We start from the raw sequence: 455,980 nt of genomic DNA on the forward strand, positions 1-455,980 counted from the left end.
GGTGTGTTGCAAGGTTTGCTGAGTGGTGGAGTGGATTCACCCGATGCGAAATTTGGTTTGGTGTTCGAGGCGGCGGATGGTCAGCCGTCTCAATTGGAGTTTTCTTTAGCCGAGGTCGATAAGACTCGGTTGGTCCCTGTTATTGATTTCAAAGGAAGAAAGTCATGAGCCGAGAAGTTCTCATGTTGGCAGACGCGTTAGCGCGTGAAAAGAACGTTGATCGTGAAATTGTGTTCGAGGCGCTTGAAATGGCGCTGGCATCGGCCACGAAGAAGCGTTATGCAACCGAAGACGTGGATATTCGGGTATCGATCGATCGTGATTCGGGTGAATACGAAACCTTCCGCCGTTGGTTGGTGGTGCCGGATGAAGCGGGCCTCCAAGAGCCGGATAAAGAGATTTTGCAATTTGAGGCAAAAGAGCAACTGTCGGACATCGAAGTCGGGGATTACATCGAAGAACAAATCGAATCATTGGCATTTGGACGTATTGGCGCACAAGCAGCGAAGCAAGTGATCTTGCAACGTATTCGCGATGCTGAGCGTGAGCAAATCTTGAACGATTATCTTGAGCGTGGCGAAAAAGTTATGACTGGTACAGTCAAACGCGCCGATAAGAATAGTTTGATTATTGAATCTGGACGCGTGGAAGCATTATTGCGTCGCGATCAAATGATTCCAAAAGAGAACTTGCGTTCAGGCGATCGTGTACGTGCCTATATTTTGAAAGTAGATCGTGAAGCTCGCGGCCCACAAATCGAACTGTCCCGCACTTGCCCAGAATTTTTAATCAAGTTGTTTGAGAATGAAGTTCCAGAGATGGAGCAGGGTTTGCTGGAGATCAAGGGTGCTGCTCGTGATCCTGGTATTCGCGCAAAAATTGCCGTGATTACTTACGACAAGCGTATTGACCCAATTGGTACTTGTGTTGGCGTTCGCGGTACACGCGTTACAGCAGTGCGTAACGAAGTAGCTGGCGAGGCAGTCGACATCGTATTGTGGTCTGAAGATCCAGCGCAATTTGTAATTGGTGCATTAGCTCCTGCACAGGTTTCCTCTATCATCATTGATGAGGAGCGCCATGCTATGGATGTGGTGGTTGATGAAGAAAGCTTGGCGATTGCCATTGGCCGCAGTGGACAAAACGTCCGTTTGGCAAGTGATTTGACCGGCTGGCAAATTAACATCATGACTCCAGAAGAGTCTGCTGAGAAAACCGAAAAAGAGGCTTCCTCCGTGCGTCAATTGTTCATGGATAAATTGGACGTTGACCAAGAAGTTGCCGATATCTTGATTGAAGAAGGCTTCAATACATTGGAAGAAGTGGCCTATGTGCCTTTGTCTGAAATGTTGGGGATTGATTCATTTGATGAAGACATCGTTAACGAATTACGCACTCGTGCTCGTGATTCCTTGTTGACGATGGAATTGGCAAAAGAAGAGCGCATTGGTGAAGTATCACAAGATTTGCGTTCACTCGAGGGCATGACTACCGAGTTAATTGCGAAGCTTGCTGAAAATCAAGTGCATACCCGTGACGACCTTGCTGAACTGGCTGTTGATGAGCTGGTTGAGGCGACACAAATTGACGAAGAAACTGCGAAAACGCTCATCATGAAAGCGCGCAAACATTGGTTTACTTCATGAGAGGAAGTAGTACATGGTAACAACAACTGTAAAAGTACTCGCTAAGGAACTAAAAAGAACCGCAGCTGACCTCTTGGAGCAATTAAATGCAGCAGGGATCGAAAAAGGTTCTGAGGATGAGAGCATTACTGATAAGGACAAAACAGTCCTGCTTGAGTATTTACAAAAAGCACGTGGCAACGCTGAGGCTGGCGCTCGCAAAAAGATTACTTTAATCAAGCGTGAGAGCTCGGAGATTCGCCAAGCGGACTCTACTGGACGTACGCGCACTGTTCAAGTGGAAGTGCGTAAAAAGCGCGTGCTGGTAAAAGCGGGAGATAAGTCACCTGAGGCTGCTGTCAATACTCCTGCTGCAACCATGCCTGCTGCACCTGCTAAACCCATTCTGTCTGAAGAAGAGTTAGAAAAACGCACTGCTGAAGCAACACGTCAGGCTGAACTCTTGGCGCGCCAAGAAGCGGAAATGAAAGTCGCTGAAGACGCACGTCAGAAGGAAGTAGTTGCGCCAGCAGAGAATGAAGCGAAGCAGGCTGATGAGGCCCCTGATGCGGTTGCAGCTGCAGCTGAGAAAAAAGCCAAAGCGGATAAAGCGGCAAAAGAGCTCGTTGCTGCCAAAGAGAAAGAATTAGCCGATTTGCGTGCGCGTCGCGCTGCTGCTGAAGCAGAGGCATTAGCGATTCGCGACATGATGAGTGCTCCAGCGCGAGTACTTAAGGCGCCAAGCGGAGTGGCTGCAGAAGAGGCGAAAAAGGGAACCTTGCATAAGCCAACCAAGGCGGAGGGTTCGGAAGATAAGAAGAGGCCAGCAAAAGTTGGCGGTAAGACAATTAAATCTTCCGAAACATCGTCTACATGGCAAAAAGATGGCATTAAGAAGTCTGGCGGCCTGAAGACCCGTGGCGATACCTCTGGTGGTGTTGGCGGTTGGCGAACAGGTGGTGGACGTAAAAAACAACGTCAAGTTGCTGAAGCGAATATTGATACAAACTTCCAAGTGCCGACGGAGCCAATTGTTCGCGATGTGCATGTACCGGAGACGATTACTGTTGCTGAGCTTGCACACTCTATGGCGGTGAAAAGCGCTGAAGTCATTAAGTTGTTGATGGGCATGGGCCAAATGGTTACCATCAACCAAGTGCTTGATCAAGATACTGCGATGATCATCGTTGAAGAGATGGGCCATCGTGCCCATGCTGCCAAACTGGATGATCCTGATTTAGATTTAGCAGCCGATGGTCATGATGCAGAGTTATTGCCTCGTCCACCCGTCGTCACCGTGATGGGCCACGTCGACCATGGTAAGACTTCGTTGCTCGATAAGATTCGTGTCGCTAAAGTGGCATCTGGTGAGGCTGGTGGCATTACTCAGCATATCGGCGCATATCACGTAGAAACACCGCGTGGCATGATTACATTCTTAGATACCCCTGGTCACGAGGCCTTTACGGCAATGCGTGCGCGTGGTGCTAAGGCAACTGATATTGTGATCTTGGTTGTTGCAGCAGATGACGGCGTGATGCCGCAAACCAAAGAAGCGATTCACCATGCGATTGCGGGTGGCGTACCTTTGGTTGTGGCAATCAACAAAATCGATAAGCCTGAAGCAAACTCAGAGCTGGTCAAGACCGAATTGGTTGCTGAGCAAGTGGTGCCAGAAGAATACGGTGGCGATGTGCCTTTTATTCCGGTCTCCGCAAAGACTGGCGAAGGCATTGATGCGTTACTCGAGAACGTACTCTTGCAAGCGGAAATCTTAGAGCTCAAAGCTCCGCAAGAGGCGCCTGCTCAAGGATTGGTAATCGAAGCCCGTTTGGATAAAGGTAAGGGTGCGGTTGCTACCGTTCTCGTCCAATCGGGAACTCTGAAACGTGGCGACATGCTCTTGGCTGGCTCAACCTTTGGCCGTGTTCGTGCGATGTTGGACGAAAACGGTAAGCCATGTAATGAAGCTGGACCATCAATTCCGGTTGAGATTCAAGGTTTGGCAGGGGTGCCCGCTGCTGGCGAGTCTGTGCAAGTAGTAGCCGACGAGCGTAAAGCGCGCGAGATTGCACTATTCCGTCAAGGCAAGTTCCACGACGTGAAGTTGGCTAAGCAACAGGCTGTCAAACTGGAAACCATGATGGAAAACATGGGTGAGGGTGCGATTGAAGCCAAGTTATTGCCATTGATCATTAAGGCGGACGTACAAGGCTCTCAGGAAGCATTGTCACAATCGCTGTTGAAGCTTTCGACACCCGAGGTGAAGGTGCAAATCGTTCATGCTGCTGTTGGCGGTATTACCGAAACTGATGTCAATTTAGCAGTCGCTTCGAAAGCCGTCATTATTGGCTTTAACTCCCATGCGGATGCTGCAGCACGCAAGCTAGCAGAGAACAATGGAGTGGATATTCGTTATCACAACATTATTTATGATGCTGTTGATGAAGTGAAGCTTGCATTAAGTGGCATGTTGACTCCAGATAAGAAAGAAGAGATCACTGGCTTGGTGGAAATTCGTCAAGTCTTCTTGGTTTCTAAGGTTGGTGCAATTGCGGGTTGCTTGGTCGTTGACGGTATCGTGAAACGCACCTCAAGCGTTCGCCTCTTGCGTGACAACGTGGTGATCTGGTCCGGTGAGCTCGATTCGCTTAAACGCTTTAAAGACGACGCAAAAGAAGTTCGTGCCGGCGTTGAATGTGGCTTGTCATTAAAAGGCTACAACGACATTAAAGAAGGTGATCAACTCGAAGTGTTCGAAGTAACGGAAGTTGCTCGTTCTCTTTAATAGACTAACCATGCATAAATCCAGTCCGCATCGTAACCAGCGTCTTGCTGATCAAATTCAGCGAGACCTGGCCGAGCTCATTCCGCGTGAGTTACGTAGCCCGAGTTTGGGCTTGATTACGTTGCAAAGTATTGAGCTCTCTCCAGACTTAGCTCATGCAAAAGTATTTTTTACGGTATTGGGCGCAGAGCCTGAGCAAGCACAAAAAGCGCTGCAAGAAAAAGCAGGCTACCTACATTCCTTGTTGTTTAAGCGTTTGCATATTCATGCTGTACCAACCCTACATTTTCACTATGACAACTCGGTAGAGCATGGCATAGAGATGTCTCGATTGATTGATCAAGCGCTGGAGAGCGATCAATCAGAGAAAAAATAATTCATGTCCACACGTATCGACGGAGTAGTGTTGCTGGATAAGCCTGCCGGGATGAGTTCTCAAGGTGCGGTAACGGCGGTTAAGCGCGCATTTAACGCAGAGAAGGCCGGGGTAGCGCAAGTTAAGTTTGGTTCTCGTACCGATACTGGCGATGCTGAAGGCAACGTCATTGAAGAGTTACCGTTGCCATTTTTTGAAAATGAATCAGCACTGCAAACTGCACTAGATGCAGTACTTTCCAAATTTTCAGGTGCCATTACACAAGTGCCGCCAATGTATTCGGCGTTAGAGCGCGATGGTAAGCCTCTGTATGAATACGCTAGAGCGGGTGTGGAATTAGAGCGCACCCCTCGTGAGATCACTTTTCATAAAATTCGTTGGACTAATGTCCGGTGTCCGCAAGCTACCCTAGAGGTAAGCTGCAGTAAAAGTACGTATATTCGGGTTTTGGCTGAGGATATTGGCAATACTGGGGTATTGCACCCAAAGAGACTAATCTCGCAGCCTCATTAGGCACTCATGAATTCATCTTTTTATTTATCTTTAACTGTAGAAGCTTCAAATGACTAAATGCGCACTTCGTAATATCGCCATCATCGCTCACGTTGACCATGGCAAAACTACTCTCGTTGACCAACTTTTGCGTCAATCCGGTACCTTCCGCTCCAATGAGAAAGTAGCTGAACGTGTGATGGATTCAAGCGATCTTGAAAAAGAGCGTGGTATCACCATTTTGTCTAAAAACTGCTCGGTGGAATATGACGGTACTCATATCAATATCATTGATACGCCAGGACACGCGGACTTCGGCGGCGAAGTAGAGCGTGTTCTATCGATGGTCGATGGTGTTTTACTGCTTGTGGATGCGGTTGAAGGCCCTATGCCACAAACCCGATTTGTAACTAAGAAAGCCTTGGCCTTAGGGCTAAAGCCAATCGTGGTGATCAATAAGGTAGACCGTTCTGGTGCACGTACAGATTACGTTATCAATGCGACATTTGAGTTATTTGATAAGTTAGGCGCTACGGAAGAGCAGTTAGATTTCCCGGTTGTGTATGCATCGGGTTTGAACGGTTATGCGGGCTTAACAGATGATGTGCGTGAAGGCGATATGCGTCCATTATTTGATGCAGTGCTGAAGCATGTTCCAGTGCGCGACGACAATCCAGATGGTCCATTGCAGTTGCAAATTACCTCGATTGAATACAGCACCTATGTTGGCAAGATCGGTGTAGGCCGCGTCAATCGCGGTACGGTCAAGCCTGGCATGGATGTGGTCTTTATGGATGGCCCCGAAGATCAGCAGCGCAAAGGACGCATTAACCAAGTATTAAAGTTCCGCGGCTTAGAGCGTGAGTTGGTTGATGAAGCGCAAGCGGGCGACATCGTGTTGGTCAACGGTATTGAGGATTTGGCGATTGGTACCACCATCTGCGCCCCTGATGTTCCAGAGGCGTTGCCAATGCTCAAAATTGATGAGCCAACCCTCACCATGAACTTTATGGTTAATACCAGCCCCTTGGCTGGTCGTGAAGGTAAGTTTGTGACGAGCCGTCAGATTCGTGAGCGCTTAGACCGCGAACTCAAATCCAATATGGCCTTGCGTGTGAAGGATACAGACGATGACACTGTATTTGAAGTATCTGGTCGCGGTGAATTGCACCTCACCATCCTGGTAGAAACCATGCGTCGCGAGGGTTACGAGCTCGCGGTTTCGCGTCCACGCGTAGTGTTCCATGAAGAGAATGGCGTGAAGATGGAGCCATACGAGAACTTAACAGTTGACGTCGAAGATACTACCCAAGGTGCAGTGATGGAAGACTTGGGTAAGCGCAAAGGCGAGTTGCTCGATATGGTCAGTGACGGTAAGGGCCGTACCCGTCTCGAATATCGCATACCAGCGCGTGGTTTGATCGGTTTCCAAGGCGATTTCATGACCATGACACGTGGCAACGGTTTGGTGAGTCACACGTTTGATTCCTATGCGCCAGCAAAAGAAGGTATTTTGGGCGAGCGTCACAATGGTGTATTGATCAGTCAGGATGATGGTGATGCGGTTGCATATGCATTATGGAAGTTGCAAGATCGTGGTCGTATGTTTGTGAGTCCTGGAGATCCCTTATATGAGGGCATGGTGATCGGTATTCATAGTCGTGACAACGATTTGGTGGTAAATCCTATTAAAGGTAAACAGCTTACTAACGTGCGCGCATCGGGTACCGATGAAGCTGTGCGCCTAGTGCCGCCTATCGCTCTCAATCTTGAATACGCTGTAGAGTTCATTGACGATGATGAGTTAGTTGAAGTAACGCCGAAGAGCATTCGTATTCGCAAGCGTTACCTTAAGGAGCATGAGCGTAAAAAAGCCTCGCGCGAATAAGCAATCTCAGTATCACTACAAAAGTCACCTGCGGGTGGCTTTTGTTCTTCATTGTTTTCAAGATTCTAAAAATTCTAAATACGCAACAGTCCCTTTTATTGCTCGCTATCGTAAAGAGGCAACTGGAGGGTTGGACGATGCTCAATTGCGTTTATTAGAAGAGCGTTTGGGATATCTGCGAGAGCTAGAAGAGTGACGCAAAACCATCGTGGCCTCGATTGAAGAGCAGGGCAAGATGACGCCTGAGTTGCTCAAAGCCATCATGATGGCGAAAGATAAAATGCGTTTAGAAGATCTCTACTTATCTTATAAACTAAGCGGAGAACCAAAGCGCAGATCGCCTTAGGGGCGGGTCTAGAGCCTCTGGCAAATGATTTATTGGCCAACCCAAATCTAGATCCCGAAATAGAAGCAGCGAAATATACTAAAGAGGCTTTTAAAACCGAGCAGGGCGATAATCCCGGAGTGCTAGATACTAAGGCCGCACTAAAGGGTGCTCGCCAAATATTGATGGGGCGATTTGCAGAGGATGCGGGTTTAGTTCAATCCTTGCGAAGCTATTTACAAGATCATGGTGTAGTTGAATCTAAAGTGATCGCAGGCAAAGAGCACGAGGGCGAGAAGTTTGCCGATTATTTTGACTACTCTGAGCCTATCAAAGCCGTTCCATCTCATCGTGCGTTAGCATTGTTTCGGGGTCGGCGTGAGCAGATATTAATGGTGAGTCTGCGCCTCGATAGCGAGGAAGAAAAGCCAAAATGGGATTCGCCACACAATCCATGTGAGCAGCGGATAGCCAATCATTTCAAAATTAAAAATGAGGGTCGAGCGGATCCATGGTTAGCCGATACGGTTCGTTGGACGTGGCGTATTACAGCGCTGCGTGAACGGGCGGAGACTGAGGCGATTAACGTCTTTGCTCGTAACTTGAAGGACTTGTTATTGGCTGCTCCTGCCGGGCCTCGGGTTACTATTGGCTTAGATACCGGGATGCGAACTGGCGTGAAGGTTGCGGTTGTGGACGAGACTGGTAAGGTCGTTGATACCGATGTGATATACCCACATCAACCTAAAAATGACTGGACTGGCTCACTAATGACCCTGGCTAAGTTAGCCGAGAAGCATAAAGCAACGTTAATTTCGATTGGAAATCGTATGGCCTCAAGAGAAACGGATAAGTTGGCGCAAGATTTAATCAAGGCCAAACCTGAGCTTGGTCTTACCAAGATTGTGGTTTCGGAAGCGGGGGCTTCGGTATATTCTGCCTCTGAGTACGCATCAAAAGAATTGCCTGGAATGGATGTGTCGTTGCGTGGTGCGGTCTCTATTGCTCGCAGACTGCAAGATCCACTTGCCGAGCTTGTCAAAATTGATCCAAAGTCGATTGGTGTTGGCCAATACCGGCGCGATGTTATGCAAACCCAGCTCGCAAGAGCATTGGTAGCGGTAGTTGAGGATTGCGTAAATGCGGTTGGCGTTGATGTGAATACTGCCTCAGCCCCGTTATTGGCGAGAGTCTCAGGTTTGAGTTCAACGGTAGCCGAGGGAATCGTTGCCTATCGGGATAGTAAGGGCGCCTTTAAATCTAGATTGGACTTAATGAGCGTGCCGCGTCTTGGAGAGAAGACTTTTGAGCAGGCAGCGGGTTTCTTGCGAATTATGAATGGGCAAGATCCTTTGGATGCATCCGCGGTTCACCCTGAATCCTATCCATTGGCTGAGAAAATCCTGAAAGATATCCAGAAGAATGTCAAAGAAGTCATCGGTGACGCCAATTTACTGCAGTCTTTATCCCCTGAGAAATACGCTAATGGGCAGTTTGGTATCCCAACGGTCACCGATATTTTGAAAGAACTAGAAAAGCCGGGAAGGGATCCACGCCCGGAATTTACAACGGCTACTTTTAAAGAGGGCGTCGAAACGATCGGGGATCTGAAGACCGATATGATTTTGGAAGGTGTCGTGACCAACGTTGCCACATTTGGTGCATTCGTGGACATTGAAGTGCATCAAGATGGCCTCGTGCACATCTCGGCCCTATCTAATACCTTTGTTAAAGATCCCCATGCAGTAGTTAAAGCGGGTCAAAAGGTAAGGGTTCTGGAGGTTGATGAGAAGCGCAAACGTATTGCCTTAACCATGCGCTTATCGGATGAGGCTCCTAAGGCGGGAACAAAGCCAGAGCAAAAAATCCAGAACAGACCAAAGCAAAGTGAAATTAAGCGACCTCAAGAAGATCGTAGACAAGCGGCCCCCATGAATAATGCAATGGCGATGGCTTTGGCCAAGCTCAAGAAGTAGTATTTACAGTATGAGTAAGGTCAATTCAGAAGGGGTTTCAGCATCGCGGGTGTATCTACCACCCGATCAATCCCATCTGAACTTATTGCAATTCTTTATTGCTCAATTTCCACACATTGACGCAGTTGAGTGGAAGAGTCGTTTCGCTGAAGGATTGATACTAGATGCTGATGGCCAAGTGTTAGCAGCGAATGATCCATAACGTCCCAATACTCATCTACATTACTTCAGAAGATTGGCTCGTGAGCCTGAGATACCATTCGAGGAGCTCATACTCTTTCAGGATGAGCATTTGCTGGTTGCAGATAAACCCCATTTCTTGCCAGTAACACCTAGTGGCTTGTATTTACATCAAACCTTGCTCGATCGATTGAAGAGGAAAACCCACATTCAAACCTTAAGCCCTATAACCGCATTGATCGGGATGCTGCCGGGTTAGTGATCTTCTCTGTAAACCCTAGCGAAAGGGCGCAATACCAAAATCTCTTTCGTGATCGAATTGTAAATAAGGTGTATGAGGCAATCGCACCATACTCCGAGGCCCTAGAAAAAAGATTGTCACTGATGTATCAAAGTTGTCTTGAGGAATCCGAACATTTCTTGCAAATGCAAGAGGTGGAGGGTGAGTCCAATTCCGATACACGAATCGAATTACTTGAAATAAACAAGCCATGGGCAAGATATCGTTTGATGCCAGTGAGCGGCAAGATGCGGTAAATCACATTGATGAGGCCGTCAAAAGTAACACGATTGCGATCGGAGCTGCCAAAGGAGTGTATTTAGCCTTGTAGAGACTTTAGGCGCAATGGTTGGAGATCCGGATCTTCCGAATCACCTCAAGTCTGGATGCATGGGCGCTTTGGACTTGGCAGCAGAGCTTGAGGCGAAGCTCGATAAGATGAAATAAAGCGTGATGCAATAAATAGTGCACAAGGATTATGCTAGATCAGGGCGACTTCGGTTGCCCTGTTGCCTTTAAAATAGGACGTTAATTAAAACAATGGATGTTTATGAATAGCGTCCCCCAAAAGCGCATTGCAGTTGCTCCGATGATGGAGTGGACAGACCGCCATTGCCGCTCTTTTCACCGCTCTCTGAGTAAAGAAGCTGTCTTGTATACGGAGATGGTGACTACTGGCGCGCTGTTGCATGGCGATGTACCTCGTCACTTGGATTATTCGCAAGACCAGCATCCCGTCGTATTGCAGTTGGGCGGATCGGAACCAAATGATTTAGCAAGATCTGTAGAACTGGCCCAGCAATGGGGCTACAATGAAATTGATCTGAACTGTGGATGCCCATCCGAGCGCGTGCAGCGTGGCGCATTTGGCGCATGCTTGATGGCAGAGCCTAAGCTGGTTGCCGAATGCGTTAAGGCAATGAAAGATGCGGTAGATGTTCCCATTTCGGTAAAGCATCGATTGGGGCTTGATTCCATGGATGCATCTAGCTCAAATGAGGATTATCAATTTGCATTAAATTTCATTTTGTCTGTTGCAGATGCTGGTGCTAGTCAGGTCACTATTCATGCGCGTAACGCAGTTCTCAAGGGCCTATCTCCCAAGGAGAACCGCAGTAAGCCGCCATTGCGATATGAAGTCGCAGCGCAATTACGCTTAGATGCCCAAAAACATTTTCCTAAATTAAAAGTGTTGCTCAATGGTGGCTTGGAATCTAATGAGCAAATTGCTGGTCATTGGAATGATTTTGATGGCTTTATGGTTGGCAGAGCGGCATATCATTTTCCTGCGATGTTGTTGGGTTGGGATGATTTGATTAATAGTGATGGTGATGCAGCGGGTTACCTCTTTAGCGAGACGGAATGGCATCGCATTCAGATTGCGCTAGTGAAACAAGTGCAAGCCTGGTTTGATGAGTGCCAAGTCAAGCAAAAACCGTTTTATATTGGCGCATTCACAAGGCATATCTTGGGCTTGGCGCATGGTAGAGCGGGTTCGCGCTATTCGCGCTATTGGCGTCAAAAACTATCCGATCATTATGCTCTGGCAAAAGTGCAGTCCAAGGATGCGATTGCAGACTTCTTTCTAGATGCCAGCTTATGTCTTGGAGACTGGGCTGCTTTTGAGCTCGAAACCGCAGAATAAGGCTGTTTTGCGGGGTTTTTACCCAAAAAGGCTATAATTTCACTTCTTCTGCGGCGGACGTAGCTCAGTTGGTAGAGTCCCAGATTGTGATTCTGGTTGTCGCGGGTTCGAGTCCCGTCGTTCGCCCCAAATACCCCTAAAGCTCCCCAAAGATATCTTGCGGAGCTTTTTCTATTACAGTCATCAAAATGAAAAAGTTTGATATTTACCAAATCCTATTTGGCATTTTGTTATCTGCCATCTCCTTGTATTTGCTGTTGAGACCAAGCACTAGCCAAAGTGCGCCACCATCATCAATCCCGACAACACCAATTGGTAATCTAGTATGGGATCAAACGGAGATGACCATTGGTGATGTTAAGGCGTTTGCTGCTGCAACGGGATTTGTTAGTGCTGCCGAGAAAAAGGGTGGGGGGTTGTCGTATGAGGCAGGCTTTGTTCAAAAGCCAGGCTGACCTGGAAAATGCCTTATGGGGTTCCTGCAGGTGACTTAGAGCCTGCAGTGCATCTTAATCAAAAGGAAGCGGAATCGATTTGTCGGTATTACGGAAAACGTTTACCAACGGACGCGAAATGGGCCTCTACTGCGTTTTTAGAGCAACGGTCTAATCCGCCGACGGGATTCATCAAAGGACAACGATATCCGTTTCCCGGCGGTAGTACGTCATCCGTCTCGCATTGCCTTAGTGGTTGCGGTAACTATAAAGGCTTAGCACCAGCGGGAGCTCTCAATCGCGGGACAGGACATGTCACCACCAAAACGACTAAACCCGGAGTCAATGGGATGTATCACATGGGTGGTAATGTATGGGAATGGACGTCGACTGAACGCAATGGGGGTTACATTACCCGAGGAGATTCCTGGTGATATGGTCCTGAGCGTCAGCAAGAGTCTGATGTGGAGTCTAAGTCGGGCGATATCGCTGTCGTGTACATTGGGTTTCGGTGTGTAGCTGACGCCGTGAAACAATGAGGGATGTCTTCCTCCATTACCCATTCTCCTGAAATTGAAATTACGCCAGACTATGAAGCGGTGATTGAGGCAATAGATCGTGGCGATCCTTATATCTTTGTTAGCGGTAAAGCAGGCACTGGTAAAACCACGCTGATTGGCTATCTTCGAGAAACCGTTTCTGGCAATGTGGTTGTTGTGGCGCCAACGGGAGTAGCCGCTCTGCAAGTAAGGGGAGTGACAATTCATTCCTTCTTTAGATTGCCTCCGCGTTTAATCTTTCCTGAGGAAGATATCAAGCCTCTGCGTGATAAGCGGTTATACAAAGATATTCGTTTACTCATCATTGATGAGATCTCCATGGTTCGCGCAGATGTAGTGGATGCTATGGATTTATTCCTACGCGAGAATGGCCCCCAAAAAGGTAAACCCTTTGGTGGCATTCAGGTGATGTTTGTGGGGGATTTATTTCAGTTGCCGCCCGTGGTATCGGCTGCGGACAAGCAGGTGCTAGCAGATAGGGGATATGAAGGCCCTTACTTCTTTTGCGCGATGGCTCTGCATCGCAAAGATGTCACGATGGTGGAGTTAAGTAAGATCTTTCGTCAAAAAGATGCCAGTTTTGCTAGCCTATTAAATCAAATCCGCATTAATCAAGACGCTGATGAGGTGATCGATACACTCAATGCCCAGTGCTATCGCAAAGATCAAGCGGTTGATGACCAAACAATTGCGCTCACCACCACCAACGCCAGAGCAGATCAGATTAATGGTGCCTGGCTACGTTCCCTGACTACCGATGCGAAGACCTATGTGGGTAAAACCACTGGTAAGTTCAATGTAGATGATCGCAATTTGCCGTCGCCTAATCAGCTCATCTTAAAAGTGGGCGCTAAGGTGATGTTTACCGCGACCGACCCTGGATTTCCGAAGCGATGGGTAAATGGAACCATTGGGGTAGTGCGTGAGCTTCTGTCCGATAAGGTGAAAGTAATGGTTCAGAACGGACCGTATTCAAATACCGCAGAGGTAAGCGGGCATCAGTGGGAGTCATATCGGTACGATCACGACATGATGTCAGGAAAAATCTCTCCCAGCATTATTGGCACTTACGTACAGATTCCGCTGATGTTAGCTTGGGCAGTGACGATTCACAAGAGCCAAGGTAAAACCTTGGATAAAGTCAAAGTCGACCTCTCCTCAGGTGCATTTGCATCAGGGCAGGTTTATGTCGCGTTAAGTCGCTGTAAAACCATCGAGGGCATCACCTTACAGAGGCCGATTGAGCCCAGAGACGTGAGTTGCGATCAAGAAATTAAGCGCTTCTATCTAGCGTGTTTGCCAAGACCTCTGTAATTAAAATCCAGCCGCCAAACCATCGCGTCGATGGTCGCTACCGGCGATGTAGGCAGAAACAGTATCATCACTGAGTTTGGCAATCGCTTGGGCGCTTCCAAAATCTAGGCTATTTGCAGGCTGAACGGCAACTTCGTGTCCCATGGCCCTAAGTCCATCAACGTTTACCTGGGTTAACTTGATTCGGGTGACCATCTTGTAGGCTAAAACTCATGCCACGATTATGAAAAGCGATTCCTCCAGGAGAAACTACGCCAGAGCCAAAGCCTTTGAAGTTCGATTGAATGTACGAGATCATCATACCTGATTCATCTGCGGCGCATAAGTAAACCGTGCCACCAGAATGAGGGTCGCCCGCACCATAGCTGCCTGCCTGATGATGATCAATCAATGCAGCACGACTTACTAGGTAATCACGATTTAATAGACTCGATACTGGAACGGCCATTGAACGAGCATCGGATACATAAGCATATGCATCGGCAAACGCGATTCGCATGGCTTCAATCTGTAAGTGAATACGCTGCGCTGAATTTGCGGGATATTGCTTCACATTGGCCGCTTGCAAAATGCCGAGAGCCATTTGAGCGGCAATGCCAGAGCCATTGGGCGGGATTTCATGGAGGGTAAGTTATTTGATGGTCTTTCGGGGCTGTGGTGCTCTGCTGATAATCAATCTGACTGGATTGAACCTCTTGCCTTTGATTATGGCGAATATACCTCCATGATCATCAAAGTAGTAAGCTCCCTTAGCATAGCGCATGATTTTGGGATGCCGGTGGAAATAGCGATTTAGCGTAAAAGGCAGCCAGTACGCTGACATATCGATTCCTCTAGGAGGCTGATGAGCTTCGGTCATGAGTGTCTCTTTTTATGGATGTGCTTTTTGCATATCTAATACTATATTACCTACCCACTCTTTAATCCCAAACGGAAAATTGGATACCTTATGACCCGCTTGAAATCGATTCTATTTAGTGTCTGCGCCCTCATAGTCAGTATGAACTCAGTTTGGGCAGCGCCAAAGTTGGATTGGCCCAAAAAACCCATACTAGCGATTGTTTCTTTTCCTGCTGGCGGGTCCACTGATATCTTTGCCCGCAGCGTGACTACTCCACTTGCTGAGGCGCTTGGCCAATCATTGGTTTGCAAGCAGCAGCCAAGGCAGCGCCTGATGGATACACGATTCACGTGAGTGCGTTGACGAATCAATCCATTTCATCTGCGCTATTTAAAAATCCACCCACTGACTTACAAAAAGATTTTGTACCCGTTGCGCTCATAGGCACGATTCCCAATTTAATTGGGATGAATCCCAGCGTTCCCGCCAAAAACCTCCAAGAGTTAATTACGTTTATCAAATCCAAAAATGGAAATTTCAATTACGCCTCGCAGGGCAATGGCAGCTTGTCGCATCTTGAATCTACTTTATTCATGCAGCGTATTGATGCTGCTGGCACTCATATTCCCTATAAAGGCAGCAAGCTTTGCTTTGCCCGACTTAATCGCAGGCAATACCTTAATGATGTTTGATAGCGTGACCGTATCACTGCCGCACACCCAAATCGGAAAGTTGCGGCCAATTGCCATTGCAGCAGCAGAACGCTCCCCTCTCATGCCTAATGTACCAACATTAGGCCAAGATGGCATGAGGCAATTTGATATTGAAAATTTTTATGCGATTTACGTTCCCAAAGGCACATCACCCGCCATTGTTGCCAAGCTTGAACGCGAGATTCGGAAAATTTTGACGAACCCTGACTTTAAAGCGCGCATGGCCACGCAAGGTATCCACCCTCAATTTGCTAACTCTGAAAAGTTAGCAGAAATTACTGCTGAAGAAGCAAGCAAGCGGGAGAAAGTAGTCAAGTCCGCCAATATTAAAGTCGATTAAATTTCACCAACACTAGATAAGCTTCCATGATTATTTCTCCTCCTTTTGGTGGCGGTTGCGCCCCAGTTTTAGCCAAGAGCACCGTTGCTAGCTCGCAGCCATTGGCAACACAGGCCGACATCGAAGCACTTCAACAGGGTGGAAATGCCGTGGATGCTGCGTTAGCTACTGCAATCACACTAACCGTTGTTGAGCCCACCATGAATGGTTTGGGTGGCGATGGATTTGCAATCTTATGGGATGGCAAAAAACTTCACGGACTCAATGCTTCTGGTCGCGCTCCCAGCGCTTGGACTCCTGAGTATTTTGCAGGGAAATCCGCGATGGATTTGATTGGTTGGGGCACAGTAACAGTGCCTGGCATGGTGGCCGGTTAAGCGTAGCCCTAGCATGCCAGACGTACCCACATTTATCGAAAGTGGGATTAAAGACTTTGTGATTGATGACTGGGTGGGCTTGTTGGCGCCTGCAAAAACGCCTAAGCCAATCATCAATAAACTCAATCAAGCATTAAATGAGATTCTGAATTCACCTGAGGGTAAAGCAAAGCTCCTATCAATGGGTATCTTTGCCTCCCCAGGGACTACAGATTTATTTATTGAACAAATGGTAAATGATGGGAATGGCAACAGCGCTAATAACGCCGTTCATTCCCATGGCTAGACTTGCATAGGTTTCCGGCTTCGGGATGAATGCTAAATGCTCTCGAAGTGCCAATGCCGATTGCAAAACCGCGTTGCCACCACGCTTCATACCTAAGGCATTAAGAACAAATGGTGCCAAGATAGCTCCCAGTATCCCGGTGCTAACCGCAAATATAGTTGTTAACGTGGGAGATACGCCAATGCGCTCAGCAATGAGTCTGAGATGACTGGGCCATGACGCGTTTCTTTGACGATAAAGTGAATCGACGGCGCACCTTTCACATCAATGATTTCTTGGCGGACTTTAAAGGGAAGTAAGCCATCAGGTCCTCGATACATTCCGGGATTCTTGGTATCGATTTGCTCAATGTGTAAATCTTGTACATCGGGATTGGTATTAGTAAAGCTCCAAGCAAAAGTTTCGGATCTACCCAAAATAACTGCTGGTATTCCGGGTAGCGTTCCTCCTAATACATTTAAGCCGGGAGCATCTAAATGCGCAAAATACCAAATCGCTGGCGTAGATAATCCCAAGTGTGGATCATTGGCGAGAAATGGTTTTTCGCTCACTGTCAGCTTTCCGCTTAAGGCCCAGTTATTAGAGCCAATACCATCTTTTCCGCCAGGAACATCGATTGCGGACAACTCTGTCGCGGGGGGTTGGGCGGAAATCGATGGGCCCCGCTTTAGGATTAAAGACATTGAGTTCTTTGTAAAGCTTGACAAAATCCATACTTGTTATTGGCTCAGATTCATATGGGGGGAGTACTTCCCAGATTTGCTTGATAGTCAGAAATTGCGAGAGCTCAAGTCGTTGCAATTCCTTATGCCAGTTCCCGCCCAAATCTAAGGCCATCATGAGCATCCAAGCGACACTGTCTGTTGGTGACCAATGACCAGTTTAGATCCTGTTAAAAAATATTCCACTGGCAGAGCCCAACCTAAATGCGCGTTGCTTGCATTGATGCCATCTGCATACGACTGTAACAACCGTTTTGCTACGACAGGATATTTATCAAATTGCTGCTCAGCCGCACACTTTATTCCTAAAGTGCGAATGAATCGATCAATATTAACCGTCTCACTATTAACCGTCTCACTACCAAGGATTTCGGAGAGTCTGCCACTGGCAATGCGACGATCCATTTCCAGTTGCCAGGAACGTTCAGTAGCGTGTAAATACCCTAAGGCAAATAAAGCATCAGCTTGGTTGTTGGCTTTGATGTGTGGAATATCGGATTCATCAAAGTTGATGACAACGCTATTCCCAAGATTTTTAATGCTGCGTTTTCCTGAAGGGCTGGACTGCGCTGAATATAAATAAACCAAACCGACTGTAAATATCAGCAAAATGAATGCACCAAGTACCCCCATGGTTATATGACGTAGATAAACCCGCTACCCTTAAAATACGCTGATGAAATCCATAACCAATCAAACTGGAATGCGCAAACTCTTGCGCCCCCTACTTGGGATAGGTCCGCGCGGGCAATTTGAGCTTACATGCTAAAATAGACATCGTCTTAATTTACTTAGCGCAGCAGTTTCTGCTTGTGCGAGCCCGAGTGGTGAAATCGGTAGACACAGCAGATTTAAAATCTGCCGACTCAAAAAAGTCGTGCCGGTTCGATTCCGGCCTCGGGCACCACCACTACCAAGACATATACCTCATTCAGAGTCTATGCGCCTATCCCATATCTTTTTTTTGCCTCAATCTCATTCTAGTAAGTACAAGTTCCTGGACTATAGATGTACTGGAGTTTTATTGCAAGCGTTCTGAAAAAGGCTATACCGAAGAATATGACATGAAAATTACCCTAGCTTCGGGCAGCCAGAAAGCCAAAATTTATTTAGATGGCCGGGATTTGGATCAATCCGATGCTTACGGCAAGCAGGTGGTTAAAAGCGTAACCTTGGCGCGACCAAATATTCTGATGATGATTGAAGCCAGCTTTGAGCCTGAAAATGTGATGGGCGTTTCGTATTCAGCGGGAACTGTGCTGACACAGATTGCACTTGATCCTGTGACCGGTAAATTAAAAAGACTGAAAAGATTCAGGGCGGCATATTGGGTGAGACGATGGGTTTATGCACCTACGTCAGCGAAGAACTCTGCTTGCCATCCAAAATGCCCTATAAGGCCAAGCAATAACATCCCAAATATTAGTTAGGTCAGTTACAAACCCTAACTTGGTTAAGCCTGCGCGACGAAATGCTGCCAAGACTTGCGCAACGTATTCATATTTAACCGACTTATCGGCGCGCAGATTGATCTCCGGCTGCGGATCTTTTTGAGCCGCTTTTTCTGCATAGCCATCAAAGGTTTTGATATCAATCGGAGTGCTATTCCAGAAGATTTGACCCTTACCATCAATCGATAGCTGAATCGATTCGGGCTTGATTTCATTTCGGACGCTATTGGCTTTGGGTAATTCGACCTTTACTGCCTGCTGAATCACTGGCAAGGTAATGATGAAGATAATTAATAGCACCAACATCACGTCGACCATCGGCGTCATGTTGATTTCCGCCATGATGGCGTCGTCGTTTTGATCATCTTGCAGATGAAAAGACATGCTTAGTCTCCAGATTGAACGCGAGCGCCAGTAACAAAATAGGCCAGTAAATCATTACCAAAGCGATTGAGATCCGCAACCAGCAATTTATTGGCGCGATTGATCGCGTTAAATCCAAGAACGGCTGGAATCGCTACCGCAAGACCCAAAGCAGTCATGATCAATGCCTCGCCAATCTGCAACCTGATCAATTTGTGCGCTACCGGAGCTACTGATAGAGATCAGCGCATGGTAAATGCCCCACACGGTGCCGAACAATCCAATAAAGGGGGCGGTAGCACCAGTTGAGCCTAAAAAGGTTAGCCCCATTTGAAGGCTGGCTGCGATGCTATCGATGCTGTTTTTAATGCTGCGGGACATCCATTCGGAGTAATTGAGTGTTTGCAGCAATTCGCGGTGATTGGTTGCTTGACTCTGATGGTGAATCGATGCGTCGCTTGCAGACTTTGCAATCTGATAGTAGGGATTCATTGAGGGATTGCTGAAAGACTGCAGTCCTTGATCAAAGGAGGTGGCATGCCAAAACTGATCCAATTCAGGTTTGAGCTTGCGCAAATTACGCAATTCCCAATAGCGAGAGAGCAAAATAACCCAGGTCACAATTGAGCACAACAATAAGGCAATCGCTACAAAGCGAGTGATGGCGTCTCCCTCAAGCCATAGATTGGCAATTCCAAAAGGTGTATTCATAGTGATTAATTCTTCAGATTAAATTTGATTAAAAGATTGGTTGAGATTCGTTGGGGCGAGCCATTAACTAAAAAAGGTTTAAACCGATAGCGACGACCAATATCCGTAGCGGCGCGATCCAATCTGGGGAAGGAGCTCGATTGCGGTATCGCAACGTCTTCAACGTCGCCGTTTTCGGCAATAATCAAGCGCACCACTATGGTGCCTTGTTCACCTGAGCGTTTGGAGAACGATGGGTAATAGGCATCCGCATCCGGCTGACACACCACGATGAGTTTACCAATGTCTGTCTGAATTGGTGTGCCACTGGCGCCGCCAGTCGTTGTGGGTGCAACTGCCGCATTTGGCATTTGGCTTGACGATTGCGGCTCACTTTTCTGCTGCTGGCTAGTGTTTTGGGTTTGCTGAGGGGTTGGCTTTTGCGATAACTTTTCTTCAACCTTCTTTTTCTTCGGCTCTTCTTGAGGTTTGGTGGTGGAGCAGTTGGCTGTGACTTGCTATCTGCTGTATCGGGGCTAACGAGATTGGCCATGACACGCGCGTCATCGAGCTTGGGTGGTCGCGACGTAAAATGCAAAAACTCTAACGCTGGCAAAGCATGCAACAGCAGCACGATGCCAATGATGATGCGTTCGGTCTTGGTGAATGGGAGACGCATATCGAGTTTTTGTAAAGAGGTACTCATCACTGAGAATCCAACATGCTCGAATTCAACGCATGATTATTTAGATCACTGCGCATTAAATCTCGCGCCATCTTTAGCAAGGGTGCATCATCTTTACTGCTGACAAAAGAAACTGAGCCATGGCGCTCCTCATTCAAGCCTTCATCGGATTTGAATTGCTCTAACTGGCGCCTTAACTGTCTTACGACGGCATCGCTCGTATCAATCAATGTGATCGAGTTGCCTAATAGTTTACGAATAGCCTTGCGTAGAAAAGGGTAGTGTGTGCATCCTAAAACAATGGTATCGGCGCCTGCGTCTTGAATGGGTTCTAGATGTTTTGCCAGCAACTCCAAGGTTTCTTCGCCATCTGCCTCGCCCATCTCAATCAGAGGAACCAATCCAGCCCCAGCTTGTTTAATAAAGCGACAATCATTTGGTAGGGTTGCTAAAAGTGCATTGAACTTATCGCTCTTCAGCGTGGCTTCGGTTGCTAATACTCCAACAACACCATTTTGGGTTTGCATGGATGCTGGCTTAATGCCTGGCTCTACTCCAATGACCGGGATAGGTACTTGATCGCGAATTTGCTTGATTGCTTCAGCGGTCGCAGTATTGCAGGCGACCACAATGGCATCGCACCCAGATCTGGCTAAGTGCCGACATAACTCGAGACTGCGTTCCGCAATCCACTCGCTCGATTTTTCACCGTAGGGCGCGTTTGCAGAATCGGCTAGATAAATATAGTCGTGCTGCGGAAGTTGGCGTAGGGCTTCATCCAAAATGGATAAGCCACCAACGCCAGAATCAAAAACGCCTACCAGTGACAAGTGGGTGCCAATGCCTAACTAAATGACGGATAAATTCATTAGCAATTAAGCAATGGTTACCGGAATGTTGCCAATCTTGGCTTGCCATTCTTTTGGACCAGTCTCATGCATGGAGATGCCTTCGGAGTTCACGGCTACCGTCACCGGCATATCTTTGACATCAAATTCATAAATAGCTTCCATGCCTAGGTCAGCAAAGCCAACCACTTTAGAGTGTTGGATTGCTTTGGATACTAGGTAAGCGGCACCACCCACCGCTATGAGGTAGGCGGATTTATGTTTTTTAATTGCCTCAATCGCAACTGGTCCGCGCTCAGCTTTACCAATCATGGAAATTAAGCCAATTTTGGCGAGCATCATTTCGGTGAACTTATCCATACGGGTTGAAGTTGTAGGACCTACTGGGCCAACCACTTCATCGCGCACTGGATCGACTGGACCAACGTAATAAATCACGCGATTCTTAAAGCTAACAGGCAATTCTTCGCCCTTGGCCAGCATATCCTGAATGCGTTTGTGAGCGGCATCGCGACCGGTCAAAATTTTGCCATTCAGAAGTAGGGTCTCGCCGGGTTTCCAGCTCGCTACTTCCTCTGCAGTGAGGGTATCCAAATTGACGCGCTTGGATTTTTGAACATCTGGTGTCCAAGTTACATCTGGCCAATCGGAGAGAGAAGGGGCCTCGAGTTTTGCAGGGCCATCACCATGTAAATGGAAATGGACGTGACGGGTTGCAGCACAGTTCGGAATCATCGCCACAGGTAATGAAGCAGCATGCGTTGGGTAATCCAAAATCTTAATATCCAAGACGGTAGCCAATCCACCCAAACCTTGCGCGCCGATACCCAGTTTGTTTACTTTTTCGTAGATCTCTAAGCGCAATTCTTCAACGCGATTCTTTGAACCGCGTGCGATGAGTTCCTGAATGTCGACTGGGCCCATCAATGCTTCTTTAGCCATCAACATCGCTTTTTCTGGGGTGCCGCCAATGCCGATACCGAGAATTCCAGGAGGGCACCAGCCCGCACCCATGGTGGGAACGGTTTTTAAAACCCAGTCGACGATGGAGTCAGAAGGGTTAAGCATGACCATCTTTGCTTTGTTTTCAGAGCCACCACCTTTTGCAGCGCAGATGACTTCAACGTCATCGCCAGGAACGATTTCGTAATGCACTACTGCGGGGGTATTGTCACCACTGTTTTTGCGTTTACCCGCTGGATCGGTCAATACAGAAACTCGCAAGGTATTGTCGGGATTAAGGTAAGCGCGACGCACGCCTTCATTCACCATCTCGGTCACGCTCATCGTGGCATCCGGCCACTGTACATTCATACCAATTTTTAAAAAGACCACGGCAATGCCCGTATCTTGGCAAAGAGGGCGGTGACCTTCTGCACACATACGGCTATTGGTCAAAATTTGAGCGATCGCATCCTTGGCTGTTTCACCCTTTTCTAGGGAGTACGCCTTGCCCATGGCTTCAATGAAATCCTTTGGATGGTAGTAAGAAATGAACTGGAAGGCATCAGCAACGCTTTGGATCAGGTCGTTTTGTTTGATATTGGTCATGATTTTAGGCTTATTTCCACATTATTAGTAAGGTTTTCCCCATTTTAAGGGTTTGCCATAGAGCAAACCCCAAGTGTTTTCACTTATCTTCAGTAGTCTTGAGGGCTAGAAACCCTCATTTTGCGACATTTTGCGTCCTTTTTAACGCAAAAAATATTGATTATTTATTAGAGGGCTGTGAAGCATGGAACCATTAAAGCAAGAAAACCGCGTTTTTAGCCCACCTGCTGACTTTGTAAAGGGTGCGGCCATTTAGGCATAGAGGCCTACAAAAAGCTGTGCGCTGAGGCTGAAAAAGATTACGACGGTTTCTGGGGTCGACTTGTAAAAGAGAACATCTATTGGAAGAAGCCTTTTACGAAGGTTTTGGATGAATCGAAAGCGCCTTTCAGACGGCACAACCAATGCTTCTTATAACTGTTTAGATCGTCAGATCGAAGCTGGTCTGGGCGATAAGACCGCCATCATTTTTGAAGCAGACGATGGCACAGTTACTAAGGTTACCTATAAAGAAATGCTTGAGCGTGTTTGCAAAATGGCAAATGCACTTCGAAAACTCGGTATCAAATCTGGTGACAGCGTCATCATTTATATGGCGATGACGATCGAAGGCATCGTAGCGATGCAAGCGTGTGCTCGTATCGGCGCGATTCACTCAGTCGTGTTCGGTGGTTTCTCTGCCCAAGCGTTGCGTGATCGCATTATGGACGTTGGCGCTGTTGCCGTGATTACTGCTGATGGTCAATACCGTGGCGGTAAGGTATTGCCACTCAAAGCAATTTGCGACGAAGCACTCTCCACTGGCGAGTGCCCTAAGGTAAAACACGTGATCGTCAGCAAGCCCACCGGAACCGATGTTGCTATGACAGCAGGTCGGGATGTGTGGATGCAAGAAATCGTTGCTAATGAAGCAACTACTTGTGGCCAGAGTGGGTAAGGCTGAGCACCCATTGTTCATTCTCTATGCCTCTGGATCTACTGGTAAGCCAAAGGGTGTGCAGCACTCTACTGGCGGCTATCTCTTGTGGGCGATTCTGACCATGAAGTAGACCTTTGACATTAAGCCGAACGATGTGTTCTGGTGTACTGCCCACATTGGATGGGTAACTAGCCACTCGTATATTACGTATGGTCCTCTCGCAGTAGGCGCAACTGAGATTGTGTTTGAAGGTGTACCAACTTATCCGAACGCTGGTCGTTTCTGGGAAATGATTCAAAAGCACAAAGCTACAATTTTCTACACAGCACCAACAGCGATTCGTTCATTGATCAAAGCATCGAGCAGCGATCAAGCAGTGCATCCAAAGAGCTTTGATTTATCGTCATTACGTCTCTTGGGTTCAGTGGGTGAGCCAATTAATCCAGAAGCTTGGATGTGGTACTACGAGAATGTGGGCGGCTCCCGTTGCCCAATCGCAGATACTTTCTGGCAAACCGAAACCGGTGGTCATATGATTTCTCCATTGCCAGGCGCAACCCCAATGATTCCAGGTTCATGCACATTGCCATTGCCAGGTATTCAGGCGGCGATTGTGGATGAAGCTGGCCATGATGTGCAAATGGAAACGGTGGAATTCTTGTGGTTAAATGTCCATGGCCATCTATGATTTGTACGATTTTGGGCGATCCAGATCGCTTCGTGAAGTCGTACTCCCCAGAAGAGTTGGGTGGCAAGCTCTATCTCGCTGGTGACGGCGCAATTCGTAATAAAGACACTGGCCACTTCACCATCACTGGCCGTATCGATGACGTGTTGAACGTTTCTGGTCACCGTATGGGAACCATGGAAATCGAATCTTGCTTAGTTGCGAATCCATTGGTTGCTGAAGCCGCGGTAGTCGGCCGTCCTGACGAACTGACTGAGGCTATCTGCGTATTTGTAGTGCTTAAAGGCGGTCGTCCAACAGGCGAAGAGGCTAAGAAGATTGCTACTGAGTTGCGTAACTGGGTTGGTAAGGAAATTGGCCCGATTGCCAAGCCAAAAGATGTTCGCTTTGGTGATAACTTGCCAAAAACCCGTTCTGGCAAGATCATGCGTCGCTTATTGCGTGTGATTGCGAAGGAGTAATGCAAGATACTTCTACCTTGGAAAACCCAGCGATTTTGGAGCAACTCAAAGAGTCACTCTAAGTCAGCTAGAAGGTGTGTGCGGTATCCCCATTGCGGCAATCGTATAATCAACGGTTCCGGAAGGGTGGATGAGTGGTTTAAGTCACACGCCTGGAAAGCGTGCGTAGGTTAATAGCCTACCGCGGGTTCGAATCCCGCCCCTTCCGCCAAACAGTAGATAAAAGAAAAGCCACCCTCGGGCGGCTTTTTGTTTCAGGCTAAGAGCTTATAGACTAGTCACCGCTAGAGTTGCTATTCGAACTCTTTCCGGCCTTATAACCCGCATTGTATTCAGAAGCCTGATTTTTCTTGTAGGCGTCATAAGCATAGCCTGAAGCTGCACCAACTGCAGCACCACCGACTGCGCCGCGGACTGGATTGCCGTGGAAGATAGCAGTCCAACACCACCAGCAACTGCGCCAATAGAAGCACCGGAGAGAGTACGTTGCTCGGTATTGCTCATGTTAGGGCAGCCTGCAATAGCAATTGTCGCTGCGGTAATAACGAGTATTTTTTTCATTTGTAGATCCTGTAATTAAATCAATTTGATGGAAACGTCGTGATTATTTCTTGGCGCACGCAAATTTCATGGCTAAAAAGTTGAGTACGGTTCCAGATGCAGGGTCATGAGCCAGCATCGGTGCGGTTTGAGAAATAAATTGAACGTATTCAGCAATCACTTCATCGCGTTTTGGAGCAGGTTGCTTGACGCAGATGAAAGGCTTAGCACGCTGTTGGTGACGCGTTGCCAGATAGGTATCGTAGATAGCAGTGGTGTAGCCAATACAGTAGCTACGGGATTCAGAACTGGCTGGTAGCTTGCAGTAATTCACGAGCTCTTGCGCGCTCAGTACGGGGATTTTTTCATCGGCCTGAGCGGATTGCATGGAAAGCAGCGCAGCAAAAGTGGCTAGTGCAAGAGAGAGTTTTTTTCATGGGTTTTCCTTGGTTGTCTATGGTTACAATGATTGCACCAGTTGCCAAAACGTATGTATTTGCGCAATCTACTAGCCAAAGTCAGGCGCCCCTGTCAGATCAACAACTGAATTCTTTGGTATCGCCGATTGCGCTTTATCCTCATTCATTGATTTCGCAAATTCTGATGGCTTCCACCTATCCATTGGAAGTGGCTGAAGCAGCCGGTTGGCAAAAGCAAAATTCCCGCTTGACTGGACCTGCATTAGATGGCGCCTTGCAATCCCAAAATTGGGATCCGAGCGTCAAGTCCTTAGTGAGTTTTCCACAAGCCTTGCAAATGATGGGCTCGGATTTGAACTGGACACAAAAGTTAGGTGATGCTGTATTGGCTCAGCAATCCGATGTGATGAAGGCAATTCAGACTATGCGCGCGAAAGCAAAGCAGGCTGGCAACTTAACTTCTACTCCGCAGCAAACTGTTAGCACCTCTGGTCAAAACATCATTATTCAGCCAGCCAGTCCACAGGTGATTTATGTACCAACGCATAATCCTACGGTGGTGTATGGTCCATGGCCTTATCCAGCCTATCCACCGCCTCCACCATACTACCCACCAGGGTATGTGGCCGGCGCGGAACTATTGTCTTTCGGTATTGGCATGGCTGTCGGTGCCGCACTCTTTGGTGGCATGCACTGGGGTGGCGGTTGGGATGGTGGCTCGATCACTGTGAACAACAATACGTTCAATAGTTTCAATCGCAATACGGCGAATGGAAACTTTAAATCGGGTTCATTTAGCTCTGGTGATAAGTGGCAATTTAATCCACAGCATCGTGGCAATATGCCATATCCAAATTCCAATTTGCAAAGTAAATACGGTAAGTTGAGTAATCAAGGTTCATCTGCAATACGCGATCAAGAGCGTGACCACTTGCGTCAGAATTTAGAAAAGAATGGCCTCAACGGAACCGATGCTGGTCGTAGTGAAGGATCGCGCGATCCTGGTCGAGACTCTTCTCATGAACAAGCTGCGCGCAATGATGCAGAGCGTGCGCGTGACAACTACCGTGCTCCTGAGCGAGATCCTCGAGAGGGTGGTTTTGGTGGTGGTGAGCGTGCGGGCGGCCGTGGTGGTTTCGGTGGCGGACGTATGGGTGGCTTTAGACGCTAAGCGCTGTGTCATCAAAAATTGTGAAAGATAACTATGTCTATTAAAAATGTACTTTATGGATTTGGCGTTTTGGTGTTTTTAGGATGCCAACCAAGCTATGCTCAATCAGTGGTTCCGGAGAATGACAACTCTACCGCAGAGTTTGTAGAGCTCTGTCGTAATCTAAATGATGTGGATGCCCAGAATTTTTGTTTTGGTTTTGGAGAAGGCGTATTTCAAACCTACATGGCAGATCGCCCAAAGCAGGCTCAGCCTGAGTTCTGCTTGCCAAAGGCGGCGATACACGCAAGGGCATTTTGAAGGCCTTTTTAGCCTGGAATCAAAAGACACCACAGTTCAACAAAGATCCTGCTTTAGCAATCCAGGGCGGCAAAATTGTCGCTGTTGGTAATAAAGATGTTGTTGTGAAAGATTGGAAGGCGGATTCTACTAAGGTGATTGATCTGAAGGGTCAGGCCGTCATGCCAGGATTTGTGGAGCCACACGTGCACATCATGGCGACCTCCGTATTTGAAAATCTCGGTTTAAACCTCAGTAACTTTACCTTGCCATATGACACTAAAGATACATTGATTCAAAAGGTTAAAGCAGCCGTCAAAAGTGTTCCGCAGGGCGGTTGGTTAATTGGGTTTGGTGTCGATCCCTCTCGTATAAGCCCGTTTATGGCTGAGCTTAATGCGGATGATTTGGACAAGGCGTCAAAAGACGTTTCGATCTTTATCGTGAACCAATCCGGTCATATTGCTTACGTCAATCACAAGGCTATCGAGTTGGCAGGCATTACTGAAAGTACCCCAAATCCTTCAGGTGGTGGCATCTACGTCAAGGATGCCAAAGGTAAGCTAACCGGTAAGTTGGTTGAGCCACTTACTTCCTTATGAATCGTATATGCCCAGTGAGATCTCCGGTGGTATGCAGAAGCGCGCTGCACACCCTCTACCAATACTTTAACGGTGCCATCAGCAACATCCATGCGTGCTGCCCACGAACTCAGCTCACTGTGCTGATTTTGCTGTTCAGCTTCTTTGCTATCACCCACCCACTTGAAGCCTTCATCCGGCATATCGAAGAGCAACATCTCCAACACCAACTTTTGACTCTTTAAAGCACGTTCACTATTGGCCTTGACTTCCATGCCAGGCGTAGCACTTCTGCAGCAACTAGGCGCCAGCGTTCTCTCTCCATTGATTTCCACAACGCAGGCACGGCAGTTACCGTCTGGACGATACCCATCCTTGAAACACAAGTGGGGAATATCAACCCCATGACGTTTAGCGGCCTTGAGAATCGTTTCGCCTTCATAAGAAACAATGGTCGCAAGGGCTTGCGCAGTTACAGCGTGAGCGGGCGTGTTAAACAACCTGGAGTGAAGTTACCAACAAGGCTGCCAAGCTGATGCAAGCACCAGCTTGGGATCAACAAACCTTAGACGATTTGGCTACGGTGATGGTTGATGCCTCCATCTGTGGTTTAGGTCAAGCAGCACCCAATCCTATTCGTTGTATTCAGAAATATTTCCCGCAGGAAGTGAAATAACAATCGCTAAAAACAATATCGGGAAAACGAGACAAACATGAACGCACCAACCAATCCAAAGAACTCGAGTTACAAACCGTAGAGTTCAAACTCGACGGCAAGACCATGTAGTCCGTATGAACTAAACCACTCAGGCCCACGCGCAACAATGTCGCGCACCCAGTAGAGTGTTTCAAAATTGTGCTCCAGGGTTCATTACTTAACCATTCTTCTACTGCTGCCCTGCTGGGGAAATCCATGACTAATAGACTTCCTAACACGGTATTGCCATCGTCGGATGTTAGTGGGCCAGCAAATGCAATACGCTCCGCTTGTTGACCCAAATATGCACGATTCTCTGGACGAACCTGCACTCGCAATTCTGCAGTACCGGGTCGATCCATTAAGGTTGCGTCACTGCAGCAGTGAGACCTTGCGTAGAACCATCGGTAATATATTTAATACCAATAAATCGCAGCTGATCATCACCATCATTCGGCTTAACGCCTTTGTATCCAGGAGGAATGGCCTGACTGTACAAATAACCCCGCACCCGAATCGGTGATGCGTTTTTAGCAAAGATCTCTTTGTAGATGGCAATTTCTTTATCAACACCAAAGTTTCCACCAACGCTCATGTCCGATGCCGTGGTGACTCCAGTGGATGCCATTTTTTTCGGGGTAGTTTGGATTGCTCCAAATAATTGCGCTTCTGTAGGATTAGGCATCTTGGCCATAAATGGCAGATAGGTAAGCCCACGAGGTCTAACTTGCAACGTACCAGCAAATTCATTTGGTCCTGCGTCAGCTGGGTATATTCCTGCATGAATAATGTAACGCTATCCAAAAGATTCATGGAACCAAATAAGACTTCCTGTTGATACATGACGCCAAAGCTCGTCATGAGATTCTAACGCTCTGCTCCTTGGGCCTTGGTGATGTTTTTCCTTCGATGAGCACATCGCCGGATAACGGCTGATATAAGCCAAAAAGATTCTTGAGGAGGCTCGATTTACCGCACCCCGAGCCGCCGAGGATGACGAAGATTTCACCATTGTTTATTGTGAAATTGAGGTCTTTCATCAGAACATTTGAACCATAACCCACTGTGAGATTGTGCACATCAATGGCGCATGGAGTCGAAAATGGGATCGGATTGGTTGCTGGTGTATTCACCAGAAACCCGTTTATAAGAGATAACAGCGAAGATGCCGTCCACCACCACAATCATCACAATACTGCTTACCACGGCACACGAGTAGCTGAGATGCCCACTGCGGCAGCACCAGTACCAGTTTGCATACCACGTAAGCATCCCATTGCAGAGACAACGACACCAAACATCGTCGCTTTAACCAATCCAGAAAAAATATCTTCCACATCAACCGCGCTAATCATGCCGTTGTAAAAATTCACAAAAGGAATGCCATAAATTTGCATCGTGCACATCGACGCAATGATGCTCACGATGTCTGCGTATAAAGTCAGGATGGGTGCCACCAAAATTCCGGCAAGCACTCTAGGCACAACCAAAAAACGCATTGGACTCAAACCGCCTGAAACTAGCGCATCCACTCCGCTATTCACGGTCGTAGTGCCAATCTCGGCAGCAAATGCCGCTGAAGAACGGCCGGCCAACAAAATGGCGGTAATCAATGGGCCCTCTCACGAACAATGCCGAGAGCCGCCAAAGGCCCCACAAAGGACACTGCGCCAAACTGTTTCATACCAATAGCAGCTTGGAACGATAGAATTACACCAATTAAAAAGGCCACTAAACCCACAATTGGTAGCGCTGCAATACCCGCCTCTACGGCAGCATTCACAAAATCGCCCCCACGTACTTTTGTGATGTTTCGCAAAGACCAAAGTAAATCCGAACTCAGATGTCCCGCAAAGGTAATCACCCCCCAATCATTTATGAGATTTTGTGCAGCCATCCCCGTACTAACGAAGAAACTACGCTTCGGTTTCTCAGCAGGGACTGGGAATAAATTACTGATGGGATCAAACTCATGCAACAAGGGTTGATAGCGACTATTTAAACCTTGCAATTCAGACTTGGCACCTACTTTTATTTGCGCCTCTTCCACGCCAATTAAAAAAGCGATGCCTGCACCATCTAAAGAAGTTACTGCAGTCGCATCAAACGTCAGAGTGGCCTGTGCAACATTCGCTTTGGGGATGCTCGCAAGCCATGCGCTTTGGGAGTCTCGGATCTGGGTCCAAACTACACCTAGGGTGTAGACATTAATCACCCCACTAAGCACTACTTTAGCGTGATTGGCGTCGAGCTGAGACCAAACCGCTCTCGGACTTTGGGAAGACGGAGAAACCGTGGAAATGGGTCAGAAACCCTCATATTATCGCGAGAGAGATGGTTTTGCAAGGTCGTGAAACGATCTTGCTCGAACGCGAGAGTGCATTTGGAACGGTCAGCAGCGCACGCAACAGCGAGGTGATTCACGCAGGTATTTACTACCCGAAAGATTCGCTGAAAGCCAAGCTGTGTGTTGAGGGAAATCGATTGCTCTATGAATACTGTCGCAATCATCACGTTGCTACGCAATCGTATGGCAAGCTGATTGTTGCTACAGACGATACACAGATTGATGATCTGCAAGCGCTTTATTACAAAGCCCAAAATAATCATGTACCTGCAATCAAATTAATTTCAGGAGATGAGGCAAAAGTACTAGAGCCAAACCTTAATTGTGTTGCTGCAATCTTGTCAGCTAGCACTGGAATCCTCGATAGTCATGGCTATATGCTCTCACTGCTGGGAGGCTTTGAAGATGCGGGTGGCATGGTTGCCTATCAGTCACCACTAATGCGAACAAAACCGCTTGGCAGCCACGCCGAGAATGGATATGCGTTGCACGTTGGTGTCGCAGACAGTAGTGAGTCAATGACCATTCAAACTAAGCTGCTAATTAATTGCGCGGGAATGAGTGCTCCAGCGGTAGCAAACAAAATTGAAGGCCTTCTACCTGAGCAGATTCCGAAGGCATACTTTGCAAAAGGCAATTATTTTTCTCTTTCTGGAAAGTCACCATTTCACCATTTGATTTATCCGGTACCAGAGCCGGGCGGCCTCGGCGTGCACCTTACCTTGGATATGGGGAGTCAAGCCAAGTTTGGCCCTGATGTAGAGTGGCTCGATATTGCATCCGAAGAGCAAATTGATTACACCGTGAATCCAAAACGCAGTGAGGGCTTTTATGCTGCGGTAAGGCGCTATTGGCCAAATCTCAAAGACGGGGCGCTACAGCCTGATTACTCAGGGGTTAGAGCAAAAATTGTTCCGCCAAACGCCCCTGCGGGAGACTTTTGCTTTAATGGGCCAGGGGATCATGGTTTGCGGGGACTCTATAACTTATATGGCTTTGAATCCCCGGGATTGACCGCTAGCCTAGCGATTGCCAACTATTTAGAGGGACAGGTCAAAAATTCCTTACAATTTAGGGCTGTAATCAAACCGACTACACAGTAAGTTCAATTTAAGGAAGAGTGGCAGAGCGGTTGAATGCACCAGTCTTGAAAACTGGCGAGGATGAAAGTCCTTCGTGAGTTCGAATCTCACCTCTTCCGCCAATCTCCTAAACAAGTATTTGCAGTCTGAGTTAATTCAGATCAATTTGCGGCTTCGCATCTTTCACCAGCTTTGCCCAGCGATTACGATCTTTGGCAATAAACTGACTAAAAGCTGCCGGCGTACCACCACCATCTTCTGCGCCTACTTCTGCCAACTTGGCTTGGATCTCAGGCTTCTTCAATATGGTATTCACATCGGTATTAATCTTGGCGACGATCTTGGGATCAAGATTGGCGGGCCCCATCAAACCATACCAAACTGTTGCCTCAAAACCAACATAACCCAATTGCTCCATGGTTGGGACATTGGGGTAGGCGGGCGAGCGCTTGGTTCTGGTTTGTGCCATTGGAATGACTTTGCCACTTTGAATATGGGGCGTAGCAGCGCCCATCGTTTCAAAAGCGTAGGTGATGTGACCAGCAATAAGGTCAACTAAAACCGGGCCACTTCCTTTATAGGGGATGTGCATGCCTTGTGTATCCGCCATGTGCATAAAGAGTTCATAGGCGAGGTGTTGGGTGCTGCCATTACCTGCAGATCCAAAGCTGACTTTGCCTGGATTCTGTTTCATATAGGCAACGAGATCCTTAGCATTCTTAGCATGGGCATCGACATTGGCAATCAAAATGTTTGGTGTAATGCCTAACAAAATAATGGGCGTAAAGTCTGTTGATGCGTTGTAAGGCATCTTTTGTCCCAAGGCTGGAATGATGGACATTGCATTGACGTGAGCAAGGCCTAGGGTATATCCGTCTGCAGGTGCTTTGGCTAGGAGATCGTCCGCAATGGTGCCTGCAGCTCCGCCGCGGTTATCAATCACCACTTGTTGCCCCCACATTTGCGAGAGGTTTATCGCAATCACGCGAGCAATCGCATCGGAGCCGCCCCCAGGAGGAAAGCCCACAATTAATTTGATTGGTTTATCTGGCCAGCCTTTTGCTTGAGCAAAGGCGCCTTGAGAAAACATTAGTGAACTGGCAGCTAACACCAACATATTGACAACAGTGTTTAAGAATCGACCAGATTTTTGGCCGAGCAAAGTGCGATACATCATTTGGTTAGTCTCCAATACGGTTTGCAATGGGTTGCAATATTTTTATATTGAGTATTCTTACTGCTGATTACTTTAACCGACTTTCGCTAGGCAAGAAAGATCTCTTGCAGGTTATTGAGATAGCGTAAACCCTGATCGGTTGCCCGCAATTTGCTGGGATTTTCATCAAGCAAACACTTTTTGCTGGCTTTGTCCAGAGGCTTGCTGATCACGCTGAGTGGCAGGCCGGTGCGCTCGCTAAAGGTTTGGGTATCAACCCCATCGGTTAGTCGCAATGCGTTGAGCATGAATTCAAAGGGGAGGTCATTGGCATCAACTTCCTTGGATTCCATGACGGCATGGCCCTTGGTTTCCATTGTGGTCATATACGCTTCGGGGTGTCGTTCTCGCACCTGACGGGTAATTCGGTTTGGGTAAGATATTTTGCTGTGCGCCCCAGCACCAATGCCAATGTAATCACCAAAGCGCCAGTAATTCAGATTGTGTTTGCACCCTTGATCTTTTCTTGCATACGCAGACACTTCATAACGCTTATACCCAGCTGCAGTTAAAAGCTTTAGGTTTTGCTCAGACATTGCATCTACCTCATCATCAGTTGGTAATGTTGGTGGAAAGTTCACAAAATACGTATTAGGTTCTAAGGTCAGGTTGTAGAGGGATAAGTGTGGCGTCTGAAATGACAGAGCGGTTTCAATATCGGCCTTTGCTGCCTCCAGTGTTTGATTCGGTAGGCCATACATCAAATCGAGATTGACTGATTGAAAGTGATCTAGCGCAATCTGAATTGCCCGTTTCGCCTCTTCGCCATTGTGGATTCGCCCCAAAGCTTTTAACTGCGCATCCTGAAAGCTTTGTACACCAATGGATACACGATTAATCCCGCAATTGGCGAACGCTGCAAATTTTTCTGCCTCAATGGATCCTGGATTTGCTTCCATCGTGATTTCTGCATTGGGCTCGAGATTGACGCGCGCACGAGTCGCTGAGAGAAGTTGATCCATACCCTCCGGCGAGAATAGGCTGGGGGTACCACCGCCAATAAAAATGCTGTGCACCTGACGTCCCCAAATATTGGGAAGCTCAGTTTCTAAATCGGCAATGAGTGCGTTGATGTAGCGCTTTTCATCAAAACCGGATTGGTTAGAGCCTCCAGTTCTATCCTTTATTTGATGGGAGTTGAAATCACAGTACGGACACTTCTTTTCACACCACGGAAAGTGGATATAGAGCGCGAGGGGTGGGGGCGCTGTGAGTGTTACTGAATGGTGCTGCAGATTAGACACGAGACTGTAGTTGGGTAATGAATTCTCGTAGGGCTTGCCCGCGATGGCTAATGGAATTCTTCTTTTCGGGAGCAAGCTCAGCCGCCGTGAGACCAAGTTCTGGCAAATAAAAATGCGGATCGTATCCAAACCCGTTAGTCCCTTTCGGGGTATCAATGAACGTGCCATACCAGCGTGTTTGCACAATCAGGGGCTCGGGATCGTTGGCGCTATTTACGAAGACGAGTGCGCACACATAGTGCGCCCCGCGGTTTTGTTCATCCCGTAGATTTTGAATGAGTAATTGATTGTTGGCAGCGTCATTTGCAGGTTCACCAGCGTAACGGGCAGATAACTCCCCGGGAGCACCGCCCAAAGCATGTGCACAAATTCCAGAATCATCGGCTAGCGCAGGAAGGCCGCTTAATCCGCTGGCATGACGTGCTTTCGCAAGCGCATTTTCTACAAACGTGTGATGCGGTTCTTCAGCTGAAGGAATGCCCAATTCACCCTGAGGAATCACTTGAAACTTGAGGGGCGCGAGCAGTGCGGCAAACTCGCGAACTTTGCCTGCGTTATTAGAGGCGAGAACCAGCTTTCGCATGGACTACTTTCTGGATCAATCTAATTACGTCAATGCATGAATTTGCAATTGCGTGAGCTCTTGAATGCCTTGCTCCGCTAAATCTAGCAGGGCAGTTAACTCGCCCCTAGAGAATGCTGCCCCTTCAGCAGTGCCTTGCACTTCAATCATGCCACCTTTGCCCGTCATCACGACATTCATATCGGTGTCGCATGATGAGTCTTCAGGGTAATCCAAATCCAATACTGGGACGCCCTCATAAATGCCCACTGAAATCGCAGCTACGCTATCGATAATTGGGTCTTGAGTTAGTGCGCCACTCTTAAGGAGTTGATTAACAGCATCGCGCGCCGCAACATATGCACCAGTAATGGAGGCGGTACGTGTGCCACCATCGGCTTGCAAGACATCGCAATCCAAATGAATCGTGCGTTCACCCAAAATTTTCAGATCGAAAACACTGCGCATTGCTCGACCGATGAGGCGCTGGATTTCTTGAGTGCGACCCGATTGTTTGCCACGGGCTGCTTCACGATCGCTGCGCGTATGGGTAGAGCGGGGCAGCATGCCGTATTCCGCAGTAACCCACCCTTCGCCAGATCCACGTTTGTGGGGCGGAACTTTATCTAAGATGCTGGCAGTACATAAGACCTTGGTGTCGCCAAAAGCAATTAAGACCGAACCTTCAGCATGCTTGGTAAAGCTTCGAGTGATCGTCACGGGACGCAAGTCGGTGGGTTGGCGACTGCTTGGGCGGGAGATTTTGGCTGAATTTTGGCTGCTCATGGTCTACAATGTTCATATGATATCGAGCATGACTGGTTACGGCAGCGCTTCACGCCAAGTCTCCTTAGGGGGTGGTGTGGTGGCAGATCTGCAGGTGGAATGTTGGGCGGTCAATAGCCGCTTTTTGGACTTGGGTTTTCGCTTGCCCGATGAGTGCCGGGGGGCTGAGCCCGCCTTACGCGAAATGGCTACCCAGAACCTCTCTCGGGGGAAAGTCGGGTTTCGGGCTGCGTGGCGCATTAACAATGCCTCAGCCGGGTCAGCTAAAAGCAATCCGCATGCATTGGGGGCTATTAATACTGACCGCCTAGATGCGCTCTATACCCTTCAAGGACAAGCTCAACGCACGTTTTCAAAAGCGCAAGAATTAACCATCTCTGAAGTGCTTCGTTGGCCTGGTGTCGTGTCTGAACCCAGAGGGGAAGAAGAGAGTTGGATTACAGCAACGGTGGAGGCAGGGCGCGCTGCTTTAGATGCATTATTGGAGAGTCGTCTTGCTGAAGGTAAGGCTTTAGTAACTGTGTTGACCAATATCACCGGCAAGATGCGCGACATCGTGGGTGTGATTGAGCCCAAGGTGCCGCAGTATGTTGCGCAATATCAGAAAAAACTGACTGAGCGTTTGGCCGAAGCCTTGGCTTCACAAGAGCAAGCAAAAAATGCGGGCGCAACAGCGGCCGAATTGATGGAGCGTATTCGTCAGGAAGTGGTGCTTTACGCGGTACGCATCGATATTGCTGAAGAATTTGCAAGGCTCAAAACGCATCTACAAGCTGTCAATACTGTCCTAGCGGGTAAGGGGCCAGTAGGTAAGCGATTGGATTTTCTGATGCAAGAGCTCAATCGTGAAGCCAATACTCTCAGTTCCAAATCAGTTTCTGAGGAGTGCACGCAAGCAGCTTTGGAGCTCAAGCTCTTTATTGAGCAAATGCGTGAGCAAGTTCAAAATCTTGAGTAATTTATTTCATACTATCGATCTATGACGAACGCAAATACCTCCTATCAAGGCAGCGTGCTTATGATTGTGGCGCCTTCCGGTGCAGGTAAATCCTCCTTGGTAAATGCGCTATTAAAAGAAGATGCGGGATTAAAACTATCTTTATCTACGACAACGCGCGCACCGAGACCGGGTGAAGTGGATGGCAAGGATTACCGTTTTGTTTCTCAGGAAGCATTTATTGCGGAACGTGATCAAGGCCACTTTTTAGAGTGGGCAGAAGTTCATGGTCATTTCTATGGCACATCCAAGCCTTGGATTGAATCGCAAATGCAAACAGGCAATGATGTCGTGCTTGAAATCGATTGGCAGGGTGCTCAGCAAATCCGCAGGCTCATCCTGTCAGTGCAATGGATCTTTATTTTTCCACCCTCCATTGAGGCTTTGGAAGAGCGTTTGCGCAAACGCGGTCAGGATGATGAGGCAACCATTCAAAAACGCCTCGCCGCAGCCCATATTGAGCTAATCCATGCTCCCGAGGCGGATTACATCGTGGTTAATAATTCCTTTGACCAGGCCTTGACAGATTTGCAGGATATTTTGGCTGCCAGCCGCCTGCGTTCTGGCCCTGCTATGGCCAGAAATCCAGCCCTTTTACGGCGCCTTGGGGTCTAATCAGTTATCCTATCGGTATTGAGGCTAATTTAAGTGAGTTCAGCATGGCCCGTATTACTGTAGAAGATTGCCTTAAAACCATCCCAAATCGTTTTGAACTCGTGTTGGCGGCGACGTATCGCGCACGTCAATTGGTTCAAGGTCACTCTCCACGTGTTGAGTCCAGAGACAAAGCAACGGTTGTGGCGTTGCGTGAAGTCGCAGCTGGTGTAACTGACCGTGACATGCTGACCAAAGTACCTTTGTAATTTAGGAGTTCCGGTGTGGAGCTTCCCTTAGGACCTTTGGGATCAACCAAGACATCGGAATTAACCGGAGTGGCCTCGCCTAATGAGGGCGCCTTCAGTGCAGCACAACATCCTCAAGCAGACCTGCTGAGTATCTCTTCCGATACGCCAACTCAGAAAGACAGTAAGAAGTCCGTTATTGCTTCTATCTTGGCGCAATCGAGTCGCCATCTTTTTGGTCCGACCTCGGCACCTACTACCAGCCCACTAAAACATCAGGTCGTCTCGATTGAAGGCTTGATTTCAAAGTTGGGCTACCTCAAGCCCGAAGAAATTGCCCAAGTTAAAAAAGCATTTCAGTTTGCAGATGCTGCTCACCTAGGACAATATCGCCATAGTGGTGAACCTTACATTACCCATCCAGTTTCCGTAGCGGAGTTGTGCGCCACCTGGCGTTTGGATGCTCCTTCCATTATGGTAGCGCTGCTGCATGATGTGATTGAAGATACAGGCTGTACAAAAGCCGATTTAGTTGAGAAGTTCGGTGCTAAAGTTGCTGAGCTCGTAGAGGGCCTAATAAAGTTGGACAAACTGGAGTTTCAGAGTCATGCAGAAGCGCAAGCAGAAAGCTTTCGCAAAATGTTTATGGCGATGGCGCGGGATGTCCGAGTGATTCTGGTGAAGTTGGCGGATCGTACGCACAATATGCGTACCCTAGATGCGGTGCCGATGGCAAAGCGTCGTAGGGTCGCCGCTGAAACCATTGAGATCTATGCGCCAATTGCCCGTCGTTTGGGGCTGAATGTGATCTATCGTGACCTTCAGGACCTTAGCTTCCGTTACTCCATGCCCATGCGTTTCCGAGTCATTGAGGGGGCTGTTAGACGGGCGCGAGGCAATCGCAAAGAAATGGTAGAGAAGATTTTGCAAGCCTCCCGCATGGCGTTTGCAAAAGCCAATCTGAATGTTGATCTGCGTGGCCGTGAAAAAACTCTGTATAGCATCTATAACAAGATGCGCACCAAGCATGTGAGCTTTTCTCAGGTATTGGATGTGTATGCGTTCCGCGTGACTGTGAGTAGCATTGATGAGTGTTACCGTGCGCTCGGTATTTTGCATTCCTTGTATAAACCGATGCCCGGTAAGTTTAAGGATTACATTGCAATTCCCAAGCTCAATGGTTACCGGTCTCTCCACACCACCTTATTAGGTCCATCCGGAGTGCCAGTCGAGTTTCAAATTCGGACAACGGACATGCATGCGGTGGCAGAAGCCGGAGTTGCCGCACACTGGGCGTATAAGGATGGCTCACCTGATATGAGCGAAGTCCAAAACCGTGCTCACCAATGGCTTCAGTCCTTGATTGATATTCAAGACAGTAGTGGCGACTCGCAGGAATTCTTGGAGCACGTCAAGATTGATTTGTTCCCCGATGCGGTTTATGTGTTTACACCGAAAGGGCAAATACGCGCATTGCCCCGCGGTGCAACGGCTTTGGACTTTGCCTATTCCATTCACAGTGATTTAGGAAATACCTGCGTTGCTGTCAAGATCAATGGCTTGCAATTGCCGCTTCGCAGCGAGCTGAAAAACAGCGACATCATTGAAGTGATTACTTCAGCGAACTCGCAGCCTAATCCGGGTTGGTTAGCTTTTGTACGCACTGGTAAAGCACGCGCTGCGATTCGACACGCTTTAAAAACCAAACATTACTCCGAATTGTTGCAATTGGGCGAGCGTTTGTTGGTAAACAGCTTATGTCAACAAGGAGTTGATGCATCTTTATTGACCCCGGAGATTTGGGAGAAGCTGATGCATTGGACGGGGGATAAAAATCGCGAGGAGGCCTGCGTCAACATTGCGCTTGGTCGCCGCTCACCCCAGGAACTCGCCATTCGTCTCAAAATCCTCGTTGATGAAGAGGGTGGAACTGAACAAATGCGTTTTGGCGCAGCGGATTGGGTCACACCCAATCAAGAATTGCATCCTCACCAGCATCAACGTCAAGCGATTTTGGTCGATGGGCGCGAGGGCAATTCCATTAGCTTTCAATCCTGTTGCCATCCCATTCCTGGCGACAACATCATCGGCTATCTTGGCAAAGGTGATGGCTTGCAAGTCCATACGAATGACTGCCCAGTAGCCTTGCGTATGCTTTCTAAAGACAGTGATAAATGGGTAGAAGTAGAGTGGAGCAAAGAGCTTAATCGAGAATTTGAAGTCGATTTAGCGATTGATACGCGTCAGGGTAAAGGTGTTTTAGCCCGCGTGGCGAGCAGTGTGACTTCTGCGGATTCGAACATCATGAATGTTTCGATGGAAGACCGCTTTAAAGAAGATTCCGTCACTATTTGTTTTACGATTCAGGTGTATGACCGTCTGCATTTATCAAAAGTGATGCGTAGCTTGCGCACCAATCCCGACGTGATGCGCGTAACGCGTACCCGCGCTTTATAAACTCAGTTACTTCATCCTTACGGGATCTACTAGGGATACTGAACAACTAGGGATACTGAACATCTAGTATTTCAATTTCGGTGGGTCCAGTAGGTGTTTGGATCACTACACAATCGCCAAGTCTGGCTTTAATGAGAGCTCGCGCGATGGGAGATACCCAGCTCACATGGCCTTTTTCAAGATCGACTTCATCCACACCCACGATAGTGATCGTAGTCTCTTGACCCGCCTGTTTTCCCTCTAATGGGGAGTAGGTAACGGTTGCCCCAAAGAAGATTTGCTCGGCATCCGCTTCGCCTGACTTGCGGGCGGAATTATCGACCACCACAGCAAATTCCAGGCGTTTATTCAGGAAACGAATACGTCGATCGATCTCCCGCAACCGCTTTTTGCCATAAATATAGTCCCCATTTTCGGAGCGGTCGCCGTTGCTTGCTGCCCAGTGAACCACCTTGACAACCTCTGGCCTATCAAGGTTTAGAAGCTGTAGGAGCTCGGCTTTGATCCGCTCGTGGCCAGCCGGGGTGATGTAGTTCTTCTCTTCCATGGCATAATTATGGCTGTTGCGGCTGTAGCTCAGCTGGATAGAGTACTTGGCTACGAACCAAGGGGTCGTGGGTTCAATTCCTGCCAGCCGCACCATCTCATTAGGGGTCTAGTTTGAAAACTGGGCCCTTTTCATTTTGGAGTATTTCACGAAGGTTTCTTGTGGATACCTTCTTGATAAAATCTCAAAATGTCTTCAAAGCCCATATCTGATACCACTCTACCCAATAGCACCCACGGCGCGGTAGATGTCATTTTGGATACCGCATATCAAGGAATCAGCCCAAAAAACTGGGCTAGCCTGTTTGACTTGGCTCGTAAATCCCAGTTACCAGAATTTATTGCTAATCTGTTCGCTGGCGAACATGTCAACCAAAGCGAAGATCGTCCGGCCTTGCATTCAGCCTTGCGCAATCTCTCCAAAACACCAGTGATTCTGGATGGTAAAGATGTCATGCCAGCGGTGACTGATGTTTGGAAACGAATGGAGGCGCTTTGCAATAAATGGGTTGGCGTAACGGATGTCATTCATATTGGTATTGGTGGTTCTGACTTTGGCCCCCGCCTTGCGATTGAAGCACTGGCTCACGTCCCCAAACTTGAAAGCCGCGGTATGCGCATGCATTTCTTGGCCAACATTGATACGGCAGAATTAGCTCGCATTTTGGACAAAGCGCAACCCAATAGCACGCGTGTGGTGATTGTGTCGAAGTCATTCACCACCTTAGAAACCACCATGAACGCTAAGGCTGTTGTGGCTTGGCTAAAGGCCCATGGGTGTACCAAGGGTCAAATTAGCAAAGCCTTATTTGCGGTAACGGTCAACATCCCTGCTACCAAAGAGTTTGGCGTCGAAGAAGACCATATTTTCCCTTTCTGGGATTGGGTAGGCGGTCGATATTCCGTCTGGTCTGCCGTTGGATTGCCGATAGCACTGCAATATGGCTTTAAGACCTTTGAAGAGTTTCTAGCAGGCGCACATGCCATGGATTTGCATTTTAAGAGTGCGCCACTTGAAGAGAATCTCTCTGTCATTATGGCACTCGCCCTGCTCTATCAACAACAAAAACGCGATGTCAAAGCCTACGCTGCCATTCCGTATGCTGATGCTCTGGATTGGTTTCCGAGATGGTTGCAACAACTGGATATGGAAAGCAATGGCAAGAGTATTGGCATGGACGGCAACCCAGTTAAATACTCTTCCCCAGTTGTTTTTGGTAGTGCCGGAAGTAATGCACAGCACTCCTACTTCCAACTGTTTCATCAAGGCCCAGAGGTCATTCCAATTGACTTTATTGCCGTGCGCAAACCCATGAGCGATCGACCCGAGGCCATTGCCCATCACCGCATCCTGCTCTCGAATTGCTTGGCGCAAGCCCAAGCCTTAGCGCATGGTAAATCGGACAGCAACCCTAATAATGTTTACCCTGGCAAGCGCCCGAGCAATTTACTGCTCCTACCAGAACTCAATGCGTTTTATTTAGGCGCTCTACTCGTCCTTTACGAAAACCGTGCTGCCACTTTAGGCGCTCTCTGGAATATCAATAGCTTTGATCAACCTGGCGTAGAATACGGCAAGGTCTTGGCCAAGCCTATTGAGGCTGCGTTAAGTAGTGGCTCTAGCGATATTGTTGCCAATGAAAATATTGATGCGGTAACCGCCACTCGTATCAATCTTTTAAATAGTTAACGCAATCAACTTAAGAACAGAATTTCCATGAAACTCTCTCCATCGATTTTTAAAGCTTATGACATTCGCGGCATTATCGATGAGACTCTCGATCCCTCGATTGCAAAATTAATCGGTCAGGCCTTTGGCACCGAAATGCGCAATCTCGGTGAAACAGAGATTGTGATCGGCAGAGATGGTCGCTTATCGAGCCCAAGCCTCATTGAAGCATTAACTGAGGGTCTTTTATCCACAGGCATCAATGTGATCGATTTGGGTATGGTGGCTACGCCAATGGTGTACTTTGGTGCGAATCAAGTGCTCGATGGTAAAAAGCCAAAATCCGGCATCATGATTACAGGCAGCCATAACCCGCCAAATTACAACGGCTTCAAAATGGTTCTGGGTGGCTCAGCCATATACGGCGAGCAAATTCAGGCATTGCGCAAACGCATTGAAGCAACAGATTTTGTTTCGGGGCATGGAAACCGCTCTACCTTTGATATCTTCCCGATGTACCTGAAACATATTGTTGGCGATGTGAAATTAGCCCGCCCTCTCAAGATTGCCGTGGATTGTGGCAATGGTGTTGGCGGCGCATTTGCTGGTCAATTGTTTAGAGCCATGGGTTGCGAAGTGCAAGAACTCTTTTGCGAGGTGGATGGTCATTTTCCGAATCACCATCCCGATCCAGCACATCTTGAGAATCTGCAAGACCTAATTAAAAACTTACAAACCACGGATAATGAGCTCGGTCTTGCCTTTGATGGCGACGCCGATCGCTTGGGTGTAGTGACCAAAGACGGTCAAGTGATCTTCCCCGATCGCCAGATGATGCTTTTTGCAAAGGACGTACTCTCCAGAAATCCGGGTGGCCAGATTATTTACGACGTGAAGTGCACTCGTAATCTTGCCAGCTGGGTAAAGCAACATGGTGGTGAGCCGCTGATGTGGAAAACTGGCCATTCGTTAGTGAAAGCCAAGCTCAAAGAAACTGGCGCCCCTCTTGCTGGTGAAATGTCAGGACATATTTTCTTTAAGGATCGTTGGTTTGGTTTTGATGATGGTCTATACACCGGTGCACGTTTACTAGAGATTCTGTCCAAAAAAAAAGATCCTAATAAAGCACTTAATGACTTACCAAATGCTATCTGCACCCCAGAATTACAACTGGTTTGCGCCGAAGGCGAGCCTTTTGTTTTACTAGAAACGATTAAAGCCAATGCGAAGTTCCCCACATCTGAGTCCATTAATACTATTGATGGCGTGCGCGTGGAATACAAAGATGGTTTTGGTCTCGCAAGGCCATCCAATACCACTCCGGTGGTAGTGATGCGCTTTGAAGCAGATAGTGAAGCAGCCATTGCGCGCATTCAGGCGGAGTTTAAAGCGGTGTTGTTGGCTGCTAAGCCAGATGCAACGTTGCCGTTCTAGGCAAGCACAAATCAGGGGCTCGGTTTAAGAGCTCGTATGACCTCAACCGCTAGTGCTCCAATCGCCTTTGATTATCCCCAACAAGACTCAGCGGGGGTTACTTGCACTGCCCAAGCTTGGGCCAAGGTTCCCCCTCATTTGGCTGGACCAGAGAAGGCAGCAGTCGTTGCTCGCATTAAACAGTTGCTTGTGGAAAAAGATGCTGCGTTAGTCGCTCACTACTATGTGGATGGAGATATTCAAGATTTAGCACTGGAGACCGGCGGCTTTGTGGCGGATTCCTTAGAGATGGCACGTTTTGGCAAAAATCATTCCGCCAAGAATTTAATTGTTGCTGGTGTGCGCTTTATGGGTGAGACTGCCAAGATTCTGAGCCCTGAAAAACGCATCTTTATGCCCGACTTGGATGCAACGTGCTCTCTTGACTTAGGCCGTGATGCATCCGACTTTGTAAGGTTTCGTGCTTTGCATCCCGATCGCGTGGTGGTTTACGCCAATACCTCAGCCGCTGTTAAAGCTCAGGCCGACTGGATGGTGACCAGCTCTTGCGCCCTAGCAATTGTTCATCAATTGAAAGTAGAAGGCAAAAAAAATCCTCTGGGCACCCGATCGTCACTTAGGTAGATATATTCAGGAACAAACTGGCGCTGATATGTTGCTCTGGAATGGTGCCTGTATCATCCATGATGAATTCAAGGCGGCTGAGTTAGAGATTCTGAAAGCTGCGCACCCTAATGCCAAAATCTTGGTTCACCCTGAATCACCACAAGCCGTAGTTGATTTAGCGGATGTGGTGGGATCTACTTCAGCCATGATTAAAGCCGTCGTCGACGGCACCGCAACTGAATATATTGTGGCAACCGATAAGGGCATCTTGCACCGCATGCGTCAGTTAGCTCCGAATAAAAAACTCATTGAAGCACCTACAGCGGGTAATGGTGCAACCTGCAAGAGCTGCGCCCACTGCCCCTGGATGGCCATGAATGGCTTGCAAGGCATTTTAGATTGCCTAGAAAATGCTTCCGGCGAAATCTTTATCAATGAGCCAATTCGAGTAGAGGCGCTCGGTTGCATTGAACGTATGCTCGATTTCACTAAAAATCACCCCGATCTTCTTGCCAAAGCACAGCATGGCTTTGTTAAGAATATTGGCGCCGCTTAGAATTCATTTCATTTAGCGTTTGTTCATTACTCATCATTGTTCATTTGGTCACTCTTCTTCAATTTATTCATGTTTGATTTCAACGAAACCTTAGAGCAAGCTCGTCAACGCAATATTCACGATGCCTTGATGGAGGATATGGGCATCTGCGATTGGACCGCGAAATTAGTTCCCAGTAAAGTTGTTCAGGCGCAATTGATTGTGCGCCAAGATGCGGTGCTCTGTGGTGTGGATTGGTTTGAGGGCACGCTGAAGAAATTAGACCCCAACGCCAAAATCACCTGGCATTACATCGAGGGCGATATGATGGAAACAGACACCAAGGTCTGCGATATCTCTGCGGATGCTCAAGCTCTGCTCTCCGCTGAGCGCACTTGTATCAATTTTTACAAACTCTGTCTTGGACTGCCAGCATCACCCGCCAACACGTTGATGCCATTGCTGGGGCCAGCCCGAATCCAAAAGGTTGCGCCGTTCTCGATACGCGCAAGACCATTCCTGGACTACGGCAAGCGCAAAAGTATGCCGTACGAATTGGCGGTGGCCAAAACCAGCGGCTTGCCCTCTGGCATGGCATTTTGATTAAAGAAAATCATATCGCCGCCGCTGGAAGCGTCACTGCTGCACTTAAGAATGCGCAAGCTCTCAATTCTGGGGTGGATATTCAGATTGAGGTTGAGAATTTTGACGAACTTGAAGAAGCTTTGGCTGCAGGTGCTAAAAGTATTTTGATTGACAACTTTGATACCGAGCAAATGAAACAAGCGGTAGCCATCACGGCTGGACGTGCGCTCTTAGAAGCCTCTGGCGGTATTAATCTGGATCAAATGCGTGCGATTGCCGCTGCTGGAGCGAATCGCATTTCTCTTGGCAAACTCACCAAGGATGTAATTGCTGTCGACTTCTCAATGCGTATTTTGGGATAACTTATTTACGCTTCCTGCGAAGTGTCGCTAGTTTCAACTTGTGGCGTCAAAATCGGTGGGTATGATACAGCCCAAGTTCCTGGGTAATCGCGACTGTAATGCAATCCCTGCTCTCACGACGCATCAAGGCTGAACGCACGATAAGCTCTGCACATTCAAGCAAATTTCGCAATTCAATCAAGTCGCGAGTCACTTTAAAATTAGCGTAATACCCCTGCACCTCATAACGAAGTAACTTAATACGGTGCAGCGCGCGATCTAGTCGACGATTCGTTCGCACAATACCAACGTAGTTCCACATGAGAGAACGTAATTCATCCTAGTTATGGGCAATCACCACCTGCTCGTCCGCATCCTCGACTTGACTCTCGTCCCATAGGGGTAGGCTTGGCATTGCTGGCGTCTTCAATCCGGAGATATCTTCAGCGGCAGCTTTGCCAATCACGACGCATTCCAATAAAGAGTTGCTTGCAAGGCGATTCGCGCCATGCAATCCAGTGTAAGTGGCCTCACCAACAGCATACAAACCTGGTAAGTCAGTGCGCCCCTTCAGGTCAGTGACGACACCGCCACAGGTGTAATGCGCTGCTGGAACGACAGGTATCGGCTCTTTAGGATATCTAATCCCAGACTTAAACAACGCGCATAGATCATCGGGAAATGTTCTTTGATAAATGCTTCACCTAAATGAGTGGTGTCTAGGCAAACATAATCTAAGCCGTGCTTTTTCATTTCGAAGTCAATGGCACGGGCCACAATATCGCGAGGAGCGAGCTCATTACGCTCATCATGCTCGGGCATAAAACGTGTGCCATCTGGTAATTTAAGCAAGCCACCCTCGCCGCGCATGGCTTCGGTAATCAAAAATGTGCGATCACTTGGGTGGTAAAGGCATGTAGGATGAAATTGGATAAATTCCATATTGCCCACGCGACAACCAGCACGCCAGGCCATTGCAATTCCATCGCCCGTGGCTGTATCGGGGTTGCTGGTGTAGCGATAGACCTTACCGACACCACCAGTCGCAAGCACTACCGACTTAGCAGAAATGGTTTCCACGCGATTGTTTTTTATGTCGAGCGCATAGACTCCATAACAACGATTAGGTTTTGTGCGCTGTGTTTTTGCATCCAAATGACGATTAGTAATGAGGTCCAAAGCAATCCAATTATGAGACTTTGCCTTATCAAGTAACACCTCATGAATCGCTTTACCAGTTGCATCCGCAGCATGAGCAATTCGGCGATGGCTATGCCCACCCTCACGTGTGAGATGCAAGCCCATCGGTCCTGACTTATCTTCTGTAAATGGAACGCCCTGCTCCACCAACCATTTAATCGCCTGAGCACTTTCTTCGGCGATATAACGTGCGGTTGACTCCACCACTAAACCCGCGCCCGCATTTAAGGTGTCTGCCACATGAGCATCAATACTGTCATGCTCTTGGTCGACAACACCTACGATGCCACCCTGAGCCCAAGCAGTTGCCAACTTCATTTAAGCCTCGTTTAGCCATCAAAATGACGGGTTGCGTCTCTGCCATATGCAAAGCAACCGTCAAGCCTGCTAAACCGGCTCCGATAATCAGAACCGGTAAATCTGCCTGAGACTGGGAAGAAGTTGGTGTGGGAATGCCCACTTCACCCCGACGAGATTGAATAGTAATTGCATCCCCAGCGGAGACACCCAATTGCGCCATATCTTCACCATTCATAGATACCGTTGCCATTGGCTCAATTGCATCGAGCACGATTGCACGGCGCGTCATACTGCCAGTGTGCCAATGCTCTAACTGGCGTCCAGTGATCAAGACAAATTGGTATTCAGAATCTGGTCGCTCGTTCGCAGGAATAATGTCTGCTGGCACCAGTTTGGCTTTGCCATCGGGTGTGGCAAAGATGTCATCAAATACGATAGGACGACCTGGGTCATCAAGTGACAAACAAGAATAGGTCACATAGATTCTTTTTCTAGATGCCCCCAGGAAATCCCTTTAATGGCACCCATGCATCGCTTGGCGCATTTCTTCATACACTTCAGCTACACCAGCATCAGGACCTTGGCAATTCCAATTGAGGCCCATGCGTTTCGCAATCTCTTGAATAATCCACAAATCAGGCTTTGCTTCACCCGGAGGCTCAACGGCTTTCTTGCCTAACTGCACCATACGGTCCGTGTTGCTGGCGGTACCGACTTTTTCAGGCCAAGCGCTCGCAGGCAAAACGACATCAGCCAATAGCGCAGTTTCCGTCATGAAAATATCTTGCACCACTAAATGCTCAAGCGAAGCTAAGGCATGACGCGCATGATTTAAATCGGGGTCGCTCATCGCAGGATTCTCACCCTCTACATACATGCCACGAATCTTGTCGGGGTCGCTGTCGGGTGCAGTAATCTTGTGCATGATTTCAACAACGGTGTAACCCGGCCTCTTATCAAGCGGCGTGTTCCAAAACTTCTCAAACCAAGCATGCGCCTCTGGGTTATCAACCCGTTGGTAATTGGGGAACATCATCGGAATCAAACCGGCATCACTAGCGCCCTGCACGTTATTTTGCCCGCGCAATGGTTGAAAACCGGATCCAGGCTTACCAATTTGGCCAGTAATGCTGACCAAGGCAATGAGGCAACGTGCATTGTCGGTGCCGTGTACGTGCTGACTAACACCCATGTCCCACAAACTCATGGCAGACTTGGTTGTCGCAAACTCTCGGGCTACTTCACGCAAGGTTTCCGCCGGAATGCCCCAAATTGGGGCCATCGCTTCAGGGCTATAGCCTTTGATGTTTTCTTTTAAGGCTTCATAGTTATTCGCGCGATTAGCGATGAAATCTTTATCCGCCAAGCCCTCTTCAATGATCGTGTAGATCATGGCATTGAGCATCGCCACATCCGTATCCGGCTTGAACTGCATGGTACGCCATGCATGTTTACTAATCTCCGTTTTGCGTGAATCGCATAATACGAGCTTTGCACCTCGTTTAGCAGCGTTCTTAAACCAGGTGGCAGCAACTAGATGGTTTGCCGTTGGGTTGGAACCAATCAACATAATTAAGCTGGAATGCTCAACATCATTAACCTGGTTACTCACCGCACCAGAACCTACACCCTCAAGCGGTGCCGCCACTGATGACGCGTGGCATAGACGAGTACAGCGGTCGACGTTATTACTTCCAAAACCAGTGCGTACCAATTTTTGAAATAGATACGCTTCTTCGTTGCTTCCTTTTGCAGAACCAAAGCCAGCTAAGACTTTGAGACCATGTTTGTCTTTGAGCTCTTTGAGTTTGCCGCCTGCAAAATCGAGCGCTTCCTCCCAAGTGGCCTCACGGAAGATATCGGACCAATCTTGTTTACCTTCCAAAATCGATTCATCTTTGGGTACGCCAGGTTTACGAATGAGTGGCTTAGTTAAACGTTTTGGGTTATGGATGTAATCCATACCAAAACGACCTTTTACACAAAGACGATTGTGATTAGCTGGACCATCACGACCCTCAATACTGACAATCTTGTCATTTTTAATGTTATAGGTGATCTGGCAACCAACACCACAGAGTGGACAAACTGAATCTACCTTGCGGTCAACCGTTTGCGATCTAATTAAACCTTTTGGCATCAACGCGCCTGTTGGGCAAGTTTGTACGCACTCACCGCAGGCAACTCAGGTACTTTCACCCATCGAATCATTGAGATCAAACACAATCTCACTGTGTGCACCGCGCATTGCGTAGCCGATCACATCGTTGACTTGTTCTTCGCGGCAAGCACGCACACAACGATTGCATTGGATACACGCATCTAAGTTCACCGCCATCGCAGGATGCGAGACATCGCTCGCCACCTTCTCACAACGCAGCGCCTTGAGCTCTGGGCGAACAGCAGGCCTTGATCCCATTACATCTGCTGATTTGGATCAGACCATTATGGACTTGTCTAAAAATTTAGGCATTACCTTTGTGATTGTGTCGCACGAGTTAGCGAGTATCTATGCGATCGCTGATAAGGTCATTATGTTGGACAAGTGCGCTAAGGGCATTATTGCCGAAGGTGATTCCAAGGTATTGCGCGATATCAGCACAGATCCCCGCGTACATCAATTCTTTAATCGCATTACGACTAAGGACGCAGCATGAGTAATAACTCAAACCCTAACTATTTCCGACTTGGCGTATTTGTCATTGCCGCGATCGCCGTCCTAATTTCGGTGATCTTGATCTTTGGCTCAGGACAATTGTTTAAGAAATCGTTTTATATCGAAACCTACATCAAGCAATCGGTCACCGGTTTAGATGTTGGAGCGGCAGTACGATTTCGGGGTATCAAGATTGGCCAAGTGAGCATGATAGGGCTTACAGGCGATATTTACGAGGAAGAGATTCCCTTTAACAAATGGTCTACGCTCACGAGTCAAGTCTATGGGTATCACGGGTGTGAATTACATCGAATTCGATTTTTTGCCAAAAAGCGCCAGTCAATATACTGAATTACCATACAGCTGGAAGCCAAAGTATCCCGTCATCCCATCGTTTCCTAACCAAGCTGATGAGATTATTTTTGGCATTCAAAAGCTGATTGATGGCATGAATCAAATCAATATCGATGGCACTCAACAAAAGTTTGATCAGCTATTGGGTAATCTCAATAGCTTGATGGCAGGTGATGGCAAAAATAATCAAGGCTTAATTAACTCCGTAAAAGACTTGAATGTCATTTTGGAGCGCATTGCCAAGGTAACCGATAAAGACGAACTAAATGTTTTGATGCGCGAACTCGTAGGCGCTATGGTTTCCTTGCGTCAAACTATCACGACGATGCAGGGTGACACACAATTGACTATTGAAAACCTGAAGTAAACCAGCGAGCCACTCAACGAGTTTTCCCGAATTGCGAGCCAGTCGCCAGCCAGTTTGATTTGAGGTGAGCCGCCTCCGCGGATTACGCCACCCATGAATGGCACTCAGACTCAACTAGGAGCAGCAAAATGATTAAATACCTCTTTGCTGGCATTACCACTGTCGTTCTGACTGCATGCTCTTTGCCCACGCGTGCGCCTGTGACACCAACCAGTTGGTTGGTGGCTCCACAACGTGCGGGCGCTCCATTGAAACAACACAGCGACTACTGGCTGAAGATTGGTTCCGTTAGTGTTGCTCCACCGTTTGATGGCAAGTCCCTGGTGTATCGCATCAGCGATCAGCGTTACGAAAAAGATTTTTATAACGTGTATTCGACTATTCCATCGGAGATGATTGGTAATGCGGAGCGAGAGTGGATCAATAAATCGAACATCTTTGCCGTGGCTGTTGGTCAAAACAACAGCTTCTTTCCGTACTACAGTGAATGAGTTTTATGGAGACTATCGTGTTCGTCCCGAGGCTGTTGTCAGTGTGGAGTTTTTTCTCTCGGTAACTAATGCCGGAAAAACGAACCCATTGATTGGCTCAAACCGTTACACCAGGCGGATTGCTCTAAAGGACAATACCCCCGAAGCATTGGTATTAGGACAGCAACAAGCGCTGGCTGAAATCTTCAAACAATATGAAGAGCAGCTCTATAAGTACGCTGGTAATCTGCCAAAACCTTTGGGGCAATAAGGGACATCTTCGATGAAGATCATTGCAATCCCATGGAAGTATCTGGCTATAAGTGCCTTAGCAATCATCGGCTTTGGTGCAACACCGCAGGTCCGGGCTCAATCACAGGCACAACCTTTTCCTGTTAAACCGATTCGTTTCATCGTCCCGTTTGCCCCTGGGGGGGAGCACAGATATTATCGCGCGCGCTGTTGGTGATGCCCTAGGTCGTCAGCTGGGTCAGCCGGTCATTGTTGAAAACAAGGCGGGTGGAGGCGGTTCCGTAGGGGCATTAGAGGTCATGCGTGCGCCAAAGGACGGTTACACGATTGGTATGGCAACCGTATCGACTACGGCAGCCAATCCGGCGATTAATCCGAAGATTGGTTATGACCCCATTACGGATTTCACAGCCATTAGCAATATTGCTACAACTCCCAACATCATTGCTGTCAATCCATCCTTTCCGGCAAAAGACTTCAAAACGTTTATGGAGGTCCTCAAAACCAATCCTGGAAAGTATTCCTACTCCAGTTCAGGAACGGGTGGTATTGGCCATTTGCAAACCGAGCTTTTTAAAAGCTTAACGGGAGTATTTATCGTACATATCCCGTATCGTTGTGCCGGCCCCGCATTGGCCGATACGGTTGGTGGTCAGGTCTCCATGATTTTTGATAACTTGCCATCGTCCTTGTCATTTATTAAAGATGGCAAGCTGGTGCCGATTGTTGTGGCTGCTCCAAAACGATTGGCACAATTGCCCAATGTGCCAACGTTTTCAGAAGTCGGCCTTGCTCCCGTAAATCGGATGGCTTATTACGGCTTGCTAGGTCCTGCAGGTATGCCCAAGGACGTGGTGGATAAATATTACTCAGCCTTGAAAGTGGTTGTGAATGATCCCGCTGTGAAAAAACGCATCGAAGATACGGGTTCCATCATTAATGCAAGTGGGCCAGAAGCGTTTTCAAAAGAAATCAAGGCAGAATTTGCTGTTTACAAAGAGGTCGTAGCAAAGCAAAAGCTCGCTTTAGACTAGAGTAATCGCATTTAAATGCCCAATTAAAAATAAAAATATTTTGTGGAGGCAGTATGGATTTAGGGATTCATGGGAAGGTGGCTCTGGTTATGGCGTCGAGCCGCGGCTTAGGGCAGGCTATGGCCGTGGCTCTCGCGCGTGAGGGCGTGAAGGTGGCGGTAACCGGTCGGAGTGCCGAAGGCTTGCAAAAATCGGTTGAGCTCATCGAGGCTGCCGGTGGAACAGCATTAGCGCTGAATTGGGATTTATCCAATCCATCGATTATTGATGGACTCGTTTCACAAGTTGAGAGCACGCTTAGTCCAATTGATATTCTGATTAACAACACGGGTGGGCCACCACTAACGCCTGCTGCAGGACAGGATCCTGCACTCTGGCAAAAAAGTTTTAATGACATGGTGTTGTCCTTGATTGCCATTACCGATCGGGCTTTGCCTGGAATGCGTCAGCGAAAGTGGGGTCGCATTATCACCAGCATGACATCGGGAGCAATTGCGCCGATTAAAAATCTGGCAATCTCCAATACCTTGCGCGCTGCTTTGCTGGCGTGGTCTAAGACTCTAGCGACTGAGGTGGCAAGCGAGGGTATTACCGTCAATGTCATCATGCCAGGTAGAGTGGCAACCGATCGCCTGAGGCAGTTGGATGAAGCCAGTGCGAAACGTGAAGGTACGACCTACGAAGAGGTGGTCAAGGCGAGTTTGCGTCAAATTCCAATGGGTCGTTATGGTGATCCGAAAGAGTATGGCGACGCCGCAGCATTTTTAGCCAGTCAAAACGCTTCCTTCATAACGGGTACTGTTATGCGGATTGATGGCGGCCAAATTCAAGCGATTTGATTTAATCATCAGTCTTATGCAGGGCTTCATACAACGATTTAGGCAGGATCTGCGCTCTAAAGAGCTCAAGTGGTTATTGCTGGCGCTCATTATCTCGGTCTGCGCGATGACCAGTGTCAGCTTTTTGGCGGATCGTATGCATCGCGCCTTTGAATTTGATGTGCGCCAGTTACTTGCCGCAGACCTTCTCATTGCTGCCGATCAGCCGTTGCCTGAGCGGTTTATTGATGAAGCAAAAATTCGTCAACTGCACATTGCACAGACTATTGTGTTCCCGAGCATGGCAACCGTGGGAACGCAAAGTAAGCTCGCTTCGATAAAGGCGGTCAGCCCAGAGTATCCCTTGCGCGGTGCATTGGAAGTTGAGAGATCAGCGACTTCAGCAGTCGGACTAGTCAGCGGATCGGTATATGTGGATCCTGCTTTGCTCAATAATTTACGTGCCAAGTTAGGGGACTCCATTCGTCTTGGCGATCGACAGTTTGTTATCTAAGGGGTGTTAGTTAAGGAGCTTGACCGTGGCGCTGGCTTTATGAATTTTGCCTCACGCATCATGATTTCCCTATCGGATCTTCAATCGACTGGGCTGATTGGGTTGGGTAGTCGAGTGACTTATCATTTACTTCTTGCGGGATCCGATAAATCAATCGCAGATTATCAACAGTGGGCAAATCAATATATTGAGACGAAAAAAATTCGTGGCCTGCGCATCGAGACACTGGAGAACGCGCAACCCATGATGCGCAAGACATTAGAGCGGGCAGAGCAGTTTCTATCCTTGGTAGCGTTGTTGACGGCCATGATTGCTGCGGTGGCGATCGGATTATCCGCAAGGCGCTACATGATAGGCCAGGCTGATGCCTGCGCTGCGCTTAAATGCTTTGGTGCTACCAGGTGGGCAATTATTCAAAAAGAATTCACTACGCTATTGCTGCTGGGGATGTTGTCGGCTGTAATTGGCTCGGCTTTTGGCTACCTTGTTCAACATGTATTGACGGGATTACTGGGTAATCTTGTAGTAGGCAATCTGCCATCTGTTTCCATCGTGCCAGTACTGTGGAGTACGGTTTTTGCGTGGGTCTTATTGTTTGCATTTGCTGGGCCGCCGCTTCTCAATTTGGCAAATGTGTCGCCTATGCGATTAATACGCAAAGGGATTGGTATTGCAACTCAGGCTACTGTGTGGATCACGTTATTTACCGCAGTAGTTTGTGTAGGACTCATTTGGGTAGTTGCAAAGGATGCGAAGTTGGCACTATGGGTTGGCATGATCTTTGCAGGAGCGCTAATGCTTTTCGCGATCTTGGCGCGCTTCATATTATGGCTACTATCCAAAATACAAACATCATACTTCCCGATACGCTTCGCGATTACAGCGATGAATCGACGCGCTGGATTTGCAGTAATGCAAATGAGTGCATTAGCGATTTCCATCATGGCAATTTTACTGATTCTATTGCTGCGACAAGATCTTTTGAGCACGTGGCAAGGCAATATTCCGGCCGATGCGCCGAATCGCTTCATGATTAATATTCAAGGGGATCAAAGAGAGGGTATTGCACTTGCTTTACAACAAGGCGGCTTATCTAAGCCTGATTTTTATCCGATGATTCGAGGAAGGCTGATTGCGGTAAATGGTCGAGATATTGCTCCATCCGATTACTCAGAGGAGAACGCGCGTCGCTTGGTTGATCGAGAATTTAATCTGTCCTATACCGAGCAATTGCCGATTGCTAATCGAATCGTTGCTGGGGGGGTGGATCAACGGAGCAAAACCACAAATTTCTATGGAGACGGGAATTGCAAAGACTCTCAAGCATCAGTTGGGCGATCAGCTGACCTTTGAGGTTGCTGACGAGCGTGTCGTGGCGCCCATTACCTCGTTGCGCAAATTGGACTGGGGTTCTATGCGAGTGAACTTCTTTGTCATCATGCCGCCAGCGCTATTAAACAATATGCCGCAGTCTTGGATTACATCCTATTACCAAAGTCCAAACAAAGATGTTCTGGATTACTCCTTAAGCCAAGCTTATCCCAACATCACTCTGGTCGATGTTTCGGCATCGCTACAGCAAATTCAGGAGGTAATGGATAAGTTATCCGCCGCACTGGGTTTGTTGTTTGCATTCACCATTATTGCTGCTACTCAAGATGAGCGTTTTCGAAACGCTGCCTTGTTAAAAGTATTAGGCGGATCTCGCAGTGTATTGAGTCAAATCGTCAGAATCGAATTGCTCTGTATTGGTTTTGTTGCTGGATTGCTGGGTGGTCTGGCTGCGGCAGTAGCTCGCTTGGGCGCTAGGTCGTTATGTCATGGAAATTGACTTTAATGCCTTTGCGCAATCCATTTTGCTGGGTATCGCATTTGGTGTGATTGCTTCGTTAACTGCGGGCTATCGCTTTCAGAATCGCATACAAGCCACTACGGCAGTGGAGTGTTTACGCGAGGCTTAAGACAGGGTAACGACGCTCTTAGGAAGCTCCACCAACCTAGAGCCCGCTAAGCGATCCGGCAAGTTCTGGCGCAAAGTGGATACGTTGCGATCGAAATAAATGCTGATCGGCCAAAGAAATAATGCCACCGTAAAGAGCATCTCAATAATCTGCCATTTTTCTAAATGGAAGAGCGATTGCAAGATCGCGCACGGAACAACCCAAAGAGATCCATAGATATAGCGCCAGATCGCTTGACGGCGTGAAAGGTTAAACCCATCCCGACCAATCATGCGCACTCGCCAAGTTTGCATCGCCAACGTTTGGCCGGATTTTGTCCAATACCAAACGAAGTAAATACCAAGCACTGCATATAGATATAAAAACGTTAACCAGTTTGGCAAGGAAACGCCAAATAATATTCCGAGTCCCAGGTTGGTCAGCAGAAATGTAAAGGCAACCACGCCAAGTAATACGAGTTGCTCATAGAGGGAGCAAGATACGCGTCGCCAAAATCCCGGCGCAGGTAACGCATTAAGTTCTGCAGGGGTCATTTGCTAGAAGCTTCTGAGGCCTCAGTATTCGCGGGAGCAGTCGAATCTGTGGACTCCGAGGCAGCGGGGGCGACAGCTCTGGGTTTTGGTGCTGGCGGTTGTGGAGACGTCACATCTTGCTTGATGGCATGTTGCTGCAGGGTGGGGGCAGTAGTAGCACTTGGCTTTTTCCTAGCCTCCATATCGGCTAATTTCTTCTTCTGCTCATCACTTAGCTTTTGATACGCGCTCCAAGCCTCAACTTTTTTCTCAGGTGGAAATTTCAGGCTAGTGAAATAATTTTCACGAGCAATGCGCCGATCTTTTTGCGATAGATTTGACCAGCTCGCCATGCGTGATTGCAGGCGCTCTTGATCTTGTGAGCTCATCTTGGGATAAATGTTGGCAACGTAAATCCATTTCTTGCGACTATCAGGAGACATGTAGTCCCAATCACTCTCAAGTGGCGCCAGAATTTTTTGTTGGTTGACATTAAGCCCTTCCCAGGTGCCATCGGGCACTTTGGTAGGGACTGCGGTAGTTTTGCCGTGGCCACCACCACTGACGGTTTGTGCATGACTCGTGCTGATGGCAAGTGAGCTCAAGCCGAGGGTGATCGCAACAGCAGTTACGATAGAACGAGCGAGTGACTTCAATGATGAAGACATGGAGCTCAACTTACTTGCTTGGAGACAGTTCAGTAGCGCTATCTTCCGAATCTGAGAGTGGGCCATTTTTAAGGAAAGCCAAAAAGCCACTATCTGCATATGCATCGGGTGGAACGTCATCTGTCAGAAGAGCAACGTCCACTTCAGCAGTATCCGTTAGACGAGAATCGTTTTGCCAATGAGCAATGCCGATGAGTCCAAAAACGAGCACCATTAATGGCGCCACCCAACTGGCGGTATCCCAAATGCCATTTGAGGAAGAGGTGTAATTGCCAATAGATCCTGCAAAGACAGCCTTTTGCGCACGCACCTTCTCAGCCTTACGGACTGAGAGCGCTTTCATGCGAGCAGCATGAAGACGATCTTTAATGCCAATAGGCAGGGCTTGTGCGCCTTGGTTTAACAGGGCGGCACTGGCTCGACCGAATTGGTCGGCTTGGGTCTGGCTTAGGGCTTCGTTAAGGTGTTTCACAGGGTAATTCCTTTTAATTTCAATGCTTTATCTAAGGATTGGGTTGCTCTCGAACAATGCGTTTTGACACTACCTTCGCTGCAATTCATGGCTTTGGCAGTCTCCGTAATACTTAGCTCATCCTAATAACGCATCAGGAAGGCTTCTCGTTGACGTACAGGTAATTTAGCGATTTCTGACTCCAAAGCCTGTAAAAGCTGACTTTGCTCCAGTTTTTGGGCCCCATCTTGGTGAATTTCACTATCGTCTGCAGCAGAAAGCGACTCTAGAGGGTCAAAATCCTCGTTTTCATCGGATTTCTTGCCCATGCTGGAAAAGAGGGTGACCCATGCATTGCGAACCTTTTGGCGTCGAAACCAGTCATGAATTCGGTTTTGCAGGATTCTGGTGAAAAGCAAGTGGTAGTTCTGCAACAGGTTTATCACCGTATTTTTCAGCCAACTTAATCATGGCATCTTGAACAATATCGAGCGCAGCATCGTCGTCACGCACGGCATAGACTGCCTGTTTGAAGGCGCGCTGCTCGACGCTACTCAAAAAGTCAGATAGTTCTTGGGCTGATGCCATGCAATCGATTACACCTGAATCGGTAAGAATTGGGTCATTTTAGGGGGTTGCTATAAAATATAAAGTTTACTACCTAGATTCTCATTTACGAAGTGGTTTTTCCGGTAGCAGCGCCGTTCGAACTCAGGCCATAAGCGGGGATAGAACAGACCAAACAATTTTTTGCCGAAAATTGCAAAGGACGAAAGAAAATGAATACAAGCAGCGCTGAATTTTTAGCGACTAAAGCTAATAAAGATTCCAATACAACTCCCGTAGCAACGCCTCCAGAAATGATTGGTGCTGAAATGCTCGTGCATGCATTGCACAAAGAGGGCGTGGAATACGTTTGGGGATACCCAGGCGGTTCTGTGCTTTTTATCTACGACGAGATTTTTAAACAAAATAAATTCGAACACATCTTGGTTCGCCATGAGCAGGCTGCTGTACATGCTGCTGATGGCTACGCCAGAGCAACCGGTAAAGTTGGTGTGGCACTCGTGACCTCGGGTCCCGGTGTGACCAATGCAGTCACGGGTATTGCTACTGCATACACTGATTCGATCCCCATGGTGATCATTAGCGGTAACGTACCGACTTATGCGATTGGTGAAGATGCGTTCCAAGAAGCCGATACTGTTGGTATTACTCGCCCAGTGGTGAAACACAACTTCCTAGTGAGGGATGTGAAAGATTTGCCATTGGTGATAAAAAAAGCATTCTACATTGCGCAGACAGGTCGTCCAGGTCCAGTCTTGATTGATATTCCGAAGGATGTCTCCGCTGCGAAGGGGCCTTTTGTCTATCCCGAGACGCTGGAGATGCGTTCCTACAACCCAGTTATTAAGGGCCATAGCGGTCAGATACGCAAGGCGATTGCGTTATTGCAAGAAGCCGAACGTCCTTATATCTATACCGGTGGTGGCATTATTTTGGCTGACGCGGCACCAGAGCTGAAGGAGTTTGCCGATCTCTTGGGTTACCCAGTGGCCAATACCTTGATGGGTCTTGGAGGTTTCCCTGGAACTAGCCCACAGTTTCTGGGTATGTTGGGTATGCATGGAACCTATGAAACGAATATGGCGATGCAACACAGCGATGTGTTGATTGCAATCGGTGCTCGTTTTGAGGATCGTGTGATTGGTAACACTGCGCATTTTGCAAGTCATCCACGTAAGATCATTCATATTGATATTGATCCATCCGTGATTTCCAAGCGGGTGAAAGTAGATGTTCCAATTGTTGGCAATCTCAAAGAAGTATTGATTGAAATGACGGCTCAGCTCAAGGTAGCTGGTCCACGTAAAAATGGCGACAAGGTTGCTGCTTGGTGGGATCAGATTAATGAATGGCGCAAAAAAGATTGCCTGAAGTATGACGAGGCATCGCAAATAGTGAAGCCGCAATATGTAGTCCAAAAGTTATGGGAACTTACTGGCGGTGACGCATTTGTTTGCTCCGACGTTGGTCAGCATCAAATGTGGGCTGCGCAGTTCTATAAGTTTGATAAGCCACGTCGTTGGATTAACTCGGGCGGTCTAGGTACCATGGGCGTGGGTCTGCCGTACGCTATGGGAATCAAGAAAGCATTTCCGGAGAAGGATGTATTCACCATTACCGGTGAGGGCTCTATTCAGATGTGCATTCAGGAGTTGTCCACCTGCAAACAGTACGACACTCCGGTGAAGATCTTGTCATTGAATAACCGCTACCTCGGTATGGTTCGTCAGTGGCAAGAGCTTACCTATAACAAACGGTATTCCAGCTCCTATATGGATTCATTGCCAGACTTTGTAAAGTTGGCCGAAGCCTATGGACACGTTGGTATGCGCATCGAGAAAAAATCGGATGTTGAAGGCGCACTCAAAGAAGCAATTCGTTTAAAAGATCGTACGGTGTTCATGGATTTCCAAATTGACCCAGAAGAGAATGTCTGGCCAATGGTTCATGATGGCAAGGGTATTACTGAAATGCTGTTGGGTAGTGAGGATCTGTAATGCGACACATTATTTCTGTATTGATTGAGAACGAGCCGGGGGCTTTGTCACGCGTTGTAGGATTGTTTTCTGCCCGCGGTTACAACATTGATACGCTCAGCGTTGCGCCAACCGAAGATCCATCGCTTTCCCGCATGACCATCGTCACTTTTGGTTCGGATAATGTCATCGAACAAATCACCAAACACTTAAACCGTTTGGTTGAAGTCGTAAAAGTATTTGATTTGAGCGAAGGTCCTCATATCGAGCGCGAGTTGATGATGATTAAGGTTCGTGCGGTGGGTAAGCAGCGCGAAGAACTGAAGCGCACAACGGATATCTTCCGTGGTCGCATCATTGATGTCACTGATAAGAGCTACACCATTGAATTGACTGGCGATGGCGCCAAGTTAGACGCTTTTATTGATTCAATTGATCGTGCCTCCATTTTGGAAACCGTTCGTTCGGGCGGTTCTGGTATTGGGCGCGGCGAGCGCATCTTGAGGGTGTAATTTTTTACTGATTTATTACTCGAATAACAATATTTTCAACACAAGGAAAGAGCATGAAAGTTTTTTACGATAAAGACGCAGATTTGTCCCTCATTAGGGGCAAGAAAGTCACCATCATTGGTTACGGTTCACAGGGTCATGCACACGCGTTGAACCTAAAAGACTCCGGTGTGAACGTAACGGTGGGTTTGCGTAAAAACGGTGCCTCTTGGAATAAAGCGGCTAACGCTGGTTTAGCGGTAAAAGAAGTTGCGGAAGCTGTTAAGGATGCTGATGTCGTGATGATGATGTTGCCAGACGAGCAAATTGCAGACGTTTACAACAAAGAAGTACACGCAAACATTAAACAAGGCGCCGCTCTTGCATTTGCACACGGCTTTAACGTGCATTACGGTCAAGTTCAACCTCGCGCCGACTTGGATGTCATCATGATTGCTCCAAAAGCGCCTGGTCATACTGTGCGTGGCACCTATACACAGGGTGGTGGCGTTCCGCATTTGATCGCTGTTTACCAAGATAAGTCCGGTTCTGCCCGTGATGTTGCGTTGTCCTATGCAACTGCCAACGGTGGCGGTCGCGCTGGCATCATCGAAACCAATTTCCGCGAAGAAGCCGAAACCGATTTGTTCGGTGAGCAAGCTGTTCTGTGTGGTGGTGCCGTAGAGTTGATCAAGGCTGGCTTTGAGACCTTGGTAGAAGCTGGCTACGCCCCTGAAATGGCGTACTTTGAGTGCTTGCATGAGCTCAAGTTGATCGTGGACTTGATCTATGAAGGCGGAATTGCCAACATGAACTACTCCATCTCAAATAACGCTGAGTACGGTGAATACGTTACTGGCCCACGTGTTGTTACAGAAGATACTAAGAACGCAATGCGTCAGTGCTTGAAAGACATTCAGACTGGTGAATATGCGAAGAGCTTTATCCTTGAAAATAAGGCTGGTGCTCCAACACTGATCTCACGTCGTCGCTTAAATGCAGAGCATGACATTGAAGTCGTTGGCGCTAAGTTGCGCGCCATGATGCCTTGGATTGCAAAAAACAAATTGGTTGATCAAACTAAAAACTAATTAATCCATTGCTGGATGTTTAAAAAGGACTCAGAATAACGATGATGTATCCACACCCCATTATTGCGAAAGAAGGTTGGCCCTATTTGGCGCTAGTGGGGGTAGTGGCCTTGCTAGTTCACCACTTTGGTGGAATAGCATGGTCTTGGCCAGTGTGGATTATTTTTGTCTTTGTTCTGCAGTTCTTTCGCGATCCCCAGCGCATTCCTGCATTAGGTCGCGATCTGGTTTTATCCCCTGCGGATGGCCGTATTGTGGTGGTTGAAACTGCCAATGATCCATACGCTGGGCGTGAAACGCTTAAAATTAGCGTGTTCATGAACGTTTTTAACGTTCACTCCAATCGCAGTTCAGTTAATGGCCTAGTGAAAGAGATTCAATATTTTCCGGGCAAGTTTGTGAATGCCGACTTGGACAAAGCCTCTACTGAAAATGAGCGTAATGCGGTGGTGATTGATGCGAACGGTCAAACCATTACCTTGGTGCAAGTGGCAGGTTTGATAGCGCGCCGTATTCTTTGCTACATCCATGTGGGCGATCGCTTGAAAGCGGGCGAGCGCTATGGCTTTATTCGCTTTGGTTCTCGCGTCGATGTGTATTTGCCTTTGACCGCCGAACCTTTGGTTTCGGTAGGTGATAAAGTATTTGCAACCAATACTGCCTTGGCCCGTGTGCCGGGTTTGGATTAAGTTACTCCGTATAACCTTTACCATTTATTTGGAAAACCTTGACTACCTTTCGCCGTCGTGGACGCATTGACCGCAGTCGCCTGAGCCATCGTAAGACTGAGCCCTCTCAAGCAGAGTGGGTGGATGCATTGGGTGATGGGGTTGACTACGAAGTTGAGGAGCTCGAGCCTCCCAAGCCACGATTGCGCAGTAAAGGCATTTATCTTTTGCCAAACGCATTTACTACGGCTGCATTGTTCAGCGGCTTTTTTGCCATTGTCAATGCGATGAACGGTCAATTTCAGGTAGCCGCAATTGCTATATTTGCCTCATTGGTATTGGATGGCATGGATGGTCGCGTTGCTCGAATGACCAATACGCAAAGTGCATTTGGTGAGCAATACGATTCATTGGCTGACATGGTCTCATTTGGTGTCGCTCCCGCATTGGTTGCATATGAGTGGGCCCTAAAAGATTTAGGGAAGTGGGGCTGGTTGGCTGCCTTTACGTATTGCGCTGGAGCAGCTTTGCGTTTGGCTCGTTTCAATGTCAACATTGGCATAGTGGACAAGAAATTTTTCCAGGGCTTGCCCAGTCCAGCGGCTGGATCACTCGTTGCTGGCTTCATATGGTTGGCTGACGATAACCAGATTCCGGTCCGAGATACGGCTATTCCGTGGGTGATGTTCTTGATTGCCGTCTATGCCGGCTTGACGATGGTTTCGAATGCCCGTTTCTACAGCGGTAAAGCCTTAGATGTGCGCTATCGGGTGCCTTTTGGCGTGATGGTTTTATTGATTCTGACTTTTGTATTGATTTCATCAAACCCGCCATTAACCTTATTTGGCTTGTTTGTGGTGTATTCGATCTCCGGATATGTGATTTGGGTATGGGAGCGCCTCAATCGAAAGCGTTTTAGCTAAATCCCCATTTTTTGGGTTATATTATTTCCATGTTGATGAATTTCTCACTTTTAACCGGTCTTCTTCTGCTAGCACTAAGCCTTAAGCTTGGGGCGGGTAAGGTCTGAGTTGATGAGATTGATTTAATTCATTAACCACCAATACCAGCCCCAGCAAATTGCTGGGGTTTTTGTTTTTTAGTACAGCGTTTCAGAATTTCATTAAATCCGTAATCCAAACTGGAGAGTAGTAATGAGCGACAAAGTAATCATTTTTGATACCACCTTGCGTGATGGCGAGCAGTCCCCTGGTGCATCGATGACTAAGGACGAGAAGGTTCGTATTGCCCGTCAGCTCGAGCGTCTCAAAGTGGATGTGATTGAAGCGGGTTTTGCTGCCAGCTCTGAAGGAGATTTTCAGGCAATTTCTGCGGTGGCTGCGGCCATCAAAGACTCCACGGTTTGTTCTTTGGTGCGTGCAAACGACAAAGATATTACCCGAGCTGCTGATGCCTTAAAAGCAGCTAATGCAAAACGCATTCATGCCTTCTTAGCAACCAGTCCGTTGCACATGGCCGTGAAATTACGCATGTCACCTGAGGAAGTATTGGAGCAAGCTAAGCGATCGATTCGTTTTGCCCGAAATTTGGCTTCGGATATTGAGTTCTCGGCAGAGGATGGCTACCGCTCTGAGATGGATTTCTTGTGTAGGGTGGTAGAGGCGGTGATTAATGAAGGCGCTTCAACCATCAATATTCCCGATACGGTTGGTTATGCCACTCCAGAGTTGTATGGCGAGTTTATCAAGACCTTGCGGACGCGTGTGCCCAATTCCGATAAGGCCATTTGGTCCGTGCATTGCCATAACGATTTAGGAATGGCGGTGGCCAACTCTTTGGCTGGGGTGAAGATTGGCGGGGCCCGTCAAATTGAGTGCACCATTAATGGCTTGGGTGAGCGCGCTGGCAATACCGCGTTAGAAGAAATTGTTATGTCCTTGCGTACTCGCAAAGATTACTTTGATATGGTTTGCGGCATTGATGCGAGCCAAATTGTTCCTGCATCAAAATTGGTTTCGCAAATTACCGGCTTTGTGGTGCAGCCTAATAAGGCGGTTGTCGGTGCAAATGCATTTGCACATGCTTCCGGCATTCATCAAGACGGTATTTTGAAAAATCGTGAAACCTATGAAATCATGCGCGCAGAAGATGTGGGTTGGACTACCAACAAAATTGTGTTGGGCAAACTTTCTGGACACAATGCCTTCAAACAGCGCTTACAAGAGTTGGGTATCACTGTTGAAGCGGAAGCAGATTTGAACGAGGCCTTTACTCGGTTTAAGGCTCTGGCGGATCAAAAAGCGGAGATTTTTGACGAGGACATCATTGCCATCATGTCTGATTCTGCGGCTGCAGAGGAGGGCGAACATTACCATTTCATATCGTTGAGCCAGCATTCGGAGACCGGTGAGCGCCCAAAATCTCGGGTGACCTTTCGCATGGGTAGCCAAGAGGTGAGCTCAGAGGCTGAGGGTAATGGCCCAGTAGATGCAAGCTTAAATGCCGTCGAAGAGATTGCGAAGAGTGGTGCCGAGCAATTACTGTATTCGGTAAATGCAATAACCTCCGGTACGCAATCTCAGGGTGAAGTGACAGTGCGCTTATCTAAGGGTGGTCGCATTGTGAATGGGGTAGGCACGGATCCGGACATCATTGCCGCATCAGCAAAAGCTTACTTGTCTGCTTTGAATAAATTGCATGACCCAAGCCAGGCAAAACTGAATGCCCAAATGACGCCTTAAGGATGTGTTAATGACTCTCGATGCCACAAACAGCCAGGTCCAAGACCACAATAGAACCATTTACTTTGGTCTTGATATTCCGTTTTTGCACCACTTAGGTGTTGTTCCTGAATTTGCTGAAAGCGGTAAGGTTAGGATCGGCTACACCGTAAAGCCAGAGCACACCAATAGCTTTCATGTGGCTCAAGGGGGCGTCATTATGACCTTGCTTGATTTTGCGATGGGTGCAGCCGCTCGTACAGCTTCAAACCATCAACTCGGAGCCATTACGATTGATATGAGCACGAGCTTCCTGCGCCCGAGTGAAGGAAAAATTGTGGTGGAAGGCACTTTGCTAAAAGCTGGTAAATCCATTCATTATTGCGAGGCTGTGGCATTGAATGGGGCGGGAGAAATTACTGCTAAAGCCAGCGGAACCTTTGTATTAAGAAAATAGCGTTTTCTTATTAAATCATCATATTTAATAATGATATTTATAATGAATATGTATATTTAATAACTATTAATGCCATAAACCGTAGATAAATAAAGGTTAATAACATTATTTAATGCTATTTCCGATAACTTAATATATAGAGAAATCAATAGATGTCTTCTTATAAAGAGCTCTTGGCTCAGCGCGAGCAATTAGATAAGCAAATCAAAGAAGCAATTGCCCGTGAAAAGGCTGATGGTATTGCAAAAGCAAAAGCCATTATTGAGTAGTACGGTCTAGTAGCATCCGATTTATTTAGTCGTAAGGCTGGTGCGAATAGTGTAAGTGGCAAGGTAGCCCCCGAATACCGTAATCCATACACTGCGAGACTTGGACTGGTCGCGGTAAAGCGCCAAAATGGATCGAAGGAAGAGATCGCAGTAATTTCCCGATCTAATTTGACATTAAGTGGGTAATTAACAAAATAGGCCGCTATGCGGCCTATTTTTTTTCTTCGAATACCTGGTTTTACAACCCATTAAGTCATATAGATGCTTCTAGGGGCACTTTCGGGAAAGTGCCCCTAAAAATAGTGGCTCCAAGAGGTCATGACGGCTGGAATGGGGTGATGATGTGGTCCTGATCTGGACTAGTTGCGGGATAGCCAATAGTCAGCGGATTGAGATCAATTAAGCCATTTTCTAGCTCTTCCTTAATGCTATCGGTGAGATGGGGTCGGCTGCTGTGGTTCTCGTCTGCTAGGGCAACAACGCCAGGGTGAAGCTTGATAAAACCTTCATCCACCAGAATAGGTATACGCTGTGTGTCCTTGTTTTTACTCAGATAATGGATTAGATGTACTTGCTCTACCGGGGGAATGAGTGCGTCCAAAAAGATGACGTCTGGCGTAATCGAGACCGCCTTCATCAGCCCCTCTAGGCTATCTACAGCCACTTCCATTTCTACCTCCAAATGCCAGTCAACAATCGATTTTAGGGGTTCTTCGCTATTTTCGGATCTTCGAAAGATGCCGATCGCAACGCAGTTTTGGGTGGTTTTCTGGCGCATCGCCCGTTTTCGTTTTTGTAGCTGTTGTTCAAGCGAGCTGGCCAATATTCGTCGATGACCCCCACGGGTTTTCCAGGCGATTAATTTACCTAATTCAACCATTTTCTGAACGGCTCCCAGAGAAACCTGCAAAACTTTGGCGCTTTGTCTGGTGCTGAGATATTCCATTTCTGGCGTAATTGCTTTCATATTCCCCTTAATTTCATTAATTCACTTGAAGATTTAGAGAATAAAAACCAAATGGCATTCAATCTGTCCGCCAATATTGAAAGCGCGGTAGGAAAGTTCTTATTCATATTGTTGGGCTAGGGAAATACCCCGAAAACCCCATAAATCAGGGAAAGCCCTTTATGTGACCGTGGTCACTCATGTTAAATTACTGCAGTAGTACCAGTATTTGCACAGATCAATTCGTGAAACGGTACAGCCGTGTAACGGATGGTTATAACCACAGTTTTTATTCGGGAAACCCGATGAAAGGTGAGCATCATGATGCAGGATCAAAGAGGTAAATCCTATCTCTTCGGCGGAAATGCCCCCTATGTAGAGGAACTCTACGAGTCTTATTTGCACGATCCAAGTTCTGTAGAGGACCACTGGCGTGATTATTTCGATAACGTGAAACAAATCCCAGCGGTGGATGGTTCAAATCGAACCGACATTGCGCACGGACCAATTGTGGCGTCTTTTGCTGAGCGCGCCAAACAAGGTCCGATCCGAACGATTTCGGATTCTGCTGATTCAGAAAAAATGGGGCGTAAGCGCGTTGCTGTTCAGCAATTGATTGCAGCGTACCGTAACGTTGGCAATCGCTGGGCAAACTTAGATCCTTTGAAGCGCACGGAGCGCCAGGATATTCCTGAGCTTGATCCTGCTTTCTACGGATTTACGGATGGCGATATGGATATCGTCTTCAATACCAGCAATACATTCTTCGGCAAAAATGAAATGACCCTGCGCGATTTGCTGCAGGCATTACGCGAAACCTACTGTGGCACGATTGGTGCCGAGTTCATGTTTATCGCTGATCAAAAGATCAAAAAATGGTGGCAAGAGAAGTTGGAGTCTATTCGCTCGACACCCCAATTTAATGTAGAAGAAAAGCGCCAGATTTTGGATCGCTTGACCGCTGCAGAGGGTCTGGAGCGCTATCTCCAAGCCAAATACGTTGGTCAAAAGCGTTTCTCCCTTGAGGGCGGTGAAAGCTTTATTGCCTGTATGGATGAGTTGATCCGTGATGCAGGTAGCCGCGGCGTACAGGAGATTGTGATTGGTATGGCCCACCGTGGTCGTCTGAATGTTCTTGTAAACACCTTGGGCAAAATGCCCAAAGATTTATTTGCTGAATTTGAACACAAAGGTCCCGAGACATTGCCTGCTGGTGACGTCAAATATCACCAAGGTTTCTCGAGTGACATTTCGACTCCAGGCGGTCCCGTTCACTTATCGTTGGCATTTAATCCATCCCACTTAGAAATCGTTAACCCAGTGGTTGAGGGCTCTGCGCGTGCGCGTATGGAGCGTCGTGGCGATATGTTGGGTGAACAAGTGATGCCAGTATTGGTGCACGGTGACACTGCGATCGCTGGTCAAGGTGTGATGCAAGAGACTCTGGCAATGTCTGAGGTTCGCGGTTACTCAACCGGCGGTACAGTTCACATTGTGATCAACAACCAGATTGGTTTCACCACATCTGATCCCCGTGACTTGCGTTCGAGCTTGTACTGTACGGATATCATGAAGGTGGTCGATGCCCCAGTATTGCACGTCAATGGGGATGATCCTGAGGCAGTAGTTCTGGCGACGAAATTGGCAGTTGAGTTCCGCACGAAGTTCCATAAAGATGTTGCCATCGACATTATCTGTTTCCGCAAACTGGGTCACAACGAACAAGATACGCCAGCCATGACTCAGCCGTTGATGTACAAGGTCATTGGCGCACACCCAGGTACCCGCAAACTGTATGCCGACCGCTTAGAAACTCAGGGCGTCTTGCCTGCAGGTACTGGCGATTTAATGGTGAAAGAGTACCGCGCTGCAATGGATGCCGGTAAACAAACCTCTGATCCAGTGCTCAGTAATTTCAAGGGCAAGTTTGCGGTGGATTGGTCCCCATTCCTAAATAAGAAGTGGACTGATGAAGCGGATACCTCCATTCCATTAACCGAGTGGAGGCGCTTGGCAGAAAAGATTTCTACCATCCCAGGGGGCTTTAAAGCGCACCCACTGGTAGCGAAGGTCTACAACGACCGCGCTGCGATGGGTCGCGGTGAAGCGAATATCGACTGGGGTATGGGCGAGCATATAGCTTTTGCTTCTCTGGTTGCAAGCGGCTATCCAATTCGTCTATCGGGCGAGGATAGTGGTCGCGGTACCTTTACTCACCGTCATGCGGTATTGCATGAGCAAAACCGCGAGAAGTGGGATACCGGTACCTACATTGCGCTTCAGCATGTAACCAAAGATCAAGCCCCATTTACAGTGATTGACTCGATTCTGTCTGAAGAAGCAGTTCTTGGTTTTGAATATGGTTACGCGGCTGCAGAGCCAAATACGTTGACCATTTGGGAAGCCCAGTTTGGTGACTTTGCCAATGGCGCACAGGTAGTGATTGACCAGTTCATCGCCTCGGGTGAGGTGAAGTGGGGTCGCGCAAACGGTTTGGTCATGATGTTGCCGCACGGCTATGAAGGTCAGGGTCCTGAGCACTCTTCAGCACGTCTTGAGCGCTTCATGCAGTTGTGTGCTGATACCAATATGCAGGTGATTCAGCCAACTACGGCGTCTCAAATCTTCCACGTATTGCGTCGTCAAATGATTCGCCAGTTCCGTAAGCCGTTGGTATTGTTTACGCCAAAATCGTTGTTGCGTAATAAGGATGCTGCATCACCACTTTCAGAGTTTACGAAGGGCGGCTTCCAAACCGTCATCGGCGAACGCGACGACACCATAGATGCGAAGAAAGTGACTCGCATGATTATGTGTTCAGGCAGGGTCTACTATGACTTAGTCAAGCAGCGCACAGAGAAGAAGTCAGGGGATGTGGCGATTATTCGTTTGGAGCAGTTGTATCCTTTCCCACATAAAGCGCTCACTGCTGAACTGAAGAAATATCCAAAGCTGGAAGAGATTGTTTGGTGTCAGGATGAGCCACAAAATCAGGGTGCATGGTTCTTTGTCCAGCACAATATCTTGGAGAACATGTCTGATGGTATGAAGTTAGGTTATGCAGGGCGTCCTGCATCAGCTTCACCTGCTTGCGGATATGCTCATTTGCACCAAGAGCAGCAGAAGTCTCTTCTCAATGCGGCATTTGCCAAATTAAAAGGTTACGTGATCACGAAATAATCGTCTTCATTACTCAACATACATATCAATAAGCAAGATTAATCATGGCTATTTTTGAAGTTAAAGTTCCACAACTCTCCGAATCTGTTGCTGAAGCAACATTGTTGCAATGGAAAAAGAAAGTCGGCGATGCTGTCGGTCAAGATGAAATTTTGATCGAAATCGAGACCGATAAGGTGGTACTCGAGGTGCCGGCGCCCTCAGCAGGTGTTTTGACAGAAATCGTTGTTGCCGATGGCGGTACTGTCGTTGCTGAGCAGTTGATTGCAAAAATTGATAGCACAGCGGTTGCCGCTGCAGCACCGGCCGCAGCTCCTGCGAAAGCTGCCGCGCCTGCCAAAGCTGCTGGCGCAGCCGCATCACCATCAGCAAGCAAGATTCTGGCTGAGAAGGGTGTTGATGCAGGTCAGGTAGCAGGTTCCGGTCGTGATGGCCGTATTACTAAGGGTGATGCACTAAATGCATCTGCTGGCGGTAAAGCTGCTGCATTGCCAAGTGCTCCAATTCCGATTGGTGATCGCCCAGAAGAGCGCGTGCCAATGAGTCGCTTGCGTGCTCGTATCGCTGAGCGTTTGCTGGAGTCCCAAGCAAACAATGCCATCTTGACCACATTCAATGAAGTCAATATGGGTCCAGTGATTGCATTGCGTAACAAATACAAAGATCAGTTTGAAAAAACTCATGGTGTGAAGTTGGGCTTCATGTCATTCTTCGTTAAAGCGGCTACTCATGCTTTGAAAAAGTTCCCACTCCTCAATGCATCTGTGGATGGAAACGACATCGTTTATCACGGTTACTTTGATATTGGTATTGCTGTGAGCTCACCACGTGGCTTGGTAGTGCCGATTCTGCGCGATGTAGACCAAATGAACTTGGCTGATATTGAGAAGAAGATTGCTGAATTCGGTGTTAAAGCTCGCGAAGGTAAGCTATCGATTGAAGAGCTAACTGGCGGTACTTTCTCCATCTCAAACGGTGGCGTGTTTGGTTCGATGCTATCTACACCGATTATCAATCCTCCGCAGTCTGCTATTTTGGGTATTCACGCAACGAAAGATCGCGCTGTTGTGGAGAACGGTCAAGTTGTCGTACGCCCAATTAACTACTTAGCCTTGTCTTATGACCACCGTATCATCGATGGCCGTGAGGCTGTGCTTGGTCTGGTTGCCATAAAGGATGCCTTAGAAGATCCTTCACGCCTTCTCCTTGATTTGTAAGAAGGGAAGATCATGAGCCAAGCTTTTGATGTGCTCGTAATTGGCGGTGGCCCTGGTGGCTACATCGCTGCTATCCGTGCGGCGCAATTGGGTTTCAAGGTTGCCTGTGCTGAATCGAATGCCTATGATGATCCAAACGGTGAGCCACGCTTAGGTGGAACCTGCTTGAACGTTGGCTGTATTCCTTCGAAAGCCTTATTAGCCTCATCCGAAGAGTTCGAGAGGATTGGTCACCATGCAGCAGACCATGGAATCGAAGTTGGCTCAGTCAGCATTGATTCCAAAAAAATGGTGCAACGTAAAGATGACATCGTTACAAAGATGACGGGTGGTATTCAGTACCTATTCCGTAAAAACAAAATTACCTTGCTCAAAGGCCATGCGTCTTTTGAAGGTAAAGGTGCTGATGGCTATCAAGTCAAAATTGATGGCAAGGATAAGGATACTGTTACCGCTAAAAATGTGATCATCGCAACTGGATCGAAGGCGCGTCACTTGCCTGGTATTCCAGTGGATAACATGTTGATTTGCGATAACGAAGGCGCCCTGAAGTTCGACTCAGTTCCCAAGAAGTTAGGCGTGATTGGCGCTGGTGTTATTGGTCTGGAACTTGGTTCTGTTTGGCGCCGCTTGGGCTCCGAAGTGACTGTGCTCGAAGCATTGCCATCCTTCTTGGCTGCTTGCGATGTCAGTATTGCCAAAGAAGCGCAAAAGCTATTTACCAAACAGGGTTTGAACATCAACATGGGTGTGAATATCGGTGAAGTGAAGGCTGACAAGAAAGGTGTAGTCGTCAATTACACCGATAGCGCTGGTAAAGCTGCAAAACTCGAGTGTGATCGTTTAATTGTTTCTGTTGGGCGTGTGCCGAATACCGATAAATTGGGCCTGGATAAGATCGGACTCAAAGTTGATGAGCGTGGCTTTATTCCGATTGACGACCATGCTTGTGCAATTTCTGCGCCTGGTGTTTATGCGGTTGGTGACGTTGTTCGTGGGCCGATGTTGGCGCACAAAGCAGAGGATGAGGGTGTTCTCGCCGCTGAAGTAATCGCTGGTCAAAAGCCCCACATTGATTACAACTGTATTCCATGGGTCATTTATACCGATCCCGAGATTGCTTGGGTTGGCAAAACCGAACAGGCCCTCAAAGAGGCTGGTGTTGCTTATAAATCCGGTCAGTTCCCATTTGCTGCGAATGGTCGTGCATTGGGCATGGGTCGTGCTGATGGTTTTATCAAGGTATTGTCTGACGCAAAGACCGATGAAATTCTCGGTGTTCATATCATTGGTGCAAATGCATCGGATTTAATTGCTGAAGCTGCTGTAGCAATGGAATTCAAAGCAGCTGCTGAGGATATTGCACGTATCTGTCATCCGCATCCAAGCTTGTCAGAAGTGATGCGCGAAGCGGCATTAGCGACAGATCAACGCGCACTCAATATGTAATTGAAAACCATTGAGTATTACCATCAAGAGTTAAAAGCGCGCGGGTATCAAAGTGATCCCGCGCAGCTTCGTGCTGTAGAGCGTCTGCAAAAATGCGAAGATGAATGGATAGCCTACAAAGGTATCCGTAGCAACAATCTCAAAAAGAAAATCTTCAAACCTACTCTGCCCAGAGGTCTTTATCTATGGGGCGGTGTAGGGCGTGGCAAGTCCTTCCTCATGGATTGTTTTTACGCAGCCTCTCCTTTAGAGAAGAAGATTCGCATTCATTTCCATGAATTTATGCGGGAGGTCCATCGTGAACTCCGTGAACTCTCTGGCCTTGCGGATCCACTTGATGAGCTCTCTAAGCGGATAGCGAATCGCTATCGCTTGATCTGTTTTGATGAGTTCCACATCAATGACATTGCTGATGCAATGATTCTGTATCGCTTGCTCAGCGCGCTTTTTGCGGATCGCGTGCAGTTTGTAATGACTTCCAACTATCGTCCGGATCAACTGTATCCCAATGGTTTGCATCATGATCGTCTATTGCCCGCCATCAAATTGCTAGAAGAAAAACTCGATGTCTTAAATGTGGATGCGGGAAATGATTATCGTCGGGTACAGATGGCGCAAGTAGAGGCATATCTCACGCCGATTAACGCAGAGACACAGGCAACGCTTGGTCAAATGTTTCAGACATTAATTGGCAATCAACCAGAAATGCGTAATCCAGACTTGCATATTGAGTCACGAGAGCTAAGACCGTTGCATATGGCCGATGGTGTGGTTTGGTTTGATTTTCAGACGCTGTGTTGTGGACCCCGTTCCCAGAATGACTATCTTGAGATTGCGAATCAGTTTCACACGGTGATCTTGTCTGGGGTGCCTTATATGCCCCCCAAAATGACGAATGAGGCCCGCCGTTTTATTTGGTTGATTGATGTTTTATATGACCACAAAATCAAGCTAATTATGTCGGCCCAAGTGCCAGCCCCTGACTTGTATACCGAGGGGCAAATTACCGCTGAATTCTCCAGAACAGTATCTCGTTTAATCGAAATGCAGTCTCGCGACTACCTAGATGCTCCGCGCCGGGTAATAGATACCAGCTTGACCTAAAATAGGGTCATGAGTAGTTTATCCACCATTAACGCTGATTTACATTGCCATTCCGTTATTTCGGATGGCACCTTAACGCCTGAAGTTCTTGCAGAGCGCGCCAAGGCAAATGGTGTGAGCTTGTGGGCTTTGACAGATCACGATGAGCTTGGCGGTCAACAGCGTGCTAAGAGTGCTGCACAGGCTTTAAGTATTGATTATGTTGCCGGTGTTGAAATTTCAGTGACTTGGATGGGTCAAACGATTCATATTGTTGGTCTTGGTATTGACTCAGAGCACCTCGGGATTATTGAGGGCTTGCGTCGTACACGAGAGGGTCGTGGCAATCGAGCCAAACAAATGTCTGACCAATTATTGAAGGTTGGCATTCCTGGTGCATATGAAGGTGCCTTGCACTATGCCGGCAATCATCAACTGATTTCGAGAACACATTTCGCTCGGTTTTTAGTAGAGCAGGGCGTATGCAAAGATACCGAACATGTATTCAAAAACTATTTGGTAGAAGGCAAGCCGGGCTTTGTAACGCATCAGTGGGCCCCCTTGGATGACGCGGTTGCCTGGATTAAGGGGGCTGGTGGGGTGGCGGTCATTGCGCACCCAGGACGCTATAACTTCAATGCTTTGCAAATGGAAGAGCTATATAAGCATTTCAAGAATATCGGTGGCCTGGGTATTGAAGTGATTACTGGAAGTCATAGCCCAGATCAATATCAAACTTATGGAGAAATTGCCCAGCACTATGGTTTTTTAGCGTCTCGTGGCTCCGATTTTCATGATCCTAGTGAGAGTCATGTCGATTTAGGATCGCTACCGCCTTTACCAGACTCTCTCACGCCAGTGTGGTCTGTGTTTCATTAACTGATTTCATTATTCACAAAGAAAAACTAAACGATGTTTGCTGAACGTGTTCTCTCTGGTATGCGGCCTACGGGCAATTTGCATCTTGGTCATTACCAAGGAGTATTAAAAAACTGGGTACGCTTGCAATCTGAATATCCCTGCTTTTTCTTTGTTGCGGATTGGCATGCGCTAACCACCCACTATGAAACCCCTGATGTGATCGAGCAATCGGTTTGGGATATGGTGATCGATTGGTTGGCTGCTGGCGTGGACCCAAATCAGGCAGCCTTGTTCATTCAGAGCAAAGTGCCTGAGCATGCGGAACTCTTTTTATTGTTATCGATGGGAACCCCGTTGGGCTGGCTTGAGCGTGTTCCAACCTATAAGGATCAGCTTGAGAAGCTCAAAGAGAAAGACCTGCAAACCTATGGTTTCTTGGGCTATCCACTTCTACAGTCTGCCGATATTTTGATTTACCGTGCGCAGTTTGTCCCGGTTGGTGAAGATCAGGTTCCGCACGTTGAGATGACGCGCGAAGTCGCACGTCGTTTTAATTACCTTTATGGTCGCGAGCCAGGTTTTGAAGAGAAGGCACTCGAAGCAGTCAAAAAACTCGGTAGTAAACGTGCCAAGATGTATTCCGAATTGCGAGTAGCGTTTCAGGAGCGCGGAGATGATGAAGCGCTAGAACAAGCCAAGGCGCTGTTGCAAGAAGCGCAAAGCCTATCGATGGCCGATCGCGAAAGGCTATTTGGATTTTTGGAAGGTGCTCGCAAAATTATCCTTCCCGAGCCACAAGCATTGCTGACGGCCGCTTCACGTATGCCAGGAATTGACGGGCAAAAGATGTCTAAGTCCTATGGCAACACGATCAGCGTTCGTGAACAGCCTGAGGAAGTCATTAAGAAAATACGGACCATGCCTACCGATCCAGCCCGAGTACGCAGAACGGATGCGGGCGATCCAGCGCGTTGCCCCGTATGGCAACTTCACACCGTCTATTCGAATGAAGAAACCAAGCGGTGGGTCGGGAAGGGGTGTAAGTCAGCAGGAATCGGCTGCTTGGAGTGCAAGCAACCCGTGATTGATGCGATATTGGCTGAGCAGCAACCGATGTTTGAGCGAGCTCAAAAATATTTAGACGACCCCAGCTTGTTGCGTTCCATCATTGCCGATGGTTGCGATAAGGCCCGTAAGGTTGCCCAAGAAACCATGCGCGAGGTTCGTGAGGCCATGGGTCTAGCGTACGACTAGGGGCTTTCTTGGTAGTTTGCATGACACCGTATTAAATCCTTTGCCTTGGGTGAAGCGTTTTGCGCCCATGATTCCGAAACCAGGTTTGGTCTTGGGTCTTGCTTATGGTGCTGGCGACATGCAATTTATCTCGCGGACCAAGGCTTTTCAGTGATGGCGGTTGATCAAGATGTCTCTCTGCTTGAGCGCAACCAAAACCCCCTCATCGAAACCACAGCCCTCAATCTGGAATTGAATGATTGGCCACTACAAGGTCACCAATTTAACGGGATTGTCGTGACCAATTACCTGTTTAGACCCCATTTAGATCAGTTGCCAGCAATGCTGGTTTCAGGCGGGGCGCTGATCTATGAAACCAATGCCCAGTTTGGTAAGCCCTCAAACCCCAATTTCCTCTTAAATTCAGGGGAATTGCTGGCTTTAGCGACCCGTCATGGCCTGAAAGTCGTGGCCCACGAGGGATCTGTATATCAATGAACCCAAACCACAGCCGTGGTTCAGCGCCTTTGTGCCCTAAAAGAGGGTTAAAAAGGGCGCCTTCCGTTACAATTTCAAGGTTAAGACAGCTAAAATCGGTATACATTCGGTGACATATACAGCTCAATCCAAAGGTAGTAAAAAAACCATCTCTGGCAGCATGTCAGCAATTGTGACCCCCATGTTTGAAGATGGCAGCTTGGATTTTTCTAGCCTGAAGTCTTTGCTAGATTGGCATGTTGCTGAAGGTACAGATGGCATTGTGATTGTAGGCACTAGTGGAGAATCTCCTACGGTGTCCGTAGAAGAGCACTGTGAACTGATTTGTGTCACGGTTGAGCACATTGCTGGACGTATTCCAGTGATTGCGGGTACGGGTGGTAATTCCACAGCGGAGGCGATCGAGCTTACTGAGTTCGCTAAAAAAGTGGGTGCGGATGCAAGTCTTCAAGTGGTTCCGTACTACAACAAGCCTACTCAAGAGGGTATGTATGCTCATCTCAAAAAGATTGCTGAGTCAGTAGATTTGCCGGTAATTCTTTATAACGTGCCAGGTCGTACTGTGGCCGATTTAGCGGGCGATACCGTCGTACGATTGGCTTCTGTGCCAGGTGTAATCGGCATCAAGGACGCTACAAGCAGTCTCGAGCGAGGCACTCTACTAATCAATGATTTAAAACGTGCAGGTCATAGCGATTTTGCCGTGTTTTCGGGTGATGATTTAACGGCAGCCATGCTGATGTTGATGGGTGGCAAAGGCAATATCTCAGTGACGGCAAACGTAGCGCCAAGACTCATGCACGAATTATGTGTTGCAGCGATGTCCGATGACGTGAAGCGTACCCGTGAAATTCAGTATCAATTGATTGCGGTCCACAAAGCGATGTTTACTGAGGCTAACCCAATTCCAGTGAAGTGGGCTTTACATGAAATGGGCAAAATTACCGCTGGTATTCGGTTGCCGCTCACTCCACTGAGCGACCCACTCCGAGAGCCATTGAAGGCAGCATTAAAACAGGCCAATTTATTATGAAGAATGTGTTTTTCCTACCTGGTCGTATCCTTACTTGTGCTGTAGCCTTGACGGCGGTTCTCGGATTGGTCTCCTGTAAGTCTGTGACAACTAATGACACGGTAGATTACAAACAATCGGGTGCGGTGCGTGGTCCGAATTTATCCTACCCCCCTGATTTAATAACATCCCAAGCAGATCGTCGTTATATCGTGCAAGACGGCACCGCAACCATGTCTGAGTACAATGCAGCGGTTAAAAAATCTGTACAAATGCGAAGCAATGTGATGACGGGTATTCCGGGTATGCGCATTGCTAAAGATGGGGAGCGCAGATGGTTGGTAGTTGAAAAACCCGCACCAGAGCTTTACCCCAAAATTAAGGATTTTTGGCAGGAAAACGGTTTCTTATTGGTGGTTGATTCGCCATCCACTGGAATTATGGAGACTGATTGGGCAGAAAATCGCGCCAAAATCTCACAAGACTTTATTCGTAAGGCATTGAGTAGCGTTTTAGATTCCGCTTATGACACTGGTGAGCGAGATAAATATAAAACTCGCTTAGAGGTTACGAAGCCGGGTGTAACGGAGATTTACATCACTCAACGTGGCGCGCTTGAAAAATGTGTGACCGATACGACTGGCGCATGTCTATACACCATTTGGACTCCTCGTCCTAACGATCCGGAACTTGAGGCAGCATTCTTGGTGCGCTTAATGGAGCGTCTTGGAATGACGCAAGAGCAAGCTAAGGCAATGGTTGTAACCCCGCTAGGACCAAAAACCCCTAAAGCCAAGTTTGTTCAAGAGGCGAATAACAAGGGTTATATCGAGTTAAGCGCTGGCTTTGATCGCTCATGGCGTGATGTGGGTTTGGCGCTGGACCGATCGAATTTTACCGTTGAGGATCGTAATCGTTCTGAAGGCGTCTATTTTGTTCGTTACATCAATGCGAAAGACGTTGGTGATTCAAAAGGCTTTTTCAGTAATCTTCTTAGTAGCAAAGATGATGCAAAACTGCAGGCAAAGAAATATCGTGTTGTTGTGAAGAGCGCCGGTGATAATTCTGCGAATGTCTATGTGCAGGACGCAGATGGTAAGCCTGAAAATACGCCCGCCGGTATTCAGTTGCTCACGATCCTTACCGATCAGTTGACGAAGTAGGTCGTATACTAAATGCCGCATTAGGCAATAAAAAAGCCGCTCGAAAGCGGCTTTTTTATTTGATGAAGAAGATTACTTCTTAGCGTCAGCAGCAGGAGCAGCTGGTGCAGCAGGAGCAGCATCTTTAGCAGCGTCAGCAGCAGGAGCAGCTGGTGCAGCAGCAGGAGCAGGAGCTTCAGCAGGTTTTGCTTCTTCTTTTTTACCGCAAGCGGCCAAAGCGATAGCTAACATTGCAGCGAATACGAGTGACTTCTTCATTTGTAATTTCCTCTAAAAAATAAAACAGCAATTATCAATAATTGTTGCGGGAACTACCAAGGGCTAATACCTAAGTAATTACCTGTATTCATTATAGTCATACCGTTACCGCTTCTCGAAAATTAGCCAACCAGCAAGATAGGCTTCATAGAGGCTTGATTTGTCGACGTTTTTTAGGGTCTTAGCGGTTAAGCTCCTATTGGCTGAGAGGGTCTCCCATGCCGCAACCACATTGTTTGGCTGATCTTTTGTGACTTCTTCTCCGTTGCAAAAAACTTGTTTTCTGAAGCTCAAAATTCGGGTCTGCGGGCTTGGTATCAGTGCCTGCTTAGCCAATTTATTTAGAAAGGATTTCGGAGAAAGGGATGGGACCGGCCCAGTGAAAAAGGCATTCGGTTTTGGTTCTGAGAGGTAGGCTGTAATACCGGGTAAAAAACGGTTTACTTGATTGAGCTGTAGTTTGCTAACTTCCTCGTGTAATCGCTTTATCAACTCCTCTGGCAGTTGATCTGGATTGGCGGTGGCATTCTGCTTCGGATCAGCAAATCTTTGATCTAAATTTGGAATATCTTCTAGCGATTCAGCAAGTCGCCATAAACCCTCTTGCAATAACTCTTTGAAGCTTGGCGAACGAAATCCCACGGACCACGTTTGGCAGCCTGAATCCAATGCTATGCCATCGTGCGCAATATGTGGTGGAAGGTAGAGCATGTCACCAGGCTCTAAGACCCATTCCTGCTCGCTCTGAAACGATTGCAAAATCTTCAAGGGAAGTTTGGGGTTAAGGCTTAAGTCCTTTTGTTCCGAGATGCGCCATTGTCTTCTACCCGACATCTGAATCAAGAACACGTCATAGGAGTCAAAGTGTGGCCCTGCGCCGCCGCCGATGCCAGCAATGCTAATCATCAAATCATCAAGGCGAGCATCTGGTATGAACCGAAACCACGATAGTATGGTTGCTGCGGCCGGGTGATGCGCTTCCATGCCCTGAAACAACAGCGTCCAATTTGAATCCCCCAACTTCGGGATCCGTTTTTTAGTAAACGGCCCGTGTGAAAAACGCCAAGGCTTGGACTGAATCAAGCGTGATTCCAGTTCCTCTTTTTCGGACAATTGAATCAGCTCAGAGTAAGAGATGGGGCTTTCTAAGTACTCATCATTTTGTTTGGCTAGGGCAAAGGCAGGAATGGCCCCTCGAACTAATAATGGCTTTTTGTGCCAATATTGCTTCATGAACTGCTGTGGACTGATTCCGCCAAAAAGTGCCCATGGCAACTCCAATGGCAGCTTTTTAGGTGGCTTGGGTGGTTGATGGGGTGTGCTCAAGTAAAATGAGGTCATAGAGTGATTAGAAACGAATGTACGGTAAATTGCGCATGAAGATTGAAAAAAATACTATCGTATCCCTTCGATATAAATTAACAGACGCACACAATAATGTCATCGAAGAGCCAGATGCTCCGATGGTATACCTGCACGGTGGTTATGAGGGTACTTTCCCAAAAATCGAATCGCTGCTTGACGGTCAGGATATCGGCTATGAAGCCACTATTCAGCTCGAACCCAATGAAGCATTTGGTGAGTACGATCCGGAATTACTCAAGATTGAGTCGCGTGCTCGCTTCCCAGAGCCGTTGGAGGTTGGTATGCAGTTTGAAGGCGTTCCCGACTCTGAGGAGTCTGAAGACATTTCTGTCGCTGATGTCGAGGAAGATAGTGACGATGAGCCGCTGATTTATACCGTTACCGATGTCGAAGACAATCAAGTGGTTCTCGATGGCAATCATCCACTGGCTGGAATGGCGCTGCGCTTTTGGGTGCAAGTTGAGGATGTGCGTGCTGCAACCGAGGATGAAATTGAAAACCGTCACCCAGATGGTGCCGAGAATTTTACCTTCGGCATGCCAAGCGAAGACGCTGATGAAGAGGATTTCTTAGAAAAAGCGCTTGGCACCCAAGGGCAGGTATCGCGCACCCTGCATTGATTTAGATTACTAGGGCTACTCTTTCAGCCATTCTTTAATGGCATCTAAATCGCGCTTGGTATCACTGCTGCCCGCAGAATCTGTTGGCGTATTGCTAAGTTTTGCCAGAGCCTTTTCAAGCTGGGCAATTTTTGCTTCTTGCTCAATCGTGGCATCGATCAGACCCCTAAGTGCCATTGACACGGGATCATCAACATTGGGTGTCACGCCATAGGCAGAGAAGTATTCCTTTGTTTTGCTATCCGCGCTTTGCGGTAAATCGGGATGCAGAATGCGAGCTGGAATTCCAACAGCAGTTGCTCCGGGCGGAATTTCTTTTAAGACCACTGCATTTGATCCAACGCGCGCACTATCGCCAACGGTAAATCCGCCCAATACTTTCGCACCTGCGCTGACGACGACGCCATTGCCAAGGGTAGGGTGACGCTTAACACCTTTGTAGAGCGAAGTGCCACCTAATGTGACGCCTTGATAGATGGTGCAGTCATCACCGATCTCGGTAGTTTCGCCAATCACAATTCCTAGGCCATGATCTAAAAATACGCGACGACCAATCTTTGCACCAGGATGAATTTCAATACCAGTAATAAAGCGCGACACCATCGATAGCAAACGCGCAATCCACTTTAAGCCTAAATTCCATAAAAAATGGGAGATGCGGTGGAGCCAAACTGCATGTAAACCTTGGTAGCAGGTAATGACCTCGAGACGGTTTCTTGCCGCTGGATCACGAACGATGATGGAGTCGACTTGCTCAAAGAGTGAATTAAACATAGCTAGATTCTAATGGGGCTATCTATTTTTTGTGGAGCATCTCTTTTGCCATGCCTCGCAGTAAATCAATCTCCTCTTTTTGAAGGCGAGCGCGGGCAAATAATGCCTCTAATCGAGGCATTAGTTTTTTGGGTTGGTGGGGTCTAAATAGCCAATAACGCCAGTGCTCCAGCATGGCTGAAACAGCAACAGGATCAGCTAGGTCCTGAGCATCACGGTTTTTACGGATTCATCAGCAGCGCCAGCCTTTAAAGCCTGTCGGAGGATATAGGCACAGACCATAAGTGCTTGAGCTAAATTGAGCGAGGGGTAATTGGGGTTAGCGTCCAGCCAGACACGATGAGTGCAGAGCGATAGGTGGTGGTTTTCAAGACCGGTTCGCTCTGGACCAAATACCATGGGCGACGTACCCTTGATTTTGGACCGTTTGCGCGATCAGCTGGCAGGCACTCTCCCAGTCGATAGCAGGAGGACCAAATTCCCGTTCGCGACTGGTTAATCCAACTACCATTGAGCACCCTTGGACCGTGGTGTCGAGAGAGTCGGATACAGAGCAAGATTCCAAAATATCCACTGCGCCACTCGCCATTGCTATGGCATCAGCTTGCTTTGCGATATCAGGAGTATTGGGGTTCACAAGCCGTAATTGCTCGAAGCCCATGGTCTTGAGGGCTCTCGCGGCAGAGCCGACATTGCCTGGATGGCTAGTCTCTACCAGAACCCAACGCAGAAAACGGGCTTGATTAATGTTCATTAGGTGGTGGCTTCTCAAGGGATTTGGGGTAAATAAGGCAATTCTTTTAGAATCATAGGATTAGCTTGGTATTGTCATGCAGAAAATCACATTTTCACAGTACTTCTGGCCCGTTCTTATTTAATTTGTCCACCCATACTATGCATCCCATGTTAAATGTGGCCGTAAAGGCCGCCCGTCGTGCTGGAACCATTATAAATCGTGCTTCATTGAATTTGGAGCGCCTCCAGATTGATCGCAAACAGCACAATGATTTTGTGACTGAGGTGGACAAAGCCGCAGAAGCGGCCATCATTGAAACCCTGAGCGAAGCCTATCCAACGCATGGATTCATGGCTGAAGAAACGGGTGAGCATAACTCTGATGCTGAAAATGTCTGGATCATTGATCCATTGGATGGCACAACCAATTTCATTCATGGCTTTCCGCAATATGCAGTCTCAATCGCCCTAGCAGTCAATGGCGTGACACAACAAGCGGTTGTGTACGACCCTACGCGGGATGAGCTCTTCGCTGCTACACGTGGTGCGGGCGCATACCTCGATCGCCGTCGTTTACGAGTGGGTACGCAAGATCGCTTAGCGAATGCATTGATCGGCACAGGCTTTCCATATCGTGAAGATCAAGACCTCGAAAAGTACCTCAAGATATTTGCAAAGATGTCTCGCCAATGCGCAGGGTTGCGCCGTCCAGGTGCAGCCTCTTTGGATTTGGCATATGTAGCCGCAGGTCGTTACGATGGATTTTTTGAGAGTGATCTCAAGCCATGGGATATGGCCGCTGGTGCTTTGTTGATTGCCGAAGCAGGGGGCCTTGTCGGCAATTATCGAGGTGAGGAAGGGTTCTTAAAGAGCGGTGAGGTGATGGCTGCTAACCCACGCATCTATGCGCAGATGGTGCAATGTTTATCAAAATATTCCGTCAGCTAATTTAAGATTTAACTAAATCGACTGACCGAACTCCTTCCGCATTCACCAACAGCGCATTGGCTCTAGGACGTGCACTTTCATGGCGGTCTAAATCCCAATCCGATAACACCCAGCGTTGCCATTTTTGCGCACCAAAGGATTCTTGATGGTGTGCAGGCAGATGAGTGTGTCCGTGAATGAGTTGATCGCAGTCAAACGTTTTTAGAGCTGCAGCACAGGCATCCTGAGTAACATTCGTTTTGATGACGTTTCGATGGTGGGACGTGCTAGCGCGGTGCTGGTATTGAGCCTGACTATTGCTGCGCAGGTGATTAGCGATACCACGACGCCATGACAGTGGTAATCGTAAAAACGATTTTTGTATCCAACGCTTTCTGGTCCATCTACGAAATACTTGATAGCCCGCGTCTGCCGTACAGAGCGCGTCACCATGTGAGAGTAAGTATTGCTGACCACCTAGGTTTACCAATGATGGATCGGCTAATGGCATTATTCCGGTTTTTTTTAGAAATGCTGGGCCAATCAAAAAATCGCGATTGCCATGCATGTAGTACGTTTTGGTTTTGCTGGAGAGACTAGCAAGGGCGCGCCTTACTTCCCGAGTAAATGGGGAATGAGCGGCGGCGGCATCTCCAATCCAATACTCAAATAAATCACCCAAAATAAATACAGCTTCAACCTGGGAAACATCTTTTTCGCAGAAGTCAAAAAAGCGTTGCGCCGTCAATGGCATTGACGGCGTCAGGTGTATGTCTGAGATGAGCAGGGCGCTCGTGTGATGCGGAATCATTCCTCGAGGACAGAGGCTTTCTCAATCACAACGTCTTCCGTTGGAACGTCTTGATGAAAGCCGGAGTTACCGGTTTTCACCTTACGAATGGCATCCACGACATCCATGCCATGCCATGTACCTTACCAAAAACCGCGTAGCCCCATCCTTGGGCATTTGGAGCGGTGTGGTTTAAGAAATCATTGTTATTCACATTAATAAAAACTGTGCGGTAGCGGAGTGCGGGTCGCTCGTACGCGCCATAGCAATCGTGCCACACTCATTTTTGAGACCATTTTCTCAATTTGATCACCGGTTGGCTTTTGTTTCATGCCGGCAGTCATTCCGCCACCTTGAATCATGAAGTTGTCGATCACGCGATGAAAAATCGCGCCATCGTAATGCCCGTTTTTAACGTATTGCAAAAAGTTGGCTACGCTCTTTGGCGCTTTTGCTGCATCAAGACTAAGGGTGATATCGCCCTTATTCGTTTTTAATAGTACTTTTGCCATGGTTTGATTTACCTATCTGATGATTTAGTGGATGAATTGCTCTAAGGATTGCTAGTACTCGAGCCTTTTGCTTGTGGCTTGAGTAGGTTTAAAAGATATTTGGCGCGATTTGCATAAAGACGTTGATTTAACTGCGTATTGGTAGCGGCATCCTCATAGGCCTTGGCGCCCAGCCTGACATAGACATCGCCCAAGTTGGCCGATGCAATGCTATAGCTGGGGCGTAGCTTGTGAGCAAGCTCTAAGTAATCGCGTGCTTCAAGCCACTTGTTTTGATTGGCGGCAATGGCTGCCAGATTGTTATAGGGTTCTGGCAACTCAGGAAATTGCTGTGTAATTTCAACCAGTGTTTTCTTGGCGGCATCAAAATCGCGCAGCTCAATTTGTACGCGAGCTTTCACATAGCGTAGTTGAACATTTTTTGGCGTCTTTTTGAGTTTTGCATTAATTAAATCGATGGCATCTTGATATTGGCGTGCTTTGATTAGTTTCTCAACATCGGATGGCACTGCATTTTTAGTAAAAGGATCAGGCTCAATAATTAAAAACGATAAGAACGGAACGCCAACCGTTTCGGATAGCTCTGGATTGGGAGGGTCGTATGGTGAGTCTGTGGTAAGACGTGGAGGGTCAATCGGGCCGTATCCACCAAGATAAGCCTGTGTTTTTGCTTGCGGGGAAGTCGTTTCTTGCTTGTTAACTGCCGCAATTTCGGCGTTTGCAAGTTGTTGGGCTGGTGTGCTGCACCCGCTGATGAGCAAAAGGCTGGACGTAGCTACCAAAACCATCAAAAGGGTGGTAAGCAGGGCTTTAGGGGTCACAAACATAGGGGAGGGGGTGAAAAACGGTCTCATTCGATATACTCAGCGCTCAGTCTAACAAATTGGCGCTACTTGCCGCACCTTTATAGCTCTATGCTGCAAATCTATAACACCCTCAGCCGTTCCAAACAGGTCTTTAAGCCCATCCTACCGGGTAAGGTGAAGATGTATGTCTGCGGCATGACGGTCTATGATTTTTGCCATATTGGGCACGCTCGCGTCATGATTGTTTTTGACATGGTGGTTCGTTGGCTCCGAGCAAGCGGCTATGAAGTTCTTTACGTTCGCAATATCACCGATATTGATGACAAGATTATCAATCGCGCCCTAGAAAACGGCGAACCCATTTCTGCGTTAACGAATCGCTTCATCGATGCCATGCACGCCGATTCGGATGAGTTAGGTCTCGTGCATCCTGATAAAGAGCCTCGTGCTACAGATTACATTCAACAAATGCAAGGAATGATTGGCCGACTTATTGACAATGAACTTGCCTATCAAGCGGCAGATGGCGACGTCAATTTTGCAGTGCGCCTACTGCCGCGTTATGGCCAGCTTTCTGGAAAGTCATTGGATGAACTCAATGCGGGTGAGCGTATTGCTGTCAGTGGTGGCAAGCGTGACCCATTGGACTTTGTTTTGTGGAAGAGCGCTAAGCCTGAGGAGCCTGCTGATACGCGCTGGAGTTCGCCATGGGGTGAGGGTCGCCCAGGCTGGCATATCGAATGCTCGGCAATGTCTTGCGACTTGCTTGGAGAGCATTTTGATATTCATGGTGGTGGCGCTGATCTTCAGCTTCCCCATCACGAAAATGAAATTGCTCAAAGCGAAGGTGTCTTGTACGGACAGAATCGTAGCGAAGAAGATGCTCCATTTGTGAACTACTGGATGCACAATGGCCACATTCGTGTCAACGAAAAAAAAATGTCCAAGTCTCTTGGTAATTTCTTTCTGATTCGGGATGTTCTCAAGCGGTTTGATCCTGAAGTGCTACGTTTCTTTATGTTGAAAGCACACTATCGTAGCCCGATCAATTACAGTGACACTCAGCTCGAAGAGGCTCGCGCAGGTCTAGTAAGGTTATACACTGCTCTATCGCAAACTCATTCAACCGATAGTAGTGTCTTAGACGGCAACAATCCATGGGTCAAGCGCTTTACAGGGGCGATGAATGATGATCTCAATACCCCTGAGGCTATTGCAGTCATGTTTGATTTAGCGACCGAGGTAAATCGCTCCCAGGGCTCAGAAAAGCAAGCACTAGCAGGCCTTTTGAAGGGCTTGGCTGGAACTATGAACTTCTTGCAACGGGATCCTATCGAGTTTTTGCAGTCAGGATCTAAAAAACAGGGTGATTTAAGTCCGGAGCAAATCGAAGAACAAATTTCTGCGCGGATAGCTGCTAAACAGGCAAAAGATTTTGCCAAAGCTGATCACATTCGCACAACACTGCTCGAACAAGGGGTTTCCTTGGAAGATAAACCTGGTGGCATTACCGAATGGCGTAGAGCGTAGTGTTGGCTGCAAAAGAAAAAACGATTCTGACGGAATCTGCCCCGGAGTATTGGGAGCAGGCTTGTCGCGAGCTCATGAAGCAAGATCGCATTTTAAAAAAACTGATTCCGAAGTATGGTTCAGGATTTTTAGTGACGCGAGGTGATGCATTTACTACTCTAGCCCGAGCAATTGTCGGCCAACAAATATCCGTTGCAGCAGCGCAAGCGGTGTGGGATAGAGTGATGATTGCTTGCAAGAAAAAAATGCACCCTAAAAATGTCTTATCACTTTCGACCGAGGAATTACGAGCCGCTAGACTATCTGGACGTAAAGTCGAGTACATTCGCGATTTGGCCGATCACTTTGACTCTGGGCGCTTGCATGCTAACCAGTGGAAAGACATGGACGACGAGAGCGTGATTAAAGAATTAAGTGCTATTCGCGGAATTGGTCGCTGGACCGCCGAAATGTTCCTGATTTTTAATATGGTTCGCCCTAATATCCTGCCCTTGGACGATGTTGGTCTAATTAAGGCAATTTCCCTCAATTATTTCAGTGGAGAGCCGGTAAGTCGGCATGAGGCTAGGGAGGTAGCAGCGAATTGGGCCCCATGGCGTACCGTTGCTACTTGGTATATGTGGAGAAGTATCGACCCCATCCCGGTTGAATATTAAAATCTGACTATGAAAACGACTTTCCTGGATTTTGAGCAGCAAATCGCTGAACTTGAGTCAAAAATTGAAGAGCTGCGTTTTGTGCAGGACGAATCATCGGTAGATATCTCCGATGAGATTAAAACGCTTTCCGAAAAGAGTCTGCAGCTTACCAAAGATGTTTATGCCAACTTAACACCATGGCAAGTTTCACAAGTAGCCCGTCATCCACAGCGTCCTTACACCTTGGATTATGTCAATGCTTTGTTTACAGACTTTCATGAGTTGCATGGTGATCGCACATTTGCAGATGATCAATCGATTATTGGCGGATTAGCACGTTTTGATGACCAGCCTTGTATGGTGATTGGTCATCAAAAAGGCCGCGACACTAAAGAGCGTGCCATGCGCAACTTTGGCATGAGTCGCCCAGAGGGCTATCGCAAAGCAATGCGCTTGATGCGCCTGGCAGAAAAATTTGGTATTCTCGTATTTACCTTTGTAGACACACCAGGCGCATTTCCAGGGATTGATGCGGAAGAGCGCAATCAATCAGAGGCGATCGGTCGTAATTTATATGTCCAAGCAGAATTAGAGGTGCCTATTATTGCCACCATCATCGGCGAGGGCGGGTCTGGTGGTGCGCTAGCGATTGCAATGGGGGATGTGGTACTGATGTTGCAGAACTCAACCTACTCTGTAATCTCCCCTGAGGGATGTGCCTCCATCCTCTGGAAGACCGCAGACAAAGCCTCTGAGGCTGCTGAGCAATTGGGCCTAACTGCCCAGCGTTTAAAGGCGTTGGGGTTAATCGATAAGATTGTGACCGAACCTATTGGTGGTGCTCATCGTGATTACGATGCCATGATGAGCAATATGCGCAAGGCACTCTCAGAGTCACTGAAAACCTTTGATGGCATGAAGATTGATGCATTGCTTGAGCGTCGCCATGAGCGTCTCATGAGTTATGGCAAGTTCAAGGAAATCGCCGCCAAATCCTAAGCCTACAAAACGAATTGCGGTTGCCCTGAGTGGTGGCCTCGATTCGGTTGTATTGTTAGATTCTGTTTGCAAGTCGCAAGCTCAAAAACATTCTGTTGAAATTATTGTTTTTCATATTCATCATGGTTTGCAAAAGCCCGTTGATGAATGGCTACTCTTTTGCGAACAGCTTGCCAAAAAATATCGAGTGCCATTTGATTTTCGATTACTGCATTTGGATCATGAGCTGGGTAATGTTGAAGCTAGAGCGAGAGCGGGACGCTATGAGGCCCTGGCAAGTCTTTGTGAAGATCATGGCGTAGACGATTTACTGTTGGCACATCACCAAAACGACCAAGCCGAGACGGTTCTTTTGCAACTCTTACGTGGAGCGGGTGTAGCAGGCTTATCCGGCATGCCGGAGGTAAGAAGAATAGGGGGCTCCATAAAGCCAATTACCCTCTGGCGCCCGTTAATCAATCTCAGTAGAGCTAATCTTGAGGTTTACGCAAAAGAGCATCGTCTGAAGTGGATTGAGGATCCTAGTAACCAGGATAAAAAGTATCGACGCAATGCCATTCGCAAAGACATTCTTCCAAAGTTAGAAAAAATTCAGCCTCAAGCAATTGCTAATATGGCTCGTAGCGCTTCCTTACTCAGTGATGCGCAGAGTTTGTTGGATCGTTTGGCGATTCACGATGGGGTGGGCATTTTTTCTGAGGGATTACTCAATGTAAAGCCCTGGCTAGCCCTGGCGAAGTCAGATTTTCTTGCCGCAAACAACGTGCTGCGGTATTGGCTTAAGCAAAAACAATTGGCGATGCCATCGCAAGAGCGGTTGGATGCTTGGTATCGTGATTTGCAATCTGCGAAAGCGGATACTCAGCTGGAATGGGTCCACGATGAAAAGGCAATTCGTTTATGGCGGGGTCAATTGCAACTCGTGCCTCAAATAAACGGCCAGTGGGTACTTCAATCGGTGGCGAGCAACAGTAAGGGGCCTGGCTTGCCAGCAGACTGGGTCAAAAACGCGCAGAAGAGCGGGGCGGTCAGCCAAAAGGCCCGTTCAGGTGCAGAGAAATTGCAGATTAAATCGAAGGGACCCCGTAAAACCCTCAAGAATCTTTTTCAGGAGGCCGATATTCCTCCTTGGCAACGTCAGGCCCCGCTGCTTTACATTGAGGGCGAGTTGATCGCTGTTGCTGGCATTGGCGTCAGCTATCCGCATCTCGTTCATCAAGGGCCACGGGTTATGCCCGAATGGCAAGAGGGCTCTTAGCGGGTTCAAACCCTGTAAAATAAACCATTTTTAGGCCTGTGGCTGAGTGGTAAGGCTTAAATCAACAAACCAATAGATTACAGACAGTTTTATGGCCCTTATTGTTCATAAATATGGTGGCACCTCAATGGGCTCAGTTGAGCGTATTGCGAATGTCGCTAAACGCGTTGCTAAGTGGATGCGTGCCGGTCACCAAGTGGTGGTGGTGCCATCGGCAATGTCAGGCGAAACTAACCGCTTATTGGGTTTGGCCAAGGAGATTAATCCCGATGCCAATCCTCGCGAGTTAGATCAAATTGCATCGACTGGTGAGCAGGTTAGCTCCGGTTTGCTTGCGTTGGCATTGATGCGTAAAGGTATTGATGCAGCGAGCTATGCTGGTTGGCAAGTAACTGTTCATACCGATTCATCATTTACAAAAGCGCGCATTAAGAGCATTGATGATCAAAAGATTTTGAAAGATTTGAACGCCGGACGTGCGGTAGTGGTGACAGGCTTTCAGGGAGTGGATCCGGAAGGAAACATCACTACCTTGGGTCGCGGTGGCTCCGATACCTCCGCTGTTGCGATGGCCGCAGCGCTGAAAGCGGATGAGTGCTTGATCTACACCGATGTCGATGGTGTGTACACCACTGACCCACGCGTTTGCGAAGATGCGCGTCGTTTGGACAAAATTACCTTTGAAGAAATGTTGGAGATGGCCAGCCTCGGTTCGAGGGTGTTGCAAATTCGTTCCGTTGAATTTGCGGGTAAATACAAAGTTAAAACCCGTGTTCTGTCATCCTTGACAGATCCGTTGATGCCTTTAGACCAAGAGATGAAGTCGGGCACCTTAATAACATTTGAAGAGGACAGCACTATGGAAGCCGCAGTTATTTCCGGCATCGCCTTTGCGCGCGATGAAGCGAAAATTACCGTACTCGGAGTGCCTGATCGCCCAGGCATTGCTTATCAAATTTTGGGCCCGATTGCCGATGCCAATATTGATGTGGACATCATCATTCAAAACCAATCGGTTGATGGTAAGACTGACTTTACATTCACAGTGCCACGCGCTGACTATCAAAAGGCCTTGGATATTTTGAAAGGAACCGTACAAGCGCACATCGAAGCAAAAGAGATTTCGGGTGATCCTAAAGTTTCTAAAGTTTCAGTGGTTGGTGTCGGCATGCGCTCACACGTTGGTATTGCCAGCAAAATGTTCCGCACCTTATCGGAAGAGGGTATCAATATTTTGATGATCTCCACGAGCGAAATCAAAATATCTGTCGTGATTGATGAGAAGTACATGGAATTGGCGGTACGAGCTTTGCACAAGGCATTTGAGTTAGACCAAAAATAGTTCAATTGCCCAGTCAAAAACCCTGCAGAGGCGGTTATCCGTTAAACTGTGGGGCGCAGTTAGGTAGCAAAAGTACGGAGACGTGGCCGAGCTGGTCGAAGGCACTCCCCTGCTAAGGGAGCATCGGGGCTAAAACTCTGATCGGAGGTTCGAATCCTCTCGTCTCCGCCAGTACTTTTTGACAAAAACTCAGCTTTTTTCATGAAAAGTTGGGTTTTTTGTTGCCCGTATAAATCTATAAGCTATTGAATTTAAACAGAAAAATTTTCTATTGAAATTTATTTGTTGCTTAGCAATAAATAATTGTTGCAATACAGCATAAACTTTGAAACAATGGTGCATCGCAACAAAAAATGTAACCCAATTTCATAAAGGATTAATCATATTTCAAGCTCAATTAAACGATCAAATCGCTCAAGCTAAAGCTAAAGCTGTTGAGAACGCTAAACATTTGGCGCAAGTAGCTGTTGAAAGTGCTCAAGAATTAGCAGAACTCAACCAAGCTGCTGCTAAAGATGCATTGGCTGCTGCACAAGATGCAAGCTCACAATTGTTGGCAATCAAGGATCCACAACAATTGGCTAAATTGGCTCAGCCAGAAGCTGCTCAAGAAGCTGCTAAGTATGCTGCTGCTACCAAGCTAAAGTAAACAAAGTTGTTCGTAACGGTAACAAAGAAGTTACTCAAGTTGTAGACGCTTCTATTGATGACGCTCGTGATGACTTAGTTAAGTTTGTTAAGGAAGCTACTAAGTCTGCTCCTGCTGGTTCTGAGGCATTTGTACCTGCATTCAAAACTGCATTCGAAGCTTCTCTCCAACAGTTTGACCAAGTTCGTGCAACTGCAACTGATGCATTTGCAACTTTTGAAAAGAATGTTGATTCTGCTTTGGCAAACCTTCAAGGTCAATACGCTGTTGCTAGGCCAGCTGCTAAGAGCCGTAAAGCTGCCGATTAATACACAGTAATTGCTTCAAAAAAAACCGCCTTCGGGCGGTTTTTTATTTCACTCTCGTAAAGAGCTCCCCCAATCCAGGGGGACTAGGCGTGGATTAATAGTTCTTGCCATCCACTGCTTTGAGATAGCCCTTAATGTACTGGGGCGGCACATAAACTACAGTGCTAATTCCAGCTTTTGATGAGATTTTTAACTGAAATCCATCATTCAAATTCTGTTTCAAAAACGCATCCGTTAAATTCACTGATACCAATTCCTTAAACATACAGCCTTTGGCTTCGCATAGGCCGGCTTCTTTGGGGATGACTTTTAATGTAGTTGCGGGGCCATTGAGAAGAGAGGCCGAATCGTAGTTGCGCATTTGATTGAAATAGGTCAAATGAATCTGCAATTCGTTAGTGCCTTGGGCAGATAGATCGCTTCGTAGATTAAACATCTCATAGGTATTGGCTTCACCATCGTGTTGATCGAAGGCCCGACATAGGTCTTTCCGCCAGCGCTATTCGGGGTCGCGGTAGTGGATTGATAGACGTCGTTTACTTCCCATGAACTAATTTTCTATCGTTATTAGCACAGCCGGTGATGACTATGGCAAAAGCGGCGGCAAGTAATAGTGCAATACGGAGCATAGTTGGCTCCTTAGTTAGCAAAATAATACTATCGTCCCGAATCCAGACCGTTTTTTTCTCAATCCCAGGCCGTTTTTCATCTACCTGTTTCCCCCAAGCATTTTCTGAGTCGAGGCTTGGGGTTTGTCATAATGTAATTTATGAAGTACTGAACCGGGAGATGAAATGAAGCGACAAATACCGAAAACACATCAGGCCTTGGAGTGGATAGGGAAGGGCCTGAGCGCAGCTCAAGCCGCTAGAAAGATGCAAATTTCAGAATCCAGCGTATACGCCGCTCTCCGCAAAACGAGAGCAAAGGATTTGGAGTGTTGTCCAACTTGTGGTTACAAAATAAGGAACTAAAAATGAAAAAGACTCTATTAGCAACCGTCACAATTTCTGTAGCCGCATTCGCTTATGCAAGCACATCCTCTGATTCATCTGCACTTGTTAGCCAGCAATGTAAACTTTCCGCTGAAGCAGCATCTACCTTAAAGAGTTTGCAGTATGGCAATACGTCGATACGCAAGGACGTCTCCAGTTTGATTGATCGCCACTTAAAAACTCAAGAAAATCGAGATATTGCGCATAAGAAGCTGAATCTGATGGTTGATGACAAATCTTCTGATGCTCGCACCCTAGAGATGAAGTACTGCTCCTAATTGAGCAGCATTCTGCATAGTCAGCTCTTTGATTCAAATAGCAGAATGTCCAGAATGCGGTAATCCACGTGGATTATTTGACGATTGTCCGCACTGTGGATCATTATCCCTCCGCATGTGATATCGGATACTGTTGAGCTCAATATCAAGCGCGGTAATCTTTCAGTCGAGGAGGCTCTTGACAACCTGGCGGCCAAGATTCGTGAGCTGCAAGAGTTGGGTATCAAGACTATCGTGTTGATTCATGGGTATGGGTCATCCGGAAAGGGTGGTCATATTAAGAGGGCGGTCCATGATGCACTGGAAAATAATTGCTATGCAGATCGCGTTGAAGAGTATTGCTTCGGAGAGATGGTTCCCTATGCTAGCCCCGTATACCAATCGCTTATTAAGCAACGCCCGGGCTTGAAACAGTTTTTAAGGCACTTTAAGGCTGCTAATGCAGGAATGACGGTTCTACTCCTTGGTTCGGCACCTAGGAGTGCTTAGAATAGAGTGAATAAAGGATTCGTGGAGCATTTATGAGTGCAAAAAAATCAGATCACCAAGTCGACCGGGAAGCGGTATCCGCTAGCGCCGATCAACTCATTGGTGAATTCAAAAACCTGATGGTGGATGCTGAGGCTTTAATTAAAGTCACCGAGGATCATCCGAGTGAAACAATTAGCTCCATTCGCAATAAGGCACTTGACACTATTGCTGGTGCAAAAGCCAGTCTCTCAAGATTAGAAGGATCGCTGACAGATAAGGCGAAGGCAGTAGCTTTGGGGGCAGATGATTTTGTTCACCGAAATCCCTGGGAGGCTGTCGGAGTGGCTGCTGGATTGGGCTTGCTGATTGGCTTATTTATACGTCGTCGCTAGGCCCATATGTCTCAAGAAAACTTCCTTGCTTCCATTAAAAGCCTGGCCTCTACTGGAGCATCTATAGCGCAGACGCGGTTAGAGCTTTTATCGGTAGATGTTCAGATTGCCAGAAATAAATTCATTAGCCTGTTGGTCTTAATTGTTTGCGCCTTGTTCTTTTTATTCTTTGGCTTAGTGATGCTGGCCTTGCTGATTGTGATCTATAGCTGGGAATCCGACAAAATGTTGGCATTAAGCTTGCTGACAGGGGCTTTCATTGGGGTTGGGCTCATCCTTGCGCTCCTGATTAGACAATCTCTCAACAATATGCCGAAGTTATTTGAAGCATCGATTGCTGAATTAGCCAAGGACCAACAAGATATCACTTAATGGGTAGCACTTTAAATACTCTAGAGACGCGTCGGCAAGCGTTGCAAGAGCGTTCTGTTTTGGAGCGACGTGAGTTTGCTAAACACTTTAAGCCCTGGGAAAAGCGGCTCTCATGGGCGGCCAAGGGCGTTGATGCCTTCCCCTTTCTAAAAAATAATCCATTGCTCTGGACTAGTGCGTTTGCCACCTTGGCGCACTATAAGCCAAAGCTAGCTAGAAAGTTGTTGGCAGTAGGTTGGGGTGGATTGAAGATCTTTAGAAGTATTAAAAAGATCGTTTAGATTTCCTTACTGCTCAGCCTCGTACCAAACTTGGGTTCTACCAAGAAAGTGGTACGCCGATATACCCACGAACATCCATCTTCTTGTCATCTTCGGTACTGATTTTGACTTTGTAGTATTCACCCTCTTTGGGATCTAGAATTTTTCCGCCTGACCATCCCCCAGGTTTATCTTGTTTTAAGCCACTCATGATTTTTAGGCCAATAATCGGCTTATCTTTGAGCTCGTCTTTGCAGAGATTGCAATTGACTAAAAGCGTTTCATTGGGACGCGGGAATGTCTTAATGATGGTACCTTCTAGGCTACCATTAACCTCATCAATCTTGATGAGTGATGCTGGTTGATTGGTTTTGTCATCAATCGTTTTCCATACGCCAATTGCGGGGTCAGTGGTCTGCGCTAATGCTATTTAGCAGACAGGATGGCGATAACTTTAGAACGATTAAAAACCATTTATTTGACATCTCAGCTCCTTATTAATAAAGATGGATTTCCTTAACAGGCAGCAAAAATACCGGTAGCACCCATTCCCGTACCAACGCACATCGTCACCATGGCATGCTTTAAATTTTTCCGCTTCATCGCATGAATCGCGGTTGCTGCACGAATGGCCGCTTCTTTCAGACCACCACCCGCTGGCAGAAGGCCGACACCCACCTCGACTAAGCCGATGTAACTTTCGATTGCCGCGACGCGCCGAGCCGACTGCATGACCAACTCACAACCACCACCAAGAGCGATGCCGGATACCGCGCACACCACCGGGGACTTTGGAGTATTTCACACGCATCATGGTGTCTTGAAACAACTTTACAAATGGTTCGACACCAGCAGGTCCGCCTTTCATCACCATGGGCAGGCCAGTTTCGAGATTTGCTCCGAAGAGAAGGGGCCGCCGGGAGTGCCAAGTTTTAGGGAGGTAGGTTGCCAAATGACTAAGCCAGAATAGTCTGCTTCAGCCAATTCAATCGCTTTTTGAATACCGTTAAAACGTCTGGGCTGATCGTATTCATTTTGGATTTAAACGAAGCGATTAATACCCCTGGCTCATTGGGGTCAACCCATGCGCGTAGATCAGCATTTTCGTAAATCGTTGTGCCAGCCGTTCTTGGGTCTGGTGAGCCATCTCCAAGAAGAGGGGCTCGAAAAACCTGTTTTTGGTAGACGGGAAGGGTGGATCGCTGGATGAATCGATTTTGTGCAGCTGACCAAGAACCTTCTGGTGTGTGGAAGGCTTGCTTCTCCGCCACAGGCCCATTAAAGATCCAATGCGGTAGCGGTTCTTTGCTGAGGGTTTTGCCGGAATCAATGTCCTCTTTAATCCAATTGGCTACTTGAGTAACGCCAGCTGCTTGCCAATCTTCGAACGGACCCTTATCCCAGCCGTATCCCCAGCGCATAGCAAAGTCGATTTCGCGTGCGGAGTCAGCGATGCTTGCTAAATGAATGGCGCAGTAGTGGAAGATGTCGCGGTAGATAGACCACAAAAATTGCGCTTGAGGATGATCAGTTTCTCTGAGTAATCCCAATCTCTCTGCTACCGGCTTTTTTAAGATTCATTCTACAATCGGATCAACTGTGGCGGTGGAGGGCTTATATTCACCGTTCGCAGGATCAAGAACCATGACCGCTTTGCCGTCTTTACGATAAAAACCGGCTTTTGTCTTTTGACCTAACGCACCTTTTTCAATCAGCTTTGCAACGACATCAGGAACCTTAAATAGACTCGAAAATGAATCGCTCTGTAGGGAGTTCTCCATGGTTTTAATGACGTGCGCCATGGTGTCTAGTCCAACGACATCGCTGGTTCGAAACGTTGCCGATTTAGGGCGACCCAGTTTGCTACCGGTAATAGCATCTGCCCAAACCAAATTTTTGCGCTTGCGCAAATACTGCCAAGATAGAGAAAACGCCAACACGGTTGCTGACAAAGTTGGGCGTATCTTCTGCGCGAACAACACCCTTATAAAGGTTTCGAGTGCATCCAGCACCTCTGGATCAGAGTCTGCGTGATGCGGGCATCCCGAACATACTGCTCCATTCCCAATTCCGCAATGTAACCGTGACCACCAAACACTTGCAGGCCTTCATTAGTTGCAATAAACGCGTTATCCGTGAGGAACGCTTTGACGATGGGGGTTAAGTTAATAAGGACACCATTTCATTGGTCTCTTTGCGTACAGATTCATCTGGATGTGATAGTTCTGTGTCAATCATCAAGGCCACCCAATATGCAAATGCTCTAGCACCCTCTGCATAGGCGCGTTGGGTTAACAACATGCGTCGTACATCTGGGTGAAAAATTCAGGTTCTGTGGCACCTTTAAGGCTGCGCATTTGTAGTCGTTCCTTGGCGTAAGCCGCAGAGTTTTGATATGCCACTTCAGTCAAACCAAGGCTCTGCATACCAACTCCAAGGCGTGCGGCGTTCATCATCACGAACATGGTATTCAAGCCTTTATTCGGTTCGCCGACAAGCGTGCCAATCGCACCATCTATGAGCAATTCTCATCTTCCAAAGGCATTGCGAGGACTCCGACTGCCAGTCATTGCAGCGCCGATGTTTACCGTGAGTTATCCAGAATTGGTGAAAGCCCAATGTCTAGCTGGTATTGTGGGGTCCTTTCCGGCGCTCAATGCTCGTCCCCCTGAACTCTTGGATGAATGGGCTCACGCAAATTCAGGAGGAGGTGAATTCGCATCAGCAGCGAAATCCACAATCGAAGGTTGGTCCGCTCGCAGTAAATCAAATTGTGCATGTCTCCAATGTACGCCTTGAGCAAGACATGCGGGTTTGTGTAAAGCACCGCATTCCGTTTACATCACTAGCTTACGTGCCCCCATTAAAGACATGATCGATGCTGTTCATAGTTACGGAGGGATTGTTCTGCATGACGTCATTAGTTTGCGTCACGCTGAAAAAGCACTTGAGGCAGGTGTAGATGGTTTGATTCTCATTGCTGCTGGGGCATGCGGGTGGGTTGTCGCCGTTTGCCTTAGTCGGTGAAGTGCGAAAATATTTCAGGGGCCAATCGTACTCTCTGGCGCCATTAGCACTGGATTGGCAGTTTTGGCAGCTCAGGCCATGGGTGCGGATTTTGCCTATATATGGGTACCCGGTTTATCGCTAGCCAAGAGGCACATGCGAGCGACGCCTACAAAGAGGCGATTGTGAATGCGAGCGCTTCCGATGTTGTTTACACGGACTACTTCACGGGAATATCCGGTAATTACATCAAGAAAAGTATTGAAAACGCAGGGCTTGATCCCAATCATTTGCCAGCCGGTGATCCTGGCGCCTTTGCCAAGCTCTCGCAGGAAAATAAAGAGGCTGGTAGTAGCAAAGCGTGGAAGGATATATGGGGTGCCGGTCAAGGAGTTGGCCTTGTTGATGATGTTCCCTCTGTAGCACAGATTATCGACACCTTAGAAACGGAGTATGTCGCAGCTAAGAAAGCGCTTATCAATTAATCCATTGTAGATTCATTCTTTTTACCAATCGATTTTTGGAACTTATTAACATGTTGTGGCTCGGAGCAGTTTTATTTTATTTGTACGGAATTTTTACGGTGGTTATTTTTGCCTCCGTGATTTTGTTGTTGATACCGTTTTCGAAGTCTTCCACGCGTTATCAAGTCGGCGTGGTGTGGTGCAAATTAGCCCTCTGGGTGCTTTCAAAATTATGCGGAGTGCGATACAAAGTTGAAGGCTTACACAATATCCCTTCAGATCATCAAACGCCATTGATTGTTTTGGGAAAACACCAGTCTGCTTGGGAGGCGATTGCTTACCCAGCACTTTTTCCTAATGAACTCTGTTTTGTATTCAAGCGCGAATTACTGCTTTTGCCTTTCTTTGGTTGGGCTTTAGGGTCTTTGGGAATGATTCACATCAACCGAGGTGATCGTGAAAAAGCCCGCGAGGCAGTGGCCAAGTTAGGCAAGCAGTGTTTGCGGGAAGGAAAATGGATATCGATATTTCCGGAGGGTACCCGCACGCCCAGAGGCTCTTTAAAGCCTTGCCGGCGTGGCGGTGTGCGCTTGGCTATCAGTACCGATACCAATATCCTGCCAATCGCTCAGAACTCAGGTCTCTTATGGCCACGAAATACATTCGTTAAGAAGCCTGGCTTAATCACCGTATCGATCGGCCCCGTTATTACAGTGGCAGGCAAAACCGAGGATCAACTTCAAGAGGAAGTGGAAAACTGGATTGAGGGTGAAATGCGTCGCTTAGACCCCAGAGCGTATTAATGAACAATTCTTAATAAAGTCATGTATCCAATCACCGAATTTGATTACTTTTTCATTGGCGGTGGATCGGCTGGTTCAGTTGTTGCGTCTCGACTTAATGAATCAGGCGCTAATACGGTGGCACTTTTTGAAGCTGGCGGTAGGGGCCGACTGTTTTGTTGTCAATACTCCCTTGGCTGCAGCGGCCATGTTGCTCACCTATACCCGTGGGCATCCGTTCCCGTGGGCATCCGTTAGACTATGATCACTGGGCATCTTTGGGAAATTCAGGCTGGTCATACCAAGATTTACTGCCGTACTTCATTAAAAGTGAATGTAATGCCAATTTAACTGGGTCATTTCATGACAATAACGGCCCTCTACACGTTTCCCACCTTCAATCTGACAACCCCTATCAAGAGATTTTTATAGCTGCAGCAAAGCAAGCGGGGTTTCCGATTAGTGAAGATTTCAATGGCGAGACGCAAGAAGGTCTAGGGATCTATCAAGTTACTCACCAAAATGGTGAGCGTTGCAGTGCTGCTAGGGCTTACTTGTTTCCGCATTTGGAAAATCGTCAAAACTTGGTAGTGCAAACCTTGAGCGTATCGTGATTCAAGAAGGACGCGCGATGGGGATTTTGTACCGCCAAAATGGCGTACAAAAAGAAGCGCGCGCACGAAAAGAAGTAATTCTGTGCGCTAGAGCAATTGTTTCTCCTCAATTGCTGATGCTATCTGGCATTGGCCCTGCCGAGCATCTTCAGCAACTTCATATTCCAGTGGTTCATAACCTTCCGAGAGTCGGTCAAAATCTACAAGATCATCCAGATTTTATATTTGGCTATGAGGCAGATGATACGAATTTAATTGGCATCTCGGTTGCTGGCACCCTAAAACTCCTTAGAGAATATCAACGCTACTCAAAATCCCGCAGAGGCATGTTTGCGAGCAATTTTGCAGAGGCGGGCGGGTTTCTTAAACGGATCCCACTGTATCGGCGCCAGATATTCAATTGCACTTCGTGGTTGCATTGGTAGATGATCACGCACGTAAATTGCACATGAGTCATGGCTACTCTTGTCATGTTTGTTTATTAAGACCCCATAGTCGAGGCCAAATTACTCTTGCCAATACTGACCCGCAAGCACCGCCCCAAGGAATAGTGGCCGCTACATTCCTTGATGCTCGGTTTTTCAGGGACTGCTGGGGAGACTATATTAGTCATTACAAAATTATTGGGTTAAGCGTTGCAACAGGATTCGCCACTAGCGCAACTTGTCGCCACCTCGGGTGGAGCGGGTTCATTGGTGTAGCGCGCGATATAAGCTTTTTTGCCTTGAAGGGCGGGTTTGATCCAAACAAAGTGGCCTGAGCCAGGAGCAACCGTAATCGGTTCATCATTGAGATTCCACATGGCATCCAAAACAAGGTCTTGATTTCCCTGGGGTTCAATCACTTCAATTTTGTCACCAACAGCAAAGCGATTTTTCACATTCACTTTGACTCGCCCTGTGACTTGATCTACTTCCAGTGTTTCGCCAACATAGAGGCTTCTACCCGAGAGAGAATGACCGCGCATATAGAGCTGGTATTCCTTATCGTGATGACGCTCATAAAAACCGTCGGTATACCCACGATTGGCAAGTCCCTCTAGGTTGCCTAATAACGTGGTATTGAATGGCTTGCCTCCAACCGCATCATCAATTGCACTGCGATATGCTTGGCAAGTGCGTGCAACATAGTAGGGAGATTTAGTCCGTCCCTCAATCTTGAATGAATCCACTCCCATATTGGTGAGGTGTTCAATGTGTTCAATGGCGCGTAGGTCCTTCGAATTCATGATGTATGTGCCATGTTCATCTTCTTCCATTGGCATTGAATCATCAGGCCTTCTGGCCTCTTGAAGTAAAATTACATCACCACTTTGTGTTTGTTGGCCAGGTTTGACCTTGTAATCCCAGCGGCAGGCATTAGTGCAAGCACCCTGGTTCGAGTCGCGATGCGACATGTAGCCAGAGAGTAAACAACGACCCGAATAGGCGATGCAGAGTGCGCCATGTACAAAAACTTCCAGCTCCATTTCGGGGCAGTCCTGACGGACTTCCTTGATTTCATCAAAGGAGAGTTCGCGAGAAAGAATGACGCGGCTTATTCCAACAGAACGCCAAAATTTTGCGGAAGCACCATTTACAGTATTGGCCTGCACTGATAGGTGAATCGGCATATCGGGCCATGCTTCACGTGCCATCATGATGAGGCCAGGGTCGGACATGATCAATGCATCCGGCTTTAAGGCAACCACTGGCGACATGTCCCGAATGTAAGTGCGTGTCTTGGCACCGTGAGGCAGGAGGTTGGAAACTAAATAAAACTTTTTACCCAGATCATGTGTGGTATCGATACCTTGCTTGAGAACCTCAATCTTGCCAAAGTCATTGTTACGAACGCGTAATGAATAGCGTGGCTGACCCGCATAAATCGCATCCGCCCCAAAATCAAAGGCAGTTTCGAGCATCTGCAGGCTACCTGCGGGGGCTAATAGTTCTGGTGTTTTCATGATGTTGGTATTTTAATGCCATTAGCTTAAATATTGCCCTTGGGGTCGCGCAAGGCGATAAAACAGAGAATTATTGGGTTTTAGTCACTTTATGCCGATAGGTGACAACGGTAGGCATGGCTCGACTAAGACAGTTTTGGTGCTCTTAAGCCATTCAAGATTTAAGCCATTCAAGATTCGAGACAATAGCTATACACTGAGCTTCAGGACTGTAGTTTTTGTCAATCCATGATGCTATATGAGTGATTTAATTCGCATTTGATTCTGATGCCAACATAATGCAGTTAGCGAACCAAACATTTTATTTTGCATTATTCTTCAGCACTTTTATTGGCTTGCTGACACCCCTATATTGGGGTCGGCAGAAGCTAAACGATCAATTTAGTATTAACTACTAGCCACTTAGGCTTGTGGCTTATGCAACCTCATCTCTGAGCCTTTTTTGACTTCCTTGCTTGGCAAGTTGAATTTATTTATTGCCAATCTCATGCTGCTCGTAGGCGCCTTGTGCATCTGCTTGTTATTTAGCGCATGGAGCGGCACTATAACGAGATCAAAGCAAGCCTTTGCAGCGCTTTGGTTTACTTTTATTGCATCGGTTTACTTGTATCTTCTCAATTATGGAAGTACCAATGATCGGATTCATTTGATGAATCTGGCAATATCGGTCGCGTCTATTTGGCAGATCAGCGTTCTCTATGGGTTGAGTAAATCCGATGCTTCCCATCAGCTTAAGCTAATCATGCTTGCTGATACAGTGCAGTTGCTTGCTAGAGGAAGTCGTTCAGTAATTATGTACTTCCAAGAAATCGCAACCCTTCCATCCCTATTTCAGGAAGAAATTTTGGGGTTTGGTCTAAGGGTAATTGCCGGCCCCTCAACTATGATGGTGTGCATATTAATTGCCAATTACTATCTTGAAAAATTAATGCAAGAGCACAAAAAAGTGCCTACGCCATTGAGGACGGCTTGTTAAATAGCCTCAATTCCCTCTCAATGGTTCGCGATAACGAGACTGGCAATCACATTGTGCGAACCAAGAAGTATGTTGAAACCATTGCAAAGCGGCTACGCTCTATGAATCAATACAGCGACGAGCTCTCTGATGATTTAATTGAGGACATTACTTGAGCGGTGCCATTACACGATATTGGCAAGGTTGGCATTCCCGATTCAATTCTCAAACAGCAGGGATCTCTGACTGAGGATGAGTGGCATGTAATGAAGACTCATGCTGTTTTGGGTGAACAGGTATTAAAGGCAACCCTAATTGGGGATATTAAGCACACCTCTGTTCTGGAGGATGCGATCGGTATAGCGGGCTGCCATCATGAAAACTGGGATGGCAGTGCTTATCCTCGAGGCTTGCGGGGGCTTGATATTCCTTTGCCAGCGAGAATTATGTCTCTGGCGGATACCTATGACACCTTAATTAGTGAGCGTGTTTACAAAGATGCATGGACACACCAAATGGCCTGCGAAGAAATTCAACGTCTTAAGGGCATTCGTTTTGATCCTGCGGTGGTAGAGGCCTTTCTAATGGATCAAGACAAATTTATTGAGATTTCCCAAGCTTATAGAGATGCCGCATGACCATTAGTTATGAATTGAGCTCCAATATTCGTCGTAACTCCAGAATTATTCTGGTCACCGCTTTTATATTGGCAATCATTTTCTGTGTTAATGCCTCGTTATCTGCATACTTATTGCGTCAAAACAGTATCGACAATCATTCTGAGGAGTTGTCCAATTTAACGGTTATTTTGGCAGAGCATACCGCGCAAACGATCTTTTTAGCAAATACCGCCTTAAATAGCATCATGGATACGATTCAGCTTGAGCGAATATCAACTGAAAAAGCGTTTCGAGAATTTGCAACCAGCAAGAAGCGGTTTGAATTACTCAAGGATCGCACTCAATCCAACTCCGTTTTAGATGTTTCAACCTTTGTTGCAGACGATGGCAAAGTTTTAAACTTTTCACGCTCATTTCCTGCTCCAGATATCAACCTCGCAGATCGTGATTATTTCAAGTACCTCAGTGCCAATAATGATCAGTTTACCTATTGCAGTTTGCCCGTCCGTAACAAGGGCAATGGTAAATGGGTCTTCTACTTGGCGAAACGCGTTAATGGCCTCAACAATCAATTTTTAGGACTTGTATTGGTGGGGTTTCAGCAGAGGTCTTTTCCACTTTATATGAGCGTATTGGTAAAAATTTAGGTGATGGTGTGGCAATTTCCCTCCATCGAAATGACAAGACGCTGTTAACCCGCTGGCCTCTGGTTGTTGATGCTTTGGGCAAGGTAAACACCAATACATTTATAAATCAGTCTTTGGCAAATAAGGACATTAACGATGGCACCATTTTTACGAGTGGTGCCGGGTTTTCAAGGGGAAATGAAACCCCTGTACCGCGTATGATTTCTTGTCGAGCAGTGGAAGGTTACCCGTTTATCGTTGGCGCAGTAGAGCCTGAAGCCATTTATTTAGCTGGCTGGGATCGAAATGCCATTGGCGTATTTATTGCCACGGCATTAAGTCCCATTGCTTTATTTTCCGGCACATATTTTTTCCTGACTACCTACCGAAGTAATACCGAGAACCAATATTGTGCTCACCATGATCCTTTGACAAAACTTCCCAATAGAAAGATGAGTTTGTGATTATCTTGCCTGAGCTCAGCGCGGATGGACATGCTTTGAATGTGGCTCAAAAGATACTGAAATCTTTGCAAACTCCATTTCATATTGACGGTATATTGATTCATACCAGCGGCAGTATTGGTATAGCAATTTATCCTGATCATGGAGTTAACGAGACGGAATTGACGAATAATGCCGATATGGCAATGTATGGCGCGAAATCTTCTGGAAAGAATGCAGTGCGCGTCTACAGTCATCAAACTACGGAATCTATTACGAGAGACCTAATCTAATCCTTATTTATATGTTGGCAAGGGGTATTTTTGCTCGTCTAATTAAGGGGGGCAAAAAAGAAAAAGCCCCTAAATTGCTTTAGGAACTCTACTTATTTGGCTCCTCGACCTGGGCTCGAACCAGGGACCTACGGATTAACAGACACCATCTAGACTCTATTAAAATCGAATCTACACTATTTATTAATTAAATGACACTTATTTGGTGGATTTTTGAATATAGTTTGAACTTATAAATCAACAAGGGATTGAGGATGAAGATTGCCATTATTGGTTTGGGGAAAATGGGGCTTAATATGGCTACTAGACTATCCCTTTCCGGAATTTCAGTAGCTGGTTTCGATATAGCTTCACCATCCCCTGAGAATTTGCCACATAAAAACTTCGAAATTGCTAATTCGCTTACAGAGGCAGTTGAGTCGCTACCATCGCCTAGGATTGTTTGGCTAATGCTTCCAAGTGGTTTTCAGACTGAGGATGTAATTCTTGAATTGTCATCAATCTTATCTGCCGGTGACATTATTTTGGATGGCGCAAATTCATATTACAAGGATACCCAAAGAAGAGGTCTGGAATTAATTAATAAGGGTTTTAACTTCATTGATGTCGGTGTATCAGGGGGTATTTGGGGTTTGAATGATGGCTATTGCCTTATGGTTGGTGGTGAATCCGAAATAGCCCTAAAGCTCAGTCCGATATTCAATGCCCTTTCAACAAATGGCTCGGATGGTTGGAGTCATTTGGGGCCATTGGGGGCTGGTCATTTTGCAAAAATGATTCATAACGGTATTGAATATGGAATGATGCAGGCTTTTGCTGAGGGCCTGGAATTGACTCAATCAAAGAGACAATTTGCAATAGATACAGGAAAGTTGGTTGAGTTATGGCGCCATGGTTCTGTGGTGCGCTCATGGTTGCTAGACATGCTCTCTAAAGGAATTCACTCAAATCTTAACTTAGATGAGGTTTTGCCATATGTGCCTGACTCTGGTGAGGGCAGGTGGTTTGCAATTGAAGCAATAGAGCAAGGCATACCAACACCCGTGATTTCGCAGGCCCTTAATGCACGTTTCCAGAGTCAAAATAACTTTAATTTTGGATTCAGGATCTTATCCATTATGAGAAATGCATTTGGTGGGCATAAAATTCATAAAAAATGAAGCTCTGTATTATTAAATGTCCTTAAATTTAGCCCTCAATTCAAATTGTCTGCTTGGTGAGTCTCCCGTTTGGAGTCCGGTTGATCAATCTATTTATTTTATTGACACTAAAAAAATGTCCATTAATAGGTTTTGTATTTCGAATAGTCTTTTTGAGACTATTCCCACCCCATCAGAGATTGGATGCATTGTTTTAAAGCGGGGTGGAGGTATCGTTGCGGCTATGCAAAGTGGACTTGCATTTGTAGATTTCACCGTTAAAGAATATGCATTCTTTTGCACTATCGATAGCGATATTCTCACAAACAGGCCAAATGATGGTAAATGTGATGGCGCTGGTAGACTTTGGGTTGCCTCCATGGACAATAAAGAAGTCAGCTCATCAGGGCGGCTTTGGAAGGTATCCCCAACTACTGCACCAGAAATAGTGGATTCAAATTTTGTAATTGGAAATGGAATTGATTGGAGTCCTGATTCCAAAAAAATGTATTTTACTGATAGTGTCAATAGAGCTATTTATATCTATGATTTTGATTTGGGAAGTGGAACTATCGGCAACAAAGAAATGTTTGTAAAAATTCCTGAGGATGATGGATTTCCAGACGGTTTAGTTGTAGACGGCCAGGGATTTGTCTGGAGCGCACATTGGGATGGATGGCGAGTAACTAGATATGCGCTAGATGGGTCTATCGATAAGGTGGTTAATTTACCTGTACCAAGGCCAACTTCTTTGGCTTTTGGAGGGGCAAATCTTTCAAGTCTCTTTATCACCTCTGCTAGCTACGGTTTATCTTCTGCCGAGCTAATGAATGCACCATTGTCCGGGGGGTTATTTGTCTATGATTCAACTGTCTCTGGCCGTCTCAGCAATCAATATATAGCTGAAATTTCATGATTTATTTAGTGATGGGTGTGAGTGGCTGTGGAAAAACAACTACTGGGCTAAATTTGGCTTCTCGACTTGATGCCATTTTTTTAGATGCCGATAGCTTTCACTCTGAATCTAATCTTTCCAAGATGGCGAAAGGAATTCCCTTAACAGATGAGGATAGAGAGCCATGGTTAGCGAAATTAAATTCTAAATTAATTAAAGCCACCATGAACAGCAAAAATATTGTTTTAGCATGTTCAGCTTTAAAAGATTCTTATAGAAAATCGTTGCTCAGCAATATTGAGAGTTACCTAATAATCTATCTCAAGGCTGATATTTCCTTACTTGAGCGAAGACAGTCCGAGAGGAAAAATCATTTTTTTAATCCAAAACTATTATTCTCCCAAATAGCAATATTGGAGGAGCCAAAAGAAAATTTTATTGAATTGGATGCCAGCAAATCCACCCAAGATATTGTTGAGGAAATTTTTTGCAAGCTAGTATAAGAATAATATATTTAAGTTGATTTAGACTTGGATGAATACTCCGATGATGAACATGACTTTTTAGCTGCTTATTTAACTTAATTGATACTAGGTTGATTTAATTAGGCATTTCCAATGCACCTATCTTCTCCGATTCCCTTCCATCAGGCGATACAAATATTATTTTGATGTCTGTTATAGGCTCATCAGTAGTCTCTAAGATATTGGTTTGTTTGGGTCGGCCATCTAATCTGTCTGCAAGCTCTTTAATTGCCCAAGGCTCACCACGAGAAGCCAAGTCAAGCAGTTTCTCTATAGAGGCTCTTAATCGTTTTCCGTCATCTTGGGCTATTGCTTTCCTTAAGGCATCATTCCACATTCTTCCTTTTTGAGCATTATGGTTTCCTATAGGTGCGCCAGCCATGTCTTACCTTATTTGGGGTGTAGTAGGGGAATAAAGATTTGGGTCTTTATGATTAAAAAATGGTACGGCAACCTGCCAATACCAACAAAGCATCATGGGCCCTACAGTAGAACCGAATCAAAACCTTCTTTGCTAATGTATTCAATCCATCCATTAGTTAGATACGGTGATAGATGAACCTCCCCATAAGCCCAATCCATCTTTTTGTGAATTTTCATTAGATTGCCGATAAATTCAGATCGCTCAATATGAGTCGGTATTCCTAGTGCTAAGTGAAGGTGAAGCCTTTTTTCAATGTCACCTTTTTCGACACAGCAGATTGAATTTAATCGCTCATATCCAACTCGATATTTTCGTTTGAGTATTCTTTCATTTAGCCGCTTTCTAAGCCAATGTCCTGATTTCTCCGCTTGCTCTATAGAGTTATTTATTTGATGAATGGAGTGCCTCTTCTTTAGGTTTACTGTCACTGCAAGGTCAAATGGGCCTTGTTTAGCTAGAAATTCAGTAACTTTTTGTGAGGATGGTTTGCGGAAATTGTTGTGCATTCAAAACCTTTTTGAATTCTGAATATGAATTTTTCCAATCTCTATGACTGCATAGTCAAAACACTCCTAGTTAATCAAAACTCGTCAAGCAGGCATTAATAAGGCTGAATTTTTTATGAGGAATGGTTTGTTTTTTTGAATAAACCATTGTGCAGCCTGGAAAGGCTGGGGAAGATGTGGCTTCGCCCATAAGCATGCTCGTTACTATGCCGGTAAGGATGCTGATGGCAAATCGATCTTTAAATCCAAAAATAAACCGTATGCTCCAGCAACAATTAATCGCTACGCAGCAGCTATTAGTGCATTGTTTACATGGTGCATTAAAAGACGAATCGCACCTAAACGCTGGGAGCACCCTCGCAAAGCAATTGAGCGTAGACCTGAAAACAATGAAATTGTTCGCTTCTTAAGCGATAGTGAACGACATGCTCTTTTGCAAGCTTGCAGGGAGTCAAAACTATATCTGTTAACGTTCTGGGCATTACAACCGGAGCTCGCAAGGGTGAGCTCAAAGGATTGCGATGGTCAGATATCAATCTTGAGAGAGGGGAAGCGTATTTAGCCATTACAAAAAACGGAAACCGTAAGACCTTACCTTTACTGCCAACAATCATTGAAGAAATGATGAAATTTGAACAGCCCCTGAATCAACACATTTTTGCCTCAAAGAGAATGCCTGATAGGCCTTATAACCATGAGGATAGATGGAAGCAGGCCCTTAAGAAAGCCAAAGTGTCCGTTACTACAACATTTGGTGCAATAAATGAGTCAAACACAAAAAAGCTTAGATTCATTAATAAGTCTTGAGGCTTATAGGAGTTATTAGAAAGCTCTTCAATCGCAAAGAAGATGTGATCCTCATCAACCTCATTTAAGGGGAGGGTCCCAAGTTTCACTTGCCAACAAGCAATACGCTGAGCAAGCGACTTATCATTGCCTTGATAGCAGGCCATGTAGGCATTAATTGCTTGGGAGATGGTGATATTGCCGTTACCCTCAGAAAGGGCGGTAAGGCTTGTTTTAGGACTTGTGGTGCCGGAAATCACCGACAAGCTCGCAAACGGAACATCTAAAGACTCGTAACGATTCATTTTTAACTCCAATTTAGGTGACCGCTTTTTCACCAGCGGACTAAAGTGGGAGTCTTAAAAGCCCCGTTACTATAAGGTATTTGGCTCCTCGACCTGGGCTCGAACCAGGGACCTACGGATTAACAGTCCGGCGCTCTACCGACTGAGCTATCGAGGAATAAGCCGACATTGTAGCAAGATGCAATCACTACTTCCCACTTCCATAGAGATCCCTAAAGTACTGACCATTGCTGGCTCTGACAGTGGTGGAGCGGCAGGGGTTCAGGCCGATCTCGAGGTGATCACCGCACTGGGCGGCTATGGCATGTCTGTCATCACGGCGATTACTGCTCAAAATACCCTCGGGGTGTCGCGTATTCAGGATGTTGCTGTAGAGGTGGTTGAGGCACAAATCGATGCCGTATTGACAGACATTGGCGCAGATATTGTCAAGATTGGCATGTTGGCGAGCCCAGAAATTGTGAAAACGGTCGCACACAGCCTGCGTAAGCATGGCATCAAACGGATTGTTCTGGATCCTGTGCTATCTATGTGCAACTTCTGGCGCAAGTTTTGGTGGTGACGATACTGCTCAAGCGATGATCGCGCATTTGTTTCCCATAGCAACGTTGATCACACCAAATTTAGATGAAGCTTCTTTATTGTTAGGCTGTGACATTCTGGGTCCGGAGGATTTCCAATCAGCCGCACACGAATTGTTGGACATGGGTCCACAAGAAGTCCTGATCAAAGGCGGCCATCTAGATGCTACGCATACCCAAATTACCGATTACTTGATGTGGCGTTCTGTTGAAGATAATCTGGAAGTTATTCAAACGAAAGAATTTAAACACTATCGCGTTAATACTCCGAACACACACGGTACGGGTTGTTCGCTTGCATCGGCGATCGCTACATATCTAGCCGATGATCACGATCTGACCCACGCTGTTGCTAAAGCCATTGCCTATGTGGAGGCGGGTTTAGAAGCAGGGCGTTTCTTGAGCATTGGCGATGGTCCTGGGCCCTTATGGCATATGCATGATTTCTATCCAACAGCCTTGTTGGATGAAAAAGATCGGTAATAACAACCCTGATTTAGAGCTTATGCCTGCATCAGTGCTTGAAGGTGTTGCACAGCAGCTTTAGGGTCTTTGGCCTGTGTAATTGCTCGAACAACAGCAACTGACCCAGCGCCACTTTTAGCTACCGCATGAATACTCTCTTGATCAATACCGCCAATTGCGACTAATGGGTAGTGACTCATGAGTTTGGCATATTGGTAAAGTCTTCCTAGTCCCTGAGGTGCTGTTGGCATCTTTTTGAGGGTGGTAGCAAAGATAGCACCCATTGCACTATAACTGGGACAAAAGCGATCGGCATAAGCCATCTCGGCATAGCCATGCGTGCTAATGCCTAATCACAAGCCAGCATCCCGAATCTTTTCAAGGTCGGCGGTTTCAAGATCCTGTTGATCTAGGTGAACACCGTAAGCTTCCGCGTTAATCGCTTCTTGCCAATAATCATTAATGAAGAGCAAGGTTTTGCTACCTTGTGTCGCATTCACCGCTTCTTTAATCTGGCGACGAATTTTGAAACGATCTTCTGCTTTGAAACGTAATTGCACAGTAGGAAGTTCCGCATCAACCATCCGTTTTACCCAATCCACATCGGGCATTACGCCATTTAGCCCAAGGCGCTTCGGACATTCTTTAAACGCATTGGGATTCATATTGCGAGTCCATGGCAACAAATCAAAGTGCTCAAGCCTGCTAGGCCATTTAAAGGGGTTAAAGCCGCCATCCTGTGTGGTCATGCGAGACCATGCCTTACCAAGCACCTTGGCATCTGCTTCGATAAAACCCATTTCCACTGCTGCAAGGCCGCCCGCCATTTCATAGTGATCGGCCGCGGCTTCATTGTCAATCTGCGGCGAAGGAGAGCTCATCGAAAATGGCGGAATTGGAATACATAAATCATCATTTTGATGAGCTTGGATGATTTGATCGGCAAGGTCGCGTATGAGGCTCATGTCCTAGTCCTTAGGCTTGATGCCAAAATGGTTTGCCCACTAAGGGGGTGATGGCTTGCGCAGATTCTTGAGGCTTCATTGCGCCAGAGAGATAGGCGGTACGGCCTGCTTCGACAGAGGTAGCAAATGCTTTTGCCATAGCAACGGGATCATTTGATAGTGCCACTGCAGTATTGAGTAACACCCCATCAAAACCCAATTCCATAACGGCGCATGCGTGGGAAGGTAAGCCCAGACCAGCATCCACAATGAGTGGTACGTTCAAACGATCGCGCAGTAACTTCATGGCGTATGGGTTAAGTAGGACCCTGTTCAGTGCCTATTGGCGCAGCCCATGGCATTACCGCTTGGCAACCAACATCCACTAAACGTTGGCACAAAATTAAATCTTCAGTGCAATACGGCAATACCTTAAAACCCTCTTTAATCAGTATCTCAGCAGTTTGTACGAGACGTAGGGTATCGGGTTGCAGGGTGTAATCATCACCAATGAGTTCCAATTTAATCCAATCGGTCTCAAAGACTTCGCGTGCCATATGCGCAGTGGTGATGACTTCTTGTGGACTATGACAGCAGCAGTATTTGGTAAAACGGGCACTGCCATTTTTTTGAGTAAATCCCAAAATCCGTTGTGTGCTTCGGTAGTGCTAGTGCCATGACGGCGCAGACTGACCGTAATCATGGCTGGACGAGAGGTCTCTACCGCATCTTCTAGTACTTGTGGTGAAGGATAGCGCGAGGCTCCCAATAGCACTTCACCTTCAAAATTTGCAGCTCACTTAGTAGTGCATCTAGCAACTGACGATTATCGAGTTGACCCTCGTTCTGCAACAACAATCCCTGGGTAAAGCGATCTGCTACACCAGGCTCTATAGTTCGCAATTGAGCGCTATCGAGTTTTTGAGGGAGGCTTAATAGTGGATTGTGGCGACAGTTCGTCTCTAAGTGACTGGTAAAGCGCGCTGCCTCATGGGCATCTTGCCGATGCCACAAAATTAAGGTGCCATCTTGTTGAAAAAATATAGGCTTTAACAATGTATCAATCAGCTCTTTCCATCGAGGTAGGCTGTAGGTGCCCATGCGCACCACAGAATCTTCGGTAATGGCAGATCCTGCGAGTGGCGCCAGTATTGCAGCAGCAATGCGCGCTGCAGCACCATCAGCATTTGAATCTCCCTGATCATAAAGATCAATCTTAGCCCCACAACGAGCTTAGCCCCACAACGAGCAAGGGCAACCGCCAACAACCGACCCATGAGGCCGGCGCCAACAATTGCATATCTGCTATTCATGGGGCTGCCTGAACTCATGATGCTACTGGTAAATCTCACTTCCGCGTTTGCGGAACTCTGCAGACATTTCTTCCACGCCCTTAGCTGCGCTGGCAGCATCTGTCGCTTGTGCGATCAGGATCACTTTGCCTCCTTGGGTAGGATTGCCATCTGTATCTAAGCTAGCCGCATAGTCACGCATTTCTTGGGTGATTTTCATCGAACAGAACTTCGGTCCGCACATTGAGCAGAGGTGCGCAATCTTCGCACCTTCAGCGGGTAGGGTCGCGTCGTGATACTCGCGGGCATGCTCTGGGTCTAAGCCAAGATTAAATTGATTTTCCCAGCGGAACTCGAAGCGTGCTTTGGAGAGGGCGTTATCGCGCACCTGCGCACCAGGCAAACCCTTGGCTAAGTCAGCGCCGTGAGCCGCGATCTTGTAGGGATGATGCCTTCACGCACATCTTCCTTATCGGGCAAGCCTAAATGCTCTTTAGGGGTGACATAGCACAACATTGCGGTGCCATACCAACCAATTTGCGCTGCACCATTACCACTAGTAATGTGGTCATAACCTGGTGCGATATCCGTAATCAGTGGTCCTAGCGTATAAAACGGTGCTTCCAAGAATGCTTCAGTTCTTCCGTCATGTTTTCTTCAATACGTTGCATTGGACGTGACCAGGGCCTTCAATCATGACTTGGACGTCGTGTTTCCAGGCCTTGGCAGTTAATTCACCCAAGGTATGCAGTTCGCCAAACTGAGCGGCATCATTGGAGTCGGCAATACAGCCAGGACGCAAGTCGTCACCTAAACTGAAGGAGACGTCGTAGGTTTTCATGATCTCGCAAATTTCATCAAACTTCGTATAGAGAAAGTTTTCTTTGTGATGCGCCAGACACCACTTGGCCATGATGGAGCCGCCACGCGAGACAATACCCGTGATGCGATCTGCCGTCGGTGGTACATATCGCAACAAAACGCCAGCATGAATGGTGAAGTAATCCACACCTTGTTCGGCTTGTTCAATCAACGTATCGCGGAACGTTTCCCAGGCGAGATCTTCGGCGATACCACCAGTTTTATCCAACGCTTGATAAATTGGAACGGTACCAATTGGTACGGGGGAGTTTCGAATAATCCACTCACGCGCCTCATGAATATGTTTACCCGTAGAAAGATCCATGCTGGTGTCTGCACTCCAGCGGATGGACCATACCATCTTTTCAACCTCCTCATTAATGGAAGAGGTCACGGCGGAGTTACCCAGGTTGCCGTTGATCTTGACGCGGAAGTTGCGACCAATAATCATTGGCTCGAGTTCGGAGTGATTAATGTTGGCAGGAATAATGGCCCGTCCTGCAGCAATTTCCGAGCGTACAAACTCGCCCGTAATAACCTCTGGCAAGTTTGCGCCATAGCCCTTACCGGGGTGCTGTTTCAGTAATTGCTTGTACGCAGGGTCTTTGCGCGGTTGCTCTAAGCCCATGGACTCACGCAAGGCAACATATTCCATTTCTGGCGTAATGATGCCTTTGCGGGCGTAATGCATTTGGCTGACGTTATGTCCTGCCTTTGCCACCCGCGATGCGCTGATGTGCGCAAAGCGTAAGTTTTTGGTTGCTTCATCTTTTGATCATGCTACACCGTATTCAGATCTAGGACCAGCGAGTTGTTCAGTGTCATTGCGTTCCTGAATCCACGCAATCTCGTAAACGTGGCAACCCTTTTTCGAGATTAATCACAATTTCAGGATCGCTATAAGGACCGGATGTGTCGTATACTGGAACCGGAGGATTGGGAACCAATTCTTCGCCAACACGAGTGGGAAGTTGTTCAATCATGCGAACCGGCGCTTTGATATCAGCACGCGATCCTTGAAGATACGTTTTAGTAGAAGCAGGGTATGCAAATTTTTGACCGAAGTCACGCTCTAAGCTTTTTAAGCTTGGAATTCCATGTTTGGTTTTTGAATGACCTGTGCTCATGTCCATCTCCGAATAATGTTCGATGGACGAAACCGGGTGTTGGTCTGATGTAACTCCCCACGCCAGCATTACCTGGATCGGGTTCGAGGGTCTTTCTCAACGCCTTTTATCAAAACTGCAAAAGGGCACCCCTGTTTCATCCTTAAGGGGGATTTAACCACGCTAGGCATGACCCCAATCAAGATCTGCTATCCAGTCATTTGACGGGCAATAAGGACTACTTATTGTGACGCAAAATGAAGTCTGCTGTCACAAACGCGGCATCACTCGTAAATTCATCGGCAAGAATGCGGGCCGCAGCTTCTGCATAGGAAACCTCGATAAATCCGCTGACTTCGCCATCATGGTTGGTGGGGATAAAGTTATCCGTTAGCTCCAAGTCATAAATAAAGAGCCGTTCGTCATGAAAACCCCTTCCTGGAAGGGGACGACGCATGTGTATCCGTCCTACCGGTTCGATTTCATCCGAAATCTGCGCGGGGACACCAGCTTCCTCCCAGAGCTCACGACGAGCGCTAATCCATGGTGTTTCATCGGCACTAATACCGCCAGCGGCAAGATTATCTAACTGGCCTGGATCGGTTGGTTTATTTTCACTGCGTCTACCTAACCAAATCGTATTACTTTTCGTGTAACCGTTAATGTGCGTTGCCATGCTGCGAAAGCCAAAGGTGCGAAATGCAGCACGCTCTAAGCGAAAATATTTGTGTCCATTTTGATCGACCCAGGCAAACTCCTCGTTTCGCCAACCCGGAATATATCCACCAAGACGCAATATATTTGCCAATTGATTCAAGCTTGCTGAAAGTTCCCTAGGTTTGCCTAGATGAATGGAGAGACGATCACTTCCGATGGAGATGAGCGGAATGGAATGCTTTTTAAGCGCATCCTGTAAGTAGGAAATGAATTCTGGGTTGAAGTGACCAATGATTTGCTGTTCCGTTGCACCACGCACAAAAAAAATGGGCATGAAATCGGCAGGAGCTGGGCGCGCTGTATTTTGGAGCATCTCCTCTAGGGCAGCCATGGTGCTGGTGGATAAGGTCGGCATATTTGGGAGTGTAAGGGAACTTGCGTCAATTAGCAGTGATATATCAATCTGCCTACCATAAAACTGAAAAGTTTTTATTTGCAAATGCACAACTGGATGGTGGACTTGCTGCTGATTATTTGGGCAAGCCAGGTCGCTCTATACAAATCTGCGACTTACGAAAACTTTTGCCGATTTATCCACAATGGCTGTGGATAACTCTGAAAGAGTTGTTGGTCCCGCCGACAGGAATCGAACCTGTATCCCACGCTTAGGAGGCATGTGCACTATCCATTGTGCTACGGCGAGATGAGCTATTTACTACCAACCACAAAGCGCCCATACTTGATTGGTCAGTGCAACCACCGTATCGGGAGCATAGTACGCTGAAAAAATCAGAATGAGTGCGAAGCACGCAAATCCATACCCGATAATTTTCCAGAGAGTGGAAGATCTTGTTCTAAGCATTAGCTACTCGAGTAATCGCAGGCTCCTTTACAGGCAGGTTTACTAAGAATGCAAATATACCTAGAGCGATAGCAATTTGCCAAACGACCAGATAAGAGCCCTGTACGGTCGAATAAATAGCCACCTAGAAATGGTCCACAAAAACTTCCTAATTGATGGGAGAAAAAGACAAGACCTGAGAGCATGGTTAGATATTTCACACCAAAAATTTGTGCAACGAGCCATTGGTTAGTGGAATAGTAGAAAGCCAGAGAAAGCCCATGATGGCCGCAAAAACGTATGTGCTTAGTGGGCTAGGGGGGATCCATAAGAATTCGGTAATGGCAAATGCTCGGCTCAAATAAATTCCAGAGAGTAAATACCGCCTCGGAAAACGTTGACCGAGATATCCAGAACTGTAGGTGCCAAAGATATTAAATAATCCAATCAGGGCTAACGCAGTCGTCGCAACCGCAGGTGAGCCCGCGGATGGATAACTCGCCGAGAGATCCTTAAGGTAGGGTGCCAAATGTACGGCAATAAACACCACCTGAAAACCACAGACGAAATAACCCAGTGTTAACAGCCGAAAGCTTGGGTTACCGATTGCCTCTTTTAGAGCCTCTTTAATCGTTTGATCGCCTAAGGAATGGTGATATGCAAAATTTTTCTCGCGCAACATGAATGCCGTGGGAATCATCAGGCTTGCCATCAACGCTAACAGGAGTAAGGCATCTTGTGCCCCAAATGCACTCAATAGCCCTTGTTCTGCTGGAATCATCAGAAATTGGCCAAACGATCCTGCAGCAGCCGCAATTCCCATGGCCCAGACACGCTTGTTCGCAGGAACGTTGCGCCCCAGAATTCCGTACACCACGCTATAGGTCGTTGCGGTTTGCGCTAATCCAATAAGTAATCCGCCGGCGATCGTGAAATTGAGTGCATCACTGGATATGCCCATGCCTGCTAAGCCAAGCGCATACAGTGCGCCACCCACAATCATGATCTTGAAAGCACCATAGCGATCCGCCAGAGCCCCAGTAATTGGGTTGCACCGCACCAAATCAAGTTTTGCAAGGCAATTGTGAGGGCAAGGGTCTCTCGACCCCAACCGTTAGCCATGGTGATGGGGAGATTAAATAAGCCAAAGCCATGCCGAATCCCCATGGACATGGTCACGATCAGCCCGCCAAAAATGAGAACCTGTTTTATCGACAAAGAAGCATTCGTTGAAGTTACTAGATCACTCCTTTGTGCCGAAGTTTGGCGATGGCAGATGCATCGAGATGAAGATCGTCTTGCAAGACTTCATCAGTATGTTGGCCTAGAGTGGGGGTGCCATCCGAACTTCTGTTGGTGTTTTGGAGAGTCGCATGGGACTGGCAACCAACTTCATGGTGCCGACTGTTGGGTGGGCACATCAATTTGCACATTTCTGGCAATCACCTGCTCATTCTTCTTGCGCGTCATTACTTCAAGCAAGGGAATGAGTTGTTTACGGTGCATGACGCGATCAGGATTAGTCAAGAAGCGCGCATCATCCGCGAGTTGAGGTTCTCCGCCTGCAGTAACAAAGTGGCGAAACTGGCTATCGTTGCCTGAGGCTACGATCATCCAACCATCCGATGTGGGAAATGTTTGGTAAGGAACAATAATGGGCGAAGCATTGCCCCAGCGACGAGGCACCTCTCCTGAGCATAAATACGCGCTGGAGACGTTGGCCATCACGGCGATTTGAGTGTCTAGCAAAGACATGTCAATGTATTGACCCTCACCTGTCTGATCACGATGAATCACCGCAGCGAAAATGGCAGTCGAGGCCTACATTCCCGTGAAGATATCGGCAATCGCAACCCCAGATTTTTGTGGGCTGGCACCTTCGAAGTCATCTGCTTCTCCGGTCACACTCATGAAGCCGCCTATGCCTTGAATAATGAAATCGTAACCAGGGCGATGTGCGTAGGGGCCCGTTTGCCCAAATCCCGTGATTGAGCAGTAAATTAAATCGGGCTTAACCTTTTTCAGGTTTTCATAGTCAAGTCCATACTTGGCCAGATCACCGACTTTGTAATTTTCAATCATCACATCCGATTCGGCGGCCAATTGCCGAATAATGTCTTGATCCTCAGGTTTGCTGATGTCGACGGTAATCGAGCGTTTATTACGGTTAATGCAAATAAAGTAGGCGGATTCTTCAGTTTCCACGCCATCCCCATTCTTTGCAAACGGCGGACCCCAGTGGCGGGTATCGTCACCCGCACCGGGTCTTTCGACTTTAATCACATCTGCACCCAAATCGGCTAGGTTCTGGGCGCACCAGGGGCCAGCAAGTACTCGGCTAAGGTCTAAACACGAATATGACTTAAGGCTCCCATGCCCCAATTTTGGCATGGATGGCAGGGGATTACAGGAAAATCCTTGGCACACCTCAGACATGACTACAATTTCCGCGCATGGCTACCCGTAAAACTTCTGAATACAGCGAATCGTCGATTCAGGTCCTCAAAGGACTGGAGCCAGTCCGCCAGCGGCCTGGTATGTACACCCGAACCGATAACCCATTGCACATCATCCAAGAAGTCTTGGATAACGCCTCCGATGAAGCCTTAGGTGGTTACGGCAAGCAAATTATTGTCACCTTGCATACCGATGGTAGTGTTAGCATCGAAGATGATGGTCGTGGCATTCCAGTGGGAATGCATCCCACCGAAAAATTACCCGCAGTTGAAATCGTATTCACACAATTGCATGCTGGTGGCAAATTTGAGAAGGGCACCGGCGGTGCTTATGCATTCTCAGGCGGTTTGCATGGCGTTGGTGTATCTGTTACGAATGCGCTATCGAAACGCTTAGAAGTGACGGTTTGGAGAGATAGCCAAGTGTCAACCTTGACATTTGCCGATGGCAAGGTCATTGAAAAACTGAAGTCGAAACCTTCTTCCAAAGAAGATAAATCGCATGGTACGCGAGTGCGTGCATGGCCCGATGGCAAATACTTTGATAGTTCGGCCATTCCTATGGCCGATCTCATTCGCCTATTACGTTCTAAGGCAGTGCTGTTGCCTGGCGTCAAAGTCACTCTGATTCAAGAAAAGAGTGGAGATACCCAGACATGGCAATACGCCCAGGGCCTACGTGGCTACCTCAATGAAGCCATCGCTCAGGCGGGTCATGGCGCAGAGGTGATTCCGCCATTTGAAGGGGAACAACATGCTACTGGCGCAGGCGAAGATGATGCGTTTGCTGAAGGCGAAGGCGCGGCTTGGGTGGTAAGCTGGACAGAAGATGGTGTTCCTGTGCGTGAGAGTTATGTGAACCTCATCCCGACGCCCGCTGGTGGAACGCATGAGAGTGGTTTGCGTGAAGGCCTCTTTAATGCAGTTAAAGGCTTTATCGAAATGCATGCATTACAACCTAAGGGTGTGAAACTCATGCCTGAAGACGTCTTTGCTCGTGCTTCATTTATTTTGTCCGCTAAGGTATTGGATCCCCAATTTCAAGGACAGATTAAAGAACGTCTTAATTCACGTGATGCAGTTCGTTTAGTTTCCGGCTATGCAAAATCGGCCCTAGAGCTTTGGCTCAATCAGCACGTTGACTATGGTCGTAAGCTTGCTGATCTCGTCATTAAACAGGCACAAGCTAGAACACGTGCAGGACAAAAAGTTGAAAAGAAAAAATCCTCCGGCGTGGCGGTTTTGCCCGGAAAACTCACTGATTGCGAAAGCGAAGATATTGCGCAGAATGAAATTTTCTTGGTTGAGGGCGATTCTGCCGGTGGCTCAGCCAAAATGGGACGCAACAAAGAATATCAGGCAATCCTGCCTTTGCGCGGCAAGGTCCTGAATACTTGGGAAACAGAACGCGATCGCTTGTTTGCGAACAATGAAGTGCATGACATTGCTGTCGCCATTGGCGTGGATCCGCATGGACCGAATGATGATCCTGATTTATCCAATCTTCGATACGGTAAGGTTTGCATTCTTTCGGATGCGGACGTTGATGGTGCCCACATACAGGTGCTGTTGCTAACGTTGTTCTATAAGCATTTCCCGAAATTAATCGAGTTAGGCCATGTGCACATCTCTAGGCCGCCTTTGTTTAGGGTTGACGCACCTGCGCGAGGTAAAAAGCCCGCCCAAAAAATTTACGCCTTGAATGCGAGTGAGTTGCAAGCGATTGAAGATAAATTGCGTAAAGACGGTTTAAAAGAATCCGCCTGGCAAATCTCCCGCTTTAAGGGGTTGGGTGAGATGAGTGCAGAGCAGTTGTGGGATACAACATTAAATCCCGATACTCGTCGCTTACTACCGGTTACTTTGGGCTCCTGGACCGAAGATGAAACCTTTAAAACGATGGATATGCTGATGGGTAAATCGGAGTCCGGTGCTCGTCGTGACTGGCTAGAAGAGCGCGGCAATGAAGTTGAGGCAGATATTTAATGGCAACGAGAAAAACACCAACCAAAAAACCTATTGCTGAGCAAACAGACTTGTTTGCGTCGACCGTCGACGAAATCGAGATCACTGAGGTTTCGGAGACGCCGGAATTAAAGGCTGGTAATGCATCGAACGGGGCAAACGGTCCTCGCGATCCACATGATCCAAAAACGCTGGATCTGAACGAAGATAACAAAGACAGTTTGACCTTGGCGATATATGCTGAGCGCGCCTATTTGGACTATGCGATCAGCGTCGTCAAAGGTAGAGCACTACCTGAAGTGGCGGATGACCAAAAACCAGTGCAACGTCGCATTCTGTTCTCGATGAATGAAATGGGTCTACGAGCTGATGCCAAACCGGTAAAGAGTGCTCGAGTAGTCGGCGATGTATTGGGAAAATTTCATCCCCATGGCGATCAATCGGCTTACGATGCTTTAGTGCGTTTGGCGCAGGGATTTTCGCTGCGCTATCCATTAATTGACGGGCAGGGAAACTTTGGCTCGCGAGATGGCGATGGCGCAGCGGCCATGCGCTATACCGAAGCGCGCCTAACCAAAATTGCAGGTTTGTTACTAAGCGAAATTGATGAGGGTACCGTCGATTTTGCTCCGAACTACGACGGCTCCTTCCAGGAACCTAAATTATTGCCTGCGCGCTTACCCTTTGTGTTGCTCAATGGCGCATCTGGAATCGCAGTGGGTATGGCCACTGAGATACCTTCGCATAACCTTCGTGAAGTAGGTAATGCGGCGATTGCTTTAATGAAGTCTCCAAAACTAACGACGGCTGAGTTACTGGAGATCATGCCTGGCCCAGATTACCCAGGTGGCGGACAGATTATTTCTTCAGCACCAGAAATTGCCCAAATCTATGAAACCGGTCGTGGAAGTGTAAAGGTGCGTGCCCGTTGGTCTATCGAGGAATTGGCTCGCGGCCAGTGGCAAGTCGTCGTCAATGAATTACCTCCATCGGCATCCTCTCAGCGAGTCTTGCAAGAGATTGAGGAGTTAACGAATCCAAAGGTGAAGGTCGGCAAGAAAACCCTAACACCTGAGCAAAATAATCTCAAATCCACCATCCTGAATGTGCTTGATGGAGTGCGAGATGAGTCTAGTAAGGATGCGCCAGTACGTTTGGTGTTTGAGCCCAAGAGTAAAAATATCGATGTCAATGAGTTCATCAATTTATTGTTGGCGCATACCTCACTTGAATCCAATGCGCCGATGAACTTGGTGATGATTGGTAATGATGGGCGCCCACGTCAAAAAGGTCTCAAAGACATTATTGCTGAGTGGATTGCGTTCCGCGTCACCACAGTGACTCGTCGCACACAGTTCCGTTTAGGAAAAGTGAAAGATCGGATGCATATCTTGGAAGGGCGCTTAACCGTTCTTCTCAATATCGATAATGTGATAAAGATCATCCGTAACAGTGATGAACCTACGGCGGATTTAATTAAAGAGTTCAAGTTGACCGACCGCCAAGCCGAAGACATCTTGGATATTCGTTTACGTCAGTTGGCCCGTCTAGAAGGTATCAAGATTGAGCAAGAGCTTAAAGAGTTGAAATCTGAACGGGATGACCTTGAGGGCTTACTCCAAAGTGATACTGTCTTACGTAAGCGCATCATCAAAGAAATCGAAGCGGATGTGAAAGATTTTGGTGATGATCGTCGCACCTTAATACAAGAAGACAAGCGCGCAGTTGCCGAGACCAAAGTCATTGATGAGCCAGTCACGGTGATCGTTTCTCAAAAGGGTTGGGTGCGTGTAAGGCAAGGTCATGAGCATGATCCAACGCAATTTAGCTTCAAGGCGGGCGACTCGTTATATGCAACGTTTGAAGTTCGCACTGTAGACGTGATGCAGGGCTTTGGTAGTGATGGTCGCGTATATACGGTACCCGTGAGTGAATTGCCTGGGGCACGTGGCGATGGATCGCCATTGACGAGTTTTGTGAACTTGGCGGCTGGATCGCAAATGGTTGCCTACTACGCCGGTCAGCCAGATGATTTGGTGTTGCTATCGACTAGAGCGGGTTATGGCTTCTTGGCGAATGTTGCGGATATGAGTACCCGCAATAAGGCTGGAAAGTCTTTTATTACGATTGACGCCAAGGTTCCAGGTGACGCACCACTTGATGCCACCAAGGTTGAAGTCGGTATGAAGCAGGTTGCGTGTTTATCGCAAGCATCAAAGTTATTAGTATTCCCATTAGACGAGCTAAAACGTTTGCCGACTGGCGGTAAGGGCGTGATATTAATGGGATTGGATGACAAAGAATTTATGGCATCCGCGATTGCAGTGGGTCCCAATGGGGCAATCTATTCAGGCGCTGGTAGAGCGGGCAAACCGACAGAACTAAGTTTTGATGCCAAAACCTTAAAGTCGTTTGCTGGAAATCGTGCTCGTAAAGGCCACTTCGTCGAGCCACGTCTTAAAGACGGCAAGCTCAAGGCAAATTGATTAATTAGGTTTTCTGAGGTACGGGAATGCCGTACTTCACAGCAATCACTTCCGCCAGGATCGATACCGCAATTTCGGGTGGGGTGAGAGCGCCGAGTACAGACCTACGGGCCCATGCAGGCGTTCCACTTGCTCTTGGTTGAGATCAAACTCCAGTAATCGCTCTTTACGTTTTTGCGTATTTTTACGACTGCCGAGTGCACCGACATAAAAAGCAGGGGACTTTAATGCTTCCATCAACGCCATATCGTCTAACTTGGGGTCATGAGTCAGCGCTACGACTGCGGTATGAGATCGACCCCGATTTCGAGCAAGACATCATCAGGCATGCCTTTGATAAAAGTGACGTCCTGTCGATCTAATCCTTCAGCATATTCATCGCGAGGATCAATGACGATGACTTCAAAATCCGAAGCTAGCGCAAAATCAGCGGTGTACAGCGAAAGTTGACCGGCGCCAATAATAACCATACGCCAACGAGGACCATACGTTGTTCGCATTTCGGTATCGGTGCAGAGAAATTCATCCAGCCGTGTACCGGAATCTAAAGTGGATCTACCGGAAGTCAGGCCAAACCGGGCTGCTTCTTCCTGACTCACTCCATACACCACCATTTCAGGGGTAGAGCGCGTTAAGATCTCCGTTTGAACGCGACTAATGAGATCGTCTTCAACGCAGCCGCCAGATACCGAGCCGGCTACTTGCCCATCCTGACGAATAGCAAGCCAGGAACCAACTGGTCTGGGAGCGGAGCCCCAGGTCTGAACGATCGTAGCGATTGCTACAGGGTGTCCAGCCTGTAGCCAACTCACTGCGGATTTAAGAACGCTTAAGTCAGTACTATTCATTGAAGTCGTAATTCATCTATTTTTAAGATTCTTATTTATTATCACCCTAATGAGTGCATCGCGTACTTCTACTATGTCTGACTTGCTAAATCCAAAGTCTAAGATCGCCGTGGTTCTATTGGCTGCTGGTGAGGGTATCCGTATGGGGTCAATTCCAAAAGCGTTACTGCGCAGAGGAGAGAGAACGCTCCTGGAATCCTTCTGCATCGAACTAAGCTCGCTCGAGCCCAAAGAAATATTGGTACCTGTCGAGCTTATCTGGATCTTCATCCAGAGCTTGTGAAAACCTATGTTTCTAATCACAGACCATTTGTCGAAGGCGTTGATGCCCTAGAAGATATTGCGAAATGGAATGCTCGGCAGTACTTAGATCTCTGCAATTAATTCGATTTCAACGCAGGCTCCAAGTGGAATTTGGGCTACACCAAAAGCGCTACGTGCATGTTTTCCAGCTTCACCAAAGACTTCAAATAGCAATTCAGAGCAACTGTTAATGACGAGATGCTGTTCAGCATATTCACTGGTGGAATTTACCAAGCCCATCACTTTGACAATGCGCTTGATTTTGTCTAGTGAGCCTAAATGATGTTGAAGCGTTGCAATCAAATCAATGGTAATGGAACGCGCAGCTGCTTTGCCAGTTTCGGTATCCATATTCTGACCAAGCTTACCGACCCATGGTTTCCCGTCACGCTTGGCAATGTGCCCTGAGACAAAAACGGTGTTACCCGTAGTGGCGGCCATGACGTATGCAGCTGCTGGAGGTCCTGGCGGAGGTAAATCAATGCCAAGTGTTTTTAGGCGGCTATCAATGGTGCTCATCATGGTCTCTCAATCGTTGTCATGGGTTTGAAATTTGAATGAATCTAAATCTTACTGGCAAATTACTTGGATAACTGGCGCATCGCACTTTCCAGTCCATTCAGGGTTACGGGATACATACGGTCTTTCATTAAATTTCGCATAATGTCGATGGACTGGCGGTATTGCCAGATGGATTCAGGCTCGGGGTTGAGCCATGCAAAGTGTGGGAAGTGATCTAGGAGGCTGTTGATCCATATCGCGCCTGCCTCTCTATTGTTGTATTCCACCGAACCATTTGGACTCAGAATTTCATAAGGGGACATGGTGGCATCGTCTACAAAAATCAGTTTATAGTCGGACCATATTTGTTGATCACTTCTTGGGTTGGCGTGACTTGGTCTCTGCGACGGCGATTGCTTTGCCATAGATTGTCATAAACGCAGTGATGAAAATAATAGTACTCAAGGTGCTTAAATTCTGCTTTGGCAGCAGAAAATAATTCACCAATTTGTTTGATGTGATCGTCCATCGACCCGCCGACATCCATTAAGAGGAGTACCTTGACTTGATTGTGGCGCTCAGGACGCATCTGAATATCCAGCATCCCTGCATTGGCTGCGGTTGACTGGATGGTTTTATCCAAATCCAACTCTAGTGTGGAGCCTTCACGGGCAAAACGACGCAGCCGACGCAGGGCAACTTTAATATTGCGTGTGCCTAGGGCGAGATGGCTGTCGTAATCTTTAAATTCGCGGGCTTCCCATACTTTGATTGCGGTACGATTCCCCGCGCTTTCTCCGCCAATCCGAATGCCTTCAGGATGGTAGCCGCCGGCCCCAATCCATTTGTTTCCACCACCATGCCATTCCTTTTGCTCTTTGAGTAATTCTTCTAAGCGTTTTTTAAGGGCCTCAGGCCCGCCTAATTTTTGGAGCGCCGCTTTTTCTTCATCTGTTAAAATCCGTTGCAGTTTCTTCTCTAGCCATTCCGATGGAATATCTGGTGAAATGGCGATGATTTGTTCTACACCATTGAAATAGCTATCAAACACTTGGTCAAAGCGATCAAAGTGCTGCTCATCTTTGACTAAGCTCATTCGAGAGAGTTGGTAAAACTCATCAATAGATGGGTGAATGACGCCAGATTTCAAGGCTTCTAGCAGAGTAAAAACTCTCTGACAGAGACTGCACTTTGGCCTCTTTCAGCTGCAGAAAGAATTGAATCAGCATGGTATGGATTGCAAAAAAGAATGCGCTAACGATGATTGCGATTCATCATCACAAGACGTTCAAATAAATGAATGTCTTGTTCATTCTTAAGAAGGGCGCCATGCAATGGCGGCACCACAATCTTGTCATCATCACTAAACAATACCTCTGGAGGGATGTCTTCTGCTAATAGCAGATTGAGCCAATCAATCAGTTCGGACGTGGACGGCTTTTTCTTCAGTCCAGGCAGGGCGCGGATCTGGTAGAAGGCTTTTAGGGCTGATTTCAAAAGATCTTGTTTGATATTGGGGTGATGGACATCCACGATGCTTTGCATGGTTTGCGCATCCGGGAAAGTGATGTAGTGAAAGAAGCAGCGTCTTAAAAAGGCATCTGGCAATTCTTTTTCATTATTTGAGGTGATGATGACTAGAGGGCGATGTTTTGCTTTGATTAACTCGCGCGTCTCATATACATAAAACTCCATACGATCAATTTCACGCAAGAGGTCATTTGGAAATTCAATATCGGCTTTATCAATTTCATCAATTAGAAGGACGGTGGGTTGCTCTGCTTCGAATGCTTGCCAAGGGACGCCTTTCGCAATGTAGTTGCGAATATCCTTTACCTTTTCATCTCCCAATTGCGAATCGCGCAATCGACTAACTGCGTCATACTCATACAAGCCTTGCTGCGCTTTTGTGGTTGACTTAATGTGCCACTGTAATAAAGGCATATTGAGTGCTGCTGCCACTTCCTCAGCCAACATCGTTTTGCCAGTGCCGGGTTCACCTTTAATGAGAAGGGGCCGCTGTAATGCCATGGCCGCATTGACTGCTAGCTTTAGGCATCGGTGGCGACATCACTTTGGCTGCCCTCAAAGCGACCTGAGGATTTTGATGGGGAATTCGTTGCGAGCTTGGTCATGAATGGATTCTGAATATCGTATTTAGAGCTTTTAAGCATAGGTAAATGGACCTAATTTTTCAGTATTTCTAGTGATTTTGGCCTCTGAACGGCGCAGATCATGGAGAAGAGGGCATCAGTCCGCTATACTCTTATCAGTTGATCTAAATCAAACTCATAAAATCGATTCCTATGAAGAAACTCTCCATTCTTTCACGCTTATTCGTCTGTGCTGGTCTGGCTTTTGCCGGATTTACTGCGCAGGCCGACGAAGTTAAAGGTAATTCGGCTGCAGGTAACGGCAAGGTTTGGCTCTGCGTAGGTTGCCATTCCATTCCAGACTACCGCGCTGATTACCCGCTCACCTACAGAGTGCCAATGTTGGGTGGTCAAAATGCCGCTTATATCGCCAGCGCATTAGCGGCGTATAAAAAAGGCGAGCGCAAGCATCCAACAATGCGTTTTATCGCCGCTAGTCTGTCTGATCAAGACATGGCCGATATCGGCGAATACTATGCTGCGCAGACTGCCAGCTCACCAAATAACCAATTGAAGTGAAAGAGGCACGTTCATGAAATTTGCACTAATTACAGCGGCTTTGCTCTCAAGTCTTGGTTCGGCAAGTGTCGCCAATGCAGCAAGCATTGAAAAAGGACAGGCATTGGTCGAGAAGGGCAATTGCGCCTCTTGCCATGGAGCTGGTTTAAACGCCCCAGTAGCTCCTGCATATCCAAAACTCGCTGGGCAACCAGCTGATTACTTGTATTACGCCTTGCGTGCATATCAAGTTGGCGGCTCCAACCCAAACTTTGGGCGAGTAAATGCCATCATGGTATCTCAGGTTCAAGGAACGCCAGACGTCAAGGCGTATTCTCAACAAGACCTACAAGACATGGCGGCGTATATTGCGTCTCTGCCAGGCACCATGGTGATCAAGAAATAAACCTACCCCGGGTCTGTACAGTAGAACAAAAGGCTTAGGATATTCTTCTAAGCCTTTGTTATTTATAAATATTTTGAATTTATTTAAGCGCTTCTAGCCCTCTGGCCAAGTGCTTTCTCATGGCAGATTCTGCCCCTGTTGCGTCACACTTCAATAGTGCGTTGAGAATCGCTCGATGCTCAATTAGGGAGTTCTGCAGCCTACCCGTGCTCATGAGCAAATCCTTGCGGTGAAGCTTTAACACCTTTCTTAGGTCTGCAATCACACCATTCATCCAGCGGTTTCCGGCAATTTCTTGGATTAACTCATGGAATTTTCCATTTATTTCAAAAAATTGCTCAATATCGCGATCGGCAGCCGCCTTTTCGAGGCGATGGTGCCAGTAATCCAATTGGTTTAGCTCATCTTCAGTGGCTTTAAGCGCTGTTTCACGGGCAGCTTCACCCTCCAGGAGGGATAGAACCGTAAAGATTTGCTCCAAATCCTTTTTGGCTACTTCTGTGACATAGGCCCCGCGACGCATCTTGATGGTTACGAGCCTGCTGATCCGAAGCGTCTTGCGGCATTGGCTGCATTTATGCGCTACCGCTACCTTGAGCATATCAAGATGATTGATGGTCAGTTGGCCGGACACGAGATGGTGATTGCCAAGAAATTTGTTGTGGTAACTGGCAAGAAAACCGGTTCAATGACAGACCCCTATGAAGTACCCATTCGAGTTGAGCTTAAAGATGGTGTTTACTCCGTTTATATCGATGAAAAAGAAGGTGTTAGTCGGTATGACATCGTTAGCGATTGGCGTCCTGGCCCAATTTGCTTGCATGCAACGATTAACGGCACTCATAAGATCACCGCTCAAGTGGAACGCAAGGGCGTCAAGTTCTACTTAGAATTGGATGGCGCACATTTTGTGTATATGGTGCTTAGCCCCTTAGGTGCAGAGCTTCAGCGCCGGATGCCAGTGAAATTACCACCAGACACGTCTAAGTTAGTAATGTCTCCGATGCCAGGCTTATTGACCAAGATTGCAGTGAAGGTTGGTGAGGCTGTGACTGCAGGTCAAGAATTGGCCTCAATTGAAGCGATGAAGATGGAAAACACGATCTCTGCTGTACAAGATGGCGTAGTTGCTGAAATCTGTGCAAAAGAGGGTGATAGCCTCGCAGTGGATCAACTCATCATTCGTTTTGAATAGAAAGCTATCTTGATATGACTGCAAAACCATTCAAAATTTTAGGCATTCAACAAATTGCTATTGGTGGCGAGAATAAAGAGCGTCTCAAAACGCTTTGGGCTGATATGCTCGGATTTGAATACAAAAGCACCTTTGTTTCTGAGCGTGAAAACGTCGATGAGGATATCTGTGTAATTGGCTCAGGTGCCCATGAAATTGAAGTGGACCTGATGCAACCATTTGACATCAATAAAAAGCCCGCGGTACATCAAACCCCATTAAATCACATTGGTTTGTGGGTGGATGATCTGCCAAAGGCTGTCGAATGGCTTTCTGCGAATGGTTTGCGCTTTGCCCCTGGGGGGATTCGTAAGGGTGCGGCAAGGTATGACATCACCTTTGTGCACCAAAATGGCAACGATGAGTTGCCGATTAGTGGTGAGGGTGTTTTGATAGAGCTCGTTCAAGCCCCGCCGGAAGTCATTGCAGGATTGCGGTGATAATTTGGTTTTATAGCCAAATTCATCGTTAAAGCGAGTTCCCCATGCCACAACTATTGGCCATCGACACTTCATCTGCTTGGTGTTCGGTGGCTTTATCTTTAGATTACCAAGCACCAAGATGTCGACAGGAAGAGGTGTCGGCAGGTGCTAGCCAACGCTTGCTTCCATGGATCGCTGAATTACTAAAATCATCGGACATCAGCCTTTCTTCCCTAGATGCGATTGCAGTGGATATCGGCCCGGGAGCATTTACTGGGGTTCGATTGGGTATCGCCGCGGTTCAGGGTCTAGCAACTGCTGCTAATTTACGGGTACTACCAGTTACTAGTTTGGATGCGCTGGCGGCACAAGTTACCAAGAGCGATCGCTATGCCAAGAATAATCCAGCGGTTTTTGCTGTCGCTATAGATGCGCGTATGGATGAAATCTATTGGGCTAAATATCAATCATTTGGAGCAAATCAACTACCTACTCGCATTGGTGAAATACACCTCGCTAAGCCTGAGAATATGGACCTTCAAGATGTTCAGTATCTCGCAGGGAGTGCAGTCGCGGCATACGGGAGCAGACTGTTTGTAACCCGCTCATTGCCTGAAGATGCTTGTGATACTGAGATCACCATCTCTGCTCTGGGGGTGTTGGCCTGCGCTCAATCTATGTTGCGCCAAGGTCATTCCATCTCTGTGGCTGAGCTAGAGCCACTCTATGTTCGCAATAAGGTGGCGCTGACTACTGAGGAGCGCGAGATCGCGTTTGGCAAGGGCGATACCCTATGACCACTCGGGAGTGTGAAGCGGAGTTGTCATTTATGCTCATGCAGGAATCGGATCTTGATCAGGTTTTGGCTATTGAAGACATCTCGCATATTCATCCATGGAGTCGAGGAAATTTTTCAGATTCATTAGCTGCGGGACATTGGGCATACTGCATTTGTTCGCAATTGGATCAAACTCAATTAAAGCCTGGAAGCTTTCTTGACCCAAATGTTTTATGGGCTTATTGCATCCTGTTTCCGGCGGTAGATGAGTTACACCTGTTAAACATCACTGTGTCTTCACAATTGCGCAAACTAGGCCTTGGGTCCCGCATTATGGCGGCAATCGAAGGAGTTGCCGCGCAACAAACTATGCCTCGCATTATTTTGGAGGTGAGGCCCTCCAATGCGTCTGCCTTAGCGCTCTATAACAAGTTGGGTTATGAGCGGATCGGGGTACGTAAAAATTACTATTCTGCGACTTTGGGTGACGGTAGTCGTGAAGATGCCATAGTGATGGCGAAATCGATTAAGCTAGCGCAATGAATATGCATTCAAGCTTCCTAAAAGAAATGGGCATTACAGAGTGGATGTCTCGAGATGCGTCGCGCATTGAGGCTCAACCGGCTGAAGCGCCACAACAATCCCAATCAAAATTTAAATCATCTGAAGCTGTTCATGCCACTGCGGTTACACCTTCTGTTGAAAGATCCCCGAAAGCCCATTGGCTATTTTTTGGTAGCGAATTGAAGACCGACACTCAGTTGTTGTTTCAGAACATTATTCGCGCGCTCGGTTTATTGCGAACTGAATGGTCCTGGAGCAGTCCGAATCGGGATTTATCGCAAATTTCCTCTCCCATAGCTGGAGTTCCAGTGGTTGCTGTCGCATTTGGTGGGCCTGCTACCCAGGCCATTACTGGTGAGCGCGATCCATTGCCTCAATTGCGCGAAACTATTCTGGCACTAAATGTAGAAAGTGACGAAGAGATCCCCGTGGTGGCAACTCTTGATCTGAACCAGCTAATTGGCAAGCCTAAAGAAAAAGCTTTAATTTGGCAGGATCTGCTGCTAGCGAGATCCGTGTTACAAAATAGTTAGTAGCAATGCTAGAAACGATTAGTGCTTATGCTCGCCGATGAGGTGCATGGAATCGTATTCGGCTTGATTGCGTTCATGCCGTTTAATCACAAGCCACATAATGGCGCTGACTGCCAGGCCAAAACCAATAATCACATATTGAACTGGTACATCAAACCAAATCAGCAATGAGTAAATTGCCAACATGGCAAGCACGGAGATATTCTCATTGAAGTTTTGCACGGCAATCGAGTGCCCAGCAGACATTAAAACGTGACCACGATGCTGCAAGAGGGCATTCATGGGAACAACAAAGTAACCGGCAAACCAACCTACCAAAATTAGTAAGAAGTAGGCTGGTAGTAAATTCAAGGTCACCTGCATTTTGCCGATGGTCATGAGGGGAGTATTTGGCAACATATCGGAGTTGTAAATTGCCATTACGCACACGACAAGTCCCATGAGAATTCCGTATGGCAAGACATTGAGTGAGCTCCGAAGCGGCACGCGCCATGCAGCCCATACAGCGCCCCCCGCAACACCCACGGCCGATATCGCTTGCAAGATAGCGCCTTGAGACAGGTTCATGTGAAGGGCAACTTGTGCCCACTTAATCACAATAAATTGCAGTGTGGCACCGGCACCCCAAAATAAGGTGGTGACCGCCAAGGAAATTTGCCCCAATCGATCGTTCCAAAGAGTTTTAAAGCACACGGCAAAATCTTTTACGAGCTCAATGGGATTCGTTTTTTGCGAAACATAGCGTGCGCCAGTATCTGGAATTTTTAAATTAATGATCGCGGCCACAACATAAATCATCATGATGATTAGGATTGCCGATTCTGCTGGAGTATCAATACCTGTTTCCATTACTGGAATGTCGAGCGCTAACAAGCTTTGCGATACCGTAGTGCTGATTAAGACACCTCCCAGTAAGGTACCGAGAATAATCGAGCCTACGGTGAGGCCTTCGATCCAGCCGTTGGCTGCAACCAATTTCTCTGGCGGCAGGAGTTCGGTCAAGATGCCATATTTCGCAGGCGAATACGCAGCAGCACCTAGACCGACAATGGCATAGGACAGCAGCGGGTGACCGCCAAAGAGCATTGCAACACACCCAACAAACTTAATCGTGTTTGTAATGAACATGACATTACCTTTGAGGCGTGAATCAGCAAAGGCGCCCACGAAGGCCGCGAGCAATACATAAGACAATACGAAGAATAATTTGAGCAAAGGAGTCATCCAGGCCAGAGCGTGAAACTGGGCCAGGAGTGCGATAGCCGCAATCAGGAGGGCGTTATCAGCAAGCGACGAAAAAAATTGCGCCGCCATAATGATGTAAAAACTACGGTTCATTCGTACAATCTAGTCATTCACACAATTAAAACATGAAAGGAGGGGTAGAAATGGGTGCTTCGGCCAATAGCTTGATTAATAGACCAATTTTGGCATCTATTCATACACAGGCCTTTCAGCATAATTTAAACCGAGTTCGCGAGCTTGCGCCGGAGTCCAAAATTTGGGCTGTTATTAAGGCTAGGGCATATGGCCACTGTTTTGAGGCTGCTCTAAACAGTTTGGCCTCCACCGATGGCTTTGCGTTACTCGATACTCAGGATGCGGTATGGCTAAGGGAGCATGGTTGGCAGGGTCGCATTCTGTTATTGGAGGGGCTTTTTCATGAAAATGAACTGGATCTTGCCAAAGAGTTGCACTGCGACCTAGTGGTTCATTGTGAGGCGCAAATTGACTGGTTGGAACGCTATGCAGATAAAGGCCACAAGCCCATTAATGTCTTTCTAAAAATGAATACTGGGATGAACCGTCTTGGCCTAAAGCCAACAGCTTACCGAATTGCATATCACCGTTTACATTCAGCGCGTTATCGCATTCATCACATGACCCACTTTGCCAACGCTGATCACATCGATCAGCAACCAACTGTTAGCGGTCAGTTAGAGGTTTTCAATCAAACCATCGAAGGTCTCGAGGGGCCCACCTCATTGGCAAACTCTGCGGCAATTCTTTGGCATCGCAATGCTTTGGGCGACTGGGTTCGCCCCGGAATAATGTTGTACGGAGCATCGCCTACAGGACTTTATGCGGATATTGAGCATGCGCATTTAAACGCAGTCATGCAATTGCATAGTGAAATTATTGACATTCAAGAACTTCAAGCTGGCGACCGTATTGGATACGGTGGACGCTACCAAGCTACCGAAGTGATGCGCATCGGCATCATTGCATGCGGATATGCGGATGGTTACCCGCGTCATGCAAAAGATGGAACGCCAGTCTGGGTCAGCAATGGTAATGATGGGGTAGTTTGCCCGATAGTTGGGCGGGTTTCGATGGACGTGTTAACGGTGGATTTGCGTCATGCTCCAGAAGCAAAAATAGGCAGCGTTGTAGAGTTGTGGGGCGATCGCGTTCCTGTAGATCAAGTGGCGCAAATGAGTGACACCATCGGCTATGAGCTACTCTGTGCTGTTGCGCCAAGAGTGCCTGTCAAGATTATTTAAGACTCAATAAAAAATCCTCTAGCACGGAGGATTTTTTGCATACTTACGAAACAATACCTGGATCTTAGTCAGATTACTTATTCCAGATTTGCCACCATCTGCGTTCTTTTTGTACACGCTGTCCCGTTTCGAATATTTGGCTGTCTGGGAAGTTCAATTTAAATACACGAATGGTGTCGTTGCTAAGTTGTGTCATCCCCAATTTTTCATAGGATTTCGCCAGAATATAAAGCGCTTCTTCTACGGCGGGAGCGCGGTCATAATCGCGAATCACGAGCTGTGCACGGTTGGCTGAGGCCAAATAGGCGCCACGTTGGTAATAGAAGCGCGCCACTATAACATCAGCTCCCGCCAGGGAGTTGACGATATAGCGCATGCGATCTAAGGAGTCTGGAGCGTATTTGCTGTTTTGGAAGCGCTCGACAACGGTTTTAAAAGACTCAAACGCTTCTTTAGCCGCTTTGGGGTCGCGTTCACTGAGGTCTTGTCCGGTAAATTTGCCAAGCCATCCCAAGTCATCATTGAAGGTGATTAAACCTTTCAAATAGTATGCATAGTCTAGAGTGGGGCTACCTTGGTGTAGTTTGATGAAGCGATCAATTGCGACCAATGCCTGCGTTGTTTCCTGTGCCTTCCAGTAGCAATACGCAGCATTAATTTGTGCTTGTTGTGAATATGGCCCAAACGGGAAACGCGCTTCAAGCTTATCGAAGTACTTGCCGCACTTTGCGAAGTCGCCATCATTCAATTTATCCGTACCCTCAGAGTACAGTTTGGATTCTGACCAAATATCGGTGTCATCTTTTTGACCATCACTGCCAGCGCAACCGCTAAGGAGTACTAATGCGCAGATTGAACACACTAAAAGCGCAAATATGCCTTTTCTATCGGGGGAGTTTTCTTTTTGGGGGGCGAATAGCCCGGCAAGCCTTAAACTGGCGTCTGATACTGCTTCGGATATAATTGAAAGGCTCTTTAAGCGTGGCATTGCCGCAAACTCCGGATTTGAATCCTTTTGATTATATCGATGAAGATGATTGCATCTCCCTAGAGATTCCTATGGAGATGGCGGGTGAACGCCTAGACAAGGTGCTGGCGGGGTCTTTGCCTGAGTATTCCCGAAATCGACTTAAAACCTGGGTTGAGGCTGGGGCAATTATGGTGGATGGCAAAGTGACGAAAGCTCGCTATTTGCTCAGGGGCGGTGAGAGCATCAAAGTCTTTCCTCAGGAAATGCCAGAGCAGTTTGCTTTTAGTCCTGAAGATATACCACTCGATGTGGTGTACGAGGACGAATCGATCATCGTCATTAATAAACCACCGGGTTTAGTGGTTCATCCTGCAGCTGGCAATTGGTCGGGTACGTTATTAAATGGACTCTTATTTCGATACCCTGAACTTAAGATATTGCCTCGTGCTGGCATAGTGCATCGATTGGATAAAGATACGTCAGGTCTGATGGTGGTGGCGCGCACCGCTCAAGCGCAAACATCATTAGTTCGACAATTGCAAGATCGATCAGTCGGGCGTCGTTATTTGGCATGGGTCTGGGGTGAGCCGCCTAGTCAAGGCAAAGTACTTGCCAATATTGGCCGCGATCAACGGGACCGATTAAAGATGGCCGCAGGAAGCGTTCAAGGAAAGCCGGCGGCGACACTCTTTCGACGTCTAGCAAAAGGGCGCTTCAACGATGCGCCACTGGCCTTGCTCGAATGTCGTCTTGAAACAGGGCGCACTCACCAGATTCGAGTCCATCTGGAGTCACTCGGCTTTCCATTGCTCGGGGATCCTGTGTATTGCAAAAAAAGTCCAGGCGCAGCTAAGGAGTTGCCATTTGAGCGCCAGGCCTTACATGCATATGCGTTAAGCCTGCAGCATCCTCAAACTCAGCAACTCACAAGTTGGTTTAGATTGCCCCCAATCGATTTGCAGAATTCTTTGCTGAAAGTTGGTATGACCGGAGAAGATTTGCCGCAGGAGGCTGTTGTCATGGCATCCGTGCATCATGATCATTTAAATGAATAATTTGCCTGCAACCGAGTCGTTGCTTCTTCTGAGGCCTGACTGGAATGCACCACCCTCAGCAAAGTCTTTGCTGACGACAAGGGTAGGTGGGCTCCATATCTATCGCTAAATCTTGGTGATCACGTTGGGGATTTGCCCGACATGGTGTCTGCTAACAGAGTGCTCTTGAGACAACATGTGCCGGCCGGAGCCCATTTGGTTAAAGCAGGTTCATGGATGTGCGGTGATTATTCCCTCGGCCCGAGTGGCTGAGGCTGATGCCATTATTAGCAATACCCCAAACGAAGTGCTGGCCATCATGACAGCCGATTGTCTCCCAGTGCTATTTTCAAACCAGTCGGGGTCTGTGATCGGGGCTGCTCATGCAGGCTGGCGAGGTCTATGCATGGTATCCTCGAAAACACGGTTAAAGCCATGCGCGAACTTGCGAACGCAAATCAAGATAGGAAAAGTAGTTGTGTAAACGACCCAATTACGGCCTGGTTTGGTCCTGCTATCGGCCCTACAGCCTTTGAGGTTGGAGAGGGCGTAGTTGAAGCTTTTCTGTCCCCTGGGATTGGATTTCCATCCAATGCCTTCGTGGCAATAGAACAAAAACCCAGCAAGTATCTCGCTGATATCTATTTACTAGCACGCAGTTGCCTAGAAGCTGTTGGTGTACAGAATATTGCTGGTGATAATTGCTGTACGGTTACCCAATCAGATCGTTTTTTCTCCTATCGCCGCGATGGGGTGACTGGACGATTTGCGAGTTTGATTTAAATAGAGGATTCCCATACTCGCTCTTAGAGGTGAGGGTAAGTACTAGATTGGTGATCCATCTTAGGGTTACTGTGTATAACTCTATAGGTCTTATGGATGGAGAATGGTCTCTCATCAATAAAGAGACAACTATGTTTGCAGGCATGAATCCCGGTGCAACGCCATCTTTGGCACCGCACCATATGGCATTAATACCCCAAGAGCGCCTAGCAGAGATTCAGAAAGAATATTTCACTGAATTGGCGCATATCGCCACCAATCCAGAGGCGATTGAAGTGAAGGATCGTCGCTTCGCAGGTAAAGCATGGCACTCCTCATGGAGTAAAGTGATTGCGGCAACCTATTTACTTAATTCAAAACACTTAATGGCGCTGGCGAAGGCCGTTGAGACCGATGAAAAACGCGTCAAAAAATTCTGTTCGCAACTGAGCAGATGATTGATGCAATTTCGCCATCTAATTTCATGGCAACCAATCCCGAGGTAATTGAAAATATTATTAGCACCCAAGGTGCCACCTTGCATTAATAAGTACTACATCCTCGATTTGCAGCCCGATAACTCTGGAGTGCGTCACATGGTGGCTCAAGGTCATACCGTGTTTTAGTCTCTTGGAGGAATCCAGATTCCTCTATGGCTAAGGTCAGCTGGGATGACTATGTCGGCAAGGGTGTGATTAAGGCAATCGAGGTTGTCCAAGAAATTAGCGAATCTAAGCAGATCAACGTCTTGGGCTTCTGCGTTGGCGGAACATTAACTACTTCAGCGCTTGCGGTCTTAGCAGCTCGCGATCAGCATCCGGCAGCTAGCTTGACGCTCTTTACAACCTTGCTAGATTTCACGAACACTGGGATTCTGGACGTCTTTATTGATGAAGCTATGGTGTAGTTACGTGAGAACACCATCGGCGGTAAGGCTGGTACATACGGCATGATGTCGGGGTTGGACTTAGGCAATACCTTCTCGTTCTTGCGACCGAATGACCTTGTGTGGAACTATGTTGTCGACAACTACCTTAATGGAAATTCACCACCGCCTTTTGATCTCTTGTATTGGAGTGGCGACTCTACGAATCTGCCTGGTATGTATTGCTGGTATTTGCGTCACACCTATTTGCAGAATGATTTGGTTAAACCGGGTAAGGTCACCATTTGCGGTGAAAAGATTGATCTTGGCAAAATTAAATGTGCAGCATATTTATACGCTTCCCAGGAAGATCACATCGTTCCTTGGCAATCCGCTTATGAATCCACCCATATTCTCAAGGGCAAGAATCGCTTTGTGCTTGGAGCATCAGGCCATATTGCGGGCGTGATTAATCCACCTGCTAAAAATAAGCGCTACTACTTTGAAAATAACAAAATTGCCCCGACTGCAGAAGAGTGGTTGGCTGATGCAAAACAAATTCCGGGAAGTTGGTGGCCAAACTACACCAAATGGCTAGAGCAGTTTGGCGGCGAACAAAAGCCTGCGCCTACGACTTTTGGTAATGGCAAGTATAAAAAGATGGAATCTGCGCCAGGGGTTTATGTAAAAGAAAAGGCAGCGTAATCGGTTAGACCGTAAACGAATCCATTATTAACGAAGGTTTTTTACAAGGGGAAAGTGATGTCTCAAAAAGTTGCATACGTAACAGGTGGCATGGGCGGTATACCGCTATTTGCCAGCGTTTGGCTAAAGATGGATTTAAGGTCATTGCTGGCTGTGGCCCAAACTCACCGCGCAAAGATCGTTGGCTTGCAGAGCAAAAGGCACTAGGCTTTGACTTTATTGCCTCTGAAGGTAACGTGTCCGATTGGGATAGCACCGTTGCTGCCTCTGACAAAGTAAAGGCCGAAGTAGGTCGCGTTGACGTATTGGTCAACAATGCTGGCATTACCAATGTAACCAGGAGAAACGGTATTGACCGTAACGCCTTTTGTGGCCACTTCCTGTGCCAATGCCATGGTGAAACCGTGTAAGCCCGCTTTTGCAGTGGAATAGTTGCATTGGCCGAACTGACCCTTTTGACCGTTCACTGAAGAAATATTGACAATACGGCCCCAGTTGTTATCCACCATGCCATCAATCACTTGTTTGGTAACGTTAAACAGTGTGTTCAAGTTGGTATCAATAACGGCTTTCCAAGCATCTGGCGTCATTTTGCGGAAAACGCTGTCACGGGTACGGATATGGTGAAAGCCATTCGCGAGGATGTGCTCGAAAAGATTGTGGCAGGCATTCGCCCATGCGTGCACCACTGCGCATCGCTGGGGAGCCATACATACCGCTGGACATGACTTCAACGCCACCGCCAATACCGTAATCGCAATCACCTAACATAATTTGCCGTGCAGTAGTCACAATCGCTTGCAAGCCAGAGCTACATAAACGGTTCAAGGCCATTGCCACAGACTCCATTAGCAAGCCCGCTTGAATTGCTGCGACGCGCGCTACATAGGCATAACGACTGTCGGTACTTAATTAATGACACAAACAACAGTTTTATAACAATCGTCAAATCTCGGCTATTAAGTCATGCCCTTGGGAGCCAATCACTGTGGCTCGGATAATTTCTCCGGCTCGATAGCGCTTAGACGGCTTGCTGGGCGGCAAAACCCGCACCAAACCATCAATTTCAGGGGCATCGCCGATGGAACGTCCAATACCTCCCAGACTCGTCAATACGATCAATCATCACTTGAATCCGCTTGCCGACCTTCTTGGCTAGGCGCTGAATGGATATTTCTTCGGCCTTGGCCATAAAACGAGCCTTACGCTCTTCGCGAATGTTATCCGGGACTGGATTGTCCAGTTGATTGGCGATGGTGCCCTCGACCGGAGAGTAAGCAAAACACCCTGCGCGATCAATCTGGGTCTGTTCTAGGAAGTTGAGAAATGGGCAAACTCTTCTTCAGTCTCACCAGGGAATCCTGCAATAAACGTACTGCGGATAACCAAGTCTGCGCAGGCTTTACGCCAGCAGGTGGCACCAAATAAGGGATCATGCGGCTTCGGCAAATGGGCATGAATTGCCTGCATCACTTCATCGGTTGCATGAGGGCCAGTTACCGCAAGGACTTTTGGATGAATGCTTTGAATCAGATCACTGCCGTCAGCATTCTTTCTGGCACCCAAGCATCCGGTCACAATTGCTTTGCCGTTTTCAGCAAGAGCCTCACCAATCGCAGAAAGACTTTCTTCTACAGCGGAGTCGATAAAGCCACAGGTATTGACTACTACGAGATCGGCGCCAGAATAATCCTTGGCAGTCTCGTAACCTTCAGCACTTAATTGCGTTAGGATCAGTTCAGAATCAACTAAAGCCTTAGGGCAACCTAAGGATACAAAACCAATTTTTTCAGCACAACTATTCTTTTTCAGTTTTATTGGGCTGTGGTGTAGTAAATGGGAAGCCACCAAACATGTTGTGAGAGCCCTGCATTTGCTCCTGCATCTTCACAAACAGATCTTTGCTTTGCTCCATGTAGTTGCCCATTAAATTTTGCATGAGCGAATTTTGAAGATTGAGCATTTGTGACCAAGCCTCTGGCGTGCTACCTGCACCCAAGCCTTTTGTCCGATCGCCCAACTTGTTGTGAATATCGACAAAAGACTGCATGGTCTTCTCAAGATAATTTCCCATGAGGCCCTGCATCGAGTTGCCATAGAAGCGAATGATTTGGGAGAGCATCTGAGTAGAAAACACTGGTGCGCCACCAGCCTCTTCTTCCAAAATGATTTGCAACAGAATATTGCGTGTGAGATCTTCGTCGGTCTTTGCATCCACGACCTTGAAGCTCTCGTTGCCCATGACTAAACCCTTGATGTCTGTCAGTGTGACGTAGGTGCTGGTCTGAGTGTCATAGAGACGACGATTGGGATACTTCTTAATGAGCCGATCTTCACCAGCTTTTTTTGCACGGGTAGCCATGATTTTCCTTACTAAATACTGCAACGCAACATCAGCATAGTTTATCCCTAGTTAAACCTCAAGGTAAATTTGCCGTGTTGCGCCCCATCAATACTGCTTTTTTGGCCTCAATTAGCCAGTATGGATACCGCCATTTAGCGAGAAGTCCGCTCCAGTTGCATAGCCGCCATCATCCGAAGCGATCCGGCAGCAGATTGAAGCAATCTCATCCTGGGTTCCTAAACGCTTCACAGGAATCCAAGATGCTCGATTTAATGGTTGCCGTGTTGACTGATCCGTTCGGCGTTGGTCATATGGGTGTGACAGCTGAGAACTTGGTTGAAAAATGGAAGCTAACGCGCGAAGAGCAAGATGCTCTTGCGGCAGAGTCTCATCACCGTGCTGCTAACGCCATTAAAGAGGGTCGATTCAAATCGCAGATCGTGCCAATTACCATCAAAACCCGTAATGGCGATGTGGTGTTTGATACCGATGAGCATTGCAAGCCAGACACCACTATGGAAACATTGGGCAAGATGAAAGCGGTGTTCAAGAAAGAGGGTGGCTCTGTTACTGCTGGTAATGCATCTGGTATTAATGATGGTGCTGCATTCTTTGTATTGGCGGATGCCGAAACCGCTAAAAAAGCAGGCCACAAGCCCATCGCGTCTCGCCCTGGAGCGTGCCGGTCTCAAGCTTGATCAAATTGACGTGATTGAGTCGAATGAGGCGTTTGCTGCCCAGGCTTTGGCTGTGACAAAAGGCCTTGGTTTGGATCCTGCAAAGATTAATGTGAACGGTGGTGCGATTGCGTTTGGTCACCCAATTGGTTGTTCAGGCGCTGCCATTGCTACAAAAGCAATTCATGAATTGCAACGTGTTCAGGGTAAATATGCGCTGGTCACGATGTGTATTGGTGGCGGTCAAGGCATTGCCACCATTTTTGAGCGCCTGTAAGCAACTTACTAGCTCATTAAGAGCAGAGCAGCATCCAAGCCGACGTGGTCAAAAGCCGCGTCGGCTTTTTCTTTGACGACGGGTTTTGCTTGATAGGCAACGCTGATACCCGAGCCATTCATCATGATCAGATCATTGGCGCCATCACCCATCGTGATAGAGTTTTCTTTAGTGCATCCTAAGCGTTGACAGGCCTCGTCCAGATGGGCAGCTTTGGCTGCGCCATCCACAATGTCACCCAGCACCTTGCCGGTGAGCTTGCCATCGATGATTTCAAGAGTATTAGCCTGCGTTTGCTTGAATCCCAACTGCTGACGCAACTTTTCAGTAAAGAAGGTAAAGCCACCAGAAACTAAAAGGGTATGTAGGCCGCGTTGATTAGCGCCTGCTAAAAGCTCAACAGCGCCAGGATTGGGTCGCAGGCGCTCGCGATAGACTGCCTCAAGCGCATCTGCATGGATACCTTCTAAGACAGCAACACGCCTGCGCAAACTTTCTTTAAAGTCTTTAATTTCGCCGCGCATAGTGGCTTCAGTAATTTGGGCAACAGCCGATTTCTTGCCTGTAAAGTCCGCAATCTCATCGATGCACTCAATGTTAATAAGAGTAGAGTCCATATCCATTGCTAAAACACGAATATCGTTTGGCACCAAATCTGCTTTTAGATAACAGAGATCAGTTTGATGGCTACTCGCAATTGCTCGCAGAGATTCACGCTTCGAAGTATCAAGCGGTTCATTGAATGACCACCGATCCTGATGATAAGTACCGTTAGTCTCTTGACCACCTAAGCTATGAAGCGTTGCGCCAAACTGCAATGCCTGATTCTTAAGCTCAAATACCAATTTTTCAGGGATTGGTTGACGCGATATAGCAACAAGGATTGGGGTTGATGGGATTGGCATAGCTAAATAATAGTGGAATAGCTGGCGAATGTTTATTGCATTAGTTGATTTTTGCGTGACTTAGTACAGCAGAGTCGTTTAGGCGCCGTAGAACCTGACGAATCGCTTCTAAACGTTGCTCAAGCTTTTCAAATTCGCGATCTTTTTGCGGTAATACCTTGAGCTTGTCTTGACCATTGAGCTGGATATGTTTGTTCTGAATCAGCTGAATAATCTTAAGTGGATTAATCGGTGGGTTTTGAACAAATTGAATCTGAATGGAAGCAGGGCTGGCATCAATTTTCTTAATGCCAAAACCAACCATTTCAAGGCGCAGTCGATGCGTTTCATAAAAAGATTTGGCTTGATCTGGAAGATTACCGAACCGATCCACCAATTCTTCGCGCAAGCCCATGAGTTCAGAGAAATCGTTACAGCCAGCAAAACGTTTATAAAGAGATAAGCGTTCGTGTACATCTGGACAGTAGTCTTCTGGTAATAACGCCGGAAGACCCAAATTAACATCGGTTTTTGCTTGAAGTGGTGAGAGAAGGTCGGGCTCTTTACCACTACGCAATGCTTTGACCGCGCGATTGAGCATCTCGGTATACAACTGAAAGCTTATCTCATGGATTTCACCAGACTGTTTGTCACCCAAAACCTCACCGGCACCGCGTATTTCTAGGTCATGCATTGCCAAATAGAAGCCAGAGCCCAGTTCCTCCATAGCCTGAATGGCATTTAAACGTAACTGTGCTTGTTTGCTCAGGGCTTCAGGATCGGGGACCAGTAAATAGGCATATGCCTGGTGGTGTGAGCGCCCCACGCGTCCTCGCAACTGATGCAATTGGGCTAGACCAAATTTATCAGCACGATGCATGATGATGGTGTTCGCTGTTGGAACATCAATGCCGGTTTCAATAATGGTCGTACACAACAAAATATTAGTGCGTTGCGTGACAAATTCCCGCATTACCGATTCCAATTCGCGTTCGTGCATCTGCCCATGAGCAACACTAATACGGGCCTCAGGAATCAACTCTTGTAATGATTGTTTGCGATTTTCAATCGTCTCGACTTCGTTGTGTAAGAAATACACTTGACCACCACGTTTGATTTCTCGCAATACGGCCTCTCGAATAACGCCGTCTCCCTCTCGTCGCACAAAGGTTTTGATGGCTAGGCGCTTTTGTGGCGCAGTGGCAATAATCGAAAATTCTCGCAAGCCTTCCATGGCCATTCCCAAGGTCCTCGGAATTGGGGTTGCCGTTAAGGTCAATATGTCGACTTCAGCACGCAAGGCCTTGAGAGCATCTTTTTGGCGTACGCCAAAACGATGCTCCTCATCCACAATCACCAAGCCTAAATTCGCAAACTGTGGTTCTTTTGAGAGTAATTTATGAGTGCCGATGATGATGTCAGCCTCTCCTTTGCTGATGGCTTCAAGCGCAGCATTAATTTCTTTGCTTGTCTTAAAGCGTGAGAGTTCGACGATTCGCACTGGCCAATCCGCAAAACGGTCTTTCCAAGTCGCAACGTGCTGCTCAGCCAGTAGAGTGGTTGGTGCCAGAATAGCGACTTGCTTGCCACCCATGACTGCCACAAAGCTGGCTCGAAGAGCTACTTCGGTCTTTCCGAAGCCAACATCACCGCAAACCAAGCGATCCATTGGTGTGCCACTGGTCATGTCGCCAATTACGGCAGCGATTGCATTTGCCTGATCTGGAGTCTCTTCAAATCCAAAACTTTCGGCAAACGCTGCGTAGTCATGTGCTGAAAATTCAAATGCATGGCCTTTGCGTATGGCTCTCGCTGCATAAAGCCCCAATAATTTAGCGGCTGTATCCCGGATTTGTTGTGCTGCCTTGCGTTTTGCCTTGTCCCACCGACCAGAGCCGAGCTGATGCAATGGGGCGGAGTCTGGGTCCGAGCCTGCATAGCGTGTCACCATAGCAAGTTGTTGTACGGGCACATACAGTGTGGCCTGTCCTGCATATTGCAGGTGCAGGAACTCTTCAAAAATTGGTGCTTCTTTGGGTTGAGCAAGGTTTAACAGCACTAAACCTTGATATCGTCCAATGCCGTGCTCGGCATGGACTACTGGATCACCGATTTTGAGCTCAGAAAGGTCTTTAAATAAAAGATCGGGATCCGTATTTTCAGTGGATTTACTTTTACGACGTTGCCGAGCGGTGGATGTAAATAGTTCGGCCTCAGTCAGAACCAGTAGGTTCTCCGCCTTCCACAAGAAACCATTCAGCAGAGGGGCAGTAACCAAGCCAAATGCAGAATCGCTTTTTACAAAGTCTGCGATACCTTCAAAACCCTCAGGTATCAATGGATAGAGTGGCTTGCCATCGTTTCTGGCAACTGTATTACTCTCATCCAGCAGCTGACGAATCGATTCTTTTCTGCCGGCACTATCGCTGCAGATCAACACCCGCAATTTTTGTTCAGAAACAATCTTGCGTAATCGTTCAATTGGATCGGTATCGCGACGATGAACGGCGACATCGGGGGATGGTAAAAATACGGGATTCTCAGAAGCGTTTTCAGTTTCGTTTTCTAAAACTAGACGCGCATACGGCTTGGAAGTGGAAAAGAATTCGTCTACATCCAAGAATAATTCTTTGGGCGGTAGAATAGGTCTATCAAGATCATGCTTTAGAAAGTCATAGCGCGATTGCGTATTTCTCCAAAAGCCTCGAATGGAGTCTTCAATATTTCCAGTCATGACAAGCCAGACGGGGTCGCCTGAGCGCGGAAAGTAATCAAAAAGATTGGATTGCTCTTCAAAAAATAGAGGTAGATACGATTCAATACCCGCACTGGGTATTCCTAAATTAGCATCCTTATAGATGGAGCAACGGGTAGGGTCGCCCTCAAATACTTCACGCCAGCGCCCTCTAAATGCGGTGCGAGCATCATCGTTAAATGGGAATTCATGACCAGGTAGAAGGCGGATTTCTTTGGCGGGGTAAAGGCTACGCTGTGTATCGGGATCAAATGCACGAATCTGTTCAATTTCATCGCCAAATAGATCCAGACGATAGGGCAGGCTTGAGCCCATCGGAAATAAATCAATGAGGCCACCACGAATACTGTACTCACCTGGTCGCATGACAGCGCTAACTGGATCGTAGCCCGCTTGTTGCAATTGCAGTCTTAATGCTGCTTCATCGAGCTTGTCGCCTTGCCGAAAGAAAAAGGTATGGCCTGACAAAAATTGCGGGGTTCCCAGACGTTGCAAAGCAGTGGTTGCCGAAACCAACACAATGTCGCAACTACCATTGAGTAATTCATAGAGCGTTGCTAAACGTTCGGACACCAAATCTTGGTGCGGTGAAAAATGATCGTAGGGGAGAATTTCCCAGTCAGGTAATAAACGCACTTTTAGTTGCGGAGCAAATGCAGGAATCTCTTCTGCGAGGCGTTGGGCCTCTTGCGCTTGGGCACAAAAGACCACCATAACTGAAAAATCCTGTCGGTAGCGCAGAGCAGACTGAGCAAGTAGAGCGGCATCTGCCGACCCAACTAGCCCCGAAAAGGTAAAGCGCTGCCCAGCCCGTGGCACGGGTATGGGGAGTGCTAGATTTAATGCATCGGACATCTAGGGTCATTATAGAATCAGGCATGGGCTCAGCAAATCAATCCACCAGGCAATGTCACGCACTTCTACCTACTGCGGGAACGGGTTCGCGCTTGGGGGGTGAGCTGCCAAAGCAATTTCAAGAGTTGGCGGGTAAACCCATGCTGGCTTACGCCCTAGATGCGTTTATTCAGTCGCCCCATATTCAATCGATATGGATTGGTGTTGCACCTGCCTTTATTGACAACTCAATTCTTAAGAACCTCGCAATAGCCAATAAGCCCGTCCATTTTTTACCTACGGGTGGCCCAACCCGTCAGGAAACAGTTCAAAATACACTGAGCGCTTTACTAGCATCCGGTATAAATCCTGATGATTGGGTATTGGTGCACGATGCTGCGCGACCAGGCATTACACCTGCTTTGATCGATACCTTAATTACAGCAGTCCAAGATAGTAATGTTGGAGGATTGTTGGCAATTCCTCTAGCGGATACCTTGAAGCAAGCGGATTTAGATTCCGCTATTGCTGGTAACTTGCCCCATAGCGAAAAAACCATACCGCGTGAACATCTTTGGCAAGCGCAAACACCTCAAATGTTTGCCACCAAGCAACTACACGACGCTATAGAAGAGGCGATTCGCCAAGAGGCCGATATTACTGATGAAGCGAGTACTATGGAGCTTTCTGGCATTAAGCCGTTATTGATTGAAGGTGCTACTCGCAATTTCAAAGTAACACATCCCGCTGATTGGGAGCTCATGCACGTATTATTAAATACAAGTAAGTCAACCTGATTTCATAAAGAAGATTTTTATGACGCAATCTACTACACATGTTCCACCGATTCGTATCGGCCAAGGTTATGACATTCATGCATTAGTGGCTGAGCGCAAGCTGATTTTGGGTGGAGTGCAAGTGCCCTACGAAAAAGGCTTACTTGGACATTCTGATGCCGACGCTTTACTGCACGCTTTAACCGATGCGTTGTTGGGTGCTGCTGGCTTGAATGATATCGGTCAATTATTTCCCGATACAGACCCCCAATTCCAGGATATGGATGGCCGTATTTTGTTGCGGGCAGCCCTTCAAAAAGTACAAGCCGCCGGTTATCACGTTAGCAATATTGATGCGACCATTATTTGCCAGAAGCCCAAATTAGCGGAATTTCTGCCAGAAATGGTCCGAAATATTGCCGCGGATTTGGCTGTCACCCCAAGCCATGTGAACCTCAAAGCAAAAACCAATGAATCTCTGGGCCATTTGGGCCGAGGGGAGGGCATAGCTGTCCACGCCGTTGCTTTGCTCTATAAGGCCTAAAAGAGCCTCTAAAACCCCAAGCATTGTAGAATTACACTCTTTTAGAGTGAAGTCTAGGCTTGGCAGTGTTTGCGGATATCGCGAGGATGGCGAAATTGGTAGACGCACCAGGTTTAGGTCCTGACGCCAGAAATGGTGTGGGGGTTCGAGTCCCCCTCCTCGCACCACAAGATTGCTACTTGGCTTGGACTTCGCATTTCCAGATCTTCAATTAAGAGACGAGAATGGCTGTGCAGATAGAAAATTTAGGTTCGTTAGACCGCAAAATGACTTTGGAATTCACTCGTGCCGATTTGGCCAAAGCGCGCGAAGCTCGTTTAGTTAAGGTTGGTAAGACCATGAAAATGGCCGGCTTTCGTCCAGGCAAAGTGCCCAAGAGTATGGTTGAAAAGCAATATGGCATGCAAGTCGATTTTGAGCTGCAATATGACAAAGCTTCTGAACTCTTTTTTGAACAAAGCCAAAAAGAAGGTATTAAATTGGCTGGTCAACCACGACTTGAGCCAAAGAGTGAACTCGACGCCGATACGATCGTGTTCGACGCATTTTTTGAGGCTCTACCAGAAGTTAAGATTGGTGACTTTAGTAAAGCTGAAGTAACCAAATACAGCACTGAAATTGGTGAAGCCGAAATTGATCGCGCTCTCGATGTTTTGCGTAAGCAGCGAGTGCACTACCACCCACGCGGTGAAGCAGGTCCTCATGGCGGTGGCGGTTCCAATACTGCCGCCCAAAATGGCGATCAAGTAGTCATTGACTTCGTTGGCAAGATTGATGGCGTTGAGTTTGCAGGCGATAAAGCAGAAAACTTTGAATATGTCCTCGGCCAAGGTCGCATGTTGCCAGAATTTGAAGCAGCAACACGAGGCCTTAAGGCAGGCGAGAGCAAATCGTTCCCATTGAGTTTCCCGGCCGATTATCACGGTAAAGATGTTGCAGGGAAAACAGCAGAGTTCACGATCACTGTGAAATCTGTGAACTGGGCACACTTACCTACAGTTGATGATGCCTTCGCATTTTCTTTGGGTGTGACCGAGGGTGGCGTTGCTAAGATGCGTGAAGAAGTAAAACAAAATTTAGAGCGCGAAGTAAAGCGCCGCATTACCTCATTGTTAAAAGGTGAAGTAATGGATAAGCTTAATGATCTTTGCGAACTTGAGGTTCCAAAATCCTTAGTAGCCTCAGAACAAGAACGCCTGGTTCAAGGCGCTCGTCAAGATTTAATCCAGCGTGGCGTACCAAATGCGAAAGACGCCCCGATTCCTCCTGAAATTTTTGCCGAACAAGCACTCAAGCGTGTTCGTTTAGGCTTGATTCTGGGTGACTTGGTTAAGAAAAATAACCTCGCTGCTACAGCCGACCAGATCAAGGCGGAAATTGATGAGCAGGCTGCTACCTATGAGGACCCCAAGGAAGTGGTTCGGTGGTACTACAGTAACCCAAGTCGCCTTAAAGACATTGAAAACTTAGTGTTGGAAGGCAATGTAATCAAGCATTTCACATCCCTTGCCAAGGTAAATGACAAGGCGATCATTTTTGAAGAGTTAAGCAAGCTACACTAAGTCCATTCATTGATCAAAAGGCCCTTACCATGACCCGGAACCATTTTCAATCTGACGATTTAGAGCCGAAAGGATTGGGCTTGGTTCCCATGGTGATCGAAACCTCGGGTCGAGGAGAGCGTGCCTACGACATCTATTCACGTCTACTTCGTGAGCGCGTCGTATTTTTGGTCGGCGAGGTCAATGATCAAACTGCTAACTTGGTGATTGCGCAGCTTTTGTTCCTGGAGAGTGAAAATCCAGACAAAGACATTTCTCTGTACATCAATTCACCTGGTGGCTCTGTTTCTGCTGGTTTAGCTATTTACGACACGATGCAATTTATCAAGCCGCATGTCAGCACCTTATGTATGGGTATGGCGGCTTCTATGGGCGCATTCTTATTGTGCGCTGGAGAAAAAGGTAAGCGTTATGCACTCCCAAATTCACGAGTAATGATCCATCAGCCACTTGGCGGTGCTCGTGGTCAGGCCTCTGATATCGAAATTCAAGCCCGTGAGATTTTGTATTTGCGCGAACGCCTAAATAAAATCCTCTCAGATCGTTCTGGCCAATCTATTGAGACTATTGCGAAAGACACCGATCGCGATAATTTTATGTCGGCCGATCAAGCTCGCGAATATGGCTTGATTGATAAGGTAATTGAGAAGCGCCATTAACTGTTAATTAAATCCATATTGGACATCCACATTGAGCGATACCACCACCAATTCAAGCGATAAAGTTTTGTATTGCTCTTTTTGTGGCAAGAGTCAGCATGAAGTCCGCAAGCTGATTGCTGGACCCTCTGTTTTTATTTGCGATGAATGCATTGATCTGTGCACCGACATCATCCAAGAAGAGATTGCCAAACTTCCTAAGGATGAGGGTGATGACTCCCTGCCGACACCACATCAGATTCGCGAGAACTTGGATCAATACGTTATTGGTCAAGACCATGCAAAGAAAACATTAGCGGTTGCGGTTTATAACCACTACAAACGCCTGCAATATTTGCCCAAGCCCAAGAAAGAGAAGCTCGATAAGGATGGCAAGCCAGTAGAGGGTCACGATAAAAAAAAAACTAAAGCACCAGCCAAAGCGATTGTGGATGGCGTTGAGTTGGCCAAGAGCAACATTCTGCTAATTGGACCTACTGGCTCTGGTAAAACATTGCTTGCGCAAACATTAGCACGCATGTTGGATGTGCCATTTGTCATGGCGGATGCAACGACATTAACTGAAGCAGGTTATGTTGGCGAGGACGTTGAAAATATTATTCAAAAACTCTTACAGGCTTGCGACTACAACGTTGAAAAAGCGCAACGCGGTATCGTATACATCGACGAAATCGATAAGATTTCTCGCAAGTCTGATAACCCATCCATTACCCGTGATGTATCCGGTGAGGGGGTGCAGCAGGCCTTGCTGAAGTTGGTTGAGGGAACGATGGCGTCTGTTCCACCCCAAGGTGGCCGCAAGCATCCCAATCAAGATTTCTTACAAGTAGATACAACAAACATTCTCTTTATTTGTGGTGGTGCGTTTGACGGCTTGGAAAAGGTTATTCAGCAACGCACTGCAAAAACGGGCATTGGCTTTAATGCCGCCGTACCTGGTAAAGATGATCGTGGTGTCAGCGATTTGCTCTTAGAGGTTGAGCCTGAGGACTTAATTAAGTTTGGTTTGATTCCAGAATTGATTGGACGCCTCCCCGTAGTGACAACTTTGGCTCAGTTGGATGAAGAGGCGTTAATCCAAATTTTGACCGAACCGAAGAACGCCTTGGCGAAACAATATCAAGCGTTGTTAACGATGGAAGGCTCTGAGCTTGAGGTGCGCCGCGAGGCGCTTGCCGCTATTGCGAAGAAGGCGATTGCTCGCAAAACGGGTGCTCGTGGCCTGCGTTCCATTCTTGAAGGATCGCTGATGGATGTTATGTATGACCTACCATCCCTCAAAAATGTCCAAAAGGTAGTTATCGACGAATCCAGTATTGTGGATGGCGGTAAGCCCTTATTGGTTTACAAACAGGATCCCGATCAGGCTGATTTAAGCAAAAAAGCATAAACTCTTAGGGTTTTCGCTATTTTTGGGGCATTTTTGCCACTTTTTTACGCTTTTTTCCCTTGAATTTCACAGAGTGCTACTCATATAGGTAGTATTCTACTCAAGAATAATGTCTGTATTTAGTGGTTGATAGTTTCATTACCACTAGAAATGGATGCTTGAGGATTTGTTTACTTTGGAGGAAATGCCTAATGCCTGGCCACTTATTGCTACCCTCTGAGCCGATACAGCTACCGTTGCTCCCTTTGCGCGACGTAGTTGTTTTTCCTCATATGGTGATTCCATTGTTTGTGGGAAGACCAAAATCTATTAAGGCTTTGGAAGCCGCCATGGAAACTGGCAAGAATGTCCTGTTGGTCGCACAAAAAACTGCGGCAAAGGATGAGCCAGGAATAGAAGATTTATACGAAGTGGGTTGTATCGCAAATATTCTGCAAATGCTGAAGTTGCCTGATGGCACCGTTAAAGTATTGGTAGAGGGTGTGCAGCGCGCTGAAGTTAGTAAAATTGAAGATAGTCTTGGCTACTTCAATTGCGAGGCAACCCCTACTGCGTTAAATGCAATAGATGCGCACGAGACTGAAGCATTGCGTCGCGCCATCATGGCTCAATTTGATCAGTACGTAAAACTGAATAAAAAAGTACCGCAAGAGATCCTTTCCTCTCTCGGCGGCATTGATGATCCAAGCCGTTTAGCCAATATGATCTGCGCGTATTTACCAGTCAAGCTTGAACAAAAACAACGCTTGTTAGAGATGACCGATGTCGTGCAGCGTTTAGAAAGTCTATTGGCAGATCTTGAGAGTGAGATCGATATTCTTCAAGTGGAAAAGCGCATTCGTGGACGTGTTAAGCGCCAGATGGAAAAGAGTCAGCGCGAATACTACTTGAATGAGCAGGTGAAGGCTATTCAAAAAGAATTGGGTGAGGGTGAAGAGGGTGCCGATCTCGAAGAACTCGAGAAACGAATCAAAGCTGCTCGCATGCCAAAAGAAGCCTTAAAGAAGGCTGAATCGGAATTGAAAAAGTTGAAGTTAATGTCGCCAATGTCTGCTGAGGCGACCGTAACCCGAAACTTTATCGATACCTTGGTGAATTTGCCATGGAAGAAGAAAACCAAAATTAATAATGACCTGTCGAATGCTGAAAAAGTATTGGATGAAGACCATTATGGTTTGGATAAAGTCAAAGAGCGCATCTTGGAATATCTCGCTGTTCAACAGCGGGTTGATCGGGTGAAGGCACCAATCTTGTGCTTAGTTGGCCCTCCTGGGGTCGGCAAGACCTCCTTGGGGCAATCCATTGCCCGCGCCACAAATCGTAAATTTGTACGCATGGCATTAGGTGGTGTGTGTGATGAATCCGAGATTCGTGGTCACCGCAGAACATACGTCGGTTCCATGCCGGGCAAAATATTGACCAGCCTGATTAAGGTAGGTGTTCGCAATCCTTTATTCCTTTTGGATGAAGTGGACAAGATGGGAATGGACTTCCGGGGTGATCCCGCCAGCGCCTTATTGGAGGTTCTCGACCCAGAGCAAAATCACACATTCCAAGATCATTATGTCGAAGTGGACTTTGATCTTTCTGATGTCATGTTTGTGGCGACCTCAAACTCATTAAATATTCCTGGACCCCTATTGGATCGTCTCGAGATCATTCGCCTTGCGGGTTATACCGAGGATGAGAAAACCAGTATTGCTGTGAATTATTTGATTCCAAAGCAAACCAAAAACAATGGTTTGAAAAAGGATGAATTGAAGATTGAAGAGAGTGCGGTTCGTAACATTATTCGCTATTACACACGCGAAGCTGGTGTGCGGTCTCTTGAGCGGGAAATTAGCAAGATCTGCCGTAAGGTGGTGAAGTTACTGCTTCTTAAAAAGGAAGCTGCTCCTGTAGTAGTCAATGCCGATAACCTTGAGAAGTTCTTGTCGGTGCGTATGTTTGACTTTGGTTTGGCTGGTAAAGAAAACCAAGTGGGACAAGTCACCGGCCTGGCATGGACAGAGGTGGGCGGTGACCTTCTTACGATTGAGGCAGCTACCATGGCTGGCAAGGGTGTCATTACCCGAACTGGTTCAATCGGTGATGTGATGAAAGAATCGGTGGAAGCTGCACGAACCGTAGTGCGTTCTCGCGCCAAGCGCCTGGGTATAGCGGATGAATCATTTGAGAAGAATGACATTCACATTCACTTTCCAGATGGCGCGACACCAAAAGACGGGCCGTCTGCTGGTATCGCCATTACTACTGCGTTAGTCTCCGTCTTCACCGGCATTCCGATTCGTTCGGATGTCGCAATGACTGGTGAGATCACATTACGCGGTGAAGTGTTACCAATCGGTGGCCTTAAAGAAAAGCTGTTAGCGGCGCATCGTGGCGGTATTAAATTAGCACTGATTCCAGAAGAGAATGTCAAAGATTTGATTGATATTCCTGATAACGTGAAGAATGCGATTGAGATTATTCCCGTGCGCTGGATTGATAAAGTATTGGAGCTCGCGTTAGAGCGCTTACCAACACCTTTGCCAGATCCAACGCCTGAAGAGCTTGCTAAGAAGGCCGCTGAAACCAACAAAGCCAAGGAAAGCATTTCTTCTGGTGATGTGCTAAAGCATTAGCGATGGCTTGTTTGTAAATGATGGTCGGCTAAGGCTGCCTTTGGAAAAAGGCAGTTTTTAGCCATTTTCAGGCGTTCTTTTGGTGATTAGGTTACAATCTGTCCTTGAAATATTTTGGGGCGCTTAGCTCAGTTGGTAGAGCGTCTGCCTTACACGCAGAATGTCGGGAGTTCGAGCCTCTCAGCGCCCACCAAATATTTATATTTTAGCCTGTTCTGGCACCCATGCATATTTCTCAATTCAGTACCTAGTAAACTGATAGTTACTCGTTTTACTGTACATTTTTAGCGACCTATTCATGTTTGATACTGTTCGTAAGCATCAAAAATTACTTCAGTTAGTGCTGATGTTGTTTATTGTTCCTTCATTTGTAATGTTTGGTATCTCGAGTTATTCAGGGTTTATGGATAAAGAGACCGATTTGGTGAAGGTGAACGGCAAGCCGATTACTGCTCAAGAAGTTGATAACGCAGCAAAGCGTCAGGCGGAGCCTGTTGGTGGCAACAGGCAAATTGCGCAGAGCTTGCAATTTCGCCAAGCTATTTTGAACGAATTATTGCAGCAACGTATTTTAGGTTTCGCCGTCACCAATCTTCGTTTGCAAGTTGGCAAGGACGCATTAATTAAGAGTCTGCAGGGTATTCCACAAATACGAGCTTTATATCGCCAAGATGGTAGTTTTGACGACGCTCGATTCAAGCAATTGCTTGCAAGCAATGGTCTGAACGAAGAGCAGTTTTATGCCAGCCAGGCTTTTGATTTAAAGATCGGCCAATTGGTGAACTCCGTAGCGCGTACTGAGATTGGTACACCTAAGTTATCTGAGATCGTGTCTACCCTGTATGAGACAGAGCGCCAGGTTCAAGCGCTCAGTTTTAATGCCAAGGATTACTTGGGTAAAGTCAATCCTAGCCCAGAGGAATTACAAGCTTTTTACAACGCAAACACCAAACTGTTTGAAAGCCCCGAATTTATCGATGTTGAATACATCGTTTTAAAGGCAGATCCTAAAGAAGACGCCAAGGCTTTTAGTGAAAAAGCGGATCAATTTGCTAACATGACCTACGATCAGTCTGATAGCTTGAAGCCTGCAGCTGATAAATTAAAGCTGAGTATTCAGACGCAAAATGGTGTGACTCGCTCGGGCCCTGTAGGTGTATCGCGCGATCACCCGTTGGCTAACCCCAAAGTAGTTCAATCACTTTTTGGTGATGAAGCACTGAAAAATAAACGCAACACTGAGGCAGTCCAAACAGTGCCTGGAGTATTTGTTTCCGCTCGTGTTGTGACGTTGCACCCCGCGCAAATTCTTCCTTATAAAGATGTGGCAGCAGAAGTTAAGCGTCAAGTCAGCCAACGTGCCGCTGAAAAATTGGCAGTCGCGGCTGCCGCTGAACGCTATGCTGCTTTGGAAAAGGATCCCAAAAGCGTCTCTGGATTTGCCAGTCCATTTTGGGTCTCACGCAATAAGCCTGCGAATCTTGTAGGTCCCGCATTAGATGATGTTATGTCGGTAAATCCTGATAAGTTTCCGGCGATCATTTCTGTGAATAATCCGGGGGTTGGCACTACCCTGTATCGCGTTGATCAGGTACGTCAACCATCTGGTGTGGATGCAAAAGTTCACAAAGCCCAAGCCCAGCAGATTCAAGCCTTAGCTGCTCAATCCGAGTTTGCTGGTTTCATGTCTTGCTGGCGCGATGCAGCCGGCGTCAAAGATATTAATCCCCTTAAGCCACCGTCTAGTGGCTCCGGCGGCTAAAGCACACTGGGATTATTTGAGTAGTGAATAATATGGGGCCTTGCGCCCCATACGTTTTTATAAAGAATGACTTGAGCTGCTTCATTCAAAAATCTTTTTTAGTTGCTACTCCGGAGAGAAAGAATGGTAGGAGCTCTACGCCTTCTTGACTGGCAAGTTTTACAAAGAGTTCCTTGAATTGTTTGGTATATTGCTGACCATAATTAGGCGGGATTTGCATACCCAATAGCAAGACTTTGGCCCCAGTTTGTTTTGACAGCACAATCATTTTGCGAAGATTTTGCTCAGTTTGTTCAATCGATAATCCTCGTAGCGCATCGTTAGCTCCAAGTTCTAAAAGAACGATGCCAGGCTTCTTGGTCTCCAATAACGAGGGAAGTCTGGCAAAGCCCCCAGAGCTTGTCTCGCCGCTAATGCTGGCGTTGAAAACGGTCCAGGGGCTAGATTGTTTTTGGAGTTGAGCCTCGAGAAGCTTTACCCAGCCTTGCACGATACTGGCGCCTCCGGATCGGGTAAGAGTACTTTGTTAGGTTTATTGGCTGGACTGGATCTTCCCAATGCTGGAAGTGTTGCTTTAATGGGTCAAGACTTAAATGTGTTGACTGAAGATGGTAGAGCTCAGTTGCGGGGGCGGTATATCAGTTTTGTGTTTCAGTCCTTTCAGCTGCTGTCGTATTATTTAACGGCCTTAGAGTGTGGCACGAGAACACCTCGTTACTCTCGCTTTGATCGGGACGATAAGGGAGGAGGGCAGATGTTCTTCTCAGAAAAGCCAGACTTTACGCCCACCATTCTTCCGGGTACACAAGATTGATTCAGCTTGATGTTTCAGCTAGCATCCCTATTAAACGGTGATAGCAAAATGGATCCAGCCGGTGTTATTCGATCTATACCTGTTGTGGATTACAACTCCCTAGAGAACTGGCAATTTAAGAGTTATGGCGAAGCCTTAAATGGAGGATATTCCCAGTATGGGCGTTACGTAGATCGCCATTACGCACTCATGCAACGTGAAAATGATCCCTATATGGTTAGCCAAAGACTTGGAATGGTTTCCTGGCAGAATTCGCTCGCTAGAGTCTAACGGTTCACTCAATTTGTAATCTCCATAGCCTACGGTCGTATACATTTCGCCGGCAAAGTAAAAAGCAGGTTGAGATCAACATGACCCAAATCTGACTGTTGCCCATGTCGCATTAATCTCATTAAAGAGTGTTAGAAAGCTGGGTAGGTCAGCGCTTTGAAAGAGGCTAAACATGGTGGTGGTATTCGTATTCTTACAAAAATATCTTATTTGACATAATAATGATTATATGCATCCAGGGTTTTTGATAATATCGATTACCGAAAATCCATGCGCATTCCGCATGCGAATATCAGCGCCGTTGTCTAAAAGAAATAAGGCAATTTAGTTGATGCACACCTAACGCTTTTGCATACTCAATAGCCTTGGAAACGCCCGTCCGAAACTCCTCCTTGCGATCCGGTAGGCAGGCAATGCCGCGCTCACCAGCATACCAATCACCACGATCTAAGAATTTAAATAAGTAGGTGTAGTTAATCTCGCCAGTACCAGGGTGACAAGAAAATTCGTGACTTATTAAAAAATACCTCCCTTAAGTCTGAGTAGCTAAAGCCTTTCGCTATTTTCTAGAATTATTTGGTCTTCGGTTTTGGGGCACTTTGATACAAAGGCTGAACTGCTGGCATTAATTCCGTAAGTTGTTCAATACGTGTGTCCCCAGAAGGATGGGTTGATAAGAACTCCATTGTTCCTTTACCCTGAGTAATCTTATTCATCTTTTGCCAAATGCTAATTGCTGCTTGAGGGTTGTACCCCGAGCGAGCGGCAAGTTCAACGCCAATTGCATCTGCTTCGGATTCATTTTGTCGTGAATTTGGCAGCACCAAAATATACTGCGCCGCCTGATTGGCGGCACTGATGGCTGAACCATAAGATCCTGCAGCTGCCATAGCAATATTGGTCACTGCACTTTGTGCCATGGCTTGTGACAAGCGTTCACGACCATGCTCACGCAGGGCATGGGCAATTTCATGGCCCATGATGGCAGCAATTTCATCATCTGTTAAATTCAATTGCTCTATGATGCCGGTGTAGAAGGTAATCTTTCCGCCTGGTGCACAGGTAGCATTCAAGATAGGGGCATTAATTAAAACGAGTTGCCAATTCCACTGTCTTGTATCATCCCGAAAGGTGCCAGTCTGGGCAATTAGATGATTGGATATCATCTTCAGACGGTCATACTCTGGCCCAGAAGTAATGAGTACCCCTTTTTCTTTAGCCTTTTGATTTTGCTCGTTGTAGCCAATGGCTGAAAGTCGATCTACTTCAGCAGCGGAAACGACTAGAAACTGAGAGCGATTGACCCCGACAACTCCAGACCGCGTTGTATTGGCGCAGGCTGAGAGGAGGGAGATAAGAGCAATGCTGAAGAATAACTTACTCCAAACCGATTTGTACTGCATTTAGTCGGATTGCTTATTTCTTAGGAGGGGCGATAGAAGCAGCCATGGCATCGTAATAAATCACTTTCACTTGCTCGCCCACTTTGACATCGGCCAATAGAGTAGGGTTCTTTACGGTCACCGTGGTGATCTTTCCACTTGGACCTTTAACGGAAACCAGTTTTTTATCGCGATTTACTTCAACGATATCTGCAATGATCGTTGTTTTATTTGCAATGGTTTCGGCAGGCTTTTCATTTGCCTTAGAGCTAGTTACTGTGTTGGATTCCACTTTTGAGCGAACACCATCACTTTTCGATTTAATCAATTCAATGGCAACAGCCAACTCATAGGTTACGCTTAATTGGTCACCTTTTTTGATTTGATCAAAGTTTTTGATTTCAGGGCCAGCCACAAACTTCGATTCACCCTCTTTGTTTTTGAACGTAATGGTGCGAGTTTTTTTATCGACCTTAACGACTGAGCCCTCGTAAAGCTGGTAGGTGTTATCAACCACTGCTGCATCAATCACGGTCGGCTTATTTTCATTCTTTGGTGTTTGCGCTACAACATGAGATGAAGAGAGAAAAATTGCCGTAGCTGCCAATACGATCTGTGTGAGTTTGGTATTCATTATTTTCCTTGGTTGATGACGGATATCGAAATTCAATATTAGCGTATTTTTATTGGCGCCCCCATGAAAATGGACCATATTTCTGTATCTGAAGAAAAGGGACTGATTTGTTAAGATGCTCCATTCATTTTTAATAACCTTGGAAGGTTTCGAGTGCCTCAATTTGCCGATGCTTTTTACTGAGGTGCCTTTTTAGAGCGCTTTGAAAAAGCACATCATGTTGCGTCGTATTTAAAAAAAAAGAAACCAGGAATATCGTAAAAATTAATGGGCTCGATTAATAAACACAAATTAGCCCTCTCCAATTCTGCTGCCGCATAGCGTAGATTCTCCGCTTGAGCAGCCATCATCAATGGCGTTGTGCCGTTTGGGCTACGAGAATTAAGTGCCCCGCCATAATGGCCTCCATAATACCTGAAGCTGAAGTGCATACCGCACACAATCCAGAAATGCAATAGAAGGTTTATCTGGAAACATCACCATTCTACTCCCCGGGTTAAATGGTGGTGGCCTTGAGCTTGGACAATTGCCAAATTTTTTGAATGCTAATGGCTTCGAAACAATAGCTCCTCAGATCGATGGCCATCTTATTTAAAATCAAAAAGCCTCCATATGGAGGCTTTTACATTGAAATTTGGCGGAACGGACGGGACTCGAACCCGCGACCCTCTGCGTGACAGGCAGATATTCTAACCAACTGAACTACCGCTCCAAATTACCACTCAACTACTACCTAAGCTACAGCCAAAAAGTTTGGCGTCCCCAGGGGGATTCGAACCCCCGTACTCACCGTGAAAGGGTGATGTCCTAGGCCTCTAGACGATGGGGACCTAGCAACTACTCTGCTTTGAAATCTTGGTGGAGATAAGCGGGATCGAACCGCTGACCTCTTGCATGCCATGCAAGCGCTCTCCCATCTGAGCTATACCCCCGAAATCTCGCAATAAAACCACAAGACCATCAAAACAATCCGAGATTTTAGCCTATTTTTGTGCAACTGCGCAAATTCGCTACTGGACGACCTTGGAGAGCCGATTTAGCGCCTCTTCTTTACCCAGAACAACCAGAACAGAATCAATCGCTGGAGCCTGGGTGGTTGCAAATAATGCATAACGAACCGGCATCGCCAAGGCTGGCATTTTCAATTGGTGCTGTGATAAAACTTGTTTAAAGGCCGCACCATACCCTTCTTTTGTTTCAGGCGCTTCCCGAATTGCCTCAATTAAATCAATAAAAGCTGGAACCACTGCTGCAGGTATATTTGCATCGATTTGTTCTTTGCTTAAGTCCGGAGGTGGCAAATAAAAAAGTTTTGCACCCTCAGCAATTTCAATCAGTGTATTGGCGCGATCTTTTAGTAAAGCCACAACCTCAACAAAATTTGGACCTGATTCTGTATTGATACCCAGCTCATGTGCAAACGGTTTAGTTGCCTCTGCTAGCTGAACAGGATCCGCCTGTTGAATGTACTGATGATTTAACCAAAGTAATTTTTCAGGATTGTGTTGTGCTGGCGATCGCCCCAAACTATCCAAATCAAACCAATTTACAAATTGTTCTTTGGTAAACACTTCTGCATCGCCGTGAGACCAACCCAGGCGTGCCAAGTAGTTCAAGATGGCTTCAGGCAAATACCCTGCTTTTTGGTAGTCGCGCACGCTCATGGCACCATTGCGCTTACTCATCTTTTCGCCAGAGTCATTCAGCACGGTAGGTAAATGAGCGTAAACCGGGGGTGCCCCACCTAAAGCGCGCATGATATTGATTTGGCGCGGGGTGTTATTGACATGGTCATTGCCTCGAATAACGTGGGTGATGTTCATATCCAAGTCGTCCACTACAACGCAAAAATTGTAGGTTGGCGTACCATCAGGACGCGCAATGATGAGGTCATCTAATTCGTCATTGGAGATTTCAATTCGCCCCTTAACCGCATCTTCCCAAACAACGGAACCGCCGATCGGATTCTTGAAGCGAATCACGGGTTGAATACCCTCCGGAATGGGTGGCATAGTCTTTCCCGGCTCAGGCCTCCATAAGCCGTTATATCGGGGCTTCTCTTTATTGGCCATTTGTTGATCGCGTAAATGATTCAACTCATCTTCGCTCATGTAGCAGGGATAAGCCAAGCCATCATCCAACATCTGCTTGATCACTTCACGATAGCGATCAATCCGCTGCATTTGGTAGATTGGACCCTCATCAATATCCAACCCTAACCAAGCCATGCCTTCAATAATGACGTCGACCGCTTCTTGAGTGGATCGCTCTAAATCGGTGTCTTCAATCCTCAGTATGAAGTCGCCCCTATTGTGGCGCGCGAATGCCCAGGGATAGAGGGCGCTACGAAGATTTCCCAAATGAATAAAGCCCGTGGGACTGGGGGCGAAACGAGTACGAATATGCATAGACGCTATTATCTCAGGTCAGCCAAATAGACGGAAAATTCAAAAGAGTGGATACTTTGACCTATGAATGAATTACTTGTTTTTATGTGCGATGGAGCCCCGGTACGCGGGGAAATCGTCTCCATTGGTTCCGCATGGCAGGCTTAGAGCGGCGTAACGACCCCCTGCAATTCGTCGAATATTTGATGGAACGCTCATTATTCAAGCCCAAAGTAAAGGCCCAATTCAGTTGCTTGTGGTGGAATGCACTTCCGACCTTTCCATGCGTGCAACTGTCAAGCTCAATGCCAAAGTTTCCGAAATTGCAAATGATGCACAACCCCTCGGTGAGTTATTGGATGCAAGTAATGCAACTTGATACTCGGATTTGGCTTGCTTCGAACGATTCCAACGTAGGCGGCCTATTGCTTCAACGATTACCCAACTCTGGTGGTCATGCAAACCTAGATCCAGCAGTTGCTGCAGAAGGATGGTCTCGCATCCAGATGTTAGGCGAAACCATCACGAATGATGAGCTACTGACCTTATCTCCAGACACTATATTGCGCGCTTATTCTTAGAAGAATCCACCGAGAATGGTGTGCGTAGCTTCCCGGCCCGCCAAATTCGATTTGCTTGCCGATGCTCGCGCACGAAAAGTAGCAGATGTTCTTCGCATGCTTAGTGAGGAGGAGGTCCAAAGCATTCTTGCCGAACAAGGCGCCGTTGAAACGATTTGCGATTTTTGTTCAAAGCCGTATCGCTTTAATGCAGTGGACTGCCTTCAGGTCTTCAAAACAGATTTACTGAGTGATGCTACACGGCCGCCTTCAAGCGGCCATTAAAAATCTATTGTTTTGTCGGCTGAGCCGCTGATGATTTATCGGCAGGCAAGATTTGAACGAAGAATTCACCTTCTTTAATAAGACCATGCTCAACCCGAGCTCGCTCTTCGATGGCTCGGGTGCCATCTTTCAAGTCTTTAACATCACCTGCAATCTTGGCATTGCGCAGAGCCAAGAGGCTATTCTTAGCCTCTTGCAGCTCAACTTGCTTTTCCATCTCATACACCTTCAGCCAACCACCCTTACCCAGCCATAGCGGGTACTGAATTGCAATGAGCAATACCAGCATAGAGTAGATGACTATTCGCATAGATACGTATTAGCGTTTTAAGTTGTAGAAAACGGATTTACCTGGATAGGTTGCAACATCACCCAAATCTTCTTCGATGCGCAGTAGCTGGTTGTACTTTGCAATACGATCAGAGCGCGATAATGAACCGGTCTTAATTTGGCCAGCATTAGTGCCAACAGCAATATCCGCAATAGTGCCGTCTTCTGTCTCGCCGGAGCGATGAGAAATGACCGCGGTGTAATTAGTCCGCCTTGCCATCTCGATCGCGGCGAATGTCTCCGTCAACGTGCCAATCTGATTTATCTTAATCAGAATGGAATTAGCGATACCCTTTTCAATACCTTCTTTGAGAATCCGTGTATTAGTTACAAAGAGATCGTCACCAACTAACTGAATCTTGTTCCCGAGCTTTTGAGTGATGTCAGCCCAACCGTCCCAATCACTTTCATGCATGCCATCCTCGATCGATACGATCGGAAATTGATCGGCCAAATTGCCCAAATAATCTGAGAATTCACTAGACGACAATTGTAGGCCTTCACCAGATAAATGGTATTTGCCATCCTTGTAGAACTCACTAGCGGCACAGTCGATCGCTAACAGAACATCTTCACCTGCTTGGTAACCAGCACCCTCAATGGCCTTCATAATGGTTTGCAAACATTCGTGATTGCTTTTGAAGTTTGGCGCAAAACCACCTTCATCACCCACTGTTGTTGGCATACCTTGAGAGCCAATAATCTCTTTGAGCTCGTGGAAAATTTCAGCACCACAACGTAATGCGTCACGGAAGCTCTCCGCACCAACTGGCATCACCATAAACTCTTGAATATCCAGGCTATTATTTGCGTGCGCGCCACCATTAACAATATTCATCATGGGGACTGGCAACTGCATGCCACCTGATCCGCCGAAATAGCGGTATAACGGCAACCCAGCCTCCTCCGCAGCTGCCCGTGCCACGGCCATGGAAACCGCCAGAGTGGCATTTGCACCAAGGCGTGCTTTGTTATGAGTGCCATCTAAGTCGATGAGGGTCTTATCTAAAAACACTTGCTCACTGGCATCCAAGCCAAGAATAGTTTCTGCGATTTCGACATTAATGTTTTGAACTGCTTTCAAGACACCCTTTCCGAGGTAACGTGCCTTATCACCATCCCGCAATTCAATTGCTTCGCGCGAGCCAGTAGATGCACCCGATGGAACTGCTGCACGCCCCATCACTCCAGACTCGAGCAATACGTCACACTCTACAGTCGGGTTTCCGCGCGAATCTAAAACTTCCCTGCCGATGATGTCAACAATGGCGCTCATGCACCTTCTCCTTGAAATGGGTTTATTCAATCAATATTGAAATTACTTAAAACTATTCTCTAAATACGTTGGGCCAGATTTCACGACAGTATCAATTGCAACTAAAGAGCTCAATAGCTCCTTCATACGATTCAACGGAACAGCATTGGGGCCATCTGATGGGGCTTTTGCCGGGTCCGGGTGAGTTTCCATAAATAGCCCACCAATTCCCACTGCTACTGCCGCTCTAGCAAGCACGGGAACGAATTCACGTTGGCCACCGCTGGAAGAGCCTTGTCCACCAGGCAATTGCACGGAATGGGTTGCATCAAACACCACAGGGGCTTGGGATTCACGCAAAATAGCCAAACTACGCATATCAGAAACTAAATTGTTATAGCCAAAAGAAGCGCCACGTTCGCAAACCATGAATTGATCGGGAAGATTTTTTTCTTTCGCAGCAGATCTTGCCTTCTCAACAACATTAAGCATTTCATGCGGAGACAAAAACTGACCCTTTTTAAAATTCACAGGCTTACCGCTTTGCGCGCAAGCACGAATAAAATCGGTTTGTCGACACAAGAAAGCGGGTGTTTGCAACACATCAACCACTTGAGCTACCGGTGCAATCTCACTGATGTCATGCACATCCGTTAATGCTGGAACGCCAACCTGTTTTTTAACTTTTGCCAGAATTTCAAGCCCCTTCTCCATTCCTAAACCACGATATGAGGAACCTGAAGAGCGATTGGCCTTATCAAATGAAGACTTGTAGATAAACGGGATTTTTAAAGCAGCGGTGATTTCCTTGAGCTCGCCAGCGATATCAATAGCAGACTGTTCTGACTCGATGACACAAGGGCCAGCGATTAAAAAGAAACGCTGGTCTAGGCCAATATCGAAACCGCAAAGCTGAAATGTGCTCATGAGATTCCTTTAGGCGCCCTGCTTTAGGGCTGCATCTTGATGAGTCAGGGCCGCATTAATGAATGCCGAAAATAATGGGTGTCCATCACGTGGTGTCGATGTGAATTCTGGATGGAACTGGACGCCAAAGAACCAAGGATGCATCGACTCAGGGAGCTCCATCATTTCTGGCAGCGATTCATTCGGAGTTCTAGCGGAAATAATTAATCCGGACTGCTCCAATTTAGGCACATACGTATTATTTACCTCATAGCGATGACGATGACGCTCGTTGACTTCAGAACCATAAATTCGGTTAGCAAGCGTTCCTGATTTGACCGAACAACGTTGAGAACCTAAGCGCATAGTGCCGCCGAGATCTGATTTATTGGTTCGTTTCTCAACGCGGCCTTCACGATCAAGCCATTCCATAATCAATGCCACTACAGGGCTATCGGTTTCAGGATCAAATTCAGTACTATTCGCTTTTGCAATGTTGGCAACATGACGCGCAAACTCAATTACAGCCAATTGCATACCAAAGCAAATGCCTAAATAAGGAACATGATTTTCTCGGGCATAACGAATGGCAGCAATTTTGCCTTCGGTGCCTCGCTTACCAAATCCACCGGGAACCAGGATGGCATCCAGCTTTTTAAGGCAATCTACCCCATCTTTTTCAATAATCTCAGAATCGATGTAATTAATATTGACATGGGTATGGGTGTGAATCCCTGCATGGCGCAATGCTTCAATCAACGATTTATAGGACTCAGTCAATTCCACATATTTACCGACCATACCAATGGTCACTTCATGTTTAGGATTGGCTAACTCATAAACCAATTTCGCCCAGACAGATAAATCTGCAGGTTTTGCATTGATTTGCAAATCGCGACAAATTAAATCATCCATACCTTGCGCATGAAGCATTTCTGGAATTTTGTAAATCGTATCCACATCCCATACAGAGATTACGGCCTCTTCACGCACATTTGAGAACAGCGATATCTTGGCGCGCTCATCATCGGGGATTGGTCTGTCAGCACGGCATAGCAACACAGTTGGCATAATGCCAATTTCACGCAATTTCTGAACAGAGTGCTGAGTGGGTTTTGTTTTCAACTCGCCAGCGCTGCTGATATAGGGAACGAGCGTCAAATGAACAAAGGCGCAGCTGTGCATCGGAAGGCGAATGCTCATCTGGCGGGCGGCCTCTAGAAATGGCAGCGACTCAATGTCGCCTACAGTACCGCCGATTTCACAGATGGCAATATCCGCCTTACCGTCGTGACTTGCTTTAGCACCACGCTCAATGAATGCTTGAATCTCATTGGTAATGTGCGGAATAACTTGAACGGTTTTTCCGAGATATTCACCACGACGCTCTTTACTGATGACGGATTCATAAATTTGACCCGTAGTAAAGTTATTGCTTTTGCGCATCTTAGCTGATACAAAACGCTCATAGTGACCCAAATCCAGATCGGTTTCAGCGCCATCTTCAGTAACAAAAACTTCGCCGTGTTGCAAAGGGCTCATTGTCCCTGGGTCAACGTTGATATAGGGGTCTAATTTTAGGGGGGTGACTTTCAGGCCGCGGGATTCAAGAATCGCGGCAAGCGAGGCAGCTGCGATCCCTTTCCCTAAAGAAGAAACCACGCCACCAGTGACAAAAACGTATTTAGTCATCGCTTAAGCTCTGTTGGAAAAAATAATTATAACGATTGCCATTGCGATTTTCATAAAACCAAAGCTCATCGGGCCTTTTTTCTATGCCGAAGTGATATTTTATATCCTCCAGGGCCCTTTTATTGGTCTTTCGAACTTCTGCTGCCTTAAACTTTGATGTGCTTAGGGTTTAGACTCTTATATAAGACTTAAATTTGTAACTATAATGGCCAAATTAGGGTGAAAATCCCAAAATAACTTACCTTTTGTCGCCATAACCCCATAGGAAACGCTATGTTAGATGCCTATAACGCCCAAGTTGTTGAACGTGCCAAGCTTGGCATTCCAGCCCCCCCTCTGACTAAAGATCAGACCGCGGAATTAGTGAAATTGTTAAAGAGTCCTCCTGCTGGCAAAGAAGCCGAATTACTCGAACTGATTACCAATCGCGTACCAGCGGGCGTTGATGAGGCAGCAAAGGTAAAAGCTGAATTTTTAGATTCCGTAGCGAAAGGTACTGACAAATCCCCGCTAATTTCACGCATCAAAGCGACCGAACTTCTCGGCACTATGCTTGGTGGTTACACCATTAAACCATTGGTTGAATTACTTTCAGATTCAGAATGTGGGTCCGTTGCTGCCGAAGCCCTAAAGAAAACGTTATTGATGTTCGATTACTTTAATGACGTCAATGAGCTTGCAGAAAAAGGTAACGAAAATGCAAAAGCCGTAATGAAGAGTTGGGCTGATGCAGAATGGTTTACGAGTCGTCTTGCTGTCCCAGAGAGTATGAAATTAACCGTATTTAAGGTGACTGGGGAAACAAATACAGATGATCTATCTCCCGCCCCAGATGCGTGGAGCCGTCCTGACATCCCGCTGCATGCAACCATCATGCTTAAAAATCCTCGTCCTGGAATTGAGCCAGATGAGCCAGGCGTTCGTGGCCCAATCAAACAAATCGCAGCTTTGAAGCAAAAAGGGAAGCAGATTGCTTATGTTGGAGATGTTGTAGGCACTGGCTCTTCACGCAAATCAGCCACAAATTCCGTATTATGGTGGACTGGCGAAGACATTCCTTTTGTACCAAACAAACGGTTTGGAGGCGTGTGTCTTGGAGGCAATATTGCGCCAATCTTCTTTAATACCATGGAAGATTCAGGTGCCCTCCCAATTGAACTAGACGTATTCCAAATGAACATGGGCGACGAAATTGAATTGCGCCCATACGAAGGCAAGGTGATAAAGAATGGTCAAGAAATCGCCAGCTTTTCTTTAAAGTCTCCCGTTATTTTGGATGAAGTACGTGCAGGCGGACGGATTCCGCTAATCATTGGACGGGGTTTGACTGCCAAGGCTCGTGCAGCACTTGGTCTACCTGCATCTACAGAATTCTGCCTCCCTGTTAGCCCTCCTGACAACAAAAATGGCTTCAGTTTGGCGCAAAAAATTGTTGGTCGCGCCTGTGGTCTGCCAGAGGGGCAAGGTGTACGCCCTGGGACCTACTGCGAGCCACGCATGACAACCGTTGGGTCACAAGACGCTACCGGTCCTATGACTCGCGATGAATTAAAAAATCTCGCCTGCCTTGGATTCTCGTCTGACTTGGTAATGCAATCCTTTTGCCATACATCCGCTTACCCCAAACCAGTAGACATTCGCACTCAACATGAGTTGCCACTATTCATGACAAACCGTGGCGGCGTTGCTTTGCGTCCAGGCGATGGCGTTATTCATAGCTGGTTAAACCGCCTTTTATTGCCTGATACCTGTGGAACTGGTGGTGATAGCCACACACGTTTCCCAATCGGCATTTCCTTCCCTGCAGGATCGGGACTAGTTGCCTTTGCGGCTGCCACTGGCGTCATGCCATTGGATATGCCTGAGTCAGTATTAGTGCGGTTCAAAGGTAAATTGCAGCCTGGTATTACATTGCGCGATCTAGTAAATGCTATTCCGTTATATGCCATCAAGAAGGGTCTTTTGACGGTTGAGAAACAAGGTAAGAAAAATATCTTCTCTGGAAGAATTTTAGAGATCGAAGGTTTACCAGACTTAAAAGTTGAGCAGGCATTTGAGTTATCAGATGCCTCAGCTGAGCGCTCTGCAGGGGGTTGCACTGTTCATCTCAATAAAGAGCCAATCATTGAATATATGCAATCAAACATTGCATTGATGAAATGGATGATTGCCAATGGCTATGAAGATAAACGTACCCTTGGTCGTCGCATCAAAGCTATGGAGGCATGGATTGCAAACCCGCAACTCCTAAAAGCTGATGAGAATGCAGACTATGCAGAAATCATTGAAATTAATATCGATGAGATCAAGGAGCCAATCCTTGCCTGCCCAAATGATCCAGATGATGTCAAGGTACTTTCCGAAGTTGCTGGCGATAAGATTGACGAGGTCTTTATTGGCTCCTGCATGACAAATATTGGCCACTTCCGTGCGGCTGGCCAAGTCCTGCAAGGCAAAAAAGATATGCCAACCCGACTCTGGGTGGCACCTCCAACAAAGATGGATGCAATGGTTCTGATGGAGGAAGGTTATTACGGCATGTTAGGTGCTGCGGGCGCTCGCATGGAAAGTCCGGGCTGTTCTTTGTGCATGGGAAATCAAGCACAAATTCGCAAAGGCTCCACCGCTGTATCAACCTCCACACGTAACTTCCCTAATCGCTTGGGGATTGATACTAGAGTGTATTTAGCCTCCGCTGAATTGGCGTCTGTTGCAGCTTTATTGGGACGCCTCCCTACTCCAAGCGAGTATTTAGAGCAGGTGAAGGCACTAGATTCCAAGGCTGGTGACGTATACAAATACATGAGCTTTGATAAGATCAAATCATTTAGTGAAGTTGCGGATACCGTTACTGTGTAATTGATGTTTTTAGCCCCGTATTCACAATGCGGGGACTTGAGATAGAAAAGGCGATCTTTTGATCGCCTTTTTCTTTACCTGAATTTAGATCGACAATCGCTCTTCTTGTCGTGCATTTGCTTGCCTTAACCCAGTAGACCATGAGTCTGTCAGTAGACCTGTCTTGACAGCAATCACCTTTGCACGTTTGACCACCTCACTCCAATCAACTTCTAATGCTGGACCTTTAAAAGCAATCGCCACAACATTGCAATCGTGTGATTCAGGAAAAAGCAACACCCTGTTATTGAACGCCTCACAGATATTCCGAAGATTGACGTCGAAACTTTTATGGCGTGAAAAGAGATTCACAGTCATCACACCAGGTCCTTTGAGGATGTTGTAACAGCCCTGGTAAAAATCCAAAGAGCTTGCGGCAGGACCATCACAAATTGCGTCATAGAGATCAACTTGTACAGCAGCAAATTGCTCATTATTTGTTTTGGATTTAACGAATGCTTTCGCATCCTCCTGAAGTGTTTCGAGCCTACGATCATCATCTGGAGTTAAAAACATCGACCTTGCTGCAACGATAACAGCAGGATTGAGCTCAACAACGGTAGTTTTGACTGCAGGACAATGACGATGTTGAAATTTCGCTAAGGCACCAGTACCAAGACCCAATTGAGCAATACGCATGCCTGGTCTCGTCTCCAAAAAAAGGATCCAGGCCATCATTTGCTGGTTGTATTCGAGATAAATTTCATCGGGGTCGCGGATGCGCATTGCCCCTTGTATTAAATCTGTCCCGAAATGCAGGTAGCGTACGCCACCAATTTCGGAAAAGGTTACCGGCTCCATCAGCATGAATTAGCGAATATTAATTCGTCCAACGACGTGCATTACGGAACAATCGTAGCCAAGGGCTTGCTCCATCCGGGGTCTCCAACCACTCTGGTGGACACCAACTCATCTGCACGGCGCGGAAGACGCGTTCAGGATGCGGCATCATTACGGTAAAGCGACCGTCTGGTGTGGTAACTCCCGTTAGACCGCCAGGAGAGCCATTCGGATTCATTGGATAGACTTCTGTTGGATTGCCTTGATGATCAACAAAGCGTAAAGCGGCTAGCTCTTGCTGAGTGATGCTCTCCAAATTGCCTTGCTGACTAAAGTTAGCAAAACCTTCACCGTGCGCAATAGCAATAGGTAACTGACTACCCTCCATGCCTTGGGTAAATATAGATGGTGATTTAAGAACTTCCGCCATCACTAAACGCGCTTCGTATTGCTCAGATTGATTGCGCGTAAATTTTGGCCAAGCATCTGCACCCGGAATAATGCTTGCAAGGTTACTCATCATTTGGCAACCATTACATACCCCTAGCGCAGAGCTATCTTGCCGGTTAAAAAATTTTGAGAACTGATCGCGCAGTCGTTGGTTGAACAGAATAGTTTTCGCCCAGCCCTCACCTGCACCCAACACATCACCGTAACTAAAACCGCCACAGGCGATTAAGCCTCGGAAATCTTCTAACCTCGCTTTACCGCTTAGTAAGTCCGACATATGGACGTCATAACTGTCAAAGCCCGCCCAATTAACTGCGTATGCCATCTCCACGTGAGAGTTAACGCCCTGCTCACGCAATATAGCTACTTTAGGGCGTGCACCCTTGGAAATAAAAGGTGCTGCAATATCTTCAGCCACATCAAAGGTTAATTTGGGTGACATCCCTGGATCGGCAAGATGATCCAATAACGCAAACTCAGAATCAGCGCAGGCCGGATTATCACGCAACCTCGCAATTTGATAACTGGTATTGGTCCACATCTTCTGCAGGACTTCGCGAGGCTCAGCAAAAATATTCTTCGCATCGCGCCAAATTTCGATGCGCCCATTGGTGTTGGGTTTACCAATAACATGACTATATGCACTTAATCCCAGTTTCCGAAGTACCCCAAAAACTGCATCGCGATCTGCTCTGCGCGCCTGAATGACAGCACCCAGCTCTTCGTTAAAAAGTGCGCGCATAGTTTGTTCATGGCGACGACCAGATACTTGTTGAGCCCAGTTCTTGGCGTCACCATAATCTGGCTCTTGGTCTTTATCAACCGCAATCATGTCCACATTCAAAGAGACGCCAGCGTGGGATGCGAATGCCATTTCGGCAACGCAAGCCAAGAGACCGCCATCAGAGCGATCATGATATGCCAATAGCATATTGGCTTTACGCAACTCAATGATCGCCGCCGCCAATGCTTTGAGATCCTCAGGATGATCTAAATCTGGAGCGGATTGGCCAGACTGATTAAGAACTTGGGCCAAGATGCTACCAGCCATGCGATTCTTGCCACGACCCAAATCAATCAGAATTAATTCCGATTCCAGCGGGGATCCTTCTTGATTTTTGAGCTTCAGTAACGGCGTGCTCGTCTTTCGAGCATCTTGAACCGATGCAAATGCAGAAATAATCAAGGAGACGGGTGCAACTACCTTCTTGGCGTCATTACCCTGCTTCCATTCGGTTGCCATAGAGAGAGAATCTTTGCCCACTGGAATAGAAATACCTAATGCGGGGCATAGCTCCACACCAACGGCTTTTACAGAGTCATAGAGTTTTGCATCCTCTCCAGGCGCGCCACAGGCAGCCATCCAGTTTGCTGAAAGCTTGACATCTTCTAAGCGACGAATATCGGCTGCTAATAAATTGGTAATGGCTTCACCAACTGCCATGCGAGCTGCTGCTGGTGCGTCCATCACTGCAACGGGAGTGCGTTCACCCATTGTCATGACTTCGCCGCGGTAACCCCTGTAATCCATCATGGTCACAGCACAGTCAGCTACGGGCACTTGCCACGGCCCGACAAATTGATCGCGTGCATTTAGGCCGCCAACTGTTCGATCTCCAATGGTGATCAAAAAGGATTTGCTCGCGACAGTAGGCTGTTGTAATACCCAAGCAATGGATTGCGCTAAATCTGCATCTGCTACATCTAATTCGTCAAACTTCTGAGTTACCCGCTGAACATTGCGATGCATGCGTGGTGGTTTACCAAGCAATACTTCCATTGGCATATCGATGGGTAAAGCAGCATCGGAATCTACAAATTGCTTAGAATCGAGAAGTTGTAGCTGACGCTCGGTCGTAGCCTCACCGACAACCGCAAATGGGCAACGCTCGCGCTCGCAAAATGTTGCAAACAATTCAAGATCCTTAGCATCAATGGCGAGTACATAGCGCTCTTGCGATTCGTTGCACCAAATCTCCGCAGGACTCATGCCGCTCTCTTCAAGAGGTACGCTTCGCAACTTAAACTTTGCACCTAAGCCAGCGCCATCAGCTAGCTCTGGGAAGGCGTTCGACAACCCCCCCGCTCCCACATCATGGATCGAAACAATCGGATTATTTTCCCCGAGTGCACGACAAGCATTAATTACTTCTTGTGCACGATGCTCCATTTCAGGGTTACCACGTTGAACCGAATCAAAATCCAAGTCCGCCGTGTTGGTTCCAGTTGCTACTGAACTACCAGTGGCACCACCCATACCGATGCGCATACCAGGACCGCCAAGTTGAATCAGCAAGTGCCCGGACTGAATTGCCTTCTTTTGCGTATGAATGGAATCAATACTGCCAATACCACCGGCAATCATGATGGGCTTGTGATAGCCACGACGTATACCGTCTAATGTCTGTTCAAAAACCCGGAAATAGCCCCCAAGTATGGGGCGACCAAACTCATTATTGAATGCAGCGCCGCCTAATGGGCCGTCAATCATAATTTGCAACGGCGTAGCAATCCTCTCGGGCTTGCCATATTGTTCTTGCTCCCATGGCAAATCGGTACCAGGGAGATTCAGATTGGATACCGAGAAACCGGTCAAACCTGCTTTTGGGCGCCCACCAATACCCGTTGCACCTTCATCTCGAATCTCGCCGCCAGCGCCTGTCGAAGCGCCGGGAAATGGTGCAATGGCAGTTGGGTGATTATGGGTCTCCACCTTCATCAGCGTATGTATTAAGCGAGTATCTTTTTCGTACCGATGATCTGCGCCTTGAGGAACCCAAGTTTCAGTCTCGCAGCCCTCCATGACTGCGGAGTTGTCAGAATAGGCAACTATCGTACCTTCCGGTTGCAATTGATGAGTATTGCGAATCATGGCAAAAAGGGAGCGTTCCTGATTATCGCCATCAATTGTCCAGCTAGAGTTAAAAATCTTATGGCGGCAATGCTCGCTGTTGGCTTGCGCAAACATAATTAGTTCAACATCGCTGGGATTACGATTTAAGCGTGTAAAGCTATCTGTCAGGTAACTAACCTCATCCTCAGATAGAGCCAGGCCCAGCTCTTGGTTAGCCCGATCTAAAGCCGCTCTACCCTGAGAGAGGACTGGTATGCGTTTTAGCGGGCGATCGTCGATGGTTTGATAGGGCGCATTCGCAGATTCCGGTGAATCAATAACAGCCTCAGTCATTCGATCATGCAAAGCGGCAAGAACCTGCTCGACTTGATTCGTATCAAGCGCCTTTTTAGCTTTCCAGGAAAATTGAACACCCCGCTCAATTCTAAGAACTTGTAAACCACATTGTTGTGCAATATCAGTAGCTTTACTAGCCCACGGAGAAACCGTTCCTAAACGGGGAATAACTATTGCCCCCTGAATATCTGTTGAACTACCCTTACCAATTCCACACCACGCTTTACCATCATGAAGTTTTGACTGAAATGGCTGACCATATGTCAGCAAGCTCACTAGAACCTCTTGGTCGTTCACATCTAACGGTTTTTCGGACCAGATGAAATGAAGGTATTGAGCCTCGATCGATTCGATCGTGATACCTTGTGCTGCTAATGTGGCTAAAAGTCGCTGTTGGCGGAACGGGGAAAGCGCATCAGCGCCAGGTAAAAATTGGTAAAAAGACATCCCTAGATTATAAGGTTTAGCTTAGGCCAGGCGACCCGCCATGAAGGTGAATTTGGCGCTCACAACGGGAGCTTGAACCAACACCGCGTTGATCTGCACTGCCGCCCTGCTCACTTGTCGTTGCTTTATCGATTTCGCCTGTTGAGGAAGTTTTCTGCGATGCCTGTTGCTTTGGGCTTTTCGAAATTTGAATTTTTTGAGGTGGCTCAGCCTTTATCTCCGTTCGGATAATTAAGTCATCTGGGATCTCCGGAGCACTTCCAAATGAAATAAATGGCAATCCAAAAAAAACACAAAATGCCCAACCAGGGATAGCAGTAAAGCGACAAGAATAATCCGCAGCGAATTTGTGCGAAATGATTGAAGTCTACTTAACTGCACAAGAATGCTTTATCGGGAAAAACGGTCAAGAAGTCTACTATCTTTTGGTAGGTTCGCTGCAAGAAAATCCATTTGGTCGGCTAGGATATTTCGGCCTCTAAGGATCATATCCTCATATAGACTGGGCATGTACGGCGTATATAACAGGCCCATGCCCGCTTGTTCTGGAGTGCGATTTCCTTTTCGTTGATTGCAAGGTCGACAAGAGATCACCAAATTCATCCAGGAATATTTTCCACCCCGACTATTGGGAATAATATGTTCTGCCTCTGCATGGTTTTCATGAATCGCAGAACCACAATAGGCACAAAGACCGCGATCACGCTTAAAGAGTTTGTGCTTCGTAATGACTGGGACGACATCGAAGAGATTGACCTTAGAAGTGCCTTTGACGGCAATAATGGAGTGCAACTCAATAATCGATTGCAATCCACTGGCACGTGAAATGCCGCCGCGCATTCGGATGATTGGATCGCCCAACGTCCAGAGCACACTGCTGTCGGCATAATGTTTGGTGGCTTCTTCAGCATGAACCCAACCCTGGGGAATTCCACCAGCGTCTAATTTCAAGATGCTCAGCACAATCTCTCCTTTCTAGGACTATCCATGGATAGCACCGTTTAAAAGATATTACCCAAGATGTCCGCCCCCAATCAATAAATGGGCGCATGGGGGTTTACGACTGGGAGATAAATTCCAAAACCCGTGAGAGATGATCTGCGTAGTCGGCAATACCATGGTCGCTACCCTCCAGTACCAATTGATTAGCGCCAGGATAAAAAGCGACCATCTCTTGCCAGTCAAGCAACTCATCCCCCTTTGCAGCCATTAAGAAATAGCGTTCGGGCTTAGTGATGGCTCCAACTTGGAGACTCTTGAGTTGATCAATATATTCATGACGAAAATCAAATGGCTCATCACTATCGTAGGCGGTCATCATGCCTACATGTGGAGCAAGCTCTCTGGCGGCTCGAACGGCGGGGTTTAAAACAACAGCTTTACAACCGTATTTTTCTGCCAAATAGTTTGCATAAAAACTGCCAAGTGATGATCCAATTACCACAATTCGATCAGCGTTTGATTCATCAATATATGCAGTAACCATATCCATGCTCTCTTTGGGAGATGCTAGCAACTGAGGGCAATACCATTCGAACGAATTTACTGGAGAGGAAAGCCCTTTCACAGCTTCACCAGTCATCACCGCTTTGCTCGAACGTGGCGATGATCGAAAACCGTGGAGATAAACTAAAAGGGTCTTTGTCATAGATAGCCTATCACCATGGCTGTCTTGTGCGGTTGCTGTATTGGGCAAGGGGACGCCCAACGCTCTGACGCTATTAAGTGCCAAGTTCAAATCTTTTCAGTATAACTCGATCCGAAAGCCGGGGTCAAATGTTCGCTTGACCATGCATTAGAGGTGTTTCACCATATTTCTTATACTCTTCAGTCACCTTGGCGGACTTATCTCGAATGGCAATCACCAGCATTGGATCACCTTTGGCATCCACTGATCCACTGCGTTGGGATTAACGCCAGCAGCAATCAAGGATTTCACCTCTGAGACATCATCAAAGCGTGCTGCTTTGGCAAAGTCCGCAATTTGACTTATTTATAACCCTATCTATTTGAAAACATTGGTAAAAATTACTTGATGTTGTATTTGCCAATTCCTCAATGGATACGCCTTTGAGGTTGGCGATAAATTCACCTACTTTGGCAACCCAAGCCGGCTCATTGGTTTTTCCACGAAAAGGAATGGGTGTAAGGTACGGTGAATCGGTCTCTATGAGTAAGCGGTCTAATGGAATCTGCTTGCAGGTTTCCTGAAGGTCTTTAGCACTCTTGAACGTCACTATGCCTGAAAAGGAGATATAAAAGCCCATATCCATCGCTTGACGGGCAACATCCAGGCTTTCCGTAAAGCAATGCATTACACCGCCGATTCTTTCTGCACCCTCCTCCTTAAGAATTCGGATGGTGTCTTCAGAGGCCGAGCGGGTATGAATAATTAAAGGCTTCTTAGCCTCCAGTGCGACCCGGATATGTGTTCGAAATCGATCCCGTTGCCACTCCAAGGACTCATAACTGCGATCGCTCATGCGGTAGTAATCCAGACCTGTTTCACCTATAGCAATGATCTTGGAATATTGATTGGCTGTATCGACTAAAAATTCGACGGTGGGCTCGGGGGTATCTTCATAGTCTGGATGAACACCAATGGAGGCGTACAAATGTGGATGCTCTTGGGCAAGTCGGAGGACGTTTGGAAAATCAGGAATATCGACTGATACACAAAGAGCATGACTGACATTGGCTGATTTCATATTCGCCAAGACTTCCGGCAGACGTGCTTGGAATTCTGGGAAATCGAGATGGCAATGGGAGTCTATAAACATAAGCCCATTTTAGTCTGCCTTCCCTGGAATCAGTGCTGGCTAGCCCTCAAAAACCTGCTGGTATTGAGATAACAAGGCTTCCATTTGAATGCGGCTGGCAAGGGGATGGTTCTCAGACCGCCTTGCCTGTATTAACGACTTCCAAAATGCCAAAAGCTTTTGTGCTCGTGCCGCCAGGGCCAAGCCTTGTAGTGTGGCTAGATGTTTTGGGTAGTAACGCGGTTCGCCGCCCTGAGAAACTGCTTGTATATCCGAAACCCAGCGTTGCATGGTCGCTAATAAATAACCAATTGGCGCTTTATGAACCTTCTCTGTAGTTTCTAGCCATGCAATGCGACCTCCTTGCGCCATAGCTTGCAACAAAATTCGTGAGGCGGCAATAGAGAGGGTTAACTCATCTTTCTCATCTTGATGATGGCGCGCGATGATGGAGTCCAAAACTGCATACGGCGCCCCACCCTGCTCGTCATAAATGGTTTCGATGTCAGAATCTTTGATCTTTAGCCCAGCAATAGACAGGAGTTGGCTCTTGAGCCAAGCTAATCCTTGAATTCGATCTGGTCTAGGAGCTGCTAGCAGGCGGCAGCGGGATCGAATAGTTGGCAATACACGGTCTATACGGTCAGCAAGAAGAATAAATACCGTGCTGGCTGGTGGCTCTTCTAAAGATTTCAACAGAGTATTAGCCGAGTCAGGGCGCAACAATTCCAACGGGTAAATCAGGATGACGCGCATTCCGCCACGGTGTGAGCCAATGGATAGACCCTCAATTGCGCTACGGGTTTCTTCTATTGAGATGGTTTTCTTTTCCTTCTTCTCGCTAGTCTCACCATTAGAATCGTCACGCGTAGACTTTGATCGCTTGATAACGTCCTCGTTTCCAAATTTGGCTTGGGGCAAAAATTTTCGATGTGTCTCGGGTACTAGAGCAATGAAGTCTGGGTGGTTGCCAGCGCTAAACCAATGACACGCTTCGCGGTGATCACAGGGTTTCGGTTGATCAGTCGTTTCACAGAGTAGTGCTTTTGAAAGTTCAACTGCGAAGGAAAACTTTCCAATACCGGCTTGTCCATGCAACAAGATAGCGTGCGGCAACTTCGTAAAATCAAGAGCATCCCATATTGGCTGAAGCCAGGGCGCCACCCTACTCTTGTTTTCTACTGGAAACATGAAATCGCTCATTTACAACTGAATTTGGAGTGTTTGCAAGCCATTCCAAATGTCTTCGGGGGTTTTGGTGGCATCAACAATGTGAAAGCGTTTTGGGTTTTCATGAGCGCGCCTTAAATATTCTTGGCGAACTTTTTCAAAAAAATCCAAATTCATTTTTTCGAATTTATCGGGTGCGCGCACTTTAGAGCGACGTTCCTCAGCAACTTTTCCTGGTAGATCAAATAGTATGGTCAGATTCGGTTGCAGTAGCGTTCCGTCTGGGCGCGCTTGAATCCATTGCTCTAGGTCATTCAGTTTTGCAACACTTAATCCTCTGCCACCGCCCTGATAGGCGAAGCTGGCATCTGTGAAGCGATCGGAAACAACAATCTTTCCCGCCTGCAGAGCCGGCTCAATCACCTGCGTAATGTGCTCCTGGCGAGCTGCAAACATTAAAAGCGCTTCCGTTTCTAAGTTCATTGGGGTGTTAAGCAATAAATTGCGTAACTGCTCACCCAAAGGTGTGCCTCCAGGTTCGCGTGTAATGACAACCTCTTTATTGGGATAGCGCTCCTGCATTAGCTTGCAAAATGCATCGATGTGCGTACTTTTGCCGGCGCCATCAATGCCTTCAAAACTGATGAAATATCCTGGATGTGGTGAGGTCATATTATTTGGACTTGGGTACTAATTTACGTTGATAGCGATCGACTGCGGACTCATGTTCCGTAAGTGTCTCCGAAAAGTGACTGCCCCCATCCCTCTTGGCAACAAAATACAGCGCCTGACTTTTGGCTGGATGAATCGCGGCATAAATGGAATCTTTGTCAGGCATAGCAATCGGTGTTGGTGGTAGACCTTTGTGCATATAGGTATTGTAGGGACTATCTTTGCGTAAATCCGCCTTACGAAGATTTCCATCAAAATGCGGTCCTATGCCATATATCACCGTGGGATCAGTTTGCAACATCATCCTCTTTTTGAGGCGGTTCAAAAATACCGCCGCGACCAGACCTCTATCGCTAGCCTTGCCAGTTTCTTTTTCAATAATTGAAGAAAGGATCAGTAAGTCATAAGGCGTTTTCAAAGGGCTATCAGACGGCTTTTCTGACCATGCTTGTGATAACTGCTTTTGCATTGCTTGAGAAGCTTTTCGATAAATGTTAAGATCAATCTCATCCGGATCGAATACATAGGTATCCGGAAAGAAGAGACCCTCATCGCCTGGATAATGAAGATTCAATAGCTGAAGAAGTGCTTGTGAACTTAGCCCCTGAGTTTGATGAATTAAACCTGGGTGCGAATCGATCAGACTCCGCAATTGCCAAATCGTCATTCCGGGAATAATAGCGATACTTTCGCGCACGCGCTCACCACGAGCGATTTGGAGCAATACCTTTCCTAAGCTAGCACCCATTGGCAAAAGATAGGTGCCGGGCTTAAGCTTTGAGCCAACTAGCAATGCTTTTGCGCCAATTTGGAATGGCAAAGCAGATATGGACAACCCTTGTTCATGTAACTGCTTAGCAATGTTGGCTTGACTGGATTGCGGCGCAATCTTTACTCTAAAACTGGATGAATCTGGAAGGTTTGACTGGCTGGGGACGATCGGCCATAAGAAAATGACACCATAAACCACAACCAATGCCGAACCTATAGCAAGCAGCGTAGAGCGCATACGATTTAACAACGTCATTAGTTTCTGAAATATGAATCTTCCCTGAATTTTTTGGCGTATCAGGCTATGATAAAAAAGAGATGACGTTTACCAGCCAAAATACCGCAATGCCCACGGAAATACCCTCTTCTAGCTTTTCCCTTTTACCCCAATGGGGCCTCATTTTCGTAGAAGGGCCAGAAGCTGCTGGCTTTTTACAAAATCAGCTTACCAATTCCGTTTTGGGTTTACGCCGCGCTTTCCCGCCTGATATCGCTCAATCAACCCTCTCTGCTAGGTTGGTAGGTTACTGCAGCCCAAAAGGTCGATTATTAGCAAGCGCATGGCTATCACTTGCGCCTACTGGAGATACTGCTGAGGATCGCTTTGCACTATTCATCTCAAAAGATATCGCTGCAACTACTGCTAAGCGTTTAGCGATGTATGTGTTGCGCTCAAAAGTGAAGGTGACCGATGTCTCGAACGAATGGAACCTTATGGGCTACGTTGCCAACACCTCCTCACCCGAGGTAACAATTAATGTGCTTACCGATGGCCAGATTGGCATTGAGCTTCCTGCTGTAATTCATCAGACAGAAACATATCAGCGTATTCTCATTGCACAAAACGCTTCAGATTTCTCTATAGAAACTAACATCCCAGTACTCAATGTATGGAATGATTTAGAGGTATTGAGCGGAGTCCCCAGAATTGTTCAAGCAACCCAAGAGCAATTTGTTCCTCAAATGGTGAATTTTGAATCGGTCGGTGGCGTTGACTTCAAAAAAGGTTGCTATCCTGGACAAGAGGTTGTGGCGCGTAGCCAATATCGGGGTGCTATTAAAAGACGCCTTTGTTTGGCTCATACCGCTTCGAATGGAGTCGAGCCTAGGCTCTACCAGCCAGGAACTGAAATTTTTCATACAGCCGATCCAAAACAACCTGCCGGAATGGTGGTTTTATCGTCGCCCAGCAGTTTTGAGGTAAATCGGATTGATCTGCAGATAGAGTGCAAGCTTGAGGCGCTTGAGATTGGGGAAATACGACTAGGAAGCATGCAGGGCCCTGTGTTAAAACTGAATTCATTACTTTACCCATTTATTGAAATTTAAGATCAAAATTTTTTGAATTTATGTGCTTAATTCTCTTCGCCTGGAATTTTCATCCTGACTATTCGTTGGTGGTGGCTGCGAGTCGCGATGAATTTTATGAGCGCGATACGGAAGGTATTTCGTATTGGCCTGAACACCCTCATTTATTAGCTGGGCGTGATCGTGCTGATGTTTTGGGTAGTCCTGGTACTTGGCTAGGATTTACAAAGTCTGGAAAATTTGTTGCCGTTACAAACGTTCGTGCACCAAGCGAAAAAAATCCAGATGCAAGGACCCGTGGCGAACTGTCATTTATGTATCTAACAAGCAACCATAAACCTGGTGCCTTTGTAGATAAGAATGCTAAGCGTTTTAATCCCTATAACGGTTTCAATTTCCCGATGGCCGACTTAAGCGATCCTGGAAATGCTGAAATGCACTGGATCAGCAACCGTATGCTGATGGGTCAAAGTATTCGACCCCGCAAGGTGTTCCCGCATCAACCATTGGCCCAAAGTGTTTACGGTTTATCGAATGCCATGCTCGATACCCCTTGGGCCAAGGTAAACCATCGTGTCGCCGCCTTTGCGAAAGCCTTGGCAGTAGATCGGGGGCAACTCAAGGGTGCTGACCAATACCTAAAGGTGTTAGCGGATACGCGTTATGCCAGTGATCATGAATTGCCAAACACTGGGGTAAGCAAAGAATGGGAAAAAGCACTCTCCCCTGCTTTTATCAAAACCCCGTCCTACGGAACTCGTTCGAGCACGTTATTGAGGGTTCGAAAAGATGGTCAATTTGAAATGGTAGAGCGTCGCTTTGATGCTACCGGTACTGTTGGTCACGATGTCATAACCGGTACACTCACCCTCACCTCAGGATCCAACCTGTCGGTTTAATTAAGACGAGCGCTGATCTTCGTTGATGACGCGTTCACCACTTGCCCCTCGAGATGGTAGACGTTTGATGTATTGGAATGTTCCGGTAGCCATACAACAGATCTCCCCTTGATCGTTATAGAGCTTTGCATCACAAAATGCCATGGTTGCCGTCCTGCGAACCGTATCCGCTTTCACTCGCAAAATACCTGCGCCGCCTGCATAAAGTTATTCTTCAACTCGATCGTGACAACGCTGCGGTCCCCTGGGTCTCCAGATCGAGCAGCGACTGCCATCGCGACATCCATGAGGGTTAATAAAATCCGCCGTGAGCAACCGACCAAGTGTTAGTGTGCTCGGGTTTTAAGGCAAGCAGAGTTTCACCCTTACCCATCTCCGCACTCAAAAAACGCACACCTAGCAATTTCAAAAAAGGGGGCGTTTAGCTCCTCACCTAAGTTAGCCAATTGAGTTTGCGGATTAAATTGATTTATGAGGCTTGTGCACCATTTTGGGAATACTCCTAGAATAGCCTTATGGCGTTTTCTCTTCGTGGCGACGATGTTTGCTAGCATATTCAACCAACTCCAATTCCTAATCTATGCTGGGTGGGATTTTCTGCAGGCGTCGCTAAGTTACTGGGCATTGAGTTGAATGCTAGCGGCCTACCATCGGATCCTCAGTGGCTAGATGTATTGGCGGGAAACGCACTAGCAACCAACACCCATCGTTTTTCAGATCCAATCTCCACCGTTTACAGTGGGCACCAATTTGGAGTCTGGGCGGGACAACTTGGCGATGGCAGAGCAATTCTGCTGGGCGAACTGAATGGTTTTGAATTGCAGTTAAAAGGGTCTGGTCAAACTCGCTACTCTCGGATGGGAGATGGACGTGCAGTATTACGATCCTCCATTCGAGAATTTTTATGTAGCGAGGCTATGCATGCACTAGGCATACCAACTACGCGAGCTTTATCAGTGGTTGGCTCTGAATTATCCGTACGAAGAGAAACGATTGAAACAGCGGCGGTATGCGCCCGAGTAGCACCGAGCTTTCTGCGTATTGGCCATTTTGAACACTTTGCATCCCAGCAAAATAGTGTGCGCCTTAAAGAGTTGGCTGATTTGCTCATCGAGCATCACTATCTTCGTAATCATTTGGCTCAGAATGCTATCGAGAAAGCACAGAGCCATGATTTTGCTGAGCTGAATACCCTACTCGCCATCTTAACTAAACCCTTTGATGAACAGACTGCATTCCACAACTACTCGCTACCTCCGCCTGAAGGTTTGGAGTGAGTTGAAGTAAGTTGCTCTTCTTAGTATTGACCATTGACGAAATCATCATGAAAAAAACCGACCCAGAATACAAACAGGTGTTAAGCGATATTGAATATCGTGTTACTCGTGAAGCTGCTACTGAACGCCCTTTTACAGGCAAGTATTGGGACCATTGGCATCAGGGTAAATACAAGTGCATCTGTTGCGATACCCCGCTTTTTGCATCGGATACCAAGTTCGATGCTGGTTGTGGCTGGCCCAGTTATAACGCCCCGGAAAATCCGAAAACCATTAAAGAGGTTCGCGATACCTCTCATGGCATGATTCGCACCGAGGTGCGTTGTGCAAACTGTGATGCACACTTAGGCCATGTTTTTGACGATGGGCCCATGCCTACTGGTCTACGCTACTGCATAAATTCGGCATCGCTGCAATTTGAACCTAGTGAAAATGCCAAGCCTAATCAGGATAAATGACTTTATATAGACCCAGCGCCTGATATTGAGTTTCCTCATAGAAATAGTTGGATAATCTCCCCCATGAAATTTTTATTCGATCTATTCCCTATCATTCTGTTTTTTATCGCCTTTAAATTAGCCGATATTTATACGGCAACCATTGTTGCCATGATTGCAACCATCGGTCAAATCCTCTGGGTCTATTACCGCCATCGCAAAATTGATGCCATGCAGTGGGTTAGCCTGGTGATGATCATTGTTTTTGGTAGCCTGACCATTTTCTTGCATGATAAAACCTTCATTCAATTGAAGCCCACAGCTCTGTATTGGCTTTTTTCTGGAGCATTATTCATTAGCGCCCAGTTTTTCAATAAGAACTGGATCCAAATTCTGGTGGGCAAGCAAGTGACGCTCAAGGCCGAACGTGCGCATTCCGTATGGCACCAGCTCAATATCGCTTGGGCAAGCTTCTTCTTCTTCATGGGCGCCCTCAATCTCTATATTGCTTTTGAGTTTTCTGAAGAAACATGGGTCAATTTCAAGCTGTTTGGTAGCGCTGGGTTATTGATCGTTTTTGTCATCATTCAAGGTGTTTGGCTCTCAAAGCACATGGAACATCCAGAGCAATGAATATCAATCAAAAACGGATTTCAATGTTTGGGGCGGATCTGAATAAGTCTTTCACGATTCAGAAACTCACAATTGAGGATGAAAGCCACCTTCATTCTGGGCATGCTGGCGCAGCCAGTGGCGGAGGCCACTTCAAGCTCAGTATTGTGGCTCCAGAGTTTCAGGGGTTGACCGCGGTTGCCAGGCACCGAGCCGTATATGCAGCACTCAACCGCCATATTCCCACTGAAATTCATGCATTAACGATCACCGCCCTCACCCCACAGCAGGCTGGTTTCTAGCCTGCTTTACACTTTACCCATTCATTTTTTAATTGAGAATCACTATGTTCAAAAATCGCCATCTCGTCACTATTGGTCTTGCGGTCTCTCTCCTTTCGATGCATGCTGCTGCGCAAAATGCCGTGATCGTAAACGGCAAACCCATTCCGAAAGCGCAACTCGATAAATTGGTTCAAAAGTTTGGACAACCAGATAACCCACAAGTACGCGATAAGGCTCGTGAAATGTTGGTCACCCGAGAATTAATTCTTCAGGAAGCTGATAAACGTGGTGTAACTCAGAATGAGTCTGTGCGCGAACAGCTTGAACAGTCTCGCGTCGGAATTTTAGTTGCAGCCGTTTTCGAGGACTATGTCGAAAAAGAAGGCGTAACCGAGGCAGAGTTAAAAGCCGCATACGAATCAGTAAAAACGCAAAATACCGGCAAGGAATACCGTGTTGAACATATTCTGGTTGAAAAAGAATCAGATGCAAAAGCCATCATCGCCCAATTAAAAGCCGGTGGAAACTTTGAAGAAATTGCTAAGGCCAAAATTGCTAAGGCCAAATCAAAAGATCCAGGCTCAGCCCTAAATGGCGAAGATTTGGGTTATGTCAGCGATAAGTCTCTTGTCCCAGGGTTTTCTAAGGCGATGGTTCAACTCAAGAATGGTCAAGTAACCGACAAACCGGTTAAAACCCAATTTGGTTGGCACATTATTAAGATGATTGATTCGCGCGATACCAAAGCGCCAAGCTTTGAAGAAATGAAAGCTCAGCTAAAACAAATGATTGCCTCCGATCAAAATTGGCAAAAGGCGAAGTTCTCGGAAATGATGCAAAAATTGCGCGCGAAAGCAAAAACTCAGTAAAGCGCTCGTGATGCTTGTTTAATTTTTTCTGGCAGGATAGCGGCGAGGACGCATTTTTTGAATCGCCATGCCTGCCAGTGCGCATGCAAATGCTGACATAACAAACACATCCCCAGGTTGCGATATATCCCAGATCCAGCCGGCACACAATCCTCCAATAGTTCCTCCAAAGCCGTAAGATACGGTGGCCATGATGGCTTGCCCCCGAGCTTGTAATGGGCCCGTGAACCATCGTTGCAATAACTTCGTGGCTCCACTATGGTGTGCGGCAAAGGTAGCGGCATGCATGATCTGCGCCACTATCAATACCGAGGTGAATGGCATGAAGGCAATCAGAATGAAGCGGATGACACCGATACCAAATGCGCCCTGCAATATAACCTCAGCATCCAAGCGACTAAGAAGTTTGTTTTGGAAGTAAAAAAATAATACCTCTGCCGCTACACCTAGCGCCCAAAAAAGACCAATCTGAAATTTATCGTAGCCTAGATTTGCCAGATATAGGGAATAGAATACATACAAAGAGGCGTGAGCAAAGATCATAAAAAACCCCGATACCAAAAACCAGCGAACGTCTGGATTGAGTAGAACTCCTATTAATTCACCCTTCACCATTTTGCGACGCTCCATCTTGGGTTCGTGCAGGCAAAATGTGATGAGCGCTAAAGCAAACAATACAACTACGCCGACATACGGATAAAGCTCGATACCATTGCGCTGAAATAACTCGCCCGCAATGAGCACCATCGATATAAAGCCAATTGAGCCCCACAGTCTCAATCGACCGTAGCGCTTATCAAAAGAATTGTCTTTATAGAGCGCGTGAATGGTCGCGGTTTCGCCCAAAGGCATTTGGCTACTCAATATGGTATGAAGTACAAACATCCATATAAAGAAGCTCAAGTAACTGTGTAAATAAAAAATACACAGAAAAACGAGCGCCGCTAAGCATGCGCAAATCCGAATTATCCCGATGCGGTTGGATAGGTAATCTGATAACCATCCCCAGCTAAATGGGCCAACAATCCGAGTGATTTGCAGCATTGACATGAGTACTGCAATTTCGAGCGCACTAAAACCGCGATCAAGAAAAAATAGGCTAGCGTATGGTGAAACCAAACCAACGTAAGCGAAATATAAAAAGAAAAAGGACCCGAAGGCCCAGCGAAGCACGGGCGACATCTCAGATCAATACGCTAATCGCTTTTGGAGCTTGGTCGTGCTGCAGGAATGGGTCCAATATCTAGCTTGACATCACCACATTGAGCGCGATGACGCATAGCATGATCCATTAATACCAAAGCCAGCATTGCCTCTGCGATCGGCGTTGCTCGAATACCAACGCAGGGGTCATGACGACCCTTGGTTTGAACCGTAATTGGCTTACCATTGAGATCAATCGATTGCTTAGGCGACATGATGCTCGAGGTCGGCTTAATGGCTATTGATACTCTCAGGTCTTGTCCAGTAGAAATGCCGCCCAAGGTTCCGCCAGCATTGTTTGTCGCAAAACCATCAGGATGAAGCTCATCCTGATGCTCGCTACCGCGTTGAGCAACTGACGCAAAGCCAGCACCAATTTCAACACCTTTTACAGCGTTGATACCCATCATCGCATGCCCAATATCTGCATCCAATTTGTCAAACAGAGGTTCACCAAGGCCAACAGGAACATTTCGGGCTCGAACTTCAATACGCGCACCACAGGAATCTCCTGCTTTACGTAATTCATCCATGTAGCTCTCGAGCTGAGGGATAACTTGCGCATTAGCAACAAAGAATGGATTTTGACCAATCTGTGTGGCATCAACAAACGGAATGTTAATTTCCCCAAGCTGGCTCATGTAACCATAGAACTCAGTGCCATATTGTTGGTGTAACCATTTTTTGGCAATTGCTGCCGCCGCAACGACTGGCGCGGTTAAGCGTGCAGACGAACGACCCCCACCCCGAGGATCGCGAAGACCATATTTATGGTGATATGCATAGTCAGCATGACCAGGTCGAAATGTTTGCAAAATATCGCCGTAATCCTGACCGCGTTGATCCGTATTTCGAATTAAAAGGCCAATCGGCGCACCGGTAGTTTTGCCCTCAAACACTCCCGACAAAATTTCGACCCTATCCTCCTCCTTACGCTGTGTCACGTGGCGAGAAGTGCCCGGTTTGCGACGCTCCAAATCGGTTTGAAGGTCTGCTTCACTCAATGGCATGCCGGGCGGACAGCCATCGACCACCGCCCCAATGGCGGGTCCGTGTGATTCACCAAAGGTGGTAACTGTAAAAAGAAGGCCTAGAGTATTTCCTGACATACCGACATTATGTCATTTGTCAGAAATATAGGGCCAGAACAACTTAATTGGTGGTTTTTTCTGCGTCTTCAGGCCAATCACGAATATAGGCCTTCAGCATAGTGTTCTCGAAATCTTGCGCCTCTACTACAGATTTTGCAACGTCGTAGAACGAAATCACGCCCATGAGCATTTTTTGATCCATGACTGGTAAATACCGCGCATGGTCTACCAACATCATGCGGCGTACTTCATCGATTTCTGTTTCCATGTTGCAAGTCAATGGCTTTTGATTCATGACAGATCGGACTTGCAATCCATCTAATTTCCCGTGGTGTTTTGCTAATGCAGAGATAACTTCACGGAAGGTCAATATACCAACCAACTTGTCGTACTCCATCACAACCAAAGAGCCAATGTTATGTTCGCTCATCACCAGCACAGCTGTTTGCAATACAGTATCTGGCGCAACCGTAAATAAAGTGCTGCCTTTTACACGCAAAATGTCACGAACTTTCATGGAGTCTCCAAACAATCAATGCATGGTTTCAATATAGACTCAAACAAGCCTTGAATCAAGACCTCTTAGACCGGTTTTAGTAACGAATAACCCTAATGACGCCGCTACGAATGCTAGGTAGATTGGCCACCAAGACCGCTCCAGCCAGGGTGATCCACCATGTTAGGTATATCCAGTGGATGGCCAACTGGAAGACAGCAAAGGCGCCATAGATCGTCTTGTAGAAGGCGGTATGGGTCAAGAAAATCGCAAAGCCTTTCATACACTCAAAACTAAAAGCAGCAAAAAGCGCGCCACTAATCGCATCTTTCCATAAGATTTGCGAGTATGGAAGAGTTTTGTAAACCACCGTGTAGACCAATACCGCTAGAAGTATTGGCGCAACCGTAGCAATTACACTGAAAGTTATGGAAATGGCTTCCGTCCAACCTTCGGATGCGCTAAATAAAACACCACTCAGATAGATGCCGATACCAAGCAATATGAGCCCTAGCAAAGTTGCTGCGGTGTAGATGGCAATCTTTTTCATCAGTGGGCGACTTTTGAACCTTAAAGATCTGATTGAACGCCCCCTCAATGACCGAGAGCGTCATGATGGCTGTAATAAACAATCCTGCTAAACCCACCAAGGTCAGACCTCTTGCTTGCGCCGAAAATTGGTCTAAATAGATAAAAACCTGTTGATTGATACCGCCAGGCATGTAGGTATCCAGCAACCAGCTTTTGAAAGCATTTTTCACCTGAATTACGCGGGGTAGATAGCCGATGAGGATGGTCGCAATAGTGACCCATGGGGACCAAGGACAAAATCGTGGTGTAGGCTAGGCTAGCCGCGATCTGATAGAGCTTTTGATCGCGATTACCCTCCCAAAGCTCCTTAGCTAGGGAGAGCCATAATTGAGGATTACGAAAAAGGCGCATCGCCGTATCATAAGAGAATATGAGCCAACATGATATTTTAGTTTTGCACTACTCCCGCTATGGCGCCACGCGAGACTTGGCGCGACTGATCGCCGAAGGAATTGAGAGTGTGCCCAGCGTGAATGCGCGCACCCGAACCGTACCACCAGTTTCAACGGCATGCGAAGCTAGTGAGTCAGCCGTTCCCAGTGATGGTGCGCCCTACGTTGAATACTCCGATCTTCAAGACTGCATAGGCTTAGCCCTGGGAATCCCCTACGCGTTTTGGTAACATGGCGGCGCCAATGAAATATTTTTGGGATGGCAGTTCATCTCAATGGTTGAGCGGCGCTTTGATTGGTAAGCCAGCTTGTGTGTTTACCAGTACGGGAAGTTTGCATAGCGGCCAAGAAAGTACGTTGTTAACCATGATGATTCCTCTCTTGCACCACGGGATGATGATTCTGGGCTTACCCTATAGCGAACCCGATTTATGTCTACCGAAACCGGGGGCAGTCCTTATGGCGTTACCCATCTTGCCCACGCTGATGGCCGCGCCCCGATCAGCGCCGAGGAGCAACGTTTGGCGATTGCTCAGGGTAAACGTTTGGCAGAGACCGCGCTGAAATTATTGCAACGTCCTTAGCTACTAAGCCCCAATATGTTTAAAAACTTCCTGCACAAAAATCCGTATCAATTGCTAGCGACAGCAGCTTATATTGACCTCTTTATTTTGTGCGTTGCATGGGAGTGGTTTATCTCCCCTCTTCGTCCTGGCGGCTCGTGGTTAATCTTGAAGGGTGTGCCTTTGCTATTTGCAATTCCAGGCATTTGGAAAGGCAATGTCTACACCATGCAATGGGCTTCGATGCTCATCCTGCTCTACATTACCGAAGGCTTGGTACGCATTCTAGAAACAGGCGCTAATTTTTGGATGGCAGTTCTCGAAACCTCATCCGCTACGATAGGCTTTGTATGTCTATTGATATATTTGAAGCCCATCAAAAAAGAAGCTACAGCATTGGCTAAGCAACAATCACAAACAACTGAGTAATGCCGGGATTTATTGAACAACTGAGTCAGTTGCTGGATGGCAAATACATCTTGACACAAGATCAAGATAAGGCCCCCTACCTCACCGATTGGCGAAAGTGTTATAGCGGTAAAGCATTGGCGGTTGTTTTKCCCGGAAACTCAAAAGAAGTTGCCAGCATTGTTAAGCTCTGCGCAGCAAATCAAGTATCGATCGTCCATCAAGGCGGGCACACGGGATTTTGCGGTGGGGCAACGCCGGATTCAAGTGGCAATCAAATTGCCCTTAATCTCAAGCGGATGAATGCCGTTCGGGAAGTGGATATTGCGAATCAAACCATGACATTAGAGGCGGGCTGTATTTTGCAAACAGCTCAAGAGGTAGCGGCTGCCCAAGGATTTCTGTTTCCCCTAAGCTTGGGGGCAGAGGGAAGCTGTTTTATTGGCGGCAACCTAGCCACGAATGCTGGAGGCACCAATGTTTTGCGCTATGGCAACGCACGCGATCTTTGTCTTGGCTTGGAGGTGGTCACCGCTCAAGGTGAGATTTGGAATGGCATAAAGGGATTACGCAAGGACAATACGGGCTACGATTTGCGCGACCTGTTCATCGGATCCGAGGGTACGCTAGGCATTATCACCAGTGCCGTCATGAAACTGTACCCATTGCCAATATCCCAATGGACAACCTTAGTTGCAACTGACAGTATTGCTGCCTCAATAGCGCTATTAAATCTCTTTCAAAAGCGTGCAACGTCTCTGCTCACCGGTTTTGAAATGATGACTCAAGAGTCATTGGCATTAAATGAGAAGCCATTTCCACAAATGGCCAATCCATTAAAGGGAAATCCACCCTTCACGATTTTGGTTGAGCTATCCGATCATGAGAGTGAAACCCATGTTCGGACATTGCTGGAAACAATTCTCGAAGAAGCATTTGAATCTGGACTCATATTTGAATCTGGACTCATTAGTGACGCGGTTATCGCTAGCAGTTTGGCTCAAGCCAATACGTTTTGGCAGATGCGGGAACACATAACTTTGGCTCAGGCCAAAGAAGGCGCCAATCTCAAACACGACATCACGATTCCACTCTCGGGTCTCGAAAGCTTTATTCAAGAAACGGACGTACTAATGCGCTCACGGTGGCCTGGGGTTCGAATCATCAATTTTGGACACCTAGGGGATGGCAATCTCCACTACAACATCGCTCCACCATTGGGAGCTGACCCCAAAGCCTTTAATCGAGATCATGAGAATTTCATCCAAGAATTGGTCTACTCTCAGGTAGACCGCTACCAGGGATCCATTTCCGCGGAACATGGGGTTGGTCAGCTCAAATTAGACGGTTTGAGAGCGCATAAAGGCACAGTTGCGATGAGCTCATGAAATCCATCAAAAAGGCGCTAGACCCCCAAAATATCCTTAATCCCCATAAAGTCCTGTCTATTTAGAGGTTTTCTTAAACATCCCCAGCTTTTTTCTAAATTTTTTATATTTCCTGTCATCTCGGACTCTTTCTGATGCGTTGTAAGCTCATGGAGGCGACAAATATGTCAACAAGACTCAACGTTTGGCCCGTGCAATTCAACAGATCAACCTGTCCAAAAGGACGCCTGAAGTCGCTATTGGCTACCTAGATAGCCAATATCACGATATCGCTTGGCGCTATATCCGCATTCTTGGCTTTGAACGTACCATCAGTTTCATGGCTAGCAACAACTTCCACCCAGAATAAACCTGCTATTACTTTTCAATAATAAAACCTAAATAATTGATTTATTTAGGTTTTTTGGTTTTAAGTTGATTAGACTCCATTGAAAAAGAGTCTAGCCTCATCAATCACGGTTCTGGACAATTCCTCGGGAATGTAGTGGCCACAGGGTACGGATTTTCCGGTGACCTGATTGACAACCTTCTGCCAATCCTCTACGGGTTTAAAACATTTGTGAACCAGCCCATGCTCACCCCAAAGCACATGCAACGGCATGGCGAGCTTTTTACCAGCACCCCGATCTGCTCTATCGTGAACCAAATCGATCGTTGCAGCTGCGCGATAATCTTCACACATAGCATGTGCATACGCTGGGTTAGAAGCTGCCATTGATCGTTTTGAACAGCTGGAGTGATCCGGCTTCCCATTCGGCTTTGATGATTGACCATAACCCAGTAGATCTGAGGCAACTACTGTGTAATGCGCTGCCAATGCTGGTGCAACTTCATGCCAGATAGCCTTCGTTTGTGGAAAACCATGCAAGCGGGTCCGGCGCCACCTATTGTGCACGAATATCAATCGGACCGTCATCCGAAGGAACCGCAATGATCTTCTCTTCAAAACCTGGAAAGGTAACCGGCATATCTACTTTATGAAATTACTTTAACGATGTAGGAACAGGATTGGCCGATGTTTCTAAGGCTATTCGTACCTTCTTGGCCATGGCGATAAAGGAATCTACCGATCCACCTGCGGTACGAAATGACTCCCCTTGAACGGTAACGAGACCTTCACCCAGTAGTTGCTTGGTTTGGCTATCGGTAATTTTGCTTTCAACCAATATGGCGGGCGTTTTTGAATTCACGCCACCTGCATAGGCTGCGGCATTTAACGCTAGGCCAATCGGCGTGAAATTCCAAGACTGCAAACTGTCTGTAGAACTTTCGGCTCCAGTTGTCCCAGCGGAAATTCGAGCAACACCAGAACCTGGGTTAGTCACAATGCGAATATTGCCCCGAGCATTTACTGCTTCAACCATGGAAGCCTGCAATGCAGCTTTCGCGCTACTGATCGCTTCCAAACTGACATCTTTCGTAGCGTTTTGATTGAGATATATTGGATCCAAGATCACTGCGGTATAAGCCCCAGGATTAACGCCCTCCTTACGATATTTCCAGACGCGGGTATCCGATTCTGAAGTAGTAACAGGCACCAACAAGGAATAATCGGGCAAGAAACCCGATTTCGGCATCGGTTGTGTCGTTAATTTAGGCGCATTACTACAACCCATTAATACTGTTACCAGTAATGCAAGAAAAGCTGTCAAATAGTAATGGCGCATAAAGTTCCTAGCGTGAGATATTAGTCTGGCGACGGGCATGGCAACAGACTGCCAGTCTTTTTATGTAATTGCGGTTTGCAATCGGATAACGCCGCAGAATTAGTCGTGTGCGCAGCGGAGATTAATGATGCATTATCTGCGGATGGAGTGCTTGGCGCAGATGCAGATATTTCGGATGAGTTTGCAACCACTGTTGGCGTTAAAGTCTTTGGTGATTCAATACCAACAGAGCGATAAAACGACTTACCGTGCCAGGGCATGGCATTAGTGCGCCAGTTTTAGAATCTCCTTACACTGAGGATTTGCTTCCATTCGGGCCTCAGGTTTTGCTGCTGTACAACCACATATTGACATGCATGCCAATAACGAAACCCATAATTTGAAATTTGATTGCATAAAGAATTATAGATTAGTGTGCCAATATTTTGGATAAAAAGTTTTTTGCACGATTGGATCTAGCATCAGGGTTGCCAAAGAATTCATCTTTACTGCAATCCTCCACAATGCACCCTTGATCCATAAAAATGACTCTATTGCTGACCATTCTAGCAAAGCCCATTTCATGGGTAACGCAGCACATTGTCATACCCTCGTTTGCTAGACCTACCATGACTTCGAGCACTTCACCCACCATTTCAGGGTCTAGCGCCGAGGTGGGTTCATCAAAAAGCATCACGATGGGATCCATGCTTAAAGCTCTCGCAATCGCAACCCGTTGTTGTTGACCGCCGGATAGTTGCCCTGGATATTTATCTTTCTGTGCAATTAATCCAACGCGCTCAAGGTATTTCAAACCATGGGCTTTGGCCTCATCCGCTGAGCGACCCAGCACATGAATTTGCGCTAAGGTGAGGTTTTCGGTGATGCTAAGGTGTGGAAAAAGCTCAAAATGCTGAAACACCACCCCTACTCTGGCGCGAAGTTTTGGTAAGTTTGTTTTGGGGTCGTGTAAACGTACGCCATCCACGGTAATTTCACCACTCTGGAATGGCTCGAGTGCATTGATGGTTTTAATCAAGGTAGATTTACCTGAGCCAGAGGGTCCACAAATAACAACGACCTCACCTTTTTTAATAGACGTGCTGCAGTCAGTTAGCACTTGAAAGTCGCCATACCATTTCGAGACGTTTTGAAGATCAATCATGATGTTTTAGTGATAGTAAAAATGATTAGCGAATGATGGCTACTTTATCCTGTGCTCGTCTCACAATTTTGGAGAGTGAGAAGCAAATAATGAAATATGTGAATGCTGCCAATAAATAGGTTTCAATGGGTCTGCCATAGTTCTTACCGGCAATTTCAAAGCCTTTAAGCAAGTCGTAAGCGCCAATGGCATACACCAACGACGTATCTTGAAACAATATGATGGTTTGCGTCATAAAGACGGGGATCATGTTGCGAAATGCCTGTGGCAATACGATAAAGCGCATGTTTTGGCTGTAGGTCATACCTAAGGCCTGTGCTGCATAGCCTTGCCCCTTCGGTACTGACTGAATTCCGGCTCGTACGATTTCTGAGAAAAAGGCGCCCTCGAAGGCGATAAAGGTAATGGTTGCGGATAAGTCAGCACCAATTGGACGCCCAATCAACATCGGAATTAACAAGAAGAACCAGAGAATCACCATGACCAAAGGAATGGATCGTATGGTATTGGCATAGAACGTAGTGGGATAAGCTAAGCTGGGCTTTCCGGACAAGCGCATTAACGCCAAGAAAGTGCCAAAAATAATGCCGCCAACCGTCGCAATTACTGTCAGTTGAACACTAAACAGCATCCCTTTCATGATGTAGTTGGTAAAGAGCTCCCAGTTATAAAAACTTAAATCAAGACTCAACATAGCTTCACCTTGATAAAGGATGAATCGGATGTGTACGTCATCTTAGTGAGCTGCCGCTTCAGAGTTCGCAACCATAAAACCGGGTATCCGGGTGCGCTTTTCGATATGAGTCATCACGCGATTTACTGCAAAAGCCGATATTGCGTAAAGCAATGTCACCGCTAAATAGATTTCGACCCCACGAGAGGTTTCTTCCTGAGCTTGCATGGCAAACAAGGTTAATTCTGGTACCGATACAGCGAACGCTGCTGATGAGTTCTTAATGAGATTCATGCTTTCGGAAGTCAGCGGCGGAATCACAATACGTAATGCCATCGGCAAAATGACATAGCGATAACTTTGATACGTTGTTAAACCTAGGGCGGTAGCTGCTGCCTTTTGACCAGATGGTAAAGATTGAATACCCGCCCTGACCTGTTCCGCTATTCGCGCTGAGGTAAAGAAGCCAAGCGCAATACTGACCAACCAATAGGAAGGAACGTCCTTTAGTATGGGAATGAATGCTGGGATAACGTGATACCAAAGAAAGACCTGAACCAGAATCGGTATATTTCTGAAGAGTTCAACCCACGCGGTTGAAAAGCGCACCAAGAATCGATTCCATGCACTATCTGGGGGTAAGGTGCGCAAGGTGCCCATAACCGCACCCAAGATTAGGGCAATGATCAGGCCCAAGCAAGCTACAGCCAGGGTCCAGCCCCAAGCCTTTAATAACCAATCTAAGTAGGTTGGATCTGGATTTTTTCCAAGGGTGAATAATCCAGAAAAACAATGATCAACAACTTCCTGATCTAGTGTCCCCTTACAAAAAATACCAAAATCCATAAATCCAATCGTCGTTAGATGAAATAAAGCGGCTGAGGGCTACCCAATAAAAATACTGAATTACTTCTTGTTGTAGTCTTCGGCAGGTTTATCATTCAAATTAGCCCATGCATTTTTCGTTACTGGGGACAATTCAAGACCAACGACAATGTTCTTCGGAGGAATGGGTGATAAGAACCATTTATTCCACAATCCAGGCATCTTCCCATTGGCGACGATTTTGGCAATCGCTGCATTTACAGCTGCTTTAAATTCAGGATCGTCTTTGCGGACCATGATAGCAATGGGCTCAGTACTTAAAACTTCACCAACAATCTTGTAATCCTTTGGATTTTTAGAGTTAGCAATGTTTCCAGCCAAGATGGAACCATCCATTACGAACGCATCAGCACGTCCGGATTCCAGTAACAAAAAGCTATCTGCGTGGTCTTTGCCAAATACTTCATCAAAGTTCACGCCATTTGCACGCTCATGCTTACGCAATAGTTGAACAGAGGTAGTGCCGGTTGTGGTGGCAACTTTCTTGCCATTCAAATCTGAGATTGATTTGATACCTGAATTTGCTTTAACAGCAATACGCACTTCTTCGACATAAAGGGTATTGGCAAAACCCACGTCCTTTGCGCGATTAATATTATTTGTTATCGTACCACACTCAATATCGACCGTTCCATTTTGAACTAACGGAACACGGTTTTGAGAGGTTACCGGTTGGTAGTTAATACGTAAGGTACTTACACCAAGTCTGTCCCTAATCTCACCCAAAACCATACGGCAGATTTCGACATGGTAACCATCAAAACGGTTATCGCCTGTTGTATAGGACATCGGAATGGAGGACTCACGTACCCCCATGGTAACCGTGCTCCTGGATTTGATTTTGTCTAGAGTGATACTGGCCGCCTGGACTGATACAGCGCCAATGAATAGCCAGGTTATAACGCCTAGCTTGATCCTCGATGAGTATCTCATGAATGCCTCCAATGGGTGGAATGGAGGACTCACGTACCCCCATGGTAACCGTGCTCCTGGATTTGATTTTGTCTAGAGTGATACTGGCCGCCTGGACTGATACAGCGCCAATGAATAGCCAGGTTATAACGCCTAGCTTGATCCTCGATGAGTATCTCATGAATGCCTCCAATGGGTTGCTTATTAATCGCAATAATCTAAGCAGTTATAGCAAATATTTACACGTCTCGGAACTTTGCATCTTTTGTGCGGGTTTTAACACAAAATGGTTGAAATCTGCGAAAAAAGAGATGTCAAAATTTGGCCTGCCCAGCAGGAGTCGAACCTGCGACCTACGGCTTAGAAGGCCGTTGCTCTATCCAGCTGAGCTATGGGCAGATATTGGCTGGGTCTATATAGAACAAATAGAAAAAGTGGTCGGAGTACAAGGATTCGAACCTTGGACCCCCTGCTCCCAAAGCAGGTGCGCTACCAGGCTGCGCTACACTCCGACGGAACCGATATTCTACACCGACAGGGCTATTTCAGGCAAATCCTGTAAGATTCGGGCAATGGCTGCCTATTTTTCTAGCAAATCCTTCTCGCACGCAAAAACTGCTTTGGCAGTAGTTTTGCTGTGGGCTTGCGTGATTGGCATCCAGCAGTTTGGATTCACGCACAGCATCTCACATGCGAGCCAACAGCAAACTGCAATTGGTCAAAATATCTCTAGCGATGCAAGCGCTTCCCTTAATCACAGTTCTGATGTCTGCCACCTATTAGATGCGCTCACATTAGCAGAATTTATACCCACGACAAATGTGATCGCACCGGCTCTGCTTATTGCTAGCACGGTTCCAATTTCTATTACCCCAACCCCATTGCCCAGAATGCGTTATCGGCATACCAGTCTCGAGCATCGCCTGCCCAGCTTCTTTAAAAAGCGTTTTTGACCGAGCAAATGTCTCGGCCATCCATTTGGCTTGCCCCATCGTGTGGGCAAAAGAGGTTTGAGGTTGTCGATGAATTACAGGTTGTATCCATTATTTTAAAGCAGCACAATAAGCGGCTTCTATTCGCTATAGCAGCGAGCCCATTCGCTCTGGGTGCGCTTGCGCAATCGGCAGTTTCCAATATAGAAATTACAGCCACCGGGAGCCAAGAAACAACGCAAAGCATTCTGACGCCAACCAAAATTTTGCAAGGCGATGAATTGCTCAATAAATTGGGTTCAACACTAGGAGCTATTAGCCAATGAACTTGGCGTTTCAGCTACAGGCTATGGCGATGGCTCTTTGGAGGTCGATAGCGCGTTTGGATCAGTAGCCGTGCACGTCGTACTACCATCAACAACGCGAACAATTACCGCATTCCAGGAGGCTCAACACAATCGCAGGGAGAACCTGTAGGTGGTTGGACCGTTCCCCCAGAGGGAAATGGTGGAAATAACTACACCGGCAAACTTCCCAATACCTTCAGCAACCAGAATAATTTAGGTGTTGGTGTTTCGTATATTGGGCAGAATAGCTACACTGGTGTTTCGGTTGAACGGTTGAACAATAACTATGGCATACCAACCCCTGAAGGTGGATTATTGCTCATGGACTCCAAAAGGCCCATATCCCCAATAAAAGCGGCGGCTTCGGATCTTTGCCCCGAGATCTTTGAAACATAACGTATGGCGAGTGAATAAACTGGTACATCCGCAATGACGGCGGACTCGAATAAATTGGGTCTAAAAGGACGAACCGACTCACCATTCGTCGAAGTGCCTTCTGGAAAAATGCAGATAGATTCATTTTTGAGAACCTCGCTCATCTCGCCTACAACAAATGTGCATGACGAGAGCTATCGCGACGAATAAAGACTGTTCCAAGCTGCTTAGCCATCCATCCAAATATCGGCCATTTCTCTACTTCCGACTTCGCCACAAAGCGAATCGGATGAAAGGCATTGATGGCATGAATATCCATCCAGGAAATATGATTTGACGACAATAAATACGAGCTTGATGGAAGTACCTCCGCATTCTTAACAGCTAATTCAATTCCAAAAATTCGCAAGAGATGTGTTGACCATTGTTGGATATGCAATTTCTTGGATTAGGCATTGGAGAATGGAAAAATTAGCAATAACGTGCCTACACCTGATAAAACATGTAGCCATATCGCAATCCAAAGAAAAAAACGTTTCAATAATGCGGTGTTTGAGGGTATTGAATTGCTTGAGGTGGTCATATACAACAACAATATAAAGGAAAATGTAATAAATATCCTACGTCATCAAACTGACTTAAAAATGTCAAATAGGCTTAATGTGGTTTCATGACGCATTACAGAGCCATCTGGATCTCAGACGTGCACCTCGGAACATCAGGGTGTCAGGCCAACTACCTCCTCGATTTCTTAAAGCACAACGAAGCCGATAAATTTTATTTGGTCGGCGACATTATTGATGGATGACGTCTAAAGAAATCCTTTTGCTGGCCTCAGGCACATAACGACGTAGTACAAAAATTATTACGTAAGGCGCGCAAAGGCGCTGAAGTGATATATGTCCCAGGAAATCATGACGAAAGTGCTCGCCAATTTTTTGGCCTGTCATTTGGTGATGTAAAGGTCGTTGAGGAGCTTATCCACACCACTTTGAAGAGCAAAAAGTTGTGGGTGTAGATCCTGCGTACACCAAGATTACCCTTCGGGCGCTGTAATTATGGCTCTCTGGAGTGGCTTAGCTCAATACATGCTCAAGAATGGTTATGAAATCATGTTAGGTTGCGCCAGTATTCCGATGGCTGATGGCGGTCACTTTGCGGCAAGCCTATACAACTCCTTAAATAGCAATCAGATAGCACCAACGGAATTTCATGCCTTCCCTCGCTTACCGCTTCCGTTGGATAAGTTAAATGGTGGTTTGGATGTTGAAGCGCCGCCATTGATCAAAGGCTACCTAAAGTTGGGTGCCAAGATCTGCAGCGCTCCAGCATGGGATCCGGATTTCAATACCGCTGATCTGTTAACGATGCTGCGCCTCTAGGACATTAACTTCAGTTGTTTTGTCTGGCATTGGAACGTAATCCAAATCTTCCGCCATTTTCTTGCCGTCTTTGAATGCAAAGTCAAAAAATTTGATGACTTCAGCAACGTTTGCTTTATTTTCAGGATTCTTATAAATCAAGACAAATGAAGCGCCGGTGATCGGCCAGGATTTTGCACCAGGAGCATTTGCAATAAATGTGCCCATACCTGGGATAGAAGCCCAATCAGTACTTGCTGCTGCGGCTGCAAAGGTTAAGTCATCTGGAGTCACAAATTGACCATCCTTATTTTTTTAAAGAAATAGAGGTCATCTTGTTCTTCTTGGCGTAGGCATACTCAACATAACCAACAGAATTTTGACGCGTGTCACGTTAGCCGCCACGCCCTCATTACCCTTGCCGCCTACGGTGGAGGCAGCTGGCCACTTGACGGATGCACCAGAACCAACAGCATCCTTGAAGAGTGAACTCGTTTTTGCAAGGTAGTCTGTAAAAATTGCGGTAGTACCAGAACCATCAGCGCGTACGACAACGGTAATCGGGCCACTCGGGATCTTCACGCTGGGTTCATGATGGCGATACGTTTATCACCCAAATCCGAGATCACACCCTGAAAAATGTCTGCCAAAGTTGGACCATCCAATTTGATTTCGCCAGGCTTTACACCCTCAACGTTAATCGCCGGCACCACTCCACCGATGGTGGCTGGAAACTGAACCATACCGTCTTTTTCGAGGTCTTTGAATTTCACGGGATTGTCCGTTGCGCCAAAATCAACAGTCTTCGCATTAATCTGCTTGATGCCTCATCCACAGCCAAGCCTGGAAAACCCTCTTGCAATAATGTATTCAAATATGACTTGAGTTCTGCGGGGCTAGCACCCTCCTTAGCCTGAGATTTGAACTTTTCAGAAAACTCGTTGAGCGACATCGTGTACTGCTCAATCATTTTCAACTGCGTAAGGCCAACATTCTGATAATTGTTTGGACCTGCGGGTCCTAAATTCTTTCGTCCATAAGTAGGTGAAAAGCCGCCTGTTTCATGGTCGCCCGTCACAATAATCAACGTATCTGGGTTCTTCTTCTGGAAATCCAGTGCGACCTTACTGCATCATCAAAGGCCCATAGATCCCGCATTAAGGCAGCAACATCATTTTGATGCCCTGCAGAACCGGTATTCTCATTTTCGGCAAACAGAACAAATCCCTTATCCCTCTTCGACTGAGAGCTCAGTACTTGCAGGCCAGCCGACAGCATTTGGGACAGGTTAGGCATTTCGTGTGGATCACGATCGATTTCGCAATCAATATCCTCAACAGCAAATAAGCCCAAAACCCGATTTTTTTGAATTGAGCTGAGATCACCTGGGCTAGACAGATATTGGTAATCCTTGGCCTTAAAAGCATCCACGACATTCAAGTTATCCTGGCGTTTTCCGCCAGGAATAGAAGTTGGTAAAAAATAATTTCTCCTGCCACCCATCAAAACTTCTGGCTCTAGCGCAAGGTATTGATTCACAATCATCTCACTATCGCGGCGTGATTGAGCGTGAACACTAAACGCTGCCGGGCTAGCATCGTATATTGGTGCCGTACTAATAAGACCGATGCGTTTTCCACTTTCTTTTGCCACCTGCAGCAAAGTTGACGGAGATTGACCGTCCGGAGTCATGAAGATCGAGCCATTATTGACCTTATACCCGGTAGACATGGCAGATGCCGCCGCGGCGGAATCGGTCACAAAGTAATTTGCGGATTCCGTCTTCATTAGTTAATAGTGACCATTAGCCATTACCTCATCGATGATCGCGAAGGATTGTTGACGCAATTGGGCACTGGAGTATCGCCCAAACTCGTATTGACTATTGGTGGTTCCATCGGCAAACAGAATGATGATATTTTTAGGCTTGCTGGGGGTGCTTTGAGCATAAGTGGGTTGCCCACCGATAAGCGCTACCGTTACTAAGCAAATGAAATTGATTCTGAGAAAAGCAGCAATCATTCTGCGCCTTATGCTGTTTATACTGTTGGTACTAAATCGGCAATACTTTTTGCTGCACTCATGGCAAGCTGAGAATCTTGGGTCTCGACCATTACCCTTAACAGCGGCTCTGTGCCAGAAGCACGAATAAGCACCCTACCAATATCTTTTAGATCGTTTTCAACTTTGGTAATTTGATCCTTGAGCTTGTAGTCAGATTTCCAGTCATAGCCTGACTTGAATTTCACATTCAAGAGTACTTGAGGATAGATTTTGACTGCATACAATAATTGCGCGAGGCTTTTCTTGTTTTGGCTCATAGCGGCTAAAACTTGGAGCGCGGCAATCGTGCCATCACCAGTCGAGTGTTGATCTAGGCAAAGTAAATGTCCAGAGCCCTCACCGCCAATAATCCAGCCTTTTTGTTTTAGGAGTTCCAAAACATAGCGATCACCGACATTGGCGCGCTCAAAGCCAATTCCTAGAGCGATGATGGCGTTTTCTACGGCAAGGTTCGTCATGAGCGTGCCGACCGCACCGCCGAGTTTCTGACCACGATCCAAGCGATCTTTTGTTAGCACATATAAGAGCTCATCACCATTAAACAAGCGGCCAGTGGCATCCACCATTTGCAATCGATCTGCATCGCCATCTAACGCGATACCCAAATCTGCATTGACTTCTTTTACCTTGGCGATCAGCGCTGCTGGGGCGGTAGCACCGCAACCATCATTAATGTTGCGACCATCGGGATTAACGCCAATAGAAATCACCTCTGCGCCGAGTTCATGAAACACGTGTGGCGCGGTATGGTATGCGGCACCATTGGCGCAGTCAACCACGAGCTTAAGGCCTTTGAGATTGAGCTCACCCGGAAATGTGGATTTGCAAAACTCGATGTAACGTCCTGCAGCATCATCCAATCGATACGCTTTGCCAAGCTCTTGCGCACTCACGCAACCCATCGGTTTTGCAAGCTCTGCTTCAATGGCTAACTCAAAGGCGTCGTCCAATTTATCGCCGTTCGCTGAGAAAAACTTAATGCCATTGTCTTGGTATGGATTATGCGAGGCAGAAATCACAATGCCTGCCGATAAACGCAATGCTTTCGTTAGATAAGCAACCCCTGGTGTTGGAATCGGTCCACATAACATCACATCTACACTAGCAGCAGCAAAACCCGCTTCTAAGGCTGCTTCAAGCAAGTAACCAGATACACGTGTATCTTTTCCGATCAATACCTTGCAACGTTCACCAGGCTTAGTACTTTTATTGAGCACCATACCCGCGGCATAGCCTAAACGTGTCATGAATTCTGGAACAATCGGAAATTGGCCCACCTCGCCACGAATACCATCGGTTCCAAAGTATTGTTTTTTCACGAATATGATTATAAAACTGGTAAATACTGGGTTCTAAGCTTATTGAGGCTCATTCACTGCCGCCCAAAGCTTTATGGCATCAACCGTTTCAGGCACGTCATGAACCCTGACGATCTGAGCACCACGATCCGCCGCCATGATGACAGCTGCAATACTAGGTGCCACCTGCTCATGTGTCTCTTTACCAGTGACCTTGCCAATCATCGATTTACGCGAAATACCGACCAAAACGGGATAACCCAGAGTGGTGAAGTTAGAGAAATTCGCTAGCATCTCTAAATTATGTTCAAGGCTTTTACCAAACCCAAAACCCGGATCAATAGCAATGCGATCTTGATGAACCCCATGAGATATCAATAAATTAGCACGCTCTTGTAAAAATTGACTCACCTCCAGAATGACATCCTGATACTCTGGATTAAATTGCATCGTGAGTGGATCTCGTTGTATATGCATCAACACAATACCGCATTGCTGATGTTCGAGAACAGCACCCACGGCGCCATCTTGCCTTAAAGCCCAAATGTCATTGACGCAATCCACGCCTGCACGTAGAGCTTGGCGCACTGTTTTTGCTTTGTAAGTGTCAATCGATAGCGGGACGCCACAATCCTTTAAACCCTCAATAACGGGCAAAACGCGATCGATCTCCTCTTGTAGACCTACAGGCTCCGCTCCCGGTCTGGTAGATTCACCGCCAATATCAATCAAATCAACGCCACCCTGAATCATGCGCTCCGCTTGAGCAATCGCATCCTTTGCGCTTCGATATTTGCCGCCATCTGAAAACGAATCCGGGGTGGCATTCAGTATTCCCATAAATGGGGCGTTGACGTTTCGTTAAGTCAAAAAGAAAACGCCCACAACGCCATGTTGTGGGCATCTTTGGAATGCCGTTGCTGGTCATTAGCGTGAAGACTATGCCGTTGCAGGAGCGTTTCCAGCCGCAGGTCCAGGTATTCCCGATGAGTTACCAAACTGAGTAGCCAATGGCGGCTTCGGTGCACGCGGAGGCCGACCTTCCATTATGTCGTTAATTTGCTCGGCATCAATTGTTTCCCATTCCAGCAACGCGGCAACCATTGCCTCGACCTTGTCACGGTTTTGCTCCAAAATCGACTTGGCCAATGCGTACTGACTGTCAATCAAAGTCCGAATTTCCGCATCAACTTTTTGTTGCGTCAGCTCCGAAACCGTTTTCGAATTCGTGCGACCGAAAATGCTTTCGGATTCAGTATCAACGTAGACCATTGTGCCTAAGCTATCGCTCATGCCATAACGAGTCACCATATCGCGCGCCATTTTGGTGGCACGCTCAAAATCATTCGATGCACCTGTACTCATGGAATTTAAGAAAACTTCCTCTGCCGCACGTCCGCCAAACAATATCGCCAATTCTTCCAACATGCGATCTTTGTAAAGATTGACACGATCAAACTCGGGCAACTGCCATGTAACACCCAATGCCATACCGCGTGGCATGATAGTAACTTTATGCACAGGGTCTGCTTTAGGAAGGATTTTTGCAACCACTGCATGACCCGACTCGTGATACGCCGTATTACGGCGCTCTTCCTCACGCATCACGGCAGACTTACGCTCAGGACCCATATAGATCTTATCCTTAGCGTCCTCAAAGTCTTTCATGTCTACAGAGCGTTTATTGCGACGTGCAGCAAACAATGCTGCTTCATTTACCAGGTTGGCTAAATCGGCACCTGAAAATCCTGGAGCGCCACGCGCCAATACTGCTGCATTGACATCAGGATCAATGGGCACCTTGCGCATATGCACTTGCAAAATCTGCTCGCGCCCACGAATATCAGGCAGGCCAACATGAACCTGTCGGTCAAAACGACCGGGACGCAAGAGCGCCCTATCTAAAACATCCGAACGATTGGTAGCAGCAACCACGATGACGCCGCTGTTACTTTCAAAACCATCCATCTCAACCAACATTTGGTTTAAGGTTTGTTCGCGCTCATCATTACCGCCGCCCATACCAGCACCACGATGGCGACCCACCGCATCAATTTCATCAATAAAAATGATGCAAGGTGAGTTTTTCTTCGCGTTCTCAAACATATCGCGCACACGAGAAGCACCAACACCCACGAACATTTCGACAAAATCCGAACCTGAGATGGAGAAGAATGGTACTTTTGCTTCGCCCGCGATAGCCCGTGCAAGCAGAGTTTTACCGGTTCCTGGAGGGCCTACAAGCAATACGCCGTGCGGTATGCGCCCACCCAACTTCTGAAACTTTTGTGGATCTTTTAAGAAATCCACTAACTCGAAGACTTCTTCCTTTGCTTCATCACAGCCAGCGACATCAGCAAACGTCACCGTATTGCTATTCCCATCAATTAGGCGCGCTTTAGATTTTCCAAAAGAGAATGCGCCACCTTTACCACCACCTTGCATCTGGCGCATCATGAAAAACCAAAAACCAATAATCAATAATGTTGGCCCAAGGTAGTACAAAGCAGAAACCAGCATATTGGGCTCTTCTTCTGCCTTACCGGTAACTTGAACACCGTATTTCATTAAGTCACCAACCATCCAGATGTCGCCCGGAGAAATGATGGAATATTTATTGCCATCAGCAGGCGTGACTTGCAAGGTGCGACCTTGGACATCAACGCGTTTAATTTTTCCGGCCTTGGCGTCATCCATGAATTGGGAATACGTGACTTGATTTTGGTCCTTAGGCTTATCAAACTGTTTGAAAACAGTAAAAAGCACTAAGCCCACAACGAGCCATACTCCGATTTTTTGGAACATATTGCTGTTCAAAATTGAGTCCTTTTCTGGATTGATCCAGAGTAGTTAAAGCGAATCGCTACCTATGTATTTGATTCTACTACCACCCCTTTTCAAGGGCTAATGGCAGATTTATTTGATAAACCCATGTAAATCAGAGGGTTATTGAGCTTGTGAACGGCCTGAAATCAGGATGATTTAGCGGGTTTAAGGTTTCTGCCCAAGAGGAAAATCTCGGATGAGCGAGCCCTTGAAGCTTTCGGCTTTCTGGAAGCGACCGTTTTAAAGACCTTTTTGAAGGACTCGACAATCTGACTATAACAACTCCCATTGAAACATTTGATCAGCAGTGCTCCTTCGGGTTTTAGATGCGCCACTGCAAAATCTAGTGCTATTTTTGCCAAAAATGCCATGCGAGCGGCATCTGCAACCCCGACTCCCGATAAATTGGGCGCCATATCAGAAAGAACCAAATCAACTTTACCATCGCCATCTTTGGGTAATAAGGCCTCAAGGGCTGCGAGCCCTTCTTCTTCACGAAAATCGCCCTGTATGAAATGAACGTCGGCAATCTCTTCCATCGGCAAGGTGTCGATTGCAATAATCTGACCGTCCGGCTTGCCTGACCCAATTTTGGGATTACTTTTACCGAATTCGGTTAAGCGATTACGAACATATTGAGACCAACTTCCGGGGGCGCTCCCCAAATCCACGATCGTCATACCTGCTTTGATCAGGTGATCTTGCTCGTCAATTTCACTGAGCTTATAGACCGCTCTAGCACGATAGCCCTCTTTTTGGGCCATCTTCACATAAGGATCGGTGAGGTGATCCTGTAACCAACTTTTATCAAATTTATTTTTTGCCACAACGTATTCTCTTTCGCCTTGTATTTTCCTAGTTTCTGACCCCTAAAGCAAAAGGATTTGTTCAGAAACGACCGAAAACCTCCGGAACAACTGGTAAACCAAAGGGCGTGCAACGAGATACTGGTGGATATGCCGTTGCGCTGATGTCCACCATGAATCATATTTTCTGCATTGCCAAAGACTCGCTCAGGCAAAATCGTGCGCCGCGCTTTACAAGCGGTTGCTGAGGGTCGCGATCCTGGCGATATCAGCGCCATGGAAGACCAAAATGTTCTAGCGCAAATCAAGACCATCATTGAGCAGCGCGCTGGTGCCTAAGGATTAGCGTTTAGCTTCACTTTTCTGAATGGGCATTTCCAGACTATCCCGTCCCGACCTTTGGGTTTGGACGGGATATTTCCTTTAGAGCCCAATTGGCTGGAGATTCAAGGTCTTAGGGAGTAAAACTGGTATCATTTGCAAGGTTCGAAACTAATTAATTACCCTAGCGCTTAAAGACACTCTCCTCCCGTATATACAAGCCTCGGGTTGGTCTTTTTGGGGGTTTTGAGCGTCATATGGAGCAGGGACTGGAGATGGTTTGTCACCCTTGCTTCCTTCTTTTCCTCCCGCCGTGTTGGCACTAGCCGACGGCACTCTATTTCCCGGTTTTAGTATTGGCGCCCCAGGCAAAACCACCGGCGAAGTGGTCTTTAATACCGCATTAACAGGCTATCAGGAGATCGTTACGGATCCAAGTTACTCGCGTCAAATCATTACTCTGACTTATCCCCACATTGGTAATGTTGGTGTAAATGCGCAAGACGCCGAATCGGATCAGATCCACGCTGCTGGCTTAGTCATCAAAGATTTACCGAAGCGGGTTTCCAATTTCCGCGCTGAAGGAACGTTGGAGAGTTATCTTGCAAAGGCCGGCGTGGTTGGCATCTCCGGGATCGATACACGCAAATTGACTCGTATCTTGCGGGACCAGGGAGCCCAGTCTGGGTCGATTGTCGCTGGTAAGGCTGGTGATGATGTGCAGGCGCTTGGTCAAAAGGCATTGCAACTAGCCAAAGCTTTTCCGGGAATGGCAGGACTGGATTTAGCAAAAGTGGTTACTACGAAGGCGCCTTACGAGTGGCGTGAGGGCGAATGGGAGTTGCAAGGCCCTAACGGCAAACCTGCTTACAAAACACTCGATACCTCAAAGCCCACTAAGAAAGTGGTTGCCTACGACTTTGGTGTGAAACGCAATATTCTCCGCATGCTCGCTGAACGTGGTTGCGAGTTAACCGTGGTTCCAGCACAAACCAGCGCTACGGATATACTGGCCTTGAATCCAGACGGTGTATTTTTCTCAAACGGTCCTGGGGATCCAGGGCCTTGTGATTATGCAATTGCTGCTGCAAAAGAGATTATTGAAAAAGGGGTCCCGACATTTGGCATCTGTTTGGGTCATCAAATCATGGGTCTAGCTGCGGGTGCAAAAACCTTGAAGATGAAGTTTGGTCACCACGGAGCAAACCACCCCGTTAAGGATTTGGATACGGGTCGCGTCGCCATTACTTCTCAGAACCATGGCTTTTCGGTGGATGCTAATACGTTGCCGAATAATGTTCGAGTAACCCACGTGTCGCTATTCGACGGATCCCTGCAAGGTTTGGCCTGGACGGATAAACCTGCGTTGTGTTTTCAGGGTCACCCAGAGGCTTCGCCAGGCCCGCATGACATTGCCTATCTATTTGATCGATTTGTGGAGCTCATGAATGCTGCCAGTAAGAAGGAGGGCAAATAATGCCTAAGCGTAGCGATATCAAGAGCATCCTCATTATTGGCGCTGGTCCGATTGTCATCGGTCAAGCATGCGAATTCGATTACTCGGGAGCGCAGGCCTGTAAAGCATTGCGCGATGAAGGTTACAAAGTCATCTTGGTGAACAGTAACCCAGCGACCATCATGACCGATCCCGAGATGGCCGATGTGACCTACATTGAGCCAATTACCTGGGAAGTCGTAGAGCGCATTATTGCAACGGAAAAGCCGGATGCGATTTTGCCGACGATGGGTGGTCAAACAGCTTTGAACTGTGCGTTGGATTTGCATCGTCACGGTGTATTGCAAAAGTATGGTTGTGAACTGATCGGCGCTTCCCCTGAGGCCATTGATAAGGCTGAAGATCGTCAAAAGTTTAAGGACGCCATGACCAAAATTGGTTTGGGCTCTGCAAAATCCGGTATTGCCCACTCCATGGAAGAAGCCCATGAAGTACAGCAACGCATTCAACGAGAAACCGGTAGCTCCGGTTTCCCTGTGGTGATACGTCCTTCCTTCACAATGGGTGGTTCTGGTGGTGGTATCGCCTATAACCGTGAAGAATTCGAAGAGATTTGTAAACGCGGTCTTGATTTATCTCCAACGCACGAACTCTTAATTGAAGAGTCTTTGCTGGGCTGGAGAGAGTTTGAGATGGAGGTGGTGCGTGATTGCAACGACAATTGCATCATCGTCTGCTCCATTGAAAATTTAGATCCGATGGGTGTGCACACAGGCGACTCGATTACCGTTGCGCCCGCACAAACTCTGACCGATAAAGAATATCAATTGATGCGGAATGCATCGATTGCAGTCCTGCGTGAAATTGGTGTGGATACTGGCGGCTCAAACGTACAGTTCTCGATCAACCCGGTTGACGGTCGCATGATTGTGATCGAGATGAATCCTCGGGTATCGCGCTCATCCGCACTAGCATCCAAGGCAACCGGCTTTCCAATCGCCAAAATTGCAGCGAAGTTAGCGGTGGGCTATACACTCGATGAGTTAAAGAATGACATCACTGGCGGAGCGACTCCTGCATCCTTTGAGCCATCGATTGACTATGTTGTCACCAAGATTCCGCGCTTTGCATTTGAAAAATTCCCGCAAGCCGACTCACGCTTAACGACACAGATGAAATCGGTGGGCGAAGTCATGGCTATTGGCCGCACTTTCCAAGAGTCTTTTCAAAAAGCATTACGCGGCCTTGAGGTTGGTGTTGATGGCTTGGATGAAGTTTCTACTGATCTTGATGACATCATTAATGAAATAAATGAGCCCGGTCCAGATCGCATTTGGTATCTAGCCGATGCATTCCGCATGGGTATGGGTCTTGATGAGATCTATAGCGAAACAAAGGTGGATCCTTGGTTCCTCGAACAAATTGAAGAACTGATTACGATTGAGAATGAACTCAAGCAACGCAAGATTGACAGCTTATCCGCCGCTGAACTGCGTTTTGTGAAGCAAAACGGGTTCTCAGATCGTCGTTTGGCAAAATTGCTTGGTGTCGATGCTTTCTCAGTACGCGCAGCCCGTCATCGTTTAAAGGTGTTGCCTGTCTACAAACGGGTCGATACCTGCGCAGCAGAGTTCGCCACCAACACTGCCTACATGTATTCCACATATGAAACAGAGCATGGTGAGTGCGAATCGCGTCCAACGACAAAAGACAAAATTATGGTCTTGGGCGGTGGTCCAAACCGCATTGGTCAAGGTATTGAGTTTGATTACTGCTGCGTTCATGCCGCTTTAGCAATGCGTGATGATGGTTACGAAACCATCATGGTCAATTGCAATCCTGAAACCGTTTCCACTGACTACGATACGTCTGATCGTTTGTACTTTGAGCCTTTAACGCTGGAAGATGTTTTGGAGATTGTGGCAAAAGAGAAGCCAAAAGGTGTCATCGTTCAGTACGGTGGTCAAACGCCTCTGAAATTGGCTTTGGATCTTGAGCGCAACGGTGTGCCAATCATTGGCACATCACCCGATATGATTGATGCTGCAGAAGATCGCGAGCGCTTCCAAAAACTCTTGCAAGATCTTGGCTTGCGTCAACCGCCAAATCGGACAGCGCGTACTGAAAAAGAGGCGCTAAAGTTAGCAGAAGAAATTGGCTATCCATTGGTAGTGCGTCCATCGTATGTTTTGGGTGGTCGCGCTATGGAAATTGTTCACGATGGACGTGATCTTGAGCGTTATATGCGCGAAGCAGTCAAAGTTTCGAATGATTCTCCTGTATTGCTTGATCGTTTCCTCAATGATGCGATTGAGTGCGATGTCGATTCAATTTGCGATGGTAATAATGTCTTTATTGGTGGCGTCATGGAGCACATCGAACAAGCGGGCGTGCACTCAGGCGACTCCGCTTGCTCGTTGCCTCCATATTCCTTGTCTGACACTACGGTAGAAGAAATTAAGCACCAAACCGCTGCGATGGCAAAAGGCCTGAACGTGGTAGGTCTGATGAACGTGCAGTTTGCGATTCAGAACGATGGTGGTAAGGATGTCATCTATGTGCTCGAAGTGAATCCGCGGGCATCCCGCACCGTTCCTTTTGTCTCCAAGGCTACTGGTTTGCAGTTAGCAAAGATTGCGGCTCGCTGTATGGTTGGGCAAACACTACAGCAGCAAGGCATTACATCCGAAGTGAAGCCACCATATTTCTCGGTGAAGGAAGCAGTCTTCCCGTTCAATAAATTTCCCGGAATTGACCCCATTCTTGGACCAGAAATGCGCTCAACCGGTGAAGTCATGGGTGTTGGAAAAACCTTCGGAGAAGCGCTATTTAAATCTCAGTTGGGTGCTGGTATTAAGTTGCCCAAGAGTGGCACTGTGCTGCTGACGGTAAAAGATAGTGACAAACCGAAAGCGGTAGAGGTGGCTAAGCTGTTGGACAAGTTTGGTTTCCCGATGGTCGCTACCAAAGGTACAGCAGCTGCGATTGAGGCCGCTGGCCTGCCCGTACGCGTCGTCAATAAGGTCAAAGATGGTCGTCCACATATTGTGGATTTCATCAAAAATGGTGAGATTTCTCTCGTATTTACAACCGTTGATGAGACCCGAACTGCCATTGCGGATTCCCGTTCAATCCGCACTAGTGCCCAAGCAAATGGTGTGGCCTACTACACCACAATTAGCGCGGCACGAGCTGTGATGGATGGCTTATTAGGCAGTAAAGAGTCTTTAGAGGTATGTTCCTTGCAGAACTTACATCAGGCGCTCAATTAATCTAAAATTAGAAAGATAGGCGCGCGTTGCGCTTTTTTTAAGTTAGGTTAGTAGCATGAGCACAATTCCCATTACCAAGCGCGGTGCAGAGCTCCTTAAGGAGGAATTGCACCGCCTAAAACATGTAGAGCGTCCTGCAGTCATTAATGCGATTGCTGAGGCTCGCGCGCAAGGTGATCTCTCTGAGAACGCTGAGTACGATGCCGCCAAAGAAAAGCAAGGATTTATCGAAGGGCGCATTCAAGAGCTTGAAGGTAAATTATCCGCAGCTCAGATCATTGACCCTGCCTCCCTGGATGTTTCTGGCCGTGTGGTCTTTGGTGCCACGGTGGACCTAGAAGATCTTGAAGATGGCACTAGGTTCACCTATCAAATTGTTGGCGATGATGAAGCAGATATTGCCGCCAATAAAATTTCCATCAGCTCTCCGATCGCTCGCGCCTTAATCAGTAAAGAAGAGGGTGATGTCGTTGCTGTTCAGGCTCCTGGCGGCAACCGCGAAGTCGAAATTCTGGCAGTGAAATACATCTAATGACCTACATCCGAACCCAGAGAATATTTAGTGCTATCTCTGGGCTTTGGGTGGGCAGCTTCATTGTTGTTGGTTTTCTAGTTGTTCCAACCCTCTTTTCATCACTTGGTGATCGTCAGGTTGCAGGCATGATTGCGGCCAATCTGTTTAGGTCTACCGTTTACATTGGTGTTGCAGTGAGTGGTTTTCTGATGGTGATGGCCAATCATCTCGTCCGCCTTGGTTTGCAGCGTTACCGCCTGATCCGCTGGCTCCTCTTGGGTATGCTAATTTGTACGGTGGGCGCCGCATTCATCATCATCCCTTGGATGGATGCCATTCGTGAGCAAGCCTTGTTTGCTGGGATTGCGGTACGTGAGTCGAGTGATGCTGCGCTATTTAGCCGCCTGCATGGAACCTCAAGCATCCTGTTTGTGTGTCAAGCGCTACTTGGATTGTTTTTGGTGTGGCGTGCTACAAAAAACACCGACTAGCGGCGATGGATCATGATTAAGATCCAAGCAATTTCTTCTTAGTGCTACTCATGCGTACCTTGCGCTTCTTAATGGGTGCTGGAGCAGCAACCGCCTTGCGGTAGCCAGGTGACGACCATCCAATTTTGGATTCCACAGCCTCAGAGCGCAGTGGACGCTTTTTGGGTTTAGCGGCTTTCACTGCGGCAGCCCGTTCAAAAGCAGATCTTCCTGAGGATGCTCGACCAGTGACTTGTTTCGTTTGAGCGGCTTGCAATGACTTCTTCGTTTGCTTGCTTGATCTATCGAGATTGCTATAGGCCTCCTCGACAACATCTTTGGGTTTCCAGAGCACTAGTAATTTGCCAATGTGCTGTACAGAAGCGGCATCCAATTTGTCGCATAACTCTTCATACATAGCAATGCGCGCTTCGCGATCATCGCCAAAAACCCGCACTTTAATCAAGCCGTGATGGTTGATTGCCGACTTTGCCTCTTTAATAACTGCTGGGGTTAAACCATCCCCGCCGATCATGACTACGGGGTTTAATCCGTGTGCATCGGCTTTGAGGAGTTTGCGTTGTGCGGGTGTAATAGTGAGTGCTGTCATGGGCTTGATGATAGAGCATTGATGGACTGGATTGCGAATCGAGGAGGTATATAAAATATAGGAAGGATGCGTTGCATCTACCCACTCAACAGGTACAAGATTATTGAGATGCTCTTGTCTCTCTGTCTCGCAATCCAAGTCCCTGCCTGCAACGGTGGTGAATTCGGATAAACCGCGATTTACGATCAAGACTTTTTCAGGCTTGTAAGTTGCCAAGGAAATCGCTTCATCCAGCAAAGGCTTGTATGGGACGGCCTTGCCGCCACGCATGCCCGCCTCAGCAGTAACTACCATTTTCGGTTGCGCATCATCAATACGCGTTGTAGGCTATGGGAAGCAAAGCCACCAAACACCACAGAGTGAATGGCACCGATCCGCGCGCATGCGCGCATTGCAAAACAGGCCTCTGCAATCATGGGCATGTAGATTAGAACGCGATCGCCCTTCTTAATGCCGTTTGCCTTATAGATTGCTGCCATACGATTGACTTCTTCGTATAACTCTTTAAAGGTAAAAGCTTTTTCTTGGTTGGTTTCGGTTGAAACCGCAACAAGCGCGGGTTGATCGGGATTTGCTTTGTAATGACGATCAACAGCGTTGTAGCAAAGATTAGTTAAGCCACCCTCAAACCATTTCGCGAATGGGGAGGTTGTCGTAATTTAAAACTTTATCGAATGGTTTTTCCCAGTGAATTAACTTTGCCTGCTCGCCCCAAAATCCGTCGGGGTCTTTAATTGAGCGTTCGTGATGTGCTTTATAGGACATGGTCAACCCAATATAAAAAGTGTTGAATTACGGGTTTTTGCTCGCTCCCTTTGCCGCAGTACTGCCGCTAGAGGACGCTGAATTGCCATTTTTCGCAGATTTTGCAAGCCCTGTCGATGCGGATTTGTGCTGAGATGCAGCATTCTTTTGGGTGAGATTACCCTTGGGTGAAGCAGCAACTCCACTCGGAGTGGGTTTTGTGGGTCCACATTTTGCAGCCTTGGCATTTTTAGACCCTTTAGCGGGCTTAGGGCACTTTGGCGCTGGTGGGGGCGGTTTTTCCAAACTGAGGCTGGCGTTATCCGCCATTGCCGAAGACACATCACCCGATCGATTGCTACTTTTGGGGATGATGACCGTCGATCCAACCTTAATTCGCATTCCCTTGGGGATGCCGTTTACCTGTCGTAAAGCATCAGGATCAACGCCCAACGTTTTCGCAGCTTGATCCACGCTCTCGGTTTTGCTGACTTTTACAGCTGTCCATGTGGAAAGTGGCTTGGTGTACTTCTTTAAATTGGCCTGGAAAACTTCAGCATGCCCAAAGGGCAACAAAATTTGTTGATTGGCATTACTTAATATGACGGGCTTATTAAATGAGGGATTGAGGCTGTGAAACTCATCTTCCGGAATTTCTGCTAATTTAATGACTAGAGCGACATCAATATCACTACCCACATCCACAGCTACAAAGTACGGATGATTTTCTAGTTCCGGCAGTACGATGCCATAGGCACTGGGATCTAATACGATGGCTCGATATGCCATCAACTTCGGAACGTACATGCGCGTTTCACGCGGCATGGTCAGGCTCTCATAGTCAGTCGGCAATCCCGCTGCTAAGTTGCGCTTTTGAGCTTTCAGCACATTACCGGCGCCCCAATTATAGGCCGCTAGAGCCAGCTCCCAGCTACCAAATTGGTTGTGTAAGCGTTGTAAATAATCCAAGGCCGCATCCGTAGATTGCAATACATCTCTGCGTTCATCGCGAAAGACGTTTTGGGTTAGTTGAAAGTCTTTTCCGGTTGCGGGCATGAATTGCCAAAGACCCACTGCTTTAGCGCTGGACTTTGCGTGCGTCACAAATGCGCTCTCAACAAATGGAAGTAAGGCAATCTCAGTAGGCATATTGCGCGCACTTACTTCTTGCACTATGCAAAACAAATAGCGCGATGAACGCGCCATGGAACGATGCACATAGTCCGGCCTTGTGGCCAACCAGCGCACTTGCTCAATCTCTAGGGGTGAATTCATGGGCTCCATCTGAAACCCATCTCGAATGCGTATCCACAGATTATCGGAGGGCGCATAAATTTTGCTAACCGATTGGTTCTGCAAATTGACTCGGGTAGCCTTGGATGGTCTTGACCCAGGCTTCGTAGGTGTGTCCGAGGACCAATCCCCAGTACTTGCACAACCCGAGAAAAAAGCGGCAACCAAAATTGCCGCACATATCAAGCGCATTAGAGCCGATCTTTCCAGGCGCGAATGACAGCCAGGACATGAGCGGGGCTGGGCAACTCCTCTTGTCCGGAAACCTCTTTTGCCGAAGCAATGACTTCGGTCTGATGACAACGCATAAAAGGGTTCACTTGAAGTTCTTGACCAATCGTCGTTGGTAAGGTACGCAGCCCCTTTTGGCGTAATTCATGAGCGCGCTCAGACCATGAGAGTAGGTTCTGGTTATTTGGCTCTACTGCTAACGCAAAACGTGTATTGGATAAGGTGTACTCATGAGTGCAGTAGACCAAGGTATTTTTAGGAAGTGCGGCAAACTTTGCCAGTGACTGACTCATTTGAGATGGCGTGCCCTCAAATAATCGGCCGCAACCGGATGCAAACAGAGTGTCACCACAAAACAGCATCGGTTCAAGCACATTGGCTTGCATGTTTGCAAAGTAAGCAATATGACTCAGGGTATGCCCAGGAACTTCGTAGACGCTCAAGCTAATTCGTGGAGTGGCAATCTCCAGTTTGTCACCCTCTTTCGCAATTTGTGTGCGACCTGGAATATTGTCGCCTGTAGGCCAATAGACCGGAATCGTTGCGCACAACGCATTGAGCAACTTCAGAATACCGCCAGTATGACCAGCATGGTGATGGGTAATTAAAATCGCCGTTAATTTGAGATTTGCTTGGCTTAAGGTATTCCAATCCAGGGGCTGCATCCCCTGGATCAACCACCAAGGCAGATTTTCCATCATGGATACACCAGATGTAGTTGTCATCAAAGGCCGGAATCGGCCAAACTTGCAATAAATAAAGTATTCTTATCCATAGCGCGATGATACCAACCTCACCTATTCCCTCGCAGCCCTCTGCACCCCCCTGGAGCTCCTGGGAGAAATGGCTTCAATCCCCGCCTGGACGCTATGTTTTGCGCTGGGAACAACGCTGTTTTGATCAAATTGTGGGAGATGTCTTTGGCTTTCATGCTATGCAAATTGGCCTTCCCCAAATGAATGCCTTGAGCAAAAACCGCATGCCATTACATGCGCTACTCTTGCACACAAACGACAATCGTGAATATGCCAACCGATTTCAATGGCATTTGATCGATGGATGCTCCTCTGAACTTCCATTCGCTAATGAAAGTATTGATCTAGTAGCGCTGCCTCACGTTCTAGAGTTTGCTGCAGATCCCCATCAAATTCTGCGCGAGGTCGATCGCGTCTTACGTCCTGAGGGACGGCTAGTTATTTCAGGATTCAATCCCGCAAGCTTGTGGGGGGCGCGCCAATATCTAAGTCGCTTAATTGGCACCCCTTACCTTCCGCGCGATGGCCAATTTATTAGCTTGATACGCGTGAAAGACTGGTTACAACTACTTAATTACTCCTTGGATCGGGGGCATTTTGGTTGTTATAAATTCCCGCTCCATGGGGGGGCAGCCATGAACCGCATGGACTTTCTGGAGCCCATGGGCAATCGTTGGTGGCCGATCTTTGGGGCAGTCTTTCTGGTTTCTGCCATCAAGCGCCACAAGGGCATGCGACTTATTGGCAAAGTGCAATCGGTTCGCATGCCGACTATCACACAGCTGAGTCCTGCCGCGGAGCGAAACACCTTGCGAGATATCCTGAACAATTCTCAGAAGCAGTAAATTACAGTGATGCCTGAACATACTACTGTCACCCCTCCCCATATCGTTATCTATACCGATGGCGCATGCAAGGGCAATCCTGGTCCCGGCGGATGGGGTGCTGTTCTACGTTCTGGTGATCATGAAAAGCAAATTCATGGAGGCGAAAAGCTCACCACGAACAATCGCATGGAAATTAGCGCTGTGATCTTTGCTCTTCGAGCCCTAAAGCAGCCCAGTTCAGTGGAGATCTGGACTGACTCTCAATATGTCCAAAAAGGCGTCACCGAATGGCTCGAGGGGTGGAAAAAACAGGGCTGGCGAACAGCCAGCAAAGATCCCGTGAAAAATGCTGATTTATGGCAAGAATTGGACGCCCTGCTCCCAAATCATGAGATCTCATGGCACTGGGTTCGAGGCCATAACGGCCATCCCGGTAATGAATTAGTCGACCAACTGGCAAATAAGGGCGTGGAAAGGTTTTTGGCCTAAATTTCCCTCCCCTAAAAAGGAGGTCACCAACCCCATTTTTGGGTCGCTTGTGAGAGCATGGGCATGCTCTACGGGGCTTGAAACCGCAATTACACTATAAAAAATTTAGAAAACGAGACTGTGTCAAAAATCGAATCGTCACTTGATCAACTTGTCAGCAAGTTCGGCCAACTGAAAAATGTTGGTAAATCCCGTTTGTGTGCGCTGTGGCAAAAAGCGTCTCCCCATACTAGCAAGTTAAAACAACTGAATTGGGCAAGCAGTAAAACTCTGATCATTCAATTTAAGTGGCGCATCTTATTTATTGCTCTTGGCATTGCTTTACGCCTCTGCGAAGGCTTACGGTTTCACGATTATTTCCATTTCCATCTCATTGGTTGCCGTCTTTATTCCCCTTTTCTTTATGTCAGGCCCCATTGGACTGCTTTTTAGAGAATTTGCGGTCGTTGTTTCCTTGTCAATTTTAGTATCGGCCATTGTTTCACTGACTGTTATTCCAATGCTTTGTAGTCGTTTTTTACCAAAGCCTGGCGATCATGGTAAGGAATATAAAGTTACAAAGCAGTTTGATCGCATCTTTGATTGGACATTAAAGGTTTATGTCCATTACCTTGATCTAGCACTTAAAAATCGCAAAATCGTTTTATGGGGCGCAATCTCCACATTCTTTATTGCATTAGTCCCATTCGTAAACAGTCCAAAAGGATTTTTTCCAGAAGAAGATATTGGCCAAATTACTGCGACAACTGAAGCGGCAGAAGATACTTCATTCAAAGCAATGTTAGAGCTCCAGGATAAAGCTGCGGAAATTATTAACAATGACCCTAATGTTGCTACATCGATTTCAATTTTGGGCGGATGTCAAAGCGCTGGCAGAAATACGGGGCGCTTCTTTATCATCCTCAAACCCAAGGGTGATCGCGAAAAAATGAGCAAGGTCATCGAAGGCTTGCGCAATAAATTTAGAGAAATTCCAGACTTACAGGTTTACATGCGTCCCGTACAAAACCTTCAGCTAGGAGGCCGAAATAGTAAAAGCCGCTATCAATTTATCCTGCAAAGTGTTGGGTTTGAGGGCGTCAATGAGTGGGCCGATAAGATAGCTCAAAAAATGCGTGCCGACCCTATCTTTAGAGACGTTACCAGCGACTCCCAGCTTAAGGGCTTGAATGTCAAAATTGAGATCAATCGTGATCAGGCAGCCCTTGCCGGTGTATCAATAGCCGACATACGCACTGCACTCTACAACTCTTTTGGCGAGCGACAGGTCTCTACCATCTACACTCCAGTCAACACATATTACGTCATTTTAGAAACCGCTGAAGGTGATCGGCAATATGAAACGGATCTTAATAAGGTATCCGTAAGAGGACGCGCTACAGATAAACTCATTCCACTATCCAGTCTTGCAAAATTTGTTCGTACAGTTGGGCCAACAGCTGTCAACCATCAAGGTCAAATTCCAGCGGTAACGATTTCCTTTAATTTGGCTCCCGACGTCTTCCTGGGGGATGCTACTAAAGCAATCGACGCCTTTGAAAAAGAAATTGATTTGCCACCATCAATCATTACTAGTTATGGCGGTGATGCTGCGGTATTTAAAGACAACCAATCTGGCCAAGTGATCTTAATCTTGGCCGCACTTGGAGTTATCTACATTTTGCTTGGATGTTTATATGAGAGCTATATCCATCCATTAACGATTTTGGCCGGACTGCCTTCAGCTGCTATTGGTGCGATTGTAGCTTTACGTATTTTTGGCTTTGAACTCATCGTCATCGCCTCTATTGGTATTCTTTTGTTGATTGGTATTGTTAAAAAGAATGCGATCTTAATGATTGACTTTGCGTTAGATGCTCAGCGCACTAAAGGCTTATCACCGGATCATGCCATTCGCGAAGCGTGCATTCTACGTTTTAGACCTATCATGATGACGACTTTTACCGCTCTCATGGGTGCCCTCCCTATTGCTTTTGGTCTTGGGGCTGGCGCAGAGCTTCGACAGCCATTGGGTATCAGTGTTGCTGATGGATTGATATTCCCTCAGTTTGTAACCCTCATCATTACTCCAGTAATTTATTTGTATCTTGATAAGTATGCCGGTAACAGCCCAATGGAAATTCCGCCATCCGTTTTAGAGGGTACATAATGCGGCAAGTTATTTTGGATACGGAAACTACTGGTTTAAATCCGGCAACAGGCGATCGCATTATTGAGATTGGGTGTGTCGAGGTCATTGATCGGCGCTTAACTGATCGCACTTTTCACTATTACATCAACCCTGAGCGCGACATTAATGCTGGCGCTTTTGCTGTTCACGGGCTTTCAAGAGAATTTTTATCCGATAAGCCCGTTTTCGGAACAATTGTCGAACAATTGATTGAGTTCGTTGATGGCGCAGAGATTGTGATTCACAATGCTGCGTTTGACTTAGGCTTTTTAGATAATGAATTTGCCCTCTTAAAACGACCACCATTCAGGGGCCTGGTATCTAAGATTATCGACACCCTACTCGATGCACGCCAAATGTTCCCAGGAAAGCGCAATTCATTAGATGCGCTCTGCGATAGATTCAACATCAGCAATGAACACCGCACATTGCACGGCGCCTTATTGGATGCCCAACTGCTAGCAGAAGTTTATATTGCCATGACGCGAGGCCAAGAAGATCTATTGATTGATCTGATTGACTATACCGTTGGTGCCGATGTTGCCGGCAACAGCAAAGCATTGCCAGCTAATTTGAAAGTGCTGGCGGCTAGCGATGATGATCATGCACAACATGAGAAGATTCTTGCTGAAATCGCCAAGGCAAGCAAGAAGGATCCCGCCTGGAGTCCTGTCATAACAGTTTCTTAATTTACTGCTGTTTTTTCTTCGATTAATTTTTGATACAACGCTTCAAGATCGGTGACGTACTGTTTAGTGTCAAATAAAGGTGCGGATGTACGATTAGCCTCAAGCCTCTTCCTAAGATTCATCAGCAGCTGAGGATTGCTGGCCAATTCAAAAAGTAATTAACTCAGGCAATCCCAAAGCGGATAATTGGCTTGCAGCAACCCTTCCAGCAAATGTTGAACCTATCTGCGTAAGAACAGGAAGGCCAGCCCATAATGCATCAGCAGCAGTTGTATGAGCATTGTAGTTTGGTGCATCCAAAAATAAATCAGCTAGTCTAAGGCGCGAGAGATAGACTGCTCTGCTTGGAACGAGCTCTGCAAAAATTAAGCGAGATGAATCAACGCCGCGTTTTAGCGCTTCGTTTACTAAATTTTTGGTTGCAACATCAGAGAATTTTGACAGCCAAAGCACGCTGTGTGGAAACGACTTTAGCAATTTAATCCGGGTATCAAATACGGATGGCGTAATCTTGTAAAAATTATTGAAGTAGGCAAACACCAGGCCATCTACTAGTAAGCCATGATCTTCTCTTTTGGGAAAAAGGCCTAGACTATCTATTGATATTGATGTGTCAGCAGAAAAAAAAGAATTGAGTAAATAAGAAACAAACTCAGTGTAATGAGGTCTGTCATTTGGCGGAAACACCACCTGATCAGCAATTAAACAGTCATAAAAATCTGCGCCTGAAGTGCCTGCAAAGCCAAGATAATTAACCTGAGGCGGTGCAATGCGGTTTGCAAACAATGCGGTTCTAGCTCCTGTAGTATGGCAATTTAAATCGATGGCGATATATCAATATCTAAGCTCCCTAATAAATCAAAGACTTCCTGATCACTCATATTATGAGTGTGATAGCAATGATCAAATAATGCCTTAAATTGCTCTTCGACCTCATCACCTGTTTCTCTATTCAAAAATACTCCAGATACTTCAAATCGTGATCTGTCATGCATTTTGACTATGTTTTTCATTAAAACGCCAACAGGATGAAATTTAAAATCGGATGAAAAATAAGCAATTCTTATTTTTGAATCAGCCGATTTAGGTTTGATGACTAGTGTTTTATTTTTGGTAGTTAGATATTTGTTACGAACATACTGGATTGCACATTTTTTTGAAGCTCTAATGATGCTGGCGTATTAAGCAAGATAAATGGCATGGCCACAGATTTATTTGCAGAAACGAGCTCTAGCTTCTGGATAGCCCAAATGATCAAGCATCATAGCGCCACTCCATATTTGCCCGATGGGGTTAGCGATCATTTTGCCGTAAATATCTGGCGTTGAGCTATGGATGGGTTCAAATAATGATGGGAACTTGCCTTCAGGATTAATACTTCCAGACGGAGCAACGGCAATCGTCCCAGTACATGCCGGACCTAAGTCAGAAAGAATATCACCAAATAAGTTGCTCGCCACAACCACATCAAAGCGATCGGGATTCATCACAAAATGGGCCGCCAAAATGTCGATATGGTATTTATCGGTTCGCACATCTGCAAACTGTTGAGCCATTTCTTCAACACGCTCATCCCAATATGGCATCGTAATAGCGATACCGTTTGACTTCGTAGCAGATGTTAGATGCTTCTTAGGCCGACTTTGAGCAAGGTAATATGCGTATTGCAATATGCGATCAACGCCCTGATGAGTAAATAAAGCGATAGGATGCTTAAAAAGCAGAATAAACGAGACAGCGAAGTCCTGCAGGCGTGAGCGTCAGGTCTTTATTTACCCAAAATTCTAATAACTACACAGACAATATGAATGCTCCAAAATCCTTTGAATCCAAAGAAGATATCGGCCACTATGTTGGTGGATCTGTCATCAGCCCTAAAGATGGTCGCTTTGCCGACGTATACAACCCTGCCAAGGGTGCAGTAGCCCGCAAAGTTGCTTTGGCGAGCCGCAAGGAGGTTGATTCTGCCGTTGCTGTCGCTCAAAAGGCATTTGACTCTTGGAGTCAGACTAGCCCCCTGCGTCGCGCTCGCATTCTGTTTAAGTACTTAGAGCTACTCAATGCCAATCGCGATGAATTAGCAGCCATCATTACCGCCGAGCATGGCAAGGTGTTTACCGACGCACAGGGAGAAGTAACCCGTGGCATTGAAATCCTGGAATTCGCCACAGGCATCCCCGAGCTGCTAAAGGGTGACTACACCGAGCAGGTTTTAACAGATATTGATAACTGGGTCATGCGTCAACCCTTGGGTGTTGTAGCCGGTATTACGCCATTTAACTTTCCCGTCATGGTTCCCATGTGGATGTTCCCAATGGCAATCGCCTGTGGCAGTAGATGCCTTAATTGAAAATCCCGATGTCAAAGCCATTAGCTTTGTAGGTTCAACACCTATCGCAAATTACATCTATGAGCGTTGCGCGCATTTTGGCAAGCGCTCTCAAGCACTGGGTGGCGCAAAGAACCACATGGTTATCATGCCGGATGCGGACATTGATAAAGCCATCGATGCATTAGTAGGAGCTGCCTATGGTTCTGCAGGCGAGCGTTGTATGGCGATATCTGTAGCGGTTCTGGTTGGTGATGTGGCGGATAAGATCATGCCGAAATTAATTGAACGTACCAAAACGCTCAAGATTAAGAATGGAATGGAGCTCGATTTTTCTTGGGCGGCACCCTATTTGACAATGTTGCCGGTCGCAAGGCCTCCAGTGCAACACCCTGGGATGGTGGCCAACTTCTGTCAATCGATCAAGGTGGTTGGGAAACATTGGCACCTTCAGCCATTCCACAATTAGACGGGGAGACGGGGAGCGTTTACCACATGAACTCTCTAAAGTTGAGCTAAAGGATTTGATCGATGTGTTTGTGACTGCCGCTAAGCGGGCTGATCGCATAGGTCTTGACGGCATTGAGTTGCATGGAGCGCATGGTTATCTTTTGCATCAATTTTTATCACCGATCGCCAATCAGCGAACGGATGAATACGGTGGTTCGTTTGAGAATCGCATTCGCTTTCCATTGGAATTGTTTGCAGCAGTAAGGGCAGCCTACCAGGGCGTGCTTGGTATCCGCATCTCAGCAAGCGATTGGGTTGAGGGTGGGTGGATTCCAGAAGAAACGGCGAATTTTGCAAAACAATTAAAGTCATTGGGCTGCGATTTTGTACATATTTCTTCCGGTGGTATTTCTCCAAAACAAAAAATTGCGCTTGGCCCAAATTATCAGGTTCCGTTTGCCAAGATTGTGAAAGAGCAATCGGGTTTACCGACTATGACTGTTGGATTGATCACTGATCCACACCAAGCAGAAGAAATTTTACAAAAGGGGGATGCGGATCTGATTGCATTAGCGCGAGCATTCTTGTACAAGCCGCGTTGGGGCTGGGAGGCCGCTGCTGCACTCAATGCAACAGTCAATGCCAATGAGCGCTACTGGCGTTGTTTACCCAGAGAAGCTCAGTCAGTATTTGGAAGCGTTAAAGTAGGACAACGATAAATAGAAAATTAGGAGATCAAATGAACACTCTTCAGCAAGCGTTGTTATCAACTAGAAAATTACTAATCATGATCAGCTGGCTTTCTGCAGTCACGTCAGCTTTCGCCCAATCGTTCCCAGATAAATCCATTACTTTGGGTGGTACCCAATCCTCCCGGGGGCCTGGTAGATACGTCAGCGCATCTATTAAGTGAGCCTTTGACAAGGGTCATTGGCCAACCCGTTGTGGTTGACAACAAGCCTGGTGCCAGCGGCAATATTGCCCATCAATACGTTGCGAATGCTAAACTAAACGGTTACACCTTGTTGATCTCATACTCGGGGTATCACGTTGGTAATCCTGCCTTGATGGATAAACTGCCATGGGACCCTATTAAGGACTTTTCGCCAATCGCTTTGCTGACGGTCTCAACGAACGTCATTGCGGTTCACCCATCAGTACCTGTAAATAATTTGAAAGAATTTATTGCTTACGCTAAGGCCAACCCAGGAAAGTTAAATTACGCTTCTCGTAATACGGGGTCAGGCAATGCAAGCGCAAACGCTCTTGCAACGCTGAGTAGCAAATGATCTTTACCTGGGCCCGCAATTAATTGGACGCCGATGGGAAGTCCATTAACTCCAGTTGAGATATTCAAGTTAATGCATGGCAAACCGAGTAGTGTCCACATTCTGCAAAATATAGGATCTCCGGTGCCGTCTTTGAGTAATGGCGCCTCTCCAATTGCACTTTGGGCAATGAGAATGTCCACTTGATTTTGAAATAACTCAGCAATCGTTTTGCGTGCTATCTCAGTTGCCTGCAAATCTTTGGAATATTGCTGGTAAGTGATACGCTTACCGTCATCTAGCTGTTTGCTCAATAGGGGGCTGAGTTTTTTCGCATACTGCTCACGCTCAAATGCCAGGCTGCGCGATATTTCGTTAACCATGATGCGCGTTTGCGTCTCGCGTAACGTATCGAATGAATTTGGCAGCGATAAATCGTTTACCAAGCTTTTTGCAATTTTTTCTGCCGCGAAGCGCGCAAGAGCAATTGCTGCTATAGAAGCTTGGCTTGCGCACTCCCAATCGGACGTTTTGCAAACAGCGATTTTGGGTTTGTAATGGAGTGATTCGATTGTGCCCATAGCGTGGTCGCCACTCATTGCGGCAACACCCAACGCAACATCTTCAACACTTCTGCCAAAGCATCCCAGGGTATCCAACGACGGCGCCAAGCTTTTTACGCCAGCAACACTAATTTTGCCCAGGCTCGGTTTAAATCCCACGACGCCACAGTAGGAGGCTGGTCGAATGATGGATTCCGCAGTTTGACTTCCAGTAGCCAGTGGCACCATGAAATCCGCAACCTCAGCAGCAGAGCTGCTAGATGATCCGCCAGGCGTATGTTCTGCATCGAATGGGTTAGTTGTGGGGCCGCTATTGAATGAGGCAAATTCCGTGGTGACGGTTTTACCTAAAATAATGGCGCCTTGTTGGCGCATTAGGGCTACCGATACAGCATCCGTTTTGGGGTAATGATGCGCATAGATTGAGGAGCCATAGGAGGTTGGGAGGTCATAGGTATCAAAAGGTCCTTGATGCCAATCGGCAAGCCATGCAAAAGGCCCTTTACAGCCCCTTTCATCATCAGCTTCACAGTGAGCCCTTCAGTAGCATGAGCCATTCTTGCTGGCCCTTCTAACCCAACAGTTTGAGCTATTCCCTTGAAATCTTCGCCATGTCCACTAAAGCAATCATCAACGGCATGGCAAAGCTCATGTACTAAGGTATCTAATAATTGCACGGGATCGTCAATCCACCGCCTGAACGCTCTCTTGGCCAGCATTGGCCCAAGGTTGTTCGAGGACTACTCGATGCCGGAAATCCACAAGAAACTCTCACTGGAGGGATGGCATAGCCAGCTTTTGAAAATACTGGCTCAAGGTGTCTTACGGCGTCCTCAAGTTATGCTTCCGTGCAAGTATGTTGCTTCATTAAAGATTAGGGTAATTAAGATTAAATTTGGGCTAAATTACGATCATACGCCACGAAAAGTAGAATAGGCTCGATGAGGGATTTAGAAAGCCTTAGCGCTCACCAAGCGGTCCGAGCCCTTGCCAGAAGGGAGATCAACGCTCAAGGTTTACTGCTAGCCTGCCTGGATCGAATTGGGCAGCGAGATAGCGTTGTACGGGCTTGGTCCAGCTTTGGGAAGGAAAATGCCCTTGTTCGTGCTAAATCGCTTGATAAAGGTCAAGAGTTGGGCCCATATCCACATCAAGCCATTGTGTTTCCTCCACTAAGACCCAGCAATGCGAGTCGCAGTAAGGCGAAGTGTGGTCAATGCGGATATGAGGTTACCCTTCTAAAAAAATGGGCCAGATATGGTGCGCCCATCTGCCCCAAAGACAATATCCGTATGCAGGAAGATATTCCAGAGACTATTGAAAATACCGAAAATTACAATAGCGACTCGGTTGATAAAGGCTTGAAACCAAGCCGTGATGAGATCCAACGAGCCATTAGCTAAAAAAACCAACGCGTAAAGTTACATCTAGACTAAAGCACTATTAAACGAGAGACTAAGACATCATGAATGCAAAAAATATTTAAAAATCCCAAAATTGCAGTAATTCCTGGCGATGGAATTGGTAAGGAGGTAATCCCTGAGGGGGTGCGTGCGTTAGAGGCGGCTAATCGAAAGTTTAATATCGGTATGCAGTTTGATCATTTCGATTTTGCGAGCTGCGATTATTACCAAAAGCGGCAAGATGTTACCTGATGATTGGTTTGATCTGTTGATGAAATACGATGCTATTTTCTTTGGCGCTATCGGTATGCCGAATATTCTTCCGGACCATGTGTCATTGTGGGGTAGTTTGATTCAGTTCCGTCGCGGCTTTGATCAGTACGTCAATCTGCGTCCGGTACGACTATTACCAGGGGTGCCATGTCCGTTAGCAAATCGCAAACCGGGCGATATTGATTTCTTTGTTGTCCGCGAGAATACCGAAGGTGAATATTTAAGCGTTGGTGGAAAGATGTTTCCGGACACTGATCGCGAGTTTGTAATTCAGGAATCTTTATAGCAATTTTCGTATTTTGACCAAGATTTATTGGATATTTTGACCCCATATCGTCCTTAAAGGCATCAGCATGAGTCTATTATTTAGCCCATACACCCTCAATTCTCCCCGTGGACCCTTGGGGCTCGCTAACCGAATTGTGGTGGCACCGATGTGCCAATATTCGGCGTCCAACGGCGAGGCAACCGATTGGCATTTAATGCATTGGGGTAATCTTCTAAATAGTGGTGCAGCACTTTTCATTATTGAGGCTACCGGTGTCACACCGGAGGCGAGAATTACACCAGCTTGTTTAGGTTTATGGGATGACCGCACTGAAGCAGCACTTAGGGATAAATTGATTCGAGCGCGAAAGTTAGTTCCAGCAACACCTGTATTTATTCAATTGGCACATGCCCCAAACATGAAGATCTATTTAGAAGAGATCTTTAGGCCCGTCTTGTCCTGTGTGCGTGTTGCCAACTTTACCGATGCATTGAATTTAGTCAACTTTTGCGAGTACGGCAATGGGGTTGCTTGTTTCACGAGCGACGGAAATATTGCCCGTGAATTTGCTCGCCGAGTTCAAGTTGGCATGGTTGGTATTAACGTTCCCATTCCAGCGCCCATGGCATGGCTTTGGCGGCTGGAAAAAATCGCTCTTTGGCGATATGCACGCTTACAGCAAAGAAGGTGTGCGCTTCTATACCAAACAAAAAAGTGTGATGCAACGCTGGCCAGAAAGCATCGCAAAAGGTGCTGAGTTTGTCATGCCTACCTCCAAGTAGGCATTATTTTTGTATGGTGCCCAACAATATTACTGAAGAGTATTTTTAAAAGCAGGTATGATTGGAACTGCGAGCACCTCAATACCCTCTTCTCGCAATGATTCTGCTTCATCTAAAGTGGTTTGACCACGAATGCTGCGCTCAGGGGCTTCCTTGTAATGAATCTTTCTAGCTTCCCCTGCAAAAGCAGGGCCAACGTCCTCGGGTTTACCCATCAGCTCACGCATACCCTTCAAAAAGGCGGCCTGTACTTGAGCCTCTAGTTGTGAATGATCATTACCCGTCAAAGCCACAACCTCGCCACTCGAATTTCCAATGTCCTCGCTCGGCGCAGTTACCGCCGTAGACGAGGACTTTGCGATATGCGGCGCAGAAGGCATCCGACTGATTTGGGTGCTGTCACAAATTGGGCAAGCCAGTATCCCCCGCTTCTGCTGAGCAAGACAGTCCTCTTCAGAGGAAAACCACCCTTCAAAGCGGTGATCTAAGGGACATGCGAGGTTATAGACTTTCATAAGACCTATATAGTGGCAAAAATACCAAATTCAATAATCCCTATTTTAATAGGAATTAAAGTTACCTATTTAATGGGCTTGGGAGTTTACCAGCCCTTCGGCGGTATCGGTCCAGCCAATACCCTGAAATGGTCGTTTTTACGTCCGTAATTTCACCTTCTTCGATCCACGTCAAGAGCTGCTCCAAAGGTGCCGCAAAAACATCCAAAAGCTCTTCGGCGTCAAGCTTACTTTTACCAGGCACTAAATCCTCAGCCAAATAAATATCGATGAACTCGGTCGAATAGGAAATCACAGGATGTATGCGGCGTATGTAGCTCCATTTCCTAGCGGTATATCCAGTCTCCTCTTCCAGCTCACGCTGGGCACAGAGCAGATGATCCTCTCCATGATCTAGCTTGCCAGCTGGAATCTCAATGCAGGCTTTGTCAACGGGGTAGCGATACTGACGCTCCAGCAATACCCTGCCATCATCTAACAAAGCCACAATCGCTACTGCACCAGGGTGTGTTAAATATTCTCGCGCTGCTATCTGCCCATCGGGTAACCGAACCTGATCACGCTTCATATTTAGGAATATTCCGCCATAAATATCCTCACCAGAAACACGCTCTTCCCGTAAATGCGTATCCCCACTTGGTAAATCGGCAAACGATTTTTCAGTCATGAATATACTTTCAACGAACTATTTTTAATTGTACCTGAAAACCATGTCATTCAGGTGTCATCGAATTTATATCAGGCAGAAATTCAAAAGGCCCCCAAAGGAGCCTTTTGCTATCGAATCTCGCTTGGGATTCTCGTTATAAACCTAGCAATGTCCGACGCGACGCGTCCAAACAGATACTCATCAGGCTAGCCGGAACAATACCAATCACCAAAACCAAAATCGTATTGAGGCTTAATAAGCCTTTTGCAAAACCCGAACCAGATACACTCGATTCATGGGCGGGCTCATCAAAGTACATAACTTTAACTACTCTGAGGTAGTAGAAAGCACCTACTAAAGAAGCGAGTACAGCAATAATAGCCAGGAATGTGTGTTCAGCGTCAACTAAAGCCCCAAGAACACCAAGCTTTGCGGCAAAACCAACCGTTGGCGGAATCCCAGCTAAAGAGAACATCATTACCAAGCCGATAAAGGCAAACCAGGGATGATTCTTGTTCAGCCCCTTTAGGCCTTCCAGTGTTTCACAATCGTACCCCTTGCGAGATAAGACCATCAACAATCCGAAAGTACCCAGCGTTGTTAGTACATAGGTGATGATATAAAACACCGATGCGCTGAATGCATGATCATCAAACACCGACAACATACCCAGCATGACAAAGCTCATCTGTGCAATCGCAGAATATGCCAACATACGCTTCACATTGGTTTGAGCAATGGCGGTAACGTTACCAACAACTAATGACAAGACCGCTAATAAGACCAACATCGGCTGCCAGTCACCCATCAACGGCAGCAAGGTATTTACTAATAAACGGAATAAAAGTGCAAATGCCGCAATCTTAGGCGCACCGGCGATCATCAATGTCACTGCTGTTGGCGCACCTTGATAAACGTCTGGAACCCACATATGAAAAGGTACAACGCCTAACTTAAATGCCAAGCCGGCTACGATAAATACCAAACCAAAAGCCATCACCAAATGATTGATGCGCGGATCAGCTACGGTTTTGAAAATCTCAATCAGATCAAGCGATCCAGTCACGCCGTACAACATTGACATGCCGTAGAGCAAGAAACCAGATGCCAGAGCACCCAAGACAAAATATTTAATGCCAGCCTCAACACTACGTTCACTAGAGTGGCGCATGGCCACCAGGGCGTACATTGGCAAAGCCATTAATTCAAGACCGAGGTAGAGAGTCAGTAGATTGGCGCCAGAAATCAATACCATTTGACCAAACAATGCCAAGAGGACCATCACAATAAAGTCGGGTCTGAATAATGCACGATCCGATAGATATTGTTTCGAGTACACCAAGCTGACCAATACAGCTGCGCAAGAGCATGCCTTCAGTAGATTGGATAAAGGGTCTGATTGGAACAAGCCATTCATGGCAACAATGGATACATCACCCATTCTGCCCATGAAAGCAAAAATGAGATAGACCAACAATATTAATGAAAAGAAGTAGACAAACCCCACTCCACGTGGAGAATGGAAGATATCCTGCTCAACGCCAGGAGTTGAGGGAACTCTTTCACGAACATACACACTTGCAACCAACAATAAGCAAGTGGCAAGAAGTAAAACGAGTTCCGGCAGGATGGCGTATAGGTCGAATGCTTGCATTTGCTTTTACTCAGAGTTTGCTAACAGCAACATGCTGCAGCAGATTGATTACGGCTGGATGAATGATGTCGGTAAATGGCTTGGGATAGACGCCCATGCCAATCACGCAAATTGCCAACACCGTCATCATGAAATATTCACGGACATTGAGGTCTTTTAATTCGTCAACATGTGCGTTGTTGATAGCGCCAAAGAAAACACGCTTTACCATCCAGAGTGGATACGCTGCACCCAGGATCAAAGTAGTAGCAGCCAAAATACCGATGACAAAATCGTAGTCAACCGCAGCCAAAATGACCATAAATTCACCAACGAAGCCAGAAGTTGCGGGAAGACCGCAGTTCGCCATTGCCATCAAGACCGCAAAGGCCGTAAATGCTGGCATGCGATGCACTACGCCACCGTAATCAGCAATTTGACGGGTATGCATACGGTCATAAAGAACACCAATCGATAGGAACATAGCACCAGCCACAAATCCGTGCGAGATCATTTGGACAATACCGCCCTCAATACCTAATGGGCTAAAGAGGAAGAAGCCTAGTGTCACAAAACCCATGTGCGCTACTGATGAGTAGGCAACCAGTTTCTTCATGTCTTTTTGTACGAGCGCTACTGCTCCAACATAAATCACAGCAACTAAGGATAAGAAGATCACGAATGGGCCAAGATATTGGCTGGCATCAGGCGCTATGGGCAACGAGAAGCGAAGGAAACCATAAGCACCCAGCTTCAACATAATCGCAGCCAGAACAACCGAACCGCCTGTTGGCGCTTCGACGTGGACATCTGGCAACCAGGTATGTAGTGGCCACATCGGCACTTTGACAGCAAAAGCCATAAAGAATGCAAAGAACAAAAGAATTTGCTCAACAATATCGGAGCGAGCATTTTGCCAAGCCAAGATGTCAAAGCTATTGGTCACGTTGTACAAGTACAGCATCGCAACCAACGTTAACAAGGAGCCCAGCAAGGCATAGAGGAAGAACTTAAATGCGGCGTAGATGCGGTTATGACCACCCCATACACCAATGATGATGTACATCGGAATCAAAGTGGCCTCAAAGAATACATAAAACAGCAGCGCATCCAGTGCGCAGAAAACGCCGATCATTAATCCCGAGAGGATCATGAATGAGGCCATGTATTGCGATACCTTGGTATCAATGACCTCCCACGCTGCAATCACCACAAAGATATTGATGAATGCGGTCAACACAATAAACCATACGGAAATGCCATCTATACCGAGGTAATAGTTAATGTCGTAACGCGGAATCCAACTAATCTTTTCAACAAACTGCATGCCAGGGTTGGCAATATCAAAGTTCGTGATTAGCGGCAATGTAGCGATAAAACCAATTACTGCACCTATCAGCGCTAACCAGCGCACTCCAGCCGATGGCTTCTCAGACCCATAAAACAGAATGATGAGTCCAAAAACAATCGGGGTCCAAATGGCGTAAGAAAGAATCATAATGGCGACTTAAGTAAGGCCTATCGAACAAAAGGCAAGTAAGCGTACAAAACCCAAGCTAGCAATACAGCCAAGCCTGCAATCATTGCAAATGCGTAGTGGTATACATAACCGGATTGCAAATGCCGAATTACTTCAGCAAAGCGCCCTACCGTATGGGCACTACCGTTAACAAAGAATCCGTCAATCACTTTTTGATCACCGCGATGCCACAAGATGCTTCCAATCCAAATGAGGCCTTTAGCAAACACCGCTTGATTTAAGTCATCTAAGTAGTACTTGTTATCAAACAATGTTTTGATAGGTGCAAATGCTTGCGCCACCTTTTCTGGGAGTTTTGGAGCCCAGAGATAACCAATCGCTGCGGTCAGAACACCCAACACTACCAAACCTAAAACGGGAGAAGTAAACGCATGAATTGCCATTGCCACAGGACCGTGGAACTCTTCGGCAAGTTCTTTCATGACAGGATGGCGAGCCAAATCAATAAAAATGGAGTCGCCAAAATAGGTGCCAAAGAGTAAAGGTGTGATGGTGTAGAAGCCAATGATCACTGACGGAATCGCCAACAGAATCAGAGGCAATGTAACCACCAACGGAGACTCATGAGGCTTTTCTCCTGGAGCTAGGCCATGATGTGCGTGATCATCACCCTGCTCTGCATGTTGATGATGATGAGCGTGCGAATCCGCATGACCCCAACGTGCCTTACCATGGAAAACCCAAAAATACAGACGGAATGAATACAACGCTGTTACAAATACGCTAGCCATCACTGCGAAGTAAGCAAAGCTCGAACCCGGAATATGACTTGCAGCTACGGCCTCAATGATGGAATCTTTTGAATAGAAACCTGAAAAGAATGGTGTACCGATTAGCGCCAAATTCCCCAACATCATCATGAGACATGTGATCGGCATGTACTTCCATAGGCCGCCCATCTTACGCATATCTTGCTCATGGTGCATACCCAAAATAACGCTACCAGCAGCCAAGAACAATAATGCCTTAAAGAATGCATGCGTCATCAAATGAAAGATTGCAACGGGATAAGCGGATACGCCTAGTGCAACAGTCATATAACCTAATTGCGATAGAGTGGAATACGCAACCACGCGTTTGATATCGTTTTGCACGATACCCAAGAAGCCCATGAACAGTGCAGTAATCGAGCCAATGACCAAGATGAAGCTCAACGCAACATCGGAAAGCTCAAATAAGGGTGACATGCGTGACACCATGAAAATACCGGCAGTAACCATCGTTGCCGCGTGAATCAACGCAGAGATTGGCGTTGGACCTTCCATGGAATCTGGCAACCAAACATGCAAAGGGAATTGGGCAGATTTACCCATGGCACCAATAAACAAGCAGATACAAGCCACGGTTAATAAATTCCAGCCGGTACCGGGAAGCGTCTGTGCTGCCAAAGCCGTATTCTGAGCAAAGATCACGTCATATTGCATCGAGCCAGCACTGGCTAACAAAAGGCCAATACCCAAGATAAATCCAAAGTCGCCAACGCGATTAACCAAGAATGCTTTCATATTGGCAAACACCGCAGATTGACGCTCAAAGTAGAAGCCAATCAACAAATAGGAAACAACGCCCACTGCCTCCCAGCCAAAAAATAGCTGTAAGAGGTTATTACTCATTACCAACATCAACATTGCGAAGGTAAATAAGGAGATATATGAGAAGAACCGATTATAGCCCTCTTCACCGTGCATGTATCCAATGGTGTAAATGTGCACCATGAGTGACACAAAAGTCACTACGCACATCATCGTTGCCGTTAGCGGATCAATTAAGAAGCCAATATCTAAATTCAGTTCGCCCAACCGCATCCAACGGTACACCGTACCGTTGAAATAGAAACCATCCATTACTTGCGCCAAAACATTGCAGGACAGTACAAAGGCAATGGTGACACCCAGGATAGTGAAAAACTGACTTGCGCCGTGATCAATACGATTACCACCCAATTTGGTTCCGAATAATCCAGCAATAATCGATCCAACAAGCGGAGCCAGTGGGATAGCACAAAGAACAAGAATAGTTAAGGTCAATTGCATGACTAGCCTTTTAGGTGGTCAAGATCTTCAGCATTGATGGTGTCAACCTTACGGAAGAGAACAACCAAAATTGCCAAACCAATAGCCGCTTCTGCAGCCGCCACAGTCAAAATAAAGAATACGAATACCTGACCAGCCATATCTCCCAAGTAGTGAGAGAAGGCAACGAAGTTCATATTGACCGACAGAAGCATCAATTCAATCGCCATTAACAGCACGATGACATTCTTGCGGTTTAAGAAAATACCAATAATGCTCGCTGCAAACAAAATTGCGCTGAGGACTAAATAGTGGGCCAGAGTAATGGTCATTTCTTCTCTCCTCTAGCATCCTGCTTGGCAGCCATATCCGCATCCATTTTGACAATTCGCATGCGATCAGCAGCTACCACATTTACCTGCTCATGAATATTTTGAGACTTCGAATCCTTGCGATTACGCAAGGTCAAGGCAACTGCGGCAATCATGGCGACCAATAGAATGACGCCGGCCACCTCAAATGCATAGACGTAGTCACCAAAAATTAAGATGCCTAATGCTTGGGTATTGTTGGCTGCTACCTCTTTAGGCATCGGCTGCACTGGTGCATTAGTTCCGATAAAGCTACGAATAATCACAATCGATAACTCAAGAACGATGACAGCGGCCATTAAGAATGCTACGGGCAAAAATTTCTTGAAATCACGACGCAAATGTTCCAGATCTAGATCCAGCATCATCACTACGAAGAGAAACAGCACCATGACGGCGCCAACATAAACCAAAATCAACGCCAAACTTAAGAATTCTGCTTTGAGCAGCATCCATAGGCCAGAGGCACAAAAGAAAGCCAATACTAAGAAAAGGGCTGAATGCACAGGGTTGCGTGCCGTGGTCACACGCAAGGCTGAAACTACCAACAGGCCAGCAAAGCCGTAGAAGAAAACCGCAAACAATGTAGAAGGAGCGAATGTCATAGTAATGTGGGCTCGATTCGATTAACGATAAGGCGCATCAATAGCGCGTTTTGCGGCAATATCTTTTTCATACTTATCGCCTACAGACAAGAGCATTTCTTTGGTGAAATACAAGTCACCACGTTTGTCGCCAAAATACTCAAAAATATTTGTTTCTACGATTGCATCAACTGGACAAGCTTCTTCGCAAAAGCCACAGAAGATGCACTTCGTTAAATCGATGTCATAGCGCGATGTACGACGAGTACCATCATCACGCTCTGTCGTTTCAATCGTAATGGCATAGGCTGGGCAAACCGCTTCACAGAGTTTGCAACCGATACAACGCTCTTCGCCATTCTCATAACGACGTAAAGCATGCAAGCCACGGAAACGATTCGAAAGTGGTGTCTTCTCGTCTGGATATTGAACGGTGATCTTGGGCTTAAAGAGATAACGACCGGTAATGGACATACCAGTCAAGATGTCTTTCAGTATCAAGCTATCGAGGAATTGGGAAATTTTCTTAAACATGATAGGTCAACTTATTTCCAAATATTCCATGGGGATACTACCCATGCACCGATAACAACCACCCAAAATACGGGGATGGGAATAAAGATTTTCCAGCCCAAACGCATGATCTGGTCATAGCGATAACGCGGCAATGTGGCGCGCAACCAAATCACACAAGATAACAAGAAGAATGTCTTACCGAATAGCCAAAAGAAACCTGGAATATCACGCAGGATAGGTAAATCAACAATTGGCAACCAGCCGCCTAAGAACATGATCGATGCAACAGCAGCAATCAAAATCATATTGGCGTATTCGGCCAAGAAGAACATGGCAAAAGACATGCCCGAGTATTCCACCATGTGTCCTGCAACGATTTCCGACTCACCCTCTACAACGTCAAATGGATGACGATTGGTGTCTGCAACACCAGAAATAAAGTAGATCAGGAACATTGGTAACAACGGTAGCCAATTCCAGGACAAGAAATTGAGGCCCATGCTCGCAAAGTAACCCTGCTCTTGAGAGGCAACAATAGCGCTCAGGTTTAGCGAACCAGAAGTGATCAGCACAGTTACTAATGCAAAGCCCATTGCAATCTCATAAGAGATCATCTGTGCCGATGCGCGCATGGCGCCAAGGAATGGGTATTTTGAATTGGATGACCAACCAGCTAGAATGACACCATATACACCGATGGACGAGATTGCCATGATGTAAAGAAGGCCCGCATTAACGTCTGCTAATACCATTTTAGCCTGGAATGGAATTACTGCCCAAGCTGCAAATGCGGGTGCAATCACCATCACTGGCGCAATGAAGTACAACACTTTGCTAGCTTGTGCCGGAGAAATAATCTCCTTCATCAACAGCTTTAATGCATCCGCGATGGGTTGCAATAAACCCAAAGGACCCACGCGATTTGGTCCAAGACGAATATGCATCCAGCCAATTAACTTACGCTCCCAAAGGGTTAAGTAAGCAACGCAACCGAACATTGGCAGAACAATAACGACGATACGCACCAATGCCCAAACTAGAGGCCAAAGGGAGTCAAAGATCGCCTCGCCTTGAGTGGTGATGAGGTTCAAGAAATTATCCATCTCGTCCCTTATGCCTTAATAACCGTTACGGGACCAAACATTGATCCCAATGATGCACTTACCACTGTGCCAGCAGAGAGTCTGACAACGCCAGACGCTAAATTGGCTTCTAAAGTTGCAGGCAATGTAACCGAGGCATTTCCTTGAGCCACGGTAACACTATCGCCCTCTTTAAGACCTAATTCCGCAAAGAGTGTTGAATTAATACCTGCTTGATTGCCGCGCTTAGCATCACGAGTCAACTGCAAGGCAGATGATCGGCGCACGATCGCATCGCCTGCATAAATATTGACATCGGCTAAGCGCTCAAGACCAACCATAATTGAATGGTTATTACTTACACCCGCCGCTGAACTATCGTTATTCAAGCGGGTGCAATAGTTATCACCCAGCGCCTCACCAATCACCTCTTCTGGCAAGTTGTACAAGAAACCATCTAAGCCTAATAACCCACCAAGGACACGTAAGACTTTCCATGCGGGACGAGAGTCACCAAGAGGTTTTACAGAAGGCTGAATGGTTTGCACTCTTCCCTCTGCATTCACAAAGGTGGACACTGTTTCAGTAAATGGGGTAATTGGCAAGATAACGTCAGCCACTTCCAATAAGTCTGCCGACTTAAATGCGCTCAATGCAATCACCGTATTTGCTTTTGCTAATGCCTCTCTTGCCTGCTGAGGATTAGGTAGATCCGAATCCGGATCAATGTTCATTAACAGGACGGCGCGGCGCTCACCAGTCAATACTGACTCAACACCTGCGCCGTTTGCGTTAACTAACGATGCACCAACGGCATTACCACCCTCTAGTAAAAATCCAAGGGTTGCGCCAGTCTGTTGTGCAATAAATTGCGCCAATACATGCAAATCAGCTGCTTGAGGATGGCTAGTTGCCGCAGAACCAATCAACACGGACACGTTTGAACCGGACAGCAGTGCATCAGCAATCTTCTGAGTTTGCGGAGAAACAGCAATGTTTGGCGTTCCCGCTTGGGCAGCAACTGACTTCGCCTTTGCTACCGCTAGTGCAACTTGGCCTAATGTATTGACCCAGGCGCCGGGAGCCGCAGCAATACCGAATGAAGGAATTAACCAATCATCGCCGCCAGCATCAATACGAGCAACTTGCAAGCCGCGCTTGACAACGGTCCGCAAACGTGCGGCAAGAATCGGTTGATCTTTGCGCAAGAAGCTACCAATAATCAAGACGCGATCCAGGTCGCTGAACTTAGCGATTGGCATACCCAACCATGGTGCTGGAGCAGCTCCAGAAATATTCACTTGGCGCAGACGGGTTTCGATTTGATTTGAGCCAAGGCCACGTACTAATTTTTGCAAAAGATAGAGCTCTTCAGTGCTAGAAATCGGATGCGCCAATGCGCCAACCGACTGCACACCACTCTCAGCGGAGATTTTCTGCAGAGAGCTTGCAACATAATCCAGCGCAGATTGCCAATCAGTTTCTAACCACTGTCCACCCCGCTTCACCATAGGTGCAGTGACACGGTCTGCGCTGTTTAATCCTTCGTATGCAAAGCGATCACGGTCGCTAATCCAGCATTCATTAATAGCTTCATTCTCTAAAGCTACGACACGCATTACCTTGTTGTTTTTGGTTTGAACGGTTGTGTTTGAGCCCAGGCTATCGTGCGGGCTCACAGAGCGCTTACGACCCAATTCCCAAGTGCGCGCTTCATAGCGGAATGGCTTGCTGGTTAATGCACCAACTGGACACAAATCAATCATGTTTCCAGAAAGCTCTGAATCGACTGTTTGACCAACAAAAGTCGTGATCTCCGAGTGCTCGCCACGGTTGATCATGCCAAGCTCCATCACACCAGCAACTTCTTGTCCAAAACGAACGCAACGTGTGCAGTGAATGCAGCGACTCATCTCTTGCATAGAGATCAATGGCCCAGCATTCTTATGGAATACCACTCGCTTTTCTTCGTCATAGCGAGAATTGGATTTACCGTAACCCACTGCCAAATCTTGTAGTTGACACTCACCACCTTGATCGCAAATCGGGCAATCTAATGGGTGGTTGATCAATAAGAATTCCATTACGGAGCGCTGGGCTTCTACAGCTTTTGCGGAATGCGTAAAAACCTTCATTCCTTGAGTAACTGGAGTGGCACAGGCAGGCAATGGTTTTGGCGCTTTTTCTACTTCAACAAGGCACATACGGCAGTTCGCCGCAATCGATAACTTCTTGTGATAGCAGAAGTGCGGCACATAAGTACCGAGCTTATTCGCGGCGTGCATCACCATCGAACCTTGCGGAACTTCTACAGTCTTGCCATCTAATTCGATTTCTACCATACTCACTTTAAGATGTCCCGTGCTCAATAACTTACAAAGGTTTAGCAGAATCTAAGCAACGCTTATGTTCTACGTGATACGCAAATTCATCCATGTAATGTTTCAACATGCCACGCACTGGCATTGCCGCTGCATCACCCAAGGCGCAAATCGTACGACCTTGGATATTGGCTGCTACATCGTTGAGCAAATCCAAATCCTCAGGTCGACCTTGGCCATGTTCTATACGATGAACAATGCGCCACAACCAGCCAGTACCTTCACGGCAAGGCGTACATTGTCCGCAAGATTCTTCGTGATAGAAATACGATAAGCGTTCTAATGCGCGCACCATGCAACGCGTTTCATTCATAACGATGACCGCACCAGAACCCAACATTGAGCCTGCCTTGGCAATACTGTCGTAATCCATGGTCAGATCCATCATCTGGGCACCTGGAATGACGGGGGCCGATGAGCCGCCTGGGATAACTGCCTTGATAGCTTTTCCGTCACGCATGCCACCCGCCAACTTGAGAAGCTCAGCAAACGGTGTGCCTAGTGGAATTTCATAATTACCGGGATGCACTACATCGCCAGAGACGGAGAAAATCTTCGTACCACCGTTATTAGGCTTACCAAGATCTAAGTACGCTTGCCCACCAATCGCCAAGATAAATGGCACAGCAGCAAATGTTTCGGTGTTGTTAATGGTTGTTGGTTTGCCGTACAAACCAAAGCTGGCTGGGAATGGCGGCTTAAAGCGAGGCTGACCCTTTTTACCCTCCAATGATTCCAGCAAAGCAGTCTCTTCACCGCAGATGTACGCACCCCAACATGGAGCTGCATGCAACTGGAATGAGAAGTCGCTGCCTAAAATTTTATCGCCCAGATACCCTGCAGCACGCGCTTCCTCCAAGGCCTCTTCAAAGCGGGAATAGACTTCCCAGATTTCGCCATGGATGTAGTTGTAACCTGCTGAGATGCCCATAGTGTAGGCGCCGATAATCATGCCCTCAATCAATGCATGCGGGTTGTAACGCATGATGTCGCGGTCTTTAAATGTGCCGGGCTCACCTTCTTCGCTGTTGCATACCAAATATTTCTGGCCAGGGAACTGACGCGGCATAAAACTCCACTTCAATCCAGTCGGGAAACCTGCACCTCCGCGACCACGCAGTGAAGAAGCTTTTAATTCCGCAATAATGGCGTCTGGAGCCACCTTGTCGTTAATCAAGCAACGTAACTGTTGATAGCCTCCACGACTTTCGTAATCTTTTAAGCGCCAGTTCTCACCATTCAATCCCGCAAGAATCAATGGCTTAATGTGACGATCGTGCAAACTGGTCATGCCGCCTTTCCTTCTGCACGCAACTCATTCAAAAGAGCATCAATCTTTTCTTTACTCATAAAACTACACATACGCTTGTCATTAACCAACATGACTGGTGAGTCGCCGCACGCACCCATGCACTCACCCTCTTTTAATGTAAAGGTACCGCAAGGCGTAGTTTCATTGAAACCAATGCCCAACGTTTCTTTGAGGTAAGTTGCCGCAGTTTCACCGTGCGTTAATTGACACGGTAAATTTGTACAGATCACCAACTTGTACTTCCCAATGGGCTTGGTGTTATACATGTTGTAAAACGTTGCTACTTCTTCTACTGCAATCGTTGGCATTTCTAATATTTGCGCAACGGTAGCGATTACCTCAGGGGATACCCAACCCACTTCAGTTTGAGCGGCAATCAACGATGCCATTACAGCAGATTGCTTTTGCTCAGATGGATATTTAGCGACGTTACGGGCAATATCTGCCAGCGTTTTTTCGGATAGTTGAAGCGTTGTTGTCATGAAATCTTCCTTGGCACACTGTAATTAGCGGTCAATTTCCCCGAACACAATATCTTGCGTGCCAATGATGGTCACTGCATCAGCCAACATATGGCCACGTGACATCTCATCCATAGCGGAGAGATGTACAAATCCAGGAGCACGAATCTTCATGCGGTATGGTTTATTGGCACCATCTGAAATGAGGTAAATGCCAAACTCGCCTTTAGGGTGCTCAACTGCTGAATAGGCTTCACCATCAGGCACATGAATACCTTCAGTAAATAGTTTGAAATGGTGAATCAACTCTTCCATATTGGTCTTCATGTCCACGCGTTTTGGTGGAGAAACCTTATGGTTATCACTCATGACTGGGCCTGGATTTGCTTTTAACCAAGCCACACATTGTTTGATGATCCGATTCGATTGGCGCATTTCTTCCATACGAACAAGATAACGATCATATGAATCACCGTTTACGCCTACTGGAATATCAAAGTCGAGACGGTCATACACTTCGTATGGTTGCTTCTTACGCAAATCCCACTCGATACCGGACCCACGCAACATCGGACCAGTAAAGCCCAGTTGTAAAGCACGCTCCGGACTAACGATGCCAATATTGACTAAACGTTGTTTCCAAATACGGTTATCGGTTAGCAGGTTGCAGTATTCATCAACGCTGGCATCAAAGCCCTGCGTAAATTGTTCAATGAAATCAAGCAACGTACCGCTGCGGTTTTCATTCAACCGTCTTACAGCTGAAGCGCTACGAATTTTCGATTTATCGTACTGCGCCATTTGATCTGGCAAATCACGATAGACACCGCCAGGACGATAGTAAGCGGCGTGCATACGTGCGCCAGAAACAGCTTCATACATATCGAAGATGTCTTCACGATCACGGAAGGCATAAAGAAACACTGCCATTGCACCAACGTCGAGGCCGTGACAGCCAATCCAAAGCAAGTGGTTCAATAAACGGGTGAGCTCGTCATACATGACGCGAATGTATTGCGCACGCAATGAAACATCGATTTGCAATAACTTTTCAATAGCCAACACATACCCATGTTCGTTGGACATCATGGACACATAATCCAAGCGATCCATATAGGGAACGTTTTGAATCCAAGTACGTGTCTCAGCCAACTTTTCAGTTGCACGATGCAACAAACCAATGTGCGGATCCGCGCGCTGAATAACCTCGCCATCCAACTCCAATACTAGACGCAATACGCCGTGTGCCGCAGGATGCTGAGGACCAAAATTGAGGGTGTAGTTATTAATTTGTGCCATGACTTATACCGAACCTCCGTATTGCTCTTCGCGAACGATACGCGGCGTAATTTCACGCGCTTCAATCGTGACAGGCTGGTAGACCACGCGCTTTAATTCGGGGTCATAGCGCATTTCAACATTGCCACTGATTGGGAAATCTTTTCTGAATGGATGACCAATGAAACCGTAGTCGGTCAAGATGCGACGCAAATCTTGGTGACCTTCAAAAAGGATGCCATAGAGATCAAACGCTTCGCGCTCAAACCAGTTCGCACAGTTCCAAACTGGCGTAACCGAGGCCACAACAGGGTAACTATCGTCCGACGCAAACACGCGCACACGCAAACGCCAATTGTGCTCAAGCGATAATAAATGGCTAACCACACCAAAGCGCTGACCTGCCCAAGAGCCCTCGCGGAAATCTTGGTAATCAACACCACATAAATCAATTAATTGCGCAAATACCAGAGAGGGATCGTCGCGGAGCATTAAGGCAGTTTCGAAATAGGTATCTGCATTCAAAGCCACGGTAATTTCACCGAGTGCAATCTCCACTGAGTGAATGCGCTTTCCGAGAACTTTCTCTAGATTAGCTGCCAACTGAACTAAACGATCTGACATCACTTATGCCTTCCGCGCAATCGTGCTGGTACGTGCGATCTTCGATTGCAACTGAATAATTCCGTAGATCAACGCTTCTGCAGTTGGAGGACAGCCAGGAACATAAATATCCACTGGCACAATGCGGTCACAACCGCGAACTACTGAATAGGAGTTGTGGTAGTAACCACCACCATTGGCGCATGAGCCCATTGAGATCACCCAACGGGGTTCAGGCATCTGGTCATAAACTTTGCGCAAAGCCGGAGCCATCTTGTTGCACAGCGTTCCTGCGACGATCATCAAATCAGACTGACGTGGCGATGGACGGAAAACTACACCAAAACGGTCTAAGTCATAACGAGAGGCGCCAGCATGCATCATTTCGACCGCACAACAGGCAAGACCAAAGGTCATGGGCCATAAAGAACCATTACGCGACCAGTTAATCAACTGATCCGCAGTGGTAGTAACAAATCCTTCTTTGAGAACGCCTTCTAATGCCATATCGATCACTCCCAGTCGAGAGCGCCCTTTTTCCAGATATAAACAAATCCCACAATGAATTCCAAGAGGAAGATCACCATAGAGGCGTAGCCAAACCAACCAAGATCACGCAACGCGACTCCCCATGGGAATAAGAACGCAGTTTCCAGGTCGAACAAAATAAAGAGAATGGCAATGAGGTAGTAGCGCACATCAAACTTCATCCGCGCATCTTCGAATGCTTCAAAACCGCACTCATAGGGGGAGAGTTTCTCAGCGTCAGGCTTCGAGGGAGCCAAAATTTTTCCAAGGAACATGGGGACTAAACCCACCCCAATGCCTGCGAGGATAAAAAGCAAAATAGGAAAGTAATTGGCGAGATTCAAAATGGTCCTGAGTCGTTTATTGGTCCTGAGTCGTTTATCTAAACATTCATCAAAACTGCAAGTTATTCGTTATTTCACTACCCGCTCTATTGATTAAGAGCAAAAACCCTAGCTTTATTTACTGCATATTGGTGCCGACAGCGAGACTCGAACTCGCACAGCCTAAGCCACTACCCCCTCAAGATAGCGTGTCTACCAATTTCACCACGTCGGCATCTTGCAAAACCCATTAATTCTACTGCATTGCACCACTAAACTACCAAAAAAAAAGGGGGTAGCAAAATCCGTAAAAGCCTACTTTTTTACTTAGGAACTGCAGGCTTGCTAGGATTCTGGGAAGGAACAACCGGAGCTGCTGGAGCGGCAGCAGGAGCAACCGTACCAGAGAGCACCCCAGGACTGACCTCTTTTTTATTTCCCAGCCAGGTAATACCCAAAGTGCTAAGAAAAAATACCGCCGCAAAGATAGCCGTTGTGTGCGATAAAAAGTTCGCCGAACCACTGGCTCCAAAGAGGCTTCCTGAGGCACCAGAACCAAAAGCGGCCCCCATATCTGCCCCCTTACCCTGTTGCAAAAGAACAAGCAAGATGACAGCCAATGCTGAGATCACTTGCAATACGATTAATAAGGTCTTAAACCATTCCACAGTTACTCTCCAAATAAAAAATGTTATGCCTGACAGATGGCTAGAAAATCATTTGGGTTCAATGAAACGCCCCCAACTAATCCACCATCTATATCTGGCATGGCAAACAATTCCACAGCATTGTCGGGTTTGACACTGCCGCCATACAAAATGCCGACATGAGAAGCAACATCCTCATCAAACTCGGCGAGCTGTAAACGAATGTGGCGATGCATGTCCTGTGCTACTTGAGCGCTTGCGACTTTTCCGGTGCCAATAGCCCACACGGGTTCATAGGCAATCAAACAGTCCACCAAACGGTCCTGCAGTACTGCAACTTGTTTCGTTATCTGACCACAAACCACTTCTTCAGCACGACCAGAATTGCGCTCATCCGCAGTTTCGCCAACGCAAATCACCGGGGTCATGCCGTTATCCAGAACTTGCAAGGCTTTCGCGGCCACCACTTCATCCACTTCATGATGTAGTTGACGACGCTCGGAGTGACCCAAAATCACATATCGACAACCCAATTCCTTGAGCATTGAAGCACTCGCTTCACCGGTATAGGCACCACTCGATTGCGCAGAAGCATCCTGCGCACCCAAGCTTAAAAATGCTAAAGAATGTTCCTTAATAAGTTGTGCGCATTGCGCTAAATACGGATGTGGTGGACACACCACATATTGACGATCTGCAGGCATGCCACTCTCCATGCCTCGAGCAACAGTTTTAATCCAATCCGCATTACTCGCCAGATTGCCATTCATTTTCCAGTTGCCAATAACGATGAGTGGTCGCATATGTAAACGAGAAATTAAACCGTCAAAACAATTTTGCCAACGTGCTCAGAAGATTCCATCAAGCGATGGGCTTCTGCTGCTTCATCAAGTGCAAAAGTTTTATAGATAGCAGGCTTAAGCTTGCCAGTATTGAGAAGTGGCCAAACGGTTTCATAAAGCTGTTTTGTAATTTGCTTCTTGAACGATACAGGGCGAGGACGCAAAGTAGAGCCAGTAATGGTTAAGCGACGGCGCAGAATTTGACCGGTATTCACTTCGGCTTTAGAGCCGCCCATTATTGCAATAATCACGATACGACCATCATCTGCAAGGCAATCAATCTCACGTTGGACATAAGCGCCTGTCACCATATCCAGGATGACATTAACGCCTTTTCCGTCAGTCGCTTTCTTGACCTCTTCAACAAAATCCTGAGTCTTGTAGTTAATCGCCAAATCAGCGCCCAACTTCAAACATGCCGCACACTTTTCATCGGTACCAGCGGTTACAAATACTTTGTGTCCCAGCGCCTTGGCCAGCAAGATCGCGGTAACACCAATACCGCTAGAGCCACCCTGAACTAAGAGCGTCTCACCCTCAGATAACTCGCCGCGCATGAAGACATTGCTCCACACGGTGTAGAACGCCTCCGGGAGAGAGGCTGCTTCTTGATCGGTAAATCCAGTTGGATATGGTAGGCATTGAGCAATGGGTGCGGTGCAAAGCTCTGCATATCCACCGCCCTGCACCAATGCATAAACCTTATCACCGATTTTTAAACCCAAGGAATTGTCGACATGCGATAAGTCGCCGCCAACAATCTCACCGGCAACTTCAAGGCCAGGAATATCGGATGCGCCAGGCGGTACGGGGTAATGACCCTTACGTTGCAAAACGTCTGGGCGATTAATTCCTGCTGCCAAAACTTTGATCAGAATCTCGCCAGTACCAGCGCTGGGAATAGCCGGATCTGGACGAGTAGTTGGCACCAGCATCTCTGGTGCCCCGTATTCTTTGATCTCAATAACGCGCATTGAAAACTCCGAAGAATTATTAGGTGCTGTTTAAGCAGTTTCGCCATTGGTTGGTGCAACTTCGGCATTCGCCTCTGCAGTACCAGCCAATGGAGCAATCGTGCCCGCCCCTTCTGCCATGGCAGCTTTCAGAGAGAGACGCAAGCGACCGCGCTCATCAGCAGCGAGCAACTTCACGCGCACAACTTGACCTTCAGCTAGGTAGTCCTTAACTTCTTTCACACGCTCATTGGAAATTTCAGAGATGTGCAAGAGACCATCCTTACCCGGAAGAATGTTCACTAAAGCGCCAAATTCAAGTAACTTTACCACTGGGCCTTCGTAAATCTTGCCAACTTCAGCTTCAGCAGTAATGCCTTCAATACGGGCTTTCGCTTGTGCTAGACCATCCGCATTAGTTGAGGCAATGGTAACGGTGCCATCGTCTTGAATGTCAATACTGCAGCCAGTTTCCTTGGTGAGCGCTTGGATGGTTGCACCACCCTTACCAATCACTTCGCGAATCTTGTCTGGATGAATCTTGAAAGACACCATACGTGGGGCGTGTGCTGATAACTCCGTACGCACAGATCCCATTGCTTCTTGCATTTTGCTCAAGATATGCAAGCGACCCTCTTTTGCTTGCGCCAAAGCAACCTGCATGATTTCTTTTGTAATGCCCTGAACTTTGATGTCCATCTGCAGTGCAGTAATACCGTTTGCAGTACCCGCCACTTTGAAATCCATATCGCCTAAGTGATCTTCATCACCCAAGATATCGGTCAATACGGCAAAACGATTGCCATCCAAAATCAAGCCCATGGCTACACCAGCGACGTGTGCCTTAACAGGAACTCCCGCATCCATCATTGCCAAGCAGCCACCACAAACAGAAGCCATCGATGAGGAGCCATTAGATTCCGTGATTTCGGAAACTACACGAATACTGTAAGCGAAGTCTTCTGGGCTTGGCAGCACAGGAATCAACGCGCGCTTTGCCAAACGTCCATGACCAATTTCACGGCGCTTTGGACTACTTACACGACCAGTTTCGCCCGTCGCAAATGGAGGCATGTTGTAGTGGAGCATGAAACGATCGCGGTATTCACCTTCGAGCGCGTCAATAATTTGCTCATCACGTGCAGTACCCAAAGTTGCCACAACAAGAGCCTGTGTTTCACCACGAGTAAAGAGTGCTGAACCATGAGTGCGCGGCAATAAGCCATTGCGAATTTCAATTGGACGCACTGTGCGAGTATCGCGACCATCAATACGCGGCTCGCCATTCAAAATCTGGCTACGCACAATTTTTGCTTCGATTTCAAAGAGGATATTGCCAACAGCAACCTCATCCACTTCGCCCTCTTCAGCCAATTTTGCGATCACTTCTTTGGTAATCGCTTTTAACTTGTCGGAGCGAGCACCCTTTTGACGAATTTGGTATGCCTCACGCAATGGACCTTCAGCCAAAGCGCTCACCTTAGCAATCAATGGCTCATCTTTAGGGGCCGCTTGCCAATCCCACTCAGGTTTACCAGCTTCACGCACTAAATCGTTAATCGCATTAATAGCGGTTTGCATTTGCTCATGACCAAATACCACAGCACCCAGCATTACTTTCTCAGAAAGTTGGTTTGCCTCAGACTCCACCATCAATACGGCTGCTTGAGTTCCGGCAACAATTAAATCCAACTCACTGGTTGTTTGCTCTGTGCGGGTTGGGTTCAAGAGATACTGGCCGTTGGCGTAACCAACACGGGCAGCACCAACTGGACCGCTAAATGGAATACCTGAAACCGCTAACGCAGCAGAAGCAGCGATCAATGCAGGAATATCCGATGGCACTTCTGGGTTGATCGACAACACATGTACAACAACTTGTACTTCGTTATAGAAACCCTCTGGGAATAGCGGACGAATTGGGCGATCAATCAAACGGGAGATCAATGTCTCACTTTCAGATGGACGGCCTTCACGACGGAAGAAACCACCAGGGATCTTACCGGCTGCGTAAGTCTTTTCTAAATAATCGACGGTTAAAGGGAAAAAGTCTTGGCCTGGCTTAGCAGACTTAGATGCTACGACAGTACCCATTACTACGGTGTCATCTACGTTAACGATTACAGCACCACCCGCTTGACGAGCAATCTCGCCGGTTTCCATCGTTACTTGATGGTTACCCCATTGAAAACTCTTTACTGCTTTTCTAAACATGGTCATTCTGATCTTCTCCAAATTGTTCACACCATACTCACATGAGCATCGCGTTTGTCGTGGGATAACGCAGTGTCACGACAACACTGGAGCGATTTCAATTACAAGGGATGCCATTCCAGGGAGACTCTGAACCCAGAAGCTCATTGGAATGACACGATCCCCTACACAAATAATCGAAAAGCGCTCAAAAAACATGCCACCTTCTTAAGACTGTTTCTGTATAGAAACAACCCTAAGTAAGATGGCATTGCAATACCGATAAGAATTACTTACGGAGACCCAATTTGTCGATCAATGCGCGATAGCGATCCAGATCTTTGCCTTTGAGGTAATCCAAGAGGCGACGGCGACGTGAAACCATCTTCAACAAACCGCGACGGCTGTGATGGTCTTTGGCGTTAGCCTTGAAATGGGGGATTAATTCATTGATGCGGGCGGTAAGCAATGAAACTTGAACTTCAGGGCTACCCGTATCGTTTGCGCTGCGCGCGTTTTCTTTGACGATTTCCGCCGTTTTAATATCAGCAACTGCCATTTTAGTACTCCTTACTTGCGAACACATGAGCTTTCACCCAGTTTGTGTCGTGCGTTATAAACAAAATAAAACAAAAAAGCTTTACAAATCAAAGCCATCGAATTGTAGCAGACCAGGACCAATCATCGTGCGACCTTGTGTGATTAGAAAGACTCAGATAACAGTTTAATACAAATTAATTCTTATAGATCAATGACTTAGGAAATTTTAGTAAGACTTCGCTAAAAATGGTCGGGGCGAGAGGATTTGAACCTCCGACCACATGCACCCCATGCATGTACGCTACCAGGCTGCGCTACGCCCCGACAAGCGAAAATTGTAGCAGTAACTATTTAGACAGAATTTGCAGTACAGCCTGCAACTCCTCGCGCAAGCGTAATTCGTCACGCGCCTCTTCAAGACGTTTACGGGCACCGCTGATTGTGAAACCCTCTTCGTAAAGAAGTGCACGTATCTTGCGGATAAGCACCACTTCATGATGTTGGTAATACCGACGGTTACCACGGCGCTTTTGCGGGCTTAATTGGGTAAATTCTTGTTCCCAATAGCGCAGTGAACGTACACCACACAAATCCGCTACTTCACCGATCGTGAAATACCGTTTAGGGGGAATGGGAGGCAGTTGAGAGCTCGGTAATGCCGAGCTAACATCAAACTCGGTTTTCTCGAGCATGTGACTCCACTACATCTTTCAGCTTCTGACTGGCATGAAAAGTAACGACGCGTCTTGCCGCGATAGGAATCATCTGCCCTGTCTTTGGGTTTCGGCCAGGACGAGCCGATTTATTACGCAACTGAAAATTACCAAAGCCGGAGATCTTCACTTCAGTACCAGCTTCTAAAGATTGACCAATGCGATCGAAAAATGCATCAATCATATCTTTGGCTTCACGTTTATTCAGACCGATTTGATCGATGAGCGCTTCAGAGAGTTCGTTTTTAGTAACGGTATCGTTGGTGTTGATGTCGCCCATGGATAGTCTTTTCAGTATCGATGTCTCTAAGTATTTTTGGTAGAGCCGTAATAGCAAACCTAGCGCAGACGGGCTGCACACTTTTTTTCTACCGCACCCAATAAAGCCGCCATAACAGCGTCAATTTGGGCATCTTGCAAGGTTTCCTGGGTATTCAGCAGCGTGGCGCGGAACGCCAAGCTCTTTTCATCTTCGGCCATGCTACTAGAACCTGCTTTTGGCTTAAATTCATCAAATAATTCAATCGTACGCACAAAATTCTGCTTGGAAGCAGTCATTGCATCCAACAAGGATTGAGCCGAAACATTCTGTTTCACCACTAGCGCTAAATCGCGTTGCACCGCAGGAAATTTACTTAACTCTTCGGGAGCTGGTAGACCCAGATCACGAATCCACTCTAGATCCAACTCAAATAGCACTGGTGCTTGAGGCAATTCATAGGATTGCTGAATACCAGGATGTAGTTCACCAATCCAACCTACCTCAACTCGATTTTTGCCAACCTGCAAAAATACCTTGGCACTACGTCCAGGATGCAGAGCAGGATGTTGTGCAGCTTCAGTAATAAAGTGCAGCGGATCTAATACCCGCTCTAGATCACCTTTCACATCAAAAAAATCGACTGCTTTTGATGGGCTTGCCCACTGCTCTGGAACGGCCGCACCATATGCTAATCCGCCAATCTTTTGGGGCTGTTCAAAGCCCGCAACTTTGCCAGCTTGCTCGGCAATCGCAGCATCGCGTTTAAATATTCTGCCAGTCTCAAATAGGCGCACTCGCCCTGCACCGCGGTTCAAATTCGACTTAAGCTGCGAAAGCAGACCGCCCCAGAGGGTGCTGCGCATGACGCCATACTGATTAGCGATTGGATTCAGTACACGTATTAAATTTTGCTCAGTTGCGCCAGTAAGTCGTTGTTCGCTCTCTTGATCTGTAAAACCAAAATTCACTGCCTCTTGATAGCCCTGTAATGCAAAACGCTGACGGAGCAAATGAATACCGCGTTTTGCTTCGGCTTTTGCACTCATTTTGAGCGACGCCACTGGCGGCTTATCGGAAATGTTTTCAAATCCATACATCCGCACAACTTCTTCAATCAAATCTTCTTCGATCTCGATATCAAAGCGGTAGCTTGGCGGTGTCACAACAAAAACATCAACCGCTTTCTTAAACTCAAAACCTAAACGTCTAAAAACATCGGCAATCACTTCATTTGTCAGCGGAATGCCAATTACCTTTTCAGCACGAGCAAGACGCATTTTCACATTCTTACGCTCTGGTACATTGAGGATCTGATCATCTACCGGACCGGCCTGCCCACCACAAACCTCGAGAATGAGTGAGGAAAGATATTCCAGACAATTCACTGTATTTTGCGGATCGACACCACGCTCAAAGCGATGCGCAGCATCGGTACTGAAATTGAAACGACGTGCTCGTCCTTGAATCGCCGAAGGCAACCAATAGGCGGCTTCTACATAGATATTGGTTGTTTGGTCGCCAACTACGCAATGATTACCGCCCATAATGCCTGCGAGAGCTACGGGACCATTCTGATCGGCCACTACACCCGCTTCTTGAACTTTGCCTGACGAATCAGGGCCAACCAGAGTAACGGTTTGACCATTGAGAAGCTCTAGGGTCTCACCGGCTTTGGCCCAACGTACCGCAATATCACCTTGGAATTTATCAATATCAAACACATGGGTTGGCTGACCCATTTCTAACATCACGTAGTTTGATAAGTCGACTAATGCTGAAATACTGCGTTGGCCTGCACGATTTAAACGCGTCACAACCCAGTCTGGGGTTTTGGCTTTGGGGTTTACACCACGAATCACGCGACCAGCAAAGCGACCGCACAAATCCGTATTTAAAACGCTAACTCTGCGTTTGTCATCGATGGATACCGCCGGAGAATGCCAACTCGGTTTACACAGAGAGGAGCCCGTAATTGCCGATACTTCTCTTGCCATGCCTAACAGCGACAAACAATCGGCTTTGTTTGGCGTTAATTTGATCACATAGATCTGATCATCCAAATCAAGATATTTGCGAATATCTTCGCCTACAGGTGCATCAGCAGGTAACTCCAAAATGCCTTCATGGTCATCACCAAGCCCAAGCTCGCGCCCAGAGCACAACATACCCTGGCTCTCTACGCCACGGAGCTTGCCAACCTTAATTAGGAAAGGCTTGCCACCTGCCTCCGCAGGAGGCAATTCGGCACCTACCAGAGCACATGGAATCTTAATGCCAGCACGCGCATTCGGTGCACCACAAACAATTTGCAGCTCTTGACCAGTACCGGCATCGACTTTACAAACACCTAAACGGTCCGCATCAGGATGCTGCTCCGCAGACAAGATTTGCGCCACCACAATTTTGGTAAATGGTGGGGCAACAGAGTGCTGCTCTTCTACCTCTAGACCAGCCATTGTCATCGCATGGCCTAAGGCATCGCTATCTAGCGATGGGTTTACGTATTGACGAAGCCAGGATTCAGAGAATTGCATACCGTGTGAACCTGTTTATGCAGGAAATTGCGCCAAGAAACGCAAATCGTTTTCAAAGAAGAGGCGTAAATCATCGACGCCATAACGCAACATGGTTAAACGCTCTAGACCGGAACCAAAGGCAAAACCGGTATAGTGCTCTGGGTCAATACCCATATTGCGTAAGACATTTGGATGAACCTGACCGGCACCCGAGATCTCTAACCAACGGCCAGCGAGCTTACCGCTACCAAAGGCCATATCAATTTCAGCGGAAGGCTCAGTGAACGGGAAATACGATGGACGAAAACGCACCTGCAATTCATTCGTCTCAAAAAATGTTCTCAAGAAGTCGGTATACACGCCCTTCAGATCGGCAAAAGAAACGCTTTGTGCAATCCACAAACCCTCTACCTGGTGAAACATGGGCGAGTGAGTTGCATCGCTGTCCACGCGATAGGTTCTACCTGGTGCAATTACCTTTATTGGCGGCATGACATCAGCATTTGCATATTTTTTGACGTGCTCACTCGCAAACCGAACCTGAATGGGGCTGGTGTGTGTGCGTAACAGCAACGGTTTCTCTAGAGAATCTTTGCCATCAATATAAAAAGTATCCTGCATAGATCGAGCAGGATGATTTTCAGGGCTATTGAGTGCCGTGAAATTAAACCAGTCGATTTCAATCTCAGGACCATCAGCCACATCAAAACCAATGGAGCGGAAGATTTCTTCTACTCGCTCCCAAGTGCGCATTACAGGATGCAAGCTACCAACCGCTTGACCGCGCCCTGGCAAGGAAACATCGATAGATTCAGCAGCTAAACGCTGTTGCAATACGGCATCAGCCAAAGCTTGGCGACGCTCTTGTAGTGCAGCCTCAACTTGCGTTTTGATTTGATTAATTTGGGCGCTAGCACTCTTACGATCCTCAGGCGACATTCCACCAAGCGCTTTTAAACGTTCAGTGAGAACACCTGACTTACCGAGATACCTGGCTTTCGCGTCCTCAAGAGCTGCCGAGTCGGCAGCTCCGGAGAAATCACGTTTGGCATCCTCGACAATTTGGTCGAGAGAAACCATTGCAGCTTAGTTCGCTTAGAAACTAAGAATTAAGCTGCAGTGTTGACTACGGACTTGATCCGAGCAACCAAAGCAGCAAAGGCTGCTTTGTCAGCAATAGCCATATCGGAAAGTACTTTGCGGTCGAGATCGATCGCAGCTTTCTTCAAACCATTGATGAATACGCTGTATGTCAAGTCATGCTCACGCACTGCCGCATTGATACGGGCAATCCACAAAGCGCGGAATACACGTTTCTTGTTGCGACGGTCACGATAGGCATATTGACCAGCACGCATAACCGCTTGCTTAGCAATGCGGAATACGTTTTTACGACGGCCGTGGTAACCCGTTGCGGCATCGGTAATTTTCTTATGACGGGCTATTGCTGTAACCCCACGTTTGACTCTTGGCATTGAATTCTCCTAATCTAGTCTGAGGTTAAGCGTAAGGAAGCATGGAGCGAATTGACTTAACATCAGATTTCGCAACTTCGGTGGAACCACGCAAATGACGCTTGTTCTTCGTGTTCTTCTTGGTGAGGATGTGGCGTTTGAAAGCCTGACCTCGTTTGATGGTTCCGCCTGCGCGAACCGTGAAACGCTTTTTGGCGCTACTCTTGCTCTTCATCTTGGGCATAAAGCACCCCTTCTTTTACTTGTGCAACATAGGTGGCAACCGACGGTTACTCTTCCTGTACCCAGAAACACTTCTCTACTGCCAGCATCTTTCAATGCCTCCCTACTTAAGAACTAGATTTTTTATAAACCTAGTTACTTAGCCTTGCGGACGGGGGCCAGTACCATCACCATTTGGCGACCCTCCATCTTTGGAAACTGTTCGACTTGACCATACTCTTGTAGGTCCACTTTCAAACGCTCCAACATCCTTGCTCCGATTTCTTGGTGGGCCATTTCACGACCCCGAAACCGCAACGTAATTTTTGTCTTATCGCCATCCTCTAAAAAGCAGATTAGATTGCGTAGCTTCACACCATAATCACCATCGTCTGTACCAGGGCGGAATTTCACTTCCTTTACCTGAACCATTTTTTGCTTCAGCTTAGCTTCATGCTGACGCTTGGCTTCTTGGTATTTGAATTTGCCAAAGTCCACGATTCGGACTACAGGCGGTGCAGCGGTGGGAGCAATTTCAACCAGATCGGTATCTTTCTCTTCTGCTGCCGCTAAGGCTTCACTCAACTTAACTACACCGATGGCTTCACCATCGATTCCAATCAAACGCACTTCAGGAGCAGTAATTTCCCGATTAATGCGCTGCAATCTTTCAGTAGCGATCTTCTTAATTCCTTTAAAAAAACAATAAAAACCGTTCTAACCCTAGCTAGGCTCGGGTCCGACTTTCTGGGATATATCCTGCTGGAGTCGGGCAACGAAGGCATCAATAGGCATTGCACCCAAATCCACTCCGCCACGGGCACGAACGGCCACCGAATTACTTTCTGATTCCTTATCCCCCACAACGAGCAAAAATGGGATCTTCTGTAATGCGTGCTCGCGTATTTTATACGTAATTTTCTCGTTCCGCAAATCCGCCTCGACTCTAAACCCTTGTTTTTTCAGGATTTGCTGGACTTGTTGTGCATATGTAGCAGAATTCCCGGAGATATTCAGGACAACTGCCTGGGTCGGAGCGAGCCAAACTGGCATGTTTCCAGCATGATTTTCGATCAAAATCCCAATAAAACGCTCTAAAGAGCCCACAATGGCCCTATGGAGCATGACCGGGGTCTCGCGGCTATTGTCCTCAGCCACGTATTCAGCACCCAAACGGGCAGGCATCGAAAAATCCACCTGGATGGTGCCGCACTGCCATGTACGACCAATAGAATCCTTGAGGTGGTATTCAATTTTAGGACCATAAAAAGCACCCTCACCTGGCAATTCTTCCCATTCTTGACCGGATGCTTTAAGGGCGCCTCGCAACGCTTCTTCAGCCTTATCCCAAATCGCATCGTCACCAACACGTTTTGCGGGGCGCAACGCTAACTTCACCGCCACTTCAGTAAAATCAAAATCTTGGTAGACAGCGCGAACGGCTTTGTCGAAATCTGCCACTTCTGACTGGATCTGGTCTTCGGTACAGAAAATGTGCCCATCGTCTTGTGTAAATCCGCGAACTCGCATCAGACCATGCAATGCCCCGGATGGTTCGTTGCGATGGCATTGACCAAACTCACCAAAGCGCAATGGCAACTCACGATAGCTATGCAATCCAGAGTTATAAATTTGTACATGTCCAGGACAGTTCATCGGCTTTAATGCATAAGCCCGATTCTCAGACTCCGTGGTGAACATGTTCTCTTTGTAGTTTTCCCAGTGACCAGATTTTTCCCAGAGTGCTCGGTCCAATATCTGTGGCACTTTGACTTCTTGATAGCCTTCTTGTTGATAGACACGACGCATGTACTGCTCAACCTCTTGCCAGATCGACCAGCCTTTTGGATGCCAGAAGATTAAGCCTGGAGCCTCTTCTTGAAAATGAAATAAATCTAATTGCTTGCCTAAACGACGATGGTCACGTTTTTCAGACTCTTCAAGCATATGCAAGTACGCATCTTGATCTTCTTTACGCAACCATGCTGTACCGTAAATACGTTGCAGCATCTCATTCTTGCTATCACCACGCCAATAGGCGCCAGCAAGCTTCATGAGCTTAAAAACTTTGAGCTTTCCAGTAGAAGGAACGTGAGGTCCTCGGCATAAGTCGGTGAATTTACCTTCTGCATACAGTGAGACGTCCTCTCCCTGAGGAATGCTGGCAATGATTTCTGCTTTGTAGTGCTCGCCTTGATCTTTGAAAAATTTCACAGCCTCATCGCGAGGCAAAACGCTGCGTACCACTGGCTCATCTTTTTTGGCCAGCTCAACCATCTTCTTCTCTAAAGCAACTAAGTCCTCTGGTGTGAATGGACGATGATACGAAAAGTCGTAGTAAAAACCATTCTCGACAACAGGGCCAATGGTAACTTGGGCCTCTGGAAATAATTCCTTAACAGCATAGGCCAACAGGTGTGCCGTCGAGTGACGGACAATTTCGAGAGCCTCGGGACTTTTATCCGTAATGATGGCAAGTTGACTGTCTTTATCGATGACAAAACTGGTATCGACCATCTTGCCATCCACAATGCCGCCAAGCGCAGCTTTAGCAAGACCACTGCCGATGCTTTGAGCCACATCCGCAACCCGAACAGGGGCCTCAAACTCACGTTTTGATCCGTCGGGCAGAGTAACTGCTGGCATAACGACTCCATCTGTTTAACTGAACTTACTAATATTCCGTGCACTGGTGCTACTTCACTTCAATACCTAAAAATAAGGCGCGGTAGCTTGTGGGCATCCGCGCCTCTTGAGTTTCCTCTTTTTGGGTCTTTATTCGTTGGTAGGCTCGATTGGACTCGAACCAACGACCCCCACCATGTCAAGGTGGTGCTCTAACCAGCTGAGCTACGAGCCTATACGGCCCCGTAGTTTATCACCGGCGACGCACTTGGGTGACGCCTTTCACCTCTTCTAGGCTATTTTGAACCACCCTCAAGACCTCCGCATCTTTAACCTCAATAGTTAGCAGGATCTGAGTCGGTCCACGCCGTTTGAATCACCCGTTCTGGGGCGCGCTCTAAAAGTCCTCGAAAAGTTTTGCATGAACGACGGTCTGCACGCTCATCATCGAGCGGTATCCTGAATCCACTCTTTCAACTTCGCGAGCAATTAAGCCGTAAGAAACGTAATTTAAATTAGCGCCACCGTATTGCTCGGGGATGGTGATGCCTAAGAAGCCGAGCTCACCCATTTCACGAAAAATTGCAGGATCGGCTGTTTCATTGCGGTAGGCATCAAGTATTCAAGGCATCAGCCGGTTTTGGGCGTAATCTGCCGCAGCATCGCGCACCATACGTTCTTCTTCGGTTAATTGGGTATCTAACAAAGAGGGTCTTCCCAATGAAAGCTCGCTTTACTCATGTCTCTATTCATCCTTAGGATTGTTTTGACCGCGCCTGCGTGAATTCAGGAATGCGGATATGCTTTTGCCTATTATTCATTTTTCTGGGCATATGAACTCCCCAAGACGTCACCATCGTTATTACGACCTCATTTTGGCAGCCTTTGTGGTGGTATTGCTGTGCTCAAACTTTATTGGGGCGGGGAAAGCCGCGGTCGTTACCTTGCCGTATTTTGGGGAGTTAGTATTTGGCAGTGGCATCCTCTTTTCCCCATCGCATATTTTTTTGGAACATCCTGACCGAAGTTTATGGTTACGCCTAAGATCGTAGGGCAGTGTGGGCAAGATTTGCTGCCTTAGCGTTTGTTGTGCCATCATGGCGCAAATTGTGATTGCGCTACCGGTTGCGCCAGGGCTTATATGGCAAATTATCAGCATGGCTTAGAAACCGTATTTGGAAACTCCTGGCGGATTGCATTGGCATCCATGTTTTCCTTTTGGTGCGGCAGTTTTGCGAATAGTTTTGTCTTGGCCAAAATGAAGATCTGGACTTCGGGTCGTTTCTTATGGATGCGCACCATTAGTTCTACAGCAATAGGTGAGTTGGTGGACTCTTCTTCTATATGTTAGCGGTTTATGGATTATGGCCAACTGCTGAAATCATTCAAGTCGCATTTGCGCAATATGCCCTAAAGACTTCTTGGGAGGTTTTAGCTACGCCACTCACGTACTGGATCGTCAATTACCTCAAGCGCAAAGAAAACGAGGATTACTACGATATTCACACCAATTTCACGCCATTTCGGGTCAAAGTCTAGGTCGATCCCTTTTTGGGAGTTTCTTCTCGTTAACCCGTTAAAATAGTGGTCTTTGCCCCATCGGTGGGGCGTCTGTTGAACTGATTTCAGAAGGCTAGAAAATATCCGTGCTGTCCGCATCTAATATCACCATGCAATTTCGGGCAAAACCCCTGTTCGAAAATATTTCCGTGAAGTTTGGAGGCGGTAACCGCTACGGCTTGATTGGCGCGAACGGTTGCGGAAAATCCACCTTCATGAAAATCCTTGGCGGCGAGTTAGAGCCTTCCAGTGGCAATGTGAGTTTGGATCCCGGTATTCGTCTTGGTAAATTGCGTCAGGACCAATTTGCGTACGAAGATATTCGCGTGCTCGATGTTGTGATGATGGGTCATGAAGAGATGTGGAAAGCAGCGCAAGAGCGTGATGCGATCTATGCAAACCCGGATGCAACCGACGAAGACTATATGAAAGCCGCTGAGCTTGAAGGTAGGTATGCGGAGTACGGTGGCTATACCGCAGAAGCGAAAGCGGGTGAGTTGTTGTTGGGTATTGGGATTCCCATTGAGCAACATAATGGTCCGATGAGCAATGTTGCACCTGGCTGGAAATTGCGTGTATTGCTCGCGCAAGCGCTATTTTCAGATCCCGATGTCTTGCTACTCGATGAGCCAACCAACAACTTGGACATTCACTCGATTCATTGGTTAGAGGAAGTGCTGAATCAATTCAACAGCACGATCGTCATCATTTCACACGACCGTCACTTCCTAAATGAAGTCTGTACGCATATGGCGGATATGGACCATGGAACTCTAAAGGTTTACCTAGGTAACTACGATTCATACATGCTGGCTTCGACACAGGCAAGAGCTCAGCAATTAGCATCGAATGCGAAAGCCAAAGAAAAAATTGCTGAATTGCAGGCTTTCGTTAGCCGCTTCTCCGCAAATGCATCTAAAGCACGCCAAGCAACATCGCGTCAACGCCAGTTGGAGAAAATCGAGATCGCTGAAATCAAGCCATCTTCTCGTCAGAATCCTTTTATTCGCTTTGATTACGAGAAAAAATTACACAATATGGCGGTTGAGTGCAATGCGCTGACTAAGGCATACGACCGAACCATCTTCAAGAACTTCAAGCTTGGCATTCGTGCCGGAGAAAAGATTGCGATCATCGGTCAAAACGGCGCAGGTAAAACCACCTTGTTGAAAACAATTTTGAGCAAGCGATTTGATGGTATTCCAGCTGATAGTGGTGATGTGAAGTGGGCTGAAAATGCCAATGTCGGTGTAATACCTCAAGACAACACGGAGATGTTTGCAAAAGACGAGACGCTCATGGAATGGATGAGTACTTGGCGTAATACTGGCGATGATGACCAAGTAGTTCGCGGCACCCTAGGACGTCTTTTATTCTCCGGTGATGAGGTTGGTAAGTCTGTGAAGGTGCTGTCTGGTGGTGAAAAAGGGCGCATGATCTGGGGTAAGTTGATGCTGCAAAAGCACAACGTCTTAGCCATGGATGAGCCTACCAATCACATGGATATGGAATCAATTGAGAGCTTGCAAATTGCGCTTGAGAAATTTGAGGGGACACTAATCTTTGTATCCCATGACCGTGAATTTGTATCGGCTTTAGCGAACCGCATCCTAGAGGTGAAGATGGATGGAACGGTTGAGGATTATTCCGGGACGTACGAAGAATATCTTCGCAGCCAAGAATTGGCTGGCTAAGGAGATTTATTTTCTTTAGCCTGACGCTGAAAGCGGGTCGCAGTACCTTCTGCACGGATCCGCTTCCAAACAAGGGCTTTCTCTTCATCTGAGAAAAATACCCAATTACTGACTTCGCTCAGTGTGCGCCCACAACCCTGGCAAATCTCATCATAGAGAGTGGTGCAAACACCAATACAGGGTGAGTCCGATTCGTTATCGCCAGTAGAGAGCGAGTTCGAGCCATCAAGAGGTAAGTCGGGATTAATTTTGTTGCTAGCAGCAGTCATTAGGATACTTTAGACGATTTCAGCGGACTATGCTCGCCAAGCTCATTCACATATGCACCAATACCTTGGTGTTCACTTTCCAAAAAGTGTCCGATTGCCTCAGCAAAGCGCGGGTCTTGTATCCAGTGGGCAGATTGAATGCTGGTAGGCAGAAACCCACGCGCCATTTTGTGTTCACCCTGCGCACCACCTTCAAATGTCTGAATGCCATGGGCGATGCAGTATTCAATGGCTTGATAGTAGGCTGTTTCAAAGTGCAAGCACGGCACGCGTTCAATCGCGCCCCAGTACCTACCATAGGCTCTTGAGGATGAGTGATCCACCACTAATAGTGAGGAGGCAATTGGACTGCCATTACGCTTTGCAATGATGAGGTGTAAATGCTCTGGCATTCTTTGAACCCAGAGCTTAAAGAATGCGGGTGTTAAGTAGGGGCTTGAGTGATGCTCTTGATAAGTATTTTGATAACAGTTGTAGAAAAATTCCCAATCGCTTGCCGTTGACTTTGTGCCCGGTAGAACTACTGAAATCACGGGGTTTTTTGTTACGTGACTCGGTTCAGTTTCATTGGCATAACCAAGGCTTTCAAAGCTTTGAGTATTTTTTATCCGCCCTGACTATGAAACGTCGCAAGAATATTCGTCGCGAACGCAAACAAGTATTGCGTGAAGGCATTTCATTTCGTCAGGTACCTCATGCGATAGCGGAAATAGAGTGTGTGCAGACGAGAGATGATTCTCGGTCAGAAGGGTTTTTAAGGCCCCAATCATGATCTTAGATATCTCCGTCAGATCTACGCTTGGTGAGCATAAGAGGCGAGGTCCTTGAACAGGGGTAAATGGAATGGCGCAGAGTACTTTTGGATAGTAGTTCAGCCCATTTTGTTCATAAGCTTGCGCCCAGGACCAATCAAACACAAACTCACCGTAGGAATGCTGCTTTAGATAGAGTGGCATCGCTGCAATGAGATGCCCATCACGTTTGATGGCGAGATGAGCAATTTGCCATCCTGTGGCATTACCTACGCAACCTGTTTCTTCAAGAGCGCTTAAAAATTCATATCTTAAGAAAGGTCCTGCATGTTGAGGAAGTAGAGCATTCCAGTCTACTGCAGAGACATCGGTAATGCGATCGAGGATAGCGAATTGATATGAATCGTTACGCGTCACGCTGAACGTTGAATCAGTTCAATTTTGTAACCATCCGGATCGGTGACAAATGCAATGATGATGTCGCCACCAGCAACGGGGCCAGCCTCACGAGTGACATTGCCACCCGCTGCTTTGATCTTGTCGCAGGCTACATAGGCATCTGGAACGCCTATAGCGATATGGCCATAGGTATTTCCGAGATCATAGGCATGAACCCGTAGTTGTAGGTCAATTCCAGTTCAGCCTGACCATCCGCGTTGCCGTTGCCGTATCCCAAAAAAGCCAATGCATATTTTTGTTCAGAACGTTCAGTGGTACGCAAAAGGTTCATGCCTAAGACCTGAGTATAAAAATCTATTGACCGCTGCAGGTCGCCAACACGCAGCATGGTGTGCAATAACATCATGCTTTACATTGCTCCATAGTTAGGCCCACCACCACCTTCGGGAGTGACCCAGACGATGTTTTGACTGGGGTCTTTGATGTCACACGTTTTACAATGTACGCAATTCTGCGAATTAATTTGCAAGCGCGGTTGACCATCCGCTTCGATATATTCATATACACCGGCAGGACAGTATCGCTGTTCTGGGCCTGCATATGTTTTTAGGTTGAGGCTAACTGGAATGGCCGCATCCTTCAAGGTCAGGTGAATCGGTTGATTCTCAGCATGGTTCGTGTTGGAGATAAAGACCGAGGAGAGGCGGTCGAAACTAATCTTGCCATCGGGTTTGGGATAGTCGATTAGCTGATGATGCGCAGCTGGTTCTAAACACTCATGATCAGCATGTTTTAGATGCACCGTCCAAGGTACATTGCCACCCATGACTTTTTGCTCCAAGCCAACCATGAGGGTGCCCAAATACAGCCCTTTGGACATCCATGCTTTGAAGTTGCGTGCCTGATTGAGTTCAGTATGCAACCAACTATGTTGAAAGGCGGCTGGGTAACCCGCTAGAACATCTGCAGAGCGGTTGTCGTTAATGGCTGCAACAGCGGCTTCTGCCGCCAGCATTCCCGTCTTAATCGCCGCATGACTACCCTTGATGCGAGACGCATTCAAATAGCCGGCATCACACCCTGTCAACGCACCGCCTGGGAATACGGTTTTAGGGAGACTATTTAATCCACCTGCTGTTAATGCACGAGCGCCGTAGGCGATGCGCTTACCGCCCTCAAAGGTCTCCCGAATTTTTGGGTGCAATTTATAACGCTGAAATTCTTCAAAAGGAGAAAGGTAGGGGTTCTTGTACGAAAGACCAACGACCAATCCCACGGCAACCTTGTTATCACCGAGGTGATACAAGAAAGAGCCTCCATAGGTATCGCTTTCTAGGGGCCAGCCAGCGGTATGCACCACTAAGCCAGGTTTGCTCTTGGAGGGTTCTACCTCCCAAAGTTCTTTAATGCCAATGCCGTAGCTTTGAGGATCTGAATCTTTGTCTAGGTCAAATTTTGCGATTAATTGTTTGCCAAGGTGCCCGCGCGCGCCTTCGGCAAAGAGGGTGTATTTGCCGCGCAATTCCAGGCCGAGCTGAAATTGATCGGTAGGGTTACCTTCTTTGTCTAAATCCATTGATCCAGTGATTACTCCACAAACAGCGCCATTGGCATCGTATAAAACATCTGCAGCTGAGAAGCCTGGAAAAATTTCAACCCCGAGTGCTTCCGCTTGCTCACCGAGCCAACGCGTCACGTTTGCTAAGCTAGCAATATAGTTCCCCTCATTTTTAAAGCAGTGTGGCAACATCCAATTTGGCACTTGATACGAATTGTCTGAAGTCAAAAATAAAAATTGATCTTGAGTGACTTCAGTATGCAGAGGGGCCCCCAATTCTTTCCAGTTGGGAAATAATTCGGTTAGCGCCATTGGGTCCATCACAGCGCCAGACAAAATATGCGCGCCAATCTCCGAACCTTTTTCTAACACGCAAACGCTAATTTCCTTGCCAGATTCATGGGCAAGCTGCTTTGCTTTGATCGCAGCCGATAGGCCAGCAGGGCCGCCTCCAACAATGACCAGGTCGTAATCTATCGATTCCCTAGGCCCAAATTGTTCTACTAACTGCGCTTGGTTCATGCCGTTTCTCCGAAATTTCTAAAAAATGGGGTATTTCTGCCTAGATAGTTTAGTTCCAGCCGCCAAAAACCCATTTGGTGCTCGGACTACCTGGCCCAAAGGGTCCGAAGCATTATGATTGCTTTTTTACCCTTTTTGGCAATATTTAGGACAAAAGTTATGAATAAAACCTACCCATCGGCAGTAGATGCCCTGCGGGATATCTTAAAAGATGGACAAAAACTGGCAGTTGGCGGTTTTGGTCTGTGCGGTATTCAGGGGCGAGCCCAGAGGCTCTCATTGCAGCGGTAAAGGAGCTTGGCGTACAAAATCTCACTGCGATTGCAAACAATGCTGGTGTGGATGGTTTTGGCTTAGGTTTGTTGTTGAATTCCCGCCAAGTTAAAAAAATGGTGGCCCCATACGTAGGTGAAAACAAAGAGTTTGAGCGTCAATACCTCGCTGGCGAATTGGAGTTGGAATTTACGCCCCAAGGTGCTTTGGCGGAGAAGTGTTAAGTGAGCCTGTGGTGGCGGCATTCCAGCCTTTTATACAAAAACAGGTGTAGGTACGCTGGTTGCTGAAGGTAAAGAGGAAAAAGAATTTGATGGTGAGAAATATATCCTGGAGCGCTCTATCGTTTCTGATATTTCTCTAGTAAAGGCATGGAAAGCTGATAAGTCCGGGAACTTGGTGTATTGCTATACGGCGCGCAACTTCAACCAATTCGTCGCCATGGCTGGCAAGATCACCGTGGCTGAAGTCGAGGAGATTGTTGAGAATGGTCAATTGCATCCTGATGAAATCCACACGCCAGGAATTTATGTACACCGTTTGGTGATTAACAAGACTCCAGAGAAGCGCATTGAACAGCGTACTCTCTCAGCAGCTTAATGATTGAAAAGAATTAGGAAGAACGAAATGCCTTGGAATAGAGATGAGATGGCAGCACGTGCTGCTAAAGAATTAAAAGACGGTTATTACGTCAATTTGGATATTGGTATGCCAACCTTGGTGGCGAATCATGTGCCCAAAGATATGGAAGTCTGGTTGCAGTCTGAAAACGGTTTGCTTGGTATTGGCCGTTTCCAACGGAAGCTACGATCGATGCTGATTTGATCAATGCTGGTAAGCAAACAGTGACCACCTTACCTGGCTCTTCGATTTTTTCATCGGCAGATTCTTTCGGCATGATTCGTGGTGGAAAAATCAACATCGCGATTTTGGGTGCGATGCAAGTAAGCGAGCACGGTGACTTGGCGAACTGGATGATTCCAGGCAAGATGGTTAAGGGTATGGGCGGCGCCATGGATTTGGTTGCGGGTGTCAAGCACGTCGTCGTATTGATGGAGCACGTTGCTAAGAAGAAAGATGGCGCGGAAGAGTTGAAGATTCTTCCTAAGTGCACCTTGCCCCTAACTGGCGTCAAGGTCATTAGCAAGATCATTACGGATTTGTGTGTTCTGGACATTACGCCCAAGGGTCTCAAACTCATCGAGCTGGCTCCTGGTGTTACCAAGGAAGAAGTAATCGCCAAAACAGACGCCCCTGTAGACACTGCGGGTTTCTAACCCGCGTCACCATTTAATGGAATAATGGGTTCACGATGTCGGGCCCCCATCATTTCCATTTCAAGCCATTTAAGTCTCAGTCTCCTGTGGGCTCGGATCCATCTTTGCATGCCCACAAGAAAGGGGATGCGCGACACTCTCATAGCAAACAAGTTGCCAATCAAAACCTTTTATTGATTGCAATGGTATTGACTCTCGGCTTTTCTGGAGTTGAGGGCGCCGCTGCTTATTTTGCCAATTCTTTGGCATTGATTTCTGATGCGGGTCATATGGTCACGGATGCTGCAGCATTAGGATTGGCATTATTAGCGCAAATTATTTCCCGTCGTCCGCCATCAGCAAAACATTCATTTGGATTTGGTAGGGCAGAAGCCTTGGCGGCATTTGTCAACAGTATTGTGATGTTGGGTTTGGTAGTCTGGACTGTGGTGGAGGCTATCAGTCGTTTTTATGACCCTCACAAAGTTGATGGCTTAACCGTTACTGTTGTTGCCGGTATTGGCTTGCTGATGAATGTTATTGTTGCTTGGGTGCTCTCACGCGACAAGAAGGGTGTGAGCACGCGGGCTGCTTTGGTGCATGAGATAGGCGATTTACTCGGATCCGTTGCCGCACTAGTTGCGGGTGTTGTGATTCAGGTAACGGGCTGGATGCCGATTGACGCGATTCTCTCCATCTTGGTTTCCCTGTTGATCCTGAAATCCACCGTTTCTATCCTGCATGAGTCTTATCACTTCCTGATGGAGGGTGTCCCGCTGCACATTGACTATTTGCAAGTTGGCAAGGATTTAAGAAATGTTCCTGGCGTCTTAGCGGTTCATGATCTGCATGTGTGGGAGATGACGCCGAGCTTTCCGGCGTTGATTGGCCATATTGAAATTGCGGACATCATGGAGTGGCCTGCCATCATGGCGCGAATCAATGACATGCTTTTGGACAAACATGGAATTGATCATGTAACCTTGCAGCCAGAGGAGGTTGGTGAGATTGCCGATGATGAAATACCAGATTCAGCCGTTTTCCATGACGACGATACCTTTTATGTTCAATGTTCAAGCGGTGAGGCGGGACACCGTATGCATACCACGCTTGGGGTAATCCCAAGAACCCTAAAGTATTGGTCTGCGTACATGGTCTAACAAGACGTGGAAGTGATTTCAAGACATTGGCGCTAGCCATGTGCAATGACTATTACGTTGTTTGCCGTGATGTAGTTGGTTGTGGAGATTCGGATCGTTTAAGTAATCCCATGCAATACGCTGTTCCGCAATACGTAGCGGATATGACCGACCTCGTTAAACATCTCGGTGTCGATCAGGTGGATTGGTTTGGTACTTCCATGGGTGGATTGATCGGCATGGTCTATGCAGCAATGCCTAACTCACCAATTCGCCGTATGCTCATTAATGATGTTGGTCCTCGGATTGAGCCTGACGCGATCAAGCGTTTGGGCTCGTATGTTGGTCAACCATTTCTTTCGCCAATCGCACCGATGCACTTAATCGTTTAAATCAAATTTGTGCGACATTTGGTGAGCACACGCTAGCAGAATGGGAGATATATAACGGACCGATGTTGGTGCAACGTGATGGCATGTGGATCATGCACTATGACCCAAACATCTCGGTGCCATTTGCCTCAGTCAATCCCATCATGGCCAAGGCAGGTGAGATGGCGATGTGGCATGCGTTTAAGCAAATCCATATCCCCATGTTAATAGTCCGTGGCGGAGATTCGGATCTCTTATCCGCCGCAACTGTTGCCGAGATGTGCAAAGTGAATCCTTATGCCCGCAGTATTGAGATTCATCACGTGGGTCATGCGCCAGCTTTTATCAAAGCAGAGCAAATTGCTTTAGCGAAGGAATTTTTTAGTTAACCATTTGGTTTAATCTTTGCCTATGGCAAATGTACCTACCAATCCAGAAAAACCATCTGTCTTCCAAGATGCTTGGTATGGTGAGCCTTCTCAGTCCCATGCTCTGGGCGCTGCCCAAATACTCGAGACCTTAAATCTAGATAGGAGGCTTTAGTAAAGCTAATTGGCGATGAGGCTACTAAGCTGTTCATTGGTTACCGAGGTTTACGACAGGCGCAAGCCAAATTAGTCCGCGAAGATAGCGGCTTAAGTATCTCCGGTCAAGAGGAGATGTTGCGCAAGATGCTTTTAGCATTTGGTGATGATTTGCGTGTGGTTCTCATTTATTTAGCATCGCGTTTATAAACGTTGCGCTGGGTGACTCAAGAAAAGATAGAGATGCCATCAGCATGGGCGCAGGAGATTCTGAATATCGATGCTTCATTGGCAAACCGGTTGGGTATTTGGCAGATGAAGTGGGAGATGGAGGATTTGGCTTTCCGCGTACTGTCACCCGTTGTCTATCGTGATATTGCCAATATGCTCGATGATGAAGAGGCTTGGCAGATTGCCAAACACGTTGAGACTAAACCGGATGTCTCAGAAGTAAAAGCTACTTCACCCGAAATTGTTCTGCGACATAGTAGTTGTAAATCAGGGCAAGGGGGTGATGTCTTGGTGGTTGGCGTTGATTCATTGTTGATGCAACTAGCCCGCTGCTGCAGACCAGTGCCACCGGATGCTATTGCGGGATTTGTGACACGCGGCAAAAGTGTCTCGATACACCGCTTTAGTCATGGTGCCGATTAATGAATTTGGCAGCGAAGCGCAAAAGCAAAAATATCTTCCAAGTCTCGCTACTGGGGAGTGGATTGGTTGCTTTGGTTTAACTGAACCAAACTACGGCTCCGATGCTGGCGGCATGATTACCCGCGCCAAGAAAGTTCCAGGTGGATTTTCATTAACGGGCTCAAAGATGTGGATATCCAACGCACCGATTGCGGATGTATTTGTCGTTTTGGCCAAGAATGATGAAGGCGTCATCCGAGGGTATATTTTGGAAAAAGGCATGAAGGGTTTAAGCGCTCCGAAGATTGGCGGCAAGATGGGTCTGCGCGTTTCCATTACTGGCGAAATCGTGATGGACGATGTATTTGTGCCAGCAGAAAATGAATTCCCGGAAATTATTGGTTTAAAAGGTCCTTTTACCCGCTTAAATTCCGCTCGCCATGGAATCTCTTGGGGGAATTTAGGTGCAGCTGAATGGTGTTGGCATGCTGCCCGTCAATACACGCTGGATCGCAAACAATTTGGCAAACCCTTGGCGGCTAATCAACTGATTCAAAAGAAATTAGCGGACATGCAAACGGAAATCGCGCTCGCCTTACAAGGCTGCTTGCGTTTAGGCCGCATGAAAGATGAAGAGATTGCCGCTCCTGAAATCACCTCCATCATGAAACGCAACTCCTGTGGCAAATCCCTTGATATTGCTCGCATGGCACGCGATATGCATGGCGGCAACGGTATTTCAGATGAGTATGGCGTGGTACGTCATATGATGAATCTCGAGGTCGTCAACACCTATGAGGGCACACATGATATTCATGCGCTCATCTTGGGTCGCGCACAAACAGGTATTCAAGCTTTTAGTTAAGCTTTAGCTGATTGACGATGGTCTTCGCTGCATTTGCAAAGGCCTCGTCACTGTCGTTTTCCAATTGCACGAAATGATCAATGCGGTACTGGGGAAAATTTCGCACAATCGACGATTGATATGATGGGTCGTAGTGCTTTATCAACAACTCCTCCACCAACTCGGGGAACTGTCCTGCATCGATCGTTTCATACCACTTGGCAATTTGCACCTTTCCATAATGGGCTGTGAGTAATGCCAACTTATTTTTAAATTGAGCTGTATCACTCAAAAAATGGTGATACTCATGAAGCAACCAGGACACTCGCGCACTGGCACTCGAACGCAATTCAATACACGCTCCATTGCGGATCTTTTCCATTAATGCGTCGGGAATATGAACACCACCAACCTTCTTACTCTCTGATTCCACTAGTACTGGCTTAGTCGGATCGAGTTTTCGCAAGGCATTCCATAGGGCTGTCTCAAAACCCTTTTGAGTTGGCTGCTCGATGTTCGGCTCGTTACCCAATACCGATCCCCGATGAATGGCTAACGCTTCTAGGTCCAGTATTTGGGCGCCATAATTTTTTGCCTCTTGTAAAACCCGCGTCTTTCCGCTACCCGTCATGCCGCAAATCACTTGAAAGTTAAACTTTTTAGCCGCATCTTCAAGGTCGTCGATAACGGTACGTCGAAAGCCTTGGTAACCACCTTCCAATTGCATCGCTTTCCAGCCAATGCGATTGAGAATGTGCGTGAGTGCTCCGCTACGTTCTCCACCGCGCCAGCAATAAATTAAAGGACGCCATTCACGCGGCATCTCCAGAAGATGGTTTTCGAGGTGATTTGCAATATTACGAGATACCAAAGCTGCGCCCAGTTTCTTTGCAGCAAATAGTGAGACTTGTTTGTATAAGGTTCCGACTTGAGCACGCTCGTCGTTATTGAGGACCGGAAAATTGACGGCACCCGGAATATGATCCAAGGCAAATTCTGCGGGAGAACGCACATCAATCACGAGATCAAAGTGATCTAACGCGGATGAAAATTGATCTCGCTTGAGAATATGGGGATTGCTAGGTTGCATGACGCAGCGTTAGCGAATCTTTTGCAAAATATCTTCAGGCCATGGTGCTGATTTTCTGGTAGCAAGGTCGGCCCACACCATCGTCGCACCGCCTAAGGCCATTTCCTCATTAGGAGCAGTAGTGAGGGCCATGCTCGTACGACCAAACGCCAATCGAGGTCTTCAATATCAGGTCACCTGGATAGCTCACTTGCTTATAGAAATTACAGAAGCCATTCATCATCACCATGGTGTTTTGACCAAGAGCCACTTGGTAACCCAATGATGTAATCCAATCAACACGGGCTTGCTCCATAAACCGAAAGTACACTGTGTTGTTCAAACGCTCATACGCATCCATATCCCCCCAACGAATGGGAGCGACCATTTCATGAACGAGTTTGCGTTCAGCAGGAATATCGATGCGCATTAAAAAATTTAACCAATTTGCAAAGCAAAATTGTATAAATTGGTAGACCGAGCACCAGAACGACAAAAGGCCAAGATTGGGCCTGGTAACTCTTTTAGCAAACGAGCCATCTCTTGAACTTGCTGTGGCGTAAATGCGCCTGGAACTACAGGCAAATACACATAATGAAGCCCTAATTTTTCCGCCTCTGCTTGGATTGATGCGTTACTAGGCTGATCTGGGCCACCCTCTCCATCAGGACGGTTATTGATCACGCTTTTGTAGCCAAGCTGGGCAATTTCGGCGACGTGATCAGGAGCAATTTGTCCAAGAGTGGCAAACGAATCCGTATGGCGTGTAATTGGAGGGGGCATTTCAACCTCGAAAATTAAATTGGTATAGCTTCATTCTAAATCAGGACTTTTTGTGGGCACTGAAGAAGCGGTCGCAAATTTCCATCCCCGCTAACATCGCTACTAAGAAAATAAGCGCCTTAGGGTGTCCAGCACCTAGAGCAACAATAGCGGGGCCAGGGCAAAATCCAGCGATACCCCAGCCTGCGCCAAAGATCAGACTTCCAATAACTAAAGGCTTGGTAATATCTCTCCGATTTGGAATATGTAATGCACCACCAAAAAAAGCCTCGGTTCTCTTGCTGACCACATAAAAACCGCCAAGCCCAACAATAATAGCCCCGAGCATAACAAACATAAGGGATGGATCCCATGCGCCAGCCAAATCTAAAAATCCTAAAATTTTCTGCGGATTGGTCATACCTGAAATGATCAGACCCCAACCAAACAGTACACCAATCAAATACTGACTAAATAAACCAAAGTGCCGTCTCACATCAGCCCCCAATCAAGTGACGAAAAACATACACCGTCAGAAAACCGGTACTCATAAAGGCTAATGTCGCCACCAAAGATCGAGGCGAAAGACGCGATAGTCCGCAAATTCCATGACCACCAGTACAACCCGAGCCATACTGAGCACAAAACCCTACTAATAGTCCAGCAACCATAATGGCAAATTCATCCACCTGCACGTCGATAACCGGGCGGACACCAAAGAAGAGTGCTGCGAGTATTGGAGCACTCAAAAGTCCACCGATTAGGGCAATTCTCCAGGCACGATCATCAGCCTTGTGGCGGAGCAATCCAGAAACAATTCCACTGATACCTAAAATAAGGCCATGCAACAGCACGTAAAGTGCAGCAGCTACGCCAAGAATCATGCCACCCAGAAGGGATGAATGGGTGTAAATGAAATCTAATCGATCTGCATGAATATTTCTCTTCTAAATAAGGATCAAGCACAAGGAGACTGATTAACAGAACACTCCAAATATCGTAGAGCAATGTATGCACCTACCACAAATCCTGGTAAAGCTAAAAATGCATTGAGCGCTAAAGTAGAAATTCCACTTATACCCTGGCCAATTGTGCAACCCAAGGCCAGGACACCACCAAAGCCCATCAACGCAGCGCCAATCATGTGCTGAGCGGTATCGCGTGGGCTAACAAAGGATTCCCAGCGAAAGGATTTGGTGTAGACCGCATGCATAAAAGATCCAACAATCACCCCTAGAACAGCAACGATGCCAATCGTGAGTACTTTTGAGGTGTCGCTAAAGAACATCAGCCAATCTAGGGAATAGGCAAATGGAGCAACAAAAGATAGGCTCTCCATTTTTCCAGAATTCGTGATTAAGAAAACATCTTCTAGCGTATTTGGATCTTCTAGTAAATGCGCAAGCGAGCCTGATATCCACCAAAAAATGGTAACGAAGATTCCAACGCCAAGACCAGCCACTAGGTTATTAGCCGTCCAAAAGGAATTTTGGAGCAAAGCAAATGCTATGAAAGCGAATCCAAGAATTAGGCCAAGATATAAATGCGCTAGCGTTCTATCGATACCCCATTGTTGCGCAACGATAGAGGGAATATCTTGAGGGCCTGCCAATTCAATAAAAAATGAATCCAGTACATTGACCCTGAGCACCGCTAAGAATCCTCGTATCGTAAAGTAGGCAAATAGCCCCAACACAATAAATACGATAACGGATTTAAGACTACCTCCTCCAATGCGGATGAGCGTCTTGCCCCCACAGCCTGAAGTCAGAACCATTCCGAAGCCAAAACAAAGACTGCCCGTTAAAGTTGATAAGTACATCAAGCGCGAACCCGAATAAATGGACCTTGTACTATCAATCACCTCGAGCGAACTCAACAAGACAACCCCTAAGATGGCAACACCAATAGCTAAAGACCACTGCCTTAGACGGGTGAGATCAGACATCAAGAAGGTATCCGCAATTGCGCCCATGGTACAAAAGTTTGTTTGACGCATTAAAAAACCGAGAAAGAATGCGCCGAAGAAACTCAGCCAGGGGATAGAGGATGTCGAGATTGATTCGGTCATCATTATTTCCGCTATGAGACTACAGCCTCATCAGAGCGCTTATCACCCTTGGTATCAACCCAGGTCACCATCAACTTATCACCATTGCTGCCTCGGTACTTGAAGTTAATGTATGGATCTTTTGAGATTGCAGACCCAAAATCCGCATTTAATACATCTTTACCCTGGGCTTTAACGTTAACGGTTTTAATAAACCAAGCGGGAATATTTTTACCTGAGGAGTCCTTACGCTGCCCAGACTCCATCTCATGCTTCATCAGAATTTTGACGTTGACGATACCCTTCTCTTCGGAGGCTCGTACTCGAGTAATTTCACTCATGCGATTCTCATTTCCATTTCCGTGACAAGATCATGATCCACAGCCACTTAAAGTCACTTTTACTTCCTTGGACGTTACCAACCATTTTGAATCTACTCTTACCAATGCGTACACATTAGATGTTTGCGCCATTTTGATCCGAGTCGTTACAAATGGCTCACTAAGTGGCGTTAAAAAGAATTGTCCAGCTAAAGCGCTAGGGTTCTTTTCAACCAGTATGGCAATGTGTTGGGCCTTTAAATCTGTAGTTACAGTTACCGGAACCAGCGCACCATTCTCAGATAGATCTGGGGCGGTTAAATTGATAGCCGAGGATTTTTCAGGCAAGCCAGCCCTCAGAGCCCTGTATACATCCTCAATATTCTTGGCATCAAAGGCTGCCTTATTCCACTCTTCCGCCTGTGCAAAAGATATCAGACCAGCTGAGGCCATCAAACCCATTAATGCCGTAAATCGAATTAGCTCTCTTCTGTTTAAATCCATAAACCTGCAAACATGTCCCATTAACCAATTAATGTATGGGAACAACCCTTTCATTGTCTTAAGATGCGTTGATTTTATCGTCCCGACTCCCTAAAGCTTAGTTTATTTACAGATAACGCAAATATCAGGGAAAATGAGTCTCTTTGCATGAAAAACGATAACTCCAAATGATTGATCAAGAAGCCATTCTTCTCTCCCTCAAGCTTGCTTTGTGGATCTTGGCATTGATCATTCCGTTTGGCATCTGGATCGCCCATTCGCTTCAACGCCTTGGGCATAGCAAATCCTGGATTGAGGCCGGGCTAGCACCCCCCTTAGTTCTTCCCCCAACCGTTTTAGGGTGCTACCTTTTAGTGGGCCTAAGTGGTAAAGCTTTTTTTGGCACACCACTAATTTTTTCCTTTCCTGGGATCTTAATAGCATCCCTGATTGTGAACTTACCATTTGCTATACAACCGATCCAACGTGCATTTAAAGCAATTCACCCTGAAATTATCGAGGCAGCCGAGGTCAGCGGTTTATCAAAATAGCAAATCTTTCGATTGATTGAGTTACCACTTGCGTGGCGTGGCATCACTAGTGCAGCAGTGCTAACTTTTGCCCACACCCTTGGCGAGTTCGGAGTAATTCTCATGGTGGGCGGTGCAACACCAGGCGAAACCAAAACGGTATCGATTGCAATCTACGACAAGGTGCAAAGTTTTGATATAGCAGCCGCTGGCACGCTCTCACTCATCTTATTGGCAACCTCGCTGGTAGCAATTGCAATCTCTTATGGCGTATTTGGTCGTCAAGCGTCTTCATCTCGATATCAAGGTCGCTAATGTTGAGAATCAAGCTCTCCCAAACAAGCCCTAACCCACTACAACTCAATATTGAATGCGAGCCTGGAGAGTTGCATGCACTTATAGGCCCATCTGGCAGTGGTAAGACCACCACCTTACGTACTATTGCTGGATTAAATAACCCCAACATCGGAAAAATTGAATGCAATCATGAAATTTGGTTTGAGGCAAATGAGCACCAAGATACGATTACCTCTCTCAGCCCCGCTCAACGTTCATGTGAATTCCTGTTTCAGCAGTACGCACTTTTTCCACATCTGACCGCGCTGGACAATTGACTTGGAACGGCAGCCAGCACCTCTTTCATGTAGTCGATAAAGGAAAGATTCCACCCAATACTCCGGTTGCTTGGGTTGTTCCAGCTGGTGGCCTCAGTCTTCTGGCCAGTCCAACGGTCACTACGATTGCATGCTCCGTTGAACAAATTAGCGCTTTAGGTCAAATCGCGGTAATTCAGCTGTGCACGGTTGATGGCAAACACAACATTATTTGGGGGCCTCAGTGGCAGAGGCTAAGCGCTTGGGACTTGCACCAGGCATCAGTACATTTTTAGAAATCGATGGCAACAAGATCCACATCTTGCCGCTGCGCCCCATCAACGATCCAAGACGCTTTACGAATTAGCGGTTTATGCAATTAAGAGGATGAAGGCTTTTGGACTACCAACCCAGGTATTGCTGACATTCCTGTATGCCTTGGTCCCTCCGATGGCTCCTTTTCGTAGGATGTCAGCTCATGAATAATGAAATCTTTTGCTAATTCACGGATGAGCTCTTCGGTGTAGAGATGCTCAATCAGTGATGGGCCACCTGTCTTATATTCCAACTGCTTTGGGGTGTAGCCCTGCAAGGTAAAAATACCTCCCGACTTTAGCGCTTCAAAAGTTTGACGAAAAATACGTGCGCGCATTACGGGGTCTGCAAACCGTATAAAGACGCCTACTACAGCATCGTATTCAGTGGACTGCCAATCAAAACTGTCCGTATCCGAGAATGAATACGCGACCTGAACCTGATTGTGTTCTGCAAATTTCTTGGCCTTAGCCAGCGCAACATCGTAGGCATCAAAACCACAACCACTTGCATACCTTGCATTGCAAGCCAAACACCATTACGCCCCTCCCCGTCGGCAATACAAAGCACCTTGTCATTAGCCTTTAAATACTGGCTAGCAGTTTGCACTAGGTATTCGTTTAGTTCCTTTCCAAAAATGAACTCTTCTTTATCAAAGCGCTCATTCCAGAACTGCGTAGCATCCGCAAAACTCATTGCTCGATCGAGATGTACTTGTTTATTTTTTGAGTCCACCGACTAAATCATTTTTGAGGTCGTTAATATTCTCTAGACCTACAGCAATTCGCACTAATCCATCGGAGATACCAGTCCTTACAATCTGCAGCGCTCACACGACAATGCGTTGTTGTCGCTGGGTGGGTAATCGTTGTGCGAGCATCGCCCAAGTTCGCTGTAATCGAACATAGCTTGGTTTGATTAATCAATTTAAAGGCTGACTTTTTCCCGCCTTTGAGCACAAAGGAAACAATCGCCCCACCCTCTTTTTTATTGACGCATGGCCAATGCATGCTGTGGATGGGACTTAAGCCCTGGATGATAGACGCGCTCAACGCCAGGCTGCTTTTCGAGCCACTGGGCAAGTGCGAGCGCATTCTGACTCGTTGCTTCATCCGCAGCTCAAGAGTTTCAAGGCCTTTTAAGAATACCCAGGCATTGAATGCCGAAAGTGTGGGTCCTGCGGTACGCACATAGGGAAATACCTTGCCCATGACAAAGTCATTGCTACCCACAATGGCGCCACCAACGACTCTACCTTGACCATCCAGATACTTCGTAGCCGAAGACAACGTCAGCACCCAGAGCCAATGCCTTTTGCAAGGCAGGGGTACAAAAACAATTGTCAACCGCAAATAATGCTCCCGCCTTCTTTGCAACTGTAGAGATTGCTTTGATATCAGCGATCTCAGTTAGCGGATTAGATGGCGTCTCTAGATAGAAGAGTTTAGTGTTTGGCTGCACAGCAGCTTGCCAAGATTTGATGTCCGCCAAATCGACATAAGTTGTAGTGATTCCAAAACGACCAAGGATGTTCGTAAACAGCTGAATCGTTGCACCAAATACGGAGCGAGAACAAACCACATGATCGCCAGCTTGCAAATGCGCCATCGCCATTGTCAAAATAGCGGACATTCCAGAGGCAGTTGCAATACATGCTTCCCCACCTTCGAGAGCAGCCAAACGATCTTGGAACATGCTTACTGCGGGGTTGGTAAAGCGTGAATAGATAAAACCTTGGTCAGCATGCGCAAAACCATCGGCAACCATTTCAGCGCTATCAAAGCAGAAGCTCGAAGTCAAAAACATCGCTTCGGAATGCTCTTGATATTCATGAGTACGACGAGTGCCAGCACGAACCGCGATGGATTCAAGTGCTAACTTGGAAAAATCAGGTTTTCTGCAGGTGATTTTACTCTTCATGCCCCCATTTTGACACCGAATTGCGGATTTGCCTCCTCAAAGACAAATTCTTGTCGATTTTTAATCTTCGGTAGCTAAGTGCAAATGCAGTTGTGAACGGGCAAAGTCGCTCGAATCCAGCTGACGATCCGCCTTTGCAGCAGAGGAGTTGCGTTGTGCCTCAAGCGCATCGAGATAGGAGTCATTGATATCGCCCGTGATGTAATGACCATCAAAACAGGAGGCTTCAAAGTTCTGAATGTTTGGATTGATATCCCTAACTGCCTGCTTCATGTCTTCAACGCTTTGGTAGATCAACTGATCGGCACCAATCATCTTGTTAATTTCATCGTCTGTACGACCATAGGCAACTAACTCACTGCGAGTTGGCATGTCGATACCATAGACGTTTGGATAACGCACTGGGGGTGCAGCAGATGCAAAAATGACTTTCTTGGCACCTGACTCACGCGCCATCTGGACGATTTCAAAGGACGTTGTGCTGCGAACAATCGAGTCATCCACAATCAAGATGGTCTTGTCTTTAAACTCTACTCGCATCGCATTGAGTTTTTGACGTACGGATTTCTTGCGTGCGGCTTGACCAGGCATGATGAAAGTGCGACCGATGTAGCGATTCTTGAAGAAGCCCTCGCGATAGTCCACCCCCAAGTTCTTTGCCACCTGCATAGCAGCAGGACGACTCGAGTCTGGAATCGGCATCACGACATCAATCTCATCAACGTTGGTCTCTTTACGAATCTTTTCTGCTAAGTAGTCGCCCATGCGCATGCGCACGTTATAAACCGTTACCCCATCAATCGTGGAGTCTGGTCTTGCCATGTATACGTATTCAAAAATACAGGGGCTGAGCACAGCATTCTGAACACATTGACGCGCGTAGAAATTTCCGTCGATATCGATGTAAATCGCTTCACCTGGATTAACGTCACGTACAAAAGTAAATCCAAGACCTTCTAGCGCAACAGACTCAGAGGTCACCATCCATTCGGGCCCCTGAGGTGTGTCGATACGACCTATACACAGCGGACGAATACCAAATGGATCACGGAAAGCCAATAAACCATATCCAGCAATTAAAGAGACCACCGCATAGGAACCCTTTACGCGACTCGCCACACCGGTCACCGCGTTAAACATGGCGCCCTCATCCAATGCTGCGCTATTGGTTTCTTTTTGAAGCTCATCTGCCAATACGTTGAGCAGCACTTCTGTATCGGAGCTGGTGTTAATGTGACGGCGATCTCGATAAGCCATCTCCACCCGCAAACTCGCGGCATTGGTGAGGTTGCCGTTGTGGGCCAGAATAATTCCGTACGGGGCGCTTACATAAAAAGGTTGCGCCTCTTCTTCACTGCTGGCAGAACCTGCCGTTGGGTAACGTACTTGCCCAATTCCTGCATTACCAATCAAGCTACGCATGTTGCGCGTTCTGAAAACATCGCGCACTAGACCGTTGGCTTTATGCATCGTGAATGAGTTGCCATTCATGGTGGCGATACCCGCAGCGTCTTGGCCACGATGTTGCAGCAATAGCAACGCATCATAGAGCAGTTGATTTACTGGTGAATGGGAAACGGTTCCGACGACGCCGCACATATCTCTAGATTCCTATTGTTAATTTAGGAGTAATGGTTGGAATAACCGGTGACACTTTTAGCATTGCATCACTTAACTGCTTTGCCCAATCGGCTGGCAACCAACCTTTAATTAATCCAGTGGCGATATCAACAGCCGGTCTGGTAATTGCATTTTTCCAAGCCATACTTTGCGGAATTGGCGTTAAGGCGGCAAGGGTTGCCAACCCTACCACAATGAGTCCACCACGCAATAAACCGTTAAGCCTGCTGACAAAATAATCTTTTGCACCACACCACCAAATAATCCGCAGAGGACAAGTGTTAGGACAAACAATATGAGCCAACTTAATCCGAGACTGAGTAACTCATCCAAATGAAATGTCGATAACCTTTCAGTAGAAAGGTAGTTGCTGTAGTAATATGCCACCTATGCAGCAACAAACCAAGCAGCGAGTGCAAGCACTTCTTTGAATAAGCCGCGAGAGATTCCGACCAGCGCAGATATCAACAGCACTACTAGGGTGAAGTAATCCACCGATGTTAACTTTAAGGTGGATAATATTCCATTACTGCTTACCTGTCTCGACGAGTCGTGGCGTTAGACCCATTGCCTTAATTTTTTTCTCGGCAGCTTCTGCAGCATCTTTATCCGTATAGGGGCCTGCGCGCACTAAAAAGATCTTATTACCGTCGGCCCCTACTTTATTCAATACGTAGCTGGGTATTTTCTGATTCTTCAGTCTCGCTACCAATCCATTGACATTGCTCTCGGATGCAAATGCGCCAATCTGAATGACGAACTTTCCAGACCCGTTTGAACTAGCGCCATTAGTAGCGGCTTTGCTAGCATCATCCGCTTTGGGTTTTGCATTCGTTGCAGCGACCACCTCTTCTCCCGCAGCCAGCCCTAACGCAGGAGCTTTGCTTGGGGTTGGCGTGCTAGATGCAGATTTTGTTTCTGGTTTTGAGTCAACCTTAGCGTCAGCAGTTTGGGTTGGTGCTGGCGTGGGGGCTGGAGCACTCAGTTTTGGAGTGTCCGCTTCCGCTTTAACCTTTTCGTCAGACTTTGTATCGACCTTGGTGTCAGGCTTAGCCTCTGTTCCAGGGATAGGCAAACTGGTCACAATATTGACCGCAATGTCATTTGGTGCGGTTTTAGGCCTGCTATCCAAAATTCGGGGTAGCGCCACAACTGCAATCAAAACCAGTACCGCGCCACCAATGAGACGGTGGCGAGCACGTTGCTGTTCTGGATCTTCGGTAAGCGCGAGTTCTTCTGCTTCGGCAGCACGCTGGAAGGCGCGCGGAGCAGCCCGTTTGGTGGAGCGACGCCCTACTGAACCCAATTCAAGGCCATCAGCCGGGTTTTTTCGCTTAAAAAAGCTCGGTAAACGAATCATAGATCAATGCGCCTGGTTGTTTCGATAAGCCATTACGCCTGCAACTGTATAGAAGGATCCGAAGATCACAATTCTATCACCCTCACCAGCCGCAGAAAGGGCTTTTTGATACGCTAAAGCGATATTTTCGAAGATTTCGATGCCTCCATCAGACCCATTTTTGGGCTTGACCCCCATGCCCTCAAGCTTCTGCGCCAAGAACTGGGCCGAAGCCGCTCTTGGGGTCGGCAAATCGGTGCAAAACCAAAAATCCACAATATCCAACAGCGGCTGAATAACCCCCTCTAAGTCCTTATCAGCCATCGCTCCAAAAATGGCATAGGTATAAGGGTGATAACCCATTTTGTCTAGACTTTGGCCTAGGGTTGCTGTCGCATGGGGATTATGGGCAACATCTAGAACGATCGTAGGCTGACCTGGCAATACCTGAAAGCGCCCAGGCAATTCCACCAGGGCAAAACCATTCCGAATATCCTGTGCGCTGACTGGTAAACGCTGATGCATTACCATTAATGCGGCAATGACCGCAGAGGCATTAAGGATCTGATTAGCACCACGCAGCGCAGGGTATCCAAGACCGCTGAAACGCTTGCCCCTGCCTGCCCATCCCCACTGTTGCTTATCCCCCTGAAAGTTATAGTCACGCCCTTGCAACCACAGATCACAGCCTAACTTGGCTGCGTAATCAATCAGCGTTTGCGGTGGTACAGGGTCACCACAGACAGCAATATGACCAGGGCGGAAGATGCCTGCTTTTTCCAAGGCAATCGCTTCGCGGGTTCCGCCTAGGAACTCAGCATGGTCGATATCGATGCTGGTGACAATAGCGCAATCCGCATCAACGATATTCACGGCATCTAAACGGCCACCCATACCGACCTCAAGGATGACTGCATCGAGACTCGCCTTCGAAAACAAATGCAGGATCGCTAGGGTGGTGAACTCAAAGTACGTCAATGTTGGTGCATCAACCAAACTCACACGCGCCTTTTCCACGGCAGCAAAGTGCTCTAACAGCAAGGCATCGCTAACATCCTCGCTGTTAATGCGAGCGCGTTCATTAAACGACAACAAATGCGGTGAGGTGTGGCAACCCACTCGGTAACCTGAAGCGCGCAAGATACTCTCGAGATAGGCGCAAGTAGAACCTTTACCATTTGTTCCCGCAACCGTTATCACAGGACATTCAAAATGAAGATCTAGGGCAGCCTTGACGCGATTGATGCGCTCTAACCCCATATCGATTCCGACGGGATGCGCAGTTTCGAGGTGGCTAAGCCAAGCCTCTAAACTGGTAAATAAATTTGGGGGTTGGTGTGCAGTACTCAAGCGCTTAAACGGCTGCGCTACCTGCAACGGCAGGTTCAGGTAATTTTTGCAACAACGCCAATAGACGAGCAATCTCGCCGCGCATTTGGCGACGATCGACAATCATGTCAATGCCACCCTTTTGCAATAAGAATTCAGAACGCTGAAAACCTTCAGGCAATTTCTCACGAACTGTTTGCTCGATCACGCGTGGACCAGCAAAACCGATTAAGGCTTTGGGTTCAGCCATAACGACATCGCCCATGAATGCAAAACTGGCAGAAATACCGCCCATGGTTGGGTCCGTCAATACGCTGATGTATGGCAAGCCTTTTTTAGACAAGAGGGTCAGCATCGAGTTGGTCTTGGCCATCTGAAATAAGGACAGCAAACTCTCTTGCATGCGTGCACCACCAGTGGCCGTGACACAAATGAATGCACACTTCTTATTGATTGCCTCTTGCGCTGCTCGTGCGAAGCGCTCACCTACTACAGAACCCATTGATCCACCCATGTATTGAAATTCAAAACACGCGGCAACTACTGGAATATTTTCAATTTTTCCACCCATAACGATGAGAGCTTCAGTCTCACCGGAAGCATCATTGGCTTCCTTAATACGATCAGGGTACTTTTTTGAGTCTTTAAATTTCAGCGGATCTGTCGGATAAATCTCTGCGCCGATTTCGTAACGGCCTTTGGGATCTAACAAACTTTCTAAACGTTGGCGCGCGCCGATACGCATGTGGTGACTGCATTTTGGGCAGACCGAAAGGTTTGCTTCGATATCAGTGCTGTAGAGAACAGTTTCACAACCAGGGCATTTAACCCATAATCCTTCAGGAACCGATTTACGATTCGCAGGATCCGTATGTTGAATTTGGGGAGGGAGTAATTTATCAATCCAGCTCATTAGTTTTTAGCTATCCAATGCGTCACGAATCTCACGAATGAAGGTTTCTAGTGATTGTACTGCCTGCCCTGGGGGCGCATCCTCTAAAAGGCGAATAATTCGGCTACCAATAACGACCGCATCAGCACTGTTTGAAACCGCTTTTGCGCTCGCAGCATCGCTAATCCCGAAGCCCACAGCAATCGGAATATCCGTTTCCTCACGAATTTTTGGGATGATGCTAGCCACGTCCTGGGTATTGAGGTGCGATGCCCCAGTCACCCCGCGCATCGATACGTAGTAAATGTAGCCAGAAGCGATCTTGGCCGCCTCTTTAATCCGCCCGTGGGACAAAGTCGGCGCCAACAAGAAGATGGGGTCGATGCCGGCAACACGCATACGCGCTGCAAAATCAACGCATTCTTCTGGCGGATAGTCCACTACCAGCACACCATCAACACCAGCCGCTTTAGCTTCAGTTGCGAAACGTTCAGCACCCATTTGCTCGACGGGATTAGCGTACCCCATCAACACCACTGGTGTTGTGGAATCCTTTTTACGAAACTCTTTCACCATCTCTAGGCAAGAGTGCAAAGTCACGCCGTGCGTTAATGCACGCTCAGAAGAGCGCTGAATGACTGGTCCATCTGCCATGGGATCGGAAAATGGTACGCCCAACTCAATAACACTTGATCCACCACGCACAAGCGCATGCATGAGTTCAACTGTCATTGAGGGGTCAGGATCACCAGCAGTGATAAACGGAATTAATCCTTTTTTGCCACTAGCTTTTAATTCTTGAAAGAGCGCAGTAATTTTTGACATGTAAATCTCGTATTTTTTCTTTTTTTATATTCTTTTATCTTCTCGGGTTTTTAGCCTTCGGATCCTGTTGCTTGCGCCACAGTGTGCATATCTTTATCGCCACGTCCAGAAAGGTTCACCAAAATTGTTTTATCTTTTGGCAGAGTCTTGGCTAGCTTGCAAGCGTATGCAATGGCATGGGAGGACTCAAGTGCAGGGATGATACCTTCAATACGGCAACATTCATGGAATACCTGCAAAGCCTCCTCATCGGTAATCGCAACGTAATCAGCACGACCCGAATCTTTTAACCAGGCATGCTCAGGACCAACCCCTGGGTAATCCATGCCCGCAGAAACCGAGTGCGTTTCCGAAATCTGTCCGTTTTCATCCTGCAACAAGTAGGTGCGATTGCCATGCAAAACCCCAGGCTTTCCAACGCACAGTGCTGCTGAATGCAAAACGCCACCTAAACCGTGACCTGCAGCTTCTACACCAACCAGTTTTACTTGAGGCAAATCAATGTAGGGATAAAAAATGCCCATGGCATTTGAACCACCGCCAACACAAGCAAGCACAAAGTCTGGCTGCTTACCTGTCATCTCTGGCATTTGCACCTTACACTCTTCACCAATCACGCTTTGAAAATCACGTACCATCATTGGGTAGGGATGTGGGCCCGCTACAGTACCAATAATGTAGAAAGTATTTTCCACATTGGTGACCCAGTCGCGCATCGCTTCATTAAGCGCATCTTTTAAAGTTTTCGTGCCAGACTCTACTGGAACAACCTTGGCACCCAGAAGCTTCATACGGAAAACGTTCTGCGCCTGGCGGGCAACGTCAACAGAACCTTGGTAAACAGTGCAATCCAAACCAAAGCGAGCACAGATCGTTGCAGTAGCAACGCCATGCTGCCCAGCCCCTGTCTCAGCAATGATGCGAGGCTTACCCATACGTTTTGCCAGCATTGCTTGCCCGATAACGTTATTGATCTTATGGGCACCCGTATGGTTTAAATCTTCACGCTTGAGGTAGATCTGTGCACCACCCAACATCTCACTCCAACGCTTAGCGTGATACACCGGTGATGGTCTACCGACGAAATGCTTGAGCTCGTAATGAAACTCTTCAATGAATTCAGGATCGTGTTGATATTTTGCATAAGCCCCTTTCAGCTCATCTAATGCATACATCAACGTCTCGGAAACAAACACGCCGCCGTAAGGACCGAAATGTCCTCGTGCATCTGGCTTGTCATACATAGCTACCTCTTTTGATTTATTTACAGCAAATTATTGGGATGATGCATTTGCATCCGCTGCACGCACTGCGTTAACAAACTCCGCCATGAGTGCAGGATCTTTCACACCCCTGCTGCTTTCTACGCCACTACTGACGTCAACTGCGCAAGGATGCAGACGAGCAATCGCCTCGCCCACGTTGTGCGTGTTCAATCCACCACTCAAAACGACCCGAGGCGCGTTTTCGCTTACCCATGTCTGTGGAATTCCTTGCCAATCAAAAGGAACGCCTCCTCCGCCATACCCATCAACTAGGGCGTCCAGCAGAAAAGCGTTTGCTCCCCCATATTGTAGGGAAAATTCATCAAAAGCGAATCCAGCCCCGATGCGGGCTGCCTTCATCCAGGGCTCACCACGAGCCAATTGAACGCATCGTTGGGGGGTCTCATCCCCGTGAAACTGCCACAGCGTAATAGACGCGGCAGCTCGAATGGTGGCAAACTCCTCATCCGTTGCATTCACGACCAATCCAACGGCGTCTGCCCCGGCTGGAAGCCTTGAAATCAGCTGGGCCGCGATATTGGGGCTAACTGCCCTAACGCTGGGCGAGTAAAAGACAAATCCAACGGCATCCATCCCTGCTAAAACAGCAGCATCCACATCTGCCGAGGTCTTTAAACCGCAGATTTTGACTCGTGTTTGGCCTGGAGAGAATGTTAGTAAGCCCATAAAAGAATAATAAGGCTTATCTTGCGATCACCGTGGCTGGAAACCACGAGTTTTCCAACCAAGGGCTGGGGATGGCAAATTCTTCTGGATAGGTGATTTTGCTCAGATACAGGCCATCCGGCATAAATGTCGGCGCAGCCAGTTGACGATTTCTAGAAGCCAGTAACCCCCCCATCCATTCCGGCTTTTGCCGACCACGACCAATCTGTAAAAAACTGCCAACCAGATTACGAACCATGTGGTGCAAAAACGCGTTGCCCCGAATCCGAAAATACAACCAGGGCTCATCCGAAATGATGTCTATCGCGTACATTGTTTTGACTGGAGTTTTATTTTGACACTCTGAAGAGCGAAAGGAACTAAAGTCATGCTCACCAATGAGATATTGAGCCGCCGCATTCATTGCATCAATATCAAACCAAATATTCGGTGGCAACATCACATAACCCGCTCTCTCATTCATCATCGGTGAACGGCATTGGCCTGCATGCAACGCATAAATATACGTGCGCTCGAACGCGGAGAAACGCGCACTAAATTCATCTGGAACTACCTTAGCCCAGTTCACCACAATCGATCCTGGTAAATACGAATTCACACCCCTGACCCAAGAAAAATCATCGCGCTCAACTGGCGTATCAAAATGAATCACCTGCCCTAGCGCATGAACTCCAGCATCGGTTCGGCCAGCGGTGATGGTATGCACAGGGTTTGCTTTACACGCTTGTGCGCCAATGAATGCGCTAATGGCTTTTTCTACTTCGCCTTGGACGGTCAACTGATTAGGTTGTAGTTGCCAGCCCGCATATGGACTTCCATCGTATTGAAGGCCGAGTGCAATGCGCATCGTCATTTATTCTGGCTTACGCCTGGCGATGAGAAAACTCTGACAATAAACCCTGCGCTTCAATGGTGATGTACGCTCGGGCTAAATTCAGTTTGACACGCAGAGTATCCGCTAAAGGATTGCTAGCTCCAGAGGTATCCACAGGCGCAGGCGCTACTGGATGCGCGCCAACTGGTGCTTGCTTTGCCGGTTTCGTTAAATCTAAATCAATGCCCGCAAACAATGCTTTTGCACGCTCCGGCATTTCAAATGCGGCACCTGAACTGGGAGCAGCAGTCTGTTCGCCATTCTGTAACTGAATTGCTCCGTCAAATGCTGGCCCTTCTGAACGTCTAGCATGACGTGCTAGACCCCAAAGCAGCAAACCCGTCAAGGCAATCAACCCAATTGCCAATATAACTGGTCCGAAGCCTCCAAATCCAAAGTTGTTATCAACTGCTTTTTTCTCCTTAGATTTTTCCAAGAGGCGTTGTAAATCAGCGATGTTCTTTTCTAGCTCAGCTACTCGTGCCTTAGCTTGCTCTAACTCTTTTTCTTGCGCCACTAAATTTTCGGTATAACGACGCTCTTGCTCATTGCCATCAGCACTAGAGCCAATCTTCAAGCGATCTTTCGCTGCTGACGCTGCTGAAGACGCGGATTTGCCTCCTCCGCTAGCGTCGCCTTTGCCATCCTTGGACTGTTCTGCCTGCCACCGCTCATTTGCTTGCGCAACAAACTGGTAAGCTTCAGCCGGACTAATGGAACGCAAAAGTGCTTGACTCGGTTTATTGAGTTCTACGCCAGCAGCAAGGCGATTGATACTGCCACTAGCAAACGCATCAGGATTGGCTTTGTAGAGCCCATGATGGCTTGGATCCAATGTGGCGCCCTCCAATTGCGGCGCCATCAGCATTGCAATCTCAGAGAGTGTTTGACCGGGCTTCACAACAACTTTTTGCGCTCCCCCAATTAATAACGTGAAAGTTTTGGTAATACTGCCACTAGACCAATTGAGATTTACTAATACGTCTAAAAAGGATCGTCCGTAATAGGTACTGAATTGACCGTTTCAACCAACACCATCAATTGCTCAGCACGGTTTCGATACACCATCGCCTGAGGATTGAGCTCGAGGACTTTTTGCGAGACGCCTAAACGCTCATACGATGCTTTTCCAGGCAAAGCAACCTTGAGCGACTCGAGCGCACCGCTCTCTTCCGCCGCAATACGAATCGGAATCTCAACGCGCAGGGGTTCGCCAGGACGTGACTGGAGTTGAGGCGCACCCAAGGTGACCGCCCAAGTTGTGCAAGCCCAACGGGGCAGAACAAAGCAAAACGCTTTGAGCAAGCGAAGTTGGGTCCTTAACAACATTAGGGCATTAAAGGAGAATTACTTCTCAAGCAAGATACGGAGCATGCGACGCAACGGTTCTGCAGCACCCCATAACAATTGATCACCTACCGTAAATGCGCCAAGATATTCAGGCCCCATCGCCAACTTATGCAAGCGCCCAATAGGTACAGTTAAGGTGCCGCTTATTGCAGCAGGCGATAGATCGCGCTCGGTAGTCTCACGATCGTTCGGAACCACTTTGACCCACCGATTATCGTTTGCCAAAATAGTTTCAATATCCTGAAGCGGAATGTCTTTCTTCAACTTGACCGTCAAACCTTGCGAGTGGCAACGCATGGCGCCAACACGAACGCATAAACCATCAATCGGAATACTGCCTGGCGAACGGAATGCAGGTCGGCCTAGAATTTTGTTAAATTCAGCGCCGCTCTTCCACTCTTCCTTAGTTTGACCATTCTCAACAGGAACGTCGATCCATGGAATTAAGCTACCAGCCAGGGCGGTGTTGCGGAAATTCTTTTTCGGAAAGTCGGCTGAGCGCAGTGTCTCAGTGACCTTACGATCGATATCCAAGATCCATGAAGACGGATCAGCCAATTCTGTGGCAACGCTGTCACGCAATGCACCCATCTGCAAGAGCAACTCGCGCATGTTCTGCGCGCCAGCACCTGAGGCTGCCTGATAGGTCATGGCGCTAATCCACTCCACCATGTCAGCCTTCACCAAGCCGCCCATAGCCATCATCATTAAACTGACCGTGCAGTTCGCACCAATCCAGTTTTTGCCACCAGCTGCTAGAGCCTTATCGATGACAGCGCGATTAACGGGATCCAAAACCAGTACCGCATCATCCTTCATGCGCAATGCGCTAGCAGCATCAATCCAGTGACCATTCCAACCCGCTGCACGCAGTTTCGGGAAGATTTCATTGGTATAGTCGCCGCCTTGGCAAGTCAAAATAATGTCGCAGCGTGACAATGCACTGATGTCATTCGCATCTTGCAATGTATTTTCACTCTTGGTGACTTTTTTACCATTGAGCAATGGCACTTCGCCACCCGCTTGGCTGGTGCTAAAGAAAACGGGTTCGATCAGTTCAAAATCCTTCTCAGCAAGCATGCGCTCCATTAGCACGCTTCCTACCATTCCGCGCCAGCCAACCAATCCTACCAATGGTGTATTTGAATTTGCCATGATTTCACTATCTATAAAAAGTTGTATCGCTACTACTATTAATGATTATTTCAAGACTAAGCTAAGGCCGCTACCACTGCATCACCCATTTGCACGGTGCTTACCTTTTGAGTGCCTTCCGTGTAAATATCCGCAGTGCGCAATCCCTGCGCCAATACTTTTTGCACCGCTTTATCAATACGATCTGCTTCAGTAGGCATACCCAAGGAATACCGCAACATCATGGCAGCGGACAAAGTTGTCGCCAACGGATTCGCAATACCCTTACCCGCAATATCTGGTGCAGAGCCATGACTCGGCTCATATAAGCCTTTATTGTTCTTATCCAAAGATGCAGAAGGCAACATTCCGATAGATCCAGTCAACATCGCCGCCTCATCCGACAGAATATCGCCAAAAAGATTGCTCGTTACCACCACATCGAAGGCCTTAGGCGCTTTAACCAGCTGCATGGCTGCGTTATCCACATACATATGCGATAACTCGACATCTGGATAGTCCTTTGACACCCGAATCATCACTTTACGCCATAGTTGTGAGGTCTCGAGTACGTTTGCTTTATCCACGCTACAAACTTTTTTGCCTCGCTTACGAGCAACCTCAAATGCAACACGACCGATACGCTCTACTTCAGGCTCGCTGTAATGCATGGTGTCAAACCCCTCGCGCGCACCCTTAAATAATTCCAACTCCGAAGTGCGAATGCCGCGCGGTTGTCCAAAATAAATATCGCCGTTGAGTTCGCGGACAATCAAAATATCCAAGCCACCAATAATTTCGGGTTTTAAACTCGAAGCAGCGGTAAGCTCTGGATAACAAATTGCTGGCCTGAAGTTGGCAAACAACGCTAAGTGTTTGCGCAATCCTAAAATCGCTTGCTCTGGGCGGAGTTCACGCGCCAGAGTGTCGTATTTCCAATCGCCAACAGCACCAAATAAGATTGCATCGGCTTTTTTTGCCAATTCTAGGGTTGCTGGTGGCAAAGGGTGCCCTGCCACATCATAAGCAGCTCCGCCTACAGGCGCTTCCTCTAAATCAACCTGCGTTCCGAGCGCCTTGAGCACACGAACGGCCTGAGCAACGATTTCCGGGCCTATCCCATCGCCCGGGAGAACCGCAATTTTCATGAAAAACCATTAAATCTACAAAATTACGGCAATTGAGTTGCAAGCCAAGGCATCTTCAGAATGCGCTCAGCTTCGTAAGCCTTAATTTTATCTGCATGGCGCAGGGTTAAGCCAATATCGTCAAGGCCATTAAGAAGGCAGCACTTCCGGAAAGGCATGATCTCAAAGCTATAAGCGGTACCGTCCGGGGTTACCACCTGCTGAGCCTCTAAATCAATCGTTAATTGATAACCATTAAATGCCTGGGTTTTATTAAATAAATGATCTACCTGCATTTCAGTCAATACGATGGGTAAGAGACCATTTTTGTAGCAGTTATTGAAAAAGATATCTGCAAAACTTGGGGCGATCACGGCTCTGAAGCCAAACTGGTCCAAAGCCCAAGGAGCATGCTCACGGGAACTGCCGCAACCAAAATTTTTGCGGGACAACAAAATACCAGCGCCTTTGTAACGTGGTTGGTTGAGAACAAAATCGGGGTTGATTGGTCGAGCGCTGCAATCTTGACCAGGCTCACCATGATCTAGGTAACGCCACTCATCAAACAAGTTTTGACCAAAGCCTGTTTTTTTAATCGATTTTAGAAACTGTTTTGGAATGATTGCATCGGTATCCACGTTCTCGCGATTTAACGGAGCAACCACACCTTTGTATACCGTAAATTTTTCCATGATGCTAACTTCGATTCTGTAAATAGTGTTTATTTAACCGGGGTAACGACAACGTCCTTACCTTGTGTTTGCGATTGGTTTTGCTGTGTTGGTTTTGCTCCAGACCCACCCATTGAATCCCATGGTCTGCAAATCTTTTCCCATGCCCTCAAGTGTGCTGCTGCAGGCGGCAATCAGAAGACCAGCGATACCAACAATGGCCAAACGAGCAATCAACGATATTGGAGAAAATTTCATCGCGATATCCTTATGAAATCTTACGAACGTCAACGAAATGGCCTTCGATCGCAGCTGCTGCCGCCATTGCAGGACTGACCAAGTGTGTACGTCCACCGTTGCCTTGACGTCCCTCAAAGTTACGGTTGGAGGTCGATGCGCAGCGCTCGCCAGGTTCAAAACGATCCCCGTTCATCGCCAAACACATAGAGCAACCAGGCTCGCGCCATTCAAAGCCAGCCGCTTTAAAAATGCGGTCCAGACCCTCACGCTCGGCTTGCGCTTTCACTAAGCCAGACCCTGGAACAACCATGGCCAACTTAATATTTGGGGCTACTTTTTTACCGATACGATCAACCACTTTTGCAGCAGCACGAATATCTTCAATGCGGCTGTTTGTGCAGGAACCAATAAATACTTTATCCACTGCAATACTGTTTAATGGCGTATTAGGCACTAAGTTCATGTATTCCAAAGCGCGCTCAATGGCTGAACGTTTATTTGGATCGCGCTCTTTCTCGGGATCCGGCACGCGTCCATCAATGGATAGAACCATCTCGGGAGATGTTCCCCACGTCACTTGGGGTGCAATTTCTTCTGCACGCAATTCCACGACAGCATCAAACTTTGCGTCCGGATCAGAATGAAGGGTTCTCCAATATTGCAGTGCTTGTAATAGCGCCGGGCCCTTAGGAGCATATGGACGACCTTGAACGTATTCAATAGTAGTTTCATCTACAGCCACAAGTCCTGAGCGTGCGCCCGCCTCAATTGCCATATTGCACAAGGTCATGCGACCTTCCATGGACAGATTGCGAATCGCCTCGCCAGCAAATTCAATGGTGTAACCAGTGCCACCTGCAGTACCAATCTTGCCAATCACTGCCAGCACGATGTCTTTCGCGGATGCGCCTGGTTGCAAACGGCCATCAACGCGTACCAACATGTTTTTGCTCTTTTTCATGAGCAAGGTTTGTGTAGCCAGTACATGCTCCACTTCTGAGGTACCGATACCAAACGCTAACGCACCAAATGCGCCATGCGTACTGGTATGTGAATCGCCGCATACCACCGTCATGCCAGGCAAAGTAGCACCCTGCTCTGGTCCAATGACATGAACAATTCCCTGACGGGTATCGTTCATCTTGTATTGCGTAATACCAAAAGCATCACAGTTTTGATCAAGCGTATCGACCTGCAGCTTCGAAATTGGATCCGCAATTCCTTGTGAGCGATCCGTTGTCGGAACATTGTGGTCGGATACCGCCAAATTGGCGGAGATACGCCAAACCGGGCGGCCAGCCAGATTCAATCCTTCAAATGCTTGAGGGCTGGTTACCTCATGGAGAAATTGACGATCAATGTAGATCGTGGCTGTGCCATCCTCTTCTGAGTAAACAACGTGGTCATTCCACAATTTGTCATAAAGCGTACGAGACATGAGAGACATTAAGACCTTTATTTACGAGCAGAGATATTGGGTACCTTGCGTGAAGTTTCACCAACGTACAACTGACGTGGACGTCCAATCTTGTACTCTGGATCGGTGATCATCTCTTCCCACTGCGCAATCCAGCCCACTGTTCTGGCTAGTGCAAAGATGCAGGTGAACATTTCGGTTGGGATACCCAAAGCGCGCTGGACAATACCAGAGTAGAAGTCAACGTTTGGATACAGCTTACGACTCACAAAGTAGTCATCTTCCAACGCAATCTTCTCTAGTGTCATCGCCAACTTGAACAATGGATCATCTTGCAAGCCAAGCTCATTTAAGACTTCATAGCATGTCTCACGCATCAATTTAGCGCGTGGGTCAAAGTTTTTGTAAACGCGGTGACCAAAGCCCATCAAACGTACACCAGAGTTTTTATCTTTTACTTGCGCAATGAACTCATGGATCTTCTCAACGCCACCTTGAGCTTGAATCTCATTGAGCATCTGCAAACAGGCTTCGTTTGCACCACCATGCGCAGGGCCCCAGAGGCAGGCAATACCAGCAGAGATGGCAGCGAATGGATTGATGCCTGAAGAACCACACAAACGCACTGTCGAAGTTGAGGCATTTTGCTCATGGTCTGCATGCAATGTGAAGATGCGATCTAAAGCACGAACCAGCACTGGGTTTACTTTGTACTCTTCACAAGGTGTTGCAAACATCATGCGCATAAAGTTTGCGGTGTATGACAAGGAGTTATCTGGATAGATAAATGGTTGCCCTACTGAGTATTTGTATGCCATCGCTACCAAGGTAGGCATTTTGGCAATCAGACGAATTTGTGCTACTTCGCGAGTATACGCATCGCTGTAGTCGATTTCATCATGGTAGAACGCCGCCATTGCACCCACCAAACCAGTCAATATGGACATTGGGTGGGCATCACGACGGAAACCGCGCAAGAAGAATTGCATCTGCTCATGAACCATGGTGTGGTGCATCACCATGTTTTCAAAATCTGTCTTCTCTTTCGCATTAGGCAATTCGCCGTTGATCAAGAGGTAGCAAACCTCCAAGAAGTCACAGTTACCTGCTAAATCTTCAATGGGGTAACCACGATAGAGCAGCTCGCCCTTATCGCCATCGATGTAGGTGATTTTGCTATTGCATGACGCAGTAGACAGAAAACCGGAATCGTAGGTGAACTTACCAGTCTGACCATAGAGCTTACGAATGTCGATCACATCAGGACCTACCGTCCCTTTGTAAATTGGCAGATCAATATCTGGTGTGCCATCCGAAAACGAGAGTTTTGCCTTGATGTCCGATTCAATCATTTCTAATCCTTAGTCATTCAAAATTATGATTAATACACTATTCGTTCACACGCCTACACAGCCACTGCACCAAAATGCTGATTTATTTCTCTCTCAGCTTTTGTAATACCGCTTTAAAGGAATCTGACTGCATTTCCTTCTCCATCCCAGCAATCACGTCTTTTCGGCCGATCAATAAATCCATAAGATCGTTATCACCTAAAGCCAATAGCTGACTTAATACTTTTCCATCTTCTACGCTTAGCTGAGCGCCGTATCGCTCAAAGAAACGTTGCAGAATTAAATCGTTCTCCAGCAATCCCCGACGGGCATCACTCTTTAAACGATATAACTCTGCATTTCCGAGGGTCATACCGCCCTGCGAACCATCAACTCCTTAATCTTGCCAATCGCCTTCGTTGGGTTCAAATGCTTAGGACAGACGTCCACGCAATTCATGATAGTATGGCAACGGAATAAACGGTATGGATCCTCAAGATTGTCGAGACGACGTGCAGTTTCTTCATCACGACTATCGGCAATAAAGCGATATGCCTGCAACAAACCTGCTGGTCCAACAAACTTGTCTGGATTCCACCAGAATGATGGGCATGATGTAGAGCATGAAGCGCACAAAATGCACTCATACAAACCATTCAACTCTTCTCGCTCTTCAGGACTCTGAAGACGTTCTTTTTCTGGCGGCGGATTGTCATTCACCAAATATGGCTTGATGGATAAGTATTGTTTGAAGAACAAGGTCATATCAACGATCAAGTCACGCACCACTGGCAAGCCAGGCAAAGGACGCAATGTAATCACTTTTGGCAAGGTCAACATGTTTGTCAAACAGGCCAAGCCGTTTTTGCCATTGATGTTCATTGCATCTGAACCGCACACGCCTTCGCGGCAAGAGCGACGATACGAAATCGTTTCGTCTTGTTTCTTCAATGAAATTAACGCATCCAACAACATACGCTCGCCTTTGAGCTCAAGCTCATAGCGCTGCATGCGTGGGGCTGCATCGACATCTGGATCGTAACGATAAATTTCAAATATACGGGTATCACTCATTCTCTATCTCTCTTGCTTAGAAAGTACGTTCTTTTGGAGGAACTGATTCAACAGTCAATGGTTTCAATTGGACTGGCTTGTAGTCCAAACGATTGCCTTCGCTATACCAAAGAGTATGCTTCATCCAGTTGTCGTCATCACGATGTGGATGGTCGTCATGCGAGTGAGCGCCACGACTTTCTTTGCGGGCTGCCGCAGAAGTCATGGTTGCGTTTGCAGTCTCAACCAAGTTCGCCACCTCAAGAGCTTCGATACGTGCAGTATTGAAAATCTCAGACTTATCTTTGACCCATAAATGTTTAGCGCGCTCGGTTAACTTCGCCATTTGACGAACACCTTCGTCCATCAACTCCTGGTTACGGAATACACCAGCGTATTTCTGCATGCACTTACGAATATCGTTTGCAACGTCTTGTGCGTACTCGCCAGAAATAGAGCTATCCAACTTCGCAATACGCTCGAGAGTTTGCTGACCAGCATTTTTTGGCAATGGCCTGAATTCGCGATTCTTGAGGTTCAAACTAACAATGTGGTTACCTGCTGCGCGACCAAATACCAAGAGGTCGAGCAAAGAGTTGGTGCCTAAGCGGTTAGCACCGTGTACTGAAACGCATGAGCACTCGCCAATCGCATACAAACCATTAATCACTTCATTGTGTTTACCGTTTGCTGGCACAACCACTTGACCATTGATGTTGGTAGGGATACCGCCCATCTGATAGTGAATGGTTGGCACTACTGGAATCGGCTCTTTGGTTACGTCAACGTTCGCAAAGTTGATGCCAATTTCGTATACAGAAGGTAAACGCTTCCTGATGGTATCGGCACCGATATGCGTCAGATCGAGCACCACATAGTCACCGTTAGGACCACAACCGCGCCCTTCTTTAATCTCTTGGTCCATTGAGCGGGATACGAAATCACGTGGCGCCAAATCTTTCAAGGTTGGCGCATAGCGCTCCATGAAACGCTCACCACCCTTGTTACGCAAGATACCGCCTTCACCGCGGCAACCTTCTGTCAACAACACGCCCGCACCAGCAACGCCGGTTGGGTGGAATTGCCAGAACTCCATATCTTCCAATGGAATACCTGCGCGAGCTGCTAAGCCCATGCCGTCGCCGGTATTAATAAAGGCGTTAGTCGACGCATCCCAAATACGACCTGCACCACCAGTAGCCAACATCACCACCTTGGCTTCCAAAATGTAGACTTGGCCAGTTTCCATTTCGAGGGCGGTAACACCAACTACATCGCCTTCGTCATCACGGATTAAATCCAGCGCCAACCACTCTACGAAAAAGTTGGTTTTTGCGCGTACGTTACGCTGATACAGAGTGTGCAACATTGCATGACCAGTACGGTCCGCAGCGGCACAGGCACGTTGCACTGGCTTTTCACCATAGTTTGCAGTGTGGCCACCGAATGGACGCTGATAAATTGTGCCGTCAGGGTTACGGTCAAATGGCATACCAAAGTGCTCTAACTCGTAAACCGCTTTGGGAGCTTCGCGACACATAAATTCAATAACGTCCTGATCACCTAACCAGTCAGAACCCTTAATCGTGTCATAAAAGTGGTAGTGCCAGTTGTCTTCGTTCATGTTACCCAATGACGCGCCGATACCACCTTGCGCGGCAACGGTATGAGAACGCGTTGGGAAAACTTTAGTCAATACAGCAACGTTGAGACTGGCGTCGGCTAACTGCAATGAAACACGCATACCTGAACCACCCGCACCAACAATCACCGCATCAAAACGGCGGTGTGGAAATGATTTTTGAATCGCAGTCATCGAATTACACTTTCCACAAAATTTGTACAGCATAGGCCGCACAGGCAACGAGATACAAAACGGTCAACACCTGAAGTGTCAAACGAATGCTGACGGGCTTGATGTAGTCCATCCAAATATCACGCACACCAATCCATGCGTGATAGAACAAGCTAAACAATGCCAACAACGTTAGCAACTTCATGAATTGGTTACTGAATAGGCCTGACCAGCCCTCGTATGTAGCGCTACCAGTAATGCAATAGTCGACCAACAACGCGATCGCAAAGACCACCATCACAATCGCAGTTACGCGTTGAATAATCCATTCTTTAGGATCGTAATGCGCACCGACAACTAAGCGCTTTGGTCCGATTTGATAAATAGGCATGAAATTTCCTTAATGAAGAAGCGCTTAATACAGGCCGAACATTTTGAGACCAACTACTGCAGTCAAAGCAATGCCAACGACCAACACGATGATGGCCGAACGATTTGATTCAGACTTCTCTACGCCGATTTCGAGATCGAGCAAGAGGTAGCGGATACCAGCACAGAAGTGGTGCAAGAAAGACCAAATCAAACCGAGGCAAATTAGTCTTACCAAGATGTTGCTAGTGAAAGCTTGGAATTTTTGATAACTCAATTCAGAGGCTAAGCTCTGATCAAAGAGGTACAAAATGAACGGCAACAAGAGGAACAACACTGCTCCGCTGATGCGATGAAGGATGGAAACTTTTCCCACCCAAGGAAGTCGATATTTAATTAACTGGGCAAGACCAATATTGCGATAAACCGGTCTATCTTTTTTAACGCTTTGCTGTGCTTCAACCATGGGTAATCTCTATCTTTAGGTGGAGGTTCAGTACGACCTTGTTGTGTTGCAACATATTCTATTAGAAACCTTGGGTCTATAGTGGGTTCTTAAGGGTTTATAGGGGTTAAAAAGGGGGTTTTGCAGAATTTTTTACTCAAGTATTTCAGTTCAATTTGTTTTCATAATGCTGCTCAGAAGTGTCGTATCTTGCGTGCCGAATTTCTACTGGTTTATTCCCGTAGGTATAGGCAACCCGCTTTACTGAGAGCAAGGGTGCACCAACAGCTATCTGAAGATGGGCAGCCAGGGTTTCATCTGCGGCTACGGCCTTGATCTTTTCCTCCGCCCTCACCATGTGGGTGGCGTACTGGCTTTCATAAAGCGCATAGACTGGGCCATGCCAATCATTGAGCGTTTCGAGCTCCAAACCCTTGAAGCGAGTGCTTGGAAGCCAAATCTCTTCAAAAACAATGGGTTGGCCAGCAAAGCTCTGAATTCGGTCGATGTAGATAACGGGGTCACCTGCCTTTAATTTAAGCAAGTTTGCGACATAGGGGGTGGCCTTGGTGTTTTGGCAAACCAGGAAACGGTTGGTTAGATGAAATTTTTCGCCAGAGTCAAACGCCAAGCGCAAGAATCGGTATTGCCAATCATCCTCGGTATGGGTGGCAACAAAAGTGCCTTTGCCCTGCCGTTTTACCAAGAGATTTTGGGCAGCGAGCTCATCGATTGCCTTGCGAACGGTACCTTGACTCACCGCATAGCGACTTGCCAACTCCATTTCACTGGGGATAGCTTCGCCAGGAAGCCATTCAGAGGCTTGCAGGCTTGCCAAAATCATCGCCTTGATCTGTTCATACAGAGGGCTAAATGAGGCAACAGGCAAATTTACTTCTGACAAATGATCTCCAGCACAAAGCAATTGGATAAAATTCCAGACAATTCTAGTCTTATATAAGACATCATTGACAGTGTAGAGCTAAAGTCCCTACACTTGAATGGATAATAGAAAAGTTTTTATTTTTTAACCCTCTTAACCTTCCTCTGGAGTTATTAGTAATGGCAAAAGCCCCAATGCGTGTCGCCGTAACCGGTGCAGCCGGTCAAATCGGATATTCCATTCTATTCCGCATCGCCAATGGCGACCTATTGGGCAAGGATCAGCCCGTCATCCTCCAATTGCTCGAAATTCCAGACGAAAAAGCTCAAAAAGCGCTAACTGGCGTGATCATAGAGCTCGAAGACTGTGCGTTCCCATTGTTGGCTGGCGTTACCGCCCATTCTGATCCTTTGACCGCACTCAAAGACATTGATGTTGCCCTGTTGGTTGGTGCACGTCCACGTGGTCCTGGCATGGAACGGAAAGATTTATTATCTGCGAACGCCCAAATCTTTACTGCGCAAGGTAAAGCATTGAATGCTGTTGCGAAGAAGACTGTCAAAGTATTGGTGGTTGGTAACCCAGCAAACACCAACGCTTACATCGCCATGAAATCTGCTCCAGATATTCCTGCGAAGAACTTCACTGCAATGTTGCGCCTCGATCACAACCGCGCACTCTCCCAATTGGCAACCAAGTTGAATAAGCCAGTCGCAGGCATTGAGAAATTAGTTGTCTGGGGCAATCACAGCCCAACGATGTATCCAGACTATCGCTTTGCAACGATCGATGGCAAGTCTGTGAAAGATGAGATTAACGATGCCGCCTGGAATAAAGACGTATTTATTCCAACTGTTGGCAAACGTGGCGCTGCCATTATTGATGCACGCGGCCTTTCCTCTGCAGCGTCTGCTGCGAATGCTGCAATTGACCATATTCATGATTGGGCGCTCGGTACTAGCGGTAAATGGGTCACGATGGGCATCCCATCGAAAGGTGAATACGGCATTCCAGCGGAAGTGATTTATGGCTTCCCAGTGACTTGCGAAAACGGCGAATACAAGATGGTCGAAGGCTTGGAGATCGATGAGTTCTCTCGCGAGCGTATGACACACACCTTGAATGAGCTGCTTGAAGAGCAAGCTGGTGTGAAGCATTTGCTTCCGTAATTTTTCCTAGGAAAGCACATGAACAAATCCCTTCTATCCATTAGCCTTGTACTAGCCGCCCTTTTGGGCACCGCTACTGCGAGCGCTGATCAAGAGGTCGTTTCTTGGGCTTGTAGCGAGAGCAAGCAATTTAAAACCGCTGGCTCTTTTGAAAAGGTTCGTTTGACTTGGGAAACTAAGACATACGAATTAGTAAAACAGAATTCGTTACCTGGTAGCCTGCGTTACAAAAACGCAGATTCTGGTCACGACCTTGTTGTCTTGGGCAACAAGGCAATGCTGTTTAACATCAAGACAGGCAACCGCTTAGCGGATTTCTGCCAAACTGCAGAAATGAAATCCGGTAAGTTGCCACATTTGTTTGCGGGTGCTGAGCCTTTTGTAGCGAATTAAGCAGGTTTTTAACTGCATCAAAGAAAAGTCGAGGACTCCTCGGCTTTTTTATTGCTCTAGTGAAAAAGAGGTTGTTGTGTAGGGGTATCTTCTGGCATTTCGGCATGCACTGCCTCACCAGATCGATCGGGGAATAAAGGGGCGCCACAATCGTCACACAATTCTGGATCAAACAACATCGCGTGACGAAAAACGTCTTCCACACCCGCATCATGCAATGCATCACAAATCTTTTTGATGAGGCTTTCATCGTCGGATAAATCATTTAGCGCATCATTCGCAACGCTCTCACGATCGTAGAGTGGCCAAATCACTCCATACATCACCTCGGGTAAACCCTTGGCACTGAATGAAATGCGATATTCATCTGCCTGTTCCTCACCGAACGCACCTACCACGCAAGATAAACCTGCTGGCAAGATGCCCAGTGTGCTCTCGAGAAAATTCACTGCGGCACGGATACATAAGGGGCGAACATGTTTGACGGCCAATCGGCAATTCGTAAAATAGGTTTCTGGTAGTAAAAGCTCAAATTCACAACCAGGCAACATGGCTGCAATCGCATCGTGCATAGCGTTTTGCCAACCAATCAAACTCACTCCACGCTCTTGCCGTGCGGGCGACTCTTCTTGCCATTTAAAAATAGGCGAACCGCTCGGCGCACTCAGTGCTGCGACGATAAATCGCGGATCAGCAAGAACCGCGATCGTCTCCGACATATCGCGCAACTCTAGCTTGACGTCTTTACCAGAAATCGCAGCATTTGCTAGCGCCTCAGTAAGCACACGAGTTTGGCAATGCGAGTGTGGCATCTGATCAATACTGTAGAGCCAAGGTACGATGGCTAAGCGCGTATCTGTTGCAGCAATAGCACCGTGCAAGGCACTGGCCGTTGCCTCAATCACGTTGGCAGGCAATGGGCCTGAGGGAATCTGATACCGCGTATGCGCAACAATTGGCATCGCCAACAAAAGTACATCCCACTGTTGGCCCTCGTGTTCCATCTTGAGAGACTCGGCTAGCGTTTCAGCGATATCTGCCAACACCTCAAACGCCACAGTATTAATCCGGAAGGTTTGATCGAGCGCAGCATCAATTACATTTTGATTTTGACTTTTGAGCAAACGCATTAAGCGCACATTCAGACGCTCTTCCCAAAAACGGTCTTCAACTTGACTACCCGATGCAGCCAAGGAGATCGCATCTGCGACCAGTTTTTCGACTTCGGGAGAACTGCGTTGCGAGGGTTTGGTGCGATGCACTGCCATTACTTTTTCTCAGCTCGTCTAAAAACGGGTTTATCGGGTTTGGAGTCTGCGGCGTAATATTTGTATCCGTCCAGATTAAACCCTTTTAGGTCCGCTGGATCGGTAATCCGATTTTCAACAACGTATCTTGCCATGAGTCCACGGGCACGCTTGGCATAGAACGAAATAATTTTGTATTTGCCGTCCTTAGCATCCTGAAAGACTGGAGAAATTACAGGACAGACCAAATCTTTTGGTTGCAAAACCTTGAAATACTCTTCCGAGGCAAGGCTTAACAAAAATGGTTTCTTTTGCGCATCAAAGACTTTTTTGAGGGATTCGGTCACACGACTACCCCAAAAAGCGTATAAATCTTTTCCTCGACTACTTTTCAACGAGGTGCCCATCTCCAGTCGGTAGGGTTGCATCAAATCAAGAGGTCGCAATGCACCATAAAGACCTGACAAGATCCGCACGTGATTTTGCACAAATTCCACCGCTTTCGCACTTAAGCTCTTAACATCGAATCCATCATAGACATCGCCATCAAAGGCATAGATCGCGGGCTTACTATTTTCATCGGTAAATTTCTTAGACCAATCCCGATAACGTCCGATATTGAGTACTGCAAGCTGATCGGACAAACCCATCAACTTAGCAACATCTTGGGGCGCCAATTTCTTGAGGTCGGAGATCAACTTGGCGGACTCGGACACAAACTCGGGTAAGGTGGGCGCCTTAACCTTGACGGGGGTCTTGTAATCGAGGGATCTAGCAGGTGAAAGGACGATCAACATGGCACAATTTGCTTATGGTTTTTTTAGGTCATTTCTACCATTCTAGCGACTACTGAATTTATCTGTCTAAACAGGATTTATGACAACCTCTACCACCCCATCATTTCCGAGTCGACTGCACAGGTTGGTACAACAATTTTTACGGTGATGTCTGCGCTAGCCACCCAACATCAAGCCATTAATTTAGGACAAGGTTTTCTGGATTTTCCCTGCGATCGCCATTTGATTGCCAAAGTGAATGAAGCAATGCTGGCCGATCACAATCAATACCCCACATTGATTGGTATTCCCAGCCTACGCAATAGAATTGCTCAAAAGATTCAGAATTTGTACGGCCATCAATACGATGCCGATTCCGAAATCACGATTACTGCAGGGGGACCCAAGGAATATTAACCGCAATCTTGGCATGCGTTAGTCCTGGTGACGAAGTTGTCATCATTGAACCGGCCTATGACAGCTATAGACCGTCGATTGCGTTAGCGGGCGGCAAAGCAATTGCGGTTTCGCTAGAAACGATTCGCAATTCTAGTGGGCAAGTAAGCTCGTATGCCATTCCCTGGGGTGCCCTCCAAAAAGCCATTAATCCGAAGACGCGCTTGATCATCATCAACACACCGCACAATCCCACTGGCATGGTTTGGCAAAAAGCCGATCTTGATCGTTTGGCGAATTTAGTAAAAGAAACCAACGCTTTGATTTTGAGTGATGAGGTCTATGAGCACATGGTCTATGACGGTGAAATACAGCACCCCATAAAGACACTTAGCTTCGTTAGTGTACCGATTGATTGCGTACTCAATTTTCTCGGGGGCGTACAAGCGGAAGCGATGGTTTTGCCCAAACATGGGGTCTAAGCCACCCATCTGGAACATCAGCCACTGCAAGACCTCGTATTTACCTCGTGTAGATTTAGGTAAGAACTTGCCAGCTTTACTGGCAAGGTAGAGCAAAATAGCGCCGGATTCAAAGATGCTAATGGGTTTGCCATCCGGACTGTTGGGATCAACGAGCGCGGGGATCTTATTGTTAGGACTGATCTTCAAAAAGGTCTTCTTGAACTGATCACCAGCACCAATATCTACCGGATGTGCAATCCAGTCTTTGCTCAAACGATAGTTGCATTCTTCAAGCATGATGTGAACCTTGTGGCCATTGGGGGTGGGCAAACTGTAGACATCAATGAAATTTCCAGCAGCAGGGGATGATTTTATGGCCATAAGTTTCCCTGAATGGTTCTTTGTTGTTCTAATCTGTTAAGTGGGGATTGCCTGTAAACGCTTTAGCGCTTCTGCTAGCGTTTGTTCTTGTTTAGCAAAACAAAATCGTACAACGCCTGATTCCGTTGGCTCCTCGTAAAACGCGGAAACCGGAATCGCAGCGACACCGATATCGGTTGTCAGCCACCGACAAAAGTCCGCCTCGGATAATTTCGCCTGGGGAATATTCAAGCCAGAATAGTCCACGCATCGAAAATACGTTCCAGGCGTTGGCAATAGCGTAAAGGGCGTTCGCTCAAGACCGGCTCTAAAAAAATCCCGCTTCGCTTGATAGAAGGTCGGCAAGTTTTGGTAATGCGACGGATCTTCAAGATAGGATGCTAATCCAAACTGCATTGGCGTGTTCACAGTAAAGACATTGAATTGATGAACTTTCCGGAACTCTAACGTTAAAGCTGCCGGCGCTGCAACATAGCCCACCTTCCAGCCAGTGACATGATAGGTCTTGCCAAAATTTGATATTAGAAAACTCCGCGTCGCCAGCTCGGGATGCGATGCCACGCTATGCTGGACACGCAGTTGAAAAATAATCCATATATCTGTGGAAAAGAGTATTCGATTGCTGATATCGCTATTTATCCATGGACCCGAAATTGGAAAAACCAGGGTATTGATATCGCGGATTTTCCCAACTTCAAACGCTGGTTTGAAAAGATCGGTAAACGCCCTGCTGTCGTTCGAGGGTGTGAAGTATTAACCGCATTACGTAAGCCCTTGCATGATGACAAGGCGAGAGAGCAGTTATTTGGAGCAACGCAGTATCAACGAAGGAAATAGGATGAGCATTCAATCGGTTGGTGTAATCGGTGCAGGCACCATGGGTAATGGCATTGCACAGGTATGTGCAGTTGCTGGTTTAAATGTGGTGATGGTCGATATTAATGACGTAGCTGTGCAACGTGGTCTTGATCAAATCAGCAAAAGTTTGGATCGACTCGTCAAAAAAGAAACATTAACTACTGAAGCTAAAGATGCCGCGCTCAAGCGAGTCCTGAAGATATCGATGCCGGCATGAAGCTGGGCTGCAATCAACCGATTGGTCCTTTGGCATTAGCAGACTTAATTGGTTTAGATGCCTGTTTAGCAGTGATGGAAGTCTATTTTGAAAACTTTAGCGATTCCAAATACCGCCCCTGCCCACTCCTACGTGAAATGGTTGCCGCCGGCTACTTAGGTCGCAAGACTGGACGTGGCGTCTACACTTACGATAAATAAGGCTTGGATTCTTTAACTTGAATAACATCATCGTGAACACCAGCAACAATCCCATTCCACCGCTTGTTTTAAAACTTGGCTACGCAGGCCTCATTCCATTTATTGGCTTGGCGCTTTTAGTACGACTTGCGCCAACCCCGTTAAATTATCTAAACGCAGAATCATTGGCTGGGTATGGTGCAGTGATCACCTCGTTCATGGGTGCATTCATTGGGGCGCAAACCTTCACACCATCGGGAGGGCTCCAAGTGGCGATCGCTGGATTGACCGTAATGCTTGGATCTGGGGTGTCATTCCTGCTCTGGTTGCCTGGGTCGCGTTGCATATTTACATTCCTGTCGGACTATTGATCATGGCATCGACATTGATCATTCAACGCAATATTGATCAAAACACCTATCAATACTATTTTGCAGATGATGTCACTCGCGCAGCGTTCATGGTCATGCGCAATCGCTTGACGTATATTGCTGCCGCCTGCCTCACTTGGGCAGTGATTGTCATTCTCTTTATTCAAGCTTGAGGGTATGAGCGGTCTTTTTGACAGCACTCCACCGCCGCCACTGGCGGAAGCGCTGCGACCTAAAACTATTGATGATGTTATTGGGCAAACCCATCTTCTAGCGACTGGTAAGCCATTACAACTCGCCTTTGCGTCAGGCAAGCTCCATTCCATGATTCTCTGGGGCCCGCCGGGCGTTGGCAAAACAACCTTAGCACGCCTGTCGGCGAAAGCATTCGATCGAGAGTTCATTGCCATCTCCGCAGTACTTGCTGGCGTTAAAGAAATACGTGAAGCAATTGAGCAAGCCCAGCAGAATATGGCGCAGTACGGAAAGCAAACCATTTTATTTGTCGATGAAATTCATCGGTTTAATAAAAGCCAACAAGACGCACTGCTTCCGCATGTGGAGTCTGGCTTGTTTACCTTTATCGGCGCCACAACTGAAAACCACCTCCTTTGAAGTCAATTCAGCGTTACTGTCACGTGCCCAAGTCTACGTACTCAAGTCTTTAACTGCAGCTGAATTAAAAACCCTATTTGAGCGTGCGCATCAGTATGCAATGCCTGACGTGCAGTTTGATTCTGCTGCAATCGATACATTGATTAGCCATGCCGATGGCGATGCTCGTCGTCTATTAAACCTGGTTGAACAAGTCCGCAATGCCATTCAGACACCGAATTCCTCTGTAAACAGCGTAGATCAAACTTTTATTGACAATGCCCTTACGGTACAAGCAAGGCGCTTTGATAAAGGCGGCGATCAATTTTACGATCAAATCTCCGCATTGCATAAATCCGTTAGGGGCTCAAATCCAGATGCAGCACTCTATTGGTTTTGTCGCATGTTCGATGGTGGAGCTGATCCACGATATCTTACCCGCCGCATTATTCGCATGGCCTGGGAGGATATTGGTTTGGCGGATCCGCGCGCAATGCAATTGGCAAACGATGCTGCTTTAACGTATGAACGACTAGGCTCACCGGAGGGAAAGTTGGCCTTGGGACAAGCAGTGGTGTATTTGGCAGTCGCATCTAAAAGTAATGCAAGCTACAAAGCGTTTAATGCCGCGCGCGCTTTTGTCGCAAATGATCAATCGAAACCTGTACCCGAACACCTGCGCAATGCCCCTACCAAACTCATGAAAGAACTTGGTCACGGCAAAGAGTATCGTTACGCTCACGATGAACCCCATGGCTACGCTGCCGGTGAATCGTATTTACCCGATGGAATGACTCAGCCTCATTGGTACGAGCCGGTTGAACGTGGGTTAGAGAGCCAGATTAAAGAAAAAATGGCCTTCTTACGCCAATTGGATACCGAATACAAAACTAAATCGGACTAATCTCATGACGACCAAGATTCCTGCGACGTTTTACTCCGATATCGTCTCGCCATTTGCTTATTTATATATCAAGCAACGTCAACGGCTGGAATCAACACTTGAGATTACCCCTGTGCCGGCCCTTTTGGGTGGCTTATTGAGAACTTCAGACAATAAGGGTCCCGGTGAGATTGCTGCGAAGCGTCCGCACACCTATCAATTTTGTGTATGGCAAGCAGAAAAATTGGGAATTCCATTTCGCTTTCCAGAACACCATCCATTTATGACAGTGGCTGCTCAACGCTTACTTGTTGAACATCATGCAAACTGGAACATGGTTGAACGTGCATTTGATTATGTGTGGGTTGAAGGTAAAGACCCTAATCTATCGTAGCCTGATTTTTGCGCATATGTGGGATTGCCGGCAGATACAGCGAAACCCGATACTCCCGAGGTCAAAGCAAAACTCATCAACAACACCAATCAAGCAAAGGTTGCAGGGGCGTTCGGCGTCCCTGCCCTAGTCGTCAATGGTCACTGCTTCTGGGGAGTAGATACGATCGATTGGACGTAGGTTACCTAGCCCGACCAACCATGTTCGATGAGGCGCCTTATGCCTTCGCAGCCAATGTCCCCAATGGCTTAGCGCCCTAGACTAAATCGCGCCGAACACCGCATTGGGCAATACAATACAAAAAGAACAATAACGCTTTTTATACAAATTCTTAGGAGATTTCATGCGCAAGCTTTTCGCCAGCCTTTTTCTCATAACCGCTTTCTTTGCTAGCCAAGCGGCAGTCGCAGGCCCTAAGGTGGAATTTAAAACCACGATGGGTAATTTTGTCGTGGAGCTCGACGATGTAAAGGCCCCAAAGACCACTGCTAATTTTTTAAATTATGTCAAAAGTGGTTTTTATAACGGTACGATTTTTCATCGTGTGATTGATGGCTTCATGATTCAGGGTGGTGGATTTACTCCTGACCTCGTACAAAAACCCACTGATGTGCCCGTAGCATCAGAGGCAAATAATGATCTTAAAAACAATACGTACACCATTGCCATGGCCCGTACATCTGATCCCGATTCTGCAACCTCACAGTTTTTTATCAATGTGAAAGATAACGAGGGACTGAACTACCCTAATGCAATGGGCAATGGTTACACCGTCTTTGGCAAAGTGATTTCGGGCACGCAAACCATTGATGCCATCCGTAAAGTGCCAACAATGGTTGCTCCCGCTGCACGCATGGGCAGAATGGCTGATGTACCCACCAAGACTGTTGTCATTGAATCAGCAACAATCCTCAAGTAACAAAATACTGTAGTGTCTGGTCGCCATGATTTTGCTCGATGATGCGCAAAGTACGGCGGCCAATTGTTGCAATCGATCGAAGTGGCTCTAGTTCAATACTGGCAGGTGATGCCTTCGGATAATGATGCAACTGATCGTGAAGCCATCGAAGTCTGCTTGCAGGCAATCACTCAATCTCTTCAGAATGGTCAATATATTGTTGCCGCTTTTGCGTATGAAGTTGGGAAAACCATTCACAAGCTTCCTCGCAAAATACCGACAGGAAACAGTCCCCACTCATCGAAGCATGGGCTTTTGATGGCTTTCAAAAACTCGCTAAAGAAGATGTAGACCAATATATTCTGAATGCGTTAAACGCACTTGATAAAACCCAAACCATCGCGGGCGTCGTGGATGTACGGGAGTCCATCAGTGAAACGCAATTTTGTGACGATATCGCGCAGATTCAGGAATACATCCGCGCAGGCGACACCTATCAAATTAACCATACCTATAGGATCACTGGGGAAACCTATGGCGATCCTTTAGCGCTTTACAAACGGCTACGAGAGCGGCAACCAGGACGGTTTGGCGCATACATCGCCCACCAGTCTCGATACCTCTTATCGCAACTGCCCGAACTCTTCATTGAGTGCAAAGGCGACATTCTCAAAGCGATGCCCATGAAAGGGACTGCCAGCGCCCTCTCCGAGAATAAGAGTGCGCTATCGGATGATCCAAAAAATCAGGCAGAAAATGTCATAATTGTGGATTTATTGCGCAATGATCTCAGTCGCATATCACTTCCAAATACAGTTTCCGTACCTAATTTATTTGCCATGGCACGGTATGGCGATGTCTTACAAATGACATCAACTGTACAGGGACAGGCAAAGCCTAATATCGCGTTGGGCGATGTTTTGCATGCCGTCTTTCCATGTGGGTCTGTCACGGGCACGCCGAAGAAACGCAGCATGGAAATTATTCAAGAGCTTGAACCAGAGAATCGAGGCTATTACTGTGGCGCTTTGGGATGGCTTGACCCTGGGGGCGATTTTGCTTTTAGCGTCCCAATTCGTACGGTGGAGATTGAACGAGACAATCTATCCCGCAAAAATACCTTCAGTCTGGGTGTTGGCGCCGGTATTACGATCGACTCCGATCCCAAAGAGGAGTGGCATGAATGTGAAATCAAATCCGCCTTTTTAACGAAACTCATTAGTGCCACCGGATTATTTGAGACGATTGCTATCAATCAGAATGTGCCTCAACGATTACAGCAACACTTGGATCGTCTGGAGTCCTCTGCCACTGCTCTACGAATCGCTTTTGATCGAAAACATGCAAGCACTCTAATTGTGAATGCCTGTTCTGAGCTCAATTCCGCCCTGAACTTTCGACTACGACTCGATCTTCTAGCAGATGGAGCAATGAATATCACCACGGGGCTACTTGACCTATTGAGCAATCCGTCAAACTATTTTGGGCAAGCGACATTCTTCCTAGCAACTGCACAATGTATTCGGGAGACCCCTTATTACGACATAAAGTGAGTCAGCGCGCCCTATGCGATGCCGCATGGCAAGCGGCGGTCAAGCTCGGAAGCTTTGATGCACTATTTGTGAACGAGCAAGGTTACGTTACGGAAGGTGACAGAACTAGCATTTTTATTAAATCCAAAGGGAATGCTGAATGGCTTACTCCACCGGTCTCAGCCGGATTACTGCCCGGGGTAATGCGTGCCGCACTTCTAGCAGACCCGCAATAGAATGCCCGTGCGGCCAACCTGACTATTCAGGATATTTCCATGGCAGATGAGATTATTCTATGCAATGCCTTGCGAGGCGCCATTAAAGCCCATTTCTAGAAAGAAATCATGAAGTATTGCTCACACTGCGCTGCTACTTTAATCATCAAGAGACCGGCGGACGATTCACGTGAGCGTTTTGTTTGTGAAAACTGTGGCAGCATTCATTATCAAAATCCCCGCAATGTCGTCGGTAGCATTCCAATTTATGGCGATCAAGTATTGTTGTGTCGTCGCGCCATCGAACCACGTTATGGCTATTGGACATTACCAGCGGACTTTATGGAATTAGGTGAAAGTACGAGTCATGGCGCCGCTAGAGAAACACTCGAAAAAGCGGGTGCAGTGGTTGAAGTGGGACCACTCTATTCCCTACTGAATATGCCCCATGCCGAGCAAACGCATTTGTTTTATCTAGCCAAGATGCACGCCCCAGAATTCTTTGCTGGCGAAGAAAGTCTTGAAGTTGCACTTTTCATGAGCAGGAGATTCCCTGGAAGGAATTGGCCTTTCCGACCGCCAAACAAACGCTGGAATGGTTTTTTGCAGATCGCGCAGCTGGCGTTCTGAATGGAGAATTTTATGTCCGCAGTCGCGATGTCTTACCCTCTGAACGCATTTGATAGCTTCTCATGAGTCAAATTGCTTGGTTAGGACCAAACGATTCCTTTCCCAATCCTCTGCAAAAACCCGACCCCGATCCTAACGTCCCTGGATTGATAGCTGTCAGCGAACGAATTTATCCCGGTCAATTGTTGCAAGCGTACCAACGCGGTATTTTTCCATGGTACTCCGATAATCAGCCTGTTTTATGGTGGTCCCCAGACCCCCGAATGGTTTTGCAACCCCAACACTTTAAATGCAGTGAGTCATTACAAAAAGTCATACGGCAGTTTTGCCAAGACTCGCAAAGTCAATTGCTAGTCGACACAGACTTTGGTGCCGTGATTCGCGCGTGCGCAACCAGCATTCGCAAAGATCAAGACGGCACTTGGATCACCCACGAAATTATCGATGCGTACACCACCTTTCATGAACAAGGCCATGCCCATTGCATCGCCCTTCAAGAACAAGGTGAACTGATTGGCGGTTTATATTGCGTTGCCTTAGGGGGTATGGTCTTTGGTGAATCAATGTTTAGCCGTAAACCCAACGCCTCTAAAATAGCTTTAGCAGCCTTGAGCGCATGGTGCATTGAGCATGGGATGGCGATGATTGACTGCCAGCAGGAAACAGCTCACCTGCGCTCTCTAGGCGCTGTGCCCATTTCTAGAGCTCAGTTTTTAGATCAACTGCAAATCTCGCTAAATCAATCTAATATTGAGTTACCTTGGACTTTTGATAAGCAGATCCTGACTCACTGGCTATGACTCGGCTCAAAGAACCTCCCTTAACCGCCATACAGTTTTACGCAACTGCACCCTACCCATGCAGTTCTCAAGTAGCCACACCATCGCACCTCATTCATGCTGATGTCTATAACGAGTTACTGAATGCGGGTTTTCGTCGGAGAGGTCTGTATACCTATCGCCCGTATTGCGATCACTGCAAAGTGTGTATCGCTACTCGGATTTTGGTTGACCAATTTCATCCAACCCGCAGTCAACGTCGCGCCTGGAAAAAACACAGTGGTCTCGAGGCATTTGTTCTGAATCTCGGATACCAAGAAGAGCACCACCAACTCTATCAACGCTATCAAACACAACGGCATGCTGGTGGCGATATGGACAACGATGACCAAGATCAGTACATGCAATTTTTATTGCGAAGCCGGGTGAACTCCCGCATTGTTGAGTTTCGGGATGGGGCCCACGATCCGCATCCAGGACGGCTACGCATGGTCAGCATGATTGACATTCTGGAGCAAGGCATCTCCTCGGTATATACCTTCTATGACAGCTTGGATTCCACCGCAAGCTTTGGTAACTACAGCATTCTGTGGCAAATCGAGCAAGCGCGGGCTCTCAAACTTTCGTATTTCTATTTGGGCTACTACATTAAAGAGAGTGAAAAAATGTCGTACAAGGTGAATTTTCAGCCCATGGAAGGATTGCTTGACGATCATTGGCAACCATTGACTGGTTCATAATAGCTATCCATGATCGATCGCTATTCCCTCTTACGCCCCTGGCTCTTTTGCTTAGATCCCGAACAAGCGCATAACCTGACGCTCACGAACTTAGATCGAGCACGGCGCTGGGGATTTCTCAACAAGTTGGTTAGCAAACCGATTTCGGATCCGCAAACTCTGTGCGGCATCACCTTCCCCAATCCTGTTGGACTGGCAGCGGGCCTTGATAAAGATGGTAAGCATATTGATGCGCTGGCTGCGCTGGGTTTTGGTTTTCTAGAAATTGGCACCGTCACACCACGCCCTCAGCCAGGTAACGCAAAGCCTCGTATGTTTCGCCTGCCGCAAGCCCAAGCAATCATTAACCGTATGGGCTTTAATAATGATGGTGTAAAGGCCTGTGTAGCCCGCGTTCGTCGGTCAGGATTTTGGCAAAACGGTGGTGTTCTTGGTTTAAATATCGGCAAAAACGCGACCACACCGATTGATGATGCAGCCAGTGATTACGTCATGGCCATGGATGCGGTCTATGACATCGCTACCTACATCACGGTTAACATCTCCTCCCCCAATACACAAAATCTCCGGGTCCTTCAAGGTGAAGATATGCTCCGTGATTTACTGCGTCAATTAGGTGATGCGCGAAATCGTTTAAGCGATCGCTTTGGAACGCGTAAGCCACTCTTTTTAAAGATTGCTCCCGACTTAGGTCAAGACGATGTTCATTTGATTGCCGATCTCCTGCTGGAGTTTGGTATTGATGCCGTGATTGCTACAAACACCACGATCGCACGCGATGCTGTTCAAGGCATGGAATATGGCGAGGAAACAGGCGGACTCTCTGGTGCGCCCGTTCGCGCTGCATCCAATAAAGCCATTAGGGCTTTAAAAGCAAGACTAAAAGATCAACTTCCCATTATTGGTGTGGGCGGCATCATGAGTAGCGCTGACACTAGAGAAAAGATCATGGCGGGTGCAAGCCTAGTTCAACTCTATAGTGGACTGATTTATCGCGGCCCAGATCTTGTTAATGAGTGTGCCAAGGCGCTTAGACAGCCCATCCCAACGAAGAACCCTGAGCTCACTCGCCCTTGGTGACGCCTGAGGGTTGCCCTAATTCCAAGCATATTGTCGGCGGTTCTATAAATGACGTTTCATAATATGCAATACATCCTGAAATCGCTACAATATCGCCTATGAGCACGGCCAAAACAGTCAAAACCACCAAAAATACTGGGGAAGTCGCCAAGACTGCCATCCAGGTGGTCGACCGTATGATGAATTTGCTCGATACCCTTGCCATACACGAAGAGTCGAGCAGCCTCAAGGCACTCGCTGAAGAAACGGGTCTCCACCCTTCTACGGCTCACCGCATCCTCAATGGAATATGGTCCCTGCCGACTGGTTGAGCGTGGCGATGGTGGCCCTATAGACTGGGTTTAAAACTATTGGAGTTAGGCAATCTTGTGAGAAAGCCCGCTTATCGGTTCGTGAAGCCGCTCAAGGTCCAATGCGCACCCTGCACAAGTTAACCGGTGAGACGGTTAATCTCTCAGTACGCCAAGGCGATGAAATTGTGTACATCGATCGCGCCTATAGCGAGCGTTCAGGCATGCAAGTGGTCCGCGCTATTGGAGGTCGCGCACCATTACATCTAACTTCCGTTGGAAAACTATTTCTGGCAAGCGACGATGCAAATCAGGTTCGCGCCCATGTGACTCGCACTGGCCTTTCTGGCCATACACGCAACAGCATTACCGATTTAGCCAAACTCGAATCTGAACTGAAATCTGAACTGAATCATGTACGCAGAGTGGGGTAGCGCGCGAGACGATGAAGAGCTGGAGCTTGGCGTGAGTTGCTTGGCTGCATCCATCTTGGATGACACCGGCAAATTGGTAGCCGGCTTATCGCTTAGCGCCCCTACTGACCGTATTCAGGCAGATTGGTTGCGCTCCTTGCAAGACACTGCCCTTCAAATCTCCAAGAGCATGGGTTACAAACCTAAGTGAACCAGGCACCTCGGCCTAGAACCCAACCAGCGTTTTACCATCTACATTAAGCGACGAATCGGTTGCGCTCCTTGCAAGACACTGCCCTTCAAATCTCCAAGAGCATGGGTTACAAACCTAAGTGAACCAGGCACCTCGGCCTAGAACCCAACCAGCGTTTTACCATCTACATTAAGCGACGAATCGGTTGCGCTCCCGATGGCATGCGCTCGTACCAATCGCGAACTCGCACTACATCAGCAAAACGCGACTGCGTTCCAACCGAGCCCAAGAATACAAGCAAAAGTGGCGTATTGTTCACACGCGCTTGCATTACTAAACACTTGCCTGCCGCATTAATAAAGCCGGTTTTTTGCAGACCAATATCCATATCGCCTGAGCGCACCAATCGATTGGTGTTCAAGAATTTTTGTGGGCGCTTTGCAATGACCATTGTGAGATCTGGCCAAGTGGAATACTCACGAATCAATTTATATTGGTAAGCGGCATTGAGCATACGCGTTAAATCTTCGGCTGTAGCTACGTTATCGCTGAGCAAGCCAGTAGGATCAACAAAACGAGAATGGCCCATACCCAACTCTTTGGCCTTGCGATTCATGGCATCCACAAATGCAGGAATTCCGCCTGGGTAGTTTCGGCCTAAGGTATAGGCAGCACGGTTCTCAGAGGACATCAGCGCTAAGAGCAACGCTTCCTGACGCGTCAATACCGTCCCGCCAGCCAGGCGTGAGGTGCGATAAATGTGCACATCGTCTGCATTGATCACAAGGGTTTCATCAAGCGGTAGTTTGGAATCGAGCACAACCATTGCTGTCATAAGTTTTGTAATGGATGCAATTGGCAAACTCACACCAGGATTTTTCTCAAAATACACTTCTTTTGTATCTTGGTTGACCACCATCGCCACGCTCGACTTTAAATTGAGGTCATCATGCTGACCACGCAGCCCGAGTGCGGTAGCTAATGATGGTGGTGCAGCGACGACTGGCTCATTAGAGCGCGTTACGGTAATGCGAACGATTTTGGGTTTTTTGGGAGATTTAACAACTACTTTAGTGGTTTTGCTCGACTTGTCTTTGCTAGCGGCCAATGCTGGCGCCAAATGAAGTGATGCACCCGCAAACACAGTCGCAACAACTAGCAGCCAAATACGCTTCAAACCCATCCCCTGATGACCTTCATAAACATTCAACATACGAGATGATAATTAATTTCCAATCGGGAGAGGCATTTTTACGCCCCAACTTGGGTTGGAGCCCCTACTCAGCAATCGTGGCGACCGTATCAGTCTGGCGGGCATTGACTAAAACGACCCCGTCATCGTCAAGCAAAGACCTAAGGCCATCATCAGGGTAAATGGCTCATCAAATAAGAGCCAGGCCATCAGTGCCGTAGTTGGGGGTGTTAGATATAATAGGCTTGTCACTTTTGTTGACGCCCCTTTGCGGATCATCATGAACAACAAACTGATTGACCCAATGGATAGCGGAAAGATTGCCCATAAAAGTGCTGTGATAACCGACGCATTCCAAACCATGACGCCCGATTCGAAGAAATGCATACAGATAAAAACAATATTGCTGAAACACCAAACTGAATCGATGACCCTGCTCGCAGATCAAAGACTGGGCAGAATTTCTTTTGGTACAACGTGCCAAAGGTAATGGATAGCAACGCAATAAATGCCAACACATAACTTGCCACAGGAATATGCACAAAACCAATCTTCTCGGCAACGACCAAGGCAACGCCCGCAAAACCAAAACACAGTCCAATCCACTGGCGTGGGGTTGCCTTCTCTGAAATCCATGCTGCAAACCAAGCCGTCAAAATAGGTTGTAGGCCCACAATGATGGCCACTAGACCTGCAGTCATTCCGAGGCGCACCGCAAACCAAACCCCTAATAAGTAGCCGAATTGCAGCAACATACCAGCCACTGCAATCAAAGCCACCTTTGGGGGTATTTCCGCCATAGCGGCAATCACACCAGCAAAGCGACAAAAGAGAAAGGTAGCTGGCTCAAACGTAGGGCATCGCCAAACGCACGATAACGAACCCCGTACCGTACTCCAAATCAAGACAAAGATGGGTGCAATCGCCCTTTCTAGGCTGAGCTTCATGAATATAGGGGGATAAATAAATCGTGTTTTAGTGAAGCGTTGATTTTAGGGCTTTTTAAAGGGGATCTCTCAATCAACGCCCTATTGCCCTGTTGATTCAAATCAAAAAGGATGGGGCAAACACGGGTGTAGATGATGCATTGTAATATTTCAGCAATATAATTTAGAAATCATTCTTGACCATTGTAGTCAGCAAGATCATAGTAAATATAGCGAACCCAAAGAAAGGGATTGGGATGAACTTAACGCCAGAACAAATCGCGGCCGCGCAAAAAGCCAATTTAGAGACCTTAAGCGGGTTTAACCAGTCAAGCACTCCAAAGCATTGAGCGCTTAGTGGTACTCAATTTAGCGATTGCCAAACAAAGTTTGAGCGATAGCGTTAATAACGCCAAGAAAGCATTAGAAGTGAAAGATATTCAGCAACTTCTCGCCCATCAAGCGGAAACTGTTCAACCCATTGCTGAGAAAATTATTTCCTATAGTCGTCATTTATATGAACTGGCTCATGAAACACAAGATAGCTTTACCAAATCTGCTGAGAAAGAATTTGCGGATGGTCAACAGAAGATGAATGTGCTCGTCGAAGAGTGGACTAAGCATGCTCCTCCAGGATCAGATGCCGCTGTTCAAGCACTTAAACAAGCAATTGCTTCTGCGAACAACGTTTATGAAACCAGTCAAAAAGCTGTCAAGCATGCTGTTGAGATTGCACAAACCAATATCAGCACTGCAGCAGATGCTGTTGTCAAAACTGCTGGCGCTGCAAGCAAAGCCTCCAAGAAAAAATAATCGCATTTTGCCTGCAATGCAAAAGCCCCGATCTCTCGGGGCTTTTTATTTGGCGTCCAGAAAGATTTAAGACTTTTTCTTGACCGGTGGTAAATCCGTGCAATGGCCATGCGCTGCTTCAGCAGCCAAGCCAACAGATTCGCCAAGGGTTGGATGAGGATGAATGGTTTTACCAATATCCACTGCGTCAGCGCCCATCTCAATTGCTAGACAAACCTCACCAATTAAATCGCCGGCATGGGTGCCCACAATGCCCCCACCAATAATGCGACGCGTCTTAGCATCGAAGATGAGTTTGGTGAAGCCTTCATCGCGACCATTAGCAATCGCTCGACCGCTGGCCGCCCAGGGAAATAAGCCCTTCTCATACGCGATACCCCGCGCCTTACATTGCTCCTCAGTCAGTCCTGCCCAGGCAACCTCCGGAGCGGTATACGCAACTGAGGGAATCTGTTTCACATCAAAGTACGACTTCTCACCCGCAACAGCCTCAGCAGCGACATGACCTTCATGTACCGCTTTATGCGCCAACATAGGTTGACCGACTAAGTCGCCAATCGCGAAGATATTGGGAATATTAGTACGCATTTGTTTGTCTACAGCAATAAAGCCGCGCTCATCCACGAGAACGCCTGCTTTATCAGCATCGATTTTCTTGCCGTTAGGTGTGCGCCCCACAGCAACTAACACAAGGTCATAGGTTTGTGGCTCAGCAGGCGCATTCTCACCTTCAAAGGTCACTTGAACACCATCAGGCTTGACCTCCGCTTTGGCAGCACGTGTCTTGAGCATGATTTTTTCAAAGCGACCGGCATTGAATTTCTCCCAGACTTTTTCTAAATCACGATCCGCGCCTGCCATTAGGCCATCCACCATCTCGGCGATATCAATCCGTGACCCCAAAGTGCTGTAGACCGTAGCTATTTCAAGACCAATAATGCCGCCACCAATTACTAACATCCGCTTGGGAATGCTCTTAAGCAACAAAGCACCAGTGCTATCCACGATACGGGGATCCTCTGGCAAGAAAGATAATTTCACTGGCTGACTGCCGGCCGCAATAATGGCTTTCTGAAAACGCACCACTTCTTTTTGACCGGTGAGATCTTGACCATCGCCGCTCGTTAGCTGCACTTCAACATGGTTAGCATCCAAGAAACGTCCGAGCCCGCGTACAACTTTGACTTTACGAGCTTTTGCCATGCCCGCTAAGCCACCAGTCAATTTAGAAATGACGGATTCTTTATAGGCTCGCAACTGATCAATTTCAATTTTGGGCGCACCAAAAGTAATGCCATGCTTAGCCATCGTTTTTACTTCATCCATGACAGCAGCGGTATGCAACAAAGCTTTTGATGGAATACAACCAACATTCAAACACACACCACCCAAGGTAGCGTAACGCTCAACCAATATGATGCTCATTCCTAAATCGGCGCTACGGAAAGCTGCGCTATAACCGCCAGGACCAGCACCCAATACCAACGTCTCGCATTCATGATCCACCTGGCCGTTGTACTGTCCCGCTTTTGGCGCCTGAGTAGGGGCTGGCGTGTTAACAATAGGAGCTGGAGTCGCGGCTGGCTTCGCTGCGGGGGCAGCTGCGCTAGCTTCTATTTCCGCAATTACAGAACCTTTACTGACTTTATCGCCTAACTTCACAGATAGGCTGGTAATGGTTCCAGCAGCATCTGCCGGAACTTCCATTGTTGCTTTATCAGACTCAAGCACCAAGAGGGGCTGCTCTTTTTCAATAACATCGCCTACTTTTACTAGCACCTCGATTACAGGCACGTCTGCGTAGTCACCAATATCTGGCACTAAGATAGTTTGCATCGCCATAAATCTATCTACCTTCCTTACAGGGTGGCACGACGGAAGTCGGCTAAGAGTTGAGCAATATAAACATTAAAGCGTGTCGCTAATGCCCCATCAATTACGCGATGATCAGCAGATAACAATAGTGGGCAAATCAAGCGTGGCACAAATTGTTTACCGTCCCACACTGGCTTCATGGCAGCTTTACTAACTCCCAAAATAGCAACTTCAGGCGCGTTCACAATGGGTGAGAAGTACGTACCGCCGATACCGCCCAGAGAGGAAATGGTGAAGCTCGCGCCCTGCATTTGATCAGGTTTTAATTTGCCATCACGCGCCAACGCAGCCAATTCAGAAGTTTCCTTGGCCAATTCAAAAATACCCTTCTTGTCAGCATCTTTAATGACTGGCACAATAAGACCTGTGGGCGTATCTGCAGCAAATCCAATATTGAAATACTTCTTCAGGATTAAATCGTCACCATCGAGCGAGCTATTAAACTCCGGATATTTTTTCAATGCCGCAACTGCTGCTTTCATTAAGAATGCGAGCATCGTAATCTTGACGCCCTTCTTCTCGTTCTCTTTGTTGATGAGTACACGGAATGCCTCTAAATCGGTGATGTCCGCATCCTCGTGATAAGTCACCGCAGGAATCATCACCCAATTGCGACCAAGATTGGCTGCAGTAAGTTTCTTGATGCGGTTTAGCGGTTGACGCTCGATCTCACCAAACTTCGTGAAATCTACTTTTGGCCAAGGAATGAGGTTTAGTCCACCGAGACTACCGCCACTAGGCGCAGCTGCAGGGCTACCCGCACCACTACTCATTGCCGCCTTCACAAAAGCTTGCACGTCTTCTTGAGTAATGCGGCCTTTTGGTCCAGAGCCTTTTACTTGGGCAATCGTGACACCTAATTCGCGAGCGAACTTACGAACCGATGGACTAGCGTGACTAAAGGCAACATCCACTTGGGGCGCAGGATTACTTAACGGGGGAAGCGCAGGTGCTCTTGGAATTGGAGGTTCAACAGCTTTTGCAGCAGCAGCACTTGGCGCTGGAGCGCTAGCAGCTGGTGCAGCAGAAGTAGACGCCCCTTCCAAGATAACCACTACAGAACCCTCGGAAAGCGTATCGCCAGCTTTCACTTTGACTTCCTTGACAACACCAGCATGGGAAGAAGGCACATCCATTGTGGCTTTATCCGATTCCAATACAACAATGGATTGCTCTTTCTCAACAGCATCACCAACTTTGACGAGCACCTCTATCACAGGAACGTCTTTGTAGTCACCAATGTCCGGTACTTTAATTTCAATAATTTGACTCATGAATTGTTCTCACCTTAGACTGTCATTGGGTTTGGTTTAGATGGATCAATGCCATACTTCTTAATCGCCTCTGCTAGCTTCTGACGATCCAGCCGACCTGCATCAACCAATGATCTCAACGCAGTCACAACCACCCAGCGACGATCGACTTCAAAGAAATCACGTAACTTTTCACGGGTATCGGAGCGTCCGAAGCCATCCGTACCCAATACTTCATAGCGACGACCCATGTGCTGAATTGCGGGACGAATTTGCTCTGCAAACAAACGCACATAGTCGGTTGCCGCAACAATCGGGCCAGCGGTATCTTTAAAGCATTTCTCGACATGTGAAAGTACCGGGGTTGCGGTTGGATTGAGTAAGTTGGTCCGGTGAACAGCGTTCCAATCACGACCTAGCTCAGTAAAGCTTGGACAACCCCACAGATCAGAAGCGATACCCCAATCTTTTTGGAGTAACTCTGCCGCTTCAATCACTTCACGGAAGATTGTGCCAGATCCTAAGAGCTGTGCGCGCAATTTCGCATTCGCATCGCCAACTGACTTGAGTTTGTACATGCCCTTAATGATGTCTTTTTCAACACCTTTAGGCATAGCTGGATGCGCATAGTTCTCATTCATCAAGGTGATGTAGTAGTACACATCCTCCTGCACCTCTAGCATGCGACGCATACCATCTTGAATCACTACAGCCAGTTCAAAAGCAAAGGTTGGATCGTAACTAATGCAATTCGGTACCGCCGCACTCCATAAATGGCTATGACCATCTTCGTGCTGCAAACCTTCACCATTCAAAGTTGTTCTACCGGCTGTACCACCGAGCAAGAAGCCACGGCTACGCATATCGCCCGCAGCCCATGCCAGATCACCAATCCGCTGGAAACCAAACATCGAGTAGAAAATATAAAACGGCAACATCGGTACGCCATGCGTCGAGTACGATGTGGCGGCTGCGATCCAATCGCACATACCGCCCGCTTCATTAATACCCTCTTGCAAGATCTGGCCAGTCTTATCTTCCTTGTAGAACATCAATTGATCATGATCTTCTGGGGTATAAAGCTGGCCCAATTGATTCCAAATGCCCAATTGGCGGAACATTCCCTCCATACCAAAGGTGCGTGACTCATCAGGCACGATTGGGACCACGCGTTTACCAATGGTCTTATCGCGCACGATCGTATTGAGCATGCGAACAAAAGCCATCGTGGTCGAAATCTCGCGACCCTCTGTAGTCGCCTCCAGTAGCGGTGCAAATGCATCTAACGCTGGCACTGGGAGACTCTCAGCTTTGGCACGACGCTGCGGTAAGTAGCCACCCAATTCTTGGCGACGCGCTTTCATGTACTCCAACTCAGGACTGCCTTCAGCGAATTTCACCAACGGCATCTCTGCAAGTTGTTCGTCTTTTACAGGGATCTCAAAGCGATCACGGAAACGACGCACATCATCATCATTCATTTTCTTGGCTTGATGCGCAATATTCATGGCTTCGCCAGAGCCGCCCATGCCGTAACCTTTAATGGTGTGGGCCAAGATAACGGTAGGCTGATCTTTATGGTTTACTGCCGCATGAAATGCTGCATACACTTTGAGTGGGTCATGACCGCCACGATTTAATTGCCAAATTTCATCATCACTCCAGTCGGCAACCAACGCTTTAAGTCCCGGCGTATTGAAAACCGTCTCGCGTACATACGCTCCGTTTTTGGCTTTCATGGTTTGGTACTGACCATCAACAATCTCGCCAAGACGTTGCATCAAGATCCCTTTTTTGTCGCGGGCAAATAAGGCATCCCACTGACCACCCCAAACAACCTTAATCACATTCCAACCAGCACCACGGAACTCGCTCTCGAGTTCTTGAATAATTTTTCCATTGCCACGCACTGGGCCATCCAAGCGCTGCAAGTTACAGTTGATCACAAAGATCAAGTTATCCAGCTTCTCGCGCCCCGCCATACCGATAGCACCTAATGATTCTGGTTCATCGGTTTCACCGTCACCTAAGAATGCCCAAACTTTACGTCCCTGCTCTTGGATAAAACCACGACCACGCAAATACTTCATAAAGCGCGCTTGATAAATCGCCATAATGGGACCAAGGCCCATAGACACGGTTGGGAACTGCCAAAAATCTGGCATCAACCATGGATGCGGGTAACTGGAGATTCCATTACCGCCCACTTCTTGACGGAAGTTATTCAATTGATCATCGGTTAAACGACCCAACATGTACGCGCGGGCATACACTCCAGGCGCAGAGTGGCCTTGAACAAATATCAAATCGCCGCCATGCTTAGGAGATGGAGCATGCCAGAAATGGTTGTAACCAACGTCATATAAAGTCGCAGCAGATTGGAATGAAGAAATGTGTCCGCCAACGTTTGTATCTTTATTAGCACGCAGCACCATTGCCATGGCATTCCAACGTGTGTAGGAACGAATATGATGCTCGACATTTTGATCACCTGGTAGTCGCGCCTGATTCTCAACTGGAATCGTATTGATGTATGGCGTCTCCGCATGGAACGGTTGATTTACACCATTCACACGCGCATGCGAAATTTGCTGATCAATTAAATAAGCAGCACGTTGCGGCCCTTCGTTATGAATGACACCGTCTAATGCTTGCAGCCATTCTTGTGTTTCAACGGGATCGGCATCATTGCCCAATACTTTGTCAGGAACTGCAGCCATAACGTGTCTCCAATGGTTTTTCAGTAATTACTGCTATGTCATCTGTTAATCAATCACTCTATAGGCGATATTCTAGGAACGTATATGGGTGTATACAAGGAATTTTCCACATAATGGGAATATTTCTCATAATGTGAGATTATATTGCGATGCAAATAAAACCGCTCTCAAAGACCAGAAAATCCAATTGGACTGAGTAGCTAGGGCAAAATGGGTTTATTCGTATGAAATCCACGGTTTTATCTCGACTCGTCCTCGCCCCAATTCAATGGCTCCGCAAAATTCGGTGGTTTCGACTCGTCTATACCCCTTTGTTAGCGATTGTTTTATTTACCGCTGTCATGGGCATTATTTTGGCACCCTCCACCTCCAGGAGAAGGGTCAACAAGAAGCATTAGCATTTGCCAAACAGCGTATTCAACTGCGCTTTGCAAATAACTCAGAATCACTCAATACACTCAATCGCGAAATTGCTGCGAGTAGCGAGGATCCAAAACTCAAACAATTGGTTCGCGAGCAATCGAATGATCTGGTTCAAAACAACCAAGAGATCATTAAGGTAGTTTAGTTGGATGCAAATAGTTCACGTGTGTGGTCTGTTCCCACCAATATCCAAAAGTCAGAGTGGGATGCTCAGCTCGAAAAAAATCCTGTGGTGGCGGAAAGCCTCGCTACTACCATTGAGCTTAGTCGCATCACTGGCAGAACTGCATTTAGTAAATTTGTGATCTTGAATATGCCTGGGGAACCAAGCAAGGAAAAGAGAACACTTTTTTGGCAAGTCGCATCCAACATTGTGGGTGGTGAAGCGATTGGCTTCTTAGCTGCTCTCTACACCACACAGGGCATCTTGGATATTATTCCCGGGGAACTCACAGCCCTTTATCGTTTCACACTCCTGACGGACGATGATCGAGTCCTATCCATCTCATCCGATCGGGATACACCTAAAAGAGCCTTTAAGTTTAGATATGGGCGTACTGAGTCCGAATCTTGTTCTACGCATTGATACTTATCCTCCGTCTACCAATCATTTCGGATGTTGATTGGCGTTGTACTGGGTTTATCAGCATTTGTGATTTGGAGCCTTTGGTCTGTTTTGAAGCAGATGCAAGTTCGCCAAGAAGCAGAAGCAAGTCTGTGAAACGAAACGAATTTTCGTAATGCCATGGAAAATTCGACGCCAGTCGGTATTCGCGCACACGATATGCAAAAAAGAATTACCTATGTCAATCGCGCATTTTGTGAAATGACGGGCTGGTCTGCTAATGAACTCACGGGACTAGAGCCCCCTTTTCCATTTTGGCCAGACTCTCGACGCGATGAAATAGTGGACAAGATGAATCGCGCCCTGCGTTCGGAAATTAGCCTCAAAAACGGTATTGAAGGCGTCATTATGCGGCGCGATGGCACCTTAATTCAGATGCGTACCTTCCCCCCTAATTAATGAGAAAGGAAAGCAAACGGGATGGGTCACTTCATTAATTGATATTTCTGAACCGAAAAAGATTCGTGAAGAATTAGCCGCATTCCAAGAGCGCTTTATTACCGTTCTTAATGGCTTGGATGCAGCGGTGTCAGTAGTCGATCTGGAAAATGATCAACTCCTCTTTGCTAACCGCTTCTACCGCGAAAACTTTGGTGATGACTCTAAGGGACACTCCTTGCTATCTGGCGACACCAATAACTTAAAAACGCTTCATGAAGTGGCGGAAGATCTGCAAGAGTCTCCCCCTGGAATTCCGACTTCATTGCTGTATCAGGAGTCCGAATCTGAGGAAGTGCAGTTAAGCGAAAGTAACAATCGTTGGTATGAAGTGCGGCGTCGCTTTATTCCCTGGGTTGACGGTCGCCTAGCCCAGTTGCTAATTGCTACCGACATTACTGCTCGAAAAGAAGCGGACGAATTATCGCGCCAGCAAGAAGAACGTATGCAGTTTACGAGTCGTCTCACCACCATGGGTGAAATGGCATCCCCTCTCGCTCATGAATTAAATCAACCACTCTCGGCAATTTCCAATTACTGCATGGGAGTTGCCAAACGATTGGAAGACAATCTTGATCCCACCGTCTCTAAGGATATCTTGCCTGCACTGGAAAAGACCTCTGAGCAAGCGCATCGTGCTGGCACCATCATTCAGCGCATTCGTAGCTTTGTTAAACGCAGCGGACCACAACGCAAATCCAGCGGCATTAATGTCAACGCTGCAGTTGGGCTAGTAGAAGTTGAGGCGCATCGTCATCGTCTCAGTATTAGCTCCAGTATTGGCGAAAACTTGCCATTAGTGGATATTGATCCCGTATTGATTCTGCAGGTTTTAGTCAATCTCCTCAAAAATGCCCTCGACAGTACGCGGGAAGCCTACCCTCTCTCCTCTCGTTGGTCAGCCCCACCCGTCAATATCAGCGCCGATCTGGATACGAGCACTTTTCCGGCAATGTACGGGGTTCAGGTCACGGATGGCGGGTCCGGAATCCCCGAATCCGTGCTGGAGCGCATGTTTGAGCCGTTTTTTAGTACAAAATCCGGTGGTATGGGTATGGACTCAATATCTGCCGATCCATCATCGCATCCCATCATGGCCGGCTTTGGGCGGTAAACCGCATGGACTCAGAACATACCAAGCTGGTTGGCTGCACCATTACAATATTGCTACCCCTAGTTTCCCTAGAAGCTAGCAACAATACTTAACCGATTTACCTATCCGACAAGCTTGTGAGAACCCATATGAACTTGAGCGCAACTACTAAACCAAACCAGGCCGAAGTTGTCTACGTAGTAGATGATGATGAAGCCGTTCGTGACTCGCTCACTTGGTTGTTAGAGAGCAATGGCTATGTTGTGCGCTGTCATGCAAGCACAGAACGCTTCTTGCAATCTTTGCAAAGTACCGATAAATCGACAATTTCGTGCACCATCCTGGATGTGCGTATGCCTGACATGTCTGGCCTGGAATTGCAAGAGCGGCTCATCAGCGAAAACTTACCAATGCCAGTCGCATTCATCACAGGTCACGGCGATGTCTCGATGGCCGTTTCGACCATGAAACGCGGTGCAGTGGATTTCATTGAAAAACCATTTAAAGAGAATGATCTTTGCGGTTTAGTCGATCGCATGTTAGCCAAAGAGCGCGTGGATTACTCCCAAGCGAGCCAGCGCAAAATTACGCAAAGCCTATTAGGCAAGTTAACTGGGCGTGAGCGCCAAGTTCTGGAACGCATCGTGGCTGGACGCTTAAACAAGCAAATTTATGGAAAAGCTCAACGTCAATACCGTTCGGACTTGCTGCGTCTTGCCTTGTCTGACCCACAACCGAATTAATTAACGCTGCTCATGCCCGCTCAATTACTCGACGGAAACGCGCTCTCTAAGAAGTTGCGCGCAGAAATTGCGGCACGCGGGGCGATTGTGACCGCCAAAGGCGTTCGTCCGAGTTTAGCGGTCATTGTGGTGGGCGCTAATCCTGCTAGCCAGGTCTATGTGCGCAACAAAGTCAAAGCCTGTGAGGATGTTGGCTTTCATTCTGTGCTGGAGCGCTACTCTGCCGAGTTAGGCGAAGAAGAATTGCTCGCTCGTATCGCGACACTCAATGCCGATCCTTCCATTCATGGCATCTTGGTGCAACTCCCCCTTCCAGAACATATTGCGTCTGAGCGCGCGCTCGAAGCAATCGCTCCAGAAAAAGATGTGGATGGCTTTTACGTTGCGAATGCCGGCGCCCTCATGGTTGGACAACCCCAATTTAAGCCCTGCACCCCATATGGCTGCATGAAAATCCTAGAAAGCATTGATTACCCCATTCGCGGTGCTCGCGCTGTCATCGTTGGCGCATCGAATATTGTGGGCAAGCCGATGGCCATGCTCTTGTTGCAAGCTGGCGCCACCGTCACGATCTGCAATAGTAAAACACGGGATTTAGCGCACCACACGAAAGATGCCGATATTTTGGTGGTTGCCACCGGTAAACCCAAAATGATTTCGGGCGACATGGTGAAAAATGGCGCCGTGGTGATTGATGTTGGCATTAACCACTTACCAGACGGCAAGCTCTGCGGCGACGTCGATTTTGATAATGCGAAATACGTAGCGGGCTGGATCACCCCTGTGCCAGGTGGGGTTGGTCCGATGACAATCACCATGCTCTTGATGAACACTTTAGAGGCGGCTGAAAAAGCAGCCACACTATAGATCCATTAAGCTAGAGGGATGAATACATCTCCCTCTGCACCCCTCTTTTCTTTACCAGCCGATTTACAGAACAATCCGCTTTTGACCTTTGGTCGAGGCATTGCCGCCTATTCAACAATTGAGCCAAAGCACATTACACCGGCGATTGAGTTCCTGTTAAAGCACGCACAGGCAGCAGTCGATACCGCTACCAACCAAAATACACCATCAACCTGGCAAGACCTCGCGGAACCGCTTGAGGATGCCACTGAAGCCCTTGGAAGATCGTGGGACGTTATTTCACATCTTAATAGTGTAGCGGATACACCGGAACTAAGAGCGGCCTATGGCGCAATGTTACCGCAGGTCACTGCGTTCTTTTCAAGCTTGGGACAAAACCTAGCGCTCTATCAAAAGTTTAAAGAACTAAGCAAGAGTCCAGAATTTGCCACACTCAATCGTGCGCAAAAGAAAGTTATCGAAAACTCCTTACGCGATTTTCGTCTCGGTGGCGCAGAACTGAGTGATGCGGACAAACCCCGTTTTGCACAAATACAAGATGAGCAAGCGATTCTTGGTAAAGCATTTTCGGATCATGTGCTCGATGCAACCGATGGGTTTGTACATGTAGTCACCAATGAAGCTGATCTGATCGGTTTACCAGAAGATGTCAAAGCAGCGGCAGCCGATACCGCCTCGCAAAAAGACCTTCAAGGTTGGGCATTTACACTGCACTTCCCTTCCTACTATCCGGTTTTGCAATATTCCGAGAATCGTGAGTTACGGAAATTGATGTATGAGGCATACGTCACCCGAGCTTCCGAACTCGGACCTCAGTATGCCAAAGGTAATAGCGCTTGGGATAACACGCAAAACATGCTCGACCAACTCAAGTTGCGTGATGAAGAAGCGCGTATGCTAGGGTTTGCCAATTTTGCCGCCCTCAGTCTGGCGCCGAAGATGGCGAATGCCGTCGATGAAGTGGATCGCTTTTTAACGAACTTTGCGGAAAGAGCAAAACCATACGCGCAAAAGGACTGGGATGAGCTTTGCGAATTTGCCAAACAGAATTTAGGTCTAGTAGATGGAGTGCAACCTTGGGACACTGCGTTTGCCGCTGAAAGACTTAAGCAAGCACGCTACGCATTTTCTGAAAACGAACTGAAGCAATACTTTCCATTGCCTAAAGTACTCGATGGTCTGTTTGGCGTCATTCAAACTCTCTTTGGCGTCAAGATCGAATCGGCGAATCTGCCAACCTGGCATGCTGACGTTCAATCCTTTGCAGTCAAAGATACCTCCGGAAATACTCGGGCTTACTTTTACCTAGACCCTTATGCTCGCCCTGGTAAACGAGGCGGAGCCTGGATGGATGATGCCCGAGGTCGTCGCGTACTGCCCAACGGCGACATTCAAATTCCGGTCGCGTATCTCGTGTGCAACTTTGCACCACCCGTGACAGTAGATGGAGTGCTGCGACAACATACCATTACGCATGATGATGTTATTACTCTCTTTCATGAGAGCGGACATGGGCTCCACCACCTCTTAACGCAAGTCAGCGCTTTAGGCGTATCCGGTATTAATGGCGTTGAATGGGATGCCGTGGAGCTACCTAGTCAGTTTATGGAAAACTTCTGCTGGGAGTGGGAGGTCTTGGAAAAAATGACTGCCCACGTTGACACTGGTAAACCATTACCGCGTGACTTATACGAAAAAATGCTTGCGGCAAAAAATTTCCAGAACGGTTTAATGACCCTGCGGCAAATTGTTATGTCTCTGACTGACTGGAGGCTGCACTCTCGCTTTGATGTAACCACCGCTCAAGGTCATGCCGTATTAGATCTGTCCAGAAAAATCGCGGCAGAATATAACGTCATTCCCCAACCAAAGATCTCCTGTTGGATTAATACCTTTAGCCATATTTTTGCTGGCGGTTATGCGGCGGGTTACTACAGCTATAAATGGGCCGAAGTTCTCTCAGCAGATGCCTATTCTGCTTTTGAGGAGGCAGCCAAGCTCACGGGCACCGTATTGGATCTCCAAACTGGAGCGCGCTACCGTGAGGAAATATTGGAGGTAGGTGGTAGTCGTCCCGCCGCCGAATCCTTTAAAGCGTTTCGCGGAAGAGAACCCAGCATCGATGCCCTATTGCGACATGGAGGCATGGCTTAAGGCCGATTCAATCCTTCCAAGTGGGATGTTTTTCCATAATGGATTGAAATAATGCGGATTCCAGATGCTCTTGCAACCATTGATGCGTGCGAGGTATCGGTAGGCGCATAAATTGCTCAGGGCACACCATCGAGAATTGTCTAATAAACAGAAAGATGGCGATATCAACCCATGACTGTGCATTCAAGCAACTACTAGATCAATACAAGTATCCCAATCACTACCCTGAAATCAAACAGGAGACGGTTTTGCAGGAAGCAAGCGAGCTGATGCTCAAACCCATGGAGGTAGCGCTCCAACAGCATCGCTATCTCTTGGGTAATGGTCCATCATTGATTGCAATCCAATTCTGGGTTTGGTCTGATCCACCTGATTCAACCTTCAGGGTCGGCTTGCTCTAGGGCCCAATGCACGATATCCAAACTTTGATCGATCACCCGGTCGCCCACACACAGCACTGGCACTGTTCCTTTAGGAGAAACGAGCAACATGGATTTTGGCTTTTCGCGCAAAGCAATTTCACGATGCTCGACTGCTATGCCAGCATACCTTAGAGCCATTCGCGCTCGCATGGCATAGGGACTTCTTCGATACGAATACAAAATGGGCATCATCGATGCGCGTTCAACAAAATTATTACTCTAGGATTTTTTGATTGTGGCAATAACCGGAGCGTGATCCGAGGGTTGCTCCCAAGTTCTCGGCTCTTTATCCACCACACTCGCCTGACATTTTTCTTTCAAGGCATTACTCAAGAGAATATGGTCGATGCGCAAGCCTGCATTTCTGCGAAAACCCATCATCCGATAGTCCCACCAACTATACGTTTTAGGCGCTTGCTCAAACATGCGAAAAGAATCGTGCAGACCTAAGTTGGTAAGCGCCTGAAACGCATTACGCTCGGGTGGCGATACCAAATTTTGCCCTTCCCATGCCTTCGGATCATGCACGTCTTCGTCCGTTGGTGCGATATTGAAATCTCCTAGCAATGCCAAGCGCTGATTCTGATCCAACTCCCCTGCCAACCAGGATTGCAATGAATTGAGCCAATTTAGCTTGTACGCAAATTTATCGCTATCGGGCGATTGACCATTCGGAAAGTAAGCCGAGACCAATCGAATGGGTTGTGTACCAGCAAATGGAATGGTTGCCGCCAAAATACGCTGCTGTTCATCTTCAAAATTGGGGATATTGCGCGTGGGATTGAGGAACGTGGTTGCTGCATCAGATGCTATCGATGCCAAAGCTGCTTTGCGCACAATAATAGCCACACTGTTATACGTTTTTTGGCCAGCTGCCAGACTGACGTAACCAGCAGCCTCTAATTCTGCATGGGGGTACTTATCATCTGTGAGCTTGAGCTCTTGCAAACACAGCCCATCAACTGCTTGCTGCTTTTTTTCTTGATCTTGTAACCAACGAAGTACGTGTGGAAGGCGAACCTTTAAAGAGTTCACATTCCACGCGGCAATTCGGATTGAATCAGTCATCGATCCCAAGTTCCTGCAATTTTCGGGTGATCGTATTGCGTCCAATGCCAAGGCGTTGAGCTGTTTCAACACAACGGCCACGAGTGACCTCTAAAGCGGCTTGCAATACCGCTTTCTCAAAACGAGAGCAAAGAGCATCGTAAACCTCTTTGTCTCCATCTTGCAGCATCTTGATTGCTAACCGGCTCAGACCATTCTCCCAATCTCCAGATGGCGACTTTCCTGATGTGTGCATGGAAGCAGACTCACCTTGCTGCGCTGCGGACAGTGCACTTGCTTCAGCAACGATATCCGTTGGCAGATCACCCACCCCTATGACGTTAGTTGGGGTCATCACAATCAACCAATGGCACAAGTTTCCCAACTGCCGCACATTCCCTGGGAATGGCATAGCGCTCATTTCCTTGAGTACCTCATCCGAGAGTTTCTTGGGCTCAACCCCCATCGCTTTGGCGCAGGAAAGCATAAAGTGTTTCGCTAACACGGGAATGTCTTCACTGCGCTCACGCAATGATGGCATACGCAGGCGAATCACATTTAAGCGATGCATTAAATCTTCGCGGAACAATCCTGCCGCTACACGTTGCTCAAGATTTTGATGGGTGGATGCAATTACACGCACATTAACCTTGATGGGGTCTTGTCCGCCGAGGCGATAGAAGTGCCCATCAGTTAATACGCGCAGTAAACGCGTTTGCAAATCAAAAGGCAAATCGGCAATCTCACCGATAAAGAGTGTGCCGCCATCCGCCTGCTCTAAACGACCACGACGTAGCGTTTGCGCACCCGGAAATGCGCCACGCTCATGACCAAATAATTCCGATTCCAGCAAGTCCTTAGGTACCGCAGAGGTGCTCAGCGATACAAAAGGTCCTTTTACACGAGGGCTATGCTTATGCAACGCATGCGCTACCAACTCTTTACCAACCCCAGACTCACCCGTAATCAGAACCGTTGTGTGCGATTGTGCAAGGCGACCAATAGCGCGAAAGATTTCTTGCATCGCCGGCGCTTTTCCAATAATTTCAGTCGCCTCAGGTCGAATGCCGCCTAACTCCTTCTTATCCGTTTCGCTACGAATGCCCTGCTCTACCGCACGACGTATGAGCTCAACCGCTTTCTCAGTATCAAAGGGTTTGGTTAGATATTCAAATGCGCCGCCCTGGAAAGACGATACTGCGGAATCCAAATCCGAGAATGCTGTCATGATGATGACTGGTAAATTGGGATGACTTGCTTTCACATGTTGCAATAAATCCAAACCATTACCGCGCGGCATCCGAATATCGGAAATCAAGACCTGGGGGGGTTCTTTTTCCAGACTATTCAGTACATCATTTGGATTCGAAAAGCTTTTATGGGGAATATTATCCCGCGCTAACGCTTGTTCTAATACCCAACGAATAGATTGGTCATCATCGACGATCCAAATTGGCTTCATGATGCTTTCTCCTGCCTACGGTATGGAATTTGAATATGAAAATCGGTACGACCAGGGCGGCTTTCGCACGCTATAAAGCCCCGGTGCCGCTGGACAAAGGTCTGCGCAAGAGTCAGGCTAAGACCACTACCCCCTTCGCGACCCGAGACGAGTGGAAAGAAGATGCGTTCAATAATTTCTTCTGGTATGCCTGGGCCGTTATCAATCACGTGTAGATCCATTGCCAACTTGTACCGCTTCTTGGCAATAGTTACGGATCGAGCGACTCGGGTCTTCAATTCGATTTTCGCTGTGCCAGCATGAATTTCTTCCGCAAGCGCGTGGGCGGCGTTATGCACAGTATTTAATACTGCCTGAATCAATTGCTCACGATCACCCATCACCTCGGGCAAGCTCGTGTCGTAGTTACGAATGATTCGAAGGCCTTTGGGAAACTCTGCCAGCACCAAACTGCGCACGCGCTCAAGGGCTTCATGCACATTGAATGACTCCATCACATGCGCCTTGCGGTGTGGTGCCAATAGCCTATCAACTAAGGTCTGTAGTCGATCAGACTCTTTAATAATGACCTGCGTGTACTCACGCAGACCTTTTTCAGATAATTCAAATTCGAGCAACTGCGCCGCCCCCCGAATTCCTCCCAGAGGATTTTTAATTTCGTGAGCTAAATTGCGCAATACTTGTTTGTTCGCCTCAACCTGTTGTGTAACCCGCTCATCGCGCTCGCTACGCAACTGCTGATCAATCGGAAACCATTCCACCATGATCAAGGCTGGATCTTCTAAAGCGGCAATCACAACGTGTGCCGGAATGGAATCTTGATGAATACTTCCCGGCAATGAATGCAACACCATCTCTTGGCGCTGCGCCGAGACATTACTATGCTTCACCTCAGTGATCATGGCATTTAGTGCGGTGTTATCACCAAATAAATCGTGCACAGATTGACCCTCAAGCGCTTTACGTGACAGATCCAATGCTGACTCTGCAGCTGGGTTCACATAAACCAATTGTTGGTTCTCCGCCTCAAAAACCACGATGGCATTGGGCATCTGATCGAACAATGTCGGAAAAAAAGGAGCAGCCGAAGCTGCTCCCTTGAACAAATTGCGCAACAAACCTGCGCTCAAGTTCTCTCCTTCGCTTACAGGGAGTAGTACATATCAAATTCAACTGGATGAGTTGTCATACGGAAACGTGTGACATCCTCACTCTTCAACGCGATGTAAGCGTCGAGCATTGAATTTGTAAATACACCGCCACGAGTCAAGAACTCACGATCTTTATCCAAAGCTTCCAATGCTTGATCCAAGCTATGGCAAACGGTTGGGATCTTTGCATCTTCTTCTGGTGGCAAGTCATACAAGTTCTTGTCAGCAACTTCGCCTGGGTGAATCTTGTTCTGAACACCGTCCAAACCAGCCATCAACAAGGCAGAGAATGCCAAGTATGGGTTCGCCAATGGATCTGGGAAGCGAGTTTCGATACGACGACCTTTTGGGTTCGAAACGTGTGGAATACGAATCGAAGCAGAACGGTTACGTGCAGAGTAAGCCAACTTCACAGGAGCCTCAAAGCCCGGAACCAAACGCTTGTAGGAGTTTGTACCTGGGTTTGTAATTGCATTCAATGCACGTGCGTGCTTGATGATGCCGCCGATATAGTAGAGAGCGAACTCTGACAAACCTGCATAACCATTGCCTGCAAACAAGTTCTCGCCATTCTTCCAAACGGATTGGTGAACGTGCATACCAGAACCATTGTCGCCAACTACTGGCTTAGGCATAAAGGTTGCAGTCTTACCGTAAGCATGTGCTACGTTCTGAATCACGTATTTTTGCCAAATAGTCCAGTCAGCGCGCTGTACCAAAGTGCTGAACTTGGTGCCCAATTCGTTTTGGCCTTGACCGGCAACTTCATGGTGATGTACTTCAACTGGAATGCCCAATGATTCAAGAATCAAGCACATCTCAGAACGCATATCTTGGAATGTATCGACTGGAGCGACTGGGAAGTAACCACCCTTCTTACCTGGACGGTGGCCAGTGTTGCCGCCTTCGATTTCGGCGCCAGAAGACCATGGAGCTTCTTCAGAATCAATCTTCACGAAGCAGCCTTGCATATCAGCACCCCAACAAACGCCGTCAAATACAAAGAACTCTGGCTCTGGACCAAAGTAAGCAGCATCGCCCAAACCGGAGCTCTTCAAATACGCTTCAGCACATTTTGCAATAGAGCGTGGATCGCGATCGTAACCTTTGCCATCAGATGGCTCGATCACATCACAGGTCAGAACCAATGTTGGCTCTTCATAGAATGGGTCAATATAAGCAGCTGTTGGATCTGGCATCAACAACATGTCAGAAGCTTCAATGCCTTTCCAACCAGCGATAGAAGAACCGTCAAATGCATGACCGCTCTCAAATTTGTCTTCGTCAAAAGCAGAAATCGGTACTGTTGTGTGTTGCTCTTTACCCTTTGTATCTACAAAGCGGAAATCAACGAAAGTACATTCTTTCTCTTTAACTAACTTCATCACATCAGCGACGGTCTTCGTCATGCAACTCTCCTCTATAAACAAAACTCGGAATTCAAACGTAAGGCATACACCCTTGTTTATTCCAGGCATTCAACATACCGATTGGATGTATGTAATTTACTGAAACAAACAACGGGGAACACTCATTATTGCACCAATTAAGTGCTGAACTGGGCTGTTTTAATCCTTAAAACTGGGGTTTTGCACCGTTTTAGTGCCTTACAGAGCTAGACAATATCGTGAATTTCATAGCCCAGTTCTTGAGTGCCCGTTCTGAGGGCAATCCACGCACCTTCAAGGAGATTGGCGTTGCCTTTGATACCTAATTCAATATGGCGCTGGGCGTATACCCCGCCTTTGCTGGAGTCTCCTACTGAGGGCAGACTTAAATACCTTAACCCCCAGAAAGCTGGCCTCAATCCGCTCCATCAAGGGGGTCAAAGTGGATTCAATGCCCTTGGGAACAATGAAGCTTTGTTCAGCCCAATTTTCTCGATGAAAGAGATCTTGGTAATGCGTGTCCAGGCACCATGCCATCATCGGTGCAGCCATCACTAGGAAACCCGGCAAAAAGTGATGTTCTCGAATCCGAAATCCTGGAATTTGGTTATAGGGGTTCAGAATGATTTCGCTACCAAGCGGAAACTCACCCATCTTGAAGCGCTGTTGATTCTCTGGAGTGCTTAAATCTGACTTGATTGGATCGCCCTCCGCCATCGACTGAATGCGCCCAGCAATCAACTCTCCCGCGGTTGGATGCAATTCGGTTTTTGTGCCTAGGGCAAGTGCCGCACATTGGCGAGTGTGATCATCCGGTGTAGCACCAATCCCACCCAGTACTAAACACCACATCGCCACTAGCAGAACTGTCTTTCAGGGTTGCGGTAATTTGCTCAGGATCATCTGCAACATATTTAGCCCAAGATAGACTCAAGCCACGCTCATTGAGCAACTCAATCAGCTTACTCAGATGTTTATCTTGGCGACGACCTGACAAAATCTCATCACCAATCACAATCAAACCAAATCGTCTAGATGGGTAGCCATCAGACTCGGGAGCATCCACTGCGACTGTTCTCACTACATCATTCATTTGATTAACCATGATTTGGAAGTTCGGAGTCCGCAACACGCGCATGGACCGCGAGGGATTTCTCCAACTCTTCTTGTCTAAGAGCCTGTAAGGCATCTAGCAAAAAGTGGCTGAACCAGAGCGCTGCAAACACAAAGATTAGGGAGTAAATCCAGAGAGCAACAAAGCTCACGATCGGAAACAATACCAATGCCAGCGCAGAGGTTGCCCAGAAAAACGTCGGTACTGCACCCAACATACCCGCAACCACGCCCATCGTCAGCAAAGGCCAACGATACTTCTCCAGTAATAAGTCACGCTCTTCTACGCTGGCATGTTTGGCCAATACGTCATAGGACATCAGTCGCATCGTCAGCCAGCCCCACAATAATGGCGGAAGAACGGCGACCAATGGTGGCACCCACCACACGGGCAACGTCAGCAGCACCAAGACTAGGCAAATCAGCGCAGACCATAAGGTGTAAACCAGACTTCCAAAAAAGCCGCTGCCTCGCTTGCATTCCAATCCCTGATACGCAGGTTGACGTGCAACTACATTCACAATAGCGGGCACGGTAGAGAAAGCAACGAATACCAGAAGGCTAATTGTGATGAGCGGAATGATCAGCATTACAAAAAATAGCGGAGCAATCCATGCTCGGGCGTTATCAAAGCCTGCCCAGATCAATCCCTCCTGAGTCCAGCTAGTGAAGATCGACGTCGTGAGAAAAATACTGAGGGCCTCTAATGCAGGAGTCCATGTTAACCAAATCAAGACGCCCCATAACACCGCGACAATCAAAAAGGGTCGCAGACTCAACCACAGCATGCGGGGATGCATGGTTCCTACTAGGGCAAGCCCAAACGATTTAAATACTTGTTGCAACCCAACCATATGCACTCCCAAGACATACCGGGGGTATGTTTATTCTGGATATTTTACTTTGGCAATAGCTCTCGTACAGCGTGAACTAGGCCTTGCCATTGCTGCGTAGAGATATTAAGCAACCTTCTCCACCCATTGTGGCTCAATTTTGGCAATGGTGCGAGCGTACATGCGATTGGTTTCTTGGAGCTCCCCCGCCAGAATCCAAGCACCCGCCTTTTTACCAATCGTTGAGCCCGGCCAAATAAATGGACGTATTCCTCGAGCGCCCACATAACCGCCAGTTTTACTATTACGATCTTGTGACTTTTCATCTTCGTCTTTTTTAGCAACATAGCCCAATAGACCAGTGAGTAAAGCCAAGTGAATTTGTTCATAAGTCGCAGGTGTGCCATTCTCTTTCCACCCTTTTTCACCCAGCATGGTATGCAACTGCCCATGAACATCACGCCACTCTCACAAGCGTCTAGGCGATAAAAATTTACTGCGGCATAAATTTTCGAGCTGACGATTGCTGTGCTTGTGCTGTAATGCGTCCTGATACCAATCCCAAAGTTTTACAAAACTCAAAAATTCAGAACGCTCATCAGCAAACTGCAGATGCGCTTAATCAGCAGCTGCGCCCTGATCCATCGGTCACTCACGCGGATCTTGGGTGGCTAATGCGGATGCAATGATGGTGACCTCTCGGAGAGCATTTTGCTCTTTGGCGGCCAGCAACATCCTTCCTATACGCGGGTCTAGTGGCAAATCCGCTAATTGCTTACCAATCTGCGTGAGCTTAAATGAATGATGAAGCTCTTTCGCATCGGCCACTGATGGCGCTTCGTATTCAATAGCACCCAGCTCATCCAATAGTTGCACGCCATCGGCAATTGCCCTGCCGAGTGGTTTATCTATAAATGGAAAGTGCTGAATCTGCGGCAAGCGTAATGCACTCATGCGCAGCAAGACGGCTGCTAAAGAGCTACGCAAAATCTCGGGATCAGTAAATCTAGGACGACTTTGAAAATCTGCTTCGCTATATAGGCGCACACAAATACCATCCGCAACACGACCGCAACGTCCAGCACGTTGATTGGCAGCAGCTTGTGAAATGGGCTCTATCTGGAGTTGCTTCACCTTATTGCGGTAGGAGTACTGCTTTACTCTAGCCAAGCCACTATCAATCACATAGCGAATGTTGGGAACAGTGAGAGATGTTTCCGCAACGTTGGTAGTCAAAATAATGCGACGCCCATTACCGGGTGAAAAGACCCGCTCTTGCTCAGCTACCGACTGGCGCGCAAACAAACTAAGCACCTCAGGATGAAGGCGTTGTTGCAGCACATGGTCTTTACGCAATGCTTCAGCGCAATCCCGAATCTCCCGCTCTCCTGGTAAAAAAACCAGGACATCTCCCGATCCTGCCGAACCTTCTCGCCAAACCTTCGCGATTTCTTCGGCAACCGCCTCTGGAATTTCCTTAGCAGCCTTGGATTCTTTCTTGCTATCGGGCTCTAGGGGTGCGTAACGCTGCTCTACTGGAAATAATCTGCCACTTACCTCTATGACGGGGGCCACCTTGCCATTCAGTGCAAAGTGCTCGGCAAAACGTTGGGCGTCAATCGTTGCAGAAGTAATGATGAGCTTAAGGTCAGGCCTCTTAGGCAGCAGTTGACGCAAGTAACCCAACAAAAAATCAATATTGAGGCTACGTTCGTGCGCTTCGTCGATGATGAGAGTGTCATACGCTTTTAATTGGGGATCGCGCTGCGTCTCAGCCAGCAAGATGCCATCGGTCATCAACTTGATGGAAGCGCCTTGAGTCGTTTTGTCGGCAAAGCGGACTTGATACCCCACATCTTGACCAATTGGCGTGCCCAACTCTTGCGCAATGCGTTTTGCCGGAGCGGTAGCAGCAATACGGCGGGGTTGCGTGTGGCCAATCAGCTTTCCGCCATTGATCGTCCCGCGACCGAGATCAACACAGATCTTGGGTAGCTGCGTGGTTTTACCGGAACCCGTCTCACCGCACACAATGACTACTTGGTGGCTTTGCAAGGCATCTTTGATCAGTGGCCGCTGACCAGAGACTGGCAATTCTTCTGGAAAGCGGATCTCTAAGCGCCGTCCGGTGTTGGAAGCAGACACAGCTTGAGAAATTGGCTTGGGTTTTTTGTTGGTTTATGGGCTCTTGCACCCTATAATTTTCTCACTATGCCGATAAATGCACCAAACCCCGCGCAAAGCGCTGATGAATCTACCTCCAACTTCTCTTTCGTGGGGTGGTTGCGCGACGTTGCGCCTTATATCCATAGCTTTCGTGAAAAGACCTTTGTGATTGCCCTTGCGGGCGAACTCGTTCAAGAAATCGGCCTTGAGAACCTCATCGAAGATATTGCGATGTTGCATGCCATGGGTATGCAGATCGTTTTAGTGCATGGCATTCGCCCACAAATTGAAGAGCAGCTCAAACTCAGAAAGATCAAGAGCAAGTTTGGCAAAAGTGCAATGCACAGCTATCGGATTACCGATGCTGCTGCACTCGAGTGCGTCAAAGAGGCTGCTGGTGAATTGCGTTTAGACATTGAAGCGGCGTTTAGTCGTGGTTTACCCAACACCCCCATGGCCGGCTCTCGCATCTCTGTCATCTCCGGAAACTTTATTACAGCGATGCCAGTTGGTGTTGTTGAAGGTGTTGACTACATTCACACAGGCTTAGTACGTAAAGTCGACTCCACCTCAATTACTTTATCGCTGGATAGCAATAAGATTGTGCTGCTCTCTCCTTTAGGCTTCTCGCCTACCGGTCAAGCATTTAACTTAGCTTATGAAGATGTTGCTGCCTCGACTGCTGCCGCCCTGAAGGCCGATAAGTTGATTTTCTTAAGCCCGTATGAAGGCTTGCGGGATGGGGAGGGTGACCTCATCACGGAACTTTCTTTGCCACAACTCCAAGAGCACATGGTGGAGAATAAAGGTATTAATCCAGGCACTAAAGGCTTACTCAATATTGCCGGCAGAGCAATTCGTGCAGGCGTCAGCCGCGTTCACTTCCTGCCTTGCAATCAAGATGGCGCGCTATTAGAAGAGCTCTTCACCCATGATGGTATTGGCATGATGCTAGCCTCCTCCGATATTGAAAACTTGCGGGAAGCTAATCAAGATGATGTGGGCGGCATCTTGCAATTAATCATGCCATTGGAAGAAGAAGGTATTTTGGCTGCCCGGGGTCAAGATGTGATCGAGCGTGATATTCATCGCTTTTCCGTCATTGAGCATGACCGCGTTTTATTCGGCTGTGCCGCTCTCTTTCCGTTTCCCAATGGCGTCGGTGAATTAGCCTGCCTGGCGGTTGATCCAGATGTTCAGGGCTCGGGTGACGGCGAGCGCCTACTCAAGCGTATTGAGATGCGCGCCAAACAAGAAGGTATTGAAAAATTATTTGTACTCACCACTAGAACAGAACACTGGTTTCTCAAGCGTGGCTTTAAACGCGCGACGGTTGAAGATTTGCCCGAAGAGCGGAAGCAAATCTATAACTGGGATCGGAAGTCCATGGTGTTAACAAAAGATTTGTAAGTAGATTACGGAACGAATCGGCATTAAAAGAAAGGTATTACAGATGGCGCGGATGGTTCAATGCATCAAACTAAATAAAGAAGCTGAGGGCTTGGACTTCGCTCCACTTCCCGGCGAGCTTGGTAAAAAGATTTGGAATCAAGTTTCTAAAGAGGCTTGGGCGGGATGGTTAAAACAACAAACCATGCTGATCAATGAAAACCGCCTAAACATGGCCGATCCCCGTGCACGTCAATACCTTTTAAAACAGGTAGAAAAGCACTTTTTCGAAGGCGCCGCAGACACCGCCCAAGGTTACGTTCCCCCAGCAGAATAATCCCCCGCTGACTGCAAATCAATCGATTCTGGGGTATTGACATCCCAAAACTGAGGCATAGGATATAGACGTGGTGAGGCAGAAATCGTGCTCCACCGCACTGGCGAAAGCCATTACGACATAAGCACATCTCTGTGCTTATAGGCTAAGGAACGATAACTCTTCCGAGCGCCTGCGCCATGCATATCATGGCAAACAACCCGATGGGCATACCCCGTCGGGTTTTTGATTGCTTGCTATTTGATCTTTACTTAATAAGTCAGTCGGCTGACGCCAGTGGCATTACTTACCAATAAAACATTGGCCTTCTCTTTTGCAAAGAGGCCAACGGTAATGACGCCAGCAATTTGATTGATTTGTGACTCTAATTGAAGGGGATTGGCTATTTGCAATCCCGCGACATCCAATATCCATCCTCCATTATCGGTAACGAACGGCTCGCTAGCGGTTTGGCCCAGATCCGCACGCGTACTTTTCGCGAGGCGTAAGTTGACCGTTCCACCCAACTTCTCGAGCTCACGGCTCACAACGCCTTTTGCAAGCGGAATACTTTCCACGGGAAGCGCAAAGTTACCGAGCACAGGTACTTGCTTAGACGAATCGCAGATACAGATAAATTGCTTTGCCATGGAGGCGATGATTTTTTCGCGCGTCAACGCCCCACCACCGCCCTTAATCATATGACCCAAAGAATCAATTTCATCCGCACCATCAACATAGGCTGGCAGACTCACTACATCATTGGGGTCAAGCACCTTGAAGCCATGCATCAGCAAACGCTCGGTGGTGGCATTCGAACTGGATACGGTGCCAGCAAAATGATCCTTGTGCGGAGCCAATGCATCAATAAAGCAATTCGCGGTAGAACCCGTTCCAACGCCCAAGATTTGACCTGCGGGTAGCTTTAGTACTTCATCTCTTGCGGCTTCGCCCACCATTTGCTTGAGTTGATCCTGATTCATATTTACGCCGAATGCCTTTACTAGAGGGGATTCATGAATACGTCTATCATATGATATTCATGAATATGACACTGCAGATTGCCAAGTAGCCCTATGAATGCCGCCCTTAGCCAACTCGAACAACTGAAAAAACTCACTACCGTTGTAGCGGATACAGGAGACTTTGAGCGGATGCGGGCCTTTGCGCCTCAGGATGCCACTACCAATCCTTCTCTTATTCTCAAAGCCGCCCAACAACCCAATTACCAATCCTTAGTAGATTCGGTAAAGGCGGCGCATCCAGGATTAAGCGCTACCGAGCTGGTTGATTACATACTGGTTGCGTTTGGCCTAGAAATTTTGAAGATTGTGCCAGGCCGCGTTTCTACTGAAGTTGATGCTCGTCTTTCCTTCGATACCAGCGGAACCATTGCTAAAGCAAAACACATCATTTCTCTTTATGAATCCCATGGCATTGATCGTCAACGTATCTTGATTAAGTTGGCCGGAACCTGGGAAGGGATTCAGGCGGCAAAACAGTTAGAGGCTGAAGGCATTCATTGCAATATGACGCTGCTCTTTTCCTTAGTACAGACGGCCGCTTGTGGAGCGGCAAATGCAAAATTGATTTCGCCGTTTGTTGGCCGAATTACCGATTGGTACAAAAATAAATTGGGTAGCAATTGGAGTGATGCTAACCATGGTGGTGCAAATGATCCTGGCGTTAGTTCAGTGAAACGCATTTTTCATTACTACAAGCACTTTGGCATCCCCACCGAAATTATGGGTGCGAGTTTTCGCAATACCAGCCAGATCCTAGAGCTTGCGGGCTGTGACCTCTTAACTATTAGCCCAGAGATCTTGGCTGAATTAAGCACTAACAGCAACGCTGTCAGCAAAAAGTTGGATCCCGCCAATGCAGCGAAGGCATTGAACGATGAAAAGATCACCCCTCTCAAGCTCGACGAATCGAGTTTTCGCTTACAACTGAACAATGATGCGATGGCCACCGAAAAACTGGCTGAGGGTATTCGAAATTTCTGCATTGATACCGAAAAACTCGAGACCTTACTGACCAAGTAAAACAAAAACCACCCGCAGGTGGTTTTTTTAATTCCCCAAGATCTAAATTCTAGTTTTTGGGACAGGCGTTATCCAATGGTTTACCAGCAATACGGTCTTTTACCCAAGATACATAAAACGGCTTCGATGATCCAGGTGTAGTGAAGAGCGATTGCTCGCCAGGCTATTGCATTCTGCCAATATTGCCACCCAATTTACAGGCTTGATCTTGATACAACCTATGCATCGTGGGAGGCACGGCCGTATCCTTCGTGCCGAAATAGATTTGCACTGGGGCCATCGGCTTGACCAAAGGCACTCCGCCCTTGACTATCGCTTCAGCTTACGCCAATGTGTTGCTTGGATTTTGTTTTAACAAGCTTGCGAACGTCGATCCATAGTTAAAGTTAAATGTATCGCTGGCAGTATGCATGCATTTATTACTATAAATCTCATTGGCGACCTTAACTCCATCATCAGTAAAGACGTCGGATAGTTTGAGATTTGAAAAAGCCGCTTGAGTGCCCCAATAAAACATGGTTGCATGGGTAAAATTGAAGACACTGTCTGTGAACATTTTTTGCATTTCTTGGATATATTTATCGGCAGTAGCCTGATCCATTTTCCCTGCAGGAGCATATATCGTGATATCTTGCGGCGCCAAAGCGACAAATCCTAGAACGTCAAGATTATCAGCCGCAGTACCTGTTTTCTTGATGTAGTCAGGCATACCGGCCAAAGCAATTGCTGCTCCACCGCCTTGTGACTAACAATACACCAAGGTCTTCTTGTTGGCTCCAGTTTCTTTCATGGAAGCTGCAGCACTGGCAGCATTCATAGTACCCATACCATTCGTGGTGGATACACTGTATTGATGACGACCGCCACCGCCGAGACCTTAATAATCCGTTGCAGCAATGACGTACCCTTCTTTCAGAAATTCTTCTATCGCCGGAATTCCGTAATCCGTCCAGGAGTTACCACCCACCAAGAGGTACTCGTTTAGCGGCACCGCAGGATCAAGAATTTGGGATGGTCCACAGTTTTGGGCAGAGCCTGTTGTGCCGTGCGCCCAAGTTAAAATGGACGACTACCTGCCGGCGCAACTACCAAGCCTGTTGAAATGGTTTTGCGACCTGAAATATCTGAAGAGATATAGGCAATTCTCCTTGCCTGTGTGCCTTTTAGTAATGTAGCAATCTTCTCTTGTTTAATCACTTGCCTTAATTTGCCATCCGGAGTCATTTTCATGACTGCAGCATAGAAAGGTGGCACAGGCGGATCGGCATGAACTGCCGATACATTCAACCCAAGAACTAAACCAAGCGCGAAAGTGAAAAATATCTTTTTCATGTTTACCTCTAAGAAATTTCAATAGTTATTTAAAAAAATATTTTTTATTTATTGGATGTACTAATGCCTAACACGCTATAAGCTGGGCAATTACCAAGCATTCCCATGATCAACGGAACAATACCAATCCAAGCCCATGGGCCCGTAATACCAAAACCCGCTAAGCCCATTAGGGTAACGCCAACCGTCATGCGCAGTACACGATCCGTGTGACCTATATTGCATTTCATATAGGCCCCCTTTATTTGCAGTTGCCGATTAAACTCACTATTTCCTTTTTGCTAAACGTTGCCGTAACGCCTCATACAGGCAAACGCCACTGGCAACCGAAACGTTCAAGCTGGAGACTACACCCTGCATTGGGATGCGAACGAGCTCATCACACGTCTCTCGGGTCAGACGGCGCATTCCATCGCCCTCCGCGCCCATCACAATACCAATCGATCCCGTCAAATCAATGTCATAAATCAACTGTTCAGCTTCATCATCGGTACCAATCAACCAAACGCCTGCATTCTGCATCTCTTTCATGCTGCGCACGAGATTCGTAACAGTAATCACTGGCATGACTTCTGAGGCACCGCTAGATACCTTGCTCACAGTGGCATTAATTGAGGCGGAGCGATCTTTTGGAATGACAACGGCATTCACTTCCGCGCCATCAGCAACCCGCAAACAGGCGCCAAAGTTATGTGGGTCAGTGACACCATCAAGCACTAAGAATAATGGCTTTTGCTTCTCGCCTTCGACATCTTCAATCACTTCTGTGATCGTGCGTGCAACTGTCATCTTCTCTGCTAGCGCAACTACTCCTTGATGACGATCATGACCCGTGAGTTTATAAAGACGCTCGACATCGGCTGCATGCAAACGCTCACCCAAAATCCCTTCTGCTTGTTTTAAAAAGTCACCCATACGCCGATCGCGACGGCTAGGATCAAAATAAACCGACTTCAGGCTATCGGGATCTACACGCAATCGTGCTTGTACCGCATGAAATCCCACTAATATTTGCTTCATCGTTGTATTTCTTCGTATGTTTTCTATTGTTATTTACGTCGTGCTTTAGTATTGCGCACTGGCGGTTTGTTACCTGCTGGTCGACCAACTGATCCACCAGAATTACCAACCTTTGCCTTACCGTTCTTACGACTTGCTTTGCTCTTCGACTGAGATACCCCAAAAGTACCCGCAGACTTGGCAGCGTTGACATTAATACCGCTCGGTTTCTGTGGAGTTTGATGGGATGGCTTACTCTTTTTAGAGGCAGCTTTCTTATTCGGCCTCCCAAAGTCCGCGTCCAAAAGTAATTGACGTCGATTTGAACCATTACCATCAGCGCCGGCGTTTTTCATGAGACTAAATTCAATTTTGCGAGCGTCTAGGTCAACGCGGCTCACTAACACGTGCACTCGATCACCCAAGCGATACCGAATACCAGTGCGTTCACCGCGTAATTCTTGCAGGGCTTCATCGTATTGGAAGTAATCGCCACCAAGCTCAGTCGCATGGACCATGCCCTCGACGAAAAGGTTCTCTAACTGAACAAACAACTCAAGGTTCGCAACACCGGTAATGGTTCCAGCGTACTCTTGACCGAGATGGTCACGCATGTAGTAGCACTTGAGCCAGGCTTCTGCGTCCCGCGAGACCTCGTCTGCCCGACGCTCATTTGAGGAGCAATGCACACCCAATTGACCCCAGATTGGCAATGCCGCATTGGCACCTTTTGGAACCTTTGCACCCCTTGCGATGTTTGCTTTGGCATCGCTCTGCGACTTCTTCGCATTGACAGCATTCTCTCGACCTTTGCCTTTACGTGGCAAAGTGAGATTGAGGGGAACTTTTGGCGGCAATACGGGAACATAAGACTTCTTTTGCAGAATGGACTTAATCACGCGATGCGTCAAAAGGTCTGGATAGCGACGAATGGGGCTCGTAAAGTGAGAATACGCAGGATAGGCCAAACCAAAGTGGCCTTCGTTATCGGGTTGATACATCGCTTGCTGCATCGAACGCAATACCACGGACTGAAGCATATTGGCATCTGGGCGATCTTTAATCTCGCGCATTAATTTTGCAAAATCTCGGGGCTTTGGTTTCTCACCGCCACCAAGCGACAGGCCCGAGGTTCTCAATACCTGACGCAATGTCACCAGCTTTTCTTCAGAGGGCTCACCGTGAACACGATATAGGCTCAAGTGCTTATTTTTCTCAATGAAGTCGGCAGCACAGACGTTTGCGGTCAACATGCATTCTTCAATTAGACGATGCGCATCATTCCGTAAACGAGGCTCAATTCGCAGAATCTTGCCCAACTCATTGCTAATGATTTGAGTTTCAATGGTTTCAAACTCAATCGCACCCCGCTTCTCACGCGCAGAGAGCAGAATCTTAAATAAGGCGTAGAGATTCGTTAATAGTGGGCGGAACTCAGCAAAGCGTGCTGCCTTTGGCCCTTTACTGTTCGAGAGAATCTCCCAAACCGTATCGTAGGTAAAGCGCTGCGCAGAATGCATTACTGCTGGATAAAACTGATAAGCCAACACAACGCCGTTGTTATCAACTACTGAATCGCACACCATGCAGAGGCGATCGACATTCGGATTCAGCGAGCACAGACCATTGGAGATTTTCTCCGGCAACATCGGTATCACTCTTCTTGGGAAATACACTGAAGTAGCACGCAATAATCCTTCATCATCTAATGAATGACCGGGTTTCACGTAATGCGATACGTCAGCAATCGCCACAATCAAGCGCCAAGCTTTCGTCTTGCCATACATGACTGGCTCACAGTAGACGGCATCGTCAAAGTCACGCGCATCAGCGCCATCAATTGTGACTAGTGGCACATCCCGTAAATCAACCCTACCCTCTAAGTCCTCTTGCTGAATCGAATCGGGTAATGCTGCAGCTTCTTTCATGGCTGCGGCTGAGAATTCGTGGGGAACCCCGTACTTGCGGACTGCGATCTCTATCTCCATACCGGGATCATCAATCTCGCCTAAAACCTCTACAACCCGTCCGACGGCTTGGCGATAGCTGTCGGGATAATCGATGATTTCCACACTAACCACTTGGCCCAACTTGGCTTGACCTTGACCTTTAGGCGGAATCAGAATGTCGTGACCAATGCGCTTATCTTCTGGCGCAACAATTAGTACACCGTTTTCATTGAGAAGACGACCAATCACAACCTTATTGGCGTGCAGCACTACTTCAACAATTTGCCCCTCAGGACGTCCGCGTCGATCTGTTCCTAAAACCCTGACATTGACTCGATCACCGTGCATGACACGAGACATCTCTCGTTCAGAGAGAAAAATATCTTCACCACCATCATCGGGAATAACAAATCCAAATCCATCTCGATGCCCTTGAACCGCTCCTAAACGATCTGCCTCGCGGGGCACCACATCCCTTGCTTTACGCATTTAATTCCTTTGGCATTACCTGCCTTATTGATACCTAAGGTATCGATTATTACTATGAATAAGGCTACTGTATCAAACCACCAAGTCTGATGGGAAAAAGCCAAAATGGGGTTGAAAAGACCGGAAAACGCCTACCCCTCTATAATAGAAACATGCCCAGGTGGCGAAATTGGTAGACGCACCAGCTTCAGGTGCTGGCGATCGTAAGGTTGTGGGGGTTCGAGTCCCTTCCTGGGCACCAAACACGGTTAATCTGGCTGAATATTCCCTTTTTGGATCACGCCTGCCCATTGCTCTTGTTCAGCCTTTTGAAACTTGGCAAACTCTTCAGGCGTAGACCCAACAGCAATAGCGCTCAATTGATCTAATCTTTGCCTGACGTCAGGCATTTTCATGATCTTTGCCAGCTCATTCGATAGACGTTTGACAATTTCTGGCGAGGTCCCAGACTTCAGATGTTTCGAACCCTGGAAAACCACTCTCCGCCAACGTTGGAGTCTTTGGATAACTTGGCAATCTTTTCGCTGTAGTAGTAGCAATAATTTTTAGCTTTCCAGACTGAATATGCTAAGTGGAGGTTAGTAAAGTATCAAACATGAGATTGACCTGCCCGGCAATCACGTCACTGACCGCTGGTGCAAATCCTTTGTATGGAACATGAACCACGTCAACACCCGAACGCATCATAAACATCTCTGAGACCAAATGAGATGAGCCACCATTCCCTGCAGAGGCAAAAGTGAGCTTGCCAGGATTCGCTCTAGCATAAGCAATCAGTCCTGCTAGATCATTAAAGGGAGCATCCGCTCTAGTAACTATAGCGATTGGCACCGTCACTAACAGTGAAACTGGGACAAAATCCTTATTTACATCATAAGAAGATTTTTTATACAAGACTGGATTGATTCCATTTGTGCCAATAGAGACCATTGCCAAGGTTTGACCGTCTGCGGGGGCAGCTAATACAGCCTGGAGTCCGATTGATCCATGAGCACCAGCTTTATTCTTAACATAGACTGGCTGACCCAGAGCATCGCCCAACTTATTCGAAATTAATCGAGCAATTACGTCTGTTGAACCTCCCGCGGGGAATGGCGCTATCATTTTTAGCGGTCCATTTTGGTAGCTTTGTGCGAAACATGTACCAGCCAACATAAAGCTCGTCAGAAACAATATTCCAGCAATCATTTTCTTGTTCATTATTAATTCCTAAAATGCCCTGAGATTTTTGGAATGTTGCGGTAACCGATATACAAAATCAATACCGAAACCAAGCCAATAAATATAAAGGGTGCTCGCCAGCCTAATGACTCAATGTGGTTCGCCAAAAAGAGGCTCAGCGGTACTCCAGCCACCGTTGACGCTGAAATGCTGCCAATCACCGTACCTAGCGCCTTGCCTCTGCGCTCAAACGGAGTGGAATCAGCAACAATGGTTTGTACGAGAGAACCCAGAATGCCGCCAAACGCGCCAGAACAGGCACGGGCAATAAACAGCATAGGTAGTTGGGGGCAAATCCACATGCCACGGTTGCGATGATAAAAAAGACATACAGGCGCAGCAGCAACTCTCGTCGCTCAAATCGATCGACATAGTAAGTTGCAAAAACTCCAGCTATCGCAGCGGCAAAAGTATATGCCGACAATAACAGGCCAAACTCATGCGCATTGATGGAGAACGCTTTAATGAACTGAGGCCCCAAAGGGCATCATGATCATAAAGTCCAGAATATGGGTGAACTGAATACCTGCTAGTGCCAGGAGAAAAAATCGTTCTCGCTGGGGAGATTCAAAGAGATGGGAAGGTTGGCTCAAGGCCTGCTTTACAGGTACGGGTCATTATGACATTATCGCCCTTGATAACTATTCATGCTGAGACAGACTATGACGACCATTACCACCTCCCTAGATAACGCAGTAGTGCTTGGTATACCGTTTATTCCTTTGGTCACCGATATATTCTTTGGCATAGTAGGCCTGGTCATTGTGTTGATCGTTCATGGCAGCGCGATTAACCACATCATCATGCGCTTTGAGACTCGCACTGAAGCCAATTTAAAGAATGGTCAGTACAACTGGGTGTTTACCCATTTTTATACTTCGTTCTTTTTAATTGCGATTGCGCACATTTGCGAAATTATTTTGTGGTCCCCCTTTCTACTCTTGTTAGGCTTAATGGCTGATGGCGTGCAGGCTCTACTTTTTGCTGGCAGTTGCTACACCACTTGTTGGCTTTGTGTCTGATGTGCTGATCGTTTTAAGAATCAGATGTTTCCAGCGCTTGTACTTAAGGTTCCAAGCAGTTTTATAGGCGTTGGTCATGCCAATCATGACCGAGGTTGTCCACGCAAACGAAAATAGACCTGTAAATGCGATGAAGAAAGCGAGACTTTTCCATCCCACAGGCAGCAACGCTTCATGTAGTAACCGTAGACACAACGACTCCCACCACGTGAGGGGTTATGGGTATCGTAGATAACGCCATCGATTACCGCTGTTAAATGCTTGGACACCTTAACGATGAGCGTACCCTTAGGCAATTCATCAGGCCGAAGGTGAACCTGACATCCCGCACCTACCTGCATAGTGGGAACCCAATCAAACCCTAGCCTCAGAATATAGTCATGAAAGACATTGCGGTGATTGCCATTGCGGGGTGAAGAGTCTTTACGAGCGAGATGCCGCGAGACCTTGTTATCCCGCTGGGTGGCATATTGCGCATTGGCTACGCGCATCTCCTCATACACCTGCTGATACGGAAGATTTGCGGCAATGGCTATTGACCGAACTACGCAATCACCTGCCCCACCCTGAAATCCTGCTTGCGCCCTGCCACCATCGTGATACTGGAATGGAAAGTCTTGGTTGAGCCAGAGAAGAGGTTTAGGAAGCCAAACATAGTCTATGAGGCTAATAAAAAATGGATTTGCCTCGCGACAAATCCATTCTTCTGATCCGCAATCGCAAATACAAATTACTTCGCTTGCGCCTTCTTTACTTCCAGACGCCATGCATGCAAGAGTGGCTCAGTGTAGCCATTTGGCTGTTCAAGTCCTTTGAAAATCAAGTCACCGGCTGCTTTATAGGCAAACGAATCTTGATGGTTTGGCATCATTGGCTTGTACAGAGGATCGCCCGCATTTTGACCGTCAACGACTTTGGCCATACGCTGCAATGTCTCATTAACCTGCTCAGGAGTGACGATACCGTGTAATAACCAGTTAGCAATAGTTGACTGGAGATGCGCAAGGTAGCGCGGTCTTCCATCAATCCCACGTTATGAATATCAGGCACCTTGGAGCAACCAACACCCTGATCAATCCAGCGGACCACATAGCCCAAAATACCTTGGCAGTTGTTATCCAACTCCTGCTGAATCTCTTCTTTAGACCAGTTTGACTTCTCAGCCACTGGAATGGTTAACAAGTCATCAACCAACGCTTCTGCCTCAGCAGCAGTATCGAGCTTCTCCATTTCCTTCTGCAGCTGTGCAACGTTCACTTGATGGTAGTGCAGCGCATGCAATGTAGCGGCAGTTGGTGATGGTACCCATGCCGTATTCGCGCCTGATTTGGGATGAACAATCTTTTGCTCAACCATGGCTTTCATCATATCTGGCATAGCCCACATGCCTTTACCAATTTGCGCGCGACCACGCAGACCACAGTCCAGGCCTGCAAATACATTACGACGCTCGTAGGCTGACAACCATTTGCTGGTTTTCTATCACCTTACGAATCATCGGACCGGCGTGCATTGAGGTGTGCATCTCATCACCTGTACGATCCAAGAAACCCGTACTAATAAAGGCCACGCGCGCACCTGCAGCAGCAATAGCCGCCTTGATGTTGGCGCTCATACGACGCTCTTCATCCATGATGCCCAGTTTTACGGTGTCAGCAGGCAAGCCGAGTAATTTCTCAACGCGACCAAAGAGTTCGGCAGCAAATGCTACTTCTTCTGGGCTGTGCATCTTTGGCTTCACGATATAAACCGAGCCCTTGCGGGTATTGCCGATCGCTTGGGATGCGGGACGCTTAATGTCATACAAGGCGATCAATACGGTGACGACCGCATCCAAAACCCCTTCATAGATTTCCTTGCCTTCGCCAGTAATAATTGCTGGGTTAGTCATCAAGTGACCAACGTTACGCAAGAACAAGAGTGAACGACCATGTAAGGGCACGATGCCGTCTTTAGCATTCTCGGCGCCAATACCAGCTTTGTATTGGCGATCCGGATTTAAAGTACGGGTGAAGTTTTGCCATCCTTGCTAACCTCTTCTACCAAGGTGCCCTTCAAAATACCAAGCCAGTTTTCGTAGGCAACAACTTTGTCATCGGCGTCAACCGCAGCAATCGAATCTTCCAAATCCAAAATGGTGGGCAGCGCTGCTTCCAAAACGACATCATTGATACCTGCTGGCCCGCTTGCACCAATGGTTTACTCTTATCAATTTCAATATCAATATGCACGCCGTTATTGCGTAACAGCACTGAGCTAGGGGCTGAGGCATCACCTTGATAACCAACAAATTGCTTTTCATCTGCCAAACCCGTTGTGCTGCCGTCTTTGAGTTTGACTGACAACTTGTTGCCATCCACCGTATAAGCAACAGAATCCTTATGGGACCCCTTAGCTAAAGGCGCAGCTTGGTCTAAGAAGTTACGCGCATAAGCAACAACCTTTGCGCCACGTACTGGGTTGTAGGCACCAGATTTGGTTGCACCATCTTCTTCAGAAATACATCTGTTCCATACAGTGCGTCCTACAAAGAACCCCAACGAGCATTAGCGGCATTTAAAGCATAACGAGCATTGAGCACTGGCACCACCAGCTGTGGGCCCGCTTGGAGCGCCAATTCATCATCAACGTTTTGCGTGGTTCCAAGAACTTTACCTGGTACAGGATCTAAATAACCAATGTCTTTTAAGAACTTGCGGTATGCAGGCATATCCTTGATCGGACCAGGATTGACTTGATGCCATTTATCCAAATCTACTTGAATGCGATCACGCTTAGCTAGCAAAGCGTCATTTTTAGGCGTTAGGTCTTTAATGATGTCATCAAAGCCTTTCCAAAAATCCGCCTTTTTGATACCAGTTCCTGGAAGAACCTTATCTTCAATGAAACGATACAAAGGGGTTGCTACTTGAAGGCTATTGCAAGTTGTACGCGCAGTCATGTTGGTGATTTCTTATACAAAAGTTTAAAAATAGGTTGTTAATCATATTTTAGATTTACGCCTTGAAAGGCTAATCTACTATTTTCCATCAATCCTTAAACGGGTGTTGAAGGAGGATCGTCTCATCTCGCTCTGGTCCGGTTGAGACCATCGCAATCGGCTTACCTGCAACCTCTTCAATACGGCGCAGGAAATTTTGGGCCTCGACAGGTAGCTTTAACCATTCGCGAATGCCAAAAGTGGTGCCCTTCCAGCCTGGGAAATCTTCATAAATCGGTTCGCAACTGGCTACTGACACTGCACCGTGTGGCAAGACATCCAAATTTTTACCATCGAGCGTATAACCAACGCACAAGCGAATCGTATCGATACCATCTAGCACATCCAGCTTGGTGATACACAACCCGGAGAGACCGTTAATTTGAATAGAACGCTTAAGTGCAGCAGCATCTAACCAACCAGTGCGACGTGGGCGACCTGTTACCGAACCAAATTCTTTACCAACTTCAGCAAGACGCACGCCAATCGGATCTTGTTTTGCAGGATTGTCCTGGTCGTATAACTCGCTTGGGAACGGGCCCGCACCTACACGGGTGCAATAAGCTTTGGTGATGCCCAAGATATATTGCAAGGAATCTGGTCCAACGCCAGAACCCGCAGCAGCATTCCCCGCTACACAATTACTGGAGGTGACATACGGGTAGGTGCCATGATCAATATCAAGCAAAGTACCCTGTGCACCTTCAAATAATAGATTTTGACCAGACTGCTCAGCAACATACAACGCGCTGGAGACATCGACTACCATCGGCTTCAAACGCTCAGCATAAAACATAGCTTCAGCAAGCGTCTTTTCATAACTGACAGGTTCTGCACCATAGTAGTTAGTCAACATGAAGTTGTGATATTCCAAGTTCTCGCGTAATTGCGCAGCAAACTTTTCTGGATAGAACAAATCTTGAACACGCAAGGCGCGACGCGCGACTTTGTCCTCATAGGCTGGACCAATACCGCGTCCGGTTGTACCAATCTTGGCTTCACCACGCTTTTTCTCACGCGCGTGATCAATGGCCACGTGATACGGAAGAATCAAGGTAGTAGCTTCAGAGATCTTTAAGCGAGATTGCACATCTAAGCCAGCAGCCTCTAATTCCCCGATCTCTTTGAAGAGCGCTTCTGGTGAAAGTACGACGCCATTACCGATATAGCAAATCACGTCCTTATGCATGATTCCAGAGGGAATCAAACGCAAAATGGTTTTCTTATCGCCAATGATGAGGGTATGACCAGCATTGTGGCCGCCCTGAAAGCGAACTACTGCTTGAGCATGATCCGTTAACCAATCAATAACTTTTCCCTTGCCTTCATCACCCCACTGGGTGCCAATGACAACGACATTACGACCTGGTGCTTGCTGCTTTGAAGACATAGTGAAATCCAAAAAGATAATGACAAAATTGTTTACGTATTAATTGCGTTGCAGGTTTATTTCTTTTTCACTTCCCAAGAGTTACCCTGCTTTACTAACTCACGATCGCATTCGTACTCAGCCGCTTCGACGAACTCGCCTGCTGGTACCTGAATGACCACTTCCCCACGACTACGCAAATCAGCAATCACTTTCTCCAAAGTGGCATCTTGCAGCCATGGCGCAAGAATGGCGAACTTACGCATGTTTAAAGAAGACAGGCCTGCCAAGGTCAGTAAATCGAGCGAGAATCCCGTTGCTGGACGTGAACGGCCAAAAGCCTGCCCCACTTGGTCATAGCGACCACCCCGAGCAATCGGCTGAGGAAGACCATCCACGTATGCCGCAAACACCAAACCACTGTGATACTGATAGCCACGCAGATCCGCTAGATCAATACTCAATTCGAGTCCGGCATTGGAGTTGGCAGCAGACACGATGCGCTCTAAATCCGCTAATGCTTGATCGATTGCAGCATGCTTTGGCAATACTTTGTTCGCTTGGGCCAATGCTTCGGAGCAAGGACCATTGAGCTCAGTCAAAGCCAGCAAGGCTTGTGCAACTGGGGCAGGCAAGCATGTTGACCATTGTTTTAAACGGGGACGGTCCTTGCTTTGCAATAAACCGTACAACGATTCGATAGTCTCTTTATCCAATGACTGATTGGCCAATATGCCCGTCAAGATACCGGCATGCGATAAATCGAGATAAACTTTTTTTAGCCCCGCCAGTTCGAGCGTTTTCAGAAGCAAGGTAATGGCTTCAAAGTCTGCTTCCCAGTTAGCGCTGCCATATATCTCCGCGCCCAATTGCAATTGCTCACGTGACGAACTGCCTACTGGCGTACGAGCGTGCGCCACTGAACCCGCGTAACAAAGACGCGTCACACCAGCACGGTTAAGTAAATGTGCATCAATGCGGGCTACCTGGGGAGTAATGTCCGCACATAAACCTAACGTACGGCCAGAGAGTTGATCGACCAACTTAAAGGTCTCGAGATTGAGATCAGAACCAGTGCCGGTTAAAAGTGAATCTAAGAACTCTAGGATTGGGGGGGAAACCAATTCATAGCCATATGACTGATATAAATCCAGAATCGCACGACGCAAAGTCTCCACCTTACGCGCTTGCGCTGGCAATACATCGGCAATGTCTTCAGGAAGTAACCAACGATTCATGATGTTTAATTATTCGCTTTCGTATTTCGTGATTACTTCTTGTGCATGAACTTGAAGAAATCGCCATTCGGTTCGACCACCATCACGTCTTTCTTATCTTTGAAAGAGTTGCGATAAGCCATCAACCGTTGGTAAAACTCCGCAAACTGAGGATCACGGCCAAATGCTTCGCCATATAGGCTGGTCGCCTTGGCATCCCCTGCACCCTTGATTTTCTGGGCATCCCGATAGGCTTCCGCCAAAATGGTATCGCGTTGACGCTCTGCATTTGCACGAATCTTGTCGGATTCTGCCGCGCCAGTAGAGCGCAATTCATTCGCAACACGTTTGCGCTCTGCTTCCATGCGGCGATACACCGAATCACTGATCTCCGCCAAGAGATCAACACGCTTTAAGCGCACATCGACAATTTCTACACCAATATCAGAAGCATCATCCGCTACTTTCTTCCGAATACCTTGCATAACCTGCTCACGTTGATCGGAAATCAATTCGCGCACCGTCCGTTTCGTGAACTCTTCGTTCAAAGCAGAACGGACCAGTTGGGCTAAGCGATCCTGCGCCAAACGCTCGTCGCCTTTAAAGCTAATGAAGAACTTACGGGGGTCAACAATGCGCCATTTCACATAAGAATCCACGAGAAGATTCTTCTTTTCAGCAGTAATAAAGCGCTCTGCTTCAGGATTGTCAATTGTCAAAATGCGGCGGCCAAAGAAGCGCACGCTCTCAAATGGGCTGGGGTACTTGACCTGCAAGCCTGGTTGCTCAATAACCCGCACGATCTGGCCAAACGAGAAGACCACTGCAAACTTCCGTTGGTCAACGACAAAAATACTCGATGAAAGCACGTAGATGAGTGCAATAAATGCAATACCAGCAGCGATGAGACGATTAGCATTCATTAGCGTGAGTCCCGATCTCGGTCACGGCTACGCAAGCTATCCCGCTTGTCTGCAACGGGATCATTGGCGTTGCTGAAAGATGTTGTAGGGGATGCAGAGCTACTCGTGCTGGTTGCACCACCCACCGTAACAGAGCCCGTAGGCGTCGCTGAACTCGCGCCCTGGTTAACTTGTGTGTTTGCCGCTTGCGCACTCTCAGCGCTGACTTGCGCCACGATCTTGTCAAGCGGTAGATACAACAAACTATTACTCTTATTGGTATCCACCAATACTTTGGTGACGTTGCTGTAAATCTCGCTCATTGCCTCAACATACATGCGGTCACGAGTCACTTGCGGTGTTTTAGCGTATTCGGCTTGCACTTGTTTAAAGCGCGAGGCATCGCCCTCAGCAGTAGCAATCACGCGGGCCTTGTAACCTTCAGCCTCCTGAATTAGTCGCGCTGCAGTTCCCTTGGCGCGCGGAATGATGTCGTTTGCATAAGCTTGACCTTCACTCTTGAGGCGTTCTTGGTCTTGGCCAGCTTTTACCGCATCATCAAATGCTGCCTGTACTTGCTCTGGTGGTTGTATGTTTTGAACAGTCACGCTGGTGACGTAAATACCAGTCTTGTAACTATCCAGAATTTTCTGGATGGAGTTGGCAAGGTCGATACCAATCTTTTCACGACCTTCATACAACACAGTATCCATTTTGCTGCGCGCCACAATCTCCCGCACCGCAGTTTCTGCCGCTTGAATTACTGCCATATCGGGATCGCGGTTATTAAATAAATAATCGGTAGGATCTTTTAGACGGTATTGCACCGCAAAGCGCACATCAATAATGTTTTCATCTTCGGTCAACATCGATGAATCTTTTTGATTGGCGGCTTTAATTAATACTGGGCGACCGACTTCTACCGAGCGAACGCCCGACAAGTTCACCGTCTCTTCAGACTGGATAGGCCAAGGCATACGCCAGTTAATACCTGGCTTCGCGGTGTAGTCGTACTTACCAAAGGTGAGCACCACGCCTGCCTGACCTTCTTGAATAATGAAAAAGCCACTGCAAATCCAAATGAATGCAAAGATGCCTAAGCCCAGCAATGGACCACTCTTCGAACTAAATGGATTGGTGAAATTGAAATTGGGTGCGCTTGGGCCACCGCCATTACCACCACGTTGCGAAGGAGGCGGAATATCACCAACGTTGGGTTTATTAGAACTTGACCCTAAATTGGCACCAGGCCTTTTCTTGCCGCCAAAAATTCCGGCAATGCGGTCATTGAAATCACGCCACAACTCATCGAGGTCGGGTGGGCCATCTGGCTTAGAACCTTGTGATGGAGGTTGGTTCGTAGGCTGACCAGCAGGTGAATTTTGCTCTGGATCTGCTTTTGGAGTTTGATCACTTCCCTGCCCAATTTTGGCATCTTTCGATTTGGCATCTTTCGATCCAGTGTTCTGGGTATTGCCCCAGCCTGGATCATTTACCGAAAACAGTTCTAAAAATTTACGCATCGTTCGCAAGGTAGCTTCGGTTCGGGATCGGATTAAATTCGGATGTTTCTGGTCGCTCTGGTAAAGGGGCTAAAAACTCGTCCGGGGCCAGCAAGGCTTTGGCACGGTTACGCTCCTCTCTCATTTTATCAGTCATTTGCAAGCATTCCGCTAAAGTTTCCCTCAATAAATCAAGGCCTCAGCCCGACTGGGCTGACAGGAAAATTGGCTCAGCAGGCCTTGCTGATCCCGCTCCAAAACAGCCCCTTTGGTAAAGGTTTGAGGCATCAAATCGATCTTATTCGTCACTTCTATCCGCGGAATATCATATCCGCCCCAATTTCCTCTAAAACGGCCTCCACTTCGGCTTTTTGCTCACGAGCTACTGGGCTACAGGCATCGATCAGATGCAAGATTAGATCCGCATGAATCGCCTCATCCAGAGTTGCCCGAAATGCCTCCACCAATTGGTGAGGTAACTCGCGTATAAATCCCACTGTATCGGAAACCACGATGGAACCCACACCCTCCAAATGAACCCTTCTGGAAGAAGTGTCTAAGATTGCGAAAAGTTGATCTGCGGCGTAAGTGCCCGCTTTGGTCAGCGCATTAAACAAAGTCGATTTACCCGCATTGGTGTAGCCCACCAAGAAAACTGAAAATACATCTTTGCGATTGCGCGCACGTCGTTGGGTTCGATGTTGACGTTGCAATTTTTCCAATTCGTTTTCGAGACGCTTAGCTTTGGTTGCCAACATCCGACGATCCAACTCCATCTGTGTCTCACCCGGACCACCGCGCGCACCAATACCACCCCGCTGCCGCTCTAAGTGACTCCAAGCGCGCACTAAACGCGACATGCGATAACGCACCTGCGCCAATTCCACTTGCGTCTTACCGATGTGGCTTTGCGCACGCTGACTAAAAATATCCAAAATTAAGCCAGTACGGTCCATCACGTGACGTCCGATATGGCGCTCTAAGTTGCGCTGCTGTGTCGGCGATAAAGGATGATTGAAGATTGCCAGTTCGGCATCGCGCTCTTCCATGGCGCGCTTGAGTTCATTGGCTTTACCAGAACCGATAAACAAAGCGGGATCGGTTCTGCCCTTGCGGGCAATCACGCTTGCTGCTGGTATAGAGCCAGCACTATCAGCCAAGAGGCTGAGTTCTGCCATGCTGTCTGCAAAATCCTCGCGCCCAGCATCAACACCAACTAAGACGGCGCGCGCCGCATCTACACCCGTTTTATACAGAGCTATTCTTCTATACGAAAGTCAATCGCACGAGCAGGGACGATCGTGGAGATTGCGTGTTTGTAAACCATCTGTGTAACCGTATTTCGCAACAAGACAACATACTGATCAAACGATTCAATATTGCCTTGCAACTTAATCCCGTTCACAAGATAGATCGACACAGGAATGTGCTCTTTGCGCAAGGCATTGAGAAATGGGTCCTGCAGAAGTTGAATTCTGTTTCCGTTAGCACTCATACTGCTCCTTCATTATTTTTTTGTATTTATTGTTTTCTTATTGGTTTGATGATTAATCTGTTTTACTGTTTGAAATGCGGACTTCCGAGCACCCTATATTGAGGGTTATTTCATAAAAATCAAGCCCTTGAAGCTCCAAGACCAGTTGATTATCTAAAAATCAGCGTTTTTTGCCTTTTTTGCCCTTATCAGCATCCACATAGGGGTTTTTGGCGGTATTCATCTGAATCCGCAATGGGGTGCCGCGCAACTTGAAGACATCCCGAAAACGCCCTTCCAAGTAGCGCTTGTAGCTGTCGGTCACGTCACTTAAAGATGTGCCATGAATTACTACGATCGGGGGATTCATACCACCCTGGTGGGCATACCGTAATTTTGGACGACCCATACCAACGCGTTTGGGTTGTTGATGTTCCACTGCTTCTTGCAGGATGCGGGTCAGGCGCGGTGTTGGCAACTTTGCCATCGCAGCTGCATACGCAGAATCCACATCCTTAAACAATTCTTTTAAGCCGGTACCTTTTTTCGCTGAAATCGGATGCACGTTTGCAAAGCCCAAGAAACGCAATTTCTGCGCAATCTCTAAGCGTGCGCGTTCTTTGACGTAGGCATCAATGCCGTCCCATTTATTCACGGCAACAACTAATGCGCGCCCTGCTTCCACAATATTGCCAGCAATATGCGCATCTTGCTCAGAGACATCTTGCTGTGCATCGAGCATCAAAATCACTACATTGCAATCCGCAATCGCTTGCAAGGTTTTAACGACTGAAAACTTTTCAATAGCTTCAAAGACTTTGCCACGACGACGAAGACCGGCGGTATCAACCAAGATGTAAGGCTTACCATTGCGCTCAAAGGGCACCTCAATGGCATCGCGGGTGGTGCCTGGCATATCAAAGGCAATCACACGCTCTTCACCAATTAACTTATTAATTAACGTGGATTTACCCACGTTCGGACACCCTACTACTGCGATCTTCATGGGGCGATTCGGATCGTTGGCTAACTCCTCTTCATCCGGTTCAGCAATACTGAGGGAATCTAATGCATCATCGATTAACCCTTTCACACCATCGCCATGTGCCGAAGAAATAAGGAAAGGTTCACCTAAACCCAGCTCGTGAAAGTCTGCCGTCACAACGCCCGCTTGCATCCCTTCGGTTTTGTTCACAGCCAAAATGACAGGACGTCCAGACTTACGTAAGAAATCCGCAATCACCCGATCTTGCGGTGTTAAACCCAATCGGCCATCGACTAGGAAAATCACAATATCGGATTCGGCAACCGCCTGTTTCGTTTGCTTAGCCATCTCGGCAACAATGCCGGTTTTAGCAACAGGCTCAAAGCCCCCGGTATCTACACAGATGAATGCCCGGTCACCACTACGGCCTCTACCGTAGTGACGATCGCGCGTTAAACCTGAAAAATCGGCGACCAAGGCATCGCGTGAGCGAGTTAAACGATTAAAGAGAGTTGACTTACCCACATTGGGGCGGCCAACGATCGTAATGACAGGATTCATTTGGGACTATACGCTGCGAGTTTGCCACCTTGAGATTGAATCAAGATGAGGCCACCGACTGCAACTGGCGCTGCGGTTACTGGGCTGCTGTCATGACGAATGCGTGCAACCAACTCACCATTAGCTTGAGAAAATGCGTGCACATATCCTTGTGCGTCACCCATCAACAGGACTCGACCCACCGCTAGTGGTTCTCCCACATCGCGATAGGTTAGTTGCATGTTCTCCCAAATTTGGCTGCCGTCTTTGGTGGAAAATGCAGTCACGTGTGACTTTTCATTCGAGGAGAACACCATGTCTCGACTTTGCGCAGTACCCGTAAAGCTTGAGAAATCCTTGAACCACAACAAGTTACCCGTGCGTGCTTGACCACAGCCAATCCGACCTTGATAGGAAACCGCACACACGATTTCACCTTCCATACTGGGCTTAGCGGATACGTCATTTAAGCGCTCAATCTCTGAAAAGCCTTTTGGAAATGATACGGGAGTCTCCCAAATCAAACCACCATTAGCAATAGCGATCATGCCAAAGCGACCGCCTGCAAAACCCGTCACAATCACTTCATTGTTAATGGGCAACATGCCATAGCCAACACGCAATGACAAAGCCGATTGCTGGCGCTGATAAATCCATTTGCGTACACCGGTCTGCGCATCTAATCCTAGAAAGCGATCGCCCAGCGTGCGAATGACTACGACACCGCCTGCCACCACAGGCTCACTTAACACTTCTCCGCCTACATTGACGTTCCAAAGCTGCTTACCAGCATCGTCATAAGCAAACACATTGCCTTTGGTACTCACAACAGCGGTCACGCGACCATCCGATCCAGGGCCAACCGATAAGCGATCCAGTACAGATACTTCCCAAACCTTATTGCCCGACATCAAATCAACTTTGACGAGATTGCCACGATGCGATGCTGCATAAACTGCATCGCCGGCAACTACAGGGTCAAAGCTGAAAGTTTCCGAAGAACCCACACTCGTTGACCAGACGGGTTGCAAATCAAATTGATTGGTCACCGGCACTAACTCTGCGGGCTTGTGCACACGAGAATTACCAGAGCATGCTACCAAAGCAGTTATCGCTAACCCCAAAAGAAATGCGCATACGATTCGCTTGAAAATCGGTTTCACTGTGCAATACCTCCGACCGCATCCAACTTCACTTTCAGAAGACGGCGCGCCTCTTCCGGAAATTCTTTGGCTTGATCTAATTTTTTCCAAGCCTCTTGATAACTTGCCTTGGCTTGTTCATTTTTCTTTTGCGCCAAGCACCAATCCCCGCGACGCTCAAGCCACAAGGCTTCAAACCCGGCAATCGGCTTGTCTTTAAGGATTTGATCGGCTTCTGCAAAATCCTTCTCTGTACCCTGCTCAATCAATTGCGATACCAGTCGGATTTTCGCTAATGCCAAATAACCATCATTGGATGTATTCTTGGCTGCCCAGCGCAAATAGTCGAGAGCTTTGGTTTGGTCGCCTGCGTCCGAAGCAATCCGCGCGGCTATCAAACTGGACATTGGTGTGTATGGAGTACGAGCGAAATCTTTTTGCAAATCATCCGCTGCGCGCAAGGTTTGCCCGCGATCGCCTTTCGCAATCGCAGTCACCATCGTTTCATAAAGCTTGGAGGCCTCTAAGGCTTGACTATTGCGCCACCACTGATAGCCGCTGTAGGCGGCATAGGCAAACAATGTAGCAGTCACTACGCCAGTAATGAGGTTGCGATACTTTTGCCAAAACGCTTTAAGTTGGTCTAACTGTTCTTGTTCTTCTAAATCTAATGGCATGTCAATCCAAGCTATTTAATCAATACTTAATCATCAATATTTACGATTTGCTACCCGCCAACATCCGCATCGATATCGGCAGTTCTGTCATTCTATTCAGGGGCACCCACCATGGCGTCAATTACCGCTTCCAGTACGCCCTCTAGGGGAATCGACTTTTGCTCACCAGTACCGCGTAAGTCCTTGAGTCCAGCCTCATTTTTGGCCAATTCATCGGGACCAATGATGACCGCGAAAGCAGCTCCGCTGGCATCGGCCTTTTTCATTTGGGACTTAAAGCTGGCCATTTGACCATCTGGCGGGCAAAACAAGATAGTGTCGATACCGGCGCTGCGCAAACGCTCAGCAATGATCATTGCAGCAGTTAAGGTTTCGCCGCCTTGATGCAAGACAAATACATCGCACAGCGCTTGGGCCTCTGGCAATGAACCCAAGACTTTCATCAACTCCAGAACGCGTTCCATACCCATCGCCCAACCACAAGCGGGAGCTGCTTTGCCACCCATACGTTCAATCAGTGGATCGTAACGACCGCCACCCGCAATCGTGCCTTGCGCACCTAACTCGTCGGTAATCCATTCGAAAACCGTTAAGTTGTAGTAGTCCAAACCCCGCACTAAGCGTGGATTAATCTTGCAGGGAATATTGTTCGCCTTCAGGATAGCTTGTACGGCATTGAAGTGCGCTAATGATTCTTCGCCCAGAAAGTCCAATAATTTTGGCGCACCCTCAATCAAGGTTTGCATCTGTGGATTTTTTGAATCCAAGATACGTAAGGGATTGCTTAACAGGCGACGCTGGGAATCTTCATCCAATTGCGCATGATGTTTTTCAAAGTACGTGACCAAAGCAGCTCGGTGCTCCGCACGCTCTGGCGCTTGACCTAAAGAGTTGATCTCTAGGCGCACGCCCTTTAAACCCAACTCATCCCAAAAGCGTTGGCCCATAAGAATGATTTCAGCATCAATATCTGGGCCCGCGAAGCCAAGCGCCTCAATGCCAAACTGGTGAAACTGGCGATAGCGGCCACGCTGTGGGCGCTCATGACGAAACATCGGGCCGGTATACCAAAGACGCTTTGGTCCGTCGTAGAGCAAATTGTTTTCAATCACCGAACGCACGAGTGCAGCAGTTCCCTCGGGGCGCAAAGTGAGTTGCTCACCATTCAAGTGATCTTCAAAGGAATACATTTCCTTTTCCACGATATCCGTCACTTCACCAATACCGCGTTGAAACACCGCCGTTGATTCCACAATCGGCGTTCTCAGGAATTCATAACCGTATGCCCGCGTTAAATCGCGCAACACATGCTCAAGGTGTGCCCACTGCGCAGCATCGGCTGGCAGCAAATCATTCATGCCGCGTATGCCATTAATTTTTTGAACTTTAGCTTGCGCTTTAGGGTCTTTGTTTTGATCGGTCATTTTTATTGTTATGTCGTTAATTCTTGGCTGCGTAATGTTGTTTGACGTAGTCATCCACGATGACTTTGAACTCTTGAGCAATATTCTCACCGCGCAATGTCTTTACTTTAACCCCATCCACAAACACTGGGGCTGCTGGGGTCTCGCCAGTCCCCGGCAAGGAAATGCCAATATTGGCATGCTTACTCTCCCCTGGGCCATTGACGATGCAACCCATCACTGCCACATTCATATTCTCCACGCCTGGGTGGGTTTTCTTCCAAATCGGCATTTGTTGACGTAGATAAGATTGAATATTGGCAGCTAGCTCCTGGAACGTGGTGCTGGTTGTTCTACCGCAACCAGGACACGCAATCACCATTGGCGTGAAATTGCGCAAACCCATGGTTTGCAAAATTTCTTGAGCAACAATCACTTCGTTCTCACGTGGGGCACCTGGGTCTGGAGTTAGGGAGACTCGAATGGTGTCACCAATACCCTCTTGCAACAAAATGCCCATTGCCGCAGTCGACGACACAATCCCTTTACTACCCATGCCTGCTTCGGTTAAACCCAAATGGAGCGGATAGTCTGAACGACGCGAGAGATCACGGTACACCGCAATTAAATCCTGCACATTGCTGACTTTGCACGAGAGCAATATTTGATTGGAGTTCATGCCGAGCTCAACGGCTTTCTCGGCCGATTGCAATGCCGACTGAATCAATGCCTCAATCATTACCTCTTGCGCAGTCTTGGGATTGGGCAAAGCAGCATTGCTATCCATTATCGAGGCTAGGAGTTCTTGATCCAAGCTGCCCCAGTTCACACCAATCCGAATGGGCTTGTCGTATTTGCAAGCCGCTTCAATCATCTGCGCAAATTGCGGATCCCGCTTAGCGCCCTTACCAACGTTACCGGGATTAATGCGGTACTTGGAGAGCGCCTTGGCGCACTCAGGATAGTCGTTCAGTAATGTATGGCCGTTGTAATGAAAATCCCCTATCAACGGCACTAAGACGTCCATCTTGTCTAACTGCTCACGAATGTAGGGAACTGCTGCAGCGGCTTCAGGCGTATTTACCGTAATCCGCACCATCTCTGATCCTGCACGCGCCAACCCCTTTACCTGAATGGCTGTAGCCACGGCATTCGCTGTATCGGTATTAGTCATCGACTGCACGCGCACTGGCGCATCACCCCCAACGGTAATGATGTTCGTCTTCCAAGAAACCGTTGCTTGGCGTACTGCACGCTTTGGTACGGGACCCAAGGGCAACTGAGGCAAGGATGATGAGGAATTTGTCGAGCTCATGAATGAATACTGGATATGGTGTCGCTAATACAGATTAATTTAACTTTTTAAGCCACTCAATCGGCTGTTCATCCTGAGATGCTGGAGACACTTCAATGTCGGCTTTGTTCACTCCGCGTTCACGCACTCGGGTGCAATCGACTACATCGCCTGCTAATTGACCACAAGCCGCGGCAATATCATCGCCACGAGTCTTACGCACAGTCGCCACCATGCCAGCATCTAATAATACGCTGGCAAAGGCATTGACTCGAATGGCTGGCGAGCGCTTCAGACCAGACTCTGGGAATGGGTTAAACGGAATTAAATTAATTTTGCACTTAATGTTTTTGAGCAAGCGCACCAATTCTTTTGCTTGGATATCGGAATCGTTTACCCCATCTAGCATGCAGTACTCAAAGGTCAGAAAGTCTCTTGGGGCAAAAGGCAAATAGCGCTCGCAAGCATCGAGCAATTCGCGCAAAGGGTATTTTTGATTGAGTGGTACTAATTGATCACGCAAGGCATCGTTGGGTGCATGTAGTGACACCGCCAATGCTACTGGGCAATCCTGTGCGAGACGATCGATCATCGGTACTACACCCGAAGTAGATACGGTGACGCGACGGCGCGATAAGCCATACGCTCGGTCATCCAACATCAAACGCAATGCAGCGACCACATTGTCATAGTTGAGCAATGGTTCACCCATACCCATCATCACCAAATTAGAAATTACACGGCCCGTGTGCTCCCAACCGGGTGTGGGATATTTTTCAATACGCCGTACTGCTTCAGGATCATTGCGCAACAAATGCTCTGCAAACCATAACTGCCCAATGATTTCACCGGAGGTCAGGTTACGTGAAAAACCTTGATGGCCGGTGGAACAAAATCGACAATTAACGGCACAACCCGCTTGGGAAGAGATGCATAACGTGCCTCGATCATCCTCAGGTATATAAACCGATTCCACGGCGTTGCCCGCCCCCACATCGAGCAACCACTTGCGCGTGCCGTCCTGGGCATGCCCGTCCTTAATGACGGGGAGAGATAGTACTTCTGCTTTATCGAGCAGGGTTGCCCGAAAGCTTTTTGCTAAATCACTCATGTCATTGATATCCGATACACCTCGTTGATGTATCCACTGCATGAGTTGCTTTGCCCGAAAGGACTTTTCATTTAACCCCGCGACATACGCCGCCAATTGGTCAGCGTCAAAATCTAAGAGATTTACGCGCGGGGAGGTCAATGCACCTACTTATCAATAATCAAATGATTAACGATTGAAAACATTCATGCCAGGGAAGAAGAATGCAACTTCCACAGCAGCTGTTTCAGGAGCGTCAGAACCATGCACAGCGTTTGCATCAATGCTGTCAGCAAAGTCAGCACGAATCGTGCCTTTTTCAGCTTTCTTCGGATCGGTTGCGCCCATCAAATCGCGATTCTTCGCAATCGCGCCTTCGCCTTGCAATACTTGAATCATGACTGGGCCAGAAATCATGAAGTTCACCAAATCTTTGAAGAAAGGACGCTCTTTGTGAACAGCGTAGAACTGCTCTGCTTCCGATTGTGAAAGGTGCGCCATTTTGGACGCGACAATCTTCAAACCTGCAGATTCAAAACGGTCATAGATTTTGCCGATGACGTTTTTAGCGACAACATCAGGTTTGATAATAGAGAGGGTGCGTTCAATTGCCATTCAAGACTCCAATAGTGATTTCAAAGGTATTTGCTCAGTAGGGCCAATATCCACCCCGCTCAGCGAGCCCCGAATTATACATTACTTGACCGTATTTACCCCTATATCTATAGGGCTGAGCCCTTGAATTTACAAGGCATAGACCCCGATTTTGTAGGTCTTTTAGTGGGGGACTTGAAATTCACACCGTTTGTCTATACTTATTGGCATCAGCCCTATATGGGCTCATATGTTTTTTGATAAAAAGGAGTCAATATGAGTGATCTGAACTCTTACGGCTATGGTCAGACCGGCTCGATTAGCACCATCCAGGTACGCAACCGCGTACTGCGCAATACCTATGCCCTGTTGGCGCTCTCCATGGTTCCAACCGTGATTGGCGCATGGCTTGGCGTTGCAATGGGACTCAATCTGTTTTCTGACAGTCCATTCATGGGATTCATCGTCTTTATGGCAGTGGCTTTTGGTTTTTTCTGGGCCATCAACAAAAATAAAGACACTGGCGTAGGCGTGCTGCTATTGCTGGGCTTTACCTTCTTCATGGGCATTATGTTGTCCCGTTTGGTGGGCTTTACCCTCAACAGCTATAGCAATGGCGCTGCGCTCATCATGTTGTCCTTTGGTGGTACTGCGGCGATCTTTGCCACCATGGCGACAATTGCGACAGTGAGCAAGAGTGATTTTGCTGGCATGGGCAAATGGTTGATGGTTGGCGTATTGCTCTTGATCGTTGCTAGCTTGGCTAACATCTGGTTGCAGTTACCTGCGTTGATGTTGACGGTGATGGTATTGGCAATCGCCATCTTCTCCGCATTTATTTTGGTTGACGTACAACGCGTCATCAATGGCGGTGAAACCAACTACATCATGGCAACACTAGCGATTTACCTAGATGTGTACAACGTATTTACTAACCTACTCGCTCTCATGGGCGTGTTTGGTGGTAATCGCGACTAAGGTATTTTCGTAATCCGACTCACCAAAATTCGTGTGATGTCCTCTTAGGCGCCTGTGGGCGCCTTTTTCTTTGCCGCAGTTTTAAGCTTATCTATTGCTGCGTATTACGCTGCAACAAACATGCTGACCGCATAAGACAGTGCAACTAAAATCAAGAGGATTGCAAAACTATCTGAGGCTCTCATGACATACTCCCAGTCGTTTATCGTGCCGTCGTTAATGGCCCTGTAAGCAATGCCCTATGCATCCCCACAAGTTCAATCTACTCTTGTATAAGAGCCGTTTTTAGAGGTTCTGCACCGTATTTAGGCTTTGCGCCCCAGGCTATGCACTAGTTTGGAGCAAAATCAGCGCTCAAATACCGCCATGGACTCCACATGGGAGGTGTGGGAAACATATTTACGATCCCAGCGCCTTTCAGAGAATAGCCTGCCTGGTGACAGAGAATGTCTGCGTCTCTTGCTAAGGTTTTTGGATTGCAAGAGACATAAACAATGCGTTCAGGCAATAGCGCACTCTGCTCTGCATGCAACTGCCCCAGTGCTTTACAAATTTCCATAGCGCCCTCGCGCGGAGGATCCATCAACCAACGTTGTGCTTTACCCCAGGATGCAATGGTTTCTGTAGTGACGTCAAACAAATCGCTTTGCATAAAGCTCGCTTTATTCGCTAGACCATTATGCTCAGCGTTGGCTTTCGCTCGTGTTGTCAGAGTTGCCAAGCCTTCAATACCCAAAACGGCGTTCGCTTTTCGAGCTAACGGTAAGGTGAAGTTCCCAATGCCACAAAATAAATCCAACACGCGATCGGTCTCTTTAACTTGCAGTAAACGCACTGCTTTACTCACCAGCGCACGATTCATCAGATGATTTACTTGCGTAAAGTCTGCCGGCTTAAACGGCATCTCGATTTCAAATTCGGGTAGGCGATAGCAAAGCTTGCCGGATTCAGGATAAAACGGCGCGACGGTCTCGATTCCTTTGGGCTGCAACCAGATCCACACTTGGTACTGATCGGCAAAGGCACGCAGCAACTTCTCATCAGCCGTGGTTAAGGGCTGTAGATTGCGAAATACCAATGCAGTAACTGGCTTACTTTTCTTGGGGTCATCCGATCCAGGTTCTTCAGGTTCACCAACGGCAATTTCGATTTGCGGCATGCGATCCACAATCGATAAATTCATAACCAACTTACGCATTTCAGGTAATAGATCCGAAACATGCTTAGGCAATATCTCGCAGGCCAGCATATCGGCCACATACCCACTCTTACCCTCATGAAATCCAATCAATACCGTGCCTTTTTTAATCGAACGATTGACTGCACTCAACCGCGCACGATGACGATATTCCCAAGTCGGTCCACCCATCGGGCGTAAGATCTCTTCAGGCTTCACTTTCGCAATGTGCTGCAAATCATCTTCGAGCACGCGCTGTTTCATGGCTACTTGGGCGCGGATATCAAGGTGCTGCATCGTACAGCCACCACAAACCCCAAAAGCCGCACACTTGGGCTCAGCCCGAAACACCGCAGGCTTGAGAATCTCGCGAACATTGGCTTTGCTAAAACGGGCTTTATCGCTGGTAATGGTGTACGTAATGCGCTCTGTTGGTAAAGCGCCTTTAATAAAGATCACTTTGCCACTTTGGCCTTGGGCCAATTCCTCTGCATTGGGCGCTAGGCGGGCAATTCCTTGTGCATCCATGGCAAGCGCTTCGACTTGTACTGGCTCAGTCACTTCAATATGGACTGGCTTATCGTCTCTACGCATCCGGTGTAAAGCCTTGTAGATATTCTTGCCACTGCGCACCGTTAGGCTCTTTAGATTCTTTCTCGAGATACGCTTTGACGAATTGAATTTCGGCTTGGTATTCTTCTAACGAAAAACCACCGCGCAACAATTGAAAGCGGCAATACATTAAGTATGTAATCCATTAAGTCTAAATGGCGCATGTGATAGCGACCGATGTAATTGGTCCACTTAAAGTCACGACTATCGGCTTCTTTGCTCTCACCCATCTCCCAGTAACTCGGTGCTTGAATATGATTTGCTAATGCAGGTAATGCAATACGGGCAAGTCAAAGCCACTGCCGTTCCAAGAAACCAACTGTGGCGTGTACTTTTCGATTAAATCCAAGAAGGCTTGTATCAAAACCTTTTCATCATCCTCTGGCGTACCAAGAGTGCCGACCTTGATTTGTGGCGAACCTTCTTTCGTCGTTCTGCGAATCACACAAGAAATCGCACAAATCTTTTGCAGATACAAAGGTAAAAATTCACTACCGGTTTTCTCGGCCCGTTCGGCCATTGCTTTTGCCGCAATTCGGCATCAGTCATTGATGGGGGATAGTCTTCTAGACGACGCAATCCCGCTACATCGAGAATAGTTTCAATATCAAAGACAAGAACGGTAGCCATGGCCAAATGCGTTGTGCCTTGGCAAATTACTGCAAGTACGGCGTTGGATTAGCTGGCTTACCATTTACACGAAGTTCAAAGTGCAGTTTTGGTGAATTGGTATCGGTATTACCCATCTCTGCAATCTTCTGTCCCTTGCGCACGCTGTCGCCCTCTTTGACCAAGAGCTTGCTGTTATGGGCGTACGCCGTTAAGTAGGTATTATTGTGTTTGATGATGACGAGGTTTCCATAGCCCCGCAAACTATTGCCGGCATACACCACTTTGCCGTCTGAAGCTGCCAATACAGGCTCGCCGACTTTGCCAGCGATATCGATACCTTTATTGGGTTCATTAAATTCGGCAGTAACTCTGCCTTTAGCAGGCCAAGACAAACGAATACCAGGCTTGGCAACGACTTCAGGCTTTGCAGGTTCGGTAGGTGCTGGTGTATCGGCCTTCTCTACGGTGGGTGATTTTTTCTCAACCGGTTTAGCCACTTTGGCACTGGCTGGTGGCTTGATTAATACTAAGTCACCAACTTCAATCACATTGGGATTGAAGTTTAGATTTTCTGCTTTATTCCACTGCGCTACATCGCGTGGTGCTTGACCATGATCCAACGCAATGCGCGCTAAGGTGTCACCTTTTTTCACGCGATAGTAACCAGGAGGCGCTGGCTCATAAGAGGAGGATCCGGTGCGATTTGTCACCCCAGCCTGTTTAGTGCGCGGCGTTGAACAAGCGGTCAGCAAGAGCAAAGATGCCGACAAGGTTGCAACCAGAATGTGCTTGGATATGTTCATCGTGAAATTTGGGGTGATTTTCATACTACCCCTGATTGTAAGGGGACAAAAAAGACCTCGTCCAGAACGGTTCTTTGATAGCGCTGCGAGCTCATTCGCTCAACCATCACGAGCTGCTGTTCTTTTTCGTTCCTCGCCACTGGGGCAACTAGACGACCACCAATCGCCAATTGATCAAGCAGAGCATCAGGAATGCCCAAGCCCGCAGCAGCAAGAATGATGCCGTCAAAGGGAGCCGCCTGTGGCAAGCTCAATATGCCATCGCCATAAATGAGGCACAGATTATTAATCCGAAATGGACGTAACTTTGCTCGTGCTAAATCATGCAGCGGACGAATGCGCTCAATCGAGTACACCTCATCGGCTAATAGACTCAGTACTGCCGCTTGATATCCGCAGCCCGTACCAATCTCTAATACTTTTTCCAATTTTTGCTTGGGCTTGTGTAAAAGCTCAATCATGCGCGCTACAACCGATGGCTTGGAAATGGTTTGTTCATGACCAATCGGTAAGGCGGTATCTTCATACGCTTGCAGATGTAAGTCCGCATCCATAAATGCATGACGTGGAACTGTCGCAATCGCCTCTAAGGTTTTGCCGTGCTTTACTCCGCTGGCATGCACTTTGGCTGCTAGCGCTTGTCGGTAGGCTGCGAATCGCTCAGTCGGCGCCTTCAACCGCGATCCCAACCATTTGCGCGCATCGCCGCTAAGCGTGCATGGTGACTTAAATCGAGTTGCATCGGCGTAATCGAAATGCAACCTTCATCGAAGGCATGAAGGTCTGCCCCCTCAGAGTTGTCTTTGACATGCCCTGCCGCCCCAATCCAATAAATCTTGTCGCCACGTGGGCTATCTTGCACTACCACTCACTGGTTGTGAGTGGTGACAATTGCCAGCGGTATAAATCGGCATAGGGGCGGTTGGGGATATTCACGTTGAGTAATGTCGCTATACCGTCGGCATGATTTTTGTTCAATGACGAAATCAGCATTTGCGCCACGATATCGTGCGCGGCTTTTGCAGCATCGTCCACACGATTCCAGCCACGATCAATTTGCGAGAACGCAATTCAGGCACACCAAACATGACACCTTCAATGGCAGCGGCGACGGTTCCGGAATACAGCACATCCTCACCCATGTTCTCGCCCTGATTAATGCCTGAGACCACCAAATCGGGTTTCTCATCCAAGAATCCTGTCATGGCCACGTGGACACAATCGGTTGGCGTACCATTAATAAAGAAAAGCCATCGCGCTCGCCGCCTGCAACCCGATGTATCGAGAGTGGTCGCGACAGCGTCAGGGAGTTGGATGCGCCACTGTGTTTTGCTCAGGCGCAATTACCGTTACGCGACCCAAGGGACGCACTGCATTCACGAGCGCCAGGATACCGGGTGCTAAATAGCCATCATCGTTCGAAACCAGGATATGGGGTTGACGATTACTCATAACAGATGGCTTTCAGTGCGGTTTATTGAGCTCAGATTCTACTGGCTTGAGCTTGCGTTAATTCACGGCCACGGAACCAGCCATAAATAACCGGGAGCACTAAAAGCGTCAGAATGATCGTCGTTACCATGCCACCCACGATCACCAAAGCCAATGGGCGCTGCACCTCAGAACCAATCGAGTGGGACAAGGCGGCAGGCAACAGACCTAAACCCGAGAGCGCAGCCGTCATGAGTGCCGGACGAACACGCAACGATGCGCCCTCTACCATGATGTCTTTCATCTCACCATGCTCGCTAGCTGCAGTCTTATTAATGAAGGAGATCAAAATCACACCGTCCTGAATCGCAATGCCAAAAAGCGATAAAAAAACCAAAGAATGCCGAGACACTGAGGGTTTCACCAGCGAGATGCAAGGCAATGACTCCGCCAATGGCTGCAAATGGCACATTGATCATCACAATAAAAGCGTCGCGGAAATTGCCGAAAGCGCTCACTAGTAACAAGAAGATACCCAACAGCGCTAACGGTACGATCAACATTAATTTCTTTTGTGCCTGCTTCATCTGATTGAACCGGCCATCAAACGTCTTCTCATCTTTGAGTAAGTTTGTCACCGCTGCGCCACCAATGGCATTCGCTACGACCGTCTGAATATCGTTCACATTGATGTTGTAGAGTGATGCACGCTCGCGATCAATCTGAATATTCAAGGTGGGTTGACCCAATTCTTTCAAGATGCCTTCATCCACTACGCCACGCACTTTCTTGAGTTGCTCAATGTTGCTCAATCACCTCATGCGCTTTTTGATCGAGCACCTCTAAGTCAGTACCGTAAATCTTGACCGAGTTCTCCCCCTTGACTCCAGAGAGTGCTTCATTGACGTTATCTTGGATGCACTGAGAGAAGCTATAAGCAATCCTTGGAATCTTATTGAGCTCCGTCTCAAGGTGTGCAATCAGATCTTTCTTAGAAGATTCGCTGGGCATATTCTCGGGACTCTTAAGGTATAAACCGTATTCCTGGTCAAACACCCCCGTCGAATCCGTGCGAGATCATTTGGACGTCCAATTTGGGCGGCAACCTTATCAATCTCCGGTTGCTTCATAAAAGTTTCGCGCAATTGATTGGCAATCTTGACCGAGTAACCGAGATCCACAGTATTTGGTAGCGTGACACGCAACCAAATATTATTCTCTTCTAAAGTCGGTAAGAACGCTGTTCCCAAGCGGGTCATACTGAGGAGAGTTAAGCCCAACACAAAGACTGCGACTGAGAAAATGGTTAATGGACGATCCATCCAGCGTTTGAGGAGTGGCTTGTAGCTATCCAAAATCTTCGTAATAAAGGATGGGGTTTGTGATGCAGGTTCTCACCAAAAACCAATGAGATCATGTCCGGCAAGAACGTCAGACTGAGTACCATTGCGGCAATCAAAGCAAAGCCCATTGTAAATGCCGTCGGTTTAAAGATGATGCCTTCAACGCCACCCAAAAAGAACAAGGGCGAGTAAGCCACGATGATGATGCCAGTGGAGTACACCACAAATGCATCTGAATGAACGAAACGCACAATGCTAATGGAATGACAGCGGCCACTACCGCAGCAGCCCGAATATTGCCCAAGAAGAAAAACAACACAGCCAACACCAACGAGATTCCAAAGAACAAGGTGTGTTTAACGGTACCAATCATCCAAGAGCACTTGGCGGTCATAAAACGGTTTTACCGCAACACCCGGCGGCAGAATATGTTTGTTAATGTTATCCACCGTATTGCGAACGCGTGCCAACACTTCGGCAGCATTCTCACCACGACGCAAGTACACAATGCCTTCTACAGCATCGGGATTGTCATTGAATTGGAACATCCCCAAACGTGGCGCGTTTCCAATTTGCACCGTGGCGACATCGCCAATCCGAATAGGCACACCCTTGTTATTGGTAATAACTACTTGCTTAATGTCGTCAATGTTCTTTAGTAAACCAACGCCGCGCACCACAAACTGCTTTCTCCGCTTGGTAACAAGCCGCTACCAGTATTGCTGTTGGCATTGGTTAACGCCAGAATTAATTCATTAATGGTGACGCCCTTCGCCTGCAAGCTTTCTGGGCTCACAATCACTTGATATTGGCGCACCTTACCGCCAAATGATGAGACATCCGCCCCCCCTGGGGTTTGCTTAAGCTCTTTGTATATTTCGTAGTTTTGTAAAGTCTTGAGTAAGGTTGAGGTGGCGCACTCTGAGCGCACCTCATAACGTATGATCTCACCAGTAGCATCCGAGTCCGGACTGATGCTGGATGTGACGCCCGGAGGGAAGCTCACATTTTGAAGGTTTGCGATAAAAATTTGGCGTGCCTTGAAGGGATCCGCTGATTCGTTGAACTTGAGCGTGACAACAGACAGACCAAATAGTGACACCGAGCGAAATGCTTGAAGGCCAGGAATACCAGCCAATGCGTTTTCAACAGGGATGGTGACTTGCTGCTCGACCTCGGTTGTACTTCTACCGGGCCATTGTGAAATTGCTTGAATCGTCAGTGGCGCTACACCAGGATAGGGCTGAATGGGTAACTTGCTCAAACTGAACATGCCCAGACCCAAGAGCACGATCGACGCAAAAATGACAAGCACGCGCTTCTCAACGACCCCTCGAATAAAGGAGGTGAAAGCGCTCACTTAGTCATCCTGCTTCGCAAAGCGGTCGTTTAACAATACTGCGCCCTCTGCCAAGACCTGCCACCTGCTCGACCCCTTCAGTGATGGCAAAAGCCTTACTGTTGAGGTCATACCCTTTAACAGGCACACGGCGGAATGTATCGGGACCTATCTTAATAATCGCAAGGCGGTTCTCACGCACACGCACAATGGCTGATTGCGGAACAACCACAGCATCTGCTTGACCCGTAGTCAACAAACCCGAGGCATACATGTCGGGGCGCAACAAATCATCGGTGTTATCAACATCCGCACGAATTAACAAAGCGCTGGTTTGTGGATCAATTGTTGGTGCAATGTAATTAGCGTAGGCAACGAACTCTTTCTCTGGATACGCCTCTAAGCGCCAGGTCATTTTCTGCCTTTGTTTAATCATCCGAAAGTCTTGTTCAACAACATTGCCTAAGAACCAAAGATGTTTGGGATCGGCCAATGTGGCAATCACGTCACCCGAACTCACAGCAGAACCTGGTTCGACATTCCGTTTCACCACCACGCCTTTTAAGGGCGAGCGCATGATTAAGTTACTGGTTGTCTTACCGGAGGTTTCAATGCTCTTAATATCGCCCTCGCCTGCGCCAAGATTGCGCATACGATTAGCAGCCGCCTGTTGCGTGATACGCGCATCGCCCAACAAATCACTCATGGTCTTACTGGTCTCGAGTACTTTAGCGGTTTTCGATGAAAGCAAATACTCTTGCTGTGCGGAGAGAAACTCAGGGCTGTAGAGCTCTACAATAGGTGAACCAATTTCCACTAATGCGCCATCAAACGCGTAAATGCGCTCCACTCTGCCAGGTGCACGTGCGGACAGCACTTTGGATTTTTCTGCGTTGAAAGCCAAACGCCCAGGGACCTTAATGTTTACTGGAACTTGTACTTTTTCGGCAGCTTGAAAAACATAAATTTCCGGATTGAGATTAATACCAGGTAACTTCAATTCCAAGACGCCCGTTTTCTCAACCTTAAGCGCTTTATCCGATGCCTCAATTTTCACAGCGCGGTTAACGTTGGTTAAGCGCCCCACCACAATACCGACCGACAAAATCGCAAAGGCAAACGCGGCCAGACGCACTCGGTGGCGATTTTGCGGTGTCAAATTCCAATACAAGCCAGCTAAACCTGCGGCAGTCGCTTTTGCATGATGTGCACCGTGCTCAGCGCCCTTATGCAAAATCGGCTTTGCCTTTTCAAACCAGCGTTTTAGAAACGACCAAATTTTGTCTATCAACGCTACTCCTTAAAAAGGCTCTTTGCCTGCTGAAACCATTAATACTGCTTGCGGCTGCAACAAATTACTTTCTGCTTGTGCTAGCGATATCTCTAAGTTACGCAATTGGGTTTGCGCAGTCAATAAATCATTAAATCCCTGACCATTATTCGAGTACTGGTCAGACCAACCTTATACGCTGCATCCGCTTGCGGAACTTGGCGCTCTCGCAGAAACGTTGCTGCTGTTTTAGCTTGCTGATACGTCGCATATGCTGAATTCACGGCAAGCACTACTTGCTGTCGATTGGAAATTTCGTTTGCTTCCGTGCGTTGTTTTATCAGTTTGAGTTGGATCTCATTGTTCCGTTGTTTTACCAAGGAAAAGTATGGAGTAGAGCAGGCGCAACGCAATCAAGCATCTGCGGAAGTTAGAAGCGAAGGGGCCACGCAGCGTGTAGGAAGAACCAATCACCTGAAAATCCGGCAAGTATGCTTTCTTGGCTAAGGTCACGCCTTTGCGCGCAGCATCCAACTGCAAGGCAGAACTTTTTAAACTGGGATGACTGGATTCGGCATAGTCCTCGAGCTCCACCAACGTTGGCACTGCACTCATGGAGCGCGGATATCCCCTTTCAGAATCAGTTTTTCGCGCGAGTGACGACCAATCAGGGTATTAATATTTTTAATGCCCACTTCAGGCTGACGCTCTAAGTTAAATTGATCGGCTTCTGCTGCGCTTTGCGCTACTTGCGCATTGAGGTATTCCACATAGGCAGCAGCGTTGTTGGCGTAGCGGGCTTTGGCTACGTTCTTGATCATCTCTAAACGCACTACGGACTCTTTGAGTACCTGCGACTGTTTTTGCGTTGCCAGCGTATTGTAGTAGAGAGTCGAGAGCTGAGCGCCTAACTGTAAGTAGGTAGACTTCGAGTTTGCTAATAATGCTTCTGCGTTGGTATCGGCAATATCGGCCGCTAAGCTTTTCTTGCCTGGGAACTGAAACGGCTGAGCAAAATTGACGCAGATCCATTTCAACTGGACCCGATGGCGCACTCTTAACAAAATTTTTGGGCGTATTCGCTTTAGTAACGGGCGCAAATAATTCGGCTGCTTTGCTGGGCTTATCTTGCGCACTCAGTTGAGCACCAATCGATGGCGGCGCAGCTAACAATGCATCACTGGTTTGCACGGTCACACTGGCGGGAGGCGTGTTGTTCGCAGCAGACTAGGCGAGCACATTAAAAGCAAGGGAAGCGAAGACCAAATGGCTAACCCCTTTCAAGATGTCTGATGCGCTAATTGTGCGTGTGCCGAGAATGAACAAAGGCGGCTGCCTCTAAATCAATAATGCTGTTTTTATAGCCCCTGAAACAGGTTTTGGTCTAACCAACGCCAATTACAGGGGATTTTAAGGATTGTATGGTAGAAAACGCAAATGTCGAATTATTGACGCCTCCTATCTTATTGATTCTAAAGATAATAATTAGAGCAATAGGCTGCCAAGCCCTTAAAACTCGGCATGAACCCGAAATGAGGCGATGTTTACCGGCCCACGAGCAGAGTTATAGGCAGGATTATTGATGTGCTGAAAGTTCACACCCAACAAGACATTTTTGACTAGCAAGGCGTTGTAGCAAATCTCGCCCACCCGCTCTGGTCGGTAGTTAATGGTTTGACCGGGCCCAGCGTGAGGGCTAGGTGTATCACCAATGAAATAGGAAATGCCACCTGCTTGGAGGTAGTTGCGTCGAAAGCTCGACAGTCCGTTTTGCATCATTGAAATACCAATCGTGTCAAACGGTCTAGTCCAACCGGCACCATTCAAACTCATGCCCACTGAAATGGAATTATCTGCTTCCGCAAACGACATTGTCTCGGTATGACCATCCGAGGTGAAGGCACGACCATAGATGCCCAAGGTTTTTGTCAGGGCTTGTTCGCCATTAATGCCAATACCAGTTTTGTATTGGTAGTTGTTGCGCACATTGTTAATCGCTTGCGTACCTTGCGCGTTATTCGCAATCAGATAATTCGTAGCATCTTGGAAACGCACCAAGATCATCTTATTACGATAGGCCAGAACACTCACCTTGCCTGGAAGGTCGCCAATAGTATGTTGACGCTCTACTTCAAATTGATCGCCATAGGCATTAAAAATTTGCCAGTTCAAATTGAGACCATTAGGAGTCTTCGGGGTGATCATGCGCGAGGCACGTAACACCCAATTATCAAGATACCACTCGCCCGCCAAGCCCCAGCTGTAGCCGCGAGCATCAGCAGCATAGTCATACGCCAGATAGGTCATATTGCCCCAGCTCATAAACTGAATGCAAGGGTCTTTGGCATATTTGCTGTCGTCAAAAATATCCAAAGTCGAAAACTGGCCTGCAGTCAGCACCACACGATTGCTATTCACCGTTTGAGTAATTTGATTAGCATCGTTTTCGAGGACAACCTTGTCGCCTTCTTGATTAAAGGTCTGACGTAAAAATGCGCGCGCTGAGTAAAACTTCGCTTGCGCACCATTGGTTTTCGTTGCCTCGCCGTTAGTAAATCCACCCAAACCAACCAAGCCGGAAAATGGTACGCACGACACGACCTCGGGATTGAAATAAATATCGGTATTTGGTGCTAAGCGTGCGCCAAAAAACAAAGTGCAGACCAGGTGTAGCTCATCGCTTTCTGCGCTGAGAGACTATTTAGCCCAGAGTAGCTAGATGTGAAATTGTTGTAACGCTGATTAATGTAAGTGGTTTGACATGCACGTTCACCGGCAAACCCAAGAACTCACCTTCCGTTGGTAGCCAATCTAAATCATTGGCAAAACTGGCAATTTGGTCAGCACCCGAACCTGCCCTTTGCGCATGCGCAAAAGCAGTAAACAGACTTAGCAGGAGAATGAGCAGTAATTTGCGAGTCATTCACGATTTCGGATTAGGTTGCCGAGTCAGTTACTAACTCTATAAAGGCAACAAATTGATGGGAACCTCAGGCACCTCACGACTTAGGATTGAAGCCCAAGGGTGGTGCAGCCCAAATTATCCCCAAGAAGAGGCAATTTACCTAGTATTTATGTCGGAAGAATGACAGAACTTCGAGGAACGGGCATCAGACTGTGCCGCTACTACAACTAAAGCTGCCAAACTCGATGAAGATTAACGACGATCCATTAAAGCCCTAGCCAATGTGCCTGCATCGACATACTCGAGCTCACCGCCCACTGGAATACCTCTGGCGATTCGGGTGACCTTGATGCCTTTAGCTTTAAACACTTCGCCGATGTAATGGGCAGTAGCCTCACCTTCGCTCGTAAAGTTCGTAGCCAATACCACCTCCCGAATGGGTACACCCTTGTCAGCATTTTCAATGCGCGTGAGTAAACGATCAAAATGAATTTCATTCGGACCCATGCCATCGAGTGGCGAAATGCGCCCCATCAGCACAAAATAGTTACCTTTAAAGCTGAGGGTTTGCTCCACCATCACTTGATCGGCAGGTGTCTCCACAATGCACAGCAGTGATGGATCACGGCGCCCGTCCGCGCAGGTATTGCAAATTTGTGTTTCGGAGAATGTATTGCAACGAGCGCAATGACCTACAGTTTCCACTGCCTCACCCAGGGACTGCGCCAGTACAGCCGCGCCATTACGGTCATGTTGCAATAAATAAAACGCCATGCGTTGCGCAGACTTCGGACCCACTCCCGGCAATACCCGCAAGGCCTCAATTAATCGACCGAGTGCATCTTGCGGTGCTTCGTGACGTGCCATGAATGTAAGGAGCTAAATGAAAAAGTAAAAGTGAAAGTAATTTAGAGCGGTAACTTAAAGCCAGGGGGCATCGGCATGCCCGCAGTAGCTCCCGACATCAATTGGCTACTTGCCGCTTCCACTTGTTTAAAGGCCTCAGTATATGCAGTGACGATGAGATCTTCTAGCATCTCGCGATCATCCATCGCGCCCGGATCAATTTGCACGCGCTTGAGTTCAAATTTGCCAGAAACGGTAACTTTGACCAAACCACCAGCGGCTTGACCGGTGACTTCTAACGCAGCCAATTGGGCTTGCGCGGTTTTCATTTTCTCTTGCATCTGCTGCGCCTGTTTCATGAGGCCAGCTAGTCCACCTTTCATCATTGCTTCGTTTCCTTCTGATGTGTTTTTATGGAAATTATTAAATCATCTAAACCGACTTAGAGCGGCTTGACTGAGCCACCAACCACTTTGGCGCCAAACTCTTTTTCCAATTGCTGAATAAAGGGATCGGCTGCAATCAATTGCTCTGCATTTAAGCGCTTCTCTCGATGAATCTGCGCATCAACTTTAGCAACGGTCTTGCCTTCTACTTCGCCCTTCTCCACCGCCAATTTGACAGTCTTACCAAAATAGTTGGTTAATGCTTCGGCTAAGCGCGCAATTGACGCTTCCGAAGCGAGTTGGGGCATGGGCGTCACGATCGTCGCTTTCACACCCATTGGAGAATCATTCCAATCTTGCAACTCGGTTTGATGGGCTAACTGTTGCACTAGACCACGCACTGGCAATTGACGCATGAGGCCATGCCAATCAGGGCGCTCCACTGGACCCGCATTAACTGGTGTCGATTTTGCAGGCATTGGGGCGGATGCTGGTGCTGGCGCAGTAGCTTTGGCACTCGGCGCTGGAGAAGCTGCGCGATTGGCTGGCGTGGGTGCCGATGCCGCAGCCGCTGGACGGGCAGTATTTACTGGTGGCGCCGATGGTGCTGGTGTTGAACTGGAAGCTGAACCTGGACGAAACGCCAACATGCGCAGCAAGGTCATTGCAAAACCGGTTTGCTCATCGGGCGCAAGGGATAAATCGGGGCGGCTCGTAATCGTAATTTGATAAAAGAGTTGCGCCTCTTCTTTGGAAAGCTCGCTCGCTAAGCGACGAATCTCCGCCGCTTCTGGCCAATCATCCAATACGGATTCGGGTACGACTTGTGCTGCAGCAATCTTTTGCAACAAACTAGATAAATCTTGTAAGGCAAGTAAGAACGACATACTGCGCTCACCCATTTCATTGGCAACTGCTAAAAGACTTTTGCCATCTTTGGCGATCAAACAATCCAGAATGCGCACTAAATAGGCATCATCTAAAGTTCCGAGCATGCCACGCACCGATTCTTCGGTTACCTTTCCGGCAGCATAAGCAATCGCTTGGTCAGTTAATGAGAGCGCATCGCGCATTGAGCCTTGGGCGGCTTTTGCAAGAACACGCAAGGCATTGACTTCGTACGCCACTTTTTCAGCGGCAAGCACCTTTTCTAAATGCTCAACGATGAGGGGTACCGGCATTTGCTTGAGATTGAACTGCAAGCAACGCGACAAAATCGTAACGGGTATCTTTTGCGGATCGGTGGTTGCCAGAATAAATTTAACGTGCTCTGGTGGCTCTTCCAATGTTTTGAGCATGGCATTAAAGGCATGATTCGTGAGCATGTGCACCTCGTCAATCATGTACACCTTATAGCGACCATTGCTTGGTGCGTATGCCGCTTTCTCCAATAAAGAGGCAATGTCATCAACACCACGATTACTAGCGGCGTCCATCTCAATGTAATCGACAAAACGACCCGCATCGATTTCCATACAGGCGGGGCATTTTCCACAGGGCTCTGAAGTCATCTTGCCAGAACCATCAGCACCAGTGCAATTGAGTGCTTTGGCCATGATTCGAGAAATCGTGGTCTTACCAACGCCTCGAGTACCTGTAAATAGCCACGCATGGTGTAAGCGACCCTGATCCAAAGCATGGATTAAGGCCTTGACCACATGGTCTTGTCCAATTAACTCATAGAATGTTTTGGGGCGCCACGAACGGGCTAATGCTAAAGCGGTCATAAATTCCATTTTAACAAGCTAAAATGGAATTGGATGGGCCTCCCCGCATGGTGGGTTGGATAACCTGGTCAGGTCGGGAACGAAGCAGCCAAACCCAATTTCTGCCAGTGCCGGGGGTTTGGCTCATCCACCCTAACCCAATTTCGATTCCATTAGCGTTGCCTTATTAGCAACGAATGTTGCCTCCAATGCAACATTTAATTTTCCTAAAATATCCTCAAAATCCGGAAGATGCCCCAAATCATCCAAATGATGAGCAAAACGACGACGGTTCTTACGTCTAACTGAATCTTGAAAAGACACAATGCCTTATGGGTGCACTCGACAGAGACTTGCAAACCAAACCCTCCTCTATATAGAAAGATTCAGCGTAGTGATTTCAATAGGAAATCAATAGAGGCGATGTATGAAATGAATGTAGGAAAAGATTTTCTTTCCTACATTCATATAGTTGATTTAGAACTTACTACTCATAGGCCATAACAACAAATAATCCCACTAACTACTCATACTAACTACTACTCAATTACTTTTGAGAATCCGTATTACGTCCTTGTGAAACCTTCTTGCGCATAAAGGCAGGCTTTACTGCTTCTGCATCAGCACAGAACATCACCATGCCATTCAATTCCGCAACACGGTTTTTGAGCTTATCGGAGGAGTACATGAGTTCTTTTTCATAGCCTCATAGTCGCGTCTCTCTAAGAGCGTACGCAAGTAACGCACTGTCTCTTCTAACCATGGGTTCTCACGAGCACGTTCCTCGAGTTTTCGCATAAGGCGCTCTACTGCTGACCAGTTACGATCTCTCACAAACAAGTGGGCTTCCCGTTGAATATCGGCTGCCTCCACCTCATTAAAGCGTCTTGCGACCAATTCATTTTCTTGGTCTAATTGGTAGTCTGCCAGAGTTACCACGCGCATTTGTGGCAGGCTGACAGCAAACTCATGCTCAATGCCATCTTGGTCTTTTGCCAGGATGATGCAACGTAATACAGGGCCGTTATCTTGGAGATGAATGACTCAGACATCGATAGTGAGATTGCCATCCAGACTTCAGAGCCTTGGGCGATTGCTGGGAGGCAATACTGTCCGACAGTATTTTGCACATAGTCATTGCGCATTCTGATTTGACCCATACGAGGCAACAATTGGGTTTCTAGTTTGACTCTGACATCTTGCCAAACGAGACTGGTCAAGAATCCCAACTCTGCATCAAATGATTCAGCAAGATCTTCTGCACGTTGACCATACCAACTATTGCCTTGACCAGCTTTTGCAATCGCTGTCATGAGCTCTTCATTAAAGCCAAAGCCTATGCCTACTGTTGAAGTGGTCACTCCGGCACTAGCCAAGTCGCGCACTTGCTCGCAAATACCCTCAACAGCAAGTAAGCCTCTATTTGCTTGTCCGTCTGATAGCAAGATGAGGCGACTCACCATGCCCCGCCCTGCTCTTGGGGCTAGCGTTTCTGCAGCCTTGAGCCAGCCACCATGAAGGTTGGTCATGTTTCTGGGCTGTATCTCATCTAATCGAATCGGCAATAAGGTTTTAGCTACCTGCACCGACATTGCGTTTTGCTTCATCTAATTTGCCATCACCCATTGAGCCTGAGCGATCTATTACTAGAGATACCGCTAATTGGGAGCGGGTTTGGCCAATGTTTTCTTGTTCGGGTGCACGCAAGCGTAGCAATACATCCAAACTTTCCCCTGTATGACTCGCAAGGACCTCTTTGCGGGTATCGAGCACTACTTCTAATGAACTTCCGTTAATCATGATTTCTCCTGTCTTTGTCTAAATTTGCAGCAGGGACAAATACAGGCGGTTATGAAAGCAACAGGTTCAGATTAGGGGTGGTGAGGCTCGTGGAGTGAGCTAGGGAATTTCAAAGGTCGCGCCAAACATTAAATAATTTCAAACAAATAGCAGTTGCTAGAAAAATATTTATTCAGTTCACTATTAATGCATGTTTTATCGAATGAAGGAACTAATTTCATTTGCAAATTGAATAGATTAAATACGTGATTAAGCATCAAAAATTACCAAGAATATTTTATTAAATAGGTTAAGATTGATATTCATCAAATTAATATTTTCATTTTTATGAAATTAGAAGAATTTTTAACAAAAAATACAACGGGAGAAAGTTAGCCTACTCCAACCAAGCCTTTATAAAAAATGTCTTTTACCCCACATGGGGTGAGTATGGTTTAAATTTAATTCATCCCGAAAAAGAATTTTTATCCTGCACAGAAGAAAGATATTTCATTGACTTTATAGTGCAATCTGAGTATCGATCCTATTTAATTGAGATAGATGACTATTCCTCACACGCAAGTAGTCCAGACAGATTTGCCAAGCACAATCGTAAAATTAGCGACATTCAAATGTCACTAGACTCCGGAGAATTTAAATGTGGCTTGATTGAGGGGGAAAAATTTACCCTAGCGTAATTAATTTGACTCTAAATGAAATACAAGAAAACGCTCAGTCTTATGTCACGAGGCTTTTTAAAATCTTTCTTGCCGATAAGTATTTAAATATTTACTTCTCAAGAAGATACGGTGTCGACATAATACCAACGTTGCCACAAAAATTACGCTTGAGAAAATCAGGGCCTCTAGGAATGCTGGCAGCAAAAAAGGATTGATTTCGTTAACGACAGCCCTGGGGAAAACATTTATCTCAATATTTCATGCAAAAGAATATGGAGGAAACGTTTTATTCCTAGCCCATATAGTGGATATATTAAATCAAGCAGAAAATTCATTCTTATTAGCCTGGCCTGAAATAAAAAATAATATAGGGTACGTAACCGGAGAAGAAAAAGTATTTAATAAACAAGTAACGCTCGCATCTATACAAGCGCTATCACGTGTTCATACTTTGGAGCTATTTGATCCTAAATATTTTGACACCATCAAAATCGATGAAACTCATCACGCAACTTCCCCAACCTACTCAAAGGTAATTAACTACTTTAAGCCTAAGCTCCCGTTGGGGGTTACAGGAACACACGAGAGGCACGATGGTAAACAAGCGCACATTGAATTGCGTGAGGTTGAGCTTCCAGTGCCAGGCCCTGATCAAATACTGGTTCGGGTAAAAGCCGCCAGTCTTAATCGTGGTGAATTCATCCTCGGTCATGGACTGCACAAATCGGGTTCAGCAAAACCCATCGGCATGGAAGCCTCTGGAGAGGCTGTAGCTTGTGGCAATGCGTAACCACGTTTCAGGTGGGCGATCGTGTCATGGGCCGTTGCCCAGGGGGATTTCAGAGTATGCATTGATGACTGAGCGTGAAACGATGCATATCCCAACCCCCTTAAATTGGGAACAGGCCGCTGCTATGCCATTAACTTCTGCCGTGGTATTCGACATGCTGGTTTCTCAAGGTCGCATTAAATCAGGGGAATGGGTTTTGATCACTGGAGTGACCTTTGGGGTCGGTGTCACTGCGCTCTCAATGGCCAAAGCCCTTGGAGCAAAAGTGATCGGCACCTCTGGATCTCAAGACAAATTAGATCAGTTAAAAATAATGGCCTTGATGTCGGTATTTGCACTCGCCAACCCAATTTTTATGATGCCATTGGCCACAGATAACAAAGGCGTCGACATTGTGATTAATACGGTAGGGGGCACTGTTTTTGCTGAATGTATTCGGTCAATGGCATTCGAGGGTCGCTTAGCTACCGTCGGATATGTCGATGGGGTGCTCAAAGCGGAGATTGATATCGAGGCTTTGCATTCCAAGCGTTTAACTTTATTTGGCGTTTCGAATAAGTTGCGCACTCAACAACAACGATCTGGAGCGATACCAGCGTTTAAAGCGCAAATCTTACCGCTAGTTGAAGCGGGTCGTATCGTACCGATGATTTACAAAACCTTTCCGTTCGAGCAATTGCTCGAAGCCAAAGCAGCTGTGGATGCAAATTAGCATTTGGGGAAAATTATTTTAGCTGGAACGCCATAAATAAATCCCACATCTTTTTCTAACATAACATTAAAAAATAAATATCGTTCATTCATCACAGGAGACTTGAATGTTTACACGGAAACTATGGATCGCCCTTGGCATATCAGTGCTGATGGGTGGTGTTCAAGCTCGGTCTTACCCAAACAAGCCGATCAAACTGGTGGTTGGCTTTACTCCTGGTGGCGCTGCGGATTATGTAGCCCGTAATTTGAGTGTCCCGTTAGGGCAGGCATTGGGGCAATCGGTTGTTGTAGAGAACAAGCCGGGTGCGGGTTCAAGCATTGCCGCAGATCAGGTGGCTAAATCCACTCCCGATGGATACACCAACTAGCGCCAATACCAACACATACTGGTAATCCAGTTGTCTCTTTTACGTGTTGCTTAATGCATTGGCCTAACTCAATCGTGTTGCGATGTTGCTTTAAGACGCTCTCAATTTGCAGAAAACTTTCATCAATGCTGTAAACCTCTAAGTTGGGCGTAAAGCCTCGTAACACCTGGACTACCCGGTTACTCATATCCCCGTATAAGGTGTATTTGAGGAGTAAGCGGTAATGCCATGTTGCTTGGCTAGATCCTGAATCGAAACCAAGGCGTTCCCATCTTCACGCCCAATGCTTTGACTTCCGCACTGCGCGCTACAGCGCAGCCATCGTTATTGGATACCACACCATGGGTACGTTCTCTAACTTTGGCTGAAATACACGCTCACACGAAACGCGAAAGTTATTCACGTCGACTAAAGCAAATAAAGCCTGGGAAGTTAATGCGCTCATTGCTTCTCACCTTTGCTGTATCGCACACTAGCACTGCTGTACTTGCGTACTACTCCAACTACCACGCCACAAATTTGCAATTCAGCACCTTCGATAAGTATGTTTGTACAGTATATATAAAAACCGTAAAAGTGACGTACTTTTTGTTATTTTTTGAAGAAATTGCTCAAAATTTAGGCAATAAAAAACCACCCGTAGGTGGCTTCAAAACGGCGCTTCAGGGATGGCGAAGCGTTCTAGCAAAAAGCAAATGCAAGCAATGCGGGGTCATCTAAAAACGCATTGGATAAATACACACTGACCCGAAATAGCCAAGTATCGATGATTTCTGAAAAATATTCCATGGGGCTAGTTTAACTGCGACGGTTCTCTAGCCCCTACTTTTCTCAATTACACGTCGTTCATGAAATCACCACCGCCATTGTCATCCCAAGAACTGGCACCAGTGTCATTCCATGAACTCGCATCATTCACACCAAAATTAGGATCGAGTGATGTTGGTCCACCCACTTGAGTGAGATCAGGGTTGGTATTACTGTGACTACTTTCATGACCACCCATCAAGCTGCTCGCAATTGCTTGACCAGCAACCATACCCGCACCTAATGCGGCACCTGTTGCCAAGCTACCCATAAGACCACTACCCATACCGCCAGCAGCGGGGGCACCAGGGTAACCTGGAGGATAACCAGCGGGACCGCCCGGTGTTCCGGGATAACCAGCGCGGGGTGCGTTATAAACTTCGACAGCATCTGCCTTACGACGTCTCATCACTATGATGACGCCCACTACTAAGATGGCAATCAAACCCCAAAAGAGTGGATTGCTAAATATCGAACTTTGACTGGTAACTGGGCCAACTGCACCACTAGCCAATTGCATCTGTAACTTTTGTACAGACTCTGGTTGCGCAAATGGCAATCCAGGCGCCAAATTTTCTGCTCTCACAAACGCCTGTCGTGCAGCTTCCAGCTTTCCCTCTTTCAGGTAGAGCTCAGCGGCAACATAGTGCGCCTTGGCGCTATTCGAATGGTTTTGCAAAACTTCTTTCATCATGGCATCTGCTTTTGCCAGCTGCCCCAATTGAATGGCTTGATAGACCTCTGGCAAAGTGGCTTCCGCAAAAGCGACGTTGCTCATTAGCAATACGGCTGCAGCGCATACGCCAGCGAGCACATTAATTAGGTTACGCATTTTCATTAGGACTCCTTTTATAGGATGTTACTTGCAATTTGATTATCTCTAGTTTTGGTATTTCCGCTATTCCCCACTGATATGGGGGTATTTGGGAGAAATTCAAGGTGATTTTCGGATGAACTAGACAATTTGATGCAGCTTGCCCACTGCAGAAATGAGATAGGCCTTGTTGGGCTTATCTTTGCGGATGCGGGTGAGCTCCTTCTGGTAGTTCTGGAGCTGCTCTCGGTATTTTTCGTATTTTTCGGTTCCCACTTCGGGAATGGTGAGCTTGTAATCGAGAATGGCAATGTGGTTCTCAAACTCCACTAAACGGTCCATGCGATAGCTCTTACCCTCTTTACTCGCAATATCCAATTCATTCCATGCGGCAACCCATTCGCCCGATGTCAGGTAAGGTTTGAGTTCTAATGAAGCCAATACGTTTTTAGTACGTTCCAGCACTTTTGCTGCATGCGCTTGATCAACATCAAGCCAATTCATCACCTCTGATTCGCTTGGCAGTTGCGGTGCCTGCACTTTAGAAGAGTCTGCCGTTACAAACTCTAGCAATTTATGAAAGTGCACGCCCTCTTCCAAGATCTCAGGATCAGGCTCTGGTGCTTTTTCACTCTCGCCCGCAAACACTTCAACCGTAACGCCACTTTCGATATCGCGCAGTAATTGCGCCTGACTCTCTTGTGCAGGCTTCCACGTCAAAACAAAATCATCGACTGTACTTTCCGATGCATACGCTTTCTGAGTAGGGGCATTTTTAGACTGATTCGTCCGATCTTGGCCAAGCTGATAAACGGGTACCTCAGCAGCGCTGGCCTTGCCATACCAAGAGGTCTTATCAAAACCATCCGGATTATTCTTGGTGGGTTTTTGCGCATCACCGCTTATCCAAAGCCCCTGACGAGCTCGAGTCATAGCTACATAAAGCAGATTCCAGTTCTCATTCTCACCAATACGCTTTTCTTCATCATTGATTTCAGTACGCGGGCTCGTTAATGTTTTTGAAGTAAAGAGGGAAAGGTGCGATGGACTTTCTTTATCAGGAGACCAATCCATCAATACACCGCTGTAGTCTATGTTGGTATCGGTATAGTTTGCATCCAAGATGATGACAAATGGGGATTCCAAACCCTTTGCCCCATGAATCGTCATTAAGCGCACGCGCTTATGGCGATCTTCTTCCGACATTTCATTTTCTTCATCAACGTCTACCAGATTGTCATCACTTGCGACATCAACATCACCCTCATCCGGCGTCTCATCGCCATCGCCACGGCGCTTTGCGTTGATTTCTTGAATGAAGCGACTAAGACTAGGGTATTGACCACCATCTTGATTGAGTGCCACCTCCAAGAAAGCATCCAAGTTTGCCAATGCTTGCGGACGGTCAATTTCCCGACAAACCGCAGCGTATTTGACACGCACATCACCCTCTTGATAGATGCGATCCAATAAATCATGTACTGGTAAGCGTTCACCAAGCAGATGCCAGTGCTGCAGATAGCGTGCCGCTACCCGCAAACGCTCATCTTGACTATCGTGCAGGGCGTCCCACCATGAGCGGTACCGACCAGAGGTCATTGCAACTGCAAGTTGTTGCATTTGCTTTTCAGCAAAACTGAAAATTGGACTGCGCAGAACCTGTGCCAACGGTAAATCATGACGCGGTGTTACGAGAACAGTTAACAAAGCGATCAGATCATCGATCTCCAGCGTATTTAATAAGCCGCCTAATCGGGAACTCTCATAGGCCAAATCCGCTTCACGCAATGCTCTCTCGTAGTAGGTCAGATATTTACGGCGCTTGACAAGCAATAGAAAATCGCTTGCCCTAGCAGCGCGCCAAACCTCTATGCCATTTTCTTTATCGGCCACTTTGCGTGTGGCCATAATTTCTTGAATGAGCCGAGCAACACATTCACCTTCTTGCTGACGCTGAACTACAGCGATGGTTTCACTTGCATCGGTAATGGCCACATCAAACGCACTACCCTCTCTCACGTCTGCGGGTTTTTCTGCGTACGGAATCAATGGCAGCAAGTAAATCTCGCCGTCGCTTGCGTACGCTTCTATTGGTTTGCTGTCTTTAGGGCTTTCCCAAAGCGTTTCTTGCTTGGTATAGAGATATTCCGGCGAGATTTGCTCGCCCATAAAGATCGTGTTGACTGCTTTATTAATTTTTTGAGCATTACGACGTGTTTTATTTTGCTCAATGTAAGCGGCGCCGAGGTTCTGATGCAAAAACGCACTGGCACTAACAAATAGTCGTGGATCAGCACGACGGAACCGATAAATGGATTGTTTAGGATCACCAACGATAAATACTTTCGGTGTCTCATCACCGTCACCATATCCGGACAGCCATGCTCGCAGAATTTGCCATTGCAAGGGATTGGTATCTTGAAATTCATCAACCAATATTTGCTTGTACTTCGCATCCAATCGCGACTGCAAATAGGCGGCATTGGCAGAGTCGCTCATCAGCAAACTTACGCCAACCTCTAAATCATCAAAGTCCCGCACGCGCATATTCTCTTTAGCGGCATTCGCGTGAGCCATCATGGATTGATTCAGTGCAAACCATGCTGCATTAATGACATAAATATCTTGCTCCGCCTGCCAGAGCAAATACTCCTCAAAAGCATGCCCCCAGGCCTGTTTGATAGCAATATGCTCCTCGATTCGATCCGCTTCACCGCACTTCTCTAGGTATTTTTTTGCGTCCCCTAAGGCCTTATTGTTATTGCTTCGATATTTCGGATCATCCTTGGTTAAGAAAGTAGTTTGAAAAATCCCAACCACGTCCATCACATCGCCACCATGCTGCTTGCAAGCAATCGCTGGACGTAGATACTCCAATAAATCACTATCTTGTGTACTGCTATTAGCAAAGCATCTCTCTAGAAACTCTAAATCCGCTAATGCATTCGGTGCATTCCACAGCGCCAACAAAGGATTTGGTAAATCGAGTTTGTGCAGTGTTTTCTTCAAAGACTCAATGGGGCTGATGCCGGCACGTTTACATTCTTTCTCGAAAAATGTCCACGCACCTCGCTGCTTGAATAGACTACCTCGTCCCATCAAGAGCTTTTGCGTCTCATGCGAACCGAGCTGCTTTAGCAATACGTCGTAATACGCTTTATTCTCAGGCGTGAGATCGCCCCACCAATCGTCTAAGCATTCCTCCTGTAAACGCTTCACATCCTCGCGCAACAAAAATCCTGGTTGCACCCCTAACGATACTGGTGCTGCACCCAATAATTTGCCAAACCAACCATGGAAGGTATCAATCACGATGGGTTGAGGGTTCGCCAACACTTGCTCATAAAGCATGTGGGCTTTGGGCAATGCTTGCTTTGCCTGCTCTGGGGTCATGCCTCTGATAGTGAGCTCTTTAGCGAGAGTAGCATCGTCTACTTTGGCGAATTGCTCTAATAATCCAGACAAGCGATCACGCATTTCTTGCGCAGCTTTGCGTGTAAACGTGAGTGCCAGGATTTCTTGTGGCTTTACATCGGCCAGCAAGAGGCGCACGATACGCGCAACCAATAACCAAGTCTTTCCACTGCCAGCACAAGCCGAAACAATGACCGATCGTTGTGGATCACAAGCGAGTGACTCTGAATAGGGTTGCTTTTCTGGAAGCATGCTGTTGGCCTCACTCATCTTGAAACTCACCAGATACCCTTTCTACAAATACCGCGTGCCTCACAGTATTGGCAAACACCTTCGGGCGCAAAAGCGTGCATGGGCTTTTTAGCCCAAAGTTGCTCAATGTCCTCGGTAATTTGGGCGTTGAACTCCTTTAATAAGACTGACATGTCACCCACTTCTTGAGAGCGGATGGCTTTTTGGTCACCCTTGGATAGATCGGCTTTTAAAGCAACCCACTCGGCCTGCTGCACTTGGTGACCAGCCAATTTGTGATTTTCTTGATCCCCATTGGCGGCGCGAGCATAGATTAATAGCTGTGGATCATCCAACAAGTGCTCAGCTCGCACCTTCACGCGCTCATAGCGTTGGTTTTTGTAATCCAGCACCGATGCTATTTTGGCGTTTTCTGTTTGAACATCATAGCGATCCGCAAATCCTTCAATGCGAATAGTTCTCCGTTCGCCTTGGTCATCCTCAAATGGCAAACCAAATCCAACCTTTACTTCGCCATCAAAATATTCCCAACCAGCCTGCTCGCGTTGCAACTGCCAATCAATAAAACTCGGAATTTGTTTTTGCCAATCCCTTAAAGTTCCCATGACTCTGGCATCACCCTCAATTAACTGAGCAAACTCTTGCTCCGAATACAAGGAGAGATGTTTTTCCATCCAAGCGCGTCGTTGCTCCCGATCGGTTTTGATTGCCGAGTTGGTATGTTCATGGGTTTTCAGTGCCTGACAAAAACGCTTAAGCAATTTATGTAAGGTCTGCCCCGCCAAGGAAGCATCAAACCCTTCATCAAACCCCTTATTTTTACGAAGGCCTAATAGGCTGCGTACGTAATAGCGATACGGGCAATCCCGCAGGGCTTTGTAAGCACTCGGGCTCATGGACAGCGGCATTGGCAATGCTTCCTCAACATGCGCTACTGCCATGTCCATGGGTTTGGCATCAAACAGGCGTTTATCTAATTGTGTTGGCAACGCCTCCCAAGCGATTTGGTTTTGTAAGCGCTGTATCCAGGCGGATGGACGCAATGGCTCTCCGTTATTGCTTTTACTTTGCCAGAGTAGATCAACATGCGCGCAAGAGACTAATAATTGCGAAAGGTCTCTAGCTTGCTGTATGAACTGCAGGGCAATCGTTGAGGTCTTCAGGGGTTGATTGAGTGCATCGGAGAAAAATAACGGTGGCTCTGCATACGCTGGCAATTGCTGTTCATCGCAACCCACAATGACTACAGCATCAAAATCCCGCATCCTTGTAGAGCTCAGAGGCAAGATGCTAAGTGTTGCTTGTGCTTCTTTGCTAGCCTCTTTGTAACTCGCCTCCTCGATGACGATTTTGAGTAAGCTCAACCACTCACTTAACCGAATCGACGTCTCTTGGTACTGTGTTTTGCCTAAATCAAATGTCTTGAGTACCTCTAACAATTGCTTGCCAGCGGAGTCTTGCTCCAGACCCTGCTCCAAGCCAGTTGCCTGAAGATTGCTCTGTAATAAGAAATACGCCTTTTTACAATCCACTTTTAGAGTCAGCCACTCATGATGACGCTCCTTCACAAACTGCAATAACTCCAATAGAGCTGTGCTGGGCATCCTGCTCATTGTTTTTGCAGCGTTCTCCTGCGCGCCTTCAACGGCTAAATAGAATGTTTTCCAGCCAGACTCGGCTTTACTCGCCACCAAAATATCTTCAAGCTCTGCAATGAGGCCAATACATCCCGCTGCATCACGTTGCAGAATTTTTTCAAGATCGATAAACGGATTTTGCAAGAACTCCAACAAAACTTCTGCGCTGGGCCCATCTTTAGGTGATCGAATGAGTTCCAACCAGCTATTAAGTGCAGCAGCCACTCGTGTTGTCGAAAGTTTCCAGCCAGTCTCATCCCGAATATTTAAGGCTGGGCCGAGACGCGCCAGTAGTGCGCGCGCCCTTCTCGCGACCAAACGGTCTTGCGCTACCAGCGCGACTTTGGTCTTACCATCGATCAAATGCTGCTCTACTCTTTTGGCCGTTGCCCAGGCCAACTCTTCAAAGCGTTTTGCAGAAATTAATTTCCACCGACTGCTGTGTGTGCGTTTGGCATTTGCCGCAGCAGCACCTTGCGCCTCCGCGGAACCAATAGCTTCTGGCCACAGCCCTGCCTCACGCCAATCCATTTTGACTTCGATCGCTGGCGCATATTGTGCATACTCACCCAGAAATTGATGAATGATTTCTTGATCAATAGATGTGGGATCAGCAGTCTCCACCCAAATCAGCGGTCTTGCAGGAACGTGGTGGTTAGCTAGGGCATCAAGATGGGCTGCCATCGCAAACTGATTTCGAAATGCAGGATCGCTCACACTGGCGGTATAGCGCCAAAAAGTCAGAAGCACTTTGGTCTCTTGGTCTACGACTTTGCGCGCCATACCGGAATAGACCCGCGTGATAGTGGTGTCGAGTAACTGTTGAGCCTGTGCTTGCGATGCCTCAGTAAACGCTGCCCACTGAGAGGAATCCTGATTCATGAATGCTCGCAATAGCACTTGTAGCTGTGGACTAATAGTTTTGGATAAGGTGTCACACGCTTTCACAATCGCTTGCGCCAAACCCCATGCACCACTTTCGGTCTCGGATTTAAACCACGCCTGCAAGTCCGGATGATTGCGTAAGGCGGAGTACACACTCAACCACCGCTCCAAATCAGGTTGTTTCTTGGGAAACTTCCATGCACCGGGCGCTGCTTCCAACCAATCTGCAAAGCTCATGACTTTGGGTAAGAGCGCGATGTTATTTGGTAGGTTGTCTGGTCGGTATTTTTCTAGCGCTGCCCGCACACCAATCAGCGGGCCAGCAGTACTGAGCACCACCAAGGGGCGTTGTCCAGTTTGCACTACACAATCCCAAATGCCCCCTGCCAACTGTTCCAAAGCGCTGGCATCGGGCGTGATTGCCCAAGACAACACTTGCTTTTGATCGGAAATGGCGGGAAATGGCTGCGGCATGAGGCGATTGGAATGGTTTAGGCTGGATGGCGAATATTCATTTTTGAGCAGGATCTTGCGCTTATTGCTAATATAAGCGCTGTAACGCTATAACAACATAAGTCACTAATAATCCCAAATAAGGAATTTTCATGAATGCCGGCATTAAATATGTAACTGACGCCTCTTTCGAACAAGACGTCCTCAAATCCGATAAACCTGTCCTGCTCGATTTTTGGGCGGAATGGTGTGGTCCTTGCAAAATGATTGGCCCCATCCTAGAAGAGCTTTCTGGTGAGTACAGCAACAAATTGCAAATCGCCAAAATGAATGTGGATGAGAACCAAGGCGTGCCAACCCAGTTCAATATTCGTGGCATTCCAACCCTGATCCTATTCAAAAACGGCACCGTAGCTGCTCAAAAAGTAGGCGCTTTGGCTAAATCGCAGTTGACCGCATTTATCGATAGTCATCTGTAAATCATCCTAGATCACAGGCTCTCCTATTGAGCCTATGGTTTTTCCCTCGAGTTTTAGCACTATCCGCATTGATCCCAACCGTTTTTAGTGTAGCATTTCGATTAACAGCAGTTCAGCGTTTCACGGTATTTATCTAGAACGCGCCTTTCCAGCAATTTATTCCCCCTTCTTTTAGCAGATTGCAAAATTCCTGTTTTTCCATATCTGCGTGATCTTCATCAGCGCGGCGATAACCCAAAACTCAACTTCATTCTTTATTTTTATCAACACCCGAGAACCACATGCAATTAACTGAACTCAAAGGCCTACACGTATCCGCCCTGCTTGAAATGGCAGCTGGCTTGGAGATGAAAACACTCAACGGATGCGCAAATAAGAACTCATGTTTGCGATTCTGAAAAAACGCGCCAAGGCTGGTGAAACCGTTTATGGCGATGGCACATTGGAAGTATTGCCAGATGGCTTTGGTTTCTTGCGCTCTCCTGAAACCTCCTACATGGCATCCCCCGATGACATTTACATCTCCCCTGCACAGATTCGCCGTTTCAATTTACATACTGGCGATAGCGTTGAAGGTGAAGTACGTACCCCGAAGGATGGTGAGCGTTACTTTGCGTTAGTCAAAGTCGACAAGATCAACGGTTTGGCTCCGGAGGCCCTCAAGAACCGCATCATGTTCGAAAACTTAACGCCTTTGCACCCTAACCGCGTCATTGGTTTGGAGCGCGACATTAAGGCGGAAGAAAACTTAACGGGTCGCATTATCGACATGATCTCTCCCATTGGTTACGGCCAACGCGGTTTGATTGTGGCCCCACCCAAGTCTGGTAAGACCGTGATGATGCAGCACATTGCTCACGCGATTTCGGCGAACAATCCCGATGCGATTTTGATTGTTTTGCTCATTGATGAGCGCCCAGAAGAAGTTACTGAAATGCAGCGCTCGGTGCGCGGTGAAGTTGTTGCCTCAACCTTCGATGAGCCTGCAGTACGTCACGTGCAAGTTGCTGAGATGGTGATTGAAAAAGCTAAGCGCTTAGTAGAGATGGGCAAAGACGTCATCATCTTGCTCGACTCGATTACTCGTCTGGCGCGCGCATACAACACAGTAGTACCTTCTTCCGGAAAGGTACTTTCAGGTGGTGTGGATGCCAATGCGCTGCAACGTCCAAAACGTTTCTTTGGCGCAGCCCGTAACATAGAAGAAGGTGGCTCCTTAACAATCATCGCTACTGCCCTGATTGAAACGGGTAGCCGTATGGATGACCTCATCTATGAGGAATTCAAAGGTACCGGCAATATGGAAGTCCATTTGGAGCGTCGTCTGGCTGAACATCGCGTCTATCCTTCAATTAACCTCAACAAATCTGGTACCCGCCGTGAGGAATTACTGGTTAAACCAGAAAACCTCCAGAAGATCTGGGTATTGCGGAAATTGCTCGCCGATATGGACGATATCGAGGCGATGAACTTCATCGTGGATAAGCTCAAATCGACCAAAAACAATGGTGAATTCTTCGACCTGATGCGTCGCGGAGGCTAATTTGGGGGTCTAGGGGCCTATTTAGCCCATTTTAGGCTTCAAAAGTGCGCTTTGTTATTGATTTCATGGCATAATTTCGCCTTTATTGCTGTAACAAGCGCTTTTAAAACCTGGGAAAGTATTTAGGTGAGTTCACTTAAACGGCTACCCGCTGATAGGACCCAACATGAAACCTGGCATTCACCCTGAATATCGTGAAATCGTCTTTTTGGACGTTTCTAATAATTTCAGTTTCAAGACTCGCTCCACTATGGCCACGAAAGAGACCATCAAGTGGGAAGACGGCAATGAATATCCATTAGCCAAGATCGAGACTTCTTCTGAATCACACCCTTTCTACACTGGTACCCAAAAAATCATGGATACCGCTGGTCGTGTTGAGAAATTCCGTCAGAAATTCGGTAGCAAAGCGGTTGCGAAAGCTTCTGGCGATGGCGCTGCAAGAACTGCTGAGAAAAAAGCGGCGGCTGCAGAAGCCAAAGCTGCTGAAAAAGCAACCAAGAAGAAGGCTTAATACACTTCTGAATCGCAGGGTGCGGTAACGCCCTTCTCTGCGAGATAATCAAGGCAGCGTTTGCTGCCTTTTTTATTTTTGATTATTTTGTTTTTTGTTTTGCCTAAACTCCATTCATGGTCAAACTCACCGCTGCTGCCACTCGATCGATTCCACGCATCATCATTTTTGCGTTGACGATTGTCTATGGTTTCGCAGGTCTTTTCTTTCGGGATCCTTGGAAGAATGAAGACGCGATTGGTTTTGGCGGGATGTGGACTTTATTTCGTGGCAACTCGCTCGATTGGATCGTGCCCCACTTAGCAGGTCGCGCTCTTTCTCTCGGATCACCACTGCCCTACTGGATGGGCGCCACTCTGATTCAATTATTTAGCGGCTGGATTGGTGCAGCCAATGCTGCGCGTTTGTATTCAGCGATTTGTTTCTTTGCAGCAGCGTTAGCCATTTGGTATGCCACCTATTTATTAGGTCGTCGGCGTGAAGTGCAACCGATGGCTCTGGCAGTTGGCGGACAACCGGACATGAAGAGTTACGGCATGACACTTGCCGATGGCGCATTACTCATCTTTTTGGCATGCGTCGGTCTTGCGCAGCGCGCTCATGAAACTACACCCATGATGGCGCAACTCATGGGCATCAGTATCGTGCTCTATGGGACTGTGCGTGGCTTAGATAAGCCCTGGCAAGGTGGATTGTGGACCGGCTTAGGAATTGCCATTGTGGCACTGTCGAGCAACCTCACATTAAGCCTCATCATCGTTACCTCTACCATCATTGCTGTAATCGCGAGTAACGCGAAATTGCGTTTTCTGTGGACTCTCACGAGCACAGTCATCGGCCTAATCGGTTTTGCTGTTTGGCCTATCCTTTGGTATGTCTTCGATTTGCCGACTTCATGGCGACACATTGCCCAAGAGGGTTGGCACAATGTACCTGAGATGCGCTCAACCCCATCCTTGGAATCCTTAAGCTTTTTGAGCGTGAACTTCTGGGCCTACGCATGGCCTGTGTGGCCGCTAGCCGCCATCTCCTTAGCGCACTGGGGTCGCGTGAAAGAAGCCGGTGCATGGCGCGCCCCTCATCTGTGTATTCCGCTCAGTCTATTTATTGGTAGCTTGATTTATGTTCTGTTTCGTTTGGAAGCCAACGAACATGACCTCATGATCCTGATTCCAAGTCTATCGATCATTGCCGCCTTTAGCTTACCGATTCTCAAGCGCAGCATGATTAGCTTTATTGATTGGTTTGCGATGTTTAGCTTTACGCTCATCGCATTGGCTATTTGGATTATCTGGCTGGCTAAAGTGACCGGCTTTCCAGAATCCACCGCAGCCAACATCGCTCGCTTTCTGCCAGGCTTTGAGGGTCAATTTAATTGGCTGGCATTTATCGTTGCTCTTGCAATTACGGGGGTTTGGTTAGCAGTCGTGCGTTGGAGAACATCGCGCGCCCCGAAAGAAATTTGGCGTTGCTTGATTATTTCTGCATCGGGTACAACCTTGATGTGGGTGCTCCTCATGACCTTATGGCTGCCTACCATTAACTTCGCTAAAACGTATCGCCCTGTATCCGTTCGCTTGGCACAAGTAGTGCCCTCTGGCGGAGGCTGTATTGATACTAGCAATATCGGTCCAGCCCAGTTAGCGTCGTTTGATTACTTTACAAAACTCACTCTGCGTGATGATCCCGATTGCCCTTGGATGCTCACGCAGAATCAATTGGAAGCACAGGCCTACGCACGCCCGAACAATAAGAAAGTGCATCTCCTTTGGGAAGATCGTCGTGCCGCAGACCGCGATGAACGCTTACGTCTTTACGAAGTCATTCCGGAATAAGGCGTGCTGCACTTTAAGCTATCGCGTCTTCGCGAGGATATTCCTGCTCTACTAAAACTTGCTGGCCCTCTCTTAATTGGTCAGCTCGCAGTCATCGCATTTGGTGTTTTAGATACCGCTATGACCGCACGCTATTCTGCTAATGACTTGGCTGCTCTTGCCATGGCCTCGGCCATCTTCATTAGCGTCTACGTTGGCTTAACGGGGGTTGTCTCAGCGCTTGCACCGATCGCTGGGCAACTGTTTGCCGCCAAACGCTTGAGCGATATCGGTGAAGAGGTGCGTCAAGCTACCTGGCTAGCATTGGGTCTCACCATTTTAGGTTGCTGGATACTGCTCAATGCCCAACCCCTGTTAGCAATCTCACGGGTAGCACCCGAAATTGAAAGCAATGCCCGATTGTATTTAAGTATCTTGGCGTTAGGCCTGCCTGCCAGTATGGGCATGCGCGTATTGATGACGCTTCACAATGCCGTGTCGCGTCCTGCAGTGATCACGGTAGTGCAGTTGATTGGTTTAGCACTCAAGCTACCGTTAAATTTGCTCTTCATTTACGGCGGTCTTGGTATTGAGGGTATGGGTGGGCCTGGTTGCGCAGTGGCTACCGTCATCATCAACTGGTCATGGCTATTGATGACGCTGGGCTTTGTTGTATTTGATCGCTTTTATCGCCCCTTCAAAATCTTTGAACGCTTTAGCCTACCCAATTGGCATCGCATCTGGACTCTTTTGAAACTGGGAACACCCATTGGCTTTAGTTATTTGATTGAAGTGACTTCATTCACACTCATGTCATTGTTTATTGCCCGCTTAGGGACTACCGCCTTGGCTGGCCATCAAATTGTGGCAAACATAGGGACCGCCATTTACATGGTGCCCCTCTCACTCTCGATTGCAACCATGACATTGGTATCGCAATCGATTGGCGCCAATCAACAAGAGCGCGCCGAAGAAATTGGCTGGTCGTCCGTGTTCTTTACAACCGCGCTGTGCATCACGATTGGCGTTGCGGTTTGGGTATTTCGCATTCAATTGCTGAATTTATATGATTTACCACAAGAGGTCAAAGCGTTTTCCATTCCACTATTTCTATTTATCGCGTTTTATCAAGTCTTTGATGCCCTGCAAGTGACTGCTGCATTTATTCTGCGAGCCTATCGCATCGCATTTTGGCCAATGGTCATTTATGCAGGTTCACTTTGGGGCGTTGGCCTAGGTGGCGGTTACCTAATGGGCTTTAATGTGCTTGGTAATACGCCCCCCTTCTTGCAAGGGGCCAACGGTTTTTGGGCTGGCAACAGCATCAGCCTCGGACTCGCAGCGTGTTTACTGCTATACCTCTTTCGAAAAACGGCGGGGCGTTACGAGAAAACGCATCCACCTGTTGAAGTTTAGGAATTCAGATGTGGTTAGCGGTAGCTGGGGTTCGCTACTGGCACTGCATGGCTAGGCACTTGATTGCCTTTGGCATACATACACTGTTGATACGCGATGTTGTATTGCGTTTGCGCTTGATTTTGCTTACCAGCAGAATTCATTGCGCCCATGGCAGCACCGCCAAGCAATCCTACGCCAGTACCAGTACCGATATTTTGACTACTACCGCCCCGAATGACAGCACCTGCTGCCGCACCGAGTGCAGCTCCAATAGCAGCGCTCGTGGCGCCCTCTTTTAACGCCGCACTGCTCGTATCTTTTACGGCATTGGCTGCAAACTCGCGACACTGCTGATCTTCTTGCTGAAAGACTTCAAATGACTTGCCTTCGCGCGGCATGATAGCGATTGTGGGTCCTGTCGGTGCAGATACACATCCCACCAAACTAGCTAAAGATGCCAACACTGAAACCGAAAGAATGGCACGGCGCGTAAATCGTTTCATAAATACCCTTTGATTACTGAAATTACTGAACAGAGATTAATACTGTGGACGGCGCTGTGGTGCGTTACTGGTTGGCGGCGTAGCGGATTGTGCTTGCCATCCTGTTGGGCGCTCCTGCGCATACGGAAAATATTTACCACTGGCTTCGCAGTAATACCAAACGGTCGGTTGTGGTTGCGCTGCTAACACCATCGGTTGTGGTGGTGGCGCATAAGTCACCACTGGCGGTGGAGCGTAAACAACTGGGGGAGCATGGTAACCAGGATAGGGGCCGTAATAGCCACTATATGCCCAGCCACCTCGCCAACCGGGTTCCCCAACCATGACCCCATCCGGGTCCAGCATAGGGGCCATAAGCTGTTGGTCGCCAACCACCGTATCTGCCGCCCACGGACACATTCCAAGCAACATTACCAGCATTGGCTACCACTGGAGCTAACGTGAGTAGCGCTGCAACAATGATTCCTAATATGCTGATTTGATTGAGTTGTTTCATGATTGACCCCCCTCTATTTAGTGCTGTGTGGTCTTCTGAATACGGTTGTCTTGATCCTATTGGGGATTCGATAAAGAATCCCTTACTCACAATAACGCATAACGAACGAGCACGCTGACACAAAAGTTATTTATTTATCAGATCCTACTGATCCAATTTTGCACTCGATTGCACAACCACACGCGACCATTTAGCCGACTCATGGGTGATCAGCTTTGCTAGATCTTTAGAGCTGCCCGGATTGGGCTCCAATCCCCCTGCCAATAAGCGACTTCTGATCTCAGGCTGATTTAAGGTACTGCGCGTGAGTTGATTTAAGCGTTTTTGAATATGGGGCGGTAAGTTTGCTGGTGCCATTAACGAAAACCAAGACACCGCTTCAAATCCAGGCAGACCCTGTTCGGCCAATGTGGGGATTTCAGAGGCGGCGGGCAATCGTTTGAGCGTAGTTACCCCTAACGCTTGTACCTCACCCGCTTTAATCAGCAGCAGTGAAGAAGATAGGTTATCAAAGAGCATTGAAATACGACCGCTTACCAAATCGGGCAATGATTGTACCCTACCCTTATATGGAATATGCCGTATTTGAATACCGGCCATCTCTTTGAATAATTCACCAGACATATGCAATGAAGTGCCAACGCCCGAAGAACCAAATGTCAATTGATTGGGCTTGGCTTTGGCTAACTCAATCAACTCATGTATGTTGGTAACACCCAATTGTTTATTCACAATCAGAACATTCGGCGTGCTCGCCAAAAAACTAATGGGCGTGAAATCCTCAATCGGATTAAATGACATCTTTTCATAGATGGCGCCATTAATCGCATGAATACCTACCGTACCAGTCAAGAGCATAAACCACCATCAGGGTCACTCTTGGCAACGAGCTCAGCGCCAATATTACCGCCATATCCCGGTTTATTTTCAACCAGGACTGGCATACCTAAGGCCTGTTGCCAATTCTCCGCCAATACGCAAGCCAATATGTCAGGGGCTCCGCCAGGAGTAAACGTCACAATAATGCGAATGGCTTGCTTGGGCCACGTTGCATTTTTCGAAGCGTTGAGATTGGAAACTGTCTGGGCCTGAACCACTAGGGTGATCATCGCCAACAGAATCGATACGCAGAGGTTACGTGCTACCTTCAACAATTGCATGACCCACAGCCCAAATGGATGGACTAGCTTAAGAATAAGAAATTAAAAACCAAAACGAGAGCGAAGCCACAACCATCCATCGTAACGCACAGGATCATCGGCACATGCTCCAATGCCACACCCTAGTAGGGTGGAAATTAAATTACCAAACACGATCAAGATAAAAAGAATGATCAAAGTATTCGCAAACCATGAGCGAGAGCGCACATCTCGGTTGGGCAGCATCAATAAGATGGCGAACCCAATTAACAAACCAAGATAACCAATAAATGCCCAAGTGTAAAAATGCAACTCTAAAAAGGTTGCACCAAACCCTTTATCACCAGACAAGATATGAATGAATATCTGGCGTAGTGAGGCCATCATCCCTACTAAGCCGCCAAAAATGCCCCAGCCATAATGGGCAGAATGTGCGCCACAACGAATGTTCAGTACCAGCGCGAAACCAATAATGACAAAGCCAATACGTTGCATGAGGCAGAGTGGGCATGGCAACTCACCAAAATAGAGTTGATCGATAAAGGCGTAAGACAAAGTCCCAACAACCGCCAATAGAGCCAGTTGATTGCCTAGTGATGCAAGAGATGGAAACGAGGCTCTTTTCACGATGATCACAAATTAATGTGGAGATGACTCGTTGCATGGAAGCGGAACCACAGCATCAGAATAAATACCGTAATCGCCAACATGCATAGACCTGCCAAACGTTTTTCAAACCAGACCAAGACAAGTCCGATAAGCGCTGTCAGAAAAGGCAGGAACATATACATACTGGAATTCTAGCGCAGGATGGTTTCGAGTCTTTGAAATCACTGCCTTAGGAATGCTTAACCCTACCGATGGCTTTGTTTAGAATGCCTACATGACCACTCGATCCACCCCGCCCTGCCTCGACCTAACGCTAGAAGGCGCTATTGCAAGGATTACCTTCAATAACCCTGCAGCACGCAATGCAATGACTTGGCCTATGTATGAAGAGCTCAAGTCTATATGCGATGCATTAGCCAAAAACGATTCTGTTCGCGTCGCCATTTTCCGAGGTGCTGGTGATAAGGCATTTGTCTCGGGGAGTGATATTGAGCAATTTGTAAATTTGCAAAAAGATGAAGCGTACGAAGTGGCTGTGGATGATATCTTTCACTCACTACACACCTACCCATACCCACTATTGCTCTGATTGAAGATTTAGCGGTTGGAAGCGGTTTATTGATTGCCACCGCATGCGACTTTCGTATTTCCACACCCGACGCACGCTTTGGTATTCCAGTAGCGCGCACTTTGGGAAATTGTTTATCACCAAGCAATCTGGCTTGGATTAGTGCGCACCTAGGTATACCCTATGGTGAAAAAAATGTTGCTCACAAGCGAATTGATCAAAGCGCCAGAACTCCTTGCTACTGGCTACCTATATCAAACCGCTCCAGCTCCTAAAATCAATGCCGGTGCCGACGCCCTAGCAAATAAGCTCGCAGTCCTAGCCCCCATTACTCAAAAGGCTGGCAAAATTGCTCTAGCACGCTTACTGGAGAGCAATCTTCCTGACTGCACAGACCTGATGAGGGAGACCTATAACAGTCAGGACTTCAAAGAAGGTGTCAATGCCTTTTTAGAAGGTCGCCCACCCAAGTGGGAAGGCAAGTAATTTGATGCGGCTTTTAATGGCTAAATAATTTTTGTTTTTAGGTTTTTCAAGCCCGCAACACTACCTTCCAGCACATCACCTTTTTTTACAGGGCCAACGCCAGCAGGTGTGCCCGAGAAAATTAAATCAACTGGCTCCAGAGTGAACAAGGTCGATAAATACGCAATGGTGTCGGGCACATTCCGGATGAGTTGATTCAGATCGCCAGATTGACGCACCTCTCCGTTGACTAATAGCGTTACCGCACCCTGGCTTGGATGGCCGCATTGGCTTGCGGGGGTAATTTCACCGCAAGGAGCGGATTGATCGAATGCTTTGCCGGCATCCTAAGGGCGCCCCATCTTCTTGGTCTCCCCTTGTAGATCGCGTCTAGTCATGCGAAACCAACACCATAACCATACACATGCTCCAGAGCTTTATCAGCTGCAATATTGGCACCACCTTTACCAATAGCTACGACCATCTCGATTTCGTGATGAACATCATTCGAAAGATTGGGGTAAGACATATCCTTCCCATCAGTCACAATTGAGTTCGCTGGCTTCATAAAAAAGAATGGCGGCTCACGAGCATGATCTGCATAGTTACGACCCACACAATAAATGCGATTAACTGCAAAACGACGGGTATCGCCTGCAACCGGTAATGAGATTTGCGCTGGCGGGTCGATAACAAATGCTGGGCTCATGTCTTTCCTTTTTAAATACTGTTATTTTTTATCAGTATGGCGCACTTTTAATAGCAGGATACTCAAGGCCAATGCAAACGTGAGTGTATTCTAAGATCAGCGGCCATTTTTCAATAATGAGTCCGTATATTAGCCATAGACCCACCCCGAGGGTAAAGAGTGAATACATTCCCAAGGAAATGCCCGAGAGGTCTCGAGTACGCCATGACTGGATTGCCTGCGGCAAGAAAGAAACCGTCGTTAAGAATGCCGCGCAATAACCGATGACATCAATGGAAGATTGCGCGAGTGCCATAAACCGATGTTAGGTCGTATAGATTTATTGTTTTTTATTGGCACCAGCGCGACGGGCTTCTACATCTTTATTGATAGCCGCGATCGTTTTTGCATCGGGTGATTTCCAATTACCGCCCGAGTTCTTCACCATATAGACCAAGGCATCGGAGAAGCCCTCAATGCTGAGATTGGGATTACCGCCTTTCGGAGGCACCCCGCGCACACCAAAGTATGCGTGCGCCGTGAGTGTGACTTGAACCTTCTGCAATCAGCGCGCCCATTTTACTTTGTCGCCAAACTTGGGGGCATTCAATACACCCGCACCATGACAATTGGCGCAGACTTGTGTAGGTATTTTCGCCAGACTGAGCAAGAGGCGCGCCCGAGAGCAGGACAGTAGTCGCGACAACCTTCAGCGAGGATACAAATGTTGATTTCATTAGGAGATTCTTTCTAATGACAGATTTGTACATTTGTTATTAGATAAGAATGTAGCCCAATTTTCGAAAATATGCTCTTGAGAATCTACCCTAGACCAAAAAAGATTGCTAAATGGTAGGTGATGAACGAGGCGATATAGGCTAGCCCGAATAGATAGCTCAGCATAATAACTGGGATCTTCCAGCCACCCGTTTCCCGTTTAACTGCTGCGATTGTGGATAGACACTGCGGCGCAAAGACAAACCAGGCCAACAACGAGAGCGCTGTGGCCAAAGACCATCCCGTTGAAATCAGAGGAATTAAAGCTTCCGCAGCATCGGCACTAGAACTGGATAAGGCATACACCGTTGCTAAGGAACTCACCACTACTTCACGCGCCGCCATTCCAGGCACTAACGCAATACTAATTTGCCAACTAAACCCAATTGGCTCAAAGATGTGTGCAAGCGCTTGCCCCAACATACCAGCAAAACTGTACTGAATAGCCGATTGTGTTGCGCCCTCGGGAGGCAACGGAAAACTCGATAGCGCCCAGAGCGCTACCGTCATTAGCAGAATGATTCCACCAACACGACGCAAGAAAATTTCTGCGCGCTGCCACAAACTGATCGCTAAATTACCGAGACGCGGCAAGTGATAACTGGGCAACTCCATCATGAGCGCATTCATTCGAAATTGCTCACTCGTAAAACGCTTAAGGACCCACGCTACCGCCATCGCACCCAAAATCCCTGCGAGATAAAGCAAGAAAAGCACCAACCCCTGCAAATCAATTCCCGCCCACAACTTTTGCTCAGGAATGAACGCCGAAATTAGCAATGCATATACTGGCAATCGCGCCGAGCAGGTCATCATGGGTGCAATCAAGATAGTCACGAGTCGATCTCGAGCATTGGAAATGCTTCTCGTGGCCATAATTCCGGGGATGGCGCAGGCAAAGCTTGATAACAAGGGAATAAAAGATCGACCCGATAGGCCCACGGAGCCCATCACGCGATCTAATAAATAAGCAGCTCTGGGCAGATAACCGGACTCCTCCAAGAGCAGGATAAAGAAAAACAGAATCAAGATCTGCGGCAAGAAGATTACTACCCCACCGAGGCCTGCCAAAATGCCGTTGATGAATAGACTGCGTAGCCAATTCTCTGGCAAGATCTGCCCGATTTGTGCACCGAGATACTCAACGGTGGCCTTGATGAATTCCATGGGCACGGTAGCCCAACTAAAGACCGCCTGGAAAATACAAAACAGCAACGCTATCAAAATCAGTGGGCCGATGATGGGATGGAGTAATACAGCATCCAAGCGATCGCTCAATTGATCAGGAATAATTTGATCAAGACCTAAATTTTGCAAAATGCGTTGCACTTGCACGTTATCGGATTCAGCATGGGCAATATGGGATGCCACATTTTCCAAAGTAGCGTCGCTACTGCCCGTGCGAAGGTGGTGAAGATTTCGCCAGTCCAATGCGGATAAAAACTGCTTAATGTTATCGGCACCATTTGCCTGAATGCCAATGCTGGTCACCACCGGTAAGCCCAACTCAGTCGAGAGTGCAGCAGTATCAATCTGCAAACCCTGACGCTTGGCGACATCCAGCATATTGAGCACCACGACACAAGGCAAACCTAAGCGCTTGGCCGCCAGGACTAAGCGAAGATTACGACGCAGGTTCATGGCACTCAGAATGCACAGGACTAAATCGGGACGCTTCTCGCCTTCGGCTTTACCTAATAAAACATTACAAGTAACGCGCTCATCGAGCGATCTGGGATACAGACTATAGGCACCTGGCAAATCTAAGATGCGAATATTTTTTCCGGAATCCAGAGAAAGTCGCCCCTCTTTGCGTTCAACGGTCACACCAGAATAGTTGGCGACTTTTTGACGACTACCCGTCAATAAATTGAAGAGCGCTGTTTTTCCGCAATTAGGGTTGCCCAATAGAGCAACAATCGGCTCACTCGGAAAAAAATGAACCGTAGACTCAGACATGAGCAATACGTTCAACAGCAATCATACGCGCCTCGGATTCACGCAAGGCAAAGGTAGAGGCGCCAACGCGAACAAGGTAGGGACCTCTCTTCAGCAAACCTTTGCGAAGTAATGTGACCTGCTCTCCTGGCAAAAACCCAATGTCCTCCAATTGCCCCTTAATTTGCGGAGCACCTTTGGGGGCGTTTACCTCGCTTACGCGATATAGACTACCAAGGTCAACTTGATCTAGATGCATTGAATACAGAGAGCGATTGTGTTTTTGGGCCATTATATCGTTAAATGAGAATGAATATCATTCATGAAAATCCACTCTATTTGACTGAATAATGCCGTTTTTTACCCATTTCAACTTTGATCCAAAACAAAAAGAATGGAATTCATGCATACTAAATCCAATCTCTTAATAAGATTTGATATGTACTTACCAAAACACTTTGCCGTTGATGATCCCGCAATCCTAGCGCAGCTGATTGCGGAATATCCTTTGGCCACTCTGGTTGGAAATTTAGACAATCATCTGGAGGTCAATCACCTCCCATTAATGTTAAGCGCGGATCAATCCAAACTTTATGGTCACATTGCCAGAGTGAATCCCCTGGTCAAAATTGCCGCCAGCAATAACACGAATGTGACCGCAATTTTTCATGGGCCAGATGCGTATGTAACCCCTGCCTGGTATCCATCCAAAAAAGAAACGGGCAAAGTGGTTCCTATATGGAACTATGCGGTCGTTCATGCTCAGGGCACACTCAAGTTAATTGAAGATTCCCAATGGCTAAGAAGTCATGTAGCGCAAATGACAAATATTCATGAGCCCACCAATCAATCCAACTGGAAACTCGATGATGCTCCCGAAGATTATGCTCAGATGATGCTTAGAGCCATCGTTGGCATTGAGATTGATGTCCAGAATTTGGTCGGCAAGTTCAAGCTCAGCCAAAACCGCCCACCAGAGGACTATGCCGCTGTCGTTGATGTCCTGGACAAATCCCCTGCAGAGGTATTGCAGGAAATGCGCAAACTCATGAAACCTCACTAAGGGGTGGTGTAGCCGTATTTTGTAAAAGGGATTTTGCTTGCGTGGTCTGCATAAACTGATATAGCGCCTGCGCATCAAGTGATGCACCTTTTTTAAGACCATGCGCTGTTTAATGGGTGCATGCAGTGCGCGTTCACCAATACATAACGCGTGTCTTTAGCCACTTCAGTCGCCTTAGCGAGCGATAGCGCAGTGAACCCAATGTCCGCAGCCCCAGTGACCACATACGTAGTGGCTACCCCGATGTTGTCACCATAGACAATTTTGTCTTTTGCAAGATCCCACAAACCCTCCGCCTTGAGATACTCAACAGCAGCTTTGCCATAGGGGGCTAAGTCAGGCTTAGCAATGGCAATCCGCCTTGCTTTTTGAATAGCAGTAGCGATTTCAGTCTTATTTGCCGTCAACGGCAATCCATCATTGGCCTTCGCAATAAGGACCAACTTGCCAATGGCATAAACACTCCCCTCATTTAATGTCTTGCCATTTTTATAAAGCTCTAAAGGAAAGCGCTCATCAGCAGCAATAAACAACTGAAATGGCGCGCCATTTTGTATTTGAGCGGCAAAATTACCGGATGAGCCATACACCACACGCAATTCGCTCTTGTGATTTGCCTTAAATTCTTGGGCAATTTCGCTAAATGCATCCTTCATGTTCGCAGCAACTGCTACCGTTACAGTCTGTGCAACAGCCGACTGTAGAATCAAAAACAATGCTGCGATAAGGATGATTAAACGAACATGCATAGTCGATAAGTTGTTGTGTTCATGGATTGCTCAAAGCCATTCTTTGACTTGTCGATTTAGACTAACAGCTTTATATCTTGGCGTATCACTAGAGTAACCGCGAATTTTGCGAATTAACTTCGAGGCCTCCGATTGTGACACCATGGTTTTATGCATAGCAATAAAGAAAATCTCATCTTTCAACGGAACAAATCCCAAGCCATTTTCTAAAGCAATATTTTTAACGCCGATACCAACATCGGCCTTACCAGCCAAAATGGCATTCGCCACCGCGGAGTGGGTAAATTCTTCTTGTAAATAACTGTTGATATCCAGAGGATCAATTCCGTCATTCATTAATAAATGATCGAGTAACAATCGAGTACCAGAACCAATCTGCCGATTAATAAAGCGAACTTTTGGATTCAGCAAATCCTCGATCGCGCGAATGTTCAAGAGGTTGCTTTTTTTACAATCAAACCCTGGGTGCGCTTCATGACAGGGTAAATCTGGATCTCGTTTTTGGATAGGCGCTGATGAATCGCTCATTAGCACACGCCCAAGAAAAAAGCATTGTGGTCTCTTCCACCACCTCTACTGAGCAATCCGGTTTATTTGGATTCATCTTGCCCATCTTCAAAATGAAAACTGGCATTGATATAAAAGTGGTTGCCGTTGGTACTGGCCAAGCGTTGGACATTGGACGTCGCGGTGATGCTGATGTTGTCTTTGTGCACGACAAACCCGCAGAGGAATTGTTTGTACAAGAAGGCTATTCCACCAAACGCAATGAAGTGATGTACAACGACTTTGTCTTAATTGGTCCAAAGTCTGATCCTGCAAAAGTCAATGGTGGCAAAGATATTCAAGTAGCGTTTCAAAAAATTGCTGCGGCGCAGGCTCTATTCGTCTCGCGTGGCGATAAGGGTGGCACCCATGCGGCCGAGTTGTGCTATTGGAAAGGCGCTGGAATTGCAGTCTCGCCCAATCAAGCTTGGTATAAAGAAACGGGCTCTGGCATGGGCCCTGCCCTGAATACCGTTTCCGCGATGAATGGCTATATTCTGGCCGACCGCGCTACTTGGCTTAGCTTTAAGAATCGAGGCGATCTCGCTATTCTGGTTCAGGGCGATCCCAAGTTATTCAATCAATATGGCGTGATGTTGGTAAATCCTGCCAAGTACCCCAATGTCAAAAAAGCGGAAGGTCAACCTTTATTGATTGGCTCATCTCTAAAAATGGTCAGGACGTTATAGCAAGCTATCAAATTGGTGGTGAGCAACTGTTCTTCCCGAATGCCAAGAAATAAACATGGATCATTTAAAAAACCTGGCCGTAGCTTTGGCTGCTGTAATCGCTTGCTCTAGCACCCCGGTAGTAATGGCTCAAAGCAACCCTGCAAATCCAGAAGCAATTTATGGGCAAGGTAAGCGTAGCTTCACCCTTGCTACGGGCAGTCCAGGTGAGCTTGGCTTGCTTCAACATTAGGTGAAGCCTTTGATAAACAAGAAGGTGCAAGACTCATCTGGATTAAAGCTGGCAGTGGTGTCTCGTTAAACCTCTTGAAGACTGGTAAAGTCGACATGATTGTTCATGCTCCGGATGCTGTTAACAAGGCTTTGGCTGAGGGATGGGCAACGAACCGAACCCTAATTGGTTCGAATGAGTTTTACATCGTAGGCCCTAAGAGCGATCCTGAAAACATCAAGTCAGCTACTAGCGGTGCTGATGCATATTCGAAAATTGCCAAAGCACAAGATAAATTTATATCTCGAGGTGATAAGTCAGGTACGCATCAAAAAGAAATGGATATTTGGAAGAAGGCTGGCATCAATCCTGAAGGAAATTGGTACATCGTCACAAACGATTTCATGACCGCATCACTCAAGCGCGCAAATACTGAAAATGCGTACTTCATGACCGATAGCAGCACTTGGGTGTCAGAAAAAGTGCAGATACTGTATCGAGGCGATTAATTCTTAGTCAACACCTACGATGCCTTGGCGGCGCCAGATGGAGCGACTGCAAATCGCGATATCGCAGTGAAATTCATTCTATTTGTCGCCTCTGATGAAGGCCAAGCAATTATTCGCAATTATGGAAAGTCTAAATATAGAGAGCCTCTCTATAATGACGCTATCTATGCCAAGCAATACGTTCATTAGGAGAAATCATGGAACTCAAAGTCAAGCTCAGCGCCCGCAACACCCTCAATGGCAAAGTTGTTGAACACAAGATGGGTCAAACCACGTCACACGTAAAGATAGATATTGGTGGCGGCCAAATTGTGACTGCCTCCATTACAAATGAGGCGGTTGATGAGCTCAACCTAAAAGTGGGCGATCAAGCTTGGGCAAGTGATCAAGGCGTCCGATGTCATGGTTGCCAAGAGCGCTTAATCGGACTTACTTTCTTAAGGTAAATAAAAAGCCCGCATCTGCGGGCTTTTTACTGTCTACTAGTTGTACTGGCGACTTATTTCTTAGGCGTTACGAAACCAATTGCGGTGTCATCAACATACTCTACGATCACATCATCGCCAGCCTTAAATTTCTCAAGACCGAGCACTGCTGGATCCACTTTGACTTTTTGCTTCTCACCATTTGGCATTGTGAAAGTCACGATACGCGTTTTTTGATCGATCGTTGAGATCTTGACAGTGGCATAAACAGCATCAGTTGTCTCTTCGAATGGCTTAGCAGAACCTTTACCAGCAATCGTTACAGAACGTACACCTGATACACCAGGCTTCGCATCTTTTGGAGCTGCTGTTAAGCCTACTGCAATCGCTTGTGCATGCTCAACTAAAAATACATCGCCCTTTTTCACTTTATCTAAGTCATTTACTGATTTAGCAACATTCATTTGCGCCAAATTGCCGTTGGCATCTTTTAATACGACAATGCGCTTCTTAGCATCTACAGAATCTACCGTTGCGCTGAGAACAACAACTTCCGCTGCCAAAGGCAACATTTTGGCTGGCATCTGTGCAAAAACTGATGATGCACAGGCGATTCCGACGACAGCAAACAAACTAGCAAGTAATGATTTCTTCAAGATAACTCCTAAATAAGGGGGTTTGGATGAAACGACTGAGACGCCATGAGCGTCGCCTAACCATTGTAACCATGCCCAATTTCGATGGGATGGCTTATTTGTTACATTAGAGGTTGCACTTCATCCACAACCTTTGTTGATCTAACCCATTGAAAAATATTGATATTTTGCTTCTATCCTGGAAAGATGCTGCCAGCGAAGCATTTTCCATTCGCAAAGCCGTCTTTATCGAAGAGCAGAATGTGCCTGAGGAACTCGAGCTCGACGAATTCGACGCCCAAGCAATGCATGCCTTGCTTAAATTCAATAACCAATCGATTGGCACGGCAAGATTAGTCGACCTACCGAATGGACAAGCTCAAATCGGGCGAATGGCAGTATTACCGCAGTACCGAGGTCAAGGCTTTGGCAAACAAATTCTGGTAAGAATGATCTTGGCCGCGAGGGAGAAAGGGATCACCAGTCTTATGCTGCATTCCCAAGTAAGCGCCGTCCGCTTTTATGAAAAGTTGGGATTTATTGCTCAAGGAGCGATCTATGATGAAGCGGGAATACCGCATCGTAATATGATGTTGGAATTACTGAAATAGACTAATTACCCATGACTGCCATACCAACGAATAAGACTCCCAACGAATTTATCTACGTGCACCGTGTCTGCTACTCCGACACCGATGCGGCGGGGTTTGTATATCACGGTCGCTATCTTGAAATCTTTGAACGCAGTCGTACAGAATGGTTGGCGCAATATGACTTGAGCCCCACAAAGCTCATCAATGAGCACAATATTGTGATGCCCGCACGCGAACTGACGATGAACTTTTATAAGCCCGGTCGCTTGGATGATATTTTGTACATAGATCAAGTGATTGAGCACCGTGGACGCACCCAGGTAACCGTCAAACAAACGGCTCAACGAAAATTACCGGATAGTGAAAAATTGCAAGTAATTGCTAGTGCAACATTGCATATTGTTTGCGCGGATACGATATCGCTAAAACCAAAGGCTTGGCCAGATTGGTTTTTTCCAGCGCAGTAGCTTGGAGATTAAATCATGTCAGACGGCAAACTCCTCACCTTTGTAAAAGCGCTCAGCATATTGCTGGAGCAAAAGCCCAGTGAAGAGACGATTTTTACTCAGGGCAAAAAATTTCTGGAGGATTTCGTTGCGACAGACGATTGATTGCCCGATGAATTTACGAAACCGCACCCCCATACTATCAGCAATACCTTCTGTATGCGGACCCCTTAGATCGGTTCTCTATGGTGAGTTTTGTGTGGGGTCCAGGTCAAAAAACCCCTGTTCACAATCACACCGTATGGGGAATGGTAGGCCAATTACGCGGGGAAGAAAAAGGAACGCCCTACTTCCTCAACCTGATGGTCGTTTGATGGCTGGAGTGTCGAGCATTTCTGCGCCGGGGCATGTTGATACTGTCTCCCCTGCTACGCATGATATCCACGTGGTTGAAAATAACTTGATTGATAAAACCTCAATCAGTATTCATGTGTATGGCGGCAATATCGGCAAAATCCAGCGCTCGGTTTTTGATCCAGAGACAGGCGTTGAAAAATCTTTTATCTCTGGGTATGCCAATACTGTGGTTCCCAATCTTTGGAAATCGACTTAATTTGCAAATGAATCGCTTGGGTTGGGTAAAATAGAGGTTTGAGAACTCCCTTAAACTTCTTCAAGCGAAATCCAATGACCACTAACCGTCGCTCCGCCTTAAAAACAATTGCAGGCGCCATTGCCCTGCCAACCCCGGGTCCAATCTCCAACGCATTTGGCCAAGCAGATCCTAATTGGACTACCTATGAAATTGTGACGGAGGTGTCTCTAGAGTCACCAAATGGCACAGCAGAAACTTGGATTCCACTGCCTTTAGTCTTAGATACAAGTATTTCCGTACCCTTGCCATCAGACCTGAAGCGAGTGACCCAAAAGCTGTAGATCAAATTTATGTAACACCCAATAAACAAGCACGGATGCTTTGGACAAAGTGGGATCGCTCCGCCACCAACCATCAGGTGAAAGTTTCAATATTGGTTAGCACACAGAATCGTCACCTAGAAATTGCTACGCCAAACCCTGCCTTAAAACTCTCCAAAGACGAATTGGATTTTTGGACACGCGGAACCAAATACCTACCAACAGATGGCATCGTGAAAGCAAAAGCGCAAGAGTGTCTCGCTGGCTTACCGTCTAATGCCACGGATATTGACAAAGCAAAAGCCATCTATAACTAGGTAGATGGTAACACCCACCGCAACCCTAAAACGCGCGGTTGTGGCTAGGGCAATGTGAAGCTGATGCTGGAAACCAACAATCTCGGCGGTAAATGCGCAGACATCAATGCGGTTTTTGTTGCATTAGCGCGCTCGGCCGGCATACCAGCGCGCGATGTGTATGGCATTCGTATTGCCGACTCTGCCAGAGGCTATAAGAGCTTGGGCAAAGGTGGCGCATTACCAAGGCGCAGCATTGCCGTGCTGAGTTCTATGCTTCCGGATACGGCTGGGTTCCAGTAGATCCTGCGGATGTTCGCAAAGTCATCCTAGAAGAAACTGGTGGATTGGCAGTGAATGATCCCAAATTGGCTATTTGTGACTACCTTTTTGGCAATTGGGAAATGAATTGGATGGCATATAACTATGGCCATGACATTACCCTCCCAGGATCTGCTTTAGGAAAGAAAGGGGAAATTCCGATTTTGATGTATCCCCAAGCCGAAAATACCGAAGGTCGTTTTAACTCTTTAGATCCTGATAACTTTAAATACAAAATTACGAGTCGCCGTATTGGTTAATTCAGTTGATCGATAAGCTTCTTCTGAGGTTGAGTCCATGCGATTGCAAAAGCCAGCAATAGACTATCTTCTAGCGCTGGCTTTCTTACTCCTGACAGTGTTTGCCGTAAACGCAAACGTACAATGGCGCCCCGCTTCCCAGGTTGGCTTAACGCAAGCGCCACCCTTGGTGCTCAACAATCTATCCGGTAAGCCGATCGATATTAGCAACTTCAAAAATAAGGTAGTGGTTGTGAACTTTTGGGCAAGCTGGTGCGAACCTTGCCGTAAAGAATTTGGTGAACTCATCGAATTGCAGGAAAAATATGGCTCCAAGGGCCTAGTAGTACTTGCCGTCAATCTTGCTGAAATGAAGCCACGTATTTTGCAATTCCTTAGAGGTAATGGTATCCCCGAAAACAGCATTGAAATCCTCATGGATCGCAACAGCACCATTTATAAATCCTGGAAGGCCCGCGGAATACCAACAACATTCCTAATCGGAAAGACTGGCAAGGTAGAGGGCGTTTAGATCGGCGCCATTGAAAATGTCGATAGTGAAGACGTTACTAAAAAAATTCAATCCCTTCTTCATCAGTAGTTAGCGAATAGCTTCTCTCTTCTGATACCCTTAAGATATGACTACGCAATCCCATTCTATTGAGCCCTCTGAGCCGCGCTTAACCTCCCTATCGCATGGTGGTGGGTGTGGTTGCAAGATTGCTCCTGGCGTCCTTTCAGAAATTCTGAAAAATGTTCCGCAATTGCCCTTCCCAAAGGAGCTCTTGATTGGCATTGAAACCTCGGATGATGCCGCTGTCTATCAAATCAATGAATCACAGGCAATTGTCGCTACAACCGATTTTTTCATGCCCATCGTCGATGACCCATTTGACTTTGGCAAAATTGCCGCAACCAATGCTATCAGCGATATCTATGCAATGGGCGGCACACCTCTATTTGCACTCGCTTTGGTTGGAATGCCGATTAAGGTGTTATCCAATAAAACGATTGCTCGCATTTTGGAGGGTGGCGCAGAAGCATGTCGTAGTGCTGGTATTCCGATTGCTGGTGGCCATACGATTGATTCGGTCGAGCCCATCTATGGGTTAGTCGCAATTGGTATTGTTGATCCTCAGCGCGTCAAGAGTAATGCGAGCGCAAAACCCGGAGATGTTTTGATCCTAGGAAAACCACTTGGAGTAGGTATTCTGTCGGCGGCACTCAAAAAAGATCTTCTGGGACCCGATGGCTATCAGGAAATGATTTCAAATACCACTAAGCTCAATGCTGCCGGGCCCGATTTAGCAAAACTCCCATGCGTTCATGCTCTGACCGATGTTACCGGCTTTGGTTTAGCGGGTCACGCCTTAGAGCTTGCCCGTGGATCGAATTGCACAGCCCACATTGATTGGGATCAAGTGCCCCTACTCTCGAATGTGCAAAACCTGGCTGATGACGGCATCATCACCGGAGCATCTGATCGTAATTGGCTTAGCTATGGTGATGACGTTGGTATTCCAGAGAGCTTTACTGTGGCACAGCGTGCATTACTTACTGATCCTCAAACCAGTGGCGGCTTATTAGTCTCTTGCAGCCCCGAAAGCGTTTTAGAAGTGCTCGATATTTTTAATCAGCATCACTTCTTAGGCGCCCGCGTGATTGGTCAGATGAGTAAACGACAGGGCAAGCCTCTCGTCGTTTCCTAAATTGAATCGTTTTATTGAGCGTTAAATACGCTTGAGAAATCCAACTGCCCATTGCCCGCTTGCTATGGGCTTCATAAAGTTGCTCTGCCAATTTAGCCATGGGGACGCTGGCATCTAACGCTTGTGCGTTCTCGGTAGCCAAACCCATATCTTTGAGCATGAGATCGACACCAAATCCGCCGCTATAAGCCCTTGAGGCGGGAGCATTTTCATTACACCAGGGCAAGGGTTATAAAGTTCCAGCGCCCAATTGCGACCCGAGCTTTTTGACATGATGTCTGAGAGCACTTTAGGATCTAAGCCATTCGCGATTCCTAAACGCAATGCTTCACACGTTCCAAGCATCTGAATACCCAAGAGCATGTTGTTGCACACTTTTACGGTTTGCCCTGCGCCACTTCCACCAGCATGAAAAATATTTTTGTCCATTTTCTCGAGAATCGGACGAACACACTCCACCACCGATTGCACACCTTCATCATGCAAGAATCAGGCGGTACCCGCCTGAGAGCCTGCCGTACCACCGGACACTGGTGCATCGACCATAGCAAATCCTTTTGCTTGAGCGGCATTTGCAACCGCTTGAGCGACCTTAAGAGAAATCGTCGAACAATCAATCAGGATGGATTTAGGATTGGCCGTTGCCAATAGACCGTTTTCATCCGAATACAAGCCCTCAACATGTTTTGAGGCAGGCAACATCGTAATGACAACATCGGCATTAGCAGCTGCAGCATTGGCATTCGGCGCCGCTTTACCACCAGCCGCAACAAAGGCATCGAGTTGGCTTGGCACCAAATCAAAGCCCGTGACGGCATAGCCTCTTCCTTAAGTACATTGATCCCCATTGGCAAACCCATATTACCCAAACCAACAAATCCGATATTCATAGTGTCTCCATCATGTCATTTTTCTAGATGCCAAATACTTAACGCCGTCTAGGCCATACCGCTCCGCATGCAATTCTTCAAGAGCTAATTGAAATACATCACTCTCGTTATATCTTGTTTTGATCCCATTAATCTCAATCTCAATATAACCCTCAAGAATCAGTGCCTGTACTGCAAAAGCATGCGTATGATTTGGCAGTTGGCCATTTGGAGGCTGCTGGACTTCAACAGGATGCGGAAACCCAGACTCTTGAAGTGCCTGTAGAAATCGGGGTTGATTCATGCGATAACTATAGCGCGGATATACACTCTTTTCATTAGCCCTATTTTGCGAGGAAATATGATCGTTAAAGTCATCGGATTAATTGAACTAGTGGATCAAGCCGCATTTGAGCAGTATCGCAGTCAAGTTAGCCAAACGGTAGCGCAATACAAGGGTGCGATTGCTCACCGTGGCGCCGTGACAGAAGTCTTTTGGAATGAGCTGGGATGCAAACCTTTGAGGGCTTATGTAGAACTGCACTTTCCTAGCCAAGAAGACGCACACGCCAGGAACAGACCGAAAACCTGGAAGATGACCTGACTCATATTCCTCGGGAGTGCGAGTATCAAAGAAATAGGTGGTGCGATCGCTCTGCGATTTCCATTGATGAACATCGGCTAGAGAAGCACGCTTCACACCGGCGCGATCCGCAACATTGCGCGCCCGCTGTGCAGCAGTAACGGTGGTGTTTTGACTCACCTCTGGAAATTTGCGGGTCTGACATTTATCAAGCGCTTGGCCAGCAAGAGTCCAGCCGATCGTGCCATTGCGCAAAGCATTCACTTCATTCGGAATACCTGCATTAATTAGCGATTGGGTGCCGATGATGCTACGTGTTCTGCCAGCACAATTGACAATAATTTTTGTCTTGGGATTGGGCGCTAATTCAGGGAGGCGTAGTACTAATTCTACGCCAGGCACGCTAATCCCCGTCGGAATACTCGTGGTGTTGTATTCATCAAAACGGCGTACATCGACAACCACTACATCTTCTTGATCGTCGATGAGTTTTTTCACTTCCTGAGCCGATAATGAGGGGGTATGACGCTTGGACTCAACGAGTTCTCCAAAAGATTTGCTGAGAACATTCACGTCTTTAAAGACTTCACCACCCGCAGCCTTCCAGCCCTGCACGCCACCCTTAAAAACGGATACATCGGTAAAACCAAGAGCAGAGAGTCGCTGCGCGGCGAGCTCTGCATCACTTTCACCATCATCTAGAATAACAATGGGCACCGTTTTCTTGGGTAGCTTGCCATAGGCATCGATCTCGATGCGGGAGAGCGGCAGATTGGCAGCAAATAAGGGATGCTCACGAGCGTGCGGATCCTCTTCGCGCACATCTAAGAAAGCAATCTCTTCTTTATTCAGTAGTTTATTGCGTACAAAGGAATAGTTTTTCTTAGCAATACTCATTGCTGTCTCTATGATTTAACTTTTTTAATCTAACTTAGCGCCGGATTTTTTAACCACTTCACTCCAGCGCGAGATTTCTTGATTGATGTAGTTTGCCAATTCCGAGCGACTCATTTTAGGTACGGTGGCGCCCATATTTGCCCAGCGCTCTTTGATGTCAGGGGAGGCAAGAGCCGCTTGCACTTCCGCACTCATCTTATCGACAATCTCTTTTGGAGTGCCTTTGATAGCCCATATCGCGTACCAGCTTGAAACGACAAAGTCTTTCGGGCCCAGTTCTTGAGCAGTGGGAACATTTGAAAGGCAGGGCTACGCTGATTGCTAGCAACCGCAACAGCGATCAGCTGACCGCTTTTTATAAAAGGCGCTGCTCCAGCCAATGTATCAAACATCATATCGACTTGACCCGCCACCACATCCTGTAATGCTGGACCAGTACCCCGGTATGGAATATGCGTAATGAACAATTTATTTTGCATCTTAAATAATTCGCCGGTTAGGTGTTGCGAGGTACCGTTACCGGTAGATGCATAGTTGTATTTGCCGGGATACTTGCGGATTTCTTCGATGATCGATTTAAGATCATTCTTTGGAAACTTATTGGGGTTGACTACGATGACATTAGGAATGCCACCAATAATCGCGATCGGTTCAAAATCTTTAGTAATGTCATAACTTAGATTGGTGTACATGCTCGAAGCAATTGAGTGATGCACTGCGCCAAGTAACCAGGTGTAATCGTCAGGCGCCATTTTTGCCGCAGCCGCTGCACCTACTGTGCCACCTGCGCTACCACGGTTGTCTACTACGATGGAATCGTTCAACTGGACCGATAACTGCTTTGCCAGAGGACGCCCAAAGGCATCCACTGCTCCGCTTGGAGGAAAGGGGTTGATGAAGGTAATCGGCTTATTGGGAGACGGCCAAGCGACACTTTGGGCGCCTGCCGACAATGAGAGTAGGGTAAGAAAGCTAGCAAAAGCTAAAACCAAGCAATTTTTGCGCATTTTTGACGTCTCCAGGGGTGTTTTGATCCTATTAAAGCATTTTGGCTGAATCAGTGCTTCTAAGAGTTATCCCTGATAAAAAGGGCTATTTCTTGTGGTTTTTATGGGGATATACTAATTTCGCTGTAGTTATGAACATTCATTTGATGATTGGGAGACGAGATGTCACAACACGATACATTGTTAGCTGCATTCGAAACATACAAAGCTGAAAACGAAAAGTTTATTGAAAGGGGTATTAAGGCATCTGCAGCGCGTGCACGTAAGGCCTTACAAGAAATTGCTGGTGCTTGCAAAGAGCGTCGCAAAGAAATTACCGCTACTAAATACTCGGAACTCTTTGCCCAAGCGTGTAACTCGTTCAAGAAACGGAAATGGTTGCACCAGTACGTGGCGCTCGCATTGTTCTGGTTGATCCGAGTGGGGGTGGCGTACGCGCCAATATGCCAGCATCCTGGTTAGCGCAGATGGCATGGGAAGTTTATGCGCTCGATGACGTCATACCAGAGCAACTTACGGAAACGGGACCTTGGAAAGCGCCATTACCCAAACTACCCGACACCGAAACGGTCGATGCCAAAACGTTGTCGAATTGACTCAAGACTGATAGCAATACGATTGTGGTAGATTTCAGTACCCACGCTAATTATGTAAAGTGTCATATACCTGGCAGTTGGTATGCTCTGCGCTCGCAGTTAAGCGAGGCACTCACCAAACTTCCCAAAGTCGATCGCTATGTACTAACGAGCACGCCTGCAGAACTCGGTAAATTTATTGTGAAAGAGATGCAGGCACTTACCAGCGCAGAGATTATTGTTCTAGACGGCGGAAATGCCGCATGGATTCAGGCTGGATTAGAGCTAGAAAAAGGCCCTAGCCATTTGGCCTCTCCCCCGCTGGATCGGTACAAACGTCGGTATGAAGGAGCTAACGTCGATCCTGCGGCCATGCAAGCCTCCCTTGATTGGGAGTTTGGCTTAGTAGAGCAACTAGGCAAGGACGGAACCCACCACTTCTGGGTTTTTAAGGCCCCCTTGTTGTTACTGAGAATCGCGCCACTATGACCTTACGATTATTGAAAGCAAGCACTCTACTGATTGGAACTTTATTAATACTGAGTGGTTGCGAACGGGATAGCTATACCACTTGGAGTTGCAAGTCCGATGAACAAGTCAAACTTTCTATGATTCTGCGCAAGGCTCAGATGGAATCTCAGGATAGCAAACTCAATTTTTGCGGCAGTCTTGGTAATCAGAGCTATTTTGATCAACATTGTCAGACACAAACGACGCAATCAAGTGCAGTATTCACACCTTCTTCTGGAAAGTTAGTAATCAAAGGGCAAGAATTTCAGTGCACCGTCCTCTAAAACGCCCTCATGAACAAAATTAGCCCAAAGAAATTATTACTCAGCAAGTGGACTGCAAGTGCAGCCGATTGCTAAACAAAAGCATTTTTTAGTAAGTAAGGTGATTACGCTAGAAATACCAGAGCAACCCATTGAACTCGTCGAGATTGAGTCGGTTTACAGCAAGAAAACAACTCGGATTGCCTGGCGAGACCTCATGGATACTGATCGCTGGATCCAAGGCTGGAAATGAAAAAACCGCCTCAATACTTCGAGGCGGTCTTGGCAAAAGAAGTTAACAAATCAATCTTTCTTCTTCGACCCCGATGATTTCTTCACAAGGTCATCCAGTCCTTTTTCGGCGTTTGCAGCTACTTCATTCACAATGCGGCGACCTTCTTTAAACATCTTTTGACCTGCTTCAGACATGTCATTGACTACCTTCGATAGCTTCTCTGCTTGAACTGGCATTTTGCTCTCAGCATCTTCTAGCCACGTGACGAGTGAACTACGTACTTTTTCTAAATGCTTTTCAGTCTCGTCGGCGGCGCCATCACCTAATTCTTTCAGAACAGCCTTAACTTTCTTTTGATAAGCAGCAGCACGTTTAGCCGCTTCTTTTGCCGCCTCTTCTTGCAAGCTCTTTAACTTTTCAAGATCATTTTTCGCAGCAGACTTAGCGCTTTCAAGCGCATTCTTCATTCCCCACTCAATCTCCGCCATGTGGTTGTCACTTAGCTTTTTCGCAGCCTCTAGCAAAGTATGGGAATAATCAAAAAGCTCTTTTGCTTTTTCACGTTGCCATTTTTGCAAATCTTTTGCATCCATTTTTCAAGCTCCTATACGTTAGGGGTTTAACAAACAGTTCTATACCTACTCTATACCGAAATTGGAGACCTGCCAATTCCCACGAATTTAAGGCATTAAAATGACAATATGACACACAGACAGACTATTTATGAGTCCATTGGGGGAATCGACAAAGTCGATGAATTAGTAGACCGTTTTTACGACCTCATGTCTCTAGAGCCACAGTTTGCAGCCCTTCGGGCGATGCATCCACAGGATTTAAGCACTTCTCGAGAAAAGCTGAAATTCTTCCTCACAGGCTGGATGGGTGGCCCCGACATATATTCCCCCAAATATGGCCATCCCATGCTTCGCGCTCATCACTTACCATTCAAAATTGGTGTTGTAGAGCATGATCAATGGTTAGCCTGCATGTACCGCTCTCTCGCGGAATGCGGCGTTGAAGGGAATGTTGCCAAGCAGTTGGAAGAATCGCCTTTCAATACTGCTAACTGGATGCGAAACCAGCCCAACTAACTAGTCGAGCTTGGCTCCCGCCTGTTTGACTGCTTTGGCCCAACGAGGCATTTCTGCAGTAAGGTATTTCGTGAACTGATCGGCATTGAGATAGGCTGGATCTGCGCCTTGATCAATCATTTTTTTCTGAATATCTGGCGATTCAAGCGTTTCTTTAAACGCCAAACTCAATTTATTCACCACATAAGGTGGAGTCCCTTTTGAAGCGAGAATTCCATAAAAGCCCACCACTTCTAAAGTGGCTACACCAGTCTCTAGGACGGTTGGCGTATTCGGAAGTGCAGGATTTCGTTTTGCACTGGTTACTGCAAGGGCCTTCACTTTGCCCTGTTTTGCATAAACTGCCGCTTGGGGCACTGACTCTGCCATAAATTGCACGTGACCCGCGATCAAATCGGTAAAAGCTGGCGCACCTCCCTTAAATGGGAGGTGCACCATGAATATTCCCGTTTCGCTTTTGAGCATCTCAAGAACCAAATGGGAAATTCCACCGTTACCAGCAGAACCATAATTGAGCCTCCCTGGATTTGCTTTGGCATAGGTAACAAACTCTTTTAATGAATTTGCTGCGACATCCTTATTAACAATTAATGCAAGTGGTTGTTGAGCAGTTCTTGCAATCGGCTGAAAATCGCGCAACGTATCGTATGGTGATTTGGTATAAATCGCTGGATTAATCACCATGGTGCCAGTGTTGGCCAGCAACACGGTGTAGCCATCTGCAGGAGACTGCATCACGAATTGAGCACCCACCGCCCCACCTGCACCTACTTTGTAATCCACAATGACTGGTTGGCCTAAAACGGTTTGCAACTTATCACTTAATAAACGAATGTGCGCATCCAAAGGTCCGCCAGCCGGAAAGCCGATGATGATTTTGATGGGCTTATCAGGATACGCCGCGCAGCTATAGCCGTGAGCCAAAAACAATACAACGCTAAGTAAGCAATACCGAATCACTTGCATGGCATTTACCTCAAAAGTTGTTTAAAGAGCTTGAGCACAAGCATGCCAGCTTACCCAAGCCCATTAAAATTATACCCACCGAGATGCCCGGTGACATCCACACACTCTTCAATGAAATATAAACCAGGATGTTTACGAGATCCCGTCCTTTGGCTGTCGAGCTCTTTGGTATCGACCCCACCCAACATCACTTCCGCCTTTTTCCAACCTAAAGTGCCTGCAGGTTTTACTGTCCAATTGGTGATGAGGTCTTTGAGCGCTTGGCGATCCTTTTCAGAAACTTCCGCCCATTTACGACCCAACAAACCACTACGCTCAGCAAATGCTTTTGCTGAGCGTAGTGGCAATGCCAGTGCCAGAAGATTTTCAGTCAACTTCAGACGATTCTCATCGGCATTAAACAAGGCATCGCAGTCAATACCAAATTTCTCACTATCTGCCAGCCAATTCACAGTGACTGGCTCACCCTCCACCCAATAAGCTACTTGCTTGTAAAACTGCCGGGCCAGACAAGCCTTTGTGCGTCAGCAATAGATCTTCATAGAAATGGCCAACGCCATAACGTTGACCTTTTGCTCCAGAGCCAATCTGTACTGGCACACTTAAGCCGGCAAGCTCATTGAGATTTCCAAAGGTATCGGCAGTAAACGAGAGTGGCACTAAAGCAGGTCGTGGGTCAACGACTTGGAGACCAAACTGTTTGGCGATATCCAATGAATATGCCGTTGCTCCGATTGCTGGCACAGGTAGCCCACCCGTAGCCATAACTACCGATCTGGTTTTTTCTAAACCGCGATTGGTTTGTACGAGCCATAAATCGCCCTCTTGAGTAATTGACTCTACGGATACTGGATTACGAATGGTGACATTACCTTTTGTACATTCCGCAAACAACATGTCAATAATTTGCTTTGCCGAGTCATCGCAGAATAATTGTCCTTGTGCTTCTCGTGATACGAAATGTTCGTATGCCTTAACCAGCTTGATAAATTCAGAAGAGGGATATCGTGCCAGCGCGCTCTTCACAAAATGAGGGTTGAGAGACAGAAAGTTTGCTGGGCCACTATGAAGATTGGTGAAGTTGCATCGCCCTCCACCACTAATGCGGATTTTTTCACCCAATACGGGAGCATGGTCCACTACCAGCACTCTCTTTCCGAGTTGCCCAGCGCCCCCCGCACAAAAAAGGCCTGCAGCGTCACCACCAATGATGACGGCATCCCAAGTCTTATTCATGTTCTACTCAAATCGATCAATGATCTCAGAGGAGATATTGAGTTTTTTCATGTGCAACTTGGTATATGCCTGACGAAAGTTCTTTGTCATCGATATCATGACCGAAGCAGTCCAGGAAAATGCAAACATGCCGGAGAAAGCGATGATGACTGCTAACATTTTCCAGCCGTCTGGAAGAATATCTTCCATAAAACCCATCGCGGTGTAAGTGCTACCACTAAATAGAATGCATTGACCCAACCCCGGGATCAACTTGAATCCATAGAGCGCAAATCCCCAAATCAGAATCTCAGCAACATGCGTTAGGAATAGATACAGCACGCTGATATAAAAACAGATGGCAACACTAGAGTATTTTTTCTCGGCCAAATACAAAAAGGTATTCACTTCATAACGCTTCGCAATCTGCAGCAGCACTATCCCATGAAAAATCATGACGACGAGGAGCATAAAACCGCCCAGTAAATAGCCTGGTAGGTCTATTGCAGTAGCTAAATTCATGTGCGCGAAACTCATTGATTGATTCAGTGTTTTTGAGTATTTTAACGGCCTTAAAACCGCCATTAGGCCAATTGATACCAATTTTGGATCACATTCCAAGCTTCTTTAGCGGTATCCACAAAATGAATAGCCCGCATATCTTCCTGGTCAATGACTCCAAACTCGACCATTTTCCTGAAGTTCACCATCGCATTCCAAAATTCTTTACCCAGCAAGATTACCGGGATCTGAGCAACCTTTTTCGTTTGGATCAGTGTCAAGACTTCAAATAATTCATCAAACGATCCAAATTCACCAGGGTAGGCAACAGTTGCGCGAGCGCGCAACATGAAATGCATCTTTCGCAACGCAAAGTAATGAAATCGAAAACTCAACCCTGGACTGATATAGGCATTAGGATGCTGCTCTCTTGGAAGACTGATGTTAAAACCAATCGTCTCGTGTCCCTGCTTCAAAGGCACCACGATTGGCGGCCTCCATAATTCCTGGTCCACCACCCGTACATATATGTAACTTATTTGAAGACTGTTGTTGAGTTGCATTGTATTGTGCAACGAGGCGCCCAAATTCTCGAGCCGACTCATAGTACTCGCTATGCAAGAGAGCTTGTTTAGCGGTCTCTTTTTCCGCAGACGTCTTTGCCTCCTGCTGCAATTGTTCAGCACGCTCACGACTGACAAAGCGAGTAGACCAAAATACGGTAATCGTATGATCGATGCCCCGCTCTTTTAGCAAAATCTCAGGCTTCAGTAATTCAAGCTCAAACCGAATGCCAATCGTCTCTCGGCGAGATAGAAAGGCTTCATCGTCAAAAGCAAACTTATAGGAATCAACCGATTCCTCTTCGGCCAACTGATTCTTATGAAGATCCAAGAACTCCATAATAGTCTGGGCATTGTTAATGGGAAGTTTTGGACTCATGGTTACACCTTAAAACAATCTGGTTTCATCTTACCCGCACTCTCTTTTACCTCAGTATTAACACCTATTTTTTACGTAGGAATAAGCCAAAAAGACCGCGAAGGATTTACTGGGGACCTAAGTAGGGTTAATATTGGCAGAGTTAAACCAAACCGAAGGAAAATCCATGAGTAACCGTTCAATCCTCATTATGGTACTAGTGTTAGTTGGTGCCACTGCCTACTTACTTTTAAAAGGCGACGGCAATATTGATATGGGCGGTGAAAAGCATGGCGCTGAAGCAACTCATGTTGAAGAAGCAAAGAAAGATGCACCAGCCGCTCCCGCTGCCCCAGCAGCAGATACGAAGAAATAATTCTTCCACGACAACAAAAAACCGCGGTGTACCGCGGTTTTTTATACTCTCTAAATGAAAAAATTACTTTTTTCTCTTCTCCTATTAAGGATTTCTGAACTTTGCATCAGTCAAACCAACAGTACCCCCAAACGACCCATGAATACAATCGCTCCTGCCATGATCTCGTCATTTGCTCCAACCGGTACATTACGCGTTGGCATTAACTTGGGCAATCCCATCTTAGCCAATCAAAATGCAAGCACTGGTATTTGTCGCCATTGATCCAGTGCGTGGCGCGGACATTAGCTACACTCCTCCCTACATTCAAATTGAAGGGGCTAAAGTAGCCGAGTAATGTAATTCGCGCAGTGACCAATCAACACTCATATGTGTGCAAGCGTTCTGGGATGATCACATTACTCCAACCTAGATCATCCCGAATGCATTCCGCCAAAACCGATGCTGCCTCAGGCTCTCCATGAACGACAAAGACGGTTTTGGGTGGCGATTTAAATCCCCTTAACCAGTCCAATAAGCCTGCTTGGTCGGCGTGAGCAGATAACCCACCAATCGTATGAATGGATGCTCTCACTTGGACATCCTCTCCAAATAATCGAACTTTTTGAACCCTATCCACTAACCTTCTACCAAGACTTCCGTAGGCCTGGAATCCAGTAATCACGATTACATTTTGAGATCGCGGTAGATTGTTTGCGAGGTGATGCGCAATGCGGCCTGCATCACACATGCCACTTGCGGAAATAATAATCGCCATGCCTTTAATTTTATTAAGGGCTTTGGATTCCTCCACATCAGCAATGAAACGCAGATCTACTGCTGATGGGTTATTTTTATACCAAGTAAAAGTTGCCTGCGATTGTTGATCCAACTGTGTAAAGTAACGATCTGTTAATTGAGTAGCTGCTGTAGCCATCGGGGAATCCACCCAAACCGCTAGATGCGGTAAACGACCCCTTCTCACTAAATCCATCAACAAAAATAAGATCTCTTGCGTGCGACCAACCGCAAAAGCGGGTATGACAACATACCCTGCGCTTTCATCGTACTGCTAATGACCTGCACAAGCTCATCCTCGGTATCACTTAAGGTGCGGTGTAAACGATCGCCATAGGTAGACTCGATCAGCACTACATCCGCCCGATCAATCATCTCCGGATCTGGCATCAGAACCTTTCCCTTCATGCCAAGATCTCCAGAAAAGACATATCGCTTACGCTGAGCCCCATCCTCCTGAACAGTGAGCTCTGCAATAGCCGACCCCAAAACATGGCCAGCATTGTGAAACTCTAGCTCAATGCTTGAAGCAATCTCAATCGGTTTTCGATACTCCAATGGCTCAAACTGAGTCAGCGCATTTTCTACCTCTTGTTTTGAATACAAGGCGACCGACATCTCACCATGCCATTTTCCCAATTTCGCTTTACGCTCAGCATACTCTCTCTTAAAATCCACTTTATCGATAGGATTTAGAGCGATACTGTTCACATGACATCCGTACCCGCAAAACTAAACACCATTGACCTGCTTCATCGACTCAAGCGTGCGCCTGCAGAACACAAGGGCAACGCTGGTAAGGCCTTACTGATTGGCGGGGCACCAGGCATGGCAGGTGCGTTGCTTTTGGCTGGTAAAGCATGCTTACATCTCGGTGCTGGCTGGACTATCCTCGAAATGTTCGATCCTGCATCTGCAAGAGCACAGGATGCACAACCAGAACTGATGATTCGACTGGCAAGTGATCAAGCGCATACTATCTTGGCTCAGACCCAACCTGATGTCATAGCGATCGGTCCGGGTCTTGGAAATTCCCCACTGGCAATCGAGTGGCTAAAGGCTTGCTTAACTTATCCGCACATTCCACTCATCTTAGATGCCGATGCTTTAAATCTGATTGCAGATTCTGATAAATTACTCAATACATTACGAGAACGCAATGCGCAATTTCCAAATAAAAGCGTATGTACTCCGCACCCAGGTGAAGCTGCCAAACTGTTAAAAATATCTGCTGAAAAAATCCAGGGCGATCGTTTGCATGCCTTACAGCAACTCATCACCCTCACCCAATCGATTGGGATCTTAAAGGGTCAGAATACCGTCATTGCAAGCCCTAATCATTCTGCAGTTCAATGTGAGGCTGGTAATCCCGGTATGGGCACAGGCGGAATGGGTGATGTCCTCACAGGCACGATCACAGCCATTGCCGCTCAGGGAGTGCGTCACCAATTACCTCTCTGGGATGCCAGCAGTATCGCAGTTGAGCTCCATGCCACTGCTGCCGACAGCTTAGTCAGTAAAGGGGTTGGTCCAATTGGGCTAACCCCTTCTGAAACCATTATGGAGATGCGAGGCATCCTCAATAAACTGTTATAAACAGTATGCAATCTCCAAACGCAGCTCACCACCGACATTACCTCTATGGCATTTTGATGTCCGGTATTGGCTCGATGCTGTTTTCTGGCAAAGCGGTATTGGGAAGTTGGCCTTTGGTTACGGCGCAAATGCCGAGACGTTATTAGCCTTGCGGATGCTAATGGCACTTCCGATGTTTTGGACTGTCTACTGGTGGGAGTCTCGACGAAAGCCTATGAGCCCCATTAGCTGGTCAGAACGAGGAAAGATTTTCTTTCTCGGCTTTCTGGGATATTTTTTATCGAGCTATATCGATTTTCTAGGGCTGCAATATATTTCGGTTGGTCTTGAGCGCATCGTTCTCTATCTAACACCAACCATTGTGTTGCTGATCTCCTACTTTGCTCCGAATAAATCCATTTCCAGAATGCAGTGGTATGCCTTAGTGGCTGGATACCTGGGGGTATTGGTGGTTTTCATTCAAGATGCCAGCTCTACTGGTATCCATGCCTGGCTTGGGATGCTCTTGGTCTTTGGTAGTGCGGTAGCTATGCTTTGTATATGATTGGCTCCGGAGAAATGGTCAGACACATCGGTAGCGTACGGCTTGTCGTTTTAGCAAGTTCGGCCTCTGCCGTACTGAGCTTGATGCAATCCTCTCTATACAAGACTAGTGCCATTTTTGAACAGAGCGCACAAGCCTACCTATTGAGTCTTCTCAATGCGAGTCTTTGTGCTGCTATTCCAATGCTTCTCATTATGATTGCCATCAATCGCATTGGGTCGCCACTTGTTGCACAGGCGGGCATACTGGGCCCTGTCTCAACAATCTTTTTGGGCTAGTTTATTTTGTCTGAGCCAATTACCGCTATGCAAATTGCAGGAATGCTTTTGGTAATGGCTGCTATGTGGCTGTTGGTGCGCAACGACGCTCCAAGAAAAAAGTCATCTGACATAAAAAATCAGATGACTTGGAAGAGGTCGAACCTCTCAATTGAGGGGTCTATCAGAACGGGGAATTACTGAGCAGCATCTGCTGCTTTTACTTTTTTCTTCGATTTCTTTTCTACTTTCTTTTCTTTCTTTGCTTGCTTCTTCGATTTTTTGGCTGCGGCTTTATCAGCAGGCGCAGCAGCAGGCTCTGAAGTAGCAGCAGGTGCTGGCGCTGGAGCAGGATCAGCAGCCAAGACAGAAATTGGTGATAAGCCAATGGTTGCAGAAATTAGAGCTGCTAAGCTAAAACGAGCGATACGCGAAGTCATGCCATTCTCCAAAAGGTTTATTGATAATTTGATAATACTCAAAAAAATAATAAAAATGCCTTATTCCACTTTTTGGGCAATAAAAAAGGCCATCGTCTGATGGTCTTTTGATGAACACTGCTCCGATTATGCGGGCTGCGCTTCTGCCTCGGTAATCTTTTCCAACGCTGCCGCCAAGTGTCCAACTGTGCGGTCTACATGACCTAATTTTTCCAAACCAAAGAGACCAATTTTCTGCCTGAATTTTTTTGGATTTACTTTACTTTCTTCAGGCTCATCCCAAACTGATCACGAATACATTGCGATAGCGCTGTAAACTCTGTGGCATGCGCAGTGGATGACCGGGCTACGAGCGCAATGATTCTTTTGGGCGCTGGTGCAGACAATGCTTTTGCAACTAAGTCACTGCTGTTTAGCAAACTACTCTTCACTGCCATTTCTGGTAGCAACGCAATCCCAAAGCCTGACTCGACCATCTGCAGCAGGGTTAGCAAACTGGTAGCCTCTACCCCATCATCTTTCCGAATATCTGCCTTTTTGCAAGCCTGTAAGCTGTGCTCCCGAAGGCAGTGGCCCTCTTCCAATAGCAATAGCCTCTCTGCCATTTTGGCTGGCAGAGTCACTTCCTTACCTTTGAGGGCAGGGTCTCCCTCGCGCGCCACCAACCAAAAAGGATCATCAAACAATTCCTCCACTAGGAGTCCGCTGACGTCATAAGGCAAGGCGATGAGTGCATAATCCAATTTATGCTCTGCAAGTCTTGCCAGTAAATTGGCAGTAAGGTCTTCCCGTAAGGTGATTTTGAGATTCGGAAACCGTTTGCGGGTTTCTGGCAAAACACTAGGCAGCAAAAATGGTGCAATCGTCGGAATAACTCCTAGGCGAATTGTTGTCGTCATAGGCTTGCCTGAGATACCTGCATATTCCACCAAATCTTCCGATGCCGCCAAAATCGTTTTAGCACGCTCCAATACTTCAAATCCTGCCGGTGTAATCGATACATTTTGCCGATCACGCTCGACCAGCTGGATCCCGAGACCCTCCTCCAACTCCTTAAGTCCGGCACTCAGAGTGGATTGACCAACAAAACAGGTCTCTGCAGCTCTGGTGAAGTTCAGTTCTTTCGCTAGAGCAACGAGATAGGTCAGTTGCTTTAAAGACGGTAAATATGCCATCTCACATCCTTATCGAGAATTTCAATCAATACTACCATTATTATTGAGATTTACGATACTGATCTATCCAGTGTTGGCACTAGAAAATATATTTGAACTCGATGTTCAGTCTTCCCCACGAGGCTTACCTTGAATCAAACCCCATCACCAGCGACTTCTTCGATCGTCATCATTGGCAGCGGATTGGCAGGCTACACCGTCATTCGCGAGATTCGTAAACTCAATAAAGAAATTCCGATTACGCTGGTTACCAAAGAGCCTGGTTACTTTTATTCCAAACCGATGCTCTCGACTGCACTAGCAAGCAAAAAAGATGCGTCTCAGTTAATCACGACACCAGCCGATGGCATGGCATCTCAATTAGCATTCATATTCTTGCTGAAACTGAAGTACACGCCATAGATACAAACAAACACGTCATTCAAACTAACAAAGGCGATCTTGCCTATAGCAAACTGGTCTTGGCTCTAGGCGCCGATCAAATTCAGCTATCGTTATTGGGAAATGCCGCAAGCGAGGCACTCACTGTCAATGATCTTGAAGATTACGCAAGGTTTCGTAGCGCAATAAGTGGCAAAAAGAAAATTGCTATTTTGGGTGCAGGTTTAATTAGCTGCGAGTTTGCAAATGATCTAATCCTAGGTGGCTTTGAAGTAGATGTTATTGACATGGCGCCCCATGCTCTTGGGCGACTGATCCCAGAAACGGCGGCCGTCGCACTGCAAAATAAGCTGAGCGCTCTGGGTGCATGCTGGCACTTCAACACTACCTTCAGTCAATAAATCGGGTAAACGACCAACTCCATATCACCCTAGCGAATGGATCGGTATTGAATACTGATGTGGCACTCTCTGCCGTTGGACTAAAACCCAGACTTGAGCTCGCTAAAGCAGCAGGCATTGACACTAATATACAGGTCAACCGCAAACTCCAAACGAATATCCCTCACATTTATTTATGCGATTGGTGATTGCGCTGAAGTAGATGGACTCGTGCCTCCATATGTAATGCCAATCATGCAAGCAGCGCGAGCATTAGCCGCGACCTTGACGGGGCAAGCTACACCGCTAACGTATCCTGCAATGCCAGTGATGATGAAAACCCCGGCATTTGCCACTATTGTTTCTCCACCAGCGAAAGACGCAAGTGGTCAATGGAAAATCAATGCGATGGATAATGGTGTAGAGGCTCGGCTTGAAACAGCCGATGGCCAGCTTTTAGGTTTTGTATTAATGGGCACTGCAACAGCCCAGCGTGCAGCCCTCACCAAGGAACTACCAGTCAATACTGGCATAAACGAAATAACGTAATAAAAAAGGCCCGCAATGCGGGCCTTTTTTATTCGTTAAGACTTGATCGGCTCAAGAAACAATCACAAACCAAGTAGTGTTGTGAGACTGAGCAACCATCAAGAACAACATTGGCACAGATAACAATGTATTGATGCGGGAAGTCAACATCGCAACACGAGCAGATTTCGCTTTGGTATCCGCATCTACAGTCACAATACCGAGAGCGCGTTTTTGGTTAGGCCAGATGATGAACCAAACGTTAAACGCCATTACCAATGCGATCCACATACCTAAACCAACCGCGCGGAATGGCGCTTGCAATGTAAATGCTTGATGCGCGTAACCATTCAATACCGCCAAAATCAAACCGCTCAATACTGTAAAGAGTGCTGCGTAACGGAACCAGAACAATGCTGTTGGAGCGATTACTTTACCGATAGCAGGCTTTTGCTCATCTGGAATCTTTGGCATGGAAGGAATTTGCACAAAGTTGAAGTACCACAGCAAACCAATCCACATCACACCGAACATCACGTGCAACCAACGGAATACGAATGGCAATTCAGCAGAGCTAAAGTTACCGCCTAGTGCAAAAATAATCAAAACGAGCAGTACAAAACCTGCCAATACTGTGCGTCCTAAAGAGGTCAAAATTGAAGCCATGAAAGGTTCTCCTTATATATAAGTGCCTGTAAATATAAACGATTCTGGCAATTTTGTTTGAACATCCCAAATTTTGGCTTTCTCATGAAAAAATGCTAACTCGAGTAGTGACTTCGCCCTATTTGGGGTGCAAAATAAGCGAACAAATTATTGATTACGTGAGACAAATGATGCCCTCATCCACTTTTTTAAATATATTGGTAGGTCTTAGCTTGATGATTCTGGAATCTTCTTCAGTTGCTCATGCGCAAGAATTTCCGCCCAAGAAAACGATCACGATCGTAATTGGCTTTGCACCCGGTGGATCGGCAGATAGCGCCGCTCGCGGCATCGCCAAAAAACTCAGTGAAGATCTTGGTCAAAATGTGATCGTAGATAACAAACCCGGCGCCGGTGGAAATATTGCGCATGCCTATACTGCGACCGCTCCCGCAGATGGATCTGTCATTTTATTTGGCTCTATTGGCCCATTAGCAGTTGCGCCACATTTAATGAAGTTGCCGTATGACCCTCAGAAAGATTTGGCGCCCCTGACTATGGGCGTCACCTTTCCCAACGTTTTGGTTGTGATTCCTGGGCTTGGGGTAAAAAATCTGAAAGAGTACATTGCGCTCGCCAAGAAAAATCCTAGGACGATTACGTTTGCCTCTACAGGCAGTGGATCCGCCTCCCACCTCCAAGGCGAACTCCTAAATGTGCGCGCTGATATAGACACGGTCAACGTTCCCTATAAGGGTGGCAGCCCAGCGATGGTTGATCTATATATTGCCAGCCAATCTACGCTATGGGGCAAGATCATTACCGATAGAAAAATAACCGCTGAGTGACGTTTTGTTACGCAGCGGTTATGGTTTTGATGGGCTTAAGAGATTTACTGAGCAGTCCAACCACCATCCATATTCCAGGCTACACCGCGTACTTCAGAAGCATCTGGTCCACAAAGAAATACCGCCAGTGCTGCGAGTTGTTCTGGCGTCACAAATTGACCTGAAGGTTGCTTCTCAGACACTAAGGCTATCTTGGCTGCTTCATTAGAAATACCTTCGCGCTCAGCCAGAGCATCCACCTGCTTTTGTACTAAAGGGGTCAAGACCCAGCCTGGGCAGATGGCATTACAGGTGATGCCAGTACGAGCATTTTCTAATGCAGTCACTTTAGTTAACCCAACGATGCCATGCTTAGCGGCAACGTAGGCAGCTTTCTGAGTGGATGCCACTAATCCATGCACAGAGGCAATATTAATAATGCGGCCCCAGTTACGTTTTTTCATGCCTGGAAGTGCATGATGCGTTGTGTGAAATGCAGAGCTGAGATTGATCGCAATGATGGCATCCCACTTATCCGTTGGAAAGTCTTCAATGTTGGCAGCATGTTGAATGCCTGCGTTGTTCACCAGAATATCTAAAGAGCCAAAACGTTTTTCGGTCTGCTTAATCAGATCTTCAATCTCTGCTGGCTTACTCATATCTGCGCCGTGGTAATCAACCTCAACACCACATGCTTTTATCTTGGCAATAGCGTCATCTTTTTCACCAAAGCCATTGACCATGATATTTGCGCCTTGCTTGGCCAGTGCTATAGCCATACCCAAACCGATACCTCTAGTGGATCCAGTGACTAGGGCTGTTTTACCTTTTAATGTAGACATATGTGTTTTCAGGGAGTTAAGGGGAAGAAATAGGATAAAAAGAATACCATCAGATCAGGTGCAGCCAATGGCCCAATTGGTGCCAAAAGCTATCAGGTACGAGCGTCAATAGCCAGGTCAAGGTCAGATAGCGCAACAATTTACCGATAAACATGTAAATCAGACACGGTTGCCAGGCAAGTTTGAGCCAACCCGCTGCCAGGCATAAGGAATCCCCTAAGCCCGGAACCCAAGAGAGGAGCAAAATTTTAGGGCCCCACTCCTCTAGCCATATTTTGATTTTGGCGTTCTTAGGCTCTCCAATCGATTTCATGCCGCGACGCGCTATCAAGCCCAACCACCAATCAAACATTCCGCCAAGCGTATTGCCAACGGTTGCGACTAGAATCGCCACCCAAAATAAATGGGGATTTAAGGTGATATAGCCAAAGAGAATCGGCTCTGAGCCAACTGGTAGCAATGTTGCCGAAACAAATGCGCTAATAAATACTGCAGACAGCCCCACTGAAGGCATACCAAACCACCCAAAAAAATGCGCAAGTGCATGCTCCATCTACAACAGACCTCTATGTGAAAACGTCCTCGAATTGAATACGTCCGAATAGATCTATTTTGCCCTGTTTTTAAGGCCCTCCACGGTTTTTAAATCTTGCTTAGACTTACTGGTTTACGAGCAGAATCGCTCCAAACCAATAAAAACGAGACAGTCATGAGTCACCCCATTCCAAAGCCTGACAAATACCAAGATATGCGTGAGGCACTTCGCAGCCTCTGTAGTAGCTTTGATTCAGCCTATTGGCAAAATTGACCATGACCGAGACTACCCCGAGGCCTTTGTTAAGGCTATGACTGATGCTGGCTGGCTTTCAGCACTCATCCTCGAAGAATATGGTGGCTCAGGCTTAGGTTTGGCCGAAGCTTCCGTCATCATGGAAGAGATTAATTTCTCTGGTGGCAATTCCGGATCTTGCCATGGTCAGATGTACAACATGGGCACCTGCTTCGCTATGGCAGCGAACTGCAAAAGAAAATGTATCTCCCCAAAATTGCCTCGGGTGAACTACGTTTACAAAGCATGGCGGTGACTGAACCTACTACAGGAACCGACACTACGAAACTTAAAACCACCGCCGTTAAAAACGGGTGATAAGTATGTAGTGAATGGTCAAAAAGTTTGGATCTCCCGTATTTAGCACTCTGACTTGATGATTCTGTTGGCGCGTACCACCCCTATCTCTGAAGTACAACGCAAATCCGAGGGAATGTCGATCTTCATCGTGAACCTTCAGGATGCGATTGGGAAAGGCATGGAAGTGAGGCCGATTGCCAATATGGTGAATCATGAAACCAACGGGGTCTTCTTCGACAACCTCGAAATTCCTGCTGAAAATCTCATCGGCACCGAGGGTCAGGGTTTTAAATATATTCTGGATGGACTGAATGCAGAACGTGTACCGATTGCAGCAGAGTGTATTGGAGATGCCTATTGGTTTATTGATCGCGCACGCCGTTATGCTAATGATCGCGTGGTGTTTGATCGTCCGATTGGTAAAAATCAAGGCATTCAGTTTCCGATTGCTGACAGCTATATCGAAACGGAAGCGGCTAATCTCATGCGCTTTAAAGCCTGCGAACTCTTTGACAACCATCAACCTTGTGGCCCAGAAGCCAACATGGCAAAGTACCTAGCCGCCAAAGCCTCCTGGGAAGCGGCCAACGTTTGCTTGCAAACCCATGGTGGCTTTGGTTTTGCCAATGAATATGATGTCGAGCGCAAATTTAGAGAAACACGCCTCTATCAAGTGACCCCCATATCGACCAACTTGATTTACTCCTATGTTGCAGAACACATTTTGGGTCTACCAAGATCTTTTTAACCCTGACCGATAACCCACTATGAGCATTCGCCCTCTTGATGGCATTACTGTTGTTTCTCTAGAGCATGCGATTGCTGCTCCCTTTTGCACCCGTCAACTCGCGGATCTGGGTGCGCGAGTCATTAAGGTAGAGCGCCCTGGCAGTGGGGATTTTGCGCGTGCCTACGACAAGCAAGTGAAGGGCTAGTCATCCCATTGCGTCTGGGTAAATCGTTCTAAAGAAAGTTTGACGCTGGACTTAAAGCAACCTGCTGCACTAACTGCTTTAAAGAGTCTCTTAAAAACTGCGGATATCTTAGTGCAGAACCTAGCACCAGGCGCCGCTGCACGAATGGGGCTTACCACAGAACTGTTGCAGAAAGACAACCCCCGATTGATCCTGTGTGACATTTCTGGGTATGGCAACGACGGTCCGTATCGGGATAAAAAAGCCTACGATCTGCTCATTCAGAGTGAGGCGGGATTTCTATCGGTCACCGGAACCCCAGGGACTCCGAGTAAGGCAGGAAACTCAATTGCCGACATTGCAGCGGGAATGTATGCCTATACGAATATTTTGGCCGCTCTACTGCAAAGAGGTAAAACGGGTAAAGGCTCAGTGATCGATGTATCGATGTTGGAGTCATTAGGTGAATGGATGAGCTTTCCGTTGTATTACGCCTATGATGGCGCAGATGCCCCACCAAGAAATGGCGCCTCACATGCCACGATCTATCCGCACGGTCCATTTAAAGCGGGTGATGGCAAGACCGTCATGCTGGATTTACAGAATGAACGAGAGGGGGCGCAGTTTTGCGAAATCGTTCTGCAAAATTCAGCCCTTGCCACTGATGAACGCTTTGATAAAAACTTTAAGCGCAATGAGAGACGTGCTGAATTGCTCGATATCATCAACGCTTGTTTAGTAAGCTGACTTCAGACGGACTGATTGCGAGATTAGAGGGAGCGCAGATTGCGAACGCGCATCTAAATGACATGGCAGGCTTATGGAAGCATGAGCAATTAAAAGCACGCCAACGCTGGAAGGAGATTGATACTCCAAATGGCCAAATTCCTGCCCTGCTTCCGCCGGGACTGAACGATAGTTACGAGTACCGCATGGATCCTATTCCAGCGGTAGGTCAACACACCGAGGCCATTCTCAAAGAACTTGGCATCAGCGATACGGAAATTAAAACAATGCTGGACAGCGGGGCAATTTAGAGAAGTGGTGACGCCAAGTGCGCCGCATTTTCTAAATAATGGTGCCAGCGTGGTCGCTTAGCCCACTTTTTAGGATCCACTAAATCCGATTGCGCCAGATAGGACTCAATCAGCTTTTCAAACGTTTTACAGAAGTCTTCGTTATAGACAATTAAGCTGATCTCAAAGTTCAATCGCAAGCTACGTTGGTCAAAGTTGACCGAACCAAAAATAGCGATCCGCTTATCAATCAACAAACTCTTAGTGTGAAGCAGGCCACCATGAAATTCAGCAATCTTCACTCCGGCACCCATCAAGTCCGCATAAAAACTTCGACTACTCCAAGCCACTAGAGTGGAATCATTTAACTTAGGGACAATGAGTGTGACCTTCACACCTCGACCTGCAGCTGCCATTAAAGCCTGTATCAAGCCATCATCTGGCCCAAAATAGGGCGTCGTGATCGTGAGCTCTTCACGCGCATCCATAATGGCTGAGAGTAGAACTTGATACAAAATGTCATCACGGTAAACGGGGCCTGAAGAAAACCCCTGCGCCAATGCCGCGCCCTCATGCGGTGATGCAGGTGGCTCGCGATCATTAAAGTGTTTGATGCTGGGATTATCAACACTCCAGTCAAATGCAAATGTCAGCTCAAATTGCGCAGCAACTGGCCCTTCAATACGCACCATCGCATCAACCCACTCGCCAACCCCTGAATCTTGCTTAAAAGTCCGTGGGTCAACCATATTCATACTGCCCGTCCAAACAATCGAGCTGTCAATCACAAAAATTTTGCGATGCAGGCGCAGATCGGCTCGCCGAAACTGAAAACGTCCCACTTGGATTGGCAACGCTTCAGTGACCCGAATACCAGCAGCCCGAAAACGTCCAGGCCACGGTGATTTAAACCAATCTTTACTGCCTAGGGAATCCAACAAGACTCGACAGGCAATACCGCGTTTTGCCGCGGCAATGAGGGCCTCTCCCACCCTGTCGGCATCTCCGTCCAATGCCCAAATATAGAACTCTAAATGCAGGCTTTTTTGAGCGCGATTAATCTCGTCAATAAAGTTCTGCAAAATTTTTAGTGACTCGGTATGCAATTCAAGCTTATTACCAGAAACCACTGGTGAGCCATTCCGAGATTCCGCCAACAAACTGAGTGCGCGACCTTCTGGCGGTAGTTTTTCTCGATCAGCGATACATTCTTCTCTCATACATCGAGTAATTCCTTCGTACTCCCGATTCATACGAACAATTTTGCGAGTAAGCTTGCGACCTACTGGACGTTCACCAATCAAAATGTACAGCGAAATTCCTAATAACGGCAACATCATGCCAATCAAGAACCAGGCAAACGCAACCCCAACCGGCCTTCTGACGGATATCAAGCGAAAGCCAAACAGAATCACAATCAATGCATGGAGAATGGGGACCCAAATGAGTGAAACCCCAAAAACCGACCCAAATAGAAACGCTACGATATTCATTCAAGCTCCAATTGCGCTGTGATACCTAGATGATCCGATAGTTTTAACCATTCGTACAAGATTTCTGCTGAATGAATCTTTAAACCCCGTACATAAATACGATCCATCGGCAAAATTGGTTTGACGCTTGGAAAAGTGCGGGCTGGAGAACCCGTCAAGACCTCAAAGACTTCAACAAATCCAGCCTCACGCATCGGTGCACTCACTCGATTACGCCAATCATTGAAGTCACCCGCCACAATCGTCGGCGCATCATTAGTCAATTCTTTGATGTAGCGAATGATTTTGGCTAGTTGACGCTCCCTGCCACGTTCAAACAAAGCTAAGTGCACACAAAAGCAATGAATCGCAGGTGCATTAGCACTCAATTGAATAACACTATGCAATAAGCCACGTTTTTCAAAACGATAAGCAGAAATATCGTAGTTATTTCCTTTATGCAAAGGATGTTTAGACAAAATGGCATTGCCATGGTGACCATCTGGATACTCCACATTCTTGCCATAATGCCAGTCATGCCAAAAATCCTCTGACAGAAAGTGTGTCAACTCGGTTAGCGGCCATTGGCTAAACCGTCGCACTCTGCCCCGATGCTCTTGCTGTAATTCTTGCAAGAACAATAAATCCGGGTGATGGCTGCGCATTCTTTGACGCAATTGATAAATCGTCGAGTGCCGATGCAACGGCGATACACCTTTATGCACATTCATACTCATCACAGTAAAGCGGATACTAGTAATTTGGGGCATTAAAACTGTCCTGCAGCACGCTGTCGACGTACTCGGGCTAAATAGATCTCACCTTCCACCAAATCCTGGCACTGCATGCACTTGTTGCAGATTGATGCTTGCTCCCGGAGCTCCTCAATCGAGCTTATGGGGTTAGCATCCAAGTACTCACGTAGATCAACATCAAAGACGTTGTTGCAAAGGCAAATTACTTCAGCCATAGGTCAAAAGTTCGGGATATCAGTCTCATTAACGGCATTTTGCCATTGCCTTGTAGAATCAAGCGCATGTTGACCGCTTTTTCTGATGCCATCACCCTGCTGGCCCACCTTGATGGTGGCGTACTGGGGATCGTCCTGATCTCTTTACAGGTAAGCCTCACCGCGCTGCTCCTGGGAACCCTGATTGGACTTCACATCGGCGCACTATTGGCCACCGAAGAATTTTCCGGCAAAAAATTCATCATCGTGACCCTCAATACCCTCATGGGGGTGCCAACGGTTATTGTGGGGGTCATTGTTTACCTCTTACTCTCACGCTCGGGTCCCTTGAGATCCAGGGGATGGCTATTCACCCCAAAAGGCATGATTGTGGCTCAAGACGTTATTAACAACCCCATTAATTGCCGCCCATAGTCGCCAAATTTTGGAAGACTCTTGGAAGATTCATTGAGACGCCTTTTTGGGCCTACATCTACCAGCCATCTCACGTTATAAATGGTTAATTTGAGATTGTCGCTTCTCGCTAACGATTGCGATTCTTGCGGGATTAGCAAGAGCGATCTCCGAGGTGGGGGCCGTCATGATTGTGGGTGGCAATATTCAAAATTCCACGCGTACGATAACCACAGCCATCGCGCTGAAAACTAGCAAAGGCAATTTACCTCTTGCTCTAGCATTGGGCATTATGCTTTTGGGTATTGTATTAATCGCAAATCTATTTACGGTGATAGTTCGTCAAATTGCGGAGCGTCGTTATGACTAATATGACTGAACAATTCGAGAAATACATTGAACTCAATAATGTCGTTGTTCGGAGCAACGATCGCGTTATTCTAAATATCCCCCACGCCACCATTCCGGCAGATCGCATTGCTGCCTGTATTGGACCAAATGGCGCAGGCAAAATACCCTACTCAAGCTTTTAGATGGCTTGATCAAGCCCGATTCAGGATCGATCAACTACTCCTTTGTTACCAAGACAGCATTGGTTGCGCCAGTCTTTGAACTTGAGCTAATTGATGCGATGAAAAAATTACATCTGTCTGATGTTGATTAAATTCTCGAATAATGTCTTCAACTTGTTCAGTAGCTTTAGGATCCAAGTTTGCTGTGGGTTCATCCAATAAAACTAAATTGGGCTTCTGGAGTAACGCCCTCCCCAGACAAAGCCTCTGTCGTTCACCCGCCGATAATTTATGCGCTGGACTATTGGCTAATCCGGACAATCCAATGCGCTGCATCACTCGATCAACATCGCTCTCAGTGATTTCCGAATCGGCATCTCGAACTAATGCCATATTGGTCCTTGCGGATGCCTTGATCATGGGGGTGTGGTGCAATACCAATCTGAGTAAGGATTATTTGGCTGCTGGTGCTGCTGCAGGCGCAGCTGCAGATACTGGCGATACAAATGGAGGAGGAGCAACGTAAGCCGCAGGAGCTTGTGTTCCAGCAACCTTGTAACGGTCTGCTACGCGATTCTGGGCTTGGCACAATGATATGCGCCACTCTATCTCCATAAGCAGTCTTCGCCTTGGCTAAAGCAGCTGCCTCAGCTTGCTCGGGGATAAGTGGAGGGAGTGCTGCCAGTGCAGTGGCGCCAATCAGCGAGCCGAGGAATAAAGCAATGGTATTTTTCATGGCATTGTCCTTATTTATTGAGCTTGTCGTACCAGAGCTCATGGTGTTCTTTAGCCCAAGTGGCATCCACATATCCAGTTTTCATTCCATCTATTGAACCTTGCATGCCGATGGTACCGATATAGATGTGCCCCATTGCCATCGCAGACATAAGAATCGCCGCGCTACTGTGAATGATATTGGCAATCTGCATCGTGCCACGAGTATATTCAATCGTCATAAATGGCACGATCATGTCCAGCACGAAGCCCGGTGCGGAAATGACTAATCCCAAGAAAGTCATGCCGAACCAGAACCAGAACTTCTCACCCATGTTGAAGAATCCAGCGGGCACATGCTTGCCACTAAAAATTCCGCCAAAGGACATGAGCCATTCCAAGTCACCCTTGCCTGGCAGATTTTTATGAGCAAACAGCAAGAAGAAAACCAAAATACAAATTGTGAATACTGGGCCAGTAAAGTTGTGAATATTTTTGCAAACATTCAAGAAGGAGCCATAAGCCATTCCGCCCATTAAAGGCATTGCAAAATATTTTCCATACAAGATCAGTAAGCCAGTAATAGCAAGCGCCAAGAAGCTAAATGCCATCAACTAGTGAACCAAACGGTCGAACGCGCTAAATCGCTTGATTTTGACACCCGATAATGGCTCGTGCAGCTTGATAGAACCTTTGATGGTGTACATCGCGATAATGCCGAAGAAGGCAATCGCCAGTAACCAACCACCGTAAACAGTGATTACGCCATTACGAATCACACGCCACTCTTGACCGGAGCGCTGAATTAAAACGCTAGCCTCTTTGTCTGGAATGCTGACGTAGTTGTATGGATCGCTATTAGCTGTCGTAAAAATCGATGGATTGGCTGGTTGAGCCTGCGCTTGCGTGCCATTCGCTAACGCATTCGGATTGGCTGGCGCCGACAAGGGAGGGACATCCACTCCGCTTGGCGATGGCAGAGGAGCCATTGGCGCGCGCTCAGCATAACCAACGCTAGCAAGGCGTAAGCGACAGTCCTGCGGCCAATATTAGAGTGCGTAGAACCCTAGAAAATGATTGTTTCATACACATATCCTTAAATGTTTTGCTTTATTTATTGTTATTTGGATGATCACTTAATACGGCTGTATTCATTTTGACCATGAGTGCGCTTATCGGTCGACTCAGTCCAGCTAACTTGATCGCCTGGCGTCCAATTCTTGGTCATAAAGCCATTATTTGCACCCATATAAGGAGCAACGTCTGGTCGCTTAGCAGTCTTCGCAGCAATTTCAGGCGGCTCAGAGCACGCAGCCAACAAAGCCCCTGCTGCTAGGCACATACCGAGAGTTTTGAAATTCACTTTCATTATTTCGCTCCTGAAATTTTTGCGGCTGGAGTTGGAGTTGGCGCAGGAGTATCCGGACCACCATATGCTGTAGTCCAACCAAATGCCTTAGAGCCAGGATACTTGCCGTTCTTCTCGCGATTTGCAACACGCTGATTGAAGATTCCGGAGATGATATCGCTATCACCACCAATTGGCGCCTTGGTAGAACACATCTCGGCACAGAGTGGCAATTTACCCTCAGCTAAACGATTGCGACCATATTTTTCAAATTCCGCAACGCTACCGTTCTCTTCTAGACCACCGCTACAGAATGTGCACTTATCCATTTTGCTACGTGATCCAAAAGCGCCTTTGCTTTGGAACTGAGATGCATCAAATGGGCATGCAAATGAGCAGTAGCCGAAACCGATACAAATATCTTTGTCATGTAGCACCACGCCCTCATCGGTGCGGTAGAAACAATCAACTGGACATACGGCCATACAAGGTGCATCTGTACAGTGCATACATGCTACCGAAACCGATTTTTCTTGGCCAATGATGCCATCGTTTACCGTGACGACACGGCGACGATTAACGCCCCAAGGCACTTCGTTATCATTCTTACACGCGGTCACACATCCGTTGCACTCGATGCATCGCTCTGTGTCGCAAATAAATTTCATTCTTGCCATTGTGTTCTCCTGACTTTATTTTTTACTTAGGCAAATTTCTCGATTTGACACATAGTGGTCTTGGTCTCCTGCATCATGGACACTTGGTCACAACCATATGTCGTTGCAGTATTCACCGCCTCACCTAGCACCACTGGAGCCGCACCATCTGGATGGTACTTACGCAGATCGTTGCCTTGCCACCAGCCCGCAAAGTGGAATGGCCCCCAAAGCAGTTCCTTGATCAACGCGCTCTGTTACCAAAGCACGCACTTTGATCTTGGCACCAGTCGGTGACTTAACCCAAACGTAATCCCAGTTCTTAATGCCACGGTCTGCTGCGGCCTTGGGATTGATCTCCACAAAGTTTTCTTGTTGGAGTTCTGCCAACCATGGATTAGAACGAGTCTCGTCTCCACCACCCTCGTACTCAACCAAGCGACCAGAGGTCAAGATTATTGGGAACTTCTCATACAACTTCTGATTCAAGTTCTGATCTTGAACAGTCTTATGGAGTGTTGGCAAGCGCCAGAAGTTCTTCTTATCCGCTGAAGTTGGGTGCTTACGCATCATTGGTGCGTTTGTGCTGTAAAGCGCTTCGCGGTGAATTGGAATTGGATCCGGGAAGCTCCAAACAATCGCGCGTGCTTTGGCGTTGCCAAATGGATGGCAATCATTTTTCATCACAACGCGTTGGATACCACCGGATAAGTCGGTTTTCCAGTTCTTACCTTCAGCAAGCTTTTTCTCTTCATCGGTTAATTGATCCCACCAGCCGAGTTTTTTCACGAACACGTGATCAAACTCTGGATAACCCGTCTGAATCGCTGATCCCTTAGAACAGGAACCATCGCCCGCCAACAAGCTGACACCGTCACGCTCCACACCAAAGTTCGCACGGAAGTTGCCGCCACCCTACATCACACTCTTGCTGGTGTCATAAAGGTTTGGTGAGCCTGGATGTTTGATAGCAGCCGTTCCATAGTAAGGCCAAGGCAAGCCGTAGTAGTCACCTGTAGTGTCGTATCCCGTTACAGGATCAACACCGCCACGTGCTTTAAGAGTCTTCGGATCAAATGTAGCCACCATTCTCATGTGCGCTTTGAGACGCTCAGGGGTCTGGACCGGTGTAACCAATCGTCCAAACAGAGCGGTTGATCTCACGCAAGATATCTTCAATTTGTGGCTCTCTCCATTGTTTGCCAGCAAACTTTGAATTAAGCATCTTGTAATTTTTAGACAGCTCTTCACCAAATCCAAGACGATCGGCAAAAGCTTGCATGATCACATGATCGGGCACTGATTCGAACAATGGATCAATGACTTTTTCACGCCACTGTAGTGAACGATTTAATGCGGTTGCGGAACCGCAGGTTTCGAGCTGCGTCGTAGCAGGTAATAAGTAAACATTGCGATTCTTATTAACAGCTTGACCTTCGGCAGGTGGCATTGCAGCCATCGCAGCTGTAGCGCTTGGATACGGATCTACGACAACGAGCAAATCCAATTTATCCATCGCACGCTTCATATCCAGACCACGGGTCTGTGAGTTTGGCGCATGACCCCAGAAGAACAACCCTTTGACGGTTGTCTGCTGATCAATCATATCGTTCTTTTCGAGAACAGCGTCCACCCAACGAGATACTGTAGTGCCTGACTTCTCCATCATGTTTGGAGCGTAGCGACCCTTGATTTAGTCGTAGTCAACACCCCAAACGGTTGCGTAGTGCTTCCAGGATCCAGCCGCTAAACCATAGTAGCCTGGTAATGAGTCTAGATTAGGACCAACGTCGGTTGCACCTTGAACGTTATCGTGACCACGGAAAATATTTGTACCACCGCCAGACTTGCCAACGTTACCTAATGCCAACTGCAAGATGCAGGATGCACGCACCATCGAGTTACCAATTGTGTGCTGTGTTTGACCCATACACCATACGATGGTGCTTGGACGATTCTTCGCCATCGTCTCTGCAGCTTTGTACATTTGCACCTCTGGAACACCGCACGCTTCTTCTACCGCAGCAGGCGTCCACTTCTCCATCACCTCTTTACGGGCAAGATCGAAGTGAAGAGGTCTATCTGTACACACTGTTCCGTGGGTTGCACGGTAGATGCTACTGTTGAGAATGGTGTATGGGTACGTCAAGACGCAGTATTTGATTCCCCAAATAATTTGGGCGCACACTGCGCTAAAGGCGCGGCGTTACGTGAACATGGTCATGGCGACTATCGTTTACGTTACCCAATGAAGTTGGTTGATGGAAAGTATCAACGTATTTCTTGGGACCAAGCGCTCACAGAAATCACAGCGCAGATGAAGAATATTCGTGAGAAATACACTCCAGATGCAATGTTCTTTATTGGATCATCCAAACATAACAACGGACAGGCCCACTTACTCCATAAGTTGGTCTCTTTCTTTGGAACCAACAATACAGATCACCAGGCGCGTATCTGTCACTCAACCACAGTCGCTGGTGTTGCTAACACCTGGGGCTATGGTGCGATGACCAATAGCTACAACGACATGATGAATGCCAAAGCGGCACTCTATATTGGTTCGAATGCTGCTGAGGCTCACCCGGTATCGATGCTGAGCTTATTGCATGCCAAAGAAAATGGTTGCAAAGTTATCGTGGTCGACCCACGATACACCCGTACTGCGGCCAAATCTGATCAATACATTCGTATTCGTTCCGGTACTGACATTCCATTCTTGTTTGGTCTCCTGTATCACATCTTCAAAAATGGTTGGGAAGATAAGAAGTATATCAATGATCGCGTTTACGGCATGGAAGAGATCCGTACCGTCCAACATGGCTTTGCTTGGTTCGGCAACAGTTCTGCACTAGGCTCAACTGACTCGCTGCGATACCGGCACCAACGCCAACGCCAGAGCGTTTCAAGAATGTGCGTCGATCCATTGTTGGTACCGCCGCTTTTGAACCACGCGACAAGCTACCGATGAGGCGAGAAGTTGTACGACTACTTTATGAGGTATTGGATTTACGAGTCAGACTCATATGTTGTCCCTGAGAAAGTTTTTTGTTATGAATGATGTATTCGATTAATGAAGAGATTGCGACTTAGATCATGGTGGTTTCGCAAAACTTACGCATGTGCGCAGTCATTGTTTGACCTTCGCTCTTCTCTTTTGTCGTTCTGCTGATTTCTTGGATCACTGCTTTGCCTACGGCAGTTTGTGAAACCACTTACTGCGCCAACTGCAGCGCTTGCGCCAAAAAAGAACTTACGACGTGATGGCTTGGCCTCTTCACTTGAAATCACGGTGGATTTTGTGCTCATGGCATGAGCCTTTAATGGTTATTCTTGATATGAGTCAAGTTTAATCACTTATTGCACTTTTGACGTATCGTTATAACAATAATTTGATAAGGGTTTTCCGCCGAAATTCAGGGCTCACATATGTTGCAACGCAACATCAAATCATGTCAAAGCTTTGCCCTTCAATTGCCAAAAATTCTCGTGTCAGAGCGGCAATCGGGTGATAGAGATGCATCTGGGGAATATTTTCTATTGCATCGCACAATTCGTCGTACCAGGGGCGAATGTGCTCATTGAAAAAAATCCGCTGGTTGGTCAGGTTAGATACCTCGACATCATCGCTAGCAATTAAGTACCGCATCACCTCGCATAGGGAAGAAATGTGGTCTTCGGTTTCGGTAACTTCATCGGCAGACTCTAGGCCAAACTCCTCTAACGCTTTGCGAATATTGACTAAAGGCCTCTCGTTAAGGTGGCCCGCCATATAAAAGGAGCCATTCAGGACTATATTGGGTTTGCCGATGCTTATAAAGTTCGTATCGAATTCTTCCTTCCAGGCGCTGGCAGGATGATCTTTAGTCACTTCCACCACATTCATCCAAGCCTTTGCTAAGGGCGCCTCGTCACTGGAGTCCTGCTGGTTGGCAGTCGCGGCAATTTGATCCAGTAATTCCTGATCTGGCGGTAAGTGGGAGAATCGAGCAATCAACCCATACAAATCAGCCCTGGCTAGATCCTCAGGCAATCCAACATCACCCACCTCAGTGGCAGCAGTCTCTTTTTCACTCATAACTCTTTTTTCACCATATCCACAACGCGACAATCGCCACACATCTTTAGCCTATCCATAGCTGCACCTGCAAAAGCGCCGTGTGCCCCGAGTTTGGCCAGCATCAAATCCACCATCTTGGCCGTTCCAAATGGTTTGCCGCAACTAATGCAATGAAACGCTTGGGTTTGATTGAGTGTCACTTTTTGTTTTCGCCGCTCTACCTTTTGCAGGCGAGGCTGCAGAGCAAGCGCACTCTCTGGGCAAGTTTGCACACAGATACCGCACTGAACACACTGTTTCTCAATAAAGGACAAAATGGGCTCATCAGGGTTATCAATCAACACGCCTTCTGGGCAACCGCTCACGCAAGACATACACAGGGTGCAGGCATCGGCATTAATCGCTAGACCACCCAATAGTGAGTTCTTGGGTAAACCAACGCCTTCTTCAGGTAATGGTGTCTTGGCTTGCTTTTGCAAATGTTCGAGTACAGCCTTGAGTGTTTCCCGTTTTTGATTGGAGAATCCAAAGCTTGCAGAGGCGCGCAAATGGCGTTGAGCGCTTCCCGTTGACGCAAAGCGCCCATCGCTTTTGATACTGCCGACAAATCATCTGGGGCATCTGCCATCACCAAGTAAATGCGCTCATCAAAGCCGTAGGCTTTCAGAACAGAGTTGGCTAATTTGGCTTGCGACTCCAAGGCATCACGGTAGGCAGGATCTTCGTCACCACTCAATAGCAACACCACCTCCGCAAAACCATAAGTCAGCGCGCCTAACCAAAGCTCTAATCCAGTGGAGGCAATATGCTCAATTCCATATGGCAACACAAATGCTAGGAGATTTTCAAATTGCCTAGGAGACACATGCGCCAGACGACCAACGCTATCAATCACTTGAGTGCCGGTTTTTAAGGTATGTAGAAGCAAGCTGGGGGCGGTAGTGCGATTTTGCTTTTAGCTTCCGCTGTATAGGCAGTAGCGAATGTTTTGAGTTCTTTACCCTGATGAGAAACGCTCGGATAGTTGTAGCGCATTGCTCCAGATGGGCATACGGTTGAGCAAGCACCACATCCCATACATAAATTGGGATTTACTTCAACATTGCCTTGCCCATTCTTAAATACAGATTTGATTGCACCAGTTGAGCAAACATCGATACAGACGCTACACCCTACTTTGCCATTGCGACCATGCACACAAATTTTTCGTTGTAGACAAAGTATTTTGGCTTTTCAAATTCGCCTACCATCTCTAATAACTGATTGATCGCGAGTGCCTGATCCAATGGATCATTGCCAGGCGCAAATATCCTTGCGGCGTCTGTGTCATTCGCATTGTTGGATCAGCACGCAAATCTAAAATCAGATCAAACTCGGCCTCACGCTGACGCTCAACCCGATCAAATGCGATGGCACCAATACTTGCGCATGCAGTAATGCAAGTGCTATGTGATTTGCACTTTTCTAAATAAATCTGGAAGGAGAAATCAATCGCATTTTCAGGACAAGCCTCTACACAAACGCCGCACCGAGTGCACATCTCAGGGTCTATTGGATTTTGCAATTCCCAATCGACCGAAAAGCTTCCTAGGTAGCCATCAGGTTTTGGCACCGCCCCCGTGTAAATCGGGTAATTACGAGCAATAGGCAAATCACTGGGCTCCGTGCAGAGTACTGAAACATCTAAAGCACTTGCTACTTTTTCCGCCAAGGGGATAGCTTGCAAACCGGGACCAATAATCAATAGGCGTCCTTGACTAGCGTAGTTCATCACTGGAACAGGCTCGGCATCAGGCGTATCCGCCAAAGCCAACAGAGCTGCAATTTTTGGACCTGAGTTTTTTGCTTCCTGTGTCCAACCCGCCACTTCACGAATATTCACAAAACGTAGAGGCGCAACCAATGGCTTATCAGATTGTTCTGCAAGCTCAGAAAATAATGCTGACTCTTGGGTGCAAGCCACTACTAACTCTTCAGAGCTGTCGAGTGCCTTAATAAAAGTACCAACCTCTTGACGACATAAAGACTGATGCACTGAAACACCCAATGCCTTTGCATCCAAAGGCATGGTGCCATTACAGTTACATACTAATTTTTGACTCATGAAGAACCTTCTTAGGTTTTTTTCTGATCCGACTTAATCTGCTCGCTATTCACGTTTGCAGATTTTTCTATCTCTAATAATGATGGGGATGTTAAATTACTTTTAGAGGATTGCTCCAAACCAGGCGGATTTGGCGATACCTCAGAGGAGGATCGGGAGATTGATTGCCCTCCTTCTGACTTACCGCATCGGTGCCATTAGCCAGGGTTTGAAAGAGCTGAGCATGTCACTTTGCACCATTCGCTCTAACATGCCTGCAGGAAGTGGATCGGGCTTGGAATAATCATCAATATAGATATCGAGCCTATCCATTACATTGAAGTGGGGATCCGAAAACATTTTCTTTAAAGCGGCCTGCTGTACAGCGGGGTCAACATCCAGCTTCATAAAAGCAGAAAAATCCGGTGCAAAACGATCGATCTTTTCAACGTCCTCCATGGTGGGTAAGGGAGGGGCCTCTGACGCTTCTATCTTTGGTTCTGGGCTATTCGTGAAGGAGTCTGCACGGATTCTTTTGCTGACTCACTGGGCTCCTCCTGAATGCCTGACGTACGCCGTGACCAGCGACTTAAGAATCCGTCTGCCATCGTTCCCCCGCTGGACACTCAGCACCTTTAAACGATGCAGGCTTATGACGTTTCTTGGGCTCAGGTCGATAGTGCTCGTCGACATACTCTTGCAACCAAGTGGTATGGTTATCACTCATTGGCACGGCATCGACTGACTCGCCACCATCGAGCAAGCGGGCAGCCTCGTTATAGCTAACGCAGATGCGATGGGGCACGGCAATCGTGGATTCAGCTTTGGCTAACTCCAAGGACTCTGCGTCAATGTAACAATCGATATCTTCCTCGAGACGCCACATCACAAACCAAGATGGTTTTGTTGCAGACACATTAAGGTAATAGCCCTCGGCCTCATCCAAAAAAAGATTGAGCTCAAAACCGGTAAACAACCAAGACTCTCCTTCAGCATCTCGACCCAGAAATTGGCCAGTAATAGCATTAGAGGATGTGGTGATAAATTGTCCAAAATCCGGCAACACCTCATGAGGTACCCATCGATAGGAGACCCAAGGATTATCGAGGTGCTGTTTACGCATCAATACCGCAAAGCGCATTGGTCTATAGCCTTAGGTGTTTTGAACCACAATGTTTGGAAACTTGCTGCTCATATCTTTTGCCAGACTTCCTACCTTGATCGCCACTTGGCGCGCAATCGCCTTGTAAATATTGCTAATGGCGCCATCTGGATCGGCAACTACCGTTGGACGCCCTGCATCCGCTTGCTTGCGAATCGACAGATTTAATGGCAACGCGCCCAAAAATTCAACGCCGTATTCTTTGCACATTTTCTCGCCACCACCGACTCCAAATACATGCTCTTCATGCCCGCAACTTGGGCAAACATAGGTGCTCATGTTTTCAATAATGCCGATGATGGGCACGCCAACCTTTTCGAACATCTTTAAGCCTTTGCGGGCATCTAGCAATGCAATATCTTGAGGCGTAGTCACAATGACAAAGCCTGTTACGGGAACCTTTTGCGATAAGGTCAACTGAATATCACCAGTACCCGGTGGCATATCCACAATCAAATAATCCAAATCACGCCAACGGGTTTGACGCAGTAGCTGCTCTAGCGCAGACGTCACCATCGGACCACGCCACACCATTGGCGCATCCTCTTCAATCAAAAAGCCGATAGAACTTGCTTGAAGTCCGTGCCCTTCCATCGGCTCAATCGTATTCTCCTCGACAGAATCTGGGCGACCAGTAATGCCGAGCATCATCGGTTGACTGGGTCCGTAAATATCAGCATCCAAAATCCCCACTTGCGCACCTTCAGCCGCAAGCGCTAGCGCCAAGTTGACTGCTGTTGTCGATTTACCTACGCCACCCTTGCCGCTGGCAACGGCAATAATATTTTTAATACCAGGTAATAACTTGATGCCACGCTGAACGACATGAGCAACAATTTGACTGCTAACGGTCACGCCCACGTTTTTCACGCCCGGTAATTCACGCAAAGCAGTAATTACCGTTTTGCGGATAGCATCAAATTGACTTTTGGCGGGATAGCCTAAGACAACATCCAAAGAGACATCGCCGTCATCCACTTTCAAATTTTTAATATTCTTTGCAGCAACGAAATCAATGTGGGTATTGGGATCAACGACGTTTTTTAAGGCGGCTTGAACAGCCTCTACAGTTACAGACACTACCTTCTCCTCTGATGCGTAACCCTGACAAACCCTATTGGGCAGGGAGAGTTACAAAATGTAATTTTTATGAATAGTATTTAGATTAACCGCACCAGCCAAAAATTGCTTGAATTGGCTCTAGGGAAATGGTGTGTTAAATCAGAAAATCAACAAACTTAGGTAATACACGAGCATAGACATCAGGGCTGTTGCTGGGATAGTGAAAATCCATGCCCAAACAATATTTCCAGCTACGCCCCAACGAACTGCGCTAGCGCGCTGAGTCGAGCCCACACCTACAATAGCCCCTGTGATCGTATGGGTAGTTGAGACTGGAATCCCAATAGCAGTTGCAGCAAACAAGGTAATGGCGCCACCAGTTTCGGCACAAAATCCGCCAACAGGCTTTAACTTGGTCAATTTCTGACCCATTGTTTTGACAATGCGCCAGCCACCAAACATAGTTCCCAATGCAATCGCTATATAGCAACTAATAATGGTCCACGTTGGCGGCATTTTTGCACCCGCCTCAGCGTAACCCGTAATAATCAAAAGCAACCAGATAATGCCAATCGTCTTTTGCGCATCGTTTCCGCCGTGACCCAGGCTGTAGGCACTTGCCGATACCAGCTGTAATCGACGGAACCAGCGATCAGTCTTTGCCATGGTAGCGTTTCTGCATACCCAAGATACCAGCAACATGATCAACGATCCCAGCAGAAACCCAACCATCGGGGAGATGAAAATAAACGAAACGGTCTTGATGATTTCAGTCCAAACCAGGCCATCTACTCCAGCTTTTGGCAGAGCTGCACCAACCAAGCCACCAATCAAGGCATGAGAAGAGCTTGATGGAATACCGTAGTACCAAGTCACAACATTCCAGACAATAGCGCCAACGAGCGCACCAAAAGTTACATGCAAATCCACCGCATCAGGATGAACGATGCCCTTGCCAACGGTTGCCGCAACACTCAGATGAAAGATAAAAATTGCAAGGAAGTTAAAGAAAGCAGCGAAGATCACCGCTTGTTGAGGCTTTAAAACACCAGTTGATACGACCGTTGCAATAGAATTCGCCGCATCATGAAATCCATTCATGAAGTCGAAACTGAGCGCCAATATTACTAAAAGCGCTACTACCCAAAAAGCTACTTCGGTCGCCGGCAACTTAATTCGCCTTAAAAGTTTTCAAGAACGATGCCTTCAACCAAGTTGGCAACGTCTTCACATTTATCGGTTACTTCCTCAAGCAACTCATAGATGCGTTGGCACTTAATAAGCTCACGCACTTCAATATCTTCGCGGAACAGCCGCGTAATCGCAGTAGAAAGCAAGCGATCCGCACCCGATTCCAAATGATCAATCTCATCACAAGTCTGCAGAGCAGCCTTAGCTACTTCAGGATCGGAAATGTCCTTAAGCGTGCCAACTGCGTTCTTCATACTGATGCAACATTGATTGCACAACTCCGCCATTTGCAACATCTCCGGAGTCATCTGCTTCACATCGTATAGATGCATAGCTTCGGTACCGTTTTGCAGTAAATCAGCGACGTCATCCATCGTATTGATGAGCGAGAAAATCTGGTCACGATCGATTGGAGTAATAAATGTTTTGTGTAGACGACGATGAACTTCTTTCACAATATCGTCACAAGCATGCTCTGCTTTATCGACCTCTTGGGTATATTTCGCACGCAGCGCTTCATCACCGTAGTGTTCAACGAACTTCAAAAAGGATTCTGAAGCGACAACGATATTTCCGGCATGTTCATTGAACAATTCAAAGAAATTACCATCGTGAGGCATTAACTTACTGAAAAACATAAATCACGATCCTTTAGGAGCAAAAACTGCGGGGTTTTAGGCTGTCGCTATTCTAAACAAATGATTATTGGGCAACCGGAAATCCAGCCTTTGTTATAAGCTGGCTTGCCTGCTCCTGAGAGAGCGTTGTCGCTAGGGTCACCGTCTGCGTGGCTAGGTCCGCCTGCACCTTGGCAGAGGCTTGAGACTGAACTGCCCTCGTTACCGCATTGATACAGCCGCCACAGGTCATTCCAGAAACTTTGAGAGTGAACATTTCCACCCCTTTTTATGTAAATTTTCCGTCTAATTCGCCTTCTAACTGGTAGATTATCTTCTATATGGACAGCCAAAATGCACCGAATTCTTCAGTTTTTACCCTTGATATTGAGGGAATGACCTGCGCCTCCTGCGTTGGGAGGGTCGAAAAAGCATTAGACCGAATTCCTGGGGTTGAAGCTGCCAGCGTGAACTTGGCGACCGAACAAGCTAAAGTGCGCCTCAAGGCAGACTCAGACACTTCCATTGCCGATGTCATCGCCTTGGTTCAGAAAACTGGCTATGGAGCGCAAATCAGCAATCCCCATGGAAATGCTCCAATAAAAAGCGCCCACTCTTTTTGGGGTTCAGATGACTTAGGTCGCGTTTTACTCAGTTTTGCTTTATCAGCCCCACTGATCTTGCCAATGTTCTTGATGCCATTTGGTATTCATTGGACCCTATCTGCTAAATGGCAAATCATTCTGGCTACTCCAGTGCAATTTATTTTGGGATGGCGTTTTTATAAAGCGGGTGTTAAATCATTGCTCGCTGGTGCTGGCAATATGAATTTACTCGTTGCGCTTGGCACGAGTGCCGCCTATGGATTAAGCGTTTACCAAATGATCGCTTCACCGCATACAACACATGAACTGTATTTTGAAGGTTCAGCTGTCATCATTTGCATGGTCTTACTAGGCAAATGGCTTGAATCCAGAGCAAAACAACAAACCAGTGAAGCGATTCGCGCACTGCAAAAGCTTTGGCCAGAAAATGCCAAAGTATTGGATACTGGGGCCGTGATTGGCGGAGGCGCTTTTTTAGAGAGATACCGAGAACTCCCGCTTGATCAAGTATTCCCTAAAGACCGCATCTTGGTTTTGCCGGGGGAGCGCATTCCTGTTGACGGCGAGATTCTTTTTGGCAGCAGCCATATCGATGAGTCCCTCCTCACAGGGGAGAGCGAGCCAGTCAAGAAAATGCTTGGCGCAAAGGTCATCGGCGGATCATTAAATGGTGAAGGCTTATTAATTATTGATGCGCAAGCTGTTGGCGTGGAAAGTGTTCTATCGCAAATCATTACCTTAGTAGAGGATGCGCAAACACAAAAAGCTCCTATCCAGAAATTGGTTGATCGAGTGAGCGTTATTTTTGTACCTACTGTCATTGGAATTGCTTTACTGACAGGTCTCATAAATTGGTTTTATCTCGATTCAGCATCCATCGCTATTTTGCGAGCAGTATCGGTCCTGGTAATTGCGTGCCCCTGTGCCCTGGGTTTAGCGACTCCTGTGGCCTTTATGGCTGGCACTGGCGTGGCAGCCCGCTTTGGTATTCTGATAAAAGATCCCCAAGTACTAGAGTTGGCACATCGCCTAACTGTGGTGGCATTCGATAAAACAGGCACTCTCACGGTTGGCAAGCCAAGAGTACTCTCGTTTATTAGCCTTACCAATGCCGCAGATGAAAACGCCCTATTAGCAACCGCAGCAGGATTACAAATGGGTAGCGAGCACCCCTTGGCCAAAGCGCTATTGGATGCCACTAAATTTTCGGATGCAATCCCGATTCCCCCATCTGAAAGCCAAGCGTTGCCTGGAATCGGCATTGCCAGCAAACCCAGTTCTGGACCGTGGGCTGGGCAGTCACTTGTTTTGCAGAGCATCGCTTCTCTTACCAACGACCCCAATGCAACAACGATCTCACATCAGGCACAACCACTGCTCGATCAAGGGCAAACGGTTTCGGTTTTGATTCACAAAGATGCAGAATCAACACCACTCGCAATCATTGGATTCGGCGACGATCTCAAGTCCAACGCTAAAGAGGCCATCACTACCTTGCATCGTATGCGTATTCGAACGGTGATGCTATCGGGCGACAACTCTGCTGCCGCAAACCGTGTTGGTCAATCACTTGGAATTGATGAAGTCCTTGGTCAAATCATGCCAGGTGATAAAGCGCAAATTATTCGGACACTTCAACAGTCTTGGGAAGATGGTCAGCAATACGTTGCCATGGTGGGTGATGGCGTCAACGATGCTCCCGCCTTAGCAACAGCAGATGTGGGGATGGCAATGTCCACTGGAACGGATGCCGCGATGCAAGCCTCTGGCATCACCCTGATGCGCGGGGACCCCACTCTAGTAGCGGATGCGATTGATATCTCTCAGCGCACGTGGAAGAAAATCGGGCAGAACCTCTTCTGGGCGTTTGCATTTAATTCAACAGGAATTCCGCTCGCTGCCTTAGGCTATCTCTCACCCATGCTTGCAGGCAGCGCCATGGCACTCTCGAGCTTTTGCGTGCTCAGTAATGCGCTATTACTAAAACGTTGGCGACCATCACATCGCTGAGTGAATAGCCATTTCCATAGATCTATTTTGGATTCTTGCGCACTAACTCGATATCGCCATAAAAGGCGTGCATCTCCGACTTCGTATTGTCTGTATCCGTGAGTAACGCAATGCCAATCACATCACCTGGCATCTCTCCGTAAGCACTTTTGTAGTCTGCTGTTAGATCCCGTTGGGGTTATGCCATTGCCCTAAGTTATCCTAGCCAGAATCCACCACAATCATTTTGATGCGCGAGCTATGTGCATTGGTGATCATCGTATTGATTGGTGATTTTCCAGACCAAATGTACATCAAGGTGGCATAGGGCATCTCTTGACCACTAATTAGATTGGCCATCTCAAATGTCATGTTATCTTTTAGGGATAGCTTTGATCTGTTGCCATCAAAAGCAACCAATATCCGCAACGGCGCATCGTCTCTAGTGCTCTCAGCGTTATCAGCCTCTGGTACAGCAGTTAATGCTTTCCATTCCCAATGCAACCATAAGTTATTTGCCGACCTTGGCTTCAACTTCATGGCTAAACCTGAGGCAGATGTTTTTGCGTTTACACTGAGCACGGTTTTACCCTGGTAGTTTTCTAGGCGATAAACCGTATTCTTTTTATAGGGTGCGATTCGGTAAAAGTGCCAACCATTAGGCATACCCTCTCGCGCACTCTCGGTGGAAAATTTTGGCAAATCTTCTTGAGCAGGCAGTTGGTCTATATTGATTGCCTGTCCAGACTCATTCCGGACAGGCCCGCCACCAAAACCTGAACACCCTGCAAGCATGAGTGCCAGAGTGGTAATGAGTGAGGACATAATGAATGGACGCATACCTGAATTGTCCCAAATATTGATACAACTGCGTCTAAAATCAGAGCATGCGCCATCAATCACCTTCAAGCTGGGCTGCGATCTGCATCGGTATTGCAGCCTTGGTGCATTTGGTATTGGGTTTTGCAATTGAATTTTCGGTTGACGAGGCGCATTACGCCCTATATGCCCAACATCTCGCGTGGAGCTACTTTGACCATCCGCCACTGGTAGGTTGGATTCAGTGGCCGCTGGTGGCACTAACCTCCTCTGAGGGCATCATCCGTATCATCCCAGAGATTTTGTGGATTATTTCTTGTACTTTGGTTTATCAGGTCACCTTGGAGATACACCATTACATTCAAGGACGTAATGCAGGCTATCTAACGAGTGCATTACCTTCAGCAAATTCCTGCGGATTGTTTGCGGTACTTGCCATCATCGTTGCACCTATGCCGCATGTACTGGCAATAGGTTTATTGCCAGACACTTTACTGGCGCCACTCAGCCTAGCATTAATGTTGATGGCGCTTCGTTGGTTGATTCACGATCAATTTACGCTCGCAGATTGGATCACGACAGGTGTGTTATTGGGATTGGCCGGTTTAAGTAAATACACCGCTGTATTTACTGCATTTGCATTACTCTTCATCTTTATCAGCAATCTCCGAAAGCCCTCTTTTCAGACATTGGGGTTTTGGATTGCGTTAGTGCTTGCGCTGTTGTTAATCAGCCCTGTTCTCTATTGGAATTGGGTCAATGATTGGATTTCCTTTAAATACCAAATTGCGCATGGCGCTGGTGGGGTCTGGCTATGGCGTCGTCTTGGTGCATACCTTGGGCTTCAGATTGTGGTCTTTGGCCCTCTATTGATTCTGGGCACCTATCTCTTTATGAAGCACTGCATTCATGGCACTAAGTTGGCATTGATTGTATTGCTGGGATTTTTTGCAATCCCATTTGTAGTGTTCGCTAGCCTTTCTGGTGGTGGCGGTTTACCGCACTGGACTACACCAGCATGGTTTTGCATCGCTCCCTTTGCTGGAATTGGTCTCGCTAAAGCTTGGTTAACCCAACACCATCGCATCATTCGCATATTGTTCGTCA

At 47.2% G+C, this 455,980-nt stretch carries 457 protein-coding genes, 19 tRNA genes, 1 other RNA gene, 99 pseudogenes and 1 riboswitch (2 of these 577 only partly in view); of the genes and pseudogenes, 251 read left to right on the forward strand and 325 right to left on the reverse strand.

All coding sequences use genetic code 11. From position 1 onward, the window contains the following. The 14 genes and pseudogenes from rimP to BQ1619_RS10190 all read left to right on the forward strand — a co-directional run. Window positions 1–168, forward strand: partial view of a ribosome maturation factor RimP gene (gene rimP / locus BQ1619_RS02850; protein WP_114663487.1) — the 3' end only. It extends 324 nt beyond the left edge of the window; 168 of the gene's 492 nt are visible here — the last part of the coding sequence; its start codon lies beyond the left edge, outside the window; its stop codon occupies window positions 166–168. Beyond that, window positions 165–1,646 (forward strand): transcription termination factor NusA, encoded by a 1,482-nt coding sequence (gene nusA / locus BQ1619_RS02855; protein ID WP_114662125.1) that lies wholly within the window; start codon window positions 165–167, stop codon window positions 1,644–1,646. The genes rimP and nusA overlap by 4 nt, the downstream gene beginning before the upstream one ends. A 13-nt stretch (window positions 1,647–1,659) precedes the next feature. Beyond that, the gene (gene infB, locus BQ1619_RS02860; protein WP_114662127.1) at window positions 1,660–4,413 is read left to right on the forward strand and encodes a translation initiation factor IF-2; all 2,754 of its coding nucleotides are present in this window, start codon (window positions 1,660–1,662) and stop codon (window positions 4,411–4,413) included. Between the two features lie 10 nt (window positions 4,414–4,423). Continuing rightward, a complete protein-coding gene (gene rbfA / locus BQ1619_RS02865) occupies window positions 4,424–4,789 on the forward strand; it encodes a 30S ribosome-binding factor RbfA (protein ID WP_114662171.1) in 366 nt (121 codons plus the stop codon). 3 nt (window positions 4,790–4,792) lie between these two features. Beyond that, on the forward strand, window positions 4,793–5,302 hold the full coding sequence (locus BQ1619_RS02870; RefSeq protein WP_231968456.1) for a pseudouridine synthase family protein: 510 nt from the start codon (window positions 4,793–4,795) through the stop codon (window positions 5,300–5,302). A 49-nt stretch (window positions 5,303–5,351) separates the two neighbouring features. Beyond that, entirely contained in the window at window positions 5,352–7,169 is a 1,818-nt protein-coding gene (typA, locus tag BQ1619_RS02875; RefSeq protein ID WP_114662173.1) for a translational GTPase TypA, read from the forward strand. A gap of 82 nt (window positions 7,170–7,251) precedes the next feature. After that, window positions 7,252–9,470 (forward strand): annotated as a pseudogene (locus BQ1619_RS02880) (Tex family protein); the annotation flags it as partial. A 10-nt stretch (window positions 9,471–9,480) separates the two neighbouring features. Beyond that, complete coding sequence (locus BQ1619_RS08975) at window positions 9,481–9,672, forward strand: hypothetical protein (protein WP_197711832.1); 192 nt, start codon at window positions 9,481–9,483, stop codon at window positions 9,670–9,672. Between the two features lie 212 nt (window positions 9,673–9,884). Beyond that, the gene (locus tag BQ1619_RS10585) at window positions 9,885–10,187 is read left to right on the forward strand and encodes a pseudouridine synthase (protein WP_415066247.1); all 303 of its coding nucleotides are present in this window, start codon (window positions 9,885–9,887) and stop codon (window positions 10,185–10,187) included. A gap of 293 nt (window positions 10,188–10,480) precedes the next feature. Next, complete coding sequence (gene dusA / locus BQ1619_RS02895) at window positions 10,481–11,575, forward strand: tRNA dihydrouridine(20/20a) synthase DusA (protein WP_114662175.1); 1,095 nt, start codon at window positions 10,481–10,483, stop codon at window positions 11,573–11,575. Between the two features lie 53 nt (window positions 11,576–11,628). Beyond that, window positions 11,629–11,704, forward strand: a tRNA-His gene (locus BQ1619_RS02900). A 59-nt stretch (window positions 11,705–11,763) separates the two neighbouring features. Further along, window positions 11,764–12,030, forward strand: coding sequence for a hypothetical protein (locus BQ1619_RS02905; RefSeq protein WP_114662177.1), 267 nt, complete (start codon window positions 11,764–11,766; stop codon window positions 12,028–12,030). 8 nt (window positions 12,031–12,038) lie between these two features. After that, entirely contained in the window at window positions 12,039–12,443 is a 405-nt protein-coding gene (locus tag BQ1619_RS02910; protein WP_114662179.1) for an SUMF1/EgtB/PvdO family nonheme iron enzyme, read from the forward strand. Window positions 12,444–12,551: 108 nt separating this feature from the next. Then, entirely contained in the window at window positions 12,552–13,883 is a 1,332-nt protein-coding gene (locus BQ1619_RS10190; RefSeq protein ID WP_114662181.1) for an ATP-dependent DNA helicase, read from the forward strand. Here the strand turns inward: BQ1619_RS10190 and BQ1619_RS09630 are convergent, their stop codons facing one another. Then, entirely contained in the window at window positions 13,884–14,027 is a 144-nt protein-coding gene (locus tag BQ1619_RS09630) for a hypothetical protein (RefSeq protein ID WP_231968457.1), read from the reverse strand. A 13-nt stretch (window positions 14,028–14,040) separates the two neighbouring features. Further along, window positions 14,041–14,466: a gamma-glutamyltransferase gene (locus tag BQ1619_RS02920; RefSeq protein ID WP_231968458.1), complete on the reverse strand. Its 426-nt coding sequence runs from the start codon at window positions 14,464–14,466 to the stop codon at window positions 14,041–14,043. Between BQ1619_RS02920 and BQ1619_RS02925 the strand changes: the two genes are divergently transcribed. From BQ1619_RS02925 to BQ1619_RS02940, 5 genes and pseudogenes are all read left to right on the forward strand, one after another. Further along, window positions 14,467–14,679: a hypothetical protein gene (locus tag BQ1619_RS02925; protein ID WP_114662183.1), complete on the forward strand. Its 213-nt coding sequence runs from the start codon at window positions 14,467–14,469 to the stop codon at window positions 14,677–14,679. A gap of 350 nt (window positions 14,680–15,029) precedes the next feature. After that, the gene (locus tag BQ1619_RS10195) at window positions 15,030–15,416 is read left to right on the forward strand and encodes a Bug family tripartite tricarboxylate transporter substrate binding protein (protein ID WP_197711833.1); all 387 of its coding nucleotides are present in this window, start codon (window positions 15,030–15,032) and stop codon (window positions 15,414–15,416) included. Continuing rightward, entirely contained in the window at window positions 15,406–15,777 is a 372-nt protein-coding gene (locus BQ1619_RS10200) for a Bug family tripartite tricarboxylate transporter substrate binding protein (RefSeq protein ID WP_269460063.1), read from the forward strand. The genes BQ1619_RS10195 and BQ1619_RS10200 overlap by 11 nt, the downstream gene beginning before the upstream one ends. 26 nt (window positions 15,778–15,803) lie before the next feature. Then, window positions 15,804–16,151 (forward strand): annotated as a pseudogene (locus BQ1619_RS02935) (gamma-glutamyltransferase); the annotation flags it as partial. 16 nt (window positions 16,152–16,167) lie between these two features. After that, window positions 16,168–16,440 carry a tripartite tricarboxylate transporter substrate-binding protein gene (locus BQ1619_RS02940; RefSeq protein WP_114662185.1) on the forward strand — a complete coding sequence of 91 codons (273 nt, stop codon included), beginning with the start codon at window positions 16,168–16,170 and terminating at the stop codon, window positions 16,438–16,440. Here the strand turns inward: BQ1619_RS02940 and BQ1619_RS10590 are convergent. Genes BQ1619_RS10590 through BQ1619_RS10215 form a run of 4 tightly spaced genes read right to left on the reverse strand, consistent with a single transcriptional unit; the run spans window position 16,369 to window position 17,795 of the window. Continuing rightward, a complete protein-coding gene (locus BQ1619_RS10590; protein ID WP_114662187.1) occupies window positions 16,369–16,635 on the reverse strand; it encodes an LrgB family protein in 267 nt (88 codons plus the stop codon). The genes BQ1619_RS02940 and BQ1619_RS10590 overlap by 72 nt on opposite strands. Beyond that, window positions 16,602–17,123, reverse strand: a complete 522-nt coding sequence (locus tag BQ1619_RS10205; protein WP_269460064.1) for a penicillin acylase family protein — start codon at window positions 17,121–17,123, stop codon at window positions 16,602–16,604. The genes BQ1619_RS10590 and BQ1619_RS10205 overlap by 34 nt, the downstream gene beginning before the upstream one ends. After that, window positions 17,020–17,286, reverse strand: coding sequence for a hypothetical protein (locus BQ1619_RS10210; protein WP_331851884.1), 267 nt, complete (start codon window positions 17,284–17,286; stop codon window positions 17,020–17,022). The genes BQ1619_RS10205 and BQ1619_RS10210 overlap by 104 nt, the downstream gene beginning before the upstream one ends. Further along, on the reverse strand, window positions 17,277–17,795 hold the full coding sequence (locus tag BQ1619_RS10215) for a penicillin acylase family protein (protein ID WP_269460065.1): 519 nt from the start codon (window positions 17,793–17,795) through the stop codon (window positions 17,277–17,279). The genes BQ1619_RS10210 and BQ1619_RS10215 overlap by 10 nt, the downstream gene beginning before the upstream one ends. Window positions 17,796–17,980: 185 nt before the next feature. Here BQ1619_RS10215 and BQ1619_RS02955 point away from each other — a divergent pair. Beyond that, window positions 17,981–18,069, forward strand: a tRNA-Leu gene (locus BQ1619_RS02955). A 451-nt stretch (window positions 18,070–18,520) separates the two neighbouring features. Here the strand turns inward: BQ1619_RS02955 and BQ1619_RS02965 are convergent. The 5 genes and pseudogenes from BQ1619_RS02965 to BQ1619_RS02985 form a co-directional block, all read right to left on the reverse strand. Further along, window positions 18,521–18,997 carry an ExbD/TolR family protein gene (locus BQ1619_RS02965; RefSeq protein WP_231968459.1) on the reverse strand — a complete coding sequence of 159 codons (477 nt, stop codon included), beginning with the start codon at window positions 18,995–18,997 and terminating at the stop codon, window positions 18,521–18,523. A 2-nt stretch (window positions 18,998–18,999) separates the two neighbouring features. Further along, window positions 19,000–19,687 (reverse strand): annotated as a pseudogene (locus BQ1619_RS02970) (MotA/TolQ/ExbB proton channel family protein). 5 nt (window positions 19,688–19,692) lie between these two features. After that, window positions 19,693–20,037, reverse strand: coding sequence for an energy transducer TonB (locus BQ1619_RS09645; RefSeq protein ID WP_231968462.1), 345 nt, complete (start codon window positions 20,035–20,037; stop codon window positions 19,693–19,695). Between the two features lie 334 nt (window positions 20,038–20,371). Continuing rightward, complete coding sequence (gene murI, locus BQ1619_RS02980) at window positions 20,372–21,181, reverse strand: glutamate racemase (RefSeq protein WP_114662189.1); 810 nt, start codon at window positions 21,179–21,181, stop codon at window positions 20,372–20,374. 45 nt (window positions 21,182–21,226) lie between these two features. Further along, window positions 21,227–22,750, reverse strand: a complete 1,524-nt coding sequence (locus tag BQ1619_RS02985; RefSeq protein ID WP_114662191.1) for a fumarate hydratase — start codon at window positions 22,748–22,750, stop codon at window positions 21,227–21,229. 184 nt (window positions 22,751–22,934) lie between these two features. Between BQ1619_RS02985 and acs the strand changes: the two are divergent. Together acs and BQ1619_RS02995 are read left to right on the forward strand one after the other, a co-directional pair. Continuing rightward, window positions 22,935–24,880: pseudogene (gene acs / locus BQ1619_RS02990) on the forward strand (acetate--CoA ligase). 58 nt (window positions 24,881–24,938) lie between these two features. Beyond that, window positions 24,939–25,029 (forward strand) — tRNA-Ser (locus BQ1619_RS02995). 56 nt (window positions 25,030–25,085) lie between these two features. Here BQ1619_RS02995 and BQ1619_RS03000 read toward each other — a convergent pair. Then, on the reverse strand, window positions 25,086–25,379 hold the full coding sequence (locus tag BQ1619_RS03000; RefSeq protein ID WP_231968463.1) for a hypothetical protein: 294 nt from the start codon (window positions 25,377–25,379) through the stop codon (window positions 25,086–25,088). 43 nt (window positions 25,380–25,422) lie between these two features. Then, window positions 25,423–25,746: a Rap1a/Tai family immunity protein gene (locus BQ1619_RS03005; RefSeq protein WP_114662193.1), complete on the reverse strand. Its 324-nt coding sequence runs from the start codon at window positions 25,744–25,746 to the stop codon at window positions 25,423–25,425. A 68-nt stretch (window positions 25,747–25,814) separates the two neighbouring features. Between BQ1619_RS03005 and BQ1619_RS03010 the strand changes: the two genes are divergently transcribed. From BQ1619_RS03010 to BQ1619_RS03020, 3 genes are read left to right on the forward strand one after another with little or no spacing between them, the layout of a single operon-like run. Next, window positions 25,815–26,948: a DUF3300 domain-containing protein gene (locus BQ1619_RS03010; protein WP_162784583.1), complete on the forward strand. Its 1,134-nt coding sequence runs from the start codon at window positions 25,815–25,817 to the stop codon at window positions 26,946–26,948. 33 nt (window positions 26,949–26,981) lie between these two features. Further along, complete coding sequence (locus BQ1619_RS03015; protein WP_114662197.1) at window positions 26,982–27,248, forward strand: Rap1a family protein; 267 nt, start codon at window positions 26,982–26,984, stop codon at window positions 27,246–27,248. Continuing rightward, window positions 27,245–27,829, forward strand: a complete 585-nt coding sequence (locus tag BQ1619_RS03020; RefSeq protein WP_114662199.1) for an amidohydrolase family protein — start codon at window positions 27,245–27,247, stop codon at window positions 27,827–27,829. The genes BQ1619_RS03015 and BQ1619_RS03020 overlap by 4 nt, the downstream gene beginning before the upstream one ends. A 67-nt stretch (window positions 27,830–27,896) precedes the next feature. Here BQ1619_RS03020 and BQ1619_RS03025 read toward each other — a convergent pair. Beyond that, window positions 27,897–28,260 (reverse strand): annotated as a pseudogene (locus BQ1619_RS03025) (2Fe-2S iron-sulfur cluster-binding protein); the annotation flags it as partial. A gap of 62 nt (window positions 28,261–28,322) precedes the next feature. On the opposite strand from BQ1619_RS03025, the pseudogene BQ1619_RS03030 reads away from it, so the two are divergent. Further along, window positions 28,323–28,484, forward strand: a pseudogene (locus BQ1619_RS03030) (NADH-ubiquinone oxidoreductase-F iron-sulfur binding region domain-containing protein); the annotation flags it as partial. 248 nt (window positions 28,485–28,732) lie between these two features. Here BQ1619_RS03030 and BQ1619_RS10595 read toward each other — a convergent pair. The 5 genes and pseudogenes from BQ1619_RS10595 to BQ1619_RS10225 form a co-directional block, all read right to left on the reverse strand. Beyond that, window positions 28,733–28,867: pseudogene (locus BQ1619_RS10595) on the reverse strand (YciI family protein); the annotation flags it as partial. Next, complete coding sequence (locus tag BQ1619_RS03040; RefSeq protein WP_197711835.1) at window positions 28,867–29,238, reverse strand: amidohydrolase family protein; 372 nt, start codon at window positions 29,236–29,238, stop codon at window positions 28,867–28,869. The pseudogene BQ1619_RS10595 and the gene BQ1619_RS03040, both read right to left, overlap by 1 nt. 124 nt (window positions 29,239–29,362) lie before the next feature. After that, the gene (locus tag BQ1619_RS08995) at window positions 29,363–29,638 is read right to left on the reverse strand and encodes an ATP-binding cassette domain-containing protein (RefSeq protein WP_231968464.1); all 276 of its coding nucleotides are present in this window, start codon (window positions 29,636–29,638) and stop codon (window positions 29,363–29,365) included. 66 nt (window positions 29,639–29,704) lie between these two features. Then, the gene (locus BQ1619_RS10220; RefSeq protein WP_197711837.1) at window positions 29,705–30,118 is read right to left on the reverse strand and encodes an MlaE family ABC transporter permease; all 414 of its coding nucleotides are present in this window, start codon (window positions 30,116–30,118) and stop codon (window positions 29,705–29,707) included. Continuing rightward, entirely contained in the window at window positions 30,115–30,732 is a 618-nt protein-coding gene (locus BQ1619_RS10225; protein WP_197711838.1) for an ABC transporter permease, read from the reverse strand. The genes BQ1619_RS10220 and BQ1619_RS10225 overlap by 4 nt, the downstream gene beginning before the upstream one ends. A gap of 107 nt (window positions 30,733–30,839) precedes the next feature. Between BQ1619_RS10225 and BQ1619_RS03055 the strand changes: the two genes are divergently transcribed. Together BQ1619_RS03055 and BQ1619_RS03060 are read left to right on the forward strand one after the other, a co-directional pair. Then, window positions 30,840–31,955 carry an NAD(P)/FAD-dependent oxidoreductase gene (locus tag BQ1619_RS03055; RefSeq protein ID WP_114662205.1) on the forward strand — a complete coding sequence of 372 codons (1,116 nt, stop codon included), beginning with the start codon at window positions 30,840–30,842 and terminating at the stop codon, window positions 31,953–31,955. 11 nt (window positions 31,956–31,966) lie between these two features. Next, window positions 31,967–32,056, forward strand: a tRNA-Ser gene (locus tag BQ1619_RS03060). Between the two features lie 29 nt (window positions 32,057–32,085). Here BQ1619_RS03060 and BQ1619_RS03065 read toward each other — a convergent pair. The 4 genes from BQ1619_RS03065 to rph form a co-directional block, all read right to left on the reverse strand. Further along, window positions 32,086–33,111 (reverse strand): Bug family tripartite tricarboxylate transporter substrate binding protein, encoded by a 1,026-nt coding sequence (locus tag BQ1619_RS03065; RefSeq protein WP_231968465.1) that lies wholly within the window; start codon window positions 33,109–33,111, stop codon window positions 32,086–32,088. An 86-nt stretch (window positions 33,112–33,197) separates the two neighbouring features. After that, window positions 33,198–34,394 (reverse strand): radical SAM family heme chaperone HemW, encoded by a 1,197-nt coding sequence (gene hemW / locus BQ1619_RS03070; RefSeq protein WP_114662207.1) that lies wholly within the window; start codon window positions 34,392–34,394, stop codon window positions 33,198–33,200. Then, the gene (rdgB, locus tag BQ1619_RS03075) at window positions 34,387–34,977 is read right to left on the reverse strand and encodes an RdgB/HAM1 family non-canonical purine NTP pyrophosphatase (protein ID WP_114662209.1); all 591 of its coding nucleotides are present in this window, start codon (window positions 34,975–34,977) and stop codon (window positions 34,387–34,389) included. Before rdgB ends, hemW begins: the two co-directional genes overlap by 8 nt. Window positions 34,978–35,001: 24 nt before the next feature. Beyond that, entirely contained in the window at window positions 35,002–35,742 is a 741-nt protein-coding gene (rph, locus tag BQ1619_RS03080) for a ribonuclease PH (protein ID WP_114662211.1), read from the reverse strand. 28 nt (window positions 35,743–35,770) lie between these two features. Between rph and BQ1619_RS03085 the strand changes: the two genes are divergently transcribed. Genes BQ1619_RS03085 through BQ1619_RS03100 form a run of 4 tightly spaced genes read left to right on the forward strand, consistent with a single transcriptional unit; the run spans window position 35,771 to window position 40,038 of the window. Beyond that, window positions 35,771–36,700: a YicC/YloC family endoribonuclease gene (locus BQ1619_RS03085; protein WP_231968466.1), complete on the forward strand. Its 930-nt coding sequence runs from the start codon at window positions 35,771–35,773 to the stop codon at window positions 36,698–36,700. 21 nt (window positions 36,701–36,721) lie between these two features. Continuing rightward, window positions 36,722–37,354, forward strand: a complete 633-nt coding sequence (gene gmk / locus BQ1619_RS03090; RefSeq protein ID WP_114662213.1) for a guanylate kinase — start codon at window positions 36,722–36,724, stop codon at window positions 37,352–37,354. Between the two features lie 44 nt (window positions 37,355–37,398). Next, window positions 37,399–37,602 (forward strand): DNA-directed RNA polymerase subunit omega, encoded by a 204-nt coding sequence (gene rpoZ / locus BQ1619_RS03095; protein WP_011902918.1) that lies wholly within the window; start codon window positions 37,399–37,401, stop codon window positions 37,600–37,602. Between the two features lie 15 nt (window positions 37,603–37,617). Continuing rightward, a complete protein-coding gene (locus tag BQ1619_RS03100) occupies window positions 37,618–40,038 on the forward strand; it encodes a RelA/SpoT family protein (RefSeq protein WP_114662215.1) in 2,421 nt (806 codons plus the stop codon). 46 nt (window positions 40,039–40,084) lie between these two features. On the opposite strand, the gene greB is transcribed toward BQ1619_RS03100, so the two are convergent. Continuing rightward, on the reverse strand, window positions 40,085–40,585 hold the full coding sequence (gene greB / locus BQ1619_RS03105) for a transcription elongation factor GreB (protein ID WP_114662217.1): 501 nt from the start codon (window positions 40,583–40,585) through the stop codon (window positions 40,085–40,087). Between the two features lie 18 nt (window positions 40,586–40,603). Here greB and BQ1619_RS03110 point away from each other — a divergent pair. From BQ1619_RS03110 to nadC, 5 genes and pseudogenes are all read left to right on the forward strand, one after another. Further along, a tRNA-Arg gene (locus BQ1619_RS03110) sits at window positions 40,604–40,680 on the forward strand. Between the two features lie 94 nt (window positions 40,681–40,774). Then, complete coding sequence (gene pgi, locus BQ1619_RS03115; protein ID WP_114662219.1) at window positions 40,775–42,274, forward strand: glucose-6-phosphate isomerase; 1,500 nt, start codon at window positions 40,775–40,777, stop codon at window positions 42,272–42,274. Window positions 42,275–42,301: 27 nt separating this feature from the next. After that, window positions 42,302–43,687 carry a phosphomannomutase/phosphoglucomutase gene (locus BQ1619_RS03120; RefSeq protein ID WP_114662221.1) on the forward strand — a complete coding sequence of 462 codons (1,386 nt, stop codon included), beginning with the start codon at window positions 42,302–42,304 and terminating at the stop codon, window positions 43,685–43,687. A gap of 36 nt (window positions 43,688–43,723) precedes the next feature. Continuing rightward, a pseudogene (gene nadA, locus BQ1619_RS03125) lies at window positions 43,724–44,849 on the forward strand (quinolinate synthase NadA). Between the two features lie 69 nt (window positions 44,850–44,918). Further along, window positions 44,919–45,775: pseudogene (nadC, locus tag BQ1619_RS03130) on the forward strand (carboxylating nicotinate-nucleotide diphosphorylase). A 5-nt stretch (window positions 45,776–45,780) separates the two neighbouring features. Here the strand turns inward: nadC and nadB are convergent. Beyond that, a pseudogene (nadB, locus tag BQ1619_RS09020) lies at window positions 45,781–47,318 on the reverse strand (L-aspartate oxidase). Between the two features lie 87 nt (window positions 47,319–47,405). Next, window positions 47,406–49,658, reverse strand: a pseudogene (locus BQ1619_RS03135) (molybdopterin-dependent oxidoreductase); the annotation flags it as partial. A gap of 28 nt (window positions 49,659–49,686) precedes the next feature. On the opposite strand from BQ1619_RS03135, the gene BQ1619_RS03140 reads away from it, so the two are divergent. The 11 genes and pseudogenes from BQ1619_RS03140 to BQ1619_RS09060 all read left to right on the forward strand — a co-directional run bounded on the left by BQ1619_RS03140 (window position 49,687) and on the right by BQ1619_RS09060 (window position 55,680). Continuing rightward, window positions 49,687–49,911 carry an ATP-binding cassette domain-containing protein gene (locus tag BQ1619_RS03140; protein ID WP_197711842.1) on the forward strand — a complete coding sequence of 75 codons (225 nt, stop codon included), beginning with the start codon at window positions 49,687–49,689 and terminating at the stop codon, window positions 49,909–49,911. Next, on the forward strand, window positions 49,908–50,261 hold the full coding sequence (locus tag BQ1619_RS09025) for an MlaD family protein (RefSeq protein ID WP_197711843.1): 354 nt from the start codon (window positions 49,908–49,910) through the stop codon (window positions 50,259–50,261). Before BQ1619_RS03140 ends, BQ1619_RS09025 begins: the two co-directional genes overlap by 4 nt. Further along, window positions 50,194–50,631, forward strand: coding sequence for an MlaD/PqiB family protein (locus BQ1619_RS09030; protein WP_231968467.1), 438 nt, complete (start codon window positions 50,194–50,196; stop codon window positions 50,629–50,631). Before BQ1619_RS09025 ends, BQ1619_RS09030 begins: the two co-directional genes overlap by 68 nt. A 128-nt stretch (window positions 50,632–50,759) precedes the next feature. Further along, complete coding sequence (locus BQ1619_RS09035; protein WP_197711845.1) at window positions 50,760–51,122, forward strand: hypothetical protein; 363 nt, start codon at window positions 50,760–50,762, stop codon at window positions 51,120–51,122. Next, window positions 51,115–51,372, forward strand: a complete 258-nt coding sequence (locus BQ1619_RS09040; RefSeq protein WP_197711846.1) for a hypothetical protein — start codon at window positions 51,115–51,117, stop codon at window positions 51,370–51,372. The genes BQ1619_RS09035 and BQ1619_RS09040 overlap by 8 nt, the downstream gene beginning before the upstream one ends. A gap of 12 nt (window positions 51,373–51,384) precedes the next feature. Further along, a pseudogene (locus BQ1619_RS03155) lies at window positions 51,385–52,387 on the forward strand (tripartite tricarboxylate transporter substrate binding protein BugE). 53 nt (window positions 52,388–52,440) lie between these two features. Continuing rightward, entirely contained in the window at window positions 52,441–53,226 is a 786-nt protein-coding gene (locus tag BQ1619_RS03160) for an SDR family oxidoreductase (RefSeq protein ID WP_114662223.1), read from the forward strand. Then, on the forward strand, window positions 53,201–53,719 hold the full coding sequence (locus BQ1619_RS09045; RefSeq protein ID WP_231968468.1) for a hypothetical protein: 519 nt from the start codon (window positions 53,201–53,203) through the stop codon (window positions 53,717–53,719). The genes BQ1619_RS03160 and BQ1619_RS09045 overlap by 26 nt, the downstream gene beginning before the upstream one ends. A 39-nt stretch (window positions 53,720–53,758) precedes the next feature. Further along, window positions 53,759–55,072, forward strand: a complete 1,314-nt coding sequence (locus BQ1619_RS09050) for an ABC transporter permease (RefSeq protein ID WP_197711848.1) — start codon at window positions 53,759–53,761, stop codon at window positions 55,070–55,072. Continuing rightward, window positions 55,014–55,550, forward strand: coding sequence for a hypothetical protein (locus tag BQ1619_RS09055; RefSeq protein ID WP_197711849.1), 537 nt, complete (start codon window positions 55,014–55,016; stop codon window positions 55,548–55,550). The genes BQ1619_RS09050 and BQ1619_RS09055 overlap by 59 nt, the downstream gene beginning before the upstream one ends. After that, a complete protein-coding gene (locus BQ1619_RS09060; RefSeq protein ID WP_197711850.1) occupies window positions 55,540–55,680 on the forward strand; it encodes a hypothetical protein in 141 nt (46 codons plus the stop codon). Before BQ1619_RS09055 ends, BQ1619_RS09060 begins: the two co-directional genes overlap by 11 nt. Here the strand turns inward: BQ1619_RS09060 and BQ1619_RS03170 are convergent. From BQ1619_RS03170 to BQ1619_RS03185, 4 genes and pseudogenes are all read right to left on the reverse strand, one after another. Next, window positions 55,677–56,213: an RDD family protein gene (locus tag BQ1619_RS03170; RefSeq protein ID WP_114662225.1), complete on the reverse strand. Its 537-nt coding sequence runs from the start codon at window positions 56,211–56,213 to the stop codon at window positions 55,677–55,679. The genes BQ1619_RS09060 and BQ1619_RS03170 overlap by 4 nt on opposite strands. Beyond that, window positions 56,210–56,860 (reverse strand): DUF3106 domain-containing protein, encoded by a 651-nt coding sequence (locus BQ1619_RS03175; protein ID WP_114662227.1) that lies wholly within the window; start codon window positions 56,858–56,860, stop codon window positions 56,210–56,212. Before BQ1619_RS03175 ends, BQ1619_RS03170 begins: the two co-directional genes overlap by 4 nt. A 10-nt stretch (window positions 56,861–56,870) precedes the next feature. Then, on the reverse strand, window positions 56,871–57,332 hold the full coding sequence (locus BQ1619_RS03180) for a DUF3619 family protein (RefSeq protein WP_114662228.1): 462 nt from the start codon (window positions 57,330–57,332) through the stop codon (window positions 56,871–56,873). Further along, window positions 57,329–57,899 (reverse strand): annotated as a pseudogene (locus tag BQ1619_RS03185) (RNA polymerase sigma factor). Before BQ1619_RS03185 ends, BQ1619_RS03180 begins: the two are co-directional and overlap by 4 nt. Before the next feature lie 191 nt (window positions 57,900–58,090). On the opposite strand from BQ1619_RS03185, the gene BQ1619_RS03190 reads away from it, so the two are divergent. The 8 genes and pseudogenes from BQ1619_RS03190 (at window position 58,091) to BQ1619_RS03225 (ending at window position 65,678) form a co-directional block, all read left to right on the forward strand. Then, entirely contained in the window at window positions 58,091–59,875 is a 1,785-nt protein-coding gene (locus tag BQ1619_RS03190) for an acetolactate synthase 3 catalytic subunit (protein ID WP_114662229.1), read from the forward strand. Continuing rightward, window positions 59,875–60,366: an acetolactate synthase small subunit gene (gene ilvN, locus BQ1619_RS03195; RefSeq protein ID WP_114662230.1), complete on the forward strand. Its 492-nt coding sequence runs from the start codon at window positions 59,875–59,877 to the stop codon at window positions 60,364–60,366. Before BQ1619_RS03190 ends, ilvN begins: the two co-directional genes overlap by 1 nt. A gap of 53 nt (window positions 60,367–60,419) precedes the next feature. After that, window positions 60,420–61,436 (forward strand): ketol-acid reductoisomerase, encoded by a 1,017-nt coding sequence (ilvC, locus tag BQ1619_RS03200; protein ID WP_114662231.1) that lies wholly within the window; start codon window positions 60,420–60,422, stop codon window positions 61,434–61,436. Window positions 61,437–61,477: 41 nt separating this feature from the next. Continuing rightward, window positions 61,478–62,125 carry a phosphatidylserine decarboxylase gene (locus BQ1619_RS03205; RefSeq protein ID WP_114662232.1) on the forward strand — a complete coding sequence of 216 codons (648 nt, stop codon included), beginning with the start codon at window positions 61,478–61,480 and terminating at the stop codon, window positions 62,123–62,125. A gap of 119 nt (window positions 62,126–62,244) precedes the next feature. After that, window positions 62,245–63,027, forward strand: a complete 783-nt coding sequence (pssA, locus tag BQ1619_RS03210) for a CDP-diacylglycerol--serine O-phosphatidyltransferase (protein ID WP_231968626.1) — start codon at window positions 62,245–62,247, stop codon at window positions 63,025–63,027. 231 nt (window positions 63,028–63,258) lie between these two features. Continuing rightward, entirely contained in the window at window positions 63,259–64,806 is a 1,548-nt protein-coding gene (locus BQ1619_RS03215) for a 2-isopropylmalate synthase (protein WP_114662233.1), read from the forward strand. 10 nt (window positions 64,807–64,816) lie between these two features. Next, window positions 64,817–65,242, forward strand: coding sequence for a PaaI family thioesterase (locus BQ1619_RS03220; protein WP_114662234.1), 426 nt, complete (start codon window positions 64,817–64,819; stop codon window positions 65,240–65,242). A gap of 152 nt (window positions 65,243–65,394) precedes the next feature. Beyond that, window positions 65,395–65,678: pseudogene (locus BQ1619_RS03225) on the forward strand (H-NS histone family protein). A gap of 149 nt (window positions 65,679–65,827) precedes the next feature. Here BQ1619_RS03225 and BQ1619_RS03230 read toward each other — a convergent pair. After that, the gene (locus tag BQ1619_RS03230; RefSeq protein WP_197711851.1) at window positions 65,828–66,478 is read right to left on the reverse strand and encodes a helix-turn-helix domain-containing protein; all 651 of its coding nucleotides are present in this window, start codon (window positions 66,476–66,478) and stop codon (window positions 65,828–65,830) included. 300 nt (window positions 66,479–66,778) lie between these two features. Between BQ1619_RS03230 and BQ1619_RS03235 the strand changes: the two genes are divergently transcribed. The 10 genes from BQ1619_RS03235 to bamC all read left to right on the forward strand — a co-directional run bounded on the left by BQ1619_RS03235 (window position 66,779) and on the right by bamC (window position 78,153). Continuing rightward, on the forward strand, window positions 66,779–69,637 hold the full coding sequence (locus BQ1619_RS03235; protein WP_114662236.1) for a 2-oxoglutarate dehydrogenase E1 component: 2,859 nt from the start codon (window positions 66,779–66,781) through the stop codon (window positions 69,635–69,637). Between the two features lie 44 nt (window positions 69,638–69,681). Then, on the forward strand, window positions 69,682–70,854 hold the full coding sequence (gene odhB / locus BQ1619_RS03240; protein WP_114662238.1) for a 2-oxoglutarate dehydrogenase complex dihydrolipoyllysine-residue succinyltransferase: 1,173 nt from the start codon (window positions 69,682–69,684) through the stop codon (window positions 70,852–70,854). Window positions 70,855–70,866: 12 nt separating this feature from the next. Then, the gene (gene lpdA, locus BQ1619_RS03245; protein WP_114662240.1) at window positions 70,867–72,303 is read left to right on the forward strand and encodes a dihydrolipoyl dehydrogenase; all 1,437 of its coding nucleotides are present in this window, start codon (window positions 70,867–70,869) and stop codon (window positions 72,301–72,303) included. Next, window positions 72,304–73,407, forward strand: coding sequence for a cell division protein ZapE (gene zapE / locus BQ1619_RS03250; RefSeq protein ID WP_114662242.1), 1,104 nt, complete (start codon window positions 72,304–72,306; stop codon window positions 73,405–73,407). 9 nt (window positions 73,408–73,416) lie between these two features. After that, entirely contained in the window at window positions 73,417–74,265 is an 849-nt protein-coding gene (locus BQ1619_RS03255; protein ID WP_114662245.1) for a 3',5'-nucleoside bisphosphate phosphatase, read from the forward strand. A 33-nt stretch (window positions 74,266–74,298) separates the two neighbouring features. Further along, window positions 74,299–75,501, forward strand: coding sequence for a tryptophan--tRNA ligase (locus tag BQ1619_RS03260; RefSeq protein WP_114662247.1), 1,203 nt, complete (start codon window positions 74,299–74,301; stop codon window positions 75,499–75,501). A 16-nt stretch (window positions 75,502–75,517) separates the two neighbouring features. Continuing rightward, window positions 75,518–75,655 (forward strand): hypothetical protein, encoded by a 138-nt coding sequence (locus BQ1619_RS10405; RefSeq protein ID WP_197711852.1) that lies wholly within the window; start codon window positions 75,518–75,520, stop codon window positions 75,653–75,655. Next, entirely contained in the window at window positions 75,652–75,978 is a 327-nt protein-coding gene (locus BQ1619_RS03265) for a hypothetical protein (protein ID WP_197711853.1), read from the forward strand. Before BQ1619_RS10405 ends, BQ1619_RS03265 begins: the two co-directional genes overlap by 4 nt. Before the next feature lie 160 nt (window positions 75,979–76,138). Next, complete coding sequence (gene dapA / locus BQ1619_RS03270) at window positions 76,139–77,011, forward strand: 4-hydroxy-tetrahydrodipicolinate synthase (RefSeq protein WP_114663491.1); 873 nt, start codon at window positions 76,139–76,141, stop codon at window positions 77,009–77,011. Further along, window positions 77,008–78,153, forward strand: coding sequence for an outer membrane protein assembly factor BamC (bamC, locus tag BQ1619_RS03275; protein WP_114662249.1), 1,146 nt, complete (start codon window positions 77,008–77,010; stop codon window positions 78,151–78,153). The genes dapA and bamC overlap by 4 nt, the downstream gene beginning before the upstream one ends. A gap of 72 nt (window positions 78,154–78,225) precedes the next feature. Here the strand turns inward: bamC and BQ1619_RS03280 are convergent, their stop codons facing one another. Both BQ1619_RS03280 and BQ1619_RS03285 read right to left on the reverse strand, forming a co-directional pair. Continuing rightward, window positions 78,226–78,411 (reverse strand): hypothetical protein, encoded by a 186-nt coding sequence (locus BQ1619_RS03280; protein WP_114662251.1) that lies wholly within the window; start codon window positions 78,409–78,411, stop codon window positions 78,226–78,228. A 105-nt stretch (window positions 78,412–78,516) separates the two neighbouring features. After that, complete coding sequence (locus BQ1619_RS03285) at window positions 78,517–79,752, reverse strand: cupin domain-containing protein (protein ID WP_114662253.1); 1,236 nt, start codon at window positions 79,750–79,752, stop codon at window positions 78,517–78,519. A gap of 35 nt (window positions 79,753–79,787) precedes the next feature. Between BQ1619_RS03285 and BQ1619_RS03290 the strand changes: the two genes are divergently transcribed. After that, window positions 79,788–80,396, forward strand: a complete 609-nt coding sequence (locus BQ1619_RS03290) for an FKBP-type peptidyl-prolyl cis-trans isomerase (RefSeq protein WP_231968627.1) — start codon at window positions 79,788–79,790, stop codon at window positions 80,394–80,396. A 15-nt stretch (window positions 80,397–80,411) separates the two neighbouring features. Here the strand turns inward: BQ1619_RS03290 and cysE are convergent, their stop codons facing one another. The 3 genes from cysE to BQ1619_RS09655 form a co-directional block, all read right to left on the reverse strand. Then, entirely contained in the window at window positions 80,412–81,170 is a 759-nt protein-coding gene (cysE, locus tag BQ1619_RS03295; protein ID WP_114662257.1) for a serine O-acetyltransferase, read from the reverse strand. Between the two features lie 198 nt (window positions 81,171–81,368). Then, on the reverse strand, window positions 81,369–81,569 hold the full coding sequence (locus BQ1619_RS10230) for a TrmH family RNA methyltransferase (protein WP_269460066.1): 201 nt from the start codon (window positions 81,567–81,569) through the stop codon (window positions 81,369–81,371). Continuing rightward, window positions 81,538–81,924: an RNA methyltransferase gene (locus BQ1619_RS09655; RefSeq protein WP_231968469.1), complete on the reverse strand. Its 387-nt coding sequence runs from the start codon at window positions 81,922–81,924 to the stop codon at window positions 81,538–81,540. The genes BQ1619_RS10230 and BQ1619_RS09655 overlap by 32 nt, the downstream gene beginning before the upstream one ends. A gap of 140 nt (window positions 81,925–82,064) precedes the next feature. Between BQ1619_RS09655 and BQ1619_RS03305 the strand changes: the two genes are divergently transcribed. Continuing rightward, window positions 82,065–82,853, forward strand: a complete 789-nt coding sequence (locus BQ1619_RS03305) for an inositol monophosphatase family protein (protein WP_114662259.1) — start codon at window positions 82,065–82,067, stop codon at window positions 82,851–82,853. Between the two features lies 1 nt (window position 82,854). Here BQ1619_RS03305 and BQ1619_RS03310 read toward each other — a convergent pair whose 3' ends face one another. The 3 genes and pseudogenes from BQ1619_RS03310 to BQ1619_RS03320 form a co-directional block, all read right to left on the reverse strand. Continuing rightward, window positions 82,855–83,643, reverse strand: coding sequence for a UDP-2,3-diacylglucosamine diphosphatase (locus tag BQ1619_RS03310; protein WP_114662260.1), 789 nt, complete (start codon window positions 83,641–83,643; stop codon window positions 82,855–82,857). Beyond that, window positions 83,640–84,134, reverse strand: a pseudogene (locus BQ1619_RS03315) (peptidylprolyl isomerase). Before BQ1619_RS03315 ends, BQ1619_RS03310 begins: the two are co-directional and overlap by 4 nt. 41 nt (window positions 84,135–84,175) lie before the next feature. Then, window positions 84,176–84,961, reverse strand: coding sequence for a tetratricopeptide repeat protein (locus tag BQ1619_RS03320; protein ID WP_114662261.1), 786 nt, complete (start codon window positions 84,959–84,961; stop codon window positions 84,176–84,178). Window positions 84,962–85,048: 87 nt separating this feature from the next. On the opposite strand from BQ1619_RS03320, the gene cysS reads away from it, so the two are divergent. From cysS to BQ1619_RS09660, 7 genes are all read left to right on the forward strand, one after another. Further along, window positions 85,049–86,470, forward strand: a complete 1,422-nt coding sequence (gene cysS, locus BQ1619_RS03325; protein ID WP_114662263.1) for a cysteine--tRNA ligase — start codon at window positions 85,049–85,051, stop codon at window positions 86,468–86,470. After that, complete coding sequence (locus BQ1619_RS03330) at window positions 86,470–87,126, forward strand: DNA-3-methyladenine glycosylase family protein (RefSeq protein ID WP_114662264.1); 657 nt, start codon at window positions 86,470–86,472, stop codon at window positions 87,124–87,126. The genes cysS and BQ1619_RS03330 overlap by 1 nt, the downstream gene beginning before the upstream one ends. Before the next feature lie 9 nt (window positions 87,127–87,135). Further along, window positions 87,136–88,107, forward strand: coding sequence for an acetyl-CoA carboxylase carboxyltransferase subunit alpha (locus BQ1619_RS03335; protein ID WP_114662266.1), 972 nt, complete (start codon window positions 87,136–87,138; stop codon window positions 88,105–88,107). Continuing rightward, a complete protein-coding gene (gene tilS, locus BQ1619_RS03340; RefSeq protein WP_114662267.1) occupies window positions 88,073–89,365 on the forward strand; it encodes a tRNA lysidine(34) synthetase TilS in 1,293 nt (430 codons plus the stop codon). Before BQ1619_RS03335 ends, tilS begins: the two co-directional genes overlap by 35 nt. Window positions 89,366–89,456: 91 nt before the next feature. After that, window positions 89,457–90,707, forward strand: coding sequence for an aspartate kinase (locus BQ1619_RS03345; protein ID WP_114662269.1), 1,251 nt, complete (start codon window positions 89,457–89,459; stop codon window positions 90,705–90,707). A gap of 76 nt (window positions 90,708–90,783) precedes the next feature. Next, a tRNA-Ser gene (locus BQ1619_RS03350) sits at window positions 90,784–90,878 on the forward strand. A 154-nt stretch (window positions 90,879–91,032) separates the two neighbouring features. After that, complete coding sequence (locus BQ1619_RS09660; protein ID WP_231968470.1) at window positions 91,033–91,356, forward strand: phasin family protein; 324 nt, start codon at window positions 91,033–91,035, stop codon at window positions 91,354–91,356. Window positions 91,357–91,758: 402 nt separating this feature from the next. On the opposite strand, the gene BQ1619_RS03360 is transcribed toward BQ1619_RS09660, so the two are convergent. After that, a complete protein-coding gene (locus BQ1619_RS03360; RefSeq protein ID WP_114662271.1) occupies window positions 91,759–92,100 on the reverse strand; it encodes a hypothetical protein in 342 nt (113 codons plus the stop codon). 540 nt (window positions 92,101–92,640) lie between these two features. Here BQ1619_RS03360 and BQ1619_RS03370 point away from each other — a divergent pair. The 5 genes from BQ1619_RS03370 (at window position 92,641) to BQ1619_RS03390 (ending at window position 94,453) form a co-directional block, all read left to right on the forward strand. After that, window positions 92,641–92,937: a hypothetical protein gene (locus BQ1619_RS03370; RefSeq protein ID WP_114662274.1), complete on the forward strand. Its 297-nt coding sequence runs from the start codon at window positions 92,641–92,643 to the stop codon at window positions 92,935–92,937. Window positions 92,938–93,021: 84 nt separating this feature from the next. Beyond that, on the forward strand, window positions 93,022–93,426 hold the full coding sequence (locus BQ1619_RS03375; protein ID WP_231968471.1) for a Smr/MutS family protein: 405 nt from the start codon (window positions 93,022–93,024) through the stop codon (window positions 93,424–93,426). A gap of 32 nt (window positions 93,427–93,458) precedes the next feature. Further along, window positions 93,459–93,800 carry an ElaB/YgaM/YqjD family protein gene (locus BQ1619_RS03380; protein WP_114662276.1) on the forward strand — a complete coding sequence of 114 codons (342 nt, stop codon included), beginning with the start codon at window positions 93,459–93,461 and terminating at the stop codon, window positions 93,798–93,800. 6 nt (window positions 93,801–93,806) lie between these two features. Beyond that, window positions 93,807–94,172, forward strand: a complete 366-nt coding sequence (locus BQ1619_RS03385; RefSeq protein WP_114662277.1) for a phage holin family protein — start codon at window positions 93,807–93,809, stop codon at window positions 94,170–94,172. Beyond that, window positions 94,172–94,453, forward strand: a complete 282-nt coding sequence (locus BQ1619_RS03390; RefSeq protein WP_114662279.1) for a YqjK family protein — start codon at window positions 94,172–94,174, stop codon at window positions 94,451–94,453. The genes BQ1619_RS03385 and BQ1619_RS03390 overlap by 1 nt, the downstream gene beginning before the upstream one ends. Before the next feature lie 37 nt (window positions 94,454–94,490). Here the strand turns inward: BQ1619_RS03390 and BQ1619_RS03395 are convergent, their stop codons facing one another. The 3 genes and pseudogenes from BQ1619_RS03395 to BQ1619_RS03405 form a co-directional block, all read right to left on the reverse strand. After that, window positions 94,491–94,862 carry a DUF2147 domain-containing protein gene (locus tag BQ1619_RS03395; RefSeq protein ID WP_197711936.1) on the reverse strand — a complete coding sequence of 124 codons (372 nt, stop codon included), beginning with the start codon at window positions 94,860–94,862 and terminating at the stop codon, window positions 94,491–94,493. Window positions 94,863–95,035: 173 nt separating this feature from the next. Then, window positions 95,036–96,462, reverse strand: a pseudogene (locus BQ1619_RS09070) (3-hydroxyacyl-CoA dehydrogenase family protein); the annotation flags it as partial. Window positions 96,463–96,464: 2 nt separating this feature from the next. Then, window positions 96,465–96,951: pseudogene (locus BQ1619_RS03405) on the reverse strand (acyl-CoA dehydrogenase family protein); the annotation flags it as partial. On the opposite strand from BQ1619_RS03405, the pseudogene BQ1619_RS03410 reads away from it, so the two are divergent. The 3 genes and pseudogenes from BQ1619_RS03410 (at window position 96,950) to BQ1619_RS09665 (ending at window position 99,723) form a co-directional block, all read left to right on the forward strand. After that, window positions 96,950–97,923, forward strand: a pseudogene (locus BQ1619_RS03410) (NAD(P)H-dependent flavin oxidoreductase). The pseudogenes BQ1619_RS03405 and BQ1619_RS03410 sit on opposite strands and share 2 nt — an antisense overlap. Before the next feature lie 50 nt (window positions 97,924–97,973). Further along, window positions 97,974–98,705: a lysophospholipid acyltransferase family protein gene (locus tag BQ1619_RS03415; protein WP_114662280.1), complete on the forward strand. Its 732-nt coding sequence runs from the start codon at window positions 97,974–97,976 to the stop codon at window positions 98,703–98,705. A gap of 206 nt (window positions 98,706–98,911) precedes the next feature. Next, window positions 98,912–99,723 (forward strand): annotated as a pseudogene (locus BQ1619_RS09665) (GMC family oxidoreductase). A gap of 203 nt (window positions 99,724–99,926) precedes the next feature. On the opposite strand, the gene trhP reads toward BQ1619_RS09665, so the two are convergent. Beyond that, window positions 99,927–101,246 (reverse strand): prephenate-dependent tRNA uridine(34) hydroxylase TrhP, encoded by a 1,320-nt coding sequence (gene trhP, locus BQ1619_RS03435; protein ID WP_114662286.1) that lies wholly within the window; start codon window positions 101,244–101,246, stop codon window positions 99,927–99,929. 439 nt (window positions 101,247–101,685) lie between these two features. Between trhP and BQ1619_RS03440 the strand changes: the two genes are divergently transcribed. From BQ1619_RS03440 to BQ1619_RS03475, 9 genes are all read left to right on the forward strand, one after another. Then, a complete protein-coding gene (locus BQ1619_RS03440; protein ID WP_162784586.1) occupies window positions 101,686–102,219 on the forward strand; it encodes a hypothetical protein in 534 nt (177 codons plus the stop codon). Next, window positions 102,213–102,374, forward strand: a complete 162-nt coding sequence (locus BQ1619_RS08630) for a hypothetical protein (RefSeq protein WP_162784587.1) — start codon at window positions 102,213–102,215, stop codon at window positions 102,372–102,374. Before BQ1619_RS03440 ends, BQ1619_RS08630 begins: the two co-directional genes overlap by 7 nt. Before the next feature lie 3 nt (window positions 102,375–102,377). Next, window positions 102,378–102,836: an HD-GYP domain-containing protein gene (locus tag BQ1619_RS03445; RefSeq protein ID WP_114662289.1), complete on the forward strand. Its 459-nt coding sequence runs from the start codon at window positions 102,378–102,380 to the stop codon at window positions 102,834–102,836. After that, window positions 102,833–103,465 carry a PDC sensor domain-containing protein gene (locus tag BQ1619_RS03450; RefSeq protein ID WP_114662291.1) on the forward strand — a complete coding sequence of 211 codons (633 nt, stop codon included), beginning with the start codon at window positions 102,833–102,835 and terminating at the stop codon, window positions 103,463–103,465. The genes BQ1619_RS03445 and BQ1619_RS03450 overlap by 4 nt, the downstream gene beginning before the upstream one ends. Before the next feature lie 8 nt (window positions 103,466–103,473). Continuing rightward, window positions 103,474–103,908 carry a PDC sensor domain-containing protein gene (locus tag BQ1619_RS03455; RefSeq protein WP_114662292.1) on the forward strand — a complete coding sequence of 145 codons (435 nt, stop codon included), beginning with the start codon at window positions 103,474–103,476 and terminating at the stop codon, window positions 103,906–103,908. Beyond that, complete coding sequence (locus tag BQ1619_RS03460; RefSeq protein WP_114662294.1) at window positions 103,905–104,180, forward strand: diguanylate cyclase domain-containing protein; 276 nt, start codon at window positions 103,905–103,907, stop codon at window positions 104,178–104,180. The genes BQ1619_RS03455 and BQ1619_RS03460 overlap by 4 nt, the downstream gene beginning before the upstream one ends. Before the next feature lie 254 nt (window positions 104,181–104,434). Next, window positions 104,435–105,340 (forward strand): phosphogluconate dehydrogenase (NAD(+)-dependent, decarboxylating), encoded by a 906-nt coding sequence (gene gnd / locus BQ1619_RS03465; protein ID WP_114662296.1) that lies wholly within the window; start codon window positions 104,435–104,437, stop codon window positions 105,338–105,340. Between the two features lie 16 nt (window positions 105,341–105,356). After that, a complete protein-coding gene (locus tag BQ1619_RS03470) occupies window positions 105,357–106,235 on the forward strand; it encodes an SMP-30/gluconolactonase/LRE family protein (protein ID WP_114662298.1) in 879 nt (292 codons plus the stop codon). Next, entirely contained in the window at window positions 106,232–106,717 is a 486-nt protein-coding gene (locus BQ1619_RS03475) for a gluconokinase (RefSeq protein ID WP_114662300.1), read from the forward strand. The genes BQ1619_RS03470 and BQ1619_RS03475 overlap by 4 nt, the downstream gene beginning before the upstream one ends. A gap of 97 nt (window positions 106,718–106,814) precedes the next feature. Here BQ1619_RS03475 and BQ1619_RS03480 read toward each other — a convergent pair whose 3' ends face one another. Together BQ1619_RS03480 and BQ1619_RS03485 are read right to left on the reverse strand one after the other, a co-directional pair. Further along, window positions 106,815–107,120 (reverse strand): hypothetical protein, encoded by a 306-nt coding sequence (locus BQ1619_RS03480; protein ID WP_114662302.1) that lies wholly within the window; start codon window positions 107,118–107,120, stop codon window positions 106,815–106,817. A gap of 101 nt (window positions 107,121–107,221) precedes the next feature. Next, window positions 107,222–107,668 carry a hypothetical protein gene (locus BQ1619_RS03485; protein ID WP_114662304.1) on the reverse strand — a complete coding sequence of 149 codons (447 nt, stop codon included), beginning with the start codon at window positions 107,666–107,668 and terminating at the stop codon, window positions 107,222–107,224. A 516-nt stretch (window positions 107,669–108,184) separates the two neighbouring features. On the opposite strand from BQ1619_RS03485, the pseudogene BQ1619_RS10600 reads away from it, so the two are divergent. Beyond that, window positions 108,185–108,346, forward strand: a pseudogene (locus BQ1619_RS10600) (hypothetical protein); the annotation flags it as partial. A gap of 8 nt (window positions 108,347–108,354) precedes the next feature. Here the strand turns inward: BQ1619_RS10600 and BQ1619_RS09670 are convergent. Beyond that, complete coding sequence (locus tag BQ1619_RS09670) at window positions 108,355–108,759, reverse strand: hypothetical protein (protein WP_231968472.1); 405 nt, start codon at window positions 108,757–108,759, stop codon at window positions 108,355–108,357. Window positions 108,760–108,840: 81 nt separating this feature from the next. Then, window positions 108,841–108,916, reverse strand: a tRNA-Asn gene (locus tag BQ1619_RS03500). Window positions 108,917–108,937: 21 nt separating this feature from the next. On the opposite strand from BQ1619_RS03500, the gene BQ1619_RS10235 reads away from it, so the two are divergent. After that, window positions 108,938–109,321, forward strand: a complete 384-nt coding sequence (locus tag BQ1619_RS10235; protein ID WP_269460067.1) for a bifunctional hydroxymethylpyrimidine kinase/phosphomethylpyrimidine kinase — start codon at window positions 108,938–108,940, stop codon at window positions 109,319–109,321. Continuing rightward, window positions 109,266–109,823, forward strand: a complete 558-nt coding sequence (thiD, locus tag BQ1619_RS10240) for a bifunctional hydroxymethylpyrimidine kinase/phosphomethylpyrimidine kinase (protein WP_269460068.1) — start codon at window positions 109,266–109,268, stop codon at window positions 109,821–109,823. The genes BQ1619_RS10235 and thiD overlap by 56 nt, the downstream gene beginning before the upstream one ends. Window positions 109,824–109,843: 20 nt before the next feature. Here thiD and BQ1619_RS10410 read toward each other — a convergent pair. The 8 genes and pseudogenes from BQ1619_RS10410 to BQ1619_RS03545 form a co-directional block, all read right to left on the reverse strand. After that, a pseudogene (locus BQ1619_RS10410) lies at window positions 109,844–110,770 on the reverse strand (thiamine phosphate synthase). Between the two features lie 10 nt (window positions 110,771–110,780). After that, window positions 110,781–111,524, reverse strand: a pseudogene (locus BQ1619_RS03515) (thiazole synthase). Continuing rightward, window positions 111,482–111,964 (reverse strand): FAD-dependent oxidoreductase, encoded by a 483-nt coding sequence (locus BQ1619_RS03520; protein ID WP_331851908.1) that lies wholly within the window; start codon window positions 111,962–111,964, stop codon window positions 111,482–111,484. Before BQ1619_RS03520 ends, BQ1619_RS03515 begins: the two are co-directional and overlap by 43 nt. A 120-nt stretch (window positions 111,965–112,084) precedes the next feature. Next, window positions 112,085–114,029 (reverse strand): annotated as a pseudogene (gene thiC, locus BQ1619_RS03525) (phosphomethylpyrimidine synthase ThiC). 37 nt (window positions 114,030–114,066) lie between these two features. Further along, a riboswitch (TPP riboswitch) is annotated at window positions 114,067–114,172 on the reverse strand. Between the two features lie 74 nt (window positions 114,173–114,246). After that, complete coding sequence (locus BQ1619_RS03530; protein WP_114662309.1) at window positions 114,247–115,080, reverse strand: NUDIX hydrolase; 834 nt, start codon at window positions 115,078–115,080, stop codon at window positions 114,247–114,249. Window positions 115,081–115,293: 213 nt separating this feature from the next. Further along, window positions 115,294–115,368 (reverse strand) — tRNA-Arg (locus BQ1619_RS03535). 151 nt (window positions 115,369–115,519) lie between these two features. After that, a pseudogene (locus BQ1619_RS03540) lies at window positions 115,520–116,679 on the reverse strand (MFS transporter). 65 nt (window positions 116,680–116,744) lie between these two features. Further along, window positions 116,745–117,881: pseudogene (locus BQ1619_RS03545) on the reverse strand (CaiB/BaiF CoA transferase family protein). Window positions 117,882–117,959: 78 nt separating this feature from the next. Between BQ1619_RS03545 and BQ1619_RS03550 the strand changes: the two are divergent. Next, the gene (locus BQ1619_RS03550; RefSeq protein ID WP_114662311.1) at window positions 117,960–119,948 is read left to right on the forward strand and encodes a DNA topoisomerase IV subunit B; all 1,989 of its coding nucleotides are present in this window, start codon (window positions 117,960–117,962) and stop codon (window positions 119,946–119,948) included. Further along, window positions 119,948–122,413: a DNA topoisomerase IV subunit A gene (gene parC, locus BQ1619_RS03555; protein ID WP_231968473.1), complete on the forward strand. Its 2,466-nt coding sequence runs from the start codon at window positions 119,948–119,950 to the stop codon at window positions 122,411–122,413. The genes BQ1619_RS03550 and parC overlap by 1 nt, the downstream gene beginning before the upstream one ends. A gap of 45 nt (window positions 122,414–122,458) precedes the next feature. On the opposite strand, the gene BQ1619_RS10415 is transcribed toward parC, so the two are convergent. Together BQ1619_RS10415 and BQ1619_RS03560 are read right to left on the reverse strand one after the other, a co-directional pair. Continuing rightward, window positions 122,459–122,659 (reverse strand): XdhC family protein, encoded by a 201-nt coding sequence (locus tag BQ1619_RS10415; RefSeq protein ID WP_331851885.1) that lies wholly within the window; start codon window positions 122,657–122,659, stop codon window positions 122,459–122,461. A 29-nt stretch (window positions 122,660–122,688) separates the two neighbouring features. Continuing rightward, window positions 122,689–123,261, reverse strand: coding sequence for an XdhC family protein (locus BQ1619_RS03560; RefSeq protein ID WP_331851886.1), 573 nt, complete (start codon window positions 123,259–123,261; stop codon window positions 122,689–122,691). 49 nt (window positions 123,262–123,310) lie between these two features. Here BQ1619_RS03560 and BQ1619_RS03565 point away from each other — a divergent pair, with 49 nt between their 5' ends. Next, window positions 123,311–123,544, forward strand: a complete 234-nt coding sequence (locus BQ1619_RS03565; RefSeq protein ID WP_231968474.1) for an NTP transferase domain-containing protein — start codon at window positions 123,311–123,313, stop codon at window positions 123,542–123,544. Between the two features lie 83 nt (window positions 123,545–123,627). Here BQ1619_RS03565 and BQ1619_RS03570 read toward each other — a convergent pair whose 3' ends face one another. The 3 genes and pseudogenes from BQ1619_RS03570 to BQ1619_RS03580 all read right to left on the reverse strand — a co-directional run bounded on the left by BQ1619_RS03570 (window position 123,628) and on the right by BQ1619_RS03580 (window position 126,200). After that, on the reverse strand, window positions 123,628–124,083 hold the full coding sequence (locus BQ1619_RS03570; protein WP_114663494.1) for a RidA family protein: 456 nt from the start codon (window positions 124,081–124,083) through the stop codon (window positions 123,628–123,630). 62 nt (window positions 124,084–124,145) lie between these two features. After that, window positions 124,146–125,294 (reverse strand): annotated as a pseudogene (locus tag BQ1619_RS03575) (vWA domain-containing protein). Between the two features lie 25 nt (window positions 125,295–125,319). Further along, window positions 125,320–126,200: pseudogene (locus BQ1619_RS03580) on the reverse strand (AAA family ATPase). A 171-nt stretch (window positions 126,201–126,371) separates the two neighbouring features. On the opposite strand from BQ1619_RS03580, the gene BQ1619_RS03585 reads away from it, so the two are divergent. After that, complete coding sequence (locus tag BQ1619_RS03585) at window positions 126,372–126,737, forward strand: c-type cytochrome (RefSeq protein ID WP_231968475.1); 366 nt, start codon at window positions 126,372–126,374, stop codon at window positions 126,735–126,737. 13 nt (window positions 126,738–126,750) lie between these two features. Beyond that, a complete protein-coding gene (locus BQ1619_RS03590) occupies window positions 126,751–127,122 on the forward strand; it encodes a c-type cytochrome (protein ID WP_114662313.1) in 372 nt (123 codons plus the stop codon). A 79-nt stretch (window positions 127,123–127,201) separates the two neighbouring features. On the opposite strand, the gene BQ1619_RS03595 is transcribed toward BQ1619_RS03590, so the two are convergent. Next, window positions 127,202–127,603 carry a GntR family transcriptional regulator gene (locus tag BQ1619_RS03595; RefSeq protein ID WP_231968476.1) on the reverse strand — a complete coding sequence of 134 codons (402 nt, stop codon included), beginning with the start codon at window positions 127,601–127,603 and terminating at the stop codon, window positions 127,202–127,204. Between BQ1619_RS03595 and BQ1619_RS03600 the strand changes: the two genes are divergently transcribed. Genes BQ1619_RS03600 through BQ1619_RS03620 form a run of 5 tightly spaced genes read left to right on the forward strand, consistent with a single transcriptional unit; the run spans window position 127,595 to window position 130,653 of the window. Next, entirely contained in the window at window positions 127,595–128,317 is a 723-nt protein-coding gene (locus tag BQ1619_RS03600) for a biotin/lipoyl-containing protein (RefSeq protein WP_231968477.1), read from the forward strand. The two genes, BQ1619_RS03595 and BQ1619_RS03600, sit on opposite strands and share 9 nt — an antisense overlap. A 14-nt stretch (window positions 128,318–128,331) precedes the next feature. Beyond that, entirely contained in the window at window positions 128,332–128,796 is a 465-nt protein-coding gene (locus BQ1619_RS03605; RefSeq protein WP_114662315.1) for a VOC family protein, read from the forward strand. 44 nt (window positions 128,797–128,840) lie between these two features. Then, a complete protein-coding gene (gene tsaB, locus BQ1619_RS03610; RefSeq protein WP_114662316.1) occupies window positions 128,841–129,575 on the forward strand; it encodes a tRNA (adenosine(37)-N6)-threonylcarbamoyltransferase complex dimerization subunit type 1 TsaB in 735 nt (244 codons plus the stop codon). Next, on the forward strand, window positions 129,572–130,099 hold the full coding sequence (rimI, locus tag BQ1619_RS03615) for a ribosomal protein S18-alanine N-acetyltransferase (protein ID WP_114662317.1): 528 nt from the start codon (window positions 129,572–129,574) through the stop codon (window positions 130,097–130,099). Before tsaB ends, rimI begins: the two co-directional genes overlap by 4 nt. Beyond that, window positions 130,096–130,653 (forward strand): uracil-DNA glycosylase family protein, encoded by a 558-nt coding sequence (locus BQ1619_RS03620; protein WP_114662318.1) that lies wholly within the window; start codon window positions 130,096–130,098, stop codon window positions 130,651–130,653. Before rimI ends, BQ1619_RS03620 begins: the two co-directional genes overlap by 4 nt. Before the next feature lie 18 nt (window positions 130,654–130,671). On the opposite strand, the gene lplT is transcribed toward BQ1619_RS03620, so the two are convergent. Continuing rightward, window positions 130,672–131,991: a lysophospholipid transporter LplT gene (gene lplT, locus BQ1619_RS03625; protein WP_114662319.1), complete on the reverse strand. Its 1,320-nt coding sequence runs from the start codon at window positions 131,989–131,991 to the stop codon at window positions 130,672–130,674. A 50-nt stretch (window positions 131,992–132,041) separates the two neighbouring features. Here lplT and alr point away from each other — a divergent pair, with 50 nt between their 5' ends. Further along, window positions 132,042–133,157 carry an alanine racemase gene (alr, locus tag BQ1619_RS03630; RefSeq protein WP_415065948.1) on the forward strand — a complete coding sequence of 372 codons (1,116 nt, stop codon included), beginning with the start codon at window positions 132,042–132,044 and terminating at the stop codon, window positions 133,155–133,157. A 73-nt stretch (window positions 133,158–133,230) separates the two neighbouring features. Here alr and BQ1619_RS03635 read toward each other — a convergent pair whose 3' ends face one another. Next, complete coding sequence (locus tag BQ1619_RS03635; RefSeq protein ID WP_114663498.1) at window positions 133,231–134,118, reverse strand: outer membrane protein assembly factor BamD; 888 nt, start codon at window positions 134,116–134,118, stop codon at window positions 133,231–133,233. A 20-nt stretch (window positions 134,119–134,138) separates the two neighbouring features. Between BQ1619_RS03635 and BQ1619_RS03640 the strand changes: the two genes are divergently transcribed. The 4 genes and pseudogenes from BQ1619_RS03640 to BQ1619_RS03655 all read left to right on the forward strand — a co-directional run. Further along, window positions 134,139–135,182 carry an RluA family pseudouridine synthase gene (locus BQ1619_RS03640; RefSeq protein ID WP_231968478.1) on the forward strand — a complete coding sequence of 348 codons (1,044 nt, stop codon included), beginning with the start codon at window positions 134,139–134,141 and terminating at the stop codon, window positions 135,180–135,182. After that, window positions 135,175–135,944, forward strand: a pseudogene (pgeF, locus tag BQ1619_RS03645) (peptidoglycan editing factor PgeF). The gene BQ1619_RS03640 and the pseudogene pgeF overlap by 8 nt, the downstream one beginning before the upstream one ends. A 131-nt stretch (window positions 135,945–136,075) precedes the next feature. Next, window positions 136,076–137,493: pseudogene (locus BQ1619_RS03650) on the forward strand (alpha/beta fold hydrolase). A 57-nt stretch (window positions 137,494–137,550) separates the two neighbouring features. Further along, window positions 137,551–137,822, forward strand: a pseudogene (locus BQ1619_RS03655) (SDR family NAD(P)-dependent oxidoreductase); the annotation flags it as partial. On the opposite strand, the pseudogene BQ1619_RS03660 reads toward BQ1619_RS03655, so the two are convergent. The 5 genes and pseudogenes from BQ1619_RS03660 to BQ1619_RS03680 all read right to left on the reverse strand — a co-directional run. Further along, a pseudogene (locus BQ1619_RS03660) lies at window positions 137,820–138,203 on the reverse strand (SDR family NAD(P)-dependent oxidoreductase); the annotation flags it as partial. The pseudogenes BQ1619_RS03655 and BQ1619_RS03660 sit on opposite strands and share 3 nt — an antisense overlap. Continuing rightward, window positions 138,100–138,342 (reverse strand): thiolase family protein, encoded by a 243-nt coding sequence (locus BQ1619_RS03665; protein ID WP_415065950.1) that lies wholly within the window; start codon window positions 138,340–138,342, stop codon window positions 138,100–138,102. The pseudogene BQ1619_RS03660 and the gene BQ1619_RS03665, both read right to left, overlap by 104 nt. Before the next feature lie 96 nt (window positions 138,343–138,438). After that, window positions 138,439–139,305 (reverse strand): annotated as a pseudogene (locus BQ1619_RS03670) (ribosomal protein S12 methylthiotransferase). Then, a complete protein-coding gene (gene phaR, locus BQ1619_RS03675) occupies window positions 139,292–139,855 on the reverse strand; it encodes a polyhydroxyalkanoate synthesis repressor PhaR (protein WP_114662320.1) in 564 nt (187 codons plus the stop codon). The pseudogene BQ1619_RS03670 and the gene phaR overlap by 14 nt, the downstream one beginning before the upstream one ends. A gap of 111 nt (window positions 139,856–139,966) precedes the next feature. Then, window positions 139,967–140,092 (reverse strand): annotated as a pseudogene (locus tag BQ1619_RS03680) (SDR family oxidoreductase); the annotation flags it as partial. Here BQ1619_RS03680 and BQ1619_RS03685 point away from each other — a divergent pair. After that, window positions 140,089–140,791 (forward strand): annotated as a pseudogene (locus BQ1619_RS03685) (thiolase family protein); the annotation flags it as partial. The pseudogenes BQ1619_RS03680 and BQ1619_RS03685 sit on opposite strands and share 4 nt — an antisense overlap. Before the next feature lie 8 nt (window positions 140,792–140,799). Here the strand turns inward: BQ1619_RS03685 and serB are convergent. Further along, window positions 140,800–141,696 (reverse strand): phosphoserine phosphatase SerB, encoded by an 897-nt coding sequence (serB, locus tag BQ1619_RS03690; RefSeq protein WP_231968480.1) that lies wholly within the window; start codon window positions 141,694–141,696, stop codon window positions 140,800–140,802. Window positions 141,697–141,736: 40 nt separating this feature from the next. Beyond that, window positions 141,737–145,285 carry a transcription-repair coupling factor gene (mfd, locus tag BQ1619_RS03695; RefSeq protein ID WP_114662321.1) on the reverse strand — a complete coding sequence of 1,183 codons (3,549 nt, stop codon included), beginning with the start codon at window positions 145,283–145,285 and terminating at the stop codon, window positions 141,737–141,739. 23 nt (window positions 145,286–145,308) lie between these two features. On the opposite strand from mfd, the gene ispD reads away from it, so the two are divergent. The 9 genes from ispD to BQ1619_RS03740 all read left to right on the forward strand — a co-directional run bounded on the left by ispD (window position 145,309) and on the right by BQ1619_RS03740 (window position 154,581). Continuing rightward, on the forward strand, window positions 145,309–146,061 hold the full coding sequence (gene ispD / locus BQ1619_RS03700) for a 2-C-methyl-D-erythritol 4-phosphate cytidylyltransferase (RefSeq protein ID WP_114662322.1): 753 nt from the start codon (window positions 145,309–145,311) through the stop codon (window positions 146,059–146,061). 19 nt (window positions 146,062–146,080) lie between these two features. After that, the gene (gene ispF / locus BQ1619_RS03705) at window positions 146,081–146,584 is read left to right on the forward strand and encodes a 2-C-methyl-D-erythritol 2,4-cyclodiphosphate synthase (RefSeq protein ID WP_114662323.1); all 504 of its coding nucleotides are present in this window, start codon (window positions 146,081–146,083) and stop codon (window positions 146,582–146,584) included. 80 nt (window positions 146,585–146,664) lie between these two features. Beyond that, window positions 146,665–146,751, forward strand: a tRNA-Leu gene (locus BQ1619_RS03710). A 57-nt stretch (window positions 146,752–146,808) separates the two neighbouring features. Then, complete coding sequence (gene tig / locus BQ1619_RS03715; RefSeq protein ID WP_114662324.1) at window positions 146,809–148,146, forward strand: trigger factor; 1,338 nt, start codon at window positions 146,809–146,811, stop codon at window positions 148,144–148,146. 29 nt (window positions 148,147–148,175) lie between these two features. Then, window positions 148,176–148,805: an ATP-dependent Clp endopeptidase proteolytic subunit ClpP gene (gene clpP, locus BQ1619_RS03720; protein WP_114662325.1), complete on the forward strand. Its 630-nt coding sequence runs from the start codon at window positions 148,176–148,178 to the stop codon at window positions 148,803–148,805. Window positions 148,806–148,836: 31 nt separating this feature from the next. After that, window positions 148,837–150,195, forward strand: coding sequence for an ATP-dependent Clp protease ATP-binding subunit ClpX (gene clpX / locus BQ1619_RS03725; RefSeq protein WP_114662326.1), 1,359 nt, complete (start codon window positions 148,837–148,839; stop codon window positions 150,193–150,195). 191 nt (window positions 150,196–150,386) lie between these two features. Further along, the gene (gene lon, locus BQ1619_RS03730; protein WP_114662327.1) at window positions 150,387–152,819 is read left to right on the forward strand and encodes an endopeptidase La; all 2,433 of its coding nucleotides are present in this window, start codon (window positions 150,387–150,389) and stop codon (window positions 152,817–152,819) included. Between the two features lie 117 nt (window positions 152,820–152,936). Further along, window positions 152,937–153,012 (forward strand) — tRNA-Val (locus BQ1619_RS03735). Window positions 153,013–153,117: 105 nt separating this feature from the next. Beyond that, the gene (locus tag BQ1619_RS03740; protein WP_114662328.1) at window positions 153,118–154,581 is read left to right on the forward strand and encodes a peptidylprolyl isomerase; all 1,464 of its coding nucleotides are present in this window, start codon (window positions 153,118–153,120) and stop codon (window positions 154,579–154,581) included. Between the two features lie 85 nt (window positions 154,582–154,666). On the opposite strand, the gene BQ1619_RS03745 is transcribed toward BQ1619_RS03740, so the two are convergent. Continuing rightward, window positions 154,667–155,071 carry an arylesterase gene (locus BQ1619_RS03745; RefSeq protein ID WP_197711855.1) on the reverse strand — a complete coding sequence of 135 codons (405 nt, stop codon included), beginning with the start codon at window positions 155,069–155,071 and terminating at the stop codon, window positions 154,667–154,669. On the opposite strand from BQ1619_RS03745, the pseudogene BQ1619_RS09680 reads away from it, so the two are divergent. Continuing rightward, window positions 155,027–155,275, forward strand: a pseudogene (locus tag BQ1619_RS09680) (ATP-binding cassette domain-containing protein); the annotation flags it as partial. The gene BQ1619_RS03745 and the pseudogene BQ1619_RS09680 sit on opposite strands and share 45 nt — an antisense overlap. Window positions 155,276–155,401: 126 nt before the next feature. Then, window positions 155,402–155,665, forward strand: a complete 264-nt coding sequence (locus tag BQ1619_RS03755) for a hypothetical protein (protein ID WP_162784588.1) — start codon at window positions 155,402–155,404, stop codon at window positions 155,663–155,665. Between the two features lie 316 nt (window positions 155,666–155,981). Here the strand turns inward: BQ1619_RS03755 and BQ1619_RS09685 are convergent. The 8 genes and pseudogenes from BQ1619_RS09685 to gltX all read right to left on the reverse strand — a co-directional run. Beyond that, window positions 155,982–156,116, reverse strand: a pseudogene (locus tag BQ1619_RS09685) (hydroxypyruvate isomerase); the annotation flags it as partial. A 121-nt stretch (window positions 156,117–156,237) separates the two neighbouring features. Further along, window positions 156,238–157,068 carry a M48 family metallopeptidase gene (locus tag BQ1619_RS03765; RefSeq protein ID WP_114662333.1) on the reverse strand — a complete coding sequence of 277 codons (831 nt, stop codon included), beginning with the start codon at window positions 157,066–157,068 and terminating at the stop codon, window positions 156,238–156,240. A gap of 13 nt (window positions 157,069–157,081) precedes the next feature. After that, window positions 157,082–157,681, reverse strand: a complete 600-nt coding sequence (locus BQ1619_RS03770) for a hypothetical protein (protein WP_114662334.1) — start codon at window positions 157,679–157,681, stop codon at window positions 157,082–157,084. 242 nt (window positions 157,682–157,923) lie between these two features. Next, a pseudogene (locus BQ1619_RS09075) lies at window positions 157,924–158,028 on the reverse strand (hydroxypyruvate isomerase); the annotation flags it as partial. 288 nt (window positions 158,029–158,316) lie between these two features. Next, a tRNA-Asp gene (locus tag BQ1619_RS03780) sits at window positions 158,317–158,393 on the reverse strand. A 42-nt stretch (window positions 158,394–158,435) separates the two neighbouring features. After that, a tRNA-Glu gene (locus BQ1619_RS03785) sits at window positions 158,436–158,511 on the reverse strand. 26 nt (window positions 158,512–158,537) lie between these two features. Further along, window positions 158,538–158,613 (reverse strand) — tRNA-Ala (locus BQ1619_RS03790). A 78-nt stretch (window positions 158,614–158,691) separates the two neighbouring features. Beyond that, window positions 158,692–160,089, reverse strand: a complete 1,398-nt coding sequence (gene gltX, locus BQ1619_RS03795; protein WP_114662335.1) for a glutamate--tRNA ligase — start codon at window positions 160,087–160,089, stop codon at window positions 158,692–158,694. A 347-nt stretch (window positions 160,090–160,436) separates the two neighbouring features. Between gltX and BQ1619_RS03800 the strand changes: the two are divergent. Continuing rightward, window positions 160,437–160,913 (forward strand): annotated as a pseudogene (locus BQ1619_RS03800) (Hsp33 family molecular chaperone HslO). A 4-nt stretch (window positions 160,914–160,917) separates the two neighbouring features. On the opposite strand, the gene ftsB reads toward BQ1619_RS03800, so the two are convergent. From ftsB to BQ1619_RS03820, 4 genes are read right to left on the reverse strand one after another with little or no spacing between them, the layout of a single operon-like run. Further along, window positions 160,918–161,223 carry a cell division protein FtsB gene (gene ftsB / locus BQ1619_RS03805; protein WP_114662336.1) on the reverse strand — a complete coding sequence of 102 codons (306 nt, stop codon included), beginning with the start codon at window positions 161,221–161,223 and terminating at the stop codon, window positions 160,918–160,920. A gap of 9 nt (window positions 161,224–161,232) precedes the next feature. After that, on the reverse strand, window positions 161,233–162,519 hold the full coding sequence (eno, locus tag BQ1619_RS03810) for a phosphopyruvate hydratase (RefSeq protein ID WP_114662337.1): 1,287 nt from the start codon (window positions 162,517–162,519) through the stop codon (window positions 161,233–161,235). 42 nt (window positions 162,520–162,561) lie between these two features. Then, window positions 162,562–163,425, reverse strand: a complete 864-nt coding sequence (kdsA, locus tag BQ1619_RS03815; protein ID WP_114662338.1) for a 3-deoxy-8-phosphooctulonate synthase — start codon at window positions 163,423–163,425, stop codon at window positions 162,562–162,564. 9 nt (window positions 163,426–163,434) lie between these two features. Continuing rightward, a complete protein-coding gene (locus tag BQ1619_RS03820; protein WP_114662339.1) occupies window positions 163,435–165,096 on the reverse strand; it encodes a CTP synthase in 1,662 nt (553 codons plus the stop codon). 273 nt (window positions 165,097–165,369) lie between these two features. On the opposite strand from BQ1619_RS03820, the gene BQ1619_RS03825 reads away from it, so the two are divergent. Next, on the forward strand, window positions 165,370–167,955 hold the full coding sequence (locus BQ1619_RS03825) for a bifunctional aconitate hydratase 2/2-methylisocitrate dehydratase (RefSeq protein WP_114662341.1): 2,586 nt from the start codon (window positions 165,370–165,372) through the stop codon (window positions 167,953–167,955). Between the two features lie 84 nt (window positions 167,956–168,039). On the opposite strand, the gene BQ1619_RS03830 is transcribed toward BQ1619_RS03825, so the two are convergent. The 8 genes from BQ1619_RS03830 to mltG form a co-directional block, all read right to left on the reverse strand. Next, window positions 168,040–168,795: a spermine/spermidine synthase domain-containing protein gene (locus BQ1619_RS03830; RefSeq protein ID WP_114663501.1), complete on the reverse strand. Its 756-nt coding sequence runs from the start codon at window positions 168,793–168,795 to the stop codon at window positions 168,040–168,042. 19 nt (window positions 168,796–168,814) lie between these two features. Next, the gene (purL, locus tag BQ1619_RS03835) at window positions 168,815–172,861 is read right to left on the reverse strand and encodes a phosphoribosylformylglycinamidine synthase (protein WP_114662343.1); all 4,047 of its coding nucleotides are present in this window, start codon (window positions 172,859–172,861) and stop codon (window positions 168,815–168,817) included. A gap of 390 nt (window positions 172,862–173,251) precedes the next feature. Next, window positions 173,252–173,824: an HNH endonuclease gene (locus BQ1619_RS03845; protein ID WP_415065959.1), complete on the reverse strand. Its 573-nt coding sequence runs from the start codon at window positions 173,822–173,824 to the stop codon at window positions 173,252–173,254. Between the two features lie 94 nt (window positions 173,825–173,918). Beyond that, window positions 173,919–174,509: a YqiA/YcfP family alpha/beta fold hydrolase gene (locus BQ1619_RS03850; protein ID WP_114663504.1), complete on the reverse strand. Its 591-nt coding sequence runs from the start codon at window positions 174,507–174,509 to the stop codon at window positions 173,919–173,921. A 304-nt stretch (window positions 174,510–174,813) separates the two neighbouring features. Next, on the reverse strand, window positions 174,814–175,641 hold the full coding sequence (locus BQ1619_RS03855) for a TatD family hydrolase (RefSeq protein ID WP_114662347.1): 828 nt from the start codon (window positions 175,639–175,641) through the stop codon (window positions 174,814–174,816). Window positions 175,642–175,680: 39 nt separating this feature from the next. Next, the gene (locus BQ1619_RS03860) at window positions 175,681–176,823 is read right to left on the reverse strand and encodes a DNA polymerase III subunit delta' (protein WP_114662349.1); all 1,143 of its coding nucleotides are present in this window, start codon (window positions 176,821–176,823) and stop codon (window positions 175,681–175,683) included. Next, the gene (gene tmk, locus BQ1619_RS03865; protein ID WP_114662351.1) at window positions 176,824–177,462 is read right to left on the reverse strand and encodes a dTMP kinase; all 639 of its coding nucleotides are present in this window, start codon (window positions 177,460–177,462) and stop codon (window positions 176,824–176,826) included. A 1-nt stretch (window position 177,463) separates the two neighbouring features. Beyond that, complete coding sequence (gene mltG, locus BQ1619_RS03870) at window positions 177,464–178,489, reverse strand: endolytic transglycosylase MltG (protein WP_114662352.1); 1,026 nt, start codon at window positions 178,487–178,489, stop codon at window positions 177,464–177,466. Between the two features lie 62 nt (window positions 178,490–178,551). Here mltG and ygfZ point away from each other — a divergent pair, with 62 nt between their 5' ends. Further along, entirely contained in the window at window positions 178,552–179,562 is a 1,011-nt protein-coding gene (gene ygfZ / locus BQ1619_RS03875) for a CAF17-like 4Fe-4S cluster assembly/insertion protein YgfZ (RefSeq protein WP_114662353.1), read from the forward strand. Window positions 179,563–179,582: 20 nt separating this feature from the next. After that, window positions 179,583–180,440, forward strand: coding sequence for an NRDE family protein (locus BQ1619_RS03880; RefSeq protein WP_114662354.1), 858 nt, complete (start codon window positions 179,583–179,585; stop codon window positions 180,438–180,440). Here the strand turns inward: BQ1619_RS03880 and BQ1619_RS09080 are convergent, their stop codons facing one another. Both BQ1619_RS09080 and BQ1619_RS10420 read right to left on the reverse strand, forming a co-directional pair. Continuing rightward, on the reverse strand, window positions 180,441–180,617 hold the full coding sequence (locus tag BQ1619_RS09080) for a hotdog family protein (RefSeq protein ID WP_197711857.1): 177 nt from the start codon (window positions 180,615–180,617) through the stop codon (window positions 180,441–180,443). Continuing rightward, window positions 180,614–180,727: a hotdog family protein gene (locus BQ1619_RS10420; RefSeq protein WP_331851887.1), complete on the reverse strand. Its 114-nt coding sequence runs from the start codon at window positions 180,725–180,727 to the stop codon at window positions 180,614–180,616. Before BQ1619_RS10420 ends, BQ1619_RS09080 begins: the two co-directional genes overlap by 4 nt. A 264-nt stretch (window positions 180,728–180,991) precedes the next feature. On the opposite strand from BQ1619_RS10420, the pseudogene BQ1619_RS03890 reads away from it, so the two are divergent. The 5 genes and pseudogenes from BQ1619_RS03890 to BQ1619_RS03910 all read left to right on the forward strand — a co-directional run. Next, window positions 180,992–181,627: pseudogene (locus BQ1619_RS03890) on the forward strand (protein adenylyltransferase SelO family protein); the annotation flags it as partial. A 131-nt stretch (window positions 181,628–181,758) separates the two neighbouring features. Next, window positions 181,759–182,175: a peptide-methionine (R)-S-oxide reductase MsrB gene (gene msrB / locus BQ1619_RS03895; RefSeq protein WP_114663506.1), complete on the forward strand. Its 417-nt coding sequence runs from the start codon at window positions 181,759–181,761 to the stop codon at window positions 182,173–182,175. Between the two features lie 63 nt (window positions 182,176–182,238). Next, window positions 182,239–182,787, forward strand: coding sequence for a septation protein A (locus BQ1619_RS03900; protein ID WP_114662356.1), 549 nt, complete (start codon window positions 182,239–182,241; stop codon window positions 182,785–182,787). Next, on the forward strand, window positions 182,784–183,068 hold the full coding sequence (locus BQ1619_RS03905) for a BolA family protein (protein WP_114662357.1): 285 nt from the start codon (window positions 182,784–182,786) through the stop codon (window positions 183,066–183,068). Before BQ1619_RS03900 ends, BQ1619_RS03905 begins: the two co-directional genes overlap by 4 nt. A 44-nt stretch (window positions 183,069–183,112) precedes the next feature. Then, window positions 183,113–183,919 (forward strand): peptidylprolyl isomerase, encoded by an 807-nt coding sequence (locus BQ1619_RS03910; protein WP_114662358.1) that lies wholly within the window; start codon window positions 183,113–183,115, stop codon window positions 183,917–183,919. An 18-nt stretch (window positions 183,920–183,937) separates the two neighbouring features. On the opposite strand, the gene BQ1619_RS03915 is transcribed toward BQ1619_RS03910, so the two are convergent. From BQ1619_RS03915 to BQ1619_RS09090, 4 genes are all read right to left on the reverse strand, one after another. Next, window positions 183,938–185,101: an MFS transporter gene (locus tag BQ1619_RS03915; protein ID WP_114662360.1), complete on the reverse strand. Its 1,164-nt coding sequence runs from the start codon at window positions 185,099–185,101 to the stop codon at window positions 183,938–183,940. Window positions 185,102–185,115: 14 nt separating this feature from the next. Continuing rightward, window positions 185,116–186,231, reverse strand: a complete 1,116-nt coding sequence (gene aroC / locus BQ1619_RS03920) for a chorismate synthase (protein WP_114662362.1) — start codon at window positions 186,229–186,231, stop codon at window positions 185,116–185,118. 43 nt (window positions 186,232–186,274) lie between these two features. After that, a complete protein-coding gene (locus BQ1619_RS03925) occupies window positions 186,275–186,730 on the reverse strand; it encodes a CBS domain-containing protein (RefSeq protein WP_114662364.1) in 456 nt (151 codons plus the stop codon). A 76-nt stretch (window positions 186,731–186,806) separates the two neighbouring features. Beyond that, complete coding sequence (locus BQ1619_RS09090) at window positions 186,807–187,259, reverse strand: YhjD/YihY/BrkB family envelope integrity protein (RefSeq protein ID WP_197711859.1); 453 nt, start codon at window positions 187,257–187,259, stop codon at window positions 186,807–186,809. A 411-nt stretch (window positions 187,260–187,670) separates the two neighbouring features. Between BQ1619_RS09090 and wrbA the strand changes: the two are divergent. The 4 genes and pseudogenes from wrbA to BQ1619_RS08635 all read left to right on the forward strand — a co-directional run bounded on the left by wrbA (window position 187,671) and on the right by BQ1619_RS08635 (window position 190,400). Continuing rightward, window positions 187,671–188,276: pseudogene (gene wrbA, locus BQ1619_RS03935) on the forward strand (NAD(P)H:quinone oxidoreductase). 15 nt (window positions 188,277–188,291) lie between these two features. Further along, window positions 188,292–188,684 (forward strand): DUF2069 domain-containing protein, encoded by a 393-nt coding sequence (locus BQ1619_RS03940; protein ID WP_114662366.1) that lies wholly within the window; start codon window positions 188,292–188,294, stop codon window positions 188,682–188,684. Then, window positions 188,684–190,116 (forward strand): annotated as a pseudogene (locus tag BQ1619_RS03945) (FAD-binding oxidoreductase). The gene BQ1619_RS03940 and the pseudogene BQ1619_RS03945 overlap by 1 nt, the downstream one beginning before the upstream one ends. 119 nt (window positions 190,117–190,235) lie before the next feature. Then, the gene (locus BQ1619_RS08635) at window positions 190,236–190,400 is read left to right on the forward strand and encodes a hypothetical protein (RefSeq protein WP_162784589.1); all 165 of its coding nucleotides are present in this window, start codon (window positions 190,236–190,238) and stop codon (window positions 190,398–190,400) included. Between the two features lie 69 nt (window positions 190,401–190,469). On the opposite strand, the gene BQ1619_RS03950 is transcribed toward BQ1619_RS08635, so the two are convergent. Further along, the gene (locus BQ1619_RS03950; RefSeq protein WP_231968481.1) at window positions 190,470–190,919 is read right to left on the reverse strand and encodes an alpha/beta fold hydrolase; all 450 of its coding nucleotides are present in this window, start codon (window positions 190,917–190,919) and stop codon (window positions 190,470–190,472) included. A 115-nt stretch (window positions 190,920–191,034) separates the two neighbouring features. Beyond that, window positions 191,035–191,703 (reverse strand): DUF3313 domain-containing protein, encoded by a 669-nt coding sequence (locus BQ1619_RS03955; protein ID WP_231968482.1) that lies wholly within the window; start codon window positions 191,701–191,703, stop codon window positions 191,035–191,037. 90 nt (window positions 191,704–191,793) lie between these two features. On the opposite strand from BQ1619_RS03955, the gene BQ1619_RS08640 reads away from it, so the two are divergent. Beyond that, window positions 191,794–191,955, forward strand: a complete 162-nt coding sequence (locus BQ1619_RS08640; RefSeq protein ID WP_162784590.1) for a hypothetical protein — start codon at window positions 191,794–191,796, stop codon at window positions 191,953–191,955. A gap of 172 nt (window positions 191,956–192,127) precedes the next feature. Here the strand turns inward: BQ1619_RS08640 and BQ1619_RS03965 are convergent, their stop codons facing one another. The 6 genes from BQ1619_RS03965 to BQ1619_RS03990 form a co-directional block, all read right to left on the reverse strand. Continuing rightward, window positions 192,128–192,862 (reverse strand): amino acid ABC transporter ATP-binding protein, encoded by a 735-nt coding sequence (locus BQ1619_RS03965; RefSeq protein WP_114662372.1) that lies wholly within the window; start codon window positions 192,860–192,862, stop codon window positions 192,128–192,130. A gap of 25 nt (window positions 192,863–192,887) precedes the next feature. Continuing rightward, window positions 192,888–193,556, reverse strand: coding sequence for an amino acid ABC transporter permease (locus tag BQ1619_RS03970; RefSeq protein WP_114662374.1), 669 nt, complete (start codon window positions 193,554–193,556; stop codon window positions 192,888–192,890). Window positions 193,557–193,598: 42 nt separating this feature from the next. Continuing rightward, the gene (locus tag BQ1619_RS03975; protein ID WP_114662376.1) at window positions 193,599–194,381 is read right to left on the reverse strand and encodes an amino acid ABC transporter permease; all 783 of its coding nucleotides are present in this window, start codon (window positions 194,379–194,381) and stop codon (window positions 193,599–193,601) included. Between the two features lie 60 nt (window positions 194,382–194,441). After that, window positions 194,442–195,353 carry an amino acid ABC transporter substrate-binding protein gene (locus BQ1619_RS03980; protein ID WP_114662378.1) on the reverse strand — a complete coding sequence of 304 codons (912 nt, stop codon included), beginning with the start codon at window positions 195,351–195,353 and terminating at the stop codon, window positions 194,442–194,444. A 301-nt stretch (window positions 195,354–195,654) separates the two neighbouring features. Continuing rightward, a tRNA-Arg gene (locus BQ1619_RS03985) sits at window positions 195,655–195,731 on the reverse strand. Window positions 195,732–195,767: 36 nt separating this feature from the next. Continuing rightward, window positions 195,768–195,844: transfer RNA gene (locus BQ1619_RS03990), tRNA-Pro, on the reverse strand. Between the two features lie 60 nt (window positions 195,845–195,904). Between BQ1619_RS03990 and BQ1619_RS03995 the strand changes: the two genes are divergently transcribed. Together BQ1619_RS03995 and BQ1619_RS04000 are read left to right on the forward strand one after the other, a co-directional pair. Continuing rightward, window positions 195,905–196,285, forward strand: coding sequence for a hypothetical protein (locus tag BQ1619_RS03995; protein ID WP_114662380.1), 381 nt, complete (start codon window positions 195,905–195,907; stop codon window positions 196,283–196,285). 8 nt (window positions 196,286–196,293) lie between these two features. Further along, the gene (locus tag BQ1619_RS04000; protein ID WP_162784591.1) at window positions 196,294–196,590 is read left to right on the forward strand and encodes a hypothetical protein; all 297 of its coding nucleotides are present in this window, start codon (window positions 196,294–196,296) and stop codon (window positions 196,588–196,590) included. Between the two features lie 305 nt (window positions 196,591–196,895). Here BQ1619_RS04000 and BQ1619_RS10245 read toward each other — a convergent pair whose 3' ends face one another. After that, window positions 196,896–197,150 (reverse strand): 1-acyl-sn-glycerol-3-phosphate acyltransferase, encoded by a 255-nt coding sequence (locus tag BQ1619_RS10245; RefSeq protein ID WP_197711860.1) that lies wholly within the window; start codon window positions 197,148–197,150, stop codon window positions 196,896–196,898. Between the two features lie 5 nt (window positions 197,151–197,155). Continuing rightward, window positions 197,156–197,425, reverse strand: coding sequence for a lysophospholipid acyltransferase family protein (locus tag BQ1619_RS10250; protein ID WP_197711861.1), 270 nt, complete (start codon window positions 197,423–197,425; stop codon window positions 197,156–197,158). Window positions 197,426–197,656: 231 nt separating this feature from the next. On the opposite strand from BQ1619_RS10250, the pseudogene BQ1619_RS10605 reads away from it, so the two are divergent. Together BQ1619_RS10605 and BQ1619_RS10610 are read left to right on the forward strand one after the other, a co-directional pair. Continuing rightward, window positions 197,657–198,001: pseudogene (locus BQ1619_RS10605) on the forward strand (UDP-2,3-diacylglucosamine diphosphatase); the annotation flags it as partial. Between the two features lies 1 nt (window position 198,002). Next, window positions 198,003–198,368, forward strand: a pseudogene (locus BQ1619_RS10610) (GNAT family N-acetyltransferase); the annotation flags it as partial. Here BQ1619_RS10610 and pstS read toward each other — a convergent pair. The 8 genes and pseudogenes from pstS to BQ1619_RS04055 all read right to left on the reverse strand — a co-directional run. Then, window positions 198,348–199,174: pseudogene (pstS, locus tag BQ1619_RS10615) on the reverse strand (phosphate ABC transporter substrate-binding protein PstS); the annotation flags it as partial. The pseudogenes BQ1619_RS10610 and pstS sit on opposite strands and share 21 nt — an antisense overlap. Beyond that, complete coding sequence (locus BQ1619_RS08645) at window positions 199,117–199,323, reverse strand: hypothetical protein (protein WP_231968483.1); 207 nt, start codon at window positions 199,321–199,323, stop codon at window positions 199,117–199,119. The gene BQ1619_RS08645 and the pseudogene pstS, both read right to left, overlap by 58 nt. 107 nt (window positions 199,324–199,430) lie before the next feature. Continuing rightward, window positions 199,431–200,135, reverse strand: coding sequence for an alkaline phosphatase (locus tag BQ1619_RS04030; protein ID WP_114662386.1), 705 nt, complete (start codon window positions 200,133–200,135; stop codon window positions 199,431–199,433). A gap of 3 nt (window positions 200,136–200,138) precedes the next feature. Next, window positions 200,139–200,369, reverse strand: a complete 231-nt coding sequence (locus BQ1619_RS04035; protein WP_114662388.1) for a hypothetical protein — start codon at window positions 200,367–200,369, stop codon at window positions 200,139–200,141. 17 nt (window positions 200,370–200,386) lie between these two features. Continuing rightward, a complete protein-coding gene (glmM, locus tag BQ1619_RS04040) occupies window positions 200,387–201,730 on the reverse strand; it encodes a phosphoglucosamine mutase (RefSeq protein ID WP_114662390.1) in 1,344 nt (447 codons plus the stop codon). A gap of 39 nt (window positions 201,731–201,769) precedes the next feature. Then, window positions 201,770–202,549, reverse strand: coding sequence for a dihydropteroate synthase (gene folP, locus BQ1619_RS04045; protein ID WP_331851891.1), 780 nt, complete (start codon window positions 202,547–202,549; stop codon window positions 201,770–201,772). Window positions 202,550–202,648: 99 nt separating this feature from the next. Next, window positions 202,649–204,526 carry an ATP-dependent zinc metalloprotease FtsH gene (ftsH, locus tag BQ1619_RS04050; RefSeq protein ID WP_269460069.1) on the reverse strand — a complete coding sequence of 626 codons (1,878 nt, stop codon included), beginning with the start codon at window positions 204,524–204,526 and terminating at the stop codon, window positions 202,649–202,651. A 155-nt stretch (window positions 204,527–204,681) separates the two neighbouring features. Further along, window positions 204,682–205,362 carry an RlmE family RNA methyltransferase gene (locus BQ1619_RS04055; protein ID WP_114662394.1) on the reverse strand — a complete coding sequence of 227 codons (681 nt, stop codon included), beginning with the start codon at window positions 205,360–205,362 and terminating at the stop codon, window positions 204,682–204,684. A 589-nt stretch (window positions 205,363–205,951) separates the two neighbouring features. Here BQ1619_RS04055 and carA point away from each other — a divergent pair. From carA to BQ1619_RS04080, 4 genes are read left to right on the forward strand one after another with little or no spacing between them, the layout of a single operon-like run. Continuing rightward, complete coding sequence (gene carA, locus BQ1619_RS04065; RefSeq protein ID WP_114663508.1) at window positions 205,952–207,139, forward strand: glutamine-hydrolyzing carbamoyl-phosphate synthase small subunit; 1,188 nt, start codon at window positions 205,952–205,954, stop codon at window positions 207,137–207,139. Further along, the gene (gene carB / locus BQ1619_RS04070; RefSeq protein ID WP_114662396.1) at window positions 207,139–210,390 is read left to right on the forward strand and encodes a carbamoyl-phosphate synthase large subunit; all 3,252 of its coding nucleotides are present in this window, start codon (window positions 207,139–207,141) and stop codon (window positions 210,388–210,390) included. Before carA ends, carB begins: the two co-directional genes overlap by 1 nt. Window positions 210,391–210,445: 55 nt before the next feature. Then, window positions 210,446–210,922 carry a transcription elongation factor GreA gene (greA, locus tag BQ1619_RS04075; protein WP_114662397.1) on the forward strand — a complete coding sequence of 159 codons (477 nt, stop codon included), beginning with the start codon at window positions 210,446–210,448 and terminating at the stop codon, window positions 210,920–210,922. Continuing rightward, window positions 210,922–211,395 carry a DUF4149 domain-containing protein gene (locus BQ1619_RS04080; RefSeq protein ID WP_114662398.1) on the forward strand — a complete coding sequence of 158 codons (474 nt, stop codon included), beginning with the start codon at window positions 210,922–210,924 and terminating at the stop codon, window positions 211,393–211,395. Before greA ends, BQ1619_RS04080 begins: the two co-directional genes overlap by 1 nt. 16 nt (window positions 211,396–211,411) lie before the next feature. On the opposite strand, the gene BQ1619_RS04085 is transcribed toward BQ1619_RS04080, so the two are convergent. From BQ1619_RS04085 to gloB, 4 genes and pseudogenes are all read right to left on the reverse strand, one after another. Beyond that, on the reverse strand, window positions 211,412–211,984 hold the full coding sequence (locus BQ1619_RS04085) for a YhbY family RNA-binding protein (protein ID WP_114663510.1): 573 nt from the start codon (window positions 211,982–211,984) through the stop codon (window positions 211,412–211,414). 42 nt (window positions 211,985–212,026) lie between these two features. Continuing rightward, window positions 212,027–212,749 (reverse strand): annotated as a pseudogene (locus tag BQ1619_RS04090) (AMP-binding protein); the annotation flags it as partial. Between the two features lie 27 nt (window positions 212,750–212,776). Then, window positions 212,777–214,213 carry a transglycosylase SLT domain-containing protein gene (locus BQ1619_RS04095; RefSeq protein ID WP_114662399.1) on the reverse strand — a complete coding sequence of 479 codons (1,437 nt, stop codon included), beginning with the start codon at window positions 214,211–214,213 and terminating at the stop codon, window positions 212,777–212,779. Next, window positions 214,213–215,017, reverse strand: a pseudogene (gene gloB, locus BQ1619_RS04100) (hydroxyacylglutathione hydrolase). Before gloB ends, BQ1619_RS04095 begins: the two are co-directional and overlap by 1 nt. 16 nt (window positions 215,018–215,033) lie before the next feature. On the opposite strand from gloB, the gene BQ1619_RS04105 reads away from it, so the two are divergent. The 4 genes and pseudogenes from BQ1619_RS04105 to dnaQ all read left to right on the forward strand — a co-directional run bounded on the left by BQ1619_RS04105 (window position 215,034) and on the right by dnaQ (window position 219,182). Next, window positions 215,034–215,852: a class I SAM-dependent methyltransferase gene (locus BQ1619_RS04105; protein ID WP_114662400.1), complete on the forward strand. Its 819-nt coding sequence runs from the start codon at window positions 215,034–215,036 to the stop codon at window positions 215,850–215,852. Between the two features lie 9 nt (window positions 215,853–215,861). After that, a complete protein-coding gene (rnhA, locus tag BQ1619_RS04110) occupies window positions 215,862–216,323 on the forward strand; it encodes a ribonuclease HI (protein WP_114662401.1) in 462 nt (153 codons plus the stop codon). A gap of 331 nt (window positions 216,324–216,654) precedes the next feature. After that, window positions 216,655–218,472, forward strand: a pseudogene (locus BQ1619_RS04115) (efflux RND transporter permease subunit); the annotation flags it as partial. Continuing rightward, on the forward strand, window positions 218,472–219,182 hold the full coding sequence (dnaQ, locus tag BQ1619_RS04120) for a DNA polymerase III subunit epsilon (protein WP_114662402.1): 711 nt from the start codon (window positions 218,472–218,474) through the stop codon (window positions 219,180–219,182). The pseudogene BQ1619_RS04115 and the gene dnaQ, both read left to right, overlap by 1 nt. Window positions 219,183–219,329: 147 nt before the next feature. Here dnaQ and BQ1619_RS10255 read toward each other — a convergent pair whose 3' ends face one another. The 3 genes and pseudogenes from BQ1619_RS10255 to BQ1619_RS04140 form a co-directional block, all read right to left on the reverse strand. Continuing rightward, window positions 219,330–219,968, reverse strand: a complete 639-nt coding sequence (locus BQ1619_RS10255) for an O-linked N-acetylglucosamine transferase family protein (RefSeq protein ID WP_114662406.1) — start codon at window positions 219,966–219,968, stop codon at window positions 219,330–219,332. Window positions 219,969–219,997: 29 nt separating this feature from the next. Beyond that, a complete protein-coding gene (locus tag BQ1619_RS10260; RefSeq protein ID WP_114662409.1) occupies window positions 219,998–220,354 on the reverse strand; it encodes an O-linked N-acetylglucosamine transferase family protein in 357 nt (118 codons plus the stop codon). 54 nt (window positions 220,355–220,408) lie between these two features. Next, window positions 220,409–220,882: pseudogene (locus tag BQ1619_RS04140) on the reverse strand (isocitrate/isopropylmalate family dehydrogenase); the annotation flags it as partial. A gap of 104 nt (window positions 220,883–220,986) precedes the next feature. Between BQ1619_RS04140 and BQ1619_RS04145 the strand changes: the two are divergent. From BQ1619_RS04145 to BQ1619_RS04155, 3 genes and pseudogenes are all read left to right on the forward strand, one after another. Then, window positions 220,987–221,839: pseudogene (locus BQ1619_RS04145) on the forward strand (aldehyde dehydrogenase family protein); the annotation flags it as partial. A 103-nt stretch (window positions 221,840–221,942) separates the two neighbouring features. Beyond that, a complete protein-coding gene (locus BQ1619_RS04150) occupies window positions 221,943–222,680 on the forward strand; it encodes an oxidoreductase (protein ID WP_231968486.1) in 738 nt (245 codons plus the stop codon). 68 nt (window positions 222,681–222,748) lie between these two features. Next, a pseudogene (locus BQ1619_RS04155) lies at window positions 222,749–223,205 on the forward strand (Bug family tripartite tricarboxylate transporter substrate binding protein); the annotation flags it as partial. Here BQ1619_RS04155 and BQ1619_RS04160 read toward each other — a convergent pair. Beyond that, complete coding sequence (locus tag BQ1619_RS04160) at window positions 223,181–224,215, reverse strand: amidase (protein ID WP_114662410.1); 1,035 nt, start codon at window positions 224,213–224,215, stop codon at window positions 223,181–223,183. The pseudogene BQ1619_RS04155 and the gene BQ1619_RS04160 sit on opposite strands and share 25 nt — an antisense overlap. Continuing rightward, window positions 224,173–224,469, reverse strand: coding sequence for a SprT family zinc-dependent metalloprotease (locus tag BQ1619_RS09110; protein ID WP_197711863.1), 297 nt, complete (start codon window positions 224,467–224,469; stop codon window positions 224,173–224,175). The genes BQ1619_RS04160 and BQ1619_RS09110 overlap by 43 nt, the downstream gene beginning before the upstream one ends. A 264-nt stretch (window positions 224,470–224,733) precedes the next feature. On the opposite strand from BQ1619_RS09110, the gene BQ1619_RS09115 reads away from it, so the two are divergent. The 4 genes and pseudogenes from BQ1619_RS09115 to BQ1619_RS09125 all read left to right on the forward strand — a co-directional run. Next, entirely contained in the window at window positions 224,734–225,195 is a 462-nt protein-coding gene (locus BQ1619_RS09115) for a hypothetical protein (RefSeq protein WP_197711864.1), read from the forward strand. Between the two features lie 66 nt (window positions 225,196–225,261). Next, window positions 225,262–225,751, forward strand: a pseudogene (locus BQ1619_RS04175) (isocitrate/isopropylmalate family dehydrogenase); the annotation flags it as partial. A gap of 70 nt (window positions 225,752–225,821) precedes the next feature. Continuing rightward, window positions 225,822–226,148, forward strand: a pseudogene (locus BQ1619_RS09120) (oxidoreductase); the annotation flags it as partial. Next, a pseudogene (locus tag BQ1619_RS09125) lies at window positions 226,149–226,518 on the forward strand (aldehyde dehydrogenase family protein); the annotation flags it as partial. Window positions 226,519–226,547: 29 nt separating this feature from the next. Here BQ1619_RS09125 and BQ1619_RS04185 read toward each other — a convergent pair. From BQ1619_RS04185 to BQ1619_RS04350, 34 genes and pseudogenes are all read right to left on the reverse strand, one after another. Continuing rightward, on the reverse strand, window positions 226,548–227,033 hold the full coding sequence (locus BQ1619_RS04185; RefSeq protein ID WP_114662411.1) for a DUF1178 family protein: 486 nt from the start codon (window positions 227,031–227,033) through the stop codon (window positions 226,548–226,550). 61 nt (window positions 227,034–227,094) lie between these two features. Next, on the reverse strand, window positions 227,095–227,700 hold the full coding sequence (locus tag BQ1619_RS04190) for an NUDIX domain-containing protein (protein WP_114662412.1): 606 nt from the start codon (window positions 227,698–227,700) through the stop codon (window positions 227,095–227,097). A gap of 136 nt (window positions 227,701–227,836) precedes the next feature. Beyond that, on the reverse strand, window positions 227,837–229,336 hold the full coding sequence (gene nuoN, locus BQ1619_RS04195) for an NADH-quinone oxidoreductase subunit NuoN (protein ID WP_114662413.1): 1,500 nt from the start codon (window positions 229,334–229,336) through the stop codon (window positions 227,837–227,839). 10 nt (window positions 229,337–229,346) lie between these two features. Continuing rightward, window positions 229,347–230,813: an NADH-quinone oxidoreductase subunit M gene (locus tag BQ1619_RS04200; protein WP_114662414.1), complete on the reverse strand. Its 1,467-nt coding sequence runs from the start codon at window positions 230,811–230,813 to the stop codon at window positions 229,347–229,349. Window positions 230,814–230,833: 20 nt separating this feature from the next. Then, on the reverse strand, window positions 230,834–232,888 hold the full coding sequence (gene nuoL / locus BQ1619_RS04205; RefSeq protein ID WP_114662415.1) for an NADH-quinone oxidoreductase subunit L: 2,055 nt from the start codon (window positions 232,886–232,888) through the stop codon (window positions 230,834–230,836). 2 nt (window positions 232,889–232,890) lie between these two features. After that, complete coding sequence (nuoK, locus tag BQ1619_RS04210) at window positions 232,891–233,199, reverse strand: NADH-quinone oxidoreductase subunit NuoK (RefSeq protein WP_114662416.1); 309 nt, start codon at window positions 233,197–233,199, stop codon at window positions 232,891–232,893. Next, window positions 233,196–233,843: an NADH-quinone oxidoreductase subunit J gene (locus BQ1619_RS04215; RefSeq protein ID WP_114662417.1), complete on the reverse strand. Its 648-nt coding sequence runs from the start codon at window positions 233,841–233,843 to the stop codon at window positions 233,196–233,198. The genes nuoK and BQ1619_RS04215 overlap by 4 nt, the downstream gene beginning before the upstream one ends. Window positions 233,844–233,864: 21 nt before the next feature. Beyond that, entirely contained in the window at window positions 233,865–234,356 is a 492-nt protein-coding gene (nuoI, locus tag BQ1619_RS04220) for an NADH-quinone oxidoreductase subunit NuoI (RefSeq protein WP_114662419.1), read from the reverse strand. Between the two features lie 11 nt (window positions 234,357–234,367). After that, on the reverse strand, window positions 234,368–235,441 hold the full coding sequence (gene nuoH / locus BQ1619_RS04225; protein ID WP_114662421.1) for an NADH-quinone oxidoreductase subunit NuoH: 1,074 nt from the start codon (window positions 235,439–235,441) through the stop codon (window positions 234,368–234,370). A gap of 8 nt (window positions 235,442–235,449) precedes the next feature. Next, window positions 235,450–237,762, reverse strand: a complete 2,313-nt coding sequence (gene nuoG, locus BQ1619_RS04230) for an NADH-quinone oxidoreductase subunit NuoG (RefSeq protein WP_114662423.1) — start codon at window positions 237,760–237,762, stop codon at window positions 235,450–235,452. A gap of 31 nt (window positions 237,763–237,793) precedes the next feature. After that, window positions 237,794–239,092: an NADH-quinone oxidoreductase subunit NuoF gene (nuoF, locus tag BQ1619_RS04235; protein WP_114662425.1), complete on the reverse strand. Its 1,299-nt coding sequence runs from the start codon at window positions 239,090–239,092 to the stop codon at window positions 237,794–237,796. Beyond that, window positions 239,089–239,595 (reverse strand): NADH-quinone oxidoreductase subunit NuoE, encoded by a 507-nt coding sequence (gene nuoE, locus BQ1619_RS04240; RefSeq protein WP_114662427.1) that lies wholly within the window; start codon window positions 239,593–239,595, stop codon window positions 239,089–239,091. Before nuoE ends, nuoF begins: the two co-directional genes overlap by 4 nt. Before the next feature lie 24 nt (window positions 239,596–239,619). Continuing rightward, window positions 239,620–240,873: an NADH-quinone oxidoreductase subunit D gene (locus BQ1619_RS04245; RefSeq protein ID WP_114662429.1), complete on the reverse strand. Its 1,254-nt coding sequence runs from the start codon at window positions 240,871–240,873 to the stop codon at window positions 239,620–239,622. A 3-nt stretch (window positions 240,874–240,876) separates the two neighbouring features. Then, window positions 240,877–241,476: an NADH-quinone oxidoreductase subunit C gene (locus BQ1619_RS04250; RefSeq protein ID WP_114662431.1), complete on the reverse strand. Its 600-nt coding sequence runs from the start codon at window positions 241,474–241,476 to the stop codon at window positions 240,877–240,879. A 3-nt stretch (window positions 241,477–241,479) separates the two neighbouring features. Further along, window positions 241,480–241,962: a NuoB/complex I 20 kDa subunit family protein gene (locus BQ1619_RS04255; RefSeq protein ID WP_114663511.1), complete on the reverse strand. Its 483-nt coding sequence runs from the start codon at window positions 241,960–241,962 to the stop codon at window positions 241,480–241,482. A 5-nt stretch (window positions 241,963–241,967) separates the two neighbouring features. Further along, window positions 241,968–242,327, reverse strand: a complete 360-nt coding sequence (locus tag BQ1619_RS04260; protein WP_114662433.1) for an NADH-quinone oxidoreductase subunit A — start codon at window positions 242,325–242,327, stop codon at window positions 241,968–241,970. A 129-nt stretch (window positions 242,328–242,456) separates the two neighbouring features. Beyond that, window positions 242,457–242,541: transfer RNA gene (locus BQ1619_RS04265), tRNA-Leu, on the reverse strand. Between the two features lie 88 nt (window positions 242,542–242,629). Then, entirely contained in the window at window positions 242,630–242,974 is a 345-nt protein-coding gene (gene secG, locus BQ1619_RS04270) for a preprotein translocase subunit SecG (protein ID WP_114662435.1), read from the reverse strand. A 23-nt stretch (window positions 242,975–242,997) separates the two neighbouring features. After that, the gene (gene tpiA, locus BQ1619_RS04275) at window positions 242,998–243,756 is read right to left on the reverse strand and encodes a triose-phosphate isomerase (protein WP_114662437.1); all 759 of its coding nucleotides are present in this window, start codon (window positions 243,754–243,756) and stop codon (window positions 242,998–243,000) included. Window positions 243,757–243,770: 14 nt separating this feature from the next. Beyond that, a complete protein-coding gene (locus BQ1619_RS04280; protein WP_114662439.1) occupies window positions 243,771–244,769 on the reverse strand; it encodes an NAD(P)H-quinone oxidoreductase in 999 nt (332 codons plus the stop codon). Between the two features lie 30 nt (window positions 244,770–244,799). Then, window positions 244,800–246,968 carry a polyribonucleotide nucleotidyltransferase gene (gene pnp, locus BQ1619_RS04285; RefSeq protein ID WP_114662441.1) on the reverse strand — a complete coding sequence of 723 codons (2,169 nt, stop codon included), beginning with the start codon at window positions 246,966–246,968 and terminating at the stop codon, window positions 244,800–244,802. A 262-nt stretch (window positions 246,969–247,230) separates the two neighbouring features. Continuing rightward, entirely contained in the window at window positions 247,231–247,500 is a 270-nt protein-coding gene (rpsO, locus tag BQ1619_RS04290) for a 30S ribosomal protein S15 (protein ID WP_114663512.1), read from the reverse strand. Window positions 247,501–247,728: 228 nt separating this feature from the next. Continuing rightward, window positions 247,729–247,805 (reverse strand) — tRNA-Pro (locus BQ1619_RS04295). 23 nt (window positions 247,806–247,828) lie between these two features. Then, window positions 247,829–248,173, reverse strand: coding sequence for a MerR family transcriptional regulator (locus BQ1619_RS04300; RefSeq protein ID WP_114662443.1), 345 nt, complete (start codon window positions 248,171–248,173; stop codon window positions 247,829–247,831). Continuing rightward, on the reverse strand, window positions 248,151–248,474 hold the full coding sequence (locus BQ1619_RS04305) for an integration host factor subunit alpha (RefSeq protein ID WP_114662445.1): 324 nt from the start codon (window positions 248,472–248,474) through the stop codon (window positions 248,151–248,153). Before BQ1619_RS04305 ends, BQ1619_RS04300 begins: the two co-directional genes overlap by 23 nt. 59 nt (window positions 248,475–248,533) lie before the next feature. After that, window positions 248,534–250,990, reverse strand: coding sequence for a phenylalanine--tRNA ligase subunit beta (gene pheT / locus BQ1619_RS04310; RefSeq protein ID WP_114662447.1), 2,457 nt, complete (start codon window positions 250,988–250,990; stop codon window positions 248,534–248,536). Between the two features lie 15 nt (window positions 250,991–251,005). Beyond that, window positions 251,006–252,052, reverse strand: coding sequence for a phenylalanine--tRNA ligase subunit alpha (gene pheS, locus BQ1619_RS04315; RefSeq protein WP_114662449.1), 1,047 nt, complete (start codon window positions 252,050–252,052; stop codon window positions 251,006–251,008). 29 nt (window positions 252,053–252,081) lie between these two features. Further along, the gene (gene rplT, locus BQ1619_RS04320; protein ID WP_114662452.1) at window positions 252,082–252,447 is read right to left on the reverse strand and encodes a 50S ribosomal protein L20; all 366 of its coding nucleotides are present in this window, start codon (window positions 252,445–252,447) and stop codon (window positions 252,082–252,084) included. 25 nt (window positions 252,448–252,472) lie between these two features. Then, window positions 252,473–252,670, reverse strand: a complete 198-nt coding sequence (gene rpmI / locus BQ1619_RS04325; protein ID WP_114662454.1) for a 50S ribosomal protein L35 — start codon at window positions 252,668–252,670, stop codon at window positions 252,473–252,475. Between the two features lie 134 nt (window positions 252,671–252,804). Continuing rightward, complete coding sequence (gene infC / locus BQ1619_RS04330; protein WP_415066253.1) at window positions 252,805–253,338, reverse strand: translation initiation factor IF-3; 534 nt, start codon at window positions 253,336–253,338, stop codon at window positions 252,805–252,807. 33 nt (window positions 253,339–253,371) lie between these two features. After that, complete coding sequence (thrS, locus tag BQ1619_RS04335) at window positions 253,372–255,294, reverse strand: threonine--tRNA ligase (protein ID WP_114662458.1); 1,923 nt, start codon at window positions 255,292–255,294, stop codon at window positions 253,372–253,374. Between the two features lie 137 nt (window positions 255,295–255,431). Next, window positions 255,432–255,508 (reverse strand) — tRNA-Val (locus BQ1619_RS04340). 18 nt (window positions 255,509–255,526) lie between these two features. After that, on the reverse strand, window positions 255,527–255,589 hold the full coding sequence (locus BQ1619_RS09710; RefSeq protein ID WP_231968632.1) for a hypothetical protein: 63 nt from the start codon (window positions 255,587–255,589) through the stop codon (window positions 255,527–255,529). A 114-nt stretch (window positions 255,590–255,703) separates the two neighbouring features. Further along, window positions 255,704–256,014 (reverse strand): annotated as a pseudogene (locus BQ1619_RS04350) (acyl-CoA dehydrogenase family protein); the annotation flags it as partial. A 92-nt stretch (window positions 256,015–256,106) separates the two neighbouring features. On the opposite strand from BQ1619_RS04350, the pseudogene BQ1619_RS04355 reads away from it, so the two are divergent. Both BQ1619_RS04355 and BQ1619_RS04360 read left to right on the forward strand, forming a co-directional pair. Next, window positions 256,107–256,812: pseudogene (locus tag BQ1619_RS04355) on the forward strand (queuosine precursor transporter). Window positions 256,813–256,919: 107 nt separating this feature from the next. Continuing rightward, complete coding sequence (locus tag BQ1619_RS04360; RefSeq protein ID WP_114662460.1) at window positions 256,920–258,527, forward strand: ABC-F family ATPase; 1,608 nt, start codon at window positions 256,920–256,922, stop codon at window positions 258,525–258,527. Here BQ1619_RS04360 and BQ1619_RS04365 read toward each other — a convergent pair. The 4 genes and pseudogenes from BQ1619_RS04365 to BQ1619_RS04380 all read right to left on the reverse strand — a co-directional run bounded on the left by BQ1619_RS04365 (window position 258,524) and on the right by BQ1619_RS04380 (window position 262,027). Beyond that, complete coding sequence (locus BQ1619_RS04365; protein WP_231968487.1) at window positions 258,524–258,796, reverse strand: DUF1289 domain-containing protein; 273 nt, start codon at window positions 258,794–258,796, stop codon at window positions 258,524–258,526. The genes BQ1619_RS04360 and BQ1619_RS04365 overlap by 4 nt on opposite strands. Continuing rightward, window positions 258,796–259,965 (reverse strand): annotated as a pseudogene (locus tag BQ1619_RS04370) (GNAT family N-acetyltransferase). The gene BQ1619_RS04365 and the pseudogene BQ1619_RS04370 overlap by 1 nt, the downstream one beginning before the upstream one ends. After that, a pseudogene (gene gloA, locus BQ1619_RS04375) lies at window positions 259,962–260,353 on the reverse strand (lactoylglutathione lyase). The pseudogenes BQ1619_RS04370 and gloA overlap by 4 nt, the downstream one beginning before the upstream one ends. A gap of 3 nt (window positions 260,354–260,356) precedes the next feature. Next, window positions 260,357–262,027: an electron transfer flavoprotein-ubiquinone oxidoreductase gene (locus BQ1619_RS04380; protein ID WP_114662462.1), complete on the reverse strand. Its 1,671-nt coding sequence runs from the start codon at window positions 262,025–262,027 to the stop codon at window positions 260,357–260,359. Between the two features lie 159 nt (window positions 262,028–262,186). Between BQ1619_RS04380 and BQ1619_RS04385 the strand changes: the two are divergent. The 8 genes and pseudogenes from BQ1619_RS04385 to BQ1619_RS04405 form a co-directional block, all read left to right on the forward strand. After that, window positions 262,187–262,900 (forward strand): annotated as a pseudogene (locus tag BQ1619_RS04385) (CoA transferase subunit A). 27 nt (window positions 262,901–262,927) lie between these two features. After that, window positions 262,928–263,577, forward strand: a pseudogene (locus tag BQ1619_RS04390) (CoA transferase subunit B). 86 nt (window positions 263,578–263,663) lie between these two features. After that, window positions 263,664–264,716, forward strand: a complete 1,053-nt coding sequence (locus BQ1619_RS09715; protein ID WP_231968488.1) for a cation diffusion facilitator family transporter — start codon at window positions 263,664–263,666, stop codon at window positions 264,714–264,716. After that, entirely contained in the window at window positions 264,695–265,087 is a 393-nt protein-coding gene (locus BQ1619_RS09720) for an alpha/beta fold hydrolase (RefSeq protein ID WP_231968489.1), read from the forward strand. The genes BQ1619_RS09715 and BQ1619_RS09720 overlap by 22 nt, the downstream gene beginning before the upstream one ends. A gap of 62 nt (window positions 265,088–265,149) precedes the next feature. Continuing rightward, window positions 265,150–265,455 carry an alpha/beta fold hydrolase gene (locus BQ1619_RS09725; protein WP_231968490.1) on the forward strand — a complete coding sequence of 102 codons (306 nt, stop codon included), beginning with the start codon at window positions 265,150–265,152 and terminating at the stop codon, window positions 265,453–265,455. A gap of 189 nt (window positions 265,456–265,644) precedes the next feature. Next, window positions 265,645–265,800 (forward strand): HD domain-containing protein, encoded by a 156-nt coding sequence (locus BQ1619_RS10440; RefSeq protein WP_331851909.1) that lies wholly within the window; start codon window positions 265,645–265,647, stop codon window positions 265,798–265,800. 12 nt (window positions 265,801–265,812) lie between these two features. Beyond that, window positions 265,813–266,244, forward strand: coding sequence for a bifunctional (p)ppGpp synthetase/guanosine-3',5'-bis(diphosphate) 3'-pyrophosphohydrolase (locus tag BQ1619_RS10445; protein ID WP_197711865.1), 432 nt, complete (start codon window positions 265,813–265,815; stop codon window positions 266,242–266,244). Further along, a pseudogene (locus BQ1619_RS04405) lies at window positions 266,219–267,088 on the forward strand (acyl-CoA dehydrogenase family protein); the annotation flags it as partial. The gene BQ1619_RS10445 and the pseudogene BQ1619_RS04405, both read left to right, overlap by 26 nt. Here BQ1619_RS04405 and mnmH read toward each other — a convergent pair. The 9 genes from mnmH to soxY all read right to left on the reverse strand — a co-directional run bounded on the left by mnmH (window position 267,081) and on the right by soxY (window position 271,772). Further along, entirely contained in the window at window positions 267,081–268,157 is a 1,077-nt protein-coding gene (gene mnmH, locus BQ1619_RS04410; protein ID WP_114662464.1) for a tRNA 2-selenouridine(34) synthase MnmH, read from the reverse strand. The pseudogene BQ1619_RS04405 and the gene mnmH sit on opposite strands and share 8 nt — an antisense overlap. A gap of 9 nt (window positions 268,158–268,166) precedes the next feature. Then, window positions 268,167–268,289: a thioesterase family protein gene (locus tag BQ1619_RS09735; RefSeq protein WP_231968491.1), complete on the reverse strand. Its 123-nt coding sequence runs from the start codon at window positions 268,287–268,289 to the stop codon at window positions 268,167–268,169. Next, a complete protein-coding gene (locus BQ1619_RS04415; protein WP_114662469.1) occupies window positions 268,267–268,566 on the reverse strand; it encodes an acyl-CoA thioesterase in 300 nt (99 codons plus the stop codon). The genes BQ1619_RS09735 and BQ1619_RS04415 overlap by 23 nt, the downstream gene beginning before the upstream one ends. 8 nt (window positions 268,567–268,574) lie before the next feature. Continuing rightward, window positions 268,575–268,919: a protein tyrosine phosphatase family protein gene (locus tag BQ1619_RS04420; protein WP_114662471.1), complete on the reverse strand. Its 345-nt coding sequence runs from the start codon at window positions 268,917–268,919 to the stop codon at window positions 268,575–268,577. A gap of 40 nt (window positions 268,920–268,959) precedes the next feature. Further along, window positions 268,960–269,394 (reverse strand): DUF6691 family protein, encoded by a 435-nt coding sequence (locus tag BQ1619_RS04425; RefSeq protein WP_114662473.1) that lies wholly within the window; start codon window positions 269,392–269,394, stop codon window positions 268,960–268,962. 1 nt (window position 269,395) lies between these two features. After that, entirely contained in the window at window positions 269,396–269,782 is a 387-nt protein-coding gene (locus BQ1619_RS04430) for a YeeE/YedE family protein (RefSeq protein ID WP_114662474.1), read from the reverse strand. Between the two features lie 74 nt (window positions 269,783–269,856). After that, the gene (locus BQ1619_RS04435; protein ID WP_231968492.1) at window positions 269,857–270,972 is read right to left on the reverse strand and encodes a YeeE/YedE family protein; all 1,116 of its coding nucleotides are present in this window, start codon (window positions 270,970–270,972) and stop codon (window positions 269,857–269,859) included. 8 nt (window positions 270,973–270,980) lie between these two features. Then, the gene (gene soxZ / locus BQ1619_RS04440; protein ID WP_114662475.1) at window positions 270,981–271,289 is read right to left on the reverse strand and encodes a thiosulfate oxidation carrier complex protein SoxZ; all 309 of its coding nucleotides are present in this window, start codon (window positions 271,287–271,289) and stop codon (window positions 270,981–270,983) included. 30 nt (window positions 271,290–271,319) lie between these two features. Next, window positions 271,320–271,772 carry a thiosulfate oxidation carrier protein SoxY gene (soxY, locus tag BQ1619_RS04445; protein WP_114662476.1) on the reverse strand — a complete coding sequence of 151 codons (453 nt, stop codon included), beginning with the start codon at window positions 271,770–271,772 and terminating at the stop codon, window positions 271,320–271,322. Window positions 271,773–271,939: 167 nt separating this feature from the next. Here soxY and BQ1619_RS09740 point away from each other — a divergent pair, with 167 nt between their 5' ends. The 4 genes from BQ1619_RS09740 to BQ1619_RS08655 are packed head-to-tail and all read left to right on the forward strand — an operon-like array spanning window position 271,940 to window position 273,170. Beyond that, a complete protein-coding gene (locus BQ1619_RS09740) occupies window positions 271,940–272,302 on the forward strand; it encodes an ABC transporter permease (protein WP_231968493.1) in 363 nt (120 codons plus the stop codon). 12 nt (window positions 272,303–272,314) lie between these two features. Next, on the forward strand, window positions 272,315–272,596 hold the full coding sequence (locus tag BQ1619_RS09745; protein ID WP_231968494.1) for an ABC transporter permease: 282 nt from the start codon (window positions 272,315–272,317) through the stop codon (window positions 272,594–272,596). After that, window positions 272,596–272,895 (forward strand): ATP-binding cassette domain-containing protein, encoded by a 300-nt coding sequence (locus BQ1619_RS08650; protein WP_162784594.1) that lies wholly within the window; start codon window positions 272,596–272,598, stop codon window positions 272,893–272,895. Before BQ1619_RS09745 ends, BQ1619_RS08650 begins: the two co-directional genes overlap by 1 nt. Then, window positions 272,892–273,170 carry a hypothetical protein gene (locus BQ1619_RS08655; protein WP_162784595.1) on the forward strand — a complete coding sequence of 93 codons (279 nt, stop codon included), beginning with the start codon at window positions 272,892–272,894 and terminating at the stop codon, window positions 273,168–273,170. Before BQ1619_RS08650 ends, BQ1619_RS08655 begins: the two co-directional genes overlap by 4 nt. 83 nt (window positions 273,171–273,253) lie before the next feature. Here BQ1619_RS08655 and BQ1619_RS04460 read toward each other — a convergent pair whose 3' ends face one another. From BQ1619_RS04460 to BQ1619_RS04575, 27 genes and pseudogenes are all read right to left on the reverse strand, one after another. Then, complete coding sequence (locus BQ1619_RS04460; protein ID WP_231968495.1) at window positions 273,254–273,721, reverse strand: methyltransferase domain-containing protein; 468 nt, start codon at window positions 273,719–273,721, stop codon at window positions 273,254–273,256. A 186-nt stretch (window positions 273,722–273,907) separates the two neighbouring features. Then, window positions 273,908–273,979 (reverse strand): hypothetical protein, encoded by a 72-nt coding sequence (locus tag BQ1619_RS10780; protein WP_331851910.1) that lies wholly within the window; start codon window positions 273,977–273,979, stop codon window positions 273,908–273,910. Next, window positions 273,948–275,109, reverse strand: a pseudogene (locus BQ1619_RS10620) (O-succinylhomoserine sulfhydrylase). The gene BQ1619_RS10780 and the pseudogene BQ1619_RS10620 overlap by 32 nt, the downstream one beginning before the upstream one ends. A 60-nt stretch (window positions 275,110–275,169) precedes the next feature. Further along, complete coding sequence (gene purF, locus BQ1619_RS04470; RefSeq protein WP_114662477.1) at window positions 275,170–276,708, reverse strand: amidophosphoribosyltransferase; 1,539 nt, start codon at window positions 276,706–276,708, stop codon at window positions 275,170–275,172. A 4-nt stretch (window positions 276,709–276,712) separates the two neighbouring features. Then, window positions 276,713–277,033, reverse strand: coding sequence for a CvpA family protein (locus BQ1619_RS09750; protein WP_231968496.1), 321 nt, complete (start codon window positions 277,031–277,033; stop codon window positions 276,713–276,715). Window positions 277,034–277,116: 83 nt separating this feature from the next. Continuing rightward, on the reverse strand, window positions 277,117–277,224 hold the full coding sequence (locus tag BQ1619_RS09755; protein WP_231968497.1) for a CvpA family protein: 108 nt from the start codon (window positions 277,222–277,224) through the stop codon (window positions 277,117–277,119). A 31-nt stretch (window positions 277,225–277,255) separates the two neighbouring features. Then, window positions 277,256–278,089, reverse strand: coding sequence for an SPOR domain-containing protein (locus tag BQ1619_RS04480; protein ID WP_114662478.1), 834 nt, complete (start codon window positions 278,087–278,089; stop codon window positions 277,256–277,258). 3 nt (window positions 278,090–278,092) lie between these two features. Continuing rightward, complete coding sequence (folC, locus tag BQ1619_RS04485; RefSeq protein ID WP_114663515.1) at window positions 278,093–279,418, reverse strand: bifunctional tetrahydrofolate synthase/dihydrofolate synthase; 1,326 nt, start codon at window positions 279,416–279,418, stop codon at window positions 278,093–278,095. A 4-nt stretch (window positions 279,419–279,422) separates the two neighbouring features. Continuing rightward, window positions 279,423–280,310: an acetyl-CoA carboxylase, carboxyltransferase subunit beta gene (gene accD / locus BQ1619_RS04490; RefSeq protein WP_114662479.1), complete on the reverse strand. Its 888-nt coding sequence runs from the start codon at window positions 280,308–280,310 to the stop codon at window positions 279,423–279,425. A gap of 6 nt (window positions 280,311–280,316) precedes the next feature. Next, window positions 280,317–281,114: a tryptophan synthase subunit alpha gene (trpA, locus tag BQ1619_RS04495; RefSeq protein ID WP_114662480.1), complete on the reverse strand. Its 798-nt coding sequence runs from the start codon at window positions 281,112–281,114 to the stop codon at window positions 280,317–280,319. 50 nt (window positions 281,115–281,164) lie between these two features. Continuing rightward, window positions 281,165–282,358: a tryptophan synthase subunit beta gene (gene trpB / locus BQ1619_RS04500; RefSeq protein ID WP_114662481.1), complete on the reverse strand. Its 1,194-nt coding sequence runs from the start codon at window positions 282,356–282,358 to the stop codon at window positions 281,165–281,167. A gap of 30 nt (window positions 282,359–282,388) precedes the next feature. Then, window positions 282,389–283,066, reverse strand: coding sequence for a phosphoribosylanthranilate isomerase (locus tag BQ1619_RS04505; protein WP_114662483.1), 678 nt, complete (start codon window positions 283,064–283,066; stop codon window positions 282,389–282,391). Between the two features lie 16 nt (window positions 283,067–283,082). Beyond that, on the reverse strand, window positions 283,083–283,913 hold the full coding sequence (gene truA, locus BQ1619_RS04510) for a tRNA pseudouridine(38-40) synthase TruA (protein WP_415066256.1): 831 nt from the start codon (window positions 283,911–283,913) through the stop codon (window positions 283,083–283,085). 16 nt (window positions 283,914–283,929) lie between these two features. Next, the gene (locus BQ1619_RS04515; protein WP_231968498.1) at window positions 283,930–284,841 is read right to left on the reverse strand and encodes a type IV pilus assembly protein FimV; all 912 of its coding nucleotides are present in this window, start codon (window positions 284,839–284,841) and stop codon (window positions 283,930–283,932) included. Between the two features lie 83 nt (window positions 284,842–284,924). Then, entirely contained in the window at window positions 284,925–285,269 is a 345-nt protein-coding gene (locus BQ1619_RS09760) for a FimV/HubP-related protein (protein ID WP_231968499.1), read from the reverse strand. A gap of 18 nt (window positions 285,270–285,287) precedes the next feature. Beyond that, window positions 285,288–286,445 (reverse strand): aspartate-semialdehyde dehydrogenase, encoded by a 1,158-nt coding sequence (asd, locus tag BQ1619_RS04520; RefSeq protein ID WP_114662488.1) that lies wholly within the window; start codon window positions 286,443–286,445, stop codon window positions 285,288–285,290. A 56-nt stretch (window positions 286,446–286,501) separates the two neighbouring features. Then, entirely contained in the window at window positions 286,502–287,572 is a 1,071-nt protein-coding gene (gene leuB, locus BQ1619_RS04525; RefSeq protein ID WP_114662490.1) for a 3-isopropylmalate dehydrogenase, read from the reverse strand. A gap of 23 nt (window positions 287,573–287,595) precedes the next feature. Beyond that, entirely contained in the window at window positions 287,596–288,243 is a 648-nt protein-coding gene (gene leuD, locus BQ1619_RS04530) for a 3-isopropylmalate dehydratase small subunit (RefSeq protein ID WP_114662492.1), read from the reverse strand. A 57-nt stretch (window positions 288,244–288,300) separates the two neighbouring features. After that, window positions 288,301–288,480 (reverse strand): hypothetical protein, encoded by a 180-nt coding sequence (locus BQ1619_RS04535; protein ID WP_231968500.1) that lies wholly within the window; start codon window positions 288,478–288,480, stop codon window positions 288,301–288,303. Window positions 288,481–288,490: 10 nt separating this feature from the next. Next, window positions 288,491–289,900 carry a 3-isopropylmalate dehydratase large subunit gene (gene leuC, locus BQ1619_RS04540; protein ID WP_114662494.1) on the reverse strand — a complete coding sequence of 470 codons (1,410 nt, stop codon included), beginning with the start codon at window positions 289,898–289,900 and terminating at the stop codon, window positions 288,491–288,493. A 17-nt stretch (window positions 289,901–289,917) separates the two neighbouring features. Beyond that, entirely contained in the window at window positions 289,918–291,231 is a 1,314-nt protein-coding gene (gltA, locus tag BQ1619_RS04545; RefSeq protein WP_114662496.1) for a citrate synthase, read from the reverse strand. An 82-nt stretch (window positions 291,232–291,313) separates the two neighbouring features. Further along, complete coding sequence (locus tag BQ1619_RS04550; protein WP_114662498.1) at window positions 291,314–291,583, reverse strand: FAD assembly factor SdhE; 270 nt, start codon at window positions 291,581–291,583, stop codon at window positions 291,314–291,316. After that, the gene (locus BQ1619_RS04555; RefSeq protein WP_114662500.1) at window positions 291,580–292,284 is read right to left on the reverse strand and encodes a succinate dehydrogenase iron-sulfur subunit; all 705 of its coding nucleotides are present in this window, start codon (window positions 292,282–292,284) and stop codon (window positions 291,580–291,582) included. Before BQ1619_RS04555 ends, BQ1619_RS04550 begins: the two co-directional genes overlap by 4 nt. Before the next feature lie 16 nt (window positions 292,285–292,300). Next, window positions 292,301–294,079 (reverse strand): succinate dehydrogenase flavoprotein subunit, encoded by a 1,779-nt coding sequence (gene sdhA / locus BQ1619_RS04560; protein WP_114662502.1) that lies wholly within the window; start codon window positions 294,077–294,079, stop codon window positions 292,301–292,303. A 4-nt stretch (window positions 294,080–294,083) separates the two neighbouring features. Then, window positions 294,084–294,449 (reverse strand): succinate dehydrogenase, hydrophobic membrane anchor protein, encoded by a 366-nt coding sequence (gene sdhD, locus BQ1619_RS04565; protein WP_114662505.1) that lies wholly within the window; start codon window positions 294,447–294,449, stop codon window positions 294,084–294,086. A gap of 24 nt (window positions 294,450–294,473) precedes the next feature. Beyond that, window positions 294,474–294,893 (reverse strand): succinate dehydrogenase, cytochrome b556 subunit, encoded by a 420-nt coding sequence (gene sdhC / locus BQ1619_RS04570; RefSeq protein ID WP_114662507.1) that lies wholly within the window; start codon window positions 294,891–294,893, stop codon window positions 294,474–294,476. Window positions 294,894–295,038: 145 nt separating this feature from the next. Continuing rightward, the gene (locus BQ1619_RS04575) at window positions 295,039–295,776 is read right to left on the reverse strand and encodes a GntR family transcriptional regulator (RefSeq protein ID WP_114663516.1); all 738 of its coding nucleotides are present in this window, start codon (window positions 295,774–295,776) and stop codon (window positions 295,039–295,041) included. A gap of 158 nt (window positions 295,777–295,934) precedes the next feature. Here BQ1619_RS04575 and BQ1619_RS04580 point away from each other — a divergent pair, with 158 nt between their 5' ends. Together BQ1619_RS04580 and BQ1619_RS04585 are read left to right on the forward strand one after the other, a co-directional pair. Further along, a complete protein-coding gene (locus BQ1619_RS04580; RefSeq protein WP_114662509.1) occupies window positions 295,935–296,924 on the forward strand; it encodes a malate dehydrogenase in 990 nt (329 codons plus the stop codon). A gap of 18 nt (window positions 296,925–296,942) precedes the next feature. Then, the gene (locus BQ1619_RS04585; RefSeq protein ID WP_114662511.1) at window positions 296,943–297,317 is read left to right on the forward strand and encodes a hypothetical protein; all 375 of its coding nucleotides are present in this window, start codon (window positions 296,943–296,945) and stop codon (window positions 297,315–297,317) included. Window positions 297,318–297,373: 56 nt separating this feature from the next. Here the strand turns inward: BQ1619_RS04585 and BQ1619_RS04590 are convergent, their stop codons facing one another. Next, window positions 297,374–298,585 carry a DUF2863 family protein gene (locus BQ1619_RS04590; RefSeq protein ID WP_114662513.1) on the reverse strand — a complete coding sequence of 404 codons (1,212 nt, stop codon included), beginning with the start codon at window positions 298,583–298,585 and terminating at the stop codon, window positions 297,374–297,376. Next, entirely contained in the window at window positions 298,585–299,361 is a 777-nt protein-coding gene (yaaA, locus tag BQ1619_RS04595; RefSeq protein WP_114662515.1) for a peroxide stress protein YaaA, read from the reverse strand. Before yaaA ends, BQ1619_RS04590 begins: the two co-directional genes overlap by 1 nt. 79 nt (window positions 299,362–299,440) lie before the next feature. On the opposite strand from yaaA, the pseudogene BQ1619_RS04600 reads away from it, so the two are divergent. Beyond that, window positions 299,441–300,101: pseudogene (locus tag BQ1619_RS04600) on the forward strand (aminotransferase class I/II-fold pyridoxal phosphate-dependent enzyme); the annotation flags it as partial. Window positions 300,102–300,107: 6 nt separating this feature from the next. On the opposite strand, the pseudogene BQ1619_RS04605 reads toward BQ1619_RS04600, so the two are convergent. Both BQ1619_RS04605 and BQ1619_RS04610 read right to left on the reverse strand, forming a co-directional pair. After that, window positions 300,108–300,581: pseudogene (locus tag BQ1619_RS04605) on the reverse strand (glutathione S-transferase N-terminal domain-containing protein); the annotation flags it as partial. A gap of 36 nt (window positions 300,582–300,617) precedes the next feature. Beyond that, window positions 300,618–301,256: pseudogene (locus BQ1619_RS04610) on the reverse strand (aminotransferase class I/II-fold pyridoxal phosphate-dependent enzyme); the annotation flags it as partial. Between BQ1619_RS04610 and BQ1619_RS04615 the strand changes: the two are divergent. From BQ1619_RS04615 to BQ1619_RS04680, 15 genes and pseudogenes are all read left to right on the forward strand, one after another. After that, window positions 301,182–301,418 (forward strand): annotated as a pseudogene (locus BQ1619_RS04615) (glutathione binding-like protein); the annotation flags it as partial. The pseudogenes BQ1619_RS04610 and BQ1619_RS04615 sit on opposite strands and share 75 nt — an antisense overlap. A 1-nt stretch (window position 301,419) precedes the next feature. Further along, window positions 301,420–301,856: pseudogene (locus BQ1619_RS04620) on the forward strand (3-hydroxyacyl-CoA dehydrogenase family protein). Window positions 301,857–301,873: 17 nt separating this feature from the next. After that, on the forward strand, window positions 301,874–302,206 hold the full coding sequence (locus BQ1619_RS04625; RefSeq protein ID WP_162784596.1) for a DUF3429 domain-containing protein: 333 nt from the start codon (window positions 301,874–301,876) through the stop codon (window positions 302,204–302,206). Between the two features lie 2 nt (window positions 302,207–302,208). Beyond that, window positions 302,209–302,379 (forward strand): hypothetical protein, encoded by a 171-nt coding sequence (locus BQ1619_RS08660; protein ID WP_162784597.1) that lies wholly within the window; start codon window positions 302,209–302,211, stop codon window positions 302,377–302,379. 4 nt (window positions 302,380–302,383) lie between these two features. Next, window positions 302,384–303,704 (forward strand): annotated as a pseudogene (locus tag BQ1619_RS04630) (replication-associated recombination protein A). 4 nt (window positions 303,705–303,708) lie between these two features. Beyond that, window positions 303,709–304,257 (forward strand): annotated as a pseudogene (locus tag BQ1619_RS09135) (DsbA family protein). 163 nt (window positions 304,258–304,420) lie between these two features. Then, on the forward strand, window positions 304,421–304,996 hold the full coding sequence (locus tag BQ1619_RS04640; protein WP_114662521.1) for a peptidylprolyl isomerase: 576 nt from the start codon (window positions 304,421–304,423) through the stop codon (window positions 304,994–304,996). Between the two features lie 63 nt (window positions 304,997–305,059). Further along, window positions 305,060–305,326, forward strand: coding sequence for a hypothetical protein (locus BQ1619_RS04645; protein WP_114662523.1), 267 nt, complete (start codon window positions 305,060–305,062; stop codon window positions 305,324–305,326). Window positions 305,327–305,385: 59 nt separating this feature from the next. Beyond that, window positions 305,386–306,528 (forward strand): bifunctional chorismate-binding protein/class IV aminotransferase, encoded by a 1,143-nt coding sequence (locus tag BQ1619_RS04650; protein WP_162784598.1) that lies wholly within the window; start codon window positions 305,386–305,388, stop codon window positions 306,526–306,528. Further along, window positions 306,525–306,743 (forward strand): aminotransferase class IV, encoded by a 219-nt coding sequence (locus BQ1619_RS10275; RefSeq protein ID WP_162784599.1) that lies wholly within the window; start codon window positions 306,525–306,527, stop codon window positions 306,741–306,743. The genes BQ1619_RS04650 and BQ1619_RS10275 overlap by 4 nt, the downstream gene beginning before the upstream one ends. Window positions 306,744–306,851: 108 nt before the next feature. After that, a pseudogene (locus BQ1619_RS04660) lies at window positions 306,852–307,405 on the forward strand (NUDIX hydrolase). A 9-nt stretch (window positions 307,406–307,414) separates the two neighbouring features. Next, the gene (gene aat / locus BQ1619_RS04665) at window positions 307,415–308,152 is read left to right on the forward strand and encodes a leucyl/phenylalanyl-tRNA--protein transferase (RefSeq protein WP_114662529.1); all 738 of its coding nucleotides are present in this window, start codon (window positions 307,415–307,417) and stop codon (window positions 308,150–308,152) included. Next, entirely contained in the window at window positions 308,149–308,871 is a 723-nt protein-coding gene (locus BQ1619_RS04670) for an arginyltransferase (RefSeq protein ID WP_114662531.1), read from the forward strand. Before aat ends, BQ1619_RS04670 begins: the two co-directional genes overlap by 4 nt. Before the next feature lie 9 nt (window positions 308,872–308,880). Then, window positions 308,881–309,951: a quinone-dependent dihydroorotate dehydrogenase gene (locus BQ1619_RS04675; RefSeq protein WP_114662533.1), complete on the forward strand. Its 1,071-nt coding sequence runs from the start codon at window positions 308,881–308,883 to the stop codon at window positions 309,949–309,951. 98 nt (window positions 309,952–310,049) lie between these two features. Next, window positions 310,050–310,865: pseudogene (locus BQ1619_RS04680) on the forward strand (IclR family transcriptional regulator). Window positions 310,866–311,031: 166 nt separating this feature from the next. On the opposite strand, the gene BQ1619_RS04685 reads toward BQ1619_RS04680, so the two are convergent. The 3 genes from BQ1619_RS04685 to BQ1619_RS04690 form a co-directional block, all read right to left on the reverse strand. After that, window positions 311,032–312,060, reverse strand: a complete 1,029-nt coding sequence (locus BQ1619_RS04685) for a serine hydrolase (RefSeq protein WP_231968501.1) — start codon at window positions 312,058–312,060, stop codon at window positions 311,032–311,034. A gap of 108 nt (window positions 312,061–312,168) precedes the next feature. Next, window positions 312,169–312,426: a DMT family transporter gene (locus tag BQ1619_RS09765; protein ID WP_331851892.1), complete on the reverse strand. Its 258-nt coding sequence runs from the start codon at window positions 312,424–312,426 to the stop codon at window positions 312,169–312,171. Beyond that, a complete protein-coding gene (locus tag BQ1619_RS04690) occupies window positions 312,318–312,986 on the reverse strand; it encodes a DMT family transporter (protein WP_231968503.1) in 669 nt (222 codons plus the stop codon). The genes BQ1619_RS09765 and BQ1619_RS04690 overlap by 109 nt, the downstream gene beginning before the upstream one ends. A gap of 236 nt (window positions 312,987–313,222) precedes the next feature. Here BQ1619_RS04690 and BQ1619_RS04695 point away from each other — a divergent pair. Continuing rightward, window positions 313,223–313,778 (forward strand): annotated as a pseudogene (locus BQ1619_RS04695) (phasin family protein). 66 nt (window positions 313,779–313,844) lie between these two features. On the opposite strand, the gene lpdA (BQ1619_RS04700) reads toward BQ1619_RS04695, so the two are convergent. From lpdA (BQ1619_RS04700) to aceE, 3 genes are read right to left on the reverse strand one after another with little or no spacing between them, the layout of a single operon-like run. Continuing rightward, the gene (gene lpdA / locus BQ1619_RS04700) at window positions 313,845–315,620 is read right to left on the reverse strand and encodes a dihydrolipoyl dehydrogenase (RefSeq protein WP_114662535.1); all 1,776 of its coding nucleotides are present in this window, start codon (window positions 315,618–315,620) and stop codon (window positions 313,845–313,847) included. Between the two features lie 17 nt (window positions 315,621–315,637). Further along, window positions 315,638–316,927, reverse strand: a complete 1,290-nt coding sequence (gene aceF, locus BQ1619_RS04705; protein WP_114662537.1) for a dihydrolipoyllysine-residue acetyltransferase — start codon at window positions 316,925–316,927, stop codon at window positions 315,638–315,640. Window positions 316,928–316,941: 14 nt separating this feature from the next. After that, window positions 316,942–319,626, reverse strand: a complete 2,685-nt coding sequence (gene aceE / locus BQ1619_RS04710) for a pyruvate dehydrogenase (acetyl-transferring), homodimeric type (RefSeq protein ID WP_114662538.1) — start codon at window positions 319,624–319,626, stop codon at window positions 316,942–316,944. A gap of 268 nt (window positions 319,627–319,894) precedes the next feature. Here aceE and BQ1619_RS09145 point away from each other — a divergent pair, with 268 nt between their 5' ends. The 8 genes and pseudogenes from BQ1619_RS09145 to BQ1619_RS04735 all read left to right on the forward strand — a co-directional run bounded on the left by BQ1619_RS09145 (window position 319,895) and on the right by BQ1619_RS04735 (window position 326,370). After that, window positions 319,895–320,194 carry a hypothetical protein gene (locus tag BQ1619_RS09145; protein WP_197711868.1) on the forward strand — a complete coding sequence of 100 codons (300 nt, stop codon included), beginning with the start codon at window positions 319,895–319,897 and terminating at the stop codon, window positions 320,192–320,194. After that, window positions 320,195–320,635 (forward strand): hypothetical protein, encoded by a 441-nt coding sequence (locus BQ1619_RS09150; protein ID WP_197711869.1) that lies wholly within the window; start codon window positions 320,195–320,197, stop codon window positions 320,633–320,635. Between the two features lie 150 nt (window positions 320,636–320,785). Then, a pseudogene (locus BQ1619_RS09155) lies at window positions 320,786–321,073 on the forward strand (PAS domain S-box protein); the annotation flags it as partial. Between the two features lie 127 nt (window positions 321,074–321,200). Then, window positions 321,201–322,226 carry a sensor histidine kinase gene (locus BQ1619_RS09160; protein ID WP_197711871.1) on the forward strand — a complete coding sequence of 342 codons (1,026 nt, stop codon included), beginning with the start codon at window positions 321,201–321,203 and terminating at the stop codon, window positions 322,224–322,226. A gap of 128 nt (window positions 322,227–322,354) precedes the next feature. Beyond that, window positions 322,355–322,948: pseudogene (locus BQ1619_RS04720) on the forward strand (response regulator transcription factor). A 12-nt stretch (window positions 322,949–322,960) separates the two neighbouring features. Beyond that, the gene (gene folD, locus BQ1619_RS04725; protein ID WP_114662540.1) at window positions 322,961–323,815 is read left to right on the forward strand and encodes a bifunctional methylenetetrahydrofolate dehydrogenase/methenyltetrahydrofolate cyclohydrolase FolD; all 855 of its coding nucleotides are present in this window, start codon (window positions 322,961–322,963) and stop codon (window positions 323,813–323,815) included. 18 nt (window positions 323,816–323,833) lie between these two features. Next, window positions 323,834–325,969 (forward strand): M3 family metallopeptidase, encoded by a 2,136-nt coding sequence (locus tag BQ1619_RS04730; protein WP_114662541.1) that lies wholly within the window; start codon window positions 323,834–323,836, stop codon window positions 325,967–325,969. 155 nt (window positions 325,970–326,124) lie between these two features. After that, complete coding sequence (locus BQ1619_RS04735) at window positions 326,125–326,370, forward strand: glutathione S-transferase family protein (protein WP_114662542.1); 246 nt, start codon at window positions 326,125–326,127, stop codon at window positions 326,368–326,370. On the opposite strand, the gene BQ1619_RS04740 is transcribed toward BQ1619_RS04735, so the two are convergent. The 8 genes and pseudogenes from BQ1619_RS04740 to hrpA all read right to left on the reverse strand — a co-directional run. Continuing rightward, the gene (locus BQ1619_RS04740; RefSeq protein ID WP_114662543.1) at window positions 326,344–326,583 is read right to left on the reverse strand and encodes a glutathione S-transferase N-terminal domain-containing protein; all 240 of its coding nucleotides are present in this window, start codon (window positions 326,581–326,583) and stop codon (window positions 326,344–326,346) included. The genes BQ1619_RS04735 and BQ1619_RS04740 overlap by 27 nt on opposite strands. 27 nt (window positions 326,584–326,610) lie before the next feature. After that, window positions 326,611–327,459, reverse strand: coding sequence for an exodeoxyribonuclease III (xth, locus tag BQ1619_RS04745; protein ID WP_114662544.1), 849 nt, complete (start codon window positions 327,457–327,459; stop codon window positions 326,611–326,613). Further along, the gene (gene ntrC / locus BQ1619_RS04750; RefSeq protein ID WP_114662546.1) at window positions 327,452–328,900 is read right to left on the reverse strand and encodes a nitrogen regulation protein NR(I); all 1,449 of its coding nucleotides are present in this window, start codon (window positions 328,898–328,900) and stop codon (window positions 327,452–327,454) included. The genes xth and ntrC overlap by 8 nt, the downstream gene beginning before the upstream one ends. After that, window positions 328,897–330,018, reverse strand: coding sequence for a nitrogen regulation protein NR(II) (glnL, locus tag BQ1619_RS04755; protein WP_415066258.1), 1,122 nt, complete (start codon window positions 330,016–330,018; stop codon window positions 328,897–328,899). Before glnL ends, ntrC begins: the two co-directional genes overlap by 4 nt. A gap of 26 nt (window positions 330,019–330,044) precedes the next feature. Beyond that, on the reverse strand, window positions 330,045–331,460 hold the full coding sequence (gene glnA, locus BQ1619_RS04760) for a type I glutamate--ammonia ligase (protein ID WP_114662550.1): 1,416 nt from the start codon (window positions 331,458–331,460) through the stop codon (window positions 330,045–330,047). A gap of 206 nt (window positions 331,461–331,666) precedes the next feature. Further along, window positions 331,667–332,409: pseudogene (locus BQ1619_RS04765) on the reverse strand (competence/damage-inducible protein A). Between the two features lie 127 nt (window positions 332,410–332,536). Beyond that, window positions 332,537–333,406: an EI24 domain-containing protein gene (locus BQ1619_RS04770; RefSeq protein ID WP_114662552.1), complete on the reverse strand. Its 870-nt coding sequence runs from the start codon at window positions 333,404–333,406 to the stop codon at window positions 332,537–332,539. Window positions 333,407–333,517: 111 nt separating this feature from the next. Continuing rightward, window positions 333,518–335,530: pseudogene (gene hrpA / locus BQ1619_RS04775) on the reverse strand (ATP-dependent RNA helicase HrpA); the annotation flags it as partial. Window positions 335,531–335,596: 66 nt separating this feature from the next. On the opposite strand from hrpA, the gene argA reads away from it, so the two are divergent. Both argA and BQ1619_RS04785 read left to right on the forward strand, forming a co-directional pair. Further along, on the forward strand, window positions 335,597–336,961 hold the full coding sequence (argA, locus tag BQ1619_RS04780) for an amino-acid N-acetyltransferase (RefSeq protein WP_114662554.1): 1,365 nt from the start codon (window positions 335,597–335,599) through the stop codon (window positions 336,959–336,961). A 43-nt stretch (window positions 336,962–337,004) separates the two neighbouring features. Further along, window positions 337,005–337,277, forward strand: coding sequence for an oxidative damage protection protein (locus BQ1619_RS04785; RefSeq protein ID WP_114662556.1), 273 nt, complete (start codon window positions 337,005–337,007; stop codon window positions 337,275–337,277). A 251-nt stretch (window positions 337,278–337,528) separates the two neighbouring features. Here BQ1619_RS04785 and rpiA read toward each other — a convergent pair whose 3' ends face one another. Next, window positions 337,529–338,239, reverse strand: a complete 711-nt coding sequence (gene rpiA, locus BQ1619_RS04790) for a ribose-5-phosphate isomerase RpiA (RefSeq protein ID WP_114662558.1) — start codon at window positions 338,237–338,239, stop codon at window positions 337,529–337,531. 93 nt (window positions 338,240–338,332) lie between these two features. Between rpiA and tal the strand changes: the two genes are divergently transcribed. Then, complete coding sequence (tal, locus tag BQ1619_RS04795) at window positions 338,333–339,301, forward strand: transaldolase (protein ID WP_114662560.1); 969 nt, start codon at window positions 338,333–338,335, stop codon at window positions 339,299–339,301. 322 nt (window positions 339,302–339,623) lie between these two features. Here tal and BQ1619_RS09770 read toward each other — a convergent pair whose 3' ends face one another. The 5 genes from BQ1619_RS09770 to rnr form a co-directional block, all read right to left on the reverse strand. Beyond that, the gene (locus tag BQ1619_RS09770) at window positions 339,624–340,019 is read right to left on the reverse strand and encodes a hypothetical protein (RefSeq protein ID WP_231968504.1); all 396 of its coding nucleotides are present in this window, start codon (window positions 340,017–340,019) and stop codon (window positions 339,624–339,626) included. Between the two features lie 338 nt (window positions 340,020–340,357). Further along, on the reverse strand, window positions 340,358–340,633 hold the full coding sequence (locus tag BQ1619_RS09775) for a hypothetical protein (protein WP_231968505.1): 276 nt from the start codon (window positions 340,631–340,633) through the stop codon (window positions 340,358–340,360). A gap of 44 nt (window positions 340,634–340,677) precedes the next feature. Continuing rightward, complete coding sequence (locus BQ1619_RS04805; protein WP_114662562.1) at window positions 340,678–340,863, reverse strand: YgaP family membrane protein; 186 nt, start codon at window positions 340,861–340,863, stop codon at window positions 340,678–340,680. Window positions 340,864–340,900: 37 nt separating this feature from the next. Next, a complete protein-coding gene (gene rlmB / locus BQ1619_RS04810) occupies window positions 340,901–341,653 on the reverse strand; it encodes a 23S rRNA (guanosine(2251)-2'-O)-methyltransferase RlmB (RefSeq protein WP_114662564.1) in 753 nt (250 codons plus the stop codon). Window positions 341,654–341,682: 29 nt separating this feature from the next. Beyond that, window positions 341,683–344,070: a ribonuclease R gene (gene rnr, locus BQ1619_RS04815; RefSeq protein WP_114662566.1), complete on the reverse strand. Its 2,388-nt coding sequence runs from the start codon at window positions 344,068–344,070 to the stop codon at window positions 341,683–341,685. Window positions 344,071–344,224: 154 nt separating this feature from the next. On the opposite strand from rnr, the gene BQ1619_RS04820 reads away from it, so the two are divergent. Next, window positions 344,225–344,311, forward strand: a tRNA-Leu gene (locus BQ1619_RS04820). Between the two features lie 7 nt (window positions 344,312–344,318). Here BQ1619_RS04820 and BQ1619_RS10625 read toward each other — a convergent pair. From BQ1619_RS10625 to BQ1619_RS10630, 3 genes and pseudogenes are all read right to left on the reverse strand, one after another. Further along, a complete protein-coding gene (locus BQ1619_RS10625; RefSeq protein WP_415066012.1) occupies window positions 344,319–344,465 on the reverse strand; it encodes a hypothetical protein in 147 nt (48 codons plus the stop codon). Between the two features lie 172 nt (window positions 344,466–344,637). Continuing rightward, the gene (locus tag BQ1619_RS09780) at window positions 344,638–345,270 is read right to left on the reverse strand and encodes a Bug family tripartite tricarboxylate transporter substrate binding protein (RefSeq protein ID WP_114662569.1); all 633 of its coding nucleotides are present in this window, start codon (window positions 345,268–345,270) and stop codon (window positions 344,638–344,640) included. A 2-nt stretch (window positions 345,271–345,272) separates the two neighbouring features. Then, window positions 345,273–345,772, reverse strand: a pseudogene (locus BQ1619_RS10630) (MFS transporter). A 181-nt stretch (window positions 345,773–345,953) separates the two neighbouring features. Between BQ1619_RS10630 and BQ1619_RS04840 the strand changes: the two are divergent. After that, window positions 345,954–346,313: a hypothetical protein gene (locus BQ1619_RS04840; RefSeq protein ID WP_114662570.1), complete on the forward strand. Its 360-nt coding sequence runs from the start codon at window positions 345,954–345,956 to the stop codon at window positions 346,311–346,313. An 83-nt stretch (window positions 346,314–346,396) separates the two neighbouring features. Here the strand turns inward: BQ1619_RS04840 and BQ1619_RS04850 are convergent, their stop codons facing one another. From BQ1619_RS04850 to ndk, 16 genes and pseudogenes are all read right to left on the reverse strand, one after another. Beyond that, window positions 346,397–347,080 (reverse strand): hypothetical protein, encoded by a 684-nt coding sequence (locus BQ1619_RS04850; protein ID WP_231968506.1) that lies wholly within the window; start codon window positions 347,078–347,080, stop codon window positions 346,397–346,399. Further along, window positions 347,044–349,254, reverse strand: a pseudogene (locus BQ1619_RS04855) (malate synthase G). The gene BQ1619_RS04850 and the pseudogene BQ1619_RS04855 overlap by 37 nt, the downstream one beginning before the upstream one ends. Window positions 349,255–349,342: 88 nt before the next feature. Continuing rightward, complete coding sequence (locus BQ1619_RS04860) at window positions 349,343–350,683, reverse strand: adenylosuccinate synthase (protein WP_114662572.1); 1,341 nt, start codon at window positions 350,681–350,683, stop codon at window positions 349,343–349,345. Window positions 350,684–350,739: 56 nt separating this feature from the next. Continuing rightward, complete coding sequence (locus BQ1619_RS04865) at window positions 350,740–351,900, reverse strand: ATP phosphoribosyltransferase regulatory subunit (protein WP_114662573.1); 1,161 nt, start codon at window positions 351,898–351,900, stop codon at window positions 350,740–350,742. Window positions 351,901–351,932: 32 nt separating this feature from the next. Continuing rightward, window positions 351,933–352,802, reverse strand: coding sequence for a protease modulator HflC (gene hflC / locus BQ1619_RS04870; RefSeq protein WP_114662574.1), 870 nt, complete (start codon window positions 352,800–352,802; stop codon window positions 351,933–351,935). After that, the gene (hflK, locus tag BQ1619_RS04875) at window positions 352,802–354,304 is read right to left on the reverse strand and encodes an FtsH protease activity modulator HflK (protein WP_174222096.1); all 1,503 of its coding nucleotides are present in this window, start codon (window positions 354,302–354,304) and stop codon (window positions 352,802–352,804) included. Before hflK ends, hflC begins: the two co-directional genes overlap by 1 nt. Next, the gene (locus tag BQ1619_RS09165; RefSeq protein ID WP_197711872.1) at window positions 354,297–354,440 is read right to left on the reverse strand and encodes a hypothetical protein; all 144 of its coding nucleotides are present in this window, start codon (window positions 354,438–354,440) and stop codon (window positions 354,297–354,299) included. Before BQ1619_RS09165 ends, hflK begins: the two co-directional genes overlap by 8 nt. Window positions 354,441–354,485: 45 nt before the next feature. Beyond that, window positions 354,486–355,545: pseudogene (hflX, locus tag BQ1619_RS04880) on the reverse strand (GTPase HflX); the annotation flags it as partial. Further along, window positions 355,542–355,778 (reverse strand): RNA chaperone Hfq, encoded by a 237-nt coding sequence (gene hfq / locus BQ1619_RS04885; protein ID WP_114662575.1) that lies wholly within the window; start codon window positions 355,776–355,778, stop codon window positions 355,542–355,544. The gene hfq and the pseudogene hflX, both read right to left, overlap by 4 nt. A gap of 160 nt (window positions 355,779–355,938) precedes the next feature. Then, the gene (der, locus tag BQ1619_RS04890; protein WP_114662576.1) at window positions 355,939–357,303 is read right to left on the reverse strand and encodes a ribosome biogenesis GTPase Der; all 1,365 of its coding nucleotides are present in this window, start codon (window positions 357,301–357,303) and stop codon (window positions 355,939–355,941) included. Further along, complete coding sequence (gene bamB, locus BQ1619_RS04895; RefSeq protein WP_231968507.1) at window positions 357,300–358,406, reverse strand: outer membrane protein assembly factor BamB; 1,107 nt, start codon at window positions 358,404–358,406, stop codon at window positions 357,300–357,302. The genes der and bamB overlap by 4 nt, the downstream gene beginning before the upstream one ends. Before the next feature lie 35 nt (window positions 358,407–358,441). Then, window positions 358,442–359,101, reverse strand: coding sequence for a YfgM family protein (locus tag BQ1619_RS04900; protein WP_114662581.1), 660 nt, complete (start codon window positions 359,099–359,101; stop codon window positions 358,442–358,444). Window positions 359,102–359,193: 92 nt separating this feature from the next. Beyond that, complete coding sequence (gene hisS, locus BQ1619_RS04905; protein WP_114662583.1) at window positions 359,194–360,525, reverse strand: histidine--tRNA ligase; 1,332 nt, start codon at window positions 360,523–360,525, stop codon at window positions 359,194–359,196. Window positions 360,526–360,541: 16 nt separating this feature from the next. After that, complete coding sequence (ispG, locus tag BQ1619_RS04910; protein WP_114662584.1) at window positions 360,542–361,819, reverse strand: flavodoxin-dependent (E)-4-hydroxy-3-methylbut-2-enyl-diphosphate synthase; 1,278 nt, start codon at window positions 361,817–361,819, stop codon at window positions 360,542–360,544. A gap of 34 nt (window positions 361,820–361,853) precedes the next feature. After that, on the reverse strand, window positions 361,854–363,050 hold the full coding sequence (gene rlmN, locus BQ1619_RS04915) for a dual-specificity RNA methyltransferase RlmN (RefSeq protein WP_114662586.1): 1,197 nt from the start codon (window positions 363,048–363,050) through the stop codon (window positions 361,854–361,856). Between the two features lie 27 nt (window positions 363,051–363,077). Beyond that, a complete protein-coding gene (gene ndk / locus BQ1619_RS04920) occupies window positions 363,078–363,503 on the reverse strand; it encodes a nucleoside-diphosphate kinase (protein WP_114662587.1) in 426 nt (141 codons plus the stop codon). 255 nt (window positions 363,504–363,758) lie between these two features. Here ndk and BQ1619_RS04925 point away from each other — a divergent pair, with 255 nt between their 5' ends. After that, a complete protein-coding gene (locus tag BQ1619_RS04925) occupies window positions 363,759–364,460 on the forward strand; it encodes a Bax inhibitor-1 family protein (protein WP_114662588.1) in 702 nt (233 codons plus the stop codon). Between the two features lie 347 nt (window positions 364,461–364,807). Here BQ1619_RS04925 and rlmD read toward each other — a convergent pair. From rlmD to dnaX, 19 genes and pseudogenes are all read right to left on the reverse strand, one after another. Beyond that, window positions 364,808–366,231 (reverse strand): annotated as a pseudogene (gene rlmD / locus BQ1619_RS04930) (23S rRNA (uracil(1939)-C(5))-methyltransferase RlmD). Then, window positions 366,224–366,879, reverse strand: a pseudogene (locus tag BQ1619_RS04935) (3'-5' exonuclease). The pseudogenes rlmD and BQ1619_RS04935 overlap by 8 nt, the downstream one beginning before the upstream one ends. A gap of 26 nt (window positions 366,880–366,905) precedes the next feature. Further along, a complete protein-coding gene (locus tag BQ1619_RS04940) occupies window positions 366,906–367,688 on the reverse strand; it encodes a peptidoglycan DD-metalloendopeptidase family protein (protein WP_231968508.1) in 783 nt (260 codons plus the stop codon). Further along, window positions 367,685–368,308 (reverse strand): annotated as a pseudogene (locus BQ1619_RS04945) (protein-L-isoaspartate(D-aspartate) O-methyltransferase); the annotation flags it as partial. The gene BQ1619_RS04940 and the pseudogene BQ1619_RS04945, both read right to left, overlap by 4 nt. Window positions 368,309–368,373: 65 nt before the next feature. Further along, a pseudogene (gene surE, locus BQ1619_RS10285) lies at window positions 368,374–369,116 on the reverse strand (5'/3'-nucleotidase SurE); the annotation flags it as partial. A 31-nt stretch (window positions 369,117–369,147) separates the two neighbouring features. Continuing rightward, on the reverse strand, window positions 369,148–369,444 hold the full coding sequence (locus BQ1619_RS09800; RefSeq protein WP_231968511.1) for an efflux RND transporter permease subunit: 297 nt from the start codon (window positions 369,442–369,444) through the stop codon (window positions 369,148–369,150). Beyond that, window positions 369,428–369,907: an efflux RND transporter permease subunit gene (locus tag BQ1619_RS09805; RefSeq protein ID WP_231968512.1), complete on the reverse strand. Its 480-nt coding sequence runs from the start codon at window positions 369,905–369,907 to the stop codon at window positions 369,428–369,430. Before BQ1619_RS09805 ends, BQ1619_RS09800 begins: the two co-directional genes overlap by 17 nt. Then, window positions 369,894–370,106, reverse strand: coding sequence for a hypothetical protein (locus BQ1619_RS09810; protein ID WP_231968513.1), 213 nt, complete (start codon window positions 370,104–370,106; stop codon window positions 369,894–369,896). The genes BQ1619_RS09805 and BQ1619_RS09810 overlap by 14 nt, the downstream gene beginning before the upstream one ends. Then, window positions 370,076–370,662: pseudogene (locus BQ1619_RS09815) on the reverse strand (efflux RND transporter permease subunit). Before BQ1619_RS09815 ends, BQ1619_RS09810 begins: the two are co-directional and overlap by 31 nt. Then, window positions 370,551–370,832 carry an efflux RND transporter permease subunit gene (locus BQ1619_RS10290; RefSeq protein WP_331851895.1) on the reverse strand — a complete coding sequence of 94 codons (282 nt, stop codon included), beginning with the start codon at window positions 370,830–370,832 and terminating at the stop codon, window positions 370,551–370,553. The pseudogene BQ1619_RS09815 and the gene BQ1619_RS10290 overlap by 112 nt, the downstream one beginning before the upstream one ends. Then, window positions 370,795–371,711, reverse strand: a pseudogene (locus tag BQ1619_RS10635) (efflux RND transporter permease subunit). Before BQ1619_RS10635 ends, BQ1619_RS10290 begins: the two are co-directional and overlap by 38 nt. A gap of 91 nt (window positions 371,712–371,802) precedes the next feature. Further along, entirely contained in the window at window positions 371,803–373,068 is a 1,266-nt protein-coding gene (locus tag BQ1619_RS04960; RefSeq protein WP_197711873.1) for an efflux RND transporter periplasmic adaptor subunit, read from the reverse strand. Window positions 373,069–373,404: 336 nt separating this feature from the next. Next, on the reverse strand, window positions 373,405–373,662 hold the full coding sequence (locus BQ1619_RS09170) for a TolC family protein (protein WP_197711874.1): 258 nt from the start codon (window positions 373,660–373,662) through the stop codon (window positions 373,405–373,407). Then, complete coding sequence (locus BQ1619_RS09175; protein WP_231968515.1) at window positions 373,659–374,084, reverse strand: TolC family protein; 426 nt, start codon at window positions 374,082–374,084, stop codon at window positions 373,659–373,661. The genes BQ1619_RS09170 and BQ1619_RS09175 overlap by 4 nt, the downstream gene beginning before the upstream one ends. A 472-nt stretch (window positions 374,085–374,556) precedes the next feature. After that, window positions 374,557–375,702 (reverse strand): carbohydrate porin, encoded by a 1,146-nt coding sequence (locus BQ1619_RS04970; RefSeq protein WP_231968516.1) that lies wholly within the window; start codon window positions 375,700–375,702, stop codon window positions 374,557–374,559. 46 nt (window positions 375,703–375,748) lie between these two features. Continuing rightward, entirely contained in the window at window positions 375,749–375,970 is a 222-nt protein-coding gene (locus BQ1619_RS09830; RefSeq protein ID WP_231968517.1) for a hypothetical protein, read from the reverse strand. A 234-nt stretch (window positions 375,971–376,204) separates the two neighbouring features. Next, the gene (gene recR / locus BQ1619_RS04975) at window positions 376,205–376,819 is read right to left on the reverse strand and encodes a recombination mediator RecR (RefSeq protein ID WP_114662591.1); all 615 of its coding nucleotides are present in this window, start codon (window positions 376,817–376,819) and stop codon (window positions 376,205–376,207) included. A gap of 41 nt (window positions 376,820–376,860) precedes the next feature. Next, on the reverse strand, window positions 376,861–377,184 hold the full coding sequence (locus tag BQ1619_RS04980) for a YbaB/EbfC family nucleoid-associated protein (RefSeq protein ID WP_114662593.1): 324 nt from the start codon (window positions 377,182–377,184) through the stop codon (window positions 376,861–376,863). A 56-nt stretch (window positions 377,185–377,240) separates the two neighbouring features. After that, the gene (gene dnaX / locus BQ1619_RS04985) at window positions 377,241–378,911 is read right to left on the reverse strand and encodes a DNA polymerase III subunit gamma/tau (protein WP_114663522.1); all 1,671 of its coding nucleotides are present in this window, start codon (window positions 378,909–378,911) and stop codon (window positions 377,241–377,243) included. A gap of 32 nt (window positions 378,912–378,943) precedes the next feature. Between dnaX and ffs the strand changes: the two genes are divergently transcribed. Continuing rightward, window positions 378,944–379,042: signal recognition particle sRNA small type (ffs, locus tag BQ1619_RS04990), an RNA gene on the forward strand. A gap of 1 nt (window position 379,043) precedes the next feature. Here the strand turns inward: ffs and BQ1619_RS08670 are convergent. The 4 genes from BQ1619_RS08670 to BQ1619_RS05005 form a co-directional block, all read right to left on the reverse strand. Then, on the reverse strand, window positions 379,044–379,214 hold the full coding sequence (locus BQ1619_RS08670; RefSeq protein ID WP_162784602.1) for a hypothetical protein: 171 nt from the start codon (window positions 379,212–379,214) through the stop codon (window positions 379,044–379,046). Between the two features lie 223 nt (window positions 379,215–379,437). Beyond that, window positions 379,438–379,578, reverse strand: a complete 141-nt coding sequence (locus BQ1619_RS08675; protein WP_162784603.1) for a hypothetical protein — start codon at window positions 379,576–379,578, stop codon at window positions 379,438–379,440. Between the two features lie 244 nt (window positions 379,579–379,822). Then, window positions 379,823–380,497, reverse strand: coding sequence for a vWA domain-containing protein (locus BQ1619_RS05000; RefSeq protein ID WP_114662596.1), 675 nt, complete (start codon window positions 380,495–380,497; stop codon window positions 379,823–379,825). Next, window positions 380,463–380,690 carry a vWA domain-containing protein gene (locus BQ1619_RS05005; protein ID WP_114662597.1) on the reverse strand — a complete coding sequence of 76 codons (228 nt, stop codon included), beginning with the start codon at window positions 380,688–380,690 and terminating at the stop codon, window positions 380,463–380,465. Before BQ1619_RS05005 ends, BQ1619_RS05000 begins: the two co-directional genes overlap by 35 nt. An 834-nt stretch (window positions 380,691–381,524) precedes the next feature. Between BQ1619_RS05005 and BQ1619_RS09835 the strand changes: the two genes are divergently transcribed. The 3 genes from BQ1619_RS09835 (at window position 381,525) to BQ1619_RS05020 (ending at window position 383,221) form a co-directional block, all read left to right on the forward strand. Beyond that, window positions 381,525–382,139: a DEAD/DEAH box helicase family protein gene (locus BQ1619_RS09835; RefSeq protein ID WP_415066260.1), complete on the forward strand. Its 615-nt coding sequence runs from the start codon at window positions 381,525–381,527 to the stop codon at window positions 382,137–382,139. Beyond that, window positions 382,132–382,851 carry a zinc-binding dehydrogenase gene (locus BQ1619_RS05015; protein WP_231968519.1) on the forward strand — a complete coding sequence of 240 codons (720 nt, stop codon included), beginning with the start codon at window positions 382,132–382,134 and terminating at the stop codon, window positions 382,849–382,851. The genes BQ1619_RS09835 and BQ1619_RS05015 overlap by 8 nt, the downstream gene beginning before the upstream one ends. 106 nt (window positions 382,852–382,957) lie before the next feature. Further along, entirely contained in the window at window positions 382,958–383,221 is a 264-nt protein-coding gene (locus BQ1619_RS05020) for a tripartite tricarboxylate transporter substrate-binding protein (RefSeq protein WP_114662601.1), read from the forward strand. Here the strand turns inward: BQ1619_RS05020 and BQ1619_RS09840 are convergent. The 5 genes from BQ1619_RS09840 to BQ1619_RS05045 form a co-directional block, all read right to left on the reverse strand. Continuing rightward, window positions 383,190–383,408, reverse strand: coding sequence for a Y-family DNA polymerase (locus BQ1619_RS09840; protein WP_231968520.1), 219 nt, complete (start codon window positions 383,406–383,408; stop codon window positions 383,190–383,192). The two genes, BQ1619_RS05020 and BQ1619_RS09840, sit on opposite strands and share 32 nt — an antisense overlap. Window positions 383,409–383,528: 120 nt before the next feature. Next, window positions 383,529–383,666, reverse strand: a complete 138-nt coding sequence (locus BQ1619_RS09845; RefSeq protein ID WP_231968521.1) for a hypothetical protein — start codon at window positions 383,664–383,666, stop codon at window positions 383,529–383,531. 390 nt (window positions 383,667–384,056) lie between these two features. Continuing rightward, window positions 384,057–384,866 (reverse strand): tetratricopeptide repeat protein, encoded by an 810-nt coding sequence (locus BQ1619_RS05035; RefSeq protein ID WP_114662605.1) that lies wholly within the window; start codon window positions 384,864–384,866, stop codon window positions 384,057–384,059. Window positions 384,867–384,983: 117 nt separating this feature from the next. Then, window positions 384,984–388,538: a UvrD-helicase domain-containing protein gene (locus BQ1619_RS05040; RefSeq protein ID WP_231968522.1), complete on the reverse strand. Its 3,555-nt coding sequence runs from the start codon at window positions 388,536–388,538 to the stop codon at window positions 384,984–384,986. After that, a complete protein-coding gene (locus BQ1619_RS05045; protein WP_114662606.1) occupies window positions 388,535–391,504 on the reverse strand; it encodes a PD-(D/E)XK nuclease family protein in 2,970 nt (989 codons plus the stop codon). Before BQ1619_RS05045 ends, BQ1619_RS05040 begins: the two co-directional genes overlap by 4 nt. Before the next feature lie 131 nt (window positions 391,505–391,635). Here BQ1619_RS05045 and trxA point away from each other — a divergent pair, with 131 nt between their 5' ends. The 5 genes and pseudogenes from trxA (at window position 391,636) to BQ1619_RS05070 (ending at window position 397,249) form a co-directional block, all read left to right on the forward strand. Further along, a complete protein-coding gene (gene trxA, locus BQ1619_RS05050; RefSeq protein ID WP_114662608.1) occupies window positions 391,636–391,962 on the forward strand; it encodes a thioredoxin TrxA in 327 nt (108 codons plus the stop codon). A 281-nt stretch (window positions 391,963–392,243) separates the two neighbouring features. Then, window positions 392,244–393,505 (forward strand): annotated as a pseudogene (gene rho / locus BQ1619_RS05055) (transcription termination factor Rho). A gap of 166 nt (window positions 393,506–393,671) precedes the next feature. Beyond that, entirely contained in the window at window positions 393,672–394,019 is a 348-nt protein-coding gene (locus BQ1619_RS05060) for a type B 50S ribosomal protein L31 (protein ID WP_114662610.1), read from the forward strand. A gap of 116 nt (window positions 394,020–394,135) precedes the next feature. After that, window positions 394,136–395,854, forward strand: a complete 1,719-nt coding sequence (locus tag BQ1619_RS05065; RefSeq protein WP_114662612.1) for an ArnT family glycosyltransferase — start codon at window positions 394,136–394,138, stop codon at window positions 395,852–395,854. Window positions 395,855–395,857: 3 nt separating this feature from the next. Then, window positions 395,858–397,249 (forward strand): MATE family efflux transporter, encoded by a 1,392-nt coding sequence (locus BQ1619_RS05070; RefSeq protein ID WP_114662614.1) that lies wholly within the window; start codon window positions 395,858–395,860, stop codon window positions 397,247–397,249. Between the two features lie 14 nt (window positions 397,250–397,263). On the opposite strand, the gene BQ1619_RS05075 is transcribed toward BQ1619_RS05070, so the two are convergent. From BQ1619_RS05075 to BQ1619_RS10640, 6 genes are all read right to left on the reverse strand, one after another. Beyond that, window positions 397,264–397,734 (reverse strand): glycine zipper family protein, encoded by a 471-nt coding sequence (locus tag BQ1619_RS05075; protein ID WP_114662616.1) that lies wholly within the window; start codon window positions 397,732–397,734, stop codon window positions 397,264–397,266. A gap of 36 nt (window positions 397,735–397,770) precedes the next feature. After that, on the reverse strand, window positions 397,771–398,154 hold the full coding sequence (locus BQ1619_RS05080) for a hypothetical protein (RefSeq protein ID WP_114662618.1): 384 nt from the start codon (window positions 398,152–398,154) through the stop codon (window positions 397,771–397,773). A gap of 220 nt (window positions 398,155–398,374) precedes the next feature. Then, on the reverse strand, window positions 398,375–399,088 hold the full coding sequence (locus BQ1619_RS05085) for a Bug family tripartite tricarboxylate transporter substrate binding protein (protein ID WP_269460075.1): 714 nt from the start codon (window positions 399,086–399,088) through the stop codon (window positions 398,375–398,377). Continuing rightward, window positions 399,079–399,390, reverse strand: a complete 312-nt coding sequence (locus BQ1619_RS10300) for a tripartite tricarboxylate transporter substrate-binding protein (protein ID WP_269460076.1) — start codon at window positions 399,388–399,390, stop codon at window positions 399,079–399,081. Before BQ1619_RS10300 ends, BQ1619_RS05085 begins: the two co-directional genes overlap by 10 nt. 42 nt (window positions 399,391–399,432) lie before the next feature. Continuing rightward, on the reverse strand, window positions 399,433–399,996 hold the full coding sequence (locus BQ1619_RS05090; RefSeq protein ID WP_114663526.1) for a disulfide bond formation protein B: 564 nt from the start codon (window positions 399,994–399,996) through the stop codon (window positions 399,433–399,435). A 5-nt stretch (window positions 399,997–400,001) separates the two neighbouring features. Beyond that, a complete protein-coding gene (locus BQ1619_RS10640; RefSeq protein WP_415066030.1) occupies window positions 400,002–400,160 on the reverse strand; it encodes a DUF5993 family protein in 159 nt (52 codons plus the stop codon). Between the two features lie 92 nt (window positions 400,161–400,252). Here BQ1619_RS10640 and BQ1619_RS09850 point away from each other — a divergent pair, with 92 nt between their 5' ends. Further along, window positions 400,253–400,567 carry an enoyl-CoA hydratase/isomerase family protein gene (locus BQ1619_RS09850; protein WP_231968523.1) on the forward strand — a complete coding sequence of 105 codons (315 nt, stop codon included), beginning with the start codon at window positions 400,253–400,255 and terminating at the stop codon, window positions 400,565–400,567. A gap of 174 nt (window positions 400,568–400,741) precedes the next feature. Beyond that, a complete protein-coding gene (locus BQ1619_RS09855) occupies window positions 400,742–401,032 on the forward strand; it encodes an enoyl-CoA hydratase-related protein (RefSeq protein ID WP_231968524.1) in 291 nt (96 codons plus the stop codon). Window positions 401,033–401,052: 20 nt separating this feature from the next. Here the strand turns inward: BQ1619_RS09855 and BQ1619_RS05100 are convergent. The 5 genes and pseudogenes from BQ1619_RS05100 to BQ1619_RS05120 form a co-directional block, all read right to left on the reverse strand. Continuing rightward, window positions 401,053–401,720, reverse strand: a pseudogene (locus tag BQ1619_RS05100) (fumarylacetoacetate hydrolase family protein). A gap of 31 nt (window positions 401,721–401,751) precedes the next feature. Further along, window positions 401,752–402,015 carry a SemiSWEET transporter gene (locus BQ1619_RS05105; protein ID WP_331851896.1) on the reverse strand — a complete coding sequence of 88 codons (264 nt, stop codon included), beginning with the start codon at window positions 402,013–402,015 and terminating at the stop codon, window positions 401,752–401,754. Between the two features lie 24 nt (window positions 402,016–402,039). After that, window positions 402,040–402,264 carry a hypothetical protein gene (locus BQ1619_RS05110; RefSeq protein ID WP_114662620.1) on the reverse strand — a complete coding sequence of 75 codons (225 nt, stop codon included), beginning with the start codon at window positions 402,262–402,264 and terminating at the stop codon, window positions 402,040–402,042. Between the two features lie 257 nt (window positions 402,265–402,521). Next, on the reverse strand, window positions 402,522–404,435 hold the full coding sequence (gene feoB, locus BQ1619_RS05115) for a ferrous iron transporter B (protein ID WP_114662621.1): 1,914 nt from the start codon (window positions 404,433–404,435) through the stop codon (window positions 402,522–402,524). Then, window positions 404,428–404,706, reverse strand: coding sequence for a FeoA family protein (locus BQ1619_RS05120; RefSeq protein ID WP_231968525.1), 279 nt, complete (start codon window positions 404,704–404,706; stop codon window positions 404,428–404,430). The genes feoB and BQ1619_RS05120 overlap by 8 nt, the downstream gene beginning before the upstream one ends. 147 nt (window positions 404,707–404,853) lie before the next feature. On the opposite strand from BQ1619_RS05120, the gene BQ1619_RS05125 reads away from it, so the two are divergent. Next, window positions 404,854–405,477 (forward strand): FMN-binding negative transcriptional regulator, encoded by a 624-nt coding sequence (locus BQ1619_RS05125; protein WP_162784604.1) that lies wholly within the window; start codon window positions 404,854–404,856, stop codon window positions 405,475–405,477. A 92-nt stretch (window positions 405,478–405,569) separates the two neighbouring features. Here BQ1619_RS05125 and modA read toward each other — a convergent pair whose 3' ends face one another. Together modA and BQ1619_RS05135 are read right to left on the reverse strand one after the other, a co-directional pair. Next, window positions 405,570–406,226 (reverse strand): molybdate ABC transporter substrate-binding protein, encoded by a 657-nt coding sequence (gene modA, locus BQ1619_RS05130; RefSeq protein WP_197711876.1) that lies wholly within the window; start codon window positions 406,224–406,226, stop codon window positions 405,570–405,572. Window positions 406,227–406,256: 30 nt separating this feature from the next. Next, window positions 406,257–406,754, reverse strand: coding sequence for a substrate-binding domain-containing protein (locus tag BQ1619_RS05135; protein ID WP_114662623.1), 498 nt, complete (start codon window positions 406,752–406,754; stop codon window positions 406,257–406,259). Between BQ1619_RS05135 and BQ1619_RS05140 the strand changes: the two are divergent. The 4 genes and pseudogenes from BQ1619_RS05140 to BQ1619_RS05150 all read left to right on the forward strand — a co-directional run bounded on the left by BQ1619_RS05140 (window position 406,742) and on the right by BQ1619_RS05150 (window position 408,627). Continuing rightward, window positions 406,742–407,514: pseudogene (locus BQ1619_RS05140) on the forward strand (ABC transporter substrate-binding protein). The gene BQ1619_RS05135 and the pseudogene BQ1619_RS05140 sit on opposite strands and share 13 nt — an antisense overlap. Before the next feature lie 2 nt (window positions 407,515–407,516). Beyond that, complete coding sequence (locus BQ1619_RS09185) at window positions 407,517–407,693, forward strand: hypothetical protein (protein WP_197711877.1); 177 nt, start codon at window positions 407,517–407,519, stop codon at window positions 407,691–407,693. A gap of 41 nt (window positions 407,694–407,734) precedes the next feature. Then, window positions 407,735–408,181 carry an ABC transporter substrate-binding protein gene (locus BQ1619_RS09190; RefSeq protein ID WP_231968635.1) on the forward strand — a complete coding sequence of 149 codons (447 nt, stop codon included), beginning with the start codon at window positions 407,735–407,737 and terminating at the stop codon, window positions 408,179–408,181. 197 nt (window positions 408,182–408,378) lie between these two features. Continuing rightward, entirely contained in the window at window positions 408,379–408,627 is a 249-nt protein-coding gene (locus tag BQ1619_RS05150) for a TOBE domain-containing protein (protein ID WP_231968526.1), read from the forward strand. Between the two features lie 53 nt (window positions 408,628–408,680). On the opposite strand, the gene BQ1619_RS05155 is transcribed toward BQ1619_RS05150, so the two are convergent. Then, entirely contained in the window at window positions 408,681–409,262 is a 582-nt protein-coding gene (locus BQ1619_RS05155; protein WP_114662624.1) for a hypothetical protein, read from the reverse strand. A 149-nt stretch (window positions 409,263–409,411) separates the two neighbouring features. On the opposite strand from BQ1619_RS05155, the gene BQ1619_RS05160 reads away from it, so the two are divergent. The 9 genes and pseudogenes from BQ1619_RS05160 to selD all read left to right on the forward strand — a co-directional run bounded on the left by BQ1619_RS05160 (window position 409,412) and on the right by selD (window position 413,760). Then, window positions 409,412–409,852: a GNAT family N-acetyltransferase gene (locus tag BQ1619_RS05160; protein ID WP_114662625.1), complete on the forward strand. Its 441-nt coding sequence runs from the start codon at window positions 409,412–409,414 to the stop codon at window positions 409,850–409,852. 11 nt (window positions 409,853–409,863) lie between these two features. After that, window positions 409,864–410,301: a YbgC/FadM family acyl-CoA thioesterase gene (locus BQ1619_RS05165; RefSeq protein ID WP_114662626.1), complete on the forward strand. Its 438-nt coding sequence runs from the start codon at window positions 409,864–409,866 to the stop codon at window positions 410,299–410,301. Window positions 410,302–410,316: 15 nt separating this feature from the next. After that, window positions 410,317–410,893, forward strand: a pseudogene (locus tag BQ1619_RS05170) (cysteine dioxygenase family protein). Window positions 410,894–410,967: 74 nt separating this feature from the next. After that, window positions 410,968–411,216, forward strand: a complete 249-nt coding sequence (locus tag BQ1619_RS05175; RefSeq protein ID WP_114662627.1) for a hypothetical protein — start codon at window positions 410,968–410,970, stop codon at window positions 411,214–411,216. A gap of 35 nt (window positions 411,217–411,251) precedes the next feature. Beyond that, window positions 411,252–411,512 carry a hypothetical protein gene (locus BQ1619_RS09195; RefSeq protein WP_197711878.1) on the forward strand — a complete coding sequence of 87 codons (261 nt, stop codon included), beginning with the start codon at window positions 411,252–411,254 and terminating at the stop codon, window positions 411,510–411,512. A gap of 63 nt (window positions 411,513–411,575) precedes the next feature. Then, on the forward strand, window positions 411,576–411,794 hold the full coding sequence (locus BQ1619_RS09200) for a transglutaminase-like domain-containing protein (RefSeq protein ID WP_231968636.1): 219 nt from the start codon (window positions 411,576–411,578) through the stop codon (window positions 411,792–411,794). 50 nt (window positions 411,795–411,844) lie between these two features. Continuing rightward, window positions 411,845–412,072 carry a hypothetical protein gene (locus tag BQ1619_RS09205; protein ID WP_197711880.1) on the forward strand — a complete coding sequence of 76 codons (228 nt, stop codon included), beginning with the start codon at window positions 411,845–411,847 and terminating at the stop codon, window positions 412,070–412,072. A gap of 37 nt (window positions 412,073–412,109) precedes the next feature. Further along, complete coding sequence (locus BQ1619_RS05185; protein ID WP_114662628.1) at window positions 412,110–412,583, forward strand: TlpA disulfide reductase family protein; 474 nt, start codon at window positions 412,110–412,112, stop codon at window positions 412,581–412,583. 106 nt (window positions 412,584–412,689) lie between these two features. After that, window positions 412,690–413,760 (forward strand): selenide, water dikinase SelD, encoded by a 1,071-nt coding sequence (selD, locus tag BQ1619_RS05190; protein ID WP_114662631.1) that lies wholly within the window; start codon window positions 412,690–412,692, stop codon window positions 413,758–413,760. 11 nt (window positions 413,761–413,771) lie between these two features. Here selD and mmsB read toward each other — a convergent pair. The 4 genes and pseudogenes from mmsB to BQ1619_RS05215 form a co-directional block, all read right to left on the reverse strand. Next, window positions 413,772–414,650: pseudogene (gene mmsB / locus BQ1619_RS05195) on the reverse strand (3-hydroxyisobutyrate dehydrogenase). Between the two features lie 10 nt (window positions 414,651–414,660). Then, window positions 414,661–414,933, reverse strand: a complete 273-nt coding sequence (locus tag BQ1619_RS05200; RefSeq protein WP_114662633.1) for a cupin domain-containing protein — start codon at window positions 414,931–414,933, stop codon at window positions 414,661–414,663. A 264-nt stretch (window positions 414,934–415,197) separates the two neighbouring features. Next, a pseudogene (locus tag BQ1619_RS05210) lies at window positions 415,198–416,109 on the reverse strand (rhodanese-like domain-containing protein); the annotation flags it as partial. Window positions 416,110–416,133: 24 nt separating this feature from the next. Then, window positions 416,134–417,116: pseudogene (locus BQ1619_RS05215) on the reverse strand (Bug family tripartite tricarboxylate transporter substrate binding protein). 162 nt (window positions 417,117–417,278) lie between these two features. Between BQ1619_RS05215 and BQ1619_RS10465 the strand changes: the two are divergent. Genes BQ1619_RS10465 through BQ1619_RS05230 form a run of 5 tightly spaced genes read left to right on the forward strand, consistent with a single transcriptional unit; the run spans window position 417,279 to window position 418,717 of the window. Beyond that, window positions 417,279–417,578: a hypothetical protein gene (locus tag BQ1619_RS10465; RefSeq protein ID WP_114662635.1), complete on the forward strand. Its 300-nt coding sequence runs from the start codon at window positions 417,279–417,281 to the stop codon at window positions 417,576–417,578. Continuing rightward, on the forward strand, window positions 417,491–417,712 hold the full coding sequence (locus BQ1619_RS09865) for a rhodanese-like domain-containing protein (protein ID WP_231968528.1): 222 nt from the start codon (window positions 417,491–417,493) through the stop codon (window positions 417,710–417,712). Before BQ1619_RS10465 ends, BQ1619_RS09865 begins: the two co-directional genes overlap by 88 nt. 24 nt (window positions 417,713–417,736) lie before the next feature. Then, a complete protein-coding gene (locus tag BQ1619_RS05225) occupies window positions 417,737–418,180 on the forward strand; it encodes a rhodanese-like domain-containing protein (RefSeq protein ID WP_231968529.1) in 444 nt (147 codons plus the stop codon). After that, entirely contained in the window at window positions 418,177–418,485 is a 309-nt protein-coding gene (locus tag BQ1619_RS08680) for a hypothetical protein (protein WP_162784605.1), read from the forward strand. The genes BQ1619_RS05225 and BQ1619_RS08680 overlap by 4 nt, the downstream gene beginning before the upstream one ends. 58 nt (window positions 418,486–418,543) lie before the next feature. Next, window positions 418,544–418,717 carry a TIGR02450 family Trp-rich protein gene (locus tag BQ1619_RS05230; RefSeq protein WP_231968530.1) on the forward strand — a complete coding sequence of 58 codons (174 nt, stop codon included), beginning with the start codon at window positions 418,544–418,546 and terminating at the stop codon, window positions 418,715–418,717. A gap of 50 nt (window positions 418,718–418,767) precedes the next feature. Here BQ1619_RS05230 and BQ1619_RS05235 read toward each other — a convergent pair whose 3' ends face one another. Next, a complete protein-coding gene (locus tag BQ1619_RS05235; protein ID WP_114662637.1) occupies window positions 418,768–419,292 on the reverse strand; it encodes a hypothetical protein in 525 nt (174 codons plus the stop codon). A 108-nt stretch (window positions 419,293–419,400) separates the two neighbouring features. On the opposite strand from BQ1619_RS05235, the gene BQ1619_RS05240 reads away from it, so the two are divergent. Beyond that, on the forward strand, window positions 419,401–419,790 hold the full coding sequence (locus BQ1619_RS05240) for a group II truncated hemoglobin (RefSeq protein WP_114662639.1): 390 nt from the start codon (window positions 419,401–419,403) through the stop codon (window positions 419,788–419,790). On the opposite strand, the gene BQ1619_RS05245 is transcribed toward BQ1619_RS05240, so the two are convergent. Genes BQ1619_RS05245 through BQ1619_RS09875 form a run of 6 tightly spaced genes read right to left on the reverse strand, consistent with a single transcriptional unit; the run spans window position 419,791 to window position 423,414 of the window. Continuing rightward, the gene (locus BQ1619_RS05245; RefSeq protein WP_114662641.1) at window positions 419,791–420,756 is read right to left on the reverse strand and encodes a Bug family tripartite tricarboxylate transporter substrate binding protein; all 966 of its coding nucleotides are present in this window, start codon (window positions 420,754–420,756) and stop codon (window positions 419,791–419,793) included. It lies immediately after the preceding gene. Between the two features lie 50 nt (window positions 420,757–420,806). Next, window positions 420,807–421,208, reverse strand: coding sequence for a BaiN/RdsA family NAD(P)/FAD-dependent oxidoreductase (locus tag BQ1619_RS10470; RefSeq protein WP_331851897.1), 402 nt, complete (start codon window positions 421,206–421,208; stop codon window positions 420,807–420,809). Window positions 421,209–421,218: 10 nt separating this feature from the next. Next, complete coding sequence (locus BQ1619_RS10475; RefSeq protein ID WP_331851898.1) at window positions 421,219–421,992, reverse strand: aminoacetone oxidase family FAD-binding enzyme; 774 nt, start codon at window positions 421,990–421,992, stop codon at window positions 421,219–421,221. 3 nt (window positions 421,993–421,995) lie between these two features. After that, the gene (locus BQ1619_RS05255) at window positions 421,996–422,508 is read right to left on the reverse strand and encodes a hypothetical protein (RefSeq protein ID WP_114663532.1); all 513 of its coding nucleotides are present in this window, start codon (window positions 422,506–422,508) and stop codon (window positions 421,996–421,998) included. 47 nt (window positions 422,509–422,555) lie between these two features. Beyond that, on the reverse strand, window positions 422,556–422,948 hold the full coding sequence (locus BQ1619_RS09870; RefSeq protein ID WP_231968531.1) for an LOG family protein: 393 nt from the start codon (window positions 422,946–422,948) through the stop codon (window positions 422,556–422,558). Then, window positions 422,917–423,414, reverse strand: a complete 498-nt coding sequence (locus BQ1619_RS09875; protein ID WP_231968532.1) for a hypothetical protein — start codon at window positions 423,412–423,414, stop codon at window positions 422,917–422,919. Before BQ1619_RS09875 ends, BQ1619_RS09870 begins: the two co-directional genes overlap by 32 nt. Window positions 423,415–423,580: 166 nt before the next feature. Between BQ1619_RS09875 and BQ1619_RS05265 the strand changes: the two genes are divergently transcribed. Both BQ1619_RS05265 and BQ1619_RS10645 read left to right on the forward strand, forming a co-directional pair. After that, complete coding sequence (locus BQ1619_RS05265; protein ID WP_114663534.1) at window positions 423,581–423,769, forward strand: hypothetical protein; 189 nt, start codon at window positions 423,581–423,583, stop codon at window positions 423,767–423,769. Window positions 423,770–423,907: 138 nt separating this feature from the next. Further along, window positions 423,908–424,018: pseudogene (locus BQ1619_RS10645) on the forward strand (ABC transporter substrate-binding protein); the annotation flags it as partial. Window positions 424,019–424,127: 109 nt separating this feature from the next. Here BQ1619_RS10645 and BQ1619_RS09210 read toward each other — a convergent pair. Together BQ1619_RS09210 and BQ1619_RS09215 are read right to left on the reverse strand one after the other, a co-directional pair. Further along, window positions 424,128–424,742, reverse strand: a complete 615-nt coding sequence (locus BQ1619_RS09210) for an MBL fold metallo-hydrolase RNA specificity domain-containing protein (protein WP_231968638.1) — start codon at window positions 424,740–424,742, stop codon at window positions 424,128–424,130. Then, window positions 424,742–425,257: an MBL fold metallo-hydrolase gene (locus BQ1619_RS09215; RefSeq protein WP_197711883.1), complete on the reverse strand. Its 516-nt coding sequence runs from the start codon at window positions 425,255–425,257 to the stop codon at window positions 424,742–424,744. Before BQ1619_RS09215 ends, BQ1619_RS09210 begins: the two co-directional genes overlap by 1 nt. On the opposite strand from BQ1619_RS09215, the gene BQ1619_RS05280 reads away from it, so the two are divergent. From BQ1619_RS05280 to BQ1619_RS09230, 4 genes are read left to right on the forward strand one after another with little or no spacing between them, the layout of a single operon-like run. Beyond that, a complete protein-coding gene (locus tag BQ1619_RS05280; protein WP_114662643.1) occupies window positions 425,258–426,142 on the forward strand; it encodes an NAD(P)H-hydrate dehydratase in 885 nt (294 codons plus the stop codon). Window positions 426,143–426,147: 5 nt separating this feature from the next. Continuing rightward, window positions 426,148–426,288, forward strand: a complete 141-nt coding sequence (locus BQ1619_RS09220) for a hypothetical protein (RefSeq protein ID WP_197711884.1) — start codon at window positions 426,148–426,150, stop codon at window positions 426,286–426,288. Between the two features lie 26 nt (window positions 426,289–426,314). Further along, the gene (locus tag BQ1619_RS09225; protein WP_231968639.1) at window positions 426,315–426,686 is read left to right on the forward strand and encodes an EamA family transporter; all 372 of its coding nucleotides are present in this window, start codon (window positions 426,315–426,317) and stop codon (window positions 426,684–426,686) included. After that, a complete protein-coding gene (locus tag BQ1619_RS09230; RefSeq protein WP_197711886.1) occupies window positions 426,683–426,964 on the forward strand; it encodes a hypothetical protein in 282 nt (93 codons plus the stop codon). Before BQ1619_RS09225 ends, BQ1619_RS09230 begins: the two co-directional genes overlap by 4 nt. Window positions 426,965–427,140: 176 nt before the next feature. Here BQ1619_RS09230 and BQ1619_RS05290 read toward each other — a convergent pair whose 3' ends face one another. Together BQ1619_RS05290 and BQ1619_RS05295 are read right to left on the reverse strand one after the other, a co-directional pair. After that, on the reverse strand, window positions 427,141–427,383 hold the full coding sequence (locus BQ1619_RS05290; RefSeq protein ID WP_114663536.1) for a protein tyrosine phosphatase: 243 nt from the start codon (window positions 427,381–427,383) through the stop codon (window positions 427,141–427,143). A gap of 254 nt (window positions 427,384–427,637) precedes the next feature. Then, a complete protein-coding gene (locus tag BQ1619_RS05295; protein WP_114662645.1) occupies window positions 427,638–428,558 on the reverse strand; it encodes a hydrogen peroxide-inducible genes activator in 921 nt (306 codons plus the stop codon). A 129-nt stretch (window positions 428,559–428,687) separates the two neighbouring features. Here BQ1619_RS05295 and BQ1619_RS09235 point away from each other — a divergent pair, with 129 nt between their 5' ends. The 3 genes and pseudogenes from BQ1619_RS09235 to BQ1619_RS09250 all read left to right on the forward strand — a co-directional run bounded on the left by BQ1619_RS09235 (window position 428,688) and on the right by BQ1619_RS09250 (window position 429,868). Further along, a complete protein-coding gene (locus BQ1619_RS09235) occupies window positions 428,688–428,960 on the forward strand; it encodes an FAD-dependent oxidoreductase (RefSeq protein ID WP_197711887.1) in 273 nt (90 codons plus the stop codon). Further along, a pseudogene (locus BQ1619_RS10650) lies at window positions 428,957–429,528 on the forward strand (FAD-dependent oxidoreductase). The gene BQ1619_RS09235 and the pseudogene BQ1619_RS10650 overlap by 4 nt, the downstream one beginning before the upstream one ends. Before the next feature lie 22 nt (window positions 429,529–429,550). Beyond that, window positions 429,551–429,868: a hypothetical protein gene (locus BQ1619_RS09250; RefSeq protein ID WP_197711889.1), complete on the forward strand. Its 318-nt coding sequence runs from the start codon at window positions 429,551–429,553 to the stop codon at window positions 429,866–429,868. A gap of 51 nt (window positions 429,869–429,919) precedes the next feature. Here the strand turns inward: BQ1619_RS09250 and BQ1619_RS05305 are convergent, their stop codons facing one another. Continuing rightward, a complete protein-coding gene (locus tag BQ1619_RS05305) occupies window positions 429,920–430,513 on the reverse strand; it encodes a urate hydroxylase PuuD (protein ID WP_114662647.1) in 594 nt (197 codons plus the stop codon). Window positions 430,514–430,728: 215 nt separating this feature from the next. On the opposite strand from BQ1619_RS05305, the pseudogene BQ1619_RS05310 reads away from it, so the two are divergent. Continuing rightward, window positions 430,729–431,274 (forward strand): annotated as a pseudogene (locus BQ1619_RS05310) (Bug family tripartite tricarboxylate transporter substrate binding protein); the annotation flags it as partial. A gap of 110 nt (window positions 431,275–431,384) precedes the next feature. On the opposite strand, the gene BQ1619_RS05315 reads toward BQ1619_RS05310, so the two are convergent. Beyond that, window positions 431,385–432,161, reverse strand: coding sequence for a 3-hydroxybutyrate dehydrogenase (locus tag BQ1619_RS05315; protein WP_114662649.1), 777 nt, complete (start codon window positions 432,159–432,161; stop codon window positions 431,385–431,387). 49 nt (window positions 432,162–432,210) lie between these two features. Continuing rightward, entirely contained in the window at window positions 432,211–432,714 is a 504-nt protein-coding gene (locus tag BQ1619_RS05320) for a YqaA family protein (RefSeq protein ID WP_114662651.1), read from the reverse strand. A 156-nt stretch (window positions 432,715–432,870) separates the two neighbouring features. On the opposite strand from BQ1619_RS05320, the pseudogene BQ1619_RS05325 reads away from it, so the two are divergent. Continuing rightward, a pseudogene (locus BQ1619_RS05325) lies at window positions 432,871–434,038 on the forward strand (acyl-CoA dehydrogenase family protein). Between the two features lie 19 nt (window positions 434,039–434,057). After that, window positions 434,058–435,241: pseudogene (locus BQ1619_RS05330) on the forward strand (CaiB/BaiF CoA transferase family protein). Here the strand turns inward: BQ1619_RS05330 and cls are convergent. Beyond that, window positions 435,238–436,713, reverse strand: coding sequence for a cardiolipin synthase (gene cls / locus BQ1619_RS05335; RefSeq protein WP_114662653.1), 1,476 nt, complete (start codon window positions 436,711–436,713; stop codon window positions 435,238–435,240). The pseudogene BQ1619_RS05330 and the gene cls overlap by 4 nt on opposite strands. Further along, on the reverse strand, window positions 436,710–437,462 hold the full coding sequence (locus BQ1619_RS05340) for an endonuclease/exonuclease/phosphatase family protein (RefSeq protein WP_114662655.1): 753 nt from the start codon (window positions 437,460–437,462) through the stop codon (window positions 436,710–436,712). Before BQ1619_RS05340 ends, cls begins: the two co-directional genes overlap by 4 nt. Window positions 437,463–437,728: 266 nt before the next feature. Here BQ1619_RS05340 and BQ1619_RS09880 point away from each other — a divergent pair, with 266 nt between their 5' ends. The 3 genes from BQ1619_RS09880 (at window position 437,729) to BQ1619_RS05355 (ending at window position 438,588) form a co-directional block, all read left to right on the forward strand. Beyond that, window positions 437,729–438,076: an ABC transporter permease gene (locus BQ1619_RS09880; RefSeq protein ID WP_231968534.1), complete on the forward strand. Its 348-nt coding sequence runs from the start codon at window positions 437,729–437,731 to the stop codon at window positions 438,074–438,076. Window positions 438,077–438,230: 154 nt separating this feature from the next. Next, window positions 438,231–438,425 carry a hypothetical protein gene (locus BQ1619_RS09885; RefSeq protein ID WP_231968535.1) on the forward strand — a complete coding sequence of 65 codons (195 nt, stop codon included), beginning with the start codon at window positions 438,231–438,233 and terminating at the stop codon, window positions 438,423–438,425. Further along, entirely contained in the window at window positions 438,418–438,588 is a 171-nt protein-coding gene (locus tag BQ1619_RS05355) for a hypothetical protein (RefSeq protein WP_197711890.1), read from the forward strand. The genes BQ1619_RS09885 and BQ1619_RS05355 overlap by 8 nt, the downstream gene beginning before the upstream one ends. Window positions 438,589–438,633: 45 nt before the next feature. On the opposite strand, the gene BQ1619_RS05360 is transcribed toward BQ1619_RS05355, so the two are convergent. The 6 genes and pseudogenes from BQ1619_RS05360 to BQ1619_RS05385 all read right to left on the reverse strand — a co-directional run. Further along, window positions 438,634–438,960, reverse strand: coding sequence for an ATP-binding cassette domain-containing protein (locus tag BQ1619_RS05360; RefSeq protein ID WP_231968536.1), 327 nt, complete (start codon window positions 438,958–438,960; stop codon window positions 438,634–438,636). Window positions 438,961–439,313: 353 nt separating this feature from the next. After that, window positions 439,314–439,892, reverse strand: coding sequence for a formate dehydrogenase subunit gamma (locus tag BQ1619_RS09255; protein WP_197711891.1), 579 nt, complete (start codon window positions 439,890–439,892; stop codon window positions 439,314–439,316). 3 nt (window positions 439,893–439,895) lie between these two features. Continuing rightward, window positions 439,896–440,270 (reverse strand): hypothetical protein, encoded by a 375-nt coding sequence (locus BQ1619_RS09260; RefSeq protein ID WP_197711892.1) that lies wholly within the window; start codon window positions 440,268–440,270, stop codon window positions 439,896–439,898. A gap of 143 nt (window positions 440,271–440,413) precedes the next feature. Then, the gene (locus tag BQ1619_RS05375) at window positions 440,414–440,650 is read right to left on the reverse strand and encodes a hypothetical protein (RefSeq protein ID WP_114662661.1); all 237 of its coding nucleotides are present in this window, start codon (window positions 440,648–440,650) and stop codon (window positions 440,414–440,416) included. Further along, the gene (gene fdh3B, locus BQ1619_RS05380) at window positions 440,650–441,306 is read right to left on the reverse strand and encodes a formate dehydrogenase FDH3 subunit beta (RefSeq protein ID WP_114662663.1); all 657 of its coding nucleotides are present in this window, start codon (window positions 441,304–441,306) and stop codon (window positions 440,650–440,652) included. The genes BQ1619_RS05375 and fdh3B overlap by 1 nt, the downstream gene beginning before the upstream one ends. 26 nt (window positions 441,307–441,332) lie before the next feature. Then, a pseudogene (locus BQ1619_RS05385) lies at window positions 441,333–443,344 on the reverse strand (formate dehydrogenase subunit alpha); the annotation flags it as partial. On the opposite strand from BQ1619_RS05385, the pseudogene BQ1619_RS05390 reads away from it, so the two are divergent. Beyond that, a pseudogene (locus BQ1619_RS05390) lies at window positions 443,345–444,094 on the forward strand (molybdopterin-dependent oxidoreductase); the annotation flags it as partial. Between the two features lie 37 nt (window positions 444,095–444,131). Here BQ1619_RS05390 and BQ1619_RS10655 read toward each other — a convergent pair. The 13 genes and pseudogenes from BQ1619_RS10655 to BQ1619_RS05435 all read right to left on the reverse strand — a co-directional run. Continuing rightward, window positions 444,132–444,254, reverse strand: a pseudogene (locus BQ1619_RS10655) (twin-arginine translocation signal domain-containing protein); the annotation flags it as partial. Window positions 444,255–444,399: 145 nt separating this feature from the next. Further along, window positions 444,400–444,594 (reverse strand): hypothetical protein, encoded by a 195-nt coding sequence (locus tag BQ1619_RS08685; protein ID WP_162784606.1) that lies wholly within the window; start codon window positions 444,592–444,594, stop codon window positions 444,400–444,402. 136 nt (window positions 444,595–444,730) lie between these two features. Next, window positions 444,731–445,363 carry a TorD/DmsD family molecular chaperone gene (locus BQ1619_RS05400; protein WP_114662667.1) on the reverse strand — a complete coding sequence of 211 codons (633 nt, stop codon included), beginning with the start codon at window positions 445,361–445,363 and terminating at the stop codon, window positions 444,731–444,733. Continuing rightward, window positions 445,360–445,761 (reverse strand): 4Fe-4S dicluster domain-containing protein, encoded by a 402-nt coding sequence (locus BQ1619_RS09890; RefSeq protein ID WP_231968537.1) that lies wholly within the window; start codon window positions 445,759–445,761, stop codon window positions 445,360–445,362. The genes BQ1619_RS05400 and BQ1619_RS09890 overlap by 4 nt, the downstream gene beginning before the upstream one ends. Then, complete coding sequence (locus BQ1619_RS09895; protein ID WP_231968538.1) at window positions 445,749–446,273, reverse strand: hypothetical protein; 525 nt, start codon at window positions 446,271–446,273, stop codon at window positions 445,749–445,751. Before BQ1619_RS09895 ends, BQ1619_RS09890 begins: the two co-directional genes overlap by 13 nt. Beyond that, window positions 446,255–446,542 carry a 4Fe-4S binding protein gene (locus tag BQ1619_RS09900; protein WP_231968539.1) on the reverse strand — a complete coding sequence of 96 codons (288 nt, stop codon included), beginning with the start codon at window positions 446,540–446,542 and terminating at the stop codon, window positions 446,255–446,257. Before BQ1619_RS09900 ends, BQ1619_RS09895 begins: the two co-directional genes overlap by 19 nt. 55 nt (window positions 446,543–446,597) lie before the next feature. Continuing rightward, window positions 446,598–447,449 (reverse strand): ATP-binding protein, encoded by an 852-nt coding sequence (locus BQ1619_RS09905; RefSeq protein ID WP_231968540.1) that lies wholly within the window; start codon window positions 447,447–447,449, stop codon window positions 446,598–446,600. A 180-nt stretch (window positions 447,450–447,629) separates the two neighbouring features. Continuing rightward, window positions 447,630–447,959 carry a DUF3306 domain-containing protein gene (locus BQ1619_RS05410; protein WP_331851912.1) on the reverse strand — a complete coding sequence of 110 codons (330 nt, stop codon included), beginning with the start codon at window positions 447,957–447,959 and terminating at the stop codon, window positions 447,630–447,632. A gap of 58 nt (window positions 447,960–448,017) precedes the next feature. Then, the gene (locus tag BQ1619_RS05415) at window positions 448,018–448,569 is read right to left on the reverse strand and encodes a DUF3305 domain-containing protein (RefSeq protein WP_114662671.1); all 552 of its coding nucleotides are present in this window, start codon (window positions 448,567–448,569) and stop codon (window positions 448,018–448,020) included. Window positions 448,570–448,581: 12 nt separating this feature from the next. Next, window positions 448,582–449,670 (reverse strand): iron-sulfur cluster carrier protein ApbC, encoded by a 1,089-nt coding sequence (apbC, locus tag BQ1619_RS05420; RefSeq protein ID WP_114662673.1) that lies wholly within the window; start codon window positions 449,668–449,670, stop codon window positions 448,582–448,584. Between the two features lie 141 nt (window positions 449,671–449,811). Next, a complete protein-coding gene (locus tag BQ1619_RS05425) occupies window positions 449,812–450,753 on the reverse strand; it encodes an inorganic phosphate transporter (protein WP_415066264.1) in 942 nt (313 codons plus the stop codon). Window positions 450,754–450,833: 80 nt separating this feature from the next. Beyond that, window positions 450,834–451,481 (reverse strand): DUF47 domain-containing protein, encoded by a 648-nt coding sequence (locus BQ1619_RS05430; protein WP_114662678.1) that lies wholly within the window; start codon window positions 451,479–451,481, stop codon window positions 450,834–450,836. Window positions 451,482–451,545: 64 nt separating this feature from the next. Next, a complete protein-coding gene (locus BQ1619_RS05435; protein WP_114662680.1) occupies window positions 451,546–451,737 on the reverse strand; it encodes a heavy-metal-associated domain-containing protein in 192 nt (63 codons plus the stop codon). A gap of 64 nt (window positions 451,738–451,801) precedes the next feature. Between BQ1619_RS05435 and BQ1619_RS05440 the strand changes: the two genes are divergently transcribed. Continuing rightward, a complete protein-coding gene (locus BQ1619_RS05440; RefSeq protein WP_114662682.1) occupies window positions 451,802–454,075 on the forward strand; it encodes a heavy metal translocating P-type ATPase in 2,274 nt (757 codons plus the stop codon). A 22-nt stretch (window positions 454,076–454,097) separates the two neighbouring features. Here the strand turns inward: BQ1619_RS05440 and BQ1619_RS10305 are convergent, their stop codons facing one another. Both BQ1619_RS10305 and BQ1619_RS05445 read right to left on the reverse strand, forming a co-directional pair. After that, entirely contained in the window at window positions 454,098–454,208 is a 111-nt protein-coding gene (locus BQ1619_RS10305; protein ID WP_269460077.1) for a DUF3047 domain-containing protein, read from the reverse strand. A 68-nt stretch (window positions 454,209–454,276) separates the two neighbouring features. Continuing rightward, window positions 454,277–454,879, reverse strand: coding sequence for a DUF3047 domain-containing protein (locus tag BQ1619_RS05445; RefSeq protein ID WP_269460078.1), 603 nt, complete (start codon window positions 454,877–454,879; stop codon window positions 454,277–454,279). A gap of 62 nt (window positions 454,880–454,941) precedes the next feature. Here BQ1619_RS05445 and BQ1619_RS05450 point away from each other — a divergent pair, with 62 nt between their 5' ends. Next, window positions 454,942–455,980, forward strand: partial view of a glycosyltransferase family 39 protein gene (locus BQ1619_RS05450; RefSeq protein ID WP_114662683.1) — the 5' portion only. 473 nt of this gene lie beyond the right edge of the window; 1,039 of the gene's 1,512 nt are visible here — the first part of the coding sequence; the start codon lies at window positions 454,942–454,944; the stop codon falls past the right edge of the window.

Origin of the sequence: Polynucleobacter necessarius (assembly GCF_900095195.1) — a bacterium.
Lineage (GTDB): Bacteria > Pseudomonadota > Gammaproteobacteria > Burkholderiales > Burkholderiaceae > Polynucleobacter > Polynucleobacter necessarius_G.

Bases quoted from the DNA above. Each gene is read 5' to 3' on its own strand.
- nusA (WP_114662125.1), top strand. From the start codon at position 165: ATGAGCCGAGAAGTTCTCATGTTGGCAGACGCGTTAGCGCGTGAAAAG.
- infB (WP_114662127.1), top strand. From the start codon at position 1,660: ATGGTAACAACAACTGTAAAAGTACTCGCTAAGGAACTAAAAAGAACC.
- rbfA (WP_114662171.1), top strand. From the start codon at position 4,424: ATGCATAAATCCAGTCCGCATCGTAACCAGCGTCTTGCTGATCAAATT.
- BQ1619_RS02870 (WP_231968456.1), top strand. From the start codon at position 4,793: ATGTCCACACGTATCGACGGAGTAGTGTTGCTGGATAAGCCTGCCGGG.
- typA (WP_114662173.1), top strand. From the start codon at position 5,352: ATGACTAAATGCGCACTTCGTAATATCGCCATCATCGCTCACGTTGAC.
- BQ1619_RS08975 (WP_197711832.1), top strand. From the start codon at position 9,481: ATGAGTAAGGTCAATTCAGAAGGGGTTTCAGCATCGCGGGTGTATCTA.
- dusA (WP_114662175.1), top strand. From the start codon at position 10,481: ATGAATAGCGTCCCCCAAAAGCGCATTGCAGTTGCTCCGATGATGGAG.
- BQ1619_RS02905 (WP_114662177.1), top strand. From the start codon at position 11,764: ATGAAAAAGTTTGATATTTACCAAATCCTATTTGGCATTTTGTTATCT.
- BQ1619_RS02910 (WP_114662179.1), top strand. From the start codon at position 12,039: ATGCCTTATGGGGTTCCTGCAGGTGACTTAGAGCCTGCAGTGCATCTT.
- BQ1619_RS10190 (WP_114662181.1), top strand. From the start codon at position 12,552: ATGTCTTCCTCCATTACCCATTCTCCTGAAATTGAAATTACGCCAGAC.
- BQ1619_RS09630 (WP_231968457.1), bottom strand. From the start codon at position 14,027: ATGGGACACGAAGTTGCCGTTCAGCCTGCAAATAGCCTAGATTTTGGA.
- BQ1619_RS02920 (WP_231968458.1), bottom strand. From the start codon at position 14,466: ATGGCTCTCGGCATTTTGCAAGCGGCCAATGTGAAGCAATATCCCGCA.
- BQ1619_RS10200 (WP_269460063.1), top strand. From the start codon at position 15,406: ATGATGTTTGATAGCGTGACCGTATCACTGCCGCACACCCAAATCGGA.
- BQ1619_RS02940 (WP_114662185.1), top strand. From the start codon at position 16,168: ATGCCAGACGTACCCACATTTATCGAAAGTGGGATTAAAGACTTTGTG.
- BQ1619_RS10205 (WP_269460064.1), bottom strand. From the start codon at position 17,123: ATGTCTTTAATCCTAAAGCGGGGCCCATCGATTTCCGCCCAACCCCCC.
- BQ1619_RS10210 (WP_331851884.1), bottom strand. From the start codon at position 17,286: ATGCTCATGATGGCCTTAGATTTGGGCGGGAACTGGCATAAGGAATTG.
- BQ1619_RS10215 (WP_269460065.1), bottom strand. From the start codon at position 17,795: ATGGGGGTACTTGGTGCATTCATTTTGCTGATATTTACAGTCGGTTTG.
- BQ1619_RS02965 (WP_231968459.1), bottom strand. From the start codon at position 18,997: ATGTCTTTTCATCTGCAAGATGATCAAAACGACGACGCCATCATGGCG.
- BQ1619_RS09645 (WP_231968462.1), bottom strand. From the start codon at position 20,037: ATGCCAAATGCGGCAGTTGCACCCACAACGACTGGCGGCGCCAGTGGC.
- BQ1619_RS02985 (WP_114662191.1), bottom strand. From the start codon at position 22,750: ATGACCAATATCAAACAAAACGACCTGATCCAAAGCGTTGCTGATGCC.
- BQ1619_RS03000 (WP_231968463.1), bottom strand. From the start codon at position 25,379: ATGAAAAAAATACTCGTTATTACCGCAGCGACAATTGCTATTGCAGGC.
- BQ1619_RS03005 (WP_114662193.1), bottom strand. From the start codon at position 25,746: ATGCAATCCGCTCAGGCCGATGAAAAAATCCCCGTACTGAGCGCGCAA.
- BQ1619_RS03010 (WP_162784583.1), top strand. From the start codon at position 25,815: ATGGTTACAATGATTGCACCAGTTGCCAAAACGTATGTATTTGCGCAA.
- BQ1619_RS03015 (WP_114662197.1), top strand. From the start codon at position 26,982: ATGTCTATTAAAAATGTACTTTATGGATTTGGCGTTTTGGTGTTTTTA.
- BQ1619_RS03055 (WP_114662205.1), top strand. From the start codon at position 30,840: ATGGTTTTGCAAGGTCGTGAAACGATCTTGCTCGAACGCGAGAGTGCA.
- BQ1619_RS03065 (WP_231968465.1), bottom strand. From the start codon at position 33,111: ATGATGTATCGCACTTTGCTCGGCCAAAAATCTGGTCGATTCTTAAAC.
- rdgB (WP_114662209.1), bottom strand. From the start codon at position 34,977: ATGCGAAAGCTGGTTCTCGCCTCTAATAACGCAGGCAAAGTTCGCGAG.
- rph (WP_114662211.1), bottom strand. From the start codon at position 35,742: ATGAGCAGCCAAAATTCAGCCAAAATCTCCCGCCCAAGCAGTCGCCAA.
- BQ1619_RS03085 (WP_231968466.1), top strand. From the start codon at position 35,771: ATGACTGGTTACGGCAGCGCTTCACGCCAAGTCTCCTTAGGGGGTGGT.
- gmk (WP_114662213.1), top strand. From the start codon at position 36,722: ATGACGAACGCAAATACCTCCTATCAAGGCAGCGTGCTTATGATTGTG.
- rpoZ (WP_011902918.1), top strand. From the start codon at position 37,399: ATGGCCCGTATTACTGTAGAAGATTGCCTTAAAACCATCCCAAATCGT.
- greB (WP_114662217.1), bottom strand. From the start codon at position 40,585: ATGGAAGAGAAGAACTACATCACCCCGGCTGGCCACGAGCGGATCAAA.
- pgi (WP_114662219.1), top strand. From the start codon at position 40,775: ATGTCTTCAAAGCCCATATCTGATACCACTCTACCCAATAGCACCCAC.
- BQ1619_RS03120 (WP_114662221.1), top strand. From the start codon at position 42,302: ATGAAACTCTCTCCATCGATTTTTAAAGCTTATGACATTCGCGGCATT.
- BQ1619_RS09025 (WP_197711843.1), top strand. From the start codon at position 49,908: ATGAGTAATAACTCAAACCCTAACTATTTCCGACTTGGCGTATTTGTC.
- BQ1619_RS09030 (WP_231968467.1), top strand. From the start codon at position 50,194: ATGGGTATCACGGGTGTGAATTACATCGAATTCGATTTTTTGCCAAAA.
- BQ1619_RS09035 (WP_197711845.1), top strand. From the start codon at position 50,760: ATGATTAAATACCTCTTTGCTGGCATTACCACTGTCGTTCTGACTGCA.
- BQ1619_RS03160 (WP_114662223.1), top strand. From the start codon at position 52,441: ATGGATTTAGGGATTCATGGGAAGGTGGCTCTGGTTATGGCGTCGAGC.
- BQ1619_RS09045 (WP_231968468.1), top strand. From the start codon at position 53,201: ATGGCGGCCAAATTCAAGCGATTTGATTTAATCATCAGTCTTATGCAG.
- BQ1619_RS09050 (WP_197711848.1), top strand. From the start codon at position 53,759: ATGAATTTTGCCTCACGCATCATGATTTCCCTATCGGATCTTCAATCG.
- BQ1619_RS09055 (WP_197711849.1), top strand. From the start codon at position 55,014: ATGGAGACGGGAATTGCAAAGACTCTCAAGCATCAGTTGGGCGATCAG.
- BQ1619_RS09060 (WP_197711850.1), top strand. From the start codon at position 55,540: ATGGAAATTGACTTTAATGCCTTTGCGCAATCCATTTTGCTGGGTATC.
- BQ1619_RS03170 (WP_114662225.1), bottom strand. From the start codon at position 56,213: ATGACCCCTGCAGAACTTAATGCGTTACCTGCGCCGGGATTTTGGCGA.
- BQ1619_RS03175 (WP_114662227.1), bottom strand. From the start codon at position 56,860: ATGTCTTCATCATTGAAGTCACTCGCTCGTTCTATCGTAACTGCTGTT.
- BQ1619_RS03190 (WP_114662229.1), top strand. From the start codon at position 58,091: ATGAATACAAGCAGCGCTGAATTTTTAGCGACTAAAGCTAATAAAGAT.
- ilvN (WP_114662230.1), top strand. From the start codon at position 59,875: ATGCGACACATTATTTCTGTATTGATTGAGAACGAGCCGGGGGCTTTG.
- ilvC (WP_114662231.1), top strand. From the start codon at position 60,420: ATGAAAGTTTTTTACGATAAAGACGCAGATTTGTCCCTCATTAGGGGC.
- BQ1619_RS03205 (WP_114662232.1), top strand. From the start codon at position 61,478: ATGATGTATCCACACCCCATTATTGCGAAAGAAGGTTGGCCCTATTTG.
- BQ1619_RS03215 (WP_114662233.1), top strand. From the start codon at position 63,259: ATGAGCGACAAAGTAATCATTTTTGATACCACCTTGCGTGATGGCGAG.
- BQ1619_RS03220 (WP_114662234.1), top strand. From the start codon at position 64,817: ATGACTCTCGATGCCACAAACAGCCAGGTCCAAGACCACAATAGAACC.
- BQ1619_RS03230 (WP_197711851.1), bottom strand. From the start codon at position 66,478: ATGAAAGCAATTACGCCAGAAATGGAATATCTCAGCACCAGACAAAGC.
- BQ1619_RS03235 (WP_114662236.1), top strand. From the start codon at position 66,779: ATGATGCAGGATCAAAGAGGTAAATCCTATCTCTTCGGCGGAAATGCC.
- odhB (WP_114662238.1), top strand. From the start codon at position 69,682: ATGGCTATTTTTGAAGTTAAAGTTCCACAACTCTCCGAATCTGTTGCT.
- lpdA (WP_114662240.1), top strand. From the start codon at position 70,867: ATGAGCCAAGCTTTTGATGTGCTCGTAATTGGCGGTGGCCCTGGTGGC.
- BQ1619_RS03255 (WP_114662245.1), top strand. From the start codon at position 73,417: ATGAGTAGTTTATCCACCATTAACGCTGATTTACATTGCCATTCCGTT.
- BQ1619_RS03260 (WP_114662247.1), top strand. From the start codon at position 74,299: ATGTTTGCTGAACGTGTTCTCTCTGGTATGCGGCCTACGGGCAATTTG.
- dapA (WP_114663491.1), top strand. From the start codon at position 76,139: ATGTCAGCAATTGTGACCCCCATGTTTGAAGATGGCAGCTTGGATTTT.
- bamC (WP_114662249.1), top strand. From the start codon at position 77,008: ATGAAGAATGTGTTTTTCCTACCTGGTCGTATCCTTACTTGTGCTGTA.
- BQ1619_RS03280 (WP_114662251.1), bottom strand. From the start codon at position 78,411: ATGAAGAAGTCACTCGTATTCGCTGCAATGTTAGCTATCGCTTTGGCC.
- BQ1619_RS03285 (WP_114662253.1), bottom strand. From the start codon at position 79,752: ATGACCTCATTTTACTTGAGCACACCCCATCAACCACCCAAGCCACCT.
- BQ1619_RS03290 (WP_231968627.1), top strand. From the start codon at position 79,788: ATGAAGATTGAAAAAAATACTATCGTATCCCTTCGATATAAATTAACA.
- cysE (WP_114662257.1), bottom strand. From the start codon at position 81,170: ATGTTTAATTCACTCTTTGAGCAAGTCGACTCCATCATCGTTCGTGAT.
- BQ1619_RS10230 (WP_269460066.1), bottom strand. From the start codon at position 81,569: ATGGTATTTGGTCCAGAGCGAACCGGTCTTGAAAACCACCACCTATCG.
- BQ1619_RS09655 (WP_231968469.1), bottom strand. From the start codon at position 81,924: ATGAACATTAATCAAGCCCGTTTTCTGCGTTGGGTTCTGGTAGAGACT.
- BQ1619_RS03305 (WP_114662259.1), top strand. From the start codon at position 82,065: ATGCATCCCATGTTAAATGTGGCCGTAAAGGCCGCCCGTCGTGCTGGA.
- BQ1619_RS03310 (WP_114662260.1), bottom strand. From the start codon at position 83,643: ATGATTCCGCATCACACGAGCGCCCTGCTCATCTCAGACATACACCTG.
- BQ1619_RS03320 (WP_114662261.1), bottom strand. From the start codon at position 84,961: ATGTTTGTGACCCCTAAAGCCCTGCTTACCACCCTTTTGATGGTTTTG.
- cysS (WP_114662263.1), top strand. From the start codon at position 85,049: ATGCTGCAAATCTATAACACCCTCAGCCGTTCCAAACAGGTCTTTAAG.
- BQ1619_RS03335 (WP_114662266.1), top strand. From the start codon at position 87,136: ATGAAAACGACTTTCCTGGATTTTGAGCAGCAAATCGCTGAACTTGAG.
- tilS (WP_114662267.1), top strand. From the start codon at position 88,073: ATGGCAAGTTCAAGGAAATCGCCGCCAAATCCTAAGCCTACAAAACGA.
- BQ1619_RS03345 (WP_114662269.1), top strand. From the start codon at position 89,457: ATGGCCCTTATTGTTCATAAATATGGTGGCACCTCAATGGGCTCAGTT.
- BQ1619_RS03360 (WP_114662271.1), bottom strand. From the start codon at position 92,100: ATGTTTAATCTACGAAGCGATCTATCTGCCCAAGGCACTAACGAATTG.
- BQ1619_RS03370 (WP_114662274.1), top strand. From the start codon at position 92,641: ATGAAAAAGACTCTATTAGCAACCGTCACAATTTCTGTAGCCGCATTC.
- BQ1619_RS03380 (WP_114662276.1), top strand. From the start codon at position 93,459: ATGAGTGCAAAAAAATCAGATCACCAAGTCGACCGGGAAGCGGTATCC.
- BQ1619_RS03385 (WP_114662277.1), top strand. From the start codon at position 93,807: ATGTCTCAAGAAAACTTCCTTGCTTCCATTAAAAGCCTGGCCTCTACT.
- BQ1619_RS03390 (WP_114662279.1), top strand. From the start codon at position 94,172: ATGGGTAGCACTTTAAATACTCTAGAGACGCGTCGGCAAGCGTTGCAA.
- BQ1619_RS03415 (WP_114662280.1), top strand. From the start codon at position 97,974: ATGTTGTGGCTCGGAGCAGTTTTATTTTATTTGTACGGAATTTTTACG.
- BQ1619_RS03450 (WP_114662291.1), top strand. From the start codon at position 102,833: ATGACCATTAGTTATGAATTGAGCTCCAATATTCGTCGTAACTCCAGA.
- gnd (WP_114662296.1), top strand. From the start codon at position 104,435: ATGAAGATTGCCATTATTGGTTTGGGGAAAATGGGGCTTAATATGGCT.
- BQ1619_RS03470 (WP_114662298.1), top strand. From the start codon at position 105,357: ATGTCCTTAAATTTAGCCCTCAATTCAAATTGTCTGCTTGGTGAGTCT.
- BQ1619_RS03475 (WP_114662300.1), top strand. From the start codon at position 106,232: ATGATTTATTTAGTGATGGGTGTGAGTGGCTGTGGAAAAACAACTACT.
- BQ1619_RS03480 (WP_114662302.1), bottom strand. From the start codon at position 107,120: ATGGCTGGCGCACCTATAGGAAACCATAATGCTCAAAAAGGAAGAATG.
- BQ1619_RS03485 (WP_114662304.1), bottom strand. From the start codon at position 107,668: ATGCACAACAATTTCCGCAAACCATCCTCACAAAAAGTTACTGAATTT.
- BQ1619_RS09670 (WP_231968472.1), bottom strand. From the start codon at position 108,759: ATGAATCGTTACGAGTCTTTAGATGTTCCGTTTGCGAGCTTGTCGGTG.
- BQ1619_RS10235 (WP_269460067.1), top strand. From the start codon at position 108,938: ATGCAATCACTACTTCCCACTTCCATAGAGATCCCTAAAGTACTGACC.
- BQ1619_RS03530 (WP_114662309.1), bottom strand. From the start codon at position 115,080: ATGCCGACCTTATCCACCAGCACCATGGCTGCCCTAGAGGAGATGCTC.
- BQ1619_RS03550 (WP_114662311.1), top strand. From the start codon at position 117,960: ATGGCTACCCGTAAAACTTCTGAATACAGCGAATCGTCGATTCAGGTC.
- parC (WP_231968473.1), top strand. From the start codon at position 119,948: ATGGCAACGAGAAAAACACCAACCAAAAAACCTATTGCTGAGCAAACA.
- BQ1619_RS10415 (WP_331851885.1), bottom strand. From the start codon at position 122,659: ATGGCGTTGATGGAAGCATTAAAGTCCCCTGCTTTTTATGTCGGTGCA.
- BQ1619_RS03560 (WP_331851886.1), bottom strand. From the start codon at position 123,261: ATGAATAGTACTGACTTAAGCGTTCTTAAATCCGCAGTGAGTTGGCTA.
- BQ1619_RS03565 (WP_231968474.1), top strand. From the start codon at position 123,311: ATGAGTGCATCGCGTACTTCTACTATGTCTGACTTGCTAAATCCAAAG.
- BQ1619_RS03570 (WP_114663494.1), bottom strand. From the start codon at position 124,083: ATGAGCACCATTGATAGCCGCCTAAAAACACTTGGCATTGATTTACCT.
- BQ1619_RS03585 (WP_231968475.1), top strand. From the start codon at position 126,372: ATGAAGAAACTCTCCATTCTTTCACGCTTATTCGTCTGTGCTGGTCTG.
- BQ1619_RS03590 (WP_114662313.1), top strand. From the start codon at position 126,751: ATGAAATTTGCACTAATTACAGCGGCTTTGCTCTCAAGTCTTGGTTCG.
- BQ1619_RS03605 (WP_114662315.1), top strand. From the start codon at position 128,332: ATGACTGCAAAACCATTCAAAATTTTAGGCATTCAACAAATTGCTATT.
- tsaB (WP_114662316.1), top strand. From the start codon at position 128,841: ATGCCACAACTATTGGCCATCGACACTTCATCTGCTTGGTGTTCGGTG.
- rimI (WP_114662317.1), top strand. From the start codon at position 129,572: ATGACCACTCGGGAGTGTGAAGCGGAGTTGTCATTTATGCTCATGCAG.
- BQ1619_RS03620 (WP_114662318.1), top strand. From the start codon at position 130,096: ATGAATATGCATTCAAGCTTCCTAAAAGAAATGGGCATTACAGAGTGG.
- lplT (WP_114662319.1), bottom strand. From the start codon at position 131,991: ATGAACCGTAGTTTTTACATCATTATGGCGGCGCAATTTTTTTCGTCG.
- alr (WP_415065948.1), top strand. From the start codon at position 132,042: ATGGGTGCTTCGGCCAATAGCTTGATTAATAGACCAATTTTGGCATCT.
- BQ1619_RS03665 (WP_415065950.1), bottom strand. From the start codon at position 138,342: ATGGAGTCTGTGGCAATGGCCTTGAACCGTTTATGTAGCTCTGGCTTG.
- phaR (WP_114662320.1), bottom strand. From the start codon at position 139,855: ATGGCTACCCGTGCAAAAAAAGCTGGTGAAGATCGGCTCATTAAGAAG.
- serB (WP_231968480.1), bottom strand. From the start codon at position 141,696: ATGCCAATCCCATCAACCCCAATCCTTGTTGCTATATCGCGTCAACCA.
- mfd (WP_114662321.1), bottom strand. From the start codon at position 145,285: ATGTCCGATGCATTAAATCTAGCACTCCCCATACCCGTGCCACGGGCT.
- ispD (WP_114662322.1), top strand. From the start codon at position 145,309: ATGGGCTCAGCAAATCAATCCACCAGGCAATGTCACGCACTTCTACCT.
- ispF (WP_114662323.1), top strand. From the start codon at position 146,081: ATGACGCAATCTACTACACATGTTCCACCGATTCGTATCGGCCAAGGT.
- tig (WP_114662324.1), top strand. From the start codon at position 146,809: ATGGCTGTGCAGATAGAAAATTTAGGTTCGTTAGACCGCAAAATGACT.
- clpP (WP_114662325.1), top strand. From the start codon at position 148,176: ATGACCCGGAACCATTTTCAATCTGACGATTTAGAGCCGAAAGGATTG.
- lon (WP_114662327.1), top strand. From the start codon at position 150,387: ATGCCTGGCCACTTATTGCTACCCTCTGAGCCGATACAGCTACCGTTG.
- BQ1619_RS03740 (WP_114662328.1), top strand. From the start codon at position 153,118: ATGTTTGATACTGTTCGTAAGCATCAAAAATTACTTCAGTTAGTGCTG.
- BQ1619_RS03765 (WP_114662333.1), bottom strand. From the start codon at position 157,068: ATGCAGTACAAATCGGTTTGGAGTAAGTTATTCTTCAGCATTGCTCTT.
- BQ1619_RS03770 (WP_114662334.1), bottom strand. From the start codon at position 157,681: ATGAATACCAAACTCACACAGATCGTATTGGCAGCTACGGCAATTTTT.
- gltX (WP_114662335.1), bottom strand. From the start codon at position 160,089: ATGCATATTCGTACTCGTTTCGCCCCCAGTCCCACGGGCTTTATTCAT.
- ftsB (WP_114662336.1), bottom strand. From the start codon at position 161,223: ATGCGAATAGTCATCTACTCTATGCTGGTATTGCTCATTGCAATTCAG.
- eno (WP_114662337.1), bottom strand. From the start codon at position 162,519: ATGAGCGCCATTGTTGACATCATCGGCAGGGAAGTTTTAGATTCGCGC.
- kdsA (WP_114662338.1), bottom strand. From the start codon at position 163,425: ATGAGCACATTTCAGCTTTGCGGTTTCGATATTGGCCTAGACCAGCGT.
- BQ1619_RS03820 (WP_114662339.1), bottom strand. From the start codon at position 165,096: ATGACTAAATACGTTTTTGTCACTGGTGGCGTGGTTTCTTCTTTAGGG.
- BQ1619_RS03825 (WP_114662341.1), top strand. From the start codon at position 165,370: ATGTTAGATGCCTATAACGCCCAAGTTGTTGAACGTGCCAAGCTTGGC.
- BQ1619_RS03830 (WP_114663501.1), bottom strand. From the start codon at position 168,795: ATGGAGCCGGTAACCTTTTCCGAAATTGGTGGCGTACGCTACCTGCAT.
- purL (WP_114662343.1), bottom strand. From the start codon at position 172,861: ATGTCTTTTTACCAATTTTTACCTGGCGCTGATGCGCTTTCCCCGTTC.
- BQ1619_RS03850 (WP_114663504.1), bottom strand. From the start codon at position 174,509: ATGACAAAGACCCTTTTAGTTTATCTCCACGGTTTTCGATCATCGCCA.
- BQ1619_RS03855 (WP_114662347.1), bottom strand. From the start codon at position 175,641: ATGTTTATAGACTCCCATTGCCATCTCGATTTCCCAGAATTCCAAGCA.
- BQ1619_RS03860 (WP_114662349.1), bottom strand. From the start codon at position 176,823: ATGAGCGATTTCATGTTTCCAGTAGAAAACAAGAGTAGGGTGGCGCCC.
- tmk (WP_114662351.1), bottom strand. From the start codon at position 177,462: ATGACCTCACCACATCCAGGATATTTCATCAGTTTTGAAGGCATTGAT.
- mltG (WP_114662352.1), bottom strand. From the start codon at position 178,489: ATGACGTTGTTAAATCGTATGCGCTCTACGCTGCTTGCTATAGGTTCG.
- ygfZ (WP_114662353.1), top strand. From the start codon at position 178,552: ATGACGTTTACCAGCCAAAATACCGCAATGCCCACGGAAATACCCTCT.
- BQ1619_RS03880 (WP_114662354.1), top strand. From the start codon at position 179,583: ATGTGCTTAATTCTCTTCGCCTGGAATTTTCATCCTGACTATTCGTTG.
- BQ1619_RS10420 (WP_331851887.1), bottom strand. From the start codon at position 180,727: ATGGATGTCGCGATGGCAGTCGCTGCTCGATCTGGAGACCCAGGGGAC.
- BQ1619_RS03900 (WP_114662356.1), top strand. From the start codon at position 182,239: ATGAAATTTTTATTCGATCTATTCCCTATCATTCTGTTTTTTATCGCC.
- BQ1619_RS03905 (WP_114662357.1), top strand. From the start codon at position 182,784: ATGAATATCAATCAAAAACGGATTTCAATGTTTGGGGCGGATCTGAAT.
- BQ1619_RS03910 (WP_114662358.1), top strand. From the start codon at position 183,113: ATGTTCAAAAATCGCCATCTCGTCACTATTGGTCTTGCGGTCTCTCTC.
- BQ1619_RS03915 (WP_114662360.1), bottom strand. From the start codon at position 185,101: ATGTCGCCCGTGCTTCGCTGGGCCTTCGGGTCCTTTTTCTTTTTATAT.
- aroC (WP_114662362.1), bottom strand. From the start codon at position 186,231: ATGTCAGGAAATACTCTAGGCCTTCTTTTTACAGTTACCACCTTTGGT.
- BQ1619_RS03925 (WP_114662364.1), bottom strand. From the start codon at position 186,730: ATGAAAGTTCGTGACATTTTGCGTGTAAAAGGCAGCACTTTATTTACG.
- BQ1619_RS09090 (WP_197711859.1), bottom strand. From the start codon at position 187,259: ATGAAAAAGATTGCCATCTACACCGCAGCAACTTTGCTAGGGCTCATA.
- BQ1619_RS03940 (WP_114662366.1), top strand. From the start codon at position 188,292: ATGTTTAAAAACTTCCTGCACAAAAATCCGTATCAATTGCTAGCGACA.
- BQ1619_RS03965 (WP_114662372.1), bottom strand. From the start codon at position 192,862: ATGATTGATCTTCAAAACGTCTCGAAATGGTATGGCGACTTTCAAGTG.
- BQ1619_RS03970 (WP_114662374.1), bottom strand. From the start codon at position 193,556: ATGTTGAGTCTTGATTTAAGTTTTTATAACTGGGAGCTCTTTACCAAC.
- BQ1619_RS03975 (WP_114662376.1), bottom strand. From the start codon at position 194,381: ATGGATTTTGGTATTTTTTGTAAGGGGACACTAGATCAGGAAGTTGTT.
- BQ1619_RS03980 (WP_114662378.1), bottom strand. From the start codon at position 195,353: ATGAGATACTCATCGAGGATCAAGCTAGGCGTTATAACCTGGCTATTC.
- BQ1619_RS03995 (WP_114662380.1), top strand. From the start codon at position 195,905: ATGGCTGCCTATTTTTCTAGCAAATCCTTCTCGCACGCAAAAACTGCT.
- BQ1619_RS04000 (WP_162784591.1), top strand. From the start codon at position 196,294: ATGTCTCGGCCATCCATTTGGCTTGCCCCATCGTGTGGGCAAAAGAGG.
- BQ1619_RS10245 (WP_197711860.1), bottom strand. From the start codon at position 197,150: ATGAGCGAGGTTCTCAAAAATGAATCTATCTGCATTTTTCCAGAAGGC.
- BQ1619_RS04030 (WP_114662386.1), bottom strand. From the start codon at position 200,135: ATGAAGACGGAATCCGCAAATTACTTTGTGACCGATTCCGCCGCGGCG.
- BQ1619_RS04035 (WP_114662388.1), bottom strand. From the start codon at position 200,369: ATGATTGCTGCTTTTCTCAGAATCAATTTCATTTGCTTAGTAACGGTA.
- folP (WP_331851891.1), bottom strand. From the start codon at position 202,549: ATGGGAATACTGAATGCCACCCCGGATTCGTTTTCAGATGGCGGCAAA.
- carB (WP_114662396.1), top strand. From the start codon at position 207,139: ATGCCTAAGCGTAGCGATATCAAGAGCATCCTCATTATTGGCGCTGGT.
- greA (WP_114662397.1), top strand. From the start codon at position 210,446: ATGAGCACAATTCCCATTACCAAGCGCGGTGCAGAGCTCCTTAAGGAG.
- BQ1619_RS04080 (WP_114662398.1), top strand. From the start codon at position 210,922: ATGACCTACATCCGAACCCAGAGAATATTTAGTGCTATCTCTGGGCTT.
- BQ1619_RS04085 (WP_114663510.1), bottom strand. From the start codon at position 211,984: ATGACAGCACTCACTATTACACCCGCACAACGCAAACTCCTCAAAGCC.
- BQ1619_RS04095 (WP_114662399.1), bottom strand. From the start codon at position 214,213: ATGCGCTTGATATGTGCGGCAATTTTGGTTGCCGCTTTTTTCTCGGGT.
- BQ1619_RS04105 (WP_114662400.1), top strand. From the start codon at position 215,034: ATGATACCAACCTCACCTATTCCCTCGCAGCCCTCTGCACCCCCCTGG.
- rnhA (WP_114662401.1), top strand. From the start codon at position 215,862: ATGCCTGAACATACTACTGTCACCCCTCCCCATATCGTTATCTATACC.
- dnaQ (WP_114662402.1), top strand. From the start codon at position 218,472: ATGCGGCAAGTTATTTTGGATACGGAAACTACTGGTTTAAATCCGGCA.
- BQ1619_RS09115 (WP_197711864.1), top strand. From the start codon at position 224,734: ATGAGGGATTTAGAAAGCCTTAGCGCTCACCAAGCGGTCCGAGCCCTT.
- BQ1619_RS04185 (WP_114662411.1), bottom strand. From the start codon at position 227,033: ATGAAAGTCTATAACCTCGCATGTCCCTTAGATCACCGCTTTGAAGGG.
- BQ1619_RS04190 (WP_114662412.1), bottom strand. From the start codon at position 227,700: ATGACTGAAAAATCGTTTGCCGATTTACCAAGTGGGGATACGCATTTA.
- nuoN (WP_114662413.1), bottom strand. From the start codon at position 229,336: ATGCAAGCATTCGACCTATACGCCATCCTGCCGGAACTCGTTTTACTT.
- BQ1619_RS04200 (WP_114662414.1), bottom strand. From the start codon at position 230,813: ATGATTCTTTCTTACGCCATTTGGACCCCGATTGTTTTTGGACTCATC.
- nuoL (WP_114662415.1), bottom strand. From the start codon at position 232,888: ATGCAATTGACCTTAACTATTCTTGTTCTTTGTGCTATCCCACTGGCT.
- nuoK (WP_114662416.1), bottom strand. From the start codon at position 233,199: ATGACCATTACTCTGGCCCACTATTTAGTCCTCAGCGCAATTTTGTTT.
- BQ1619_RS04215 (WP_114662417.1), bottom strand. From the start codon at position 233,843: ATGACATTCGCTCCTTCTACATTGTTTGCGGTTTTCTTCTACGGCTTT.
- nuoI (WP_114662419.1), bottom strand. From the start codon at position 234,356: ATGTTTAAGAAAATTTCCCAATTCCTCGATAGCTTGATACTGAAAGAC.
- nuoH (WP_114662421.1), bottom strand. From the start codon at position 235,441: ATGGATAATTTCTTGAACCTCATCACCACTCAAGGCGAGGCGATCTTT.
- nuoG (WP_114662423.1), bottom strand. From the start codon at position 237,762: ATGGTAGAAATCGAATTAGATGGCAAGACTGTAGAAGTTCCGCAAGGT.
- nuoF (WP_114662425.1), bottom strand. From the start codon at position 239,092: ATGACCAGTTTGCACGATCGTCACATTAAGCCATTGATTCTTGCGGGA.
- nuoE (WP_114662427.1), bottom strand. From the start codon at position 239,595: ATGACAACAACGCTTCAACTATCCGAAAAAACGCTGGCAGATATTGCC.
- BQ1619_RS04245 (WP_114662429.1), bottom strand. From the start codon at position 240,873: ATGGCACAAATTAATAACTACACCCTCAATTTTGGTCCTCAGCATCCT.
- BQ1619_RS04250 (WP_114662431.1), bottom strand. From the start codon at position 241,476: ATGTCAGATCGTTTAGTTCAGTTGGCAGCTAATCTAGAGAAAGTTCTC.
- BQ1619_RS04255 (WP_114663511.1), bottom strand. From the start codon at position 241,962: ATGGCATTAGAAGGCGTTCTCAAAGAAGGATTTGTTACTACCACTGCG.
- tpiA (WP_114662437.1), bottom strand. From the start codon at position 243,756: ATGCGACCACTCATCGTTATTGGCAACTGGAAAATGAATGGCAATCTG.
- BQ1619_RS04280 (WP_114662439.1), bottom strand. From the start codon at position 244,769: ATGCGCGTTATTGAGATCAAAGAATACGGGGCACCAGAGATGCTGGTG.
- pnp (WP_114662441.1), bottom strand. From the start codon at position 246,968: ATGACCATGTTTAGAAAAGCAGTAAAGAGTTTTCAATGGGGTAACCAT.
- rpsO (WP_114663512.1), bottom strand. From the start codon at position 247,500: ATGGCAGTTGCTGATATTAAAACGGCGGAAATCGTCAAAGAAAACGCG.
- BQ1619_RS04300 (WP_114662443.1), bottom strand. From the start codon at position 248,173: ATGCTCGAGAAAACCGAGTTTGATGTTAGCTCGGCATTACCGAGCTCT.
- BQ1619_RS04305 (WP_114662445.1), bottom strand. From the start codon at position 248,474: ATGGGCGACATCAACACCAACGATACCGTTACTAAAAACGAACTCTCT.
- pheT (WP_114662447.1), bottom strand. From the start codon at position 250,990: ATGCAATTCTCTGAATCCTGGCTTCGTCAATACGTAAACCCATCGCTA.
- pheS (WP_114662449.1), bottom strand. From the start codon at position 252,052: ATGGTTTCTCTCGACCAAATTGTCGAGGATGCCAAACGTGATTTCTCC.
- rplT (WP_114662452.1), bottom strand. From the start codon at position 252,447: ATGCCAAGAGTCAAACGTGGGGTTACAGCAATAGCCCGTCATAAGAAA.
- rpmI (WP_114662454.1), bottom strand. From the start codon at position 252,670: ATGCCCAAGATGAAGAGCAAGAGTAGCGCCAAAAAGCGTTTCACGGTT.
- thrS (WP_114662458.1), bottom strand. From the start codon at position 255,294: ATGCCAGCAGTTACTCTGCCCGACGGATCAAAACGTGAGTTTGAGGCC.
- BQ1619_RS04365 (WP_231968487.1), bottom strand. From the start codon at position 258,796: ATGACTGCTGCTAGCAACAAAATTAATCCCGACTTACCTCTTGATGGC.
- BQ1619_RS04380 (WP_114662462.1), bottom strand. From the start codon at position 262,027: ATGAACCAAGCGCAGTTAGTAGAACAATTTGGGCCTAGGGAATCGATA.
- BQ1619_RS09725 (WP_231968490.1), top strand. From the start codon at position 265,150: ATGTTGGTGCAACGTGATGGCATGTGGATCATGCACTATGACCCAAAC.
- mnmH (WP_114662464.1), bottom strand. From the start codon at position 268,157: ATGCAACCTAGCAATCCCCATATTCTCAAGCGAGATCAATTTTCATCC.
- BQ1619_RS09735 (WP_231968491.1), bottom strand. From the start codon at position 268,289: ATGGCCCTCACTACTGCTCCTAATGAGGAAATGGCCTTAGGCGGTGCG.
- BQ1619_RS04415 (WP_114662469.1), bottom strand. From the start codon at position 268,566: ATGCGCATCGATATTCCTGCTGAACGCAAACTCGTTCATGAAATGGTC.
- BQ1619_RS04420 (WP_114662471.1), bottom strand. From the start codon at position 268,919: ATGCCCCCTCCAATTACACGCCATACGGATTCGTTTGCCACTCTTGGA.
- BQ1619_RS04430 (WP_114662474.1), bottom strand. From the start codon at position 269,782: ATGATTCTTGGCGTAGCTGCTGCACTTTACGTGCTGTTGCATGGCCTT.
- BQ1619_RS04435 (WP_231968492.1), bottom strand. From the start codon at position 270,972: ATGATGACCGAATCAATCTCGACATCCTCTATCCCCTGGCTGAGTTTC.
- soxZ (WP_114662475.1), bottom strand. From the start codon at position 271,289: ATGAGTGAAATTACTCGAGTACGAGCCTCCGAAGAGAAGGGTATCGTC.
- soxY (WP_114662476.1), bottom strand. From the start codon at position 271,772: ATGGATTTAAACAGAAGAGAGCTAATTCGATTTACGGCATTAATGGGT.
- BQ1619_RS09740 (WP_231968493.1), top strand. From the start codon at position 271,940: ATGATTGATCAAGAAGCCATTCTTCTCTCCCTCAAGCTTGCTTTGTGG.
- BQ1619_RS08650 (WP_162784594.1), top strand. From the start codon at position 272,596: ATGTTGAGAATCAAGCTCTCCCAAACAAGCCCTAACCCACTACAACTC.
- purF (WP_114662477.1), bottom strand. From the start codon at position 276,708: ATGTGCGGCGTCGTCGGAACCGTTTCCCATTCACCAGTAAATCAACTG.
- BQ1619_RS04480 (WP_114662478.1), bottom strand. From the start codon at position 278,089: ATGATTCGTTTACCGAGCTTTTTTAAGCGAAAAAACCCGGCTGATGGC.
- accD (WP_114662479.1), bottom strand. From the start codon at position 280,310: ATGAGCTGGATTGATAAATTACTCCCTCCCCAAATTCAACATACGGAT.
- trpA (WP_114662480.1), bottom strand. From the start codon at position 281,114: ATGTCAAAAATTACTGCGCTCTTTCAAGAATTAAAAGCTAGTGGCAAA.
- trpB (WP_114662481.1), bottom strand. From the start codon at position 282,358: ATGTATGACAAGCCAGATGCACGAGGACATTTCGGTCCTTACGGCGGC.
- BQ1619_RS04505 (WP_114662483.1), bottom strand. From the start codon at position 283,066: ATGGGCTTACTAACATTCTCTCCAGGCCAAACACGAGTCAAAATCTGC.
- truA (WP_415066256.1), bottom strand. From the start codon at position 283,913: ATGCGCATTGCACTCGGCCTTCAATACGATGGAAGTCCATATGCGGGC.
- BQ1619_RS09760 (WP_231968499.1), bottom strand. From the start codon at position 285,269: ATGTTGTTAAGGACCCAACTTCGCTTGCTCAAAGCGTTTTGCTTTGTT.
- asd (WP_114662488.1), bottom strand. From the start codon at position 286,445: ATGGCAAATTCAAATACACCATTGGTAGGATTGGTTGGCTGGCGCGGA.
- leuB (WP_114662490.1), bottom strand. From the start codon at position 287,572: ATGAAAATTGCGGTTCTCCCGGGCGATGGGATAGGCCCGGAAATCGTT.
- leuD (WP_114662492.1), bottom strand. From the start codon at position 288,243: ATGGAAAAATTTACGGTATACAAAGGTGTGGTTGCTCCGTTAAATCGC.
- BQ1619_RS04535 (WP_231968500.1), bottom strand. From the start codon at position 288,480: ATGAAATTTTCTCCAATATCGTTGATTGCTCGTTTGGCCATTGTTGGT.
- leuC (WP_114662494.1), bottom strand. From the start codon at position 289,900: ATGTCTCGTACGCTTTATGACAAATTGTGGAATGACCACGTTGTTTAC.
- gltA (WP_114662496.1), bottom strand. From the start codon at position 291,231: ATGATTGAATCGGACATCAAGGCAAAACTCTCGTTTTCGGATGGCACA.
- BQ1619_RS04550 (WP_114662498.1), bottom strand. From the start codon at position 291,583: ATGACCCTCGGAAATGCAGAGTTATATCGTTTAAAGAGTGATGCCCGT.
- BQ1619_RS04555 (WP_114662500.1), bottom strand. From the start codon at position 292,284: ATGAGTGATACCCGTATATTTGAAATTTATCGTTACGATCCAGATGTC.
- sdhA (WP_114662502.1), bottom strand. From the start codon at position 294,079: ATGACTGCGATTCAAAAATCATTTCCACACCGCCGTTTTGATGCGGTG.
- sdhD (WP_114662505.1), bottom strand. From the start codon at position 294,449: ATGCCTATTTATCAAATCGGACCAAAGCGCTTAGTTGTCGGTGCGCAT.
- sdhC (WP_114662507.1), bottom strand. From the start codon at position 294,893: ATGGTTGAAGCACAGCAAAGCGTTAAAAAAGATAGACCGGTTTATCGC.
- BQ1619_RS04580 (WP_114662509.1), top strand. From the start codon at position 295,935: ATGGCAAAAGCCCCAATGCGTGTCGCCGTAACCGGTGCAGCCGGTCAA.
- BQ1619_RS04585 (WP_114662511.1), top strand. From the start codon at position 296,943: ATGAACAAATCCCTTCTATCCATTAGCCTTGTACTAGCCGCCCTTTTG.
- BQ1619_RS04590 (WP_114662513.1), bottom strand. From the start codon at position 298,585: ATGGCAGTGCATCGCACCAAACCCTCGCAACGCAGTTCTCCCGAAGTC.
- yaaA (WP_114662515.1), bottom strand. From the start codon at position 299,361: ATGTTGATCGTCCTTTCACCTGCTAGATCCCTCGATTACAAGACCCCC.
- BQ1619_RS08660 (WP_162784597.1), top strand. From the start codon at position 302,209: ATGGCATCGACATTGATCATTCAACGCAATATTGATCAAAACACCTAT.
- BQ1619_RS04640 (WP_114662521.1), top strand. From the start codon at position 304,421: ATGCGCAAGCTTTTCGCCAGCCTTTTTCTCATAACCGCTTTCTTTGCT.
- aat (WP_114662529.1), top strand. From the start codon at position 307,415: ATGAGTCAAATTGCTTGGTTAGGACCAAACGATTCCTTTCCCAATCCT.
- BQ1619_RS04670 (WP_114662531.1), top strand. From the start codon at position 308,149: ATGACTCGGCTCAAAGAACCTCCCTTAACCGCCATACAGTTTTACGCA.
- BQ1619_RS04675 (WP_114662533.1), top strand. From the start codon at position 308,881: ATGATCGATCGCTATTCCCTCTTACGCCCCTGGCTCTTTTGCTTAGAT.
- BQ1619_RS04685 (WP_231968501.1), bottom strand. From the start codon at position 312,060: ATGTTGAATGTTTATGAAGGTCATCAGGGGATGGGTTTGAAGCGTATT.
- BQ1619_RS09765 (WP_331851892.1), bottom strand. From the start codon at position 312,426: ATGCATTTCTTCGAATCGGGCGTCATGGTTTGGAATGCGTCGGTTATC.
- BQ1619_RS04690 (WP_231968503.1), bottom strand. From the start codon at position 312,986: ATGAAGCTCAGCCTAGAAAGGGCGATTGCACCCATCTTTGTCTTGATT.
- lpdA (WP_114662535.1), bottom strand. From the start codon at position 315,620: ATGGCGATGCAAACTATCTTAGTGCCAGATATTGGTGACTACGCAGAC.
- aceF (WP_114662537.1), bottom strand. From the start codon at position 316,927: ATGAGTCAAATTATTGAAATTAAAGTACCGGACATTGGTGACTACAAA.
- aceE (WP_114662538.1), bottom strand. From the start codon at position 319,626: ATGGCTGCAGTTCCTGACAAAGTATTGGGCAATGATGCCGATCCCGTT.
- BQ1619_RS09145 (WP_197711868.1), top strand. From the start codon at position 319,895: ATGGCTCCGCAAAATTCGGTGGTTTCGACTCGTCTATACCCCTTTGTT.
- folD (WP_114662540.1), top strand. From the start codon at position 322,961: ATGCCCGCTCAATTACTCGACGGAAACGCGCTCTCTAAGAAGTTGCGC.
- BQ1619_RS04730 (WP_114662541.1), top strand. From the start codon at position 323,834: ATGAATACATCTCCCTCTGCACCCCTCTTTTCTTTACCAGCCGATTTA.
- BQ1619_RS04735 (WP_114662542.1), top strand. From the start codon at position 326,125: ATGGCGATATCAACCCATGACTGTGCATTCAAGCAACTACTAGATCAA.
- BQ1619_RS04740 (WP_114662543.1), bottom strand. From the start codon at position 326,583: ATGATGCCCATTTTGTATTCGTATCGAAGAAGTCCCTATGCCATGCGA.
- xth (WP_114662544.1), bottom strand. From the start codon at position 327,459: ATGACTGATTCAATCCGAATTGCCGCGTGGAATGTGAACTCTTTAAAG.
- ntrC (WP_114662546.1), bottom strand. From the start codon at position 328,900: ATGAAGCCAATTTGGATCGTCGATGATGACCAATCTATTCGTTGGGTA.
- glnA (WP_114662550.1), bottom strand. From the start codon at position 331,460: ATGACGAAGACCGTCGCTGATGTGATGAAGTTAGTTAAAGAGAAAGAA.
- BQ1619_RS04770 (WP_114662552.1), bottom strand. From the start codon at position 333,406: ATGGTTGGGTTGCAACAAGTATTTAAATCGTTTGGGCTTGCCCTAGTA.
- argA (WP_114662554.1), top strand. From the start codon at position 335,597: ATGCCGATAAATGCACCAAACCCCGCGCAAAGCGCTGATGAATCTACC.
- BQ1619_RS04785 (WP_114662556.1), top strand. From the start codon at position 337,005: ATGGCGCGGATGGTTCAATGCATCAAACTAAATAAAGAAGCTGAGGGC.
- rpiA (WP_114662558.1), bottom strand. From the start codon at position 338,239: ATGAATCAGGATCAACTCAAGCAAATGGTGGGCGAAGCCGCAAGAGAT.
- tal (WP_114662560.1), top strand. From the start codon at position 338,333: ATGAATGCCGCCCTTAGCCAACTCGAACAACTGAAAAAACTCACTACC.
- BQ1619_RS09775 (WP_231968505.1), bottom strand. From the start codon at position 340,633: ATGAAAAAGATATTTTTCACTTTCGCGCTTGGTTTAGTTCTTGGGTTG.
- BQ1619_RS04805 (WP_114662562.1), bottom strand. From the start codon at position 340,863: ATGAAATGCAATATAGGTCACACGGATCGTGTACTGCGCATGACGGTT.
- rlmB (WP_114662564.1), bottom strand. From the start codon at position 341,653: ATGAAGCAAATATTAGTGGGATTTCATGCGGTACAAGCACGATTGCGT.
- rnr (WP_114662566.1), bottom strand. From the start codon at position 344,070: ATGCGTAAAGCAAGGGATGTGGTGCCCCGCGAGGCAGATCGTTTAGGA.
- BQ1619_RS10625 (WP_415066012.1), bottom strand. From the start codon at position 344,465: ATGAAAATGCCTGACGTCAGGCAAAGATTAGATCAATTGAGCGCTATT.
- BQ1619_RS09780 (WP_114662569.1), bottom strand. From the start codon at position 345,270: ATGAACAAGAAAATGATTGCTGGAATATTGTTTCTGACGAGCTTTATG.
- BQ1619_RS04840 (WP_114662570.1), top strand. From the start codon at position 345,954: ATGACGACCATTACCACCTCCCTAGATAACGCAGTAGTGCTTGGTATA.
- BQ1619_RS04850 (WP_231968506.1), bottom strand. From the start codon at position 347,080: ATGGCGTCTGGAAGTAAAGAAGGCGCAAGCGAAGTAATTTGTATTTGC.
- BQ1619_RS04860 (WP_114662572.1), bottom strand. From the start codon at position 350,683: ATGTCTTCAAAGCAGCAAGCACCAGGTCGTAATGTCGTTGTCATTGGC.
- BQ1619_RS04865 (WP_114662573.1), bottom strand. From the start codon at position 351,900: ATGAATCGTTGGTTACTTCCTGAAGACATTGCCGATGTATTGCCAGCG.
- hflC (WP_114662574.1), bottom strand. From the start codon at position 352,802: ATGAATGCTAATCGTCTCATCGCTGCTGGTATTGCATTTATTGCACTC.
- hflK (WP_174222096.1), bottom strand. From the start codon at position 354,304: ATGCGTAAATTTTTAGAACTGTTTTCGGTAAATGATCCAGGCTGGGGC.
- BQ1619_RS09165 (WP_197711872.1), bottom strand. From the start codon at position 354,440: ATGACTGATAAAATGAGAGAGGAGCGTAACCGTGCCAAAGCCTTGCTG.
- hfq (WP_114662575.1), bottom strand. From the start codon at position 355,778: ATGAGTGCTAACGGAAACAGAATTCAACTTCTGCAGGACCCATTTCTC.
- der (WP_114662576.1), bottom strand. From the start codon at position 357,303: ATGAATCCTGTCATTACGATCGTTGGCCGCCCCAATGTGGGTAAGTCA.
- BQ1619_RS04900 (WP_114662581.1), bottom strand. From the start codon at position 359,101: ATGCCATTAGATTTAGAAGAACAAGAACAGTTAGACCAACTTAAAGCG.
- hisS (WP_114662583.1), bottom strand. From the start codon at position 360,525: ATGACCGATCAAAACAAAGACCCTAAAGCGCAAGCTAAAGTTCAAAAA.
- ispG (WP_114662584.1), bottom strand. From the start codon at position 361,819: ATGAGCTCGACAAATTCCTCATCATCCTTGCCTCAGTTGCCCTTGGGT.
- ndk (WP_114662587.1), bottom strand. From the start codon at position 363,503: ATGGCAATTGAACGCACCCTCTCTATTATCAAACCTGATGTTGTCGCT.
- BQ1619_RS04925 (WP_114662588.1), top strand. From the start codon at position 363,759: ATGAGTGATCTGAACTCTTACGGCTATGGTCAGACCGGCTCGATTAGC.
- BQ1619_RS04940 (WP_231968508.1), bottom strand. From the start codon at position 367,688: ATGAAAATCACCCCAAATTTCACGATGAACATATCCAAGCACATTCTG.
- BQ1619_RS09810 (WP_231968513.1), bottom strand. From the start codon at position 370,106: ATGCCCAGCGAATCTTCTAAGAAAGATCTGATTGCACACCTTGAGACG.
- BQ1619_RS10290 (WP_331851895.1), bottom strand. From the start codon at position 370,832: ATGACCGCCAAGTGCTCTTGGATGATTGGTACCGTTAAACACACCTTG.
- BQ1619_RS09170 (WP_197711874.1), bottom strand. From the start codon at position 373,662: ATGAGTGCAGTGCCAACGTTGGTGGAGCTCGAGGACTATGCCGAATCC.
- BQ1619_RS09830 (WP_231968517.1), bottom strand. From the start codon at position 375,970: ATGACTCGCAAATTACTGCTCATTCTCCTGCTAAGTCTGTTTACTGCT.
- recR (WP_114662591.1), bottom strand. From the start codon at position 376,819: ATGGCACGTCACGAAGCACCGCAAGATGCACTCGGTCGATTAATTGAG.
- BQ1619_RS04980 (WP_114662593.1), bottom strand. From the start codon at position 377,184: ATGATGAAAGGTGGACTAGCTGGCCTCATGAAACAGGCGCAGCAGATG.
- dnaX (WP_114663522.1), bottom strand. From the start codon at position 378,911: ATGACCGCTTTAGCATTAGCCCGTTCGTGGCGCCCCAAAACATTCTAT.
- BQ1619_RS08675 (WP_162784603.1), bottom strand. From the start codon at position 379,578: ATGTACTCCTCCGATAAGCTCAAAAACCGTGTTGCGGAATTGAATGGC.
- BQ1619_RS05000 (WP_114662596.1), bottom strand. From the start codon at position 380,497: ATGAAGCAAAACGCAATGTCGGTGCAGGTAGCTAAAACCTTATTGCCG.
- BQ1619_RS05005 (WP_114662597.1), bottom strand. From the start codon at position 380,690: ATGATTAACGGAAGTTCATTAGAAGTAGTGCTCGATACCCGCAAAGAG.
- BQ1619_RS05015 (WP_231968519.1), top strand. From the start codon at position 382,132: ATGCGTAACCACGTTTCAGGTGGGCGATCGTGTCATGGGCCGTTGCCC.
- BQ1619_RS05020 (WP_114662601.1), top strand. From the start codon at position 382,958: ATGTTTACACGGAAACTATGGATCGCCCTTGGCATATCAGTGCTGATG.
- BQ1619_RS09840 (WP_231968520.1), bottom strand. From the start codon at position 383,408: ATGAGTAACCGGGTAGTCCAGGTGTTACGAGGCTTTACGCCCAACTTA.
- BQ1619_RS09845 (WP_231968521.1), bottom strand. From the start codon at position 383,666: ATGAGCGCATTAACTTCCCAGGCTTTATTTGCTTTAGTCGACGTGAAT.
- BQ1619_RS05035 (WP_114662605.1), bottom strand. From the start codon at position 384,866: ATGAAAATGCGTAACCTAATTAATGTGCTCGCTGGCGTATGCGCTGCA.
- BQ1619_RS05045 (WP_114662606.1), bottom strand. From the start codon at position 391,504: ATGCCGCAGCCATTTCCCGCCATTTCCGATCAAAAGCAAGTGTTGTCT.
- trxA (WP_114662608.1), top strand. From the start codon at position 391,636: ATGAATGCCGGCATTAAATATGTAACTGACGCCTCTTTCGAACAAGAC.
- BQ1619_RS05060 (WP_114662610.1), top strand. From the start codon at position 393,672: ATGAAACCTGGCATTCACCCTGAATATCGTGAAATCGTCTTTTTGGAC.
- BQ1619_RS05065 (WP_114662612.1), top strand. From the start codon at position 394,136: ATGGTCAAACTCACCGCTGCTGCCACTCGATCGATTCCACGCATCATC.
- BQ1619_RS05075 (WP_114662616.1), bottom strand. From the start codon at position 397,734: ATGAAACGATTTACGCGCCGTGCCATTCTTTCGGTTTCAGTGTTGGCA.
- BQ1619_RS05080 (WP_114662618.1), bottom strand. From the start codon at position 398,154: ATGCTGGTAATGTTGCTTGGAATGTGTCCGTGGGCGGCAGATACGGTG.
- BQ1619_RS05085 (WP_269460075.1), bottom strand. From the start codon at position 399,088: ATGCTCTTGACTGGTACGGTAGGTATTCATGCGATTAATGGCGCCATC.
- BQ1619_RS10300 (WP_269460076.1), bottom strand. From the start codon at position 399,390: ATGCAATTGTTGAAGGTAGCACGTAACCTCTGCGTATCGATTCTGTTG.
- BQ1619_RS10640 (WP_415066030.1), bottom strand. From the start codon at position 400,160: ATGTATATGTTCCTGCCTTTTCTGACAGCGCTTATCGGACTTGTCTTG.
- BQ1619_RS09850 (WP_231968523.1), top strand. From the start codon at position 400,253: ATGACCACTCGATCCACCCCGCCCTGCCTCGACCTAACGCTAGAAGGC.
- BQ1619_RS09855 (WP_231968524.1), top strand. From the start codon at position 400,742: ATGTTGCTCACAAGCGAATTGATCAAAGCGCCAGAACTCCTTGCTACT.
- BQ1619_RS05105 (WP_331851896.1), bottom strand. From the start codon at position 402,015: ATGGCACTCGCGCAATCTTCCATTGATGTCATCGGTTATTGCGCGGCA.
- feoB (WP_114662621.1), bottom strand. From the start codon at position 404,435: ATGTCTGAGTCTACGGTTCATTTTTTTCCGAGTGAGCCGATTGTTGCT.
- BQ1619_RS05120 (WP_231968525.1), bottom strand. From the start codon at position 404,706: ATGGCCCAAAAACACAATCGCTCTCTGTATTCAATGCATCTAGATCAA.
- BQ1619_RS05125 (WP_162784604.1), top strand. From the start codon at position 404,854: ATGTACTTACCAAAACACTTTGCCGTTGATGATCCCGCAATCCTAGCG.
- modA (WP_197711876.1), bottom strand. From the start codon at position 406,226: ATGCATGTTCGTTTAATCATCCTTATCGCAGCATTGTTTTTGATTCTA.
- BQ1619_RS05135 (WP_114662623.1), bottom strand. From the start codon at position 406,754: ATGAGCGATTCATCAGCGCCTATCCAAAAACGAGATCCAGATTTACCC.
- BQ1619_RS09185 (WP_197711877.1), top strand. From the start codon at position 407,517: ATGGATCATTTAAAAAACCTGGCCGTAGCTTTGGCTGCTGTAATCGCT.
- BQ1619_RS05150 (WP_231968526.1), top strand. From the start codon at position 408,379: ATGGAACTCAAAGTCAAGCTCAGCGCCCGCAACACCCTCAATGGCAAA.
- BQ1619_RS05165 (WP_114662626.1), top strand. From the start codon at position 409,864: ATGACTGCCATACCAACGAATAAGACTCCCAACGAATTTATCTACGTG.
- BQ1619_RS05175 (WP_114662627.1), top strand. From the start codon at position 410,968: ATGACCACTAACCGTCGCTCCGCCTTAAAAACAATTGCAGGCGCCATT.
- BQ1619_RS09195 (WP_197711878.1), top strand. From the start codon at position 411,252: ATGCTTTGGACAAAGTGGGATCGCTCCGCCACCAACCATCAGGTGAAA.
- BQ1619_RS09200 (WP_231968636.1), top strand. From the start codon at position 411,576: ATGCTGGAAACCAACAATCTCGGCGGTAAATGCGCAGACATCAATGCG.
- BQ1619_RS05185 (WP_114662628.1), top strand. From the start codon at position 412,110: ATGCGATTGCAAAAGCCAGCAATAGACTATCTTCTAGCGCTGGCTTTC.
- selD (WP_114662631.1), top strand. From the start codon at position 412,690: ATGACTACGCAATCCCATTCTATTGAGCCCTCTGAGCCGCGCTTAACC.
- BQ1619_RS05200 (WP_114662633.1), bottom strand. From the start codon at position 414,933: ATGAATCAACCCCGATTTCTACAGGCACTTCAAGAGTCTGGGTTTCCG.
- BQ1619_RS10465 (WP_114662635.1), top strand. From the start codon at position 417,279: ATGTCACAACACGATACATTGTTAGCTGCATTCGAAACATACAAAGCT.
- BQ1619_RS09865 (WP_231968528.1), top strand. From the start codon at position 417,491: ATGGTTGCACCAGTACGTGGCGCTCGCATTGTTCTGGTTGATCCGAGT.
- BQ1619_RS08680 (WP_162784605.1), top strand. From the start codon at position 418,177: ATGACCTTACGATTATTGAAAGCAAGCACTCTACTGATTGGAACTTTA.
- BQ1619_RS05235 (WP_114662637.1), bottom strand. From the start codon at position 419,292: ATGGATGCAAAAGATTTGCAAAAATGGCAACGTGAAAAAGCAAAAGAG.
- BQ1619_RS05240 (WP_114662639.1), top strand. From the start codon at position 419,401: ATGACACACAGACAGACTATTTATGAGTCCATTGGGGGAATCGACAAA.
- BQ1619_RS05245 (WP_114662641.1), bottom strand. From the start codon at position 420,756: ATGCAAGTGATTCGGTATTGCTTACTTAGCGTTGTATTGTTTTTGGCT.
- BQ1619_RS10475 (WP_331851898.1), bottom strand. From the start codon at position 421,992: ATGAATAAGACTTGGGATGCCGTCATCATTGGTGGTGACGCTGCAGGC.
- BQ1619_RS05255 (WP_114663532.1), bottom strand. From the start codon at position 422,508: ATGAGTTTCGCGCACATGAATTTAGCTACTGCAATAGACCTACCAGGC.
- BQ1619_RS09875 (WP_231968532.1), bottom strand. From the start codon at position 423,414: ATGAGTCCAAAACTTCCCATTAACAATGCCCAGACTATTATGGAGTTC.
- BQ1619_RS05265 (WP_114663534.1), top strand. From the start codon at position 423,581: ATGAGTAACCGTTCAATCCTCATTATGGTACTAGTGTTAGTTGGTGCC.
- BQ1619_RS09210 (WP_231968638.1), bottom strand. From the start codon at position 424,742: ATGGATTTAGTGAGAAGGGGTCGTTTACCGCATCTAGCGGTTTGGGTG.
- BQ1619_RS05280 (WP_114662643.1), top strand. From the start codon at position 425,258: ATGACATCCGTACCCGCAAAACTAAACACCATTGACCTGCTTCATCGA.
- BQ1619_RS09220 (WP_197711884.1), top strand. From the start codon at position 426,148: ATGCAATCTCCAAACGCAGCTCACCACCGACATTACCTCTATGGCATT.
- BQ1619_RS09225 (WP_231968639.1), top strand. From the start codon at position 426,315: ATGTTTTGGACTGTCTACTGGTGGGAGTCTCGACGAAAGCCTATGAGC.
- BQ1619_RS09230 (WP_197711886.1), top strand. From the start codon at position 426,683: ATGATTGGCTCCGGAGAAATGGTCAGACACATCGGTAGCGTACGGCTT.
- BQ1619_RS05290 (WP_114663536.1), bottom strand. From the start codon at position 427,383: ATGACTTCGCGTATCGCTCGTTTTAGCTTAGCAGCTCTAATTTCTGCA.
- BQ1619_RS05295 (WP_114662645.1), bottom strand. From the start codon at position 428,558: ATGGCATATTTACCGTCTTTAAAGCAACTGACCTATCTCGTTGCTCTA.
- BQ1619_RS05305 (WP_114662647.1), bottom strand. From the start codon at position 430,513: ATGGCTTCAATTTTGACCTCTTTAGGACGCACAGTATTGGCAGGTTTT.
- BQ1619_RS05315 (WP_114662649.1), bottom strand. From the start codon at position 432,161: ATGTCTACATTAAAAGGTAAAACAGCCCTAGTCACTGGATCCACTAGA.
- BQ1619_RS05320 (WP_114662651.1), bottom strand. From the start codon at position 432,714: ATGGAGCATGCACTTGCGCATTTTTTTGGGTGGTTTGGTATGCCTTCA.
- cls (WP_114662653.1), bottom strand. From the start codon at position 436,713: ATGAATATCGTAGCGTTTCTATTTGGGTCGGTTTTTGGGGTTTCACTC.
- BQ1619_RS05340 (WP_114662655.1), bottom strand. From the start codon at position 437,462: ATGCCCCAAATTACTAGTATCCGCTTTACTGTGATGAGTATGAATGTG.
- BQ1619_RS09880 (WP_231968534.1), top strand. From the start codon at position 437,729: ATGTTGACCGCTTTTTCTGATGCCATCACCCTGCTGGCCCACCTTGAT.
- BQ1619_RS05355 (WP_197711890.1), top strand. From the start codon at position 438,418: ATGACTAATATGACTGAACAATTCGAGAAATACATTGAACTCAATAAT.
- BQ1619_RS05360 (WP_231968536.1), bottom strand. From the start codon at position 438,960: ATGGCATTAGTTCGAGATGCCGATTCGGAAATCACTGAGAGCGATGTT.
- BQ1619_RS09255 (WP_197711891.1), bottom strand. From the start codon at position 439,892: ATGGCATTTAGCTTCTTGGCGCTTGCTATTACTGGCTTACTGATCTTG.
- BQ1619_RS09260 (WP_197711892.1), bottom strand. From the start codon at position 440,270: ATGGCTCCTCTGCCATCGCCAAGCGGAGTGGATGTCCCTCCCTTGTCG.
- BQ1619_RS05375 (WP_114662661.1), bottom strand. From the start codon at position 440,650: ATGAAAGTGAATTTCAAAACTCTCGGTATGTGCCTAGCAGCAGGGGCT.
- fdh3B (WP_114662663.1), bottom strand. From the start codon at position 441,306: ATGGCAAGAATGAAATTTATTTGCGACACAGAGCGATGCATCGAGTGC.
- BQ1619_RS08685 (WP_162784606.1), bottom strand. From the start codon at position 444,594: ATGAGCACAAAATCCACCGTGATTTCAAGTGAAGAGGCCAAGCCATCA.
- BQ1619_RS05400 (WP_114662667.1), bottom strand. From the start codon at position 445,363: ATGAGTGAAAAAGAGACTGCTGCCACTGAGGTGGGTGATGTTGGATTG.
- BQ1619_RS09905 (WP_231968540.1), bottom strand. From the start codon at position 447,449: ATGAGTCAAAAATTAGTATGTAACTGTAATGGCACCATGCCTTTGGAT.
- BQ1619_RS05415 (WP_114662671.1), bottom strand. From the start codon at position 448,569: ATGCGCTTTGCGGTATTGATGCGTAAACAGCACCTCGATAATCCTTGG.
- BQ1619_RS05425 (WP_415066264.1), bottom strand. From the start codon at position 450,753: ATGAATGGATTTCATGATGCGGCGAATTCTATTGCAACGGTCGTATCA.
- BQ1619_RS05430 (WP_114662678.1), bottom strand. From the start codon at position 451,481: ATGTTTTTCAGTAAGTTAATGCCTCACGATGGTAATTTCTTTGAATTG.
- BQ1619_RS05435 (WP_114662680.1), bottom strand. From the start codon at position 451,737: ATGTTCACTCTCAAAGTTTCTGGAATGACCTGTGGCGGCTGTATCAAT.
- BQ1619_RS05440 (WP_114662682.1), top strand. From the start codon at position 451,802: ATGGACAGCCAAAATGCACCGAATTCTTCAGTTTTTACCCTTGATATT.
- BQ1619_RS10305 (WP_269460077.1), bottom strand. From the start codon at position 454,208: ATGCCAGGTGATGTGATTGGCATTGCGTTACTCACGGATACAGACAAT.
- BQ1619_RS05445 (WP_269460078.1), bottom strand. From the start codon at position 454,879: ATGTCCTCACTCATTACCACTCTGGCACTCATGCTTGCAGGGTGTTCA.